At 62.7% G+C, this 452,576-nt stretch carries 414 protein-coding genes, 7 tRNA genes, 1 other RNA gene, 5 pseudogenes and 1 riboswitch (2 of these 428 only partly in view); of the genes and pseudogenes, 246 read left to right on the plus strand and 181 right to left on the minus strand.

Annotated elements, in window-relative coordinates; translation table 11 throughout:
• Together ACTJK4_RS04090 and ACTJK4_RS04095 are read right to left on the minus strand one after the other, a co-directional pair.
• Positions 1–1,308, minus strand: partial view of a GGDEF domain-containing protein gene (locus ACTJK4_RS04090; RefSeq protein ID WP_440816836.1) — the 5' portion only. 450 nt of this gene lie to the left of the window's left edge; 1,308 of the gene's 1,758 nt are visible here — the first part of the coding sequence; its start codon is at positions 1,306–1,308; its stop codon lies off the left edge, out of view.
• A gap of 352 nt (positions 1,309–1,660) precedes the next feature.
• Positions 1,661–1,942, minus strand: a complete 282-nt coding sequence (locus tag ACTJK4_RS04095; RefSeq protein WP_004629803.1) for an antibiotic biosynthesis monooxygenase family protein — start codon at positions 1,940–1,942, stop codon at positions 1,661–1,663.
• Positions 1,943–2,194: 252 nt separating this feature from the next.
• Between ACTJK4_RS04095 and ACTJK4_RS04100 the strand changes: the two genes are divergently transcribed.
• Positions 2,195–3,244, plus strand: a complete 1,050-nt coding sequence (locus ACTJK4_RS04100; RefSeq protein ID WP_440816188.1) for an AI-2E family transporter — start codon at positions 2,195–2,197, stop codon at positions 3,242–3,244.
• A 30-nt stretch (positions 3,245–3,274) separates the two neighbouring features.
• On the opposite strand, the gene ACTJK4_RS04105 is transcribed toward ACTJK4_RS04100, so the two are convergent.
• Positions 3,275–4,519 carry a saccharopine dehydrogenase family protein gene (locus tag ACTJK4_RS04105; protein WP_440816190.1) on the minus strand — a complete coding sequence of 415 codons (1,245 nt, stop codon included), beginning with the start codon at positions 4,517–4,519 and terminating at the stop codon, positions 3,275–3,277.
• Positions 4,520–4,961: 442 nt separating this feature from the next.
• On the opposite strand from ACTJK4_RS04105, the gene ACTJK4_RS04110 reads away from it, so the two are divergent.
• From ACTJK4_RS04110 to ACTJK4_RS04120, 3 genes are all read left to right on the plus strand, one after another.
• A complete protein-coding gene (locus ACTJK4_RS04110) occupies positions 4,962–6,548 on the plus strand; it encodes an isocitrate lyase (protein WP_322017665.1) in 1,587 nt (528 codons plus the stop codon).
• A gap of 298 nt (positions 6,549–6,846) precedes the next feature.
• A complete protein-coding gene (locus ACTJK4_RS04115; RefSeq protein WP_260802954.1) occupies positions 6,847–8,142 on the plus strand; it encodes an MFS transporter in 1,296 nt (431 codons plus the stop codon).
• A 55-nt stretch (positions 8,143–8,197) separates the two neighbouring features.
• Positions 8,198–8,980, plus strand: a complete 783-nt coding sequence (locus ACTJK4_RS04120) for a substrate-binding domain-containing protein (RefSeq protein ID WP_316868424.1) — start codon at positions 8,198–8,200, stop codon at positions 8,978–8,980.
• A 36-nt stretch (positions 8,981–9,016) separates the two neighbouring features.
• Here ACTJK4_RS04120 and ACTJK4_RS04125 read toward each other — a convergent pair whose 3' ends face one another.
• Positions 9,017–9,934: a LysR family transcriptional regulator gene (locus ACTJK4_RS04125; protein ID WP_232042110.1), complete on the minus strand. Its 918-nt coding sequence runs from the start codon at positions 9,932–9,934 to the stop codon at positions 9,017–9,019.
• 552 nt (positions 9,935–10,486) lie between these two features.
• Here ACTJK4_RS04125 and ACTJK4_RS04130 point away from each other — a divergent pair.
• Positions 10,487–11,758 (plus strand): hypothetical protein, encoded by a 1,272-nt coding sequence (locus tag ACTJK4_RS04130; protein WP_440816196.1) that lies wholly within the window; start codon positions 10,487–10,489, stop codon positions 11,756–11,758.
• Positions 11,759–11,783: 25 nt separating this feature from the next.
• Here ACTJK4_RS04130 and ACTJK4_RS04135 read toward each other — a convergent pair whose 3' ends face one another.
• Positions 11,784–13,286 carry a diguanylate cyclase gene (locus tag ACTJK4_RS04135; protein WP_440816199.1) on the minus strand — a complete coding sequence of 501 codons (1,503 nt, stop codon included), beginning with the start codon at positions 13,284–13,286 and terminating at the stop codon, positions 11,784–11,786.
• Between the two features lie 841 nt (positions 13,287–14,127).
• Here ACTJK4_RS04135 and ACTJK4_RS04140 point away from each other — a divergent pair.
• Positions 14,128–14,490 (plus strand): hypothetical protein, encoded by a 363-nt coding sequence (locus ACTJK4_RS04140; RefSeq protein ID WP_414560249.1) that lies wholly within the window; start codon positions 14,128–14,130, stop codon positions 14,488–14,490.
• Positions 14,491–14,554: 64 nt separating this feature from the next.
• Here ACTJK4_RS04140 and pdxR read toward each other — a convergent pair whose 3' ends face one another.
• Entirely contained in the window at positions 14,555–16,087 is a 1,533-nt protein-coding gene (gene pdxR, locus ACTJK4_RS04145) for a MocR-like pyridoxine biosynthesis transcription factor PdxR (protein WP_440816202.1), read from the minus strand.
• 188 nt (positions 16,088–16,275) lie between these two features.
• On the opposite strand from pdxR, the gene ACTJK4_RS04150 reads away from it, so the two are divergent.
• The 4 genes from ACTJK4_RS04150 to ACTJK4_RS04165 all read left to right on the plus strand — a co-directional run bounded on the left by ACTJK4_RS04150 (position 16,276) and on the right by ACTJK4_RS04165 (position 18,627).
• Complete coding sequence (locus ACTJK4_RS04150; protein WP_440816204.1) at positions 16,276–17,031, plus strand: SDR family oxidoreductase; 756 nt, start codon at positions 16,276–16,278, stop codon at positions 17,029–17,031.
• Between the two features lie 93 nt (positions 17,032–17,124).
• Positions 17,125–17,604, plus strand: coding sequence for a carboxymuconolactone decarboxylase family protein (locus ACTJK4_RS04155; protein WP_316868431.1), 480 nt, complete (start codon positions 17,125–17,127; stop codon positions 17,602–17,604).
• Between the two features lie 4 nt (positions 17,605–17,608).
• The gene (locus tag ACTJK4_RS04160; RefSeq protein ID WP_440816207.1) at positions 17,609–18,013 is read left to right on the plus strand and encodes a cupin domain-containing protein; all 405 of its coding nucleotides are present in this window, start codon (positions 17,609–17,611) and stop codon (positions 18,011–18,013) included.
• Between the two features lie 149 nt (positions 18,014–18,162).
• Entirely contained in the window at positions 18,163–18,627 is a 465-nt protein-coding gene (locus ACTJK4_RS04165) for a hypothetical protein (RefSeq protein ID WP_440816210.1), read from the plus strand.
• A gap of 75 nt (positions 18,628–18,702) precedes the next feature.
• Here ACTJK4_RS04165 and ACTJK4_RS04170 read toward each other — a convergent pair whose 3' ends face one another.
• On the minus strand, positions 18,703–19,482 hold the full coding sequence (locus tag ACTJK4_RS04170; protein ID WP_440816213.1) for a TetR/AcrR family transcriptional regulator: 780 nt from the start codon (positions 19,480–19,482) through the stop codon (positions 18,703–18,705).
• A 207-nt stretch (positions 19,483–19,689) separates the two neighbouring features.
• Between ACTJK4_RS04170 and ACTJK4_RS04175 the strand changes: the two genes are divergently transcribed.
• The 8 genes from ACTJK4_RS04175 (at position 19,690) to ACTJK4_RS04210 (ending at position 29,215) form a co-directional block, all read left to right on the plus strand.
• Positions 19,690–21,288: a bifunctional 3-(3-hydroxy-phenyl)propionate/3-hydroxycinnamic acid hydroxylase gene (locus ACTJK4_RS04175; RefSeq protein WP_440816839.1), complete on the plus strand. Its 1,599-nt coding sequence runs from the start codon at positions 19,690–19,692 to the stop codon at positions 21,286–21,288.
• A 9-nt stretch (positions 21,289–21,297) separates the two neighbouring features.
• Positions 21,298–22,368, plus strand: a complete 1,071-nt coding sequence (locus ACTJK4_RS04180; RefSeq protein ID WP_440816215.1) for a VOC family protein — start codon at positions 21,298–21,300, stop codon at positions 22,366–22,368.
• 32 nt (positions 22,369–22,400) lie between these two features.
• A complete protein-coding gene (locus tag ACTJK4_RS04185; protein ID WP_440816218.1) occupies positions 22,401–23,357 on the plus strand; it encodes a fumarylacetoacetate hydrolase family protein in 957 nt (318 codons plus the stop codon).
• Entirely contained in the window at positions 23,354–25,318 is a 1,965-nt protein-coding gene (locus tag ACTJK4_RS04190; protein ID WP_440816221.1) for an acyl-CoA synthetase, read from the plus strand. The genes ACTJK4_RS04185 and ACTJK4_RS04190 overlap by 4 nt, the downstream gene beginning before the upstream one ends.
• 58 nt (positions 25,319–25,376) lie before the next feature.
• Positions 25,377–26,264, plus strand: coding sequence for an OmpW/AlkL family protein (locus ACTJK4_RS04195; protein WP_260802939.1), 888 nt, complete (start codon positions 25,377–25,379; stop codon positions 26,262–26,264).
• A 413-nt stretch (positions 26,265–26,677) separates the two neighbouring features.
• Positions 26,678–26,980 carry a hypothetical protein gene (locus tag ACTJK4_RS04200; RefSeq protein ID WP_294868013.1) on the plus strand — a complete coding sequence of 101 codons (303 nt, stop codon included), beginning with the start codon at positions 26,678–26,680 and terminating at the stop codon, positions 26,978–26,980.
• A gap of 11 nt (positions 26,981–26,991) precedes the next feature.
• Positions 26,992–28,731, plus strand: a complete 1,740-nt coding sequence (locus ACTJK4_RS04205; protein ID WP_440816224.1) for a DUF2334 domain-containing protein — start codon at positions 26,992–26,994, stop codon at positions 28,729–28,731.
• A 352-nt stretch (positions 28,732–29,083) separates the two neighbouring features.
• Positions 29,084–29,215 carry a hypothetical protein gene (locus tag ACTJK4_RS04210; RefSeq protein ID WP_260802935.1) on the plus strand — a complete coding sequence of 44 codons (132 nt, stop codon included), beginning with the start codon at positions 29,084–29,086 and terminating at the stop codon, positions 29,213–29,215.
• Positions 29,216–29,226: 11 nt separating this feature from the next.
• Here ACTJK4_RS04210 and ACTJK4_RS04215 read toward each other — a convergent pair whose 3' ends face one another.
• The 3 genes from ACTJK4_RS04215 to msuE all read right to left on the minus strand — a co-directional run bounded on the left by ACTJK4_RS04215 (position 29,227) and on the right by msuE (position 32,058).
• The gene (locus ACTJK4_RS04215) at positions 29,227–30,252 is read right to left on the minus strand and encodes a methionine synthase (protein ID WP_414560255.1); all 1,026 of its coding nucleotides are present in this window, start codon (positions 30,250–30,252) and stop codon (positions 29,227–29,229) included.
• Positions 30,253–30,447: 195 nt separating this feature from the next.
• On the minus strand, positions 30,448–31,431 hold the full coding sequence (locus tag ACTJK4_RS04220; protein WP_294868016.1) for a DUF1852 domain-containing protein: 984 nt from the start codon (positions 31,429–31,431) through the stop codon (positions 30,448–30,450).
• 45 nt (positions 31,432–31,476) lie between these two features.
• Positions 31,477–32,058, minus strand: coding sequence for an FMN reductase (gene msuE / locus ACTJK4_RS04225; RefSeq protein WP_440816842.1), 582 nt, complete (start codon positions 32,056–32,058; stop codon positions 31,477–31,479).
• Positions 32,059–32,166: 108 nt separating this feature from the next.
• Here msuE and ACTJK4_RS04230 point away from each other — a divergent pair, with 108 nt between their 5' ends.
• The 4 genes from ACTJK4_RS04230 to ACTJK4_RS04245 all read left to right on the plus strand — a co-directional run bounded on the left by ACTJK4_RS04230 (position 32,167) and on the right by ACTJK4_RS04245 (position 35,634).
• Entirely contained in the window at positions 32,167–33,090 is a 924-nt protein-coding gene (locus tag ACTJK4_RS04230; RefSeq protein WP_414560257.1) for a LysR family transcriptional regulator, read from the plus strand.
• A gap of 362 nt (positions 33,091–33,452) precedes the next feature.
• Positions 33,453–34,031: a hypothetical protein gene (locus ACTJK4_RS04235; protein ID WP_440816228.1), complete on the plus strand. Its 579-nt coding sequence runs from the start codon at positions 33,453–33,455 to the stop codon at positions 34,029–34,031.
• Positions 34,028–35,146 carry an ImmA/IrrE family metallo-endopeptidase gene (locus ACTJK4_RS04240; protein ID WP_440816230.1) on the plus strand — a complete coding sequence of 373 codons (1,119 nt, stop codon included), beginning with the start codon at positions 34,028–34,030 and terminating at the stop codon, positions 35,144–35,146. Before ACTJK4_RS04235 ends, ACTJK4_RS04240 begins: the two co-directional genes overlap by 4 nt.
• Positions 35,143–35,634: a hypothetical protein gene (locus ACTJK4_RS04245; protein WP_440816233.1), complete on the plus strand. Its 492-nt coding sequence runs from the start codon at positions 35,143–35,145 to the stop codon at positions 35,632–35,634. Before ACTJK4_RS04240 ends, ACTJK4_RS04245 begins: the two co-directional genes overlap by 4 nt.
• On the opposite strand, the gene ACTJK4_RS04250 is transcribed toward ACTJK4_RS04245, so the two are convergent.
• From ACTJK4_RS04250 to ACTJK4_RS04270, 5 genes are all read right to left on the minus strand, one after another.
• Positions 35,631–36,728: a hypothetical protein gene (locus ACTJK4_RS04250; RefSeq protein ID WP_440816236.1), complete on the minus strand. Its 1,098-nt coding sequence runs from the start codon at positions 36,726–36,728 to the stop codon at positions 35,631–35,633. The two genes, ACTJK4_RS04245 and ACTJK4_RS04250, sit on opposite strands and share 4 nt — an antisense overlap.
• A gap of 219 nt (positions 36,729–36,947) precedes the next feature.
• Entirely contained in the window at positions 36,948–37,169 is a 222-nt protein-coding gene (locus ACTJK4_RS04255; protein ID WP_440816238.1) for a hypothetical protein, read from the minus strand.
• 312 nt (positions 37,170–37,481) lie between these two features.
• The gene (locus ACTJK4_RS04260; protein ID WP_440816241.1) at positions 37,482–38,894 is read right to left on the minus strand and encodes a HEPN domain-containing protein; all 1,413 of its coding nucleotides are present in this window, start codon (positions 38,892–38,894) and stop codon (positions 37,482–37,484) included.
• A gap of 34 nt (positions 38,895–38,928) precedes the next feature.
• Complete coding sequence (locus ACTJK4_RS04265) at positions 38,929–39,531, minus strand: hypothetical protein (RefSeq protein ID WP_440816243.1); 603 nt, start codon at positions 39,529–39,531, stop codon at positions 38,929–38,931.
• A 55-nt stretch (positions 39,532–39,586) separates the two neighbouring features.
• Entirely contained in the window at positions 39,587–40,207 is a 621-nt protein-coding gene (locus ACTJK4_RS04270; RefSeq protein WP_440816246.1) for a hypothetical protein, read from the minus strand.
• Between the two features lie 186 nt (positions 40,208–40,393).
• On the opposite strand from ACTJK4_RS04270, the gene ACTJK4_RS04275 reads away from it, so the two are divergent.
• The 14 genes from ACTJK4_RS04275 (at position 40,394) to ACTJK4_RS04340 (ending at position 57,071) form a co-directional block, all read left to right on the plus strand.
• Complete coding sequence (locus tag ACTJK4_RS04275; RefSeq protein WP_440816248.1) at positions 40,394–42,289, plus strand: hypothetical protein; 1,896 nt, start codon at positions 40,394–40,396, stop codon at positions 42,287–42,289.
• The gene (locus ACTJK4_RS04280) at positions 42,289–43,464 is read left to right on the plus strand and encodes a hypothetical protein (protein ID WP_440816250.1); all 1,176 of its coding nucleotides are present in this window, start codon (positions 42,289–42,291) and stop codon (positions 43,462–43,464) included. The genes ACTJK4_RS04275 and ACTJK4_RS04280 overlap by 1 nt, the downstream gene beginning before the upstream one ends.
• A 2,007-nt stretch (positions 43,465–45,471) precedes the next feature.
• Positions 45,472–46,851, plus strand: a complete 1,380-nt coding sequence (locus tag ACTJK4_RS04285) for an AAA family ATPase (RefSeq protein WP_440816253.1) — start codon at positions 45,472–45,474, stop codon at positions 46,849–46,851.
• Between the two features lie 575 nt (positions 46,852–47,426).
• A complete protein-coding gene (locus ACTJK4_RS04290) occupies positions 47,427–47,774 on the plus strand; it encodes a hypothetical protein (protein WP_440816256.1) in 348 nt (115 codons plus the stop codon).
• A 61-nt stretch (positions 47,775–47,835) separates the two neighbouring features.
• Positions 47,836–48,276, plus strand: a complete 441-nt coding sequence (locus tag ACTJK4_RS04295; RefSeq protein ID WP_440816259.1) for a hypothetical protein — start codon at positions 47,836–47,838, stop codon at positions 48,274–48,276.
• A gap of 905 nt (positions 48,277–49,181) precedes the next feature.
• On the plus strand, positions 49,182–49,472 hold the full coding sequence (groES, locus tag ACTJK4_RS04300) for a co-chaperone GroES (protein ID WP_009238929.1): 291 nt from the start codon (positions 49,182–49,184) through the stop codon (positions 49,470–49,472).
• A 101-nt stretch (positions 49,473–49,573) separates the two neighbouring features.
• Entirely contained in the window at positions 49,574–51,217 is a 1,644-nt protein-coding gene (gene groL, locus ACTJK4_RS04305; RefSeq protein ID WP_232042130.1) for a chaperonin GroEL, read from the plus strand.
• Positions 51,218–51,449: 232 nt separating this feature from the next.
• A complete protein-coding gene (locus tag ACTJK4_RS04310) occupies positions 51,450–52,523 on the plus strand; it encodes a YjgN family protein (RefSeq protein ID WP_440816263.1) in 1,074 nt (357 codons plus the stop codon).
• A 27-nt stretch (positions 52,524–52,550) separates the two neighbouring features.
• Positions 52,551–53,636: a M48 family metallopeptidase gene (locus ACTJK4_RS04315; RefSeq protein ID WP_440816265.1), complete on the plus strand. Its 1,086-nt coding sequence runs from the start codon at positions 52,551–52,553 to the stop codon at positions 53,634–53,636.
• Between the two features lie 118 nt (positions 53,637–53,754).
• Positions 53,755–54,201: a GtrA family protein gene (locus tag ACTJK4_RS04320; RefSeq protein ID WP_232042133.1), complete on the plus strand. Its 447-nt coding sequence runs from the start codon at positions 53,755–53,757 to the stop codon at positions 54,199–54,201.
• A gap of 11 nt (positions 54,202–54,212) precedes the next feature.
• A complete protein-coding gene (locus tag ACTJK4_RS04325) occupies positions 54,213–55,667 on the plus strand; it encodes a pilus assembly protein TadG-related protein (RefSeq protein ID WP_440816268.1) in 1,455 nt (484 codons plus the stop codon).
• A 9-nt stretch (positions 55,668–55,676) separates the two neighbouring features.
• Complete coding sequence (locus ACTJK4_RS04330; RefSeq protein WP_232042135.1) at positions 55,677–56,174, plus strand: TadE/TadG family type IV pilus assembly protein; 498 nt, start codon at positions 55,677–55,679, stop codon at positions 56,172–56,174.
• Positions 56,167–56,613 (plus strand): TadE/TadG family type IV pilus assembly protein, encoded by a 447-nt coding sequence (locus ACTJK4_RS04335; protein ID WP_045203584.1) that lies wholly within the window; start codon positions 56,167–56,169, stop codon positions 56,611–56,613. Before ACTJK4_RS04330 ends, ACTJK4_RS04335 begins: the two co-directional genes overlap by 8 nt.
• Before the next feature lie 266 nt (positions 56,614–56,879).
• The gene (locus ACTJK4_RS04340) at positions 56,880–57,071 is read left to right on the plus strand and encodes a hypothetical protein (protein WP_440076723.1); all 192 of its coding nucleotides are present in this window, start codon (positions 56,880–56,882) and stop codon (positions 57,069–57,071) included.
• 389 nt (positions 57,072–57,460) lie between these two features.
• Here ACTJK4_RS04340 and ACTJK4_RS04345 read toward each other — a convergent pair whose 3' ends face one another.
• The 12 genes from ACTJK4_RS04345 to ACTJK4_RS04400 all read right to left on the minus strand — a co-directional run bounded on the left by ACTJK4_RS04345 (position 57,461) and on the right by ACTJK4_RS04400 (position 68,470).
• The gene (locus ACTJK4_RS04345; RefSeq protein ID WP_316888344.1) at positions 57,461–58,423 is read right to left on the minus strand and encodes a type II secretion system F family protein; all 963 of its coding nucleotides are present in this window, start codon (positions 58,421–58,423) and stop codon (positions 57,461–57,463) included.
• A gap of 70 nt (positions 58,424–58,493) precedes the next feature.
• Entirely contained in the window at positions 58,494–59,471 is a 978-nt protein-coding gene (locus tag ACTJK4_RS04350) for a type II secretion system F family protein (protein WP_414560262.1), read from the minus strand.
• Positions 59,472–59,535: 64 nt separating this feature from the next.
• Positions 59,536–60,900 carry a CpaF family protein gene (locus ACTJK4_RS04355; RefSeq protein WP_373407659.1) on the minus strand — a complete coding sequence of 455 codons (1,365 nt, stop codon included), beginning with the start codon at positions 60,898–60,900 and terminating at the stop codon, positions 59,536–59,538.
• A gap of 39 nt (positions 60,901–60,939) precedes the next feature.
• Positions 60,940–62,148 (minus strand): AAA family ATPase, encoded by a 1,209-nt coding sequence (locus tag ACTJK4_RS04360; RefSeq protein ID WP_232042139.1) that lies wholly within the window; start codon positions 62,146–62,148, stop codon positions 60,940–60,942.
• A 116-nt stretch (positions 62,149–62,264) separates the two neighbouring features.
• Complete coding sequence (locus ACTJK4_RS04365; RefSeq protein WP_232042140.1) at positions 62,265–62,603, minus strand: hypothetical protein; 339 nt, start codon at positions 62,601–62,603, stop codon at positions 62,265–62,267.
• 25 nt (positions 62,604–62,628) lie between these two features.
• Positions 62,629–64,620 carry a type II and III secretion system protein family protein gene (locus ACTJK4_RS04370; RefSeq protein WP_232042141.1) on the minus strand — a complete coding sequence of 664 codons (1,992 nt, stop codon included), beginning with the start codon at positions 64,618–64,620 and terminating at the stop codon, positions 62,629–62,631.
• A gap of 109 nt (positions 64,621–64,729) precedes the next feature.
• Complete coding sequence (gene cpaB, locus ACTJK4_RS04375; RefSeq protein ID WP_232042142.1) at positions 64,730–65,581, minus strand: Flp pilus assembly protein CpaB; 852 nt, start codon at positions 65,579–65,581, stop codon at positions 64,730–64,732.
• A 49-nt stretch (positions 65,582–65,630) separates the two neighbouring features.
• Positions 65,631–67,070 (minus strand): ATP-binding protein, encoded by a 1,440-nt coding sequence (locus tag ACTJK4_RS04380; RefSeq protein ID WP_316878230.1) that lies wholly within the window; start codon positions 67,068–67,070, stop codon positions 65,631–65,633.
• A 61-nt stretch (positions 67,071–67,131) separates the two neighbouring features.
• On the minus strand, positions 67,132–67,677 hold the full coding sequence (locus ACTJK4_RS04385; RefSeq protein ID WP_316878229.1) for an A24 family peptidase: 546 nt from the start codon (positions 67,675–67,677) through the stop codon (positions 67,132–67,134).
• An 89-nt stretch (positions 67,678–67,766) separates the two neighbouring features.
• Complete coding sequence (locus tag ACTJK4_RS04390) at positions 67,767–67,937, minus strand: Flp family type IVb pilin (RefSeq protein WP_024976443.1); 171 nt, start codon at positions 67,935–67,937, stop codon at positions 67,767–67,769.
• A gap of 46 nt (positions 67,938–67,983) precedes the next feature.
• Positions 67,984–68,154, minus strand: a complete 171-nt coding sequence (locus ACTJK4_RS04395) for a Flp family type IVb pilin (RefSeq protein WP_440816278.1) — start codon at positions 68,152–68,154, stop codon at positions 67,984–67,986.
• 148 nt (positions 68,155–68,302) lie between these two features.
• On the minus strand, positions 68,303–68,470 hold the full coding sequence (locus tag ACTJK4_RS04400) for a Flp family type IVb pilin (RefSeq protein ID WP_039600933.1): 168 nt from the start codon (positions 68,468–68,470) through the stop codon (positions 68,303–68,305).
• A 964-nt stretch (positions 68,471–69,434) separates the two neighbouring features.
• Here ACTJK4_RS04400 and ACTJK4_RS04405 point away from each other — a divergent pair.
• The 4 genes from ACTJK4_RS04405 to ACTJK4_RS04420 all read left to right on the plus strand — a co-directional run bounded on the left by ACTJK4_RS04405 (position 69,435) and on the right by ACTJK4_RS04420 (position 74,311).
• On the plus strand, positions 69,435–70,706 hold the full coding sequence (locus ACTJK4_RS04405) for a glycosyltransferase family 87 protein (RefSeq protein WP_440816281.1): 1,272 nt from the start codon (positions 69,435–69,437) through the stop codon (positions 70,704–70,706).
• Between the two features lie 124 nt (positions 70,707–70,830).
• Entirely contained in the window at positions 70,831–72,030 is a 1,200-nt protein-coding gene (locus ACTJK4_RS04410; protein ID WP_440816284.1) for a glycosyltransferase family 87 protein, read from the plus strand.
• Positions 72,030–73,043 (plus strand): glycosyltransferase family 2 protein, encoded by a 1,014-nt coding sequence (locus tag ACTJK4_RS04415; RefSeq protein ID WP_440816845.1) that lies wholly within the window; start codon positions 72,030–72,032, stop codon positions 73,041–73,043. Before ACTJK4_RS04410 ends, ACTJK4_RS04415 begins: the two co-directional genes overlap by 1 nt.
• 2 nt (positions 73,044–73,045) lie before the next feature.
• Positions 73,046–74,311 carry a glycosyltransferase family 87 protein gene (locus ACTJK4_RS04420; RefSeq protein ID WP_440816287.1) on the plus strand — a complete coding sequence of 422 codons (1,266 nt, stop codon included), beginning with the start codon at positions 73,046–73,048 and terminating at the stop codon, positions 74,309–74,311.
• A gap of 34 nt (positions 74,312–74,345) precedes the next feature.
• On the opposite strand, the gene ACTJK4_RS04425 is transcribed toward ACTJK4_RS04420, so the two are convergent.
• The 7 genes from ACTJK4_RS04425 to ACTJK4_RS04455 form a co-directional block, all read right to left on the minus strand.
• Entirely contained in the window at positions 74,346–75,386 is a 1,041-nt protein-coding gene (locus ACTJK4_RS04425; RefSeq protein ID WP_414560270.1) for an acyltransferase family protein, read from the minus strand.
• Complete coding sequence (locus ACTJK4_RS04430; RefSeq protein ID WP_440816290.1) at positions 75,383–76,579, minus strand: glycosyltransferase family 87 protein; 1,197 nt, start codon at positions 76,577–76,579, stop codon at positions 75,383–75,385. Before ACTJK4_RS04430 ends, ACTJK4_RS04425 begins: the two co-directional genes overlap by 4 nt.
• A 187-nt stretch (positions 76,580–76,766) precedes the next feature.
• Complete coding sequence (locus ACTJK4_RS04435; protein ID WP_232042978.1) at positions 76,767–78,146, minus strand: sigma-54 dependent transcriptional regulator; 1,380 nt, start codon at positions 78,144–78,146, stop codon at positions 76,767–76,769.
• 1,124 nt (positions 78,147–79,270) lie between these two features.
• The gene (locus ACTJK4_RS04440) at positions 79,271–79,795 is read right to left on the minus strand and encodes a TPM domain-containing protein (protein WP_440816293.1); all 525 of its coding nucleotides are present in this window, start codon (positions 79,793–79,795) and stop codon (positions 79,271–79,273) included.
• Between the two features lie 15 nt (positions 79,796–79,810).
• Positions 79,811–80,674 (minus strand): TPM domain-containing protein, encoded by an 864-nt coding sequence (locus tag ACTJK4_RS04445; protein ID WP_260802918.1) that lies wholly within the window; start codon positions 80,672–80,674, stop codon positions 79,811–79,813.
• 13 nt (positions 80,675–80,687) lie between these two features.
• A complete protein-coding gene (locus ACTJK4_RS04450; protein ID WP_260802917.1) occupies positions 80,688–81,314 on the minus strand; it encodes a LemA family protein in 627 nt (208 codons plus the stop codon).
• Positions 81,315–81,419: 105 nt separating this feature from the next.
• Positions 81,420–81,623 (minus strand): hypothetical protein, encoded by a 204-nt coding sequence (locus ACTJK4_RS04455; protein ID WP_232042154.1) that lies wholly within the window; start codon positions 81,621–81,623, stop codon positions 81,420–81,422.
• Between the two features lie 91 nt (positions 81,624–81,714).
• On the opposite strand from ACTJK4_RS04455, the gene dapA reads away from it, so the two are divergent.
• Positions 81,715–82,620 carry a 4-hydroxy-tetrahydrodipicolinate synthase gene (gene dapA / locus ACTJK4_RS04460; protein ID WP_440816296.1) on the plus strand — a complete coding sequence of 302 codons (906 nt, stop codon included), beginning with the start codon at positions 81,715–81,717 and terminating at the stop codon, positions 82,618–82,620.
• 93 nt (positions 82,621–82,713) lie between these two features.
• Here the strand turns inward: dapA and hemL are convergent, their stop codons facing one another.
• On the minus strand, positions 82,714–84,015 hold the full coding sequence (gene hemL / locus ACTJK4_RS04465) for a glutamate-1-semialdehyde 2,1-aminomutase (RefSeq protein ID WP_440816298.1): 1,302 nt from the start codon (positions 84,013–84,015) through the stop codon (positions 82,714–82,716).
• A 214-nt stretch (positions 84,016–84,229) separates the two neighbouring features.
• On the opposite strand from hemL, the gene ACTJK4_RS04470 reads away from it, so the two are divergent.
• From ACTJK4_RS04470 to ACTJK4_RS04495, 6 genes are all read left to right on the plus strand, one after another.
• Positions 84,230–84,412: a rubredoxin gene (locus ACTJK4_RS04470; protein WP_003261842.1), complete on the plus strand. Its 183-nt coding sequence runs from the start codon at positions 84,230–84,232 to the stop codon at positions 84,410–84,412.
• A gap of 293 nt (positions 84,413–84,705) precedes the next feature.
• Positions 84,706–85,203 (plus strand): response regulator, encoded by a 498-nt coding sequence (locus ACTJK4_RS04475; RefSeq protein WP_045204650.1) that lies wholly within the window; start codon positions 84,706–84,708, stop codon positions 85,201–85,203.
• A 30-nt stretch (positions 85,204–85,233) separates the two neighbouring features.
• Positions 85,234–85,602 (plus strand): response regulator, encoded by a 369-nt coding sequence (locus tag ACTJK4_RS04480; RefSeq protein ID WP_004629647.1) that lies wholly within the window; start codon positions 85,234–85,236, stop codon positions 85,600–85,602.
• A 76-nt stretch (positions 85,603–85,678) separates the two neighbouring features.
• Positions 85,679–86,224, plus strand: a complete 546-nt coding sequence (locus tag ACTJK4_RS04485) for a chemotaxis protein CheW (protein ID WP_147216855.1) — start codon at positions 85,679–85,681, stop codon at positions 86,222–86,224.
• A gap of 259 nt (positions 86,225–86,483) precedes the next feature.
• Positions 86,484–88,721, plus strand: coding sequence for a methyl-accepting chemotaxis protein (locus tag ACTJK4_RS04490; RefSeq protein ID WP_440816305.1), 2,238 nt, complete (start codon positions 86,484–86,486; stop codon positions 88,719–88,721).
• 96 nt (positions 88,722–88,817) lie between these two features.
• Positions 88,818–94,859 (plus strand): Hpt domain-containing protein, encoded by a 6,042-nt coding sequence (locus ACTJK4_RS04495; RefSeq protein ID WP_440816308.1) that lies wholly within the window; start codon positions 88,818–88,820, stop codon positions 94,857–94,859.
• Positions 94,860–94,926: 67 nt separating this feature from the next.
• Here ACTJK4_RS04495 and ACTJK4_RS04500 read toward each other — a convergent pair whose 3' ends face one another.
• Entirely contained in the window at positions 94,927–96,483 is a 1,557-nt protein-coding gene (locus ACTJK4_RS04500) for a cryptochrome/photolyase family protein (protein WP_440816311.1), read from the minus strand.
• 79 nt (positions 96,484–96,562) lie between these two features.
• Between ACTJK4_RS04500 and ACTJK4_RS04505 the strand changes: the two genes are divergently transcribed.
• From ACTJK4_RS04505 to ACTJK4_RS04535, 7 genes are all read left to right on the plus strand, one after another.
• A complete protein-coding gene (locus ACTJK4_RS04505) occupies positions 96,563–97,309 on the plus strand; it encodes a pseudouridine synthase (RefSeq protein WP_316878212.1) in 747 nt (248 codons plus the stop codon).
• 96 nt (positions 97,310–97,405) lie between these two features.
• Entirely contained in the window at positions 97,406–97,978 is a 573-nt protein-coding gene (locus ACTJK4_RS04510; protein ID WP_232042161.1) for a YqgE/AlgH family protein, read from the plus strand.
• Entirely contained in the window at positions 97,971–98,402 is a 432-nt protein-coding gene (ruvX, locus tag ACTJK4_RS04515) for a Holliday junction resolvase RuvX (RefSeq protein ID WP_260802910.1), read from the plus strand. Before ACTJK4_RS04510 ends, ruvX begins: the two co-directional genes overlap by 8 nt.
• Complete coding sequence (pyrR, locus tag ACTJK4_RS04520; RefSeq protein WP_232042163.1) at positions 98,399–98,917, plus strand: bifunctional pyr operon transcriptional regulator/uracil phosphoribosyltransferase PyrR; 519 nt, start codon at positions 98,399–98,401, stop codon at positions 98,915–98,917. The genes ruvX and pyrR overlap by 4 nt, the downstream gene beginning before the upstream one ends.
• Before the next feature lie 65 nt (positions 98,918–98,982).
• On the plus strand, positions 98,983–99,954 hold the full coding sequence (locus ACTJK4_RS04525; protein ID WP_440816317.1) for an aspartate carbamoyltransferase catalytic subunit: 972 nt from the start codon (positions 98,983–98,985) through the stop codon (positions 99,952–99,954).
• A 126-nt stretch (positions 99,955–100,080) separates the two neighbouring features.
• On the plus strand, positions 100,081–101,358 hold the full coding sequence (locus tag ACTJK4_RS04530; RefSeq protein WP_232042164.1) for a dihydroorotase: 1,278 nt from the start codon (positions 100,081–100,083) through the stop codon (positions 101,356–101,358).
• Complete coding sequence (locus tag ACTJK4_RS04535; protein ID WP_440816320.1) at positions 101,345–102,142, plus strand: lysophospholipid acyltransferase family protein; 798 nt, start codon at positions 101,345–101,347, stop codon at positions 102,140–102,142. Before ACTJK4_RS04530 ends, ACTJK4_RS04535 begins: the two co-directional genes overlap by 14 nt.
• 9 nt (positions 102,143–102,151) lie before the next feature.
• Here ACTJK4_RS04535 and ACTJK4_RS04540 read toward each other — a convergent pair whose 3' ends face one another.
• On the minus strand, positions 102,152–102,994 hold the full coding sequence (locus ACTJK4_RS04540) for a symmetrical bis(5'-nucleosyl)-tetraphosphatase (RefSeq protein ID WP_440816848.1): 843 nt from the start codon (positions 102,992–102,994) through the stop codon (positions 102,152–102,154).
• A 252-nt stretch (positions 102,995–103,246) separates the two neighbouring features.
• On the opposite strand from ACTJK4_RS04540, the gene rfbB reads away from it, so the two are divergent.
• The 4 genes from rfbB to ACTJK4_RS04560 all read left to right on the plus strand — a co-directional run bounded on the left by rfbB (position 103,247) and on the right by ACTJK4_RS04560 (position 108,360).
• Positions 103,247–104,305: a dTDP-glucose 4,6-dehydratase gene (gene rfbB, locus ACTJK4_RS04545; protein WP_440816322.1), complete on the plus strand. Its 1,059-nt coding sequence runs from the start codon at positions 103,247–103,249 to the stop codon at positions 104,303–104,305.
• The gene (gene rfbD, locus ACTJK4_RS04550) at positions 104,295–105,209 is read left to right on the plus strand and encodes a dTDP-4-dehydrorhamnose reductase (RefSeq protein WP_440816325.1); all 915 of its coding nucleotides are present in this window, start codon (positions 104,295–104,297) and stop codon (positions 105,207–105,209) included. The genes rfbB and rfbD overlap by 11 nt, the downstream gene beginning before the upstream one ends.
• Before the next feature lie 296 nt (positions 105,210–105,505).
• Positions 105,506–106,060 (plus strand): dTDP-4-dehydrorhamnose 3,5-epimerase, encoded by a 555-nt coding sequence (rfbC, locus tag ACTJK4_RS04555; protein WP_440816328.1) that lies wholly within the window; start codon positions 105,506–105,508, stop codon positions 106,058–106,060.
• A gap of 344 nt (positions 106,061–106,404) precedes the next feature.
• The gene (locus tag ACTJK4_RS04560; protein ID WP_440816851.1) at positions 106,405–108,360 is read left to right on the plus strand and encodes a polysaccharide biosynthesis protein; all 1,956 of its coding nucleotides are present in this window, start codon (positions 106,405–106,407) and stop codon (positions 108,358–108,360) included.
• 742 nt (positions 108,361–109,102) lie between these two features.
• On the opposite strand, the gene ACTJK4_RS04565 is transcribed toward ACTJK4_RS04560, so the two are convergent.
• The 11 genes from ACTJK4_RS04565 to ACTJK4_RS04615 all read right to left on the minus strand — a co-directional run bounded on the left by ACTJK4_RS04565 (position 109,103) and on the right by ACTJK4_RS04615 (position 120,945).
• Entirely contained in the window at positions 109,103–109,657 is a 555-nt protein-coding gene (locus ACTJK4_RS04565; protein ID WP_440816331.1) for a sugar transferase, read from the minus strand.
• Positions 109,657–110,679 carry an NAD-dependent epimerase/dehydratase family protein gene (locus tag ACTJK4_RS04570; protein ID WP_440816334.1) on the minus strand — a complete coding sequence of 341 codons (1,023 nt, stop codon included), beginning with the start codon at positions 110,677–110,679 and terminating at the stop codon, positions 109,657–109,659. The genes ACTJK4_RS04565 and ACTJK4_RS04570 overlap by 1 nt, the downstream gene beginning before the upstream one ends.
• A gap of 134 nt (positions 110,680–110,813) precedes the next feature.
• Positions 110,814–111,605 carry a glycosyltransferase family 2 protein gene (locus ACTJK4_RS04575; RefSeq protein WP_440816337.1) on the minus strand — a complete coding sequence of 264 codons (792 nt, stop codon included), beginning with the start codon at positions 111,603–111,605 and terminating at the stop codon, positions 110,814–110,816.
• A 601-nt stretch (positions 111,606–112,206) separates the two neighbouring features.
• The gene (locus tag ACTJK4_RS04580; RefSeq protein WP_440816340.1) at positions 112,207–112,779 is read right to left on the minus strand and encodes a D-sedoheptulose-7-phosphate isomerase; all 573 of its coding nucleotides are present in this window, start codon (positions 112,777–112,779) and stop codon (positions 112,207–112,209) included.
• Positions 112,776–113,909, minus strand: a complete 1,134-nt coding sequence (locus ACTJK4_RS04585) for a glycosyltransferase family 9 protein (RefSeq protein ID WP_440816343.1) — start codon at positions 113,907–113,909, stop codon at positions 112,776–112,778. The genes ACTJK4_RS04580 and ACTJK4_RS04585 overlap by 4 nt, the downstream gene beginning before the upstream one ends.
• Positions 113,910–113,950: 41 nt before the next feature.
• Entirely contained in the window at positions 113,951–115,240 is a 1,290-nt protein-coding gene (locus tag ACTJK4_RS04590) for a hypothetical protein (protein ID WP_440816346.1), read from the minus strand.
• Positions 115,215–116,522, minus strand: a complete 1,308-nt coding sequence (locus ACTJK4_RS04595) for a lipid II flippase MurJ (protein WP_440816349.1) — start codon at positions 116,520–116,522, stop codon at positions 115,215–115,217. Before ACTJK4_RS04595 ends, ACTJK4_RS04590 begins: the two co-directional genes overlap by 26 nt.
• A gap of 3 nt (positions 116,523–116,525) precedes the next feature.
• Positions 116,526–117,326 (minus strand): hypothetical protein, encoded by an 801-nt coding sequence (locus ACTJK4_RS04600; RefSeq protein WP_440816352.1) that lies wholly within the window; start codon positions 117,324–117,326, stop codon positions 116,526–116,528.
• Positions 117,327–117,328: 2 nt separating this feature from the next.
• Complete coding sequence (gmd, locus tag ACTJK4_RS04605; protein ID WP_440816355.1) at positions 117,329–118,462, minus strand: GDP-mannose 4,6-dehydratase; 1,134 nt, start codon at positions 118,460–118,462, stop codon at positions 117,329–117,331.
• A 50-nt stretch (positions 118,463–118,512) separates the two neighbouring features.
• On the minus strand, positions 118,513–119,493 hold the full coding sequence (gene fcl, locus ACTJK4_RS04610; protein WP_440816358.1) for a GDP-L-fucose synthase: 981 nt from the start codon (positions 119,491–119,493) through the stop codon (positions 118,513–118,515).
• On the minus strand, positions 119,494–120,945 hold the full coding sequence (locus tag ACTJK4_RS04615; protein WP_440816361.1) for a mannose-1-phosphate guanylyltransferase/mannose-6-phosphate isomerase: 1,452 nt from the start codon (positions 120,943–120,945) through the stop codon (positions 119,494–119,496).
• A gap of 508 nt (positions 120,946–121,453) precedes the next feature.
• Here ACTJK4_RS04615 and rfaE1 (ACTJK4_RS04620) point away from each other — a divergent pair.
• From rfaE1 (ACTJK4_RS04620) to ACTJK4_RS04630, 3 genes and pseudogenes are all read left to right on the plus strand, one after another.
• Entirely contained in the window at positions 121,454–122,422 is a 969-nt protein-coding gene (gene rfaE1, locus ACTJK4_RS04620; RefSeq protein ID WP_440816364.1) for a D-glycero-beta-D-manno-heptose-7-phosphate kinase, read from the plus strand.
• Positions 122,423–122,551: 129 nt separating this feature from the next.
• Positions 122,552–123,669 (plus strand): annotated as a pseudogene (locus ACTJK4_RS04625) (IS3 family transposase).
• Between the two features lie 48 nt (positions 123,670–123,717).
• A pseudogene (locus tag ACTJK4_RS04630) lies at positions 123,718–124,009 on the plus strand (hypothetical protein); the annotation flags it as partial.
• A 201-nt stretch (positions 124,010–124,210) separates the two neighbouring features.
• Here the strand turns inward: ACTJK4_RS04630 and ACTJK4_RS04635 are convergent.
• The 6 genes from ACTJK4_RS04635 to ACTJK4_RS04660 all read right to left on the minus strand — a co-directional run bounded on the left by ACTJK4_RS04635 (position 124,211) and on the right by ACTJK4_RS04660 (position 131,102).
• Positions 124,211–125,071 (minus strand): hypothetical protein, encoded by an 861-nt coding sequence (locus tag ACTJK4_RS04635; RefSeq protein WP_440816367.1) that lies wholly within the window; start codon positions 125,069–125,071, stop codon positions 124,211–124,213.
• Positions 125,072–125,152: 81 nt separating this feature from the next.
• Positions 125,153–126,235 (minus strand): glycosyltransferase family 4 protein, encoded by a 1,083-nt coding sequence (locus tag ACTJK4_RS04640; RefSeq protein WP_440816370.1) that lies wholly within the window; start codon positions 126,233–126,235, stop codon positions 125,153–125,155.
• Complete coding sequence (locus tag ACTJK4_RS04645) at positions 126,232–127,494, minus strand: lipopolysaccharide biosynthesis protein (RefSeq protein ID WP_440816373.1); 1,263 nt, start codon at positions 127,492–127,494, stop codon at positions 126,232–126,234. Before ACTJK4_RS04645 ends, ACTJK4_RS04640 begins: the two co-directional genes overlap by 4 nt.
• Positions 127,491–128,615 carry a glycosyltransferase gene (locus tag ACTJK4_RS04650; protein WP_433866548.1) on the minus strand — a complete coding sequence of 375 codons (1,125 nt, stop codon included), beginning with the start codon at positions 128,613–128,615 and terminating at the stop codon, positions 127,491–127,493. Before ACTJK4_RS04650 ends, ACTJK4_RS04645 begins: the two co-directional genes overlap by 4 nt.
• Before the next feature lie 32 nt (positions 128,616–128,647).
• The gene (locus tag ACTJK4_RS04655; RefSeq protein ID WP_440816377.1) at positions 128,648–129,883 is read right to left on the minus strand and encodes a sugar transferase; all 1,236 of its coding nucleotides are present in this window, start codon (positions 129,881–129,883) and stop codon (positions 128,648–128,650) included.
• A 73-nt stretch (positions 129,884–129,956) separates the two neighbouring features.
• Positions 129,957–131,102, minus strand: a complete 1,146-nt coding sequence (locus tag ACTJK4_RS04660; protein ID WP_440816380.1) for a glycosyltransferase family 4 protein — start codon at positions 131,100–131,102, stop codon at positions 129,957–129,959.
• A 204-nt stretch (positions 131,103–131,306) separates the two neighbouring features.
• Here ACTJK4_RS04660 and ACTJK4_RS04665 point away from each other — a divergent pair, with 204 nt between their 5' ends.
• The 4 genes from ACTJK4_RS04665 to ACTJK4_RS04680 all read left to right on the plus strand — a co-directional run bounded on the left by ACTJK4_RS04665 (position 131,307) and on the right by ACTJK4_RS04680 (position 135,835).
• On the plus strand, positions 131,307–132,695 hold the full coding sequence (locus ACTJK4_RS04665) for a phosphomannomutase/phosphoglucomutase (RefSeq protein WP_440816383.1): 1,389 nt from the start codon (positions 131,307–131,309) through the stop codon (positions 132,693–132,695).
• 43 nt (positions 132,696–132,738) lie between these two features.
• Entirely contained in the window at positions 132,739–133,737 is a 999-nt protein-coding gene (gene waaC / locus ACTJK4_RS04670; protein WP_343618304.1) for a lipopolysaccharide heptosyltransferase I, read from the plus strand.
• Positions 133,737–135,053, plus strand: coding sequence for a lipid IV(A) 3-deoxy-D-manno-octulosonic acid transferase (gene waaA / locus ACTJK4_RS04675; protein ID WP_440076761.1), 1,317 nt, complete (start codon positions 133,737–133,739; stop codon positions 135,051–135,053). Before waaC ends, waaA begins: the two co-directional genes overlap by 1 nt.
• A gap of 101 nt (positions 135,054–135,154) precedes the next feature.
• Positions 135,155–135,835, plus strand: a complete 681-nt coding sequence (locus ACTJK4_RS04680; protein ID WP_440816387.1) for an META domain-containing protein — start codon at positions 135,155–135,157, stop codon at positions 135,833–135,835.
• Here ACTJK4_RS04680 and ACTJK4_RS04685 read toward each other — a convergent pair whose 3' ends face one another.
• The 4 genes from ACTJK4_RS04685 to ACTJK4_RS04700 form a co-directional block, all read right to left on the minus strand.
• A complete protein-coding gene (locus ACTJK4_RS04685; RefSeq protein WP_440816390.1) occupies positions 135,836–137,272 on the minus strand; it encodes a TolC family outer membrane protein in 1,437 nt (478 codons plus the stop codon).
• Between the two features lie 145 nt (positions 137,273–137,417).
• A complete protein-coding gene (locus ACTJK4_RS04690; RefSeq protein WP_232042186.1) occupies positions 137,418–137,750 on the minus strand; it encodes a rhodanese-like domain-containing protein in 333 nt (110 codons plus the stop codon).
• Positions 137,751–137,773: 23 nt separating this feature from the next.
• Positions 137,774–138,424: a protein-L-isoaspartate O-methyltransferase family protein gene (locus tag ACTJK4_RS04695; protein WP_232042187.1), complete on the minus strand. Its 651-nt coding sequence runs from the start codon at positions 138,422–138,424 to the stop codon at positions 137,774–137,776.
• 95 nt (positions 138,425–138,519) lie between these two features.
• Positions 138,520–139,263: a TetR/AcrR family transcriptional regulator gene (locus ACTJK4_RS04700; RefSeq protein ID WP_260802897.1), complete on the minus strand. Its 744-nt coding sequence runs from the start codon at positions 139,261–139,263 to the stop codon at positions 138,520–138,522.
• 179 nt (positions 139,264–139,442) lie between these two features.
• Here ACTJK4_RS04700 and ACTJK4_RS04705 point away from each other — a divergent pair, with 179 nt between their 5' ends.
• From ACTJK4_RS04705 to ACTJK4_RS04720, 4 genes are all read left to right on the plus strand, one after another.
• Positions 139,443–139,700: a YkgJ family cysteine cluster protein gene (locus ACTJK4_RS04705; protein WP_440816395.1), complete on the plus strand. Its 258-nt coding sequence runs from the start codon at positions 139,443–139,445 to the stop codon at positions 139,698–139,700.
• A gap of 6 nt (positions 139,701–139,706) precedes the next feature.
• A complete protein-coding gene (locus ACTJK4_RS04710) occupies positions 139,707–140,300 on the plus strand; it encodes a DUF1439 domain-containing protein (protein ID WP_440816398.1) in 594 nt (197 codons plus the stop codon).
• 52 nt (positions 140,301–140,352) lie between these two features.
• The gene (locus ACTJK4_RS04715; RefSeq protein ID WP_027677989.1) at positions 140,353–141,234 is read left to right on the plus strand and encodes an undecaprenyl-diphosphate phosphatase; all 882 of its coding nucleotides are present in this window, start codon (positions 140,353–140,355) and stop codon (positions 141,232–141,234) included.
• A 119-nt stretch (positions 141,235–141,353) separates the two neighbouring features.
• Positions 141,354–142,466 (plus strand): NADH:flavin oxidoreductase/NADH oxidase, encoded by a 1,113-nt coding sequence (locus tag ACTJK4_RS04720; RefSeq protein ID WP_440816402.1) that lies wholly within the window; start codon positions 141,354–141,356, stop codon positions 142,464–142,466.
• Positions 142,467–142,491: 25 nt separating this feature from the next.
• Here ACTJK4_RS04720 and trmB read toward each other — a convergent pair whose 3' ends face one another.
• The 4 genes from trmB to ACTJK4_RS04740 form a co-directional block, all read right to left on the minus strand.
• The gene (trmB, locus tag ACTJK4_RS04725; protein ID WP_440816854.1) at positions 142,492–143,265 is read right to left on the minus strand and encodes a tRNA (guanosine(46)-N7)-methyltransferase TrmB; all 774 of its coding nucleotides are present in this window, start codon (positions 143,263–143,265) and stop codon (positions 142,492–142,494) included.
• Between the two features lie 86 nt (positions 143,266–143,351).
• Positions 143,352–143,425: transfer RNA gene (locus ACTJK4_RS04730), tRNA-Gly, on the minus strand.
• Positions 143,426–143,530: 105 nt separating this feature from the next.
• A complete protein-coding gene (locus ACTJK4_RS04735; RefSeq protein ID WP_260802893.1) occupies positions 143,531–144,301 on the minus strand; it encodes a hypothetical protein in 771 nt (256 codons plus the stop codon).
• A gap of 156 nt (positions 144,302–144,457) precedes the next feature.
• Positions 144,458–144,964, minus strand: a complete 507-nt coding sequence (locus tag ACTJK4_RS04740) for an Lrp/AsnC family transcriptional regulator (RefSeq protein WP_260802892.1) — start codon at positions 144,962–144,964, stop codon at positions 144,458–144,460.
• A 118-nt stretch (positions 144,965–145,082) separates the two neighbouring features.
• Here ACTJK4_RS04740 and ACTJK4_RS04745 point away from each other — a divergent pair, with 118 nt between their 5' ends.
• Complete coding sequence (locus tag ACTJK4_RS04745) at positions 145,083–146,009, plus strand: DMT family transporter (RefSeq protein WP_440816407.1); 927 nt, start codon at positions 145,083–145,085, stop codon at positions 146,007–146,009.
• A 31-nt stretch (positions 146,010–146,040) separates the two neighbouring features.
• The gene (locus tag ACTJK4_RS04750) at positions 146,041–147,246 is read left to right on the plus strand and encodes an amino acid aminotransferase (RefSeq protein WP_440816410.1); all 1,206 of its coding nucleotides are present in this window, start codon (positions 146,041–146,043) and stop codon (positions 147,244–147,246) included.
• A gap of 82 nt (positions 147,247–147,328) precedes the next feature.
• On the opposite strand, the gene ACTJK4_RS04755 is transcribed toward ACTJK4_RS04750, so the two are convergent.
• The 4 genes from ACTJK4_RS04755 to ubiD form a co-directional block, all read right to left on the minus strand.
• Positions 147,329–148,042: a hypothetical protein gene (locus tag ACTJK4_RS04755; RefSeq protein ID WP_440816412.1), complete on the minus strand. Its 714-nt coding sequence runs from the start codon at positions 148,040–148,042 to the stop codon at positions 147,329–147,331.
• A 129-nt stretch (positions 148,043–148,171) separates the two neighbouring features.
• Positions 148,172–150,226, minus strand: a complete 2,055-nt coding sequence (locus tag ACTJK4_RS04760) for an acetoacetate--CoA ligase (protein WP_440816415.1) — start codon at positions 150,224–150,226, stop codon at positions 148,172–148,174.
• Positions 150,227–150,306: 80 nt separating this feature from the next.
• A complete protein-coding gene (locus tag ACTJK4_RS04765) occupies positions 150,307–151,818 on the minus strand; it encodes an NAD-dependent succinate-semialdehyde dehydrogenase (protein WP_232042198.1) in 1,512 nt (503 codons plus the stop codon).
• Positions 151,819–151,941: 123 nt separating this feature from the next.
• Positions 151,942–153,453 carry a 4-hydroxy-3-polyprenylbenzoate decarboxylase gene (gene ubiD / locus ACTJK4_RS04770; protein ID WP_260802886.1) on the minus strand — a complete coding sequence of 504 codons (1,512 nt, stop codon included), beginning with the start codon at positions 153,451–153,453 and terminating at the stop codon, positions 151,942–151,944.
• Positions 153,454–153,991: 538 nt separating this feature from the next.
• Here ubiD and ACTJK4_RS04775 point away from each other — a divergent pair.
• The gene (locus ACTJK4_RS04775; protein WP_232042200.1) at positions 153,992–155,179 is read left to right on the plus strand and encodes a lytic transglycosylase domain-containing protein; all 1,188 of its coding nucleotides are present in this window, start codon (positions 153,992–153,994) and stop codon (positions 155,177–155,179) included.
• Between the two features lie 79 nt (positions 155,180–155,258).
• Here ACTJK4_RS04775 and ACTJK4_RS04780 read toward each other — a convergent pair whose 3' ends face one another.
• The 11 genes from ACTJK4_RS04780 to ACTJK4_RS04830 all read right to left on the minus strand — a co-directional run bounded on the left by ACTJK4_RS04780 (position 155,259) and on the right by ACTJK4_RS04830 (position 163,514).
• Positions 155,259–156,443 (minus strand): pyridoxal phosphate-dependent aminotransferase, encoded by a 1,185-nt coding sequence (locus ACTJK4_RS04780; RefSeq protein ID WP_440816420.1) that lies wholly within the window; start codon positions 156,441–156,443, stop codon positions 155,259–155,261.
• 43 nt (positions 156,444–156,486) lie between these two features.
• On the minus strand, positions 156,487–156,954 hold the full coding sequence (gene nusB / locus ACTJK4_RS04785) for a transcription antitermination factor NusB (RefSeq protein WP_012761449.1): 468 nt from the start codon (positions 156,952–156,954) through the stop codon (positions 156,487–156,489).
• Between the two features lie 27 nt (positions 156,955–156,981).
• The gene (gene ribH, locus ACTJK4_RS04790; protein ID WP_004629552.1) at positions 156,982–157,482 is read right to left on the minus strand and encodes a 6,7-dimethyl-8-ribityllumazine synthase; all 501 of its coding nucleotides are present in this window, start codon (positions 157,480–157,482) and stop codon (positions 156,982–156,984) included.
• A gap of 81 nt (positions 157,483–157,563) precedes the next feature.
• Positions 157,564–158,703, minus strand: a complete 1,140-nt coding sequence (gene ribBA, locus ACTJK4_RS04795) for a bifunctional 3,4-dihydroxy-2-butanone-4-phosphate synthase/GTP cyclohydrolase II (RefSeq protein WP_316878149.1) — start codon at positions 158,701–158,703, stop codon at positions 157,564–157,566.
• Between the two features lie 127 nt (positions 158,704–158,830).
• A complete protein-coding gene (locus tag ACTJK4_RS04800) occupies positions 158,831–159,484 on the minus strand; it encodes a riboflavin synthase (RefSeq protein ID WP_232042203.1) in 654 nt (217 codons plus the stop codon).
• Between the two features lie 6 nt (positions 159,485–159,490).
• Complete coding sequence (ribD, locus tag ACTJK4_RS04805; RefSeq protein WP_260802882.1) at positions 159,491–160,603, minus strand: bifunctional diaminohydroxyphosphoribosylaminopyrimidine deaminase/5-amino-6-(5-phosphoribosylamino)uracil reductase RibD; 1,113 nt, start codon at positions 160,601–160,603, stop codon at positions 159,491–159,493.
• Positions 160,604–160,624: 21 nt separating this feature from the next.
• Positions 160,625–161,206, minus strand: coding sequence for a GspH/FimT family pseudopilin (locus tag ACTJK4_RS04810; protein WP_322016283.1), 582 nt, complete (start codon positions 161,204–161,206; stop codon positions 160,625–160,627).
• Positions 161,194–161,598 carry a type IV pilin protein gene (locus ACTJK4_RS04815; RefSeq protein ID WP_440816426.1) on the minus strand — a complete coding sequence of 135 codons (405 nt, stop codon included), beginning with the start codon at positions 161,596–161,598 and terminating at the stop codon, positions 161,194–161,196. The genes ACTJK4_RS04810 and ACTJK4_RS04815 overlap by 13 nt, the downstream gene beginning before the upstream one ends.
• On the minus strand, positions 161,595–162,350 hold the full coding sequence (locus tag ACTJK4_RS04820) for a pilus assembly protein (protein WP_440816428.1): 756 nt from the start codon (positions 162,348–162,350) through the stop codon (positions 161,595–161,597). Before ACTJK4_RS04820 ends, ACTJK4_RS04815 begins: the two co-directional genes overlap by 4 nt.
• Before the next feature lie 29 nt (positions 162,351–162,379).
• The gene (locus ACTJK4_RS04825) at positions 162,380–163,312 is read right to left on the minus strand and encodes a PilW family protein (protein WP_440816430.1); all 933 of its coding nucleotides are present in this window, start codon (positions 163,310–163,312) and stop codon (positions 162,380–162,382) included.
• Position 163,313: 1 nt separating this feature from the next.
• Positions 163,314–163,514 carry a type IV pilus modification PilV family protein gene (locus ACTJK4_RS04830; protein ID WP_232042209.1) on the minus strand — a complete coding sequence of 67 codons (201 nt, stop codon included), beginning with the start codon at positions 163,512–163,514 and terminating at the stop codon, positions 163,314–163,316.
• A gap of 539 nt (positions 163,515–164,053) precedes the next feature.
• Here ACTJK4_RS04830 and ACTJK4_RS04835 point away from each other — a divergent pair.
• From ACTJK4_RS04835 to ACTJK4_RS04865, 7 genes are all read left to right on the plus strand, one after another.
• Positions 164,054–164,575 carry a type IV pilin protein gene (locus ACTJK4_RS04835; RefSeq protein WP_440816433.1) on the plus strand — a complete coding sequence of 174 codons (522 nt, stop codon included), beginning with the start codon at positions 164,054–164,056 and terminating at the stop codon, positions 164,573–164,575.
• Complete coding sequence (locus tag ACTJK4_RS04840; RefSeq protein WP_440816856.1) at positions 164,575–165,180, plus strand: GspH/FimT family pseudopilin; 606 nt, start codon at positions 164,575–164,577, stop codon at positions 165,178–165,180. Before ACTJK4_RS04835 ends, ACTJK4_RS04840 begins: the two co-directional genes overlap by 1 nt.
• Entirely contained in the window at positions 165,167–165,652 is a 486-nt protein-coding gene (locus ACTJK4_RS04845; protein WP_343618270.1) for a type IV pilus modification PilV family protein, read from the plus strand. The genes ACTJK4_RS04840 and ACTJK4_RS04845 overlap by 14 nt, the downstream gene beginning before the upstream one ends.
• On the plus strand, positions 165,568–166,896 hold the full coding sequence (locus ACTJK4_RS04850) for a PilW family protein (RefSeq protein ID WP_440816436.1): 1,329 nt from the start codon (positions 165,568–165,570) through the stop codon (positions 166,894–166,896). Before ACTJK4_RS04845 ends, ACTJK4_RS04850 begins: the two co-directional genes overlap by 85 nt.
• 2 nt (positions 166,897–166,898) lie before the next feature.
• Positions 166,899–167,501 carry a pilus assembly PilX family protein gene (locus ACTJK4_RS04855; protein WP_232042212.1) on the plus strand — a complete coding sequence of 201 codons (603 nt, stop codon included), beginning with the start codon at positions 166,899–166,901 and terminating at the stop codon, positions 167,499–167,501.
• A 71-nt stretch (positions 167,502–167,572) separates the two neighbouring features.
• Positions 167,573–171,295 carry a pilus assembly protein gene (locus tag ACTJK4_RS04860; protein WP_440816440.1) on the plus strand — a complete coding sequence of 1,241 codons (3,723 nt, stop codon included), beginning with the start codon at positions 167,573–167,575 and terminating at the stop codon, positions 171,293–171,295.
• 66 nt (positions 171,296–171,361) lie between these two features.
• Complete coding sequence (locus ACTJK4_RS04865; RefSeq protein WP_440816442.1) at positions 171,362–171,982, plus strand: hypothetical protein; 621 nt, start codon at positions 171,362–171,364, stop codon at positions 171,980–171,982.
• Positions 171,983–172,056: 74 nt separating this feature from the next.
• Here ACTJK4_RS04865 and nrdR read toward each other — a convergent pair whose 3' ends face one another.
• Together nrdR and glyA are read right to left on the minus strand one after the other, a co-directional pair.
• Entirely contained in the window at positions 172,057–172,521 is a 465-nt protein-coding gene (gene nrdR / locus ACTJK4_RS04870) for a transcriptional regulator NrdR (RefSeq protein WP_004629525.1), read from the minus strand.
• 125 nt (positions 172,522–172,646) lie between these two features.
• Complete coding sequence (gene glyA / locus ACTJK4_RS04875) at positions 172,647–173,894, minus strand: serine hydroxymethyltransferase (protein WP_232042215.1); 1,248 nt, start codon at positions 173,892–173,894, stop codon at positions 172,647–172,649.
• A gap of 134 nt (positions 173,895–174,028) precedes the next feature.
• Positions 174,029–174,158: riboswitch (ZMP/ZTP riboswitch) on the minus strand.
• Between the two features lie 139 nt (positions 174,159–174,297).
• Between glyA and ydfG the strand changes: the two genes are divergently transcribed.
• The 17 genes from ydfG (at position 174,298) to ACTJK4_RS04960 (ending at position 188,598) form a co-directional block, all read left to right on the plus strand.
• A complete protein-coding gene (gene ydfG, locus ACTJK4_RS04880) occupies positions 174,298–175,050 on the plus strand; it encodes a bifunctional NADP-dependent 3-hydroxy acid dehydrogenase/3-hydroxypropionate dehydrogenase YdfG (RefSeq protein ID WP_440816447.1) in 753 nt (250 codons plus the stop codon).
• A gap of 69 nt (positions 175,051–175,119) precedes the next feature.
• Positions 175,120–175,524: a tol-pal system-associated acyl-CoA thioesterase gene (gene ybgC / locus ACTJK4_RS04885; protein WP_440816449.1), complete on the plus strand. Its 405-nt coding sequence runs from the start codon at positions 175,120–175,122 to the stop codon at positions 175,522–175,524.
• Entirely contained in the window at positions 175,521–176,213 is a 693-nt protein-coding gene (gene tolQ, locus ACTJK4_RS04890) for a protein TolQ (RefSeq protein WP_004629517.1), read from the plus strand. The genes ybgC and tolQ overlap by 4 nt, the downstream gene beginning before the upstream one ends.
• Before the next feature lie 12 nt (positions 176,214–176,225).
• On the plus strand, positions 176,226–176,660 hold the full coding sequence (tolR, locus tag ACTJK4_RS04895) for a protein TolR (RefSeq protein WP_092971767.1): 435 nt from the start codon (positions 176,226–176,228) through the stop codon (positions 176,658–176,660).
• Positions 176,661–176,712: 52 nt separating this feature from the next.
• Positions 176,713–177,741, plus strand: a complete 1,029-nt coding sequence (gene tolA, locus ACTJK4_RS04900; RefSeq protein ID WP_260802873.1) for a cell envelope integrity protein TolA — start codon at positions 176,713–176,715, stop codon at positions 177,739–177,741.
• 67 nt (positions 177,742–177,808) lie between these two features.
• A complete protein-coding gene (tolB, locus tag ACTJK4_RS04905) occupies positions 177,809–179,113 on the plus strand; it encodes a Tol-Pal system beta propeller repeat protein TolB (protein ID WP_232042218.1) in 1,305 nt (434 codons plus the stop codon).
• Positions 179,114–179,142: 29 nt separating this feature from the next.
• On the plus strand, positions 179,143–179,664 hold the full coding sequence (gene pal, locus ACTJK4_RS04910; RefSeq protein ID WP_232042219.1) for a peptidoglycan-associated lipoprotein Pal: 522 nt from the start codon (positions 179,143–179,145) through the stop codon (positions 179,662–179,664).
• Positions 179,665–179,732: 68 nt separating this feature from the next.
• Positions 179,733–180,518: a tol-pal system protein YbgF gene (gene ybgF, locus ACTJK4_RS04915; protein ID WP_316868565.1), complete on the plus strand. Its 786-nt coding sequence runs from the start codon at positions 179,733–179,735 to the stop codon at positions 180,516–180,518.
• A 162-nt stretch (positions 180,519–180,680) separates the two neighbouring features.
• The gene (queC, locus tag ACTJK4_RS04920) at positions 180,681–181,355 is read left to right on the plus strand and encodes a 7-cyano-7-deazaguanine synthase QueC (protein WP_440816456.1); all 675 of its coding nucleotides are present in this window, start codon (positions 180,681–180,683) and stop codon (positions 181,353–181,355) included.
• Between the two features lie 6 nt (positions 181,356–181,361).
• Positions 181,362–182,477 carry a YeeE/YedE family protein gene (locus ACTJK4_RS04925; RefSeq protein WP_440816458.1) on the plus strand — a complete coding sequence of 372 codons (1,116 nt, stop codon included), beginning with the start codon at positions 181,362–181,364 and terminating at the stop codon, positions 182,475–182,477.
• Between the two features lie 52 nt (positions 182,478–182,529).
• Positions 182,530–182,605 (plus strand) — tRNA-Lys (locus ACTJK4_RS04930).
• Positions 182,606–182,863: 258 nt separating this feature from the next.
• Entirely contained in the window at positions 182,864–183,634 is a 771-nt protein-coding gene (locus ACTJK4_RS04935) for a sugar phosphate isomerase/epimerase family protein (protein WP_440816460.1), read from the plus strand.
• A gap of 29 nt (positions 183,635–183,663) precedes the next feature.
• Positions 183,664–184,653 (plus strand): sugar kinase, encoded by a 990-nt coding sequence (locus ACTJK4_RS04940; protein ID WP_440816463.1) that lies wholly within the window; start codon positions 183,664–183,666, stop codon positions 184,651–184,653.
• Between the two features lie 59 nt (positions 184,654–184,712).
• A complete protein-coding gene (locus ACTJK4_RS04945; RefSeq protein ID WP_440816466.1) occupies positions 184,713–185,993 on the plus strand; it encodes an MFS transporter in 1,281 nt (426 codons plus the stop codon).
• A 4-nt stretch (positions 185,994–185,997) separates the two neighbouring features.
• Positions 185,998–186,972, plus strand: a complete 975-nt coding sequence (locus tag ACTJK4_RS04950; RefSeq protein WP_260802867.1) for an NAD(P)-dependent oxidoreductase — start codon at positions 185,998–186,000, stop codon at positions 186,970–186,972.
• Positions 186,973–187,051: 79 nt separating this feature from the next.
• A complete protein-coding gene (locus ACTJK4_RS04955) occupies positions 187,052–188,116 on the plus strand; it encodes a LacI family DNA-binding transcriptional regulator (RefSeq protein WP_440816470.1) in 1,065 nt (354 codons plus the stop codon).
• Positions 188,113–188,598, plus strand: a complete 486-nt coding sequence (locus ACTJK4_RS04960; protein WP_440816473.1) for a nucleoside 2-deoxyribosyltransferase — start codon at positions 188,113–188,115, stop codon at positions 188,596–188,598. Before ACTJK4_RS04955 ends, ACTJK4_RS04960 begins: the two co-directional genes overlap by 4 nt.
• Positions 188,599–188,742: 144 nt before the next feature.
• Here ACTJK4_RS04960 and ACTJK4_RS04965 read toward each other — a convergent pair whose 3' ends face one another.
• Together ACTJK4_RS04965 and ACTJK4_RS04970 are read right to left on the minus strand one after the other, a co-directional pair.
• On the minus strand, positions 188,743–189,204 hold the full coding sequence (locus tag ACTJK4_RS04965; RefSeq protein ID WP_232042228.1) for an NUDIX domain-containing protein: 462 nt from the start codon (positions 189,202–189,204) through the stop codon (positions 188,743–188,745).
• Between the two features lies 1 nt (position 189,205).
• Positions 189,206–189,391, minus strand: a pseudogene (locus tag ACTJK4_RS04970) (ABC transporter permease); the annotation flags it as partial.
• 421 nt (positions 189,392–189,812) lie between these two features.
• Here ACTJK4_RS04970 and ACTJK4_RS04975 point away from each other — a divergent pair.
• Positions 189,813–190,178, plus strand: a complete 366-nt coding sequence (locus ACTJK4_RS04975) for a hypothetical protein (RefSeq protein ID WP_260802864.1) — start codon at positions 189,813–189,815, stop codon at positions 190,176–190,178.
• A gap of 65 nt (positions 190,179–190,243) precedes the next feature.
• On the opposite strand, the gene ACTJK4_RS04980 is transcribed toward ACTJK4_RS04975, so the two are convergent.
• From ACTJK4_RS04980 to ACTJK4_RS04990, 3 genes are all read right to left on the minus strand, one after another.
• On the minus strand, positions 190,244–190,771 hold the full coding sequence (locus tag ACTJK4_RS04980) for a DUF3318 domain-containing protein (RefSeq protein ID WP_232042231.1): 528 nt from the start codon (positions 190,769–190,771) through the stop codon (positions 190,244–190,246).
• Positions 190,768–191,145, minus strand: a complete 378-nt coding sequence (locus ACTJK4_RS04985; RefSeq protein WP_024976342.1) for a phage holin family protein — start codon at positions 191,143–191,145, stop codon at positions 190,768–190,770. Before ACTJK4_RS04985 ends, ACTJK4_RS04980 begins: the two co-directional genes overlap by 4 nt.
• Positions 191,146–191,285: 140 nt before the next feature.
• Positions 191,286–191,612 (minus strand): DUF883 family protein, encoded by a 327-nt coding sequence (locus ACTJK4_RS04990; protein WP_009238780.1) that lies wholly within the window; start codon positions 191,610–191,612, stop codon positions 191,286–191,288.
• A gap of 282 nt (positions 191,613–191,894) precedes the next feature.
• Between ACTJK4_RS04990 and ACTJK4_RS04995 the strand changes: the two genes are divergently transcribed.
• Positions 191,895–192,533 (plus strand): peroxiredoxin, encoded by a 639-nt coding sequence (locus tag ACTJK4_RS04995; RefSeq protein WP_024976341.1) that lies wholly within the window; start codon positions 191,895–191,897, stop codon positions 192,531–192,533.
• Between the two features lie 252 nt (positions 192,534–192,785).
• Here ACTJK4_RS04995 and ACTJK4_RS05000 read toward each other — a convergent pair whose 3' ends face one another.
• Together ACTJK4_RS05000 and ACTJK4_RS05005 are read right to left on the minus strand one after the other, a co-directional pair.
• Entirely contained in the window at positions 192,786–194,168 is a 1,383-nt protein-coding gene (locus tag ACTJK4_RS05000; RefSeq protein ID WP_232042232.1) for an NCS2 family permease, read from the minus strand.
• A 410-nt stretch (positions 194,169–194,578) separates the two neighbouring features.
• Positions 194,579–195,772 carry an acyl-CoA dehydrogenase gene (locus tag ACTJK4_RS05005; RefSeq protein WP_045204570.1) on the minus strand — a complete coding sequence of 398 codons (1,194 nt, stop codon included), beginning with the start codon at positions 195,770–195,772 and terminating at the stop codon, positions 194,579–194,581.
• A gap of 103 nt (positions 195,773–195,875) precedes the next feature.
• Here ACTJK4_RS05005 and ACTJK4_RS05010 point away from each other — a divergent pair, with 103 nt between their 5' ends.
• Complete coding sequence (locus tag ACTJK4_RS05010; protein WP_260802861.1) at positions 195,876–196,700, plus strand: IclR family transcriptional regulator; 825 nt, start codon at positions 195,876–195,878, stop codon at positions 196,698–196,700.
• Between the two features lie 10 nt (positions 196,701–196,710).
• On the opposite strand, the gene kynA is transcribed toward ACTJK4_RS05010, so the two are convergent.
• Genes kynA through kynB form a run of 3 tightly spaced genes read right to left on the minus strand, consistent with a single transcriptional unit; the run spans position 196,711 to position 199,519 of the window.
• On the minus strand, positions 196,711–197,547 hold the full coding sequence (kynA, locus tag ACTJK4_RS05015; protein WP_374220492.1) for a tryptophan 2,3-dioxygenase: 837 nt from the start codon (positions 197,545–197,547) through the stop codon (positions 196,711–196,713).
• A 40-nt stretch (positions 197,548–197,587) separates the two neighbouring features.
• Positions 197,588–198,841 (minus strand): kynureninase, encoded by a 1,254-nt coding sequence (gene kynU, locus ACTJK4_RS05020; RefSeq protein ID WP_316868578.1) that lies wholly within the window; start codon positions 198,839–198,841, stop codon positions 197,588–197,590.
• A gap of 48 nt (positions 198,842–198,889) precedes the next feature.
• On the minus strand, positions 198,890–199,519 hold the full coding sequence (kynB, locus tag ACTJK4_RS05025) for an arylformamidase (RefSeq protein WP_232042236.1): 630 nt from the start codon (positions 199,517–199,519) through the stop codon (positions 198,890–198,892).
• Between the two features lie 148 nt (positions 199,520–199,667).
• Between kynB and ACTJK4_RS05030 the strand changes: the two genes are divergently transcribed.
• Both ACTJK4_RS05030 and ACTJK4_RS05035 read left to right on the plus strand, forming a co-directional pair.
• On the plus strand, positions 199,668–200,195 hold the full coding sequence (locus tag ACTJK4_RS05030) for an Lrp/AsnC family transcriptional regulator (protein WP_112185510.1): 528 nt from the start codon (positions 199,668–199,670) through the stop codon (positions 200,193–200,195).
• 88 nt (positions 200,196–200,283) lie between these two features.
• Positions 200,284–200,490, plus strand: a complete 207-nt coding sequence (locus ACTJK4_RS05035) for a DUF3079 domain-containing protein (protein ID WP_024976333.1) — start codon at positions 200,284–200,286, stop codon at positions 200,488–200,490.
• A gap of 13 nt (positions 200,491–200,503) precedes the next feature.
• Here the strand turns inward: ACTJK4_RS05035 and ACTJK4_RS05040 are convergent, their stop codons facing one another.
• A complete protein-coding gene (locus ACTJK4_RS05040) occupies positions 200,504–201,082 on the minus strand; it encodes a flavin reductase family protein (RefSeq protein WP_232042981.1) in 579 nt (192 codons plus the stop codon).
• A 181-nt stretch (positions 201,083–201,263) separates the two neighbouring features.
• Between ACTJK4_RS05040 and msrA the strand changes: the two genes are divergently transcribed.
• A complete protein-coding gene (gene msrA / locus ACTJK4_RS05045) occupies positions 201,264–201,824 on the plus strand; it encodes a peptide-methionine (S)-S-oxide reductase MsrA (protein ID WP_440816484.1) in 561 nt (186 codons plus the stop codon).
• Between the two features lie 15 nt (positions 201,825–201,839).
• Here msrA and ACTJK4_RS05050 read toward each other — a convergent pair whose 3' ends face one another.
• The 3 genes from ACTJK4_RS05050 to pdxH all read right to left on the minus strand — a co-directional run bounded on the left by ACTJK4_RS05050 (position 201,840) and on the right by pdxH (position 204,985).
• Entirely contained in the window at positions 201,840–202,925 is a 1,086-nt protein-coding gene (locus tag ACTJK4_RS05050; RefSeq protein ID WP_440816487.1) for a DUF72 domain-containing protein, read from the minus strand.
• Positions 202,926–202,929: 4 nt separating this feature from the next.
• On the minus strand, positions 202,930–204,150 hold the full coding sequence (locus tag ACTJK4_RS05055; protein WP_440816490.1) for a class I SAM-dependent methyltransferase: 1,221 nt from the start codon (positions 204,148–204,150) through the stop codon (positions 202,930–202,932).
• Positions 204,151–204,346: 196 nt separating this feature from the next.
• Positions 204,347–204,985, minus strand: a complete 639-nt coding sequence (gene pdxH, locus ACTJK4_RS05060) for a pyridoxamine 5'-phosphate oxidase (protein ID WP_232042241.1) — start codon at positions 204,983–204,985, stop codon at positions 204,347–204,349.
• A gap of 204 nt (positions 204,986–205,189) precedes the next feature.
• Here pdxH and ACTJK4_RS05065 point away from each other — a divergent pair, with 204 nt between their 5' ends.
• The 3 genes from ACTJK4_RS05065 to ACTJK4_RS05075 are packed head-to-tail and all read left to right on the plus strand — an operon-like array spanning position 205,190 to position 208,570.
• Positions 205,190–205,675, plus strand: a complete 486-nt coding sequence (locus tag ACTJK4_RS05065) for a sugar dehydrogenase complex small subunit (protein ID WP_440816493.1) — start codon at positions 205,190–205,192, stop codon at positions 205,673–205,675.
• Positions 205,675–207,285: a GMC family oxidoreductase gene (locus tag ACTJK4_RS05070; protein WP_440816496.1), complete on the plus strand. Its 1,611-nt coding sequence runs from the start codon at positions 205,675–205,677 to the stop codon at positions 207,283–207,285. Before ACTJK4_RS05065 ends, ACTJK4_RS05070 begins: the two co-directional genes overlap by 1 nt.
• A gap of 1 nt (position 207,286) precedes the next feature.
• Positions 207,287–208,570, plus strand: coding sequence for a cytochrome c (locus ACTJK4_RS05075; RefSeq protein WP_440076785.1), 1,284 nt, complete (start codon positions 207,287–207,289; stop codon positions 208,568–208,570).
• A 22-nt stretch (positions 208,571–208,592) separates the two neighbouring features.
• Here the strand turns inward: ACTJK4_RS05075 and ACTJK4_RS05080 are convergent, their stop codons facing one another.
• Positions 208,593–210,878, minus strand: coding sequence for an AsmA family protein (locus ACTJK4_RS05080; protein WP_440816499.1), 2,286 nt, complete (start codon positions 210,876–210,878; stop codon positions 208,593–208,595).
• Positions 210,879–210,959: 81 nt separating this feature from the next.
• Here ACTJK4_RS05080 and tcdA point away from each other — a divergent pair, with 81 nt between their 5' ends.
• Entirely contained in the window at positions 210,960–211,865 is a 906-nt protein-coding gene (gene tcdA, locus ACTJK4_RS05085) for a tRNA cyclic N6-threonylcarbamoyladenosine(37) synthase TcdA (RefSeq protein WP_232042246.1), read from the plus strand.
• 12 nt (positions 211,866–211,877) lie between these two features.
• On the opposite strand, the gene ACTJK4_RS05090 is transcribed toward tcdA, so the two are convergent.
• The 4 genes from ACTJK4_RS05090 to trxA all read right to left on the minus strand — a co-directional run bounded on the left by ACTJK4_RS05090 (position 211,878) and on the right by trxA (position 214,317).
• Positions 211,878–212,201: a thioredoxin family protein gene (locus ACTJK4_RS05090; protein WP_232042247.1), complete on the minus strand. Its 324-nt coding sequence runs from the start codon at positions 212,199–212,201 to the stop codon at positions 211,878–211,880.
• Between the two features lie 97 nt (positions 212,202–212,298).
• A complete protein-coding gene (locus ACTJK4_RS05095) occupies positions 212,299–212,715 on the minus strand; it encodes a bacteriohemerythrin (protein WP_440816504.1) in 417 nt (138 codons plus the stop codon).
• Between the two features lie 81 nt (positions 212,716–212,796).
• Positions 212,797–213,462 carry a DsbA family protein gene (locus ACTJK4_RS05100; protein WP_440816506.1) on the minus strand — a complete coding sequence of 222 codons (666 nt, stop codon included), beginning with the start codon at positions 213,460–213,462 and terminating at the stop codon, positions 212,797–212,799.
• A gap of 9 nt (positions 213,463–213,471) precedes the next feature.
• Entirely contained in the window at positions 213,472–214,317 is an 846-nt protein-coding gene (gene trxA, locus ACTJK4_RS05105) for a thioredoxin (protein ID WP_260802846.1), read from the minus strand.
• 210 nt (positions 214,318–214,527) lie between these two features.
• Here trxA and ACTJK4_RS05110 point away from each other — a divergent pair, with 210 nt between their 5' ends.
• Complete coding sequence (locus ACTJK4_RS05110) at positions 214,528–216,234, plus strand: long-chain fatty acid--CoA ligase (protein WP_232042251.1); 1,707 nt, start codon at positions 214,528–214,530, stop codon at positions 216,232–216,234.
• A gap of 28 nt (positions 216,235–216,262) precedes the next feature.
• Here ACTJK4_RS05110 and ACTJK4_RS05115 read toward each other — a convergent pair whose 3' ends face one another.
• The 5 genes from ACTJK4_RS05115 to ACTJK4_RS05135 all read right to left on the minus strand — a co-directional run bounded on the left by ACTJK4_RS05115 (position 216,263) and on the right by ACTJK4_RS05135 (position 219,050).
• Complete coding sequence (locus ACTJK4_RS05115; protein ID WP_232042252.1) at positions 216,263–217,057, minus strand: ankyrin repeat domain-containing protein; 795 nt, start codon at positions 217,055–217,057, stop codon at positions 216,263–216,265.
• An 11-nt stretch (positions 217,058–217,068) separates the two neighbouring features.
• Positions 217,069–217,827 carry a gamma-glutamylcyclotransferase gene (locus ACTJK4_RS05120; protein ID WP_440816510.1) on the minus strand — a complete coding sequence of 253 codons (759 nt, stop codon included), beginning with the start codon at positions 217,825–217,827 and terminating at the stop codon, positions 217,069–217,071.
• Between the two features lie 136 nt (positions 217,828–217,963).
• A tRNA-Cys gene (locus ACTJK4_RS05125) sits at positions 217,964–218,039 on the minus strand.
• A 63-nt stretch (positions 218,040–218,102) separates the two neighbouring features.
• Entirely contained in the window at positions 218,103–218,456 is a 354-nt protein-coding gene (locus ACTJK4_RS05130; protein ID WP_012761517.1) for an FKBP-type peptidyl-prolyl cis-trans isomerase, read from the minus strand.
• Positions 218,457–218,498: 42 nt separating this feature from the next.
• The gene (locus tag ACTJK4_RS05135) at positions 218,499–219,050 is read right to left on the minus strand and encodes a YaeQ family protein (protein WP_045204548.1); all 552 of its coding nucleotides are present in this window, start codon (positions 219,048–219,050) and stop codon (positions 218,499–218,501) included.
• Positions 219,051–219,222: 172 nt separating this feature from the next.
• Here ACTJK4_RS05135 and ACTJK4_RS05140 point away from each other — a divergent pair, with 172 nt between their 5' ends.
• Both ACTJK4_RS05140 and ACTJK4_RS05145 read left to right on the plus strand, forming a co-directional pair.
• Positions 219,223–222,084: a DUF2339 domain-containing protein gene (locus tag ACTJK4_RS05140; protein WP_440816514.1), complete on the plus strand. Its 2,862-nt coding sequence runs from the start codon at positions 219,223–219,225 to the stop codon at positions 222,082–222,084.
• Positions 222,081–223,403: a DUF3999 domain-containing protein gene (locus tag ACTJK4_RS05145; protein ID WP_260802843.1), complete on the plus strand. Its 1,323-nt coding sequence runs from the start codon at positions 222,081–222,083 to the stop codon at positions 223,401–223,403. The genes ACTJK4_RS05140 and ACTJK4_RS05145 overlap by 4 nt, the downstream gene beginning before the upstream one ends.
• 61 nt (positions 223,404–223,464) lie before the next feature.
• Here the strand turns inward: ACTJK4_RS05145 and ACTJK4_RS05150 are convergent, their stop codons facing one another.
• From ACTJK4_RS05150 to ACTJK4_RS05195, 10 genes are all read right to left on the minus strand, one after another.
• Complete coding sequence (locus ACTJK4_RS05150; protein ID WP_232042256.1) at positions 223,465–223,848, minus strand: MAPEG family protein; 384 nt, start codon at positions 223,846–223,848, stop codon at positions 223,465–223,467.
• A 76-nt stretch (positions 223,849–223,924) separates the two neighbouring features.
• Positions 223,925–224,146 (minus strand): RNA-binding S4 domain-containing protein, encoded by a 222-nt coding sequence (locus tag ACTJK4_RS05155; protein ID WP_260802842.1) that lies wholly within the window; start codon positions 224,144–224,146, stop codon positions 223,925–223,927.
• A gap of 28 nt (positions 224,147–224,174) precedes the next feature.
• On the minus strand, positions 224,175–224,738 hold the full coding sequence (locus ACTJK4_RS05160) for a YceI family protein (protein WP_260802841.1): 564 nt from the start codon (positions 224,736–224,738) through the stop codon (positions 224,175–224,177).
• A gap of 44 nt (positions 224,739–224,782) precedes the next feature.
• Positions 224,783–226,534, minus strand: a complete 1,752-nt coding sequence (locus tag ACTJK4_RS05165) for a glutamine--tRNA ligase/YqeY domain fusion protein (protein WP_260802840.1) — start codon at positions 226,532–226,534, stop codon at positions 224,783–224,785.
• Positions 226,535–226,596: 62 nt separating this feature from the next.
• Positions 226,597–227,619 (minus strand): lipase secretion chaperone, encoded by a 1,023-nt coding sequence (locus ACTJK4_RS05170; RefSeq protein ID WP_414560338.1) that lies wholly within the window; start codon positions 227,617–227,619, stop codon positions 226,597–226,599.
• A gap of 53 nt (positions 227,620–227,672) precedes the next feature.
• Positions 227,673–228,671: a lipase family alpha/beta hydrolase gene (locus ACTJK4_RS05175; protein ID WP_440816520.1), complete on the minus strand. Its 999-nt coding sequence runs from the start codon at positions 228,669–228,671 to the stop codon at positions 227,673–227,675.
• Between the two features lie 191 nt (positions 228,672–228,862).
• Positions 228,863–230,365: a tripartite tricarboxylate transporter permease gene (locus ACTJK4_RS05180; protein WP_232042261.1), complete on the minus strand. Its 1,503-nt coding sequence runs from the start codon at positions 230,363–230,365 to the stop codon at positions 228,863–228,865.
• 19 nt (positions 230,366–230,384) lie between these two features.
• A complete protein-coding gene (locus tag ACTJK4_RS05185; protein WP_232042982.1) occupies positions 230,385–230,807 on the minus strand; it encodes a tripartite tricarboxylate transporter TctB family protein in 423 nt (140 codons plus the stop codon).
• A gap of 294 nt (positions 230,808–231,101) precedes the next feature.
• Positions 231,102–231,554 (minus strand): DUF2214 family protein, encoded by a 453-nt coding sequence (locus ACTJK4_RS05190; RefSeq protein ID WP_045204537.1) that lies wholly within the window; start codon positions 231,552–231,554, stop codon positions 231,102–231,104.
• Between the two features lie 32 nt (positions 231,555–231,586).
• Positions 231,587–232,807 carry a CaiB/BaiF CoA transferase family protein gene (locus ACTJK4_RS05195; protein WP_440816525.1) on the minus strand — a complete coding sequence of 407 codons (1,221 nt, stop codon included), beginning with the start codon at positions 232,805–232,807 and terminating at the stop codon, positions 231,587–231,589.
• A gap of 207 nt (positions 232,808–233,014) precedes the next feature.
• On the opposite strand from ACTJK4_RS05195, the gene alaS reads away from it, so the two are divergent.
• The 4 genes from alaS (at position 233,015) to ACTJK4_RS05215 (ending at position 240,463) form a co-directional block, all read left to right on the plus strand.
• Positions 233,015–235,657, plus strand: a complete 2,643-nt coding sequence (gene alaS, locus ACTJK4_RS05200) for an alanine--tRNA ligase (protein ID WP_440816527.1) — start codon at positions 233,015–233,017, stop codon at positions 235,655–235,657.
• 304 nt (positions 235,658–235,961) lie between these two features.
• Positions 235,962–237,077, plus strand: coding sequence for a purine-nucleoside phosphorylase (locus tag ACTJK4_RS05205; protein WP_440816530.1), 1,116 nt, complete (start codon positions 235,962–235,964; stop codon positions 237,075–237,077).
• On the plus strand, positions 237,074–238,114 hold the full coding sequence (locus tag ACTJK4_RS05210) for a purine-nucleoside phosphorylase (RefSeq protein ID WP_440816533.1): 1,041 nt from the start codon (positions 237,074–237,076) through the stop codon (positions 238,112–238,114). The genes ACTJK4_RS05205 and ACTJK4_RS05210 overlap by 4 nt, the downstream gene beginning before the upstream one ends.
• A gap of 240 nt (positions 238,115–238,354) precedes the next feature.
• Complete coding sequence (locus ACTJK4_RS05215; RefSeq protein WP_440816536.1) at positions 238,355–240,463, plus strand: TonB-dependent siderophore receptor; 2,109 nt, start codon at positions 238,355–238,357, stop codon at positions 240,461–240,463.
• Between the two features lie 6 nt (positions 240,464–240,469).
• Here ACTJK4_RS05215 and ACTJK4_RS05220 read toward each other — a convergent pair whose 3' ends face one another.
• The 3 genes from ACTJK4_RS05220 to ACTJK4_RS05230 all read right to left on the minus strand — a co-directional run bounded on the left by ACTJK4_RS05220 (position 240,470) and on the right by ACTJK4_RS05230 (position 243,616).
• Entirely contained in the window at positions 240,470–241,228 is a 759-nt protein-coding gene (locus ACTJK4_RS05220; RefSeq protein ID WP_232042267.1) for a slipin family protein, read from the minus strand.
• 11 nt (positions 241,229–241,239) lie between these two features.
• Positions 241,240–242,634, minus strand: coding sequence for an NfeD family protein (locus ACTJK4_RS05225; protein ID WP_440816539.1), 1,395 nt, complete (start codon positions 242,632–242,634; stop codon positions 241,240–241,242).
• A 73-nt stretch (positions 242,635–242,707) separates the two neighbouring features.
• On the minus strand, positions 242,708–243,616 hold the full coding sequence (locus tag ACTJK4_RS05230) for a LysR family transcriptional regulator (protein ID WP_232042269.1): 909 nt from the start codon (positions 243,614–243,616) through the stop codon (positions 242,708–242,710).
• A gap of 102 nt (positions 243,617–243,718) precedes the next feature.
• On the opposite strand from ACTJK4_RS05230, the gene ACTJK4_RS05235 reads away from it, so the two are divergent.
• The 6 genes from ACTJK4_RS05235 (at position 243,719) to ACTJK4_RS05260 (ending at position 247,986) form a co-directional block, all read left to right on the plus strand.
• Entirely contained in the window at positions 243,719–244,933 is a 1,215-nt protein-coding gene (locus tag ACTJK4_RS05235; RefSeq protein ID WP_440816543.1) for a YbfB/YjiJ family MFS transporter, read from the plus strand.
• 75 nt (positions 244,934–245,008) lie between these two features.
• Complete coding sequence (locus ACTJK4_RS05240; RefSeq protein WP_440816545.1) at positions 245,009–245,794, plus strand: class II aldolase/adducin family protein; 786 nt, start codon at positions 245,009–245,011, stop codon at positions 245,792–245,794.
• A 55-nt stretch (positions 245,795–245,849) separates the two neighbouring features.
• Positions 245,850–246,038, plus strand: coding sequence for a 4-oxalocrotonate tautomerase (locus tag ACTJK4_RS05245; RefSeq protein WP_004629375.1), 189 nt, complete (start codon positions 245,850–245,852; stop codon positions 246,036–246,038).
• A 30-nt stretch (positions 246,039–246,068) separates the two neighbouring features.
• Positions 246,069–247,115, plus strand: coding sequence for a threonine aldolase family protein (locus ACTJK4_RS05250; RefSeq protein WP_440816550.1), 1,047 nt, complete (start codon positions 246,069–246,071; stop codon positions 247,113–247,115).
• A gap of 14 nt (positions 247,116–247,129) precedes the next feature.
• A complete protein-coding gene (locus tag ACTJK4_RS05255) occupies positions 247,130–247,711 on the plus strand; it encodes an NUDIX domain-containing protein (protein WP_440816553.1) in 582 nt (193 codons plus the stop codon).
• 47 nt (positions 247,712–247,758) lie between these two features.
• On the plus strand, positions 247,759–247,986 hold the full coding sequence (locus tag ACTJK4_RS05260) for a sulfurtransferase TusA family protein (RefSeq protein ID WP_024976289.1): 228 nt from the start codon (positions 247,759–247,761) through the stop codon (positions 247,984–247,986).
• Positions 247,987–248,080: 94 nt separating this feature from the next.
• On the opposite strand, the gene ACTJK4_RS05265 is transcribed toward ACTJK4_RS05260, so the two are convergent.
• Entirely contained in the window at positions 248,081–248,713 is a 633-nt protein-coding gene (locus ACTJK4_RS05265; RefSeq protein ID WP_024973328.1) for a LysE family translocator, read from the minus strand.
• 288 nt (positions 248,714–249,001) lie between these two features.
• Between ACTJK4_RS05265 and ACTJK4_RS05270 the strand changes: the two genes are divergently transcribed.
• The 5 genes from ACTJK4_RS05270 (at position 249,002) to ACTJK4_RS05290 (ending at position 258,565) form a co-directional block, all read left to right on the plus strand.
• Positions 249,002–251,458 carry an ExeM/NucH family extracellular endonuclease gene (locus tag ACTJK4_RS05270; protein ID WP_440816558.1) on the plus strand — a complete coding sequence of 819 codons (2,457 nt, stop codon included), beginning with the start codon at positions 249,002–249,004 and terminating at the stop codon, positions 251,456–251,458.
• Positions 251,459–251,647: 189 nt separating this feature from the next.
• Complete coding sequence (locus ACTJK4_RS05275) at positions 251,648–254,101, plus strand: ATP-binding protein (RefSeq protein WP_440816561.1); 2,454 nt, start codon at positions 251,648–251,650, stop codon at positions 254,099–254,101.
• 333 nt (positions 254,102–254,434) lie between these two features.
• The gene (locus tag ACTJK4_RS05280; protein ID WP_260802823.1) at positions 254,435–255,022 is read left to right on the plus strand and encodes a fimbrial protein; all 588 of its coding nucleotides are present in this window, start codon (positions 254,435–254,437) and stop codon (positions 255,020–255,022) included.
• 88 nt (positions 255,023–255,110) lie between these two features.
• Positions 255,111–255,854 carry a fimbrial biogenesis chaperone gene (locus ACTJK4_RS05285; RefSeq protein WP_232042277.1) on the plus strand — a complete coding sequence of 248 codons (744 nt, stop codon included), beginning with the start codon at positions 255,111–255,113 and terminating at the stop codon, positions 255,852–255,854.
• Positions 255,855–255,979: 125 nt separating this feature from the next.
• Positions 255,980–258,565 carry a fimbria/pilus outer membrane usher protein gene (locus ACTJK4_RS05290; RefSeq protein ID WP_440816564.1) on the plus strand — a complete coding sequence of 862 codons (2,586 nt, stop codon included), beginning with the start codon at positions 255,980–255,982 and terminating at the stop codon, positions 258,563–258,565.
• A 292-nt stretch (positions 258,566–258,857) separates the two neighbouring features.
• On the opposite strand, the gene ssrA is transcribed toward ACTJK4_RS05290, so the two are convergent.
• From ssrA to ubiG, 4 genes are all read right to left on the minus strand, one after another.
• Positions 258,858–259,214: a transfer-messenger RNA gene (ssrA, locus tag ACTJK4_RS05295) on the minus strand.
• Between the two features lie 30 nt (positions 259,215–259,244).
• Positions 259,245–263,015 carry a DUF748 domain-containing protein gene (locus tag ACTJK4_RS05300; RefSeq protein WP_440816567.1) on the minus strand — a complete coding sequence of 1,257 codons (3,771 nt, stop codon included), beginning with the start codon at positions 263,013–263,015 and terminating at the stop codon, positions 259,245–259,247.
• Between the two features lie 119 nt (positions 263,016–263,134).
• On the minus strand, positions 263,135–263,824 hold the full coding sequence (locus tag ACTJK4_RS05305; RefSeq protein ID WP_440816570.1) for an HAD-IA family hydrolase: 690 nt from the start codon (positions 263,822–263,824) through the stop codon (positions 263,135–263,137).
• Positions 263,821–264,537 carry a bifunctional 2-polyprenyl-6-hydroxyphenol methylase/3-demethylubiquinol 3-O-methyltransferase UbiG gene (ubiG, locus tag ACTJK4_RS05310; RefSeq protein WP_440816573.1) on the minus strand — a complete coding sequence of 239 codons (717 nt, stop codon included), beginning with the start codon at positions 264,535–264,537 and terminating at the stop codon, positions 263,821–263,823. The genes ACTJK4_RS05305 and ubiG overlap by 4 nt, the downstream gene beginning before the upstream one ends.
• 160 nt (positions 264,538–264,697) lie before the next feature.
• Between ubiG and ACTJK4_RS05315 the strand changes: the two genes are divergently transcribed.
• Entirely contained in the window at positions 264,698–265,204 is a 507-nt protein-coding gene (locus tag ACTJK4_RS05315; protein ID WP_316868984.1) for a glycine zipper 2TM domain-containing protein, read from the plus strand.
• A 176-nt stretch (positions 265,205–265,380) separates the two neighbouring features.
• Here ACTJK4_RS05315 and ompA read toward each other — a convergent pair whose 3' ends face one another.
• Positions 265,381–266,037: an outer membrane protein OmpA gene (gene ompA / locus ACTJK4_RS05320; RefSeq protein WP_232042283.1), complete on the minus strand. Its 657-nt coding sequence runs from the start codon at positions 266,035–266,037 to the stop codon at positions 265,381–265,383.
• Positions 266,038–266,469: 432 nt separating this feature from the next.
• Between ompA and gyrA the strand changes: the two genes are divergently transcribed.
• The 17 genes from gyrA (at position 266,470) to cysM (ending at position 285,493) form a co-directional block, all read left to right on the plus strand.
• On the plus strand, positions 266,470–269,139 hold the full coding sequence (gene gyrA / locus ACTJK4_RS05325; protein ID WP_316878082.1) for a DNA gyrase subunit A: 2,670 nt from the start codon (positions 266,470–266,472) through the stop codon (positions 269,137–269,139).
• A 128-nt stretch (positions 269,140–269,267) separates the two neighbouring features.
• Complete coding sequence (locus ACTJK4_RS05330; protein WP_012761551.1) at positions 269,268–269,828, plus strand: DUF2059 domain-containing protein; 561 nt, start codon at positions 269,268–269,270, stop codon at positions 269,826–269,828.
• A 113-nt stretch (positions 269,829–269,941) separates the two neighbouring features.
• A complete protein-coding gene (serC, locus tag ACTJK4_RS05335; RefSeq protein WP_232042286.1) occupies positions 269,942–271,078 on the plus strand; it encodes a 3-phosphoserine/phosphohydroxythreonine transaminase in 1,137 nt (378 codons plus the stop codon).
• Positions 271,079–271,165: 87 nt separating this feature from the next.
• Positions 271,166–272,281: a prephenate dehydratase gene (gene pheA / locus ACTJK4_RS05340; RefSeq protein WP_232042287.1), complete on the plus strand. Its 1,116-nt coding sequence runs from the start codon at positions 271,166–271,168 to the stop codon at positions 272,279–272,281.
• 52 nt (positions 272,282–272,333) lie between these two features.
• Entirely contained in the window at positions 272,334–273,458 is a 1,125-nt protein-coding gene (gene hisC, locus ACTJK4_RS05345; protein ID WP_260802815.1) for a histidinol-phosphate transaminase, read from the plus strand.
• Between the two features lie 97 nt (positions 273,459–273,555).
• A complete protein-coding gene (locus ACTJK4_RS05350; RefSeq protein ID WP_316868615.1) occupies positions 273,556–274,464 on the plus strand; it encodes a prephenate dehydrogenase in 909 nt (302 codons plus the stop codon).
• Between the two features lie 25 nt (positions 274,465–274,489).
• Positions 274,490–275,794: a 3-phosphoshikimate 1-carboxyvinyltransferase gene (gene aroA / locus ACTJK4_RS05355; RefSeq protein WP_440816579.1), complete on the plus strand. Its 1,305-nt coding sequence runs from the start codon at positions 274,490–274,492 to the stop codon at positions 275,792–275,794.
• A 26-nt stretch (positions 275,795–275,820) separates the two neighbouring features.
• Positions 275,821–276,516, plus strand: coding sequence for a (d)CMP kinase (gene cmk, locus ACTJK4_RS05360; protein WP_260802812.1), 696 nt, complete (start codon positions 275,821–275,823; stop codon positions 276,514–276,516).
• A gap of 134 nt (positions 276,517–276,650) precedes the next feature.
• Complete coding sequence (rpsA, locus tag ACTJK4_RS05365; protein ID WP_004629196.1) at positions 276,651–278,339, plus strand: 30S ribosomal protein S1; 1,689 nt, start codon at positions 276,651–276,653, stop codon at positions 278,337–278,339.
• A 45-nt stretch (positions 278,340–278,384) separates the two neighbouring features.
• Positions 278,385–278,813 carry an integration host factor subunit beta gene (locus ACTJK4_RS05370; protein WP_045204506.1) on the plus strand — a complete coding sequence of 143 codons (429 nt, stop codon included), beginning with the start codon at positions 278,385–278,387 and terminating at the stop codon, positions 278,811–278,813.
• A gap of 182 nt (positions 278,814–278,995) precedes the next feature.
• Positions 278,996–279,319, plus strand: coding sequence for a LapA family protein (locus ACTJK4_RS05375; RefSeq protein WP_440816583.1), 324 nt, complete (start codon positions 278,996–278,998; stop codon positions 279,317–279,319).
• Positions 279,320–279,322: 3 nt separating this feature from the next.
• Positions 279,323–280,597, plus strand: a complete 1,275-nt coding sequence (gene lapB, locus ACTJK4_RS05380) for a lipopolysaccharide assembly protein LapB (protein WP_316878074.1) — start codon at positions 279,323–279,325, stop codon at positions 280,595–280,597.
• A 64-nt stretch (positions 280,598–280,661) separates the two neighbouring features.
• Entirely contained in the window at positions 280,662–282,026 is a 1,365-nt protein-coding gene (locus ACTJK4_RS05385; protein WP_414560359.1) for a UDP-glucose dehydrogenase family protein, read from the plus strand.
• Between the two features lie 38 nt (positions 282,027–282,064).
• Positions 282,065–282,997: a D-glycero-beta-D-manno-heptose-7-phosphate kinase gene (rfaE1, locus tag ACTJK4_RS05390; protein WP_260802809.1), complete on the plus strand. Its 933-nt coding sequence runs from the start codon at positions 282,065–282,067 to the stop codon at positions 282,995–282,997.
• An 18-nt stretch (positions 282,998–283,015) separates the two neighbouring features.
• Entirely contained in the window at positions 283,016–284,011 is a 996-nt protein-coding gene (gene rfaD, locus ACTJK4_RS05395) for an ADP-glyceromanno-heptose 6-epimerase (RefSeq protein ID WP_316853301.1), read from the plus strand.
• 137 nt (positions 284,012–284,148) lie between these two features.
• Entirely contained in the window at positions 284,149–284,478 is a 330-nt protein-coding gene (locus tag ACTJK4_RS05400) for a ComEA family DNA-binding protein (protein WP_440816589.1), read from the plus strand.
• Between the two features lie 112 nt (positions 284,479–284,590).
• Positions 284,591–285,493 carry a cysteine synthase CysM gene (gene cysM, locus ACTJK4_RS05405; RefSeq protein ID WP_260802807.1) on the plus strand — a complete coding sequence of 301 codons (903 nt, stop codon included), beginning with the start codon at positions 284,591–284,593 and terminating at the stop codon, positions 285,491–285,493.
• 67 nt (positions 285,494–285,560) lie between these two features.
• Here the strand turns inward: cysM and mltB are convergent, their stop codons facing one another.
• On the minus strand, positions 285,561–286,685 hold the full coding sequence (mltB, locus tag ACTJK4_RS05410) for a lytic murein transglycosylase B (RefSeq protein WP_440816591.1): 1,125 nt from the start codon (positions 286,683–286,685) through the stop codon (positions 285,561–285,563).
• Positions 286,686–286,817: 132 nt separating this feature from the next.
• On the opposite strand from mltB, the gene ACTJK4_RS05415 reads away from it, so the two are divergent.
• The 7 genes from ACTJK4_RS05415 to ACTJK4_RS05445 all read left to right on the plus strand — a co-directional run bounded on the left by ACTJK4_RS05415 (position 286,818) and on the right by ACTJK4_RS05445 (position 294,301).
• On the plus strand, positions 286,818–287,741 hold the full coding sequence (locus ACTJK4_RS05415; protein WP_322016365.1) for a histone deacetylase family protein: 924 nt from the start codon (positions 286,818–286,820) through the stop codon (positions 287,739–287,741).
• Positions 287,742–287,907: 166 nt separating this feature from the next.
• The gene (locus ACTJK4_RS05420; RefSeq protein WP_343621262.1) at positions 287,908–288,957 is read left to right on the plus strand and encodes a methionine ABC transporter ATP-binding protein; all 1,050 of its coding nucleotides are present in this window, start codon (positions 287,908–287,910) and stop codon (positions 288,955–288,957) included.
• Entirely contained in the window at positions 288,947–289,600 is a 654-nt protein-coding gene (locus ACTJK4_RS05425; RefSeq protein WP_012761567.1) for a methionine ABC transporter permease, read from the plus strand. The genes ACTJK4_RS05420 and ACTJK4_RS05425 overlap by 11 nt, the downstream gene beginning before the upstream one ends.
• Positions 289,601–289,632: 32 nt before the next feature.
• Complete coding sequence (locus ACTJK4_RS05430) at positions 289,633–290,433, plus strand: MetQ/NlpA family ABC transporter substrate-binding protein (RefSeq protein ID WP_414560364.1); 801 nt, start codon at positions 289,633–289,635, stop codon at positions 290,431–290,433.
• Positions 290,434–290,612: 179 nt separating this feature from the next.
• On the plus strand, positions 290,613–291,362 hold the full coding sequence (locus ACTJK4_RS05435; RefSeq protein ID WP_260802802.1) for an electron transfer flavoprotein subunit beta/FixA family protein: 750 nt from the start codon (positions 290,613–290,615) through the stop codon (positions 291,360–291,362).
• 52 nt (positions 291,363–291,414) lie between these two features.
• A complete protein-coding gene (locus tag ACTJK4_RS05440; RefSeq protein ID WP_232042304.1) occupies positions 291,415–292,350 on the plus strand; it encodes an electron transfer flavoprotein subunit alpha/FixB family protein in 936 nt (311 codons plus the stop codon).
• A gap of 166 nt (positions 292,351–292,516) precedes the next feature.
• Entirely contained in the window at positions 292,517–294,301 is a 1,785-nt protein-coding gene (locus ACTJK4_RS05445; protein WP_260802800.1) for an acyl-CoA dehydrogenase, read from the plus strand.
• A gap of 68 nt (positions 294,302–294,369) precedes the next feature.
• On the opposite strand, the gene ACTJK4_RS05450 is transcribed toward ACTJK4_RS05445, so the two are convergent.
• The gene (locus ACTJK4_RS05450) at positions 294,370–295,659 is read right to left on the minus strand and encodes a D-amino acid dehydrogenase (protein WP_232042306.1); all 1,290 of its coding nucleotides are present in this window, start codon (positions 295,657–295,659) and stop codon (positions 294,370–294,372) included.
• Positions 295,660–295,781: 122 nt separating this feature from the next.
• On the opposite strand from ACTJK4_RS05450, the gene ACTJK4_RS05455 reads away from it, so the two are divergent.
• From ACTJK4_RS05455 to ACTJK4_RS05465, 3 genes are all read left to right on the plus strand, one after another.
• Positions 295,782–296,279 (plus strand): Lrp/AsnC ligand binding domain-containing protein, encoded by a 498-nt coding sequence (locus ACTJK4_RS05455; RefSeq protein ID WP_232042307.1) that lies wholly within the window; start codon positions 295,782–295,784, stop codon positions 296,277–296,279.
• A gap of 63 nt (positions 296,280–296,342) precedes the next feature.
• Positions 296,343–297,962, plus strand: a complete 1,620-nt coding sequence (locus ACTJK4_RS05460; protein ID WP_440816597.1) for an alkaline phosphatase D family protein — start codon at positions 296,343–296,345, stop codon at positions 297,960–297,962.
• An 82-nt stretch (positions 297,963–298,044) separates the two neighbouring features.
• Positions 298,045–299,169 (plus strand): PA0069 family radical SAM protein, encoded by a 1,125-nt coding sequence (locus tag ACTJK4_RS05465; protein WP_440816599.1) that lies wholly within the window; start codon positions 298,045–298,047, stop codon positions 299,167–299,169.
• On the opposite strand, the gene ACTJK4_RS05470 is transcribed toward ACTJK4_RS05465, so the two are convergent.
• The 4 genes from ACTJK4_RS05470 to ACTJK4_RS05485 form a co-directional block, all read right to left on the minus strand.
• Positions 299,170–299,625: a TM2 domain-containing protein gene (locus ACTJK4_RS05470; RefSeq protein ID WP_260802795.1), complete on the minus strand. Its 456-nt coding sequence runs from the start codon at positions 299,623–299,625 to the stop codon at positions 299,170–299,172.
• A gap of 188 nt (positions 299,626–299,813) precedes the next feature.
• Positions 299,814–299,996 carry a hypothetical protein gene (locus ACTJK4_RS05475; RefSeq protein ID WP_440816601.1) on the minus strand — a complete coding sequence of 61 codons (183 nt, stop codon included), beginning with the start codon at positions 299,994–299,996 and terminating at the stop codon, positions 299,814–299,816.
• 123 nt (positions 299,997–300,119) lie between these two features.
• Positions 300,120–300,512 (minus strand): hypothetical protein, encoded by a 393-nt coding sequence (locus ACTJK4_RS05480; protein WP_316868629.1) that lies wholly within the window; start codon positions 300,510–300,512, stop codon positions 300,120–300,122.
• A 193-nt stretch (positions 300,513–300,705) separates the two neighbouring features.
• Positions 300,706–301,782, minus strand: coding sequence for a PQQ-dependent sugar dehydrogenase (locus ACTJK4_RS05485; protein WP_440816859.1), 1,077 nt, complete (start codon positions 301,780–301,782; stop codon positions 300,706–300,708).
• 145 nt (positions 301,783–301,927) lie between these two features.
• Between ACTJK4_RS05485 and rpsP the strand changes: the two genes are divergently transcribed.
• The 6 genes from rpsP (at position 301,928) to ACTJK4_RS05515 (ending at position 306,002) form a co-directional block, all read left to right on the plus strand.
• Complete coding sequence (rpsP, locus tag ACTJK4_RS05490; RefSeq protein WP_024976244.1) at positions 301,928–302,182, plus strand: 30S ribosomal protein S16; 255 nt, start codon at positions 301,928–301,930, stop codon at positions 302,180–302,182.
• A gap of 133 nt (positions 302,183–302,315) precedes the next feature.
• Positions 302,316–302,870, plus strand: coding sequence for a ribosome maturation factor RimM (gene rimM, locus ACTJK4_RS05495; protein ID WP_440816862.1), 555 nt, complete (start codon positions 302,316–302,318; stop codon positions 302,868–302,870).
• Between the two features lie 23 nt (positions 302,871–302,893).
• Positions 302,894–303,682 (plus strand): tRNA (guanosine(37)-N1)-methyltransferase TrmD, encoded by a 789-nt coding sequence (trmD, locus tag ACTJK4_RS05500; protein ID WP_232042313.1) that lies wholly within the window; start codon positions 302,894–302,896, stop codon positions 303,680–303,682.
• A gap of 73 nt (positions 303,683–303,755) precedes the next feature.
• Entirely contained in the window at positions 303,756–304,142 is a 387-nt protein-coding gene (rplS, locus tag ACTJK4_RS05505) for a 50S ribosomal protein L19 (RefSeq protein ID WP_004629138.1), read from the plus strand.
• 105 nt (positions 304,143–304,247) lie between these two features.
• Positions 304,248–304,952 (plus strand): CoA pyrophosphatase, encoded by a 705-nt coding sequence (locus tag ACTJK4_RS05510; RefSeq protein WP_316878041.1) that lies wholly within the window; start codon positions 304,248–304,250, stop codon positions 304,950–304,952.
• Between the two features lie 108 nt (positions 304,953–305,060).
• Positions 305,061–306,002 (plus strand): CobD/CbiB family protein, encoded by a 942-nt coding sequence (locus ACTJK4_RS05515; protein WP_316868632.1) that lies wholly within the window; start codon positions 305,061–305,063, stop codon positions 306,000–306,002.
• A 35-nt stretch (positions 306,003–306,037) separates the two neighbouring features.
• Here ACTJK4_RS05515 and ACTJK4_RS05520 read toward each other — a convergent pair whose 3' ends face one another.
• Genes ACTJK4_RS05520 through ACTJK4_RS05530 form a run of 3 tightly spaced genes read right to left on the minus strand, consistent with a single transcriptional unit; the run spans position 306,038 to position 308,586 of the window.
• Positions 306,038–306,352 carry a DUF2007 domain-containing protein gene (locus ACTJK4_RS05520; RefSeq protein WP_232042316.1) on the minus strand — a complete coding sequence of 105 codons (315 nt, stop codon included), beginning with the start codon at positions 306,350–306,352 and terminating at the stop codon, positions 306,038–306,040.
• Between the two features lie 30 nt (positions 306,353–306,382).
• Positions 306,383–307,330: a ribosome small subunit-dependent GTPase A gene (gene rsgA, locus ACTJK4_RS05525; RefSeq protein ID WP_440816607.1), complete on the minus strand. Its 948-nt coding sequence runs from the start codon at positions 307,328–307,330 to the stop codon at positions 306,383–306,385.
• Positions 307,327–308,586, minus strand: a complete 1,260-nt coding sequence (locus tag ACTJK4_RS05530; RefSeq protein ID WP_440816610.1) for a M48 family metallopeptidase — start codon at positions 308,584–308,586, stop codon at positions 307,327–307,329. Before ACTJK4_RS05530 ends, rsgA begins: the two co-directional genes overlap by 4 nt.
• Before the next feature lie 76 nt (positions 308,587–308,662).
• Here ACTJK4_RS05530 and orn point away from each other — a divergent pair, with 76 nt between their 5' ends.
• Positions 308,663–309,310 (plus strand): oligoribonuclease, encoded by a 648-nt coding sequence (gene orn / locus ACTJK4_RS05535; RefSeq protein WP_373407656.1) that lies wholly within the window; start codon positions 308,663–308,665, stop codon positions 309,308–309,310.
• 3 nt (positions 309,311–309,313) lie between these two features.
• On the opposite strand, the gene mog is transcribed toward orn, so the two are convergent.
• Positions 309,314–309,961, minus strand: coding sequence for a molybdopterin adenylyltransferase (gene mog / locus ACTJK4_RS05540; protein WP_440816613.1), 648 nt, complete (start codon positions 309,959–309,961; stop codon positions 309,314–309,316).
• On the minus strand, positions 309,958–310,575 hold the full coding sequence (yjgA, locus tag ACTJK4_RS05545) for a ribosome biogenesis factor YjgA (RefSeq protein ID WP_316868637.1): 618 nt from the start codon (positions 310,573–310,575) through the stop codon (positions 309,958–309,960). The genes mog and yjgA overlap by 4 nt, the downstream gene beginning before the upstream one ends.
• Positions 310,576–310,668: 93 nt before the next feature.
• Here yjgA and pmbA point away from each other — a divergent pair, with 93 nt between their 5' ends.
• Complete coding sequence (gene pmbA / locus ACTJK4_RS05550) at positions 310,669–312,042, plus strand: metalloprotease PmbA (protein WP_440816615.1); 1,374 nt, start codon at positions 310,669–310,671, stop codon at positions 312,040–312,042.
• Between the two features lie 63 nt (positions 312,043–312,105).
• On the opposite strand, the gene ACTJK4_RS05555 is transcribed toward pmbA, so the two are convergent.
• Both ACTJK4_RS05555 and ACTJK4_RS05560 read right to left on the minus strand, forming a co-directional pair.
• Positions 312,106–312,609 (minus strand): dihydrofolate reductase, encoded by a 504-nt coding sequence (locus tag ACTJK4_RS05555; protein ID WP_440816618.1) that lies wholly within the window; start codon positions 312,607–312,609, stop codon positions 312,106–312,108.
• Positions 312,610–312,613: 4 nt separating this feature from the next.
• On the minus strand, positions 312,614–313,408 hold the full coding sequence (locus ACTJK4_RS05560) for a thymidylate synthase (RefSeq protein ID WP_232042324.1): 795 nt from the start codon (positions 313,406–313,408) through the stop codon (positions 312,614–312,616).
• Positions 313,409–313,624: 216 nt separating this feature from the next.
• On the opposite strand from ACTJK4_RS05560, the gene ACTJK4_RS05565 reads away from it, so the two are divergent.
• On the plus strand, positions 313,625–314,626 hold the full coding sequence (locus ACTJK4_RS05565; RefSeq protein ID WP_440816620.1) for a threonine dehydratase: 1,002 nt from the start codon (positions 313,625–313,627) through the stop codon (positions 314,624–314,626).
• Here ACTJK4_RS05565 and ACTJK4_RS05570 read toward each other — a convergent pair.
• Positions 314,623–315,315: a TerC family protein gene (locus tag ACTJK4_RS05570; RefSeq protein ID WP_316868643.1), complete on the minus strand. Its 693-nt coding sequence runs from the start codon at positions 315,313–315,315 to the stop codon at positions 314,623–314,625. The two genes, ACTJK4_RS05565 and ACTJK4_RS05570, sit on opposite strands and share 4 nt — an antisense overlap.
• Before the next feature lie 516 nt (positions 315,316–315,831).
• Here ACTJK4_RS05570 and egtD point away from each other — a divergent pair.
• Together egtD and ACTJK4_RS05580 are read left to right on the plus strand one after the other, a co-directional pair.
• The gene (gene egtD, locus ACTJK4_RS05575; protein WP_322016892.1) at positions 315,832–316,878 is read left to right on the plus strand and encodes an L-histidine N(alpha)-methyltransferase; all 1,047 of its coding nucleotides are present in this window, start codon (positions 315,832–315,834) and stop codon (positions 316,876–316,878) included.
• A 67-nt stretch (positions 316,879–316,945) separates the two neighbouring features.
• Positions 316,946–318,244: an SUMF1/EgtB/PvdO family nonheme iron enzyme gene (locus tag ACTJK4_RS05580; RefSeq protein ID WP_440816624.1), complete on the plus strand. Its 1,299-nt coding sequence runs from the start codon at positions 316,946–316,948 to the stop codon at positions 318,242–318,244.
• A 143-nt stretch (positions 318,245–318,387) separates the two neighbouring features.
• Here ACTJK4_RS05580 and ACTJK4_RS05585 read toward each other — a convergent pair whose 3' ends face one another.
• Positions 318,388–320,280 (minus strand): DEAD/DEAH box helicase, encoded by a 1,893-nt coding sequence (locus ACTJK4_RS05585; protein ID WP_414560376.1) that lies wholly within the window; start codon positions 320,278–320,280, stop codon positions 318,388–318,390.
• 499 nt (positions 320,281–320,779) lie between these two features.
• On the opposite strand from ACTJK4_RS05585, the gene ACTJK4_RS05590 reads away from it, so the two are divergent.
• Positions 320,780–320,968, plus strand: a complete 189-nt coding sequence (locus ACTJK4_RS05590) for a hypothetical protein (RefSeq protein ID WP_012435166.1) — start codon at positions 320,780–320,782, stop codon at positions 320,966–320,968.
• Positions 320,969–321,078: 110 nt separating this feature from the next.
• Here the strand turns inward: ACTJK4_RS05590 and ACTJK4_RS05595 are convergent.
• Positions 321,079–321,153: transfer RNA gene (locus ACTJK4_RS05595), tRNA-Arg, on the minus strand.
• Positions 321,154–321,464: 311 nt separating this feature from the next.
• Between ACTJK4_RS05595 and ACTJK4_RS05600 the strand changes: the two genes are divergently transcribed.
• Both ACTJK4_RS05600 and ACTJK4_RS05605 read left to right on the plus strand, forming a co-directional pair.
• Positions 321,465–321,680, plus strand: coding sequence for a hypothetical protein (locus ACTJK4_RS05600; protein ID WP_024976225.1), 216 nt, complete (start codon positions 321,465–321,467; stop codon positions 321,678–321,680).
• A gap of 131 nt (positions 321,681–321,811) precedes the next feature.
• Positions 321,812–322,786: a Kdo hydroxylase family protein gene (locus ACTJK4_RS05605; protein WP_440816627.1), complete on the plus strand. Its 975-nt coding sequence runs from the start codon at positions 321,812–321,814 to the stop codon at positions 322,784–322,786.
• A gap of 57 nt (positions 322,787–322,843) precedes the next feature.
• Here the strand turns inward: ACTJK4_RS05605 and ACTJK4_RS05610 are convergent, their stop codons facing one another.
• The gene (locus ACTJK4_RS05610; RefSeq protein WP_232042331.1) at positions 322,844–323,755 is read right to left on the minus strand and encodes an amino acid ABC transporter substrate-binding protein; all 912 of its coding nucleotides are present in this window, start codon (positions 323,753–323,755) and stop codon (positions 322,844–322,846) included.
• A gap of 470 nt (positions 323,756–324,225) precedes the next feature.
• Entirely contained in the window at positions 324,226–324,432 is a 207-nt protein-coding gene (locus ACTJK4_RS05615; RefSeq protein WP_147214153.1) for a hypothetical protein, read from the minus strand.
• A 173-nt stretch (positions 324,433–324,605) separates the two neighbouring features.
• Between ACTJK4_RS05615 and ACTJK4_RS05620 the strand changes: the two are divergent.
• The 10 genes and pseudogenes from ACTJK4_RS05620 to ACTJK4_RS05665 all read left to right on the plus strand — a co-directional run.
• Positions 324,606–325,439 (plus strand): annotated as a pseudogene (locus tag ACTJK4_RS05620) (ABC-F family ATP-binding cassette domain-containing protein); the annotation flags it as partial.
• Positions 325,440–325,640: 201 nt separating this feature from the next.
• Positions 325,641–325,952 (plus strand): annotated as a pseudogene (locus ACTJK4_RS05625) (ATP-binding cassette domain-containing protein); the annotation flags it as partial.
• 258 nt (positions 325,953–326,210) lie between these two features.
• Entirely contained in the window at positions 326,211–326,516 is a 306-nt protein-coding gene (locus tag ACTJK4_RS05630; protein ID WP_425343198.1) for a hypothetical protein, read from the plus strand.
• A 172-nt stretch (positions 326,517–326,688) separates the two neighbouring features.
• Positions 326,689–328,674 carry a DNA topoisomerase IV subunit B gene (locus tag ACTJK4_RS05635; RefSeq protein WP_232042333.1) on the plus strand — a complete coding sequence of 662 codons (1,986 nt, stop codon included), beginning with the start codon at positions 326,689–326,691 and terminating at the stop codon, positions 328,672–328,674.
• A gap of 16 nt (positions 328,675–328,690) precedes the next feature.
• A complete protein-coding gene (locus ACTJK4_RS05640; protein WP_252693082.1) occupies positions 328,691–329,581 on the plus strand; it encodes a lytic transglycosylase domain-containing protein in 891 nt (296 codons plus the stop codon).
• Between the two features lie 49 nt (positions 329,582–329,630).
• Positions 329,631–331,973: a DNA topoisomerase IV subunit A gene (gene parC, locus ACTJK4_RS05645; protein WP_260802755.1), complete on the plus strand. Its 2,343-nt coding sequence runs from the start codon at positions 329,631–329,633 to the stop codon at positions 331,971–331,973.
• 4 nt (positions 331,974–331,977) lie between these two features.
• The gene (locus tag ACTJK4_RS05650) at positions 331,978–332,556 is read left to right on the plus strand and encodes a chromate transporter (protein ID WP_232042336.1); all 579 of its coding nucleotides are present in this window, start codon (positions 331,978–331,980) and stop codon (positions 332,554–332,556) included.
• Positions 332,538–333,083, plus strand: coding sequence for a chromate transporter (locus ACTJK4_RS05655; RefSeq protein ID WP_260802754.1), 546 nt, complete (start codon positions 332,538–332,540; stop codon positions 333,081–333,083). The genes ACTJK4_RS05650 and ACTJK4_RS05655 overlap by 19 nt, the downstream gene beginning before the upstream one ends.
• Positions 333,084–333,324: 241 nt before the next feature.
• On the plus strand, positions 333,325–334,707 hold the full coding sequence (locus ACTJK4_RS05660) for an amino acid permease (RefSeq protein WP_440816632.1): 1,383 nt from the start codon (positions 333,325–333,327) through the stop codon (positions 334,705–334,707).
• Between the two features lie 47 nt (positions 334,708–334,754).
• Entirely contained in the window at positions 334,755–336,074 is a 1,320-nt protein-coding gene (locus tag ACTJK4_RS05665) for an MFS transporter (RefSeq protein ID WP_414560378.1), read from the plus strand.
• Between the two features lie 3 nt (positions 336,075–336,077).
• Here ACTJK4_RS05665 and ACTJK4_RS05670 read toward each other — a convergent pair whose 3' ends face one another.
• Together ACTJK4_RS05670 and ACTJK4_RS05675 are read right to left on the minus strand one after the other, a co-directional pair.
• Positions 336,078–337,910 (minus strand): ABC transporter ATP-binding protein, encoded by a 1,833-nt coding sequence (locus tag ACTJK4_RS05670; RefSeq protein ID WP_232042340.1) that lies wholly within the window; start codon positions 337,908–337,910, stop codon positions 336,078–336,080.
• Between the two features lie 396 nt (positions 337,911–338,306).
• On the minus strand, positions 338,307–339,986 hold the full coding sequence (locus tag ACTJK4_RS05675; protein WP_232042341.1) for an L-lactate permease: 1,680 nt from the start codon (positions 339,984–339,986) through the stop codon (positions 338,307–338,309).
• Positions 339,987–340,246: 260 nt separating this feature from the next.
• On the opposite strand from ACTJK4_RS05675, the gene ACTJK4_RS05680 reads away from it, so the two are divergent.
• From ACTJK4_RS05680 to ACTJK4_RS05690, 3 genes are all read left to right on the plus strand, one after another.
• Positions 340,247–342,610: a patatin-like phospholipase family protein gene (locus ACTJK4_RS05680; protein WP_433866712.1), complete on the plus strand. Its 2,364-nt coding sequence runs from the start codon at positions 340,247–340,249 to the stop codon at positions 342,608–342,610.
• 166 nt (positions 342,611–342,776) lie between these two features.
• Positions 342,777–343,958, plus strand: a complete 1,182-nt coding sequence (locus ACTJK4_RS05685) for an efflux RND transporter periplasmic adaptor subunit (RefSeq protein ID WP_440816638.1) — start codon at positions 342,777–342,779, stop codon at positions 343,956–343,958.
• Positions 343,959–343,960: 2 nt separating this feature from the next.
• A complete protein-coding gene (locus ACTJK4_RS05690) occupies positions 343,961–347,116 on the plus strand; it encodes a multidrug efflux RND transporter permease subunit (RefSeq protein WP_440816641.1) in 3,156 nt (1,051 codons plus the stop codon).
• A gap of 12 nt (positions 347,117–347,128) precedes the next feature.
• Here ACTJK4_RS05690 and ACTJK4_RS05695 read toward each other — a convergent pair whose 3' ends face one another.
• The 7 genes from ACTJK4_RS05695 to ACTJK4_RS05725 all read right to left on the minus strand — a co-directional run bounded on the left by ACTJK4_RS05695 (position 347,129) and on the right by ACTJK4_RS05725 (position 353,531).
• On the minus strand, positions 347,129–347,953 hold the full coding sequence (locus ACTJK4_RS05695) for an alpha/beta hydrolase (RefSeq protein WP_440816644.1): 825 nt from the start codon (positions 347,951–347,953) through the stop codon (positions 347,129–347,131).
• A complete protein-coding gene (locus tag ACTJK4_RS05700; protein WP_440816646.1) occupies positions 347,950–349,236 on the minus strand; it encodes an MASE1 domain-containing protein in 1,287 nt (428 codons plus the stop codon). The genes ACTJK4_RS05695 and ACTJK4_RS05700 overlap by 4 nt, the downstream gene beginning before the upstream one ends.
• An 89-nt stretch (positions 349,237–349,325) precedes the next feature.
• Complete coding sequence (locus ACTJK4_RS05705; RefSeq protein WP_440816648.1) at positions 349,326–349,967, minus strand: glutathione S-transferase family protein; 642 nt, start codon at positions 349,965–349,967, stop codon at positions 349,326–349,328.
• 51 nt (positions 349,968–350,018) lie between these two features.
• Positions 350,019–351,209 (minus strand): aminotransferase-like domain-containing protein, encoded by a 1,191-nt coding sequence (locus ACTJK4_RS05710; protein WP_343621492.1) that lies wholly within the window; start codon positions 351,207–351,209, stop codon positions 350,019–350,021.
• Between the two features lie 140 nt (positions 351,210–351,349).
• The gene (locus ACTJK4_RS05715; RefSeq protein WP_440816651.1) at positions 351,350–351,820 is read right to left on the minus strand and encodes a RidA family protein; all 471 of its coding nucleotides are present in this window, start codon (positions 351,818–351,820) and stop codon (positions 351,350–351,352) included.
• Between the two features lie 45 nt (positions 351,821–351,865).
• Entirely contained in the window at positions 351,866–352,804 is a 939-nt protein-coding gene (locus ACTJK4_RS05720; protein ID WP_440816654.1) for a DMT family transporter, read from the minus strand.
• A gap of 7 nt (positions 352,805–352,811) precedes the next feature.
• The gene (locus ACTJK4_RS05725) at positions 352,812–353,531 is read right to left on the minus strand and encodes an alanyl-tRNA editing protein (RefSeq protein WP_440816657.1); all 720 of its coding nucleotides are present in this window, start codon (positions 353,529–353,531) and stop codon (positions 352,812–352,814) included.
• 129 nt (positions 353,532–353,660) lie between these two features.
• On the opposite strand from ACTJK4_RS05725, the gene ACTJK4_RS05730 reads away from it, so the two are divergent.
• The 3 genes from ACTJK4_RS05730 to ACTJK4_RS05740 all read left to right on the plus strand — a co-directional run bounded on the left by ACTJK4_RS05730 (position 353,661) and on the right by ACTJK4_RS05740 (position 357,670).
• A complete protein-coding gene (locus ACTJK4_RS05730; RefSeq protein WP_232042350.1) occupies positions 353,661–355,139 on the plus strand; it encodes an aminotransferase-like domain-containing protein in 1,479 nt (492 codons plus the stop codon).
• A 102-nt stretch (positions 355,140–355,241) separates the two neighbouring features.
• Positions 355,242–357,164: a molecular chaperone HtpG gene (gene htpG, locus ACTJK4_RS05735; RefSeq protein ID WP_440816660.1), complete on the plus strand. Its 1,923-nt coding sequence runs from the start codon at positions 355,242–355,244 to the stop codon at positions 357,162–357,164.
• Between the two features lie 8 nt (positions 357,165–357,172).
• On the plus strand, positions 357,173–357,670 hold the full coding sequence (locus tag ACTJK4_RS05740; protein ID WP_440816662.1) for a DNA-deoxyinosine glycosylase: 498 nt from the start codon (positions 357,173–357,175) through the stop codon (positions 357,668–357,670).
• 7 nt (positions 357,671–357,677) lie between these two features.
• Here ACTJK4_RS05740 and ACTJK4_RS05745 read toward each other — a convergent pair whose 3' ends face one another.
• Both ACTJK4_RS05745 and ACTJK4_RS05750 read right to left on the minus strand, forming a co-directional pair.
• Positions 357,678–358,472 carry a type IV pili methyl-accepting chemotaxis transducer N-terminal domain-containing protein gene (locus ACTJK4_RS05745; RefSeq protein WP_316868671.1) on the minus strand — a complete coding sequence of 265 codons (795 nt, stop codon included), beginning with the start codon at positions 358,470–358,472 and terminating at the stop codon, positions 357,678–357,680.
• Between the two features lie 19 nt (positions 358,473–358,491).
• Complete coding sequence (locus ACTJK4_RS05750) at positions 358,492–359,223, minus strand: type IV pili methyl-accepting chemotaxis transducer N-terminal domain-containing protein (protein ID WP_232042354.1); 732 nt, start codon at positions 359,221–359,223, stop codon at positions 358,492–358,494.
• A 431-nt stretch (positions 359,224–359,654) separates the two neighbouring features.
• Between ACTJK4_RS05750 and ACTJK4_RS05755 the strand changes: the two genes are divergently transcribed.
• The 3 genes from ACTJK4_RS05755 to ACTJK4_RS05765 all read left to right on the plus strand — a co-directional run bounded on the left by ACTJK4_RS05755 (position 359,655) and on the right by ACTJK4_RS05765 (position 362,012).
• Entirely contained in the window at positions 359,655–360,164 is a 510-nt protein-coding gene (locus ACTJK4_RS05755; RefSeq protein ID WP_433866732.1) for a DUF1993 domain-containing protein, read from the plus strand.
• A 202-nt stretch (positions 360,165–360,366) separates the two neighbouring features.
• The gene (locus ACTJK4_RS05760; protein ID WP_440816665.1) at positions 360,367–361,125 is read left to right on the plus strand and encodes a tetratricopeptide repeat protein; all 759 of its coding nucleotides are present in this window, start codon (positions 360,367–360,369) and stop codon (positions 361,123–361,125) included.
• Between the two features lie 8 nt (positions 361,126–361,133).
• Positions 361,134–362,012 carry a spermidine synthase gene (locus ACTJK4_RS05765; RefSeq protein ID WP_440816667.1) on the plus strand — a complete coding sequence of 293 codons (879 nt, stop codon included), beginning with the start codon at positions 361,134–361,136 and terminating at the stop codon, positions 362,010–362,012.
• Between the two features lie 67 nt (positions 362,013–362,079).
• Here the strand turns inward: ACTJK4_RS05765 and ACTJK4_RS05770 are convergent, their stop codons facing one another.
• The 4 genes from ACTJK4_RS05770 to ACTJK4_RS05785 form a co-directional block, all read right to left on the minus strand.
• Positions 362,080–362,478 (minus strand): nuclear transport factor 2 family protein, encoded by a 399-nt coding sequence (locus ACTJK4_RS05770; protein WP_440816670.1) that lies wholly within the window; start codon positions 362,476–362,478, stop codon positions 362,080–362,082.
• 163 nt (positions 362,479–362,641) lie between these two features.
• The gene (locus ACTJK4_RS05775) at positions 362,642–363,817 is read right to left on the minus strand and encodes a vWA domain-containing protein (protein ID WP_232042359.1); all 1,176 of its coding nucleotides are present in this window, start codon (positions 363,815–363,817) and stop codon (positions 362,642–362,644) included.
• 16 nt (positions 363,818–363,833) lie between these two features.
• Positions 363,834–364,442, minus strand: coding sequence for a GNAT family N-acetyltransferase (locus tag ACTJK4_RS05780; protein WP_232042360.1), 609 nt, complete (start codon positions 364,440–364,442; stop codon positions 363,834–363,836).
• Positions 364,443–364,454: 12 nt separating this feature from the next.
• Positions 364,455–365,351: an AAA family ATPase gene (locus ACTJK4_RS05785; protein ID WP_440816673.1), complete on the minus strand. Its 897-nt coding sequence runs from the start codon at positions 365,349–365,351 to the stop codon at positions 364,455–364,457.
• 300 nt (positions 365,352–365,651) lie between these two features.
• Between ACTJK4_RS05785 and ACTJK4_RS05790 the strand changes: the two genes are divergently transcribed.
• Positions 365,652–366,020, plus strand: a complete 369-nt coding sequence (locus tag ACTJK4_RS05790) for a c-type cytochrome (RefSeq protein WP_316877973.1) — start codon at positions 365,652–365,654, stop codon at positions 366,018–366,020.
• 11 nt (positions 366,021–366,031) lie between these two features.
• Positions 366,032–366,430, plus strand: coding sequence for a c-type cytochrome (locus ACTJK4_RS05795; protein WP_009238577.1), 399 nt, complete (start codon positions 366,032–366,034; stop codon positions 366,428–366,430).
• A gap of 59 nt (positions 366,431–366,489) precedes the next feature.
• Here ACTJK4_RS05795 and ACTJK4_RS05800 read toward each other — a convergent pair whose 3' ends face one another.
• The gene (locus ACTJK4_RS05800; RefSeq protein WP_440816676.1) at positions 366,490–366,924 is read right to left on the minus strand and encodes a DUF1841 family protein; all 435 of its coding nucleotides are present in this window, start codon (positions 366,922–366,924) and stop codon (positions 366,490–366,492) included.
• 117 nt (positions 366,925–367,041) lie between these two features.
• Here ACTJK4_RS05800 and ACTJK4_RS05805 point away from each other — a divergent pair, with 117 nt between their 5' ends.
• Entirely contained in the window at positions 367,042–367,977 is a 936-nt protein-coding gene (locus tag ACTJK4_RS05805) for a DMT family transporter (RefSeq protein WP_440816679.1), read from the plus strand.
• A 71-nt stretch (positions 367,978–368,048) separates the two neighbouring features.
• Here ACTJK4_RS05805 and ACTJK4_RS05810 read toward each other — a convergent pair whose 3' ends face one another.
• Together ACTJK4_RS05810 and ACTJK4_RS05815 are read right to left on the minus strand one after the other, a co-directional pair.
• Complete coding sequence (locus tag ACTJK4_RS05810; protein ID WP_440816865.1) at positions 368,049–369,854, minus strand: S10 family peptidase; 1,806 nt, start codon at positions 369,852–369,854, stop codon at positions 368,049–368,051.
• Positions 369,855–369,995: 141 nt separating this feature from the next.
• On the minus strand, positions 369,996–370,382 hold the full coding sequence (locus ACTJK4_RS05815) for a hypothetical protein (RefSeq protein ID WP_440816681.1): 387 nt from the start codon (positions 370,380–370,382) through the stop codon (positions 369,996–369,998).
• Positions 370,383–370,461: 79 nt separating this feature from the next.
• Here ACTJK4_RS05815 and ACTJK4_RS05820 point away from each other — a divergent pair, with 79 nt between their 5' ends.
• Positions 370,462–371,049, plus strand: a complete 588-nt coding sequence (locus ACTJK4_RS05820; protein WP_232042364.1) for a malonic semialdehyde reductase — start codon at positions 370,462–370,464, stop codon at positions 371,047–371,049.
• Positions 371,050–371,109: 60 nt separating this feature from the next.
• On the opposite strand, the gene nth is transcribed toward ACTJK4_RS05820, so the two are convergent.
• Both nth and rsxB read right to left on the minus strand, forming a co-directional pair.
• Positions 371,110–371,754 (minus strand): endonuclease III, encoded by a 645-nt coding sequence (nth, locus tag ACTJK4_RS05825; protein WP_440816684.1) that lies wholly within the window; start codon positions 371,752–371,754, stop codon positions 371,110–371,112.
• A 14-nt stretch (positions 371,755–371,768) separates the two neighbouring features.
• Complete coding sequence (gene rsxB / locus ACTJK4_RS05830) at positions 371,769–372,599, minus strand: electron transport complex subunit RsxB (protein ID WP_322016426.1); 831 nt, start codon at positions 372,597–372,599, stop codon at positions 371,769–371,771.
• A gap of 140 nt (positions 372,600–372,739) precedes the next feature.
• On the opposite strand from rsxB, the gene ACTJK4_RS05835 reads away from it, so the two are divergent.
• Positions 372,740–373,435 (plus strand): TetR/AcrR family transcriptional regulator, encoded by a 696-nt coding sequence (locus tag ACTJK4_RS05835; RefSeq protein WP_232042367.1) that lies wholly within the window; start codon positions 372,740–372,742, stop codon positions 373,433–373,435.
• A 71-nt stretch (positions 373,436–373,506) separates the two neighbouring features.
• Here the strand turns inward: ACTJK4_RS05835 and ACTJK4_RS05840 are convergent, their stop codons facing one another.
• Both ACTJK4_RS05840 and ACTJK4_RS05845 read right to left on the minus strand, forming a co-directional pair.
• A complete protein-coding gene (locus tag ACTJK4_RS05840) occupies positions 373,507–374,778 on the minus strand; it encodes a polyhydroxyalkanoate depolymerase (protein ID WP_232042368.1) in 1,272 nt (423 codons plus the stop codon).
• A 205-nt stretch (positions 374,779–374,983) separates the two neighbouring features.
• Entirely contained in the window at positions 374,984–376,180 is a 1,197-nt protein-coding gene (locus ACTJK4_RS05845) for an amino acid aminotransferase (protein WP_440816688.1), read from the minus strand.
• A 336-nt stretch (positions 376,181–376,516) separates the two neighbouring features.
• Here ACTJK4_RS05845 and uvrB point away from each other — a divergent pair, with 336 nt between their 5' ends.
• Together uvrB and ACTJK4_RS05855 are read left to right on the plus strand one after the other, a co-directional pair.
• Positions 376,517–378,607, plus strand: coding sequence for an excinuclease ABC subunit UvrB (gene uvrB / locus ACTJK4_RS05850; protein ID WP_440816691.1), 2,091 nt, complete (start codon positions 376,517–376,519; stop codon positions 378,605–378,607).
• A gap of 168 nt (positions 378,608–378,775) precedes the next feature.
• The gene (locus ACTJK4_RS05855; RefSeq protein WP_440816694.1) at positions 378,776–380,860 is read left to right on the plus strand and encodes a site-specific recombinase; all 2,085 of its coding nucleotides are present in this window, start codon (positions 378,776–378,778) and stop codon (positions 380,858–380,860) included.
• A gap of 10 nt (positions 380,861–380,870) precedes the next feature.
• On the opposite strand, the gene rbsK is transcribed toward ACTJK4_RS05855, so the two are convergent.
• Genes rbsK through ACTJK4_RS05880 form a run of 5 tightly spaced genes read right to left on the minus strand, consistent with a single transcriptional unit; the run spans position 380,871 to position 386,499 of the window.
• On the minus strand, positions 380,871–381,836 hold the full coding sequence (gene rbsK, locus ACTJK4_RS05860; RefSeq protein WP_440816697.1) for a ribokinase: 966 nt from the start codon (positions 381,834–381,836) through the stop codon (positions 380,871–380,873).
• A gap of 37 nt (positions 381,837–381,873) precedes the next feature.
• Complete coding sequence (locus ACTJK4_RS05865; protein ID WP_232042373.1) at positions 381,874–382,914, minus strand: LacI family DNA-binding transcriptional regulator; 1,041 nt, start codon at positions 382,912–382,914, stop codon at positions 381,874–381,876.
• An 18-nt stretch (positions 382,915–382,932) separates the two neighbouring features.
• Positions 382,933–383,940, minus strand: coding sequence for an ABC transporter permease (locus tag ACTJK4_RS05870; protein WP_232042374.1), 1,008 nt, complete (start codon positions 383,938–383,940; stop codon positions 382,933–382,935).
• Complete coding sequence (locus tag ACTJK4_RS05875) at positions 383,930–385,510, minus strand: sugar ABC transporter ATP-binding protein (protein ID WP_440816700.1); 1,581 nt, start codon at positions 385,508–385,510, stop codon at positions 383,930–383,932. The genes ACTJK4_RS05870 and ACTJK4_RS05875 overlap by 11 nt, the downstream gene beginning before the upstream one ends.
• A gap of 29 nt (positions 385,511–385,539) precedes the next feature.
• Positions 385,540–386,499 carry a sugar ABC transporter substrate-binding protein gene (locus ACTJK4_RS05880; RefSeq protein WP_232042376.1) on the minus strand — a complete coding sequence of 320 codons (960 nt, stop codon included), beginning with the start codon at positions 386,497–386,499 and terminating at the stop codon, positions 385,540–385,542.
• Between the two features lie 423 nt (positions 386,500–386,922).
• On the opposite strand from ACTJK4_RS05880, the gene iscR reads away from it, so the two are divergent.
• From iscR to iscX, 9 genes are all read left to right on the plus strand, one after another.
• The gene (gene iscR / locus ACTJK4_RS05885) at positions 386,923–387,516 is read left to right on the plus strand and encodes a Fe-S cluster assembly transcriptional regulator IscR (protein WP_232042377.1); all 594 of its coding nucleotides are present in this window, start codon (positions 386,923–386,925) and stop codon (positions 387,514–387,516) included.
• Positions 387,517–387,589: 73 nt separating this feature from the next.
• Positions 387,590–388,807, plus strand: a complete 1,218-nt coding sequence (locus ACTJK4_RS05890) for an IscS subfamily cysteine desulfurase (protein WP_232042378.1) — start codon at positions 387,590–387,592, stop codon at positions 388,805–388,807.
• Between the two features lie 61 nt (positions 388,808–388,868).
• Positions 388,869–389,270 (plus strand): Fe-S cluster assembly scaffold IscU, encoded by a 402-nt coding sequence (iscU, locus tag ACTJK4_RS05895; protein WP_004635709.1) that lies wholly within the window; start codon positions 388,869–388,871, stop codon positions 389,268–389,270.
• Positions 389,271–389,296: 26 nt separating this feature from the next.
• Complete coding sequence (gene iscA / locus ACTJK4_RS05900) at positions 389,297–389,617, plus strand: iron-sulfur cluster assembly protein IscA (protein ID WP_045204421.1); 321 nt, start codon at positions 389,297–389,299, stop codon at positions 389,615–389,617.
• 10 nt (positions 389,618–389,627) lie between these two features.
• A complete protein-coding gene (locus tag ACTJK4_RS05905; RefSeq protein WP_147214200.1) occupies positions 389,628–389,828 on the plus strand; it encodes a DUF3565 domain-containing protein in 201 nt (66 codons plus the stop codon).
• Positions 389,829–389,862: 34 nt separating this feature from the next.
• Positions 389,863–390,402, plus strand: a complete 540-nt coding sequence (gene hscB, locus ACTJK4_RS05910) for a Fe-S protein assembly co-chaperone HscB (RefSeq protein WP_260804263.1) — start codon at positions 389,863–389,865, stop codon at positions 390,400–390,402.
• Between the two features lie 69 nt (positions 390,403–390,471).
• Complete coding sequence (gene hscA, locus ACTJK4_RS05915) at positions 390,472–392,337, plus strand: Fe-S protein assembly chaperone HscA (protein WP_440816706.1); 1,866 nt, start codon at positions 390,472–390,474, stop codon at positions 392,335–392,337.
• 46 nt (positions 392,338–392,383) lie between these two features.
• The gene (gene fdx, locus ACTJK4_RS05920; protein ID WP_024976131.1) at positions 392,384–392,722 is read left to right on the plus strand and encodes an ISC system 2Fe-2S type ferredoxin; all 339 of its coding nucleotides are present in this window, start codon (positions 392,384–392,386) and stop codon (positions 392,720–392,722) included.
• 31 nt (positions 392,723–392,753) lie between these two features.
• Positions 392,754–392,948 carry a Fe-S cluster assembly protein IscX gene (iscX, locus tag ACTJK4_RS05925; RefSeq protein ID WP_009238557.1) on the plus strand — a complete coding sequence of 65 codons (195 nt, stop codon included), beginning with the start codon at positions 392,754–392,756 and terminating at the stop codon, positions 392,946–392,948.
• Between the two features lie 79 nt (positions 392,949–393,027).
• Here the strand turns inward: iscX and ACTJK4_RS05930 are convergent, their stop codons facing one another.
• The 4 genes from ACTJK4_RS05930 to prfB all read right to left on the minus strand — a co-directional run bounded on the left by ACTJK4_RS05930 (position 393,028) and on the right by prfB (position 397,478).
• Positions 393,028–393,771, minus strand: coding sequence for a glycine zipper 2TM domain-containing protein (locus ACTJK4_RS05930; protein WP_440816709.1), 744 nt, complete (start codon positions 393,769–393,771; stop codon positions 393,028–393,030).
• Between the two features lie 267 nt (positions 393,772–394,038).
• Positions 394,039–395,583, minus strand: coding sequence for a lysine--tRNA ligase (gene lysS, locus ACTJK4_RS05935; RefSeq protein ID WP_260804260.1), 1,545 nt, complete (start codon positions 395,581–395,583; stop codon positions 394,039–394,041).
• A 24-nt stretch (positions 395,584–395,607) separates the two neighbouring features.
• A complete protein-coding gene (locus ACTJK4_RS05940; RefSeq protein WP_440816711.1) occupies positions 395,608–396,348 on the minus strand; it encodes an SDR family oxidoreductase in 741 nt (246 codons plus the stop codon).
• Positions 396,349–396,373: 25 nt separating this feature from the next.
• Positions 396,374–397,478 (minus strand): peptide chain release factor 2 gene (gene prfB / locus ACTJK4_RS05945; protein WP_139219361.1). Its coding sequence is split into 2 segments (ribosomal slippage): positions 396,374–397,396 and positions 397,398–397,478, totalling 1,104 coding nucleotides; the frame shifts between segments, so codons are not numbered across the junction.
• 180 nt (positions 397,479–397,658) lie between these two features.
• Here prfB and pncB point away from each other — a divergent pair.
• The 5 genes from pncB (at position 397,659) to rmuC (ending at position 403,706) form a co-directional block, all read left to right on the plus strand.
• A complete protein-coding gene (pncB, locus tag ACTJK4_RS05950; RefSeq protein WP_440816714.1) occupies positions 397,659–398,828 on the plus strand; it encodes a nicotinate phosphoribosyltransferase in 1,170 nt (389 codons plus the stop codon).
• A gap of 89 nt (positions 398,829–398,917) precedes the next feature.
• Positions 398,918–399,637: a LutC/YkgG family protein gene (locus ACTJK4_RS05955; RefSeq protein ID WP_440816717.1), complete on the plus strand. Its 720-nt coding sequence runs from the start codon at positions 398,918–398,920 to the stop codon at positions 399,635–399,637.
• Positions 399,638–399,778: 141 nt separating this feature from the next.
• Positions 399,779–401,188, plus strand: a complete 1,410-nt coding sequence (locus tag ACTJK4_RS05960) for a sodium:proton antiporter (protein ID WP_440816719.1) — start codon at positions 399,779–399,781, stop codon at positions 401,186–401,188.
• Between the two features lie 19 nt (positions 401,189–401,207).
• The gene (locus ACTJK4_RS05965; protein ID WP_260804256.1) at positions 401,208–402,209 is read left to right on the plus strand and encodes a 2-hydroxyacid dehydrogenase; all 1,002 of its coding nucleotides are present in this window, start codon (positions 401,208–401,210) and stop codon (positions 402,207–402,209) included.
• Between the two features lie 12 nt (positions 402,210–402,221).
• Positions 402,222–403,706: a DNA recombination protein RmuC gene (gene rmuC / locus ACTJK4_RS05970; protein ID WP_440816722.1), complete on the plus strand. Its 1,485-nt coding sequence runs from the start codon at positions 402,222–402,224 to the stop codon at positions 403,704–403,706.
• An 84-nt stretch (positions 403,707–403,790) separates the two neighbouring features.
• Here rmuC and ACTJK4_RS05975 read toward each other — a convergent pair whose 3' ends face one another.
• From ACTJK4_RS05975 to ACTJK4_RS05995, 5 genes are all read right to left on the minus strand, one after another.
• Positions 403,791–404,069: a hypothetical protein gene (locus tag ACTJK4_RS05975; RefSeq protein WP_004635681.1), complete on the minus strand. Its 279-nt coding sequence runs from the start codon at positions 404,067–404,069 to the stop codon at positions 403,791–403,793.
• 151 nt (positions 404,070–404,220) lie between these two features.
• Positions 404,221–405,501: a molybdopterin molybdotransferase MoeA gene (moeA, locus tag ACTJK4_RS05980; protein WP_440816725.1), complete on the minus strand. Its 1,281-nt coding sequence runs from the start codon at positions 405,499–405,501 to the stop codon at positions 404,221–404,223.
• A gap of 33 nt (positions 405,502–405,534) precedes the next feature.
• A complete protein-coding gene (mobA, locus tag ACTJK4_RS05985) occupies positions 405,535–406,149 on the minus strand; it encodes a molybdenum cofactor guanylyltransferase MobA (protein ID WP_440816728.1) in 615 nt (204 codons plus the stop codon).
• Between the two features lie 20 nt (positions 406,150–406,169).
• Positions 406,170–407,291, minus strand: coding sequence for a GTP 3',8-cyclase MoaA (moaA, locus tag ACTJK4_RS05990; RefSeq protein WP_433866772.1), 1,122 nt, complete (start codon positions 407,289–407,291; stop codon positions 406,170–406,172).
• A gap of 184 nt (positions 407,292–407,475) precedes the next feature.
• Entirely contained in the window at positions 407,476–410,499 is a 3,024-nt protein-coding gene (locus ACTJK4_RS05995) for an Rne/Rng family ribonuclease (protein WP_260804252.1), read from the minus strand.
• A gap of 727 nt (positions 410,500–411,226) precedes the next feature.
• Here ACTJK4_RS05995 and ACTJK4_RS06000 point away from each other — a divergent pair.
• Genes ACTJK4_RS06000 through ACTJK4_RS06015 form a run of 4 tightly spaced genes read left to right on the plus strand, consistent with a single transcriptional unit; the run spans position 411,227 to position 414,447 of the window.
• The gene (locus ACTJK4_RS06000; RefSeq protein WP_440816868.1) at positions 411,227–412,261 is read left to right on the plus strand and encodes an RluA family pseudouridine synthase; all 1,035 of its coding nucleotides are present in this window, start codon (positions 411,227–411,229) and stop codon (positions 412,259–412,261) included.
• Entirely contained in the window at positions 412,242–412,901 is a 660-nt protein-coding gene (locus tag ACTJK4_RS06005; RefSeq protein ID WP_232042394.1) for an HAD-IA family hydrolase, read from the plus strand. The genes ACTJK4_RS06000 and ACTJK4_RS06005 overlap by 20 nt, the downstream gene beginning before the upstream one ends.
• Complete coding sequence (locus tag ACTJK4_RS06010) at positions 412,894–413,295, plus strand: Rieske (2Fe-2S) protein (RefSeq protein ID WP_260804251.1); 402 nt, start codon at positions 412,894–412,896, stop codon at positions 413,293–413,295. Before ACTJK4_RS06005 ends, ACTJK4_RS06010 begins: the two co-directional genes overlap by 8 nt.
• Before the next feature lie 39 nt (positions 413,296–413,334).
• Complete coding sequence (locus tag ACTJK4_RS06015; protein WP_440816870.1) at positions 413,335–414,447, plus strand: S49 family peptidase; 1,113 nt, start codon at positions 413,335–413,337, stop codon at positions 414,445–414,447.
• A 5-nt stretch (positions 414,448–414,452) separates the two neighbouring features.
• On the opposite strand, the gene ACTJK4_RS06020 is transcribed toward ACTJK4_RS06015, so the two are convergent.
• Both ACTJK4_RS06020 and ACTJK4_RS06025 read right to left on the minus strand, forming a co-directional pair.
• The gene (locus tag ACTJK4_RS06020; protein ID WP_440816732.1) at positions 414,453–415,184 is read right to left on the minus strand and encodes an SAM-dependent methyltransferase; all 732 of its coding nucleotides are present in this window, start codon (positions 415,182–415,184) and stop codon (positions 414,453–414,455) included.
• Positions 415,185–415,187: 3 nt separating this feature from the next.
• A complete protein-coding gene (locus ACTJK4_RS06025; RefSeq protein ID WP_260804249.1) occupies positions 415,188–415,784 on the minus strand; it encodes a Maf-like protein in 597 nt (198 codons plus the stop codon).
• Between the two features lie 192 nt (positions 415,785–415,976).
• Here ACTJK4_RS06025 and ACTJK4_RS06030 point away from each other — a divergent pair, with 192 nt between their 5' ends.
• The 22 genes from ACTJK4_RS06030 (at position 415,977) to nagZ (ending at position 435,706) form a co-directional block, all read left to right on the plus strand.
• Complete coding sequence (locus ACTJK4_RS06030) at positions 415,977–416,513, plus strand: YceD family protein (protein ID WP_440816735.1); 537 nt, start codon at positions 415,977–415,979, stop codon at positions 416,511–416,513.
• Positions 416,514–416,629: 116 nt separating this feature from the next.
• The gene (gene rpmF, locus ACTJK4_RS06035) at positions 416,630–416,809 is read left to right on the plus strand and encodes a 50S ribosomal protein L32 (protein ID WP_003268823.1); all 180 of its coding nucleotides are present in this window, start codon (positions 416,630–416,632) and stop codon (positions 416,807–416,809) included.
• A 190-nt stretch (positions 416,810–416,999) separates the two neighbouring features.
• Positions 417,000–418,061 (plus strand): phosphate acyltransferase PlsX, encoded by a 1,062-nt coding sequence (gene plsX, locus ACTJK4_RS06040; RefSeq protein ID WP_232042399.1) that lies wholly within the window; start codon positions 417,000–417,002, stop codon positions 418,059–418,061.
• Positions 418,062–418,097: 36 nt separating this feature from the next.
• Positions 418,098–419,078, plus strand: coding sequence for a beta-ketoacyl-ACP synthase III (locus ACTJK4_RS06045; protein WP_440816739.1), 981 nt, complete (start codon positions 418,098–418,100; stop codon positions 419,076–419,078).
• A 32-nt stretch (positions 419,079–419,110) separates the two neighbouring features.
• A complete protein-coding gene (fabD, locus tag ACTJK4_RS06050) occupies positions 419,111–420,040 on the plus strand; it encodes an ACP S-malonyltransferase (RefSeq protein ID WP_232042401.1) in 930 nt (309 codons plus the stop codon).
• Between the two features lie 14 nt (positions 420,041–420,054).
• On the plus strand, positions 420,055–420,804 hold the full coding sequence (fabG, locus tag ACTJK4_RS06055; RefSeq protein WP_045204394.1) for a 3-oxoacyl-ACP reductase FabG: 750 nt from the start codon (positions 420,055–420,057) through the stop codon (positions 420,802–420,804).
• A 185-nt stretch (positions 420,805–420,989) separates the two neighbouring features.
• The gene (gene acpP, locus ACTJK4_RS06060; RefSeq protein WP_004635650.1) at positions 420,990–421,229 is read left to right on the plus strand and encodes an acyl carrier protein; all 240 of its coding nucleotides are present in this window, start codon (positions 420,990–420,992) and stop codon (positions 421,227–421,229) included.
• A 113-nt stretch (positions 421,230–421,342) separates the two neighbouring features.
• Positions 421,343–422,575, plus strand: coding sequence for a beta-ketoacyl-ACP synthase II (fabF, locus tag ACTJK4_RS06065; RefSeq protein ID WP_232042402.1), 1,233 nt, complete (start codon positions 421,343–421,345; stop codon positions 422,573–422,575).
• A 600-nt stretch (positions 422,576–423,175) separates the two neighbouring features.
• On the plus strand, positions 423,176–423,775 hold the full coding sequence (gene rpoE, locus ACTJK4_RS06070) for an RNA polymerase sigma factor RpoE (RefSeq protein WP_004635646.1): 600 nt from the start codon (positions 423,176–423,178) through the stop codon (positions 423,773–423,775).
• A 107-nt stretch (positions 423,776–423,882) separates the two neighbouring features.
• The gene (locus ACTJK4_RS06075; protein WP_440816744.1) at positions 423,883–424,515 is read left to right on the plus strand and encodes a sigma-E factor negative regulatory protein; all 633 of its coding nucleotides are present in this window, start codon (positions 423,883–423,885) and stop codon (positions 424,513–424,515) included.
• An 11-nt stretch (positions 424,516–424,526) separates the two neighbouring features.
• Complete coding sequence (locus tag ACTJK4_RS06080) at positions 424,527–425,624, plus strand: MucB/RseB C-terminal domain-containing protein (RefSeq protein ID WP_260804244.1); 1,098 nt, start codon at positions 424,527–424,529, stop codon at positions 425,622–425,624.
• Between the two features lie 83 nt (positions 425,625–425,707).
• Complete coding sequence (locus ACTJK4_RS06085) at positions 425,708–427,219, plus strand: DegQ family serine endoprotease (protein ID WP_316868713.1); 1,512 nt, start codon at positions 425,708–425,710, stop codon at positions 427,217–427,219.
• Positions 427,216–427,491 (plus strand): glutaredoxin family protein, encoded by a 276-nt coding sequence (locus tag ACTJK4_RS06090; RefSeq protein WP_440816747.1) that lies wholly within the window; start codon positions 427,216–427,218, stop codon positions 427,489–427,491. Before ACTJK4_RS06085 ends, ACTJK4_RS06090 begins: the two co-directional genes overlap by 4 nt.
• A gap of 217 nt (positions 427,492–427,708) precedes the next feature.
• Positions 427,709–429,508: a translation elongation factor 4 gene (gene lepA, locus ACTJK4_RS06095; RefSeq protein ID WP_232042407.1), complete on the plus strand. Its 1,800-nt coding sequence runs from the start codon at positions 427,709–427,711 to the stop codon at positions 429,506–429,508.
• 30 nt (positions 429,509–429,538) lie between these two features.
• On the plus strand, positions 429,539–430,432 hold the full coding sequence (lepB, locus tag ACTJK4_RS06100; RefSeq protein WP_027677750.1) for a signal peptidase I: 894 nt from the start codon (positions 429,539–429,541) through the stop codon (positions 430,430–430,432).
• Between the two features lie 62 nt (positions 430,433–430,494).
• Entirely contained in the window at positions 430,495–430,863 is a 369-nt protein-coding gene (locus ACTJK4_RS06105; RefSeq protein WP_092971570.1) for a DUF4845 domain-containing protein, read from the plus strand.
• Position 430,864: 1 nt separating this feature from the next.
• Positions 430,865–431,635, plus strand: coding sequence for a ribonuclease III (gene rnc, locus ACTJK4_RS06110; RefSeq protein WP_004635630.1), 771 nt, complete (start codon positions 430,865–430,867; stop codon positions 431,633–431,635).
• 8 nt (positions 431,636–431,643) lie between these two features.
• Positions 431,644–432,582, plus strand: a complete 939-nt coding sequence (gene era, locus ACTJK4_RS06115; protein ID WP_440816753.1) for a GTPase Era — start codon at positions 431,644–431,646, stop codon at positions 432,580–432,582.
• A 31-nt stretch (positions 432,583–432,613) separates the two neighbouring features.
• Complete coding sequence (recO, locus tag ACTJK4_RS06120; protein ID WP_316868718.1) at positions 432,614–433,435, plus strand: DNA repair protein RecO; 822 nt, start codon at positions 432,614–432,616, stop codon at positions 433,433–433,435.
• Positions 433,432–434,223: a pyridoxine 5'-phosphate synthase gene (gene pdxJ / locus ACTJK4_RS06125; RefSeq protein WP_232042410.1), complete on the plus strand. Its 792-nt coding sequence runs from the start codon at positions 433,432–433,434 to the stop codon at positions 434,221–434,223. Before recO ends, pdxJ begins: the two co-directional genes overlap by 4 nt.
• Positions 434,220–434,660, plus strand: coding sequence for a holo-ACP synthase (gene acpS / locus ACTJK4_RS06130; protein ID WP_316868719.1), 441 nt, complete (start codon positions 434,220–434,222; stop codon positions 434,658–434,660). The genes pdxJ and acpS overlap by 4 nt, the downstream gene beginning before the upstream one ends.
• Positions 434,657–435,706 (plus strand): beta-N-acetylhexosaminidase, encoded by a 1,050-nt coding sequence (nagZ, locus tag ACTJK4_RS06135; RefSeq protein ID WP_440816757.1) that lies wholly within the window; start codon positions 434,657–434,659, stop codon positions 435,704–435,706. The genes acpS and nagZ overlap by 4 nt, the downstream gene beginning before the upstream one ends.
• Positions 435,707–435,781: 75 nt before the next feature.
• On the opposite strand, the gene efp is transcribed toward nagZ, so the two are convergent.
• Both efp and earP read right to left on the minus strand, forming a co-directional pair.
• Entirely contained in the window at positions 435,782–436,351 is a 570-nt protein-coding gene (efp, locus tag ACTJK4_RS06140) for an elongation factor P (protein ID WP_024542043.1), read from the minus strand.
• 122 nt (positions 436,352–436,473) lie between these two features.
• Positions 436,474–437,667, minus strand: a complete 1,194-nt coding sequence (gene earP, locus ACTJK4_RS06145) for an elongation factor P maturation arginine rhamnosyltransferase EarP (RefSeq protein ID WP_414560413.1) — start codon at positions 437,665–437,667, stop codon at positions 436,474–436,476.
• Positions 437,668–437,758: 91 nt separating this feature from the next.
• Between earP and uvrC the strand changes: the two genes are divergently transcribed.
• The 12 genes from uvrC (at position 437,759) to ACTJK4_RS06205 (ending at position 448,848) form a co-directional block, all read left to right on the plus strand.
• Positions 437,759–439,732, plus strand: coding sequence for an excinuclease ABC subunit UvrC (gene uvrC / locus ACTJK4_RS06150; RefSeq protein WP_440816760.1), 1,974 nt, complete (start codon positions 437,759–437,761; stop codon positions 439,730–439,732).
• Positions 439,733–439,799: 67 nt separating this feature from the next.
• Complete coding sequence (pgsA, locus tag ACTJK4_RS06155) at positions 439,800–440,375, plus strand: CDP-diacylglycerol--glycerol-3-phosphate 3-phosphatidyltransferase (RefSeq protein ID WP_232042414.1); 576 nt, start codon at positions 439,800–439,802, stop codon at positions 440,373–440,375.
• A gap of 135 nt (positions 440,376–440,510) precedes the next feature.
• Positions 440,511–440,586 (plus strand) — tRNA-Gly (locus ACTJK4_RS06160).
• A gap of 53 nt (positions 440,587–440,639) precedes the next feature.
• Positions 440,640–440,715: transfer RNA gene (locus ACTJK4_RS06165), tRNA-Gly, on the plus strand.
• Positions 440,716–440,807: 92 nt separating this feature from the next.
• Positions 440,808–440,881: transfer RNA gene (locus tag ACTJK4_RS06170), tRNA-Cys, on the plus strand.
• Between the two features lie 239 nt (positions 440,882–441,120).
• Positions 441,121–442,353: an MFS transporter gene (locus ACTJK4_RS06175; protein ID WP_392397790.1), complete on the plus strand. Its 1,233-nt coding sequence runs from the start codon at positions 441,121–441,123 to the stop codon at positions 442,351–442,353.
• A 395-nt stretch (positions 442,354–442,748) separates the two neighbouring features.
• Positions 442,749–443,462, plus strand: coding sequence for a response regulator transcription factor (locus tag ACTJK4_RS06180; protein WP_045204378.1), 714 nt, complete (start codon positions 442,749–442,751; stop codon positions 443,460–443,462).
• Positions 443,446–445,125 carry a FecR domain-containing protein gene (locus ACTJK4_RS06185; RefSeq protein WP_440816765.1) on the plus strand — a complete coding sequence of 560 codons (1,680 nt, stop codon included), beginning with the start codon at positions 443,446–443,448 and terminating at the stop codon, positions 445,123–445,125. Before ACTJK4_RS06180 ends, ACTJK4_RS06185 begins: the two co-directional genes overlap by 17 nt.
• A complete protein-coding gene (locus ACTJK4_RS06190) occupies positions 445,118–447,451 on the plus strand; it encodes a CHASE2 domain-containing protein (protein WP_440816768.1) in 2,334 nt (777 codons plus the stop codon). Before ACTJK4_RS06185 ends, ACTJK4_RS06190 begins: the two co-directional genes overlap by 8 nt.
• A gap of 176 nt (positions 447,452–447,627) precedes the next feature.
• Positions 447,628–447,828: a hypothetical protein gene (locus ACTJK4_RS06195; protein ID WP_260804236.1), complete on the plus strand. Its 201-nt coding sequence runs from the start codon at positions 447,628–447,630 to the stop codon at positions 447,826–447,828.
• Positions 447,829–447,862: 34 nt separating this feature from the next.
• Complete coding sequence (locus ACTJK4_RS06200; RefSeq protein WP_232042420.1) at positions 447,863–448,570, plus strand: response regulator transcription factor; 708 nt, start codon at positions 447,863–447,865, stop codon at positions 448,568–448,570.
• 26 nt (positions 448,571–448,596) lie between these two features.
• The gene (locus ACTJK4_RS06205) at positions 448,597–448,848 is read left to right on the plus strand and encodes a GlsB/YeaQ/YmgE family stress response membrane protein (RefSeq protein WP_440816772.1); all 252 of its coding nucleotides are present in this window, start codon (positions 448,597–448,599) and stop codon (positions 448,846–448,848) included.
• A gap of 309 nt (positions 448,849–449,157) precedes the next feature.
• Here the strand turns inward: ACTJK4_RS06205 and ACTJK4_RS06210 are convergent, their stop codons facing one another.
• Positions 449,158–449,913 carry a FadR/GntR family transcriptional regulator gene (locus ACTJK4_RS06210; protein ID WP_440816775.1) on the minus strand — a complete coding sequence of 252 codons (756 nt, stop codon included), beginning with the start codon at positions 449,911–449,913 and terminating at the stop codon, positions 449,158–449,160.
• A gap of 86 nt (positions 449,914–449,999) precedes the next feature.
• Here ACTJK4_RS06210 and gudD point away from each other — a divergent pair, with 86 nt between their 5' ends.
• Complete coding sequence (gene gudD / locus ACTJK4_RS06215; protein ID WP_440816778.1) at positions 450,000–451,370, plus strand: glucarate dehydratase; 1,371 nt, start codon at positions 450,000–450,002, stop codon at positions 451,368–451,370.
• A gap of 88 nt (positions 451,371–451,458) precedes the next feature.
• Positions 451,459–452,576, plus strand: partial view of an MFS transporter gene (locus ACTJK4_RS06220; protein ID WP_440816781.1) — the 5' portion only. 175 nt of this gene lie beyond the right edge of the window; only the first 1,118 of its 1,293 coding nucleotides appear in the window; its start codon is at positions 451,459–451,461; the stop codon falls past the right edge of the window.

A 452,576-nucleotide genomic window follows, 5' to 3' on the forward strand; every position in this document is an offset into this window, starting at 1 on the left:
CGGCTGCGGCGATTTGCACATCGCGCTGGCGCGGTCTTCAAAGGCGCGGCGGTTGAGCAGATGCGTGAGCGGGTCGGTCTCGGCCATGCGCGCAAGTTCCCGCATCAGGTGCGCGCGCTCCAGTTCCAGCCGGCGGCGCTCGATGCTGTTGATGCGCAGCACGCGGATCGCCTCGAACATCGCGCGGATCTCGCGTCGCGCGAAACCGGTCGGGATGTGCACGCTCAAGTTGCCGCGCGCAATCCCGTCGATCAGCCGCGTGGCATTGACAAACGGCCCCACCACATTGCGGCGGAACGAGATCGTCATCCATGCCAGGGCGCCCAGCACCGACACCACGGCGGCCGCCGAGCCGATAAGCACCAGCAGCATCGCGCGCCGATGTTCGCGGATGTCGTCAACCGCCAGGCCCAGCACGATGTCGCGGAAATCCGTGATGGCGCGCATGGTGGGCACGTAGCGCTCGGCAAATGCGGCAGGGGTGATATCGACGCCGCCGGGCTGGCTGGCCTTCTCACGCACGGTGGCCACGTAGCGCAGCCCGTCGCCGAAGTATTGCGCGCCGAGCGTGGTGACGGCGTGCTGGTTCAATGCCGCCTGCGCGCCCACGCGGGTCTCGATCATGCTGCGCAGCTGGTCAATGCGGCCTTGTGTGCGTTCGATGGCAAGCTGCTCTTCAAATGTGAGCATGCGGTGCATGGCCAGCGCACCGGTAAAGCGCGAACCGAGCTGGCCCGCGTATTCACGCAAATCGGCCGACAGCCGCGCCAGCGTCAGGCAATTGAGCACGTCAGGATCGCCGCGCGTGATGTTGGCCGTGCGCGCGTTGACGATGGGCAGGAATTCCGGGATCACCGCGATCATGCGGTTCACGCCGTCGGCCAGGTCGCTGCTGCTGCGCGAGCGCAAGGGCAGGGCGGTCAGCCGGTCGATGTTGGCGCGGGCCGCGGCCAAGTGCGTTTGGGCGCGGCCTGCTGCCTTGATGTCGGCTTCGCAGCCTGGGCAATGTTCCGGACCCAACGCGTCGAGTAACTCGGCGATGTGTTTGTCGCTGGCGGCGCGCATGTGTTGCAGGGCCGCGATGCGCTCGGCCAGTACCGGCAAGTCTTCGCCCAGCACGCCGTTGGTCGGGCCGCGTTCGGCTGAAACCTTCTCCATGGCCAGCAGTGTCATGCGCAGCGCCTGGACGCTGCGGGCTGCATTGTCGGCGCGGCCGTACGCCAGCCACGCGTAGCCCAGCAGCCAGCACGATAACGACAACACCGGAACGAGGACGATGGCGACGCTGGCGCCAAAGCGCCTGTCCATCGACGTTTCAGAAGACATGAACGGAGTGGTTGAGCGTCTTGGCGGGCGGTTGGGCAGAGCCGGGAGGCTGTTGCGAACGGGTGGCACAGGTGCCCGCGCTCATTGCCGCGCGCAGTGCACATCTCTGGCTAACGGCAGCATCGGGGGCTTCTTTACGCTGCCATTCAACCCGCGCCGCGGGAGCGGACTGCAAACAAATGCAAAAGGATTCTTACGGGATGTTCAGGCCAGAGCGCGGAAAAAGGAGCCGGACGGTCAGGTCGTAACGCTGGCAAGGCACGAGATGAGTGCAAGCCGAGAACGCCGCGTATCTCGTGCCTTGGGGGAGGATCGAATGATTCGGGCGGGCCGATTACTTGACTGCCACCTCCGAGTGCACGACTTCCGGCGCCTTGGCGAAGAACGGCCCTACCAGCTTGCGCCATTCCTGGAAGTCGTCGGACTCGCGAAAATCGACCATATGGTCTTCCACGGTGTTCCAGCGCACGAGCAGCACGTAGCTGGTGTCGCGCTCGACGATGTGGTGCAACTCGGCGCCGTGGCAGCCCTTGGCGCGGGCAAATAGCGGCAGGGCTTGCTGGACGGCGGCTTCAAACTCGCGCTGCTTGCCGGCGAGGATCTCGATGTGGGCCATTTCGAATACCACGTTGTGCTCCGTTCGGTTGGATGGGTGAGGAGACTATAGCTGGCAATGCCCGTTGCCATAGCCCGGCCGGCTTCGGGGTTGTTCGACCGTGGGCGCCAGCCTTCGACGGGCTTCGTAAGCCTGTCTGCCCCGCCGGCCGCCTCTATGACAACCGCGGTTGCGCGGGCATACTCGGATTTCATTGCCTGGCCTGGATCCTGCTCGGGCCTTTTAGACGTCACCTTCAAGCGAAAGCACCCCATGGATAGCGGAAACGACCACCAGAAATTTTTCTACCTCTTGCTGTTCGTCGTCACGCTCGGGCTCTGCTGGATCCTCTCGCCGTTCTTTGGCGCGGTGTTCTGGGGCGTCATCCTGGCGATCCTGTTCCAGCCCGTGCAGCGCGCGCTGGTCGCCCGCATGGGCAAGCGGCGCAATCTCGCTGCGCTCACCACGCTCGCCCTCATCATCCTGATCGTGATCCTGCCCGTCATCTTTGTGACGGCGACCATCGTGCAGGAAATCGGTGTTGCCTATCAGGAGATTCAGAGCGCGCAGCCGAATTACTCCCGGTACCTTTCGGAGGCGGTGCATGCGCTGCCAACCTGGGTGCAGCAACTGCTTGCCAAAGCCGGCCTGACCAACATTCCAGGCATCCAGAAAAAGCTGGCCGACGGCGCCGCGCAGATCAGTCAGTTTGCCGCCACGCAGGCGCTGAGCATCGGGCAGAACACGTTCCAGTTCGTGGTCGGCTTTGGCGTGATGCTGTACATGGTGTTCTTCCTGCTGCGCGATGGCGCCGACATCGGCCGCCGCGTGCGCCGCGCGCTGCCGATGGATGAAGAGCACAAGCGCCTGCTGCTGAGCAAATTCACCACCGTCGTGCGCGCCACCGTGAAGGGCAACATTGCCGTTGCGCTGGTGCAGGGCGCACTTGGCGGGCTGATCTTCTGGTTCCTCGGCATTGACGGCGTGGTGCTGTGGGGCGCGTTGATGGCATTCCTGTCGCTGCTGCCCGCGATTGGCGCGAGCCTCGTGTGGATTCCGGTCGCGCTCTACTTCCTGATGGTGGGCGCGATCTGGAAATGCGTGATCCTCGTTGCGTTCTGCGGCGGCGTGATCGGCCTGGTCGACAACTTGCTGCGCCCGCTGCTGGTCGGCAAGGACACCAAGATGCCCGACTGGGTCGTGCTGATCTCCACCCTGGGCGGAATGGAGCTGTTCGGCATCACCGGCTTCGTGATCGGGCCGCTGGTCGCCGCACTCTTCATGGCCAGCTGGGACATCTTTGCGCGCGGGCAGAACGATTGATGCCTCGGCCGAGCGGGCGCTTCATCACGCTTATATCCGCTCGAAGCGCAGACCGGCATGGCGGGTCAGGCGCTCGATGAAACGCTCATCAAACATCGTGGCCGGCGTCCAGAAGCCGCCCGGGCGCCCGGTCTTTGTGCCGTCTTTTACGTGGTCCAGCGCGAGGCTGGCGGCGGCCTGACCCAGCATCTTGCCGGTCGAGCCATAGCCGGGGTCGCGATCCCCGTTCACCTTCACGCGCAACGTGTTTCCTTGATCGGTGCGGCCAAAGAGGCGCAGGTCGTAGCGGCCTGCCAGTTGCGCTGCAGGCGTGGGGCCTTCGCCGGGTTTGGGCAACAGAAAGCGCTCCATCACGATGCGCACGGGCTTGACGACAATGCCCAGCATGAAGGCGCCCAGGCCCGCCACCACCGCCACGGCCCTCAAACGGCCGCTCAGGCCGGACCCCGTCATCACCGCTTCGCCGTAGATGAATGGGTTGCCATAGGCGTTGCCGGACAGGGCGTTGGAGCGGTGCACCACGCGCTCGTTGATGGCCGCCATGACGAAGGGCGCAATCCACACATCGAAATCGGCATCGAATGCTGCGCCCCGGACCGAGCGCTGGCGTGCCGTGTAGCCGTGGCCCTTAGGGCATAGGGAGTAAGGGTCGGCCAGTTCCCTGCGCAAAGCGGGGTCGGCAGCGGCTTCTTGCACGACGTTGATCAGGCTGGCCACCGTGCCGCCAGATGCGCCGCCCTTGAGTGTCTTGACCCGCAACTTCACCTGCGTGGCCGGCGTACCCCATTCCCGCATGGCTTGTTGCTGCAGGAAGTAGACGCCCATGTCCGATGGCACCGAGTCGAAGCCGCAGCAATGCACGATGCGTGCTCCCGATTGCTGTGCCGTCGCTTCATATTTGTCGATCATGCGCCTGATCCATTGGGTCTCGCCGGTGAGGTCGCAGTAGTCCGTACCGCTTTCGGCGCAGACCTTGATCAACGGCTCGCCGTATAGCGCGTAAGGGCCCACCGTGGACACCACTACCCGCGTTTGCGCGCACAGGACGCGCAATTGGGCTTCGTTGGCAGCATCCGCCACGATGATCGGAACCGACTCTCCTGCTGCACCCAGTGAACGTTTGACCTCCAGGAGCTTTGCTTCGGATCGTCCGGCAATGGCCCAGCGCAGCGTTTCCGCATCGCCCGAGAAATGTTCAGCCAGATATCGGGTCAGGATCTGGCCGACAAAGCTGGTGGCGCCAAAGACGACCACGTCGTAGTCCGGAGCGAGCATGGAGTCTTCCTTTTGCTGTGGGCGGATGAGGGCGCTGGCCTGCGCCACTTCGATCGTTGGGCGGCAAGCACATAGTGAAGGCGCCGAGCCCGCCCGGCAACTGGCTGCGCGGGTATCACCGCTCCAGGTTGACGCGCGTCCCTCGGTGCTGCACCGGTGAATTTGCCGGACTTCAGCCACTGAAAGGCCTTTTCACATTGCGGAATTTGCCCCGAAATTCTTCGTTGCCGCCGTCCCGTTTGCTGAAAACACGTTCCGCATCGCAAAATTTGTTTGCTATCTCTTTGAAAAATAAAGAGAAACTAAGTCTTATGTCTTATATAAGACCTTGCTGCGACGCGTCAAAGCCGACCTACAATAAATCCACGCTGCTCGCTTCGAAGTCCGTAGCTGCACACGCAACCGATTCTTCTCAAACGCGCTTTATTTCCAGGAAATTGACATGGCCCAGTATCAAGACGACATCAAGGCAGTTGCCGATGTGAAAGAAACCTACGGCAGCGCATGGAACGCGATCAACCCCGAGTACGCTGCGCGCATGCGTGCCCAGAACAAGTTCAAGACGGGTCTGGACATCGCCAAGTACACCGCCAAGATCATGCGCGCCGACATGGCCGCCTACGACGCCGATCCGGCCAAGTACACGCAGTCGCTCGGTTGCTGGCACGGCTTCATCGGCCAGCAGAAGATGATTTCCATCAAGAAGCACTTCAAGAGCACCGAACGCCGCTACCTGTACCTTTCGGGCTGGATGGTCGCCGCACTGCGCTCGGAGTTCGGCCCGCTGCCGGACCAATCGATGCACGAGAAGACTTCTGTCAGCGCGCTGATCCGCGAGCTGTACACGTTCCTGCGCCAGGCCGACGCCCGTGAACTGGGTGGCCTGTTCCGCGAACTGGACGCCGCCAAGGACGCAGCCGCCAAGGCCGCCATCCAGGAAAAGATCGACAACCACGTCACGCACGTGGTGCCCATCATTGCCGACATCGACGCCGGTTTCGGTAACGCAGAAGCCACGTACCTGCTGGCCAAGCAGTTCATCGAAGCGGGTGCCTGCTGCATCCAGATCGAAAACCAGGTGTCGGACGAGAAGCAGTGCGGCCACCAGGACGGCAAGGTCACGGTGCCGCATGAAGACTTCCTGGCCAAGATCCGCGCGATCCGCTACGCGTTCCTGGAGCTGGGTGTGGACGACGGCATCATCGTGGCCCGCACCGACTCGCTGGGCGCCGGCCTGACCAAGCAGATCGCCGTGACGAACACGCCGGGCGACCTGGGCGACCAGTACAACGCGTTCCTCGACTGCGAAGAACTGTCGGCCGACCAACTGGGCAACGGTGACGTCGTCATCAAGCGCGACGGCAAGCTGCTGCGTCCGAAGCGCCTGCCGAGCAACCTGTTCCAGTTCCGCGCCGGCACGGGTGAAGCACGTTGCGTGCTGGATTGCATCACCTCGCTGCAAAACGGTGCCGACCTGCTGTGGATCGAAACCGAAAAACCGCACATCGGCCAGATCGGCGGCATGGTCAAGGAAATCCGCAAGGTCATCCCGAACGCCAAGCTGGTGTACAACAACAGCCCGTCGTTCAACTGGACGCTGAACTTCCGTCAGCAGGTGTATGACGCCATGAAGGAAGCGGGCAAGGACGTCTCGGCCTACGAGCGCGGCCAACTGATGAGCGCCGAGTACGACGACAGCGAACTGGCGAAGCTCGCCGACGAGAAGATCCGCACGTTCCAGGCTGATGCATCGCGCGAAGCCGGCATCTTCCACCACCTGATCACGCTGCCGACGTACCACACCGCCGCGCTGTCGACCGACAACCTGGCCAAGGAATACTTCGGCGACCAGGGCATGCTCGGGTATGTGGCTGGCGTGCAGCGCAAGGAAATCCGCCAAGGCATCGCCTGCGTCAAGCACCAGAACATGTCGGGCTCGGACATCGGCGACGACCACAAGGAATACTTCAGCGGCGAAGCAGCACTGAAGGCTGCGGGTAAGGACAACACGATGAACCAGTTCCACTGATTCATTGATCGACTGATCCGGTCATACCCCAAGCAAAACGCCAACCCATTCCGGGTTGGCGTTTTTTTATTTTGCAGTTCCGACGCAGTGAATTGCTTGAGCCCGTCTTGCAGCAGTGCGGCCCCCGAGTTGCGCGGCGAAAACGTGGCGATGCAGGCCAGAAAAGATTGATAACCAAAGCACATCAATCCTTCCAAAAATTGCACTTCTCGTTTGTCGGTCTCCCGGTGAATATTGCCAAAACGACAAAGCGCCGTTCGACGGTGCATTCTTTTTTTGGCTTCCAGGAGACACCTCGATGCAACCCCAGTCCAGCCTTTCGACCGGGCAATCAAAGGCCGCCGCGGTCTTCCGCGTCACTGCCGGGAATTTCCTGGAGCAGTTCGACTTCTTCCTGTTTGGCTTCTACGCCACGCAGATCGCCAACGTCTTCTTCCCCGCCCAGAGTGAGTTCGCCTCGCTGATGATGACCTTCGCCGTTTTTGGCGCCGGCTTCCTCATGCGGCCGCTGGGCGCCGTCGTGCTCGGTGCGTACATTGACGATGTCGGTCGCCGAAAGGGCTTGATCGTCACGCTGTCCATCATGGCAAGCGGGACCGTGCTGATCGCGTTCGTTCCCGGCTACGCCACGATCGGCCTCCTGGCGCCTGCGCTCGTGTTGCTCGGGCGCCTCCTGCAGGGCTTCTCGGCGGGTGCCGAGTTGGGCGGCGTATCGGTGTATCTGGCCGAGATGGCCACGCCCGGCCGCAAGGGTTTCTTCACGAGCTGGCAGTCGGCCAGCCAGCAAGTCGCAATCGTCGTGGCGGCGGGCCTGGGGTTTGTGCTCAACCAATGGCTGAGCGCACCGGCCATCGCCGCATGGGGATGGCGCGTGCCGTTCTTCGTCGGTTGCATGATCGTGCCGTTCATCTTTGTGCTGCGCCGTAATCTTGAAGAAACGCAGGAGTTCAAGGCACGCAAGCATCGCCCGAGCATGAAAGACGTATTCAGCACGCTGGCGCAAAACTGGGGTGTCGTCATCGCCGGCATGATGCTGGTTGCCATGACCACCACGAGCTTCTACCTCATTACCGTCTATGCGCCGACGTTCGGCAAAACGGTCTTGCACCTGAGCACGGCCGACAGCCTGCTCGTCACGCTGTGTGTGGGGGTGTCGAATTTCGTGTGGCTGCCGATTGGGGGTGTGCTCTCTGACAGGATCGGCCGCCGCCCGCTGCTCATCAGCATGACGGTGCTGACCATCGCCACCGCCTATCCGGCGCTCTCGTTCCTCGCGCATGCGCCGAGCTTCATGAACATGCTGCTCGTGCTGCTGTGGCTGTCGTTCATGTACGGCATCTACAACGGTGCGATGGTCGTTGCGCTCACGGAAGTGATGCCCGTGGAGGTGCGCGTTGCGGGTTTCTCCCTGGCCTATAGCCTCGCAACAGCAGTGTTTGGCGGTTTTACCCCCGCCATCTCGACAGCCATCATCCACATGACGGGCGACAAGGCCGCCCCCGGCTACTGGATGAGTTTTGCCGCCGTGTGCGCGCTCCTGGCGACGTTGACGCTGTATCGCCGTCGCGCGGTAGCGCTGGCTCCGGCCCACTGACGTAGAGCGCGTTCCGCATATTCACAAACACGTACGACCTGGCATGACCATCACCATGAAGACTCTGTTTCTGAAACTGTGCGCAGCCGCGCTCGTCGCAACCTCCGCAGTTGCGGCCCACGTGCAGGCGGCCGAACTGCACGTCATGAGCTCCGGTGGCTTTACCGCCGCCTACAAGGTGCTCGGGCCGAAATTTGCATCGCAGACGGGCAACACGCTCAACACCGCGCTTGGGCCCTCGATGGGCAAGTCGCCCGAAGCCATTCCGAACCGGCTTGCGCGCGGTGAGCCTGCCGACGCCGTCATCATGGTCGGCTACGCGCTCGACGATCTGATCAAGCAGGGCAAGGTCATCCCGGACTCACGCGTGGAACTGGCCGACTCGCGCATCGGCATGGTCGTGCGCGAAGGCGCGGCCAAGCCCGACATCAGCTCCCCCGAGGGGCTCAAGCAAGTGCTGCTGCATGCCAAGTCGATTGCCTACTCGGACAGCGCAAGCGGCGTCTATATCGAGCGCGAGCTGTTCAAGAAGCTCGGCATTGAAGATCAGGTCAAGGCGAAGGCGAAGATGATCCCGCGCATTCCGGTGGCGTCAGTGGTGGCCACCGGCGACTATGAAATCGGCTTTCAGCAAGTGAGCGAGTTGCTGCCGGTGCAGGGTGCTGCCTTCGTCGGCAAGATTCCGGAGTCGCTGCAGTCGGTCACGCGCTTTGCCGCGGGCATCCCCGTTGGTGCGCAGCATCCGAAGGAAGCCAAGGCGCTTCTCGACTATCTTGCTTCGCCCGGTGTGCAGGCAGATGTGAAATCGACTGGTCTCGATTCGGTACTTGCCCATTGAGGCACCGCGCCCGCGTGGCACGTCAAGCGGCGCTGGCTATGCATTGCTTGCTGTCACGCCGCCACGCTTCGCTTCAATGATCATCCGGTGAAACGCTTCGGCGGCCGGTGTGAGCGCCCGGCCGCGCCGCTTCACAATCCCCACGCGCCGGTTCACCACCGGCTCAACCAGCGGCACGCTCGTGAGAATCGGGTGGTCGCGCCCCGGCATGGCCATCGATGGCACCGCGGCAACGCCAAGGCCCGCTTCAACCAACCCCAGCATGGTGGTGACGTGCCGCGTCTCGCACACGCTGGGCGCTCGCGGCGCCACCGCTGACAGCGCCTGGTCCAGCAACAGGCGGTTGCCTGACGTCTTGTCCACCGAGACGTATTCGTGCGTGTAAAGCTCGTTCCACGTCACGCGCTTCTTTCGGGCGAGCGGATGATCGCGTCGGCACGCTGCAACAAACCGCTCCTGCAGCAGCATCTTGAATTCGATCTCGGGCTCCTGGCTGCCCATGAAGCTCACGCCAAAATCTGCCTCGCCGCTGATGACGGCGCCGAGCACTTCGTTCGCGCTTGCATCCAGCAGCTTGACCCTGATGCGCGGAAAGCGGCGGTGGTAGGTCGCAATCAAGTTCGGCAGAAAGTAATAGGCCACCGACGGCACGCATGCGATGGTCACGTGCCCGAGGCGGCTCGATGAAACGTCGCGGATGCCGAGCAGGGCGACGTCCAGATCGTCGAGCAATTGTTCGGCACTGCGGGCAAACACGCGCCCGACGGTGGTGAGCGTGACGCTGCGCGTGGTGCGTTCGAACAAGGGCACACCCAGCGCGCTCTCGAGCTTGTCGATCCGACGGCTCAACGCGGGCTGGGAAATGCTGATCGCCTCGGCGGCCTTTCGGAAGTTGCCCAACTCCACCACCGCCCGAAAGGCCTGCAAGTCCGTCAAATCGAAATTGATGCCCACCGGCTTGCCTCCCCATCGCAGATGCGCAGCATTTTGCGCGATTTATCACCGGGTGACACGGGGCGGACAAGGACGGAAGCGATGCGGCGGTCACGGTGATGCGCCCATTTGCGCAAGGGACCGTGCCCGAATGTTGGCCGGCATGCGACCCGGCGCTTGATCAAAAAAGCTCATCAAATCTGCCAATGCATTGAAATGTGCTGACGCTTGGTGTCACATGTCGCACCAAACCGCATCACCCCTCTTTCGTAGGGGGTGTGGCACGGTTCGTGCAATCTTGCGCGCGGTTTGACGACAACAAGAAGGTCGGGAGGGTGTGTGAGCAACAAGCAGGTACCCCGGGGGTACCGCTGTTGGAAGAGGCTTGCCCCACGGGCAGCATGGTGAAAATTTCGCGCTGACACTTCGACGTTCGACGGCCTTGTCGATGATCTCCGCATCTATCGCGGCGCGCTCGGCGCTGCCCAGATTGCGTCACTCATGGCGAGTTGATTGCCATGGGCCCGATGGGGCCCAGCAATCAGATGCACCTTTTCTTTCAAGGATTTTTTGATGACCGTGTTTTCTCAACGATGGATTGCCGTCGCAGCGATTGCGTTTGCGCTAGCGGGCTGTGGTGGCGGATCCGATAGCACGCAGGCCAGCAGCACGACCGGCACGGGCAGTGGCACAGGGGCGCAAGGCGGTACCAGCGGTGGCACCAGTGGTGGGACCACGGGCGGCCAGACCGGCGGAAATGGCGGTGGAACCACCGGCGGTAGTACATCGACCCAGTCGGCCAGCGCGGCCCTCGTCCAGAAATTGGGTAAGCCTTCGCGCGTGCTCGTCGGCCTCGGTTCGGGCCAGTCGATTTCGGATATGCAAAGCCAGGGCATTCGGCCGGACATCATCGATGTCTACCTCGTGGGTGCGGGGCCTGGCTCGTGGCCCTACTGGAACAGCCCCGACGGCGCCTACATCACGTACAGCGCGCAGGCCGCGCAGGCCTATGGCGCAACGCCGATGTTCACCTTCTATCAGATGGCGCAGAACGGTGACGGCAACCTCAGCGGCATCACCGATGCGACGTTCATGAACACCTACTGGAGCCAGGCGCGATTGATGTATCAACGTATCGCCGCCCTGAACGCGCCCGTGCTGGTCAACCTTGAGCCCGATTTCTGGGGCTACGTGTGGGCGCAAGCACCGAGCCATGACCCCACGCAGATGCCCGCGGTGGTGAACAGCCAGCCCGAATGCAGCAGCCTGCCCAACACGGCCGCCGGCATCGGGCAGTGCCTGGTGCAGATGGCGCGCCAGATCGCACCCAAGGCGCTGATCGGATTCCCGCCCGCGTTCTGGTCGGGATCGCCAACCGCGGTGGCGGGGGAAATGCGTGCTGCGGCCGCGCACCAGGCCGACTTCATCGTTGCGCAGACCAGCGACCGTGACGCCGGATGCCTGGAAGTTGCCGCGGTGGCTGAATGCACGGGCCGCAGCGGCACGTTCTACTGGGACGAGGCCAACATCAGCACGCCGAATTTCCACCAGTCGCAAAGCAGCTACCTGGACTATCGGACCGCATTGGGCAATGGGCTGCCGATTCTCTGGTGGCAGACGCCGCTGGGTGTGGCGTCCAGCACGCCGGGTGGCACCAACCAGCACTATCGCGATAACCGCGTCGACTACATGCTGCGCAACACGCAGGAATACGGCGACGGCCATACCTTCGCCATCGTCTTCGGCTCGGGCGGTACGTACCAGACGACGATCAACACCGACGGTGGCCAGTTCGCGCGCCTGCTCGGTCTGTATCTGGGCGGGGGCGGGGCCACGCTGCAATAACCGGGCGCGCGGCGCTCATGCGAGGCTAGGCAACCGTCGCACAGTCAACACGGTTGCGGCCTTTGCGCTTGGCCTCGTAGAGCGCATCGTCCGCAGCCTTGGTCAATGCGTCCGGCGACGCGAAGCTCGCGCGCCGCGCCGTAGCGCAACCGATGCTCACCGTGAAGGGGGCCAAGCCTGGGTTGCCGGGGCCGGCGCGGGTTCCTTCCACTTCGGCACGGATCGCTTCGGCGATTTGCCTGGCGCCGGCTTCGTCCGTATCGGGCAACAACACCACGAACTCTTCACCGCCGTATCGGGCCGCGAGGTCGCCGCGCCGTCGCGCATGCTTGGAAATGCAGTGGGCGAGGACCTGGAGCGCGGAGTCGCCCTGGGCATGCCCGTGCTCGTCGTTGTAGCGTTTGAAGTGATCGGCATCGACAAACAGCACGGATAGGCGACTGTCATTGCGCTGCAGGCGGTCCCATTCGTTCTCCAGTGCGACATCCAGTGCGCGCCTGTTCTTCAGCCCGGTCAGCGGGTCGGTTTGCGTCAGCTCGCGCAGGTGGCTTTCGGCCATCACGCGCCCACGCAGTGCAAAAGCCAGCAGCCATACGCCCGCGCAGAAGGCGAGGCTGACCGACAGCGACGACAACCCGACGATCCACGACAACCGTTGCCAGGGTGCAAGTGCATCGCTCATTGCCGGGGCCACCACGGCGATGAAGGGTGTGCCCGGCACACGTTGGAATGTATAGAGGCGCAGCACGCCGTCGCTGGCCGACCGTGCTACGTAGAAGCCGGACTCCTGATTCACCATGCGCGGGAACGTCAGCGATTTGCTGAAATTGAGCGTGCGGGCTGCGCCTGGAGGCGGATTTCTCGCCACCAGCGTTCCGTCGGTGCGGACAATGGCCGTGATGCCACGCGGCCCGACATCGAGCTTCCCAAGAAGCTGCTTGAAGTAATCGAGGTCGATTGCCACCAGCGCGGTGCCCGCGAACGTCCCATCGGCTCGGTTCATCCTTCGGCTCAGGGCAATGGCCTCCACGCCTGCGCGTGAGCGCGCCTTATAGACGGCGGAGATATACAGGCCAACGTTTGCGTGGTCGCGCTGGACGATGAAGTAATCCCGATCGCTGAAATCCCAGTGGTGCGTCGAGGAGCAGCAACCGTCAACGAGCCGGCCCTTGTCGTCGGTCACGCCCATGCCGGTGACATATCGGGCGGAAGCCGTCTGGCTGAAAAGCAGGTCGTGCTGTACCTCTGGATCGAGTTGCCGGATGCCGGGCTTGTCGAGCGCGGCAATCAGCATCAGCAGAGACTGATCTGCCGATTCAACGGTGCGCGAGATGTGGCTTGCCAGAACGGCGGCGACATTCCGCGAGGTTTCGTTAGCGTGCTCGATGGCCGTTTCGCGGTTGGCCCACAGTGTCAGCGCACTGATTGCCAGGACAATCAACGTCAGCAGCGTGCCCAGCGCACCAACGATAAAGGGATGGTGGCCTGCCGATGTGGCCAGCCGTCGGGCAAGGGGGCGAAGGGGCATGTTGTGGTCTTGGGCGCAACGACGGACCGCATGTCTGCCTCTTCGACAAGGCAGACCGCGGTCGGTCTGGGGCGCGCGCGCGGCACGCCGTCACCGCTGGTAATCGGCACAAGACAGAAGAACTGCAGTCCGGCGAGCCGCTTTTATTGCGGGCCTCTCCCATTCGGCCGAGATGCCGCCACGCCTGTATGCGGCTCAGCCGGCGATCGCGGCGGCGAAGTCACGATACGAGCTCGACATCGCCGGCCTGCGGGACCATGCCACCGCTTACGTCGCTCTCAGCATCCAAGCGTGGAGCGCGAGGCCCAGACCGTGGAGTTCGAGTGTTGGAGAGTGAAGCTCGACTCTCGAACCGTGGAGGGCGATCTTCAGACAGTGACGCTCCACTGTGTGAGCTTCAGGCGCCAGTCTCAAACCGTCGAAGGGCGACGCTTTGACACTGACGCTCGACCCTCGAACGGTGGAACGCCAGTGTTTGACCCTGACGTTCGACTGTTTGAGGGTGACACTCCACTGTCTGAGAGTGGAGCGTGACCTTCCGACTGTCGCTGCGCGCGAATCAATAATCCAACTTTCGGCGCTGCCCCCATCGCTATAATTGGCCCGCTGCCGCACCAACGGCAGCCGGGTCTGGCGACCTGCATAGCAGTTCTTAGAGAGGCTATCGCGCAAGCGATGGTCCGCTCCTGCTCGCATGCGTTTTTTATGGCGGGCCGGGCGGGGAGACCTTCGGGTCTGCCGGTCGTTCTCTAAGGGCCGGTTCGCCAGCCCCGCCGTCAGGCCCGCCACCCCTCGTCTGGCGACGAATGGCGTGCCTCCACTGCAACTTAGAGAGGCCGACATGCCACCTGTCGAAAGCGGGCACCGCCCCGCGTCTTACCCTTCTCCACCCGCACCACCCACGCCCACGTCATCCGACACAGGCAGGCTCACCAAAAACCGCACCTACCTGAACGGCGCCATCGCAGCGCAGGCGTATCTCAAGCGCACGCGCACCGCCATGTGCACACACGGCCAATGCCGGCCGGGCATGCTGCGTGAGCAGCTTCAGCACCTCTCCACACACGCGTTCCCACCGGCTTTTATCAAAGGCTTTATGGATGCGATTGATGCGTACGTATCAATGTCGCTCGGGGGCCGCGAAGTCGATCCGCAGACGTGGGACGTGCTAGCCGCCATAGAGCGGCGTGGCTACAGCCAATAACAACGGATTGACGCATTCCCGGGATGGGCGGGAATGCCCAGGCCAGCCGGGCGGAACCATCGTGTCAGTCAGGCAAGCACGTACGCAACGTTTGAGCGAGTCGGGCCGCTTCACCTGCATCGGCAATGTTGGCGAAGCCGATCACAAGACCGCGCGGCACATGGGGTGTCCGACCATTCGCGTACCAAATTGAAAGTGGCAGCACGGCGAGCCCGGCCTCACGCGCACGCGCGGCAACGGCAACATCGTCGACCGGCCCGTCTGCCCCGTCGGTGAAGTGCACCGCGAACTGGACGCCGCCGGGCGGCAATTCGACGCGCAATCGCGGGCCGAACGCATGCTCCATCGCGTGCGCGATCAGCATGCGGCGCTGCGCGTACAACGCACGCATGCGCTTTACATGGCGCGCGAAATGTCCTTCGTCCATGAAATCTGCAACGGCCGCCTGCAACAGCGTTGGCGAGCCGGCGTTCATGCTGCACGCCACCCGCCCGACGCGCTCGATGGCGCGCTCCGGCACGACCGCATACGCGAGCCGCAAACCGGGAAACATCATCTTGCTGAACGTGCCGCAATAAATAACGTGATCATGGCGGTCAAGGCTCTTCAATGCCGGCAATGGCCGGCCTTGATAACGGAACTCGCTGTCGTAATCGTCTTCAACAATCCAGCGAGACCCTTTCTCGGCCCAATCCAGCAGCGCCATGCGTCTGGCGAGCGAAAGCGTGTGCCCCAGCGGGCTCTGATGAGACGGCGTCACCAACGCGAAGCGCGCTTGCGCGTCCAGTGCGATACCGCGTTCGACGTTGAGGCCTTCTTCATCCACCGGCACCGGCACAAGTTGGATGCCCGTTTCGGCAAGAAAGCTGCGCGCGAGCAGGTAGCCAGGGTCTTCAAACCATACGCGATCGTTCGGTTGCGCGAGACTGCGCAGCACGAGTTCCAGCGTTGCGCGATAGCCGCCGGTGACGAACACCTGCTCGGGCAAGCAGGTGACGCCGCGTGCCAGCCCGAGATAGGTGGCGATGTGTTCGCGCAGCGGCCGGTAGCCAGCCGGATCGGGGTACGCAAGCACGGCACGTTCGCCGCTGCGCGCGCGGCGCGATACGAGCCGATTCCATACCTTGCGCGGAAAGGCGTCCAGCGCGGGCAGGCCGGGTTGCAACGGCCGCGGCTCGCCGCTCATTGCGACGGCGATTGTCAATGGGCGCGCGGGGGTTTGCGGCATCCGATCTGACGCGTCGGACGTCTTTTGTGCGCGCGTATTTCCCACGCCCCGCTTGCCGCTTGCATCTTCCGGCGCGGCTCGACGTGATGAGCGCACCACCGTGGCCGGCAGCGACGGCGACACAAACGTGCCGGCCGCCCCGCGCATCTGCAGGTAGCCTTCATCAACAAGGATCGTATAGGCCAACTCGACGGTGCCGCGCGCCGTGTTCAGTTGTGCCGCCAGGCCCCGCAATGCGGGCACGCGATCGCCGGGGCGCAGATGCCCAGCCGCGATCGCCGTCCTGAAGCGCTCGCAAATCTGCTGATAGACGGGCAATGCCTCTTGCCGATCGATTTCGATGGTCAGCGCGGGTGTGGGAGCGGTCATGGCGGCCTCGTCTGCAAGAGAGGTGGAAACGACTTGGACTAGTCATTTCGACAATTCTTGGCCCTTATTTATAGGGCGTGATTGTTCCACACTGGCCTCAAGCGATGCGACGACAGCGACATGTTCGGACGGCGCCGCGCCCCCTCAGCGCCTCGGGCGTTCACTGACTCTCATACGGAGAAGTTGCCATGAAGATTGTCGTCATCGGTGGTTCGGGCCTCATCGGCTCACGTGTTGTCACGCTGCTCAGCGAAGCAGGGCATGCGGTGCTTGCCGCCTCGCCGCGCAACGGCGTGAATTCGGTCACAGGCGAGGGCCTGAGCGACGCACTCACCGACGCGGATGTCGTTGTTGATGTGACGAATGCACCGTCGTGGGAGCCGCAAGCGGTGCTCGACTTCTTCCGCAGCTCGGCGCGCAATCTTGGCAAGGCAGAAGTTGCCGCGGGCGTGCGCCATCACGTCGCGCTGTCCATCGTCGGCACGGATCGGATGGCGGACAACGCCTATTTCACCGCCAAAGTCGCGCAGGAAGAGGCGATCGAAGCGGCCGGCGTGCCGTACACGATCGTGCGTGCAACGCAGTTCATGGAGTTCATCGGCGGCATTGCCGACTTCAGCACGGTCGCAGGCACGGTACGCGTGGGCGACGGCCTGTTCCAGCCGATCGCGGCCGACGATATTGCGGCAATCCTCGCGCAGGTGGCACTCGCGGCACCGCTGAACGGCACGGTCGACATTGCCGGACCGGACCGCGCGCCCTTCGCCCAGATCATCGCGCGCTATCTGGAATCCATCGGCGACGCACGCCAAGTGGTGACCGATCCCGACGCGCGGTACTACGGCGGCCTGGTCGAGGAACTTTCGCTCGTGCCGCTCGGCGAGGCTTGGATCGGACGCACCGGTCTCGATCAATGGCTTGGCACGCAGGCAAAAAACCGTTGATCAGCGGCTGACATATTCCACACAACAGGCCCAGGGCGGCGCATCTCGCCGTTGCCGGGCACGACCACTCGGTCTTCTCCACCGGAGCGCTTCATGACGCAACGCCTCAACTACTTTCAGCAATCCCCGGAACTGAGCAAGAAGCTCGTGGAACTCAACACGCTGCTGCAGAAAACCACGATCGAGACGCACATCCGCGAGCTTGTCGAACTGCGCGTGTCGCAAATCAACGGCTGCGCATTCTGCGTCGACATGCACGTCAAGATGGCGAAGATCCACGGCGAGCGTGAACTGCGCCTGTACCACGTGGCGATCTGGCGGGAGTCGACGCTGTTCTCGCCGCGCGAGCGTGCTGCGCTGGCGTGGGCTGAAGTGCTGACCCAGATTCCCGCCTCGGGCGTGCCGGACGACATTTACGACAGCGTGCGCGCCCAGTACTCCGAAAAGGAGCTGGCCGATCTCACGTTCCTGGTGGGCGCGATCAACAGCTGGAACCGGCTGAACGTGGCGTTCCGCATGGTGCCCGGTTCGTCCGACAAGGCATTCGGCCTGGACAAGGCCCACCTGGAGTAATGCCATGAAAAATCCAGTGTGCTTCGCTGCAGCCGTGGTGTGTTCGTGCCTGCTGATGGCGCAGTTGGTCAAGGCGGCGCCAGAAGCAAGCGTGACGCCGTTGCGCTCGGAAGCGTTGCCCGAGTTCCCGGGCAAGGAGGCCGAGATGATCGTGGTGGACTATCCGCCGGGCGCGGTCGACCCCGTGCATCGTCATGACGCGCACGCCTTTGTCTATGTGCTCGAAGGCAGCATCGTCATGAGTTTGAACGGCGGCAAGGAGGTCACCCTCAAGGCGGGCGATACGTTCCACGAAGGCCCCAACGACATCCATACCGTCGGGCGCAACGCCAGCGCCACGCAGCCGGCCAAGTTTGTGGTGTTCCTGATCAAGCAGAAGGGCGCGCCGATTCTGACGCCGGTGAAGTAGCGCTGTCTTCCAAGCGGGGATTGGCCATCCAGGTGTCGGTTGTGGTGTTGCCCCGATGGCAAATCGAATGGCGCGCGAATCTTGAGCTATCTCAACGGATGAGCAGAACAGCCGCCTAGCATGAAAGGGACGGCGTGCGTGACAAACGCATGGCGCTCATCCACTGCTTGCGTCGCGCTGGGAAGCAAGATGCAAGCGGGTTGCTCGCGGAGATTGTCATGCGAGGCTGGCTTATCCCCATCATGCTTGCGGCGACGCTGAGCGGCTGCGCGTCGACCGAGTCCGTCAAGGCGTCGCAGCAAGACAGTGTGCATCGGGTCTACGCGGCACCCTACAACGCGGTCTACGCTGCCACGCTTGCTGCCGCGAAAGCGCAGAAACTCGAACTCGTGGAAAGTGACCCGGCGGCAGGGCGCATTGTTGTCTCCCACGGCATCTCCTTGTGGAGCTGGGGCGAACGCATTGCGATATGGCTGCATCGGCTGAACGAGTCGAACACGGACGTGGCGATCGTGAGCAAGCCGATCCTCGCGCCGCTCAACTTTCCGCCGGACTGGACATCGAAGCTGTTCGAGCAGATCGCGACTGAGCTAAAGGCTCCTCCGGCAACCTAGTAAGGTTGCGCGCCACCATCGTCCCGGCACCGGTAGGAAGCGGGACCGTTCTGCCGTATAAGTTCGCAGGGCCTTCTACGGTTGCGCTTGTAAAACCTCGGCGTTTGCGCCCATCTTTGGCAATGGGCGATGCGCAATCTCTTCGGCTTCTGTGTGGCTCAATCCGAGCATGCGCAGCAGCGCGGATGCCGCCCGTTCCGGAAGATCGCTTTCATTGGGGGCGAGGTCTTTCAGCAGCGTGGCTGCCGGCTCCGATTGCGCATCGATCTGCACGCCTACAGCCACGGCGGCGAGGACGGTGCCGCCAACGGAAATCAGGCTCATCAATGGATCGGGCGCGTCAAACCGACCTGCCGCCACGCCCCGCCCGATGTCGCGAAGCAGCCGCTGGCCAAGCCCACGGCTGAGGATGCGCGGCGAGAATCCTTCGCGAATCAGGAATTGCCCCCACACCGGCTCACGTCGCGCGCGTAGCAGCGTGTGCCGCACGGATACGGCAATCACTTCGGCAGGGTCGGCAAGGCCGTCGGCAATCCGGTCCAGCGTGTCTGCGAACTCCTCGAACACCCAGTCCGTCAGCGCCAGGTAGATCGCCTCTTTCGATTCGAAGTGGTTGTAGAACGAGCCAAAGCCGACATCCGCGGCCTCGGTGATCTCGTTGATCGCAACGCCCTCCATTCCCTTCTCGGCCATCAACTTGAGCGCTGCCTCTAACAGGCGCGACCGTGTCTCGCGTTTGCGACGCGCTCCACGTGGCTCCTTTTCTTCAACGACGGTGGCGGCTCGTGCGGCCGCGGTAGCCGCTGTGGCGGATTTGGAGGCCTTGGCGGGGCGGGGCGGGGAAGTCCGGGGCATGGAGTCGAGTCGATGAAGCGGGGGTTAGAGTTTAACCTGATCAAAGTTGACAAAGTTATCAGTTATGATTTGAATATCGAAGACGCCCAAACCATGGGCGATACAAGAACAGGAGTTCGCGTGGAGACAGCTGCACACGAGGCGCAGGAAGCGCTTCCGTTCGCGCCCCGATCAACTCAGGCGGTCGATTTGCCTTCCGCAGTCGACGTGCTGATCGTGGGTTTCGGCCCAGTAGGCGCCATGGCGGCAAATCTGCTCGCCAGATACGGCGTACGGGTACTGGTCGTGGAGAAATCCACCGAGATCTTCATGGCGCCCCGCGCCATCGCACTCGACAACGAAGCGCTGCGCATCCTGCAGATGGCGGCTATCGGCGAGCACGAACTCGACACCATCGCGATCCCGTTTGTGCGTATGCGCTCGCCGGTGTTTGGCGAATTCGCACGCGTCAATACGCTCGGCGGCGCCGATGGCCATCCAAAGCTCGTCACGTTCTACCAACCCGATCTCGAGCGCAGCCTGCGGCGCCAGCTCCAGCAGTACGACGGCGTGCACACCGCGCTGGGCGCCGAGTGCAACGGGCTTGAGGCCGCCGACGACCACGTCGTCGCCTCAGTCGCGTTGGCTTGCGGACAGACGCATCGCGTGCGTGCGCGCTACGTCATCGGCGCAGACGGCGCCAGCTCCGTCGTTCGCGGGTTGATCGGCCAGGCCTTCAAGGGCAAGACGTTTGCCGAAGACTGGCTCATCGTCGATGCGCGCAACGTGCCGAGCCCGATCGACCACGTTGAGTTCCTCTGCAACCATCGCCGCCCGACGCCTCACATGACAGCCCCGGGCGGCCGCGAACGCTGGGAGTTCATGCTCAGTCCCGGTGAGACGCGCGCCGAAATGGAATCGGACGAACGCATCCGCACCTTGCTCAAGCCTTGGTGCAACGTCGACGACATCGTCATCGAGCGCAAGGCCGTCTATCGCTTCCACGCGCGCGTGGTCGATACGTTCAGCAGGGGGCGTGTCTTTCTTGCCGGAGACGCAGCGCACATTACGCCGCCCTTCGTTGGACAGGGGCTTGTTGCTGGTCTGCGGGATGTGGCCAATCTCTGCTGGAAGCTGGCATGGGTCGTCCAGGGCCGCGCGGCGCCGGGCATTCTTGATTCGTACGATCGCGAACGCCGCCCGCATGCGAAGGCGATGATCAATCTCGCGAAGTTCATGGGCAAGCTCGTGATGCCGCGCAACGCCGGCGTTGCGTTGCTCACGCACGGGCTCATGCGCTTTGTGCGCATGGTTCCCCCGTTGCGTACCCAGCTCGAAGAACTCGGCATCAAGCCGAAGAACGCGTTCGCACGGGGCCTGTTCGTCAATGGAAAAGGTGGTTCCCGGTTGCGCCGTGGCGCCGTGCTTGCCCAAGGCTGGGTCCGCGGCAGCGATGGCACGGCTCAACTGAGCGATGACGTATTCGGCGGCGCGCTCGCGTTGATCGGCTTTGGCCAAGACGTCAGCACACAACTGGATGCCGACACGGCCAACACGTTTGCCGCCGCCGGCGGCAAGGTGTTCCGCATCACGCATCGCGGCCAGCGCCTGCACGTGGCGCAAGGCGAGTCGTGGGAAGACCTGGAAGGGGTTTTCCTGCCGCGTTCGGTGCCCTTTGGCTGGGCCGCTGTCGTCCGCCCCGATCGCACCATCGTCCATGACGGCCCGGCACAGGACGCCGCGCGCCTTGTACGAGAAAGCCTCGCATTGCTCGGCGCATCGGCCGGGCAGGCGTCTTCCCTGGCACCCGCCGCACGCGCCGCTTGAGGTCTCACCATGAAACTCACGACTGCCCAACCTGCCCGCCACCCGAACCCGACCACCAAGGCGATCGAACTCGCTTACCTGATTTTCGAGCGGCCAGACCTGACCAAGGCAGAGCAGTTCCTGACCGACTTCGGTCTGCACACCGTGGCGCGCGATGACGAACGGCTGTTCATGCGAGGCACCAGTGCCGCCCCGTTCTGCTACGTCGTCCACAAGGCAGATACAGACCGCTTTGTCGGATTCGGCTTGCGTGTTGCCGACAGCAAAGACCTGGAATCGCTGGCCCGCGTGCCGGGTGCGTCAGGCGTGGAGCCCATCACCGCACCGGGCGGCGGACTGTGCGTGCGCCTGCGTGATCCGTCCGGCTTTCGCGTTGATGCCATCTGGGGCCAGGCGCCCAGCGGCACGCTGCCGCATCGCGCGGCACTGGCGCTCAATACGGCCGACAGCATCGTCCGCGTGAATGACACGCAGCGCGTTCAGGCGAAGCCGCAGGAGGTCATCCGCCTGGGCCACGTCGTGCTGGAAGTGGCCGACTACCAGGCCACGAGCGCCTGGTACACACAGCACTTCGGCTTCATTCCCAGCGATGTGCAGGTGCTGCCCGATGGCTCACCGGCGGTGGCGTTCATGCGGCTCGACCTGGGCGCAACGCCTGCCGATCACCACACGCTCGCGCTCGCCCAGGGCTTCGCGCCCATCTACAGCCACAGCGCATTTGAAGTGATCGACGCCGATGCCATCGGCATGGGGCAGCGCATCCTGCGCGAACGCGGCTGGAAGCATGCGTGGGGCATCGGCCGGCACATCCTGGGCAGCCAGATCTTCGACTACTGGCAAGACCCCTGGGGCGACAAGCACGAACACTACTGCGACGGCGACATGTTCACCGCCGACCAGCCCACCGGGATCCATGCCGTGAGCCGTGAAGCGATGTCGCAATGGGGCCCCGTCATGCCGCGCAGCTTTACGAAGCCCAAGCTCTCTCTGTCCAAGCTCGTCGCGCTGCTGCGCAACCTGCGCAACAGCCCCGACCTTACAGTCGGCAAGTTGCGTACGCTGGCCAAGCTGTTCGCTTAACCCGTTTCCTGACCGACCGCCCCGATACGCCCATGGCACTGAATGTTCTGCATTACCGATACCAGGGTCGCGCCCAGTGGGGCCTGATCCGCGCCGGCATGATCACGCCCATTCCGGGCGATTTCCCGACCACCGCTGCGTTTCTCCAGTCCAACACGGTGGAAGCGCTCTCGGGATTGGCCGGCGCCGCCATCAAGGTGTCTGAGGTCGAAATCCTTTCGCCGGTCACGCGCAATCAGCAGTTCGTTTGTCTGGGTGCGAACTATCGGCAGCACATGATCGAGTCGGGCATGAACCCGGACGCCAAGCACTTCAACATGGTGTTCACCAAGGCGCCGGGCTGCATCGTGCCTGCCACGTCCGACGTGGTGCGGCCACGCCACGTGCGGTTTCTCGACTACGAGATCGAGCTGGGCCTCGTCATGAAACGCGAGGTGACGACGCGCGAGTCGGTCACGGATGCCAATCTGCATGACTACGTGGCGGGCATTGTCATCGTCAATGACTACTCGGCGCGCGACATCCAGATTCCGCAGATGCAGTTCTACAAGGGCAAGAGCTATCGCACGTTCGGCCCGGTGGGCCCGTACCTGTGCCTGTTGCAGCAACGCGACTTCGGCCGGCTGCGCGATCTGCAACTCAGGCTGACCGTCAACGGCGTGATCCGGCAAAGCGATTCCACCGCCAACCTGGTCCACGGGCCCGCAGAAACCTTGACCGAGCTGTCGGGCGTTCACGATCTGCACACCGGTGACCTGATCGCCACGGGTACGCCCGCTGGCTGCGCGCTGAGCGTTCCGTCCCCCGCGAAGCAGCGCATCGCTGCGCTGTTGCCGGAAGTCACCAAGTGGCGGATGTTCATGAAGGTGCAGGCTGCGCGCCCGCAATACCTGAAGCCCGGCGACGTTGTCGAAGCGCGCATCTTCAGCGCAGACAGCGAGATCGACCTCGGCACGCAGCGCAACCGCGTGGTGGAAGACGCAGCATGAACGGCATTGCAAACCAGAGCGACATCCTCGCCATTGAAGTGCGGGGAATGCCCGCAGACCTACCGACCAGTACGTACGAGATGATCCGGCGCGGCGCCGCCATCAATCCGTCTGCTCCGGCGCTCTCGTTCTTCCTGCGCGCGGCAGATCATCGCAAGGCGCAGACGTGGACGTATCACGAGCTGGTGCGAGACATCACGCGCACGGCCAACCTGTTGACGCGGCTCGGTATTCGCCGCGATGAAGTGGTGGCCTACGTGCTGCCGAATCTGCCCGAAACGCATTTCGTGATCTGGGGTGGTGAGGCAGCAGGCACGGTCTGCGCCATCAACCCGCTGCTTGAAGGGCCCGCCATTGCCGATCTGCTCAAGGCTGCCGGCGCGCGCGTGCTGGTCACGCTTGCGCCGTTTCCGGGCACCGATCTGTGGCCGAAGGTGCAGCGCATTCTGGGCGAGGTGCCATCGCTGGAGCATCTGGTGCTCGTCAACCTGGCCGACCGCGTGCGTGGGCCCAAGGGCTGGATGGCGCGGCTCGTGCAGCGCCGGGAATGCAAGCGGCTGTATGGCCGGGAAGGTGTGCGCGCCGCCGTGCCGCGACATATCCACTTGCACGACTTCGGCACGGCGATGGCGCGTGAATCCGGCGCAACGCTGGCGTTTCCGCGGGTCTTCAAGGCGGGGGATACCTCCTCATATTTCTGCACAGGCGGCACCACCGGCCTGCCCAAGATTGCCATGCGCAGCCATGGCAACGAGGTAGCCAATGCGTGGGCCGCAGGCCAGTTCCTGGGCAACAGCGTCGGCCCTGGCAAAACGATCTTCTGCGGGCTGCCGCTGTTTCATGTGAACGCGGTGCTGGCGACCGGGCTTCTGCCGTTCTTCAAGGGGGCGCACGTGGTGCTCGGCACCCCCCAGGGGTACCGCGGCGATGGCGTTGTCCCCCGCTTCTGGGAGATCGTCGAGCGCCACCGCATCAACTTCTTCAGCGCCGTGCCAACGCTCTATGCAGCATTGCTCGATGTGCCCCTGGGCCAACACGACATCAGCTCGCTGCAGTACGGCCTGTGCGGCGCGGCACCCATGCCCGTCGAAGTCTTCCGCACGTTCCAGCAGCGCACCGGCGTCAAGATTCTGGAGGGCTACGGCCTGACCGAAGGTACGTGCGTGAGCAGCGTCAACCCACCGCTGGGCGACCGGCGACTCGGCTCTATTGGCCTGCGCGTACCGGGCCAGCGCATGAAGGCCGTAGTGCTCGGTGAAGACGGCCGGTATGTGCGTGATTGCGGTACGGATGAACCTGGTGTCCTCGTCATCTCGGGCCCGAACGTATTTAGCGGCTACGTGCAACCTGAGCACAACAAGGGCCTGTGGATCGACCTGGGCGATGGCCGGGCGTGGCTCAACACGGGTGATCTCGGCCGCATGGACCATGACGGCTACTTCTGGCTGACCGGCAGAAAGAAGGAGCTCATCATCCGCGGCGGCCACAATATTGATCCGGCCACCATTGAAGAGCCGCTGCACCGGCACCCGGCTGTCCAGATCGCGGCGGCCATCGGGCGACCCGATGCACATGCCGGCGAGCTGCCCGTGGCGTACGTCCAGCTCAAGCCCGGCGCCACGGCCAGCCGCGAAGAACTTGCCGACTTCGTCCGCGAGACAATCCTTGAGCGCGCCGCGCAGCCAAAGCAGATCCACATCGTTGATGCCATGCCGCTCACGGCGGTGGGCAAGATCTTCAAGCCCGCGCTCAAGCGCATGGAGACCGCCGATGCCTTGCACTGCGCGCTGCGCGAGGCAGGCATCGAGGGCGTGCGCCTCGTGCTGGACGAAGACAAGACCACCGGCATCTCGGTACGTGCCGGCCTGCGTGACCCAGCATCGCACGACGGCGTGGCAGCGGTCCTTGGCCGATTCCCGTTTTCGTTTTCTATCTCGCCAGACGGAGGCGCGCCTCCCTAGTCCGTCACGCCCCAGCCTGCCTTAGCCAATACAACGATTCCAAAACAGGAGACACACCATGGCGCACTTCACTCTGCGCTTCGCCCCCGCTCGTTCTTTTTTTGCCGTGGCAGCCGCCATCGCAATGGCAGCGCCCGTGGCGCATGCCCAATCCAACGAGGCGCAGACCGCCAGCGATGGCAGCTTCTTTGACCGCTACATCCGCGGGCGCAACGTGCTTTCGGTTGGGGTGCTTCATATTCAACCCACGGATTCGTCAACGCCGCTGTCCACCTCGACCAGCGCGCTCGGCCTGGGCACCTATGAATCGCCTGGCACCAGTGCCAAGACGGGCAGCTCAACCACGCTGTCGCTCACGCAGACGTATTTCGTCAACGACAACTGGGCCGTCACGGCGGTCGGCGGCATCCCGCCCACCACGAACATCTACGGCCGCGGCAAGGTCGTGGCGCCCGTGCCGGGGCTTGGAAATCTCACGCTCATTGATCTGGGGCTGCCCAAGAACAACCCCGTTGCATCTGCCCGTGCGTGGAACCCGGCGCTCATTGGGCAGTACTACTTCGGCACCGCGCAGAGCAGGCTGCGCCCGTTCATTGGTGCGGGCGTCAGCTACAACTTCTTCACCCAACTGCGCCTGAACTCGAATTTCGTCAGCGCCATGCAGAACCTCGGCCAAGTCCTGCAGTTGGGCATGGGCCAGATCCCGACCGGCCCCGCCAAAGTGTCAGCAGCGACCTCCAGTTCCTGGGCGCCCGTAGCCAACATCGGCATGTCGTACGAGTTCGCCCAGAACTGGACGCTTGTCGGCACCGTCGCCTATCTGCCCTTGAAGACTACATCCACCATCACGCTGCGCAGCCAGGAAGGCCAAGTGCTGGCCGTCAACAAGACGCAGATCAACGTGAAGCCGGTCGTCTTCAGCCTGAATGTTGGATACCGGTTCTAGTGGATCGAGAATGGAAGGCCAATAGCTAGCGTCGAAACTCTGCGGGCGGCATGCGGCCTTCAAACAGTCGCATTCCACTGTCTGAACTCCGAATTTTCGACCTCCGGGGCGACTCAGGCCAGCCTGTTTCACGGTTGAATCCGTTTCGGCGTTTTTTTTTGAAGAAGCGCCATCGCCAAAGCGCTCAGGTGTAGTGCGTTCGAGCCTTTAGCCGACTTGGTGTGATTTTTGCACGGCTCATACGACCTCAGCGCCATCAGCCCTTTACATAGCGCGGTCAGAACGTTCGACAAGTGGCATCGAGAGGGAATGGCACGAGGGCCGTCAAATCTCGTTGTTGCGGCAGTGTTTGGAAAACCGGGACGAGCGCTTCCCTGAGGTGAGGGAGGCACGTTTGGTCAAGGGGACAAATCATGACTTCCAAACATTGCGCGCCAGCGTGGGCATGCACGGGCCTGCTGGTAGCTGTGATCGGGCTTGTGGGGACAGCAGAGGCGGCGGGGCCGACAAGCGTACCCAACAATGCCGGCTTGAACCCGCCGCATATGCAGAACGGCAAGGTGGTTCCGCCGCCGCGCCCGAGTGTGCCGACGGTGATCGTGCCGGGCATGCCGCGTTCGCTCATGCGTGAGGCAGAGCACGGCCATAGCACGGGCGGCACGATCGCCTCTCCGGCGTCGGTACATCGCCAGGACGGCAAGGTCTGGGTCGACTAAGGGGCACGATCATGAAAAAAGTCATCCTGGCGTGCCTACTCGCGCTCAGTCTTCTTATCGTGTATCGGCCGATCACGATGCCATCGGCGCAGGCCGCAACGACCTTGAAGGTGCTGGTGCTGTATGACGCACCGCCAAACGACCCCTACAGCAATCTGGGGTTTGCCTACGCAATCATGCTGCGTAACCTGCTCGGGCACTGGAATACGACGGTCAGTCTGGTGCCGATCCAGAACTACACCGCTGGCTCGGTGCAAGCCAACCAGGCCACGTTCTATCTGGGCGATTACTACAACAACACCATCCCCCCCGCGTTCCTCAAGGACGTAATGTCGACCACCTCCACGGTGGTGTGGTTCAAGTACAACCTGTGGGAACTGGCTTGGGACACGGTCGATTACACCAATCCGACCTTCACCCAGAAATTCGGCATAGCCTTCGACCAGGTTTTCGGCTTCAACGGCAACGTCTATCCGTCGTCGAGCAATCCGAATCCGGGATTCTTCGATACCGTGACGTACAAGGGCATGTCGATGGTGAAGTACTACAGCTTCAATGCCACGACAGGTGCCGTCAGCGCTGACCCGGACATCGGCATCACGCAGGTGACGGACGCCACCAAAGCACAGGTGCTAGTGAACATCACTGACAGCCAGAGCGGGGCGGTTGCGCCCTATGTGGTTCGCTCGGGCAACTTCTGGTATTTCGCCGATCAACCGTTTTCATATATCGGCCCGCGTGACCGCTACCTGGCGTTTTGTGATCTGTTGCACGACATTCTGGGGGACAGCGCGTCAACGGCGTACACCCACCGGGCCATGGTGCGCTTTGAAGACATGAACGCTTATACGAGTACCAGTTCGATGAAGAAGCTCACGGACTATCTGTACAGCAAGCACATTCCGTTTTCGATGGCGACCATCCCCGTCTATACAGACCCGAACGGGTACTACAACAACGGCGTGCCGGAGACGATTACGCTCGCTAACGCGACCGGGTTGAAATCTGCAATCAACTACGCGCTCAAGCGCGGGGGTAAGGTGATGATGCACGGCTACACGCATCAGTACGAGAACATTCCCAATATCGACAACGCAGTGAGTGGCAATGATTTCGAGTTCTGGTATGCGACCGCCAATACCCCGACCGACGACGACTCACTTCAGTGGGCTGGAGGGCGGCTGGATGCGGGTCTCCAGCAGTTCACCAATAACGGTTACAAGCCGTTTGCGTGGGAAGCCCCACACTACGAATCGTCGCCGCTGTCGATCGCTGCAGTGCCGCCACGCTTCAACTCAACGTACCAGCGCGTGGTGTATTTCGCCTGCACCAATAACACCACGAGTAGCGTCACCAATACCAATACCATTTGTAGCAATGGCGATCTGTACACGCTCAATTCAACGGCCAACAACCATGCGTTTGCGGTCGGGCAGTTCTTTCCGTACGTGATCTATTCCGATTACTACGGCCAACGCATCATTCCTGAAAACCTGGGCAACATCGAATACAACATCTGCAATATCGATCCGTTCTCGTGCCTGACCTACACTTGGCAAGATATTTACCTGAATGCTCAATATGCTCGGGTGGTACGCGACGGTTTTGCCTCGTTCTTCTTTCACCCGTTCTGGCTGGACTCCGATATGTCAGGCACGGCTGCTTCCAACGCGTTCCAGGATTTCCAGAGCCTAGTGAGCGGCATTACTGGCCTGGGGTACCAATGGGCGGATGCAAGCACGCTTAAATAGGGTGCCTGGATGTGAACCGGCAAGGCGGCGGAGACCACACCGCCGCCTTGCAGGGGGGCGCGAAAAGCCGTTGCTATAGCCAGTCCGCGAGTTTCACCGAGGCCGGTTTGCCGTCAATCATCGTTGCCGGTCGGTCGGGGCAATTGTCGGGGGTTAGTCGGGCATGGTTGTCGCTAGATGGTTGTCGGCGGCGCCCGGTCTGTTTGTCGCTGGCGGAGTGCTTCCAAGTATCTCGCGCCAGGAGTTCGAGACCTCCTGCATGCAAGACGTCATGCCGGGCCGCCTCGTTATCTGCAAAGACGAGGTGAACGAATCGGTGGACCCGGAAGCCTTCTAGCTGCGGCTGTGCAATATGTTCACCCAGCCGCTCCACAGCCTGCTTGAACTGCCGCAGATCGACCGCATCCGCTGGCACCTCTTTTCCGATGTGCGCATCGTTAGCCGGCAAGGCAGCCCGTTTGAGGCGGATGACCGGTCGCGATGACCGGGCGGACGTTACGCCTTAGCAAGCCGCTCCTTGGCCAGTCTCGTGCCTTCTGCCAGCGCTTCCAGCTTGCGCCACGCCACGTCCCGCGCCATCGGCGCCAGGCCGCAGTTCGTGCACGGGAACAGTCGCTCCTTCGGCACGAACGCCAGCGCCCGGCCGATGGTGTCAGCCACTTCCTCAGGTGTCTCTACCACGTCGCTGGCCACATCGATCACGCCGACCAGCACGTCCTTGCCGACCAGCAACTTCATCAGGTCGGGCGGCACATGGGAGTGGATGCATTCCAGGCTCACCTGGTCGATGCGGCTGCGGGCAAGCGCGGGGAATACCGCCTCGTACTGACGCCATTCGTCGCCCAGGGTGCGCTTCCAGTCGGTATTGGCCTTGATGCCGTAGCCGTAGCAGATGTGCACCGCGGTCGTACAGGTCAAGCCCTGCGCCGCGCGCTCGAGCGCCTGCACGCCCCAGTCAGCGGCGTCCTTCATGTAGACATTGAACGCGGGTTCGTCGAACTGGATGATGTCCACGCCATCGGCTTGCAGTGCGAGCGCTTCCTGGTTGAGCAATTCCGCAAACGCGAAGGCCATCTTGACCTTGTCGCCGTAGAAGCGGTCTGCCACGGTGTCGACAATGGTCATGGGGCCGGGCAGCGTGAACTTCAGCTTCTTCTTCGTGTGGGCGCGCGCCAACTGGGCTTCGAAAGCGTGCACGCGGCCCTTCAGGCGCAGGGCAGCAACCACCTGCGGCACCATCGCGTCGTAGCGGTTGTCGCGGATGCCCATCTTCACCTTGTGCTCGAAGTCGATGCCCTCGACCTGCTCCAGGAAGCCGTGCACGAAGTGCTGGCGCGATTGCTCGCCGTCGCACACGATGTCCAGACCCGCGTCTTCCTGGGCTTTGATCCACAGCAGCGTCGCGTCGGCCTTGGCCTGGAGCAGCGCATCGCCTTCAGCCCTCCACTGAGGCCAGAGTTTGTTGGTTTCAGCCAGCCAGGCAGGCTTCGGCAGGCTGCCGGCGATGGAGGTTTCAAACATCGGACGATTCCTTTCAAGAAAGATGGGTGTGGCAAACGTGCTTCGGGACCGTTTTGCCAGAGCAGCCGCGGGATGGTGTGTTATGTGGGGCAGGACTGCCGGCAGCGCCGATGCGAGTGCCGCTAGACAGCGATATTCGCTTCGGCAAGCCTGGTCAACGAGATGTGGGAAGAATGGCCCATGTATTTTGGCCAGTCAGAGCGCGAAATCGGTCGCCCATTGTTCAAGGACGCGCTTATAGGGCTTGATGAAATGCTCCTCTGCAAACTTCCCTTGCTTGACAGCCAGCTGGCTGCGTTCTTCCCGGTCATAGACAATCTGCGTCAACGAGTAATCCTGATGCTTCAGGCTCGGTTGATAGAGTTTTCCTGCTGCAGCATTGGCGTTGTAAATTTCCGGACGATAAATCTTTTGAAAGGTCTCCATGGTGCTGATGGTGCCGATCAATTCGAGATTCGTGTAATCACCCAGCAGGTCGCCTTGAAAGTAGAAAGCCAAGGGTGCAACGCCATTCGGCGGCATGAAAAACCGAACCTGCATCCCCATCTTTGCGAAATACTGGTCAGTTGAGGACAGTGCATTCTGTTGGTACTCCACACCCAGTACGGGATGCTGGTTCCCGGTCCGCCGATAGGTCTTGCTGGTCGAGGCGCTGATGCAGATGACAGGCGGCTTGCTGAAGCGCTCCTTGTAAGCGCGCGAGTTGACAAATTGCTGGAACAGCTTGCCATGCAAGTCGCCAAAATCGTCTGGAGTGCTGAATTCCGCTCGATGGGCGTTGTACTCCGGAAGCAGGACGCTGAAGTCGTAATCGCGCACATAGGAAGAAAAATTGTTTCCCGCGATGCCGTCGATGCGCTTGTTTGTTGTCCTGTCGAGAATGCTGGTTTTCAGTATCTCGATCAGCGGAAATACATCGTTGCTGCTTTGGGCGTCAAGGTTCATCTCGACAGAGATGATCTCGAGTTCGACAGCGTAGCGATCTCCCGTGGGATTGTCCCAATGCGCCAAATCATTGAAGCGATTGTCAATCATCCGCAGTGTGTTGCGCAGGTTCTGCTGCCGATTCTTTCCGCGGGCCAGGTTGGCAAAGTTTGTGGTGATGCGAGTGCTGTCCGATGGCTGATAGTTTTCATCGAAACAAATGCTTTTGAGGCTAAAGGTGAGTTCTTGGTTCATTGTGATCCAGTGACCTAATTTCGGAGAGAAAAGCCAATTCGTGTTTCAGGCCACAACCACCGCATCGGCCAGAGACGACCTGGCGTGGTGCGTCAATTCGACCAACGGCAATGCCCGTTGGACGGCCAGTCTTGCCCGCTCAGTCAGGGCCTCGTCCTGCAGGCGGTAATCCACGAAATCCTTGTCGGTCGCGTAGACGCCCAGCGGCAACGTGCGTGCCTGGAAAAAGCTGAACAGCGGCCGTAACTGGTGGTCGATCACCAGGGCATGGCGCTCACTGCCGCCGGTGGCTGCCAATAGAACCGGTTTGTCGATCAAGGCATCCTGGTGAATGAAGTCGAAGAAATGCTTGAACAGCCCGGTGTAAGAGCCGCGGTAGACCGGCGTTGCCACCACCAGGACGTCAGCTTGCTCGACCGCCGCGAGCTCCCGCTCCACCGTATCGGGCAGTTGGGATCGCCAGATCGCGCCGGCAAGCTGTGGTGCGAGTTGGCCCAGTTCGATCAGGCGTTGTTGGCACGGAACTTCGTCGGCGATCAGATCCAGCAGGTGCTCTGCCAGGGCTGCAGCCTTGGAGGGGCGCTGCAGTCCGCCGGAAACCGCTACTACTCGAAGTGGACGTGTCATTTTTGCTTTCAGATGGCTGCGATCGAACAATCGGAACGCATGGTATTGATGTGGATCAATGAAGTAAAATGGTTTTATTTCACAAATTCATGAATAGGAATCATGTGAATGCTTGAGCGCATCCACCTCAGCATCGTTCAGCAGGTCGAGAAGCAAGGGTCGTTGACGGCCGCCGCAGGCGTACTGAACCTGACCCAGTCGGCCCTGAGCCACAGCATGAAGAAACTAGAGCTTCAGCTGGGCACCGACATTTGGCTGCGCGAAGGACGAAGCCTGCGCCTGACGCAGGCCGGCCAATATCTGTTGGCCGTGGCGAACCGGGTGCTGCCGCAACTGGACTTGGCCGAAGAGCGCCTCGGCCAATTCGCGCAGGGCGAGCGCGGGGCGCTGCGTATCGGCATGGAATGCCATCCCTGCTACCAGTGGCTACTCAAAGTGGTGTCTCCCTATCTGGCCGCATGGCCCGACGTGGATGTGGACGTCAAGCAGAAGTTTCAGTTCGGCGGGATCGGTGCGTTGTTCGGCTACGAGATCGACCTGCTGGTCACGCCGGACCCGTTGTTCAAGCCGGGGCTGAAGTTCGAACCCGTATTCGACTACGAGCAGGTGCTGGTCGTGGCCCGGGGCCATGCCCTGGCTTCGGCGGCCTATGTGAAACCCCAGCAGTTGACCGGGGAAGTGCTCATCAGCTACCCCGTGGACATCGAGCGCCTGGACATATACAGCCAGTTCCTGTTGCCGGCCGGTGTAACGCCCAGGCGCCACAAAGCCATCGAAACCACCGACATCATGCTGCAGATGGTGGCCAGCGGCCGCGGCGTGGCCGCCCTGCCGCGCTGGCTGGTCGAGGAATACGCGGCCAAGATCGACGTGGTGCCCGTGCGGCTGGGCGCGCGCGGCATCGCCAAGCAAATCTTCCTGGGCGCACGCGAAGCGGACACCGCCATTGACTACGTGCGGGCCTTCATTGAACTGGCCCGCCAGCCTGCAATCGCTACCAACACTGCCATTGCCCAAGGAGCCAAAGGATGAACACCGATCGGCAAGCTGGGTGGTCACCGGGCGCGCTTGCCGTTGTCGACTGTCGAGATTCACTCAACTCTGAACCGGCGGGCCACGATTTGTAGGCGTCGCCGGCGGAGTTGCTCAGCCAACTCTGAACTCTTGGTTCACCTAACTTTGAACTATCCGTGGTTTGGTTCACGCAACTCTGAACTTCCCATAGCGCATGAAAGCGATCCATTAGTATCTTTTTGTCTCGCAGTCGATGTGCGGACATCATTCCTTTTTCGAGCGCGCGCCCAGGAACAACGTGCTAACGTTTCTAAAGTGCTTGCGGAACCTAGGGCACTGTATAAAAATACAGTATGCATCCGACTGCGGGGGGCGCGTTCATGTCCAGCTACATCTTTGTATCTCCCGGCTCAGACCCTGGGGCTGGTCATCCTCTCGTAGATCCGATACTGACTTCGTCGCGACCCACTATGGGCACTTGCCGGCCGGACTTGCGTCGGCTGGTGAGGCCTGGTGATCATATTTTTGTTGTCAGTGGTAGTCGTGGTCGGACCTATCCTCAATACGTCATCGGCGGCATGGAAATCGATGACAAGCTTGAGGATCAACTTGAAGCGTTGCGTCAACGGCCGGAAAACGCGCTTCGGTTCGACGAAAACGGACAGAAGTACGGCAACATCATCGTGACTGCGAACGGCGTTCAACACCCGCTTGATAAGCATTCGAAGTTTGAGAGCCGTATTAAGAACTACATCATTGGCAAGAATCCCGTTGTGCTCGAGAGCGAGAGAGAAGTGCAACTAGGGCGCGAGCACTCGCTTGAGATTCTTTCAGAGCTCTTTGATCGTAGAGGCTCTCGTATGCAGCAAGTCATAGGTCGCAATCGTCGGCTTTCGGACGATCAGGCTGAACGACTACGGCACGCATTGGAAGACATCAAACGAGAGGCAAGGTCGTGACAAATATCGCCGCCTATTTGGCGAGCCGAAAGCTCACGATTGAGAAAGCAGCCGCCAAAGCCGGCTTGTCTCGCGACCGATTTGAACAGGTCGCGGGTGGGGCCGGCGCGACTCTGGGCGAGATCAGAAAAATCGCTAAGGCGCTCGGGGTACCTCTTTCGAGCCTGATAGATAAGGCCCCCGCGGAACCGATCCGCTTGCTGTTTCGACAGACATTGGGACAGCGCGAAATCGAGATTGCTCCGCAAGTCGATGTGGTCGCGGCACAAGTGCGGGATGCGCTTGCAATTGCCAGTGGACTGCCATCTGATCTGACTTGGCTAGATTTGTTTCGCGGGCTTGAGCCCCGGGTAGAGAGCGCCGAGGACTTTGCCCAAAAATTCCGTAGCTCGATCGCCAAGCTTGACGACCTTGAGCCGTTCCCCGAGCTTCCAGAAGTTGTCAGCGAGCTCGGTATCTTTATCCTCTTTTCGCGTGATCCAAGCATAGAGGGCGTTTCAGCAATTGTCGAAGGACATGCGCTGATGATCGTGGGGGCCCGTAGTTTCAAACCGCGAATGCTCTTCACGATTGCGCATGAGCTAGGGCACTTGGTGGCGCACCACGATTCGCGTGCGAGTGGCTATGCTCACCTAGATAGAGAAGTCAGTGGGCTGCACGAACCTCAGCGTAACGAGGAAAAATTCGCAGACGCTTTCGCAGCAGCTCTTCTGCTTCCTCGTCCTGGAATCCTCACCGCGCTGAAGGTGATTAGGGAACTATTAGGCATTGAAAAGGGCCCTCTAGGGGCCATCGAGATCGCCTGGATCGCCCACCTCTTCCACGTTAGCTTCGAGGTGGCCGCTAGGCGCTTTGAGGTCCTCGGTCTGCTCCCAAGTAACAGCGCACGAGCCTTCTATCAAAAGCTTGAAGATGACTATGGGAATCCGGAGCGGTTCGCTGCGGCTATCGACATTCCTTCGCGCCCCGATCTGTTGATCTTAACGTCTCAAGCCCTAGTTGATGCCGCAGTTGAGAAGGTCCGCTCGGGAAGCATGTCAATCGGCAAAGCAGCCGAACTGCTGAATATCCCGGTCTCGACCTTGGTGGTCGCCAACGCGGATATCAGCGTGTGATCATTATTCTCGACGCATCCACTCTCATCAATCTTGCAAATGGCGAAGTCTTCGCCAAGGTGATCTCCTTACCAGGTCGCAGTTTCAAGGTAAGCGAAGAGGTGCGTCGGGAATCGAAGACAGTTTCTCGGGCGATTCGGGTAGCCATCAAGCGTGGCGACCTGGAATGGGTTGATGCAGACCTGATAAGTGCAGCTGCATACCAGGACGCGCTCGACATGTGGGGCCTGGGTGCCGGAGAGACAGAGTGTATCTTGGCTGCACAAGCGCTGAATTGCCAGGTGGCATGCGATGACGGTGCCGCCCGCAAGGTCATCGAACAAAGCGTCCCAGGCATCCAGCTCACTGGCTCTATTGGGTTGTTGAAACAGACGGTAGCAGCAGGCCTACTTACTGCAGCGCAGGCATACGAAGCATTTCAGCTCATGAAGTCCCGTGGAGGATACTTGCCCGATCTTGGGCCGGCTGATTTTGTCTTGGCCGCTTAGATCGTTTCAGGACGTAGTCCGAGCTTTTCGTTGCGTAAGGGATTCGGGGCCGTCGCCGCGAGGTCCCGACGCATTGCCACAAACGGATTACCTATGGTCTTCTTGAACCGCGTAGGCGCCTGAAACCAGCTTCCGCATGAATTGCACTCGTGATCGACGTGCGCTGTGTACGCTAACTCTCCATGGTCGAAGTGGGGCTCGTTGCACGAAGGGCAAACAAGATCAACGACTCGGCCCTCAAGATGCGGCATTGCAGACTGTGCCATATAGGTCCGCACTTGGGTGGCGTTGAGTTTCCTGCCATCAATCGTCACCTTTGCAAAAGTATCGTCGATGCACGGCATCTCCTGGCTGTGCGCCGAAAACGCGTGCACGTGGATTCCAATTTCCTCCGCCTCATTTGACGTCCATATAAGAGCCGGGTTCGATCCCCAGATCTGAACCCCGCCGGGGTAATCGCTTTGACGAAGTGAGAGCGTTCTCGGAGCCTTGACGCTCTTAGTTGTGCTGGCGCCAAAGAGCAAGCGCATCGCGGCTAACGGATTGCCTATGCCTGTGCCTGTATCCGAGAACTGCTGCCCGCATCCATGGCACTGGTGCCTCCGGTGAGGATGGACGGCAAACCAATCTCGGTCAAGATGCGGAAAGCCGCAGTAGTTGCAATTTACCGAGATGGTCTCGAAGCCAAATACGCTGGACACCATGTAGTTGATTGCGTCGATTTCGTCGACTTCGGCCCAGCCGTCTGAGAGTAGATCTCGTGAGAATGGAATGCGAAGCTTGCGGTAGGTCTTATCAATATCCTTGCTGCCTTTCTTTGCTAGGCGCGCGTGGACATGGATTCCGCGGTCCACCGGTTGAGTGGTGGTGTCGTATACAGCAGGAACTGAGCCCCATAAAGCGACGCCGCCACGATAGCCGGCGAAATCAAGGTCGAGCGTTTCCTCGGGTCCGATGGGCAAATCGTTCGCAGCGACACATTTTTGCGCGGGAACGCCATATTTGGCTGTGGCATTCGCATGGTGCGCGAGGCACCAATAACGAGTCCCTCCATCCCTGCGCCGACCTACCGGCACGATTTTGCATTTCATCATGAGGCCCTCAGAGAAATCATTGCTGCTTCCTGATCAAGGCCCCCATTGGGCCCGTTCATAAAACATTCAAAAACTTCTACAGCGCGCCTCAAATGCATGAGGACAATGACAACTGGAACAGTGAAAAATCGCCTATAAGGGTCAGGTGGCGCAATCGGTCAACTGAACCCTGCATGGATGGCGGAGTGACAGAATTCATATATGGCTGCCGAAGTCTGCCTATTGTTGCTTGCGCACCAGGTAGAGGACAGCAAGACCAAGCAAACCGACTGCCAAGAGCAGGCAGGAAAACGCAACAAAGTTGGGGAGCGCATTCTTGGCAAGAGGGGCGGCCAGATAAAGACCGTAACCAAGAATAGACAAGACAGCCAGCGCCACAGCGAAGTAAGGCTGCTTGCTTGCGAACTTGGTGAACGCGTTCGCGATAGGGGAAAAGTCCATGTCGTCTCCTTAGCGAAGACGAGCACTGTAGCTCCAGGTTGGTGCTTTTCAGTCAGTGATCGTCATATTCGCCTCATGGACGTTCTCCTTCGAAAGTATCGGAACTAATCTAGCAGACAAATCACAAAAGGCAAGTGGGCGAGCAGGCCCTACTGAAGGAGGGGCATAGACGAAGACCGCTAGAGGGATGGCGGTAGCTTGGCATGGTCGGCCGCGCGAAAGCACCACTCATGCATAGAGTACGTTCGTATCACTCGCACACATACTGACTCAGCGACAACTATGGTGTCAGTTTCGGTTTCTGCGGCCCTTTCATTCTTGTGGCGACGGAGCAGTAAAGGTGAGTCCTGCGGCTCTCAGAATCCTTTCGCGCTCGCGCGCGTACGGTGACCTGTGAAAATACCCCTGGATACGGCTGCGATCTAAACCAATCCGATTCAAAAGAACCGCGTGATAGAGCGGCCGAACTGCCTCGTTGAGCGTGTACATCCTCTGCACAAACAGGTCATAGTCACCGTCGCGTTGGCCCCCGAAGTGGGCAATCTGATTGCGAACGTCTGCACATTCCTTGGCGAACGCGCGAAGTCCTTTCGGCTCAAGGCCAATCTCAAGCTCTGAGAATGTGAGAAATAGACGCTCCTCAAGACTCGGCTCGCCCGCATTCCTGAGTCGGCCGCTCAGCCAGTCACGGTCCTTTTGAAGCTTCACATCGCTAATAATGCGAGCGATCTTCGCCTCAAGCTTGGCTTGTGCTGCTGAGGTTCCGACCCTTCGATGCAGTGACTCGAGGCCGAAGATCGCCGTAGAAAACTTGTTTTCAAGGTAAAGGGCCGGACTCCGTCGAATGCCAAGGTACAGATATAGACCTGGTCCAAGGATGTCCTGCTGTGCTTCAAGGTTGGATAGCAGGGTTCCCAAGCTGGTCGTCGGCCATTTCAAAGCGGCCCAACTTTTCAAGATGTCCACTTTCTGTGGATCTGAACGGCGTCGTTCGAAATAGTAGAGCGCGGCTTGGCCACCGTACCTCACTGTGGGCCAAGGTAAAACCACATCGACGTCAGCAAGCAGCAGAAGAAGGTCCTCAAGTAGGCGGAACTCTTCGCGAATCGAGTCAAGGCTATGCGACTGTCTTGGCTCAACCTCCAAGAACGTCTCTTGCTTGAGAGTCGCGGACTGAAGGTAGAAGTCCGTTGGTGCCGTGTATCTGATGTTTGTCTTCAGACGTAGGGTCTTGCCTGGCAACTTAAAAGTCCGCGTCTTGGGCTTCTGGGCACGAACCGTGGCGCCACGCTGCGTTTTTTTTACCACTACTGTTGGTTCGCTTGCCCAGTCGTCCAGAGCCGCGAGGCCAATCTGCAGATTCGTAACGGCATTCAGGTTGGGCCAATCGTCCAGATGGTGAAAAACCAAGGCATCGCGTGCCATGTATTTTTGGTGCGACAGCGAGTTGCCAAGAGTCATACCGCCGATCTCAATCCGTCGCAAGAACACGTAGCGGTTGTCCTTCAATACACCGAAGATGCATCGTTCTGCGTCAATCCGCTTGAGCACGAAGGGAGTTTCCGCAGGAGAGTCGTCTAACAGCAGCCCAACTAACGAAAGAGTGGAAATGCCGTTTACAGCGATCTCAAGCGTGCCCGCCACGCCTCTGCTGTTGTCGCTAGCTGCCGTGCTAGGTGCATACCACCTAAACACGCCGTCAGCTCTAAGAATTGGCTCGCTCATTTCTCCGCCTTGGTCCTTATACAGTCGGCCGGTTTCAGCATGCCAAGCTTTGCGAGTCGGAATCACTTGGCGATTCTGCTGCCCGCAGAACCGGTTCTGGTTCGGACTGGCCCGTGCCGGCGCTTTGCTCGATTGCTCTGCGTGCACGGTGACGATTTCGCGTCTCCGCAAATTCGAGAAACGTAATTAGTAGTGACAGGACCGTCAGCCCTCCCAGGACAGCTGCTCCATTGAGGTTACCGAACAGCACCGCTATGACAGCCATGACCAAGCCAGACACAGTCATGACCATTGGCACGACCGCCTGACGCACAGATCGGGGCGCTGGCGGTACAAACGTCTTATCTGCGCGAAAGCCAGTCGACTCACTGAAATCCAAGTATTGCCGTCCGGCTGCTGCATTTCTGGCCAATCGCAAGGCTTCCGGGTGCCGCGCGATGTAGCGCACTTCCGCGATCGTGAAATCCGCACCATAGGCTGCGAACATACGACCGGCATCTGCCAAGGTTGGAGCTTCGGCATTCATCTGCTCCCAGGCCTTGGCTACTGCTTCTGGGTTACGAGTGCAGTGCTCGCGCACTATCCACGACAAGAAGCCGCCTACAAGCGAGGCTATGCCGCTGGACTGATTAGTCATTCGGGATGCCTATCATCAAATTGCTTCCATGGTGGTGCGTCGCTACGCTGCCTCGTTAGGCGTTTGATGTTCCATTTTTGACTTGTTTGAGACTAACGGTCGAGCGTCGCAGAGACGGTTTTGGCGGATCCCGATCGAGTGGATTATCACGCGATTGCCTTCTCGCCTCCTTGGTTCCAACAGCGCCGGCAGCATATCTCGTGGCTGCTGTTTCCACCGCATGCGCGAGCGAAGGCAGAAGAGTGCATGAAAACCCACCGAGAATACCGAATGCGGTCAGGAGAGCTGGTGATGGCGAGTGCAAGAATGCTGTTGCCAAGGTCGACATGACAAATCCGGACGGCACTGCCAGCATCAATCGGGAGCGTAGGTACGCGGCGTGTTCCTTCTTTGCGGGGCCTCTGCCAACGTCATTCAGCATGAGAGTTTCATGATCCACTATCTTGGATACCACAAAAACAAAGCCACCGATCACGCCACCAAGAATGCCAGCTGAAGCACCGATCCATCCTCGCTGAGTCATTACGGGATCGAAGAATAGGTCATACAACGCGCAGAAAACAAGCATTGCGGTGAATATGCCGATTGTTGCCACAGACCATACATAATGTTTTCCGGTGAGAAAATCATCTGCCTTGTCGCGGGGCTCATTCTGACTATTGGCTTTCGAGGTCATCCTGTTTTTCCTTGGGAAATGAATGTAATAGCGACCGGAAGGCGGAAGACTTGACCCCACCAAGGTCGGTGGTTGTTTTCCCTCAAGCCGCTCGCTGGCTGTTTCGGTAGCAACCGCTCAGCGCGATGCTTGGAGCGATCATGTATTTCGTAGTCGTCCTGAATCGGATCAATTTCGTGCTCGAATATGGCAAAAATTTCTCGTAAGAAGCCAAAACGGCCGCATCGTAAGACTGCACCGTCGCTTGCAGATTGGCGCAAGATGATTGCCGAGCGAAACGCCCAAGCCGAACCTGCATTCCTGGCATCGTGCGAGCGTTTGCGGCTACTTTTCGCCCGGTACGCGGTTGAGGATGTGCTCTTCGCCCTAAATGTGTCCGACCTCTGGTTGCCCAATATCTCGGCCCAAGTCAAACACCAACTTGCCTTCGGAATCTGCGTATCAATCCCGCTTGGCAACTTCACATCTGAGCGTCTAAACACATACGAACTGTTCGCGGATTTTTCTCGGGCCTTGATTGATGCGCTGCCTAGCTTCCCCAGCCTGGAGGATTACTGGCCGGAAGCTGACTGGGGCGACACCATGTTCATCGATGGTGTCGATGCGAGGCCGGGCTTCTATGGAGGGAGTGTTCAGCGGATTCCCGATTTCATCGCGGCTTTTCGTATTCTCCATGGCGAAACCAGCTCCGCAATGGCTGACATGCGTGGCGCACTACGCTTGCAGAGCGATTTCTTGGAGGGAGTTCGACGGCCTGATGAAGCTGTACCCGACGACGCAGGCGCGGGGCACATTGAGGTTCCTTCTGAGTGGTTCTGGGGCGCGCTGAGGAATGTACTACCGATGGCACTTAGTACACCCATAACTCCGGAGTTGCTGGCCACATTAGGCACCCAAGCGAATTGGCGTACTGCAGCGGAGTTCGGGAATGCCGTCATGAGAGGGGAAGCGCTGCCATGGCTGGGAGTTCAGGTTGGCGAGAAACTCTTGCCGCTTTCGCTCCGAAATGGCCCAGCTGTTGTGTTGGATCACTGGACCGAAAAGACCAAGGCGCCCGAACTGGACTCTGCCCTCCGCTTCGTCGAGTTTCTGGCTCAACGGCTTGAGCGCCACTCGTTGCTGGCGGGTCCCCTGCAAGTCGTAAACCGACACTCTCAAGCTAGTCACCCCATCACAGCTGTTATCTCGGCCGAAGACCGGCACTACGTAGTCGTGTTTGCTGGTATCGAAGAACTTGCCGATATCGACAAAAGCGTTGCCGAGATGAAGCGTGTGATGAATGAAAGTACGGATTGGGCTTTTCTTCGGACGGGAACGTCGAACGGGTTTCAGCTGCGTACCGAAGACGGGGCAACCCCCCCGGCCGAAAGCTTGGAATTCATCATCGTTGCGGGTTTTGTTACTGCCAAGCCTGTACGACTGCGTGTTCCCAAGAAAGCCCTCCGCATCGTAAGCCTGGTTGACGCCATCACGTTGTTCGACTCAGTCGAGGGCATCGGCGAGTTGAATCGGTTCTGGAAGTACGAAGCAGATCTGCGCAGGATGGGGGCTGCTGGTATGTCCGACCTTGTAGATTTATTCGGCTCATTTCGGGATAGTCATGGCCAGATTATCGGAGGCGCCGTGGTGCCTACCATGATCATGCTTGACCCACACTGGGGGTCCAACTGGCGCTATTCTCAGCTGCAGGAATACTGGGCCAGGGCTCCGAAGAACTTTCCTGATGACCGGAGCGCTTGGGATACAGCGGAGTCGGACGCGTCTACCTCCCTGCGACGCATCACAGCTCGCAACTTGCCGCGCCTTGACTGGTCATGTCGCATTGGCACATGCACGGTGCACTTTGTTCTTGACGTCCAGTTGGTAAACCTGGACGTCGAAGATGGTCGAGTGCTTGAGACTTTTGTTCACTGTGCTGCCGACTGCTTGGCGGAGCGTGAGGCCCTGGCTGTCTCGATGGTGTCGTCGCCCTACAGGCGGATTGTCATCGAATGCTTAGCGCGACCTGAATCCTTGCTACTCTCGAGGACGAGGAGGTTAGGCTTGCTGCCGAGGGAGAGCTTTTGGAGGGTTGGCGGGTGATGGCGGACCGCCCGTCGCTGGAGTTGCGTTGTCAACTATTTGTGAACCTCGCTCGCGTTCGGGCTAGGTTGGGGCAAGTAGAGGATGCCAGCTTCGAGGTTGAATGCGCGACAGCTCTGCTCGATACGCTTGCGCGCCAAGTGCGTGGGCAGCCGCTCAATGCCGACGAGCGCAGTCTTTTAGCGCGAACCACAAATGCACGGCCTCGCTTTGTTATGCGACAAGTCCGACGCACGGTCGATGTGCCCGACCACGGTGCGTCCGATGAGCCGACTCCTGAAAACTACAAGGTGGCACGCCGTAGCTTGGCTGAATTGCTGAAATCACAGGGGGTGGAAGCGGGGCGTTACGAACTTGATGAAGCCAAGACACTGATCAACGCGGCTCGCGCCGCCTATCGGGACGCTGTTCACGAGCGTTTGCGAACATTCGACCGCGATAGCCTCATAACGTATTGCGTACGGCAAGCCGATGCGGCATGCGCAGAGAATGATAGGCAGTTGACGCGGGTGCGTCAGAGCTTGGACCATGAGGTTGACTATGACCGAGAGCAACTGCTCGCCGAGGCTCACGGGCAATTTACGCGTAACTCGCGCAACTTACGGTATGCCATCGAGGCGGCGTTGTTCTTGACGGGCCCCAAGTCAACGCAGGCCAATGGTCCCCGTGTACTTGAAGTGGTTGCGATGATTGACTGGCTCTTTGTGTTGTACGAGGCCAGTGATGTTCTTCACAACGGTATCGATGTTGGCGGCCTTTCCGTTGACAACCAATATATCCCCGAAGTCTTCTATTCAGATAAGCGCGACGTACAGCAAGAAGAGTTCGGCCGCGAAATGGCGGCGCTACGCTTGGGAACGGGCGTAGTACAGGGGGACCAGCTTGAGACGCCTCTGACGGACGATAGCTTCCTTGCGACATTGAATGCCGCGTTTCTGAAAGATCTCGGCTTCACATACAGCAACCTCCTACAGATTCTCTCGACTCTGGTTAGCTGGGTAGAGCTTGGCGGAAACAAGGAGTTCGCCTTCGGCTACGAAGCAACGGCGCAACATACGGAAGATGGTGGCCGACTGTGTGTTTCGCATCCGCGCCATCATTGTCGGGATGGAGTAGGTGAAGCGCTAGAGCGAGCGGATAGACTTGCCCGGTCGCGTGGTCAGTGTCCCCGGTGATATTTATCCATGTTGGTGGGCCTGCAGGCGCAATACGAGACTCCGGTCGTTCGAACACGGTTCGATAAGCATCGGCTCCGATGGCCGCGTTGATCGGGTTGATGATGGTTCCCGGTCCCAGCGGTTGAGGGCGACCTTGCTCCAACTCCGACATGAACGCTCTGGAAAGGATTCGTCCGCCCAACGAATGTCCGATGACGATCATCCGACTGTCGTCATGCCGATTGCGCATGCCGTTGGCAATCTTCTGCAGTGAATCCCGAAGACGCCCCTCGGTAGCACCATCTGATGCTTGAGGTTTCCCGATAGCGTCTGCAACGGCGGCTCGCTCCCCGATGGAAAGAAGAGAGGCGACGGGGACTCGCGTCTGTTCTCCTTGCCATCCAACATAGATGCCGAGAACGTGATAGTTCTCATGGCCGGTTCGCTTCAATGAATCAACAGCGCGAGCAAGTAAGTAGTCGAACTTGACTACATTTGCCGTCTCATCTGTCTGACTTGTATCTGCGTTGTGATGCCAGCCATGGACGTACACCAAGACCAGGAGAGGTGTAGTCGGCGGTGCGCCGGTTGCGGGTTTCAGATAGCGTTGAATGGCCTCAAGTTGGTGTGGGTCGAATGGTCGGCCCTGTTGATCGAACTCGAGATAAGCCTTGACGAACTCGGTGCGCACCCAGTTCGGGGGTTGTACTTCCGCCGATGGCACGCGCCGAGTGTGCCAGCCGCTGCTGTCGATGTATATGGAGTCTTTTGGGGGCCGGATGGCGCGGTCAAGCGCGTGGTCATCGCAGGACTGCCCAGGCTCGCATACATGTACCCATTGTTTATCCGGGATAGTGTGGCAACCGAACAATCCTATTGTGCTGCATAGCAGCAGAAGATTCTTAATGAGTGGTTTCATTCTCTGCCCCCCCGAGGTTGCCGGGTCATTATGTGTGGGGGCAAGCAGACTGTTATCCCCCAATTTGGGGGGCATCCAGAATAAACGCAGGAGCAATCGGTTCGGGTCTACGGAGGTTGTTCTAGGGTTGCCAAATCAGTGCCCACTCCCGGCCATGAAAGGACCTTCGTCCGGTGTGTCGCTAGGACTTTCAGATGGCCGTTTCCATCATCAAACGGTCATTCGATCGCAGATATTTGTGCTGAACGACACGTTGGTAAAATGCAGCGCTCAACGAAGGGGCTGGTGCAATGAGAAAAGTGATAAGAAGGCAGTCAGCGATTCCCGATAGCTTGCACGGAGAAGAAGTGCGCGCGGCGAAGAGCGCACTAGCGGCGCATTTTCGTCTTCCCTCCGTCGAGCGAGTGCGCAGAAGAGCGCCGCTTAACCCGAAAATTTGGAGTTCGGCTCCCGTTCGGGATGCATTATTGGGGGCCTTCCTATCAAAGTGCGCGTACTGTGAGTCACCTGTCGGTGAGAGCCAATATGGGGATGTTTCGCATCACCGGCCGACCGCAAACGCCGCGAGCGGTCGAGACAGGTTCCCCGAATCACAGGACTCCGACAACTATAGTTGGCTTGCGTACGAGTGGGAGAACCTGTTTCTATCATGTGCAGAATGCAACCGTTCCAAGCGGAACCTCTTTCCCTTAGACGGTCCTCGCGCCCCTTTCCGTTGTACTTGGGGCGAGGCAGAGGCGAGTGAACGTGCCCTCCTCATAAATCCCTGTCGCATTGAGCCTAGGAAACATCTTCGATTCTCGTTTGATGGGCGGGTGACGGGCCTCGACCAAGTTGGTAAGACAACGGTGGCGGTCCTATCGCTTGATCGACCAGGTTTAATACAGGCGAGAGAGGAAAAATTTCAGCGCTGCCTGCACGCTCTAGAACGGGCACGCAACGACTCTCAGAACCTCGAGCTTTTTAGGCGAGAGTTGCGCGATGACGCCCCTTTCTGTGGCGCCGCTCGCATTGCGTTCTTCGATCTATTGACAGTTTTCGCCTTGGCATCTGGCGCTACGAGACCGTTGTTCCGGTCGGTCGTGGAGGACGCGATACGAATCGCGATGACTGCTGACGAAGTTCAATGGAAGAAACTGGTTGAATTATCAGTTTCAGGACTATCGCTGTATTACGAAGTGGCTGTACCCGATGACGTCTCTTGGGGAGAGCTTCGTTATGCTCACAAACCACGAACTTCCCAGATTCGTCGCGTCAGTATTCGAAACTTCAAGGGAGTGCCCCTACTCGATCTCGATATTCCCCCGGCCCAACCTAGCGATACCGGAGCACCTTGCATGATGCTGCTCGGCGAGAATTCGACGGGGAAGAGTACTACGCTACAGGCAATTGCGTTAGCCCTGATGGGCGAGAAAATGCGGGCTCGCATGGGCACGGCAGCAGAGGATTTCTTGCCGCGCGAGGACTCGGGTTGGCAGCTCGACGACACGGTAGCGCCGGAAGTCACCATCGAGTTCGACACCGGTGAGCCTGTCCGGTTTTCAATTGACCCGCTTGCGAAGCGCTTCATTGGTGAAGATCAGCCCGCTACAATCTTGTTCTCGTTTGGATCTAGGCGTTTCTTTGGGAAGGAGCTTGTCCGGCGGCAACAAGCTTCCTCCCTGAAATCACTATTTGACCCATTCGCCAAACTGCAGCACCCGGGTCGTTGGATTCAAAGTCTCGGCAGTGACGACTTCAACGCACTAGCACGTGCGATGCGTGAAGTTCTCGTTCTTCAAGAAGAAGACAGAATAGAAAGAGATGAAGAGGGGCGCCTGTTTGTACGCGCGCATGGCCGTGATTCACCGCTCGAAAAACTTAGCGACGGTTACCGTTCCCTCATGGCAATGGTGCTTGATGTCATGCGCGGGATGCTAGAGGAATGGGGCGACCTTGAGAACGCGCGTGGAATCGTCCTAATCGATGAGGTCGAGACTCATCTTCACCCACGGTGGAAGTTGCGCGTCATGTCAGCACTTCGACGGGCAATGCCGAACGTTCAGTTCATCGCCACGACACACGATCCGCTTTGCTTGAGGGGCATGCGTGATGGGGAGGTGCAGGTCTTGATTAGAGATAGTGAGCAGCAAATTCAAGTCTTGACTGGATTGCCAGACGTTCGCGGTCTTCGTGCGGAGCAATTGTTGACGTCAGACTACTTTGGCCTATCGAGTACGGCTGATCCAGATATCGAGAGTGCTCTTGTGCGGCTAGCTCTACCCACTGACGCGCGCGCCGCAACCACCAATATCGATCAGGAAGCACTTCGGTCATTCCGATTGATTGGCGATACTCCCATTGATCAAATCGCAAACGAAGCGCTTAGAAGATTCATTGAAGAAGCAGCATTTTCACCTCCGATCGACCGAAGCCAAGTAAGAGAAGCTGCAGTCAATAGTGTCCTTGATCGCCTTCGCACGATCCGAGAAGGCCGCCGGTCATGAGACGAGTCGATCGTGCTGCGGTACCAGTGCCCCTCTCGCTGGAAGGCCCAACATGTCTTGCTGCGCATGAGCACGCCCGAGCTACTAAGCACTTTAGTGACAATCCTGGGGAAAAGTTCACTTTTCGGGCGTACAGGCAGCAGGATGTCGCAGATGCATTAAACAAGCTGTTTCATGGAAAGTGTGCGTACTGCGAGTCGAGCATCAAAGCGGTGCAACCCACGGATATTGAGCATTTCAGGCCCAAAGGGCGAGTTGCGGAGTGCCCTGAACATCCCGGTTACTGGTGGCTCGCTGCTCGTTGGGACAACCTTCTCGCATCTTGCATCGACTGCAATCGTCGCAGGTACCAAGAAGCACAACAGTTAGCCTATGACCCATTGACTGACGAGGCGAACGGTCGCTTCAACCTCGGTAAGGGAGATGCGTTTCCAATCTTGGGTATGAGGTACGCGGTTGACGAGTCAGATGATCACGACGCGGAGGACGCTGCTCTCATTGATCCCACACGAAGGAATCCGAGCGAACACTTGATGTGGCTGCAGGAGCGGAACCTAAGCTTGGTAGGGCCACGCATGAACGGCGACTCTCTTGATCCTTATGGTTGGCACACCTACCGCATATTCGGACTTAACCGCCAGGGCCTAGTGGAATTGCGCACGTCACGGTTGTTGGAGATACGGGCGCGCGTCGTATTCATCGAAAAGATGCTCGACAAGGCGGTACTCATGCCTGAGCCGTTCGCCACAGAACAGCAGGACGAGGCGTTTCAAGAGTTCTTGTCTCTATACCAGTATGCGGAGCCTGACCAGCCTTATTCCGCGATGGTGGAGGATTTGTTGGATGGGGAATCCAACCGTTTGATGGGCAAATACGAGAATTTAGTGCCTAAGGATGCCCGTTTCGGGGGAGGCTCCCCTTGAGTAGCGTCGCGGAAGTCTGTTGCTAGCGCAGATTGACTGTTCAGATGCCGGAAGCAAAGGTGTGATCATTGAAGCCCACGAAGCCTCCATGAGGATGGCCATGTTTTCTGATTTCGACGATTACCTGTCCCACGACTTTCCGATGGACTATTGGTCTGACGAAGGTATCGGTATCGCCGGGGAGATGTTGTTCAAGTTCGACAAGGAAGCCTGGGTCGAACTGACGAGGAGCTGTGCGCAGAGGCCAGTTGCATGGCAACTTCGGTGCGCCGAAGTGTTGGATCTGGCGACGCATCCGGCAGCGACCGGGCTTCTCGTCGAACTTCTGGCATCCGACAACGATAGTGTCGTCGTGGCCGCCGCGGATAGCCTTCGGTCGATGGGGGGTGTTCAAATTTCTGTGCACTCAATTGAAAAGCTACAGCGCTTGTTGGAAGAAGGATCACCTGTGACCAAGTTGGTTCTGACTGACTTCTTCAAGCGTGTTCCCGCAAGGTACTAGTGGAGATTGCCGACGCAGTTCGCTTCCGGCTAGTACGTATTTGCGTCTGCAAGGTCGGCTACCGTTCTGGCATTCCGCGGCGGATGCATTCTTCGTATTCGACAAGGGCATTTGTCTCGATTGCCCAGACAATCAGTAGCACGTTAGCCGCAGCTACTAAGACGGCCGTCCAGAGCCACCAGCGCTCAAGCTGAGTGTGAGTGCCAAGAGCACGGGCGCTACGGAGAAGATGTCCAGAAAATGCGGCGTCAGCCCAACGTGGTTCAGGGCACGAGGGTGCCGCGACGCAGCACGTGCACGACGGATAGGAGCGTCGGCGGGGCGGCAACTATGGCCAAGAGCTTGTTTTTCATTTCACAGGTGTAAGGGTCTGGCCTAGCACCGCCTCCCCGCTTTTGCCCACCTCGCAGGGGGCAAGTAGTGCCCGCTGAGGATAGTCATGTCAACGCTTCCTTATGTTCCCAAGGGCTGGTGACAGTCTTTTTTTTCGACACCCGCGGTCTAGGATGATCATTTTTGTGATCCGTACAGCATGTTAATGAGCGTCAAAGACTGCTTCACTTCGCATGCGTCGCCGTCTCAGAGCACTTGTGCATCTGCCCCGTTGCTCAGCCGATCGCGCATAAGTCATTGAAGAAAAAGGAATTTTTTGAGGCGGTGTCAGACGCAAGCCAGAGGGAGTTCAGAGTTGAGTGAACAAAGTTCAGAGTTGAGTGAATCTCGACATCGACATCTCGACATGAATTTCAGCGCCCGTTCTTGAAATCGTAATACCCCGTCCCTATAATTAGCACTCGCCGGGCAGGAGTGCTAACAACGCCTCCGGTCCCCGATGCTTTCCCGATGCGCCGCGTTCTGCGGCGCGTTTTGTGAATAAACACTCACTTTGCATTGAGGAGTTGTGTATGAACCTGCGTCCTTTGCACGACCGCGTGATCGTGAAGCGCCTGGACAACGAAACCAAGACCGCTTCGGGCATCGTCATTCCTGACGCCGCCGCTGAAAAGCCGGATCAAGGCGAAGTGCTGGCCGTCGGCCCGGGCAAGAAAGACGACAAGGGCAATGCGATCGCGCTGGACGTGAAGGTCGGCGACCGCGTGCTGTTCGGCAAGTACGCCGGCCAGGGCGTCAAGGTGGATGGTCAGGAAGTCCTGGTCATGCGCGAAGAAGACATCATGGCCGTGGTGCAAAAGTAAGCACGCGCTCTGTCGCATCGCTTACCTGTAACCCAATCCTCATTGCCGGCGCCGCTGACTGAGCGCGCGGGCAACATCCAAAGATTTCGGAGATTCTCAAGATGGCAGCTAAAGACGTAGTGTTCGGCGACGCCGCACGTGCCAAGATGGTCGAAGGCGTGAACATTCTCGCCAACGCAGTCAAGGTGACCCTGGGCCCGAAGGGCCGTAACGTGGTGCTGGAGCGCAGCTTCGGTGGCCCGACCGTGACCAAGGACGGTGTGTCGGTCGCCAAGGAAATCGAGCTGAAGGACAAGCTGCAGAACATGGGCGCGCAAATGGTCAAGGAAGTCGCTTCCAAGACCAGCGACAACGCCGGTGACGGCACCACCACCGCAACGGTGCTGGCCCAGTCGATCGTGCGCGAAGGCATGAAGTACGTTGCCGCCGGCATGAACCCGATGGACCTGAAGCGCGGCATCGACAAGGCTGTGACGGCCGCCGTCGAAGAGCTGAAGAAGATCAGCAAGCCGACCACCACCAGCAAGGAAATCGCTCAAGTTGGCGCCATCTCGGCCAACAGCGATGAATCCATCGGCCAGCGCATCGCTGAAGCCATGGACAAGGTCGGCAAGGAAGGCGTGATCACCGTGGAAGACGGCAAGTCGCTGGCCGACGAGCTGGACGTCGTGGAAGGCATGCAGTTCGACCGCGGCTACCTGTCGCCGTACTTCATCAACAACCCGGAAAAGCAAGTTGTCCAGCTGGACAACCCGTTCGTGCTGCTGTTCGACAAGAAGATCAGCAACATCCGCGACCTGCTGCCGGTGCTGGAGCAAGTGGCCAAGGCTGGCCGTCCGCTGCTGATCATCGCTGAAGACGTCGAAGGCGAAGCCCTGGCAACGCTGGTGGTGAACAACATCCGTGGCATCCTGAAGACCGCCGCCGTCAAGGCTCCGGGCTTCGGCGACCGCCGCAAGGCCATGCTGGAAGACATCGCCATCCTGACGGGCGGCCAAGTCATCGCTGAAGAAGTCGGCCTGACGCTGGAAAAGGCGACCCTGAACGACCTGGGCCAAGCCAAGCGCGTTGAAATCGGCAAGGAAAACACCACGATCATCGATGGCGCAGGCGACGCCCGCAACATCGAAGCCCGCGTGAAGCAAGTGCGTGCCCAGATCGAAGAAGCGACTTCGGACTACGACCGTGAGAAGCTGCAAGAGCGCGTGGCCAAGCTGGCCGGCGGTGTTGCCGTGATCAAGGTTGGCGCTGCCACTGAAGTCGAAATGAAGGAAAAGAAGGCCCGCGTGGAAGATGCGCTGCACGCAACGCGCGCTGCCGTGGAAGAAGGCATCGTGGCTGGCGGCGGTGTTGCACTGCTGCGCGCCCGTGCACTGATCTCCGGTCTGAAGGGTTCCAACCCTGATCAAGACGCCGGCATCAAGATCGTGCTGCGCGCCATGGAAGAGCCGCTGCGCCAGATCGTCACCAACGCTGGCGACGAGGCTTCGGTTGTGGTGTCGAAGGTGATCGAAGGCAAGGGCAACTACGGCTACAACGCCGCCACCGGCGAGTACGGTGACCTGGTGGAAATGGGCGTGCTGGACCCGACCAAGGTGACCCGCACCGCGCTGCAGAACGCCGCTTCGGTTGCTTCGCTGATGCTGACCACGGATTGCGCCGTGGCAGAACTGCCGAAGGACGATGCAGCTCCGGCAATGCCGGGCGGCATGGGTGGCATGGGCGGCATGGACGGCATGATGTAATTTGCCGCACCGGCCCTGGCCCGGCCATCCTCCGGGATGGCTGTTCCAAACAAAAAAACCCCGTGGGTGCGAGCCCGCGGGGTTTTTTGTTGCCTGCTTTGTTAAGACGACGTTAACGCTGCAACGCAGTGGGCTTGGCTACAATCGGCCCACCCGCGAGCCTCAGCGTCGTTGAATATCGATACGCGTCCTGAAGCGGGGCACGACAACAAATCAGGGAAGGGAAAAACAGATGAACGACATCGCACGCGAGTCCATCCTGGGCAGCGCCCCCGCTCCAGCAGCGCCGCAACCCTTGCGACTGCGCTTTATCGGCAGCGGCTCGGAATACTTCCGTATCTGGATCGTCAACCTGCTGCTGACCATCGTCACGCTGGGCGTCTACTCGGCATGGGCAAAGGTGCGCACGCTGCAGTATTTCTATCGCAACACCCAACTGGCTGGATCGAGCTTCGATTATCACGGCAGCCCGATTGCCATTCTCAAGGGCCGCGCGATCATTTTCGTGTTGGCGCTTGCGTTCAACTTGCTCGGCCATTCGTCAGCTGCGGTGGGGCTGGTACTGCTTGCGTTGATGGCCGCTGCGTTCCCGTGGCTGCTCGTACGGTCGCTGCGCTTTCGCATGGCCAACTCCAGCTACCGTGGGCTGCGCTTCGCCTTTACGGGCAAGGATGCCGAGGGCTACATGGTGTTCCTGGTGTGGCCGATCCTGAGCGTGTTCTCGCTCTACCTGTTGGCGCCGCTGGCGCATCAGCGCTTCAAGCGCTATCAGCACAAGAACACGCGTTTCGGTACCGCGCCGTTTAATTTCTCGGCCACGCCGGGCAACTTCTACGGTGTGTATCTGCGCACATTCGGCTTGGCAGTGCTGGCCGTTGTGGTGGCTGGTGTGCTGTCGCTGTTGCTGGGGGTGTCGTTCCATCGTGCGCCGGGCATCGGCCAGATCTTCGGCTTCATCGTCATCGGCTTGTTCATGTACGCGGCGATGCTGTTCCTGACGCCGTACGTCCTGTCGCGCCTGCAGAACCTGGTGTGGAGCAACACGACGCTGGGCGCGCACCGCTTTCAGAGCCAAGTCGGTGCTGGCAAGCTGTTCTGGATCTTCGTGTCGAACGCGGTGATGATCGTGATCACCGTCGGCCTGTTCACGCCGTTTGCACGGGTGCGTACTGCACGCTACAAGCTCGAATCCGTGACGATGCTTGCATCGGGATCACTCGACACCTTCGTGGCTGGCGAGACCACCAAGGTGAGCGCCCTGGGCGACGCCACCGTGGACTGGTACGACATCGATATCGCGCTGTAACCGCGCTGCAAGGCAAAGGCACCCGCTGTGATTCTCGCGACCTACTTCGACGGCCGTACCTCGCGCGCGCAACCGGTGCGCCTTGCTGTCGAGGCGGGCGAGGCGGTGTTGTTCGACCCCGAGGGCATGCCACTGCGCCGTGCACCGCTGTCTACGCTGCGGGTGTCGGAACGCGTCAAGCATGCACCGCGCCTGATTACGTTCGAAGACGGCGCGTTTTGCGAGATCACCGATCCCGCGGAGCAGACGTCGTTGAACGCGCTGCTGCATCGCACCGGCTATCGGGAGGGGTGGGTCGTGCTGGCGCAGAACAGCTGGAAGCTGGCGCTGGGCGCGCTGCTGGCCATGGTGGTGGTGCTGGCACTGGGGTATCGCTACGGCTTGCCATGGGGTGCCAAGGTGGTGGCCAACATGGTGCCGCAGCGCGCCGAAGCACAGCTCGGGCGCAGCACGCTCAAAGCCATGGATGAACGCTGGCTCCGGCCAAGCAAGCTGCCCGTCGCGCAGCAGGACCGCATCCGCGCACGCTTTGCGGCGCTGCAGAGGCCGCCGCAGGCCACGCACACGTATCACATCGTTTTTCGGGATGCCGACATCGGCGCCAATGCCTTTGCGCTACCCGGCGGGGACATTGTCGTGACCGATGCGCTGGTGAAGCTGGTGGGTGAGGGCGATGGTCTGACGGGTGTGCTGGCGCACGAGGCGGGCCACGTGGAATATCGCCATGGACTGCGACAGGTGATTCAGTCGTCGGCCATTGGCGCAACGGCGGCGCTGTTGTTCGGCGATGTCTCGACGATTCTGTCGGGTGTGCCGGCGGCGCTGCTGACGCTGCGCTATTCGCGTGACTACGAGCGCGACGCCGACCGCTATGCCGCGCTGCTGCTGCAGGAGAACGGCTTGTCCGTCGGTGCGTTTGCTGATGTGCTGCAGGCGCTGGAAGACACGCATGGCGGAACGCGCAAAGCCGATGCCACCAAGAAACCCGAAGCCGCCAGCGACGACGATGCTTCGGCGTTCTTCTCATCGCACCCGCTCACGCGCGAGCGCATCGACACGCTGCGCCGCTTTGACCGCACGCACGGCGGCAGTGACAGCGGCGACGCGGACTGAGGCGTCACGCACTCCGCTCATCAAGCTCGTCCAATTCCTGACGGCTTCGTCATCCGTTTGATCGATTTCCCCCCTGCCTCGTGCCACCAAGAATGGTGACAGAGGGACGGGGGACATCATGCGACACGCTGAAACGGGCGTCATGAACGCATTGGCAGGTCTGCTGCCGCCAACGCTTGCGCAGCGGCTGCCGGACCGCATGATGGTGATCCGAGTGCTGCGCTTCGGGGTCTCGGGTGTTGCGGCCACCGGCATGCACGTTGCCATCGCCACCACGCTCATCAACGGCTTTTCTGCCTCCCAGGTGACGGCCAACGGCGTAGCGTTCGTCTGCGCCAACGTCTGCTCGTACCTGCTCAACGCGCTGTGGAGCTTCTCGGCCAAGCCGGGGCGCGCCAATTTCCTGCGCTTCTACGCCGTCTCACTGCTCGGCTTGGCGCTGACGCTTGCGATCTCGTGGCTGGCGCAGACGTTGGGCCTGAGCTACTGGGCCGGGCTTGCGGCCATTCTGTCGGTGGTGCCGCCGCTCACCTTTTTATTGCATCGGTTCTGGACGTTCCGCTAGCGGAGGGCAACATGGGCTGCCTGCACAAACCGCCCGCTATGCAAGCCACCAAGCGGCTTCGCGTTTCATCGCTGAATCATACCTACGGCCAGTTTCGGACTGCGTCCGTGGCGGCTACAACTGACGATAAGGGACGGGGAGATCTGCAAGCGACCGGCGAGCCGCGGCAGGTAGTCGATACAACGCCCGATAGCCATTCACACCGGCGGAGGCGAAGGCATATGCGCACGCATACCAAACAGAGAGAACGCGGGGCGGTGCTCCCGATGGTTGGCCTGATCCTTGCCGTGTTGCTGGGAATGGCAGGCCTGGTCATCGACCTGAGCGGCCTGTTCGTGGCCAAGACGGAGCTTCAGTCAGCGGTGGATAGCTGCGCCTTGTCGGCAGCGCAGGAACTGGACGGTGCATCAGATGCGCTGACCCGGGCAACGAATGCGGGGCTGACAGCGGGCAACGCCAACCGCGTCGTCTATCAAGCATCGTCGGCGTCGTTGGCGAATGCGGATGTCACATTCAGCACGGCACTGAACGGGACCTACAGCGCAGCCGGCGTGGCGTCGAGTTCGTCGAGCTACGTCAAATGCACGCATACCAAGAGCGGGATCACCGCGCGTCTGATCAAGTTCGTTGGCGGCGCCACCAGCAATGCTGTTGCCGCACTGGCGGTGGCCACGCGTGTACATGCGCAGAGCACGTGCCCCATTCCCGTGGCCCTGGTCCCGAAAGCCGTTGGGACCGCCCCCAACTATGGCTTCCAGATCGGTGAGTGGGTCAGCATGCTGTATGCCGGTGGCTCCCCCACGCCTGGGGAGATGGGTTGGTACAACCTCGACGGCTCCACCAATGCCAACGAGACGAAAACCGAAATGGATCAGGGCTACTGCAATTCCAAGATCGGTGACCAGCTTGGTACACCGGGTGCGAAGGTGTCAGTTGACGACAACTGGAATGCACGCTTTGGCATCTACAAGAACAAGTCGAATGCATCGCAACTGCAGCCGGATTTCACGGGCTACTCCTATACATCGACCAACTGGACGAACGCAGTGCCGCAGAACGCCTACAGCGGCACACCAGCATCGGGCTCGGACACGAGCGCTGCAAATTTCAAGAACAAACGGCTTGCCTATGCCAACTACGACGATACCGGGACGAGTGTCACCGGCGGCGACAAGATCACCGGGCTCAACGTCAAGGGCGGCTACAAAAGTCTTGCGACAAGCGGAAGCAGCGGAGATCTTGCCACCTATGGGGCGAACCGGCGTGTCGTCCTGGTGCCCGTCATCTCATCCGCGTCAAAGATCATCGACTACGCCTGCATGCTGATGTTGCAGCCCATTGACGGTGTCCACAATACGCCGCAGTTCGAGTTCCTCGGCAACGCAGGGTCCGCCAGCAGCCCGTGTTCACCCAGTGGTCTGGCTGGCGGCAGCAAGGGCCCCTTGGTTCCAGCATTGGTGCAGTAGGAGCGAACCATGAAGACACGACAACGACAACATGGTGTGGCGCTGGTCGAACTGGCCATCATGCTCAGCCTGCTGCTGGCCATCACCTTTGGGATAACGGAGTTCGGCCGGGCGATCTACACCTACAACACCCTGGCAAAGGCCACGCGAGACGCCACCCGTTACCTGAGCACGCAGGCCGCCGGCAACGCGACCTCCTATACGACGGCAACCAATCTGGCGGTCTACGGCACGCCGACTGTCGGCAGCACGCAAGCGCCCCTCGCACCAGGGCTGACGTCCAGCATGGTTTCCATTTGCGATGCGTCCAACACGAGCTGCACGTCCAACATCGCACAAGGGACCAACCCTGCCATCAATACCGTCACCGTCACGATCTCGGGCTACACGTTCAACCCGGTAATCGACATGATGGCGTTCCTGCGCTTCTATGCGGGCGGCAGCGGGTCGATCACCTCGTTCCCGTTTGGGAACATCTCAGTGACCATGAGGCAGTCCTATGAATAAGCATCAGAAAGGTACGACGGCGGTTGAGTTCGCCATTGTGGTGGCGCTCTTTCTGACGGTGCTGCTTGGCATCCTCGACTTTGGGCGCATTCTATTTACCTGGAACGCCGTGGGAGAAGCGACGCGCTGGGGCGCGCGACAGGCGGTGGTTTGCGGTCAGGGCTCGACATCTGTGTTGAGCAAGATGCAGACCATTCTGCCGACGCTCACGTCCGCGAATGTGTCGGTGCAGTGGTACGACACCAGTGGGGCGGTGAGCACCAGCTGTGATGCTACGAGCTGCGGTGGTGTTGCCGTCAGCGTGACCGGTATGACAGTGGCGCCTTATTCGCCTGCTACCTGGATTGGCTTTTCTCAACTCGCTGTGCCGGGGTTTTCGACTTACTTGCCGCGAGAGGTCATGGGGCAGGATCCAAATAGCAGTAGCGTTTGCTCTTGAGGGTACTTTTCTCGCTGCTGGTTGGATTCATTTTTTTTCTTGAGGGATGGGCTTTGGGGTCTGTCCCTTTTTCGTTTTCTGCAGGGGTGTTTTTTTGTTCTTGGTGCATCCCTAGTTTCATCCCCTGCCGGGGCTCAATCGCTTTCTTTGTCTTGCCAAAGAAGTAAGCAAAGAAAGGCACGCCCGAGATGGCGACTCCCTCCTAGGATTTTTGCCGCGGGGAGGGGAATGAGCCAAACTCGCTTCGCTCAGACAAGGCCCCTTCCTTGATCCTCCTCGCAACGAAAATCGAAGGCGCCATCAAGGGCAGGAACATCAACGGCCACACCAACGGTGTGCTGGCCCAGGTGGCGCCTATTTTTGCTGTTGTTGCTCGCCTTGCTTCGCGTTGTGTTGTTGGTTCCTGCTGCGCCGGTGATCGATGGTTTGGCCTTTCCCTGCCCTATGCGGCGCCTTGAATTTCTGTGAGCGGGCGGAAAAAGGAAGGAGCCTTGTCTGAGCGCAGCGAGTTTGCCTCCTTCCCCGCGCGGTCACATAAATTCAAGGGGAAGTCGCTGCATCGGGCGTGCCTTTCTTTGCTTACGTCTTTGGCAAGACAAAGAAAGCGAGTCAGCCCCGGCAGGGAATGAAACAGGGGGGGAGGGAACACAAAGGTCTGCACCGGCAGAGGATGCAAGGGAGGCAAACCACCGGGCTCAATCCCCAAGCAGAAGCACCACTAACCCCAACCGCTCGAGATACAAAGGAAAAAACCCGGCGCGCGTCCGGGAACTGGACCACCGCGCTAGCACATACGCCAGGTGATAGTCCGGGGGCCTTTACTACCAGCTATGTTTGCGCGCGCATGTCAGCCTCCCGAGCCTGTCATGGTCGGCAGCAGCACACGGTAGATCTGGATGAATGCTGGGCCGAGCAACACCAGCAGCAGCGTCGGGAAGATGAAGAAGATCAGCGGGAAGAGCAACTTCAGCGCGATCTTGGCGGCTTGTTCTTCCGCACGCATCCGGCGCTTGGTGCGCAGCATGTCGGACAACACGCGCAGCGAGTCGGCAAGGCTGGTACCGAAACGGTCTGCCTGGATCAGCATCGATGCAAACCGGTCGACGTCTTCCACACCGGTGCGCAGCGCCAGGTTGGTGAGTGCTTTTTCCTTGGGAAACCCCGAACGCAGTTCCAGCAGCGTGAGTTCCATTTCTTCAGCCATGACGGGACAGCGCAGTGCGAGTTCGTCCGACACGCGCATCATGGCGGCGTCCAAGCCAAGCCCGGCTTCTACACACACAGTGAGCAGGTCGAGCATATCGGGAAACTCCTCGAACACATCGCGCTGACGATGCTCGACCTTGCGTGCCAGTGCCGCATTGGGCAGGTAATAGCCGATGGCGCTCAGTAGCCCCAGAACAGCGAGGACCACTTCTTGGTCGTGATGTTCCGGCCGGCTGCTCAGCACCAGCAGTGCCGTCAGCGGGAAGAGGATTGCCAGGACCGTCTTCACACCAAAGTACAGCGACGGCGCCCATGGTTGCCGCCAGCCGGCATTCATGAAGCGGGTGCGCAATTGCGAGTTCTCCCAGCCGTCTTTGGGCAACGACAGTTGCGAGACCGGCTTGGCCCAGGTGGCCAGTTTCTCTACCCAGGCATGGTCGGGTCCACCGGCCAGGTCCGCGCCGACGGTCTGGCCGCCGATCTGTTGCATCCGGCCGCGTGCGCGGTTCGGAGAGAACAGGTGCAGTAGCCCAAGTGCACCGCCAAAGGCGGCCACGAAGATCAGGACCAGGATGAAATATTGATTGGAATAGAGCGCTTGCATGATCGTCTCCCCCCAAGAAAACGAAGTCACGTTGTCAGGTCAGGTCACCGTGCTGGATATCGCACGTCCGTCAGACCCGGATGCGGATGATCTTGCGCATCCAGATCAGCCCCATCACCATGTTGAACAGCGCCAGGCCGATCATCTTCAGGCCCATCGGGTCTGTCCATAGCACCTTCATGAAGTCCGGATTGACGAAGAGGATCATGCCGGCCGTGCCGAAGGGCAGCAGCCCGAGAATCCATGCCGACAAACGCCCTTCGGCTGAAAGCACGCGGATCTTGTCGTACAGCTTCAGGCGCTCGCGCACAAGGTTGCCGATGGTGTCGAGAATTTCCGCCAGGTTGCCGCCGCTCTCGCGCTGGATGAGCACGGCAATCACGAAGTAGCGCAGGTCATTGACGGGCACACGCTTGGCGAGGTTGGTCAAGGCTTCATCGAGCGACACGCCATAGTTGATCTCTTCGAATGTGGTTCGGAACTCGGGGCCCATCGGCTCCTTGATCTCCTGCCCGACCATGCCCAGCGCGCTGGCGAAGGAGTGGCCGGCGCGCAGTGCACGGGCGATCATGTCTACCGCGTCGGGAAGCTGTGCCTCCAGCTTCTTCAGGCGCTTGCGCCGCTGCGATGCGATGTGCAAGACCGGCAGCGCAGACAAGAGCAGCGCGCAGGCCGTCACGATGCCAAACGGGAACGGCAGCAACGCACCTACTGCCAGCACTCCGACGCCAATCAGGATGGTGTATCCCAGGAGCTGTGCGACAGACCAGGCGCTGCCGGATTGCTCCAGCCAACGGTCGATCGTGCTCACGCGAGGCAGATTCATCAACCAGCGCTGGAACTGCGGTGACTCGCTCAGCAGGCGTTTCTTGAGAATCGAGAGCTGTTCGGTGCCGATGTGTCCGCCCGCGGACAGTGCACGGATGCGGGCATCAACACGCTTGGCCTCGGGGCCGTGGTAGTTGTTCCACCACTGGTAGACCCCCTCGATGCAGAGCACGACGGCCGCGAACAGCAGGATTGCGAACGCGTAGAAGATTTCGTTCATTTAGGGTGCCCCCGTTTCTAGATCGCGCCTGGGCCACACTGGCGGTGGCTTTGGCTTCAAGCCTTTAGACCTCAAAGTGCCTTTGCGGGTCAAAGGTCTCGTCTGGCAAGCCCACCCCGAACACGCGCAGCCGCTCGGCAAATTTCGGATAGACCCCCGTGGCGCGGAAGTGCCCCTTGACCGAGCCGTCTTGCGCGATGCCCGTGCGCTGGAAGGTGAAGATTTCCTGCATGTTGATGACATCACCTTCCATGCCGGTGATCTCCTGAATGCTGATGACTTTGCGGCGCCCATCCGTCAAACGCGCCACTTGGATGATCACGGTGATGGCCGAGGCGATCTGCTGCCGGATCGTCTTGGGTGGCAGGTTCAGGCCTGCCATGTTCACCATGTTTTCCATGCGCGTCAGCGCATCGCGCGGGGTGTTGGCGTGCACGGTGGTGAGTGACCCTTCATGACCGGTATTCATGGCGTTGAGCATGTCCAGGGCCTCGCCGCCCCGCACTTCGCCCAGGAGGATGCGGTCTGGCCGCATGCGCAGGGCGTTGCGCACCAGTGCACGCTGCGTGATCTCGCCTTTACCCTCGATGTTGGGCGGGCGCGTTTCCAGGCGCAGCACGTGCGGTTGGCGCAGTTGCAGTTCTGCGGCATCTTCAATGGTGACCATCCGCTCGTCGGCCGGGATGAAGCCTGAGAGGATGTTCAGGAGTGTGGTTTTGCCGCTGCCCGTGCCGCCAGACACCAGCACGTTCACCTTGGCCTGTGCCAAGGCTTGCATCAGCTTGGCCATGGGGGGCGTGAGTGTCTTGAGATCAATCAGGTCCGACACCTGCAGCGGGTTGGTCGCAAACCGGCGGATCGAGAGCAGCGGGCCATCGATGGCCGAGGGCGGAATGATGGCATTCACCCGCGAGCCGTCGGGCAGGCGCGCGTCCACCATCGGGCTGGTTTCATCAATGCGACGACCCACGCGCGAGACGATCTTCTCGATCACCTTCATCAGGTGTGCATCGTCGTAGAAGGTGACGTCGGTGAGTTCCAGCTTGCCACGGCGTTCGACGTAGACCTGCTTTGCCGTGTTGACCAGGATGTCAGACACCGTCGGGTCCTGCAGTAGCGGCTCGAGCGGGCCGAAGCCGAACATCTCGTCATACACATCGGTGGTCATCTGCCGGCGCTCGGTGTCGTTGAGCAGCAGCTTTTCCTCGTCGATGATGTTGTTGACCAGGGTGCCGATCTCGTGGCGCACCTGCTCGGTCGGGAAGCGGGCCAGCCGTTCCAGATCCACGCGGTCCAGGACCACTTCGTGCACGGTTTTCTTGAAGTCTCGATAGGCCGGATGGCCCGCCACCTTGTGGTGGTATGGCGCGTGCCCGTTCATGGACATCGGCGCGTGGTCCGGGCGGGAGAGTTGGTCGCGGATCGACATGATGGGCTCCGTCTGACTGGCGAAATGGACAGGAGAAACTCAGGCAATGTTCGGAGACGACGTCTTGGCCCGCGAGAAGAACTTGCTCAAGGAGAAGCCTTTCTCTTGCGATGCGTGACGATCGTTCTCGCGCGCTGTGGCGAAGACGTTGGCTAATGCCGTGAGTGCCTTGGCCATGGCGCTGCTGCGGTGATGCTGGGCAATGGGCATGCCCTGGCAGATGGAGTCATCCACCGAGGCCGCATCTTCGGGAAGCACATGGAAGAGCTTCTGTCCGAAGACTTGCTCCAGCGTGCTGCGTGGCAGCTCGTCGCGCTTGCCATGCCGGTTGACCAGGATGCGCAGCTTTTCGGCGGGGTAATGCAGGCCGTGCAGGATATCCAGCAGGCGCCGCCCCGTGCGGGCAAAGGCAATGGTCGGCTGGACCACGACGCAGATCTGGTCGCAGTGGTCGAGCACCGCAATCGACAGCGGGTTGATCGCCTGCCCGACGTCCACCAGGATGAAGTCGTAGATCGGTGACACCAGCGAGAGTACGTACTCGATCTTGTCCTTCTTGATCTCGCCCGCCTTGATGGGGTCGCTGGCGCCGGCCAGGACGTCAAAGTCCTTGGCCACGCGTGTCAGACACGCTTCCAGGAAGGCATCGTCCAGGCGGTCGACCTGTGCGCACACTTCGGACAGCGTGGCGGGTGGTGTCTTGTTGCTCACCAGAAAGTGCGTGTCGCTGAACTGCGTGTTCAGGTCGATCAACAGCACGCGCTTGTGTTCGTGTGCGGCCAGCGTGTAGCCGACGTTGCTGGCGATGAAGCTGGAACCGGCGCCGCCCTTGCTGGAGATGAAGGCAATCACGCGCGCTTCCTCGCGTGTTCTCGGGATGTGGTTGGTTTCCAGCCGCGTGAGCGCTGTCGTCAGTTGGGCGCGTTCCAGCGGCCAAGTCAGTATGTCGCTGACGCCGGCGCGCAGTGCGCGAATCAGGTCGTCGCGCTCCTGGGTTTGCGTGACGAGGATGCAGGGCAGGTCAGTGAACTGCTGCCGCAGCAGTTCGATGCTCAGCATCTGGCTCGGGCCACCGCTTGGCTGGTCGATGATGAGCGCATCCGCGCCGCGCAGTTGGCAGGCATGCGTGGACAGGCTGCCCGGTGCAGCATGCAGGTGCATGACCTGGTAGCTGCCGGCGGCGGCTACCAGGCGTGCAAGGTCCGCCAGGCGTTCACCGTCTTCGGAGGCAATCAAGATCTTGAGCATGGCAAAGCTCCCCGTTCGATCGTGTGTTCTGTATGTCGTTGCATCGCGCCGTGACAGGGCTGGCCTGGTATCAGGCTGGCGATGGCGGATGCTGTTTGGGCACCCGCCAAGTGCTGTCAGCGCGAGAAGCTGCCGGACATCCCGCTACCGCCGTACCCACTGCTGCCGAATCCGCCGTACCCACCGCTGCCGGTGCCAGTACCCCCAGCGGGGAAGCGGGTCATCGAACGGTCATAGTTGCTCATGGCGGCCACTGCGGCTTTGCCGTCATAGCCATTCAGCGCCGGCAACCCGGCAGGTGCGTCGGGATTGATCACCTGTGCTTGCTTGACGCTGGTGACGGCCTCACCGAAGTGCTTGTCCCAGTTGGGTGTCGTGGTCATGCAGGCAGTCAGGGCCTGGCAAGCCAGGATCGCGAGTGCGGCGCGTTGCAGGTATTTGAGATTGGTGTTCATGGCATTTCTCCACATGGTTCCCGGGTTAGCGTGTCTGCGGGGTTGTGGTCGTGTCGGCCACTGCCGTCTGCCGGCCCTGCGTCTTGGTTCTGGCCTGGGCCAGCCGTGCTGCGGTGGCTTCGATTCGGGCGACACGCGCGGCGTTGTCGTCCGTGGGCGCCGTGGCCGAGGTTGTGGCGGACGCGGGCTCCACAACCGGTTGCGTGGCCGCTGGTTTCTCGGGCATGGCGTTTGCCGGTTGCGTGGGCGGGGCGATGCTCACCTCAGTGCGTGGTGCAGGGGTGGCCGGGGCCACCGGGGCGGGCGCAACCGGAGCCGGCATCGGCGCCTGCGAGCTGGGCGCAGCGGGTGCGCTCGGTACCTGCGCAGGTGCTTGCGGTGCCGTTGCAGGTGCAGCAGCCGTTGCTGGTTTGGCCGTACGGTTCTTGGCGCCGGAGCCTTCCATGTTGCCCGTCAGGTAGACGGCAAGGTCGCTGGGCGTCGAAAAGCTGTCAGTCGGCAGCGGATACGACGCTGTCTGCATTGGCTGCACCAGGCGCGGCGTGATGACGATGACCAGCTCCGTCAGATCATGCTGGAACTGCGTGCTGCGGAAGAGCGTGCCCAGGACGGGGATTTCACCCGCGCCAGGCAGTGCCTTCAGCGAGCCGCGTGCGTTGTCTTGCAGCAGACCACCGATGGCGAAGCTCTCGCCGTCACGCATCTGCACGGTGGTGGAGGCGCGCCGCGTGGTAATGAGCGGCAGGATGGTCTGGCCATTCGTGTTGGCACCGGTAACAGTTGCGCCCGTGGGTGAGAGTTCCGACACCTCCGGTGCCACCTTGAGGTTGATGCGGCCATTGGCCATCACGGTCGGCGTGAACTTCAGGCCAACGCCGTATTCCTCCTCTTGCAGCGTGATGGTGGGTGCACCACCTGAGCTGCTGCTCTGCGCAACCGGGATGTAGATCTTGCCGCCTGCCAGGAAGCTGGCTTCCTGGCCACTGAGCGTGACGAGATTCGGCTCGGCAAGAATCTTCACCAGGCTATCGTTCTTTTGCGCATCCAACTCAACCTGGAAGGGCCGGTTGTTCGCCTTGTTGGCAAAGAGCGCGGTAGACGATCCGGTTAGCAGGGAGGTCAAGAGGCCGCCGCCCCAAGAGCCGAATCCGCCTTGGATATTGAGTGCCGAGCCCAGCTGGTTCAGCAGGGTCTTCGACACTTCCGCCACCTTCACTTCCAGCATGACCTGCTGCGGTGTATCTACGATCATCATGTTGATGACGCTGGCACCGCCGGCGGCACCACCACCGCCGAGTGCACCTGCCGCGCCGCCGCCCTTGTCCGCACCGCTTTGTGCAGAGGCTGCATAGGCGTGGGCGATTTCCATGGCTTGCTGTGCCGCCTGTGCGCTCGACACGTTGCCGGCCAGTACCAGGCTGTCTGCCGCGGTCGTCACGCGAATCTTGCTTTCACTCGGCATCAGCTGCGCGAGCGAAGTCTGCAGGCCACCGGCATCGGCGTTGACCACCACATTGACGATGCTGCAGGCGCCGCTGCGACCTTGCACGATCATGTTGGTGGTGCCGACACTGCGGCCCAGCAGATACATGGATTGCGGCGACACCATGGTGGCTTGCACCACGGCTGGGTTGCCGAGGGTGCGATTGCGCACCGGCTCCGGCAGCGAGATGAGCGAAGACTTCCCAACAGGCACCACCACGCTGCTTTCGCCGCGCACGGCGCCTGTGCAGTTTGGGCCCCGTACGTCAGCGACCGGCGCGGTCGCCAGCGCCGGGTTCATGCTGATCGTCATCTGCACCGGTGCGGTTGCCCCGGCACGAGACTGCACCACGACCGGTGCTGTGGTGGACTTGGCTACGGCGCCTGCTTCCATGGCCGTTTGTGCTGTCGCGTGCGTTGGCATGCAGAGCATGGCACCGGCGGCACTTGCCAGGACGAGCATGCGCGTGCTGCCGAGGATCTGTCCGCTACGTAGCGCGACAGTGGCGACATTGGTTTTTTGGTTCGTATTCATATCTCCCCCCCCGAGGGTCTGCTGCACAGGATGAAAATGCGGTTGATACGCTGTGGCTGGTTAACCTCTACGTTGCAATGCGTGTTGAAGGACTGTCAGGTGTAGCGGCTCAGAAGCACTCCATGCTGCCTTGCACGCCAGCCAGTACACCGATGCAGTCGCGTTGCCGGCTCGGACCCGAGGCAACGTGGCGCACCTTGGCGGTTGCACGGGTCGTGCTGACCATCACCACCTTGGGTGTGGGCTCGGCTGCGGGCGTGCCCAGCAACGTGCCCTTGGTGGCGCCGCCGGTTGCCGTGGCGGCCACGTCGACCTGATTGCGCAGCACCAGCGAGAGCGTTCCGACGCTGCGTGCCACATCGAGCTTCTCTGCCTGCTCGGGTGTGACTTCCAGCGTGACTGCGTTGACGACCTTGGGTTGCGTGTCATCCCGGCTGACTTGCTGTGCGACTGCCAGCACCAGGATCTTTTCCAGCACGATCTTGGAGATGCTGTTGTTATTGTTGTTCGCGCTCTTCGCGTCTTCATTGGTGTTGACGATCACGTCGACCAGGTTGCCTGGCAATGCGAAGCCCGCTACGCCCACCACGTCATTCACACGCACGGTGATGGCGCGCTTGCCTTCCGCGATGACGGCGGAAAGGCCGCCCTTGGTACCGATGGGTGCGAGCTTGCTCTCCAGGATCGGTTCGCCTTTCTGCAGGCTCGCGCGCACCACACGCCCTTGCAGCGCCTTGGGATCGTCAAACGTGCCCGGCGGCAAGCTGCCGGCTGGCCAACTGACCATGCGCAATTGCTCATTGCCCAGCGGTTGGCCAAGATCCATGTCGCTGGCGGCCACTGCGACTTGTTTGACGGAGCTGGATGACTGCTGAGACAGCCAGCGTGATGCAGAGACAACGGCGGCGATCCCTGCCACCAATGCGACGACCAGCATCACGATTGCACGCGCGTTTTTCATGATGAGTTCCCCCTTCTGAGATCAATAGAGCGGATCGGATCGGCAAGGCTCAGGTGAGCACCTGCTTGTCCTGCCGCCAGCCCATGCCCGCACTCATGGAGTCGGTTGTCTTGAAATCTGTGTGCGAACAGAAGTAGATGTCCCACGCCCGGCGCAGTGCCTCTGGGGTTACCGCGGACGGCCCGCCGTGGTACTGGACGGCCGAGGCCACCAAGCGCAGCAGATCGCGTGGAATGCAGGCCAGCAATGGTTTGCCGCTGACTTCGTGCAGCGCTTCGCGCAGATAATCGAAGGCGGCATCTGCGTTCTCCAGGCCGAGATCCTGCGCAGCGCGCAGATAAACCTCCCGGTAGTCGGCCACCGAGAGCGGCCCTACGTAAAGCTTGCTGCCGAGCCGGCGTAGGAAGGCGTCGTCGCCCAACTGAGCCGGCTCAAGGTTGGTCGAGAAGATCGGCCAAACATCGAACGGCACGGAGAACCGCACGCCATTGCGCAGCGAGAACATGTCGACGCGGCGGTCCAGTGGCACGATCCATCGGTTGAGCAGCTCGCTCACGCCCACTTGCTGGCGGCCAAGGTCATCGACGATGTAGATGCCGCAGTTGGCCTTCATGTGAGGGGGCGCTTGATAGAAGCCGGTCGTGCCGTCATAGCGCAGCTCGAGCATCTCCAGCGTCAGCTCGCCGCCGGAGAGCACCGCGGGCCGATGGCACATCTGCCAGCGGCGGTCCAGTGGACGTCGGGCCACGGGGCTCTCTTCATCTTCCTGCGCTACGTGCACGAGGGGGTCGAAGATCTGGATGATCTCGCCCGCGATCGTGATGGCGTGCGGCACTGGCACGGCGCCGGGCAGCAGCATCCCGAGGTGCTGGGCGAGATAGGTCTTGCCGCCGCCGGCAGGACCGTAGAGCATCAGCGCGCGGCTCGTGTTCAATGCGACGCCGACATCGTCGAGCAGGTCCGGCGGCATCACGAACGTGCTGAAGGCCGCGGTGACATCAGACTTGGACAACGAGGCAAACTGGATGGAGTGCCGTTGAACGGATTCAACATAGGCTTCCAGCGTGACGGGTGCGGCGCCGACATAGCTGCAGCGCGCAGTGAACTCAGCCGCGCGTACATAGCCGGCGTCGGTCAGGTGAAAGCGCACGTCCAGGTCGTTGGCGCCACGGTGGGCGACTTCCAGCATGCGCTCGCGCACGGCGTAGGCCGCCACTTCATTGATGACCATGGCGGGCAGCTTGATGGTGTCCATCAGCATGACCAGCGTGGCGCTGCGATGCAGGTAGGCCACTTTCATGAGCAGGCCGAGCAGCAACGAGATGTCCAGGCCCGTTTCGGCCACGGTGCGCGGCAGGATGTGCCAAGGGGCAGCGGGCTCGCGACGGGAGGCGTCCAGCCCGGTGGGCGATGGCACCGCCTCCAGCGAGCGTGGCGCATGTTGGACGCCTCCGAATTCTGTGTGCTCGATTTTTTGGTCCCCGATCATCTTCATCACCGTTTGGCTGTGTGAATACGAAGTGCGTGCCCAGATGTGCAAATTGCGCGCATCAAGCCGATGCAAACAGGACTGCAATCGTGCCGGCGGCAATCGCAACGCCGTACGGCAACGTGCCCACCGACCAAGAGGCATCGGCTTGCGGCGTTGGTGCTCCGCCTTCCCGGCTGATCTGCCCCGACGTCAACAGGACGTCGCGCAGGTTGCGGCGCAGCTGCGCCATGCGCTTATGTCGGAGGGTAAATACCAGTGCCCAGATGCCGCCGATCACGAACGTGGCCATTGCAATCTCAAAAGCCATGAACGCACCAAGCCATGCGCCTACTGCCGCCATGAGCTTCACGTCGCCCGCAGCCATGCCGCGCAGCAGATAGAAAGGCAGGAAGATCGCCAGGCCCGTAAGCCAGCCGCACGTCCACTCCAGGGCGCCGTTGCCGAAGCCATGGATTGCTACCTGCAACGGCAGCGCCGCAAGCCATGCACCGAAGGTCAGCCAGTTCGGGATGCGGCGATGCTGCGCGTCGATGGCCGCCGCTATCAGCGCTACGCCCATGGCAACGGGGCCAATCATTGACGAGAGCAGGGTGGCGTCGTTCATGGTGTCCTCGGGTTCTTTGGTGCGATTGCGTGTTCAGTTCAATGAGGTCGGGACTCGCAAGCGTTGTTGTTATTCGGTGCGGAGCAACATCACGGGATGGCCGCAGCGATCATTTCGTAGAGAGACTTCACACTGCTACCCAGCGCCACGACGGAGCCGAGAATGACGATCGCGATAAGTGAACCCAGCAGTGCGTATTCGATCGAGGTAACGCCTTGATCATCGCGCAGCCACTTCCTGGGGTTGATTGGCTTATGCATGCTGGTCTCCTGCGTAGCGCTGGTAGCTGACCGTGTTGGCAGTCCGCTAGAGCGCGGCTGCAATGTTGGAAAACACCGTACTCAGGTTCGTGCCGACGAGCTGAACTGAGGCGATGATCACCACGGCGATCAATGCCGCGATCAGGCCATATTCGATTGCAGTGACGGCTTGTTCGTCGTACAGGAACTGCTGTAGAAGCGTGCTGTAGCGGTACATGACAATCTCCCTTTTGCCTAAGGCAGAAGTTCTGCCGGTTGTTGCTGGAGCGTGGGTTGCCACGTTCATGGCGACCCACGCCTGCACCTGCTTGGCATGCATTGCTGGGCAGCAATGCAGTGAGCCTTGCGTTTGCAACATCAGCGCGTTAGAGCGCGTTTGCGATGTTGTTGAACACGGTGCTCAGGTTGGTGCCGACCAGCTTGACCGAGGCGATGATCACGACAGCGATCAGGGCGGCGATCAGGCCGTATTCGATGGCGGTCACACCATCTTCGTCACGGGCGAATTGCTTGAGTGCGTTGAGGTAGTTCATGACAATCTCCTTCAGTGGAAAAAATGCGCGTTCGAAAAGCCAGAATGAGAGAGGTCATGTCGGCGGCGCACAGATGGCACAAGCATGAAACGGCCAGCAGCCTTGGCTGCCGTCACCTGCCCGCAGGAACTCACGTGACACGCACCGGGCGGTGTCGCACAGCGTGCTGTCCCATATGGGCGATGTGAGCGTGTTGTTGGTCGGCATTTCTCTCGATCCCTTTTTTCAATTCGATGCTTTGAATTGGAGATTCCGTTTCGCTTCGCCGTCTGCTGTGAACTTGCTGCGCCCCGTTCAAGGCGGCGGTGACGATGTCCTGCGATCTGGCATAGGCAAAAGCCGGGCCACCCCCGTGCACTTCCATGTGCGACAAGGCTTTGCGGGCGATTGGCTGAATTCGAGGGCGCGTGCCTGACACTTGGTTCCGGCGTTCTCGGGGGCGGAGTTGCCAGGGGGAAACGCGTAGCGAGGCCCGTCGATTTGGATGAGGCTACGTAGGGATGACGCAGCGCAGGGGTGTCCTCATTCAAACGGACAGGTGGGGGGGTAGCGTAGTGGATGGTGGAAATCGCCGCTGGGTAGGCTGGGGGTCTGCGTGAGGCTCTTCGCCGCGCCCCAGTTGGCGGTGTGCCAATGGCCGGGCGACGTTTCCGGATGGAAACGTTGATGGATCCTCCTTGCGTAGCGCTTGGATGGTTGCGCGTAGCAAGGCCGCAGCAACAACGCATCGCGGGAAATGTCCCCGTGCTTCAGTGCTGAAACGTCGATGCAATTTCGACGCTTGGGCGGCGCTCAACACAGACCGCAGGCGCGTGCCGTCCCTTGCCTTATCCGAGTGAGCGAACAAGACTGGGCTCTAAGACCCGCACGCGGCGTGAAGCCGTCGCGCGCGTGACGAAGCCCCACTCAGCGCAGCGCAGACATCGTGTGCCGCGCATCACCCGGAACCGACGCGAGGAGCAGCATGAGCCAGAGATCTGTGCGTCTGCCAGCCACGCGCAGTGCCGCTGCAGCAATTCGTGCAACCGGTGAGGATGCTGCCGGCCACTGGATCGATCTGGCCCGAGTGCGGGCGTACAGCGGTGCGCTGCTGGTTCTGTTCTGCGTGCTGCTGCTTGGCTGGGCCTGGACGAGCAATGGCTTTACCGATGTGACGATGGCGCGTCCTGGAACGGATTTCTCGGCGTTCTGGGGGGCCTCCCATCTCGCGCTGACGCAGGGGCCCCTGCATGCATATGACGTGCGCGAACTGACTGCGGTGATTGCCGAGCATGGAACGTTGGGAAAGGGGGCTGAGCTGATCCTTCCCTGGCTCTATCCGCCGACCTTTCTGCTGATGGTCTTGCCGCTGTCGTTGTTGCCGCTGACTTTGAGCTACCTGCTGTTCCTGGCCGGCACGGGGCTCGTCTATTTCAAATCGATCGGCATGTTGACGCGGGCACAGCACCCCTGGCGCCAAGGGTTGTGGTTGCCTGTGCTGGCCGCTCCGGCAACGCTTATCACCATTCTTGCTGGCCAAAACGCGCTGTTGACAGCCGGTGTGGCAGGTGCAGCGGTGTATCACCTGAACAAGCGCCCCGTGCTTGCCGGTGTGCTGATCGGTTTGCTTGCCATCAAGCCGCAGCTGGCGGTGTTGTTCCCGCTGGCCCTGGTGATGGCGCGTGCATGGACGGCGCTGGCCAGCGCGCTGCTGACAACCGCAGCGTTTGCGAGTGTCAGTGTGCTGGTCTGCGGCTGGCGTACGGTGCCGGCGTTCCTTGCCAACGCGCAATGGGTGCGGGCGAGCTTCATCGAGGGCGGCGCCAACCTATGGTGGGGCATGCCAACACCTATTGCAGCCGCCCGGCTGGCGGGGGCGAGCGTGAACGGTGCGTACGCCGTACAGGTGCTGACAGCGCTGGCGATGGCCGCCGCGATGGCCTATGTCTGGCGGCGGACGACGACGTTTGAGTTACGTGCTGCGGCGCTGGCGATTGCCACGCTGATGGTGTCGCCATATCTGCGTGACTACGAGCTGACATGGTTGGGGCTGGCCATTGCCGGTCTGGTTGGCGACCGTGTGCATGATGACAGCGGCCACGGCCTGGCGAGCGGCGAGCGGGCGCTGCTCGTTGTGGCCTGGCTGCTGCCGATCTATGAGCACGCCAATCCTTATCTGAAACTGCCGCAGATCGGGCCCCTGGTTCTGATCGCCATGATGGCGCTTGTTGTGCGGCGTGTGGCAAAGTGGGTGTGAGGGTGCCATGTCCATCGCCTTGAACCTTCTAAAGCACAGGGCGCCTGAGGTATCGGCGGCGTCTCCAGTGGCCGCCGCGGGTGCTCGCCACTGGTTGGGCGCGGACCGCCTGCGCGTGTACTCGATGGCTGCGCTGGCCTGCTACGTCGCGTACTTTGTAATCTGGGCCGTTCGCGCCAGTGTGTTGAGGGTCGCGGGTGTCTTTCCGCTTGGCGGCGATTTTCTGGTGTTCTGGAGCGCCGCGCAGTTGGTGCTGCAAGGGCACCCACTCGCTGCCTACGATGTGGCTGCGCTGCATAACGTGGAGCTGGCAACCGTCCCGCTGGTGGCGACAACCCAGGGGTTGTTGCCCTGGTTCTATCCGCCAACCTTTCTGCCCTTCGTCGCCCCCTTCGGGCTGCTGCCGTACTGGCTTGCCGTGCTCGTCTTCCTGAGTATGAGCGTCGGGTGCTTCCTGTGGGTTGTCGGCCGGATCGTGCCATTGCGGCAGGCATGGCTGCCGTGCGCGGCGTTTCCGGGGATTGCGGTCGTGCTTGCAACCGGGCAGAACGCGTTGCTCTTGGCGGCGTGTGCTGGTTTGGCGCTCACGTTGCTGCATTCCCCTCGCCCCAAGCGGCCCGCAAGCCCGATCGCCGCGGGCATGTTGCTGGCTCTGCTGACAGTGAAACCGCAATTGGCGGTGATGTTTCCGGTGGCGCTGATGTGCGCCAGAGCCTGGAAAGCGTTGATTGCAATGGCGCTGACCTCGCTCGCATTGGTAGTGCTGGCGCTGCTGGCGTTCGGGCCGCAGTCGTTCATTGCCTTTCTTCACAACGCGGCGTTTGCACGGTCGGCGGTGGAATCCGGCGCAGTCCATCTGGAGCGCATGCCCACCCTCTTTGCCATGGTCAAGATGCTGCACGGCAGCGTGATGCTGGCCTACGTGCTGCATCTGATGGGGGCCTTCACGGCCTGTGCCGCAGTCGCCTATGCCTGGAGTCGGCCTTGCAGCTTTGCACTGCGCGCTGCAGCCGTGCTGACGGCAAGCATGCTCGCCAGCCCCTACCTGTACGACTACGACTTGGCCTTCCTTGGTCTGGCCATTGCCTGGCTGGCCTCCTACGCGTTGCGGGACGGGTGGCTGCCCGGTGAACGTGAAGGGCTCATCCTGCTGTGGCTTCTGCCGCTGGGCGGAATGCTCTTGATTGACCGACTCGGCTTTCAGCTGATGCCGCTTGTATTGCTGCTTGCACTCGCGCATATCGCGCGCCGTATTCATCTTGAGCGCACACGCAACGCGTCACGCAGCCGCGTGCCAAGGCGCCTTGGACGGGGAGAACAATGATGTTGGATTACAAGAGAAACCAACTCCTTTCGCTGGTTGTACCGTTCTACAACGAAGGCGAGGCGCTAGAGTCCTTCTTTGCACGGGTCGTGCCGATCCTGGAGTCGATCGAGTTCACGCAGTTCGAGATCGTGTGCGTGAACGACGGTAGCAAGGACGACACCCTGCAGAAGTTGATCGCCGTGTCACGCACGGACGAGCGTGTACGGGTGATCGATCTGACACGCAACTTCGGCAAGGAAGCCGCGTTGACGGCCGGCATTGACGAGGCACTTGGTGATGCCGTCATCCCAATCGATGCTGATCTGCAAGATCCGCCGGAACTGATTCCCACCCTGGTAGCGCACTGGCAGAAGGGGGCGGAAGTGGTCCTTGCACAGCGCGCCAGCCGTGCCTGCGACACCTTTCTCAAGCGGGTGACTGCCGCCGCGTATTACCGCGTCCACAACATGTTGTCCGACCTGAAGCTGCCGGAGAATGTTGGCGATTTCCGCTTAATGGACCGCGCGGTCGTCAATGCGCTCAAGCAGTTGCCCGAGCGGCACCGGTTTATGAAGGGCCTGTTTGCGTGGGTGGGTTTCAACACCGTGATCGTTCCGTACGAGCGCGAGGCACGCAGCGCAGGTCAGTCGAAGTTCTCCGGCTGGCGCCTGTGGAACTTCGCGCTGGAAGGCATCACCAGTTTCAGTACCTGGCCGCTGCGGAGCTGGACGTATATCGGTTTGGCCATTGCAAGCCTGGCATTCGTGTACGGCAGCTACATCATCGCTCGCACCATGGTCCTGGGTGTGGATGTGCCGGGCTATGCCTCGCTGCTGTCGCTGCTGCTGTTTTTTGGTGGCTTGCAATTGATCGGGCTGGGCGTGGTGGGCGAATACATTGGCCGCATCTACGACGAGGCCAAGGGGCGCCCGATCTACCTGGTGAAGCGCCGCTATCAGGAGCGCCGACTACGCAACCGGTTCACGGGTGAGCGGCGCGTCATTCAGATGGTGCGAGGTCAGCGCGGTTAGGCGTGTTCCAGCAAGAGAGGCGCGTCATGTCGGCAATGGATTCTGGGCGCCTGGCCCGTCGCCTGACCATCTACGCGATGGCAGCATTGGCGCTCCAGATCCTGGCGTTGATGATCTGGGGGATCCGGTTTTACCTGCTGCACGACTGGACAGCGCCAATGCTCGGCTACGATTTTTCGGTATTCTGGTCTGCCGCCCGGGTGACGATCGAGCACAACGCAGCAGCCGTGTTTTCTGCGCAATGGATGCAGCCGCTGGAAGAGTCGCTGCGGCACCAGATCGGCTACTCCCCATGGCCTTATCCGCCCACCTTCTTGCTGGCAGTCATTCTCTTCGGACTGCTGCCATTCGGGGCTGCCCTCATCCTTTACTTTGTGCTCGGCTTGTCCGCTTATGGCGCGATGCTTGTGCGTATCAATCGCAACGTCGACCGTGCATGGTTGCCTTGGTTCGCCGCGTTCCCGGGGGTGCCTGTCGCGCTGGGGTTGGGCCAGAACTCGCTTCTGACAGTGTCTGCAGCGGGTGCCGCGCTTGTCTTGCTTGAGGCAAACGCGGGCGTTGCCGGACTGTGTATCGCGATACTGGTGATCAAGCCGCAATTTGGCGTGCTGTTTCCGCTGGCGCTTGCGTGCGGTCGGCAATGGAAGGCGCTTGTTGTGGCGGGTCTGTGCACCTTGGCCTTCGTTGGAGGCAGCGTTGCCGTCTTCGGAGTTGACGCATGGCGCGCGTTTGCAGCGTATCTTCCCGAGTTCAGCCGGATCGCGGTGGAGCAGGGCGGCCGTGAAATGTGGCTCGGCATGCCAACCGTATTCGCCGTGAGCCGCAGCGTGGATCTACCCGTGAGCGTGGCTTATGTTGTGCATGGCTTGGTCGCTGCGCCTGCCGTGATCGTCATGACCTTCCTGTGGGCCAAGCGCGCGAGGTTCGAGCTTCGCGCAACGGCCTTCGTCGTGGCCACGCTATTGATGCAGCCCTACATCATGTTCTACGACCTGGTCTGGTTGATCCTGCCGATCGTCTTTCTGATGCGCGATGCCAAGGTCCAAGCGTTGAATCGTCTGGAGTGGATTCTGCTGATTGCGGCGTGGCTGGCACCTGTGCAGGGCGTTGTTGCGGCCTATGTCGGCCGCTATCTTCAGGTGCTTCCTGCGGTGCTGGTTGCGTTACTGGTGATGGTAATGCGGCGTCATTTTGCATCCATTGCAGGAAGCACGCATTCTGCTGACTGTCTTGCCGACCATGTGGCAGGCGTATCCCGCGTCGTTTAAGTGTTTGTTGCCGAGTAAGTTGCGCCCCCATGCGTTAGCGTTGCGGCACCTGCGATGACGTTGCACGCGAGAGCATTTGAGACCACGCATTGAACCGGTTACGAAACGGCAGCTCGACGTAGTTGTGCAGCACATGGGCGGCGGCAAACGCCCAGAAGAGAAACAGCGCGTAAGTGACAAGTTGATCCGCGAGCCCGACGTCCGCCGGCATGCTCACGACAAGCGGCAGCATGACGCCATGTGCCAGATACAGCGGATATGACACCTTGCCAAGATACTGCGCCGCCGGCGTTTGGAGGATGTGCGAGACGGGGCCGCGATCACTGATGAGCGCACCGATCAGCGCGCCGAACGTCAATGGCGCGGTCAGTGCAGACCCGGGAAGGGCATCTGCCGAAATGAGCAGGAACAGCGCTGCTGAAAATGCCGTCACCTGAAAGACGGGGCGGCTCGCCCAGGTAATAAGGCGATCTCGGAACTCATAAAGGAGGGCGCCGATGAAGAAGCCTGCAATACACCGCAGCCAGCCGAATTGGTGAACCAACTTACTGAGGCAGCCGCCCTGGAGAAGGCAGGCTCGGTCGATCTCGATCCAGGCGGCCAGCGCCCACGCGGTCAAGCCTAACGCTGCGAATACCACCCTGCGGGTGCGGCCGCGCATCAGGATGCAACCCGCACCGAACACAAAGTAGACGTACATTTCGTCGCTGGCGCTCCAGCTCACGGCGTTGCCGATGCCAGCCTGGAAGACGTTTAGGCCCTGCGACATGGTGGCGAGTGCCAGCGCCTCGCCAAACGCCGGCAGATGGCGGGCCACAATGAGGGCCAGGACCGTGGTTGCGATGTGCGTTGGCCACAGACGGCCAATGCGGCGGATCATGAACGTGCGCAGCGATGCAAGATTCGACAACTGCGGGCCACACGCGCTGCTGATGACGAAGCCGCTCAAGACAAAGAAGAGGTCCACAGCAAGATAGGCGTTGGCAGAAAGCGGGTGCGGCCATGCGCAGAACATGTGATGCACAACGACAAACAAGGCCGCGATGCCGCGCAGGCCCTCAAAGCTTCTGTTCACGCCGTTGTCCCCTGCGCAGGGTTGGATGCGTGTGCGCCAATCGCGGCTGCGGGTGGTGTTGCAGCGTCAGAGCATTCGCGTCGTGCGATCACGCGTTGTGGCGCCCGCGCCCGCCGCACGATGATGGCGAGCAACGCCACCAGCACGATCGGCGCCCATTGCCCTGTCCGGTGCGAAAGCACGGCGAACAGGCCTTGTGCAGGTACCAGCCAGGCGGCAAGCAGCACCGCATTTTCGAAGCGGTTGCTGCTGTGGCGCACGAAATCGACCGCAAGCCAGGCCATCGGCAAAGCGAGCCAGGCGAGGTCGTAGTAGATGAGATAGGGCTGCACCATCAGCGTTGCAACGGGCAGTGAGGCAGCGCGCAACTCAAAGCGGCAGGCGCTGCGCCATAACCAAACGCAGACGGCAATCACGAGCATCGCCACGCCGGCGTGAGCCGCATATGACACCGTGGTCGAGCACCCGGCAGACCGCAGCGTGCCGAATACCGTCGGCGCGCCATACAGGATCACACCACCATTCTCGACAATAGCGTGGCGGAACATGGCCATGCTTCTTGCGGCGGCTACAAAGGTGGCTGTGCCAAATGCGAGCCAACTCACCGCCAAAGTCAGCACCGAGAAGAACGCTGCCGATGCAAGCGCGCGCCACTGGCGCTCGCAGAGCAGGTATAGCGGGAACAGGATGCCCAGTTGCGGTTTGATGCACAACATGGCGATGCAAGCACCTGCCGCCACCGGAGATCGCCGCAGCAGCACCAGCGCCGCACCCGCAGCCGCTGCGGTGAAGAGCGAATTCTGCCCCGTGACCAGCGTGACCCACACACCTGGGAACGCAACCGCCGGAATGAGCCAGGGCAGCCGCAGCGAGTCTGGCACCGACCGCAGCGTTTTGTTGAGTATCCCCAGAAAAAGCGCAATGCCGCTGCCTGAGAAAACCACCGTGGCTGCACCAAACGACAACGCGCCAATCGGGTAGATCAGCAGCAGAAACGTTGGAGGATAGGAGAACGGCCCAAAGATGTCGGGCGGCAGGATGGCGGCTTCCGCAGCGCGCAACAACCCCCAGTCATAAGCTGCTGCCGCGCCGTGCGTGATGGCCAGGTTGGCGGCACTCCAGAAGACAGCCAGATCCCACCCCGGCGACGGAATGGTGGTGTTCTGCAGGATGTGGTGGCCCCACCACCACATGCCGAGCAGGAAGTACTCAAGGAAGAGCAGGGCCCCGCCATAAACATGCAGCCGGCGGGACCCCTGCCAACTTCCCCCCCTCGCTCCCCTCGACTTCGGCGCTGGTTCAACCCGCGCCGTATCCTGCTGGCTGACTGACATGGTCCGCCCCTGTTATTTTTTCTGTCCCCGCCTTTCCCCCTTGCCTTTACCCCTGTACGCACACCATCCCAAGTTCGCCCTTGCGGATCTGCAGTTTGTGCTCGCGCATCATCCGGAACAGCGTGACGCGTGAGATGCCGAGCTCTTCGGCCACGTCGATGAGCCGTTCATGATTGCGTTGCAGGGCTTCTTTTACGGCACAACGCTCGGCTGCTTCCCGGGCCTCGGCCAGGGTAGGCGGGCGCGACGGCTCGACGGGCGGCTGCAGGTCGAGATCGGCCGGCTTGATGATGCCGTCTTCGCACATGGCTGCGGCGTGCCGGATGCGGTTGATCAGCTCCCGCACGTTGCCCGGCCACGTGTGCGCGCTGAGGGCGCGCAGCGCAGCTGGTGAGAACCCCTTGATGTGTTCGGGCGAATGGCTGCGCACGCTGTTGAGGATGTGTTCGGCCAGCAGCAGGATGTCGGTGTCGCGCTCGCGCAGTGCGGGTTGCTTGACGCGCAGCACGCACAGGCGGTGATAGAGATCGCCGCGAAAGCGCTCCGCCGCAATGGCTGCTTCCAGGTCGACATGCGTGGCTGAGATGACGCGCACGTCGACGGCAACCGACTCTGTGCCGCCCAGTCGTTCGATGCAGCCGGTTTCCAGAAAGCGCAGCAGGCTGGTCTGGCTTTCTAGCGGCATGTCGCCGATTTCATCCAGGAAGAGGGTGCCCCCGTGCGCCATCTCGATGCGGCCGAGTTTGCGCTTGACCGCGCCAGTGAAGGCACCGCGTTCATAGCCGAACAGCTCGGACATCAGCAGCGTGGGCGGAATCGCCGCGCAGTTGACGGCAATGAATGGCTGGCCGGCGCGCCGCGAGGCACAGTGGATTGCGCGTGCTGCGAGTTCTTTGCCTGTTCCCGATTCACCTGAGATCAGGACTGGGGTATCCCATTTCGAGACTTTCTCGATGCCGCGGAACAGGTTCTGCATGGCGGGACAGTTACCGATCATGCCATCGGGGCGCAGCGCATCGCGTGTGAGCGTTGCCGCCGGGCGCAGGCTTGCCATGCCGACTGCGTGCCCCAGTGCGTGTGCCAATTCGGCGCTGTCGCACGGGATGTTGTAGTAGTCGACAAAGTACAGGCCGAGCAGCTTGCGCATCGGGTCAGACAACATGTCGCCGTTGCCGACCACTCCGATCCAGCCAATGTTCTGCCGGGCAAGCCAGGGTTCCAGTTCTTCCAATTCGGCGTCGGAGTAACCGCAATCCAGATCCAGCAGACCGCCCAGGACGGGCTCATCGCACAGGTTCAGCGCTTCAAGGTCGCGGCGGTTGTTGGCGAAGAGCAGTTGCCAACCCTGTTGAGCCAGGTAGCGGCAACGCGTTGCATCGTGACGCAGTGAGACATAGAGCAATGGGCGGTTGATGTACGCGTTCATGTTTTCCCCCAACGTTTTTCTATGGGGCCGCGGATTGCTGTTGCGGCCACCCATGGACTGCCAAGTCAACCGTCGGACAAGGGCGGAAAGCCGTCCGTCCGCAAATGCAGTCTGGGGGAGGAACCTCTATGCACCATGCGGCTGTCGGCGTGCGGTGCATGCCTGGCAACCTGGCGGTCTCGTTTGTTCGAGACTGGCTTTGACGTCGGTTCGTACCGACGTTACCCCCGGACAACTTCTAATTCGACTTTCACTGCTACGAGTGGACTCCCCTCGCATTGCCCGAGGCCGTTATGAATGGCTGTATCAGGCGTGTTCTCGGGGGCTTGGCCATCTGGTGTGGCCGCTGCACCGCCTTTGTTCTGAGCTTCCCCTCGGAGTGCCGTTGGATTTGCACTCCGTCTTGAATCTCTCCTGCGGTCTCGGCGGCGGCGTTTCACGCTGCTCTGGTTTGATTGCCGAGCCACCGGATCACTGATTGGCCTTGCTGGCCCGGACACTAGAGCGACGACCATGCCACGGCGGATAAACCGTTGAGCCACAACGATTCCAGCCCGAATCAAGGTATTTGCAGTGGCAGGCGCTGGTCGGATGTTTCGTATTGGATACGTGCCGGATACCGGCAGTGGGCACTGAAAATCGCCTCAGATGGAGGTGATTTGTGCGCAATAAATCGCGCAAACGGGCGCAAAAAGTGACGTTAAATTCCTGTTGCGGTGCAAAGGTTCGGGGGTAACCAGAGGGGCCCCGAATGGTTGCATTCATGAAACATGGGTCACAAATCTGGCAATGCGGAGTCACCGTAGCAGGTGCCTTCGTATCGCACGACGCACACGTCCGTCGCGGAAAGGTGTAACGGCTTCTCGGCGATGTGGGTGACGGCACCGCAGAACATGAAGCAGACGCCTGAGGTGCGGCGCCAGTCAGGTCATCCTAAAAGATGAGGCGCCTGATTGCCTGGGCGTGTTGCTCATGCGTTCCATCGCGTGTGCGCTTTCGTACCAAAACTGAAACACGTGCGGTGGAGGTGCACGTGCAGTCGGATCTTTGCGAAACAACGCTACGGATGTGGCGGCAGATCCGGCTTGGGACGCTGCCTGGCAGCCTCACTCAACGTAGCGCCGTTACAGCACCACCGGCCGGTCGCTCAGCTCATTGGTGCGCGGCGTGCCATCGGAAGGCACGTGTGTGGCGAGGAGGTCGTTGATCTGCGCCAGCGCATCGAGCACCGGCGTCATGCTCACGCGCTGCGCGAAGCCGCGCGTGATGGTCTCGCAGATGGTGCGCCACGTGTGCGCGTCCACCTTGGCGGCGATCCCGTGGTCGGCCAGGATCTCAACCGCGTGGTCGGCCAGGTTGATGTAGAGCAGCACGCCCACGTGCTCGCGCGTGTTCCACACCTCCAGCAGCCCGAACAGCATCCGTGCCCGGTGACGCGGCGACACACCGGCCCACGCATCGCGCACCGGCAGCGAGCTTTCGATGACGACCCGCACTTCACCGCGATGGCGTTGTTCGCCTTCGCGCACGGCGGCTTCGAGTTTTTGCAGATCCGCCGGCGGAAACGCACGCCTGGCGTGCGACGACGTCGTCAGCAGGTGGGTGATGGCACGGCGAGCGCCGTGGGGGTGTCGGGTCGTGGAAGTCATGGATGCGTTCACCGGTTACCAGTTGCCGGAGGCGCCACCGCCACCGAAATCACCACCGCCGCCACCGCCAAAGCCGCCGCCTCCACCGCCACCGCCACCGAAGTCGCCCCGGTCGCGTCCCCATTCGCCGCCCAGGCCTCCGCCAAGGCCGCCAATCGTGCCCGGGCCCCAGCCGCGGTTGCCCATCATCACGCGCGAGCCCGGCCGCCCGGGCAGGCTGCCCGTCACGCGCCCGCCCGAGCGCATGGCCGCACTCAGCACGAAGAACACGATGATCGCCAGCGGAAACAGCACGGGCAGCCAGTCGCCGATGCCGCCGCCGGATGGCTGATGCTTCGCCCGCTCTGCCGGCGGCAGGCTCTCTTGCGCAATGACAGTCTGGATGGCCGAGATACCTGCCGACAGCCCGCCGTAGAAATCGCCCTGGCGGAAGTGCGGCGCCATCACGTCCTGCAGGACACGCTTGGACTGCGCATCCGTCAGCGCCCCTTCCAGCCCGCGCCCGACCTCGATACGCATCTTGCGCAGCGACGCCGGGTTGTCCTTGGCGATGAGGATGATCGCGCCGTCGTCCACGCCCTTGCGGCCGGCCTTCCACGCATCGGCCACACGAATGCCGTACGCCTCGATAGGCTCCGGCGCGGTGGACGGCACCATCAGCACGAAGATCTGGCTGCCGCGTTGCTGTTCGTAGTCGGCCAGCACCTGTTCGAGCGCGCTCTTCTGTTCGGCGCTGAGCGTGCCGGTCAGGTCGGTCACGCGTGCAGCCAGCGGCGGCACGGCCACCATGTCGCTTTGCGCGCGCGCGGGCAGCGCACTGGCCAGCCACAGGGCCGCAGTCAGCAGGAAGGCCAAGCAGGCACGCGCACGCATCGACATGATCGTCAGCTCGTCAGAACTTCACCGCCGGGGCGGTGGAAATACCTTTCTCATTCTCGACCGTGAAGTTCGGCTTGACCTGATAGCCCATCACCTTGGCCGTCAGGTTGGTCGGGAAGCTACGGGCCAGCACGTTGTACTCCTGCACCGATTTGATGTAACGCTGACGCGCCACCGTAATGCGGTTCTCGGTGCCTTCCAACTGCGATTGCAGATCGCGGAACGACTGGTCAGCCTTGAGCTGCGGATAGTTCTCCGACACCGCCATCAAGCGCGACAGCGCGCTCGAAAGCTCGCCCTGCACCTGCTGGAATTTCTGGAACGCAACCGGATCGTTCAGCACCTCCGGCGTGATCTGGAAACTGGTGGCCGCGGCGCGGGCCTTGGTCACGGCTTCCAGCGTGTCCTTCTCGTGGGAGGCATAGCCCTTGACCGTATTCACCAGGTTCGGAATCAGGTCGGCACGGCGCTGGTATTGGTTGACCACCTCGGCCCAGGCAGCCTTGGTGGCTTCGTCCTTCGCCTGGAAATCGTTATAGCCGCACGCAGACAGGAACGGCGCAGCCAGCACGGCCAGCGACAGTGCCAGCCAGCGCAGCACCGAAAAACGCGTCGAACGGAAGGTCAGGGCAGGGGTCATGAAGTCCTCTAGATCTGAGTCTGAAAAGAATGTGGCATGAGACTGACATCGCCTCATGTCGATTCAGCGCACTTTAGCTTATGCGCTTGACGCTCCAGTCACACATCAGTACGGTATGGGGACTTTTTTGACAATTTCCATGCGCGCGATTTCCCGTTCCTCGTCGATCTGCTCGGCACCGGCATTCAGCCTGTCGGTCGTGTCGACGCTCGCGCGCGCCAAAAAAGCCACCAAACAGCCGCTCGTCTGACCGGAGCGCTGTTCCGTCAGATGGGCGACGGAACAGCGGTTGACCGATACGTTAGACACGGTTGCCTCACACCCGCATCTCGCGGGCCTGCATTCCCGAAGCGCTCCTGACGGTTCTTGACCGGTCGTTGATTTGTCCAGGAGTGTTGTCGTGCTTGAAAATTCATCCACCCATCTGTCCACCCAACGTCCGTCTTATGCGGGTATCTGGGTGCCCATCGTCACGCCGTTTGCCGATGACGCGGCGCGGTCGGTCGACTACGGCGCGTTGTATACATTAGTGGTGCGGTACCGCGCGCTGGGCGTCGCCGGCTTTGTGGCGTGTGGCAGTACTGGCGAAGCCGCGGCGCTGACCGATCAGGAACAGGCCGACGTGCTCGATACGGTACGTGCCGCCGCCGACGGCTTACCCGTGGTGATGGGTGTCTCGGGTAGTGCTCTCGTGTCCGTGCGCGAGCGAATGCTGCGCCTCGCCGAACATCGGCCGGCGGCGTTTCTGATTCCGGCGCCTTCCTACATTCGCCCGTCGCAGCGCGGGATCATCGAATACTTCACCGCATTGGCCGACGCTTCGCCGGTGCCGGTGCTCCTGTACGACATTCCGTATCGCACCGGCGCGAACATCGACACCGAAACCCTGCTTGCGCTGGCGGCGCACCCGAACATCCATGGCATCAAGGATTGCGGTGGCGATGCGGACAAGACGCAGCGCGTGATTGCCGATGGGCGGTTGCAGGTGCTGGCGGGGGAGGATGCGCAGGTGTTCGGCACGCTGTGCGCGGGCGGCGTCGGGGCGATCATTGCTGCCGCGCATGTCCGCACGGAGCTCTTTGTTGAGATGGAAAGGGCGGTGCAAGAGCAGCGGTTGAACGACGCGCGCCGGTTGCATCATGCACTGGCGCCGGTGATCCGGTTGCTGTTTGCCGAGACGAATCCGGGGCCCTTGAAGGCCTGGCTGGCTGCTGAGGGGCTGATTCGGAATGTGTTGCGGGCGCCGATGATGGCGGCTTCTGAGGGGTTGGGGCGGGAGTTGGGGGAAGTGGTTGGACAGGTTTGATTTTGTTGTTGTTGGTCCATCCCTGTTTCAGCCCCGGCAGGGGGTGAAACAGGGGCCGCACCACTAACCCCCATCCCCAAAATACAAAAAAACTCAAACAGCCTTAAACGCCTTCCGAGCTGCCTCAAACGTCGCATCCAAAATCGCATCATCGTGCGTGGAAGACACAAATCCGGCCTCGAACGCTGACGGGGCCAGATACACACCCTGATCCAGCATTGCGTGGAAGAACGCATTGAAGCGTCCAACATCGCTCTTGGTCACTTCAGCAAAGCTCGTCGGCACGCCTTCGCGGAAGTAGATGCCAAACATGCCGCCCACGCTGTCAGCGGCAAAGGGCACACCAGCCTCCCGGGCGATGTCCGCCAGGCCATCGACCAGCTTGCGTGTCTGCGCCGCCAGTCGGTCATGGAAACCCTCCGCAGCGATCAGCCGCAGCGTGGTGAGCCCGGCCGCCACGGCCAGCGGATTTCCCGATAGGGTGCCCGCCTGGTACACGTTGCCCAGCGGTGCCAGGAACCCCATGATGTCGCGGCGGCCGCCAAACGCAGCGGCCGGCATCCCGCCGCCAATCACCTTGCCCAGGCACGTCAGATCCGGCTTGATGCCGTACAGCGCCTGCGCGCAACCGAGCGCCACGCGAAAGCCCGTCATCACCTCGTCGAAGATCAGTACGGCGCCATGCTCGGTGCACAGCGAACGCATGGCCTGATGGAATTCGGTGCTGCCACGCACGAGGTTCATGTTGCCCGCCACCGGCTCGACGATCACGGCGGCGATTTCCTTGCCGTGGCGGGCGAAGGCCTCGCGCAGCGCGGTGACGTCGTTATACGGCAGCACCATCGTGTGCTTGACCACGTCTTCCGGCACGCCGGCGGAAGAGGGCGCGTTCTGCGTCGTATCGGCAAACGTCAGCAGGCCCGAGCCGGCCTTGACCAGCAGGCTGTCGGCATGACCGTGGTAGCAGCCTTCGAACTTGACGATCAGGTCGCGCCCGGTAAAGCCGCGCGCCAGACGCAGGGCGCTCATGGTGGCTTCGGTGCCCGACGACACGAGCCGCACCTGCTCGATCGACGGCACGAGCTTGCAGATTTCCTCGGCCATGACGACTTCGGCCTCGGTGGGCGCGCCGAACGAGAAGCTGTCGGCCGCCACTTCCTGCACGGCGCGGACGACATCCGGATGCGCGTGGCCAACGATCATCGGGCCCCAGGAGCCCACGTAGTCGATGTAGCGGGTGCCGTCGGCGTCCCACAGGTACGGGCCGGCTGCCTTGGCAATGAAGCGCGGCGTGCCACCCACCGAGCGGAAGGCGCGTACCGGGGAGTTCACCCCACCGGGGATGGTCTTCTGGGCACGTTCAAACAGGGCAGCGCTGCGGGAGGGTGTGGACATGGATGCGGTTGAGAGCAATAGGCGCCGCGCAGAACGCCGCTACGGCAAGGTTGAAAGGCACTTTTGAGGCGATTATGTGGTGGTTTGCCGCAGATACGGGTTGGATGCAATCAAACACCGTGTCTGCCCGGCGCGTGTTCTGGCGCACCCGGGCGTGATTCGGTACCATCTGGCCTGCCATTTTAATAGACGGAACCCACCGAAGCTTTGCCCTATGGAACAACAGATTGAATACAAGACGTGGATGTGCCTGATTTGCGGCTGGATCTACGACGAAGAACAAGGCGCCCCGGACGACGGCATTGCGCCCGGCACGAAGTGGGAAGACGTGCCCATCAACTGGACGTGCCCCGAGTGCGGCGCGCGCAAGGAAGACTTCGAAATGGTGCAGATCTGATCCGGATCTGACCTGTCTCCCGTCAGCAAGTGAGCGTTTGCCCTCTTGCTGACAGCCAAGTATCAGGAAGTGACGGTTCGATGAAATGGGCTCGTCGCTTCCATGCCACAAGCGCTCGGCGGACAGCCGGCGCCATTGACGGCGAATAGGTGACTTGTCACACTTCGTCAAATTCTGAGCTTCACACTTCATAAGCGGGCCGGGGGGCGTAGTTTTGAAGTCGTCGCCAGCGTGGGCCTTTTCCGTTTGGAGGGCACGCTGCGTGGCGATTTGCCGCGATCCATCCGGTCAGAATGTCGTGGCGACCCGTGGTCGCGCACTGCGAGAACATGATGCAATCCGCGCGGGTGGAACAACTGGCTGACTCCCAACCGCTGGCGAACTCTCCGCTGGCGCATTCCCTGACAGGCTGCAAGGTGCTGGTGATCGACGATTCCAGCACCATTCGCCGTACCGCGCAGATTTTCCTCACCCAGGCCGGGTGCCAGGTCATGCTGGCCGAAGACGGCTTCGACGCACTGGCCAAGGTGGGTGACCTGAAGCCCGATCTCGTGTTCTGCGACATCCTGATGCCGAATCTCGACGGCTACCAGACCTGCTCGCTGATCAAGAAAAGCCCAAAGTTTCATGCCACGCCTGTGATCATGCTGTCTTCGCGCGACGGAATTTTCGACCGTGCGCGGGGCAAGTCGGTCGGGGCGGTGGACCACCTTGCCAAGCCGTTCTCGAAGGAAGCGCTGCTGGAGGCGGTCCAGACGCATTTGCCGGTGGCGCCAGCTGCCGCGCAGTGATGGCATCTCTCTTAACGAAGGACTGTTTGTATGGCAATCAAGAAAGTGTTGGTGGTCGATGATTCTCCGACCGAAGCGCTGCATCTGTCGGAGATCCTCGGCAAGAACGGTTTCAAGGTGACGGTCGCTGCCGATAGCGAGCAGGCCATGACCAAGCTCGAAGCCGAAACGTTCGACCTGATCCTGATGGACGTGGTGATGCCGGGCCAGAACGGCTACCAGGCGACCCGCGCCATCAAGAAGGACGAGCGCTTCCAGGGCATCCCCGTGATCATGTGCACGACCAAGGGCCTGGAGACCGACCGCGTGTGGGGCATGCGTCAGGGCGCATCGGACTACATCGTCAAGCCGGTCAAGGCCGAAGAGCTGCTCGAGAAGATCGCCAAGCTGGCGCAGTGATCCTGCGGCAGTTCGTTTAGAAGCGCGACGTCGAGACCGCGCGCAGCAAAGAACCAGCACCGGACATGAGCCAGACGTGAACGAACAGCGCACCAACCTGACCTCCCGCCAGCGCCTGCACGAATACCAGGCGATGCTGGCCCGCCGCCTGCAAGAGGCGCGCGCCAAGTCGTCGACGGAAGGCTTTCTGGGCGTGCAGATCGGCGAGCACCACTGGCTGCTGTCCCTGACGGAAACCGGCGAGGTGCTGGACTACCAGCCGCCCGCACGCGTGCCGCTCACGCAGCCGTGGTACCTCGGTCTCGTGAATGCGCGCGGCAACCTGCTGGGCGTGATCGATTTCGGCCTGTTCTGCGGTGAAGCACCGACGGGCAGTGGCAGCGGCGCCAAGATCGTGGTGCTGTCCAAAGACCCGCAGCGGGCGTGCGCAATCGTTGTGCCGCGCGTGGCGGGGCTGCGCAGCCTGAGCGACTTGCAGCCTGCGGAAGCCACCGTGGAAGAGGGGCGTCCTTGGCTGGGCCGTGCCTGGCGCGACGTGCACGGCACGCAGTGGCGTGAACTGGACGTGCGGCAGTTGCTGGCCGATCCGGCGTTCCTGCAGGTCGGCCGCAGCCGCGCATAAAGCGATTGGGGAATCAGGCCGTAGAGCCGTAGAGCAAACAAGAAAAGATTGGGCACGCCGCAACGGGAGCGGGGTGCGCAGGGGCAAGAGGCGGTGCATGGCGCGCGCAACAGGGCGCGCCAGGTGGCCAAGTGTATTCACAGGCACCGCCGAAGGTGCGTACCACGCCGGTTAGAACAAGGCGCGGACGCGGACGGGAAATCCATGCGGCTGATCTCGATAGAACGAGACGGCAGCATCGACAAGACAAGAGGGTCCTATGGGGTTCAAGTGGTTCAACGCAGGTCGCCGTGCCGCAGAGGCAGGGGCGCCGGAGGTTGCAGTGGAGGGCGCGTCGGCGGCTTCCGTGCAGTTGGCGCAGTTGGACAATGCGCCCCATACGGATGACGACAATCCCGCTGGGCCGCCCACGCAACTGGGCCGCTCGCCCATGGATGCCGTGGTTGGCTGGATGGAGCGCGTGCCGTTTGCCGCGCAGCAGCGTGTCTTCACGATCGGCCTGGTGGTTGGTCTGCTGGCGCTGCTGATCTCGGTGTACCTGGATAACCGCCAGGCCAACAACGGTTCGGTGCAGATTGAAATTGCCGGTGACACGCTGATGCACTCGCAGCGTCTGGCCAAGGCAGTGCCGGTGGCGCTGCTGGGTAACGCCAACGCATTCACCCAGCTCAAGGAGAGCCGTGCGCGCTTGCAGGAGAACCTCGAGGCGTTGAAGAACGGCAGCTCCGAGCGCGGCGTGCGCGCCTCGGGTGGCGAGGCCGAAGCGCTGCTCGACAAGTCGATCGAAGAGTGGAAGCGCAGCGACAAGAGTGCCCAGGCCATCCTGGCGCAGGAAAAGACGCTGGTGGCGGTGGGTAAGACGCTGAACGTGTTCAACGCGTCGAACCCCGAACTGCTGGAAGAAGCCGAACAGATCTCGTCGATGAAGCTGCAGACCAACGCGCCGGCTCGTGAAGTGGCCGCCTCGTCGCAGCTGGTGATGTTGACGCAGCGCCTGGGTAAGAACATGAACGAGTTCCTGGCCGGCGAAGGCGTGAACCCGGAAACGGCGTTCCTGCTCGGTAAGGACACCAACACCTTCCGCGAAACCCTGAACGGCCTGCTCAACGGCTCAGAAGCGCTGCGCCTGTCGGCCGCCACCGATGCCGAGACGAAGGGCTATCTGCAAGAGCTGTCGACCCGCTTCGACAACGTGCAGAAGACCACGCAGATCATTCTTGAAAACCTGCCGGGCCTGATTGCCGCCAAGCGCGCCCAGCAGCAGATCTTCAACGACAACGAAAAGCTGCGTGCCGACCTGTCGGATCTGCAGTCGGCCTATGCCGGCAGCGTGCGCAGCCGTCCGGTGACGCTCGGTGCGGTGGTGCTGTCGGCCATCCTGACCGTGGTCTGCCTGGCCGGCCTGGCCGCCCTGTACCTGCGCGATTCGCGCGTGCGTACGATGGAAGCAGAAGCCCGTCAGCGTGAAGCTGAAGAACGCCGGATGGTGGAAAAGCGCAACAACGATTCCACCCAGGCCGCAATTCTGCGTCTGATGAACGAACTGCAGGACATTGCAGACGGTGACTTGACCAAGCAGGCCACCGTGTCGGAAGACATTACCGGCGCCATTGCCGACTCGGTGAACTACACCGTGGAAGAACTGCGCGAGCTGGTCGGCCGGGTGCAACAGACGGCCGAGCAGGTGACGCAGGCATCGTCGGCAGTGCAGACCACGTCGGAAAGCCTGGTGGCCGCATCCGAAGAACAGTCCCGCCAGATTCGCCAGACCGGTCAGTCGGTGGTGGAGATGGCCGACCGCATTACGCAGGTCTCGCGCGGCGCTGCTGAATCGGCCAACGTTGCACGCGCCTCGCTGGCCGCTGCAGAGCAAGGCCAGCAGGCCGTGCAGAACGCCATCACGGGCATGAACGACATCCGTGACCAGATTCAGGAAACCTCGAAGCGGATCAAGCGCCTGGGCGAATCGTCGCAGGAGATCGGTGAAATCGTGGAGCTGATCTCGGACATTACCGAGCAGACCAACGTGCTGGCACTGAACGCTGCCATCCAGGCAGCATCGGCTGGTGAAGCCGGCCGCGGCTTCTCGGTGGTGGCAGAGGAAGTGCAGCGCCTGGCAGAACGTTCGGCCGAGGCAGCCAAGCAGATTGGCGCGCTGATCCGCACGATTCAGACCGACACGCAAGACGCGGTGCACGCCATGGAGCGCAGCACGGCGGGCGTGGTGGAAGGGGCGAAGCTGTCCGATAACGCCGGTACCGCACTGGTGGAGATCGGCCGCGTGTCGCGCCAGCTTGCCGAACTGATTGAGAGCATTTCGCAGACGACGTCGCACGAAGCGACGCTGGCTTCGGACGTTGCGCAGAACATCGAACAGATCCTGCACATCACGGAACAGACGTCGACGGGTACACGTCAGACCGCGCAGTCGGTGCGCCAGCTCACGCAGCTTGCTGAAGAACTGCGTGACTCGGTGGCGCGGTTCCGCATCGCCTGATTTGCGTAACGACGCCGTCACTGGATTTCGGGCGGGAGCGCCGAAGGGGTCACCCAGGCAACTGCGGCAACCGCCACCTGCTTTTTGGAAGCACACATGCGTCATCAATCTGCCGCCGAGCCCGCCCAGTCCCATCCTGCCTCGCTCGAGGTGGCTGGCGCCCCCGCGGTGCGCTCGAAGTCTGCCGTGCCGGCGCGTGACCTTTCCGCGCTGGCGTGGGTCGCGCCCAACATGCGCGCTGCGCTGGACGACGCCGTGCGCGAGTTCGGCGAATACGCAGCCGATGTCATCGCCAATCCGGAAGTCATCGGGGCGCGCGATACGACGTCGCTGCGCTTGGCCGGCCAGTATCTGCACCAGGCTGCCGGTGCACTGCTGATCGTCGGCCTGCGTGGTGTCGACGTGTATTGCCAGGCCGCCAAGCGCCTGCTCGAAGCCGTCGATGCCGGCACCGTAGCCGCCGACGCGCAGACGCTGGACGTGTTCTCGCGCGCCGTGCAGGCGCTGCAGGAATACGTGGCCGACCTGATGGCCGGTATGGCAGAAGAGCCGCTGCGCCTGTTCCAACCGTATCAAGCCGTGCTCGCCCGCCTGGGCGAAGAGCGCGTCCACCCGGCTGACCTGTGGGCCGATGACCTGCGCCATCTGCCGGCCCTGCTGCTGCCCTCGCGCGATCTGCCGGGGCTGGCACGCCTGCGCCGCAAGTTCGAACTCGCGTTGCTGACGGCGCTGCGGGCACCGGCATCCAACGCCGATGGTGCGCAGGTGGATCCGTCCGCAGCAGCTGCAGCCTACGCCCCGCTGGAAGACCTGCTGCATGGCATTCGCGCGCTAGAGCGCGAACCGCGCCGCGCCGGGGACGATCTGCAGCGCGATCTGTGGCTCGTGCTGGCCCTGACGTTTGGCGCCTTGCGTGCCGGTCTGGTGCCGGCCGACATGACCGCCAAGCGCTTGGCGGCACGCGTCAACCTGCTGCTGCGCCAGTACTCGCACAACAACGTCCACCTGCCGCAAGGCCTGCTGACCGACGCGCTGTATCTGCTGGCCGGCATGGCCTACAGCAACGCGCCCGCGGCGCCGGTGGGCGACGACACGCTCGGCCCGGACATCATGGCCTGTGTGCAGGCCTTCGCGATTCCGCCCACGCACGCGCCCGCTGGCGCACTGCACACGCGCCAGTATTACGCGCTGCTGCCGGCGGACGCCAGCGACACGCTGCAACGCGTTGGCCGCTCGCTCGAAACGCTCAGCCAACAATCAGAGCCTGCAGCGGACGAATTTGATGCTGCACTGCAGACGCTCGCGCTGCATGCCGACGCGCTGGGTCAGCCGGCTCTGACTGACTTGTCGAACCGCCTGACCGAAGCCGCTGGACAGGACGTTGCCCCCACGCTGCAGTTCCTCTCGCGCATGCTGGCCCGCCCGTGGGCGCTGCATGGCGAATCTGGCGACTTGCGCAGCGCGTGGTTTGCCGCCCGCTGCAGTGAGCTGGCCGAACACGCCCGCGCCACGCAAGACGGCCACGCCGTACCGGCACCCGCATGGCTCACGCTGCTGGCCGAAGAAGCGGTGCAACGCCGCGCGCGCACCGAGCAGGTTCGCGCACTGCAAACGCTGCTGGCTTCTGCCGAAACGCACCTCGATGCTTTCGAGCGCGAGGGTGAAGAAAGCGGTGGGCTGCAAGAAGCTGCCCGCCTGTTCGGCGAGATGCAGACTGCCTTTGCCGCACTCGACGCCTATGAGGCCGTCCATGCTACCGAAGCCGCGCAATCGACCATCAACGCGCTGCAAGCTGCGGGCGAGGGTGCCACTGCTGATCGCGAACGCTACCTGGCGGCGCTGGCCGCCAACGTCAGCGGCCTGCAGGCCTTGCTCGACGCGCTGTCGGCCGGCACGGAACTGACCGGCGGCCAGGTCGACGAGATCGTCATTGAAGGCCAGCTGACGCCGACCGAGCGCGAAACCGCATGGCGCGAGTTCGCCTTCGATACCGAATCCGGGATGCTGGCCCGGCGCGAGCCGCAATCCGAAACGCTTGCCGGCGCGGACGTGGCCAATGCCGATGCCGCATCGCCGCTGCAATCGCTGCTCGATCGTCTGCTGGCCAAGCAACCGGTCGACCCGACCGACCCGCTGGCTGCCGAGTTGCGCACCGCGCTGCAGGAGGCGCGCGACGCCGCCGCCATCGACGACGATCCGGCTCGCCGCCGTCGCCTGGAAGAGGCGCTGGCCCAGTTCGATGCCTGGCAGGTCGGCAGTGCCGGCGCGCTGGAGCGCATGCAGGCTGCATTGGCGGCACCGGCTGCCGTGCCTGCCGCCGCAGCCGCCGCCGCGCCTGCAGCCGTGCGGGATACCCAATCCATCGATGCCGAGCTGCTCGACATCTTCCTGTCTGAGGCCGAAGAAGTGCTGGCCGGCGTGCGTGCCGACCTGCATGGCCTGCAGGCCGCTGCCGACATGGGCACGGGCGGTTTGGCTGCCGGCCCCGACCTGGACTTGCTTACGCAACTGCGCCGCGCGTTCCACACGCTCAAGGGCTCAGGCCGCATGGTTGGCCTCACGCGCTATGGCGAAGCCGCCTGGGCCATCGAGCAGGTGATGAACGTCTGGCTGGCCGAGAGCCGCGTGCCGACGCATGACCTGGCCGCGCTGCTCACGCGCGCTGAGTCGGAGCTGTCGACGTGGGCCGCCGCGATTGCGCAATCGCCGCAAGCCGATCACGCCATCGAACCGCTGGTCGCGGCCGCAGAGCGTGTGCGCCATGGCGGCCCGTTCGTGTGGCTGGAAGCCGTGCCTGAAGCGCAGGCCGCTCCCGAGCACGTTGAGCCGCAAACACCTGAAGCACCGGCTGCGGAACCCGCATTGCAGGACACCCACGCGGTGCAGCCGATGGAGTTGGCTGCACCGGATGCGCCCGTTGCAGAAGCCGAAGAATCCGTCGCGCTCACGTGGGATGACGAACCCGCACTGCCCGAAGTCGACGCGCCAATGCCCGAGGCCATCGCAACGGCGGTCGAGCATGAGGCAGTCGAGCCGGTCGCAGGGCACGTCGAAGAGTCCCATCAGGAAGCTGCCGCTGAACCGGTTGCCGCCGATGCCGACGCCAAGGTGATCCCGTTCCCGTTTGCGCAGACCGGCGAACCGGAGGAAGCCCCGCACGACGATGGCGTGAAGGAGATTGGTCCGGTCCGCATCAGCGTGGCGCTGTACAACGTCTACCTGCAGGAAGCCGACGATCTGATCCGCCGCCTGGGCGTGGATTTCTCGGAGTGGCGCCATGAAGGCCGCACGCCGCCGAGCGAGCTGGCACTGCGCGCCGCGCACACGCTGCAAGGCAGCTCCGCCGTGGTCGAACTGGAGCCCGTGCGCCAGTTGGCTGGTGCGCTGGAGCAGGTGCTGCTGAACCTGAACAGCCGCCCGGTGGCGATGCATCCGGGCGACTTCCGCCTGCTCGATCAATCCATCGAGCGCATGCGCGGCATGCTGCATCAATTCGCCGCCAGCCTCTGGCCGGAAGCTGACGAGGCGATGCGCCGCAGCCTCGACGAACTGTGCGAGCGCCTGCTCGTGCGTCCGCGCCTGCCGCTGGAGCCGGCGCCCGCCGCCTTTGCCGAAGCCGAACAGGCCGAGAACGAAACCGCTGGACTGGCCGGCGAGCCCGGGTTTGAGCCAGCGGAAGTCACACCGACGTTCGTGCCGTCTCTGGTGCCGGTGCACGAGTCGCCGGTTGCCGAGCCGGCCGTGGGCGAGCTGGTTCGCCAGGCACCGGCCGACGCGCTCGATCCGGCGCTGCTGGAAATCTTCCTGGAGGAAGCGCACGTTGCGCTGCCCGAGTTGGGCCAGCATCTGCGTGCGTGGGAAGCCGCGCCGCAGGACCGCAATGCCGCTGGCTTGCTGCTGCGCAATCTGCACACCGTCAAGGGCAGTGCGCGCATGGCCGGCGCCATGACGCTGGGCCAGGCCGCGCACGAAATGGAAAGCGCCATTGAAGGCGGCCTGCGCCAGAACCGCGTGGACGACGCGCTGTTCCGCAAGCTCTACGTCTGGTTTGACCGCATTCAGGCGCACGTCGATGCACTGGGCGCGGGCAACCTGCTACCGCTCGATGCCGGCCTTGCCGACGCAGCCGATGCGCAGCAGACGGCCGCCGACGCGCAGGCATCGTCCTCCGCATCGATGCTGCCGGCGGTTGCGGTCTCGACGAGCGTGGATCTGACCGGCACGCGCAGCCCAGAAGCCGAAGCGCTGGAAGTGGCCGAACGCCAGCGCGCGATGGTGCGCGTGCAGGCGCGTGCGCTTGATTCGCTCATCAACGATGCGGGTGAAGTCGGTGCGGCGCGTGCGCGTCTGGAGTCGGAAGTCGATGCGCTCAAGACCTATCTGTCGGAACTGAACGACAACGTGGCGCGTTTGCGCTCGCAGGTGCGTGAGATCGAGATCCAGGCCGAAACGCAGATGGAGTCGCGCATTGCCGATGCGGCTGCCCACGACGAATCGTTCGATCCGCTGGAGTTCGACCGATTCACGCGCTTGCAGGAACTCACGCGGATGATGGCCGAGTCCGTCAATGACGTGGCAACGGTGCAGCAGAACTTGTTCCGTGGTTTCGATCAGGCATCGCTCGATCTGGAAACGCAGGCGCGCCTCACGCGCGGCCTGCAGCGCAGCCTCATGCGTGCACGCATGGTGCAGTTCGATACCGTGGCCGACCGTCTGTATCGCGTGGCCCGTCAGGCCGCGTCGGAAACCGGCAAGGAAGTCCGCCTGTTCATCAAGGGCGGTACGGTGGAACTGGACCGCAGCGTGCTGGATCGCATGGGCGGCCCGCTGGAACACATGATCCGCAACGCCGTCGCACACGGCATTGAATCCGCCGACGAGCGCCGCGCCAAGGGCAAGAATCCCGCTGGCGAACTGACGCTTGAAGTGCAGCAGGAAGGCAACGAAGTCGTGCTGCATTTCGTCGACGACGGTGCTGGGCTGAACCTCGACCGCATTCGCGCCCGCGCACTGGAGCGCCAGCTTCTGGCGCCCGACGAGGAGGCCAGCGACGCGCGCCTCACCGAGATGATCTTCACGCCGGGCTTCTCCACGGCGGATCGGGTGTCCGAGCTGGCCGGCCGTGGCGTCGGCATGGACGTGGTGCGTGCCGAAACCGTCGCCCTGGGCGGCCGGATTTCGTTGCAGACCACGCCGGAAGTCGGCACGCGTTTCACCATCCACCTGCCGCTGACCACTGCCATTACGCAGGTGCTGCTGGTGCGTGTGAGCGAGCGCGTGTATGCGATTCCGTCGGGCATGATCGACCACGTGCAGCAACTGCGTCCGCAGGCGCTGGCCGAGGCGTACAACGCAGCTGCATTGCAATTGCCGACCGGCCCCGTGCCGTTCCACTACTTTGGCGCGCTGCTCGAAGAAGCGAAGTCCGTCACGGGCGGGCGCAAGTACTCGCCGGCCGTGGTGGTGCGAAACGGTGCCGAGCGCGCCGCCGTGCACGTCGATGAAGTGATCGGCAACCGCGAAGTGGTGGTCAAGCACATCGGCCCGCACCTTGCGCGTCTGGAGGGTATTGCCGGTGCGACCACGCTGGGCGACGGCGAGATCGTGCTGATCTACAACCCCGTGGTGCTCACGCAGCGCTTCGAGCGCGAAGCCGCTGTGCGTGGCCTGTCCGATCAGGAAGCGACGGGCGCCGTAGCCGAGCTGCACCGCGACGGCAGCACCGACGCCGTGCCGGGCTTGGCCACACAGCCAATCGTCATGGTGGTCGACGATTCGCTCACGGTGCGCAAGGTCACGCAGCGTCTGCTCACGCGCTCCGGCTACCAGGCCGTGCTCGCGCGCGACGGTGTGGACGCGCTGCGCCAGTTGCAGGAGGTCACGCCCGACGCGATGCTCGTCGACATCGAAATGCCGCACATGGACGGCTTCGACCTTACGCGCAACGTGCGTGCGGACGAACGTATCGGCGCCACGCCGATCATCATGATCACCTCGCGTACTGCGGACAAACATCGCCGCTACGCCGCGGAGATCGGTGTGAACGTCTACCTCGGCAAGCCGTACAACGAAGAGGAATTGCTCCGGCATCTGCGCAACCTCATCGGCGAGCGTGCGCCGGCGGCCAACGCAGGCTGACGCGCATCGCAGAAACAATAACGGGCCGGTAGAACACCGGCCCGTTGTCGTTGGTGCGTGGCGATCTTCAATCGCCTTCGCCGTCTTTGCTCAGCGCCGCCGCCTCGGCACCGGATGTGCGATGCGCCTTGGTGACGGCATAGCGGTCGAGCGTCGCTGCGCGCGCGGCGGCATGATCGACGATCGGCAAGGGATACGTCTCGCCCAACGCAACGCCCGCGTCCTTCAGCACATTGGCGGGTGCCGTCCATGGCGCGTGGATGTACTTGTCAGGCAGCTTTGCCAGCTGCGGCAGGTACTTGCGGATGAAGCGGCCCTGCGGGTCGAACTTCTCCGATTGCGTGACGGGGTTGAAGATGCGGAACCACGGTTGTGCGTCACACCCGCTGGAGGCCGCCCATTGCCAGCCGCCGTTGTTGGCGGAGAAGTCGAAATCGTTGAGCACGTCGGCAAAATACTGCTCGCCGCGTCGCCAATCGATGCCAAGATCCTTGATGAGAAAGCTCGCCGCCACCATGCGCAGGCGGTTGTGCATGTAGCCGCTCTGGAAGATTTGCAGCATGGCGGCGTCCACCAGCGGGTAACCGGTGCGCGCGGCCTTCCAGGCTTCGAAGCGCGCGTCGCCGGTGTCGCCGTCTACCCAGCGGATGCGATCGAATTCCGGGTGGAATGCGGCGCCGTCGGCCAAGTCCGGCCGGTGGTGCAGGATCATGAAATAGAAGTCGCGCCAGACCAGCTCCGACAGCCACGTCGCCGCCCCTCGGCTGCCGCGCAGCATGGCGGCGTGGGCACGCGCTGCCAGCGTGCGGATCGATACGGTGCCAAAGCGCAGATGCGTTGACAGATAGCTTGGGCCGCGCACGGCCGGAAAGTCGCGGCGCGCATGGTAGTCGTCCATGCGCTCCTCAAACTCGTCGAGCAAAGCCTGGCCGCCCGACATGCCGGTGGGCAGGGCAATCTCTGACAAATTGGTGGGCGCAAAGCCCATCGCTTCCAGCGCGGGCGTGGCGTGCGCAAGCGCCTGTGGCGGCTTGGCCAGCGCACCGAAGTACGGCTCTGTCGGATACGCGCGCAAGTCGAACGGCGTCAGCGCGGCCAACCACGCGTTCTTGTAAGGCGTGAAAACGCCGTACGGTTTGCCTTGTCCGTTCAGGATTTCGTCGCGCTCGAAGATCACCTGATCCTTGAAGTCGAACCAGGCGCACGGCTGCTGGGCCAGCACTTTGCGCACGGCTTCATCGCGGGCCTGCGCGGAAGGCTCTTCATCGTGGTTAGCGAAGACGGCTTCGATGTTGAGCTCGCGCGCGATCTCGGGAATCGCCTGGCGGGGGTGGTCATGCACGACGATGAGGTCGCCGCCGGCCTCGCGCAAGGCGCTGCGCAACTCCTCGATGGACGCGCGGATGAACTCGATACGGCGGTCGGCCTTGAGCCCCCGCGCAAGCTGCGCGTCGAGGATGTCGCGGTCGAATACAAACACGCAATAGACTTCGCGGCAGTGGCGCAAGGCATAATGCAGCGCCGCGTGGTCGAAGTGCCGCAGATCGCGCCGGAACCACACCAGACCGCGCTGGAAGTGTGCTCCGATGTTGTACGGCTGGCGGCTTGGGGCGGTGGAGGGCATCGGCTGGAATCGGTTGCTCTTTTGACCGGCCGAGCGTATCGCAAAAATCGCCCCTTTTTGTCTTGTTCACGTTGTTGTCATGGCTGATTCTTCTCGTCTTCCGCTGTATCGCATCCTGCAATCCCAGGGCTTCGGCACGCGCCGCTATTGCAAGGACCTCGTGCTCGCGGGGTTGGTATTCATCAACGGCGTCGAGATGGAAAGCCCTGATGCGCTCGTGGATACCGCTGGCTTGGTGCTGGATGTCGACGGCGAGCGCTGGGCATACCATGCCCGCGCCTATTTGATGCTCAACAAGCCGGCCGGCGTGGAGTGCTCGCAAAAGCCGAAACACCATCCGAGCGTGTACACGCTGCTGCCGGTGCCGCTGCGCGAGCGCGCTGTGCAATGCGTCGGGCGGCTTGACCAGGACACCACGGGCCTGCTGCTGCTCACCGACGACGGCCAGTTCGTTCACACCATCACGAGCCCGCGCCACCAGGTGCCCAAGGTGTACGAGATCACCACCGCCGAGCCCGTAGCCGATGCACAGATCGCCCAGTTGTGCGCCGGCGTGCTGCTGGCTGACGAGAATGAAAACGTTGCCGCCGCCTGGGCGGAGCGTGTCGATACGCACCACCTGCGCATGGCGCTCACGCAAGGCAAATACCACCAAGTGAAACGCATGGTGGCGGCCGCCGGTAACCACGTGGCCGGATTGCACCGCAGCGCCATCGGCGGGTTGTCGCTGGGCGATCTGGCACCAGGTGAATGGCGCTGGCTGGAAGCCGCAGATCTGGAGGCGCTGAACACCACGCCGCCGCACGCAGGCGCGGCGAGTGCCTAAAGCGCCACAATGCGCACACGCAAAAAACCTTGCGCCGAGGGTCGATTCCTCCAAATGAGAGGGGCGGCGGCCGGGGGCTTTTGGTAAACTCCTCCCATGGCCTCGCCTGACGCACTTATCAATCTCACGAATCAGTTCCTGATCGCTATGCCCGGCATGGCGGATTCCACGTTTTCGGGCGCGGTCGTGTACATGTGCGAGCACAACGAGCGCGGTGCGCTCGGGCTCGTGATCAACCGCCCCATCGACATCGACCTGGCGACGCTGTTCGACAAGATCGATCTCAAGCTCGAAATCCATCCCCTCGCAGAGCAATCCGTGTATTACGGCGGCCCGGTGCAGACCGAGCGCGGCTTCGTGCTGCACGACGCCACGGGCGCGTATTCGTCGTCGCTGGCGGTGCCGGGCGGGCTGGAAATGACCACCTCCAAGGATGTCCTCGAAGCCGTCGCCCAAGGTGCGGGCCCGCACCGGTTCATCCTCACCCTCGGGTATGCCGGCTGGAGCGCCGGCCAACTGGAAGACGAAATCAGCCGCAACGGCTGGCTGACCGTCCAGGCGGATCCCGAGATTATCTTCAACGTGCCTGCCGAAGAGCGGTTTGCCGCGGCGCTGAACCTGCTCGGTATCAACCCCGCCATGCTGTCGGGCGAGGCCGGGCATGCCTGAGCCGGCGCGTCCGGCCACCCCTTCCGTGCCCGCAGAGGGCACCTTGCTGGCATTCGATTACGGCGAAAAGCGCATCGGCGTGGCGCTGGGTAACTCCATCACGCGCTCTGCACGGGCGCTGGAAACCATTCCGAACCGCTCGATCGATTTCCGGTTCGCACAGATCAGCCGGCTGGTGGGCGAATGGCAGCCGGTTGGCTTCGTGGTCGGCATGCCTGTTCACCCCGACGGTGAAGAGCAGCCGATGATCAAGCTTGCCAAGCGCTTCGGCAATCAATTGCACGGCCGCTATGGCCTGCCGGTTACCTGGGTGGACGAGCGTTATTCGTCGATCGCCGCGCAGGACGCCGGTGCCTCCGACGATGTGCTCGACGCAGAAGCCGCGCGCATCATCCTCCAACAGTTTTTCGACGAACACGCATGACATCGCAACAGATCGATGCCGAGGCGCTGTACCAGAGCCTCGTTGCACAACTGCGCACGCGGCTGGCGGACGGCCATACCTGGTCGGTGGCCGGCATTGTCAGCGGCGGCGCCTGGATCGCCAAGCGGCTGGCGCATGACCTTGGCCTGCCGGAATACGGCGTCGTCAACGTTGCCATGCATCGCGACGACTACGCCAAGAAGGGCCTGCACGCCAAGGCGCAGCCGACCACGCTGCCGTTCGACGTGAACGAGCGCCGCATCCTGCTGGTGGACGACGTGCTGGCCAGCGGCCGCACCATCCGCGCGGCCATCAACGAGCTGTTCGACTACGGCCGTCCGGCGGCGGTCGAGCTGGCCGTGCTGGTCGATCGCGGTGAGCGCCAACTGCCCGTTGCCCCCGATTACATCGGTGAACGCATCACGCTGCCGCCCAACGAATCGCTCGTGCTGAGCGAAACCGGCGAGGGCGCTTCCGCCCGCTTCACCTTCACGCGCGAGCCCAAGGGCGCTTGAGTTCGCGCCCCGCCCCGCAACCGCTTTGACCGGACCTGTACTGACCTCGTCGCCCTTCGTTTCTCATGCCCAAGACTTTTGCCAACCCGCAGCTCACGAAAAACGGCGAGCTCAAGCATTTGCTGTCGATCGAGGGGCTGTCGCGCGACATCCTCACGCACGTGCTGGACACCGCGCAGCAGTTCGTCTCCGTATCGGATTCGGACCGCGAAGTGAAGAAGGTGCCGCTGCTGCGCGGCAAGAGTGTGTTCAACCTGTTTTTCGAGAACTCCACGCGCACGCGCACCACGTTCGAGATCGCGGCCAAGCGGCTGTCGGCAGACGTGATCAACCTGAACATCAATGCGTCGTCCACCAGCAAGGGTGAATCGCTGCTCGACACGATCAACAATCTGTCGGCGATGCAGGCGGACATGTTTGTCGTCCGGCATGCCAGTTCGGGTGCGCCGTACCTGATCGCCGAGCACGTCGCACCGCACGTGCACGTCATCAATGCTGGCGATGGCCGTCATGCGCACCCCACGCAGGGGCTGCTCGACATGTACACCATCCGCCACTACAAGAAGGATTTCGCCAATCTGACGGTGGCCATCGTCGGCGACATCCTGCATTCGCGCGTCGCACGCTCCGACATCCATGCGTTGACGACGCTGGGCTGCGCGGAAGTGCGCGCCATCGGCCCGCGCACGCTGCTGCCGGGCGGGCTGGAGCACATGGGTGTGCGCGTCTTCCACAACATGGAAGAAGGCCTGAAGGGCGTGGACGTGGTCATCATGTTGCGCCTGCAGAACGAGCGCATGAGCGGTGCGCTGTTGCCCTCCGCGCAGGAATACTTCAAGGCTTACGGTCTCACGCAGGACCGCCTGGCGCTGGCCAAGCCGGACGCCATCGTCATGCACCCTGGCCCGATGAACCGTGGCGTGGAGATCGACTCCGCCGTGGCAGACGGCGTGCAATCGGTGATCCTGAATCAGGTGACGTTCGGCATTGCGGTTCGTATGGCGGTCATGGGCATCGTGGCGGGCAACAACGACTGAGATCGATGAAAAACGATTCTGGCGGCCCGGCGCCGACTTGCCGTACTTTTTGTACTGTCTGCGTCGGCGCCGAACCGCCAGAACCGCTTCGCTTCGTTTTGCATCATTCTCAAAAATATTGAAACGATGAAACTGCATATCAAAGGCGGCCGCCTGATCGACCCGGCCAACGGTATCGACGCACAACAGGATCTGTACATCGCGGCGAGCAAGGTGGTCGGTGTCGGCCACGCGCCGGCAGATTTCCATGCCAACAAGACCATCGACGCGACGGGCCTGGTTGTTTGCCCAGGCCTGATTGACCTGTCCGCACGCCTGCGTGAGCCGGGCTTCGAATACAAAGCCACCCTCGAATCGGAGATGGCGGCGGCGATGGCCGGCGGCGTAACCTCGCTGGTGTGCCCGCCAGATACCGATCCGGTGCTGGACGAACCCGGCTTGGTGGAGATGCTCAAGTTCCGCGCGCGCAACCTGAACCAGGCGCACGTGTATCCGCTCGGCGCGCTGACCGTCGGCCTGAAGGGTGCGGTGCTGACCGAGATGGCCGAATTGACCGAATCGGGCTGCGTGGGCTTCTCGCAAGCCGACTCGCCGATCATCGATACGCAGGTGCTGATGCGTGCCATGCAGTACGCGCAGACCTTCGGCTTTACTGTCTGGCTGCGCCCGGAAGATCCGTATCTGGGCAAGGGCGGTGTGGCCGCAAGCGGCCCGCTGGCTTCGCGCCTGGGCCTGTCGGGTGTGCCGGTGATGGCCGAGACCGTACGCCTGCACACCATTTTTGAGCTGATGCGCAGCACGGGCGCGCGTGTGCATCTTTGCCGCCTGTCGTCGGCGGCCGGCATTGATCTCGTGCGCCGCGCCAAGGCCGAAGGTTTGCCGGTCACGTGTGACGTGAACGTCCACCATATCTCCCTGACCGACGTCGACATCGGCTACTTCAATTCGCAGATGCGCTTTGTGCCGCCGCTGCGCTCGGGCCGCGATCGTGATGGCATCGTGCGTGCGCTCGCCGACGGCACCATCGACGCGATCTGCTCCGATCACACGCCCGTGGACGACGACGAAAAGCTGCTGCCGTTTGCCGAGGCCACGCCCGGCGCCACCGGCCTCGAAACCCTCCTGCCGCTCACGCTGCGCTGGGCTGCCGAGCACAAGGTGGATCTGCCGAAGGCGCTGGCGCGCATCACTAGCGAGCCCGCCCGCGTATTGGGCCTGCAGGCAGGCTCGCTGGAAGTGGGTGCGATGGCGGATGTGTGCGTGTTCGATCCGGATGCGACCTGGAAACTCGAGCCGCGCACCCTGCGCAGCCAAGGCAAGAACTCGCCGTACCTGGGCTTTGAGCTGGCCGGTCGCGTACGTGCCACGATGGTTGCTGGCCATCTCGCCTATGACGGGCATTGATCAGGACATGGCAGGCGTGCCCGCAGAGGGAAACGCGCCGCAGCGCAAGCATGTGCTGCGCAAGCTGCGATTGCTCGTGCATCTGGCAGAAGGTCTGATCACGTGCGCGCTGCTGTTCTGGTGGGTCAAGCTTGAGACCAAGCAGAGGCTGATCCAGCGCTGGTCGCGCAAGCTGCTTGCGTTGTTCCGTGTCTCGCTCGTTGTGCATGGCGAGCCGGTCGCGGGCAAGGAACTGGCTGGCTCCATGCTGGTGTCCAACCATGTCTCATGGATCGACATCTATGCGATCAACAGCTGGTATCCGCCGCGCTTCGTCGCCAAATCGGAGATTCGCAACTGGCCGGTGATTGGCTGGCTGTGTGCGCAGACCGGCGTGCTGTTCGTCGAGCGCGCCCGTAAGCGCGACGCGCATCGCATCATGCACGTCATTGCCGATGCGATGCGTTCGGGCGATGTCATTTGCGTGTTTCCCGAGGGCACGACGTCTGACGGGCTGCAACTGCTGCCGTTCCACGCCAACCTGTTTCAGGCGCCCGTCAGTGCTGGCGCACCAATCCGCCCACTGGCGCTGCGGTATCGCATTGCCGAGACGGGCGCGTTGACGACCATTCCCGCGTACATCGGCGATCTGTCGATGATGGACACGATCAACGCCATGCTGAACGGGCCGCCGTTGGTGGTCGAGGTATTCGTAGGCCCCGCCGTGGCTCCGGAGATGGACCGCCGTGCGCTGGCCGCACATAGCCACGACGCCGTTGCGACCCTGATCGCTCGCGCGGGCTAGCTCAAACGGCTACTTCTTTTTGTGCGCGAGCGGGTCCTGCGCCTGCTCGCAATCCACTTGGACCACGTCACGACCGGCCGGCGCCAACGACAGTTTCGCCGCTGTCAGCTTGCCCCCCCACACGCATCCGGTGTCCAAGCCCATCACGTCGTCGCGCATCACGAGCCCGCGTGTGGACCAATGCCCGAACACGATGGGCGTGCCTCGCGTGCGACGCCCAGGCACGTCGAACCACGGCATGTGGCCATCCGGAGCGCCATCGGCATCCGTCGTTTCGAACTCCATCGTGCCATCTGGCTTGCAGAAGCGTAGGCGCGTGAGAGCATTGATGGTCAGACGCAGCCGATCCATGCCGACGAGATCGTTGCTCCACTTGGCCGGATGGTTGCCGAAGGCATCGGCCAGGAAGGTTTTCCAATGTGGGCTACGCAGCTCGCGCTCCACCGCGCTGGCTAGCTCCAGCACATCGCCTGTTGTCCACTGAGGCAGGACGCCGGCGTGCACCATCAGGAAGCTGTTTTCGAAGATGGCCAGCGGCTGGTGACGTAGCCATGTGATGAGTTGTTCGCTATCGGGGGCGGAGAGGATGTCGGCGATCGTGTCTCGCTTGCCGGGTCTCCGTACGCCTGCCGCCACCGCAAGCAGATGGATGTCGTGGTTGCCGAGGACGGTGCGTGCGCGTCCTGATTCGCAAAGCGCGATGACCTGACGTAGCGTGGCCAGCGAGTCGGGGCCGCGGTTGATGAGGTCGCCGACGAAGCGGAGCGGGGCGTTGGCGGGGAGGTCGGCCAGCAAAGCTGTTAGGGGGGCGCAGCAGCCTTGGAGGTCGCCGATGGCGTGGGGGGGCGTGATCTCGGACCCGTGGGAATGCACGATGGCTACGTAAACAGATGTTGTTGTCCACCACAGAGATGTAGACGTCTCAGTTCTTACAACGTGCTACAAAATTCTCGGAGCCCGCGGTGGGGAAGATGGAGGCGCCGGATAGAATACGTATTTTATTGTGATGCGCGGCAGTTCGTTTCTTGCTGCCCTTGTTGTGGGGACAACCTGGGTATCAGCACGCTATGGCCCATGGGCTGATGATAGACAGGAGTGCAGAGTTTGTCCCATATCCTCGTAACTGGTGGTGCCGGGTTCATTGGCGGCAATTTCGTACTGGACTGGTTGTCTGACCCGGCCGCTGATGGCGTGATCAATGTCGACAAGTTGACCTATGCCGGTCACAGACAGACGTTGGCATCGGTTGACGGCGATTCCCGCCACGTATTTGTGCAGGCCGACATCTGCGACCGCGCGGCGTTGGATCAAGTGTTTACCAAGTTCCAGCCGCGGGCGGTAGTGCATTTTGCCGCCGAAAGCCACGTTGACCGGTCGATTCACGGACCCGCAGCCTTCATTCAGACCAACTTGGTCGGAACGTTCACGCTGCTGGAGGCGACGCGTGCGTACTGGTCGGGCTTGCGTCCCGATTCACGTGCAGCGTTCCGTCTGCTTCATGTATCGACTGACGAAGTATTCGGCTCGCTCGACCTGCGGGATCCGCCCTTCACGGAAACCACGCCGTACCGACCCAATAGCCCGTACTCAGCCTCCAAAGCGGGGTCAGACCACCTTGTGCATGCCTACCACCACACCTATGGCTTGCCGGTCCTGACAACCAATTGTTCGAACGGCTATGGCCCCTACCATTTTCCCGAAAAGCTGATTCCCAAGGCAATCACCAACGCCTTGGAGAGCAAGCCGCTGACCCTCTACGGCGACGGTCTCAACGTTCGGGATTGGCTGTACGTCGGTGATTTGTGCTCTGCCTTGCGAGCTGTGTTGGCGAGGGGACGCATCGGAGAGACCTACAACATTGGTGGTGGCAATGAGCGCACAAATCTGCAGATCATGCATGCTCTGTGCGATTTGCTTGACGAACTGAGACCCCGGCCGGAAGGTTCGTATCGGGAGCAGATTTGCTTTGTTGAAGACCGTCCTGGGCACGATCGCCGCTATGCGGTGGCGGCAGGCAAGATTCGGAGTGAACTCGGTTGGCAGCCGGAAGAGCGGTTCGAGTCGGGGCTGCGCAAGACCGTTCAGTGGTTTCTGGAAAATCCGGCTTGGGTGCAGGGTGTACTCGGCAAATCTTCCGGGATTGCGTCGCAACATGGCGCATAGCACTGGAGCTATCCCGACGCTGCTTGTTACCGGGTGTACCGGTCAGGTGGGTTTCGAGTTGCAGGGGGAGCTGGCCACTGTGGGCCGCGTCGTAGCCCTGGACCATGCGGGCTGCGATCTGACGCGCCCAGATCAAGTGCGCGCGGTTTTGCGCGCGCTGCGTCCAGATGTGATCGTGAATGCAGCCGGCTACACTAATGTCGACAGAGCCGAGGTCGAAGCCGAATTGGCTTTTGCTGTGAATGGCGCAGCAGTCGGAGTACTGGCCGAAGAGAGCCTGGCGCTGGGCAGTTTGTTGGTGCACTACTCGACCGACTATGTCTTCGATGGCCGTAAGCCACAGCCCTACCTCGAGACTGACCCAACTTCGCCACTGTCTGTCTACGGTAAGAGTAAGCTGGCGGGCGAGTCAGCGATCGCCACAGTTGGCGCGCGGGCGCTGGTTTTGCGTACCGGATGGGTGGCTGGGGTGCATGGCGCCAATTTTGCCAAGGCCATACTGGCGTTGGGTCGCACGCGGGATGGCCTGGATGTCGTCGCTGACCGATTCGGCACGCCTACCACTGCTGAGCTGGTGGCCACCGTGACCGCCGAGCTGGTTGAGCGGTACTGGCAATTGGAGGATCGCCACGCGTTTCCTTATGGTCTTTACCACCTTGCCGCAGCTGGTGATGCTAGCTGGCACGGGTACGCTGTTGAAGTGCTGACCTATGCGCAGGCACACGGCGTTGCTCTGCGCACGTTGCCAGAGCAGGTCCGGGCCATTCCGGCCGCCGAGTATCCGCAGGCGGCCTCTCGTCCGACCAACTCCCGTTTAGATACCGGCAAGTTGCAGCGAGTATTTGGTGTCGACTTGCCAGATTGGAGGTTGGGCATACGCCGGCTGCTTGATCAAATTTTCTGAACCGTTCCCATGAACGGGTATCATTCTCGCCGATGGTTTTTTGCATAGATTCGTTTCAATGGTAAGCAGGAACTTGAAGGAATTTTGGAGTGTTTCGTTGGATGTCATCGCAACCGAACGATTCGGAGTAGATTTTTGCCGATCGGGATTTCGATGCGACGCTGATGCACCACGCGGCAAGACTGCGGATGCGACGCAGCAATGCAGAGGAGATAGGGCGTGCCGGTGGTGGATCCAAATGGGGTTGCACTGTGTGAGGCGTTGGCATGGCAGGTTGAAATGCGCGGAAATTGCTGATGAGTCTAAAGATTGTGCGCACGCGTATCCCTGACGTTCTGGTCATCGAACCTACGGTATTTCGGGATGCAAGGGGTTTTTTCTTCGAAAGCTTTAATCGGCAAGTTTTCTCGGCAGCCTTGGGATCTGGTGTCGATTTCGTCCAAGACAATCACAGTCGGGGCCATCGCGGAGTGCTGCGCGGCCTGCACTATCAGATTGAGCAGCCGCAAGGGAAGTTGGTGAGGGTGGTCAGCGGTGCAGTCTTTGATGTTGCGGTCGATCTTCGCAGGGAGAGCCCCACATTCAGCAACTGGGTCGGCGTCGAGCTGACGGCTGAGAGCCACAGGCAACTATGGATTCCTCCGGGATTCGCGCATGGATTTTTGGTGTTGAGCGACGTAGCGGACCTACTGTACAAGGCAACTGATTATTATGCGCCGCAACATGAGCGCTGTATTGCATGGGACGATCCAGATATCGGTATTTTTTGGCCGAACGTTGAGTCTTCTTTGTTGCTTTCGGATAAAGACCGGCGTGGCGTTTCTTTTAGAATGGCAGAAACCTACGGTTGAAAAAATCAAGATTTGATAGATGGTCGCCAATTTAAGATGTTGATTTAAATTATTATAAAAACTTTCTTTGCGATTTGTGTCGATATTGGTACCCGGGAAACGCCATGAAGTGACTGCTGCAGTCATGGTGATGACGGATTGCAAGGAGCAGGTTCAGGCGATCATTTTTTCTGGAGAGATCGTAGCTATCGCTTTTGATTAACCATTTAGAAGCGCAGAGGCTGCACTGTCTGTCGAGATGAAGTGTAATGGCGTAGGCTACCAGCTCTGAACAGGCGAAAAAATGGTGTGATTGTTGTCGATAGGCGTTGAGCGATGTGCGCGATATGAGAAGAATTCCCAAGATGTTATTTTATAGATCCGCAGCTCCACTGTTGGCACTGCCCCGTTCTGTCAAGCGTCTTTTTGTCGTGGCGTTGGATTTGATCCTGGCGGTAATTTCTGTCTGGTTTGCCTACTACTTACGGATCGATCAAACGGGGTTGCCACAACTGCAGCAGAAGTACGTCTATGTGTTGGCCCCCTTGCTTGCTTTTCCGATATTCATGCGTTTCGGGTTGTATCGGGCCATTTTCCGATACACTGGAATGTCGGCTTTGGCAAACACGGCTAAAGCGGTCGGCCTATATGGCTTTCTATTCTTCGTCGCAATTCTGACGTTCAAGTGGGCTGGGGTGCCACGCAGTATTGGGCTGATTCAACCTATCTTGTTTCTGCTTCTGGTCAGCACCAGCCGGGCAATGGCGCGTTTTTGGCTCGCTGGTCAGTCAGCCAAGGGGGGCCACGGCGTTGGTCGTTTGCTAATCTATGGCGCAGGCGAGGCTGGTGTTCAGACTGCGCTGGCACTTACGGTGGTGCGTGAGTTCGTACTGCTCGGTTTTATCGACGACGATAGCGCCAAGGTCGGTCGCACCATCAACGGGTTGGACATTCTCGGGCCCGATGAGGTACCTGAGGCGGTAGAGCGCATGGGTATCACGGATATCTTGCTTGCCGTTCCGTCGTTGGGGCGGGCGCGTCGCAACGCGATCATCGCCAAGCTGCGCGAACTGCCCGTTCACGTCCGCACGCTGCCCGGGATGGTGGATCTCGCCTCCGGACGTGTGACGGTGCGCGATTTCCAAGAGCTTGATATCGAGGATCTGTTGGGGCGTGCGCCGGTTTCTCCCGATAAAGCTCTGCTGGCGCGCAATCTCTTCAATAAGACCGTGCTGGTTACCGGTGCGGGGGGCAGCATCGGTAGCGAGTTGTGCCGTCAGATCGTGCTTGAGCGGCCGCAGAAGCTGGTTCTGGTCGAGCATAGCGAGTTCGCGCTTTATACCATTCATCGCGAGTTAGAAGGTTTGCGAGCGGAGCATCACCTTTCGCTGGAAATCGTTCCACTGTTGGCTAACGTGGCGAATCTTGAGCGCCTGCGAGAAATCTGCCACGCCCATCGACCCGCCACGGTATATCACGCCGCAGCCTATAAACATGTACCGCTGGTCGAGTGCAACCCTTCCGAAGGTGTTTTGAACAACGTTTTTGGTACGCTCAATATGGCTCGTGCAGCCATGGAGAGTGCAGTCGAATACTTTGTTCTCGTTTCGACAGACAAAGCTGTTCGCCCGACAAACGTCATGGGGGCGTCGAAGCGAATGGCAGAACTAGTATTGCAGGCACTTGCGGCAAGTAGCGCAGTCGACTTCAGCGTGCAATGTGGCAGTGCGCCGGGCGCAGTCGAGAACCGCACCGTGTTTGCGATGGTTCGCTTTGGCAATGTGTTGGGCAGCAGTGGCAGCGTGGTTCCGCTTTTCCGCCGCCAGTTGCAGGAAGGCGGGCCGCTCACGGTTACGCATCCAGAGGTGACTCGTTATTTCATGACGATTCCCGAGGCGGCACAGTTGGTTCTGCAGGCAGGCGCTATGGCGAACGGGGGGGAAGTGTTTGTGCTTGACATGGGGCAGCCAGTCAAGATCATCGATTTGGCGCGACGTATGGCCAAGCTCTCCGGCCTGACGATTCGGGAAGGCGATCATTTCCTCGGGGACATTGACATCAAGATTACCGGGCTCCGACCGGGCGAGAAGCTATATGAGGAATTGCTGATTGGTGACAATCCGGAGGCAACTGCTCACGAACGGATCATGAAGGCGCGCGAGCACCATATATCCTGGGCTGAACTCGCACCCCTCCTTGTTCGGATGCGGGTTGCCGCTGAGGTCAGTGATGAAAGAACGGTCAAGGAGATTTTGAAAGAGCTCGTCCATGGCTATGGGACTCAGCCTATTGTCACTGCAGAAGACGAAACCACAGTGTGATGGTGTTCAGCCCATTAGAGAAGGGCTACTTCCAATCGGCGGATGCTCTTCGGAATATGCCAATAGAGTGATGGATCAGCCGGTTAGTGCCGAAATTCTGATCAAAGCAACCCGCTCCCTTCTTGCTGAGTCTTGCGCTAGCCTAGTTGGTTGGTTCCAACGCGCCAGCAACTAAACTACGCCAATACGAAGGCGCATACGCGGTTGTGCGCGGTCCGCAGCACTGCATGGAGGTCACGCCAATTCGCGTATGCCTGAGCATTGACTCGATGCGATGCTCTGCTGCAGGAGCATCGTATGCAAGGTGCGGTGATATCTCGCCCATCCAGGCGCGAGCCCGTGATTGTGGCAGCGCAGTAGCGTTAGGTTGTCTACCCTGCCGATCAAGTCATTGAATGTACCGACGCCGCGTGCTCGGGCGCCTTGGCCCGCGTCGGTCACCGGTGCTCTTGAGTTCCTCCAAACCTTGCCGGAGTTTGCGGGAAGGGCGATGGTGCGAGGATGGTCATACTGACAATTTCAACTGGCCCATTTCAGGGCCGTCTCTAATTCTCATGCCACCAGGGTTGGCAAGGTCAGTGCTGCTATATATATAACGGAATTTATAATATATATGTACATTCTGGTTCAATGTCGGACCAATGCGCTACCAATGACGATTGAGTGAAGCAACGCCAAGTTAGGGTGTGGGAAAAACTCACCGAGCTTAGCGGGAATGCATGTTCTCTACGCGTCGCATTCGCTATTTCCGCCTCACTCGATCGCCTGCCCCTTTGCCGCCTACTGTCATAAATATATATTTAAAATATGACGTAAGCGTCAATTCTTGCAGCATAAGCGCATCGGTCTCTGCCAGTAATTTCGGCATTGACATATCAATGTTATTGACTTGAGCCAATCCCGTAATTCCAGGTCTCGCATTGAACACGGCTCGGGAAGCACGTTCGCTTCTCAATTCTGTTTGATTGAATAAGCATGGTCGCGGGCCGACCAAGCTCATCTCTCCTTTTAGTACATTCCAAAGTTGCGGCAGTTCATCAAGTTTGCTGCGTCGTAAAAATGTCCCCAGAGTGGTAATGGCAGAAGCGTCCGCCAAGTGTGAGGCAACTGATGCCGTGTCTGGCCGCATGGTGCGAAACTTAACCAGAATAAAGGGCTTTTGGTTGCGTCCAACTCGCTCCTGACGAAAGATCGGTGAGCCCGTATCGAATAATCCGGCCACGTAAATCACCAATAATATTGGAGCTCCAACGAGCAATCCGATCAAAGATAGAACGATATCCACAAGACGTAACATTACGACCTCTGCTCTGACATTTTGCGAAACCCTTCATCCACTGATATCGGAGGTGTCCAACCTAATGTGTGCCGAGTGTGCTCGATGTCGACTTGGAGACTCCCCAATAGTTGTTCGGCTATGTGACGCTTCCCGAGCAGGCAGGCAGCTGCTCGCAGTATGCTCACCGGTATATGCACAAGCTTGGCAGGGTAGCCTATAGCGGCTCCAAGCCGTCTTAGCAGTTCTGCAGTTGACAGGTCCTCGCCATCACTCACCAAAAACGTTTGGTTCGCGGCGCCTGGGTGATCAACGCAGATGAGCAGCAAATCGACAAGATTATCCAGCATAACCAGACTGCGCCGATTTCCGGTCACGCAGCCCAACGGAAGAGGGATGTTTCTGTTTAGTGCCCATACCAGGCGGTGTATATTTCCAGGTGCTCCTGGGCCGTACACCAAAGGTGGTCGAATGATAGTTACTTCCATCCCCGTTTTTTTGGCTAGTTTCTTTAACCCAATCTCAGCCTCTGCCTTGGATTTCGCATAGGGAGAGTGTGGAGAAATTTGGTCATCAAATCTAAAAGGAGTACTTGATGTTGTGTTTCCGTGTACTCCAATCGAGCTCACAAAAATAAAGCGCCGAACGCCAACCTCTGCTGCCTGTTGAGCCAGTCTAAGCGTACCGTCGACATTGGTCTGACGAAAATCGATCAGCGCTCCCGTTACATGCGCGCGCGCCGCACAGTGAATGACGACATTGACTCCTGAAAGTGCCGAACGCCAGTCTGTATCGGATTCAAGCGTTGGAACCAAGGTTGCTCGGTCTCCGCTCGTAGGGAGATTACGAACAGTATCATGTGGCAGTGAGCTTGAGGTGCTCGAGTCGATGGCTTTAAAATCAACGGAATAGCCAAAATCACTGGCTGACTCCGCGGTTCGAAAAACAGGCCGCACAGAGATACCTCGTGCATGAGCTGCTGCGAGGACTGCTTTGCCTACAAAGCCGCTTGCGCCGGTGATCAAAACCAAATCTGATTTCATTGCCAGATCCAATGTCGCTTGTGAGCAGGTGCGGACTGAGTGACTGTTGAAGTCGACTTCACAAGCGTACATGCTTAAAAGGTGTGTCGATGTATTTTTGATGAGGTTATCATAAAAATGCAAGGTGATGCGATTTATTCTGTTTTAGCCGGTTTTTCAAGTAAGCGATCTGATATCGCGTAAATCTGGGATAGGATTTGACAGAGGCAAGCGGGAATGAGTCTAATATTTAATCCGGAGCGCAATACTTTCCAGCGCCAGGAGAAGACTTTGAACTTGTTTCCGGAGAGGGATGTGTTCGATACGCGGTAAACGGCTAAGGGCTCAGTTCCAGAGGAATAGGATATTCCAGACAATTTAACCAGCTTACACCACATCAAATAATCTTCGTGCCCGTAATTTTCTTGAAGAAGAACACCTAGGCGCTCAGAGTCGTACATACCTGTCAAATTACCAATATGGTTCTTCCTGAGCATGTTCGAATAGGTTACCTTGGTCCGTGCAGGACGATAAAACGCCTTGCCATCCGGATGTAGTCGCAGGTAAGCACCGTGAACTACGGCGGCGCCAGATTCATCGAGTTTTCTTAATCGGTTTGAAAGTGATTTTGGCAGCAAATAATCGTCACAGTCTAAAAATGCAATGTATCGTCCATTGACGTTTTTTAATCCAATATTGCGAGCATACCAAACGCCTTTGCTTGGGCCTTTGTTCGTCAGTAGCTTGACGCGGTTATCTTTTTTCGCATGTTCTTCTATTATTTCGCGCGAATCATCGGTTGATCCATCATCTATGATGAGGAGTTCGAAATTTTCGAAATCTTGTTCGAGAACTGACTCTATGGATTTTGATAATGTCAATGCCCCGTTTTTGCAGGGCATAATTAGAGAAATCAAGCGTCGGCTATTTTCTGATTTCTGAGGCATGTTATTGTTTATATTCGAGTGCATGGAGGGGCTCACTTATTGCTATACTGAGGCGATCAAATCGGCTGGGCCGGCGGGCGCTTCGAGTTGGTTAGTCCGTGCAACTGGCATTGAAATAAAGTTCACTCAATTGTTGGCGTCTTGGCTTCATCCAGCCATCGTTTTAATTACCCGGTGGTCGCGTCCATATGTTGCATGCCTACGGTCCCAGTACCTCTGCTGTTTCAAGTGAAGCTCCCAATCCTGCCGCTATGGAGTCTTGCCCCAGGTCGACTGTTTGCCCCTGTCATCGCCAGCATCGCTTCTCTATGGTTCGGAAAAAAAGAGACGTAGTTGCCGCACGAGGTTACCGGGGCAAGATGGATGCATGGTTCAACTGGCAAGTTGCATATTTGAATCTGCCAAAGCGAAGCGCTCGCGAATGGCGCCCGAAAATCCCTTGTGTGATTTGTGCCCTACACGACGTATCGCTGTGATCGGCATTTCGTGGCGATGTGTGCACTCTGTGCCTTAGACAATTCCCATATGAATTGCCTTTTCATGCGTTATGGTGCAACAGAGTTTATGTCAGTCTGTAGAACGGCTTCAGGCGCCAATGCGCTCATGCTAGACCAAGCCGAGCTTCAATATCCGCGCAGATGACATGGCCGATCAGGATGTGGGCCTCCTGAATGCGAGCCGTGTCTGTGCTGGCGGACACGCACACGACATGAGTGCACAGTTGAGCCAACTTGCCGCCGTTGCCTCCCAAGAGTCCAATCGTCGTGATTCCTAGTGCGTTGGCTTGTTCGACGGCGCGAACTACGTTGGCCGAGTTGCCGCTTGTGGACAGCGCCAGCAATACATCACCGGCTTTGCCAATGCCTTCCACCTGGCGTGCGAAGACCTCTTCGTACCCAAAGTCGTTGGCGATACAAGTCATGACTGCCGAGTCGGCACCTAGAGCATGGGCCGGGAGCGGGCGTCGGTTGCCTTTGAGCCGCCCCACGAGTTCGCCGGCAAGGTGTTGGCAGTCGGAAGCAGATCCGCCGTTGCCGCACAAGAGGATGCGGTATCCAGCAGCGAGTGCATCGGCACACAGATGGCTGGCCTGTTCGACGGTGGGCGTGAGTGCGACAAGCGATTGAATTACAGCAAGGTGGGCGTCGATGGCCTTCGGAAGGGCGGTACTCATGGAAGCAAGGGTTGAGATGGATGAGCATGCGCCAGAGCGCGTAGACAGTTTTCCAAGACTTGGTCGACGGGAATGTCGAGCATGCAGCGATTGTGCCCTTGCGGGCAATAGGTGAAGTTATAGCAGGGCGCGCAAGGCACGGCGTGTCGGATTGCTAGCGCTTTGCTGTGCCAGGGTTCGATGGAGTCCGGATACTCAATACCTGGCACGATCGATACTGTTGGGCATCCCATGGCATCGCTCAGATGAGCGGAACCACCGTCGTTACCCACTAGCAATTGGCAGAGGGCGAGCAGTGCAGCCGACTGCGCAATCGATGTTTCGCCCATCAGATTGTGCACGCGTAGCGGATCAATCGCATGCAAGGACGTGCCGTATTCAGCATCAACTCGCGTGCCGATGATAAGAAGATGTGCATTCGGTCTAGCTGCCAGCAACGCTTTGCACAGCGCTATATATTTTTCCATTGGCCAGCGCTTGTGGGGCTGGACCGATCCTGGCGAGATCACAAGGCGCTCGGCGCCTTCAGGTAAGTGCGTAGCCAGCCACGACTGGGCCCAGGTTTCAGCATCTACGCCGGGGCGTAGATCGAACTGCAGCGTTTCATCACGATACGATCGCGGCTGCGGCAGTTCGGCTAGGAATTGCAACGGCCCATGCACATGGTGGCGTAGTAAGCCAGCTTGCTTGAGCTTAGCTCGATCCCCGTTGAGCGAGCCCTTGCCCCGCCAGCCATACTGCGGCACAGGTCCGAGCAGGGCAAACAGCATGAGCATCTTCTTGATGCGACCAAGCCACGGTGCACATGGATCGAGCATCAAAATGGCGCGCTCGAAGCGATAGTTGCGCAGCGAGTGCCTCACAGCGGCAATGCTGTGCAGATCAACGTCGCTAAGCACTCGTACATCATCGACCAGGTGTGGTTGCACGAGCGCTACCCACGGAATCGCTGCTGAGTTGCCGGCATACTTAGCAACCTTGCCGCGTTGCTCGCGGTTGGCTGACTGGATGGTTAGCAGCACGATCTTCGCATTCGGGAACGCCGTCCGTACCTGCCGTAAAGCTGGGGCAGCGAGAATGAAGTCACCCAGCGCTGCTGAGCGGAATACGAGAATTGCGGGGTCTTTCATTTGGAGACGAGTCACAAGGCTTGCGGCAAGCTGCACCGTGCTCAGGTGCCAGCGCTGGGGGAGCGGCCGAAGCGAAGACGCACCCGAGCACCGACAAGACTGAGGTACAGCAGGGCGTTAGGAAGTACAAATGTATATAGGTACTTAACAAAGTAGGACGACTGGCCTCGCACGAGGTTGACGAGCATGCACCCGAACAGGCCTAGCAGCAACAGGTTGAATTCTCGTGAGTCACTGGAAGCGAGTCGACGCCAGAGTGCCAACGCTGCGGTTAGGACCAGCCCGTTGTAGATGAACCCCCAGTAGCCCATGAACAGGAAACCTTCAGTGAGAATATAAAACGCGTAGCCTACGCTGCGCGTTGCCAAGCCTGGGCGAAACAGATTGGTTATGGTCTCCTGTAGATAGGGATAACCAAACATGACGGCCGCATTGGCTGAGTTCGACGCAATGACTTCGTACGGATCGATTTCGCCATAGGCAGCAGCTGCAAACAGCATGTGCGCAGGTGGGTAGTAGTCCTTGACCAGCAGTCGTTGGGACAGTGGCACTTCGCTCTGTACTTCTGCGTCGTTGTATCGCGTGGACTCAATGACCAGCATCAACGCTGCCACTGAGGTTGCGGCAATCGTTGCTCGCAGCAGGAAGCGTGGCGAAAGCTTGGTCTGACTCAACGTCATGAGCACGATGCCAAGAAAGCACGCGAGTATGTCAGTGCGATTGCCCAGCATGAACGTCACTACCAGGAAAAGCGTGCCGCGCAGCGCGAAAAATACCCACGGGTTGACCCACGAGAGGATGCGAGTCTTCTCGCGGGCCATCTGATATAAAACAATGAGCGTGCCGACTTCAAGCTTGACCAGAAAGATCAGCAGCGCCAATGCCGGCGCACTGGATACGAGATCATCCTGTTGCGCGGCATACCAACTTAGCTCATTGGCGTTGAAAGCGAGGTAGCCGAGGAGGTAGCCAGAGCTTGCGAGCAACGACAGTAGACCAGCGGTCTTCCACAGCATGCGTTGAGCCGCTTGGCTGACCTCCAGCCTGATTGGTATCAGCGCATACGTTATCGGGCGTACCACAATGAAGCTAAGCACGAACATGGCAAGCGAGGCCATGATGAAGAGCGTGCAGGGTAGCCAGATCTCTTCACCGAAGTAGGCGAGAATCGAGTCTGACGCTTCAGGATAGAAGCGGTAACCGATTTGCGCGAAGATGGCGTAAATAAACAGGAATACAAAATAGAGGCCGAACAGCTTGTCACGTGGGTAGATATAGAGCAACCCAACAACGAAAAGCGTGGTCTCAGCAACCAGCAGGAGCTCGTCCATGAGCATCGCCTCCTGCTTTTTTGAATAGCACCGTGATGATACAGACGCCGATTGTCACCCACGTCATCGAGTATGCCGACGCCAAGCCGGGAGCCCCGCGGCCGACCATTAAGGCTGAAGTTGCGAAGTATAGAAACCCCCAGGCACCACCAAGCACGGCCGCGGCCCTTTCGGCACCTGGTATGCAGAACATGGCCCGTAGAGAAATCACGGACACCAGCATGCAAACCATGCCTGGTGCCATATGGGCGAGTGTAGCGGCGATGGTGCCGACATTGGTTTCGCTGAAGTTGCCCCGAGCAAACAGTAGGCGAACCAGCAACTCGGGCGCCAGCGCCAGCGGTAGTGCGAAGATGGCCGCTCCAACGCCTACGGTAACCAGCGTCTTGCGCAGGAACTGGCGCAGCGTGCCTGGAGCCGCTTGCCGTACTAGCTCCGTGATGCGGGGCACTAGGATTGCGGATGGACCCGCAACGGCAAGATTGCCAATCGCGATGACCAGTCGTTGGGCGTAGCCCAACGATGCAAGTGTCCCTTCGCCCGCGCGTGGTGCCCAGAAAGCATCCACCACGGCATAGATCGAGAAGCACGACAATGCGACCACGGCATAGGGGGCTGCTGCGAAGAGCGCTCGCGTTTCCGCCCACGGCCAGCGACGTGGTTCGTCGCTGAAGAAGCGACCGCGCAGAAACCATGCGGAGGTGGCGGTTGATGCGATCGTGCCCGCCAGCATGCCAGCCGCAACGCTGCTGACGCCAATCTTCTCGGCAAACAGCACGGTGGTCACAATCATGCCGACGTAAGGCAGCAACCCAAGTCCTGCTGATGTGACATGGTGGCGCTTCGCATGTAGGGCTGAGAGAAGGTAGGCTTGGCCAATCTGTGCGGCGCAGATAAACCACCCGATGGAGACAAGCCTCGCCCGCTGGGCGTGGGCGCGGATCGGTGAATCGGCCGGCAGGCTCGCCGTCTGCAGTTCGCCGAGGCCGAGGCCAATCAAGATGACTACCACTGCGAAGGCGGAGATGGCGATTGTACTGGTCGTGAAATAGTCACGTTGGCCAGCCGGATCGCTCTCCCGAGCCACCAGTTGAGGGATGGCTACGTAGCTCAGGAACGCGCTAACCATGCCCGCAAAAAATGTCGGCCATGACAATGCAAACAGATAGACGTCAACGTCTGTGCCGGCCCCGAAGTGGTGAGCCAGAATCAACTGGACAACAAAGCCCATCGCGCTGCCGAGCAGCGTGATGGCAGTAACAACAATCGACGAGCGCAGCATGGCTCAGATGAGTTGCTTGAGCATATACCCAGGGCGCTCCAGAAGTTTGCGTGCCAGTTCTAACTTGTGCAGCAGATAGGGCTTCGGCTCGTAAAAACCGCGCTTCGAATAGTCGACTTCGATGCCGTTCGCTTCGAATACCGGCTTGATGCCCCGCAGCCACTTGCCTTTGATGATGCCGGTATGCAGGTAGTCGAGGGCGGGGCCGTTATTTGCCTGATCGATTTTTAAGCACAGGAACGTCTCATCGCGTCGATGTGCGCGCCAGGTTCCGTATATCTCGAACATCCAACCACTTTCTTCCGAACGTAAGTATGAGCGCAGCGTTTCCACGCGCCAGATCCCGGCCTGAGTCGAAATCCGATACCGTGCGTTTTTGCGAATCCTTTGCAGCCAGGGTACTGGCGCATACGGTTCATAAGGGCCCAAGCTGCCATGCCGAGTTAGGCCTATATGTTTGACTTCAGGGTGCTCTAGCATGTAAGCGATGGCTTTGCGAATGCGCTCATCGTCAGCGGGTTTGTCCAAGAAATAGTCTTCTTGGAAATACATCACCAGCGGCGTTTGCACTTGATCAAGCGCGCGCAGCAGGCATTCGCTCCAAGTGAGCCGCTCTTCGTTTTCGCCCTGCACCTTCGTGCAATGTACCGACAGATCTGGAAACTGTGCAGACTTGCGTTCGGTGTTTAGCAGAATGGGGGCATCACATGCGGGCCAATACCGCTTGAATAGCGTGAAGAATGGCCCCCAGCAGTCATCGAAACCATCAGACGTGTTGACCAGGATCGTATACGGTTGCGTCACCGTCAGTTCTCCTGGCTCACTGCAACCGTGAACCCGTGCGAACGCAGCACGGCATGCTGCCGGGCTTTCGAGAGGTCGGCGGCCACCATCTCGCGGCACATTTCCTGAACCGTGATTTCCGGTACCCAGCCCAGCTTCTCCTTGGCCTTGGTCGGGTCGCCCAGCAGGGTCTCAACCTCGGTGGGGCGGAAGTAGCGCGGGTCGATACGCACAACCACGTCACCGATCTTTATGCCGGGTGCGGAGTCGCCGGTGATGGCGGTTACCACTGCAGTTTCGTCGACGCCCTCGCCGAAGAATTCCAAGGTCACGCCGAGTTCATTTGCCGACCACGTGATGAATTCACGTACGCTGTACTGTACGCCGGTGGCGATCACGAAATCTTCGGGTTGCTCCTGCTGCAACATCATCCACTGCATGCGGACGTAGTCCTTTGCGTGGCCCCAGTCACGCAATGCGCTGAGGTTGCCCATGTACAGGCAGTCCTCCAGACCTTGCGCGATATTTGCGAGGCCTCGCGTAATTTTGCGCGTGACGAAGGTCTCGCCCCGACGCGGGCTTTCGTGGTTGAATAGGATGCCGTTGCAGGCGTAGATGCCGTAGGCCTCACGGTAGTTGACCGTGATCCAGTAGGCGTACATCTTTGCCACGGCGTAAGGGCTGCGCGGATAGAACGGCGTTGTTTCACGCTGGGGAGTTTCTTGCACCAGGCCATAGAGTTCACTGGTGCTGGCCTGGTAGAAGCGAGTTTTCTTCTCTAGCTTGAGAATGCGGATAGCCTCCAGAACGCGCAGTGTGCCGACGGCATCGACATCTGCGGTGTACTCTGGGCTTTCGAAACTCACGGCAACGTGGCTCTGTGCCCCCAAGTTGTAGATCTCGTCAGGCTGGGTTTCCTGAATGATCCGGATCAGATTGCTGGTGTCCGATAGATCGCCATAGTGCAGGACAAAATTACGATGATCGATGTGCGGATCTTGGTATAGATGATCGATGCGATCGGTATTGAAAAGCGAGGCGCGGCGTTTGATGCCGTGCACGACGTAGCCTTTCTCGAGCAGGAACTCGGCAAGGTACGAACCGTCCTGGCCCGTGATGCCCGTAATAAGCGCGACTTTGCGTAGGGTTGCTTGCATGATTGAGGGATTGATCGCTATCTGTCTGAGTTCGTTGCGGGATGCCAGATTCAGTTGCTGGCTGTTGGCGTATTCCGCACGAAATCCGCATATGCGTGACGTAGCCCATCTTCAAGTGGGACCTGAGCGCGCCAGCCGAGCGACGCGAGCCGGGTGCTATCCAATAGCTTGCGAGGCGTGCCGTCCGGTTTGCTCGTATCGAAAACGATATCGCCCTGGTAACCCACCACGCGTCGGATAAGTTCTGCGAGCGCTGCAATCGTCAGATCTTCGCCATAGCCGACGTTGAGGTGGCTTTGCATCGGTGACGTGTGACTGTCGTATGTCGACTTTTCCAGGTTCATTACGTGTATTGAGGCTGCTGCCATATCGTCCACATAGAGAAACTCGCGCCGCGGTGTTCCGGTGCCCCATATCGCTACCGATGGTGCCCCCTCCAGTTTGGCCACATGGAATCGTCGCAACATCGCGGGTATAACATGGCTGTTTTCGGGGTGATAGTTGTCTCCCGGGCCATAAAGGTTAGTCGGCATCACGCTGCGGTAGTCAATGCCGTGGGACGCGCCATACTGGCGGTTATAGCTCTCGCAAAGCTTGATGCCCGCAATCTTGGCTATAGCGTAGGGCTCGTTGGTTGGTTCAAGCATTCCCGTGAGAAGAGCGGATTCCGTCATCGGCTGCGGGGCGAGCTTAGGGTAGATGCAGCTGGAACCCAGTAGCAGGAGCTGCTTGACTCCGGCGGTGAAGGCCTCGTGAATAACGTTGGCCTCCATCATCAGATTCGCGTAGATGAATTCGGCGGGGTAGGTGTTATTGGCATGGATGCCCCCCACCTTCGCTGCCGCGAGGTAAACCTGGTTGGGCCGCTCAGTTTGCATAAACGCCCGCACGGCTGCTTGGTCGGTGAGATCCAGTTCGGCGTGCGTGCGTGTGACGATATTGTCCTGACCTAGTGCGCGCAGGGTACGCACGATGGCTGAACCGACCATCCCGCGATGGCCCGCTACGAAAATCTTCGGTTGTTCGATCATTCAGTTCTTCTCCGAGGTGCGGCCATAAGAGTCTTCCAAGCGGACGATATCGTCCTCACCCAGATAGGAGCCTGACTGCACCTCGATCATCTCGAGCGTGGTTTTACCTGGGTTATGCAAGCGATGAATCTCGCCGATAGGGATGTACGTCGATTGGTTCTCGGTTAACAGGAAGGTTTCCTCGCCGCGGGTCACCTCTGCCGTACCCTTGACAACAATCCAGTGCTCAGCCCGATGATGATGCTTCTGCAGGCTGAGGCTAGCTCCCGGCTTGACGCAGATTCGTTTGACTTGGAAGCGGTCTCCTGCATCGATCGAGTCATACCAACCCCACGGGCGTGCGACCTTGCGATGCAAGGCAACGTGCGGTCGACCCTGGCGATCGAGTTCTGCCACTACATGCTTCACCTGTTCGACATGCTCGCGCGTGGTGACGAGCACTGCATCGGGGGTGTCGATGATAATTAGGTTCTGGGTGCCCAGGGCCACGACCGGTCGGCAGGGGGCGTGAATGTAGGTGTTGCTTGTATTGACGAAATGGCCGTCACCCTCGACCCGATTGCCGTCAGCGTCGGCAGTGGTGAGATCGGCGACTGCATTCCAGCTGCCGACGTCGCTCCAAATACCGTTGAACGGTACGACGCGCATGTTCGAGTGGTGCTCCATGACCGCGTAGTCAATGCTCTCGGAACGGCAGGCGGAAAAGGCGTCCTCATCTGGGCGTACGAAGCACTTGTCCACCGCCGCATCCTGCATCGAGTTGCGACATTGTTCGAGAATGTCGGGAGCGTGCTGCTGCATTGCGTTCAGCAAGGCGTTGGCCCGACACAGAAAAATCCCTGCGTTCCAGAGTACGTTGCCCTGAGCGATGAGTTGATGGGCGCGCGATACGTCGGGCTTCTCGATGAAGCGAGCAACAAAGCAAGCGGTGGACGTTTCTACTGAGAGCCCCATTTCGATATAGCCGTACGCGGTGCTTGGGGCGGTCGGCACCACACCGAATGTAATGATAACGCTGTCGTCGAGTTCGACTCTGGCATCGCGCACCATAGTGGCGAAAGCTGCTGTATCCGGGATGTAATGATCAGCAGGGCAGAACAAAAGTGCGGTGTCCGGTTTCGCGTGCAGTGCAGCAAGCGTCATAGCTGCGGCAGTATTGCGCGCTACGGGCTCGAGAAGCACCGTACCCTCCACGCCGCTTTGGTCAAGCGCTTCGGCAACCAAAAAGCGGTGCGTCTCCGATGCCACGCAAATGACGCTGCCCTGGCCCGAGATGTTGAGCTTGGCGACTCGTTCAAGAGTAAGTTGAAGCAGGCTCTTGTCACCTATAATCGGCGCGAACTGCTTTGGGAAATGCTGACGCGACAGCGGCCAAAGCCGTGTGCCAGCACCGCCGCAGAGCACGACGGGGGTGATGTCTTGTGTGTCTAGATTGTTTGCGTCGAACGTCACGATGCGGACTTCAGAGGGCAGGAGAGAATGGCGCGGGCGCTGAGTATCCGAGAGATTCGTTCTCGTGACAACTCTTCGGATGTTGCTCCGTGAGCGAGGTGGACGCCGCGAACGGACCAGTTCATTTGTGTCGGGAGCGACTCAAACCCACACTATAATATAGGATGGTTAATGACCGGCCCCGACATTTGGGCTCCCGGTGCAAATGGAGGGTGGCAAGCTGATCCATGCCAGCCGAGAAAGCCCGTAGCGTGCGGCTTTCCTGTTCGCCATCGAATGTTGGCCTTGATGGTTCGAACACATATCGCCCAGGTTTTCGTTGCTCAGCACAAGCGGTGACTTGATAAGAGCATTCTTGCTCTTTTCGCTCGCTTGCGGCATGAGTGCGAGCGGTGGATTGGCCGAAGGTATCTAACTGACGCTGTTTTTGGAACTGCAACCCAATGTGTCCAAATAGTAGTGGGCTGGTCCTGCGACTTTCACGGGGGTTGTGCGAAGGAGAAGCTGGATGAGTGTGACCAACCCGGTGCATCAGCCGATACGCGTGCCAAGTGGATTCAGCCGTGAGGCACTCGCGATCTCGCGGGTGCTGGTCGTGGGTGATGTGATGCTTGATCGCTATTGGTTTGGGGACGTCAATCGCATTTCGCCAGAGGCGCCAGTGCCGGTAGTTCACGTCAAGCGAAACGAGGAGCGCCTGGGTGGGGCAGCCAATGTGGCATTGAACTCCACCTCTCTCGGGGCGCAGACGGGACTGCTATGCGTGCTGGGCCAAGACGAGCCGGGCAATCGCGTTGCTGAACTGCTCGAGTCGAATGGTGTGAGGGCATTCGTTACGCGAGATGGTGCACTATCGACAACGATCAAATTGCGTATCTTGTCCAGGCAACAGCAACTGCTGCGCGTCGATTTCGAGAACCTGCCCGCGCATGAGGTTCTGCTGACCGTGTTGGACCAATACAAACAGCTAATCGAGCAATACGATGTGGTGGTGTTGTCGGACTACGCAAAGGGAGGGCTGACCCATGTGCAGCCCATGATTAGTGCCGCACGCAAGGCGGGCAAGCGTGTGCTGGTCGACCCCAAGGGCAGCGATTACATGCGATATCGCGGCGCCAGTATTCTCACTCCTAATAGAGCCGAGCTACAGCAGGTTGTGGGCCAATGGCATTCGGAGAGTGATCTGGCGGGGCGTGCCGAGAAGCTTCGGGCGGATCTCCAGCTTGAGGCCCTATTGCTCACCCGTTCGGAGGAGGGGATGAGCCTGTTTACGGATACCGGTGCGCTACATGTGCCTGCGCAGGCGCGTGAAGTGTTTGACGTATCAGGCGCTGGTGACACCGTTATTGCGACGCTGGCCGCGTCCTTGGGAGCGGGGCTCTCGTTGCCCGACGCCGTCGTGCTGGCGAATCGGGCTGGCGGCATTGTGGTAGGTAAGCTGGGGACTGCCACCGTAAGCCATAGCGAACTGACATGACCGTCATCGTTACCGCGGTGCGGAGGGCTTCGTCGGTGCCAATATCGTCAAGGCATTGAACTGACCTGCCCCCAACAAACCGGTCCAGCGGGAAGCTCGTAGAGTCCGTTTTCGGAGAGAAAGACGGACATGAAGAAGCGATTTACAGAAGAGCAAATCATCGGGTTCCTGAAGGAGGCCGAGGCCGGCGTGGCGGTCAAGGAGCTGTGCAGGAAGCGCGGTTTCAGTGACGCATCGTTCTACACCTGTCGGGGCAAGTTCGGCGGGATGGGGGTATCAGAGGCCCGCCGGCTCAAGGAGTTGGAAGCCGAGAACGCCAAGTTGAAGAAGCTGCTGGCCGAGGCGATGTTGCACATGGAAGCGCTGGAGGTAGTGGTCAAGGGGAAGCCCTGAGCCTACAAGCCAAGCGCGAGGCGGTCGTGGCGATTCGGCAGAAGGTCAACATCTCCGAGCGCCGTGCCTGCCGGCTTGTCGGGCTGTCCCGCGCCGTGCTGCATTACGAAGAGCAAATTGCGCCAGGAAACGAGATGCTCAAAGCGAGGCTGGTGGAGCTGGCGCATGAGCGTCGGTGTTTTGGCTACCGGCGAATGCATGTTTTGCTGGAGCGCGAGGGGCTGCATGCGAATCACAAACGCGTACACTGGCTGTACCGCGAGGCAGGCTTGGATGTGCGGCGTCGGCGGCGACGCCGCGGCGTGATGGTCGAGCGGGAGTCGCTAGCTCTGCCGGCCGCGTCGAACGAGGTATGGTCGATTGATTTTGTGATGGACGCGCTGTCCAACGGACGGCGTCTGAAGTGCCTGACCGTTGTCGACGACTTCACAAAGGAGTCGGTCGACATCGTCGTGGACCACGGCATCTCGGGCTTGTATGTGGCGCGAGCACTGGACCGCGCGGCGCGCTTCAGGGGCTACCCCAAAGCGCTGCGCACGGACCAGGGGCCGAAGTTCACGAGCCGAGAGCCAGACCAATAGGCCTACGCCAACGGCGTAACCTTGAAATTGATTTAGGCCGGCAAGCCGACGCAGAATGACTACATCGAATCGTTCAACGGTAAGTTCCGTGACGAGTGCCTGAACGAGCACTGGTTCACGAACCTTGCACATGCGCGCGCTGTCATCGCAGCCTGGTGCCAGGATTGCAACGAGGCGCGGCCACACAGCGCATTGAATTCTCAGCCGCATGCAGAGTTTGCAGCGCAATATCGAGCAACAGCGGTGGCTCCTGCCGTCCAGGAGCAAACTTGAACCGGCTTTGCTAGAAGCCCTCTGGCCCTGATACTGGGGGCTGGCCACAGCGGCATCTTTAACCTGGGTACCGGCATGCGCAGCCGTTCAATGACTTCGCCGCGGCGGTGTCAATACCCTGCGAGAAAAGGCGGGTGACGTGCCTCTGTGCTTTGAGGAGATGGTAAGTGAGGGCTTGATCGAATACGTTCCATTCCCCAAGGTGCCAAGAGGCAAGTATCAAAGTTTTACGCGAATAAACATTGATCGTTTGCGTAATGCTGGGCACTATAAGGCCTTTCTTTCGGTGGGCAAGGAGGCGGTATGTGCGCGGGCTGCTTGCGCAAATGTGATCGAGTGACGTCATCAAGTGGGTCGATGGTTGTGCGCCGTAATTGAAGAGCGCTCCTCTTTCTGATATTGCTTTGCACTGGAATTGATGGCCTTGCTCCCATAGCTGAGTTTTACGTGGCCAACAGTTCCAGTGTGCTACTGGGTCGCCAAAGGCTCTGACTGTATTTCGAAGGGGTGCTGCTGACTTGCCTAACCAGCAGTCTTGATTTCATTGAGCGCGGATTGAGGCCTTGAATAGTACAAGGCCTGCCCCCAACATCAAGCCCAACACGAATCCTGCGGCAATGAATGCCGCAGCGCTTGGCGTGTTTGAGTGCATGGGAACATAGGTCGGACCAATCGCTTTCGTTGGATAGCTACGCAGCGGTCCCAACGCCTCATGATTGGAGGCAACCTGCTGCTGCAATTCGAGGACCTGCGCATTGATCAGCGAGGCCGTATTGGATGCTAGAACGTCGCGCGCGGTCGCGCTTGCTACGGCTCCCGAGGTGACCGATGACTTCAGCGTCTCGCCGATGCGGGCGTAGTCGCGTTGCGCAGTGGCGAGCTTGTCTTGGGCGACTGCTTCATTCCTTCGCATGTCGCTCATAGCTCGGTCAAACAGCTGTTGATGCTGCACCGAAAAGGTCTTCAGGGCTGCTTCCAGCGTAGCCGTCGCTGCTTCTCGGGAATAGCCAGAAACTTCGACATTGATCAAATTTGGGCTTCTACCGGCCATTGCTTTCAATGATTTGAAGAGCAAATCGGAATCCCTGTTGCCAGTGTCGGGGTTCGGCAGACCAAGGTCGTGGAGTACTTGGAGCCGGAAGCTTGGCAGATTGTACCGCTCGATGGCCGTCAATTGGTTTTCAAGCGGCTGCGATACCAACGAACCCTTGGCATCTGGGGTGGACACCTGGCCAAGCTGAATCGCCATTTTGGCAACCCAGCGAGGATGGATAACCTGGGAGGCAAGCAATCCTAGCATTGCGCCAATGAAACCCACCAAAAATATGACTTTGAATGACTTCGTCAGAAGGCGTGTCGGGTCGAGGGGGGCGGTCTGCACATCTGTGCGTGTGATGGACATATGTCGTGTTAGCGTGGAAACCAACAAATTGTAGCGTTTCTCAATCCCTACCCGGGGGCTGTCAAGTACTCTCGATTTATGTCAGCGCAACAGTGCGTTCCACGCTTGGACAATTTGCTCTGTGGAAAATTGCTTGGCCTTTTTGCTGGCTGCAAGTGCCAACGTGTCTGCCTCAATGCGATTTGAAATCAGGCGGAGCAGAGCATTGGCAAGTGCCGGACAGTCATCAACGGGCACCATGATGGCATCGCATGCATCCCGCAGCAGTTCACGTGGGCCGGTCTCGCAAGCCGTGCAGACAATCGGCAAGCCAAAAGCCATTGCTTCGATCAGTACCAACCCGAACCCTTCATAGCGCGAGGGCAGGCAGAAAATCGATGCTTGCGCGTAGGCTTTTGTGATGTCCAAGAACGCACCGGGCAGGCTGACACTGTTGTTTAGACCGAGCTGCTCACGCTGTGCCTCCAATGCGTGGCGCTCCTCGCCTTCACCTACGATCATTAAATTCCACTCGGGCGTACGCTGTGCGACCTCAGCCCAGGCATTCAACAGGACATCGAATCCTTTGGTATGCACTAACCGGCCGACCGCCAGCACGGTCTTGCTTGTTCTCGGGGCGAGCTGCGCGGGCACGGCGAAGGGCAATGGATTTGGAATACAGACAACAACCTGATTGCGGGGGGGCAAAGCCTCCTGCCATCGCTTACGGTCGCTCTCGGTCAGGACGACGACATGCGTGCAGTAGCGCGCGGCAAGACGGCGAGCCCACTGACGCGCACGCCGGCCCAGATCTTCGTCAAAGTGGCAATGTTCCCAAGCAATGTGCCGCACACCGAGGCCTAGCGCTGCTGGTAGCGCAAAGAGCGAGAGCATCGTGTCGACTTGCACCAGTACGTCAATCCGATGCGCTTTGAGATGCCGCCGGATGCCCGCGACGGTTGCCATGTAGGCGCGCTTGAACGAAGGGCGCTCCGCAAAGAGTGTCTCGTGCCGGATGGTGGGGTGCAGCGCAAAGCAGCTGGCTGGGTCCCACAAACTGAGGATGGTGATCGCATAGCCTTGCTCCGCCAGCGCGTTAGCGATCGTGGCGGTCATCCGTTCGGCACCCGCCAGTGCATTGAGTGTGCCGGTGAGGAAGCACAGCGTGGGCTTCGCTTGCGTCATGCGCCGACTCTCAGGGCTGCTGGTTCATCGTTGCGATAGCGCATCCAGACAGCCAGCCCGAACAGGACGGAAAGCAGGTTGGCCGTCGCGTAGCCCAGAATGGCCCCGTTGGTGCCCATGCGCGGAATGGCCACGGCATCAACGATCAGGGTAGCAACGAGCGCCAGCCCCCATTTAATGGCTACCAGACGCGGTTGCCGCAGATGGATAGGCAGCAGTGTGAGCGCGACATCGACAAACACAAGCGCTGATGCGAGGGCAGCAAGTTGCAGCAGGTTGACGGCACGCACGAACGCCGCGCCGTAGAGAAGGTGGACAACCCAGCGCGCACTGAGTGCGATCAGCACGCCGCCGACGACACCGATCCCCGCCATGCCACCTGCGATCCGAAGTACGTTCTGGCGGGCCTGCTTCATAGTGGGCTGGGCGTAGACATAGACCGGCGCCAGCCCGGCCGAAAGGATGGTGGCCAGCATCACGAAGTTGTCGAGAATCTGCATAGAAGCAGCATAGGCGCCAAGGTCGGTCAAGGGTACATACGGCTTGAGCAGCAACTGGTCGATGCGGCGCGAGGCCATCATGCACATGAAGCTGACCCAGAAGAGCGCACCGCTCCAAAGCAGATCGCGTGTGAGTTGTGGGTCGTGCGCGGTACGCTCGCGTGGTGCGCGGGCCAGATAGAAGGCAGCAAGCAGTGCAGCCAGCGTGACCGCCTCCACCGCGAACACTACCGCGTACGCAGGCACATTACGTATGCCAAGCGCAAACAGGATAGAAACCCCGCCTACCTTGACTGTCAGAGACGCCACGTTGAACAGCGTGTTCGGCCGGGTCCTGGTGTGTGACTGCATCCAGGCCGTGACAATGCCAAACGGTTCGCGCAGCAGGATCGCAATGCCTAGGATGAGCGCAGGCGGCCAAAAGTCGATCGACTGTTGGGTAACAACCAGGAACACGCACATCAGCAGATAACCAAACACGCCAGCAGCGAACCGCAGCCCGAATGCATGGATCAGCAGTCGATGTTGCGCGAGGGGCTCAGGGTTCGCCACCAACCGGGGGATGACGACCTCGGCGCCGCAGAGCAACGCAACAGACGCCGCCACATAGACAACCGCTTGCGCATACTGGAAATGTGCGAACCCTTCTGGCCCGAGGCCGCGCGCCAGCATGGCGACGATGCCGATACCGGCACCGATCTGCAGACCGCGTTCAGCAAGCATCCACGCCAGATTGCCGGCGATCTTGAACTGCTTCATCTCCCGGCCTCTGTGGAGCCCGCGTGTTCCGCTGTGATGAGGCGGGCGTAGCAGTCCAGCCATTGGAGGGCGACGGCCTCCAAACTGAAGTTGGAGACAATGCGCGCGCGTCGTGCAGCTTGTTTGTTTGCGTTGCCATGGCCGGCGTCAAGTGCACGGCGCATGGCAGCTGCAAGCGCTGCGGAATCGCCTCGTGGCACGATTTCACCGCACTCGCCCATTAGCTCAGCCACTCCGGCGGCATCGGTGGCGACCACTGGCAATTCGCAGGCGAGCGCCTCGCCAAGTGCGAGCGGCATGCCCTCAATGTCAGAAGACAACACGAATAGGTCGGCTGCGTTCAGCAGGGCTGGAATATCTTGACGAGACCCAATCAGATGAACTCGCTTCGTCAGTTGATGGTCTCGGATGCGTTGGTCGAGCGAGCCTCGCAGCGGGCCCTCGCCGACGATAAGCAGGCGTGCGTCCAGATCGGGCGTCAACCGAGCAAATGCGTCAATTAGAGTGCCTTGCGCTTTTTCCTTGACTAAGCGCCCGACATTGATCAAGAGGCGCGTGCTCTCTTGCAAGCCGAGCGCTGCCCTAGTGCGCAGCCTCTGATCAGCATCCGGACGAAACTGCGCGGTGTCGATGCCATTAGGCATGACCCTTATCCGTGATGCCGGGACTGCCCCCGCCGCGATCATGGCTTGCCGGCCTTGAGGGCTAACGTGTGTCGTGAGCTGGCTCCAGCGGTCGGTGAGTCGATAGGCGAGCATGCGCAGACGGCCGCCTTCGCGCGCACTGTGTGCGGTGCAGATGACCGGTGGCGCTGCGCTGCTGATTGCGCCAAGCATGCGGCCAAACAGGTTGGCGTGAATCATGTGGGCGTGAATGATGTCCGGTTGCCACTGATGGATGAAGGCTCGTAGCCGCCAAAGAGCCCGTGCCATCGACTGGGGTGTCTTGCGCATCTCCAGCGGCAAGACAGTGACCGATTCGTGGAGCGCCACATCCTGTCCTTGTGCAAGGCTGGCGACTGCCACTGCGTGTCCTAGCGCCGAAAATTGCCGCGCCAGCGCGGCGACTTGCTGTTCAGCGCCACCCAGCTTGAGGCCCGTCGTCAGCAGCAGAATGCGCATGGGTGCGGAGGATGCAGGATCACTCGGCATGCTTACCGTGCCCCGTATCCCGTCAGTAGGGTCCGCAACGTTTTGACCGCGATCAGCAGGTCGAGGGCAAGGGAGCAGTGTTTGACGTAGTAGAGGTCATAGCTGAGCTTGGTGACGGTTTCCTCGTGTGTGCCCACATAGCCTTGCTGGACCTGAGCCCAACCCGATAGGCCGGGCCGCAGCAGATGACGGTACGGGTAGTAGGGGATGGTTTGCTCAAATTCCTCCACCATTGGCGCTTGCTCCGGGCGTGGGCCAATCAGGCTCATATGGCCCATCAACACGTTCCACAACTGCGGAATCTCGTCGAGTCGGTATTTGCGGATAACACGGCCCACACGGGTTACACGCGGATCCTGCCGCGCGGCGAACTGGGCGGGCGCACTGGTGTCGAACCCCATACTCCGGAACTTCAGCATGGTGAACGGCTTGCCGTACAGGCCGATGCGCTCCTGGCGGAACAATGCGGGTCCCGGCGTTTCAATCCGGATAGTCAAGGCCACGACGAGGCCCAACGGTAAAGCCACGGGGGCCAAGCACAGCACCGCCGCAATGTCGATCAGGCGTTTCGAGAATCGATAGAAGTAGTGGGCAGCGTGATCGTCGAAGAAGTTCTCGTCAATATGGGCCAGCGCAACGCGACCGGTCAGCATTTCACCAACGCGTTCCACCGAGTACATGCGTACGTGGCTGAGCTTGAACTGGGCTAAAGCACGCGTGCGGTCCGGGTCGGCGGTGGCGTTGCGGTCCAGCATCAGGCCGTCGCAATGTACGGCGTCGGCCAGCGAGCTAATGGCGCGCAGGCGCGTTGGTCCGGCCGGCGCTGCGCCGGGCATGGTAAGCATCCGTTCCAACTGCTCCAATGCTGTCGCATCTGTGTACCCGAATACCGGGGTGTAATTTCGAACGAAATGTTGATAGCCGCACCAGATCCATATGAGCGTGGTGATATACGCGAGCAGCAACGCGCCCCGCGAATATTCGAGGTGAAAGACGGCAATCGCGAAGAGTAGCGCGATGAAAGGCAGGGTCGTTGCCACGCCGACGAGACTGTTGCCCTCAAGGGCGGGCAGATGAAGCGAACGATGCAGCAGCACGAACGCGGCGAGGTACGGAAGAACTGCCCATATCAGCGTGCCGGTGAAAACGTGCGTGACCAGGCCGGCCTGGCGTGCAAGCTCCGCGAGCACGATATTGAGCCCAAAGAACACGAGCCCAAACAAAGCCCAAGCCAGCATCCGGGTGGCTCGACGAATGGTTTCGGAGCCTTGCGCGCGGAATGGCCGGGTAGAATGTCCGGCACCGGTGCTCCTATTCATTGCTCGCCTGTTTTGAGGGATGTTGCCGAGGATGTGCTTGCTTCTTGTTCGCCAAGACCCGCTGATAAACCTGCCATGTGGCGTTGGCCATCGGTGCAACACCAAAGTGGCGTTCCCAGTGCTCCCGGGCGCTGTTCCCCAGGGTTTCCCGCTGTTCGCGGTTGCCTGCTAGCCCAGCCAACACAGAGGCCCAAAGTTGCTCGTCGCTGCCTGGTATGAGACATCCGCAGCCGCCATCTGCGAGTTGCTCGCGAATGCCAGGGAGGTCACTGGCGATAACGGGTAGACGTGCGCGCATGGCTTCTAGCACGGATATCGGGAAACCTTCATGGTCTGACGCCAGCGCAAAAATCTGCGCGGACGCAAGCAGGGCGGGGATATCGGTCACTCCGCCATAGAGCCGGACTCGTCCTGGCGCCAGCGTGTCAGCAAGCGCTTGCAGCGAGGCTAATTGTGGTCCATCTCCTGCTAGGATCAGCTCGCAATCTGGTAGTGCCGCTCGTGCAAAGGCTCGGATGAGCGTATCGGCGCGTTTGGGCGCTCGCAAGCGTGCCACCATGACGACTCGGCGTACCGGGGCGCCGGGCGTGGCAAGATGGGTGCTGTCTGCAATGCCGTTATGAATCACCTGAACACGGGCAGGCGAAATGGGCAGAGTATCCGCCATTGCGCGCTCGGCCTGTGCTACACAAATCATGCGTGCAGTCAACGGCGCCAGCAACCACTCAATCAGGCGTGCAACGACCCGCTGGCGAGCTGGTGCTGCCGCCTTGAAGGCAAACCCGTGAACTGTGTAGACGACTGGAATGCCAAGTAGCCAGCCCGCCACTCGACCTAGTGCACTAGCCTTGGCGCTATGCGCGTGAATCAGGTCGGGGCGGGTGGCGCGTAGAGCGCCAATAAGTTGCTTGAATGCTGCCAGCGCTCGCCATGGCGATAGCGTGTTATCGAGGAGCGATAGTTGTACGGTTCTTGCACCGCTTGCTTGCGCGCTCGTGAATAGCGGGCCCTCGCCTCCGGCGAGCACTACTGCATCGATGCGATCACGCAATCCATTCAGCAGGTCGGCAACATGTGTTTGTGCCCCTCCGATTTCTGCATTAGTGATCAGATAGGCTATGCGAGGAGGAGGCGACAAAGGGGGGGGCACAGGGCAAATGGGGCTTTCCAGACCTGCATATAAAGACAAGGGGTTTCTGGCTTAGTCAGCAAGGGTAACTCGTAATTATATGACTCTGGGCGCGTATAGGGCCGACTGACCTTGGTCATTGTGCAGACCACCTCGGTGTGGCGTACCGACCGTTTACAATCACGCCTATTCGATTTCCTCATGGATCACGCCATGCCTAGCATCAACCCCACCATCTTCAAAGCCTACGACATCCGCGGCATCGTCGGCAAAACGCTGCACGCCGACACAGCACGCCTCATCGGCCGAGCCTTCGGCTCTGCAGCGCGCGCCAAGGGCGAATCCGCCGTCGTCATCGGCCGCGACGGTCGCCTGTCGGGCCCTGATCTCCTGGCAGCACTGGCTGACGGACTGCGCGCAAGCGGCGTCGATGTGATCGATCTGGGCCTCGTAGCCACGCCCATGGTCTACTTCGGTACGAACATCGAGCTGGCTGGCCGTCGCGCCACGTCGGGCGTGATGGTTACGGGCAGCCACAATCCGCCCGACTACAACGGCTTCAAGATGGTGCTGGCGGGCCAAGCCATCTACGGCGACCAAATCCAGGCTTTGCGCACGCGCATCGAGCAGGGCGATTTCACTGAAGGCGCCGGCGCCTACGTCCAAGTGGATATCCGCCAGCAGTACATCGACCGAATCGTCTCGGACGTCAAGCTGAGCCGCCCGATGAAGATTGCCGTGGACTGCGGCAACGGCGTGGCCGGTGCATTTGCGCCGGAGCTGTTCCGCGCGATGGGCTGCGAGGTGACGGAGCTGTTTTGCGAGGTGGATGGCCATTTCCCGAACCACCATCCGGATCCGGCCCACGTCGAGAACCTGCAGGACCTCGTGCGCACGCTGCAAACGACCGACTGCGAACTGGGCCTCGCCTTCGACGGCGACGGCGACCGCCTGGGCGTGGTGACCAAGGACGGCCAGGTCATCTTCCCCGACCGCCAGTTGATGTTGTTCGCGCAAGAAGTCCTGTCGCGCAACCCGGGCGGCGAAATCATCTTCGACGTGAAGTGCACGGGCAAGTTGGCGCCATTCATTCGCGAGCACGGCGGCAAGGCCACGATGTGGAAGACGGGCCATTCGCTCGTCAAGGCCAAGCTCAAGGAAACGGGCGCTCCGCTGGCCGGTGAGATGAGCGGCCATATCTTCTTCAAGGACCGCTGGTACGGTTTCGATGACGGTCTGTACACGGGCGCGCGCCTGCTGGAGATCGTCTCCCGCTTGGCCGATCCGAGCGCCACGCTCAACGCGCTGCCGAACTCGCACTGCACGCCTGAGTTGCAACTGAAGTGTGCCGAGGGGGAATCCTTCGAACTGCTCGACAAGATCAAGGCCAACGCCACGTTTGCCGGTGCGAAGGAAGTTAACCGCATCGATGGCGTGCGCGTGGAATACGAAGATGGCTTCGGCTTGGCACGTCCGTCCAACACCACGCCGGTGGTGGTCATGCGTTTCGAGGCCGACAACGATGCCGCGATGGCGCGCATCCAGGGCGAATTCCGCCGCGTGATCCTGGCCGAGAAGCCGGACGCGCAACTGCCGTTCTGATCGCACGGTCCGCACTCATGAAGTTGGGGGAAAGGGTGACGGCATGCGTGTGCTGATCGTCAAGGTATCGTCGCTTGGCGATGTGGTGCATTGCACGCCGGTCGTTGCCGATATTCTGCGTGCCCATCCGGATGCCGAGATCGACTGGGTGGTTGAAGAGGGCTTCGCGGGCATCGTCCGCATCGTGCGCGGCGTACGGGGTGTGATTCCGTTTGCATTGCGACGTTGGCGCAAGTCGCTTGGTTCCGGCAGAACCTGGGGCGAGATGGCAGCGTTCCGCCGTGCGTTGCGCGCCAATACGTACGATGCTGTGCTGGACACGCAGGGGCTCATCAAGACTGCACTCATTGCCGCGCAGGCGAAGCTGACGCCGAACGGTTTTGTGGCGGGCCTCGGCAATCGTTCGGAAGGCGCCGGCTATGAGCCCGCCGCTAAGCTGTTCTATCAGCGCAAGATCGAGATGGAGCCGCGTGTGCACGTAGTCGAGCGCTCACGCCGCATGGTGGCGGAGGCGCTTGGTTACGCGCTGCCCGATACCATCGATTTCGGTTTGCAGCCGCCTGCCGAGTTGCCGTTCAAGCTGCCGCGTCCATACGTGGCGCTGGTGCATGCGACTTCGCGCGCCGACAAAGGTTGGCCGCAGGCTGCGTGGGTTGAGGTCGCACGCGAGCTGCTTGCGCGCGACTACGCCGTTGCTCTGCCGTGGGGCAGCGAGACCGAGCGGCGCACGAGTGAATCGATCCGCGAAGCCATCGTCGCTGCGGTGCCCGGCACAGTGGGGCGCGTGGTGATTCCGCCGCGCATGTCGCTGCCCGATGTGACGGCGTTTCTCGATCAGGCGACTGCGGTGGTAGGTGTGGACACCGGCCTTGTGCACATTGCCGCCGCGCTGTGCAAGCCGACCGTGGCGCTTTACAACTTCACGACGTCATGGCGCACGGGCGGTTATTGGACGCCCAACGTGCACGACCTTGGCAGTGCAGAGGCCCATCCCACCAGCGCGCAGGCGCTTGATGCGCTGCGTGCGCTGGGTGTGCTCTGATGCTGCGCGTTCTGTATCGCTGGTTGTGGCGCATTGCGTTGCCCTTTGCATTGCTGCGTCTGTGGTGGCGCGGCCGTAAGGAGCCCGGTTATCGCCAGCACGTTGGTGAGCGGCTTGGCTTTTATCCGCCCCGCCCGAATCCGGATCGCCCTTTGCTGTGGGTGCATGCCGTGTCCGTTGGCGAGACGCGCGCCGCGCAGCCGCTCATCGATGCGCTGCTTGCGCGCTTTCCTCACCACGCCGTGCTGCTCACGCACATGACGCCGACGGGCCGCCGCACCGGTGCTGAATTTGCGGCGCAACGCAACGGCCGCGTCATCCAGGCGTATCTGCCGTACGACTTGCCGAGTGCGGTCGACCGGTTCCTGCGCCACTTCCAGCCACGCCTTGGCTTGCTGATGGAGACCGAGATCTGGCCGGTACTGATCGAACGTGCCTATGCCGCTGGTGTGCCGATGGTGCTCGTCAATGGACGCCTGTCTGCGCGCAGCCACCGGCGTACTGCACGCCTCGGTGACGCAGCGCGCCAGACGTACGCACAACTCGCCGCCGTGCTGGCCCAGACGCCCGACGATGCCGATCGCTACCGCTCGCTCGGCGTGCCGCGCGTGCGCGTGACCGGCAACCTGAAGTTCGACATCACGCCGCATGTGGACCAGATCATGGCCGGCCGCGTGCTGCACGATGCGCTACGTGGCCGATCGGCATGGGTGGCGGCCAGCACGCGTGAGGGCGAAGAGGCCTTGCTGCTCGACGCTTGGCAGGCGCATCGCGCGCAGCATGTCGGGCGCCGGCATGCCTTGCTGATTCTCGTGCCGCGTCATCCGCAGCGTTTTGATGAAGTGGCCCAGGCGGCCGAACGCGCGGGTTTGCGCGTCGTGCGTCGCAGCGCATTGTCGGTGTCTGCGGCAGGCTTGGCGGACGCCGATGCGCTTGCCGATGCCGACGTCCTGCTCGGGGACTCGATGGGCGAGATGGCGTTGTACTACGCGGCCGGGGAGGCGGCGTTCATCGGCGGCAGTTTGCTTCCGCTTGGTGGGCAGAATTTGATCGAAGCCTGCGCGGTCGGCACGCCCGTGGTCATCGGTCCGCACACGTTCAACTTTGCGCAGGCGACACGCGATGCAGTGGCTGCGGGTGCCTGCGAGCAGGTGGAAGACGCTGCTGCAGTGATACGTGTGATCGACGCTTGGCTGTCGGATGCCGATGCGCGCGAAACCGCATCACGCGCCGCGCTGGCCTTTGCTGCCACGCACGGCGGTGCAACGGCCCGGACGGTGGAGGCGGTGGCGTCTTTGGTATTGCCAACGCTGTAACGCAGTGCACGTTCGGCACGAAAAGTGCGAACTCATGGCGAGCCGGGCAGACTAACGGCTCTTCATGTGATTTGCCTTCCGTCATCAATTACGAACCGCCCATGTCCCAACCGAATCGTCCCAAGCCGAGCCTGCTGCAAACGCCGCGCCGCGTGGTGCTGACCGCCGTGGCACTGGCCTCAGTCACTGCCGCCACCATCATCGGTGCCGGCTGCATGACGCCAACGCCTTCATCCGCGCCAGCGGCGGCCGCCCCCGCGGTGGCCTCAGCGCCGGCCGCTGAAACCAAACAGACACCCGCCAACGCGGCGCCCAACCCGGGCCAGGCGACGCTCGCCCAAGCGCAGGGAGAGGGCCGCTCGCGCTTCGTGCTCGTGCGTTGGCAAGAGCCGGGCGCCGCGCCCAAGGAATTGCCTTCCGCCGAGGGCGACGACGCCGACCCGGCTACGCAGCCGATCTCACTCGAATTCAGTGCTGGCCTGGAGGCGGCCAACGGCGTGGCGTCCGGCTACTCGGGCTGCAATCGCTTCTCGGGGCCGTATGAGAAGCTCGCCTCGGGCATGCGTTTTGGCAACCTGGTGTCGACGCGCATGGCGTGCGACCCGACGCGCATGGAGCTGGAGACGGCGTTCCTGGAGGCGCTCAAATCGCCACTGGCGACCGTCGGTATGCAGCCTTCGGCCAACGGCAAGCAGGGCCGCCAGGTCATCTGGAAAACCAGCGGCGGCGCGTTGCTGCAGTTTGCCGAGCGGCCGCTGCCGCCGCGCGGTCAGACCCACTAGTCAGTGTTTGGCCGATTTGCCGGCACGTTTCGCCAGTTCGGGTTTGGCGCTTGCCGGCGGCAACGCGGTGATATCGCTTGAGCCATTGGCCGTGAGCAGCGTGTTCACCTGGATCACGTCAGCCTCGCTTAACGAGCCGGCGGCGGACTTCAGCCGTAGCCCGTTGACGATGGTGTCGTAACGCGCGCGTGCCAGATCGCGCCGCGCTTGAAAGAGCTGCGCCTGCGAATTCAGCACGTCGGTGCCGATGCGCACGCCCACACCGTAGGCGAGCTGGTTGGAGTCGTACGCTGTGCGCGCCGACAGCTCGGCCGCTTCCAACGCTTTGACCTGCGCCAGCCCTGCGATTACGCCGATGTACGCTTGCCGTGCGCCCTGCTCGGCAGAGCGGCGGGCGAATTCGAGGTCGTTTGCGGCCTTGGTTTCCAGCGCGATGTTTTCACGCACGCGCGACTGGATCGCACCGCCTGCAAAGATCGGAATCGACACCTGCACGCCAATCTGGGAGCTGTCAAAGCGCGCGCCGCCCGGCAGCGATGGCAGATATTGGTTACCGCTGGCATTGGTGTGACCGGTCTGCGCCACCAGATCGACCGAAGGCAGATGGCCTGCGGTCGCCTTCTTCACATCGCGCTCTGCGCTTTGCAGGTTGTATTGCGCCAGCGCCACTTGCAGGTTGCTGCTGCGCGCTTGGTCCACCCAAGGCTCTGCTGAAGCCGGTTCAGGTTGGGGGATCGTGACGCCTGGGCGCACGCCGGCCAGCGTGCCAACGGGCTCTCCGATGATCTGCTTGAGCGCCGATTGCTTGATCTCGAAGTCGCTGCGTGCGGCGATGACGCTGGCGTCGATGGCATCGCGGCGGGCCTGTGCGTCGTTTGCGTCGGTGATGTTGGCATTGCCAACGTCGAAGTTGCGGCGCGCCTGCTCGTATTGTTGCTGGATCGCATCGCGCTGTGCGGTGGCGAGCTGCAGCGTGTCCTGCGCGTTAAGCACGTCAAAGTACGCCTGCGCCGTACGCGCGATGAGATCGAGCTGCGCTTGCGCGAGCGAAGCCTCGGCGGCCTGAGCGGCAATTTCGCCTTGCTTGTAGGTTTCCCAGCGGTCCCAGCGGAAGAGCGGCTGCGACAGCGACAGCGTCCAGCCCGTCGATGAGAACGTCTTGTTGAATTCGGCCGGGGCGGTTTGATCGAAGATGACGCGCGTGGAACTCCAGGCGCCGCCAATCTGCGGCAGTAAGCCGGCGCGGCCTTGCGTGAGCTTTTCGCGTTGCGCGAGCGACTGCGCGCGGGCCGATGCGAATTGCGGATCGTTGACCAGCGCGGCGCGATAGGCAGAGAGGAGGTCGGTCGCAGCCGGCGTGTTCGATTGGGACTGCGCCCACGCGAACATCGGCATCATCGAACAGCACAGCACAACAAGCGAACCGCGCGCGGCCATCCGCGTACGGCTACTGCGAGCAACAGGCATAAAGCCCCCGAGCGAGGAGGAAACGTTCGCGTTCGGAAGGCAGCGCGGGCGCGTCAGACCCTGTTCAGTGTCTGTGGAGCATGAACAAGGTTTTGCCCGGCGGCGGCTTCCCCAATCAGTACGTCGCCATCTGCGGATCCACCTGGTGAGCCCAGGCATGGACGCCGCCTTGCAGGTTGTAGACACGCGCGGCATCAAAGCCACCTTGCGTGATCAGATACTGCGCAACCTGCGCGCTGCGTCCGCCGTGATGGCAGATGCAGACGATGTCTTGGTCAGCATTCAGCTCGCCGGCACGCGCCGGAATCTGGTCCATCGGAATGTGCGTAATGCCGGGAATGGCACAGATCTCCAACTCCTCCGTCCAGCGCACGTCGAGCAGGACGGGCTTCGCGCGCGATGCGTCGGCGAGCCATTGGGCGAGGGCGGTGGGAGCGAGCTGTTGCATGATGATTGGGGAGCCGAGATGGATCAGAAGCGGAAAAGCGACGGTGCGGGAACGCCCACCAGCGGCGCCACGTACGTCTCGAACAGGTTGCGCGTCTGATATTCGGTGTTCGAGATGCGCGTGATCAGTTGTGCTTCCATGACCGGTGCGCCACCCACGAAGATCGACAGGCGACCCCCAACTTTGAGCTGCTTGAGCAGCGCTTCAGGCACGGCGGGCACCGAGCCCGAGACGCAGATGACGTCATAGAGGCCATCGCCCCAGCCTTGTGCGCCGCTGGCTTCGACCACGTCGACGTTGGTGACGCCGTTGCGCGAAAGGTTGTCGCGAGCGAAGGCGACAAGCTCCGGCACGATGTCGAGCGTGGTGACCTGGCGGCCGCGATGGGCGAGCAGGGCAGCCATATAGCCGGAGCCCGCGCCGACTTCCAGCACGTCTTCGTGCTTGCGCACGGCCAGCTCTTGCAGCACGCGGGCTTCCACGCGCGGGGCCAGCATGTTCTGGCCGCCGGCCAGCGGGATTTCCATGTCGACGAAGGCCAGCGCGCGGTAGGCCTCGGGCACGTAGTGTTCGCGCTTGACGACGCTGAGCAGGTCGAGAACGTCGGTATCGAGCACGTCCCAAGGACGGATTTGCTGCTCGATCATGTTGAACCGGGATTTTTCGATGTCCATGGGCATGCCTTCCACGCGGAGCGAGTGATGCAAATGAGGGTTTGACGACAAACCCAGCATTTTAGCAAGTCCGGAGGACATTCCGGCAGACGTTGTCATGACGAGGCCCCTTTATCGGGGTTGCCGCCAGCTTCGGGTAGCGTGCGCCACGGTTGCGCAGTGAGCGCGGGGGGCGGCGGAATCACGGCGCCCGTCACCGGATTGCGCAGCACACCGTGCAGCAACAGCGACACGACGTGAGCGATGAACGCTTTGGGTTCCAGAGCCCGGTGCGAGCACGGGCCGAACGAGTGCTTCCACATCATCAGGAAGATCATCGGCGCGACCATGGTCAGCGTGGTGAGGTCGATGTCGACGTCGCGGAATTCGCCGCGGGCCATGCCGCGTTCGAGGATGCGCGCGAACAGGCGGTCGCAGCGCTCAATAACTTCCTTGTGGTAGTACTGCGCCAAGTCAGGAAAGTTGCCCGATTCGGCCATCAGCAGTTTGGTGAGGCCCGAAGCTGGCGATTCGCCGATCAGTTCCCACCAGCCCATCAGGATCTCGTGCAGCAGCGCTTCGCTGGTGCCGTCAAAGCTATCAATCAGGGCTTCGCCCTCGGCCAGCGCAGGCACCAGGTTTTCCTGCACGACGGCCTTGAACAGCTCTTCCTTGTTGGCGAAATACAGGTAGACCGTGCCCTTGGACACGCCGGCGGCCGATGCCACGTCTTCCAGGCGCGTGGCCGCATAGCCACGCGCCACGAACAGGTTCAGCGCGGCGGCGACCAGTTCCTGGGGGCGGGCCTCTTTGCGGCGGGTCCAGCGTTTGGAGGAAGACTCGGAATCTTGATCGGTCACGGCGGTAGGGCGCGGTCAGTGCGCACGGTCACTGACTCACAGATAACTTACTTTCCGGTCATTAATGTACGCATGCCGCAAGGGTGGGTCAAGCGGCATCGGCAATGTCAATCAGACTGGGCCTCGAATGTGCTGGTGCACAATAGCGGTTTCCGCCCGATTTCGTTGCCTAGGACAGCGTGGACTGTCGACCTCACTGCGGCGCGTGCTGCATCGCGCCTTCCATCTCCAGCCCCATTCCTGGCATGCCGAACGGCAAGCCGGCCGGCGTGCGCTGCGCGCAACTGGATGAGGCCAACGGTTGTCGTATCTTCGGCCAGCCGGAACGTCCGGCGGTGTGCAGCAGCCTTCAGCCCGAGCCCGACATGTGCGGGGGCACGGCTGTGCACGCCATGCAGTTTTTGACCCGACTTGAAATCGCTACCGCAGCGCATTGATTCGTTATGACCGACTCCACGAAACCTGCTGCCCGCTCCAACCCCATCCGCTGGTGGTCGGGGGCTGCCGCCGTTGCCGTGGCCATTGCCGTCGCGCTCGTGGCTTGCATGCCGACCGGCTGGACCGGTGACGGCTACACCTTTTCCCGCGGCCAGATGCAAGACGCGCTTGCGCGCAAGTTTCCGTTCCAACGGCGCTTTCTCGGCTTCTTTGACGTGACGCTGTCCAATCCGCAGGTGTCGCTTGACCCCGCGCGTAACCGCATCGCCATCCAGGCAGACGCTGTGGTGCAGAGCGGCCTGTTCCGCCAGCCGCTGACGGGGCCGCTGGCCGTCTCCAGTGGCTTGCATTACGACTCGCCCACGCATTCGATTCGCCTGGATCAGCCCAGCGTCGATCGCTTCGATTTGCAGAACGTGCCCGGCGGCATTGGCCCGCAGATCAGCTCGATCGGTTCGTTGATTGCCGGCCAACTGCTCAGCGACTACGCCGTCTACACGTTCAAGCCCGAACAGCTGAAAGTGGCTGGCATTGCTGTGGAGCCCGGTACAATCACGGTTTTGCCCGAGGGCGTGCACGTTCAGGCCAAGCGGCCCTGAATTTCTGCTGCGCGCCCAGCGCTTCGTTTTCTTCTTCCTCTTTGCTTATTGCATGGATATCGCACTCGCCATCAAAGCGCTGATTCTCGGCATCGTCGAAGGCCTGACCGAGTTCCTCCCCATTTCCAGCACCGGCCATCTGATCCTCGCTGGCCAGCTGCTCGACTTCAATGACGAAAAGGGCAAGATCTTCGAGATCGTGATCCAGTTCGGCGCCATCCTGGCGGTGTGCTGGGAGTTCCGTCACAAGATCATCGACGTCATCAAGGGTCTGCCGAATGACCCGCGCCAGCAGCGTTTTGCGATCAACGTGATCGTGGCGACGATTCCCGCGATCACGCTTGCGCTGATCTTCGGCAAGGCCATCAAGGCGCATCTGTTCAACCCGATCGTGGTGGCATCGGCGTTCATCCTCGGGGGCTTCGTGATTTTGTGGGCCGAATGGCGCGAACGTCATCGCGGCGAGACGCACGACCCGCGCGCCAATGCGCTGCTCGAAGCCGCCAAGGCTGGCGCGCCGCGCATTGAAACCCTGGATGACCTGCGCATTTCCGATGCCATCAAGGTGGGCTTCGCGCAGTGCTTCGCGCTGATTCCGGGCACGTCGCGTTCGGGCTCGACCATCATCGGCGGCCTGCTGTTCGGGCTGTCGCGCAAGGTGGCGACGGAGTTCTCGTTCTTCCTGGCGATTCCCGTGATTTTTGGCGCGACGGTGTACGAGCTGTACAAGTCGCGCGCGCTGCTGTCGGCTGACGATCTGTCGATCTTCGCGGTCGGTTTTGTAGCCGCATTCATCTCGGCGTTCTTCTGCGTGCGCTGGCTGCTGAAGTTCATTGCCACGCATGATTTCCGCGGCTTTGCGTGGTACCGGATCATCTTCGGCATCATCGTCCTGGTGACGGCCTATACGCACCTCATCGCCTGGCAAGCCTAAGCCACCGGCGAGCATTTCCCTTTCTCGGTGCGAGGCTTTCGCACCGTCTGCACGATCGGGCGGATTCGGACACACTGGCGGTTTCTTCCGTCAGCCGCTGACTGCCGAATCTCCCGATCATGAGTGCTCTCTTCCAGCCTTTCTCCCTGCGCGGTCTCACGCTTGAGAACCGCATCGTCATCTCGCCGATGTGCCAGTACTCGGCCGACAACGGCCAAGCCACGGCGTGGCATCACACGCATCTGGGCAGCCTGTCGCTTTCGGGCGCGGGGCTGTTGATGATCGAGGCGACGGCCGTGTCGCCGGAAGGCCGCATCACCAACGGCTGCCTGGGTTTGTGGGACGACACGACCGAAGCCGCGCTTGAGCGCACGCTGGCTGCCATTCGCCAGAACGCGCTGGTGCCGATCGGCATGCAGATCGCGCACGCGGGCCGCAAGGCTTCGAGCGCACGGCCTTGGGAAGGCGGCGCATTGTTGGCGCTCGATGCCGGCGGCTGGGAAACGATGGGTCCGTCCGCGTTGCCGCAGCGCCCTGAAGAGCGCGCTCCGCGTGAGATGTCCGATGCGGACCTCGCCCGCGTGCGCGACCAGTTTGTCGACACCGCACGCCGCGCTGTGCGGCTTGGCCTATCGGCCATCGAGCTGCACGCCGCCCATGGCTATCTGCTGCACGAATTCCTGTCGCCGATCGCCAATCAGCGTACCGATGCCTATGGCGGTTCGCGTGAGAACCGCATGCGCTATCCGCTGGAGATCTTTGACGCGGTGCGCGCCGTGGTGCCGGACAACATTCCGGTTGGCGTACGCGTGTCTGCCACCGATTGGGTGGAGGGCGGTTGGACGCCGGAGGATTCGGTGGCTTTTGCGCAGGCACTGCGTGCCCGCGGCTGCGATTGGATCGATGCGTCGTCAGGCGGGGTGTCGCCGCTGCAGCAAATTCCGCTGTCGACCGGCTATCAGGTGCCGTTTGCCGAGAAGATCCGCCATGAAGCGGATATCCCCACCATCGCCGTCGGCCTCATCAACGAGGCGCATGAGGCGGAAGCCATCGTTGCGCAAGGGCGTGCGGACTTGGTCGCTGTCGGCCGGGCGTTCCTCTACAACCCGCACTGGGCTTGGGCGGCGGCCGCTGAATTGGGCGCGACGGTCAAGGCGCCGCCGCAATACTGGCGCGCTTTCCCGCGCCACGCCAAGAACCTCTTCGGCGATACGCATTTCGGCGCACGCTGACGCGCGCCAGCGTGCGCGGACGTGGTCAGGCCCGCTTGCGGAAGACCACGTCCCACACGCCGTGCCCGAGGCGCAGGCCGCGTTTCTCGAACTTGGTGACGGGGCGATAGTCGGGGCGCGGCGCGAAGCCCTCGGCGGTGTTCTCCAGCGTCGGTTCTGCGGAAAGCACTTCCAGCATCTGGTGGGCGTATTCCTCCCAGTCCGTCGCGCAATGCAGATAGCCGCCGGGCTTCAGGTGGGCCGCCAGACGCGCCACGAAGGGGCTTTGGATCAGGCGTCGCTTGTTGTGGCGCTTCTTGTGCCATGGGTCTGGAAAGAACACGTGAATCCCATCGAGCGTGCCTTCCGGAATCATGTGCGCCAGCACTTCCACCGCATCGTGCGAAACGATGCGGATGTTGCCGATCTCGCGTTCGCCGATCATCTTGAGCAGCGCACCGACGCCCGGCTCATGCACTTCCACGCCTAGAAAATCGTCGTCCGGACGCAATTGCGCGATGTGCGCGGTGGTTTCGCCCATGCCGAAGCCGATCTCGAAGATGCGCTTGGCGCCGGTGCGGCCGAAGGCGGCGTCCCAGTCGAGCGGCTCGGTGGTGTAGGGCAACTGGAAGCGTGGGCCAAGCTCATCGATGGCGCGTTGCTGACCGGTCGACGTGCGGCCGGCGCGGCGCACGAAGGAGCGGATGCGGCGCGGGTGGCCGGTTTGCTCGCCAGTTTCAGCGTCTTCCGCGGTATTGGTGTCTTGCGATTCCGGCGTAATGTCGTCGGGGCCGGTGCCCGGCTGTTCGATGGGCTGCATGAAGATCCCGTGCCGGTTGCCCGTCGATGGAATGGCGGGCGAGCAGGCAACAAAAAAGCCGCCGAGGGCGGCTTCAGACTGTTCGGTGGAGCGGGCGATGGGAATCGAACCCACGGCTCTAGCTTGGGAAGCTAGGGTATTACCATTATACGACGCCCGCGTAGCCGAACATTCTATGCGCGGTTGTGGGGATTGGGCAAGCAAGGGCGGCAAGGGCTGGTGTGAAAAGTGCAATTACCGCCGCTTTGCTTGCCCCATTCCGCTGCTACTGTGCTGACCTCGCTTGGTGGGTTGCTGCGACGAATGCCTTGGTTGCTCCCAGTAGCTCCTCCGTCGTGATCTTGTCCAGGGCACCAATGGCTTTCGGCAGGTCTTCCTTCAAGCTGGCGTAGGTGAGGTAGCTGGATTCGTCAAAGGTCTTCCAGTATCGGATGCCTTTTCGGAAGATCGGTTTTAGCGAGGCGCTGTCGAAGACGGTGATCGAACCGATGACTTCTCTTCGGTACGAGTTCAGAGGGCCAGGCGCTTTATAGCCGGGCTGGAGCGAGATCACCATGATTGCGTCGGCGCCCCGGTAAGAATCGCCCGTCATGGTCGGCAGGTAGCCATCAATCTTCAGCTTTGGCGCCCCATCCTGCGCAAGGTCCACTTCAGAGACTGAAAAGCTGCTCTTGCTCAATTCGGCCTTCACGGTATCCAACGCATCTTGTGATGGCGGTTTTCCTCCGCGGCTTTCGACGGCAAGCTTGTTGAATTCGTCAGTACTACTTTTGGCGCCGGCGTTCAGCGTGCCTGAAACGGCGCCGCTAGCAATATTCGCGATCACACCAGCGCCAGGGAATAAGACCGTCGGCGCCGCACCGGTCGTCGTGTAGTACGAGACGTTAAGCGGTGTGGCAATGGCAATGGTTTTCACTGCACGCAGTTTGTCGGCGTTTGCCGGGCCCACGACGGAGGAGGTGGGCGCTGCACATCCTGAAAAAAGCGCTGCGGTTCCGATGGCGGTCAGGAGTGTTCTTAGCATAGTGAGTGACATGTCTTCTTGTGAATATCTAAAGATGCTTTCGGCGTGGCCATGTCAATCTTGAGTGTTTCCCCACCGGAGTGGGGCGGTCACTATGGTCCATGCGGGAGCAGATTGTCTTTATGACGCTCGGTGTTACCGCCCGTATCGCTGCATACCTTTCTCAAGCTATTGGCTCCGCGACTTTTCCTGACGGCGGCTGTTGCTGCTCCGATTCTCATCCCACGCAGGAAACACCGTCGATCGCTTGACCACGCCATACGCGAAGCTCGTGTCGATGGCGGCGATGCCCGGGATGGCATGCAATTGCCCGCGCACGAACTGCTCGTAGTCCTGCAGGCTTTCCACCAGCACGCGCAGCAGGTAATCCGCCTCGCCGGTCAGCACATAGCAATCGAGGATCGCGTCGATGGCGCGGATGCGGTTCTCGAACGTCGAGACCACCTCCCGCGAGTGCTGCTGCAGACGAATATGCACGAATGCCGTGACCGGTAGCCCATACGCCTCTTCATCGACGATGGCGGTGTAACCGCGAATGATGCCCGCGTCCTCCAGCAACCGCAGCCGGCGCAGGCAGGGTGAGGGCGACAGGTTCACCCGCTCCGACAACTCCTGGTTGGTCAGTCGGCCTTCTTTTTGAAGGGCGGCGATGATCTGCCTGTCTTTCTTATCCATGTGATTTTTCCGGAGTGGCAGGTTCTGCCAAAGCAACGCTCAGCATTAGTGGAAATAGCAAGATACTACTTTTCATGCTGGGGCATTCTGTCTCCATTCTGAAATCGAGGGTGGCGGCATGCGTGGTTCGACATTGACGGTGGGCGTGGGAGCGCAGGCGGGGCGAAACGCCTTCCAGGCCAACCCGCTGATCGGGTATGCGGCGATGGTGCTGACGGTGCTCATCTGGGCCGGGTTCGCGCTGTCGATCCGGGCGATTGGCGCTTCGCCGCTGGCGCCTGCCGACGTGGCGCTCATCCGATTCGGCCTGCCGACCGTGTTGCTGTTGCCGTTCCTGCCCTCCCGCTGGCCGATGCTGCGGCGGGTGAAACCGCTCAGCGCGCTGATGGTGTTGGCGGGCGGTGGCGTGCCGTTCTTCTTCATGGCTTCGGCCGGCGGCAAGGTGACATCGGCCGCCCACGTGGCTGCGTTGATTGCGGGTACGACGCCGCTGTCGGTGGCGCTGATCGCGTATGTGGTGGACCGCCAGCGCATCGCGGCGGCACGCGGGCGCGCCATCGCGATCATCCTCGCTGGCGTGCTGCTCCTGCTGGTATCGCAATCGCATGTGTCGCATGGCGCGTTTGTCGGCGGCGCCGCATTGCTGTTGCTGGCGAGTCTGCTCTGGGGCAGCTACACGCTGGGGCTGCGCCGGGCGGGGCTCGATGCCATCGGTTGCGCATTGCTGTTGAGCGTGCCGTCCTTCTTGCTGACGGCGCTGCTGGTGGGCCTGGGCGTGGTCGACAGCCATGCCGGGCACTTCACCGTGGGCAGCGCCATGCCTTTCCTGCTGGCCCAGGGCCTGGGGGTTGGCGTGATTTCAAGTCTGTCTTATGCGCTGGCGATTCGTCATCTGGATACGCCGCGCTGTTCCGCCATCGGCTCGCTGGCGCCAGCGCTGGCTTGCCTCGGGGCGGTTCCTTTGCTCGGTGAATCGCTGACCCTGACCGTTGCCTGCGGCATTGCTGTGATCACCGCTGGCGTGATCCTCGCAAACCGCGCGTAGACCATCGCATCGTCCTTCCGGAGACCACGTCATGCTCGCAACCCTCGCCACCGTTGCCCCGGACCCGCTGTGGGGGCTGACTGCGGCTTTCCGTGCCGACCCTCGGCCCGACAAGGTGGATCTTGTGGTGGGTGTCTACCGCGATGACAGCGGGCAGACGCCGGTCATGGCCGCAGTGAAGGCCGGCGAGGAGCGCCTCGCCGCCGCGGGTGCCTCCAAGGCTTACCGCGGGTTGGCCGGCAACGCCGATTTCAATGCCGCGTTGGCGACGCTGCTGCTCGGCAACGACGTAGGTCGCCTGGCGCGCCAGCACACGATGCAGACCGTGGGCGGGACCGGCGCGCTCAGGTTGCTCGCCGACTTCATCGCCGTCGCTTCGCCCGGTGCTCGCGTCTGGGTGTCTGACCCTGGCTACGTCAACCACGTGCCCATCATGCGAGCGGCGGGGCTTGCAGTGGACCGCTACCGCTGGCACGCCGAAGGCGGGGTGCTGGACGCGGATGCCATGTTCGCGGACCTGTGGGCCGCGCGTGCAGGCGATGTCGTGCTGCTGCATGGTTGCTGCCACAACCCGACGGGCATCGACATGAGCATGGAGGTCTGGCAAACCGTGGCGGAGCGCTGCGCGAAGCAGGGCCTGATCCCGCTGGTCGACATGGCGTATCTGGGTCTCGCCGATGGTCTGGAGCAGGACGCCGCGGGACTGCGGTTGCTCGTCGATGCGCTCGATACGGTGCTGGTGGCGGCAAGCTGCTCGAAGAGCATGGGCCTGTACTGCGAACGCACCGGCGCGGCGATGGTAATCGGCAAGAGCAGGGCAGCCCTGCAGCCCGTTGGCGGCGTGCTGGGGCGCATTACACGTAGCAACTATTCGATGCCGCCGGACCACGGTGCGGCCATCGTGGCTGCCATCCTGGGCGATGCCGCATTGACGGTGTCCTGGCGTAACGAGTTGGAACACATGCGTCAGCGGATCGTTGGCAACCGGTGCCGCCTTGATGGCGCATTGGCCAGTCTGGGCGCTCCCGTTGCGCTACAGAATCTGTCGCGGCACAAGGGCATGTTTTCCATGCTGCCGTTGGATGCCGATGCCATGGAGCGTTTGCGCGCAGATCACGCCATCTATGGCACTCAGGGCGGCCGGATCAATATTGCAGGACTCGCACCGGAGCAGATTGACCGGGTTGCGGGCGCGCTCGTGGCCGTGGCCTTGGATATGGCGTGTGCGTTGGCCTGATCGACGCGGATGACTTCGCTTGAACGCAGGCAGTGTGCTCTGCACTGTCTCGGCGTAGTCCATGCTCACATTAGGCCGTGGCCTAACGCCGCCGCGCCATCGCCTGCATTGCCGCATCCACAAACTTCGCCGCGGCGTGCTCGCCGGCCGTCGGGGCTGCGGCCTTGGCGCACGCGGCCACCACGTCGCAGAGCGATTGCGGATCTTCCTTGCAGGCGCGTAGCAGCGGCATGGCAGCACCTGCGGCTGAACCGAAGTGCTGCACAGCCAGACGCATCAACTCGACCTTGACCACGTTGGGCAGCACGTCGGCCAACTCCGGCGGCACGGCAGCCTGTGGCGCAGAAGAAGCCGAGACTGGCGCCGCACGCGGCTTGCCGGTGTCATTGGCGGCGGGCTCGTCGATGGGTGCTGCCACCGCTTGCAGGCCCAGCGTCATGCCGGTCAACGGTGGCAGTTCGTCGTAGATGAGCGACAGGGCGGCAGGTGCGCCCTCGGCTTGATCGTCAAGCAGCGGCCGGTTGAAGTGGGCGATGGGATCGAACGGTTCAGCGGCCGATGCGCTTTCACGCGGGATACCGGGCAGCACGTCGACCATGCCGGCCTGTTGCAGCCCCACGAGCAGTTCGTCCAGATCGGGCCAGTCGCTCAGCAGCTGATGCAGTTGCCCGACGGTACGGGCACCGTCGATGAGGATGAGCAGATGGCGCTGGCGCATCTGCATATCGTGGCGGCGCTCGGCCAAGGCTTCACGGCCGTCCTCCGTTTTGACCAGGACGTTCGACGTTGCAAGCATGGTGACTCCCCGTTAAGCAGCTCGCCCGGCATCTTGATGTGCCGGTGCAAGCTGTACGTTAGTCATCACATCCTGGCCTTGCCATCGTTCGATTGGCGGAGATTGTGAAACGAGGGGCCAACGATTGGTCTAGCTCCGCCACGACTCCAGTGCCGGCGCGGCTTCGCCCTGCGCGCTACTTTGCCGAACCAGCGACCCGGCGTAGCTCGCATACCACGCCAGCACGTCCGGATTGGCCATCGCGTCCGGGTTGGCGATGCGCTCGACCAGTGCGCCAAGCAGCAGCTTTTTGATCGGCACCTCCATTTTCTTGCCCGAGAGCGTGCGCGGCACACCGGGCGCCTGCACAACCACGTTGGGCACATGCCGGGCCGATAGCCCTGCCTTGATGCGCGCGTTGATCGCGCTGCGCAGCGCGTCGTCGAGCGTCACACCCTCGCGCAGCACGACAAACAGCGGCATGAACGATTCCCGGCCGAGAAATTCAAGATCGACGACGAGGCTGTCGAGCACTTCGGGCAGGTCTTCCACCACGCGGTACAGCTCCGCCGTGCCCATGCGGATGCCATGGCGGTTGATCGTGGCGTCCGACCGGCCGTAGATGATGGCGCCGCCGCGCGGGGTGATCTTGATCCAGTCGCCATGACGCCACTGGCCCGGGTACATGTCGAAGTAGCTGTCGCGGTAGCGGCTGCCATCGGTGTCGCCCCAGAAGTAGAGCGGCATCGATGGGATGGGTGCCGTGCAGACCAGTTCGCCCACTGCGTCGATGAGGGGCTGGCCGGCCTCGTCGAGCGCTTCCACGCGCGAACCGAGGTTGCGGCATTGCATCTCGCCCGCATAGACGGGCAGCGTGGCGACGCCGCCCACGAAGCAGCCGGCAAAGTCGGTGCCGCCGGAAATCGGGTTGAGCCAGACGTCGGCCTTCACGTGGCGGTAGATCCAGTCATACGCCTCGGCTGAGAGCGGCGAACCGGTCGAGCCGACCGCGCGCAGTTTCGACAGGTCGAAATCGCGACCGGGCTCGATGCCGGCCTTCAGGCAATTGGCGAAGAACGCCGCCCCGGCGCCAAAGAACGTCACGCCCGCATCCTGCGCAAAGCGCCACAGCGTATTGAGATCGGGCGTGCCGGGATTGCCGTCGTAGATGGCGAGCGTGACGCCGCCAAGCAGGCCGCTGGCCTGCGAATTCCACATGACCCAGCCGGTGCTGCTGTACCAGTGGTAAACGTCGTCGGGACCCAGGTCGAGATGCAGCGCGCCCATCATCGTCTGCACCAGCAGCAGGCCGCCGTGGCCGTGCACGATGGGCTTGGGCATGCCGGTGGTGCCGGACGAATAGAGAATCCACAGCGGGTGGTCTGCAGCAACTGGCGTGACGACGAGCGGCACATCGTTGGCCGTGAGGTCGCGCCAGTCACGGGCCTCCGGGAAGCGTGTGCGGTTGATCTCGCCCAGCAGCTGCGGCACGAGGACAAGGTGTTCGACCGAGGGCAGCGCGGCAACCATCTCGGCGACCACGTCGGCGCGGTCGAAAGCGCGCCCGCCGTAGTGATAGCCGTCCACCGCGATCAGCACCTTGGGCTCGATCTGTCGGAAGCGGTCGGTGACGGCCACCTGGCCCATGTCGGGTGCGCAGACGGACCAGATGGCACCGACGCTGGCCGTGGCGAGAAACGCGACGATGGCATCCGGCGTGTTCGACAGATAGGCGGCAACGCGGTCGCCCGGCACCACACCCATCTTGCGCAGTGCATCGGCTAGCGATGCGACCCGGCGGCGCAGTTCGCGCCACGATAGGTCGGCCAGCGGCTTGGTCTCGCTGGCGTAGCGGATGGCGGTGCGGTCGGGGCTGCCGCCTTCCTCCACATGACGCATGACCTGATCGACGTAGTTCAGCCTTGCGCCGACGAGCCATTGCGCGCCCGGCATGGTGCGGTCGCCCAGCATTTGCGTGAAGGGCGTCGAGGCGCGCAGGTCGAGATAATCCCAGACGGACGTCCAGAACGCGTCCAGCTCGGTGGTGGACCACTCCCACAGTTGCGCGTAGCCCTCGGGCGTGGTGGCCGAGAAGCGCAGGCCGCGTTCGCGCGCGAGCCAGTCGAGGTAATGGGTCAGGCGCGAGCGCGCGATGAAGTCCGCCGATGGCGTCCACAGCAGGGCGCCTTCCTGGATGGTGCTCATGTGTCTCCTCCGCCGGTCAGGCAAGGGGGAAGGCCGCCCGCTCTATCGATGTGGCAGGTCGGCCAGTAGGGGATGACGGTTCAGATGCCGCCCATGCACAGATACTTGAGTTCGAGGTACTCGTCGATGCCGTAGACCGAACCTTCGCGGCCCAGCCCCGATTGCTTGATGCCGCCAAACGGCGCCACCTCGTTCGAAATGAGCCCCGTGTTGATGCCGACCATGCCGTACTCGAGCTGCTCGGCCACGCGCCAGATGCGGCCGATGTCGCGGCTGAAGAAGTACGAGGCCAGGCCAAATTCGGTGTCGTTGGCCAGGCGCACGACTTCCGCCTCGTCCTGGAACTTGAAGATGGCGGAGACGGGGCCGAAGGTTTCTTCGCGCGCGATCAGCATGTCGGGCGTGGCATCGGCCAGCACCGTGGGCTCGACGAAACGCTGCGAGCCGAAGCCCTGCATCAGCTTACCGCCGGCCGTCAGGCGCGCGCCTTTCTGCGTCGCGTCGTCAATGTGGCGCTGCACTTTCTCCACGGCCTGGTCGTCGATCAGCGGGCCTTGCACCACGCCAGATTCGAAACCGTTTCCAACCTTGATGCCGCGCACCTTGGCCGAGAGCTTCTCGACAAACGCGTCGTACACCGAGGCATGCACGTAGAAGCGGTTCGTACACACGCAGGTCTGGCCCGCGTTGCGGTATTTCGACTGCACTGCGCCTTCCACGGCGGCATCGATGTCGGCGTCGTCGAACACGATAAACGGCGCATGGCCGCCCAGCTCAAGCGCCACCTTCTTCACCGTCGGCGAGCACTGCTGCATCAGGATGCGGCCCACCGGCGTCGAGCCCGTGAACGACAGATGCCGCACGATCGGCGATTCGCACAGGGCCTTGCCGATGGCGATCGAGCGATCCGCGTCACCCGTCACGACGTTGACCACGCCCTTCGGAATGCCCGCGCGGTGCGCCAGTTCAGCCATTGCCAGAGCGGACAGCGGTGTCTGTTCGGCCGGCTTGATGACGATGGTGCAGCCTGCCGCCATGGCCGGCGCCACCTTGCGGGTGATCATCGCCAACGGGAAGTTCCACGGCGTGATGGACGCGCACACGCCCACCGGCTGCTTGAGCACGACCATGCGCTTGTCGCGCCAAGTGCTGGCCATCACGTCGCCGGAGACGCGCTTGGCCTCTTCGGCAAACCATTCGATGAACGACGCGCCATAGACGATTTCGCCCTTGGCTTCGGCCAGCGGCTTGCCTTGTTCGGCGGTCATCAGCGCGGCGAGGTCGTCGGCATTGGCGATCAGCAGATCGAACCAGCGGCGCATCAGGCCGGCGCGCTCCTTGCCTGTCAGCTCGCGCCACGCGGGCCACGCCGCATTGGCTGCGTCGATGGCGCGCAGTGTTTCTGCGTGGCCGAGATTGGCGACGTCGGTCAGGTGTGCGTTGGTGGCAGGGTCGTAGACGGGGAAAGTCGTGCCGTCTGCTGCGTCGGTCCATGCGCCGTCCACGTAGGACTGCGTTTTGACGAGCGTGCGGTCTTTGATGCGCTCCAGCGCGTTGGCGGCGGTGCGGGAAGAGTCGAGTGCTTCGGCCATGGCGGTCTCCGAAAAGGAAGCAGGCAGACCGGAAGGCCTGCCTTTTAGATGCAGCAGTCGCTTAACTCGCTAAGAATAACCGAACGATCGTTCGCTCGCAGACTGGGCCGCCAGGCCTTGTGGTTATTGGAAGAGCGTGTCCCACATGGTGTCGACACGGGCCTTGACGGCGGCATCCATGACGATGGGTTGGCCCCATTCGCGGGTGGTTTCGCCCGGCCATTTGTTGGTGGCATCGATCCCCATCTTGGAGCCCAGGCCAGACACGGGCGACGCAAAGTCCAGATAGTCGATCGGCGTGTTTTCCACCATGACCGTGTCGCGCGCCGGGTCCACGCGGGTCGTGATCGCCCAGATCACTTCCTTCCAGTCGCGCAGATTCACATCGTCGTCCACCACCACGATGAACTTCGTATACATGAACTGCCGCAGGAAGCTCCACACGCCGAACATCACGCGTTTGGCGTGGCCGGCGTATTGCTTCTTCATGCTGACCAGCGCCATGCGGTAGCTGCAGCCCTCGGGCGGCAGATAGAAATCGGCGATCTCCGGAAACTGCTTCTGCAGCAGCGGCACGAACACTTCGTTGAGCGCCACGCCGAGCACGGCGGGTTCATCGGGCGGCTTGCCTGTATACGTAGAGTGATAGATCGGGTCGCGGCGCATCGTGATGCGCTCGACCGTGAACACCGGGAACCAGTCCTGCTCGTTGTAATAGCCGGTGTGATCGCCGAAGGGGCCTTCGAGCGCATGCTGATAGCCGCTCGGGTGCGTCGGATCCGGCTGGATGTGGCCTTCAAGGATGATTTCTGCGCTGGCCGGCACTTGCAACTGTGCCTGCGCGAGCGAAGGCGTCAGGCATGTCCCAAGCTCAGTCCGGCTGCCGCGCAGCAGCCCCGCAAACTGATACTCAGATAACGTATCCGGCACCGGCGTCACTGCGCCGAGAATCGTGGCCGGGTCGGCACCCAGCGCCACCGCAATCGGAAACGGCTGGCCCGGATTCGCGATGGCGTGCTCGCGGAAATCCAGCGCGCCGCCCCGGTGCGCCAGCCAACGCATGATGAGCTGGTTGCGACTGATGACCTGCTGTCGGTAGATGCCGAGGTTCTGCCGCTTCTTGTGCGGCCCGCGCGTGATGACCAGCCCCCATGTGACAAGCGGCGCAGCATCGCCGGGCCAGCACGTCTGTACGGGAATGCGCGAGAGGTCGACGTCATTCCCTTCCCACACGACCTCTTGGCACGCTGGCGACGACACCTTGCGCGGCGCCATGTCCCACACGGCCTTGGCCATTGTCCACAGCTTGCCGGCTTCACGCAGACCGCGCGGCGGTTCGGGCTCTTTCAACGCAGAGAGGAGCCGGCCCACGTCACGCAGTTCATCAAGCGACTCCGCGCCCATGCCCAGCGCCACGCGGCGCGTGGTGCCAAACAAGTTAGCCAGCACCGGTATGTCGTACTTCTGTGCGCCGTCCACCGGTTGCTCAAAGACTACCGCCGGGCCTTCGGAGCGCAGCAGGCGGTCACAGACTTCGGTCATTTCCAGGCGCGGTGACACCGGCTGGCGCACGCGGCGCAGTTCGCCCGTGCGCTCGAGCTGGGCGAGAAAGTCACGTAAGTCCCTGTATTGCATGGAGATTTTGTAACCAAAGGTAAGGTGGATCGCCTATCACGCGGAGGGGCTGGCCCCCCAAATGGTCGTCGGGGCGACATTTTTTTTGGTGTAGGCGGGGTGGCCGCGATTGTACGGCCAAAACCGCGCGACCCCCTGATGACAGAACGCATCGCAGGTCAGCTAGTCCCAACAATGCGGGCCAAGTCATAACTTTTGGATATAAAAACTTACTTCTTTATGATTGACTTGGAATAACGCGCTTCCTACAATCCAATCCGATCTGGTAATTGTTGCAACGCAACATGTTTTCGGCTAATGCCATCGCCCAACTCTCCAACGTATGAGGGGCGACACCAGAACACATCAGCATCGCTGCGGGACGTGACCTCCCCAAGGACACGGCCCGCATTTCTCTGGGCACTAGGGGAGTGCCCCCAACAGATGCCGGCTGACTGCAACAGCGCGGCATCCTTACTAAAAACCGTTGCGATCGAAACGCACGGCGCCATGCAAAAGAAAGGCGTCTACCGGATCTGCGCAGCGGACGGAGGTAAGTATGAACGGTTGGAAAACCCTTCATTCTTCCGGGATCGGATCGGCGCTGCAACGCCGGCTCGTCGCCCCGGTTGGCCGCCGCCTCGCGCGTGCAGGTCAAGTTGCGCTGCCTCGTAAGCTGCGCATGGAGTTGAACGCAGGGGGCGCTGCCGCGTCCCGCAATGAGTTGCATCCTGGCGTGCTGCTGGTGTTCCGCAGCGGGCATGTCGTGCTCAATAGCATCGGCTTGCTGGCTGTGGTTGCTGCAGTCGCACTCTCGCTCAATAGCGAGTGGCGTGCCGCGGTCGCTCAACGCGTGCTGCATTTCACACCGGGTGTCGACACAAGTGTTGCCTCGGCCAATCCGTCACCCGCGGTTGCGGCTGGCGTGCAGCCGGTCGCCTTTGCGCCCACTGCACCGTCCGCCGGTACCGGGGCTGTTCAGGCTGTGGCTCCTGCTACGGCCCAGGGCGGCACGGTCGCGGCTGCCGGTTGGGACGCGCTCTCGAAGGTGCCGTCCGTGGCCGAGTTGGCTGCGCAGATCCCGAACACGCAAGTCGTCCGCGACGCGCGTGAGTCGGCAACCGCCGGTACCCCGCGAGAGCAGGCTGCGGTGGCGGAATACATTGCCCGCAAGTACCGCGTGGCAGCCACGGCCACTGGCCAGTTGGTGAAGGCGGCCTATCAGACCGGCAAGGAAGTCGGCCTGGATCCGCTGCTCATCCTGGGCGTGATGGCGATCGAGTCCAGCTTTAACCCGTTCGCCGAAAGCGGTATGGGTGCGCAGGGCCTGATGCAGGTCATGACCAAGGTCCACCAGGACAAGTACGAGGTGATGGGCGGCGTCGGTGCCGCGCTCAATCCGTACGCCAACATCAAGGTCGGTGCGCTGGTGCTGAAGGATTGCATCGCGCGTGCAGGATCGATTGAAGGCGGCCTGAAGCTGTATGTCGGTGCGGTCACGCAAGGCGACGGCGGCTACGGCGGCAAGGTGTTGCAAGAGCGTTCGCGCCTGCGCATGGTGGCTACCGGCCACCGTTCGCCGATGACGGCGGCGTCGGAGCGGGAACCGGTGAAACCGGTCGCGACGGCAACGCCCGTGACGCAAGCCGATGCGAAGACGCAAGCCGCCAAGGCGGCCGACAAGCAACCGGCTACAGGTCAGCAGGAAGAGGCGCGTCTGGACGACAAGTCCCAAGGCCAGGCCTGATCACTTGCTTGGCTGCCCTATATAAGAAAGGCCGTCCTTCGGGACGGCCTTTTTGCTTGGACGAGGCGCGAAGATCGTTTTACCGGCCGAACAGCTTGGCCAACCTTTCGACCGCTTCTTCCAGATGCCCCATCGACGTAGCGTAAGACAGTCGGATATAGTGCTGCGCCGTGTGCGGGCCAAAATCCAACCCTGGCACCAGCACCACGCCTGCGTCATGCAGCATCGACTGGGTGAGGGCATCGGCATCGCCTGCATGCGGATGATTCACGCCGCGGCAATCGGCGTAAACATAAAACGCCCCGTCCGGCTTGACCGGTACCTTGAAGCCAATTGATTCCAGCGCCGGCACGATGAAATCGCGGCGGCGACGGAATTCGGCCTTGCGCGCTTCGTAGATGGCCAACGCTTCCGGCTCAAAGCATGCGAGCGCCGCGTACTGCGCCACCGCCGACGCGCAAATGAACAGGTTCTGCGCGACCTTCTCGAACTCGGGCACCAGTTCGGCGGGCGCCACCAGCCAGCCAAGTCGCCAGCCGGTCATGTTGAAATACTTGGAAAAGCTGTTGATCGTGACGACATCGTCGCCGAACGACAGTGCTGAGACCGGTGCCTGGTCGTACGAGAGGCCTTGGTAGATCTCGTCGACGATGGAAAATCCGCCTCGCGCGCGTACCGTCTGCACGATGCGCTGCAGCTCGTCCGGCAGGATCGACGTGCCGGTCGGGTTGGATGGAGAGGCCAGCAACACGCCCTGCGTGCGTTCCCCCCAATGTGTTTCGACCTGTGCGGCCGTCAACTGGAAACGCTCTTCCGGCCCCGACGGTACTAGCTTCGCCTCGCCATTGAAGGCAGCCACAAAGTGACGGTTGCACGGATAACTCGGATCGGGCATCAGGACTTCGCCGCCAACCTCCACCAGCACCGCACACGCCAGCAGCAACGCCGCCGACGCGCCCGCCGTGACGATGATGCGCTCGGGGGCGATGTCGAGGCCGTAAACGGTGTGGTAGTAGCGGGCGATTGCCTGGCGCAGCGGGCGAATACCCAAGGCCCCGGTGTACTGCGTGACGCCGCGTCGCATGGCGTCGGTCGCGGCTTGCACGACGGGCTCGGCGGCGGTGAAGTCCGGCTCGCCGATGCCCATGTGGATGATGCTGCGTCCCGCCAGTTCCAGTTCGCGGGCCTGCTTGGCCAGCTCCATCACGTGAAAGGCGCGGATATTGGCCAGCCGGGCGGCTGTCTGCAGGCGGTGGGCGTCCATCTTGAAGCGAAGCGAAAAGGTAAAGCGAAGAGCAGACGCCGGATTACCGGCGGGCAGCGACCTCGACCGCGCGCACCTGGGCGGCCAGCTTGTCCAGCACGCCGTTGACGTACTTGTAGCCTTCCACACCGCCGAAGGTCTTGGTCAGTTCAACCGCCTCGTTGATCACGACCTTGTACGGGATGTCAACGCAGTGCACCAGCTCGTACGCTCCGACCAGCAGGGCGGCACGTTCGACCGGTGACAGCTCGGCAACCGGGCGATCCAGGTACGGCGTGAATGCCTCGGTCAGCGTGGTCTCTTCGCGGATGGCACCGTGCAGCAGCGCATCGAAGTGCGCGCGGTCGGCCTTGTTGAAGCCTTGCGCGTCCTGCAGATGCGCCTCGACCACGCCGGGGTCGTTGCGATTGAGCAGCCATTGATACAGACCTTGCAGCGCCAGTTCGCGCGCACGGCGGCGCGCGCTCTTGGCGGGCGCCTTGGTCTTGGCTTGGGAATTGTCTTGCGTCATGGGAAAAGCCTTTGCGCGAGGAAGCGCTTATTCGTTCTCGCCGTCGTCGTCCTGGCCGTGATCCTGCAGACCGTCGAGGTCGTTGGTCAGGTTGGCCATTTCGACGGCGGTACGGGCGCAGTCGCGACCCTTTTCGCGGGTGCGGGCGTGGGCCTGTGCATCGGTGTCGGTGGTCAGGATGCCGTTGGCGATGGCGATGTTGAAGTCCAGACCGACGCGCGTGATGCCGGCACCCGATTCATTGGACACCAGTTCGAAGTGGTAAGTCTCGCCGCGGATGACGGCGCCCAGGGCGATCAGCGCGTCGAACTGGCCCGATTCGGCCATCTTCTGCAGGGCCAGCGGGACTTCCAGCGCGCCCGGCACGGTCACCAGCAGCACGTCTTCGCCGGCCACGCCGAGTTGCTCGAGTTCAGCGACGCAAGCTTCGCGCAGCGCTTCGCACACGGGCTCGTTGAAACGCGCCTGGACGATGCCGATGCGCAGGCCTTCGCCGTTGAGATTGGTCGGGTAGAAGCCGTGGTCCATGGTGTATTCCGGTTGGGGTTGCCAGTCGGGCAACGTCAGAAAAAGAAAGCCGATGCGGCAGACTCCGCTGCCGCGGGAGATTCAATGCGTGGCAGTGGATGACGCGGAAGTGATGTCAGGGGCATCTGCCATTGACTGATATGCCGTCACTTCCAAGTCGTAGCCGACCATGCTCGGCAGCTTCAGCGGCGAGGCCAGCACGCGCATCTTGCCGACGCCCACTTCCTTCAGGATTTGCGCGCCGATACCGTAAATGCGCGGATCGGGTTTGGTACGCGGGCGCTCTTGCGGCGCATCCAGCGCGGAGAACTGGGTGAACAACCGGTCTGCCGAATCGCCGCAATTGAGCAGTACGACCACGCCGGTCGGGGCAGCCTGCACGGCGCGCAGGGCGGCGGGCACGCTCCACGAGTGCGTCGTGCGCTGGCACTCCAGCAGGTCGAGTACAGACAGAGGCTCATGCACGCGCACCAGCGTTTCGGTGTCCGGCGTCGGCGTGCCCTTCACCAGCGCCAGATGGGCGCGGCCGGCCGCGCGATCGCGGAAAGCGACGGCGTGGAACGTGCCGAACTGCGTCTCCATCGTGCGTTCGCCGACCCGCTCGACGATGCTCTCGGTGCGGCTGCGGTATTGGATCATGTCGGCAATCGTGCCGATCTTCAGGCCGTGCTTCTTGGCGAATTCCACAAGGTCCGGCAAGCGCGCCATGGTGCCGTCGTCTTTCAGGATCTCGCAGATCACGGCGGCTGGGGTCAGGCCAGCCATTGCGGTCAGGTCGCAGCCAGCTTCGGTGTGTCCGGCGCGCATCAGCACGCCGCCCTTCTGGGCACGCAGCGGGAAGATGTGGCCCGGGTTCACCAGGTCCGACGGTTTCGCGTTCTTGGCAGCGGCCACCTGAATGGTGCGTGCGCGGTCGGCGGCGGAAATGCCGGTGGTCACGCCTTCAGCCGCTTCGATCGACACGGTGAAATTGGTGCCGAACTGCGTCCCGTTGCGGCTCGCCATCATGGGCAAGTCGAGCTGGTCGCAGTGTTCTTCGGTGAGCGTCAGGCACACCAGGCCGCGCGCGTGCGTGACCATGAAATTGATGGCTTCCGGCGTGACGAAATCGCTCGCCAGGATCAGGTCGCCTTCGTTCTCACGGTCTTCCTCGTCGACCAGGATGACCATCCGGCCGGCGCGGATTTCGGCAATGATTTCTTCGACTGTGGCGATCGACATGGCGTAGCAGGGGTGCGCGCCGCTGGCCAACGCCCGAAAATCGCTAATTTCGGGGGCCGTGCGACTGCGTAAATGGGAAGCCCGCTATTGTACGCCAAGGTGGCCCCAAGCCAGTGGGGCCAGCGGTTCAAACGGCTGCCAGAGGCTTGGCGCCCACGGGCAGGCCGATGGCGGCATGGGTGAGCATGCGTTCTACGTAGCGGGCGATCAGGTCGATCTCCAGGTTGACCTGGCTGCCGGCCTTCAGATGCTTGAGCGTGGTGACTGCCACCGTGTGTGGGATCAGATTGATCGAGAACTCGCAGCCGTCTGCGTCGTCGCGGACGGTATTGACCGTCAGCGACACGCCGTTGACCACCACGGAGCCCTTGTAGGCGAGATACTTGCCCAGCTCTGCCGGGGCCCGCACACGCAGTTCGTGCGATTCGTTGACCGGGGCGAAATGCGTGACCGTGCCGAGACCGTCCACGTGGCCCGACACGAGGTGCCCGCCGATGTGGTCGGCCAGGCGCAGCGCCTTCTCCAGGTTCACCTCGCCCGGGCGTTCCAGCCCGACTGTCTTGGAGAGCGATTCGCGCGACACATCCACGTCGAAGCGGCTGTCAGTTTTGGCGACAACCGTCATGCACGCCCCCTGAATAGCGATCGAATCGCCCAACGCCACGTCCGCGAGCGGCAGACCGCCCGAGTCGATGGACAGGCGCACGCCTGCATCGGCGCTGTCACCAAGCGGCGAGACGGTTTCAATACGGCCAACTGCGGCGACGATTCCGGTAAACATAAGCAATCAATCCGTCGGGTTGCGGCGCGCCAGGATGCGGAGGTCGCCCCCGATGCGCGAAATGTCGTGAAAGAAGAATTCGGCCGCGCCTTCCAGCGTTTGCAGCGGCCCCATATTGAACATGCCTTGGCCCGAGCCGAGCACCTTGGGCGCCAGATAGACAAGGATCTCGTCAACCAGCCCTTCGCGCAGCAGCGAGCCGTTGAGCTTGAAGCCGGCCTCAACATGCAGCTCGTTGATCTCGCGGCGGCCCAGTTCGCGCAGGACTGCGGCCAGGTCGACCTTTCCATCAGCGTTTGGCAGGAGGATGACCTCCGCGCCGCGCTCGCTCAACGCACGCATGCGGCCGGCTTCGGGTTGGGCGGCGAAAATCAGCGTCGGCTCGTGGTGCCCATCTGCGGTGAGGATATGGGCGTCGAGCGGTACGTCCAGCGCCGAGTCGATCAGCACGCGGCGCGGCTGGCGTGGCGTATTAACGGCGCGCACGGTCAGCCGCGGATTGTCTTCGCGCACCGTGCCGATGCCGGTGAGGATGGCACAGGCGCGTGCGCGCCAGCGGTGGCCGTCGTTGCGCGCTTCAGTTTCGGTAATCCACTGGCTGATGCCATTGTCCAGCGCGGTGCGGCCGTCCAACGATGCGCCGACCTTCACGCGGACCCACGGTGTACCGCGCGTCATGCGTGAAACGAAACCGATGTTCAGCTCACGCGCCTCCCGCTCCAACAGTCCGCAACGTACGTCCACGCCGGCATCGCGCAGCCTCTGCAAGCCCCGTCCGGAGACGGCGGGGTTGGGGTCCTCCATGGCTGCGACCACGCGCGCAATACCGGCTTCGACCAGTCGATCTGCGCAGGGTGGGGTGCGGCCAAAGTGGCTGCAGGGCTCCAGCGTCACATATGCGGTGGCGCCGCGCACGTCCTGGCCGCGCGACTGGGCATCCTTGATGGCTTGGATTTCGGCGTGGTCCTGGCCGGCAGGTTGCGTATGGCCTTCGCCGATGACGGTGTCGTCACGCACGATCACGCATCCGACGCGCGGGTTGGGTGTAGTGGTGAACAAGCCTTTCTCGGCCAGCGCCAGGGCGCGCTGCATCATGGCGTGGTCGAAGTCGGAGAACATGGGAAAAAGCGGGAATTTGGGTTAATCGTCGTTAGCTGAGGCGCCGGTGCCGCACGTTTTAGCGTCCTTGGCCGGATCGCAGATGCGGGCACGGCCCGCGGAGTTGATGCGGACGCTCCGCACATGGGCTCCAGACCGGATGGTCAGCGTGCCGTAGAGCTGGCTGCCGTTGCGCTGTCGCGAGTATCCCACAGGTGCATAAGACAGGGTGTCGACATCCCGCTGCGACGGTGTGAACGTAAATTGGACCGGCGGCATCACTGGAGGCGAAACATGCACCAAAATAGCCTCGGTGCCCGGTTCCAGCGGCGTCGCCTGGGTTCGCGGCGAGGGCGTCATGTACAACGCCCATCCCGATGACCAGCCCTGCTGTGCGTTGAGTGGGCCGAGGTGAATCCATGCACGCTGACTGCGCGACATGGTCTGCGCCAGTGCGATCGCGCTGACAAAGCGGTCGGCCAGAACGACGACGGTCTCGCGTTGCCACCAATTCAAGCCGGCGGGCGCCGCGAACACCGCGAGGATCGCCATGACACTCAGGACGACAACGAGCTCAACCAGTGTGAACCCGGTCCGCAGGCGAGACACCTTCATGGCCAGCATGCAGACGATGCCGGCAGCCGGTCGTTGCCGATCTGCGTGAATCGTTCGCCGGTGTTGCGCAGGATAAGCGCGCCGCAGTCGGTATCCGGGTGCACTGGTCGGGCGCTGACTTCAATGCAATGCGCCGGAGCGCGGCCGTTGCACGGGCTAGCGAGCAGGTTATAGCCGGGGACGTGTTGCGGAACGCCTGCAGGTATGGAGCCATTGCCTGTTTGCGCGTATTCGCCTTCCAATGCCACCATGGTTGACATTAGCGCCGCATGCACCGCAGCCCGCCGCGCGCGCGCATGATGTTCTGACCAGGTTTGTACCGCGGCGCCTGCTAACAAAGCGACGATAGCCAATGCAATCGTGAGTTCGATAAGCGTGAATGCAGCAAGGCGATGCTTCATTGCAGGCCTTCCTCAATCAGTTCACGCCAGCTCAGGCGGCCTAGCAAGAAGGTTTGCGCGTGGGTGTCGATCGTGTCCTCCCGGTTGCTGATGGTGTAGACGAGTTGGGTCACCGTGCCATTGGAGTGAATGACTGGCGGTGCAGATTCGGTGGTGGACTGAGGCGTGGATGTGCTGCGCGGCATTCGTGGGCGGAAGACCGTCTGCAGCACGACGCTGACGGCACGGTCGGCGCCAAAGCCTGCGGCCGTGATCCGATACAACGAAGGCGGTGAGGTGCCATCGGTTTGCGTAGCCTCGCCGGGCCAACGGTCCGGAATCGGCTCAATGACGTACCGGGCAGCGCGGCCAGCAATGCGCTCGCTGCCCGGCAGGTGAGCATCGATCTCTATCGCCAAGGTGGGGGTTTCCAGCAGTTGCGCCAACGACCAGAGCGATTCGCCGGGTTGCGGCTGGCATAGCCCGAGCGTGGCGCCGCTGCCGCATGCCCCGGGCGAGAAGCCGCGTCGCGAAACCGGATCGAGAGCGGCGATACGTTCCTGCGGCAAGGCAGCAACACATTCGAGATTCGTGGGCGTCTCGGTGGCGACGGACAGTTCGCACTCGGCCGCATTCAGCGCTACTTCAGCGGCGTACTTGGCCAAAGCGCGATCGGCGGTGAGAGACGTGTGGTGCCGCTGATCGATCACCAGATGGAAGGTCGCCATGGTCAGCAGGCCGAGCAACGCTGCCGCAGCCATCACGATGATCATCGAAAAACCACGCACCCTAGCGCTATCGCTCAACATACGTCCACGTCACAGGCGAGCGGATTGCGTAAGCGTACCGTCGCGGTGAAGACCGCACGGCGGCGTTGGGGTTGGGTGGGCGTGAATCGCAGGTCCTGTGCGTTGATGCCTTCGACTTGCTGGACCTTGGGAAATAGCGCAAGTGTGGGCATGGTCTGGTTGGCTGACCTGGGCGCGTTGTAGTCGCCGCGGACGACGAGTGCAATGTGCACCGCTTGAACTTGCCGCCATTGCTCGGTGGTTAGCGAGCGCGCAGACATCGCGGTGGTCGAGGTGCCGCCAGCGGTGCGGACCACATACAGAAGCTGCATTGTTTCGACGCCGCGGACCATGCCATTAGATGTCCAGCCGCCTGCAACGGTCTGACCGTCTTGGTGCCTTCGCGAGCGGCACATCAACTGAGGTTCTCGATCCGTCGCTCGGGTGAGGTAGAGCAGCATGTATCCAGCGCTCCGGTCGTCGCTGCCGTTTTGGACGCGCTCAGCGACCCCGTAGCCGGAGCAGTCGATGATGCTGTCGTCAGCTCGCTGCGGGTTGGCCTGCATGCTGCGACCAGCAAAGCGCACCAGTACGGCGTCGCTTCCGTGCACGTCACCGCTGTTGCAGTCGAGGGCTTCCGCTTCGCGAGGGGTGCAACTGTCCGAACCTTGAATCGACGGAGTTGCGTTCGCGTCTGGCCATCGGCGTTCTGGCGATGCTGCTGGCGAATCGGTGACCCATCCCGCTTGCTGCAGTGCCGTTGTCAGCAATTCCAGCGCTTGCGTGCCGCGACTTTCGATCAGGGCTTCGTCCGCAATGCGCTGATAGCTTGCACGTGCAAGGAGTGTCATTTGCAGCGTGATGCCGAGCACGATCAACCCGACCAGCATGCCAATCAGCAACTCCACCAACGTCGCGCCCCGCTGAGCATGAGAGAGGCGGCACATGTCAGCGCACGTTCGCGGATTCGACGCGGGTGTTTTGCGTTCGGACGTCGGCCGATAGCTGGCGCAGGCTTCGGCTGGTTGTCTCCATCCGCTCAAGTGCGGTTAGGGTGCCCGCTGCACACAAGGACAGTACTGCCAGTGCGACGAGGGATTCGAGCAGGATGGCGCCGTGTTGGCGCTGGACGTGATGGCGGACAGGCATGAGTTGACGGACACTTGGGAAGTCGCTCAAGTTAGTTTGAATTTGGCCGTATAACTGTCATATCTGGTCAATACGCTCTCGATCATGGGCGCGGGCCTTTTGCGTCGTAGGGTGTTGGCCTCGCTCCTGGCCGTTTAAGCCGACTTAATTGATGCTGGTTCCTGAAGGCATCTGGTTGGTGCCGCTGATTTCTCAGTGGTCATTGATCCCGGCCGGGGAGAATCTTTCGCAACCGTACTTGGTAAGCGATAAAACCCACGAAATCCGTCCCCGGTTGCATTGCCCCAACAGGCGACGCCTACCCATCCGGCGCGGGCTATTGACACTGATTGACCACATCCTCCATGATTGCGAGCGTTAAGATTGACGCCGTACCTGCCGAATTCCATAGGCAGCAGAATTTCAAAAGAACGTAATCGGGTAATCGGGAAGGGCGCGTCTTTCACCAAGTTGCGCCTGTTGTTTCAAGCAGCCGGGGGGCTATATGTACAGGGTCAAAGTCACTCTTTCGCCGTCGTTCATTTTGCGGCGGCACTGACATGTCCGCGCCGCTCTGCGCCAACGCAAGCGTGTCGCGTTATTCCGATGTAGTGGGTTCCTCTTCAGGCAGAAGGGGGCGACTGCGTCCGGCGATTGCACGCGCATATGGGTTCACGCTCGTCGAACTCATGATCACACTGGCAATCGTGGCTATCCTGGCTACGATTGCGTATCCCAGTTATACGGACTACATCACGCGTGGCAAGCTGGCCAACGTGACCAACATGCTCGCGGGTATTCGCGCGCAGATGGAACAGTATTACCAAGACAATCGCACCTACGCGGCGGTCGGGACGTTCACCCCGCCCTGTCAGGCGATTTCAGCTGTGGCCGAGTTTTCGTTGGCTTGCACGATCGGGAACACCGGCAATACCTACACGATGACCGCGACGGGCTCCGGAACCACAGCGGGCTTCACGTACAAGGTAAATGAAGCAAACGTTCAGCAGACGACGGCGGCACCCGCCGGCTGGAACACTTCCACGACATGTTGGGTGACCAAACGAGGTCAGTCGTGCTGATGGGCCCGGGCGCCCGGCGCCGCGGATTCACGCTGATTGAACTGCTCGTCACGATTTCGGTGTTTGCCTTTTTGATGCTCCTGGCTGCACCGAGTTTTACGAGCTGGATTCAGGATGCGCAGGTGCGCACTGCGGCCGAATCGCTGCAGAATGGTCTGCGAGTTGCACAAGCCGAAGCTGCGCGCCGCCATCGTCAGGTTGCGATGGTGCTGACCAACGGCGTGCCGAACCAGGGCGTGACGGCACAGGCGAACGGTAAGAACTGGTTCGTGACCGTGATCCCGAACACGACAGCAGGCGAGTCGTACACCCAGACGTCGCCATCATTGATGGTGCAAAGCGGCACGCTTGGCGCGGTCGCGCCGAACGCTCAACTGACCGGGCAGGCGGCGGTCTGCTTCAATTCGTTGGGCCGGCTGACCACGCTCAACGATGGCACATACAACTGCACCATCCCCTCCTCGGGTACGGTGACTTACAACGTGACGAACAGCCGGTCTACCACCGCGCGGGCACTGAACGTGACCGTGAGCCTCGGCGGTTCGGTCCGTGTGTGCGATCCAAGCAAGTCTTTGTCGCAGAATAGTCCAGATGCGTGCAGCTAACCTCGCCCAACATCGCGCTGAGCGTAGCCGTCATTCTCAGAGCGGAATGACGCTCGTCGAGGTGCTCGTTGCCATGCTGCTGCTGACCGTGGCATTGACGGCCATGGTGATGGCACAGATTCGTGCTTCGCAGGTATCGGTTGACGCCGAGGACCGCAATCGGGCCGCTTTGCTGGCCAATGAGCTGGCAAGCACGATGTGGCAGAACCACACGGTCAATCTGCCGGCGTCGTCTGTCGCTGCTTGGCAAGCGATGGTTGGCACCAACGTGAGCTACAGGACGGCCAGCGCATCGAGCCCCGTCGGTAGTGGACTCGGCGGCCTGCCCAACGGTACGGGTTCGGTGTCTGTTGATAACACGACCAATATCGCGACGATCACCATCACTTGGCAAGCGCCGTCCCATGGTGTGAACGCGACCGCCGGTATGAGCAGCACGAGCCAGTACGTGACGCAGGTGGTGCTCCCATGAACGCCCGAACCTTAACCAAGCGGCCACTGCGCGCCGCCCGCCAGACAGGCCTCAGCCTGATTGAGCTGATGGTGGCGTTGGTCGTCAGCATGGTCATCGTGGGCGCGGTGTTTGGTCTGATGAGTGTGTCGGAAGGGCGCAAGCGCACCACGATGTCGGTCAGCGACATCAACCAAAGCGGTGTGTTTGCCTTGTACCAGTTGGACAAGGCGATCCGCAGCGCCGGGTCGGGCTATTCGCAGAACTGGCCGCTGACCTATGGCTGCCACCTCAATGTCAATTTGAAGGGTGATCAGATTCTCCCGTCACCGACCAAGGTTCCACCGCCGTTTGACAAGCTGTCGGGCCAGTTGGGCGGGTTCCGATTGGCGCCGCTGCTGATCGTGCAAAACGGATCACCGCTGACAACCGGCAGTTCTGATGTGCTGATCACGATGGCAGGCAATGCCGGCTATGGAGAGATTCCAACCGAGTTCTCCAATACCGCACCGACGATTTCCGGAAGCGTGGTGAACCTTAGTCTGATCAACACCATGACCTTCAATGCTGGCAACCTTGTGCTCATGGCAGACCGCAACAATGCCCAGGGCAACGTGCAGCCTTGCTATGTCGGACAGGTGCAGACCGGCTTTACCGGCAACGTCGCCGTGCAGCTGCCGCTGGCCGGAGCCTATGACGCGTCGGTTGGCAAGGATGGCAATGCGGCCAGCGTTTCGGCAACGGGTGTTGCCATGAACCTCGGCAATGTCGGCGGTGGCAACTTGCCGGCCTTTGGGGTGTATGGCGTAGGCGCCAACAACACGTTGATGTTCTACGACCTGTTGCAGTCGGGGGGCAACGGTTATACCGCAATCCCACTTACCGATGGCGTAGTGGAAATGCATGCCCTGTACGGCATCGATCCGAACAACACCGGTAACGTCAGCTGGCAAGCGCCGACGGGCGCATTCGATGCGGCAACGTTGTCCAACGGCACGCAGACCGCCGCGGCCAATCTCTATGCGATCAAGGCGGTACGTATTGGTTTGATCCTGCGGACGTCGTTGCCCGAACGCGCGCAGCAATACGTGACGAGTGCCAGCGCAACCACCGCAACGGGCGTCGTCAGCCCGGGGCCGCTGGTCTTGTTTGCCGATGTACCTGGGCTGGCCTACACACGGAAGCTCGCAGGCGCGGAGCAAAACTATCGTTACCGCGTGTTGGAAGCCACGATTCCTTTGCGCAACACGTTGTTGCAGCGCTGACGATGCCAACCACGCTCAAGTTTCGTTCGAATCGCGCCTTGCGGCGGCGTCAGTCCGGCATTGTTCTGCTGATTGCGCTGATTGCCGTGGTCATCCTGGCCATCGGCACCGTTGCGCTGTTCCGGTCGTCCGATGCCGCCCTGTTCAACGCGGGCAACCTCGCGTTCAAGCGGGATATGACCAACCGTGGTGAGTTGGGCATCGTCGCCGCAAAGGCGGCCCTGACCAGCGGCGCACTCAACCAGGAATTGACGCGCCAGAGCAACCAGGCTGCAAGCGGCTATTACGCCACCATGCAGCCGACGGACAAGCATGGCCTGCCAAACAGTCTGGTCGCCTTGGATACCCCGGTCGCCAACACCAAGATCAATGGCGGCGACGGCATCACTATTTACTACATGATCGATCGCCTCTGTAACGCCACAGGCTCGACCGACCCCTCCAATGCTTGCGTGGTCAGTTCGATCGGTTCCGCCAAGGGGGGGACTGTTCTGCCGTATCGGGGTCAGGCCCAGCCGCCTTCGGTGCCTGTCTACCGTATCAGCGTGCGGGTCGATGGGCCGCGCAATAGCCAGACCTTCCTCCAGACCACTGTTTCTCTCTGAGTTGCTGAACTGCCATGCACCCTACTCGTGACCGAGGTTGGAAGGCCAGCGCTTCGCGGAGCCCTTCCGTTATGACGTTCCTGCGCGGCTTGGTTGCAAGCGCCTTGTTGCTGCCTGCGCTTCTGGTGTCAGCGGCACAAACCGACCTGGCCGACCAGCCGCTCTTCAGCTCAGTGTCGGTGCCGGGCAATCTGCTGCTCTCGCTGTCGGTTGAGTATCCGACCGCCAATAGCATTGCGTACGTCAGCAGCTATTCGGCGGGGGTCAAGTACCTGGGCTACTTCGATCCGCTCAAGTGCTATACGTATCAGTACGACGCCAACGTTGACGCCAACAACTATTTCGTTCCGGCAACGGCTGCAAACAGCAGCTATCAGTGTGCCAGTGGCAACAACTACTGGAGCGGCGCATTCCTGAACTGGGCGGCGATGCAGACCATCGATCCATTTCGATGGGCGCTGACGGGCGGCTACCGCGTCACCGATACGGCATCTTTGACCGTGCTTGAGAAGGCCTGGGCCTCTGGGCAGGGCGGCTCGGGTGAAACCCCAAACCGCACCATCAGCGGCAGCACAACCGTGGCTGCAATTACGCCGTTCAGTTGGAACAGTATCGGCGTGCGCATCTACGGTGCCGGGAACAAACTGTATTTCACCAATAAGGGTAACTTGGATTCGGATACCGTCAATACCTACAGTTCTGACCCGTCGCCCAATGCATCCAAGGTGTGGTCGGTCTATGTGCGTGTGAAGGTGTGCGACCCATCGCGGCCCGAGGCGAACTGCACGAAGTACGGCAGCAACTACAAGCCGGAAGGCCTGATGCAGCAGTACTCGCAGCGCATCCGCTTTGGCGCGTTCGGTTACCTCAACGATTCGAGCATCAAGCGCGATGGCGGGGTGCTGCGTGCCAGGATGAAGTTCATTGGCCCCACGCAGCCGGTTCCAGGCAAGAACCCCACGACCAATACGCTGGCGGAATGGAGCGCTACGGACGGCACGATGGTTAGCAACCCCGACACTTCCGACGCCACGGCAACCGGGGTGACGAACAGCGGGGTCATGAACTACCTCAACAAGTTCGGCTCGACCTCGCAAAACTATAAGACGTATGACCCCGTTGGCGAGCTGTACTACGCGGGCATCCGCTACTACAAGAACCTCGGCAACGTGGCCAGCTATTCGTCCAACGCCACGACTGCCCAGATAGACGGATTCCCGGTCATCCAGACATGGGATGACCCCATCCAGTATTCCTGCCAGAAGAACTACATCCTGGGCATCGGTGACATCAATACCCATGCGGATGCCAATTTGCCAGGCAGTACGATCAGAAGTAGCAACGAACCGGCGCTGCCCTCCGAGGTTTCGAGCGATACCACGGTCAATGTGGATTCCGCGACCAACCTCGTGGGGCAAATGGAAGGCATCGGCAATCTCAACAAGATTTCGCCGCCGTGCTGTAACGGCAATACCTACCTGATGGCCGGGCTTGCCTACGATTCGCACGTGCGGGACATTCGCCCGAACGACTTTAAGGACAGCCTGGGTAACAAGTCCAAGATCCAGACCATCTCTACCTATTGGCTGGATGTGCAGGAGTACCAAACATACCGCTACCAGAACCAATTCTGGCTGGCGGCAAAGTACGGCGGCTTCAGTGTCCCGAGCAACTACAACACGAGCAACACTAGGGCGCTGGCGCAGTCGCTATGGAACGCGAGTGGCAACACGGACCCCAACGGCAAGCCAATGCCGGACAACTACTATCTGGCGGGTCAGGCAGACCTGATGGTGAATGGCCTGAATTCTGCCTTCCAGAACATCTCCAACGACATTCAAGCGGCCACGACGGCGCTGGCAGTCTCTTCCGCCAATGTGAGTCTGACCGGCAACATTGGGTATTCAGCTTCCTACAATTCTTCAACCTGGACCGGGGACGTCGTCGGCAGTTCGCTTAGTTTTGATGCCAAGACTGGGCTGCCCACGCAGACGAAGGCATGGTCTGCACAAGCCCAACTCGCTGGCCAATCAAGCTCATCACGCCTGATCGCCACGAGCAATACAACCGGGGCTGCGCAAGGTGTGCCATTCCAATTCGCGAAGCTGACCACGACCAACCAGAGCGCACTCAGCAATGCGGCCGTGAAGAATTGGAACAACCAGGACTTCCTGAATTACCTGCGCGGAGACCAGAGCAACGAAGGCACGAACGGCAAGGCGGTCTATCGCCAGCGTGCCTTTTTGTTGGGGGATATCGTGGGCTCGAAAGTCGACGCGGTGGGTCCTCCCGTCGCTGTCTTGTCGAGTGCAACCAACCCGGGCTATGCATCATTCAAGAGCTCCTATGCCAGTCGCAATCCGGTGGTCTACGTCGGCGCAAACGACGGCATGATGCACGCATTCGACGGCACCGTCGGCCGTACAACCAGTGGCAACGAACTGTTTGCCTACGTGCCGAGCTTCCTCTACCAAGGACCGTGCTCTTCAGGCACATGCACGCCCACTGTCAATGGCCTGGCATCGCTGGGTTTGGCCGGTACGAATTTCGTCCACCATGCGATGGTGGATGCCACGCCGCAGGCGTTTGATATCGACCTCGCGCGCGCGGGTGGTGCCAAGCCGTCTTCGTCGAGTACCTCAGACTGGCACACGATGCTGATCGGCGGTCTGGGCAAGGGTGGCAAGGGCTACTACGCGCTCGACATTACAGACCCCACGACGATCACCACCGAGACCGCACTCGCCGGCAAAGTGATGTGGGAGTTCGGTGGTCCCTCTAACGCGCGGCAGGGTACCTTGGGCTTCACCTATGGCGACCCGATCGTCGTGAAGACCAAGAAGTACGGCTGGATCGTTGCCGTGCCGTCGGGCTACAACAACGCTGATGGCATGGGCTGGCTATTTATCCTCAACCCGACGACGGGCGCCTTGCTGGAGTCGATTTCGACGGGTGTCGGCTCTGCAAGCAGTCCCGCGGGCCTTGCATATGCTTCCGCGTATGTTGCCGACTACACCGACAACACGGCAGACTCCATCTATGCGGGCGATCTGCTGGGCAACGTCTGGCGTTTCGACCTCACGGCAACAAGCGGCGCCTATCCGGCACCCACCCAGATTGCGAAGCTCACCGACCCGAGCGGCAATGCACAGCCTGTCACGACGCCGCCGCTGATCGAGATTCAGCCGAACTCGCTTAAGCGCTACGTCATGGTGGGTACCGGCCGGCTACTCGGCAGTACCGATATCGCCAGCAGCCAGACGCAGAGCTTCTACGTGATCTATGACGGCGTGGTCCAGCGTTTCAACAGCAGCACCGATCTTCCGAGCGGCGTCACGTTTCCGATTCAACGCAAGGATCTCAATGCGGACCCCAACCTGTTGAAGGGGATTGGTAGCGCTCCGACATCGGTCATGGGCTATTACGTCGACCTCGGCCAGTCGTCCAATGGCGTGGCGGAACGCGTTAACGTGGCGCCGGTCTCCAACTTCGGCACGGTGTCGTTTGCCGCCAATTTGCCAAACGGCGACGCGTGTAATCCATCCGGTACCAATCGCGTGTTCTCTCTGGACATCGGCACTGGCATCAGCCGCGTGGTTAATAGTTTTGGCGTGCTGCAGCCGTACTACACCGGTGGTGGGCTGGTGGTCGATCTGTCCTACCTCAACGTCAATGGTTCGGTCCGGCTGGAGGCCGGTACAGACAATAGCGCGATCAATTCTGTGCCGTTGGTTCCTACGGTGGTGCAGGCTATTCGTCAGATCAACTGGCGTGAAGTGCCTACGGCCGACTAACGGTGAACCGACGATGACGATGCGGTACCGCGACCGAGCGCTCAGCGCCAAGACGAGATAGGTGATATGAGGCGCAGCTGGATCGCCTGCGCTGTTGCAGTGACGGGCCATTTGGCTTTCCTGCATGCTGCCAGCGTATGGCAACCTCGGGCAGCAGAAGACAAGGGCGAAGCAGGTCTCCGGGTGCTATTCGTCGGTCCGCCGGCGGAGGCTTCGGGTGATGAAGCCAGTGCGAACAGCCGGAGGGGCGTAGGTAAGCAATCAGCCCCCTTTTCGCGGCAGCGGGGTGGTACGCCGCTTAAGGCTGCAGGCGACCGGTCGGAAGAATCTCCGTCGACGACGGCGTCGTCAGAGGAGGCCGACGAGATGCGATTTTATGCGTCGACGGAAGTGGATCGCCAAGCCTTGCCGGCTAGCACACTTGAACTTCTGGACGTGATGGCGTTAGTCGCAAACTCATCGCCGATAACATTGCGCGTCTATATCGCCGTTGATGGTGCGGTTGTGCGCGCTGAAATCGTCCGCGCGAGCGATGACAATCGTGCCGCCGCAGCCAGGTTGGCTTTGATTCTCATGGAGACGCGCTTTGTTCCTGCTAAGCGCTTGGGAGCGGATGTGGCCGCGGTAAGGGAACTGGAGTTCCAGATTGAACCATCCAACGAAAGCGGCCTACCGGCGTCCTCCTAATGCTCTGGGTCGAGAGTTTGATGGAATAGCAGCTTCGATGACGGTGACCCGAGAGAGGACGTCTTGCGAGAAACTCATTTCCGCACGTTCGTCGCCGCAACCTCGTCCAGCACGTCTCGAAACTCAGCCAGATCCTCAAAACTCCGGTACACCGATGCAAACCGGATGTAACCGATCTTGTCCAGCCGCTTGAGTTCGCGCATCACAAGCTCGCCCACGCGGTCGCTGCCGATTTCCTTCTCGCCGTGGCTGAGCAGTTTTTCTTCGATGCGGGCGATGGCCTCGTCGATGGCCTCGGCGGAAACGGGGCGCTTGCGCAGCGCAAGGCGCATGGAGTCCTTGACCTTGTTGCGGTCGTAATCGACGCGGCTGCCGTTCTTTTTGACGACGGCGGGAAAGAACAGCTCGATGCGTTCGTAGGTCGTAAAGCGGCGGTCGCAGGATTCGCAGCGGCGGCGGCGGCGCACGGTGTCGCCTTCTTCCGACATGCGGGTATCAATCACCTGGGTGGCCGCGTGGCCGCAAAAGGGGCATTTCATGCCGGTGGTCTCCTCGGCAACCTCAAAGAACGCACTGCGCTAAAAGAACAACGCCGCGATGGCCTGGGCAGGCACATCGCGGCAGGGTACTACGTGGCCGGGAGATCCGGCCATCAGCGGATGCCTTAGGCGTAGACCGGGAACCGCTTGGTCAGCTCGGCCACCTTGGCGCGCACGGCGGCGATGTTCGCTTCGTCGTGCGGGTTGTCCAGCACATCGGCAATCAGGTGGGCGACCGTCACGGCCTCGGCTTCCTTGAAGCCGCGCGTTGTCATGGCCGGTGAACCCAGGCGCACGCCCGACGTCACGAACGGCTTTTCCGGGTCATTCGGAATCGCATTCTTGTTGACGGTGATGTGTGCGTCACCCAGCACCTTCTCGGCTTCCTTGCCGGTGATCTTCTTGGCGCGCAGGTCGACCAGCATCACGTGGCTTTCCGTGCGGCCCGACACGATGCGCAGGCCACGGGCCATCAGCGTTTCGGCCATGGCTGCCGCGTTCTTCACGACTTGTTGCTGGTAAGCCTTGAACTCTGGCGACAGGGCTTCCTTGAAGGCCACTGCCTTGCCGGCGATCACGTGCATCAGCGGGCCGCCCTGGATACCCGGGAAGATCGCCGAGTTGATGGCCTTCTCGTGCTCAGCCTTCATCAGGATCACGCCGCCGCGCGGGCCGCGCAGGCTCTTGTGCGTAGTTGTCGTCACAAAGTCAGCGTGCGGCACCGGGTTCGGGTACACACCTGCGGCGATCAAGCCAGCGTAGTGCGCCATGTCCACCATGAAGTACGCGCCGATCGACTTGGCGATTTTGCCGATGCGCTCGAAATCGATGCGCAGCGCAAATGCCGATGCGCCGGCAATGATCAGCTTCGGCTTCTTCTCTTGCGCCAGGGCTTCGAGCGCGTCGTAGTCGATATCTTCCTGCGCGTTCAGGCCGTAGCTCACAACGTTGAACCACTTGCCGCTCATGTTGAGCGCCATGCCATGCGTCAGGTGGCCGCCTTCGGCCAGGCTCATGCCCATGATCGTGTCGCCCGGCTTGAGCACGGCGAAGAACACGCCCTGGTTGGCCTGCGAGCCCGAGTTCGGCTGCACGTTGGCGGCTTCCGCGCCAAAGAGCTGCTTCACGCGGTCGATGGCGAGCTGTTCCACCACGTCTACATATTCGCAACCGCCGTAGTAACGCTTGCCGGGGTAGCCCTCGGCGTACTTGTTGGTCAGTTGCGAGCCCTGCGCGGCCATCACGGCCGGCGAAGTGTAGTTCTCGGAGGCAATCAGCTCGATGTGGTCTTCCTGACGCTGATTTTCCTTCTGGATGGCGGCAAAGATTTCGGGATCGATCTGGTCGATCGTATAGCGGCTGCGTTCGAACATGGCGAGTGTCTGGTCTGAAACGAAACGGAAAAGGCGGAGATCGGGCGAGGCGTGGGGAAACATGCGCGCGGCTTGAACGACTGCGCTCGGTGTTGGCCGACTGCAGCGGGTGTCCAAGTCACCCTGTGCTTCCCATTCGCTGCCCAGGCGAGCGGCAGGCGCCGTTGTGCATGACGCCAGAAACCTTGCGCTTCCTCGTGGTCGCTGCCCACATGTCGAAGCCGCTCAAAGCAGCTTCAGGATTCGCCAGTCGCGCAAGGTGGAATGGTTGCCCGCGAGTGTACGACAGCCCCATGGTCGCCGCAAGAAGCGAGCGTGCAGACACGCACATTGCTGTGCAATGCGGTTCAAGGCTTCAGGTAAACTCTGATCTTTCGCTTTCTTAAGGTCCGGAGACACTTCCATGATCGTATTCGTGACCGGCGCAACCGCCGGGTTCGGCGCGGCCATCGCGCGGCGTTTCGTGCGAGAAGGCCATCGTGTGATCGCGGCAGGCCGCCGCCAGGACCGTCTCGACGCGCTCAAGGCTGAATTGGGCGACGCCGTGCTGCCGTTGGTGCTGGACGTGCTGGATGCCGATGTCGTTGCCGCGTTGCCCGGTACGCTGCCCGAGGGCTGGCGCGAAGTCGACGTGCTGGTCAACAACGCCGGTCTGGCCTTGGGCCTCGAACCCGCCCAGCGCGCTGATCTGTCCGACTGGGACCGCATGATCGGTACCAACTGCTCCGGACTGGTTCATATGACGCGTGCGTTGCTTCCGGCCATGGTTGAGCGCAACCGCGGTCACATTATCAATATCGGCTCCATCGCCGGGACGTACCCGTATCCGGGCGGCAACGTGTATGGCGCGACCAAGGCGTTCGTGCGCCAGTTCTCGTTGAACTTGCGCGCAGACCTGACCGGCACGCGCGTGCGCGTCTCGAACGTCGAGCCAGGTCTTTGCTCCGGCACCGAGTTTTCCAACGTGCGTTTCAAGGGCGACGATGCCCGCGTGGAGAAGGTCTACGAAGGCACGGAAGCCCTGACCGCCGACGACATCGCCGAGGCCGTCTACTGGATGGCGGCGCTTCCCGCGCACTTCAATGTCAACGCGATGGAGCTGATGCCCGTTTGCCAGTCATTCTCGGCCACCAGCGTGACGCGAGGCATGGCCTGAATCCCAGCGCAAGCCCTCGGCCGGTCGGTGGATGGCTGGCCGTCACTTGCGTCTTGGTAAAATTACCCGATGGCTTCTTTTGACTGGAACCTGCGCGTGTATTGGGAAGATACCGACGCGGGTGGCGTGGTGTTTTACGCCAACTATTTGAAATTTTTTGAGCGCGCCCGCACCGAGTGGCTGCGCGCGCTTGGGGTCGACCAGCGGGCGCTGGCCGATACGACCGGGGCCATTTTTGTGGTGCGCAGCACCGCTGTGGATTACCGCGCGCCGGCGCGCCTGGACGACCTGCTGCAGATCCGTTCGCGTATGGAACGGGTCGGCCCCGCGTCGGTCCAATTCGCCCAGGAAGGCTGGCGCGGCGACATTTTGCTCGCATCAGGCACGATTCGTGTTGGATGTGTCGACCGGCTCACTTTCCGGCCGACCCCGATTCCCGCTCCCGTACTCGCAACCATCAAAGCCGCCGCATGAATCCCGTCGAGGTCACACAAGATCTGTCGATCGTCTCGCTGGTGCTGCACGCCAGCCTCCTGGTCCAATTCGTCATGGGCCTGCTGCTGGTGATGTCGCTGTTCTCCTGGACGTACATCTTCCGCAAAGCGTTTGCGCTGCGCGCCGCGCGCAGCCAGACCGAATCGTTCGAGCGCGATTTCTGGGCCGGCGGCGACCTGCAGGCGCTGTATCAGAGCGCTGCCAACAACCGCCACACGACGGGGGCGCTCGAGCGCATCTTTGAAGCCGGCATGCGCGAATACCTCAAGGCGCGCGAGCTGCAGCGCGGTGGCGGCGATCCGAGCGCCATTCTGGATGCTTCCCGCCGTGCCATGCGTGCGGCCTACCAGCGCGAGATGGATTCACTGGAATCGCATCTGCCGTTCCTGGCGTCCGTCGGCTCGGTTAGCCCGTACATCGGCCTGTTCGGGACCGTGTGGGGGATCATGAACGCCTTCCGCGGCCTGTCCAACGTGCAGCAGGCGACGTTGTCGGCCGTGGCGCCCGGTATTGCCGAAGCGCTGGTAGCTACGGCCATCGGCCTGTTTGCGGCCATTCCGGCGGTGATTGCCTACAACCGCTACGCCACCGAGATGGACCGCCTGGCCAACCGCTTCGAGAGCTTCATGGAAGAGTTCTCGAACATCCTCCAGCGCCAGACGCGCTAAGGAGCCGCGCTCATGGCTACCATCCAGCGAACGCGCCGCGCCCGACGGGCCAAGGCCGACATTAACGTCGTTCCGTACATCGACGTGATGCTGGTGCTGCTTGTCATCTTCATGGTGGCGGCGCCCGTGGTGAACCCAGGGGTGGTCAATCTGCCCTCGGTGGCCAACGCCACGCCGCAACAGACCCAGCCGCCCATCGTCGTGACCATCAAGGGTGACGGCACGATCCTTGCTCGCGTCAAAACAGGTTCGGGAGCAATCGAGCAGAAGCTCGCCAACAACAACGAGCTGCGCGCATTTGTGAAGCAGCGCACTGACGAAAATCCCGATCAGCCCGTCGTGATTGCCGCCGACAAGTCGGTCCAATACGACCGCGTGCTGACCGTGATGAGCGTGCTCAAGGGCGATGGCGTCAAGCGCGTCGGCCTGATGGTGAAATCGTCATGAGCACGTTGATGAACCGAGCGTTGACGAACCAAGGCGGGGCAACCTGAACGTCATGACTACGACGTCGTTGCATCGTTATGAGCCTGTGCGCGAGCGTGGCACGCTGCGCGCGTTCGGGCTGGCGGTCCTGACACACGTTCTGCTGATCATCTTTCTGTACTTTGGCGTGCAGTGGCAGAGCAGCACCCCGCGCGGCGAAGAGGCCGAGTTGTGGGACGAGGCGGCGGTTCAGCAGGCCGTGCAGCAGGCCGCGCCGGTGCCTGAGGTCAAGCCGGAACCGGTGATCAAGGCGCCGCCGGCCAAGGTGGAAGAGGAAGCCGATATCGCGCTGGAGCAGCAGAAGCGCAAGCGTGAGCAGGAGGCTGCCGCCGCCCGTGAGGCCGAGCTTGCCCGCCGAGCCGCGGAAGACCGCGCCGAAGCACAGCGTCAGGCCCGTCTGAAGGAAGAGCAACAGGCCCGCCAGGCGGAACTCCAACGTAAGGCCCTGGCCGAACAGCAGGCCAAGGAAAAGGCAGCTGAAAAGGCCGCGGCGGACGCGGCGCAGGCTCGCAAGAATGCGCAACTGCAAGCCCAGGCCGAAGCCAAAGCCAAGGCGGAAGCCGAAGCGAAGCAGAAGGAGTTGAAAGCGAAGGCCGCTGCAGAAGCCAAGGCCAAGGCCGATGCCGAGCGCAAGGCGAATGAATCGCGCGCCAATGCGCAACGCCAGGCGCAGCTGGATCGGCTGCGCGCAATGGCGGGTGCGGGTGCGACTGGCACGGTGGCGGGCTCTGGCGGTGGTGTCGGCAATGCTCAGGGCACGGGTGGTACAGCATCGGCAGGGTATGCCGAGCGTGTGCGAGCCAAGGTCAAGCCGAACATCCTGTTCGATCCTTCGGCCGTCAATGGCAACCCATCGGCGGTCGTGTCGGTGCAGATGGCGCCTGACGGTTCGATCCTGTCCAAGCGGCTGACGAAATCGAGCGGCAACGGTGCCTATGACGAGGCTGTCATGCGCGCGGTCGAGCGCTCTGATCCGTTGCCTCGCGACACCAATGGCAAAGCGCCGTCGAGCGTCATCCTGACGTTCCGGCCGAAGGAATAACGGGTCGGTGCTCGCCTATGCGGCGTCGGCCAACGGTACTCAGATTCCGGATTTGATAGTAGGGAAGATGAACATGATGCGAACGATGTGGATCCCGATGTTCCGACGCGCAGCGCAGGCACTGCTGCTGACTGCGGCAAGCGCCGGCGTGGCCCATGCCCAGCTCAACGTGGAGATCTCGGGCGTCGGCGCCAGCCAGTACCCGATCGCGATCGCCAACTTCCAGGGTGAGGCGCAGGCTCCGCAAAACCTTTCGGCGATTGTCCGGGCAGACTTGGTGCGCAGCGGCCGCTTCTCAAACGTCGATGTGGCCGGCGCCGTGGTGCCGGAAAGCCCGGCACCTGACCTGGGTGCATGGAAAGCCAAGGGCGCCGCAGCCTTCGTGGGCGGCACCGTGACCCGCAACGGCGATCGCTACGAAATCCGCTTCCGCCTGTACGACACGGCCAAGGGCGAAAGCCTGGGCGGTCTGTCGCTTACGCGCGGCCCTGGTCAACTGCGCTTGGCCGCGCACGAAATTGCCGATTACATCTATCAGAAGCTGATTGGCGAGCGCGGTATTTTTGCGACGCGCCTGTCGTATGTGTCCAAGGTCGGCCGCCGCTTCCAGCTGCAGATTTCCGACTCGGACGGCGCCAACCCGCAGATTGCATTGACGAGCAATGAGCCGATCATCTCGCCGTCGTGGTCGCCGGACGGCACCAAGGTCGCGTATGTCTCGTTCGAGAGCAAAAAGCCGGTGGTGTACGTGCATGACCTGGTGGCAGGCCGCCGCACGGTCATCTCGAACCAGAAGGGCAACAACTCGGCGCCGGCCTGGTCGCCGGACGGCCGCCACGTGGCGGTGTCGCTCTCGCGCGATGGCAATACGCAGGTCTACCTGGTCAACGCCGATGGCTCTGGCCTGCGCCGCTTGAGCCGCAGCAGCGCCATCGATACGGAGCCGTCGTTCTCGCCGGATGGCCGTTACATCTACTTCACGAGCGATCGTGGCGGCGCCCCGCAGATCTATCGCATGTCGGTTGACGGCGAAGAGGCGGGCGGTGCGCAGCGCGTGACGTTCAAGGGCAACTACAACACGAGCCCGCGTGTGTCGCCGGACGGCAAGCTGCTGGCGTACATCTCGCGTGTGGGCGGCGCGTTCCGCCTGTACACGCAGGACTTGTCCAACGGCGACGTGAACGCGCTGACGGATACATCGCACGATGAATCGCCGAGCTTCGCTGCCAACGGCAAGTTCATCCTGTATTCCACGCGCGTTGGCGGCAAATCGGTGTTGGCCGCCGTGTCGACAGATGGCCGTACGCGTCAGGTTCTTTCCCTCCAGGCCGGCGAAGTTCGTGAGCCGGCGTGGGGTCCTTTCATGCAATAACGAAGCTGTTCCACTAGGAGAAATCGGACATGTCGAAGTCCCAAACCATGATCAAACTCGCAGCCATTGCCGCGCTGCTGGCCCTGGGCGCTTGCAGCTCGGGCGTGAAGCTCGATGACACCGCCAAGAACGGTACGGGCGGCGCCGCCGGCACGGGCGCTGATGCCCGCACGGTGACCCCGGTGGACGTGGGCCGTGACGAGCTGACCGACCCGAACAGCCCGCTGGCCAAGCGCAGCATCTACTTCGATTTCGACAGCTACTCGGTCAAGCCGGAGTACCAGGGCCTGCTGGGTCAGCACTCGCGTTACCTGCAATCGCATAACCAGCGCAAGATCCTGATCCAGGGCAACACCGACGAGCGCGGCACGAGCGAATACAACCTCGCACTGGGCCAGAAGCGTGCCGAGGCTGTGCGTCGCGCCCTGTCGTCTATGGGGGTGCCTGATAGCCAGATGGAAGCCGTGAGCCTGGGTAAGGAAAAGCCGCAAGCGACCGGCCACGACGAAGACTCGTGGGCACAGAACCGCCGCGCCGACATCGTCTATTGATCGGTACGGTTTGAAGTGGAACGCGCCGGCTGCGAGGTTGCGGCCGGCGTTCTTACGTTGGCAATCACATGAATACGATGATGAAACAGCGCGCTTATGGGGCCACGCGTCGGGCCATCCTGATGGCGACGCTCGTCGCGGGTGGCGCCCTCACCATGGCCGGCCCGGCGGCAGCGGGGGTGTTTGACGACGATGAGGCGCGCCGCGCCATCATCGACATGCGCGACAAGTTCAACAACTTCCAGTCGACGGCGGCCCAGCGCATCGATCAGAACAGTAAGAACCTGATCGATGCGCAAAACCAGATTGAAACGCTCAAATCCGAAGTGGCTCGCCTGCGGGGGCAGAACGAAGTCCTGCAGAACAGCGTCGATACGCTGACCAAGCAGCAGAAGGATTACTACGCCGACCTCGATGCGCGCCTGAAGAAGTTCGAGCCGCAGCAAGCGACGGTGGACGGCCGCGAAGGCATGGTCCAGCCGAACGAGAAGCCGGAATACGACGCCGCGCTCAAGGCGTTCCAGAGTGGCGACTTCAAAGGCGCGGGCAACCAGTTCTCGGCGTTCGTGAAGAAGTATCCGCAAAGCCCGTATCTGCCGCTGGCGCAGTTCTGGCTGGGCAATGCGCTCTATGCGCAGCGCGACTACAAGGGCTCGAGCTACGTGCTGGAGAACATGGCACGCAGCAACCCGCAGCATCCGAAGGCGCCCGATGCGTTGCTGCAGGTGGCGACCAACCAGGGTGAGTCGGGCCAGAAGGCGGCCGCACGCAAGACGCTGGAATCGGTGGTCTCGCAGTATCCCGGTACCGAGCAGGCCAAGACCGCGCAAAGCCGTCTGAAGACGATGCGCTGAACGGCAAGCTGCACGGCATATGAACAAACGCCCGCCCGTGGCTGCACCGGCGGGCGTTTTTCATGGGGCGCCGAATGGCGGGCATATGCCGCATCCGGCGCGGGCAGGGCGGCGGCACGCTAAAATGCGGACCTTCCCGATTTGCTTCGCAAGGCTTCGCCCATGAAAAAACGCGCCATCGTCCTGCTCTCCGGCGGGCTGGACTCTGCCACCGTGCTCGCCATGGCCAATGCCGATGGCTTTGAGACTTACGCGCTGTCGATGCGCTATGGCCAACGCCACTCCTCCGAGTTGGAAGCGGCCAAGAAAGTGGCGGCGACGCTGGGCGCAGTGCGCCATGAAATTGTCGATCTGGACCTGCGCAAGTTCGGGGGCTCCGCGTTGACGGACGATGCGCTCGATGTGCCGACCGACGGTGCGCAGTCGGGCATCCCGATCACGTATGTGCCGGCGCGCAACACGATCATGCTGTCGCTGGCGCTTGGCTGGGCCGAGGCGGTTGGCGCGCGTGACCTGTTCTTTGGCGCGAATGCCGTGGACTACTCCGGCTATCCGGATTGCCGCCCCGAATACGTTGCCGCTTACGAAACGCTCGCCAACCTGGCGACGAAGGCTGGCGTGGAAGGCGAGCGCATCCGCGTGAACGCACCCATCATCAACATGACCAAGGCGGAGATCATCCAGGCCGGCGTGCGGCTGGGCGTGGACTACGGCCTGACCGTGTCGTGCTACAAGGCCGACGACGACGGCCGCGCGTGCGGCGTGTGCGATTCGTGCCGTATCCGCAAGGCGGGGTTTGAAGCCGCCGGCGTGCCCGACCCCACCCGCTACGTCTAACGCACCATGCCCGATATCGACCTCAACGCGTTGTCCCACACGGTGCTGTGGGCCACGTTCGCGCTTACGTTCGTGTTTGGCGCGATCCTGCAGCGCACGCACTTCTGCACGATGGGCGCGGTGTCCGACGTCGTCAACATCGGCGACTGGAACCGGTTGCGCATGTGGGCGCTGGCCATCGGCGTGGCCATGATCGGCACGGGGTGCCTGAGCTGGCTTGGCCTGATCGATACAAGCAAGACGATCTACACGGCAAGCAAGCTGCTGGGGCTGTCGTCGCTCGTGGGCGGGCTGCTGTTCGGCTTCGGCATGGTGCTGGGCTCGGGCTGCGGCAGCAAGACGCTGGTGCGCATCGGCGGCGGCAATCTCAAGTCGGTCGTGGTGTTCGTGTTCCTGGGGCTGGCGGCATACATGACGCTCAAGGGCGTATTTGGCGTGGTGCGTGTGGCCACGGTGGATAGCGTTGCCATTGCGCTGCCGACGTCGCAGGATCTGCCCAGCGTGCTGAGCCACGCGTTCTCCACCGATGTGCGCATGCTGCGCCTGGTGCTGGCGCTGATGATCGGCGGGGCGCTGTCGCTGTGGGCGCTGCTCGCGCGTGATTTCCGCACGGGCGACAACCTGCTCGGCGGCATCGGCGTCGGGCTCGTCATCGTCGGCATGTGGTATGTGTCGGGGCATCTCGGCTACGTGCCGGAAGACCCGAACACGCTGCAGGAAGCGTTTGTGGCGACCAATAGCGGCCGCATGGAAGCGCTGAGCTTCGTTGCGCCGGTGTCGTACACGCTGGAGTGGCTGATGTTCTTCAGCGATACGTCGAAGGTGCTGACGGTCGGCATCGTGAGCGTGCTGGGGGTGATTGCTGGCTCGGCGGTGGTGGCACTGGCCACGCGCACGTTCCGCTGGGAAGGCTTTGCCAGTGCCGAGGACACGGGCAATCACATCATTGGCGGCATCCTGATGGGCATTGGGGGCGTCACGGCGCTGGGATGCACGATCGGGCAGGGCCTGTCGGGCGTGTCGACGTTGGCGATCGGCTCGTTCATCGCGCTGGCCGGTATCGTAATCGGTGCGGTGCTGGCGTTCCGCTACCAGATGTGGCGGATGGAGCGGCTTGTCTGACCGGAGGGGCGTTGACAGAGGCGCGGATATCTTCCTATAATCGCGGTCTTTGGGGTCTTTAGCTCAGTCGGTAGAGCAGTAGACTTTTAATCTATTGGTCGCGGGTTCGAATCCCGCAGGACCCACCAAAAATTCGAAGGGCTGACAGGCGACTGTCGGCCCTTTTTGTTTGGCTGTCCTTCCGCCCAACTTCGTCTCCTCGGGCGCTCTCTGCGTGGTCGAGCATCCACATCGATAGCACGGTGTGCCTTCCCGATAGCGTCATCACCTGACCGCCGCGTCGCTTTCCGCCTGCGCCGCTAGGGATTTCCTCTATAGCGCTCCTCACCTGCAGCAACGACCATATCTTCCATTGGAACCGGTTCCATACGGAGAAAAGCGCACAAATGGCAGATATCGTGATCGTGGCGAGCGCGTTTGGCGCCGCCCACGTGCTCGAGCAGGGGCATCACGCCTATGTTCCCGTGGCCGCATCGGTCGGCGCGGCCGGCTTCGAGGTGCGGCGCGAACTCTTGCCCGCTGGGCTCGATGGCACGGTTTCGGCGCAGCTCCTCGCTGCCTTGGGCCGGCTGATTGCCGCGCATGGCCTCTGGGCGGTCTATTCGACGCCGGCCACGCTGTACACGGACGACGGCGCTCTGGATGCTGCCGCTATTCGCGGCGCGCTGGCGGAAGCGCAAACCTTGGGCGCGCGCATCGTGAAGTTCCAGCTTGGCGGGTTTGCCGGCGATGCGTCGGCAGAAGTGCTGGCCCAACTGCTGCAAGGCTGGCGCCCCCGGGTGCTGGTTGAGAACGGTCAGCAGACGGTGGGCGGCTCCCTCGCGCAGTTCCGAGGTTTGTTCGACGCATTGGGAAGCGCGGGTCTGGCCGACATGCTGGGCATGACATTCGATGTTGGCAACTGGGAGTGGTCGGGTGAAGCGCCGCTGGCGTGTGCGCGAGCCCTGGCCCCCTATGTGGAATACATCCATTGCAAGAGCGTCGCAGGTGAGGGGGCACGCCGCTTTGCGGTGGCGCCAGCGGGCAACGATGCGGGGTTCGCCGCTGTGTTGGCAGCATTGCCGGGCGATGTTCCGCGCGGCATCGAATTTCCGTTCGACGCGGTCGATCTCGCCGCCGATGCCCATCAGCATGTCAGGTGGCTCAAGGCCGCCTGACTGTGACTCGACATCAAAGGAGCTTACGCATGTCACAGATGTTGGATGTCATCACCTACGGCGAAGCCATGGCGATGTTCGTAGCGACTGCGCCCGGGCCGCTGGCCCAGGCCACGCAATTCACCAAGCGCATCGCGGGTGCCGATCTGAACGTGGCCATCGGCTTGAGCCGCCTCGACTTTCGCGTCGGCTATGTGAGCCGAGTGGGGCAGGATTCCTTCGGCGAATATGTGCTGGAAACGCTGGCGCGCGAACGGATCGATGCCTCGTGCGTGGTGGTGGACCCGCAATATCCGACCGGCTTCCAGTTGAAGTCGCGTGCTGACGATGGCAGCGACCCGGGTGTGGAGTACTTCCGCAAGGGATCGGCCGCCAGCCGCCTCTCCTGCGCCGACTATGTGGCCGACTATGTGCTCGGTGCTCGCCATCTGCATCTCACGGGTGTGGCCCCCGCGATTTCCGCATCGTCGTGCGAACTTGCGTTTCACCTTGCACAAGAGATGCGCGCGGCCGGTAGATCAATCTCGTTCGATCCGAATCTGCGCCCAACGCTGTGGCCTTCCGCTGCGGAGATGGTGAGCACGCTGAACGCGCTGGCGGCCCTTTCCGATTGGGTGCTGCCTGGCTTGGCCGAGGGACAGCAGCTGACCGGCTATGACAACCCGGCCGATATCGCGCGCTTTTATCTCGATCAAGGTGCACGTGGCGTTGCCATCAAGCTGGGTGCTGCAGGCGCGTACTACCGGACCGCCGACGGAGCAGAAGGCATCGCCGAGGGTGTGCGTGTGGAGCGCGTTGTCGACACGGTGGGCGCGGGTGACGGCTTTGCCGTGGGCGTTGTCAGCGCTCTGCTCGAAGGGCAGTCACCCGAGTTGGCCGTTGCGCGCGGCAACCGTATCGGCGCGCTGGCGATCCAAGTGATCGGGGATTCCGAAGGCCTGCCGACTCGCGCTGAGCTTGATGTGCTTGAGCAAGCGGCGCGCATTGTATGCGAGCCGGAACCCATTCCCAGCGTGTAACGCAGCGCTTCGACTGCCGCCCTTCGCGGGCAACGCAAACCATCAAAGGAGACACGAACATGGCAACGCAACTCGCGGCGCGGCGCTGGTGGATGATCATGCCGATCGTCTTTATCACGTACAGCCTGGCCTACCTCGATCGCGCGAACTACGGCTTCGCGGCAGCGGCCGGCATCAATCACGATCTGGGGATCAGCCAGGGGCTGTCGTCGTTGATCGGCGCGCTGTTCTTCCTCGGCTATTTCTTCTTCCAGATTCCGGGCGCAATTTACGCAGAACGCCGGAGCGTGAAGAAACTCGTGTTCATCAGCCTGGTGTTATGGGGCTTGTGCGCGGCGCTGACGGGCGTCGTGAGTGACATTCCCTCGCTGCTGGCGATCCGGTTTGTGCTGGGTGTGGTCGAGGCGGCCGTCATGCCTGCGATGCTCATCTACATCAGCAACTGGTTTACCAAGCACGAGCGTTCGCGCGCGAATACGTTTCTGATTCTCGGTAATCCCGTGACGGTACTCTGGATGTCGGTGGTGTCCGGCTACCTCGTGCGCGAGTTCGGCTGGCGCCATATGTTTATCGCAGAGGGCGTGCCCGCCATCATCTGGGCCGTGTGCTGGTGGTGCCTGGTGCAGGACAAGCCGGCGCAGGCATCGTGGCTGAGCACACAGGAAAAGCGCGACCTGGAACAGGCATTGGCGGCGGAGCAGGCGGCCATCAAACCGATGCGTAACTACGGCGAGGCTTTCCGCTCGCCAGTCGTCGTCAAGCTGTGCGCGCAGTACTTCTGCTGGAGCATCGGCGTCTATGGCTTCGTGCTGTGGCTGCCGTCCATCGTTAAGAATGGCTCGTCGCTCGGCATGGTCGAGACGGGCTGGCTGTCGGCGTTGCCGTATCTTGCCGCCACCATCGCGATGCTTGCGGCGTCGTGGGCGTCGGACAAGATCGGTTCGCGGCGCGGTTTCGTTTGGCCGTTCCTGCTGGTGGGCGCTGCGGCGTTTGCTGCATCGTTTGCACTCGGGTCAACGCACTTCTGGTTGTCGTACGCGCTGCTCGTCATTGCCGGCGCGGCGATGTATGCGCCGTATGGCCCGTTCTTCGCCATCGTGCCGGAGCTGCTGCCGAAGAACGTCGCGGGAGGTGCGATGGCGCTGATCAACAGCATGGGCGCCCTCGGTTCGTTTGTCGGCTCGTACTTCGTCGGCTACCTGAACGGTGCCACCGGCTCGCCGCTGGCGTCGTACGCATTCATGAGCGCCGCGCTTTTTGCGGCCGTGATCCTCACGCTCTGCGTCAAGCCGCAACCGCGTGATGCTTACGCGCTCGCGCACCCCCTACCTGGAAAATGAATTGATGAAACCTCTCGTCGTTGCCTATAAGCCATTGCCCGACGATGTCGTCGCCCAATTGCACGAGCATGTCGAACTCGTGCAGGTCGACGGCGCTGCGGCGTTGACCGAAGCGCTTGCCAACGCCGAGGGCGCGATCGGTGCGAGCCTGAAGATCACGCCGCAGATGCTCGACCGCGCGCCCCGGCTCAAGGCATGGTCCACGATCTCCGTCGGCTATGACAATTTCGACGTGCCCGATCTCACGCACCGTGGCATTGCGCTGGCGCACACACCGGATGTGTTGACCGAGTCGACCGCCGATACCGTGTTTTCGCTGATTCTCGCGTCGGCGCGTCGCGTCGTTGAGCTGGCCGAGTGGGTCCGGGCAGGCAACTGGCAGCGCAGCATCGGGCCCGAGCTTTACGGCACGGATGTTCAGGGCAAGACGATCGGCATCGTCGGGCTGGGTCGCATCGGTGCGGCAGTGGCTCGCCGTGCTGCGCTAGGTTTCCGTATGCGAGTGCTGTACACGAACCGGCACTCGCATCCCGAGGCCGAAGCGCAGTACGGCGCGCGCCGCGTGACGCTCGACACGTTGCTGGCCGAAGCCGATTTTGTTTGCCTGCAGGTGCCGCTGACGCCTGAAACGCAGCACCTGATCGGCTCGGCAGAACTGGCGAAGATGAAGCGCAGCGCGGTCCTGATCAATGCGTCGCGTGGGCCCGTCGTTGACGAGGCAGCGCTCATCCATGCATTGCACAACGGCACGATCCGCGGCGCGGGGTTGGACGTGTTCGAGCACGAGCCGCTGGCCGCCGATTCGCCACTGCTGGCCATGAAGAACGTAGTTGCATTGCCCCATATCGGCTCTGCAACGCACGAGACGCGACACGCAATGGCCCGCTGCGCCGCCGACAACCTGGTCAAGGCGCTGGCTGGCACGTTGCGTGAGAACTTGGTCAATCCGCAGGTACTGGAACCCTCTCACGCTTCATGAGTCGAGTACCGGGATTGCGCTATGATCCTCGCACCCTGGCTCCGGCCCCTCGCGCCGACGGACCGTTCTGAAGCGCATCGTGACTGATTCCCCATCCTCTTCCTCGCGCCCTGCGACCATTACCGATGTGGCCCGCGAAGCGGGAACCGGCAAGACCAGCGTGTCCCGCTATCTGAATGGAGAGACACAAGTCCTTTCCGAAGATCTGCGACAGCGCATCGAAGCCGCCATCCAGCGGTTGAACTACCGGCCCAACCAGATGGCGCGCGGTCTCAAGCGCGGCCGCAACCGTCTGCTCGGCATGCTGGTGGCTGACCTGACCAATCCTTATACGATCGAAGTGCTGCAAGGCGTGGAGGCAGCCTGCCACGCGCTGGGCTACATGCCGCTCATCTGCCACGCCGCAAATGAGATCGAGATGGAGCGCCGGTTCGTGCAGTTGCTGACGACGTACCGAGTCGAGGGATTGATCGTCAACGCGCTCGGTGCGGAAGAAGCCGTGCTGCGTCCGCTGCGGGGCGGCGGCATTCCTGCCGTGCTGGTGGATCGCACGGTCGAAGGGTTTGACGCCGACCTGGTGGGCCTCGATAACCACGACGCCATCAGGTTGGGTGTGCAGCATTTGCTGGATCACGGTTTCGATTTCATCCAGTTCATCGTGCAGCCGTTTGAGCAGGTCAGTTCGCGGCGTGAGCGCGAACTCGCCTTCCGAGAAACGATGGCAGCGACAGGGCGTCCAGCGGAGCCGACCGTGGTGCTGGACCCAACCGATCCGGCCTCAGTCGAGCGTGCGCTGGCAGAGATCGATGCACGCATCGATGCAACGCACCAGCAGGGGGGAAAGCGACTGGCGCTGTTTATCGCCAACGCGCCGGTTGCGCTTGTCGTTGTGCGGCATCTGCGCACGCAATTTGGCCCAGCTTGGCAGGAGCGGACGGCGCTGCTGTCGATCGATGATCCGGAATGGGCGGAGTTGATCGGCATCACCACGATCCGGCAACCGACGTACGACATCGGCTACAAGGCCGTCGAATTCGTGCATGAGCGCATCGAAGGTGTGAGCGGCGACGCCCGTGTCGTGTTGCTACCGGGCACGCTCGTCGAACGTGCTTCCACGTTGCGTTCGCTGCAGGCCGCGTCATGACGTTGCGTCTCTACCTCGCCGGGCCGGACGTTTTCCGCCCCGAACCCATCGTGCATGGCGAAGCGCTTAAGGCGCTGTGCGCGGAGTTCGGCTTCATCGGCCTGTATCCGCTCGACAACGCGATCGCCCCGCAGGCTGATGGCTTTGCGACCGCCGCGGAGATCTACCGCCAGAACATCACACTAATCGACTCGGCCGACGCGGTGCTCGCCAACGTGGCGGATTTTCGCGGCCACGAGCCCGACTCCGGTACGTGTTTTGAAATCGGCTACGCCATCGCCCGCGGCAAAGACGTGTGGTGCTACAACGTGCCTGACGTGCCGCTGGTCGGTCAGGTGCCGAACACCAATGGCAACGATGCAGACGGCTGGGCCGTGGAGGATTTCGGCCTGCCGCGCAACCTCATGATCGCTTGCAGCTGCCGCCTCGTCGTGGGCGATGTGCGCGTGTGCCTGGAGCGCATGCGTGCGCACTACGCCTAGTTGCGAGCTGGATATGCGGTTGCGGATTGCTTCCTTCCGGGCAGGCGAGGCCATCCACTTCGCGCCAGGCTGCCCCGACAAAGATCGGCGCACGTTGCATCGCGCGAACTTTGAAGGTGACGTGCCGGTTTAGGGCCCGTTCGTCTACAGCCCGGCCTCGGCCAGGCGGGCATCAATACTCGCCAGCGTCAACGTCTGTGCAAACAGCCGCGTGAGCGATTGGCTTGCATACTGCGGCACCTCGTCCGCTGTGGTCCAACGGTACGCATCCATCTCGGGGATGAGTCTGCCGGTGTGATAACTGTTGAACATCGATGTGCACGTGAGCGTGTCGAGTGCAACTTCTGCGCGGCGCAGGCGCGTGGCGAACAGGTGCAGTTCCTTGTCGCGGCGATAGGGGAAACGGCCGAGCTCGATCAGTGCGTGGCTGTCGAGCACGAGGCCGGTTTCCTCGCGCGTCTCGCGCAGGGCGGCGTCGCGATCGTTTTCGCCCGGGTCGGGGGCGCCTTTGGGGATGTCCCAGTGGCGCGTCTCGGTGGCGTGGGCGAGGAGCACATCGCCATCTTCGTTGAGCAGGACGAGGCCGCAGGACAGGGCGATCGGCATGTTATTTCGCTCCGGAGCGTTGCGTGATGCGTGCGGTCAGCGATTGGTGCTCGCGGCTGAATAACCGGCGATAGGCCAGCAGCACAACCGCGACCGTGCCCAGCCCCGAAGACGCCGCCAGCAGGAACATGATGATGAGCTGGTAGCGCACAGCCTCCTGCAGCAGCTCGCTTTTGCCCGCGCCTGAGGGCCCGGCCAGCGCAATGCGATCGCCGGCCTGCACGGCAAGCGTGGCAGGTTGCAGCAGCGTGACGCCGGTGCGTGCATCGCGGCGTTGGAGATGGGAGGCGGCCAGCATGGTGGGGCGAGTGTGTTGCGTACAGTACGGCATCAATGCGCGGCTCTTATGCATTATGCATATGAGCGGAGGCTGGGCTCCTCCGCCGTAATCCTGAACTCGCGTGCGCAGGCGCTGTGCCGTCGCCGCGTCGTGACGCCATCCCCGTGCCATGCGGAATGCCCCCTAGCCCAAACGGAGCAGCCTGAATGAGCTGGCCGGTGGCCGATGTCGGACGAATCCGACATGCCATTCAGCCGCGGGCGGGTCGCCATTTGCGCATACCGGGCATACGATCGAAACATCACTATAAGAAGAGATGGAGGGCGCCATGGAGACCGACAAAGTGCAGGTTGCCCACCCGTGGTGGCAGCCGGGAGTTTTTGCATCTGCGCCAGCCATTTTTCTCTGGATCTGCGCGGAGTTGCCTCCCGATATGCTCGGCGCCATCTTCCACGCGGGTACGTCGCCCGACTCGCTTCGGCACGTGGGTGACACGCTGTTCGTGATCGGCTGGACCGCCAGCGGCGCGCTCATGTGGCATGGCCGGCGGCGCATCGGGCATGACGCGGACGTGACAGAGCAACCGGCTTCCGCGGCGGTGGAGGCGACGGAGCAGCCGCACGGGCTCGCTGGTTTGCGCCAGAACATGGCCCGGCGCTGGGAGCGCATGCGCCATCCGATTCCGCTGCACTGATATTGCGCTGCCGCAAACAAGAAAGGCCGGATTGCTCCGGCCTTTTTGACGCGCGGGAAGCCCTTTCAGGAGGTGCTGCCCGGAATGATCTCGTTCGCATCGGCATTAGACGCAGACGTTGCCGTACTGACCGGCTCGCCTTGTGCATCTTGCCATTTCTTGTAGCCCCACCAAGCCGCTCCGGCCAAGATTCCGACCTTGCCGAGCTTGCGCGTGATCCGGCCGATGACGGTGCGGCGCAATCCTGCATACGCGAGCGACAGCGCGGTGCCCACCAGCGGATATTCACGCGCAATGCCGAGCGCTCGCATCAGGCCATTGGGGCGCGCGAGCGGGCGAATGACGCTGGGCAGCAACGCGCCGAGGCCGCCCAGGCTGAAGGTACGGCTGGCGGCGCGATGTACATCGTTGCGGGCTTGAGCGTAGTCGTAGCGCTCCAGCGCGGCGCGTGTCAGAAGCAGTTCCTTGCGGACGCTCAGTGGCAGGCGCGTTTCGGCGCCGCGGCGTGATGGCCGCACATGATGTCGCGCACTCGATGCGGGTTCGTTCATAGACGGGCCGGGCGACGGCGTTTGTTCGGTGGGATCGGTCATCGGCGCAGGATCTCCCGGTCTTTGTCGAGCTCGGCCAGCGTGGCCTCGAACAGCGGCGGGGCGTTACGCAGCAGCGAGCGTACCTTCCACAGGCACGCCGCCGCGCCCAGCGCATACAGCGCTGCCATTACGGCAAGGGACTGCCAGCGATACGTATCCCAGCAAAGGATGACCACCAGCGCCGTCAGTGTCATGATGGACAGGCCGATGAGGCTCACGGCCAACATGCCCAGGAAGGCGGTCCCGAGTAGCCGTTCTTTTTCTTCAGCCAGTTCGACGCTGGCCAGCTCGAGCCGCGTCTGCAGCATCGAGACGACCGTGCCGGCCAGTTTCTTCAAGGAAGCGAACAGCTTTGGGCTGGTGTCGTCGGTCATGAGGTGTGGAAAAGGTGCGAGGCCAATGGCGCCACTGCGGACCCAGCACGCGCCATGCCCGGAATGGAGCCCCCAAAATGCAACTGGCCGATGGCGCGATCCACAGGGCGCGCGCCATCGGCCAGAAAGGGTGCTGCGGGTTACTTGCGGTTGAGCAGCAGGCCGATCAGCAGGCCCACGCCGGCCGCCACGCCCACGGCTTGCCACGGATGATCGTGGACGTAGTCATCGGTGGCGCGTGCGGCAGCCTTGCTCTTGTGGACGACCGCGTCTTGCAGATCCTGCGCCTTCTCCTTGGCTTGGCGGAGCATGCCCATGCCACGCTCGCGCAGTTCGGCGGCCTTTTCGCCGCTGCTGGAGGCAGCTTGTTTGAGCAGGGTTTCAGCGTCGGACAGTACAGTCTTCACGTCGGTCATCAGTTTCTCCTTATTGACGGAATCGGCCAGGTTGGGGGAAGTGTTCGTCATGGTCGGGTCCTCGGTGTCGGGGGGTAGTTCAATCGTCAATCTGTCGATGCGCTTATTCGCTAGCATATGTGTGAGCACTGCGAAACTTCAAGCGCTCGCGTCGCGCGCACTGCGATGGATCAAGGCTTCGGTCATTGTCCGGCAATGTGCGCACGCCTTCCACCCTGTTGTCAGCAAATGCCGCGCCTAATGACGAAAAGTGATGTTGTTGTGAATTTATAGTCGTTTTGGTTGGATGGCAATCTGGCTATAGTGGTTCCCAATCTGTGTATGGAGGACACGATGTCTCTACGTTTGGGCGATATCGCCCCTGATTTCGAGCAGGATTCCAGTGAAGGCCGCATCAAGTTCCATGAGTGGCTGGGCAATAGTTGGGGCGTGCTTTTCTCGCACCCGGCCGATTACACGCCGGTCTGCACCACCGAACTGGGCCTGACCGCCAAGCTGAAGGACGAATTTGCCAAGCGCAATGTCAAGGCGATTGCGTTGTCGGTCGATTCGGTCGAGTCGCATAAGGGCTGGATCAACGACATCAACGAGACGCAGAACACCAGCGTCAACTTCCCGATCATTGCCGACCCCGATCGGAAGGTTTCACAGCTGTACGACATGATTCATCCGAATGCGAGCGAGACATTTACCGTGCGTTCGCTGTTCGTGATCGATCCGAACAAGAAGATTCGCCTGACGATTACGTATCCGGCTTCGACGGGGCGCAATTTCAATGAAGTGCTGCGCGTGATCGACTCGCTGCAGTTGACCGACAGCCATAGCGTGGCCACGCCGGGTAACTGGCAAGACGGCGACGACGTGGTCATCGTGCCGTCGTTGAAGGACGAGGAAGTCCTCAAGCAGAAATTCCCGAAGGGCTACAAGGCGGTGCGGCCGTATCTGCGCCTGACGCCGCAGCCCAACAAGTGACCGTCTCCTTGGTAGTGTGATTGCCGCCCGGCCTCGTGCCGGGCGTTTTTTGCGTGGGAACCGGCTCGGGATCCTACTGGGCGGGCCGATCTTGGCCCTGTGATGCTCGCCGTACCCATGTAGGGCTGCGCTTCTCGGACCAACCTCGGCCCGCTCGCTACGGATCCTGATCCGGTTCTCAGGCAAAACAAAACCGGCCAGCCCTTTCGGGTCTGGCCGGTTTGTCTTTTGTGAAGACGGGTCAGTGTGCGATCAGATCGCCCAGCCGCCTGCGTAGAAGGCCACCAGCGCACCGGCAATCGCCACGGTGCCGATGTTCAGCTTGCGCCATTCGCCGGCCACCAGGCGGCCTATCACCAGCGTGCTGAAGCCGAGCATGATGCCGGTGACGATGTTGCAGGTCAGCACGATGAACACGGCACAGACCAGGCCAGACAGCGCGTCAACCATGTCGTCCATGTGCAGCTTGCTCACGCTGGAGAGCATCAGCAGGCCGACATACATCAGCGCCGGAGCCGTTGCGTACGACGGCACCAGGCCGGCCAGCGGCGAGAAGAACATCACCGCCAGGAACATCACGCCGACCACGACAGCCGTCAGGCCCGTCTTGCCGCCTGCTGCCACACCAACCGTCGACTCGATGTAAGCCGCGGCCGGCGCACCGCCGAAGAACGCCGAGAAGATCGAGCTGATCGAATCGGCCGTGAGGGCGCGGCCGCCGTTGATGATGTGGCCCTTGTCGTTGAGCAGACCGGCTTGGCCGGCCACGGCGCGGATCGTGCCGGTGGCATCGAACACAGCGGTCATCACGAGCGCCAGCACGCTTGGCAGCACGGCGGCCGTGAGTGCACCGCGGATATCCATTGCACCGATCAGCGACGCATGACCTGCGGCGGCGAGCGAAGGCACGGCAAACACGCCAGTGAACTTCACGGCCGGGTCAAAGATCAGGCCCAGGATCGAGATGGCGATGATCACGATCAGGATGCCACCCGGCACGCGGCGGCGCTCCATGCCGAAGATGGCGGCCAGACCCAGCACCGACATCATGACCGGGAAGGCGGTGACGTGGCCCAGTGCAACGGGCAGGCCCTCGCCGGCGTTCTTCACTACCAGGCCGACGTCGTTGGACGCGATCAGCAGCAGGAACAGCCCGATGCCGATGCCCGTGCCATGCGCCACGCCCGACGGCAGATTGCGCAGGATCCAGGAGCGCACGCCCGTGGCCGAGATGGCCGTGAAGGCCACACCCATCAGAAACACCGCGCCCAGCGCGATTTCCGGCGTCAGCTTTTGCCCAAGCACCAGGCCGAAGGCCATGAACGCGGTCAGCGAAATTGCACAGCCGATGGCGATCGGCAGCTTGGCCCACAGGCCCATCAGCAGCGAACCAAAGGCGGTGGTCAGGCACACCGCGACAAAGACTGCGCTGGTATCAAAGCCGGCCTTGCCCAGCATGCCGGGCACGACAAACACGGCGTAGACCATTGCCATGAATGTGGTGATGCCGGCCACGACCTCGCGCTTTTGCGTGCTGCCGCGTGCAGAAATCTGGAAGTAGCGATCAATGGCACGCGCGTCGGCGATGCCAGCGGCGCCAAGTTCCGTCGACGACGGAATGGTCTGTTCAGCCATGGTGGGTTTGTCTCCTGGCAGGACTCCGCGCCGGCCGATCTTGGTCGTCCGCGTAGGGTGCCCTGTTCTGGTTTTGATATCGGTACGGGTGCCTGCGTACGCGCGCCGGCATTCTCCAGACCGTTGTCTCGCGATTGGTTTTGTCGCGTGGCGCTGCAATCTGCGTGTGGACCGCGCGCTCGTTCTATCGGTGTGAGGGGCGTGCGGCCCAACAATCCGCCGACACTTGAACCGAAGCATAGACGCGCGCTACCGCCGATTCATGCGGCGTGGCGTATCCCGGTCATTTGCAAATTGGTATATCGCGAGGGGAGGAGAACAACGGTGCCCAGGACGGGCGAGAGGTGCGGCAGCGGGTGTGGCGAGTGGTGCACGAGTGTGCCCCAACTCGCCGGAAAAACAAAGCGCAATCAGAAGAAAGCCTGAATGCCGGTTTGTGCGCGGCCCAGGATCAGCGCGTGGATGTCGTGCGTGCCTTCGTACGTGTTCACCACTTCCAGATTCACCACGTGGCGGATCACGCCAAACTCGTCGGAGATGCCGTTGCCGCCCAGCATGTCGCGCGCCACGCGGGCGATATCGAGCGACTTCCCGCACGAGTTGCGCTTCATGATCGACGTGATTTCCACCGCAGCCGTGCCTTCGTCCTTCATGCGGCCCAGACGCAGGCAGCCTTGCAGGCCGAGCGTGATTTCGGTCTGCATGTCGGCCAGCTTCTTCTGCACGAGCTGGTTGGCGGCCAGCGGGCGGCCGAACTGCTTGCGATCGAGTACGTACTGGCGCGCGATGTGCCAGCAAGCTTCTGCAGCGCCCAGCGCGCCCCACGCAATGCCATAGCGCGCCGAGTTCAGGCACGTGAACGGGCCTTTGAGGCCGCGCACGCCCGGCATCAGGTTCTCTTCCGGTACGAACACTTCGTCCAGCACGATTTCACCGGTGATCGACGTACGCAGGCCGACCTTGCCGTGGATGGCAGGTGCCGTCAGACCCTTCCAGCCTTTCTCCAGGATGAAGCCGCGGATTTCGTCCTCGCCGTTGTCGTTCGGCAGCTTGCCCCAGACGACAAACACATCGGCGATGGGCGAATTGGTGATCCACATCTTGGCGCCCGACAGCGAGTAGCCGCCGTCGACCTTCTTGGCGCGCGTGATCATCGAAGCCGGGTCGGAGCCGTGGTTCGGCTCGGTCAGGCCAAAGCAGCCAATCCACTCGCCGGTTGCCAGCTTGGGCAGGTACTTCTGTTTTTGCGCTTCGCTACCGAACTCATAGATCGGCACCATCACCAGCGACGACTGCACGCTCATCATCGAGCGATAGCCCGAATCCACCCGTTCGACTTCACGTGCGATCAAGCCGTAGCTGACGTAGTTCAAGCCCGGCCCGCCGTACTGCTCGGGAATCGTCGGGCCCAGCAGGCCCAGCTCGCCCATCTCACGAAAGATCGATGCGTCGGTCTTCTCATGCCGGAACGACTCCAGTACGCGCGGCATCAGCTTGTCCTGGCAGTACGACGCGGCGGCGTCGCGCACCATGCGCTCGTCGTCGGTCAGTTGTTGGTCGAGCAGCAGGGGGTCGGCCCAGTTGAAGGCATTGCGAGCAGTCACAGCGGTAGTCTCCGAGTCTTTGTTGTTCCGACATACGGAACACAGTTTCGAAATTTAGAGCTATCATAGCGCAACCACCGACGATTTCCAGGGCTTTTTTGCCATGAGCACAACCCGTCTCCCCGATCCCGAATTCGACACCGCGCCCGCCGAGTCGAGCGATCCGAATTTCGTCACGGCGCTCGCGCGCGGACTGGAACTGCTGCGCGCATTCCGCCCTGGCGACACGCTGCTCGGCAACCAGGAATTCGTCCGGCGCACGGGCTTTCCCAAAGCCACCGTCAGCCGGTTGGCCGGCACGCTGGTGTCGCTCGGCTACCTGCGTTACGACGATGCGCTCGGCAAGTACGGGCTGGACGCCGGTGTCCTGGCGCTCGGATTTGCGTATCTGGCATCGAGCGACGTGATCCAGCTCGCGCGCCCGCACATGAGCGCGTTTGCACAGCGCTTTGGTGTATCGATTTCGCTGGGCAAGCGAGATCGGCTGGACATGGTGTACCTGGAGACGATCCGTCACGACAGCCCCTCGATGAGCGGGTCGTCGGGGCTGGGCGTGGGGTCGCGGCTGTCGCTTCTGTCGAGTTCGATGGGACGAGCCTATCTGGCTTCGTTGCCCGCAGCGCGGCGTGAGCGCCTGTACGAAGCATTGCGCACACAACAGCCAGCGCAGTGGGCGGCCGAAGGTGCCGCTGCAGATGACGCAGTGAAAGCCGCCATACGCAATGGTTACGCCGTATCCCTGCGCGACTGGCATCCAGCCATCCACGCGTGTGCGGTGGCGTTTTTCGCGCCGAGCCAGCGCGAGCCTTACGTGGTGAGTTGCAGCGCGCCGTACACGGCCGCCGACGCAGAGCGCATTCGCGACGAGCTGGCCCCTGCGCTGAGAGAGTTTGCGGCAAGGCTCGGCCAAGTGGTCGAGCCAGCCTGAGCTGCGCAGGTCAAAGGTCCGTGCGCAGCTTCCAAAGCTCCGGAAACAACACCACATCCAGCATCTTCCGCAGGTAACCGACGCCCTCGGTGCCACCCGTGCCACGCTTGAAGCCAATCACGCGCTCAACCGTGGTCACGTGCCGGAAGCGCCATTGCCGGAACGCGTCTTCCAGATCGACGAACTTCTCGGCCAGTTCGTACAGCTCCCAGTGGTGCGTCGGGTCTCGGTAGACCTCCAGCCACGCTGCTTCCACCGAAGCGTTGTAGGTGACCGGGCGCGACCAGTCACGCTCGATGCAATCCGCATCGAACGCAAAGCCGTGACGCGCCATGTAACGCACCGCCTCGTCGTACAGCGACGGCGTTTCCAACGCAGTCTTGACCTGCTCGTAATGCTCGGTGCGATGCGCGTGCGGCTTGAGCATCGCCGCGTTCTTGTTGCCGAGAATGAACTCGATCTCGCGGTACTGATACGACTGGAAGCCCGATGATTGCCCCAGGTGCGGACGCATGGCGGAGTACTCCGGCGGCGTCATCGTGGCGAGCACGTTCCACGCCTGCACCAGCTGATCCATGATGCGCGACACGCGCGCCAGCATCTTGAATGCGGGCGGCAGGTTGTCATTGCGCACGCAATCCCGCGCGGCACGCAGCTCGTGCAGCATCAGCTTCATCCACAGCTCGGTCGTCTGATGCTGGACGATGAACAGCATCTCGTTGTGATCGGGCGAGCGCGGGTGCTGCGCGTTCAGGATCTGATCGAGCGCGAGGTAGTCGCCGTAGCTCATCGATTTCGAGAAATCGAGCTGGGCGTCGTGCCAGCCTTCGCCCTGGGCGGCATGCATGGGGCAGCCCGATGCTGCGGGTTGGTTCGGGTTCGACATCTCAGGTCACCAGCGTACGTTCGTTGAATTGGGTCGATTGCCATGCGCTGGTTTCCAGCACATCGCGCAGAATTTCCACCGCATCCCACACATCGGCAAAGCTTGTGTACAGCGGCGTGAAACCGAAGCGCATGATGCGCGGCTCGCGGTAGTCACCGATCACGCCGCGCGCGATCAGTGCCTGCACCACGGCATAGCCGTTGGGGTGTTCGTAGCTGACGTGGCTGCCGCGGATGGCGTGGTCGCGCGGCGTGACGAGCGTGAGCGGAAAGCCTGCACAGCGCGTTTCCACCAGCGTGATGAAGAGGTCGGTCAGCGCAAGCGATTTGGCGCGCAGAGCGGCCATCGACGTCTGCGCGAAGATGTCGAGCCCGCATTCCACCATCGCCATCGACGTGATGGGCTGCGTGCCGCACAGGAAGCGGCCGATGCCGGCGTCGGCGTCGTAGCGCGATTCCATCGCGAACGGCCGCGCATGGCCCCACCAGCCCGACAGCGGCTGCCAGAAGCGCTCGCGCAGTGCCGGTGCCACCCACACGAAGGCGGGCGAACCGGGGCCGCCGTTCAGGTATTTGTAGGTGCAGCCGATGGCGTAATCCGCGCCGCCTGCGTGCAGGTCGACGGGCACGGCACCAGCCGAATGCGCCAGATCCCAGATGGCCAGCGCGCCGTGCTGGTGCGCCAGTGCCGAGACGGCGGCCATGTCGTACATGTGCCCGCTCTTGTAGTTCACGTGTGTGAGCATGGTGACCGCGACGTCGTCGCCGAGCGCCCCTTCCAGTTCTTCCGGCGAGTCGATCAGGCGCAGCTTGTAGCCGTCGCGCAGCAGGTCGGCCAGTCCTTCAGCGATGTACAGGTCGGTCGGGAAATTGTGCGTTTCAGACACGATGATCTTGCGGTCGGGCGCGTCTTCGCGCTGCACGCGAATCGCCGCAGCCAGCACCTTGAACAGGTTGATCGACGTGGTGTCTGTGACGACGACTTCGTCTTCGCGCGCACCGATCAGCGGGGCCAGTTTGTTGCCCAGGCGGCGCGGCAGTTCAAACCAGCCGGCCTGGTTCCAGCTGCGGATGAGGCCATCGCCCCATTCGCTGGCGACGACTTCCTGCGCACGGGCAAGTGCAGCTTTCGGGCGTGCACCGAGCGAGTTGCCGTCCAGATAGATCACGCCGTCGGGCAGCGCAAAGGCGTCGCGCAGCGAGCCGATCGGATCGGCCGCGTCGCGTTCGAGGCAGGAGTTGCGGGTGATGGTCATGTGAGTGCGGGGCGAAAAAAGGCGGTTGGTGTTCTGTCGATGTATCGATCAGGGCAGGCTGCGCAGCACGGCGCGCACCGGGCTTGCATCGAGGGTGGCGAACTTGAGGGGCAGGGCGATCAGCTCGTAATCGCCGGCAGGGACGTCGTCGAGCACCAGTCCTTCCAGGATGGCGAGGCCGTGCTTGCCGACGGCGTGGTGCGCGTCCATGGTCTTGGAGGTTTGCGGGTCGAGCGAGGCGGTGTCGACGCCGATGAGCTTGACGCCGTGGGCAGCCAGCAGCGCGATGGTTTCGGGCGCGACGGCGGCAAAGTGGTCGTCCCACGCGGTCTGCGGCATGTGTGCGTACGTGCGCAACAGCACGCGCGGCGGAGTATCGGTCAGCGCTTCACGCACGTGTTCCGGCTCGACGCGCGCTACGCCAACGCAGTGGATGACGCGGCATGTGCCGAGGTAAGCGTCCAGCGACACGTGCCCGATGGCAGCGCCGTCGGCGCGGTAGTGCAGCGGCGCATCGGCATGCGCCCCCGTGTGCGGCGAGAGCGTGATGCGTCCGACGTTGACCGGGCAGTCGCCTTCCAACTTCCACGCAATTTCCTGCGAAAACGGCGTGTCGCCGGGCCAGGTGGGCGTGGCGGGCGAAAGCGCGGGGCTGATGTCCCACAAAGTGCGTTCCAAGGCGGCTCCAGGGCAAGAAGATCGGTGAATCCGTGCCGGAATGATAGGGAAATCCACGCGCAATGGGTTTGCATAATCGTGCGTGTGGTTCCGCTGTATTCGCATAAAATGCAACTTATTAAAGAAAGCACGCAAATAACGACGACAGATGCAACTCGATACCACCGATCTGCGCATTCTGCAGGTATTGCAGGAAGACGGCCGCATCAGTAACCAGGACCTGGCCGAGCGCGTGGCGCTGTCGCCGTCGGCCTGCCTGCGACGCGTGCGGATGCTGGAAGAGGGCGGCGCCATCACCGGCTATCGGGCGCAACTGGGGCGCGCGGCACTCGGGCTGGAACTGGAAGCCATCGTGCAGGTGTCGATGCGCCAGGACGTGACGGGCTGGCACGAGACCTTCATGGCTGCCGTGCAGAGCTGGCCCGAGATCGTGGCCGCCTACATCATCACCGGGGATTGCAACTACATCCTGCGCGTGCAGGCGCCAAACCTGCAGCACTACTCGGAGTTCATCATCGAGCGGCTGTACAAGACGCCCGGCGTGATGGACATCCGCTCGAATATCGTCCTGCGTACCATCAAGGACCGCGATGGCGGCTTGGCGCTGCTAATGGAAGCGCGTGGCGTGCGCCCGCTGGAGGGCGGGGCGGCGGGCAAGCGCGGGAAGGCAAAGTAGACGCTAGCGCCGGAGTTTCTGACGAGAATCAATCCCCTACTGCAAGCATGCGCGGATAGTGGCCCTGTGTTGCCGACCGGAGCGGGCCATGGCCAAGAAGTTTCCGCTGCATCCTGTGCACCCCGAGCGCATCTGCTGGGGCTGCGACAAGTATTGCTCCACCGACGCCCTTGGCTGCGGCAACGGCTCGGGCCGTACGCAGCACCCCGCTGAACTGCTGGGCGACGACTGGTACGAATTCGGGGATTGGGGCATCGAAGCGGAGGCGCCGCAGAAGGCAGCGACTTCCACGTGATGCGGGCGGGGCGTCAGTCGCCGATGTGCGTGAGCGACGAAAACGCGCCGCGATGGAACACCAGCGGCGCGCCATCCGCGTCGATCACGCCGCAGCGCTCGACTTCACCCACGAAGATGACGTGGTCGCCTTCGTCATATCGGCTGCGGTTATGGCACTCGAACCACGCCAGCGATTGCGCGAGAATCGGCAGACCGGTCGGGCTCAGGCGGTAGTCGATATTGGCAAAGCGGTCGCCCTTGAGCGTGGCAAAGCGCTTGCACAGGTCCAACTGCTCGGCCGCCAGGATATTGATGACGTAGTGCGAGCCGGCGTGGAACAGCGGAAATGAGTTGGCCTGCGTGCCCAGGCTCCACAGCACCAGCGGTGGGTCCAGCGACACCGAATTGAACGAGCTGGCCGTCACGCCGACGAACGCCGGCGTACCTGGCCGACCTTCCGAGCGCGTGGTGACCACCGTCACCCCAGTAGCAAACTGGGAGAGCGCACGCCGGAAGTGCGCGGCGTCAAAATCGGGCGGGGTGGCGCGGCCATGTGGGCGTCGATGTGACGACGCCTCGCGCGCCGAAGATTCCGGGGCGCGCGCATCCATGGGAATGGCTCCGTGTTGGTCCATGAAAACTACCGAAAGTAATAGTCAATTGTAACGGACGTCCGATAGGCCGCGTCGGGGTAGGGCTTTGCGTGGTTCTGCGATCACATGATGGTGCCTGTGTCAGGATGAGAGTCTTCGGCCGACCAATGGCAGCTCAATCAATTGCAGGAGAACTCGAATGACTGAACAACGCGCCCTTGAAACCGCCGTCCTGGGCGGAGGCTGCTTCTGGTGTCTGGAGGCTGTGTTCCAGCAGGTGCAAGGCGTGCACAGCGTGGTGTCCGGCTACGCCGGCGGCCATGTCGATCACCCAAGTTACCGTGCCGTATGCAACGGCAACACTGGTCACGCTGAAGTCGTAGCGGTGAAATTCGACCCGGCCGTGATCCCATATCGCGAGATTCTGGACATCTTCTTCGCCATTCACGACCCGACCACCGTGGACCGCCAGGGCAACGATGTCGGCCCGCAATACCGTTCAGCCATCTTTGCCCAGACGGCCGGACAACTGGCGACGGCGCGTGCGGCCGTTGCCGAACTCGGCGCCAGCGACATCTTTGAAGCGCCCATCGTGACGGAACTGGTGGATGCCGCTGACGGCAAGGTGACCTTCTGGCGCGCGGAAGATGAGCACCAGAATTACTTCCGCGATCACCCGGCGCAAGGCTACTGCGCGTTCGTGATCTCGCCCAAGGTGGCGAAGTTCCGCAAGCAGTTCGCGCACCGCCTGCAGGGCTAGGAGAGGGCGCCGAGGCTACGTTGCGTTCGCGGGCAGGCGCGCGGCAATGGCCTCGGCCAGCTTGATGCACGACAACGGGGACGATCCTTCCGCCTTGTTGCTGACCAGGATCGTCACCTTGCGCCCGGCCGCCAGCGCGGCGACTGTCATGTCGGCCAGCGTCTCGCGCGAGAACGGGTCTTCATCGACGAGCTTGTTGAACGGTTTGTACGCCGCTTCGGCTTGTGCATAGCGGTAGCGGCTGTTCAGGTTCCAGCGCACCACCAGCGGGCCGCCCGCGCCCTCATCCAGCAATGCAACGGCGGCGGCTTGCCGGTCCGCCGCCGGCATCCGCTCATGCAGGCCGACGCAATAACGCACGCCTGCTGCGCGCAGCATCTTGATCAAGCGTGGCGTGAGCAGCGTGGCGTCGCGCAATTCCACCGCGTAGACGGCATCGGGATTGAGTTGTGGATCGAGCGGCGGCAGGGCGGTCAGGAACGCCTCAAGCCGTTCCACAAAGCCGGCGGCATCTTCGGCCAGCGCGCCCAGCGGCGAGAGCTGAAACACCAGCGGCCCGCACCGCATGCCAAGCCCGCGGGTGGCAGGCTCGACAAAATCGCGGATGGCAAATTCAGCATTCAGGAAGGCGGGATTGGCCATGCGGCCGCGCCCGTCCGATTCCCGAATCCACGCATCGCATACGGCGGAAGTTGCCTTGACTGCAAAGCGGAAATCTTCCGGCACGCTGGCCGCATAGGCGACGTAGTCCGCGAGCGGAATCGGTGAATAGAAACCGCGATCGATGCTGACCGTGCGCAGCAGCGGGTGGCGGGCATAAGCAGCCAGGCCTTTGCGCGCGAGCATGGATTCGGAATATTCGCCCCCATACACCAGCCCGTCCCACCCCGGATACGACCACGACGAAGTGCCGATGCGCAGGGCGCGCGGCAAGCACTGCGCGAGTGCCGCCACGTCGGGCGCAATCACGGCCGGCTGCACGCCCTGTCGCGCGGGCGAGCGTTTGAGTTTCGGAGCGGACTTGCCTGGTCCGGCGGCTTCGCCATCGGTGGTTGCGGGTGGCGCGCCGAACAAATCGTCGATGGGGGAGCTGGCGGTCAAATGGTTACGCGTAGATATAGCGGCGCGACCACGGGATCGTCGTCGCCGACTTGCCGGCCTTCTGCAGCACGGTTTGGAAGATCGAGATTTCGTCGGCGTCGAAGGCGTGTGCGCAGCCGGCCAGGTAGACGCGCCAGATGCGGTATTTCTTTTCGCCCACCATCGCGCGGATGGTCTCGCCGTTGGTCTCGAACCCCTCGGCCCAGTGCTCGAGCGTGCGCGCATAGTGGCGGCGCAGGCTTTCAACGTCAAGCGCTTCCAGGCCGCCATCCTGCGCGGCGCTCAGTGCCAGCGAGATGTGCGGCAGCTCGCCTTGCGGAAAGACGTAGCGATCGATGAAATCGCCGCCGCCCATGGAGCTTTCTCCGCCGGCCGTGTCAGAAGACGTGATGCCGTGGTTCATGGCGATGCCGTCGTCGGCCAGCAGATCGTGTATGCGGCGGAAATACACAGGCAGGTTCTTGCGACCGACGTGCTCGAACATGCCGACGCTCGTGATGCGATCGAACTGGCCAGTGAGATCGCGGTAGTCCTGGATGCGGATCTCGATCTGGTCCTGCAGGCCGGCCGCGCGCACGCGTTCGGTGGCGAGCTCGTATTGGTTTTGCGACAGCGTCACGCCCAGGCAGCGCGCGCCGTACTTCTGCGCGGCGCGCAGCACCAGCGCACCCCAACCGCAGCCGATATCGAGCAGCGTTTGCCCCGGCTGTAAGCGGATCTTGGTAAGGATATGGTCGATTTTCTTGAGCTGTGCCTCGTCGAGCGTTTCATCGCCGTTTTCGAAGTAGGCGCAGGAGTAGACCATGTTCTGGTCCAGCCACAGCTTGTAGAAATCGTTGGAAACGTCGTAGTGGTACTGGATCGATTCCTTGTCGCCCTCCTTCGTATGGGCGAAGTGGCGCACCACGCGGGCCAACGCATTGCCGCTGCTGACCGCCGCCGCTGAAGCGAGGCTGTAGCCAACGTTGATGATGTCGGCCAGCTTGCCGTCCAGGTCGATCTTCTCCTGAACGTACGCCTCACCGAGGTTGTTGAGCGTCGGGGACAGCAGCAGCGGCAGAGCGCTCGCTTCGCGCACGGTGAGCGTGACGCGGGGCTGCTCGAAGCGGCCCAGTTCGTATTGGTCGCCGTTCCATAATCGCAGCCGTACGGGAAGGTTGGCAGACTCGCGGATGTCCTGGATCCACTGCTCGAGTTTGCGGTCAATCGCCTGTTGGAAAAACATGTCGACGCCTCCCTGATGTGCAGGTGTTCGAGGCGGCCATCGGATTGCAGCCCGAACGGATCACATTAGCTTACGACAAACTTTCCCATTGTGCTGTGCGGGTCTTAGGGGGCGCGTGCCGAGCCAATCCTCCGCAGCAAGCGCCGTGCCGGCATGACGCGATGCGCAATAACGTGTTGCGTCTCCACTCGCCCCGCTACGGGGCGAGGCGGACGATCTTCCAGCTGCCGTCAGCCTGTTTCCGGTACTCCAGCCGGTCGTGCAAGCGCGATGGGCGGCCTTGCCAGAATTCCAGCCGCTCCGGCACCAGACGGTAGCCGCCCCAGTGCGGCGGGCGCGGCGGAGCATCGCCAAAGCGTGCGCGATATTCGGCTTCGCGAGCCTCCAGCGTGGTGCGGTCGGGCACTTCGCTGCTCTGCTCCGACGCCCACGCCCCCAACCGCGAGCCCAGCGGGCGCGAATGGTAATAGGCGTCGCTCTCGGCGTCGCTCACTTTTTCGACAATGCCCTGGACGCGCACCTGCCGCTCCAACCCAATCCAGTGGAACAGCAGCGCAGCGCGCGGGTTTTCGGCCAGTTCCTCGCCCTTGTGGCTGGCGTAATTGGTGAAGAAGGTGAAGCCGCGTTCGTCCAGGTTCTTGAGCAGCACGATGCGGGCCGAGGGCTGGCCGTGCGGATCTACGGTGGCGAGCGTCATGGCGTTGACTTCAGCCACCTCCGCCTTCAGGGCCTCGTCGAACCAGCGGCGGAACTGGCGCAAGGGGTTGGCGTCGACGTCGGCGATGTCGAGCGAAGCGCGGGCGTAATCGGTGCGGATATCGGCAATGGAGGTCATGAGCGTGGCGGATGCGGCATGCGAACGGCCCGAGTATAGACAAACGCCGCCCAATGTCCTTTGCTTGCGCGCAAGGGCTGGCACGGTTTGCGCTTGGGGCGGGGTGCTGGCGATCTGTCATGCGCCGCCTATATTGGCTAGTCAAGGGCGTCAGGCTGGCGGCGCCTGCCATCTTCCCCACAAAAATTTCAACAGGATGTCGAAATGGCCCCCCGTTCCCATTTTCCTGACACCGCTGCCGGCCTGACGCGACGTCAGTGGCTGCAGGGCACATTGGCGCTGGCTGCAGCCGGGCTGGCGGGCTCGCAGGTATTGCGTGCGGTCGCCCAGGCCCCGACTGAATCGCTCGATGCCTTCATGGCGTTGTCACAGGCGCTGACGGCGCGGCCTGCACTGGACCGCGCCGTTGGCACGCGATTGCTGGCGGCGCTGGGCAAATCCAGTGCCGATTTTGCCGCGCAATTGCGGCCGCTGGCGCAGGCATTGGCGGCGGGCTCGCTTTCCGATGTGCAGCAGAAGACCGCGCTGCAGATTCTGGAAGCGTGGTACCTGGGTGTGGTCGACGGCAATGTCGTCACGTACGAGCAGGCACTGATGTACAGCGTGGTCTCCGACACGCTGGTCATCCGCACATACTGCCCCAACCAGCCCGGCTTCTGGGCCGAACCCCCTGTCGAGAGGCAAGCCTGATGGCCGATACCCAACAAGCCGATATCGTGGTGGTGGGCTCCGGCGTGGCCGGGGCGCTGGTGGCGTACAAGCTGGCGCGTGCGGGCAAGTCGGTGCTGATGCTCGAAGCCGGCCCGCGCCTGCCGCGCTGGGAGATCGTCGAGCGCTTCCGCAACCAGGCCGACAAGATGGATTTCATGGCGCCGTATCCGTCGACGCCATGGGCACCGCATCCGGAATATGGCCCGCCCAACAACTACCTCGTGCTCAAGGGCGAGCACCAGTTCAACTCGCAGTACATCCGCGCGGTAGGCGGCACGACTTGGCACTGGGCCGCATCGACGTGGCGCTTCTTGCCGAACGACTTCAAGCTGCGCAGTGTGTACGGCATCGCGCGCGACTGGCCGATCCAGTATCAGGATCTTGAACGCTATTACGGCCTGGCCGAAGAGGCCCTGGGCGTGTGGGGCCCGAACGACGAAGATCTGGGCTCGCCGCGCAGCCAGCCGTATCCCATGGCGCCGCTGCCGCTCTCGTTCAATGAGCGCACGATCAAGGACGCGCTCAATGCGCACGACGCAAGCTTCCACGTGGTGACCGAGCCGGTGGCGCGCAACAGCCGCCCGTACGACGGCCGCCCGACCTGCTGCGGCAACAACAACTGCATGCCGATCTGCCCGATCGGCGCGATGTACAACGGCATCGTGCACGTGGAGAAAGCCGAGCAGGCCGGCGCCCGGCTGATCGAGAACGCCGTGGTCTTCAAGCTCGAAGTCGGCCCCAACAAGCGCATCGTGGCCGCGCGTTACAAGGACTCGAAAGGCGCCGAGCACCGCGTGGAAGGCAAGTGGTTCGTGCTGGCCGCCAACGGCATCGAAACGCCCAAGCTGATGCTGATGTCCACCAGCCAGGATTTTCCGAAGGGCGTGGGCAACAGCTCCGACATGGTGGGGCGCAACCTGATGGACCACCCTGGCACCGGCGTGAGTTTCTATGCCGACCGCAAGCTATGGCCGGGGCGCGGGCCACAGGAAATGACCTCGCTGATCGGCTTTCGCGATGGGCCGTTCCGTGCCACGCAGGCTGGCAAGAAGCTGCACTTGTCGAATATCTCCCGCATTGAGCAGGAGACGCAGCGCATCTTCAAGGAAGGCAAGCTCATCAAGCCCGCTGAACTGGATGCGCGCATCCGCGACCAGGCCGCGCGCTACGTGCAGTTCGACAGTTTCCACGAGATCCTGCCGCTGCCGGAGAACCGCATCGTGCCCAGCGCGACCGAGGTCGATGCCATCGGTATTCCGCGTCCGGAGATCACGTACCACATTGACGACTACGTCAAACGCAGCGCCGTGCATACGCGCGAGGTTTACGCCACGGCGGCGCAGGTGATGGGCGGCACCAATGTCGAGTTCCACGACGACTTCGCGCCCAACAACCACATCACCGGCGCAACCATCATGGGCGCCGATCCGAAAGACTCCGTGGTCGACAAGGATTGCCGGACGTTCGACCACCCGAACCTGTTCATCAGCAGCAGCTCCACCATGCCGACCGTGGGCACCGTCAACGTGACGCTGACCATCGCGGCACTGGCACTGCGCATTGCTGACCAACTGAAGAAGGAGGCGTGAGATGAAGACGATCGCTTCTTTCTCGCTGCTGTTGCTGACCGGCCTCGTGGCCAATGCCTGGGCCAAGGACACGCCCGCTGACACTGCGCAGATCAAGCGCGGCGAATACCTCGCCATTGCGGCGGACTGCGCGGCCTGCCATACGGCGCCCGGCGGCAAGCCCTTTGCCGGCGGCTTGCCGATGCAGATCCCGATGCTGGGCACCATTTACAGCAGCAACATCACGCCCGATGAAAAGACCGGCATCGGCAAATGGACGTACGAAGAATTCGAGCGTGCCGTACGCAAGGGCGTGGACGACGACGGCAACAACCTGTATCCGGCCATGCCGTATCCGTCGTTCGCGAAGATCAACGATGCGGACATGCGCGATCTCTATGCGTACTTCCGCAACGGCGTGACAGCGGTGCAGAACGATCCGCCACAAAGCACCATTCGCTGGCCGTTGAACATGCGCTGGCCGCTCAAGCTGTGGAACCTCATCTTCCTCAAGAGCGAACCGTACGTTCCGAAGGCCGACAAGTCGCCGACGTGGAATCGCGGTGCGTACCTCACGCAAGGCCTGGCGCACTGCGGGACGTGCCATACACCGCGCGGTTTCGCCATGCAGGAGAAAGCGCTGGACGAGCGCGGCAGCGGCTATCTGGCGGGCTCGACGCTCGCGGGCTGGACGGCGTTCAACATCACGTCGGACCCGACGAGCGGCATCGGTGCGTGGAAGCCTGAACAGCTCGTGCAATACCTGCGCACCGGCAGCGTGCCTGGCGTGGCGCAGGCCGCAGGGCCGATGGGCGAAGCGGTGCAGCACAGTTTTTCGCGGATGACGATGCAGGACGTCGAGTCCATCGCCGAATATCTGCGCACCGTCCCTGCCGTGAGCAACAACCTTGAGCGCGCACGGCAGGATTGGGGCAAGCCTGCCACCGATGTGACCGCGCTGCGCGGGAAGCCCATCGAAACCACGATCGACGCCGCGCGCTTGTACCTGGGCAATTGCGCCACGTGTCACCAGGCCGATGGACGTGGCACGCCCGATGGCTATTACCCGCCGCTGCTGCACAACTCCACGGTCGGCACGCGGGACACGACCAACCTCGTGCAAGTCATGTTGTTCGGCATTGAGCGCAAGGCGGGCGACAGGCATATCGGCATGCCGGCGTTTGGGCGTGACCTGTCCAACGAACAGCTCGCCGCACTGACGAACTACGTCACGCGCCAGTTTGGCGATCCGGCCACACCGGCGGTGACGGCCGAGGCCATCGCAAAGCGGCGCTCAGCAAAGTAGCGGGGATGATGCCGGCGGCAGGTCAGCCGCCGGTCGTGAGCGGGTCGCGCGACGCGGGTGCTGCGGGACGCTTCGGTGTAGCAGTCTTGCCCGAGTCCGGCTGCGTCGATTTCAAGTCGCCCTCCGGCGTGCGGCCAGGGTTCTTGCTGTGATACGTCTTGCCCGGCGGTGGCGCGGTCGGGCGCTGGCGCACATCGGCGAGCAGCTTGCCGCAGGCGCTTTCGGGGGCGGGCTTGAGCTCGAGCACCGGCAGTACCGCCGCCACCGGCGCCGTCAACGCCAGGGCCACTGCACCGCCTGCCCGCAGTGCTACGACGGCCGGGTTGATCGACACATCCGGATGCTTGTATGTGCCCTTCACATACAGCGGTGTGCGCAGCGAAAACACGCGCAACCCCTTCGAATCCGGGTGAATGGTGAAGTCCAGGGCCTCCTGCTTGAAGCTCGTCGCGCCGGTCACGTCGATGACAGCATCCTGCGTGTCCACCACGAACGTGCGCGCCTGCGCCAGGCCATTGCTCACGGCAAAGTCGCCGGCCGCGCAGTTGATGGTGACCTGCTTGTCGCCGAAAAGCTTGGTGAGGATCACGTTGCCGACGTTCAGCCCCATGGCTTCCAGGATGAACTTGCTGATCGTGCCTTGCTCGACCAAGAGCTTCACCTCGCCGTTCGATGAACCGAGCAGAGCCGCCACCGAATTGCCCGTGGCCGAGAGACGCGCATCGCCGTTGATCTCGCCCACGCTGGCGCGCACCGATTCGATCTTCGGGAACAGCTGCTTGATCTTGAAGTGCCGTGCCGCCAGCGCCGCGCGCGCCTGCATGGGCGTAGCGTGTCCGTCGAGCTGGATGTTGGAGGAAAGCGTGCCGCCCGCAATGCCGAAGTTGAGCGGGTCGAGCGTCAGCACCGCGTCCTGCAGCTTGACGTGCGTGACGAGGTGATTGATCGGCAGATCTGCGGTGTGGACGATGCGCTCACCGGTGAACTTCACGTCGGCATCAATGGCGTTCCAGCGATCGGTACGGAAGGGCTCGACCGGCAGTACCTTGTCGGGGGGCTGGCGTACGGTTTTGCTATCACCGGGGTCGGCGCTCGGGTCGGCCCGCTTGGCCTTGCTGGCGTTGGAGTCGGCGCCGATGATTGGCGCGAGGTCGGCAAACAGCAATTGATGTGAGACCAGTTCGCCCGTCAATTGCGGACGCGGTTGGCGCATCGCAAAGGTGAGCGTGCCGCCCAAATCTGAACCACCCACGCGTCCCGTGAATTTTTCGTAGCGCCACGTCGAGCCTTGCCTGCGAAGTTCGCCGATCAGCCGGCCGCGGGTGTCGAACGGCGGCGTATCCGGCAGCACCACGCCGGTCAGCGGATACAACTGCGCCATGCTTGCGCCCGATAGGTGCAGGCGTAAGTCGATGGCCGTCAGGCTCGCGGGGTTGGTCAGCGTGCCTGCCAGGTCAATGCGTGTCTTGCCTACCGTAACGTCGGCCTGCAGCGGGTAGGGCCGTTGTGCATCCTGCAGGCGCAGCACGCCGCCGGCCTTGCCGCTGCCCTTGATGGTGGCGTTGTTGTAGGTGCCCTTGACCGTCCACGCGATGCCGTAAGGCTGCTGCGGATCCGGCACCGTCGGCGTCTGTGCGGCGCTATCGGATGCTGCCGCGCCGGACGCCGTCGGCACCGTGGCGGGCTGGTCCGCATTCTGGATGGCTGTGCCGTTGGCGGCGGTGTATAGCGTCTGGTTGTCGACGGTGTCGATCGTCGCTGTCAGGTGAATGCGCTTGATGTCATCGTCAAGGGCCAGCGAGCCTTTGCTGAAGGCGATCTCGCGCAGGTCCAGTTTCCAGTCCGACGGCTTCTTGTTGTCGCCCTCGCTGCCCGCCAGATCGAAGGTCCAGTTGTTGCGGTTCTGCTTGTCGCGCTCCAGCGCAATGGCGGGCGTGTCCAGCGTCACGCTCGGGATGACGATGCGGTGTGCCAGCAGCGGCAGGGCCTCCAGCACAAACGTGAGCTGATGGATGGTGGCCACGTGCGGCTGCTTCGCCCAGTCCGGATTGCCGACGGTGATGTCGTTGGCAATCAATCGCGGCCAGGGTACGTACGCGCGCCAGCCGGATTCGCCTTGGGGCTTCTTCCACGTGAGCATCAGGTCGCCGTTGATGGCGAAGGGGCGCCCGATGGCTTGCGAGACGCGATCATTCAGATACGGCTTGGCGCGGTTCCAGTCGAACGTCAGCACAAAGATGACCGCCGCTGCCACGATGACGACGGGTGTGATGACCAGTCCGAGGGCGAGTTTGCCGGATGTACGCATCGTCTTCTTGTTGGTATTGGCACCAAAATGCGACCGCGCACGTTGATATATAGTTCGGCGCAACCACGATTCCATTGTGTCATGAGCCAAGTAGCAATCAGCGCGCCAGCGCACCCGCCTATCCTCGATGATGAATACGCGCGCCGGTTTGGCGGTGTTGCCCGGCTGTACGGGCCACAGGCGCTTGAGCGTTTTGCGGCGGCGCACGTGTGCGTGATCGGCATCGGCGGCGTGGGTTCGTGGGTGGCCGAGGCGGTGGCGCGCTGCGGTGTTGGCAAGTTCACCCTGATCGACCTCGATCACATCGCTGTGTCGAACACCAACCGGCAGATTCACGCGCTGGGCGATGCGTATGGCATGGCCAAGGTCGACGCCATGGCCGAGCGCATCCTGCAGATCAATCCGCGCGCCGAGATCAGCCGCATTGATGATTTCGTGACGGTCGAGAACGTCGAGGCATTGCTCGGCCATCCGTTCGATTACGTGATCGACGCCATCGATGCGGTGAAGGTGAAGACGGCCATCATCGCGTTCTGCAAACGTACCGGCAAACGCGTCGTGACGTGCGGCGCCGCGGGTGGGCAACTGGACCCGACACGCATTCGCGTGACGGACCTCTCTCGCACGATTCAAGACCCGCTGCTGGCCAAGGTGCGCGGCAATCTGCGTCGCCAGCACGGCTTTTCGAAGAACCCGAAGTCGCGCTTTGGTATCGACGCAGTCTTCTCGGATGAGCCGCTGCGCTACCCAGAACCTGAACAGCAGGCGTGCGCGGTGGAGTTGCCGGTCGAGTCGAGCCACGCCGGCATCGACGATCTTGCAGCGGCTGGGGATATTGCCGTGGTCAATGCGCCGCCCGCTCCGCAGCCTGCGCAGCAGGGGCCGCAGGGCCTTGCGTGCGCGGGCTTTGGCTCGTCCGTATGCGTGACAGCGGTGTTCGGGATGGTGGCCGCGTCAACGGCGCTGCGCGCGATCGCCGGCGTATGACGGCCTGCTGCCTTATCGCGGGATGACCTGATCGAGCTTCTCGCGGATGATGTCGGCATACACGCCCGACCATCCGTCTCGCGGCTGGCTGTTGGCAAAGACCACAAAACCAGGCATGACCGACACGCCGTATCGATCGGCGGTGTGCTGGTTTTCGTCGAAATCCATGGTGACGAATGTGGCGCGTCCGGCGTAGCTTGATTCCATCTGTTCGAGGCTGGCCACGGCGCACTGGCTCGGGTGGCTCCACTCCGCGGCAAAGCACACCACCACCGGGTTGCGTTGCGAGGCATCGATCACATCGGATTGAAACGAAGCATCGTTGACGATCTTCATGGGCGCTCCCAGGGTGGAGTGGACGCCCGCGCAACGAAGGCCAGCGGGCAGGGCCACTTTGACTCTAGGCAGCAGACCGCCGGTCGACAACCCGCGTTCAGTCGACGTGCTCGATGTTGCGCACGGCGTTGCCCACTTGCGCCAGGTACGTCGTCATCATGCGGTCCATCACGTCGACATGCTGGGCAAACCAGGCGGGCAATTCCGCCACAAGGCGTCGGCCCAAGTCCATCTCGCCCGCAGCGGCGCGCTTGCGCACTTCGCGGCACAGCGCCAACACGTTGTCGTGTTCACCGCGGTGGCAGTGGCGCGGGGGGAAGTCCGCGGCGTCCATCCACGCGTTTTCTTCACCGAAATGGTGCTCGGTATGGTCGATGAAGGCGTCGAGCGCGGGAATGAACTCGGCGTCCGAAGCATCGGCAATGGCATTGAGCAGGGCGCAGAATTCGGCGTGGTTGGCGTCGGTGGCGGCGTCTCCGAGTTGGAGCGCCTCCGACCATTCGATCACGGGCATGGCAGGCTGAAGAATTGGATGGGCGAGGCGGTCAGCTTAAGCGACGGCCACCTCGCCACAGTTTGACGTCGGGCAAACGTGTTAGCCGGCGTCCGGCGCGGGATGCTGCTGCAGCACTTCTACCGCCCGTGTGTACAGCGCCGCCGATGGCGCATAGCCACGCCCGATCTGGTACAGCGTGCCGCCTTGCTCGGCCAGCAGGCTGGGAAACCCGGTGATGCCCCAGCGGCGCGACAGGCGGAAGTCTTCGCGCGTTTCGTCGCGTAGCGCGTCCGTGTCGAATACGGCATCGAAGTGTTCCGCCTCCACGCCATTGGTGAGCGCAACGTCGCGCAGCACATCGGCTTGTGTGGTGTCGCGGCCTTGGGCGTAGAAGGCGTGCTGGATGGCATGGAAGACGGTAAGCACGCGTTCGTCGTCCTCGGCCCAGTGCTCGCGCGCCATGACGACGGCGCGGCAGGCGGGTTCGGTGTCGTAGACGAAGTCGTCGCGGCGCATGGCCACTTCGGGCGACTGGTCGAACGGCATGCCGCTGCGTTCGGCCACGGCATGCCAGTGGTGGAGGATTTCGTCGCGCTTGTCTGCGGCCAACGGCTCCCGCTGGCCGGGGCGCAGGCCGCCGGTGATGAGCGTAACTGGAACCGGCGCGCCAAGGGTGTCGGCCAGCCGCTTGCGCAGGTCAGCCAACTGCGGGCCGAAGCCGTAGCACCAAGAACACATTGGATCGGCTACGTAGATCAGTCGCATGGCGGCTCCTCAGTTCAGTTTGGACGCAAGCTGCCGGCGCCAGTGCGAAACCGCCTGCGGCGCGTCGCGCATCATGTCAAATACCGAGACCATCGTCTTGCGAGCGACGTCGTCACGGAATGTGCGATCCCGCTCGACGATGGAGAGCAATTGCTCCAGGGCCGCCTCGTAATCCTGGCCGGCGATGTACTGCTGCGCCAGATCAAGCCGCGCCTGCAGATTGCCGGGCTCCGCATCCACGACCGTGCGCAAGGCGCCGGCATCGGGCAGTGTATCGGCCCGTTCAGTGGCCTTCAGCCGTGTTTCCAGCGGGGCATAGCGCTCGTCCTGCGGCGCCTTGGGGGAGAGCAATGCGAATTCGCCCTGCGCGGCATGCGCGTCGCCGCTATCCAGTAAGAGGTTCACCAGTTCAAAGCGGGCAGCATCGAAGCCCGGGTCGAATGCCAGCGCATTCTGGAACGCTTCGCGCGCATGCGCGGTTTCGCCGGCTTGGCTTGCGGCCAGCCCTTCGCGATACGCGATTTCTGCAGGCTGCGGAATCACCCGGTCCAGGAAGGCGCGCAATTGCGTTTCAGGCAAGACGCCAACGAACTGGTCGACTGGCTTGCCATTCACGAACGCCACCACGTACGGGATGCTGCGCACGTGGAACTGGGCGGAAAGCTCCGGGTTTTCGTCCGAGTTGATCTTGGCGAGCTTCCATTTGCCGGCGTACTCGGCTTCCAGCTTTTCCAGCATCGGACCCAATGTGCGGCACGGACCGCACCATGGCGCCCAGAAATCAACCAGCACCGGGACCTGGCGAGAGGTTTCGATCACTTCTTGCGCGAAATTCTGCGAGGTGATGTCGCTCATCGTCGGGATTCTCCTGAGGGGCGGTGGCGCCGGCACACGCGCCGGCGAGAGGTATCGTGCATTTTACTTGGGGGTGGAGCGGACCGTTTCCAGGAAGTCTGCCCGCCGTTTGTTCGCCGCAATAACGTATGTCAGGACAACGGTTGAAAATAGAACGATCGTTCGGATACCATCCGGTAAAAACAACACACAGATTTACGGAGACATGGCATGACACGACCGCACTTCCAGTTCTGGCCCCGACGTTTGCCGCACAACATCAGCTCGCCGCAAACGAGCCTTTGGTACAACCTGGAAGTGTCTGCCCGACGCTATCCGGACAAAGACGCGATCATCTTCTACGGTCGCCACACCACCTTCCGTGAGCTGCATGACGATGCAGTCGCCGTGGCGGGGTGGTTGCAGCAGGTGGCGGGGGTGCAGAAGGGCGACCGCGTGTTGCTGTACATGCAGAACTGTCCGCAATTCATGGCCGCGTATTACGGCATCCTGCGCGCCGACGCGGTGGTCGTGCCGGTCAACCCGATGAACCGGCCGGAAGAATTCAAGCATTACATCACCGATGCGGGCGCCGCCACGGTCATCTGCAGTGCAGATCTGGCCGTCAACGTGACCACCGCCAACGCCGATCTGCCGGAAGCGCAACGCACCAGGCACCTGCTGGTCACGTCGTACGCCGATGCACTGCCGGCCCAATACGAGTTTCCCGAGGACGCGCCGCCTGCGTGGATCACCGCGCAGCATCCGGCGCAGCCTGGCGCCGTTGCATGGAACGACGCACTCGCGCAGCGCCTCGTGCCGGGCCCGCACACCGCCGGGCCGGACGACCTGGCGGTGATGCCGTACACGTCGGGCACCACGGGTTTCCCGAAGGGTTGCATGCACCCGCACCGCACGGTGATGCACAACATCGTCGGTGGCTCGATGTGGTCGAACGGGACGAAGGAGGGCGTGAGCCTGTCGATCATCCCGTTGTTCCATGTGACCGGCATGCAGTACGGCATGAACGCGCCGATCTACATGGGCTCCACGGTCGTGATGCTGCCGCGCTGGGACCGCGAGGTGGCGGGGCGGCTGATCTCGCGCTACAAGATCACGCATTGGACGAACATCCCGACCATGGTGATCGACTTCCTGGCGAGCCCGCAGCTGGCGGAGTTCGACCTGTCGAGCCTGGCCTACATCGGCGGCGGCGGCGCGGCGATGCCGCAAGCCGTGGCCGAGCGCCTGCTGAAGGATTTCAACCTCGCGTACCAGGAAGGCTACGGCCTGTCGGAAACGATCGCGCCCACGCACAGCAACCCGGCCGATCGCGCCAAGCAGCAATGCCTGGGCATTCCCGTGTTCAACACCGACGCTCGCATCGTCGATCCGCAGACGCTGCAAGAACTACCGATCGGCGAGGTGGGTGAAATCATCGTCAGCGGCCCGCAGGTCTTCCTGGGTTACTGGGGCAAGCCGCAGGCCAGTGCCGAAGTCTTCATCGAGTTCGAAGGCAAGCGCTTCTTCCGCACGGGCGACCTGGGCAGGATGGACGAAGACGGCTACTTCTTCCTGACCGACCGTCTGAAACGCATGATCAACGCGTCGGGCTTCAAGGTCTGGCCGGCCGAGGTGGAGAGCCTGCTGTACAAGCACCCCGACGTGCAGGAGGCCTGCATCATCGGCACGCGCGACGCGTATCGCGGCGAGTCGGTCAAGGCGGTGGTGGTGCTCAAGGCCCACGCCAAGGGCAAGACCACTGAAGACGACATCATCAACTGGGCGCGCGACAACATGGCCGCCTACAAGTACCCGCGCGTGGTGGAGTTTGTGGATGCGCTGCCCAAGTCCGGCACGGGCAAGGTGATGTGGCGCACGCTGCAGGAGCAGGAAAACGCAAGGAATGAGGCGGCCGAGAAACCGGCGGCGGCATAAACAGAAAGGGGCCTCAGAGGCCCCTTTTTCAATGTCCGCGCGCCTTGAACAGGAGCGCGCCGATGCCGTGGAAGCCCCGCTGACGCGCATGCCGCATCGGCGTAACGCCCCCGCGGTCGGCCAGGTTCGGGTCGGCGCCCCCGTCGAGCAGGAGTTGCACGGTCTTCTCGTATTTGTCGCTGCCATCGCCCAGGGCCACGGCTTCGATCAGCGCGGTCAGGCCCAGGTTGTTGGTGGCATCGGGCGGTACGCCCGCCTTCACGAGTTCGCTGACCACTTCCACGTAGCCACGGCGTGCAGCCGGGATGAGCGCAGTGTCGCCGTCAGCGTTGGTGGCGCGCAGGTTGGCACCGTGCGACAGGGCCAGGCGCACCGTTTCCGCATCGCCCTGGATTGCAGCGAGCAGGAAGGCGCTGTTCTGCGTGTTGTCTTGCAGATTGACGTCGGCGCCGGCCTGGATGAGCAAGCGTGCCGCCGCACCCATGTGCGCCATGACGGCGGCGATGAGCGCGGTGCGACCGTCGGCATCACGCGCCTTGAGGCTGGCGCCCTCGGCCAGCAACGACTGGATGGCCATCGTGTTTCCGGCCTGCGCGGCCAGGATCAGGTCGCGGTCACGCGTGGCCGGGTCGCTGCGGCGGACGGGCCGGGCGTCGGGCGCATGTGCCGCGCCGGGTGCCACTTTGGCGCTGGCGTTGGCTGCAACATGCACGATCGGCAGATGCTGCTCCTGCCACGCGTTCGCCATGTCGCCCACGGCCAGTGCCATCCCCAGCATGACGCCGATGAGCTGGTTGATCGCGGGGTGCGGAGCGATGAGCATGGCGGACGGGTTCAGGCGCTGAGGTAGGGATCGGGCAGCGGCGCGGTGTCGGTTACGTCCATTGCGTCGGTTGCGTCGGTTGTTGCGGAGGGGGCGTTTGCTGCGTCGGTCTCCTGCAGGCGCGACCACAGGCGGTCCAGATACGGATCGTGCAGCCCATTGCTGGCCAGGCCGATCAGCGTGCGCTGCAGGTATTCGCGTGCCGGGCCGTACAGCCCGACCGCCTCGCGCAGGCAGCCGACCACGCGCTCGTCGGGCAGGCGGCCGGCATAGGCCTCGTGCGCGCGGTTCATGACAAACGCCAGCGCCAGGACGCGTTGGCCATTGATTTCGGTGGGCAGCCAGCGGGGGAGGTACGCGCCGGTCAGCATTTCGCGGCGCCAGAGCACCCGGAATTCATGCTCGGCATGCTCGCGCGGAACGCGGAAGGCCACGCCACGGCAGCTGCCGCCACGGTCCAGGCCGAGTACGAGCCCGGGGTTGTCCCAGGTACCGCGGTTGATGCGGGAATAAAGATAGAAGCCGCGGTGATAGCCGTGCACCGTGGCGCGGGCGGCCTCGGTGTGGAAGATCATCGGGTTCCAGATGAGCGAGCCGTAGCCGAACACCCAAGCGTCCTGGCATTCGCCGTGCGCAGCCGACAACCGCGCGAGCGTCGATGCAAGCGACGCTTCCAGCGCAGCCTCGGTCAGCAACGACGACGCGACGGGCGAATCACCCAGGGCGGCGCGCAACCGGTTCTGTTCGAGATCCTCTCGGGTGACGGCCATGTCGCAAGCATAGAGCAATCGTTACGAGTGGTCACGCAGGTGGACGGACGACGGCCCGGAAACAGGGCGTTGCGAGGCTCGGGGGACGTTTGACTATGGCGCGGCCGCAACGGTGAGGCATGCGCAGCCGGAAAACTGGAGGCGGGGGATCGGAATTGAACCGTCTTATACGGCTTTGCAAGCCGCAGCATTGACCACTCTGCCACCCCGCCGGGGGAGGCGGCTGCGATGCACCGTGTGGCGCATCGCAAGCCGGGGCGGATTCTAGCGCAGGATCAGACTTCCAGCAGATCGACCTCGAAAAGCAACGTTGCGTTCGGGGGGATCACGCCGCCTGCGCCGCGTGCGCCGTAGCCCAGGGCCGCCGGGATGATCAGCTTGCGCGTGCCGCCAACCTTCATGCCTTGCACGCCTTCGTCCCAGCCCTTGATGACCATGCCGCCGCCCAGATGGAAGGCGAAGGGGTCGTTACGGTCTTTGCTGGAGTCGAACTTCTTGCCGGCCTGGCCGTTTTCGTAGAGCCAGCCGGTGTAGTGCACGGTGACGTATTTGCCGGCCGTGGCTTCAGCGCCGTCGCCGACGACGACATCTTCGTATTGCAGGCCGCTTGCGGTGGTTTCGATGGTCATGATGAGCCTCGTGGAGTGGCGTGGGTGATAAGCGGAAAAAGCTCAGGCAGCGTCTGCGGCCTTGAGCGTTTCAAGCTGGACGTGGACGTTGTCCGCGTCGTTGGCGATCCAGATGTCGCCGTCCTGGATGGTGACTTGCAGACGCATGGTGCGTTCCACCATGGCGGCCAGCGCGGCCACGGTGTCCGCAGCAACTTCGTACACCGACACGTTGGCAAAGCGCGTGATCTTGGTCTCGATTTGTTGCCACCACACGCGGCTCGCGTTGCCGCTATATGTATAGACGGCGACTTGTTCGGCGCGGTTGCTGGCCTTGCGAATGCGAGTGTCGTCGGGGTTGCCGAGGTCGATCCACAGCTCGATGGCGTCGGTCAGGTCACGCTGCCAGAGTTCGGGTTCGTCAGGCTCGGACAGGCCACGCGTGAAGGCAAGCGTTTCGCTGGCGTGGCGGGCGAAGGCGAGCACGCGCACCATCATGCGCTCGTCGTTCTCGCTGGGGTGGCGAGCAACGGTCAGCGCGTGATTGGCGTAGTAGTGGCGATCCATGTCGGCGATCTGCAGATCGACCTTGTAGATCGTGGATTTCAGGGCCATGCGGGTGGTCGGCGGATGGGCCGTTTTGGGCAAAGCGCGCATTGTCGCACGGGCCGGTGAAGCTGACGGCATTGGCCTGGCGCATTCCCAACGGCGGCTGTTTGCGGTATATGAGCGGTGCGTGCGCTAGTCGGCGCATGTTTTTCCTATCCAAACCAGGACAATCAGAACGATGCGTTGGATATTCGGAATCGTGGGTCTGTTGCTCGGAGGCCTGTCGGGGGGCGTCGTCGGGGCGTTCTTTGGAGCGTTGATCGGTCTGGGACTGGCATCGCTGATTTTGTACATGGACAAGCGGGCCAGCGCGCAGTGGGCAAATCCGCCCGACGCGCCGGACGCAACCAGCGCTGCGCAGGGCCATGCGCCCGCGCCGGCTGCCATGTCGCCACAGCCAGCCACGCTGCAGGAGCGGGTGGCGCAGCTTGAGCACGAGGTAACGCTGCTGCGCCGGCAAATGGCTGAAATCAAAGGTGGAACGTTTGCAGTGCCTACCGCGGCTGAGCCTCCTGCCGTTGTGCTGCCGCCGACCGTGGCCGAAGCGTTGCCGTCAGCGGAGGCGCCTGCCGCGCCTGCGCCTGCGCCGCAGGTGGCGGTTCCACAGCCAGTCCCTGAGCCTGTTCCCCAGGCCGTGCCGGTCCTGGCGCCGCACGAGCCCGATTGGGTTGAGCGCGCCGTCGGCGCTGCCCGCGACTGGCTGCTGGGCGGCAACAGCGTGGTGCGGGTCGGCATCCTGATCCTGTTCTTCGGGGTGGCATTCCTGCTCAAGTACGCGGCGGACAACAGCCTGCTGCCGGTTGAGTTCCGACTGGCGGGTGTGGCGGTCGGGGCGATTGTGCTGCTGGGCATCGGCTGGCGCCTGCGTGAGAAGCGTCCGGGCTATGCGCTGGTGCTTCAGGGCGGCGGGGTCGGGGTGCTGTACCTCACGGTCTTTGCCGCGACGCGTGTGGTGCCGCTGCTCAGCCCGGGGATGGCGTTTCCGCTGCTGGTGCTGATCTGCGCGTTGGCCGCCGGACTGGCCGTCAAGCAGAACGCGCCGGCGCTGGCCTTTACAGGCAGCGCAGGCGGCTTCCTGGCGCCGATTCTGATCTCGACGGGCCAAGGCAGCCACGTGGCGCTGTTCAGCTATTACGCGCTGCTCAATGCGGGCATCTTCGCCATTGCGTGGTTCCGGGCGTGGCGGGCGCTGAATCTGCTGGGCTTCGTCTTTACGTTTGGCATTGCCACGGCGTGGGGCGTGCTGCGCTATCAGCCGTCGTTGCTGGCGAGCACCGAGCCGTTCCTGATCCTCTTCTTCCTGATGTATGTGGGCATTGCGCTGCTGACCGCGCTGCGTCGCCATATCAGTCTCACCAACTACGTTGACGGCACGCTGGTGTTCGGCACGCCGCTGGTGGCAATGGGGCTGCAGGCGGGGCTGGTGCACCACATTCCGTTTGCGATGGCGTGGAGCGCCACCGCGCTGGCCGCGTTCTATCTGGCGATTGCGGGCTGGCTGGCGCCCCGGCGTGCCAGCCTTGGTCTGCTGTACGAGGCGATGTTCGCGCTGGGCGTGATCTTCATCACGCTGGCGATTCCGCTTGCGTTCGATGGGCGCACCACCAGTGCGGTGTGGGCACTGGAAGGCGCCGCCGTGGTGTGGCTGGGCGTGCGCCAGCAGCGTCGGTTGGCGCTGGCGGCCGGCTTGCTCCTGCAGTTGGCAGCGGGCGCCGCATTCGCCGTGGATGCTGTGTTCGATTGGGCGCCGCAGCACGGCTGGGCCGTGCTCAATAGCCGCTATATCGGCGGCGTATTGATTGCGCTGGCGGGCGTGTTCAGCGGCTGGCGCCTGCATGGCAAGGCGGAGGCGCGGTCGTGGCTGAAGGCAGCGCCGGTGCTCGGCATTGTTGCGTCGGTGTGGGGCTTGCTGTGGTGGCTTGGCAGCGGCAGCAACGAGATCGACCGCTGGGCTTGGCGCATCGCCAGCAAGACCGTCGGCCGCCCGGATATTCCGCTGTACGCCGCCTTCGCCCTGCTGACGGCGTGGGCTGCGCACGGCCTGCGCCGCAAGCTCGATTGGGCACTGGCCGAATGGCCTGCGCTGGCGTTGTCGCCGGTGCTTGCGTTGACTTCTCTGGCTGCGATCGAGCACTGGGCACCGTCACCGCTGGCCGGCTGGGGCGGGCTGGTGTGGATTGCGGCCGTGGTGCTGACCTTCGTGCTGCTGCGCCGCCAGGAACGCGACGTGAAGGACACCATCCTCGCGCCGCTGCATACCGTGCTGTTCTGGATGATCTGCGGCGTACTGGCGACGGAAGGCTACTGGCGCCTGGATGCCTACGTGCCCGAGGGCACCTGGAGCTTCGCCGCCTGGGCCTATGCCTACGGCGCGTTGCTTGCCCTGCTGGCTGGCGCAGGCTGGCGCATCCGCTGGCCCGTCGCCCGCTTTGAGCGCGCCTATCTGCTGTGGGGGGCTGCACCGCTGGCTGCCCTGCTGTGGTTGTGGAGCCTGGCGAGCGCCGCCAGCGACGGCAATGCCGCGCCGCTGTTCTACCTGCCGATTCTCAATCCGCTGGACGTGGCGCAACTGCTGGTATTCCTCGCTATCGCGCTGTGGATGCGCCGTGTGGCGCTGCAGAAGCTGGTGCCCGAGCCGATGGTGATCGGCTACGCCATCGGTGCGACGCTGTTCATCTGGGCCAACGCGGTGCTGCTGCGCACGCTGCATCATTGGGCCGATGTGCCGTACACGCTGGACGATCTGGGTCACTCGATGCTGGTGCAGGCGTCGCTGTCGATGTTCTGGACGGTGCTGGCGTTGGCGGTGATGGTGTTTGCCACGCGGCGCGCCAGCCGCGCGCTGTGGTTCACCGGCGGGGCGCTGCTGGGCGTGACGGTGGTCAAGCTGTTCCTGTTCGACCTGTCACGTGTCACGGGTGTGGAGCGCATCGTGTCATTCATCGGTATTGGCGTGCTGCTGTTGCTGATCGGCTATTGGTCACCGTTGCCGCCGAAGCCCAAAACCAGTGCCGATGCTGAAACCGGGGAGGTTCTGTGAAGAAGGTTGTTCTTGCGATGGCTGCGGCATCGCTGTTGTCTGCGCCGGCGTGGGCCGAACGCTTTGCGCTGACCGGCACGCCCGGCGCGCCTTACTACGCCGTCACGCTCACCGAAGACGTCTACGCCCATGCGCACGAGGCCAGCCTGGCCGATCTGCGCATCCTCAATGGCGACGGCGAGCCCGTGCCGTTCACCATCGACATCCCGCGCGATCCGCCGCCGCAGGCACGCACGCTGCACGACGTGCACTGGTTCGCCACGCCCATCGACGATGCGCAGAAGCCGGGCGCCGCGGGTGTCGTGCTCGGTACCGATGGCGTGCTGCGTGCAACGGGCGTGCAGCTATCGCAGGCGTCTGTCCGCGCGTGGGTGGTCGACCTCAGCCAGCTTCGTGACACGGTGACGGCGCTGATTGTTGCGCTACCGGCCGCCGAATTCCAGAGCGGTGTGAGCGTGCAGGCAAGCGATGACTTGCAGCATTGGAGCCCAGTCGCCCAGGCCACGCTGTTCCGCCTGTCCAACCAGGGCAGCACGCTGGTGCAGGATCGCATCGAGTTCACGGGGCTGCGGGCGAAATATTTGCGCCTGACGTGGCAGGGCAAACCGCCTGTGCCGGATGCCGTGCGTGCAGAGTTGGCCGCCGGGGCTCCGGTAGCGCTTGCGGATAACGCCACCCAGTGGCGCTCGGGTCTGGCGCCGGTGCAAACGCCCGCCGCCGGCGATTACTACTTCGATACCGGCGGCGTGTTCCCGGTCGAACGCGTGAAGATTCATCTGCCGCAGGCCAACACCGTCGCGCAGGCGACGCTGTATGCGCGTGCCGACGCGCAGGCGCCGTGGCGACCGGTGACGTCCGCGCGCCTGTTCCGGCTGGCTGGGGCTGAGGGGAAAGGCGAGCAGGAAAACGCGGCCATCACCGTGCCCGCCACGGGCGAGCGGTACTGGCGTCTGCAGGTCGACACGCGCAGCGGTGGCCTGGGTGCCGGCGCGCCGCAGTTGGCGATCGGTTGGCGTCCGGCCACGGTCACGTATGCGGCGCGCGGCAATGTGCCGTTCATGCTGGCGGTGGCGGAAGTGGCGCGCGGCAATCCGGTCGCACGCGCGGATTTGCTCGCGGGTGCATCGCCCGCCATTGCGCAGGCACAACTTGGCACGATGAGCGATTCGCCTGCCGATGCGCTCACAGCAGAGCCGCCTGGCGGCCGCAAGCGCCAGTGGATTCTGTGGGGCGCGCTGTTGGCAGCGGTGGCCGTGCTGGGCGGCATGGCCTGGCGGTTGTTCCGCGCGCCGTCCGTGCCGCCGGATGCATCGACGTAATCCTTATTGCCCAACAAAAACGGCGCCACCTGGGCGCCGTTTTTGTTGGCAGAGCGGAAGCTCAGTGCGCGAAGGCCGGTTGGACGAACAGCGCAACGCACAGGGCAAAGCCTGCAAACCACGTCAGCGAACGCAGTGGTGCCCAGTCGGCGAGATAGCACACCGTGTACAGCACGCGCGCCACGATGAATGCGATGGCCAGCAGGTTGATGCGGTCGATCACGCCGCCGCCCAGGATGGCCACCAGCACAGCCACCGCAAAGAACGGAAACGCTTCAAAGTGATTCTGCTGTGCGGCCGCGGCACGGGCCGCTACGCCGGTCTGCTGTGCGAGCCACCCGCGTGGGTTGCGGTTGTCGTACCGCGGGCCTTTGGCCTTGGCGATGCCGACAGACACGATCGGCAGCACCGCTGCCACCAGAACGCACCAGAGGGCGATCGGCATGGTCAGTCTCCTGGATGTGGATGGGTGTGAAGGTGACGCACCCTAGCACAAGGTGCGTTTTCAAACACCTGAGGCGCTAGTCGCCACCCTGCACGGCAATGCGCACATCCCCGAGCATGACCACCTGGCCTGCGCGAATCTTGGCAGTCTTGCGCAGTTCCGGCTGGCCGTCGACCGTGACCGCTCCGTCGGCGACAACCGCCTTGCCGGCACCGCCGCTGTCCACCACGCCAGTCAGTTTGAGCAGCTTGTGCAGCTCGATGTATTCGGTGGTCAGGGCGAAATCGATATTGGGCATGAATGGATTACAGCGGTTGTTGCGAGGTTTATTGAGGCGTGGCTTCCACGCTGATGTCGAGGTCCACGCGGTCACCGACATCGGGCAGGAAACGTGTCATGCCGAACGCGCTGCGGGTGATGGCAAGATGGAAATCGCCGCCGCAAACGTGGCGCGTGCTGCCGGGCATCTTCTCGTCGCCACAACTGAAGCGGCGCACTTCCAGCCGCACAGGCTGCGTCACGCCGTGCAGTGTCAGCTTGGCCTCGATGGCGACCAGCTTGCCGCCTTCCACGACAAAGCGGTCGCTGCGCAGGCGGATGATCGGAAATTGCGCGGCGTCGAGAAACTGCTCCGATTTCAGCACACCGTCCAGTACCCGCAGGCGCGTGTTGACGGATGCAGCGTCGACGGTGAAATCGATGCCGCCCTGGTTGGTGGCTTCATCGAAATTGATGGCGCCGTCGATCTTGTCGAAGCGGCCGCGCATCGTGCTCCGATCGAAATGCGATGCGCCGAAGTAGACCGATGTGTGCGCCAGATCCGGCGCAAATGATGTGGCAAAGGCGGGAGTGGTGAACAACCCCGCCAGCAATAGGATCCATGCACGCATGATGCCTCCGTTATCAGAGGCCCATGGCGTGCATGGGCCTGTGCTTACTTGCCCCAGCTGTCTTTCAGGCCGACCACGCGGTTGAACACGGGCTTGCCCGGTTGCGAATCGACGCGGTCTGCCACGAAGTAGCCGTGGCGCTCGAACTGGAAGCGGTCTTCCGCCTTCGCCGTTGCCAGCGTGGGCTCCAGATAGGCCGTGACAGTCTTCTTGGAGTCGGGGTTGAGCGCATCCAGGAAGTTCTTGTCGCCCGAATCCGGCTGCGGGTCGCTGAACAGGCGGTCGTACAGGCGCACTTCAGCTTCCAGCGCATGTGCGGCGCTCACCCAGTGGATGTTGCCCTTCACCTTGACGCTGTCAGCACCCGGCGTGCCACTCTTCGTATCCGGAATGATGTTGGCGTGCACGGCGGTGATGTTGCCGTCGGCATCCTTGTCGCAGCCGGTGCATTCGATCACATAGCCGTAGCGCAGGCGCACCTTGTTGCCCGGGAACAGGCGGAAGTAGCCCTTGGGCGGCGTCTCGGTAAAGTCCTCACGCTCGATCCACAGTTCACGTGTGAGGGGAAATTCGCGGCGGCCGAGTTCAGGCTGCTTGGGGTGCACGGGTGCGGAGCACGGCTCGTTGAAATCGGCCGGCACGTTGTCGAGCACCAGCTTGACTGGGTCCAGCACGGCCACCGAGCGCGGCGCACGCGCATCGAGGTCGTCGCGCACGGCGCCTTCCAGGATGCTCATGTCGATCCAGCTATCGGCTTTCGACACGCCCACGCGTTCGCAGAAGAGCTGGATCGATTCGGGCGTATAGCCGCGGCGGCGGATGCCAACGAGCGTCGGCATGCGCGGATCGTCCCAGCCATCGACGCGCTTTTCCGTCACCAGTTGCAGCAGCTTGCGCTTGCTGGTGATGGCGTACGTCAGGTGCAGTCGCGCGAATTCGTATTGATGCGGCAACGGTGCGGGCAGCACGCCGGCGTCGCGCAGGTGGTCGAGCACCCAGTCGTACAGCGGGCGGTTGTTTTCGAATTCCAGCGTGCACAGCGAATGCGTGATGTTCTCCAGCGCATCGGAAATGCAATGCGTGAAGTCGTACATCGGGTAGATGCACCATGCGTCGCCGGTGCGGTGGTGATGCGCATGGCGGATACGGTACAGCACCGGGTCGCGCATCACGATGTTCGGTGCGGCCATGTCGATCTTGGCGCGCAGGACGTGTTCGCCGTCCTTGTACTTGCCGGCGCGCATGTCGCGGAACAGCGTGAGGTTCTCGTCGACCGAGCGGTCACGGAACGGCGACGGCGTGCCCGGCTTGGTGAAATCGCCCCGGCTGGCGGCAATCTGCTCGGCGCTTTGGCTGTCGACGTAGGCTGCGCCGCGCTGGATCAGCACTTCAGCAAAACCGTAAAGCTGCTCGAAGTAGTCGCTGGCGTAGTAGAGGTGCTCGCCGCCGGCGTCGTTCCACGAATAGCCGAGCCAGTGCACGGCGTCGATGATGGAATCGACGTATTCGGTGTCTTCCTTGACGGGGTTGGTGTCGTCAAAACGCAGGTGGCAGCGGCCGTTGTAATCGCGGGCCATGCCGAAGTTCACCCAGATGCTCTTGGCGTGACCAATGTGCAGGTAGCCATTGGGCTCCGGCGGGAAGCGGGTGACCACCGGCGGGATCGGCTGGCCGGTGGCGTCCTTGCGATCGGCATAGGTGCCTTGCGCGAGATCGCCATCAATGATCTGGCGCAGGAAATTGGACGTGGGGGCGGCGGCGGTCGACCCGTTGGCGTTGGCGTTGTCTTGGCTCATGGGAGTGCGTGATTCGGCAATCCCGCGATTTTACAGTGCCGGGCGGTTTACGCCCCCGGACGCTATTTGCGCTGGGCCAGACCGTCGAGCGCCTGTGCGCGCAACAGCTCATTCGAGGCGGTGAAGGTCTGCTGCCGGAGTTGCGCGATTTGCGCTGCGCGGTCGGCTTCCGACAGGCCGGTAAAGGCGTTGATGCGGTCGCGTTCGCGGGCGTAGGCGTCGTAGCGGCTGCGCCAGTCAGCTTCTTGCCGGTTGCCCTGGATCAGGCGGTCGGCCACGAGGCTGTCCACGCCGCGGGCTGACAGGCGCTGGCGCATCTCGGCTTCGCTCATGCCCTGCTTTGTCCATGTTTCCATGTCGCTGGCCAGCTTGAGCGGGGCGGAGGCGTCCCGCCGCGCCTGCTGTACCGATGGCGGGAGATTGGCATCGATGGCGGCGATCCTGGCAGCGCGCTGCTCCGGCGTGAGCGACGGGTCGGCCATCACGGCGAGGCGGTCGAGCGCGGCGGTGTCCATCGCGTCGTCATCGCCGTACCACGCCTGCGCGACGTCCGCGCCCAGGTATTGGCGGCGCAGCGCGGTGCGCTCGCTCAACTGCTGGCGGAGTGTGGCGATCAACTCCGGGCGTTGCTGCACTTGTTCGAGGCGCGGCTTGTTGCGGCCGGCTGTTCCGTTCGCAGCCGCTGCCTTGCGATAGGCCAGGTAGTGCTGCAGCAGAGATTGCGCTTCCGCCAGCGCCGGCGTGCTCAGCTTGGCGCGCAGATGCGCCTCGGCCATCGACACACGCCGCGCTTCGGGCAGCGAGGCGGGCACGTCGAGGAAGTAGTCAAAAACCGCGCGGTTGGCGGCTTCGACGATGAGGTGGCCGCGCGTATCCACACGCAGTCCGTCCGGCGCCTGCGTATCGGCCAACTCGGGCGCGGGCGCAACGGTTGTCGACGGTTCGGCGCTGACACTGCCGATGAATGCGCCCTTGGGCGCCTGCGGCGGCGATGCCGCAGGCGTGTCAGTTACGTCCGACGTGTGCCACCAGTAGACCCCGCCCGCGACCGACACCGCCACCAGCACGGCCACAACAAACGTCATGGGTTGTATCGATGGCGATTGGGGTTTCATCGTGGCGTTCAGCGATTGGATGGTTAGAGACCGGCCGTCTTCAGTCGATTGGCTTGCGTGCGGATCACTGCAACCGGGTCAGCGGCGCCCCAGCCGATCAGGCCGAGCAACTGGTTGACCTCATCCAGGTGGTTCCACGCGTAATCCGTCGACAAGACCTGCCCGAACTTCGCGCTGCACACGGAGACGAGCCCGTCGTTGGTTCCCGAGCCCCGTGCCTGCATGACGCCGCCGCTGAACACCAGCACCGGATCAAACACGTCGAGAAGGTTGGTGGCGGTGGAGCGGCCCGTCCACGAATACAGTTTCTGCACGTTGCCGTTGCGCACGTCGGTGGCGCTGCCGGTGTTGCATCCGCTCGCCAGCCCGGCGCTGGGGAACGCCTTGTTGAAATCAGCCGCGCCCGACGTCGACAGAATGTGCAGCGCCGCAAATCCATTCTGCGGATTGCTGTTGCCGTTGAACCAGCCGAGCACCGAGCCGAATACATCGGCGCCGAGGTTCACGAGCGCCTGGAACGGGGCCGGTGTCGACTCCACGAAGTCCGCAAACTCCGATCCCTTGTGGGGCGTGCCGATGGTGGTGACGGAGGCCACGAGGTCCGGCACGACGGCTGCCGCATAGCGCGAGGTCAGCCCGCCCTGGCTGTGTCCAATGAGGTTGACCTTGGCCGCGCCCGTGGTGGCGAGCACGCTGCGGATCTGGCTGACGAGCTGTTCGCCGCGCACGGTTTCATCGTTGAAGGCGGATACGTCGGCCACGTAGACATTGGCGCCATTGGCGCGCAGGTCTTCAGGGATCTGGTACCAGTAGTCGACCACGCCGAGGAACTTGCTGGTGCCCGACAGGCCATGCACCAGCACGATCGGGTACTTGGTTGCGGCATAGGTGCTGGCGGCCTGGGCCGGCACAGCGGCACCCAGGGTGAGGGCGGATGTGGCCAAGACGGCGGCTGCAGCGTGCGTGCGCAGGAAGCTGCGCGCTGATCCATACAGAGCATGGAGCAGGGAAGTCTGTGACATTCGGTTGTCTCCTGGACATTGGATAGGTGGTCGACCTCTTTGGGCCGATCGCCCTCCGTTATCCGAAGCGCCGTGTCCGACGTCAACTGAAGTGGAGGTTTGGCTCTAATGCTGCGCTGCCGCGTGCGCAAATAAAAACCGGAGGGCGAGCCTCCGGTTTGGTAGGGTGCGATGCAACAACATCGCTGGGCTTATTCCTCTTGAAACGCCTCCTCGCGTTTTCTGTTGATGGCCGGCAGCGCCACCAGCAAGACCAGGATGCCCGCCGCAATCAGCAGCCCAAGCGACAGCGGCCGCGTGACGAACGTGGAGAAATCCCCACGCGAGAGCAGCAGCGCGCGGCGGAAGTTTTCTTCCATCATCGGCCCCAGCACAAAACCGAGCAGCATGGGTGCCGGTTCACAGCGCAGCTTGACGAACATGTAGCCGATCAAGCCGAAGAGCGCCGTCTGGAAGATATCGAATGTCGTGTTCGACACCGAATACACGCCAATGCAGCAGAACACCAGAATGGCCGGATACAGGAAGCGATACGGCACCTTCAACAGGCGCACCCACACGCCGATCATCGGCAGGTTCAGCACGATCAGCATCAGGTTGCCGATCCACATCGAGGCGATCAGGCCCCAGAACAGCGCGGGGTTGCTGGTCATCACCTGCGGGCCGGGCTGGATGTTGTGGATGGTCATCGCGCCCACCATCAGTGCCATCACCGCATTGGGCGGAATGCCCAGCGTGAGCAGCGGGATGAACGATGTCTGCGCGGCCGCGTTGTTGGCCGATTCCGGGCCGGCCACGCCCTCGATGGCGCCCTTGCCGAACTCGTGTGAATACTTCGACGTCTTCTTTTCCAGCGAATACGATGCGAACGAGGCCAGCGTCGCGCCGCCGCCTGGCAGGATGCCCAGCACCGACCCGAGCGCCGTGCCGCGCAGCACGGCCGGGATCATGCGCTTGAAGTCTTCGCGGCTGGGCCAGAGGTTGCGCACGTGCTCGACAAAGGTTTCGCGGTGCTCCTTCTGTTCGAGGTTGGCGATGATCTCGGCAAAGCCAAACACGCCCATCGCCACCGAAACGAAGTTCAGACCGTCGGCCAGCTCCGGCACGTCGAACGAATACCGCGCGGTGCCCGAGTTCACATCGGTGCCGACCAGGCCGAGCAGCAAGCCCAACACGATCATCGCTATTGCCTTGACGAGCGAGCCGGAAGCCAGCACCACCGCGCCGATCAGGCCCAGCACCATCAGCGCGAAATACTCGGCCGGACCGAAGTTGAACGCGAATTCGGACAGCGGCGTGGCAAACGCCGCCAGCACCAGTGTGGCCACGCAGCCAGCGAAGAACGAGCCGAGGCCGGCGGTCGCCAGCGCCACGCCGGCCCGCCCCCGCCGGGCCATCTGATAGCCGTCAATGGTTGTGACGACAGACGAGGATTCGCCCGGCAGATTGACGAGGATGGCCGTGGTGGAGCCGCCGTACTGCGCGCCGTAGTAAATGCCGGCCAACATGATCAGCGCGGCCACGGGCGGCAGCGCGTATGTGGCGGGCAGCAGCATCGCAATCGTGGCGATGGGGCCAAGGCCCGGCAACACGCCGATCAGCGTACCGAGCACGCAGCCGATGAACGCGTAGATCAGGTTCTGTATGGAAAGCGCGGTGGAGAAACCGAGCGCGAGATTGGCAAAGAGATCCATGGTGTCGTCCGCGTCCCGCTCAATTGCCGATGAAGGCAGGCCACACCGGAAACTGCAGCTTGAGCCCGTAGACGAAGGCCCCGAGGCTCATCACCACCATCACGATGGCGGTGCCGGCGGCGCCCTTGAGCGTGAACTCGTGGCTCGCCATGCTGGAGACCAGCACGAGCACCACAATGGATAGGACCAGCCCAAGCGGTTGCAGCAGCAGCCCGAACAGCACCACGGAGCCGAGCACCCACAGCAGCGTCTTGACGTCCCAGCGCGGAATGCGATCGGCCACACCCTTGCGCGACAACGATTGCACGACCACGACCACGCCCAGCAGCACGAGCACCACGCCCAGCCAGAACGGGAAGTAGCCCGGGCCCATGCTGCCTGCCGTACCCATGCGGTAGCTGCGCGCCAGAATGGCAAACGCCGCACCAGCGACGATGAACATGATGCCGGATGCAAAGTCCTGGTGACTGCGGATCACCGGACCACCTCGTTGATCGTTCTGCAAGTCGGGTCTCCTCGGAGTAGCGTGCTGCGCCGGGTGTGGCTGGCCGCCTTGTACCTTGTAAGGCGGCCAAGTTTGCACGCTAAGCAGACCGGCTTTCAAGCACCTTGCGGAGGGGAAGGCGGGCCTTCTCATGGCCCGGCGCGGCGCCTGGACAGACGATTCAGGGTTTGTCCCTAGCGTTGCCCTGGGGAAACTTGGGGCCGCACAACGCGGTTGCGCGGCCCTGTGCATTTACATGCCGATGCCGCGTGCCATCAACACAGCCGCCAGCGGAATGAAGATGATCAGGTGCGACTCGATCATGACCCAACGCCGCGTCTTGGCAATTTCCGCGGGCGTGGGTACGAAGTTGGGCAGCGTCTTGCCCTGCTTCTTCCATCGCAGGATCGTGACAGTCGGAATGATCGACATCAGCCCGATCAGGATGAACAGGCCAACCTTGACGTGGAATACCGGGTTGTGGACGTAGAACGCGTAGCCTTTGGCGCCGTAGAACACGCGCAGCAACCCCGTGATCAACACCGCGAGGGCGGCAAAGCCGAATACGGCGTCATAACGCGCCAGGCGCTTGCACGTCTCGGGCGTCATGTCCGGGCGCAGCACCACGGCCTCGGCGGTGAGAAAGACGATCAGCGTGAAGATCGATATGTAATGCAGGTAGGCCAGCAACGCATCAAGCCACATGAGGACCTCGTCTTGGGTGGAAGAAGTTGCGATTAGATGACGCCTTGCGCGCGCAGGGCTTCGATCTGCTCGGGCGAGAAGTCGAGCACGTCGCGCAGCACGGCGTCGGTGTGCTCGCCCAGCAGCGGCGGGTGGCTTGCGGCCTTGGGCGGCGTCGCGCTCATCTTGACCGGGCTGCCGACCAGCTTGACGGTACCGGCGCTCGGGTGAGGCAGGTCGACGCGCAGGCCGCGCGCCTGTACCTGCTCGTTTTCGAACACCTCGTCGAGCGAGTTGATCGGGCCGCACGGCACGCCGGCGGCTTCGAGCTTGTCGATCCATTCGCCTTTGCTGAAGCGCTTGACCATCTCGGCCAGAATCGGCACCAGCACGTCGCGGTTGGCCACGCGCTGCGGGTTGATGGCAAAGCGCGGGTCGTCAGCCAGCTCGGGCATGCCGCCGGCATCCACAAAGCGGCGGAACTGCCCGTCATTGCCGACCGCCACGATGATCCAGCCATTGGCGGCCTGGAACGTCTGATACGGCACGATATTCGGATGCGCATTGCCCCAGCGCTTGGGCGCTTGGCCGCTGGCGAGGTAGTTGGTGTTCATGTTGGCCAGCATGGCGACCTGCACGTCGAGCAGCGCCATGTCGATGTACTGGCCCTCGCCGGTGCGGTCCCGATGGGCAAGAGCGGCCAGCACGGCCACGGTGGCGTACATGCCGGTCATCAAATCCGAAATGGCCACGCCGGCCTTCTGCGGGCCGCCGCCGGGCAGGTCGTCGCGCTCGCCGGTCAGGCTCATGAAGCCGCCCATGCCTTGCACGATGAAGTCATAGCCGGCGCGCGCGGCGTAGGGGCCGGTCTGGCCGAAGCCCGTGATGGAGCAGTAGATGAGGTCGGGCTTCACCGCCTTGAGCGATGCGTAGTCGAGCCCGTATTTCTTGAGCTGGCCGACCTTGTAGTTCTCGAGCACCACATCCGCATGCGCGGCGAGTTGGCGCACGATGTCCTGACCCTCGGGCGTGCTGATGTCGACGGTGATGGAGCGTTTGTTTCGATTGGCGGCGAGGTAATAGGCGGCTTCGGCGGTGTTGTTGCCCGACTCGTCCTGGAGCCACGGCGGCCCCCATGTGCGCGTGTCGTCGCCGGCGCCGGGGCGTTCTACCTTGATGACGTCGGCGCCGAAATCGGCAAGATTCTGCGCGCACCAGGGGCCGGCAAGCACGCGGGTCAGGTCGAGAACACGAAGATGGCTCAGAGCGCCCATGGATTGACGAATCGACACAATTGGAACGGGTGCACTCTACACCACGCCCCGGAAGGGGCGCAGCCCCATGCGACCAACCGGGGAAAATGCGGTGCAGAATGGACGCGACCCGGGCGCGAACCCCGTATAATCAACGGTTTGCACTAATCCAAGGCGCTCAGGAGCGGGATGCTCCGAGGCGCAATGCTGACTCCGGCACCCCGCGACATGAAAGCCTCCGATATTCGCCAAAAATTCCTGACCTTCTTTGAGGGCAAGGGCCACACCGTGGTGCGCTCCTCGCCGCTGGTGCCGGGCAACGACCCGACGCTGCTGTTCACCAACTCCGGCATGGTGCAGTTCAAGGATGTCTTCCTTGGTACCGACAAGCGCCCGTACGTGCGTGCGGCTTCCGTGCAGCGCTGCCTGCGCGCCGGCGGCAAGCACAACGACCTGGAAAACGTCGGCTACACCGCGCGCCACCACACGTTCTTCGAGATGCTCGGCAACTGGTCGTTCGGCGACTACTTCAAGCGCGACGCACTCGTGTGGGCATGGGAGCTGCTGACGCAGGAATACAAGCTGCCGGCCGACAAGCTGTGGGCCACCGTCTACCAGACCGACGATGAGGCCTACGACATCTGGACCAAGGTCATCGGCCTGCCGCCCGAGCGCGTCGTGCGCATCGGCGACAACAAGGGCGCGCCGTACGCCTCCGACAACTTCTGGCAGATGGCCGAAACCGGCCCGTGCGGCCCGTGCTCGGAAATCTTCTACGACCACGGCCCGGACGTATGGGGCGGCCCCCCGGGAAGCCCGGAAGCCGACGGCGACCGCTACATCGAAATCTGGAACAACGTGTTCATGCAGTTCGATCGCCAGCTCGATCCGGCGACCGGCGAATACACGCTGACCCCGTTGCCCGCGCCGTGCGTCGACACCGGTATGGGCATGGAGCGTCTGGCTGCGATCCTGCAGCACGTGCACAGCAACTACGAGATCGACCTGTTCCAGGCGCTCATCGCTGCGGCTGCGCGCGAGACCCACACCAAGGATCTGGCCAACAACTCGCTGCGCGTGATTGCCGACCACATCCGCGCGTGCTCGTTCCTGATTGTCGACGGCGTGATTCCGGGCAATGAAGGCCGCGGGTATGTGCTGCGCCGGATCATCCGCCGCGCCATCCGCCACGGTTACAAGCTCGGCTGCCGCGCAGCGTTCTTCCACAAGCTCGTGGACGACCTCGTCGCGCAGATGGGCGAAGCCTATCCGGAATTGCGCGAGGCGCGCGACCGCGTGGTCGAGGTGCTACGCACCGAAGAAGCCCGCTTCTTCGAGACCATCGAGCACGGCATGTCGATCCTCGACGGCGCGCTGGGCGAGCTCAAGGCGAACGGCGGCAAGATGCTCGACGGCGAACTCGCCTTCAAGCTGCACGACACCTTCGGTTTCCCGCTGGACCTGACGCAAGACGTCTGCCGCGAGAACGACGTGATCGTCGACGAAGCCGCCTTTGACGCCGCCATGAACCGCCAGCGCGAGCAGGCACGCGCGGCAGGCAAGTTCAAGATGGCTGCCGGCACGCTCGACTACACCGGCGACAAGACCACCTTCCACGGCTACGACCAACTCGTGCGCGATACCGCGCGTGTGACGGCGCTGTTTGTGGATGGCGCATCAGTGCAGGAAATGCACCCGGGCCAGACCGGCGTCGTGGTGCTGGACCACACCCCGTTCTATGCGGAATCGGGCGGCCAGGTTGGCGACCAGGGCACGCTCAAGGCCGCGACCGTCTGGTTTGACGTGGCCGACACGCTCAAGGTGCAGCCGGAAGTGTTCGGCCATCACGGCGAGCTGCGCACCGGCGTGCTCAAGGTTGGCGACGCCGTGGCGGCGGAAGTGGACGCGGTGCGCCGCGCGCGCACCATGCGCAACCACTCGGCCACCCACCTGATGCACAAGGCGCTGCGTGAAGTGCTGGGCAGCCACGTGCAGCAGAAGGGCTCGCTGGTCGATGCGGAAAAGACCCGCTTCGACTTCTCGCACAACGCACCGATGACGCCGCTGCAGATTCGCGAAGTGGAAGCGCGCGTCAACGCAGAAATTTTTGCCAACGCGGCCACGAGCGCGCAGCTCATGGGCTTTGACGACGCGGTCAAGAATGGCGCGATGGCGCTCTTCGGCGAGAAGTACGGCGACGAAGTACGCGTGCTGTCGATCGGTTCGTCGAAGGAACTGTGTGGTGGCACGCACGTGGCGCGCACGGGCGACATCGGCCTGTTCAAGATCGTGAGCGAATCGGGCGTGGCAGCGGGCATCCGCCGCGTGGAAGCCATCACCGGCGACAACGTGCTGCACTACCTGCAGACGCTCGACACGCGCATCAACGAAGCGGCCGCCGCACTGCGTGCCCAGCCGTCGGAACTGACGCAGCGTATCGGCCAGGTGCAGGATCAGGTCAAGTCGCTCGAGAAGGAGCTGGAGCGCCTGAAGTCGAAGCTGGCCGCAAGCCAGGGAGACGAACTGGTGAGCCAGGCCGTGGACGTGGCCGGCATCAAGGTGCTGGCTGCCAAGTTGGACGGCGCCGATGCCAAGACGCTGCGCGAGACCATGGACAAGCTCAAGGATAAGCTGCAGACCGCAGCCATCGTGCTGGGCAGCGTGAGCGACGGCAAGGTCGCGCTGATTGCCGGCGTGACGGCTGATGCCACGGCCAAGGTCAAGGCGGGCGAGCTGGTCAACTTTGTCGCCCAGCAGGTCGGCGGCAAGGGCGGCGGCCGCCCGGACATGGCCCAGGCTGGCGGCACCGAGCCGGACAACCTGCCGCAGGCGCTGGCCGGTGTGGCAGCGTGGGTGCAGCAGAAGGTGTGATGTAACCCCTTCGTATCGGATGCGCTGAACGGCGCGCGTTCCCGGCAACGGGGCGCGCGCCGTTCGTTTTTTGGGCCCCATTCCGTGCGCCGCGCACGCTTCGCAGACTTGTATAGGCCTGTTTGACAAGTCGGCTGGCAAACGCCTGCCGCTGGAGACAGGCCCCGCCATGGCCTATACCGGGAAAACGTTGCCGATTGTGTAGGGATTGTGTGCCGCTTGGCAGGCAACTTGCATCGGTTGCGCGCGCTGTTCCCCACAGCGCGGGTTGATCCCATTCCCATCCCCAAATCCGAGGAGAACCATGAGCGTCCTATCTGACAAGGTCGACGCCCCGCCACCGCAGCCGCCGCATCGGCTGCTCGGGCGCAAAGGCAAACGATTGGCGCGCGCCGTCGCGGTTGGCGCCTTGCTGGCGGCCGCCGTCGGTGCATCGACACAACCGGTTGCGCAACTTGCGCCCGAGTCGCACGCGCGCAAGGTCAAGGTGCTGATCATCAGCATGTTCGCGCCCGAGGCGCAGCCGTGGATCGACAAGCTCGGCCTCACGCAAGACGTGCCGGTGCCGGGCCTCTCCATCGATTATCCGAACGTGCATTGCAACGCCAGCGACGTATGCCAGCTCACCACGGGCATGGGCAAGGCGAATGCCGCATCGTCTGTGTCGGCGCTGATCTACAGCGGCAAGTTCGATCTGCAGCGCACATATTTCCTCGTGGCGGGCATTGCGGGGATTGATCCGTCGCAGGGCACGCTCGGCAGCGCTGCGTGGGCGCGCTTCCTGGTGGATAGCGACATCGCGTGGGAGATTGATGCGCGCGAGGTGCCTGCCAGCTGGCCCAACGGCTTCATCGGCATCAACACACAGGGCCCGGGGCAGAAGCCGCCGCTGGATTACAAGACCGAAGTGTTTCGCGTGAACGAGGCGCTGCTGCAGAAGGCGCTGGCGCTTTCTAAGGGCGCGGTGCTGGACGACAACGCCACCGCGCGGGCCTACCGCGCCAACTACCCGAGCGCACCCGCTAACCAGCCGCCCGCCGTCGTGCAATGCGACACCGCTGCCGGCAACACGTACTGGCACGGCGCCAAGCTGGGCGAGCGTGAAGCCGCGTGGGTCAAGCTGCTGACGGACGGGCGGGGCACCTACTGCACCACGCAGCAGGAAGACAACGCCACCTTCGAGGCGCTCACGCGCGGTGCGAAGGCGGGCATGCTCGATCTGCAACGCGTGGCCGTGCTGCGTACCGCGTCCAACTTCGATCGGCCGTATCCGGGGCAGACGCCGTATGACTCGCTGGTCAACAGCAACTCGGGCGGGTTCGTGCCGTCGCTCAACAACCTCTATCTGGCGGGCGGTCCGCTGGTCAACGAGATCGTCACGCGCTGGAGCGTGTGGAAACACGGAGTGCCCTCGCCATGATCGATTCCCGACTCAAGACACCCATGCGATCCGTCGCCAAGCTGTGCGCCGTGGGCTTGGCAGCGTTGACCTTGAACAGTTGCGCGTATGACGGGGTGAAAGTCATCGTCATCAACATGTTCCAGGGCGAGGCCCAACCCTTTATCGACCGCTACGACCTGAAGGAGAAGGTCTACATCTCCGGCCTGTCGCCCGACGCGCCCAACATGCTGTGCAATTACGACGGCATCTGCCAGGTCACCACGGGCATGGGCTATGCGAATGCCGCATCGACAATTTCCGCGCTGCTCTATCGCAGCAAGCTGGACCTTTCGCACACCTACTTTGTGATTGCCGGCATTGCGGGCATCGATCCGGGGCAGGGGACGGTGGGCTCGGCGGCGTGGGCGCGGTATGCGGTCGATTACGGCCTCTCGCATGAGATCGATGCGCGCGAGATGCCGGCTGGCTGGCCGTACGGCTACTTCGGCATCGGCACCAAGGGCCCCGGCGAGAAGCCACCGATGGACTACCGCACCGAGGTGTTCCAGCTCAACGAGACGCTGCTGCAGAAGGCGTACACGCTGTCGAAATCGGCGACGCTCGAAGACAGCCCCGAGGCCATCGCCTTCCGCAAGAACTATGCGTATGCGCCGGCTAACCAGCCACCCGCCGTCATCCAGTGCGACGTGGCTTCCGCAGACACATGGTGGGCCGGCCGCAACCTGGGCCAGCGGGCGCGCGACTGGGTGAAAACGATGACGGACAACAAGGGCACGTATTGCACGACCGCGCAGGAAGACAACGCCACGCTGGAAGTGCTCACGCGCGGCGCCCGTGCCGGCAAGGTCGACTTCAGTCGCGTGGCACTGCTGCGCGCCGGGTCCGACTTCGACCGTCCGTACGACGGCCAAAGCGCCTCCGATGGGCTCATCAACTACGCGCAGCAGGGCGGTTTCGTGCCGGCCACGCACAACCTCGTCAACGCGGCCAAGCCGTTGCTGGACGAGATCGTGCAGCACTGGCCCCAGTGGAAACAGGGGGTGCCGGCGAATTAACAGTTGCTGACATCACATTTCAATCTATATAATGCGAATCATTCTCATTTGATGGGTGGCGACGGGCAACTTGCCTGACCGCTGGCCATCGCTTCTGCCGGGCGAGCCAGCGGGTTTCCACCTGCCAGCCAACGGATCGACGCGCCGCGTGAAGTTTTGCGGCGCGTTTTTTCATCCCCAACGCATGACTGCGTTGTCGCGCGTCTGGTTTTGCCACTTCTGATCGTCCCATTGTCTGCGATGAACCGTCTTCTCGCGGCCCGCGCATTCTCCTGCGCGCTCGCCGCCATTCCTCTTGCTGTTTCCACGTTGGCCCATGCCGAAGAAAGCCAGCCCCGCGCAGATGCCGCCACGGTCGATCTGAATGAGACCACCGTCACGGCAGGCAGCCAGCGGGGTTTTGCAGCCAGCACGGCGGAGGTCGGAGCATTCCGCGGCATGGCGTTGCGCGATATTCCCGCGACCGTGAACGTGGTCACGCGCGAGGCGCTGGACGCGCAGCAAGACACGTCGCTGTACGACGCGCTGCGCAATACAGCCGGCGTGACGCGCCAGCAGCTCTCAGGCGAAACGTTCGACAACCTTGCCATCCGCGGCGTGACGCTGGAGAACCGCACCAATTTCCGCTTCAACGGCTCGATGCCGATTCCCGCGCTCACGGCAATGCCGCTTGAAGATAAGGAGCGCGTGGAGGTGCTCAAGGGCGTGTCGGCGCTGTATTACGGCTACACGACGCCGGGCGGCGTGGTGAACCTTGTTACGAAGCGCGCGGGCAACACGCCCGTCACCACGCTGGGCATGCAGTTCGACAGCAACGGCACCGCCGTCGGCACGCTCGACGTCGGGCGCCGCTTTGGTGAAGACAATCAGTACGGCATTCGCTTCAACGCGGCGGGTGGCGCTTTGCAGTCGCCGACAAGCGGCATTGACGGTACGCGCCAGCTTGCCGCCGTGGCCTTCGACTGGAAGGTCAACAGCCGGCTGAGCTTGAAAGCCGACGTGGAATATTCGCGCAAGGTCATCACCGAACAGTCGGTGGTGACGCTGCCCGCCGCCAAAAACGGCGTCATCACGTTGCCGGCCATGCCCGACCCGAGCAAACGCATTGCGCCGGGCTGGGCCGACTTTGATGGCAACAACACCAACGCGCTGCTGCGTGCGGACTATGCGCTCGCCGATGCGTGGCTGCTGACGGTGGAAGGCGGCATGTCGGAGACGGCGCGCACGCGGGCGTTTTCGGAATTCAAGCTGACCAATGCGCTGACAGGCGCTGGCACGCTGTCCGGCCAGCGACAGAGCGGCCGCTGGAACACCAGTCACGTGCGGGCAGACGTTTCCGGAACGGAAAAGACGGGTTGGATCACGCATGACCTGACCTTCGGCATTGCGCGGTCCGACATGCGCCAAGCGGCCGTGTATTCGGACCGCTTCTCAGGTGCGCAGAATCTGTACAACCCCGTCGACCTTGGCTGGCTCCCCACCACGGGCACTGGTTTTACGGCCGAGCAGCGCGCGGTGGATACGGGCGTCTACGCGCTGGATCGCATGACGCTGTCGCAGCACTGGCAGGTGATCGCCGGCCTGCGCTACACGCGCTACACCAGCGAGCAGGCGCCCAACCGCTACGAGGCCAGCAAGACCACGCCGCTGGGGGCGGTCATCTATAAGTTCACGCCGGCGCTGTCGGCGTATGCGTCGTACGCGCAAGGGCTGGAAGCCGGCGCGCGGGCACCGAACACGGCCGCCAACGCCAATGTGGCCATGCCGCCGGCGCTGTCCGAACAGAAGGAAGTGGGCGTGCGCTACGAAACGCCGGCCGGCACGCAGCTCGCTGCCGCCGCGTACGACATCGACCGCGCAGCGAGCTACACCAACGACGCAAACGTCTTCGTGCAAGACGGCCGCGAGCGGATTCGCGGTATCGAGCTGACCGCGCAGGGCCGCGTCACCAAGGACCTGTCGCTGCTGGCTTCCGCCGGCTGGACGGACGCGAAGTTCCGTGGTGTCGGTAATGGCCTCGACGGGAAAACCCCGGAGAACACGCCGCGCAGCACCGGCAGCCTCTTTGCCGAATACACGTTGCCGATGCTGCGTTCTGTCTCATTCAACGCGGGCGCGTACTACCTCGGCCCGCGCCCGGTGAACGATGCCAATCAAGCCGAACTGGGTGGCACCACGCTCTTCAGTGCAGGCGTGCGCTATGTGACACGCATCTCGGGCAAACGGGCAACGCTGCAATTCAATGTCGACAACCTGACCGACAAGCGCTACTGGGCGGGCGCCGGCAACAACCGTCTGTCGATGGGCGTACCGCGCCTCTTCAAGCTCGGCATGAAGATTGATCTGTGATGCGTGTCAGCCGCCCGCCGCTTTCTTCGCTGCGCCCAGCACTTCCATCGGCAGCGGAAAGACAATCGTCGAGCTTTTGTCGCCGGCGATCTGCGTGAGCGTCTGCAGGTAGCGCAACTGGATTGCCTCGGGCTGCTGGGCCAGCATGCGTGCGGCTTCGAGCAGCTTTTCCGATGCCTGCAGCTCGCCTTCCGCGTGGATGACCTTGGCGCGGCGTTCGCGTTCGGCCTCGGCCTGGCGGGCGATGGCGCGGATCATCGATTCGTTCAGGTCGACGTGCTTGATCTCCACGTTCGCGATCTTGATGCCCCACGGGTCGGTCTGGATGTCGAGGACCTTCTGGATATCGAGATTGAGCTTTTCCCGCTCGGCCAGCATCTCGTCCAGCTCGTGCTTGCCCAGGATGGCGCGCAGTGTCGTCTGCGCGAGCTGGCTTGTCGCTTCCAGATAGTTGGCCACCTGGATGATGGCGCGCTCGGGGTCGACCACACGGAAATACACCACCGCGTTGACCTTGACCGACACGTTGTCGTGCGAGATCACATCTTGCGGCGGCACGTCCATCACCACCGTGCGCAAGTCCACGCGCACCATCTGCTGGATCGCCGGCACGATGAGCACCAGCCCCGGCCCCTTCACGCGCCAGAAGCGGCCGAGCAGGAACACCACGCCGCGCTCGTATTCGCGCAGCACCCGGAACGACGAGATGACCAGCAGCACGGCCAGGAAGATCAGGCCGCCCGCGCTGAAGAAGCCATAAAGCATTTTTCTTCTCCTTATGAAGACGCGGCGACGGGGGCGACGGGTTCGACCATCAGTGTCAGCCCATGCCGGGCGATTACACGCACCTGATCGCCACGCGCGATGCCGCCGTCACAGCGCACGCGCCAGCGCTCGCCATGGATGCGCGCCCAGCCATCGCTATCGGCATCGGCGTCCGGTGTATCGACGTCCACCACTTCGCCTGTCATGCCGATGAGCGTATCGCCGCCGGTCACGATCGGCCGCCGTCGCGCACGCACCGCCAGGCTGGAGAGCGCTAGAACAACAGTCAGGCTCACGAAGGCCAGTCCGATGATGAGCGGAAGCGGCACGCCAAAGCCAGGCGTTTGCGTATCGATCAGCATCACCGCGCCCAGCACGAACGCAACGATGCCGCCCACGCCGAGCGCGCCGAACGTCGGCAGGAATGCTTCAGCCACCATACAAGCCAGGCCAAGTGCGATGAGGGCAAGCCCCGCGTAGTTGATCGGCAGCATCTGCAGCCCGTAAAGCGCCACCACGATGCACACCGCGCCGAGGATGCCTGGCACGACCATGCCCGGCGTCGAGAACTCGAAGATCAGTGCATACACGCCCACCGTCAGCAGCAACAGCGCCAGGCTTGGGTCGGTAATGACGCCGAGGAAGTGGTTGCGCCAGTCGGGCTCCAGCGTGACGGTCGTGGCCTCGGCTGTACGCAGCGTGACCACGCCGGCGGACGTGCGCACCGCACGGCCGTCGACTTGCTTGAGCAGATCCGGAAGGCTTGCCGCAACAAGGTCAATCACGTGCTGGCTGGCGGCCTCGGGTGCGTCGAGGCTGACCGCTTCGCGAACGGCGCGCTCGGCCCACTCGGCATTGCGACCGCGCAGCTGGGCCAGGCCGCGAATGTACGCCGCGGCGTCGTGCATCTGCTTGCGGGCCAGGGTGTCTTCATTACTGGACGTGGCGGCTGGCGCGCTGGCCGGCTTGGCGCCTTCGCCGGGGCTGGGGGCGTGGCCGCCCATGCCGATCGCCACGGGAGAAGCCGCACCCAGATTCGTGGCCGGCGCCATCGCGGCAACGTGGCAGGCGTAGAGGATGTAGGTGCCCGCGCTCGCTGCCCGCGCGCCGCCGGGGGCCACGTAGCCTGCAACCGGCACGGGCGACGCAAGGATGGCTTGAATGATCTGGCGCATCGACGCATCGAGGCCGCCGGGCGTATCCATTTGCAGCACAACGAGCTGCGCTCCTTGATCACGCGCCCGCTGCAGGCCGCGGATCACGTAGGCTGCGCTTGCCGGCCCGATGGCACCCGTTACAGGCAACACCACGACCGGCGCGGCTGCCGCGGCAAGGCTGGTCCACACCGCGGCGATGACCGCCGGCAACCATCCCATCCAATGCCGCATCCGCAACGACGGTCGCATCTGCGCCTCCCTCCGTGATTGCTGCGCTCTGCCCGATCAGGCCGGCGGCGCAATCCCGATATCCGCTTTCAGTTTAGGCGGCAATGGCTTCGCGTGCGGTTGCACTTGCCGTTGGTTGCGGCTCGCTCAGCACCTGCAAGAGCGCCTGCAGGGCGGGGCCAGCCATGTCGCGATGCCAGGCTAGCAGTGTGTCGACACGGCCTGGCTTGTCCAGCGTGTGGATGCTGATTTCCGGCGCATTCGTGTACAGCTCGAGCACCGAGCGCGGCACCAGCGCCACGCCAATCCCGGCCGCCGCGCACGCGATGATGGCGTGGTACGAGCCAAGCTCCAGTACCCGCGACGGCACTACGCCATCTGCTGCAAACCAGTCTTCGATCAATTGCCGATAGGCGCAGCCGGGTTCGAACGCGAGCATGCCGGTGGTCTGCACGTCGGCGGCGCGGCGGATTGGCGGATGGGCGCGGTGAGCAATCAGCACCAGCTCTTCCGCAAACGCCGGCAGCGTGGTCATGGCGGCACGCGTGTTGTTCAGGCATGCCGTTTCGGCAACGAACGCGCAGTCGACTTCAAAGTTCGACAGCGCCTGGAGGGACTGGCGCGTGGTCATTGTCACGAGTTCAAGCTGCACGCGCGGCCAGCGTTGATGCAGCGTTGCCAGCAGGGCAGGAAGGCGGCTGGCCGCCGTGCTTTCCATGGACGCGATGCGCAGGCGCCCGTGCGGCTCCCGCGGCTGCACGGCCTGGCGCGCTTCGGCGGCCAGGCGGAGGATGTCGTCGGCGTAGGTCAGCAGGGTCTGCCCGGCGGGCGTCAGCACCATGCGCTTGCTTTCGCGCACAAATAGCTGCACGCCGAGCGAAGCCTCCAGCTGGCGGATGCGTGTCGTCACATTCGACTGCACGCGATTGAGCTGCTGGGCCGCTCGGGTGACACCACCTTCCCGCACCACCGTCCGGAAGATCTCGAGCGAGGACAGATCCATGATGTATCTCAAATGCTAATGGGTTTGTTCAATATAATTCATTTTTCAGGATGAACGGCCTTGCGTACGATGAAGTGCCGATTTCCTCATCCAGGCCTTCTCATGGAGCACATCCTGTCGTCTCCCTCAGCCTTGTCCGCCGCGCGTTCTCAGCGGGCCACCGCATGGCGCGTGGCGATTGCGGGCATGGTGGCGCTGTCCGTGGCGATGGGCATCGGCCGCTTCGCCTTCACGCCGATCCTGCCGATGATGCTTCACGACGGCAGCCTGACGCTGGCGCAGGGCAGCTGGCTGGCAACCGGCAACTACCTGGGCTATTTCGTTGGCGCGCTGGCCTGCATGGCCGTGCGCGGCGACGCGGCGCGGCTCATCCGCACCGGTCTGGTTGCGACGGTGCTGCTGACCGCCGGAATGGGCGTCCTGCAAGGGCAGCCTGCGTGGCTTCTGCTGCGCTTTGCGGCCGGCATGGCCAGCGCGCTGGTGTTTGTCTTTACGGCGGGCTGGTGCCTTCATCGGCTGACCGAGCTGGGCCATGCGGCGCTCGGCGGCATCATTTTCTGCGGGCCGGGCCTTGGCATCGCCATTCCGGGCTTGGCGGCCAGCGGCATGGTGGCGCTGGGTTGGCACGCAACGTCGGCATGGATGGCGTTTGGCGTGCTGTCGGCGCTGCTCTCGGCGGCGGTGTGGTCGACCATCCGGCCTGAGGCGCATGCGCATGCCGCTCCGGCGCCGGCTCCATCCGGCACGGCACCCGGGCTGGATGCGCCTACCAGCGCGCTGACGATTGCCTACGGCCTGGCGGGCTTCGGCTACATCATCACCGCCACGTTCCTGCCCGTGATCGCGCGCAAGGTGCTGCCGGCGGGTTCGGTCTGGCCCGATCTGTTCTGGCCGATGTTCGGTGCGGGGGTGGCGCTCGGGGCGTTCCTTTCCACACGGATCAGCCTGGCGCGCGATAACCGCTCGCTGCTGGCCACGGCCTACGCCATGCAGGCGGTTGCCGTGACTATCAGCATTATGTGGCCCACGGTGACGGGGCTGGCGCTTTCCAGCACGCTGCTCGGCCTGCCGTTCACGGCGATCACGCTGTTTGCCATGCGCGAGGCGCGCCGGCTCTGGCCGCATGCCGTGCCGCGTCTGATGGGGCTCATGACGGCCGCGTACGGCATCGGCCAGATCGCGGGGCCGCCGCTGGCGAACCGCCTGTTTGCGGCCACGGGCGGCTTCAATGCATCGCTGGCGGTGGCAGCGGTGTCGCTGGTGGCGGGTGTGGCGACCTTTCTCGCGGTCAAGCGGGCGGCCCCGGTGCGTGCGTGATGCGCGGCATGTGAAGGCGCGTACAACGCGGTCCGCGCACCCGTTCTAGAATGCCTCCTCCATTGGAGGAGCCCCATGTCTTTTGCCTTGCGCCCCGATGCCGTCGTGCCCGGCGGCGAGATCAGCCAGGCCGAGCGGGCGGTGCGCGTCGATCTTGCCGCCGCGTATCGTCTGGCCGCGCTCAACGGTTGGGACGACCTCGTCTACACCCATCTGTCGGCCACCGTGCCTGGCGAGCCGGATCACTTCCTGATCAACGCGTTCGGCCTGGCGTTCGACGAGATCACCGCGTCCAACCTCGTCAAGATCAATGGCCGCGGCCAGCTTGTCGGCGATTGGCCCGATGGAGTGACGCGTCCGTCCGTCAACGTAACGGGCTTTGCGTTGCACGCAGCCGTGCACGCCGCCCGGTCCGACGCGCAGTGCGTGATCCATCTGCATAACACGGCGGGCATTGCTGTGTCGGCGCAGAGGCGGGGGCTGCTGCCGCTGTCTCAGCATGCGCTACGGTTTCACCGGCGCATCGCGTATCACGATTACGAAGGCCTTGCGTTCACGCCGGAAGAGGGCGCGCGCCTGACCGCATCGCTGGGCAACCATTTCGCCATGCTGCTGCGCAACCACGGCACGCTGACCATCGGCCGGACCGTGGCCGAGGCGCACGTGCTGATGGCCACGCTCATCAAGGCATGCGAGATTCAGATCCAGGCGCTGGCCGGCGGCGAGGTCGTCTCGCCCGCACCGGAAGTGGCAGATCGCGCGGCCGAACAGCTCGAAGATGGCGGCGCCATCGAAGGCGTGATCGAGTGGCCGGCGCTCTTGCGCAAACTGGATAAAATCGATGCCTCATATCGTGACTGACGCGACTGACCCAACCGACGCGACCGTCAAAGCGACTCACTTAACAGGAGACACCATGCCGACTTTCCACATCGAGATGTTCGAGGGCCGCAGCGTTGAGCAGAAGAGGAAGCTCGTCGAAGAAGTGACGCGTGTCACGTGCGAATCGCTGGGCTGCGCGCCGGGCGCCGTCGACATCATCATCACCGACATCAAGCGCGAAAACTGGGCCACCGGCGGCGTGCTGTGGTCCGAACAGAAGTAACTTTCTTCCACTTCCATTTGCCGGCCCGCCATGCAGCCCAAGCAGCATTTCGCCTCAGACAACTACGCGGGCTTCTGCCCGGAGTCTCTGAAGTATTTCCTGGAGGCCAACGGCAGCGGCCACGAGCCGGCCTATGGCGATGATTCGTGGACGCAGCGCGTGTGCGATCGCATCCGCGATCTGTTCGAGACCGATTGCGAAGTCTTCTTCGTCTTCAACGGCACGGCCGCCAATTCGCTGGCGCTGTCGTCGCTGTGCCAGTCGTATCACTCGGTGATCTGCCACGAGCTAGCACACATCGAGACGGATGAATGCGGCGGTCCGGAGTTCTTCTCCAACGGATCCAAGCTGCTGACCGCCCAGGGCGAGAACGGCAAGCTCACGCCGGACGCGGTCGAGGCGCTCGTCACGCGGCGCTCCGATATTCACTATCCAAAGCCGAAGGTCGTTTCGCTGACGCAGTCGACGGAAGTCGGCACCGTCTACACCGTGGACGAGGTGCGCGCCATTGCCGCGATTGCCAAGCGTCGCCAATTGCGCGTGCACATGGACGGCGCGCGTTTTGCGAATGCGGTGGCGTCGCTCGGCGTGCATCCGTCCGAGATCACGTGGCGCGCCGGCGTGGATGTGCTCTGCTTTGGCGGCACGAAGAACGGTCTGCCGGTCGGCGAGGCGGTTGTCTTCTTCGATCGCCGCCTGGCGGAAGACTTCGCCTATCGCGTCAAGCAGGCGGGGCAGCTGGCGTCGAAGATGCGCTTCATCTCGGCGCCGTGGCTGGGTCTGCTTGAAAACGATGTCTGGCTGCGCAACGCGCGTCACGGCAATGCGATGGCGAAGCTTCTGCATGCGCGCATTGCCGATGTGCCGGGCGTGCGCATCATGTTCCCGACCGAATCGAACGCGGTGTTTGCCGAGTTGCCGGTGCCTGCCATCGAGGCGCTGCGCGCACGCGGCTGGCGCTTCTATACGTTCATTGGCGCCGGCGGCTGCCGCCTGATGTGCTCGTGGGATGTGCAACCCGAGACGGTGGAAGCCTTCGCCGCCGATATTCGCGCAGCCTGCGCGCAGGCCACTTAATCGATCTGACTGCCATGAGCTTCGACTACCGCTTTTGTCCGCAATGCGCCACGCCGCTTGTCGAGCAGCACAATGCCGGCCGCCTGCGCATTGCGTGCCCAGCGCAGGACTGCGGCTTCGTGCACTGGAACAATCCGCTGCCTGTCTTGGCGGCGGTTGTCGAATATCGCGGGCAGATGTTCCTGGCGCGCAACGCGTTGTGGCCGGAAGGCATGTTCGCGCTCGTGACTGGCTTTCTCGAACGCGACGAGACGCCGGAAGAGGGCATTGCCCGCGAGCTGAAGGAAGAGACGAACCTCAATGCACAATCGATCTCGCTGATCGGCGTGTATGAGTTCATCCGCAAGAACGAACTGATCATCGCGTACCACGTGTTGGCCGATGGTGAGATCGCGCTGTCGGAAGAGTTGGTCGAATACCGCCTGAAGCCGTTTGAGAAAGTCCGCCCCTGGACGGCCGGCACCGGCTATGCCGTTGCAGATTTTCTGATGGCACGCGGCCTGCCTGTCAGCTATATCGACATCCGCACCGGCGAGCCCGCCGAGCCGCCGCCGCGCCAGTGGCAGCCGACGCGGCTCGTTACAATCACGGAATAACTGATGCGAGCGGCACCGCGCCGCTTGCCCGTACCACTGAGGAAGACATGGAGTTTCAGAAGGAAATCGACGCGCGCGGCCTGAATTGCCCGCTGCCCATCCTGCGCACGAAGAAGGCGCTTGCCGACATGCAAAGCGGCGATGTGCTCAAGATTCTTGCTACCGACCCCGGCGCCACGCGGGACTTCCAGGCATTCGCCAAGCAGACCGGCAACGAGCTGCTGGAGCACAGCGAGCAGGACAAGGTGTTCACGTTCTACATGCGCCGCCGCTGATCTGGCCGCGCGTTCAATGACAACGGGGCGATCCGGTTTTGCCGGATCGCCCCGTTGTCATTTGGCGGCGAATCGCTTCGCGAATTCGTGTGGCTTACTTGCGTGCTTCCATCGCCATGCGCAGCGCCAGGCTGGTCAGCACGGTACCCATCAGGTAGCGCTGGACCGACAACCAGCTCGGCTTGCGCGAGAGGAACGCAGCGATGCTGCCCGCTGTGGCGGCGATCATCGAATTGACGGTCACGCTCACGCAGATTTGCGTGACCCCCAGGCAGACCGACTGCACCAGCACGCTGCCGTGCGCCGGCTCGATGAACTGCGGCAGCAATGACAGATACAGCACTGCCACCTTCGGATTGAGCAGGCTGGTCAGCAAGCCCATCGTGTAGAGCTTGCGCGGGCTGTCCACCGGCAGTTCGCGCACCTGGAAGGGCGCACGGCCGCCCGGTCGCACCGCCTGCCAGGCGAGATACAGCAGATAGATCGCGCCACCAAAGCGCAGTGCATCGTAGGCAAACGGCACGGCCATCAGCAACGCTGTGATGCCGAATGCCGCACACAGCATGTAGAAGACGAAGCCCGTGGCGATACCCGCCAGCGACACGAGCCCCGCGTTGCGCCCTTGGCAGATCGAGCGCGAGATCAGGTAGATCATGTTCGGGCCCGGCGTCAGCACCATGCCGAGCGCAACCAGGGCAAAGGTGAGCAGGTTGGTGAGGGTAGGCATGGCGGGCTCGATGTCAGCGGCAAGGATGAAGAGCTTGCAGGCTAGCACCCGTCGTCAATCGCCCGACAGGTACAGAAAAACACAATTTTCGGCAATTCTGTATCGGTCCCGGGTTGTAACGCACAGATGACGGCGACGCGTGTTTCATTTTTTGATGAGGGCAGCCGACAGGGCAGGGACGGCTTAGAGAATGCTGAACGATCGGTGGCCACATGCCATGCGTGCGTCATCGGCGTTGTTGAAGGTATGCCGCCCCCCATTTTTTTTGATCCCTCCATCCCCGTCCCCATGCACCTGCATTCCATCCTTTCCGCCATGTTTTTCATGGCGTTGCCGGCCCATGCCGAGTTGCTCATCAGCGAGTACGTCGAAGGCAGCTCGAACAACAAGGCCATCGAAATCTACAACCCGGACGGCGCGGAGGCCGATCTGTCGGTCTACAAGATCGAGCAGTACAACAATGGCGGCAGTACGCCCACCGCATCGTTTGCGCTCTCCGGCAAGCTGGCGCCGGGCGCCGTGCATGTGATGGCGCACAGCACGCTCGCCAGCGTGCTCGGCTCCCGCGTCAACCAGACGGCGGCGTTCTCCTTCAACGGCGACGACGCGCTGACGCTCACGCGTTCCGGCGTCGTTGTGGACCGCATCGGCCAGGTCGGCTATCAACCGTCGTCAGGCTTCTGGGGTACGGCCAGCGCCGGCACGAAGGACCACACGCTGCGCCGCAAAGGCGCGGTGAAACAGGGTGATACGGCAGCGACGGCTGCTTTCGATCCGTCCGCGCAATGGGATGCGTTCAACGTCGATGACTTCTCCGACCTTGGTCTGTACAACGGGCAGGGCGCTGTCACGCTACCGCCTGCCGTTGCAATGTGCGGCGCACCGGTAACGCACCTTGCGGATGTGCAGGGCGCCGGGGCCACTTCGCCGCTGGCCGGCGGGAACGTCGAGATCGAAGCCGTCGTGACCGCCGACTACAGTGGCGCCACAGGCTTTAACGGCTTCTTCGTGCAGCAACCCGATGCACAGCGCCGCAGACTGCCGGGCGTGTCGGAAGGGTTGTTTGTCTACGCGCCGGGCGTCACCGCCCGCGCCGGTGATCTCGTTCATCTCGTCGGCAAGGTCGAGGAAAAGTACGGCCAGACGCAGTTGACGCTGGCCACCAATGGCATCGCCGGTTGTGCCAGCGGCAACAGCGTGACGCCAGTCGACGTGACACTGCCCGTGGGTGATGCCAGAGCGCTCTCGGCATATGAAGGGATGCTCGTGCGCCTGCCGCAGACGCTGACAGTGAGCGAAACCTACGAACTCGGACGCTACGGCAGTCTGCTGCTCAGCAACGGACGCCTACCGTTGCCTACCAACGTGGCACCGCCCGGAAACGCCGCCGCGGCGCAGGCTGCAAGCAACGCGCTGAACCGCATCGTGCTTGACGATGGTTCCAACCAGCAGAATCCCGCCAACGTGCGCTACCCGGCGCCGGACCTGTCTGCGGCGAACCCCGTGCGCGCCGGCTATACAGTGAGCGGTGTGCAGGGCGTGCTGGAAATGCGCTACAACGCCTGGCGCCTGCAGCCCGTGCCGGGTGCGGCTGCACCGGCTTTCAACGCGGCCACGAACCCGCGCGCCGGAGCACCTGCACGCCACGCGCAGACGGATGTGCGCGTGGCCTCGTTCAACGTACTGAACTACTTCAACGGTAACGGCAAAGGCGCTGGTTTTGATGATCCAACCAACCGCGGCGCCGAGACACAGGCCGAGTTCGAGCGCCAGGAAGCCAAGATCGTCGCCGCCATCCGCGCCATCAATGCCGATGTGGTCGGCCTGATGGAAATCGAGAACGACGGCTACGGTGACCTCAGCGCCATCCGCCGCTTGACTACCCAGCTGGGCGCCGACTGGCGCTACGTCGATCCGGGTGTGCCGAAGCTCGGCAGTGACGCAATTACGGTGGCCATCCTTTACAACAGCCGCACCGTGGAGCCTGTGGGGGTGCCGGCCACGTTGGCCATCGACAACAAGAACCGCCAGCCGCTGGCGCGCAGCTTTCGAACCATCGGCGGCGCGCAGAACTTCACCGTGGTCGTCAATCACCTGAAGTCGAAGGGCTGCTCCGGCGCAACTGGTAAGGACGCCGACCAGGGCGATGGTCAGAGTTGCTGGAACCCCACCCGCGTGCGCGCTGCCGGCCTGATCGCCGACTGGCTGACGACCTCGCCGACCGGCGTGGCCGATGTCGGCAAGCTCCTCATCGGTGATCTCAACAGCTATGCCAAGGAAGATCCCGTTGCGCTCCTTGCCGACAAGGGCTATGCCGACATGGTGGCCAAGTTCATCGGCAAGGACGCTTACAGCTATGTGTATGGCGGCGAATCCGGCTACATCGACCATGCGCTTGTCACTTCAGGCCTTGCCGAGCGCGTGCGCGCCGTGCACGAGTGGCACATCAATGCCGATGAACCAGTCGCGCTGGAATATGCGTTCGCATACAAGAGCGCCGAGCAGCAACTGACGCTCTACGCGCCGGATGCGTACCGGTCTTCCGACCATGACCCGGTGCTGGTCGACTTCGCGCTGGATACACAGACCACAGGTGGCGGCACAAGTCCGGAAGGCGATGCGGCGGCGGGTGGGGCCACGGGCAGTCCAGGGGTGGGGGGTGCCGGTGCGGTGGATCCCATCCTTGGGCTCGCACTGGCGGCCGCTGCCGTAGCCCTGGCGCGGCGCCGCCCGTGTCTGGCTTGAGCGTCCGCGTTCTTCCTCGGGCGACGTGCTGCAGCTCCATCACCATTCGAATCGCATCCGTGTGTTTGCTGACCGTTCGACACGGCCTTAAGGCAGTTTCCGACCATCCGGTTCGGGACTGAATTAAGCTTGTGGACTGGCAGGTCGGCAATATCACGAACGCGACGTGCCGATGCAATCGATTCCGATATGGCGACTGGGGATGCTGTGAAGAATGTAGCGGCGATAGTGCGCACGCTGATCCTGGGTGCATGGCTGGCGCTGATGTCCGGGGGCGCCCACGCGGCCGCAACGTCGCTGTTCACGCCGGAAGAGCATGCCTGGATCGCCGCGCATCCGGTGGTGCGTACCTGCGTGAATGCACATTGGCGGCCATTCGAGTTTGTCGAAGGCGGCAAGGTGGTCGGCATCGTTCCGTCGTTCCTCGATGCGGTTTCGGAGCTGAGCGGGCTGCGCTTTGAATATGTCGATGGAGCGTGCTGGAAAGGCTCCATCGCAGCGTTGAAGTCCGGCAGCATCGACATGTTGCCCGACTGGAGCAAGAACTATGACACGGTGCCATACCGAGATGGCTTCATTGCGAGTACGCCGTACTACGTCGGCACAATCACAATCGTCACGGCCGAGCGTGAAAACCTGTTTGCCGGCTTCCCGCAGTTGGCCGGCAAGCGCATCGCAATCAAAGGCGGCGGCGGGCTCGAACTTGCAATTCGCCACAGCGATGTACCCGTAACGTTGCTGACGTTTCAGGACGAGTCCGATGCGCTGGATGCCGTCGCAAATGACGAGGCGGACGCTGCCCTCGGGACTGACGCGTCAATCCTTCCGCAGTTGAATCGCCAGTTCAAGGGTCGACTTTTTCTCTCGGGAAGCATCTGGGACCGTCCATATGCGCTGACGATGGTCACGCGCGAAAACAACGCCGTGCTGGCGTCGATTCTCGATAAGTCGCTGACCGCAATTCCGGCATCCGATGCCGATGCCATCCGGCACCGCTGGCAAGAAACAACGGATTACGGCGCGCCGTCGCTAGCATCGATCCTGCATTACCGCTGGCGGCAGGTCGCCCTTGTCGGCGGTGTTGTGCTGGCGTTCGCGGTGCTGGCGTACGTGCTGTGGCGCGCGCGCGTCGCCGCCGTACGCAGTGAGCGCGACAAGGCCATGTTCCTCGCGTTCATCAGCCACGAAATCCGCACACCCATGCACACCATTCTTGCGTCGCTGGAGTTGTTGCAGCGATCACGGCTGACTGGCGAGCAGGCAAACCGTGCGAATGCAGCGGTCTCGGCATCGGAAACCCTCCTGGCGTTGCTCGACGATGTTCTCGAATACTCGCGCCTCGAATCGCGCAGTGTGACACTCGCGCCTCGGTCAACCGAGATCGGGCCGTGGGCCGAGCAGACGCTCGACATGGTGCGTTGGCGTTCGGAAGAGAAAAAACTGGCGTTGTCCCTCGATCTTGCATGCGCCCGCGATTTCAGCGTAGAGATCGACCCCATGCGCGTGCGGCAGATCGTCCTGAACCTGTTGGTAAATGCGATCAAGTTCACCGCGGTCGGCAAGGTGGTTCTGCGCGTCGATTACCTGCCGCGCAAGCGTCGTGGCAATGGCACGCTCGTACTCGAGGTCAGAGATACGGGCATGGGCATTCCCGCGGAGCGCCAGCGGAACATCTTCGAGCCTTACGCACGTGTGGAAAGCCCGGGTAATCGCGGCGCGAGCGGCAGTGGGCTCGGCTTGTCGATCTGCCGCGAACTGGTCGATCTGATGAGCGGCGTGATCACCGTCAGCAGCAGCCCCGAGGTCGGCACGGTATTCACTGTCATGTTGCCGGTGCGCGAGTCGCACCCGGAGTCCGCATCGCAGGGTGCACCGGCAGACTCGTCGGCCGGCGCGCAAGCGACATCTCTGCGTCGGCCCCACAAGCCGTTGATGCCGGAATCGAAGGATGGACCGCTAATCCTGGTCGTCGACGATCACGAGGCGGTGCAGCACGCGATCCAGCATCAGCTTGATGCGCTGGCTTGTCGCTCGGCCATTGCTGGTACGGGCGAAGCGGCGCTCGAACAGTTTGTGTCGACAGCGTTTGACATGGTGCTGCTCGACTGCAATCTGCCAGGCATCGACGGCTATACCGTTGCGCAGCGCATGCGCGAGATCGAACACCAGCGCGGCGCCGAGCGGACCCCGATCGTGGCCATTTCTGCCGCAGCTGACGATGCGCATCGCATGCGCTGTTTCGACAGCGGCATGGACGGTGTCCTCGGCAAGCCGCTGCGTCTGGCCGCATTGCGTGAGCTGATCGAACTTTGGTGTGGCCATGGCGATTCCGACTCCCACACGGTGCCGGCAGAGCACGAGGTGGCGCCGACGGCGGACATACTGGCAATCTATCGACAGACCATGAGAACCGACCTTGAGATGCTTGCCCAAGGCGTCGCCCTTCGGAACATCTACCAGGCACGTCGGGCGGCGCATCGAATATCCGGCGCCGCCGCCGTTGTGGACGACCTGCAAACGCGTCAGGCGGCAAGCGAGTTGGAGCGGCATCTTTCACAGGCGTCCAGTGACATCACCGCAGACGCGCAGGCGCTTCTGGCGCTGCTCCAATCGCTACACCCGACGGACGGCGCCGACACCTGAGCCTGCACCCCAGAGCGAACCTCGCTCCGATCCTACATCCCCAAAAATGCGTTGTACGCCTCGCCTGAGGCGACATGGAGCCTCTTGCGGCTCCGATTCTTGGTTCTACAGCGCACCTAGCGAGCCGCCGCGTTCGCAACGAGAAAGCCTTCACGCCCGATTGGCGTAAGGCGACGTGCCCGCAAGAGCACGAATCCCGACCGCTTTTTCAGAACAGTCTGATATGGCGCAGCCGCCACGCTTGGAATACTTGCGCCTGCCTTCTTCGATAGGCATTTGTTCTCGACCAAATCCAGCACGTTCGTGCCGCGGATTCAATCTAAGGGTAAGTCAATGAAAGCAAAACTGTTCCTGGCTGGCGTCGCCATGTCTACGCTGTCGGCCGCCGCAATGGCCCAAACGACGCCTACGTCGGTGGATGGCGTCATCAATTTCCAAGGCACGATCCTGAGCGACACCTGCAAGGTGTCCTCGCTCGCCGGCGACGCGGGCACCATCAACGTCGACATGGGCACCATTGCTGCCGATGACATCGGTACGCTGACTGCACCGAAGAACCTCGCCAACGGCGCTGGCTCGGCCAACATTGACGTGGTCTGCAAGACGGGCGCCAAGGTCAGCATGAAGTTCGCCGGCAAGACGGCTGAGCTGAGCGCAGACAAGAAGACGCTGCGCGTGAACAACGGCAACACCGCCGCAGGCTTCGCACAAGGCGTGAGCATTGCCGTGTACGAAGGTACGGGCGCTGGCGCAAACGCGTTCGACCTCAGCGCCGGCAACCTGCTGGCACAAACCACGGTGCCGTCGACCGGTGGCGCAGTCAACGTGCGCTTCGCCGCAGCCTATGTGGCTGCAGACCCGACGAAGATCAAACCGGGTATCGCCAACGCCAGCCTGCCGTTCACGCTCACCTACGAGTAAGCGTAAGACAAGCGCCAGCCAACACGGCTGGCTTCAATCGGCAGCGGTCATTACGCCGCTGCCGTCTATTTCACAGGCTATTCCGGATATGAAAGCAAAACGATGCGCCGTTGGCGCGGCGTTGGCGTGCGCGTTGGCTGCGTCCGCGAGTCACGCCAGCATTTCCCTCAGCACCACGCGGCTGATCTTTGACGGCAAGAACAAGGAAACCTCCGTGGTCGTCAACAACGACGGTGGCGATGCATTGATCCAGGCGTGGCTTGATCCGCTTGATGAAGGCGCACACGGTCAACTGCCGTTTGCCATCACCCCGCCGCTGGCCAAGTTGGCTGCAAAGCAGCAGCAAATGCTGCGGGTGCTGTACGAAGGGGTGGGTATGCCGGCAGATCGTGAGTCGGCCTTCTGGTTGAATGTACAAGAGGTTCCGCAGACAGCCCACAACGACAACGTATTGCAACTGGCTGTCCGCCAGCGCATCAAGGTGTTCTATCGGCCGGCTGGTTTGAACGCGGACCCCCAGAAGGCTCCGGCCAGCCTGCAATGGCAGCTCAACCAGGATGGCAGCAAGGCGATGCTGCGTTTGAGCAACCCGAGTCTCTACAACGTGACCGTGGTGGATGCAAAGGTACACAGCGGCAGCGCAGAAGAACCCGTCATCGACGCGAAGATGGTTGCCCCCGGCGCCACGGTGGCGTTGCCCGTGAAGTTGCCGGCCAGTACCGCCGTGCCGGAGCTGCGCTACGACGTCATCAATGACTATGGCGGCCGCCAAAGCTACCGCGTCACCTTGCACGGCAGTCAGCCGAGCACGCCGGTTTCCACCGGCAACTGATCGAGCCGGCTGCCAGCCGGTTCGATTGCGCCAGCCCGCCCGGGCTGGATAAGCCCGCGCTAACCGTAGCGGAGCTTGCCTATGTGACAGCCCCCCGATTCACCAAGCCAGAAGCGAGCATTGCGATGTCTACCCGCCAGACGACCAAAGCGGTCTCCAGAAGGACCAATGGAAATACGGCTGCTGCACGCCCCAGCGCAACGCCGCTCTACCTGGCCGTGTGTCTTGCGATGATGAACAGCGCGCGGGCCGCCGAAGGGGAGGCGCTCGTTGCGCAGGCTGATCCAATGCTGCTCGCGTACAACACGAGCTTTTTGCATGGCCAAGGGCGCCCGGCGGACCTGAGCGCCGTGCTCAGTTCCGGCAGCAGCGTGCCGCCTGGCACCTATCGGGTCGAGGTGGAAGTCAACGGCAATCTGGTGGGCCGCCGTGATATCGACTTTTATCAGGACAGTGACAAAACCCAGCTCCGCCCATGCCTGACAGCCAAGATGCTGCACGACTTCGGCGTCAATCTGAGCAGCGTGACCCCGCCGCTGGACATCAATAGCCAGGCGTGCCTTGATCTGCCACACGTGATGGATCAGGCCTCAGTCGATTTCGACGCCGGCCGACTGCAGCTGAATCTGAGCATTCCGCAGGCATTTCTCTCGCGTGCAGCACGTGGCTACGTGGACCCGGCTCTGTGGGACGAAGGCGTAACAGCTGGCTACGTCAATTACCAGTTCAGCGGCAACTACGGCCACACTCGCATTGGTAGCGACAGCAGCAGCTATTTCATTGGCCTGCAGAACGGCGTGAATATTGGCCGTTGGCGACTGAGAAACGAGTCCACGGTCAGTGGAAGCAACAGCGGCCAGACCCGCTTCAAGAGCAACCGCACGCTGGTGCAGCGCGACGTCGATGCTATCAAGGGCCAATTGAGTCTCGGCGAGCAGTACTCCGATTCAACGTTGTTCGACAGCGTGCGGTTTCGCGGGGTGCAAGTCGGCTCCGACGATGCCATGCTGCCCGACAGCGAGCGTGGTTACGCGCCGGTGGTGCGCGGACAAGCCGCTACCAATGCGGTGGTCGAGGTACGTCAGAGTGGCTATGTCCTCTATCGGGCCAATGTCCCGCCTGGCCCATTCCAACTCACCGATATTTTCCCGTCCGGCTCCAACGGCGATCTTGAGATCACCGTGATCGAAGCCGACGGCAGCAGGCGCGTCACGCACCAGGCGTTTTCAAGCCTGCCGTTGATGCTGCGCAAAGGGCGGCTCAAGTACAACTTTGCCGCCGGTAAATACGATGGCGAGCAGGGCCCGTCGCCCAATCTTGTCAGCGGCTCGCTCGTCTATGGACTGACTGATAACAGCACGGTAGCTGGGGGCCTGCAGGTATCAAAGGACTTCCAGGCAGTGAACGTGGGTGTCGGCACCAACACACCCATTGGCGCGCTTTCCGTCGATGTGACCCAATCCACCAGCCGGGTGCGCGGTAAGCGGGACACCGGGCAGAGTGTGCGGGTTCTGTACGCCAAGACATTTACCAGCACTAACACTAACTTCACGCTTGCTGCCTATCGATATTCGACGTCCGGTTACCGCACCTTCAACGATCACGTCAACGATCTCAGTAGCACCGCAAGCAATGGTTGGGTCAACGGCCTCGGCTTTCAGTCCGGGCGCAGTCGCTCACGTATTGACCTGACGACCAGCCAGGACCTGGGTGGCGTGGACCGCCGATACGGCAGCGTTTACTTGAACGTCAGCCAGCAGACCTACTGGAACCAGCCCGGGTCGAGCCGCAGTCTTAGTGTGGGTTATGGCAACAACTGGAAACAGTTGAGCTACAACCTCAGCCTGAGCCAGACGAAGGACACCCGGTTTAGCGGAAACGGCAACAGCACGCAAATCATGCTGACGATGTCGATTCCGCTGGGTGGCAAGCTGCGGTCGGGGCGTGCGTATACCAATATCAGTAATAGCAATAACGGCGGCACCAATGTCCAGAGCGGTCTGAGCGGCTTTGTCAACGAGAAAACCTCGTATGCCATGCAGGCCGGTTACACCGGCAGTGGACGCGGCGCCACCGGCGGGGCAAGCATCACCCGAGACACCGACATGGGGCAGCTCAACGCCAACGTGAACGTTGCACGCGACTACCAATCGACTAGCGTTGGCGCCACAGGCTCTGTGGTGGTCCATCGCGGCGGCGTCAACTTGAGCCGCACCGTGGGAGATACCTTCGCGCTGATGAAGGTGGAAGGGCTCAAGGGCGTGGACGTGAAGACCGATGCTGGCACCTCGGTCGGCCGCAACGGGTACGCAGTGATCACCTATGCGCAGCCGTATCGCCTGAACGCACTGAGCCCCGAGACGCATAACCTGGGTGCGGATGTGGAACTGGAGGACACCGTCAAGCAGGTGGTGCCGCGCCGCGGCGCGATCGTGCAGGCGACCTTCAAGGGTTACAGTGGCCAGCGCGCCCAGTTCGCACTCCAGCAGGCGAATGGGACGCCGGTGCCTTTTGGCGCGAGCGTGGAAGACGCACAAACCGGCAGGCACCTCGGCATCGCAGATCCGAACGGGAATGCATTTGTGTTGCTCAATCAGGAACAGGGTACCTTGTCGGTGAAGTGGAAAGACAACCAGTGTCAGGCGCCATATGCGTTGCGCCAGGCTGAACCCGGACGGAACTACCAGAGGCAGACGCTGCGCTGCCGATGAGGTCGGGCAGGCGTAACGTCATCGGTCTTGACGATCTTCAGGTGCCACCGCTGCCGGCCTCGACACTAAGTGCCGCAATTAAGGCAAGGCAAGGATGGGCACCGCGAATACGTCTGTCGTTTTTGCGATGAGCTATGACTGGCGCGGCGTGAGGCGGCTCGACTGGCTCGTCTGCCATGCATGTCTTGCAGTGAGCCGAAGCGGCTAGGTCGATCCTTCCGCGGGGCAGGTCCCGCAGGCGCGTGTGCCGAAAAGAAAAAACCCCAACCGAGAACGGTTGGGGTTTTGCATTTGGTGGAGCCGGCGGGAATCGAACCCGCGTCCGCAAGCCCTCCACAGAGAGTTCTACATACTTAGTTCTGTCATTTGATTTAACCGCCGCATCGCGGACGAACACGCTCTACGACGGCGATTCACTAAGTTTTCGTCTCTAGGCCCGTGACTCACCTAGAGCTTATCTGACGTAAATGACCTCGCTAGTCTTTCGACCCTAGCCCGTCAGCGAGCCAGTGCGAGGACGGCGGCCCTTAGGCTGCCAGTGCGTAACGTTCGTCGTTAGCAGTTATTGCATTCCCATTGATTAACGAGGTGACGGGTCCTCGGTATGCCCTCACTGCTTCGCAACCCACGTCGAAACCAGGTCGGCCCCAGAGAAGAAGAGAATTATCCCACAGATGGGTTACTTCAGCGCGAAATCAACCCGTGTCGTCTTACCTTTGTCCTTGATGCCATCGGCACTGAGCTTGGGCGCTACCACGAAGAGACGTCCAGGCTCCACACGTTCTGCCAGCGCCACATGGACGGCGTTGGCACGGCGCTGGGCGAGTTCCCGCAGGTCAGCATCCGTCACTTGCACGTTGGTTTCCATCAGCTTGCGCATCTCGTCGGGCGGCAACGATTTCGCAAGCCCGATCACGTTGCGCGGTTTGGGGAACTTGGCGGCCTTGTAGGCGCGTTCAAGATACTTGTTTTCCTCTTCCGGCTTGACCGTTGTGTCTGCCTCAGCAGCGTCGCCGGCGTCCTTGAGCTTCTGCTCGCGAATCTGACGATTCACCGCCTCCCGGCGCAGGCCGTCGCGGTCGAACTCCGGATCGACGCGGCCGATGATGTCGACCTTCAGTGCCGGGCGGTCCTTCAGCGCAGTGGCGAGCTTGTCGAGCTTGGCCGCCGATGCCTGGCTGATGTCCGACGTGCCCGGATCGAATTCGATGTAGCCGAGTTCTTCGCCGCCGCTGCCGCCGAACGCACTCGCCAGCAACGAGAACGGCGCCGTCACGGCACGTGCGATGAGGTTCACGAACGCGCGCAGGATGACGCCGCCGATGCTGAACTGCGGATCATCGAGCGAGCCTGACACCGGCACGCGCACGTCGATCTCGCCGCGCGAATTCTTCAGCAGGGCCACCGCCAGTCGCACGGGCAAATTGGTGGCGTCCTTGCTTTCTACACGGTCGCCGAAGGTCAGCTGGTCGATGAAGATATGGTTGTCGGCGGTCAGCTTGCCCTGGTCGAGCAAGTAGTGCAGATCCATCGTCAGCTTGCCCTTGGTGATCGGGTAGCCGGCGTATTTGGCGGAGTAGGGCGTGAGGTTGGTCAGCTCGACGCCGTCGGCCTTGGCTGTGAGATCCACAAAGGCCGTGGGGGCGAGCGGGTTGACCTTGCCGTGGATATCTACCGGTGCCGTGCCGTCGACACTGCCGCGCAGCGTCACTTCCGCGGGTGTCTGGTTGGCGGCGGTGCTGATCGTGCCAATGGAGCCGCCGATGGCCGTAAGGTTGGCGGTGTAGTTCGGTTTGACGAAGTTGTCAGTGAAGCGGATGTTCCCGTCCTGCAGCGTGATGGCGTCAACGCGCAGGTCTGCGCCGCCGGCCTTGGGTGCGGGCGCGGTGGCTGTTACGGTGACAGCCGATGCAGGCGCCGAAGCCACCACGGGTGCGGCTGCCGGGGCGGAAGCTGCAGCGCCCGATGCCGATGCAGGTTCGCTCTGGGTCAGCGAGCGTCGCTCCTCGGTCGGCTGCACGCGGATATCTTGCAGGTTCAGGCGCCCATTCGGGTTGATGATGATCCGCGCGTAAAACGTCGATAGTGCCACCGCGCCCACACGCACATGCGGCGTGGCGCCGTCATAGTTGGCCTGGATGCGGTTGAGCGCGAGCGAGCGCCAGCGCAGGAAGTCGTCGGAACTCACGCGATCTTGCAGGCGCACGTTGCCCAGCGTCGCGTTGCCCTGGTAGTTCACGGTCAGCGCTTTGCCCTGGTTGAGGACGAGGCGCCCGTCCATCGATAGCAACGCGCTGGTAATCGCCGCGTTCAACGACTTGTCCAGATACGGGTCAAAACCCGCGAGTGACAGGTTCTGCGAGTTAACGCGCAGGTCGGCCTTCAGCGGCTGCGGTACCACCTCGCCGCGTACATCGAGCTTGCCCTTGGTACCCAGCCCCGCACCGATCTGCACGTTGACGGGTTTGCCCAGGTCGGAGGACGCGTTCTGCACGACCACGTTCAGCGGCTCGACACGTACCTTGACCGGGCGCGAATTGGATTGGTCTTCAAAGCCGACGGCACTGTTGTCCAGCTTCAGCGTTTGCACCGTCACAGCCCAGGGTTTTTCGGCCGGGGCGTTCGATTTTGCGCTGGACTTGGCCGGCGCCGCCGATTTGCCCGCTGCCGTTTGAGGACCGTCGAGCAGCGTCAACGTGGTCGTACCGTCCTTCTTGCGCAGTGCGTCGATCTGCAGCCCGTCGGCGCGTACTTCGTTCAGTGCGATGGTGCGGGCGCTCAGGTCAAAGCTCTTTACATCCGCGCGCAGCAGCTTGGCGCGCAGCGCAGTGTCTTTGCCCGTGGATGGCGCCAGCGACAGATCGGCCAGGCTGGCGGTCAGCGGTTCCGCACGCACGTTGAATTTGTCAGGCCCGAAGTCGAGCGCCACCTTGCCGTCGGCCGACAGCGCGCCGTTCTGCAATTGCGGTGCGCCCGCCTGGCGCAGATACGGGCCGATGCCGGCCAGCTTCACGCCATCCAGTTTCAGCTCCAGCTCGCCGGTGCTTTTCTCCAGCAATATGCTGCCCTTAACATTGAGCGCGCCGCCTTGCGCCAGCTTGGCGCCCACATCAAGCGTGGTCGGGCCGCCCAACGTGCGCACGCCAAAGTCACCGTGGAGGTCTTCCAGTGTCAGGTCGGCAGCCGGCTGCGTGGTCGAATCTCGCCAATGGACCGTGCTGTTCGCCAGTTGCAGCTTGCTGACCACCACATCCAAGGGCTTCGGCTTGGCGGCCGGCGCAGGCTCTGCCTTGGCAGCATTCGCTTCGGCAGGTACGGGTTTGCCGCCGAGTTGCGCGAAATTGATCGCTCCATCTGTACCACGCGTGGCATCGACGCGTACGCCATCCAGCGTCAGCGTATCGAGGTGGAATACGTTGTCGAGCGGGCGCACGTCGGCAAGTGTTGCGCGCACCTGTTTGGCAGCCACCAGTGGCGCTTTCTTGGCATCCACCACCTCCAGGTTGTCGAGGCCGGCTGTGCCGTGCACGCGCAGTACCGGAGCACCGGTCTTCGGCTTCTGGAACTCGATCGTCAGGTCGGTCGTCAGCTTGCCTTGCGGCACCGCCACCGGCAGTGGGCCGGGCACGTAGCCGAGGTAGCGGGGCAGATCGAGACCATCGATCTTGACGTTGAGGTTGGATTCGAGCGAATCGGCAAATGGCTTTGTCTTGCCCGCAAAATGCAGCGGTGCGCCATCGATGCGCGCTGCCAGCAGCGGTTGCACGAAGATGTCCACATCGGCTGGCAGGCTCGCCAGGAAAGGCACGCCGATTTGCAGGCCATCCACCTTGTGTTCCGTACCGAGCGGCTGGTCGACAAAATCGATCGCGCCGTTGGCCAACTGCAGATTGGCAAAGACGAAGCGCGCCGGCTCGTTCGACTTGGGCTTGGGTGGGTTCGCCGGCTGGCTTAGCCTGTCGACGATGTCGGAGAAGTTGAAGCGCTGTTCGGCGGTGCGCACGATACGCACCTGCGGCGCCTCGATGCTGAGCTCTTCAATGACGGGCGCGCGGCGGAAGATCGAACTCCACGACGCGTTCACATGCAGATGGCCGACGTCGACGAACGGCGTCTTGCCGTCGCGCTCGGCAATGTGGAGCTGGTCAACATCAAGCCGCAGCGTGTATGGGTTGATACTGATCTTGCCGACCGAAACCGGCCGTTCCAGCAGCGTACTGAGTTGCGTTTGCGCCAGGTGTCGCAGCAGCGGCGGGCCACCGAATGCGCCCAGCAGCCCGAATGCCACCAAGAAGATCAGCACGCCGATCGCGGTGCGCTTGGTGCGTCGCGATGTACCAACCTGAGCCGCGCGTTGCCAGCCTGCCGTACCGCGCACGCGATCAAGCCGCGCGCGCCAGCCATTGGTATTCGATTGCAGATCAGGGCGCGAATCGGGGGAGGTGCTCATGCTGGTGTCGGTCCGGCCATGGCGTGGCCTACTTCGTCAGTCGGTCGACCGCCACGTCCCCGATGGGAGGCGGCGGTCCTGAAAGGTGCGACGCCCAGGCATTCACCTGGGCATCGTGGTCAAGCGCGTTGCGATTCGAGCAACAGCGGAATCAGCTCGGCCGCGCTGGCAATCAGCGCATCGGCGCGCCATTCCACGGGCGATGGTCCATTACCACAATAGCCGTAACTGGCCGCAATGGTAGGCATGCCGGCAGCACGGCCGGCTTCGATATCGCGAAGGTCATCGCCCACGTAGACGATCTGCCGTGCATTGACGCCGATGGATTCGGCCGCATGGAGCAGCGGGGCGGGGTGGGGCTTGGCATGCGGCGTGGTGTCGCCCGCGACGACACAGGCTGGCGGCACCGGCAACGGCAACTGCGCAACCAGCGGAACCGTCAAGCGCTCCGACTTGTTGGTGACGATGCCCCAGGGAATGCCTGCGCGGCCCAGTTCCAGCAGCACGTCGGCCATGCCTGGAAACAACCGCGTGCGCACGCAGATCTCCGCCTCGTAGTTGGCGAGAAACGCCAGCCGTAGGGATTCGAATTCCGCATCCTCGGGCCCAACGCCGAACGCCACGCCAATCAGCCCGCGGGCACCATGCGAGGCAACCGGGCGGAGCGCTTCGTAGTCCACCGGTTCGAGGCCGCGGTCGGTGCGCACCTTGTTGGCCGCCGCGGCCAGATCAGGGGCCGTGTCAGCAAGCGTGCCGTCCAGGTCGAACAGCACCGCGCCCAGCGGATCGGGGAACTGGCGCACCGTCATGCCTCGGCCGGACGGCGCGTCGCCATCAGGTAGTTGACGCTGGTGTCCTGCGTAAGGGCGTAGCGGCCGGTGAGCGGGTTGTATTCCAGCCCGCGCATCTCTTGAGCCTGCAGGCCGGCCCCGCGTACGAACGCGCTCAGCTCTGAGGGGCGAATGAACTTGGCGTAATCATGCGTGCCGCGCGGCAGCATGTTGAGGACATACTCCGCGCCAATGACCGCCAGCAGATACGCCTTGGCGTTCCGGTGGATGGTCGAAAAAAATACGTAACCGCCCGGCTTCACCAATGTCGCGCACGCGCGAACAACGGATGCCGGATCCGGCACATGTTCGAGCATCTCCATGCAAGTAACGACATCGAAGCTACCCGGCTCGCGTGCGGCCAGCGCTTCCGCGGCGATCTCCTCGTAATCGACGGTAACGCCCGCCTCGAGGCTGTGCAGGTCTGCAACACGCAATGCTTTGCGGGACAGATCGATGCCTTTGACGTTAGCGCCGGCACGCGCCATGCTCTCTGAGAGGATGCCGCCGCCGCAACCGACGTCTACGACGCGCTTGCCAACCAGCGGCGCAATCGACTGAATCCAGTCAAGGCGCAGCGGATTGATTTCGTGGAGGGGTTTGAACTCGCTGTTCGGATCCCACCAGCGGTGGGCGAGTTCGCTGAATTTTTCGAGTTCGCCGGGATCGGCGTTCGCGTGATTGGTCGTCATGTTGCGCTGCGCCAGGGCATATCGGCTAGGTGAGGAAATGTACCAAAAAGCATCGCCCCGACCAAATTATGGGGTTCGCAAAAAGGTTTCACATTGAAACAGAGGTGAACAAATGCGCATGCACTTCCTCCAACTGTCACCTTCGCTCAAGGAGAGATCAATGAAATCCAAACATATTCTGATGGGACTGGGTGTTGCGGGCCTGACAGTGCTGGCGGGCTGCGCCGCGCCCGGTTACGGCGGTGGCTATAACGGTGGGTATGCTCAGCAGCCCGCCTATGGCCAACAACCGGCTTATAGCGGGCAGCCGCAGCAAACGGGCGCCCTTTACGGCCGGGTCGAATCGATCCAGCCGATGCAGGCCCCGGCAAATAGCCCGGGCATTTTGGGCACGATCATCGGCGGTGTGGCCGGCGGCATTCTGGGTCATCAGGTTGGCGGCGGTACGGGCAACACAGTCGCGACTATTGGTGGCGCAGCACTCGGTGCCTATGCGGGCAACCAGGTCGAACAGCGCGCCGGAGCGGGTGGGCAAACGGTGTACCGGATCACCGTGCGCCTGGACGATGGTCGCGTCGCCACCGTGACCCAGCGAAACCCGAACAATCTGCGCGTTGGCGATCGCGCCATGGTTGCTAACGACCAGGCGACACCTTCCTATCAATAAGAAGGGCGGCCATGAGAAGAGGGGCATCGGGTGCCCCAAACAAAAAAGCGATGGCGCATCTGGCGTCATCGCTTTTTTAGTGCCCTTTCCGCAGCAGCCCAGAGGAGGGCGTTTGCCGGTGTACAGGCGAAAAAAAAGCCCAGCTTTCGCTGGGCTTTTTCCCGGTGTGAACCGAATTACTGAGCCTTGCGGGTGCCGACCACTTCGACGTCCACGCGGCGGTTCGGTTGCTGGCAGGCGATTTGTGCCTTGCGCGAACCCTTGCACGACTTCGGATCAACCTTCAGCTGGCGCTTGCCCTTGCCTTCCGTGTAGACACGGTTGGCTTCGATGCCCTTGCTGACCAGATAGCCCTTGACGGCTTCAGCACGACGGACCGACAGGCGGTCGTTGTACTTGTCCGAGCCGAACGAGTCGGTGTGGCCAACGGCGATCACGACTTCCAGGTTGATGCCCTTCAGCTTCGAGACCAGGTCGTCCAGCTTGGCCTTGCCTTCCGGCTTCAGCACAGCCTTGTCGAAATCGAACAGGGTGTCAGCAGCGAACGTAACCTTTTCGCTCGACACAACCGGGGCAGCCGGAGCAGCCGGAGCAGCCGTCGGAGCAGCAGCCGGAGCCAGAGCGCCGTCGCACTGAGCGTTGGCGGTTGCCGGCGTCCAGAAGCCATTGCGCCAGCACAGTTCGTTCGTGCCGTTCTTCCAGACCCACTCGCTCGTGCCGTTACCCCAGTTGTCGTTGACGGCCTTCTTTTCGTAGGGCACCGACTGAGCGTAAGCGGACGCAGCCATGGCTACCGCAGCTGCAGCGAACGCGAGCTTGGCAAATTTTTTCATATTTCTCCTCTCAGGATGAGATCACCGCAGAAGACTGCGAGCAGATGGGACGAAAACAAGTCATACATTCTTCGGAGTATAACATTCTCGGTGTGGTGAAGGCTCCACTTCGAACAATGTCTGCCTCTTCGCTGGGGGATTGTGCCACAAGCACGCACTCCTAAAAAGCAAATATAAGCGATTCGAACGGGGCACCACGGCCTTGTGGTGTGTACGCAACAAGGCAGGAAATGGCTCGCAAACCCTTATGGGGACTGGCTCGCCGGTTTTGTCCGCGCTCGCAGGGAACGTGCCTGGGGTTGACGATGCGTCGCTCGCGCGTATGAGGGGAGGGGGCTTGCGGCATGGTAAAATGTTCTGTTATTCGCGCAACCGCAGCGTCCCGCTGTGGGCACCACTGTGCTCACTAGGGGACCTCCCACCGTTCGCCCAATGGATCAATTCGCCAAAGAGACACTCCCGGTATCGCTCGAAGAAGAAATGCGCAGCTCGTACCTCGCTTACGCCATGAGCGTGATCGTAGGTCGCGCCCTTCCAGATGTGCGGGATGGTCTCAAGCCGGTGCATCGTCGTGCGTTGTACTCGATGCACGAGCTGAACAACGACTGGAATCGCCCCTATAAGAAGTCCGCCCGTATCGTCGGGGATGTGATCGGTAAGTATCACCCCCACGGCGACACTGCTGTATACGACACCATCGTGCGGATGGCGCAGAACTTCTCTCTGCGCTACATGCTGGTCGACGGCCAAGGCAACTTCGGCTCGGTCGACGGCGACAACGCCGCGGCGATGCGTTACACCGAAATCCGCCTGTCGAAGATCGCCCACGAACTGCTGGCCGACCTCGACAAGGAAACGGTCAATTTCGAGCCGAACTACGACGGCTCCGAAACTGAACCATCGGTTCTGCCGGCTCGCATTCCCAACCTGCTGATCAACGGGTCGTCCGGGATCGCGGTGGGTATGGCGACGAACATTCCGCCGCACAATCTGAATGAAGTCGTCGATGGTTGCCTGCACTTGTTGCGCAACCCGGAAGCGACCGTCGACGAGCTGATCGAGCTGATTCCGGCGCCGGATTTCCCGACGGCGGGCATCATCTACGGCATTTCGGGCGTCCGTGAGGGCTATCGCACCGGCCGCGGCCGCGTCGTGATGCGCGCCAAGACGCACTTCGAGGATATCGATCGCGGCCAGCGTCAAGCGATCATCGTCGACGAGCTGCCGTATCAAGTTAACAAGCGCACGCTGCTCGAGCGTATTGCCGAGCTGGTCACCGAAAAGCGCATCGAAGGCATTTCCGACATTCGCGACGAGTCTGACAAGTCCGGCATGCGCGTGGTGATCGAACTCAAGCGCGGCGAAGTGCCGGAGGTTGTGCTCAACAACCTCTATAAGAATACGCAGCTGCAGGATACGTTCGGCATGAACATGGTGGCGCTGGTCGACGGCCAGCCGCGTCTGCTGAACCTGCGTCAGATGCTGGAGTGCTTCCTGCTGCACCGCCGCGAGGTGGTGACGCGCCGCACCGTATTTGATCTGCGCAAGGCGCGCGAGCGTGGTCACATCCTGGAAGGTCTGGCGGTTGCGCTGGCCAACATCGATGAGTTCATCGCAATCATCAAGGCTGCCCCGACCCCGCCGGTCGCCAAGGCTGAGTTGATGAACCGTAGCTGGGATTCGGGTCTTGTGCGCGACATGCTCGTTCGCGCGGAGAGCGAAACCTCCGGCGGCGGTGCTGCGTATCGCCCGGAAGGACTGTTGCCCGTCTTTGGTATGCAGGCCGATGGCCTGTACAAGCTGTCGGACACGCAAGCGCAGGAAATCCTGCAGATGCGCCTGCAACGCCTCACCGGGCTGGAACAGGACAAGATCGTCCAGGAATACCGCGAAGTGATGGCACAGATCGCCGATCTGCTGGACATCCTGGCGCGGCCAGAGCGCATTACCGCCATCATCGTCGAGGAACTCACCGCGATCCGCGCCGAGTTTGGCGATGAGCGTCGCTCGCAGATCGAGCACAATGCGACCGAGTTGGACACAGAAGACCTCATTACGCCGCAAGATCTCGTGGTGACGTTGTCACACAGCGGCTATATGAAGAGCCAGCCGATTTCCGAATACCGTGCGCAGAAGCGTGGCGGTCGTGGCAAGCAAGCTGCCGCGACGAAGGAAGACGACTGGATCGACACGCTATTTGTCGCCAACACGCACGACTACATCCTTTGCTTCTCGAATCGCGGCCGTCTGTATTGGCTGAAGGTCTGGGAGGTGCCGCAAGGCAGCCGTAACTCGCGCGGTCGTCCGATCGTCAATATGTTCCCGCTGTCGCCGGGCGAGAAGATCAACGTGATCCTTCCGGTGAAGCAGTTCGATGAGCAGCATTTCGTGTTCATGGCGACTTCCAAGGGGACAGTCAAGAAGACGGCGCTGACGGATTTCTCGAACCCGCGCAAGGCCGGCATCATCGCGGTGGATCTTGACGAGGGCGATTTCCTGATCGGCGCGGACATTACCGATGGTCAGCACGACGTGATGCTGTTCTCAGACGCCGGCAAGGCGGTGCGCTTCGATGAAAACGATGTGCGCCCGATGGGTCGCCAAGCGCGCGGCGTTCGCGGTATGAACCTGGAAGAGGGCCAGCAGGTGATTGCCATGCTGGTCGCGCCGGCAGAAACCGAGGGCGAAGGTGCCCAGTCGGTGGTCGGTAGTGTGCTGACCGCCACCGAAAACGGCTACGGCAAGCGCACGCCGATCTCGGAATACACCCGACATGGTCGTGGCACGAAGGGCATGATCGCCATCCAGACCTCCGAGCGTAACGGCAAGGTGGTGGCGGCTGCCCTGGTGGCACCGGAAGACGAAATCATGCTGATCACGACGGGCGGTGTGCTGATCCGCACGCGCGTGGACGAGATCCGGGAAATGGGTCGCGCCACGCAGGGCGTCACGCTCATCTCAGTGGGTGAGGGCAACAAGCTGTCCGGGCTGCAACGTGTGATGGAATCCGATGCTGAAGGCGCCGATGGTGTCGAAGGCGCCGATGTGGCGGATGCCGCCCCGGGTGCCGATGCACAGGCGGATGACAGCACCGAGACATAATTGGAAACATCTTTTGCTTGCCGTTAGGCACAGTTCTGTCATGATGCCGGACCTGTGCGCGGCAGGGGCTTGGAACTTTTGCGTCACACGCCCGGCCTAAACGCAACGCTTATCTCAAGGGAGCAACAATGCACAAGAGTCTCAAACTCAAACATCTGATCGTGGTGGCTGGTTTCGCTCCGCTGTTTGCGTTCGCGCAGGCTGGCGACGCCGACAAGACGGCGGCCATCAAGGACTTGCTGACGACGATGAACGTCGATGCAGCCATCAAGGGTCAGGGTGAAGTGCTGGCCAACGGTGCCAAGCAGGAAGCCCCGCTGGTGCTGGAGCAGGCACTGGTCGAGAACAAGACTCTGAACGACAAGCAGAAGCAAGCCGCTGTCGACAAGCTGAAGAAGAATGGCGCCGTGCAGCGCATGACGGACGGTGCTGGCAAGGACTTCGACACGGAAGCCTTCCGCAAGGATGCTCTGCAAGCTCACTATGATTCGCTGGGCAAGTACTACTCGACCCAGGAAATCAAGGACTTGACCACGTTCCTGAAGACGCCGAGCGGCCAGAAGTTCATGGCCAACCAGGGCAAGGCCATGCAGGAAGTGTGGGGCAACGTGATGCAGAAGTACGGTCCGCAAGTCGGCAAGAAGATGCGCGACATGGCTGACAAGGAAGTTGCCGCTGCTGCGAAGTAATTGAGCCGCATAGGCAGACGATGGGGGCGCAATCCCCCTCGGGCTGTCAGTTGGTAGATAATGGCTGTTTGGGTTTGCGCCCAGACAGCCATTTTTCTTTTGCCCTTCGCCCTATGAACCAAGCGGATCGAGCCCTTCAAGCCAGCCAGGCGCGTGTGTACAACTTTTCGGCAGGTCCGGCGGTGTTGCCGCTCGAGGTGCTGGAACAGGCGAAAGAGGAGATGGTCTCCTGGCACGGCAGCGGCATGAGCGTGATGGAAATGAGCCATCGTGGCCGCGAGTTTGAAAGCATCCTGGCAGCGGCGTTCGGCGATTTGCGGCAGTTGCTGGCGGTGCCGGACAACTACGAAATCCTCTTCCTGCAAGGCGGCGCCATCGCCGAGAACGCCATTGTGCCGCTGAACCTGATGCGTCGGCTGTCGGCGGATGCACCGAAGGCTGACTACGTCGTCACCGGCACGTGGTCGGTCAAGTCGCAGCAGGAAGCGCGCAAGTACGGCGAGGTGAACATCGCTGCAACCAGCGAGGCTGAGCGCTTCCACAAGATCCCGGACGTATCGAGCTGGAAGCTGTCGTCAGACGCGGCCTACGTGCACCTGTGCACGAACGAAACCATTGTTGGTGTCGAGTATCAGGAGACGCCGGACGTCGGCCAAGCGCACGGGCGTGTGGTGGTGTCTGACGTGTCGAGCCACATCCTCTCGCGGCCGATCGACTGGAACGGCTATCAGGTCCTGTACGGTGGCGCGCAGAAAAACATCGGCCCCGCTGGCTTGACGATTGCCATCGTTCGCAAAGACCTTCTCGGTCACGCGCACCCGCTGTGCCCGTCGGCATTCAACTGGCGTCTCGTGGCCGAGAACGGCTCGATGTACAACACGCCGCCCACCTACGCCATCTACATCGCGGGGCTCGTGTTTCAGTGGATCAAGCGCCAGGGCGGGGTCGAGGCGCTGGAGACGCGCAACATCATCAAGTCGAAGATGCTGTACGACTTTATTGACGCCAGCAGCTTCTACCGCAACGAGATCCATCCGACGTGCCGGTCGCGCATGAACGTGCCGTTCTTCCTTAACGACGAATCCCGCAACGAGGCCTTCCTCACGCAGGCGCGCGAGCGCGGGTTGGTGCAGCTCAAGGGCCACAAGTCCGTGGGCGGCATGCGGGCGAGCATCTACAACGCGATGCCGCTGGAAGGCGTAGAGGCGCTGGTCGACTTCATGCGTGAGTTTGAGAGAGTGTCCGCGTAAGGCTGATCCTCGATCACGGCAGAACATTGCGCGAAGCGCCCGCTTCGCGCGGCAATTTGCAATCCGTTGCCGAACCCGATTCCTACAATGACCAGTCAGTCAGACGATACGAAGCAAAACAAGGACGCCGCATTGGCGGCGGAGCTTGCGCCGTTGCGCACGCAGATCGACGCCATCGACAATCAGCTGCTTACGCTGCTCTCGGACCGCGCCAGGGTGGCGCAGGAAGTGGGCGAGGTGAAGAAGCGCTATTCGTCGCCGGCGTTCCGGCCGGACCGCGAATTGCAGGTCATCCGCAAGATGCAGTCGGGCAATCAAGGGCCTCTGCACGACGAGAGCATCGCTGCCATCTGGCGCGAGGTGATGTCCGCTTGCCGTGGTCTGGAACAGGCCCTGCGCATCGGCTACCTCGGCCCGGCGGGCACGTTCTCGGAGCAGGCGGTAATCGCGCATTTCGGCCACGAGATCCAGCCGATGCCGTGCCCGAGCATCGACGAAGTGTTTCGTGCGGCAGAGTCCGGCACGGTCGATTGCGGTGTGGTGCCGGTCGAAAATTCGACGGAAGGCGTGGTGTCGCGCACGCTCGATCTGTTCTTGCAGACGTCGTTGAAGATCAGCGGCGAGATTGCGCTGCGAGTGCACCATAACTTGTTGCACAAGACGGGCGACATGTCGCAGGTGAAGGTGGTGCGCGCGCACGCGCAGGCGCTGGCGCAGTGCCAACGGTGGTTGAACACCAACTATCCGAATCTGCCGCGTGAGGCCGTGTCGAGCAACGCCGAGGCAGCGCGCATGGCGGGGGAGGACGAAACCGTCGCCGCGCTGGCAAGCGTGCAGGCGGCAAACCGCTACGGCTTGCACGTGGTGCGTGCCAATGTGGAAGACGATCCGCATAACCGCACGCGCTTTGTCGTGATCGGCAACTACGAGACGGAGCCGAGTGGACGCGATCAGACATCGTTGATCCTGTCGGTGCCGAACGAGGCCGGCGCTGTCTACAAGCTGCTGGCGCCGTTGGCGGAGAACGGCGTGTCGATGTGTCGCTTCGAGTCGCGCCCGGCGCGCAGTGGCGCGTGGGAGTACTACTTCTACGTCGATGTGGAAGGCCATCAGCGTGACCCGCAGGTAGCGCGCGCGCTGGAAAAGCTGCGTCACGACGCGGCGTATTTCAAAGTGTTGGGGTCCTATCCCTCGGCACATTGAGGGATTCAAGACGCTCTGCACGGGCAGGGCGTCGATAACAGAGGAGCACCCCATGTCTTTGCAGTTCGGCCCCGAGTATGTCCGTGCCATCGCCCCTTATGTGGCAGGCAAGCCGATTTCGGAAGTGGCACGCGAGTTCGGCCTCGATGCGGCGCGCATCGTCAAGCTGGCGTCCAACGAAAACCCGCTGGGCATGCCGCAGTCGGCCAAGAACGCGATGGCCTCGGCCATTGAGGAACTGGCACGCTATCCGGACGCCAACGGCTTCAGCCTGAAGGCGGCGCTGCATGCCAAGTTTGGCGTGCCGGAAGCATGGATCACGCTCGGCAACGGCAGCAATGACATCCTCGAGCTGGCAGCTCGCGCGCTGGTACCGCCGGGGCAGGCTGTGATGTATGCGCAGCACTCTTTTGCCGTGTATGCGCTTGCGGCGCAGGAGGTGGGTGCGCGCGCCATCGAGGTGCCGGCCCGCGATTACGGCCACGATCTCGACGCGATGGCCGCTGCAATCACGCCGGACACGCGCCTGATCTACATCGCCAACCCGAACAACCCGACTGGCACATTCCTGTCCGCCGATGACATTGCGGCGTTCCTCGCCAAGGTGCCGCCGACGGTCGTTGTCGTGCTGGACGAGGCGTACAACGAGTTCCTCAAGTCGGAGCAGCAGTACGACTCCACTGCATGGGTGCGCCAGTATCCGAACCTGCTCGTGTCGCGGACGTTCTCCAAGGCTTACGGACTGGCAGGCTTGCGTGTCGGCTATGGCATTGCGCAGCCGCAGTTGACTGATCTGCTCAACCGCATCCGCCAGCCGTTCAACGTCAACAGTCTGGCGCAGGCCGCAGCTGTGGCGGCGCTCAATGACGCGCAATTCCTGCAGCAATCGGCTGAACTGAACGCCGCCGGCTACGTGCAGTTGACAGACGCATTCGATCGGTTGGGTCTTCAGTACGTGCCGTCCTCGGGCAATTTTGTGCTGGTGCGCGTGGGCGATGACACGGGCGCCGGTGCGCGCGTGAACGTTGCGTTGCTCAAGCAGGGCGTGATCGTGCGTCCGGTCGGCAACTACGGCTTGCCGCAGTGGCTGCGCATCAGCATCGGCTTGCCGGAAGAGAACGCCACATTCATCGACGCACTGGAGACGGTGCTGGCGCAGGAAAAAGCTGCCGCGTAACTTCCGTAGCAACCGCCGTAGCGCCCTGTTTCCGGCATCGGGCCCTGCGCACATCGGGCTACAATGCCGCTTTGCTTTTTTCTGGCAGGGCGGTGTTGTGGCCTCTTCTTTTTCCAGTTCCCGGTTGGTGATTGTCGGCGTAGGCCTGATTGGCGGTTCGCTGGCGCTGGGGTTGCGTCGTGCGGGTGTGGTTGGGCATGTCATCGGCGTGGGGCGATCGGCCGCGTCGCTTGAGACGGCGGTCCGCCTGGGCGTGATCGACGAAGCCCTGCCGATGGAAGAGGCCGTGCGCGGTGCCGACATGGTTGTGCTGTGTGCACCCGTCGCGCAGACGCTGCCGTTGCTGCTCGCCATGCAACCGCACCTGGGCCCCGACACCATCGTCACGGATGCCGGTAGCACCAAGTCCGACGTCATCATGGCCGCCAAGACTGCGCTGGGCGACCAGGTCAGCCAGTTCGTGCCGGCCCATCCGATTGCCGGCCGTGAGTTGAACGGCGTGGAGGCTGCGCTGGCCGATCTCTATGTCGGCAAAAAGACCGTGCTGTGCCCCCTGCAGGAAAACCGCCGCAGCGATGTTGCCCGTGTGCAGGCGATGTGGGAAGCCGCGGGCGCGCATTGCCACATCATGTCGGCCGTGCAGCACGATGCCGTGTTCGCCGCCGTTAGCCACCTGCCGCACGTGCTGTCGTACGCACTGGTCGCGCAGATTATCAATGCCGAAGACGGTGCACTCAAACTCGATTTTGCCGGCGGTGGTTTCCGCGACTTCACGCGCATCGCTGCATCGTCACCCGAAATGTGGCGTGACATCTGCCTGTCGAATCGCGAAGCGCTGTTGCGTGAACTCACGACCTACGAGGCGGTGATCGGCCGCATGAAAGCAATGATTGCAGAGCGCGACGGCGCAGCGCTTGAGCGCGTGTTCCGCCGGGCCAGCGAAGCGCGCCTCGCGTGGCCGCAACGGGTCGCACCCGGCAATGCTGCGGATGCGCAATCCGAATAACGTTTGTTTTGAACTGAGTGGATTCATGGAACATCTCGACGTCGGCCCCCTTAAGACGGCGCGCGGCACCATCAAGCTGCCGGGCTCGAAGAGCATCTCCAACCGTGTGCTGCTGCTGGCCGCTCTCGCGCAGGGCGAGACGGTGGTGCGCGACCTGCTCGACTCCGACGACACGCGCGTCATGCTTGATGCGCTTGGCAAGCTGGGCGTCTCGGTCGAAGGCCTGGGTGACAACGCGTATCGTGTCGCCGGCACCGGCGGTCGCTTTCCGAACAAGTCGGCGGATCTGTTTATGGGCAATGCCGGCACCGCTATCCGCCCGCTGACAGCCGCGCTGGCACTGCAAGGCGGCGAGTACACGCTGCACGGCGTGCCGCGCATGCACGAGCGGCCGATCGGGGACTTGGTCGACGGCCTGCGCCAAGTGGGCGCACGCATCGACTACACGGGCAATGAGGGCTATCCGCCGCTGGCGATCCACGCAGCGCAGGTCAAGATCGATGCACCGATTCGCGTGCGGGGCGATGTATCGAGTCAGTTCCTGACGGCATTGCTGATGGCGCTGCCGCTGGTCGAGTCTGTCGGCAATGTCGCCATCGAAGTGGTTGGCGAGCTGATTTCCAAGCCTTACATCGAGATCACGCTGAACCTGATGGCGCGCTTCGGCGTGCAGGTCGCGCGCGATGGCTGGGCGTCGTTCACCGTGCCGACCGGCGTGGCCTACAAGGCGCCGGGCGAGATTTTTGTGGAAGGCGATGCTTCGTCTGCGTCGTACTTCCTGGCCGCGGGCGCGCTTGGCGGCGGGCCGGTGCGTGTGGAAGGTGTCGGCATGTCCAGCATCCAGGGCGACGTCCGCTTTGCCGACGCACTGAACCGCATGGGCGCCAACGTCATGGCCGGCGGCAACTGGATCGAAGTGCGCGGCGTCGAGCGCGACGACGGCAAGCTGCACGCCGTCGAGTTGGATTGCAATCACATTCCCGATGCGGCAATGACGCTGGCGGTGGCAGCGCTGTTTGCCGACGGCACAACCACGCTGACCAACATTGCGAGCTGGCGCGTCAAGGAGACCGACCGGCTGAGCGCCATGGCCACCGAACTGCGCAAGTTGGGTGCCGAGGTAGAAGAGGGGGCAGACTACATTCGTGTGACGCCCCCGTCGCAATGGACTCTGCCCGCCGGCGGCATCGACACCTACGATGACCATCGCATGGCGATGGCTTTCTCGCTGGCCGCGTTTGGCCCGGTGCCGGTGCGCATCAACGACCCCCGCTGCGTCGCCAAGACGTTCCCGGAATATTTCACAGCGTTCAGCGGCATTACCGCTTGAACCGCAATTAACTGCCAGTCATCATCATGTCCGACACCGCTGCTTCCACGCCGTACCCGGTCATCACCATCGACGGTCCGACCGCATCCGGCAAGGGCACGGTCGCTCACCAGGTCGCGGATCTGCTCGGCTTTCATCTGCTGGATAGTGGGTCGCTGTACCGGTTGGTGGCGCTTGCCAGCATGCGCGAGAACATCGACGACCATGACGTCGAGAGCCTCGTACGTATCGCCCGCGAACTCGATGTGCGCTTCAAGGCAGATCACATCTGGCTCAAAGGCGAGGATGTGAGCTTGGCACTGCGGCATGAGTCCGTTGGCAACCAGGCTTCGGCCATCGCCGTGCATGGTGCGGTGCGGGAGGCGTTGCATGCACGTCAGCGTGCGTTCCTGGAAGCGCCTGGCCTCGTGGCCGACGGCCGTGATATGGGCACAGTGGTTTTCCCCGAAGCGGTGCTTAAGGTGTTCCTGACGGCAAGCGTGCAAGCACGCGCCGAGCGGCGCTATAAACAATTGATTGCAAAGGGTTTTTCTGCTACAGTGGAAAGCCTTTCGCAGGACTTGGAGGCGCGTGATTTGCGGGATCGCACCCGCAGTGTCGCGCCGCTGCGTCCGGCGCAAGATGCGCGGCAACTGGATTCGTCCGACATGACGGTCGATGAAGTGGTCGCGCAGGTACTGGACTGGTACCGCCAGGTGCAGGGCGCCAACAAGGCGAACTGACTCGGCTGAACTGGTTCGATCGGTGCCGGTGGCATGTCGCTGCCGGCGGTTGTTCAACTTATAACCCCGCATGCGTGTCTTCGCCATTCCGTGCGAAAGCAATGCGAGGCATGTTCTGCGGATGTCTATTTTTTATGTCCCAAACTAACGAATCTTTTGCCGCCCTGTTCGAAGAGTCGATCGCCAAGTCCAATATGAAGGCTGGCGAAGTGATCTCTGCGGAAGTTGTGCGTATCGACCACAACTTCGTCGTTGTGAACGCGGGCCTGAAGTCTGAAGCTTTTGTTCCGGTCGAAGAATTCCTGAACGATCAGGGCGAACTCGAAGTGCAAGTCGGCGACTACGTTTCGGTCGCAATCGACGCGCTGGAAAACGGCTATGGCGACACCATCCTGTCGCGCGACAAGGCCAAGCGTCTGGCTTCGTGGCTGAACCTTGAAAAGGCACTGGAATCCGGCGAGATCATCTCCGGTACCGTGACTGGCAAGGTCAAGGGCGGCCTGACCGTCATGGTCAACGGTATTCGTGCATTCCTGCCGGGTTCGCTCGTCGACGTGCGTCCGATCAAGGACACCACGCCGTACGAAGGCAAGACCCTCGAATTCAAGGTCATCAAGCTGGACCGCAAGCGCAACAACGTTGTGCTGTCGCGCCGTGCCGTGGTTGAAGCCACGCTGGGCGAAGAGCGTCAGAAGCTGATGGAAACGCTCAAGGAAGGCGCGATCGTCAACGGTATCGTCAAGAACATCACCGACTACGGCGCGTTCGTGGATCTGGGTGGCATCGACGGTCTGCTGCACATCACCGACCTGGCATGGCGTCGTGTGCGTCACCCGAGCGAAGTGCTGTCGGTTGGCCAAGAAATCACCGCCAAGATCCTCAAGTTCGACCAAGAGAAGAATCGCGTTTCGCTGGGCGTCAAGCAACTGGGTGAAGATCCGTGGGTCGGCATCTCGCGCCGCTACCCGCAAGGCACCCGTCTGTTCGGCAAGGTGACGAACCTGACCGACTACGGCGCATTCGTCGAGATCGAGGCCGGTATCGAAGGCCTGGTCCACGTTTCGGAAATGGACTGGACCAACAAGAACGTGGCCCCGTCGAAGGTTGTCCAGCTGGGCGACGAAGTGGAAGTCATGGTTCTGGATATCGACGAAGACAAGCGTCGTATCAGCCTGGGCATGAAGCAGTGCAAGGCCAATCCGTGGGACGATTTCGCGCGTAACCAGAAGAAGGGCGACAAGCTGGCTGGCCAGATCAAGTCGATCACCGACTTCGGCGTGTTCATCGGTCTGCCGGGCGGCATCGACGGCCTGGTGCACCTGTCGGACCTGTCGTGGCAAGAGACGGGCGAAGAAGCCGTTCGCAAGTACAAGAAGGGCGACGAAGTGGAAGCCGTTGTGCTGGCCATCGACGTCGACAAGGAACGCATCTCGCTGGGTATCAAGCAACTGTCGGGCGACCCGTTCAACAACTTCATCTCGACCAACGACAAGGGTTCGATCGTGCAGGTCACGATCAAGGCCGTTGATCCGAAGGGTGCCGTGGTGCAGCTGGCTGACGACGTGGAAGGCTACCTGCGTGCCTCGGAAATCTCGAGCGACCGCGTGGAAGATGCCCGCAACGTGCTGAAGGAAGGCGAAACGATGACCGCGATGATCGTCAACATCGATCGCAAGTCGCGCAACATCAACGTCTCCATCAAGGCGAAGGACAGCGCCGACCAACAGGAAGCGATGCAGAAGTTCTCGGCGGATACCGGCGCAGCTGGTACCACGAACCTCGGCGCGCTGCTGAAGGCCAAGCTGAACGAAACCAATCAGTAAGCATCAACCGGGTCGACCCTAAAGAACGACGAGGACGCGCGCAAGATGCCCATGACCAAGTCCGAACTCGTGGAAAAGCTGGCCGCTCGCTTTCCGCAGCTGCTGCTGCGGGATGCCGATATCGCGGTCAAGACGATCCTGGATGCGATGTCCGACGCCCTGGCGGACGGCCACCGCATCGAGATCCGCGGATTCGGAAGCTTCGGTCTGAATCGTCGTCCGCCGCGTGTCGGTCGCAATCCCAAGTCTGGCGAGAAGGTGCTGGTACCCGAAAAGCGGGTGCCGCACTTCAAGGCGGGCAAGGAGTTGCGCGAACGGGTTGACCGCAGCCTGGAGCGGCAAGGCGAGCCTTCTTTGGAGGGCGAGCCTGCCGTGTCGCTCGCGACGGTGAAGGCTTCGAGACAGGCTGACAGCACCCGTCAGGCTGCCGGTTTTCCGGTAGACACGGCGGTGCCGCTGGCAATGTCGCGCTAAGCCTAGGTAGCATTTGGTAGCTTCAGGATCGCCCCGCTTGCCGGGGCGTTTTTTATTCCGGCGATGCTTGTCTGCCGCCAAGCCTGGCGTGGCTGGCCGCCATATGAATCCGCTACAATGCGGCACAACCCGGCAATCGCGCCGTTTCCGGCTGTTGCACCGCCGCCCGTTTCCGAATCCGCATGAAATTTCTCGTCTGGGTCATCCGCATTCTGTTGTTCGTGCTGCTCTTCGTGCTGGCACTGCACAACACGGCGGAAGTCTCGCTCGTGCTGCCGTTTGGCGTGGTCTGGCATGCACCGCTGATCCTGATCGCCTTCGCGTTCTTTGTCGCCGGCATCTTGTTGGCCATGCTGGCGATGGCTCCGCGTGTGATGCGGCATCGCTTTACGGCAAGCCGCTTGCGCCGCCAGATCGGTCGCATGAAGAAGGCGGATGAGGTGACCGAGGTGCCCACGCCCGTTGTCGCCGATTCTCCGTATCACGTTCCCGGCCCCAAGGTCTGACGCATGGATTTTGATCTCTGGTGGCTGTTGGCCATCCCCCTGGTGTTTGGCTTGGGCTGGGTGGCTGCGCGGCTCGATGCCCGCCAGTTGCGCACCGAACAATCGTCGCTGCCGCGCTCGTACTTCAAGGGGCTCAATTTCCTGCTCAACGAGCAGCCGGACAAGGCTATCGACGCTTTCATTGAAGTTGCGCGTCTGGACCCGGAGACCACGGAGCTGCACTTTGCGCTCGGTAGCCTGTTCCGCCGCCGCGGTGAAACCGAACGCGCCATCCGCGTTCACCAAAATCTTGTCAACCGCCCGGATCTTCCCCCCAATGAGCGCGATCACGCGCTGTTTGAACTGGGGCAGGATTTCCTGCGCGCCGGCCTGCTGGATCGCGCAGAGGAATCCCTGCGCATGCTGATGGAGGGCACATTCGCTGAGCCAGCCAAGCGCGTGCTGCTCGAGTTGTACGAGGTCGAAAAGGAGTGGCGCAAGGCGATTGAAGCCGCGCGTGAATTGCAGAAGCTGCAAGGCAAGGATTACGCCGTGCAGATCGCGCAGTTCTGCTGCGAAGTCGCCCAGGAAGCGCTGCAGCGCAAGGACGTACCGACCGCCGTCGAATGGCTGGAGCGTGCGCTGCAGGAGAATCCGAAGAACGTGCGCGCCACCATTCAGCTGGGCGACGTGGCGCAAGGGCAGGGCGATGTTGAAGGCGCCATCAAGCGTTGGCGCAGCATCGAACAGCAAAACACGGCCTTCTTGCCGTTGGTGGCTGAACGCCTGATGAAGGCGTACACGCAGCTTGGCCGCGCGGCCGAGGGACTCGCATGGCTGCGCTCCAAGATGGACGCGCGCCTGGGCCCCGAACTGCTCGATACGGTCTACAAGTACGAATTGGATGTGCACGGTATTGACGATGCCGTGGCGCTGATGCGCGATCAGATCCGTCGTCAGCCGTCGTTGATGGCGTTGACGCGGCTCGTGGAAGCCGAAGCAACCCGCGCATCCGAGGCGGTTGGCAATGAAGCACCCGCGACGGCAGGCGTCGCCGAAAGTGCGCTGGCAGACCCCGTTGAAGCGGGCAGCAATGCCGATATCCAGCGCGCGCAGGATCTCGGCGCCATTCGCGATTTGCTGCAAAGCCGTACGCGCAATCTGGCGCGCTATACCTGCCAGGAGTGCGGTTTCCGCGCGCGTCTGTTCTATTGGCAGTGCCCTGGCTGCAACCGTTGGGAAACGTATGCACCGCGCCGTACCGAGACGCTCGGCGGCAGCGGCGGTGCCAGCATGTAATTCAGTCCGGCGCGGCCTGCTTGTAGCGGCCGCGCTGGCGCTTTTTTAATCTTCAAGTGTTCGTATGAAAATCACCATCATCGGTAGCGGTTATGTCGGTCTGGTCACCGGCGCATGTTTGGCGGAGCTGGGCAACGATGTGTTCTGCCTCGACGTCGACCAGAAGAAGATCGACCTGCTCAACGCCGGCGGCGTGCCCATCTACGAACCGGGCCTGAAGGAACTCATCGAGCGTAACCGCGCGGCCGGCCGCATCCAGTTTTCGACCGACGTGGCAGCCAGCGTGGCGCACGGCGACGTGCAATTCATCGCCGTGGGCACGCCGCCCGATGAAGACGGCTCCGCCGACCTGAAGTACGTGCTGGCGGCCGCGCGCAACATCGCCCAGCACATGGCGGGCTTCAAGGTGATCGTCGACAAATCGACGGTGCCGGTGGGAACGGGCGACAAGGTGCGCGCCGCGGTTGGCGAAGTGCTGGCAACGCGCGGCAAGTCGGACATCGGCTTCTCGGTCGTGTCGAACCCCGAATTCCTGAAAGAAGGTGCTGCGGTGGACGACTTCATGCGCCCGGACCGCATCGTGCTCGGCACGTATGGCGATAACGATGGCCTGCGCGCAAAGGCCATCATGCGCACGCTATACGCGCCGTTCAACCGCAACCATGAGCGCACGTTCTACATGGACGTGCGCTCCGCAGAGTTCACCAAGTACGCCGCCAATTCGATGCTCGCCACGCGCATCTCGTTCATGAACGAGATGGCCAATCTGGCTGACAAGGTGGGGGCGGATATCGAACTCGTTCGCCTGGGCATCGGCTCCGACCCGCGTATCGGCTACAGCTTCCTCTACGCTGGCACCGGCTACGGCGGTTCGTGCTTCCCCAAGGACGTGCAGGCGCTGGTGCGCACGGCGCAGGAGTACGGCCAGACGCTGCACGTGCTCGAAGCTGTTGAAGCTGTCAATGACAAGCAGAAGGAAGTGCTGGTCGGCAAGATCGAAGACCGCATGGGCGCCGACCTGACCGGCCGCACGTTCGCCATCTGGGGCCTGGCTTTCAAGCCGAATACTGACGACATGCGCGAAGCACCGAGCCGCATCCTGATTGGCGCGCTGCTGGCGCGCGGTGCGAGCGTGCAAGTGTATGACCCGGTTGCGATGGAAGAAGCCCGCCATGCGCTGGCACTCGATCTTTCTGCCGAGCAACTGGAACGCGTGACGTTCTGCGCTGGTCAGATGGACGCGCTCAAGAATGCCGATGCGCTGGTCATCGTGACCGAGTGGAAGGCATTCCGCAGCCCGGATTTCAACGCCGTAAAGGCCCTGTTGAAGACGCCGATGGTGTTCGACGGCCGCAACCTGTTCGAGCCGCAAGCCATGCGCGATGCGGGCTTTGAATACCAGGCCATCGGGCGCTCCACCCAATCGTAATCACCGAGACCCACCGGCCACTGCCGACGCCCAGACCCATGACCACGCTCGCTTCCGAACAGATCCACGCCGCCCGCATTCTCGTGGTCGGCGACATGATGCTCGACCGCTACTGGTTTGGAGACGTCGATCGGATTTCGCCGGAAGCACCGGTACCGGTCGTGCAGATCAAGCGCCAGGAAGAACGCCTTGGTGGTGCCGCCAACGTGGCGCGCAACGTGGCGGCACTGGGCGCACAGGCCACCATGCTCGGGGTGATTGGCGACGACGAACCGGGCCGCACCATCGAAACGCTGCTTGGCGAGAGCCACGTTACGGGTCACCTGCATCGCGATCCGGCGGTCAACACGACGATCAAGCTGCGCGTGCTGGCACGTCAGCAGCAATTGATACGCGTCGACTTTGAAAATGCGCCCACGCACGAAGTGCTGATGTCGGTGCTCGATCGTTTCGCCATGCTGGTGCCGCAGCACGACGTGGTGGTGCTGTCGGACTACGGTAAGGGCGGTCTCACGCACGTTGGCAAGATGATCGAGATGTCGCGCCACGCCGGCCGCCGCGTGCTGGTCGACCCGAAGGGCGACGATTATTCGCGCTACAAGGGCGCAACCATGATTACGCCCAACCGCGCTGAAATGCGCCAGGTGGTGGGCTCGTGGAAATCCGAGCAGGACCTCACCATCCGTGCACAAAACCTGCGCCGCGAACTGCAGCTAGAGGCACTGCTGCTTACACGCTCGGAAGAAGGCATGACGCTTTATACCGAGCACGAGGTGTTGCACGTGTCAGCGCAGGCACGGGAAGTGTTCGACGTCTCGGGCGCAGGCGATACCGTGATCGCCACGCTGGCCGCGTTGCTTGGCGCGGGCGCCAACATCAAGGAAGCCGTGCAGTATGCGAACCGCGCAGGCGGCATCGTCGTCGGCAAGCTGGGCACGGCTGTCGTCACCCACGCAGAACTCTTTAACTGATCATCCGATCAACAGATCATGACCATCATCGTCACCGGAGCCGCCGGCTTTATCGGCGCCAACATCGTTAAAGGCCTGAATGAGCGCGGCGAGACCGACATCATCGCCGTCGACAACCTCACGCGGGCCGACAAGTTCAAGAACATCGTCGACTGCCAGATCAGCGACTACCTGGACAAGACCGATTTTGTCGAACGCTTTGCGCGCGGCGAGTTCGGCAAGGTCCGCGCGATCTTCCATGAGGGCGCCTGCTCCGACACCATGGAGACCGATGGCCGCTACATGATGGATAACAATTACCGTTACTCGCTGGCGGTGATGCGCGCGTGTCTGGACCAAGGCGTGCAGTTCCTCTATGCCTCGTCGGCTGCCACGTACGGCGCGTCGGAAACGTTCCGCGAAGAGCCCGAGTTCGAGCGGCCGCTCAACGTATATGGGTACTCCAAGTTGCTGTTCGACCAGATCGTGCGCCGTGTCATGCCGACGGCGCTGTCTCAGATCGTCGGCTTCCGCTACTTCAACGTCTACGGCCCGCGCGAGCAGCACAAGGGTCGCATGGCGTCGGTGGCATTCCACAACTTCAACCAGTTCCGCGCAGAAGGTACGGTCAAGCTGTTCGGCGAGTACAACGGCTACCCGCAAGGCGGCCAAATGCGCGATTTCGTGTCGGTGGAAGATGTGGTGAAGGTCAACCTGTTCTTCTTCGACAATCCGGACAAGTCTGGCATCTTCAATCTCGGCACGGGCCGTGCGCAGCCGTTCAACGACATCGCCACGACGGTCGTGAACACATTGCGCGCAGCGGAAGGCAAGCCTGCGCTTTCCACCGAAGAGCTGGCACAGGAAGGCCTGATCGAATACGTAAAATTTCCCGATGCGTTGCGTGGCAAGTACCAGTGCTTCACGCAGGCTGACCAGTCGCGCCTGCGCGCGGCAGGTTACACGGCACCGTTCCTGACGGTCCAGGAAGGCGTGGAGCGTTACTGCCAGTGGCTGTTGAAGCAGCCGGCCTGACCGCTCAGCCGTTTCAAGAATCAGACAGCGTGTGACTTTTTGTCCGCGCGCAGCGGCATCGCCAGGATGCTCTTTAAGATGTGCCGAAACCGCCGCTCACGTGGCGGTTTTTTATTTCCTATACCAAGGAGAAGCACATGTTGAAGAAGCTGTTGGCCACCGCCTTGATGTCGCTGTCGATGCTGTCCGCCTCGTGGGCTGCGGTAGACGTGAATACCGCAGATCACGCTGCGCTGGAAACGTTGTCCGGCATCGGCCCCAAGCGTTCCAAATCGATCATTGAAGAGCGCACCAAGAACGGCCCGTACAAAGACGCCACCGACTTCAAGGCTCGCGTGGCCGGCATTGGCGACAAGACGCTCGCCAAGCTGGAAAACGAAGGGCTGACTTTCGGTGCACCGGCACCGGCACCGGCACCGGTACCGACCGCCGTCAAGAAGGACGGTAAGGACGCGAAGAAGAAGTAAGCGAGGCAGTCATGCTGCCGACAACGCCCCACCTCGAGCGGGGCGTTTTGCCATGTGCGGGGCAGGGATTTTGGCTGCATTACAATGGCTGGATTCCCGTCCCCCACGCATCATGGCCTATCTCACCATCGAAGACACCATCGGCAACACGCCGCTGGTTCAGCTCCAACGCATTCCCGGCGAAGGCAACGCGCGCCGCGGCAATGTCATCCTCGGCAAACTCGAGGGCAATAACCCGGCCGGCTCGGTCAAGGATCGCCCCGCGCTGTCCATGATCAAGCACGCCGAAGCGCGTGGCCGCATCAAGCCGGGTGACACGCTGATCGAGTCCACGTCCGGCAACACGGGCATTGCCCTGGCCATGGCCGCCGCCGTGCGTGGTTACAAGATGGTGCTGATCATGCCGGAAGATCTGTCGGTGGAACGCCGCCAGAGCATGGCTGCTTACGGCGCGGAGATCATTCTCACCCCCGTCAAGGGCGGCATGGAATACGCACGCGACCTGGCCGACGCGATGGAAAAGGAAGGCAAGGGCGTCATCCTCGATCAGTTTGCCAACCCGGACAACCCGCTTGCGCATTACGAGACCACCGGGCCCGAACTGTGGCGCGACACCGAAGGCCGCATCACGCATTTCGTCTCGGCGATGGGGACGACGGGCACGATTACTGGTGTCTCGCGCTTCCTGAAAGAGAAGAACGCCGACATTCAGATCGTGGGCGCACAGCCGGAAGAAGGTTCGCGCATTCCGGGCATCCGCAAGTGGCCCGAGGCGTACATGCCAAAGATTTACGATCCGAAGTACATCGATCGTACCGAGTCGGTGAGCCAGTCCGACGCCGAACACATGGCACGTCGCATGGCTCGCGAAGAAGGCATTTTTTGTGGGATCTCTGCGGCGGGTGCGTTGTGCGTGGCGCTGCGTGTGGCAGAGGAAGTTGAAAACGCCACGATCGTTTTCGTGGTGTGCGACCGGGGAGATCGTTACCTGTCGACGGGCGTCTTCCCTGCCTGACGGTACGCCGCATCGCCAAATAAAAAGCGCAGCCGAAGCTGCGCTTTTTATTTGCACTGACGGCGGATCAACCCTGCATCGCCTGCCGTACGGCCTGGCCCAACTCGTACACCGCAGCCGCGTAGAAGAAGCTGCGGTTGTAGCGTGTGAGCACGTAGAAGTTGCGCAGGCCGACGCGGTACTCGGTCGGCTGACCCGGCGTGGGTAGATCGATCATCAGCACTTCGGTTTCCTGCTCGCGTGCGGCATCGACGCCCGGAGCCAGCGCCAGACCGGCGCGTGTGAGCCTGGACAGCGTCATGCCGGGATACGGTTGGCCGTCTGCCGCCGCCGCCGCGATGCCTTGGCTGTCGGCATCGCCTGCAATGTTCCACATCACGGGGCGGCTCGGTTCCCAGCCGTGCATCTGCAGGAAGCGCGCGACGCTGCCGATGGCGTCTACCGCGCTGTTGCGCAGATCGATGTGGCCGTCGCGGTCGTAATCGATGGCGTATTCGCGGATGCTGGTCGGCATGAATTGCGGAATGCCGACCGCGCCCGCATATGAGCCAAGGATCGAAAACGCATCCGCGCCCGTGTCTCGGCACCAGAGCAGGAAGTCCTTCAGCTGGTTGCGGAACATCGTGCTGCGGTCTTCGCGGTTGGGCGTGTCGGGGTAGTCGAAGGCCAGCGTGGACAGCGCGTCCATCACGCGGAAGTTGCCCATGTCTCGGCCGTAAATGGTCTCGACGCCCAGGATGCCCACGATCACGTCGGCCGGTACGCCGAATTCGTTCTCCGCGCGGCGCAGCGTGTCGCCGTATTGCTGCCAGAACCGTACGCCGGCGCCAATGCGGATCGGCTCGATGAAGCGGCCGCGATAGGCCGTCCAGCTGCGACGCGCGGGCGTGGCCGGCGGCAGGATCAGGCGTGCCACGGTGGCGGAATAGGCCGTGCCCGCAAACAGCGTATCGAGCGATGTCCGGTCAAAGTTGTACTGCGCGACCAGCATGCCGATGAAGGCCTGCGTTTGCGGGTTGTTGCGATAACGATCGGGGTCGATCTCTTCTTCATGCACCGCGACGCGGCGCTTGGGCGACTTGGAGACTTTCTTGGCAGCCAGCGAGAGCGCCGGGAAAGAGAGCGCGGAGAGCGCGGCGCCAGCCACCAGGGCGCGCAATACGGGACGACGGGAAGAAGGCGATTGGCTCATGGGCAGGCTTCATACGGGATCGGGGCATTGTAGCGGATGCGTCTGTTGGATCGCCCCGGGGCGTGCGGCGTTGTCGCACCGCCGTGCTAACGTAGCGGCTGGAGACACTGAAACACACCGGATCACAACAACATGGCGACCGGCCTTTACACGCATCCTGAATTCCTCCGGCACGAGATGGGGCCGCACCATCCCGAATGCCCGGACCGCCTGCGCGCGATCGAAGATCAACTCATCGCCAGCCGCATCGACGACCTGCTCGTTCCTTGCGAGGCGCCGCCCGCCACCGAAGCGCAGCTGTGCCGCGTCCATCGCAGCGAATACGTGCGCGAACTGGTGGCCAGCGTGCCGATTGCCGGCTATATGCCGATCGATCCCGACACCTCGATGAACCCGCACACCTATATGGCCGCGGTGCTCGCTGCAGGTGCCGCGGTGGATGCCACCGATAAGGTCATCGCCGGCGAGCTGGAAAACGCCTTCTGCAGCGTGCGCCCACCCGGCCACCATGCCGAGCCGGGGCGCGCAATGGGCTTCTGCTTCTTCAACAATGTGGCGGTCGCCGCGCGTCATGCGCTGGACCATCACGGCTTGCAGCGCGTGGCGATCGTCGACTTTGACGTGCACCACGGCAACGGCACCGAAGCGGCGTTCATCGATGAGCCGCGCGTGCTGATGTGCAGCATCTTCCAGCACCCGTTCTATCCGTATTCCGGCTCCGAGACGGTGGCGGCCAATATGGTGAACATCCCGCTGCCGGCATACACCAATGGCCTGACCGTGCGTGAGGTGGTGGAAACGATCTGGTTGCCGCGTCTGGAGGCGTTCCAGCCGGAGATGCTGTTCATTTCCGCCGGCTTCGATGCGCACCGCGAAGATGATCTGGGCCAGATGGGCCTGGTCGAGGCGGACTACGCGTGGATTACGAAGCAACTCATGCAAGTGGCGCGCACGCACGCCAAGGGCCGCATTGTCAGTTGCCTGGAGGGTGGCTACAACCTCAGTGCGCTGGGCCGCAGCGTGGTGGCGCACATCAAGGCGCTGGCGGAGCTTTAGGCCAGCGACGATGACGAATCGTTGATGACATTCGAAAAAGTAATAAAGACATCGTTAAAGAATCGTTCCTCGCATGTAGGGTCTGCCTTACACTAGCGCCTCATTCAAACAAAAAAGAGACGGCAACGGCCTAGGCACAGGGCGGTTGCCGTTTTTGTCTGTACGCATGATCAAACTCAAGGGGATATCGCAGCACTTTCGGGGAGCGGGCGGCCATGACGTCCAAGCGCTGCGCGACGTCGACCTGACCATCAATCGGGGCGAGATTTTCGGCATCATCGGCCGCAGCGGCGCGGGTAAGAGCACGCTGGTTCGCGTGATCAATCTGCTGAACCGGCCGACCTCCGGCACCGTCACCGTGGCGGGGCAGGAGCTCACCGCACTCAATGCCGACGGCCTGCGCCAGGCGCGCCGCAAGATCGGCATGATCTTCCAGCACTTCAATTTGCTGTCGTCGCGCACCGTGTACGACAACGTGGCGTTGCCGCTGGAGTTGGCCGGCACATCGCGCGAACGCATCCGCGAGATCGTCTTGCCACTGCTGGAACTGGTGGGCCTGTCCGCGCATAAGGACCGCTACCCCGCGCAGATTTCCGGTGGTCAGAAGCAGCGCGTTGGCATCGCCCGCGCGCTGGCGAGCCAGCCGGATGTTCTGCTTTCCGACGAGGCGACCTCCGCGCTGGACCCGGAGACGACGCGCTCGATTCTTGACCTGCTGCGCAAGATCAACCGCGAATTGGGGTTGACCATCGTGCTGATCACGCACCAGATGGAAGTCATCAAGCAGGTGTGCGACCGCGTGGCGGTACTCGACGCCGGCCGGGTAGTGGAACTGGGCCGCGTGATCGACGTGTTCCTGAAGCCTGAGCATGACGTGACGCGCGCGCTCATCGGCGAGGTGATCTCGCAAGAGTTGCCGCCCTCCGTTCTGGCGCGCGTAGAAAGCCGCCTCACAGCACGCGAGCGAGGTGGCCGTGATCATCTGTTCCGTCTCGCCTTTACGGGCGCAGGCGTAGACCAGCCGGTGCTGGCGCAGGCGATCCGCAACTACGGGCTCGACTTCAACATCCTGCACGGCCATATCGACGAGATCCAGGGCCAGGCCTTCGGCTCGCTGGCGATCCTGGCGTCGGGCGAAACCGCTGACATCAACAACGCAATGAGTTTCCTGCGCGAGCAAGGCGTGGTGGTCGAGGAGATCAATCATGTGGTCTGACCTGACCGACCTGTTTCTGCCGGCCTTCTGGGAAACGCTCGCCATGGTCGGCGTGTCCGGTGGCATTGGTGCGCTGTTTGGCGTGCCGTTGGGCGTACTGCTGTATCTGACGACTTCGGGCGGCGTGCTGTCGGCGCCGGTGTTCAACCGCGTGGCAGGCCTCGTCGTCAATGCCGTGCGCTCGGTGCCGTTCATCATCCTGCTGGTCGCGGTGATTCCGTTCACCCGCCTGCTGGCGGGCTCGTCCATCGGCACCGCTGCGGCCATCGTGCCGCTCACGATTGCTGCGATTCCGTTTGTTGCGCGCTTGGTCGAGACTGCGCTGCGCGAAGTGGACCGTGGCCTGATCGAAGCCGCGCAGTCGATGGGCGCGACGACCGGCCAGCTCGTCTACAAGGTGTTGTTGCCCGAGGCGATGCCGGGCATCCTCGCCGGCCTGACGATCACCTTCGTCAGCCTCGTCGGCTACTCGGCCATGGCCGGCACCATCGGTGGGGGCGGCCTGGGTGATCTGGGTATCCGCTACGGCTATCAGCGCTATGAATCGGACATCATGCTGGCGGTTGTCGTCATCCTGATCGTCTTTGTGCAGGCGGTGCAATCCACGGGCGATTGGCTCGTGCGCCGCCTGAGTCACCGTTAATCATGCAATCGACAGATAAAAGAGGAAACACGATGAATCGCCGTCAACTGCTGCAATGGTCCGCGAGCCTTGGCGCCGCATTGGCACTGGTCGCAGGTAGCGCGCTCGCGCAGAGCAAGCCGATCAAGATCGGCGTGACCGCCGGCCCGCACGCCGAGATCATGGAAGAAGTGAAGAAGGTCGCCGAGAAAGACGGCCTGAAGCTTCAGATCGTCGAGTTCAACGATTACATCCAACCGAACGCGGCCTTGGCAGCCGGTGACCTGGATGCCAACAGCTATCAGCACCAGCCGTATCTGGACGACCAGATTGCCACGCGCGGCTATAAGTTCGTGAGTGTCGGTCAGACCATCACGTTCCCGATGGGTATCTACTCGAAGAAGATCAAGTCGCTGAAGGAACTGAAGGACGGTGCGCGCTTCGGCCTGCCGAACGACCCCACCAACGGCGGCCGCGCGCTGCTGCTGCTGCAATCGCAGGGCGTGATCAAGCTCAAGCCGAACGCGGGTTTCAAGGCCTCGCCGCGCGATGTGGCCGAGAACCCGAAGAAGCTGAAGTTTGTCGAGTTGGATGCGGCGCAACTGCCGCGCTCGCTGGATGATCTGGATGCCGCCGCCGTCAACGGTAACTACGCCGAGAAAGCCAACCTGGACCCGACTAAGGATGGCATCGCCATCGAAAGCCCCAAGGGCCCGTACGCCAATGTGATTGCCGTGCGTGCCGCTGACAAGGATCAGCCGTGGGTAGCCAAGCTGGTCAAGGCCTACCACTCGGATGCGGTGAAGGCGTTTGTGAAAGCCAAGTACAAAGACGCCGTGATCGTGGCTTGGTAAGCACTTTTACACACGGTTAGAGGGTTTCCCCCAACTCGTTGCCGGACGTTTGACTGGCGTCCGGCAAATTTTCGCGGTTAAAATAGCACGACCGTTCGGAAAAATTACGCGAGCGACCGGCCCCCCTTATAATGGCCGGCGTTTTGCAAAATCGTCTTATCAATTAGTGGAGTGAGCGCATGAAAGTCCTGGTCGCAGTCAAGCGCGTGATCGATTACAACGTGAAGGTTCGCGTGAAGACGGACGGCAGCGGTGTCGATCTTGCCAACGTCAAGATGAGCATGAACCCGTTCGACGAGATCGCCGTGGAAGAGGCGGTTCGCCTGAAAGAAGCTGGCGTCGCCACCGAAGTGATCGCCGTGTCGTGCGGCGTGACGCAGTGCCAGGAAACGCTGCGCACCGCCATGGCCATCGGCGCCGATCGCGGCATTCTGGTCGAGACGGCCGAAGAGCTGCAGCCGCTGGCCGTCGCCAAGCTGCTCAAGGCGCTGGTCGACAAAGAGCAGCCGCAGTTGATCATTCTCGGCAAGCAGGCGATTGACGACGACGCAAACCAGACCGGCCAGATGCTGGCTGCGCTGGCCGGCCTGCCGCAAGCGACGTTTGCCTCGAAGGTGCAGATTGCCGACGGCAAGGCTTCGGTCACGCGTGAAGTGGACGGCGGCCTGGAAACCCTGTCGGTCAAGCTGCCGGCCGTGGTCACCACCGACCTGCGCCTGAACGAGCCGCGCTACGTGACGCTGCCGAACATCATGAAGGCGAAGAAGAAGCCGCTCGACACGGTCAAGCCCGAAGACTTGGGCGTGGACGTTGCCCCGCGCCTGAAGACGCTGAAGGTGGTTGAGCCCGCCAAGCGCAGCGCCGGCGTGATGGTGCCCGATGTGGCCACGCTGGTGTCCAAGCTCAAGACGGAAGCCAAGGTGCTGTAAGCGGTCACGCTACTTGCACGCAACTTCAAGCACACCGAATAGGCAGATCAAGATGACCGCACTCGTTATTGCTGAACACGACAATCAATCCATCAAGGCCGCGACGCTGAACACCGTGGCTGCAGCCGTCCAATGCGGCGGCGACGTCCACGTGCTGGTGGCCGGCGCTGGCTGCGGCGCCGCTGCACAGGCCGCAGCGCAGATCGCTGGCGTGACCAAGGTGCTGGTGGCCGACGCGCCCCAGTTTGCCGATGGCCTGGCCGAGAACGTCGCCGAGCAGGCCCTGGCCATCGCCGGCAACTACAGCCATATCCTGGCGCCCGCCACCGCCTACGGCAAAAACATCCTGCCGCGCGTGGCCGCCAAGCTCGACGTGGCCCAACTGTCCGACATCACCAAGGTCGACGGTCCGGATACCTTCGAGCGCCCGATCTACGCCGGTAACGCGATTGCCACCGTGCAATCGGCCGACAAGGTGAAGGTGATCACCGTGCGTGGCACGGCCTTCGACCCGGCTGCCGCCACCGGTGGCTCCGCTGCAACCGAAAGCCTGACCGCCGTGGCAGACGCCGGCATCTCGCAATTCGTCTCGCGCGAAGTGACGAAGAGCGACCGCCCGGAACTGACAGCCGCGAAGATCATCGTGTCGGGCGGCCGCGGCGTGGGTTCGGGCGAGAACTACACCAAGGTGCTGACGCCGCTGGCCGACAAGCTGGGCGCTGCACTCGGTGCCTCGCGCGCTGCCGTGGACGCCGGCTTCGTGCCGAACGACTACCAGGTCGGCCAGACCGGCAAGATCGTGGCGCCGCAGTTGTACATCGCCGTCGGTATCTCGGGCGCGATCCAGCACTTGGCCGGCATGAAGGATTCGAAGGTGATCGTGGCGATCAACAAGGATCCGGAAGCGCCGATCTTCCAGGTGGCTGACTACGGCCTCGTGGGCGATCTGAACGCTGTCGTGCCGGAGCTGGTGACCGCACTGGGCTGATTGCACCGCGCAGCGCTTCACTTGATGCGCGCTGCAACGCCCGACGCAAAGCCGTTTCCGACCTGTTTGGAAACGGCTTTTTTGTACGTGAGCGCCATCAGGAGAGTGCGTCACGCACTCGATGAGGCACTGTCCTGATCGCGCTTAACAAGAGTTGGAGAGAGACATGACCTATCAAGCCCCAGTCAAGGACATGCTGTTCGTGATGAACGAGTTGGCCGGCCTGGACAACGTCGCCAAGCTGCCCGGCTTTGAAGACGCTACCGCCGATACGGCGCAGGCCGTGCTGGAAGAAAGCGCGCGCTTTACCGGTGAAGTGGTTGCGCCGCTGAATGTGGATGGCGACCGTAACCCGAGCAGCTGGAAGGACGGCGTCGTCACGGCCACGGCGGGCTTCAAGGAAGCGTTCGCCCAGTTCGGCCAAGGCGGCTGGCAGGGCGTGCAGCATCCGCTGGAATACGGCGGCCAGGGCCTGCCGAAGCTGATCGCCACGGCGTGTATCGAAATGCTGAACGCGGCCAACCTGTCGTTCGCACTGTGCCCGTTGTTGACGGATGGCGCCATCGAGGCATTGCTGACGGCTGGCACCGAAGAGCAGAAACAGCTTTTTGTCCCCAAGCTCATCTCGGGCGAATGGACGGGCACGATGAACCTGACCGAGCCCCAGGCCGGCTCCGACCTGGCACTCGTGCGCACGCGCGCCGAGCCCGTGGGCGACGGCACCTTCAAGATCTTCGGCACGAAGATCTTCATCACCTGGGGCGAGCACGACATGGCCGAGAACATCGTCCACCTTGTGCTGGCGCGCACGCCGGGCGCACCGGAGGGCGTGAAGGGCATCTCGCTGTTCGTGGTGCCGAAGTTCATGGTCAATGAAGACGGCTCGCTGGGTGCGCGCAACGATGCCCACTGCGTGTCGATCGAACACAAGCTCGGCATCAAGGCGAGCCCGACGGCCGTGCTGCAATTTGGCGACAACGGCGGCGCGATCGGCACGCTGGTCGGCGAAGAAAACCGCGGCCTGGAATACATGTTCATCATGATGAACGCGGCGCGTTATGCGGTGGGCATGCAGGGCATCGGCGTGTCGGAGCGCGCGTATCAGAAGGCTGTCGCCTATGCACGCGACCGCGTGCAGAGCCGCCCGGTAGATGGCTCTGCTGCCAAGGCCGTGCCCATCATTCACCACCCCGACGTCAAGCGCATGCTGCTGACGATGCGTGCCATGACCGAAGGCGCTCGCGCGCTGGCTTACGTGGCCGCCGCGGCGTGCGATGCTGGCCATCATGCTGCCGACGAAGCTGCACGCAAGCAGAACGCAGCGCTGTACGAATTCCTGGTGCCGATCGTGAAGGGCTGGAGCACGGAGATGTCGATTGACGTCACCAGCATGGGCGTGCAGGTGCACGGCGGCATGGGCTTTATCGAAGAGACGGGCGCCGCGCAGTTCTATCGTGATGCGCGCATCCTGCCGATCTACGAAGGCACCACGGCCATCCAGGCCAACGACCTGATCGGCCGTAAGACGGTGCGTGACGGCGGCGCGGTGGCGTTGGGCATCTGCGCGGAAATCGCCAAGGTGGAAGCGGCGCTGGCGGCGAAGGGCGGTGCGCATTGCGACGCGATGCGTGTGCGTTTGGCAGCCGGCCGTGAGGCGCTTGAATCGGTGGTACGCTTTGTGGTCGCGCAGACCAAGGCGCAGCCGAACGCCGTGTTCGCGGGCAGCGTGCCGTATCTGCGCCTGTGCGGCATCGTGCTGTCGGGTTGGCAGATGGCGCGTGCGCTGCTGGTGGCCATCGACCGAGAGAGCGAAGACCCGAACTTCTACGGCGCGAAGATCGCCACGGCGCGCGTGTTCGCTGACGTGTTGCTCACGCAGGCGCCGGGTATTGCGCAGAGTGTGCTGACGGGCGGCGAGACGATCGGTGCGGTGCCGGAAGTGCAGTTCTAAGCGGCGTCAGCGGCACAAATAAAAGGGAGGCTTCGGCCTCCCTTTTTGATTGTCTGCAGCGTAGGCGATCAGGCCAGCGCGGGCTTGGTTGCTGGCATCGGCGTGCCGCCCAGGTAGCGATACACCGACAGGTCATCCGAGCGGATTGCAGGCGAGCGGCCGGACACCAGATCCGACAGCAGCTTGCCCGAGCCGCATGCCATGGTCCAACCCAGCGTGCCGTGGCCCGTGTTGAGCCACAGGCCGCGCACGGGCGTCTGACCGACGATGGGCGTGCCGTCCGGCGTCATCGGGCGCAGGCCGGTCCAGAACGACGCGCGCGACACATCACCTGCACCCGGGAACAGATCGTTGACCACGAACTCCAGCGTCTTGCGCTTGCCCGGGTCGAGGCGCTTGTCGTAGCCGACAATCTGCGCCATGCCACCCACACGGATGCGGTCGTCAAAGCGCGTCACGGCTACTTTGTAGGTCTCGTCCAGGATGGTGGACACGGGGCTCTTCTCCGCATCCGTCATCGGTACGGTGATTGAGAAACCCTTGAGCGGGTAGACCGGCACGTTCACTAGGTTCTTCAGGAACGGCGTGCTGTAGCTGCCCAGCGCCACGACGACCAAGTCGGCGTCGATCGGCTGGCCGTCAACCAGCGCGCCACGTACGGCGTCGTTCTTGAAGATGAGGCTGTTGATCGTGCTGTTGAAACGGAAGCGCACGCCGAGCTTTTCCGCCATTGCGGCCAGGCGCGTGGTGAAAAGTTGGCAATCGCCCGTTTCGTCATTGGGTAGGCGCAAGCCACCGGCCAGCTTGTGGCGGGTCGAGGCCAGGCCTGGTTCACTGCGCACGAGGTCGTCGCGCGAAAGCAGTTCGTAGGGCACCCCGGCGCGCTCGAGCACGGCGATGTCGTTCGCGGCGCCGTCGAGCTGTTGCTGGGTGCGGAAGATTTGCAGCGTGCCTTGCTGGCGGCCTTCGTAGGCGATGCCGGTGTCGGCGCGCAGGTCGCGGATGCAGTCGCGGCTGTACTCAGCCAGGCGAACCATGCGCTCCTTGTTTTGCGCATAGCTGGCGGCGTCGCAGTTGCGCAGCATCTGCCACATCCACTTGAGCTGGAAGAGGGTGCCGTCGGGGCGGATGGAGAGCGGCGCGTGCTGCTGAAACATCCACTTGATGGCCTTGAGCGGTACGCCCGGGGCGGCCCACGGCGACGCGTAGCCCGGCGAGATCTGGCCAGCATTGGCGAAACTCGTCTCCAGCGCCGGACCGGCTTCGCGGTCGACGACGGTGACTTCATGGCCCGCGCGGGCCAGGTAATAGGCGCTGCTGACGCCAATCACGCCGCTGCCAAGAACGAGCACGCGCATGGTGATACTCCCCGGAGATGCATTTGCGATAGATGTCGCTATCGTATTCGCACAACACTAGTAATTGTTTCTGTATATTTCAGGGAAACAGAAACAACTTCGATTTTGAGGCGTTTTCAACCATGCGAACCCAGCGCAAGCCTGTCCGGGCCCTCGATAAGCTCGATCGGCGCATCCTCGATCTGCTGCAAAAAGACGGAAGGCTGTCGATGAAGGAGCTGTCCGAGGCGGTCGGCCTGACCATCACGCCGTGCATCGAGCGCGTCAAACGGCTGGAGCGCGAGCATTTCATCCTGGGTTACTACGCGCGGCTCAATCCAGCCATGCTGGGTGCATCGCTGCTGGTGTTTGTGGAGATCAGCCTGGGCAGCAAATCCGGCAATATGTTCGAGCAGTTCCGGCGCGAGGTGCTGCGCATTCCCGAAGTGCTGGAGTGCCACCTCGTCTCCGGCGATTTCGACTACCTCATCAAGGCGCGCATTCGCGAGATGAGCGAATACCGCCGCTTGCTGGGCGACATCCTGCTGCAGTTGCCGGGCGCCGTGCAGTCCAAGAGTTACATCGTGATGGAGGAGATCAAGGAGACGCTCGCCATCGATGTGACAGAAGCGAGCGGGTGACGTAGCGTTGTCACGCAAACGCCTTAGGCTGGCCGGTATCTCATTAAAGACACCGGAGCCCGCATGTCCGACCAGCCGATCGTCAAGCCGACCCGCCGCACGCTGATCAAGGGTCTCGTTTCCGCCAGCGGTACCGCGTTGCTGGGCTCGCGTATTAGCGATGTGCTGGCGCAGGGCGTCGCGCCAGCTGCAGTGACGTCCGAGCGCCTGCGCCCCCAACTGCCTGGCGGTGTGATGAGCGGCGATATCACGGCTGACAGCGCCATCGTCTGGAGCCGCACCGACCGCCCTGCGCGCATGATCGTCGAATATTCGACAGACGCCGCCTTCAAGAATCTCGCGCGCCGCGTTGGCCCAGTAGCGCTCGAAAGCGGCGGCCTCACAGCCCGCGTTGACCTGACGGGCCTGCCTGCCGGCGCTGACCTGTTCTACCGCGCCCGCTTCCAGGATCTCGTGCACGACAAGGCGTTTAGCGAGCCAGTCACCGGCCGTTTTCGCACGGCGCCCGTGTCGGCCAATCGCCCGGTCTGCTTTGTCTTCTCTGGCGACGAGGCCGGCCAGGGCTGGGGCATCAACGAGCGTTTCGGCGGCTATCGTCTGTACGAAGCGATGCGTCGCGAATCGCCCGACTTCTTCATTCACTCCGGCGACCAGATCTATGCCGACGGCCCGATCCAGGCCGAGGTGAAACTGCCCGACGGCTCGCTGTGGACGAACCTCGTCACCGAGGCGAAGTCGCACGTTGCACAGACGCTCGACGACTACCGCGGCGCATTCGCCTACAACCAGCTCGACAAGAACAAGCGCGCGTTCTCGGCTGAAGTGCCGTTCCTCGTGCAGTGGGACGATCACGAAGTGCGCAATAACTGGTACCCGGGCCAGCAGATCGGCCCGGAAGAGAAGCGCTACCAGGAGCGCAGTGCGTCGCTATTGGCCGCGCGTGCGAAGCAGGCGATGTTCGAGTACAACCCGTTCCGCTTCAACCCGATCGACCCCGAGCAAATCTATCGCGCGTTCCAATACGGGCCGCTGCTCGACGTGTTCATGCTGGATGAGCGCAGCTACCGCGGGCGCAACTCGCCGAACCGCCAGACCCGGCTGGATGCCGATTCGGCCTTCCTTGGTCCGGCGCAGACGGCGTGGCTGAAGCAATCGCTCAAGCAGTCGAAGGCGACGTGGAAGGTGATTGCCAGCGACATGCCGATCTCGCTGGTGGTGCCCGATCTGAACCCCGATGTGCCCAAAGGCACCTACGAAGCGTGGGCGAATGCGGATGACGGTGCGCCGTCGGGCCGCGAACTTGAGTTGGCCGAGATCCTGCGCTTCATCAAGCAGGAGAACATCCAGAACGTGGTGTGGGTAACGGCTGACGTGCACTACGCACAGGCCACGTACTACCACCCGTCGCGCGCAAAGTTCACGGAGTTCAAACCGTTCTGGGAATTCGTCGGCGGGCCGATCAATGCAGGCACGTTCGGGCCGAACGTAGTGGACCCAACCTTTGGGCCGGACCTGCGTTACATCAGCATTCCCAAGGACAATCCGCAGAACCAGTCGCCTGCAGCCCTGCAGCAGTATTACGGCCGCGCCAAGATCGACCCGGCCACGCGCACGATGCACGTGTCGCTCCACGATCTCGACGGCAAATCGCTCTGGGAAGTGAAGCTCGATCCCGAGGCGTAGCCACCGTCACCCGCAGCGCAGCGGGATCGGATGCGATACGATCAGTAGGCCCCCGCATCCATTCTGTTCCGCTGTGTCCGATATGTCCGATCGCCACGTCCCCCGCAAGGGACGCGGCGCCACTTCCAATCTGCAAGGCCGCTTCGAACGCGACGAACGCACGCGCGTCGACGATGGCTGGCAACCGCTCGTCGGGCATCTCGATCCGGACGACGCGCCGGCGCGCATCCAGACCTCTGTCTCCATCGAACGCGCCCGCTCGATCCTGAGCCATAACCAGTCGCCGGATATTCCGTTTGGGGTGTCGCTCAACCCGTATCGTGGCTGTGAACACGGTTGCGTGTATTGCTTTGCGCGGCCGACGCACGCGTACCTGGAGTTGTCGCCGGGTCTCGATTTCGAGACCAAACTGTTCGCCAAGACCAATGCCGCCGAGGTGCTGCGCGAAACGCTGGCCAAGCCCAGCTACCGCTGCGAGGCAATTGCGCTGGGCGTGAACACCGATGCGTATCAACCGATCGAGCGCGAGCTGCGCATCACGCGCGACGTGCTGCAGGTGCTGCACGATTGTGATCACCCGGTCGGGCTCATCACCAAGTCGACATTGATTGAGCGTGACATCGATCTGCTCGCCCCGATGGCCGCAAAGAACCTCGTCGTAGCCGCCGTGACCATCACCACGCTCGACGCCGATCTGGCGCGCAAGCTGGAGCCTCGCGCCGCCACGCCATCGCGCCGCCTGCGCACCATTCGCACGCTGGCCGAGGCGGGTATTCCGGTGGGTGTCAGCGTCGCGCCGATGATCCCCTTCATCACCGACGATCGCATGGAGCAGATTCTGGAAGCCGCGCGCGAAGCGGGCGCCTCATACGCGAGCTACATCGTGTTGCGCTTGCCGAACGAGCTGAACGCGGTATTTCAGGATTGGCTGATGGCGCATTTTTCCGACCGGGCGCAACGCGTGATGAACCGTATCCGCGACCTGCACGGCGGGCACGATTACAAGGCGGATTTCGCCACGCGCATGCGCGGCACCGGCATCTGGGCGGACTTATTGCGGCAGCGTTTCTACAAGACCGCCGACAGGCTCGGCTTCAGTTACCACCGGTACAACGAACTGGTGCTCGACACGTCGCAGTTCAAACCGCCCGCGCGCACCGTCAAGTCAAGCAAGCCCGTTGACGAACGCCAAGGCAGTCTGTTTTGACTACTGCGACAGCTCTTTCGCCGCCTGCACCTGCGTTTCGAAATACGTCTGGAAGGTGATGGCGAGGCCGGCCATCAGCAGGCCCGTGCCGATCATCAGCGTGAAGATGCTGAGCAGCACGACAGGCCAGCCCGAATGTGTGGGCGCGCCGTCGGCATTGAATTGCGCATCCCATTTTTCGTCGGGGCGCAGGCCGTAGACCAGCGCAGACAGATAGCCCGCGAGCACTGAAGATCCACCGATTATTGCGCAGACCCAACCCGGGACGCTCGCACGCTGTGTCGACCACAGCAGCGCCACGCCAATCGCACCGAGCACCATGGCAAGCACTTGCGACCACGCCCAGAAATCGCGTTTGCCCTTGAGATAGAAGCGGTGCGCGCCCACGCTTCCGAACAGGAAGGCGAGCAGTACGGTCAGCAGCTTGGATTTTTTCTGAAGAGCGGTCGTAGGCATAGCGGGCGGTGAACACACGGCAAGAGCTGCGCCGCGCATTCTACGCCCAACATCAGCCGCGGCGCAGCCAAAAATGGCGGCGCCGGGAGCGCGTCCTAAAGACGCATCAGCAACTGGAAGAAGAGGCCGTCAGTTCGGCCGGACGCGCGCAGCGCTGCGGGGCGCTTGCGGCAGGAAGGGCAGAATCACTAAATCGGAACCGGACGCAGCGACAGCACGCTCATCGACACCGTCGAGTCCTGCTGCAGTTGGGGTGTCTGATGGCGCGAGCCGACTTCACCGTAGAGCAGGTGAGCGAGCACCAGCATAAAGGCCGTGGTCCAGACCAGGCCGAGGATAAGCCGCGCATGGCGGTGGAGGGGAAATGACATTGGAGCACCTGTTGTCGTTGTGTTTGGTGTGATGTCACGGGCACGCCAAACGTGTGCACGTGGCCTCCAATCCGACTCAGGTGCTCCCGCCAAGTTCCGGGATGCGAAATACGGCGGTGTGTGTCAGCCCCGGCGCGAGCCGCGCCAGTTACCTTGGTCGCCGTTGCCGCGTTCCTGGCGCATGCGTTCTTGCTGTTGCTGCCAGTCGCCGCGGCCGCCGCCGTCCCGAGGTTGAACCCGACCATTGAGGCGATCATCGGCGCGGGCGCGCGCTTCCATGCGCTCCATTTGCGCGCGGATGCGGGCGGCCTGCTCGCTACGCGTGTCGGCAAAGAATTGCGCCACCAACGGACGTTCCTGCGGCATCGTCTGTGCCGTTTGCGTCCAGACGGGCATGGCGGATTCTGCAAAGGCGACGGCGGCTTGACGCGCCGATGCGTTGCCAGCCACAGCGCCCGCAGAGGCGACGATCAGAACGCCTGCCGCCAAGGGGCGAAGCAATGCGCGAATCGGCATGGCTATCTCCTGTCGGGCAAGGATTCGAGAGGGCCACGCGCCGCGTGTTTCTGGTGTGTGCAACAGAGATCGACTGCGCGTGTTCATGCTTGTCAATGTAAGGCTTCACTCAGTAGGCATCCACTGTCCGAACGTTACCCGTGTAACGAGATGTTTCGTGCACGCTTTGCCATGGCGAGGGGCGACGCCTAGGTCATTTCCCTGTGTAGCGGATGCGATACACAGCGCCGGCTAGGTCGTCCGACACGAGCAAGCTGCCGTCAGGTGCCACCAGCACATCGGCTGGACGTCCCCATGCGTGTTCGCCCTGCAGCCAGCCGTGAGCGAATGGTTCCTGCTTCGTCACAGTGCCGGCGGCGGCGTCCAACACGACGCGCATGACGCGGTAGCCCACCTTTGACGATCGGTTCCACGAGCCGTGCTCGGCAATGAAGATATTGTTTCGGTACTCCGCCGGAAAGCTGCCCCCTGCATAGAACCGCATGCCCAACGCCGCCACGTGCGCCCCGAGCTTGGCGACAGGCGGGACGTAGTTGCTGCACGGGTGCCCGGCGCCGAATTCCGGGTCTGGAATGTTGCCCGCGTGGCAGAACGGGTAGCCGAAGTGAGGATTGGGTTGAGTGATGCGGTTCAACTCGTCGTCGGGCACGTCGTCACCCATCAGATCACGGCCGTTGTCGGTGAACCACAATTCGTGCGTAGTCGGATGCCAGTCGAAGCCGACCGTGTTGCGAATGCCGCGCGCCACCAGTTCCAGTCCGCTGCCGTCGGCGTTCATGCGCATGATGTTGGCGTACCGGTTTTCATCGGGGCGGCAGATATTGCAGGGTGCGCCAACAGGCACATACAGTTTTCCGTCCGGCCCAAATGCGATGAATTTCCAACCGTGATGCGTTTCCGTGGGCAACTTGTCGTTGATGGCCATCGGCTCGGGTGGATTGCTGAGTCGCTTGTCGATGCCATCGAGCCGCAACACACGCGAAACCGCAGAAACATAAAGGTTGCCGTCACGCCATGCCACGCCAACAGGGAGTTGCAGCCCTGACGCCACCACATGGATGGGCGCATTCGGCGTCTGCAACGACATCGCATAGACTTTGCCGGCGCGGCTCCCGACATAGAGAATGCCGGCTGGAGAAAGCGCCATTTCGCGTGCGGCCGGCATCGCGTCCGTCAGCACCTCGACACGGAAGCCGGGCGGTACGTGGAGTGTCTCGATGGGGAGCTTGGCGAGCGCCGCAGTCACTGCACCAAGCCAAGCTGCGACCACAATGGCGGGCTTTACGTACCGTCCTTGCCGCGCGTGCCGCCCGGCATCTTTATTCGCTACGCCTAAGTGTTTGTTTGGTCGGAGAAATTGCGCTATACTTGCGTGTTTCTCTGTACGCATACCCAGTTTTTCAAGGAATAGATCCATGGTCGTGATCCGTCTGGCCCGCGGTGGCTCCAAGAAGCGCCCGTTCTTCAATATCGTTGCGACCGACTCGCGTAACCGCCGTGATGGCCGTTTCATCGAGCGCGTCGGTTTCTACAACCCGCTCGCCGGTGAAGGCGAAGAAGGTCTGCGCATCGTGCAAGACCGCCTGACCTACTGGGAAGGCGTGGGCGCACAACTGTCGCCGACGGTTGCCCGTCTGGTGAAGCAAAACGGCAAGAAAGCTGCTGCCTAAGTTTTAGCATGCGTCGATCGACGGTGCCGTCCGAGCACTTCCTGCTGTGACGCGCGCCGCATCGACACGGCCCGGTCCTGTGGCTGCTGCAACGCAGGCAACCTCGCAAAAGGTTGCTGAACGGCTGCAAGCCATGCGCCCGGGCGCGGGCACCAACCCGACGCTCCCCGACGATCTAGTCGAGGTGGGTTATGTCGGTGGGGCCTACGGTATTCGCGGTTGGATCAAGGTCCAGTTGCACGGCGATGCTGACGCGTTGCTGAATGCTCGCACCTGGTGGCTCAAGCCGGCTGCTGGCGCACTGGCAACGTCGGCAGACTGGCGGGTGTTTCCCGTCGGTACATCGCGTGAGCATAGCGGCACGGTGGTGGCGGGTTCGCCTGCCGCGCCCGATCGAAACGTCGCCGAGGCACTGCGCGGCTATGCTGTGTGGGTCAGCCGGGCCGATTTTCCCGAGCCGGACGATGACGAGTTCTACTGGGTCGATTTGATCGGCGCGACGGTCGTCAACGAGCAACAGGAAACGCTTGGCACGGTGGGCGGCCTGATCGACAACGGTGCGCATCAAATCCTGCGTATCGTCGGTGAAGGCGGCGTCGAGCGGCTCGTACCATTTGTCGAGGTTTACGTGAAGTCGGTGGATGTCGCAGGCAAGCGCATCATCGTCGACTGGGGTCTGGATTACTGAACATGCGGCCGGAGAATTCGGCGATGCAGTTCGACGTCGTCTCGCTGTTTCCGGACATGTTCCGGGCGCTGACGGACTGGGGGATCACCAGCCGTGCAGCCAAGCAGCAGGTGTACACGTTGCGCACCTGGAACCCGCGCGATTTCACGACGGACAACTACCGCACCGTGGACGATCGCCCTTACGGCGGTGGTCCAGGCATGGTGATGTTGGCCAAACCGCTGGAAGCCGCGCTGGATGCGATTCATGAGGCGCAAGCGCCTTCGCCTTCGCATGTGGTGTTGCTGTCGCCGCAAGGCAAGCCGCTTACACACAAGCGGGTGATGGAGCTGGCGCAACTGCCTGCCCTCACGTTGCTGTGTGGCCGATACGAAGCGATCGATCAACGTCTGGTCGACCGTCGCGTAGATGAAGAAATCAGCCTTGGCGATTTCGTCCTTTCCGGCGGAGAGCTTGCAGCGATGGCGATCATCGACGCCGTGGTCCGGCAGTTGCCCGGCGTGCTGGGCGATGCGCAGTCGGCGGTGCAAGATAGTTTCGTCAACGGTTTGCTGGATTGCCCGCACTACACGCGGCCGGAAGAGTACGAAGGTGTGCGTGTGCCCGATGTGCTGCTGGGTGGCCACCATGCCGAGATCGAGAAGTGGCGCCGCCAGCAGGCGCTGTTGAATACGATGCGCAAGCGGCCCGATCTGATCGAGGCGGCGCGCAAGCAGGGTTTGTTGTCCCGCAGCGATGAGGTTTTCCTCGCTGCCGCGGCGATAACGGCAAAGGGGTCAGAGGCTTCCATACCGGAAGGCTCGGCCAAGTGAAGTTCCCATCCTCTACCGGGGCCGCGGTCTACCGACTGGGCAAAACGCCGGCACGATGGTCAAGGAGAAAAAGATGAATCTCATCGAGCAAATCGAGCAGGAAGAAATCAAGCGCCTGACGGCCAACAAGACGATCCCCCCGTTCGCCCCTGGCGACACCGTGATCGTCAACGTGAACGTCGTTGAAGGCACCCGCAAGCGTGTGCAGGCGTATGAAGGCGTGGTGATTGCCAAGCGCAATCGTGGCCTGAATTCGTCGTTCATCGTTCGCAAGATCTCTTCTGGCGAAGGTGTGGAGCGTACGTTCCAGCTGTACTCGCCGCTGCTTGCCAGCATCGAAGTGAAGCGTCGCGGTGATGTGCGCCGTGCGAAGCTGTACTACCTGCGCCAACGCTCGGGCAAGTCGGCACGCATCAAGGAGAAGCTGACCTTCAAGCGCAAGGAAGCCGCAGCGGAGTAATCTGCACGCGTTGCGAAAAGGCACCTTCGGGTGCCTTTTTTCTCTTTTGCGGTGGAAGATTGACCGCATATATGTCGTCAGCCCATCACCATTCAGTCCCATCCGATGCGCCGTCCCGTGTTCGATCCTGAGCAGTTGCCGGTGGTGCCGACCGAGGCATCGTTGCCGGCGCTCGGGGTCGCGCGATTGACCGCCGAGTTCGTACGCGCGCGGCTGCAGATGCCGCCCGACTGGCAACCGGAGCAGACGGATGAATCCCGCCTGATCGATGCTTCGCTCAAATTGCGCGAGGCGGCGGTGTTGGTGCCGCTGGTGCAGCGCGAGGCAGGTCTGACGGTGCTGCTGACGCAACGCAATGCGTCGCTTAGCCAACATGCCGGCCAGGTCAGCTTTCCGGGCGGCGGGCGGGAAGACTTTGACCTCGACATGGTCGACACGGCGCTGCGCGAGACGATGGAAGAGGTCGGCATCAGTGCGAATCACATTGAGGTGATCGGTCGCCTGCCTGACTACATCACCGGGACGGGTTTCCACGTGAGCCCGATTGTCGGATTGCTGGCGCCCGATTTCACGCTTCAACCCGACCCCAGCGAAGTGGCCGAGGTGTTTGAAGTGCCGCTGGCCTTCTTGATGGACCCGGCCAACCACGAAGTGCGCGAGCTGCGTTGGGAAGACCGTGTGCGTCGTTTCTATGCGATGCCTTATCGACGATCTGGGCGATCTGACCAAGCGCCAGACGCTGGTTATCACTTCATCTGGGGTGCGACGGCCGGCATGCTGCGCAACCTGTATCACCTGTTAGCAGCGTAGCGTCGGCGCGAATATGGGCCCCAAGGTGCGCTGTTGCGCGCACGCTGTGTGCTATCGTCTTGCACATCGCATTCACGGCGTGATCCACGCCCTCGCAACGCCCTTCCAATGACTTTTTTCTCCGTACTCTGCGCGCTGATTCTTGAACAGTTCCGTGCGCTCAGCCGGGACAACCCGATCTACGACGTCGTGCGCGCACTGGCCGCGCGGGCAGAAGAATGGTTCGACACGGGCCATCGTCGCGATGCCGTGCTCGCCTGGTGCGTGGTTACGCTGCCGGCCGTGGTGGTCGTGGCGCTGGTGCACTACCTCCTGTCGTCGATCAGCCTTGGGCTGGCGTTCCTGTGGAATGTCCTGATGGTGTACCTGACGCTTGGCTTCCGCCAGTTCAGCCACTACTTCACCGATATCCACGAGGCGCTGCGCAGCGATGACGTTGTCACTGCGCGCCTGCTGCTCAACGAATGGTCGGGGCAGGACACGACCGACATGCCGGTCAACGAGATCGTCCGCCATACGCTCGAATGCGCGATCGTGGCAGCGCATCGCCACGTGTTTGGCGTGTTCTTCTGGTTCCTGGTGCCGATCGGTCCCGCCGGCGTTGTGTTGTACCGCGGCGCTGAATACCTCGCTCGCCACTGGAGCGATACGTCGATGGAGCGTAGCCCAGCGCTCGGTCTCTTTGCCCGTCAGGCATTCTTTGTTATCGATTACATCCCTGCGCGCCTGACTGCGATTGGCTTCTCCATCGTCGGCAACTTTGAAGATGCCGTGTACGCATGGCGCAACCGCGCTGCCAAGTGGAACGACGAAGTGAATGGCATCCTGCTGGCGGCCGGGGGCGGCGCACTCGGCGTGCGTCTTGGCACGCCCATTCCGCAACGTGATTCGGTCGACAGCATTGCCGACGAAGACGGCGCCTATCCGATGGAAGTGGGGCAGGAGCCGAATGTCCGCACGCTGCAGTCAGCTGTGGGACTGGTGTGGCGCGCGGTGGTGCTGTGGATGCTGCTGCTGGCGATGCTGTCGATTGCCGTCTGGCTGGGCTGATGCGGCACCACGATGCCTAGCCGCTGAACGATCAATCAGGCCGCATCCTCGCGGTCTTTGCCGCAGCGCCAGCACTGGGCAAACTGCGGCTCGTGACTTTCTGCGCAATGCGCGCAGCGCCAGGCCGGGCCGGTGGGCGGATGCCGTGCCTGATCGAGCAGCGCTTGCGCCTGCGCTTCCTGCGCCGGGTCCACCAGCCAGACTTGCGCCGCGCAATCCTGCGGCGGAATATCACCCGCCACGCTGCTCAGGTAGATGTTGCGCAGCTCGGTGCGGATGCCGGCGGCAGACAGCACGTTCTGCCAGTGTGCCGCCATGCCGAGCGATGAACTGCTGATCAGCAACTTCATCTCAGCCTCCCCGAACGTGTTACGAAGCCGTTACCAAGGCTTCTGTTGCTCCGATTCGTGCAACAGTTGCGCGTAAAGCTGGTGCCGCCGTGGATCGATCTTGCCTTCGGCCATCGCACCCAGGATGCCACAGCCAGGTTCCTGCAGGTGCCGGCAGTTATAAAAGCGGCACTCGGTCAGGCGCGGGCGGAATTCGGGGAAGGCGCGTTCCAGCATGCCCTCGCTCAGGTGATGCAGGCCGAATTCCTGGAAGCCCGGCGAGTCAATCAGCACGCCGCCCTTGCCCCATTCCGCGGGTAAGTGATAGAGCCGTGTGAACGTGGTTGTGTGCTTGCCGGAATCGAGCTTTTCGGAGATCTCGCGCGTTTGCGCATCCACGCCCGGAATCAGCAGATTCAGCAGTGACGACTTGCCCATGCCCGACTGCCCGATCAGGATCGAGGCGCGCCCAGCCACGTGAGGTTCAAGCGCTGCGTGCGCGGCGTCCGGCGCACCATGCACGGTCAGTTCGACGATGGCGTAACCCAGCTCCCGGTAGAGCGCCAGGCGTGAGCGAGCCGTCTCCAACCGGGCGGTCAAGTCGATCTTGTTGAGCAGGATCAGCGGGGTGATGCCGAGGGATTCTGCCGCGACAAGCGCGCGGCCAAGCAGGTCTTCCGAAAAGCTCGGCTCGGTGCCGAGCATGATGATGACCTGATCCAGGTTCGCGGCCAGCACCTTCGATTTGAACTGATCGGAGCGGTGGAGCAGGTTTCGGCGCTCGTCAACGCGTACGACGACGCCTTGGTCGACGGCAGTGGCTTCATAGACCACGCGATCGCCGACAGCGCATTCGCTGCGCTTGCCGCGCGGGAAACATTGCAGGAAGCCGCCGCCCTCGCGTTCTACCAGGTAATGTCGCCCGTGCGCGGCGATGACAAGCCCGTGTTCGCAGGTGGCTGCCTGCCTATGGGCGCGGCTCGGTTTGCCGCGCGTCATGCCGTGCGAGCCTGCACAAGGCGCTCCACGCGCTGCGATGCAGTCGGGTGCGAATAATAGAACGTTGAGTAGACCGGGTCCGGGGTGAGCGTCGATGCGTTGTCCTGGAACAGCTTGACCAGCGCCGAGACGAGTTGATTTGCGTCGGCGTGCTCGGCGGCAAAAGCATCCGCTTCGTACTCGTCCTTGCGCGACGACAGACTTGCCAGCGGCGAGACGAAGAACGTGAACACCGGCAACACCAGGAAAAACAGCATCAGCGCCAGCGCGTGGTTGTCGGAGAACAGGTTGGGCGCGACGCCAAGGCCCAGGTAGAACCATGTGCGCGTCATAAGCCAGCCGAGCAGCGCCAGTGCACCCAGGCTCAGCACGAACGTCACGGCAATGCGCTTGGTGATGTGATGGCGCTTGAAATGCCCAAGTTCATGGGCGAGCACGGCTTCCATCTCGGACGGATTAAGCCGGGCGAGCAGCGTGTCGAAGAAGACGATGCGCTTGGTTGCGCCAAAGCCGCTGAAGTAGGCGTTGCCGTGGGCGCTGCGTCGGCTACCGTCCATCACGAACAGGCCCTTGCTGGCAAAGCCGCAGCGCTTGAGCAAGCTTTCGATGCGCGAGCGCATTTCCTCGTCCTGCAGCGGGGTGAACTTGTTGTAGAGCGGTGCGATGACGTTCGGGTAGATCGCCTGAACAAACAGCATGAACGCCATCCAGACGATCCAGGTGTAGAGCCACCAGTACGTGCCCATCTTGTCCATCAGCCAAAGCACCGCCAGTAGGAGCGGCAGACCCAGCACGGTGCCGATGGCCAAGCCCTTGAGGTTGTCAGCCAACCATAGCTTGAACGTCATGCGGTTGAAGCCGAATCGCTCTTCCACGACAAACTGCCCATACAGCGAGAACGGCAACTCGATCACGCTGCTGATCGCGATGACCGACGCGATCAGCGCCACGCCATACGCGTAACCGGGGCCGAACACGCCCAGCCATGCCTGGTTGATCCAGTTCAGTCCGCCCAGCAGCGTCAACGCAATCAGAAGGGTGGCCTGAACCGGTACTTCGAGCATCGCCAGACGGGTTCGGGCGATGGTGTAGTCGGCGGCCTTGCGGTGCATGTCCAGCGTGATGGACTCGGCAAACTGCGCCGGCACGGCATCGCGGTGACGCGCCACGTGACGGACTTGCCGCGCGGCCAGCCACAGGCGCGTGGCGGACATCAATGCAAGGGCGACCAGGAAGACAGCAGTAAAGGCGGGCATGTGGGGAAACACCTATCAGATATGCGAAAATTATAGCCTTCAGTCATTTTCTCAAGGCCCTTGAGTGAGCACCCCAGTGAGTCCCCCCGTTTCCCCGTCCGCCACATCCACCTCGACCTCCAACCGCGTTGCCGCTAAGAGCGATAACAACCTCGTTTGGCTAGACATGGAGATGACCGGCCTGAGCCCCGAAAACGACCGCATCATCGAAGTGGCCGTGGTGGTGACGGATTCGGAGTTGAACATCCTCGCTGAAGGCCCTGTGCTGGTGATTCATCAGTCCGACGAGCTGCTCGACGGCATGGACGCCTGGAACAAGGGCACGCACGGCCGGTCGGGTCTGATCGACAAGGTCAAGGCCTCAACCACGACCGAAGCGGAAGCGGAAGCTGAACTGCTGGCCTTCCTCAAGAAGTGGGTGCCGAAGAGCAAGTCGCCGATGTGCGGCAACTCCATCTGCCAGGACCGCCGTTTCATGGCGCGCTACATGCCCAAGCTCGAGGAGTACTTCCATTACCGCAACCTGGACGTCTCGACACTCAAGGAGCTTTGCAAGCGCTGGCAGCCGGCCATTGCCAAGGGCTTTACGAAGCACCAGCGGCACACGGCATTCGCAGACATCATCGAGTCGATCGAAGAGCTGCGCTATTACCGCGAGCACTTCATCCGCGATGTACCGCAAACGCCGGATGCTGAAGCGCTGGCGTCTTCGGTCGCCCCGTAAGCGTTAAGCCTGCAGCGGTTTTGCGCGCACAGCGTGCTTGGGTCGCCAGGCCTTGACCACGCTGTCGTGCGTCTCGATATACGGGCCGCCGATCAAATCGATGCAGTAGGGCACGGCCGCAAAGATGCCCGGGACCGTGGCGCGGCCCTCCACATCCTTCAAGCCCTCCAGCGTTTCCCTGATGGCACGCGGTTGACCGGGCAGGTTGATGATCAGCGTCGCGCGCGACGGCGTCTCGCGGATCACCGCCACCTGACGCGACAGAATGGCCGTCGGCACGAAATGCAGGCTGATCTGGCGCATCTGCTCGCCGAAACCTAGCATTTCCTTGGTGGCGACGGCCAGCGTGGCCTCGGGTGTGACATCGCGGCGCGTGGGGCCGGTGCCGCCCGTGGTGAGCACCAAATCGCACCCGGCATGGTCGACGAGGTCGATCAGCGTGTCGGCAATCGTCGCTTGATCGTCCGGAATCAGCCGCTCCACCCCTTGCCACGGCGATGAGAGCGCGGTGCCAAACCAGTCCCGCAGCGCGGGAATCCCTTCATCCTGATACGTGCCGGCCGATGCGCGATCCGAAATCGACACAAAACCGACGACCAGTTCGTCGGCGTGGCGACGGGTGATCGGTGCGGAGGGGGCGGGGGCTGTCATGCTTCGTCGTCTTCGGCTTCGGGTTGATCGGCGTCGTCTTCGTCACGGTCGTTGCCCGACAGGGCCTGCTTGACCATCTGGAACAGCTCGCGTGACGACTTGGGCGGCTTGGCCAACTGCGCCTCCTTGCGTGCATTGCGTACCAGCGTACGCAGCGCCTGCACGTCGGAATCCGGGTGCGCTGCAATGAACTCGGTGATGGCGTCGTCGCTGGCGATCAGGCGGTCGCGCCAGCGCTCGATGGCATGCAGGCGGGCAGTTTCCGCCTTGGAGGCGCCTACGAAGGTGGCCAGGACGCGGCGGATGGCCTCCACTTCCTCGTCGGTCAGGGCGCGCATCAGCTTGCCGATGTACTGCATCTGGCGGCGCTTGCCTTCGTGGGCGGTGGTGCGTTTGGCCTCGCGCAGGGCATCGACCAGCTTTTCGGGCAGCGGCACCTTGGCAAGTTTGTCCTTGGGCAGCGCTTCCAGGGCGGTGCCCAGGTCTTGCAAGGCGTTCACCTCGCGTTTGCGCTGCGATTTGCTCTTGGGCGTATCCGGATCGTCCTCGTCACCGATGTCGGTGCGCACGACGGGTTGGAGATACGTGGGGTTGTGTCGGGATGCTCGGCTCATGGCGCGCATTGTATCTTGCTATGATGGGCACTTTCGCCAGTTCTTGCCCGCTTTTGGCAAAATCGCGGCACCCGTTTCTCCCCTCCATTGCCTATGTCTCAAACGCTCGATTCCAAGACCGCCCCTGTGTTTGCCTACCGCCGCGAACAGCTCGAGGAGATGGCCACCGATGTGCTGCGCATTGCACGCGAACTCGGTGCTTCCGATGCCGCAACGGAAATCTCCGAAGGCCAGGGCCTGTCGGTCACGGTGCGCAAGGGCGAGATCGAGACCATCGAGCAGAACCGCGACAAGATTGTTGGCGTGACAGTCATGCTCGGCAAGAAGCGCGGCAACGCCAGCACGTCGGACTTTTCGCCGGCGGCACTGCGGTCCACCGTCGAGGCCGCCTACAACATTGCGCGCTTCACGGCCGACGATGATTGCGCCGGCTTGGCAGAAGAAGAACTGCTGGAAAAGCACCCGCAAGACCTGCAGCTCTATCACCCCTGGATGATCGACGCCGAAGCGGCCGTGGAGATCGCGCGCGCCGCGGAAGCCGCTGCCTTTGCCGTAAGCCCGAAGATCCGCAACAGCGATGGCTCCAGCATCTCGGCACAGCATTCGCACTTCGTCCTGGCCACCTCGCGCGGTTTCATGGCGGGCTACCCGTATTCGCGTCATTTCATTTCTGCCGCGCCCATCGCTGGTTCGGGTGCGCACATGCAGCGTGACGATTGGTATTCGTCCAAGCGCTCGCCGGATGATCTGGCTGCGCCCGAAGCGATCGGCAAATACGCGGCGGAACGTGCGTTGGCGCGTCTAGGCGCGCGCCGCCTGACGACGCGCAAGTGCCCGGTGTTGTTCGAAGCGCCGCTCGCTGCGGGTTTGCTGGGTGCGTTTGTGCAGGCGGTATCGGGCGGCGCGTTGTATCGCAAGTCGACGTTCCTGCTCGATACGCTGGGCAAGGAAGTCTTCGCGCCGCACGTGCAGATCACGGAAGACCCGCACGTACTCAACGGCATGGGCAGCGCGCCGTTCGACGAGGAAGGCGTGCGCACGCAGCGCCGCGATGTCGTAAAGAACGGCGTGGTGGAGGGCTACTTCCTGTCGACGTATTCCGCGCGCAAGCTCGGCATGCAAACCACAGGCAATGCCGGCGGCTCGCACAACCTGACGCTGTTCTCAGACAAGACCACGCCGGAAGACGACTTTGCCGGCATGCTGCGCCGCATGGGTACGGGCCTGCTGGTGACCGAACTGATGGGCCAGGGCGTGAACTACGTAACCGGGGACTACTCGCGCGGCGCATCGGGCTACTGGGTCGAGAACGGCGTGATCCAGTATCCGGTGGAAGAGATCACGATCGCCGGTAATCTGGGCGAGATGTTCCGCCAGATCGTCGCCATCGGTGCCGACGCGCTGGTGCGCGGTACGAAAGAAACCGGCTCCATTCTGATCGAACAGATGACGATTGCCGGCGAATAAATTGCCGTAGTCAAAATGAAAAACGCGCTCGAAACTGAGCGCGTTTTTTTTTGCCTGCTGTGGTTACTGCTCGTTCGATGGCGGACGTTCGTATGTAACGAACGCGTAGTCGAAATCGTTGGGCACGGCCGCGTGGTGCGTCTCGCGTGCAACCTCGTGCCAGAGCTTTGGGTCCGGCGCGGGAAAGTGTGCATCGCCTTCGAAATCGGCGTCGATCTCCGTGACGATCAAGCGGTCTGCGCTCGGGAGGGCATCCGCATACAGTTGCGCGCCGCCGATCAGGAAGATCTGCTCGGCGCCCACGCACAAGCGCTGGGCGTCTTCCATCGAATAGGCGATCTCACAGCCCGGCAGCTCAAGCTTGGCATTGCGCGTGACGACAATGTTGCGCCGGCCCGGCAGCGGGCGGCCGATCGAATCGTACGTCTTGCGGCCCATCACGATGGGCGCACCCATGGTCGTGCGCTTGAAGTGCGCGAGATCTTCCGGCAGGCGCCAGGGCAGGGTGTTGTTGCGTCCAATCACGCCATTGCGGGCGCGGGCGACGATGAGCGTCAGGATGGTCATACGGTTACACGGCCACCGGTGCTTTGATCGCAGGGTGGCTCTGGTACCCGACAATCTCAAAGTCTTCGTACTGATAATCGAAGATGCTGTCGGGCTTGCGCTTGATGACCAGTTTCGGCAACGGCAGCGGTTCACGCGCGAGTTGCGTCTCCACCTGTTCAAAGTGGTTGTTATAGAGGTGGCAGTCACCGCCGGTCCAGACGAAATCGCCCACATCGAGGCCGGTCTGCTGCGCAACCATGTGCACGAGCAGCGCGTAGCTCGCAATGTTGAACGGCACGCCGAGGAAGATATCGGCGCTGCGCTGGTAGAGCTGGCATGACAGCTTGCCGTCGGCCACATAGAACTGGAAGAACGCGTGGCAGGGGGGCAGCTTCATGCGCGGGATGTCCGCCACGTTCCAGGCCGAGACGATCAGCCGGCGCGAATCGGGGTTGCGCTTGATCTGTGCGATCAGCTCGGCGATCTGGTCAATGTGTTCGCCGTTAGGCGTCGGCCACGAACGCCATTGGGAGCCGTAGACGGGGCCCAGTTCGCCGTCGGCGTCGGCCCATTCGTCCCAGATCGTCACGCCGTTGTCTTGCAGCCACCGCACGTTAGTCGAGCCTTGGAGGAACCACAGCAGCTCATAGACGATGGATTTGATGTGGACCTTCTTGGTGGTCACCAGCGGAAAGCCGTCCTGCAGGTTGAAGCGCATCTGGTGGCCGAACACCGAGCGCGTGCCGGTGCCGGTGCGATCGGCTTTGTCGGTGCCATGTTCGTAGACATGGCGCATCAGGTCGAGATAAGGCTTCATGCGAGCGCGGGCGAAGAGGCGGGGCGTCGGAAAATCGAGTGAGCCGCATTGTAACGTGAGCGGCCCGGCGTCGACTGTACCGGCAGTGTCCGGAAACTGGCCCGTTCAGATGACCAGAACGGCTGGACCGGCAAAACGCAGGATTGTCGATGTTGTAAGGGGCGGCGGGGCTGGCAGGATGGCGCTATCGTTTCAACTGTCTGACGGAGAAAGATCATGTCGACCATTGTTACCTCCGCATCGCTGGACCGTGCCAATGAACTGCGCCATCTGCGCGCAGCGGCCAGCGTTGTCCATGCGGCGATTGCGCCGACCCCGGAATACTGCTGGCCGTTGCTCTCGCAAGCCATGGGTACCGAGGTGTGGGTGAAGCATGAGAACCACACCGAAGTGGGCGCGTTCAAGCTTCGGGGCGGGCTGACTTACATGCATTCCTTGCGCCAGCGCGAGCCCCAAGTGCGCGGTGTGATCGCCGCCACGCGTGGCAATCATGGCCAGTCGATTGCATTGGCAGCGCGCCGCAACGGTATCGCCGTCACCATCGTCGTGCCACATGGCAATAGCGTGGAGAAAAATGCCGCCATGCGTGCACTTGGCGCAGAGCTTATTGAAGCGGGCGATGACTTCCAGGCAAGCCGCGAGTTCGCCGATCAACTGGCCGGTGAACGTAGCTTGCACTTTGTGCCCTCGTATCACGACGATCTGGTCGTCGGGGTGGCGAGCTACTGGCTGGAGTTTCTGGAGGCCACGCCTTTGGATGTGGTCTATGTGCCCATCGGTATGGGTTCCGGGATTTGCGCGGCTGTACGGGCGCGCGATGCGTTGGGACTGTCGACACGCATTGTCGGCGTGGTGTCGGCCCATGCTCGATGCTACGAGCAGTCGTTCGCAAGCGGTGCCGTGATGTCGGCGCCGGTGTCGACGCTGCTGGCCGACGGGCTTGCGTGTCGCACGCCGGATGCCAAGGCACTTGAGGTGATCCGCGCCGGCGTCGACGAGATCATTGCCGTGACGGATGACGATGTGGCAGAGGCCATTCGTCTGTATTTCTCCACGACGCACAACGTGGCCGAGGGCGCTGCCGCTGCGGCCCTGGCGGGGGCGTGGCAGCAGCGCGAGCAGATTGCCGGCCAGCGCGTCGGCCTGCCGCTGACCGGCGGCAACATCGATCGCGCCAAGCTGGCGCGCGTGCTCGCCGGCCAGCCGATCCTGGCTTAGGCGAGTTGCTGGCGGCGACGTTGCACCAGCCAACCGCCGCCCAGCACGACCACGAACACCACCACATACACTGCCCACTTGAGCGGCGGCTGTGCGGCAAAGAACGCCTTGAGAACCGGTTCGGCCACGATCATGTGGGCGGCCGTATAAGCCAGCACCGCGGCGCCGCCGTAGATGATGATCGGGAAGCGTTCGATCAGGCGCAGTACCACGCCGCTGCCCCACACGACGACCGGCACGCTGATCAGCAGGCCCAGCACCACCAGAAGGAAGCTGCCGTGCGATGCGCCGGCAATGGCGAGAACGTTGTCGATGCCCATCACCGCATCGGCGATGATGATGGTTTTCATGGCGCCCATCAGCGTGGTGCTGCCCGCGCCGTGTTCATCGCCGCCCTGGCCGTCGTCAGCCAGAAGCTTCCATGCGATCCACACCAGCGCCAGGCCGCCCACCAGCATCAGGCCCGGAATCTTCAGCAGCCACACCACCGCCAGCGTCATTAGCGCACGTACGACGATGGCGCCCGCGGCGCCCCACATGATCGCTTTCTTCTGTAGCTCGGGCGGCAGGTTGCGCGCAGCCAGCGCGATGAGGATGGCGTTATCGCCCGCAAGCACGAGGTCGATCACGATGATCGATGCCAGCGCGGCAGCAAACTGCATGGTGAAAATGTCAGACAACCATTCCATGGTGGCTCCAAGTCAAACAACAATAAAAATCGGTTGACCGGACTGCATGGAGTGCAGGGGCGAGACGCTTTGCAGACCATGAAATCCGGTTGCAAAGGTCTTGCTCGACACGAACAGGTTGGGAACCTGCTGGTGCCGGCACGACCGGAAGCGTGGGCTTCGTCATGACGATCGTGCCTGGGGCTGAAGAACCCCCGAGCTACTCCCCTTTGAGGAAGTCCGCATTATATCGCAGCAGGCCGATTGTGCGCTGCAAAAACGCAACATTGGCCTTGCAGCAAGGTGTGCGTGATTTTTTCAGCGGCGCAGGTGATTTTTACGATTGGCGCGATGCCGTGTTGTGACGGCCTCCGGCGAAAGAACGGTGGCGCTGTCACAAAGCGGCGTCTACGCTGCAATTTCATCCGCGCGCCATGGGCCTGCGGTGATGGCATGGGCGCGATGGCACATTTCTCGCTGTCGACAGCCCTCATGACCATGCAGCACCGTGCCGTTCCACCCACAACGGGAGACACCATGCAGGCCACCAAGCCGTCCGCCGATGCCTATGCCCGCCGCGCGCTGGCTCGACTGATCCAGCCCCAGCCCACGGTCGACGCCGTTGGCGCAGGCCTGACTTTCTACCAGCTCTTTACGGAAGACGACGCTGCGCTGCGTGCCGAGGCCGAAGCCGGCCTACTCGCACCCGCAGCCAGCATCAGCCCGAAGTTCTTCTACGACGCCCTTGGTTCGCGCCTGTTCGAAGCGATTACCGATCTGCCCGAGTACTACCCGACGCGCACCGAAGCCGCCATCTTCAGCCTGCATGCGGCCGAGATCGCGATGCGCGTGGGGCGCGGCGCCACGTTGATCGACTTGGGGGCCGGCAACTGCGAAAAGGCCGCACGGCTGTTCCGCACGCTCGCGCCGTCGCGTTATGTGGCGATCGATATCTCGGCGGATTTTCTACGCGATACGCTCCGTGGGCTTGCGCGTCAGCATCCCCAATTGCCGATGGTCGGCATCGGCGCCGATCTATGTGCGCCGCTGGTGTTGCCTGATGCCGTGGGCGACGGGCGCCGCGTGTGGTTCTATCCCGGTTCGAGCCTGGGCAACTTCACACCGGAAGAGGCGGGCGCATTTCTCTCGCGCCTGCGCGAAGCTTCCGCCCCCGGCGACAGCGTGCTGATCGGCATCGACCTCATCAAAGAGGCCGAACGCCTCGAGGCCGCTTACGACGATCCGCTCGGCGTGACGGCAGCGTTCAACCTGAACGTACTGCGCAACCTGAATCGCCTCCTGGGCGCAAATTTCGACGTGCGGGACTGGCGCCATGTCGCGCTGTACCGCTCAGAAGCCCATCGCGTTGAGATGCACCTAGAAGCTCGTCGCGACGTGACAGTGCGATGGGGCAAGCACGACCGCGCCTTTGCTGCCGGCGAACGCATGCACACCGAGAACTCCGTCAAATATGACCTGCCGAGCCTGCAAGCGATGTTTGCCGATGCCGGCTTCGAAGACCTGCATGCCTGGACCGACGCCAGCAGCGACTTTGCCGTCTGCCACGCGAGCGTAGGCCGCTAGGACGGGCGGCAGAACACCCGGCAGGCCGGTGCGATAATGGATCGATTCCCGCCCGAGGTGTGCCGCGATGGCTGAATTCTTCATGCTCCCCGATCCGACCTTCATCGGATCGCTTCCCGACTGGACCGACGGCCGTCGCCTGCCGCGCCAGGGCATCGCGCACAGCCTCGTCGATGCACGCAATTGCACGCTCGCGTTGTTGTCGGCGTTTGGCGATACGCAGCGCGGCTGGCAGATTGAACGCGTGGAGCATCACGCGCCGCCCCTCTGGACGCTGGGCCAGTTGGCATGGTTTGCCGAGTTCTGGTGCCTGCGCGAGCCGCGTCGCAACGGCAGCGACACCATCGAAGACGGCGCCGGCACGGAGTGGGACCTGGCGCGCTGGCAAGCCACGCTGCCCGCCGCGCTTGACGGTGCCGACTCGTTCTTCGACATGGACCGCATGCCGCCAGAGGCATGCTGGGACCTGACGCTGCCCGGCATTGCCGCGATCAAGCACTACGCGCATGGCGTGCTCGACCGCGTGCTCCGTAAGCTCGCCACGCTTGGCACCGACGACGATGCGGCGCTGGAGCCGTTTCGCTGGGCGGTATTCCACGAAGACCTGCGCGCCGAACATCTGCACGGCCTGCTGCAGGTAGTGGGCCTGCAACCCGCTGGACAGCCTCCGCTGGCCGCCGTGGCCGTGCCGGCTGCCCAGACATTGGCGTTGTCCGGCGGCCGCTTCCAGATGGGCTGGCCGGACGCCGACGGATTCTTCTTTGACAACGAGTGTCCGCCGTACCGCACCTATGTGCCCGCGTTTGAGATCGATGCGCAGCCGGTCACGAATGGCCAATACCTGGAGTTCATCGAAGACCGCGGCTACGACCATCCGCAGTGGTGGTCGCCGGCCGGCATGGAGTGGCTGATGATGCAGGAGCGTTCGGCGCCGCTGGGTTGGCAGCGCGATCCCGCCACGCGTACCTGGCAGGCACTGCGCTACGGTCAGGCGCGTACGATCAACCGGGATGAAGCCGTGCGTCATGTGAGCCTGTACGAAGCCCAGGCTTGGTGCCGCTGGGCCGGCCGTCGCCTACCGACCGAAGACGAATGGGAGATGGCCGCGGTGCAGGGCCGGGCCGGCTTTCATTGGGGGCAGGTGTGGGAGTGGACGTCGTCGCCGTTCGAGCCGTATCCGGATTTTGTGCCGGGCATGCCGCGAGGCCGTGTGGCGAGCCTCTCGGCGCCGCACTTCGTGACGATGCAGGCGGTGAGGGGCGCCGCTGCACATACGCCGCAACGCACCCGTCACCCGCGTTTCCGGGGCTTCCTGCTGCCGGAGCGCGACGACATCTTTGTCGGCTTCCGAACCTGTGCGCTTTGACGGAAGCCGGTCGGGACAGGACCGGCAAGCCGAGCCGCGATTGACCGGCGTTGCCCAAGAAGCAAAAAACCCCACGCTGTTAGACGTGGGGTTTTTTGTTGGCTGTCTGCTAAGGCCATCCGGAACAGATGGCCCCTCATCGATCAACGATCGAAGTCGCGCGAACGGCCCTTGCTGCCGTAGCTGTCGCGGTTGCCGTCGCGATTGCCATAGCTGCGACGCTGCGCGCCGTTGCCACCGTCGCCAAAGCGGCTACCGCCGTTGTTGTCGCCAAAGCGACGCGGGGCGCTCTCACGGTTGCCATAGCTCTCGCGATTGCCGTCACGATTGCCATAACCGCCACCGTTGCTGTTGCCGGCGCTGTTGCCATAGCCACGGTTGCTGTCTTGCGTGCCTTGCGTACGTGCCGGGCGTTGTTGCCAGTCGCCACGGTTTTGCTGGCCTTGGCCGTACGACTGACGCGGAGCGCGGTCGTCGCGGTTCCATTCGCGTTGGGCGCCTTGGTAGCCGCCGCCGTTGCTATTGCCGTTGCGATCGTCGCGGCGCGGAGCAAAGCCGTCGCGGTCGCCGCCAAAGCTGCGTTGGAAGCGGCCTTCGCTGTTACCGCCATTGCCACCGTTGCTGCCTTGGCGCGCGCCGTAGCCTTCACGCTGGCCGCGATAACCGCCGCCATTGCCACCGTTTCCGCGGTAGCCGCCCCGGTCGCCGCCGGCACGCGGGCCACCAGTGCGGGGCTTGGCCGAGCGCTTCGGCTCAAGGCCCTCGACAACCGATGCGTCGATGCGGCGATCAACGAAGCGCTCGATACGGCGCCATTGGAACGTGTCGTTGTGGTTCACCAGGTTGATGGCGATCCCGCTGCGGCCGGCACGGCCCGTACGGCCGATGCGGTGCACGTAGTCTTCGGCCTGCTTGGGCAGGTCGAAGTTGACCACGTGCGTGATGTCCGGCACGTCAATGCCGCGGGCGGCCACGTCGGTGGCCACCAGCACGCGCAACTGACCGCGGCGCAGTGCCGTCAGCGTACGGTTACGGGCGCCCTGATGCATGTCGCCATGCAAGGCGCCGGCGGAGAAACCGTGCTCGGTCAGACGCTCGGCCAGCGAGTCGGCATCACGCTTGGTCGCCGTGAAGACGATGGCTTGCTTGAGCGACGCGTCGCGCAGCAGGTGATCCAGCAGCTGCTGCTTGTGCGACATGTCGTCGGTGAAGTGCAGGCGCTCTTCGATGTTGCTTTGGTCGATCTTCGCGGCGGCGATTTCGATACGCTGCGGCTCGCGCATCATGCGCTCGGCCAGTTGCTCGATGCGGCGGTCCATGGTGGCCGAGAACATCAGCATCTGGCGCGTCGCCGGCGTGGCACCGACGATGGCTTCGATGTCATCCGAGAAGCCCATATCCAGCATGCGGTCTGCTTCGTCAAAGACGAGCATGTCGAGCGCCGACAGGTCGATGCGGCCCGAATCGATGTGGTCGAGCAGGCGGCCCGGCGTGGCGATGATGATGTCCGGCATGCGTGCCAGCATGTCGAGCTGCTTCGGATAGGGCATGCCGCCCAGGATGCTCGCGCAGACGATGCGGCGCAGATGGCGGCCGTACTGTGCGGTAGCGGTGGTCACTTGCAGGGCCAGTTCACGCGTGGGCGTGAGCACCAGCAGCGACGGCTTGGCCGGTGCCGGGCGGGGGCGGCGCCCCTTCATGCGTTGCGGCGGGCCGTCCATGCGCGGGCGCTGCGGCTCGGGTTGCTCGCTGATGCGCTGGATGGCCGGCAGGATGAACGCGGCGGTCTTGCCCGAACCGGTCTGGCTCGTGACCAGCAGGTCGCGGCCCGACAGGCAAGCCGGAATGGCTTGCGCTTGAACCGGCGTCGGGGTGATGTAGTTCACTTCGCCCAGCGCACGGACGATGCGGTCGTCCAGGCCCAGTGCAGCAAAGGCGCTGGCACGGGTCGCGGCTTCGGCGATCAGGTTTTCGGTATTGGTGTTGCTGGCTTCAGCGTGCGCAATAGCGCCGCTGCCGTCTTGAGGCTGCGTCATGTCGAATAGGTAGTAAGGCTGCCGCGCCGCCGCATCAACGGATGCAGACGACGGAAATGGGATACGGCGACCGGTTAATCACGGGCGTCGGCGCCAATCGGATAAGGCCGGTTCGACAGACGGGCTGCAGAACGGACAGGCGGGGGAGTGGGCCGGCCTCAAGCTGAACAGGTCAGCGAGGTGGGGCGGCGGTCCCTTCGGCGTGATGCGGAATCCACGCGGGAGATCGGAGACGATGCCAAGCACAATGGCAATCGGCTGCGCATGCATGCAACGGGCGGGGATTTAGGCGATGCGCGCCGGTTTGAACCGGCACATCGGCCAACCGCGGACCGAAAAATACGGCAGTAAGCAGCCAAGTCACGGACTATAGCATGAATTTTTGCACTGCGCAAAAATGCCAACGGTGCGGCGCAGATGCCCGTGTCACCGCTTGCTGGATCGAACCTGCGGCCTATACTGGATAAGGCCGGCTACACTCACAGCCGGAAAGGGGCGGATGATGGAATTCCCGATGGCCTTCTCCAACCTGTATCTGTTGCTCGCCGTCTGTGTTGCGGGCGTGATCGGACTGGCCTCTGCGCCACTGGTGATCCGAGGTGCGCGGGTAGGGATCCGTGTGCTGCTGACGATTATCGGGGTGCTGATCGGGCTGCTCGTGCTCGAAGCGCTGCCGGTGCTGACCTAGATGGCCCGGGGCCATCCGCAGCCATAGGCCCGCCCACGTGTGGCGGGCCTCGTTGTTTTGTGCGGGCAAGAAAACAAAAGCCAGGCGTGTTGCCTGGTTTGTTTATCTGGTGGTCCCGCCGACAGGAATCGAACCTGTATCTCACGCTTAGGAGGCGCGTGCACTATCCATTGTGCTACGGCGAGTGACCGACCCCCGGGTGACGCCAACGGCCGCCCGAGCGAGCCGCGATTCTACGCAATTTGCAGAGCCAAGACCAGTCAACCTCGGGGACGCAGGGTGGCGTCGACAGCGGCTACTGATGTCATATGAAACGATGATGACGCCACGGGTTTTGTAGGTTGCGGCCCACAGTCCAAGCGCACTTGTGATGAAGCAAACGCTAAAGCGAACGAACGATCGGTCAAAGAATCAGATTTAAGTATTACGAACTTTGCACGATTGTTCACGGAAGTTATGCTTCATCACCCCTTTCAGAAACCCCTAGGCGACCAACATGCTGACATCCGAAGAACGGGACGATCCGTGGACGGTGGAGCCGTCGCTGGAAAGTCTGCTTCCCAAGCATCGGCCCGGGACGATTGATCGACCGATCTATTTCCGTCACACCGATACCCCCGACGGCCACGTCATCAAGCAATTTCCTGACGGCTCACGCCAACTGGTGCGCTTCGTCGGCTTGGAAGAGCAGGTCGTCAAACACTTCCTCTAAATTCCGCCTCCCCCATCGGCGAACACCTCGGCACATGTCGTAAGACATGATGCGTTGTGTTTCCTGACGATGCACTGAGTTGGTAAGCGCTCTATCATTCGCAAATATTTACGTAAGCGATTGATAAGTTCATGGGAAGTATGCAAGGGTTTGCGCCCGCCACGCTGCCGGCGCGCAACCATCATTCCGGACAGCGAGCCGTCGCTGCGCCGCCCGCCATCGACATGGTCGTGCCGTGGCCGGTGCGCGAATGGGCACCCGCCGTGACGTCTGATGAGGCGGCTGCCATGCGGTCTGCACTGGAGCGCGGCAATGTGCTGCACTTCCCGGCGCTCGACTTCCCACTGGATGCCCGGGAGCAGCGCTTTCTCGATGCACGCTGGTCGGATGGCAAGACGAAGAACATCAACCTGCGCGCGAACGAATCCCGCGTGCGCGGTGCCGTCGGGCACCCTGCCGATCTGCGCGATCTCGCTACCCTGATCCGGCGTTACGCCGATGCTGCCGAGTGCCTCGTGCTGACGCTGTTTCCCGACTACGCCCCGTACTTGAGGCGGGCCGGCACGTCGTTGCGGCCGGCCGAGATTGCCGGGCGGCCGGTCAGTTGGCGCAAGGACGACACGCGCCTGCATGTCGACGCATTTCCGTCGAACCCGCTGCACGGCCAGCGCCTCTTGCGGGTGTTCCACAATGTCGATCCGGATGCCTCGCGCGTCTGGCGTATCGGCGAACCCTTTGCCGATTTCGCGCAGCGGTTTGTACCGAAAACGCGTGGGATGCTCCCAGGCCAATCGTGGCTGATGCACAAGCTGCACGTCACCAAACGCCCACGCTCTGAATACGACCACCGCATGCTGCAGCTGCACGATCTTGCGAAAGCGGATCTGGCCTATCAGCGTGAGGCACCGCAACAGACGTTCGAATTCGCTCCGGGTTCGACGTGGGTGGTCTTCAGCGATCAGGCATTGCATGCCGCAATGCGTGGCCGCGCGATGATGGAGCAGACTTTCTATCTTGACCCGGCGGCCATTGCCGACCGCACCCATTCGCCCGAAGCTGTCCTGTCGCGCCTGCTCAACAAGCCGATGCTGCCGGCCCAGCGCTAATTGCGCAACGCAAAACGCCGCCTGACTGGGCGGCGTTGCGCGATTACCCCGTTGCGCTCAATCGGCGACCTTGTCGCTCGGGTACTTGAACGAGTCGCGCAGCAGGAAGCTCATCGGGATATCCAGCTTTGCGCTGTGCGGCGGAATCGGTTGCTGGAACCACTTTTTGTAGAGCTTGTCGGCGTCGTAGTCGAGGATGATGTTGGTCATCGCGCGATCAACAAGGTGTTTGAACTCGGCGTCGTCCTTGCTGAGCATGATCGCGTAGGGCTCGACCGTCAGCATGTCGCCGACGACCGCGTAGTCGCTTGGCGTCTTGGTGTTGGCACGGAAGCCGTAGAGCAGCACGTCGTCCATCGCAAAGGCGTCAGCCTTGCCGGCTTCGACCATCGCAAACGATTCAGCGTGGTCCTTGGCTTCGAGAAACTTCATGTTCAGCACGCGCACGTCGTTCATCTTGCGCAATTCCGCGACGCTGGTGGTGCCCTTGGTGGTGACGACGGTCTTGCCGCGCAGGTCATCCCACCTGCGGATGCCCGACGACGTTTTGACAATCATGCGGATGCCCGCGATGTAATGCGGGATCGTGAATGCCACCTTCTCGCGGCGCTCGCGATTGTTGGTGGTCGAGCCGCATTCGAGGTCGGCTTTGCCTTCGATGATGGCCGGCATCCGTGTCGAAGGCGTGACCATCACGTATTGCACTTTCAGGTCAGGCCGCTTCAGGTCCGTGCGCAGCTTGTCGACCACGCGCAGGCACAGGTCGACGGCATAGCCGACGGGCTTTTTATCGGCGTCGTAGAACGAGAAGGGCACGGAGCTTTCGCGATAGGCGACACGGACGGTGCCCGTATCACGGATGCGGTCGAGCACCGGTGTGGAAGAGGCCAGGGCAGTGCCCGGTACAAAACTGGAAAGCGAAGCGAAGAGCAGCGCTGCAGCCGGCAGCGCGCGCGAGAAGAACGGCATGGTTGTATCCCCCGGAAAGAATCGGCGGCCCACGTTATCGTTATGCCCGGCTCGTGACCGGAGGGCCTGCCGCATGATACGGCGCGGCGATGCAACCTGCAGGCCTGTGCAATTGGGTGTTGTAAGCAGGCCGCACGACTGGATTCCGGCTTCTAAAAGTCGATGTATGGCGAGTGCCTTGCAGTGGTGCGTCGCGCACATGAGGCGTGCGTAATGCACCGTGCAGAGGGTTTGGCCGGCGCAATAGACTTGCTCCGGGTGCATGCTTGGCGCAGCGTGCGTTGCGGCAGTGCGAAGCCGCACCGGGCCTAGCGTTAGGCGTTTTTCCCTACCGGGTTTGTCCCGACTGCCCGAGACGGACCAGGGGCGCTATGCTCCGGCCATGTCTTGTTCGCAAGGCATCGAGGAGAGACTCTTCCGGCCCGCCGAAAGCGGGCCGTTTTCTTTGGCGCTTGCGCGTTCGAGCTCGCTTAGTTTTGATTCGGCAGCACGTTTCCTGGCTGGGACGACTGCCGCGGCCAGTTCGAGAACGCGAAAACCCACAGCGCCACCAGGTTCACCAGCGGCACCAGCACAAGCAGCGTCCACCACGGTGAAAAGCCAGTCCGCAGCAAAATCTGCCGCACCGGAATGCCTGCCACGATCAAGATGATCAACAGCCCGAAGAGTCCGCGCATCGTCATTTCCCCTTTGTAACGGTATGGATGGCGCGGCCGGAAAAAGCGAGTCCGGCGGCACAAGCGTTATAGCACCCGCATCTGCAAGCGCAATGCCGCCGATGGATGACGCGCGGGGCGACTACAATACGCGCCTTCCGGCCGCACGCGGCCTGCATCCTTTTCACTCCAGCATGGCCCTGTTTTCCATTACCGATGCGCAACTGGCGTTCGGCCACGTGGCGCTGCTCGACCACACCGATTTCTCGCTGGAGGCCGGCGAGCGCGTTGGCCTGATCGGCCGCAATGGCACCGGCAAGTCGTCGCTGCTCAAAATCGTGGCGGGTACGACTTCGCCGGATGACGGCCTGATCGCGCGCCAGAGCGGCGTGACGTCGGCTTATGTGCCGCAAGAGCCCGAATTCGATCCGGAACAGACCGTGGCCGAAGCCGTGGCGATGGGGGTGCCGCAGGCCGCCGGCCTGCTTGCCGAATACGAAGCGCTGATCACGTCGATGGGCGACTCCCACGATGAAGACGCGCTGCACAAGCTGCAAGCGTTGCAATCCCAACTGGAAGCGGCCGATGCGTGGCAACTGCGTACGCGCGTGGAGACGACCATCGCCCAGCTGGGCCTGCAGCCCGGCGCGCGCATCGGTTCGTTGTCTGGCGGCCTGACCAAGCGTGTGGCGCTTGCGCAGGCGCTGGTGGGCGCGCCCGACATCCTGCTGCTCGACGAGCCGACCAACCACCTCGACTACGACTCCATCCGCTGGCTCGAAGACTTGCTGTTGGCGTTCCGCGGCAGCGTGTTGTTCATCACGCACGATCGGGCGTTTCTCGACCGCGTGGCCACGCGCATCATCGAACTCGATCGCGGCAAGCTGCGCTCGTACCCCGGCAATTTCACGGCGTATCAGACGCGCAAGGTGCAGGAGCTGGAAGCTGAAGCGCTGGAAAATGCACGCTTTGACAAGCTGCTCGCGCAGGAAGAGGTGTGGATCCGCAAGGGCGTGGAAGCGCGCCGCACCCGCAGCGTGGGCCGAGTTGCGCGGCTGGAACAAATGCGTGTGGAGCGCCAGGCGCGCCGGGAGGTGCAAGGCAACGTCAAGCTGGAGGTTTCACAGGGCGACCGCTCCGGCAAGATCGTCGCCGAGCTGATCGACGTGACCAAGCGCTACGGCGACAAAACCGTCGTCGACAATTTCACCGCCACCATCATGCGCGGCGACAAGGTCGGGATTCTCGGCGCCAACGGCGTCGGCAAGACCACGCTGCTGAAGTTGATTCTCGGCGAATTAGCGCCCGATTCGGGCACGGTGCGCAACGGCACCAACTTGCAGGTGGCGTATTTCGATCAGATGCGCGCGCAGTTGGACCTGAACCGGTCGCTCGCCGACACCATCAGCCCGGGCAGCGACTGGATCGAAGTGAACGGCCAGCGCAAGCACGTGATGAGCTACCTGGGCGATTTCCTCTTCCCGCCCGAGCGTGCGCGCTCGCCGGTGGCTTCGCTGTCGGGCGGCGAGCGCAACCGCTTGCTGCTGGCTCGCCTGTTTGCCCGTCCGGCCAACGTGCTGGTGCTCGACGAGCCGACCAACGACCTGGACATCGACACGCTTGAACTGCTGGAAGAACTGCTGCAGGAATACAGCGGTACCGTTTTCCTCGTTTCACACGATCGCGCGTTCGTCGACAACGTCGTCACCTCGGTGATTGCGGCAGAGGGCGAGGGCCGTTGGCGCGAATACGTGGGCGGCTTCTCGGACTGGCAGACGCAATCGGCGCGCTCGGCGCAAATGTCGCAAGCCGCCAAGCCCGTCGCCGAAGAGAAGAAACCCGAAGCCGCCAAGCCGCGCGAGCGCGCCACGGTCAAGCTCAGCTACAAGGAGCAGCGCGAACTGGACGCGCTGCCCGCCACCATCGAAGCGCTGGAGGCGGAGCAGAAGCAGGTCGGCGGCGAACTGGAAGACGGCACGATCTACGGCCGCGACCCGGAGCGCGCGCAAAAGCTTGCCGAGCGCCACGAAGCCATCGAACTGGAGCTGCTGGAGGCGCTGGAGCGCTGGGAAGCCCTGGAGGCAAAGCGCGCCGGCACGGTGTGACGCCGCAGTAACCACGCAATATGTCAGCGGGATGTCGGGCGAATGTGAGTTCCGGCTCGCGTCCCGACGCTGACGATCCCTCCGCATTGTTGAGGACAGCTTCCTTTACAATGCGCGCTGCATTCCCGGTGCTTGGGGACAGACCCAGGCCTGGTCAGTTTTTCCGCCTTCCATGAGCAAAACCTCCCAATACAGCGAATCGTCGATCAAGGTCCTCAAGGGCCTGGAACCGGTCAAGCAACGGCCGGGCATGTACACGCGCACCGACAATCCCCTGCACATCGTGCAGGAAGTCATCGACAACTCCGCTGACGAGGCGTTGGGCGGTTACGGCAAGCTGATTGCCGTGACGCTGCACAAGGACGGCAGCGTGAGCGTGGAAGACGATGCGCGCGGCATCCCCGTCGGCATCCACCCCGAAGAGGGCGTGCCGGTGGTCGAGATCGTCTACACGCGCCTGCATGCCGGTGGCAAGTTCGACAAGGGCCGCGGTGGCGCATATGCGTTCTCCGGCGGGCTGCACGGCGTGGGCGTGTCGGTCACGAACGCGCTGTCGACGCGGCTGGAAGTGACGGTCTGGCGTGACGGCAATGTGTCGACGCTTGCGTTCTCCGGCGGCGACGTGATCGAGCCGCTCGCCACCCGCAAGGCCGAGCGCGGCGAGAAAAAGAGCGGCACACGCGTGCGCGCATGGCCCGACGCCAAGTATTTCGACTCCGAGAACATCCCCCAGGCCGAGCTGCAGCGCTTGCTGCGCAGCAAGGCCGTGCTGCTGCCGGGCGTGAAGGTCACGCTCACGCTGGAAAAAACCGGCGAGACGCTCGAATGGCAATACGACCAGGGCCTGCGCGGCTATCTGGTCGAATCGCTTGCGCAAGGCAGCGGCGCCGAGCCGGTGATTCCCTTGTTTGAAGGCGAACACTTTGCCGACCCCGACAAGCTCGGCGAAGAGGGTTTTGCATTCGGCGAGGGCGCTTCGTGGGTGGTGGCCTGGACGGAAGAGGGCTCGCCAGTGCGCGAGTCGTACGTCAACCTGATCCCGACACCCGCGGGCGGCACGCACGAATCCGGTTTGCGCGAAGGCCTGTTCCAGGCTGTGAAGAGCTTTGTCGAGATGCATGCGTTGCTGCCCAAGGGCGTCAAGCTGATGTCCGAAGACGTGTTTGCGCGCGCTTCGTTCGTGCTGTCGGCCAAGGTGCTCGACCCGCAGTTCCAGGGGCAGATCAAGGAGCGCCTGAACAGCCGCGATGCGGTGCGGCTGGTGTCGACCTTCAGCCGCCCGGCGTTGGAACTGTGGCTGAACCAGCACGTCGAGCACGGCAAGAAGCTCGCCGAACTCGTCATCAAGCAGGCGCAGGCGCGCACACGCGCCGCGCAGAAGGTCGAGAAGAAGAAGGGCTCCGGCGTGGCCGTGCTGCCCGGCAAGCTGACCGACTGCGAATCCGACGACGTCACCCGCAACGAACTCTTCCTGGTGGAAGGCGACTCCGCTGGTGGCTCGGCCAAGATGGGCCGCGACAAGGAATTCCAGGCCATCCTGCCGTTGCGCGGCAAGGTGCTGAACACCTGGGAGACCGAGCGCGACCGCCTGTTCGCCAACAACGAAGTGCACGACATTGCGGTCGCCATCGGCGTCGACCCGCACGGTCCGAACGATGCGGTCGACCTGTCGGGCCTGCGCTACGGCAAGATCTGCATCCTGTCCGATGCTGACGTGGACGGCGCGCACATCCAGGTGCTGCTGCTCACGTTGTTCTTCAAGCACTTCCCGCAACTGATCGATCGCGGGAACGTATGCGTGGCCCGGCCGCCGCTGTATCGTGTCGATGCCCCCGCGCGCGGCAAGAAGCCCGCGCAAAAGCTCTACGCGCTGGACGACGGCGAGCTGGAAGCCATTGAAGACAAGCTGCGCAAGGACGGCGTGAAGGAAGGTGCCTGGCAGATTTCCCGCTTCAAGGGCCTGGGCGAAATGAGCGCCGAGCAGCTCTGGGAAACCACCATGAACCCCGACACGCGCCGCCTGCTGCCTGTGGCGCTGGGCGAGTTGGGCCAAGACCAGACCATCAACATGATGAACATGCTGATGGGCAAGGGCGAAGCCGGCGCGCGCCGCACATGGCTGGAAGCGCGCGGCAACGAAGTCGAAGCCGATATTTGATCGCTGACCGACAACGATGAAGCTGTTTGCACGTTTCGCACTCGCATTGACGGCGCTGGCCCTGGTGGCCAGCCAGCCGGCGCGCGCGGACGTCTACGGCTACATCGACGAAAACGGTCTCGCGCACTTTGCGGCGGAACGCCTGGACGATCGCTACGTGCTGTTCATGAAGGGCGCGGCGGTGGCGAGCAAGGGTGACGACAAGGCCAAGGACGACAGCGCCATCGCCCTGCCGGCAACCGAACTGCCCGATGCCGATGCGTACCTCAACGCCAGCAAGCGCGATGCACTCGACAACGCGGCCGGCATGCGCCAGCGCCTGGTGCGCGCGGTGCTGCAGCATCCGAACGTGCCGACGGTGGAGCCGTTGATCCGCCAAGCCGCCAGCAAGCACGGTATCGACCCCGCGCTGGTGAAGGCCGTGATTGCCGCTGAATCGGGTTTCAACCCGCAGGCCGTGTCGCCCAAGGGGGCAATCGGGCTGATGCAGGTGATTCCGGACACCGGCGCGCGCTACGGGGTGACGGGCGACGCCCGCCGCACGGCCGCACAGAAGCTGGCCGACCCGAAGACCAACATCACCACCGGCGTGCGTTACCTGAGCGATCTGCTGCGCATGTTCTCGGGCAACCTTGAACTCGTGTTGGCCGCCTACAACGCGGGCGAGGGCGCGGTGCAGAAGCACGGCAACGACATTCCGCCCTACGCCGAGACACAGAACTACGTGAAGACGGTGCTGCAGTTCTATCGCTACTACAACCCGGTCGCCGCCGTGCCTGGGCTGATGAACGTGAGTGCCAACGGCGTCATCGCCACGCGCAAGCCAGGCCGTACGGGCCGGCCTGCACGCATCGAACTCGTATTGGACCCGGCCACCGGCGTGGCCACGAACCTACCCCAACATTGATCCTGGCGGCGCCGCAACGTTGAAGCGCGCCGCTTTCGCTTGAGCCTCCATGGAACAACAAGACATCCTCTTCGACCCCAGCGAGCCGGCCGAAGCGCTCACGCTTGGCGCCTATGCCGAGCGCGCTTACCTCGACTACGCCATCAGCGTGGTCAAGGGCCGCGCGCTGCCCGAGGTGGCCGATGGCCAGAAGCCGGTGCAGCGCCGCATCCTGTTTGCGATGCACGAGATGGGCCTGCGCTCCGATGCCAAGCCGGTCAAATCGGCGCGCGTGGTGGGCGACGTGCTGGGTAAATACCACCCGCACGGCGATCAATCCGCCTACGACGCGCTGGTGCGCCTGGCGCAGGATTTCTCGCTGCGTTACCCGCTGATCGACGGCCAGGGCAACTTCGGCTCGCGCGATGGCGACGGCGCGGCGGCGATGCGCTACACCGAAGCGCGCCTCACACCCATCTCGCGTCTGCTGCTCGAAGAGCTGGACCAGGGCACGGTTGACTTCATCCCGAACTACGACGGTTCGATGGATGAGCCCAAGCTGCTGCCGGCGCGCCTGCCGTTCGTGCTGCTCAACGGCGCATCGGGCATTGCGGTGGGGATGGCCACGGAGATCCCGTCGCACAACCTGCGCGAAGTGGCGAATGCCACCGTGGCGCTGATCCGCGACGACAAGCTCACCAGCACCGACCTGATGCAGTACATGCCGGGTCCGGACTTTCCGGGCGGCGGCCAGATCATCTCGTCGGCAGCCGACATTGCGCAGGTATATGAGAGCGGTCGCGGCAGCCTGAAGGTGCGTGCGCGCTGGAAGATCGAAGAACTCGCGCGCGGCCAGTGGCAGCTCGTGGTGAACGAACTGCCGCCCAACACCTCGTCGCAAAAGGTGCTGGAAGAGATTGAAGAGCTGACGAACCCGAAGGTGCGCACGGGCAAGAAGTCGCTGTCGCCGGATCAGCTCACCATGAAGCAGACCATGCTGGGGTTGCTCGACGCCGTGCGCGACGAGTCCGGCAAGGATGCCCCGGTGCGCCTCGTGTTCGAGCCCAAGAGCAAGAACATCGACCAGCAGGAATTTGCCAACACGCTGCTGGCGCATACGTCGCTGGAGTCGGGTGCGGCCATCAACCTGGTGATGATCGGCACCGATGGCCGGCCGCGCCAGAAGGGCCTGGCCGAGATCCTGCGCGAGTGGATTACCTACCGCTTTGCCACGGTCACGCGCCGCACGCGCCATCGTCTGGGCAAGGTGGAAGACCGCATCCACATCCTCGAAGGCCGGCAACTGGTGCTGCTGCGCATCGAGGACGTGATCCGCATCATCCGCGAGAGCGAGGAACCCAAGGCGGCGCTGATCCAGGTCTTCAACCTGAGCGACCGCCAGGCCGAAGACATCCTGGAAATCCGCCTGCGCCAGTTGGCCCGTCTCGAAGCCATCAAGATCGAGCAGGAGCTGAAGAACCTGCGCGAAGAGCAGGGCGAGCTGGATGTGCTGCTGAAGTCCGAGACCATGATGCGCCGTCGCATCATCAAGGAGATCGAGACCGACGCGAAGCAATACGGCGACGACCGCCGCACCTTCATCCAGGAAGAGCGCCGCGCCGCTGCCGAAGTGAAGGTCGTGGATGAACCCGTCACGGTGATCGTCTCGCAGAAGGGCTGGGTACGCACGCGCCAGGGCCATGGCCACGACGCCACGCAATTCGGCTTCAAGGCAGGCGACACGCTGTACGACACGTTTGAATGCCGCACCACTGATGCGCTGCTGATCTTCGGCACGCGCGACGACAAGGGCACGGGCCGCGTATATTCCGTGGCCGTGGCCAACCTGCCGGGCGGCCGTGGCGATGGAGTGCCGCTGACGACGCTGATCGAACTCGCGCCGGGCACGCATATCGCTCACACGTTCGCGGGCCATGCCGAACAGAATCTGGTGATCTCCACGCGCGGCGGCAACGGCTTCCTGGCCAAGGTGGGCGACATGGTCGGCCGCCAGAAGGCCGGCAAGGCGTTCCTGACGCTGGACGAAGGCGATCAACCGAACAAACCGGCGCCGGTGCCGGCTGACGCTTATGGCGTGGCGTGCCTGTCCGAAGGCGGCCGCATGCTGCTGTTCCAGATCAGCGAGTTGAAGACGCTCGCCAGCGGTGGCCGCGGCGTGATCCTGATGGAGCTGGAGAAGAACGAAACGCTGCTCCAGGCGCTGGCCTTCGGTGCAGCAGGCTTCGTGCTCTCGGGCAACGGCCCGCGCGGCGGCAAGGCGGTCGAACAGACCCTGACGACACGCGCGCAAGAGCCGTACGCCGGCAAGCGCGCACGCAAGGGCAAGACGCTGGAGCCCAAGCTGCGCGATCCGAAGCTTTCCCTGCCGAAACCGGCACCGGCAGCCGCCTGATCCGATGAGCGATCCGCACGCTCCGCCTGACGCGGTTTCGGCGACAGACGCAAACGTTCCCTCGTGCCGCACGCTCTTTACCGAGTTTGCGCGGATGGGGCTGTCGGGCTTTGGCGGCGTGCTGCCCTTTGCGCGCGCCGGCATTGTGGATCGCAACCGCTGGCTCTCCAACACCGAGTTTGCCGAGCTGCTGAGTCTCGGGCAGGTGTTGCCCGGTCCGAATGTCGTCAACCTGTCGGTGATGCTCGGCTATCGGTATCACGGCGTACGTGGCGCCGCGGCAGCAATGGGCGGCCTTGTGCTCACGCCCGCCGTGCTGCTGCTGTTGATCGTCATGCTGTACGACCAATTCAGCGCGCTGCCTTTGGTGCAGAACCTGCTCAAGGGCATGGCAGCGGTGGCGGCGGGGCTGGTGCTCTCAACGGCGGTCAAGCTGGCGCAAGGCCAGTCGCGCACCTGGCGTGCCGTCGGCATCGGTCTGGCGGTCGTCCTCACCATCGGCGTGCTGCAGTGGCCGCTGCTTCCCGTGATGCTGGTGCTGATACCGCTTGCCCTCCTGCTCGAATGGAGGGCGATGCGATGACCTACCTCACCACCGTCTTCGACCTGTTCTGGCACTTTCTCGTGCTGTCGTTTCTCTCCATTGGCGGGGCCAGCTCGACGCTGCCCGACATGCATCGTTTCCTGGTCGACACGCGGCACTACATGACGAGTGAGCAGTTGAGCGCCATGTATGCCATTTCCCAGGCGGCACCCGGGCCCAACGTGTTGTTCGTGGAATTGTTCGGCTGGCAGGCGGCGGGTCTGGGCGGTGCAATTGCCTCGATGGTTGGCATCTGCGGGCCGTCGTGCGTGATCGCCGCCGTCATCGCGCGCGTCATGGACCGCAAGCCCGACGCGCGCTGGATTGCACTGGTCCGCCGCGGCCTTGCACCGCTGACGATCGGCCTGCTGTTCTCCACCGGCTGGGTGCTCGCGCGCGGCGCAGACAGCAGCTTCAGCACCGTCGCGCTGACTGTGGCGACGGTCGTGGTGTGTTCCTTCACCCGCGTCCACCCGCTGGTGCTGGTGGGGCTGGGGGCATTGGTCGGCGGTATGGGCTGGGTATAGCGCTCGTACCGCACGGCCAGCGAAATTCAAGGCGGACACATGTCCGCCTTTTTCTTTGGGCGCGCTGCCGCACATGGGCGGGACTGTTCTTCGGGAATACCCCAATGCCATCCATAATGTATATACAACAACATATATGGATACGTGATGTTGTCTGTATATGTATTCGCATCCCACCGAGCCATGCGTCCAGCCTGGACCGGCCTCGCAGGCAACCTCGCCGACATAAAGAGGAGACAGTTTGGAACACCTTCAACGCAACCTGCGCGCGCGGCATATCCGCTTTCTCGCGCTCGGTTCGGCCATCGGCACGGGCCTTTTCTATGGCTCCGCTTCGGCCATCCAGCTGGCCGGACCGGCCGTGATCCTCGCGTACGTCATCGGCGGCGCGGCCGTCTATATGGTCATGCGCGCGCTCGGCGAGATGGCGGTGCGCCAGCCGGTTTCCGGCTCGTTCGGGCGCTATGCGCGCGACAACCTCGGCCCGCTCGCCGGCTTTCTCACCGGCTGGACGTACATCCTCGAGATGGTAATCGTCTGCCTGGCCGACGTGACCGCCTTCGGCATCTACATGGGCTTCTGGTTTCCCGAGGTGCCGCAATGGATCTGGGTGCTCGGCATCGTCATGCTCATCTGCGGCCTGAACCTCTGCAACGTCAAGGTGTTCGGCGAGATGGAATTCTGGCTGGCGCTCATCAAGATCGTGGCGATCGGCGCCATGATCGTCGGCGGCACCGTCATCCTGTTTCTCGGTGTGAAGATGAACGGCGAACATGCGTCGGGTTTGAGCAATCTCTGGTCGCACGGCGGTTTCCTGCCGCACGGCGTGGGCGGCCTCGTGGCGTCGTTTGCCGTGGTGATGTTCGCGTATGGCGGCGTCGAGATCATCGGCATCACCGGCGGCGAGGCGCAGAACCCCGACAAGGTCATCCCCAAGGCCATCAACGCTGTGCCCGCACGCATCCTGCTGTTCTACGTGCTGACCATGTGCGTGCTGATGGCGATCTTCCCGTGGACGGGCATCGACGGCCAGGGCAGCCCGTTTGTGCAGATCTTCTCCGGACTGGGCATCCGGTCTGCGGCGGCCATCCTCAACCTCATCGTCATCTCGGCAGCCATCTCGGCCATCAACAGCAACATCTTCGGCGCGGGCCGGATGATGTACGGCATGGCGGAGCAGGGCCAGGCGCCGCGCATCTTTGCGGCCACGTCGCGTCACGGTGTGCCCTGGGTGACGGTGCTGTTCATGGCCGGCGCGTTGCTGAGCGGCGTGGTGCTGAACTACCTCATCCCGGAGAACGTCTTCGTGATCATCGCGTCGATCGCCACGTTCGCCACCGTGTGGGTCTGGCTCATGATCCTGCTCTCGCAGGTGGCGATGCGCCGGCGTCTGTCGGCCGAAGAAGTGCGTGCGCTCAAGTTCAAGGTGCCGCTGTGGCCAGTCGGGCCGGCACTCGCCATCGCGTTCATGCTGTTCGTGATCGGTGTGCTGGGCACCATGGAAGACACGCGCGTGGCGCTGTACGTGGGCGCTGGCTGGGTGTTGCTCATGTCGGCAGCGTGGTATCTGCGCGTAAAACCCAACGCCACAGCCGTTCTGGCGGAAGAGGCCAGCGGGGCGTGAGCCCGGCCCGCCCCCGCAAATAAGAAGACAAGTTCCGGAGACAACCCATGTCGAACCACACCTCTGCGCCGTCGTACGCCGGCCGCGCCGGCGCGCAGGCGACTGTCCACGCGCAACCGCTGTCACGTACGCGCGCCATTGCCGCCATCACCATCGGCAACGGCCTGGAGTTCTATGACTTCGTGGTCTACAGCTTCTTCGCCACGCTGATCGGCCGGCTGTACTTTCCCGTCGGCAATGCGACTGGCCAGTTGCTGATGTCGTTCGCCACGTTTGGCGTGGGTTTCCTGATGCGTCCGCTCGGCGGTCTGCTGATCGGCATGTACGCCGACCGCGCGGGCCGCAAGCCGGCCGTGGCGCTCACGCTGTGGCTGATGGGTTTGTCGTCGCTCGTCTTCGTCGTCACGCCCACCTACGCCCAGATCGGCATCCTCGCGCCCATGCTCGTCGTGCTGGCGCGGCTTGTGCAGGGCTTTGCCATCGGCGGCGAGATGGGCGCTTCGACTGCGCTGCTGCTGGAATACGCCGACGACCGCTCGCGGGGCTTCTATACGAGCTGGCAACCGTTCAGCCAGGGGCTGGCCGCGCTGTTCGGTGCGCTGGTCGGCCTGCTGCTGAGCAACGTGCTGGCGCCTGCGGCGCTGGAGTCGTGGGGCTGGCGCCTGGCGTTCGTGATCGGCATTCTCGTCATCCCGGTCGGCCTGATCATCCGCCGCCGTCTGGAGGAAACCGCCGCACCGCCCAGCACGCGCGAGGCCGACGCCACGCTGCCGTTGCTGCGCGAACACCGTCGTGCGCTGGTCGCCAGCATCCTGCTGATGATCGGCGTGGCGTCGTCCACGTACATCATCGTCTACTACCTCAGCAACTATGCCGTGAGCATGCTGCACATGCCGCTGTCGCTGGGCATCTGGGCGGCGTGCATTGCCGCGCTGGTGCAGGTGGTTCTGTCGCCGTTTGCAGGGCGGCTGGCCGACCGCGTCGGGCGCCGCAAGGTCGTGCTGTGGTCGCGTGTTGCGCTGCTGGCGATGATCTATCCGGCCTTCGCGCTCATCAACGCAGACCCCTCGCTCGCCCGGTTGCTGATCGTGGTCGGCTGCTTGTCGGTGCCGATGTCGATGACCTCGCCGGCCTCGATGGTGCTGGTGAGCGAAGTGTTGCCGCAGCGACTGCGCGCGACGGGGCTGTCGATTGCCTACTGCGTGGCCATTGCCATCTTCGGCGGCTTTGCGCAGTTCTTCTCGACCGAGCTGATCCACCTCACGGGCAACGCCAACGCACCGGCCTTCTACGTGATCGGCTGCGGCCTCGTCTCGCTGATCGGGCTGGCGATGGTGCCCGAGACGCTCGGCCGCCGCCTGTCGTAACGCTCAGTCCACTCCCACGAAACCGCCGGTCTGATGCGCCCACAGCCGAGCATACAGGCCGCCGTGTTCCAGCAGCTCTGCGTGCGTGCCGCTCTCGACAATGCGGCCGCCGTCGAGCACCACCAGCCGGTCCATGCGTGCGATGGTCGAAAGCCGGTGCGCAATGGCGATCACGGTCTTGCCCTGCATCAGCGTTTCCAGGCTTTCCTGGATGGCGGCTTCCACTTCCGAATCCAGCGCGGACGTGGCTTCGTCCAAGATCAGGATCGGCGCGTCCTTGAGCAGCACGCGCGCAATCGCGATGCGCTGCCGCTGGCCGCCCGACAGCTTCACCCCACGTTCACCGACCAGCGCATCAAAGCCGCGTCGCCCCTGCACATCGGATAGCTGCGGGATGAACTCGTCGGCGCGCGCACGGTGCACGGCCTGCATCAGCTCCGCCTCGGTACTGTCGGGTTTGCCGTAACGCAGGTTGTCGCGAATGGACCGGTGCAGCAGCGATGTGTCCTGCGTGACCATGCCGATCTGCTCGCGCAGGCTCTCTTGCGTCACGGCTGCAATGTCCTGACCGTCGACGAGAATCCGGCCGCGCTCCACGTCGTACAGGCGCAGCAGCAGATTCACCAGCGTCGATTTGCCCGCACCCGACGGGCCAACCAGGCCGATCCGCTCACCGGGGCGCACCACCAAGTCCAGCCCTTCGATCACGCCGCTGCCCTTGCCGTAGTGAAAGCCGACGTGCTCGAAGCGCACTTCGCCCCGCGTTACGTGCAGCGGCTTGGCATCGGGCTGGTCGATTACGGCGCGCGGCAGCGCGATGGTCTGCATGCCGTCCTGCACCTGCCCGACGTTTTCAAAGATGCCGTTGACCACCCACATGATCCAGCCCGACATGTTGTTGATGCGGATCACCAGCCCCGTGGTCAGCGCGATGGTGCCGGCGCTCACCCGGCCCTCGCTCCACAGCCACAGCGCGAGCGCCGACGTGCCAACGATCAGCAGGCCGTTCATGGCCGTGATGGTGAAATCCATGCCGCTGATCATGCGGCCGGACAGGCGCGTTTTGTCGGTCTGCTCGGCCATGGCGTCGCGCGCATAGCTTTCTTCATGTTGCGTATGCGCGAACAGCTTGAGCGTGGTGATGTTGGTGTAGCCGTCAACGATGCGGCCCATCAACTTGGAGCGCGACTCCGTGGCGATGACCGATCGCGCCTTCACGCGCGGCACGAAATAGCTCAGGGCCGCGATGTAGCAGCCAATCCACACCAGCAGCGGCACCACGAGCCACCAGTCGGCCCGGGCAAACAGCACCATCGCACTGATCGCGTAGATCACGACATGCCAGAGCGCATCCACGGACTGCACCGCGGAATCGCGCAGTGAGAAACCGGTCTGCATGATGCGCTGGGCAATGCGGCCCGCAAAGTCGTTCTGGAAGAACGTCAGGCTCTGCTTGAGCACGTAGCGGTGGTTCTGCCAGCGGATCAGGTTCGACAGGTTCGGGTTGATGACCTGATGCACGAGCACGTCGTGCAAGCCGAAGATGACCGGCCGCGCGATCAGCGCCACAAAGGCCATCCACAACAACTCGTTGCGGTGGCGGCCGAAGAACGCCGGGCCAGGTGTCGCCTGGATCATGTCGACGATGCGGCCCAGGAAGTCGAACAGCGCGACTTCAATCAGCGCACCCAGCAACCCGACGACGAGCAGGAACGCGAACACGCCGCGCACTTCGCGCAGGAAGTAGGCGTAGAAGCGCCAGACATTGGCCGGAGGCTGGGTGTCAGGCAGCGGGCGGAACGGATCGATGAGCTTTTCCAGGCGGCGCAGCAGCATGTCGGGTCGGGGGGGGGGGGAAGAGGTGACCGACGCCCCAGGGCGGGACGTGCGCGGAAGAGCCGCCCATGATACGCGCGTGAAAGCGCCCTTGTTGGTGGGGTGGCTTACGGAGTCCAGGGCTCGGCGAGTGGAGCTTTTTGCTCGACAGGTCGAGCTCAGAGCTCGGCGCGTGAGGCTTTTTGCTCGGCGGTTGGAGCTCAGAGCTCGGCGCGCGAGGCTTTTTGCTCGACAGGTGGAGTTCAGAGCTCGGCGTGTGAGGGTTTTTGCTCGGCGATTGGGGTTCAGAGCGTCAGCCGTGATCGGCGGGAGGCCCCGGGCTGTCCGCGAGACGCATCGCGCCATGAAAAAAGCCGCTCGGTTGAGCGGCTTTCTTGTTTATCCGGGAGAGGGCGCTCAGTGCACCACAATCCGCGTGAACGGCTCCACGTAAGCCTGCAGGGTGATCATCAGGCCCACCAGGAAGGCCAGCGCCAGCGAGTGGAAGAACACGTAGCGCAGGATGTCGCCCTCGTGGCCGTACCACTTGGTGGCGGTGGAGGCCACGACGATGGACTGCGCATCGATCATCTTGCCCATCACGCCGCCCGAGCTGTTGGCTGCCGCCATGAGGATTGGCGACAAGCCGAGTTGCGTGGCCGTGGTCTTCTGCAGGCCGCCGAACAGCACGTTCGAGGCCGTGTCCGACCCCGTGAGCGCCACGCCCAGCCAGCCCAGCATCGTGCCGAACAGCGGGTACAGCACGCCGGTGTGGGCGAAGGCCAGGCCCAGCGTTGCGTCCAGACCCGAATAGCGGGTGAGATAGCCGATGCCGAACATCGCGCAGATGGTCAGCAGCGAATAGCGCGTGAGCTTGATGGTGTTCCAGTATTCCTTGACCATGCGCGGCACCGAGTAGCCCATCAGCAGGCCGCCCACGATGGCCGAGACCAGGATGCCCGTGCCCGCCATCGACAGCACATTGAAGAGGAACACCGCGCCTTCGGCGGTCTCCTTCGCGACCACCGGCGGGCCCTTGAGCACCATCTTGTCCAGGCCGGGGATCGGGAACTTGAACTGCCACAGACCGTCGGCAAACGCCTTGAACTGCGGAATGCCCCAGATGAACACAAACACGGTCAGGATCACCCACGGCAGCCAGGCCTGCACGCGCGTGATCTTGGTATTGGCCTCAGCGCTGGTAGCGGCACGCGCCTCGGCGGCCGCTTCGGGATCGACGCTGGAGTTGTCCTCGCGGTTGCGCAGGGCGGTCGAGGTCCAGATCGTCTTGGGCTTCCATACCTTCAGGAACAGCGTGAGCGTGCCCATCGACACCAGCGCCGCAATCACGTCCACCAGCCACGGGCCGTGGAAGTTCGATACCAGGAACTGCGGAATGGCAAACGACACGCCCGCCACCAGGATCGCCGGCCAGATTTGCAGCATGCCGCGGAAGCCCGCGAACGCCCAGATCAGCCAGAACGGCACCAGCACCGAGAAGAACGGCAACTGGCGGCCAACCATGGCCGACAGCTTCAGCAAGTCCAGCCCCGTGACCGAGGCCAGCCCGATAAGCGGCGCGCCCAGTGCACCGTAGGCCACCGGGGCGGTGTTGGCGATCAGGGCCAGGCCAGAGGCGGCCAGCGGCGAGAAGCCCAGGCCGATCAGGATGGCACCCGTGACAGCCACCGGCGTGCCGAAGCCCGCTGCGCCCTCAAAGAAGGCACCAAAGCTGAACGCCACCAGCAGCAGTTGCAGGCGGCGGTCTTCGGTAATGCCGGAAATCGAGCTCTGTAAGACCTTGAACGACCCGTTCAAGGTGGTGAGCCGGTGCAGGAAGATGATGTTCAGGACGATCCAGCCAATCGGGAACAGGCCTGAAATGATGCCCAGGCCTGCTGCCTTGCCGGCCATTGCGGTCGGCATGCCGAACACGAACGAGGCGATCCCCACCCCGACAATCAGCGCCAACCCGGCCGCCAGATGGGCCTGCATGTGGAAGAACGCCAGCGAGCACAGCAGCACGGCAACCGGTATCCCGGCCGCTAAGGTTGACCACACGGCGCTGCCGAGCGGGTCATAGACTTGATTCCACATCTTGATCTCCTCCTGTTTGGGCGTTTCGGTTCTTCTCGATACCGAACGTCTTCTGCTGCCCCTTTTTCGCAGGGGCGAACGCGGATTGTAGGAACAAGCGTGTCCGGGTCACCGCAATATTCTGTCACTTTCGCCCTGAAAAGTATTCATCGGCTGCGGGGCGAGGGTTGACGCGGCGCACGCAATCGCACCGGGTAAATCCGGGTTGTGGAATCATTGCGCCTGCAACGCAGACCACCACCCCATTTCGCCCCCTATCCATGGCTTCTCTGACGGCCTTTCCGATTCGCCGACGCGGCTCCCGATGGGCTGCCGCCGTGCTCGCTGCAGGTGTGGCACTGGCGACGCTGTCGCCCGCCGTGCATGGCCAGACCGCGGCAGCGCCCGCGCAGGCGAACACCGAATCGACGCGGCCGCGTATCGGCCTGGTGCTCTCGGGCGGCGGGGCGCGCGGCTATGCGCATATTGGCGTGCTCAAGATGCTGGAGCGCATGCGCATTCCCGTGGATGTGATTGCCGCGACGAGCATGGGCGCCGTGGTGGGCGGGCTGTACGCCAGCGGCATGCGTGCGGATGCGCTGGAGCAGAAGCTCTCGCAGGTCGACCTGAGCGACATCGCCTTCGACCGCAACGATCGCGCCAAGCTGCCGCAATCGCTGCGCGAGGATGATTTCCAGTATCCGATCGGCTTGTCCGCCGGCTATGGCGACGGCAAGCTCAAGCTGCCCGCCGGGCTGGTGCAGGGCAACCGCCTGCTCGCGCTGCTCAAGAACTGGACAGCGGAGTGGCCAGACAACATCGCGTTCTCGCGCCTGCCGATTCCGTTCAAGGCCATGGCGACGGATCTGGCCACGGGCGACGGGGTGATTCTTGACCACGGCTCGCTGCCGCTGGCCATGCGGGCCAGCATGGCGGTGCCGGGTCTGTTCGCACCCATCGAAGTGGGCGGCCGCACGCTGGTGGATGGCGGCCTGGTGAGCAACCTGCCCGTGCAGCTCGCGCGCGACATGGGCGCTGACATCATCATCGCCGTCAACATCGGGTCGGACTTGCAGCGGCCGGAAGACCTCGCCTCGCCAGCGGCGGTGACGCAGCAGATGATCACCATCCTCGTCGGCCAGAACGTGCGGGCGCAAAAGGCGCTGCTGCGCGGCAAGGATGTGTTGATCGAGCCGCAGCTCTCGGAGCTTTCGTTTACTGATTTCGCCAAGGGCCCGCAGGGCGTGCGGCAGGGCGAGCGCGCGGCGCAGGCCGTTGAGACCAAGCTCGCGGCGTTGTCGCTGTCGCCGCAGGCGTATGCCGCGTACCGCGCTGCCCATGAGCCGCAAGGCACGCTGGTGGCAGGCGCACGCATTGACGCTATTGATGTGACCACCAGCGGCCGGGTGCCGCCGGCACGTGTGCGCCAGTTGATCAAGGTGCGCGAAGGCGATGCGTACGACGCCGAGGCGCTCAACCGCGAGCTGTCAGCGCTGGCCACCACGGGCGACTTCGAAACCGTCACGCAGCAGTTGGTGGAGGAGAACGGCGTGCATACGCTGAAAATCGACGCGCATGAAAAGTCGTGGGGCAACCAGTTCTTCCTGTTCGGGCTGGGCATGTCGACCAACTTCGACGGGCGTGGCGCGTTCAACGTCAACCTCGGCCATCGGTATCCGTGGCTCACGCAGAGCGGGCTGGAGTGGCGCAATGACATCGTGCTCGGCAGCAACCGGGCGAGCATCCATACCGAGTTGCGACAGCCGCTGTGGCAGGCGCGCGGGTTCTACGTGGCGCCGTATGCCGAGTACTCGCGCCGCAGATCGGATCTCTACTTTGACGATCAGCCGCCTACCCGGGACGCCAAGCCGTTCAACAACCTGACCATCGAGACGGCGCGCGCCGGCGTTGACCTGGGCATCCCGTTGGGCCGCAAGGGTGAACTGCGACTGGGCGTGAACTACGTCAGGAAGGCAGCGACGTTCAATTACCTGGAGCTGATCGCGGACGAGTCCGGGAATATCGTGGATGCGACGGCCTTAGACACCTTGCGCGCCCAGCAGCCGGCCTTTCGCGCCCAGCTCACGCTGGACCAGCTCGACGATCCGCTGTTTCCGCGCAGCGGCTATTACTTTTACAGCAGCGTGGAGGCGGGCTTCGGTTCGCTCGACAAGAAGTTCAACACCGCCCAGGCCAAGAGCCTATGGGCGACGAGCCACGGCCGCCACACGTTCAATGTGGCGTTGGAAGGGGCGGGCCTGTTTGGCGTCAACAGCCCGACGCGCGAGAACGGCGGCAACACGGGCAACGGCGCCAACGAGGGCTTCTTCCTGGGTGGCTTCCAGCATCTCTCGGCCTATGCGCAGGATCAGTTCAACGGCCAGTACATGCTGTACGGGCGCCTGACCTATCTGTACGACCTTCGTATCGACGATCTGCTCGGCCTGCGCGCGCCGGTGTTCGGCGCCAGCGCGGAAGCCGGCAACGTCTGGCAGTTGCGCAACAACTTCGGGCGGGGTCCTTACCTGAAGAGCGGCAGCGTATTCGTTGGCGGCAACAGCCCGATCGGGCCGCTGTATTTCGGTTTTGCGGTGGCGCCGCAGGGCGTGTGGAACGTGTACCTGCAGCTCGGCCGCGTCTTCTGAAACAGCATCAAAGGGGAACTGCGTGCCTGCACGCGCGGGCAGTGCTTGCTTCGTAAGGTCTTGATCAGATTGAGAAATCAATCGATCAGCTTGCAGCGGATGTGCGTGCTAGCCTTCCGCTTCGCTTTTTCAAGACCTCGGGCGCGGTCGCGCCCAGCCCCCTCCCATGATGTTCTCTGTGTTGTTCCGTCGTTCCCGTTCGTCCCGGTGGTTGCTGTGCGCGTGCGCGTTGGCTGTGTTGCAGGCGTGCGGCAAGCATGCAGATGAGGCTGCCAAGCCTGCCGCCCCACCGGAGGTCGAGTTTGCCGTTGCACAGCGCACCGATGCGCCGCTGGTGACCGAACTGCCGGGCCGCCTGGAGCCGTATCGCACGGCGCAAGTGCGTGCGCGCGTCGACGGCATCGTCCTCAAGCGCGCCTACGAAGAAGGGCAGGTGGTCAAGGCCGGACAGGTGCTGTTCCGCATCGACCCGGCACCGCTCAAGGCGCAGGTGGACGCCGCGCAAGGTGCGCTCGCCCGTGCGCAGGCGCAACTCGCCATCGCCCGCGACAAGGCTGCGCGCTACAAGGGCCTGGCCGCCACGCGCGCCGTGAGCGAGCTGGAATACGCTGAAGCGCAAGCCGCCGAACGTCAGGCCGCAGCGGACGTGGTGTCCGGCCGCGCTGCGCTGGAAACCGCGCAACTGCGCCTGGGTTATGCCACCGTTACCGCCCCGATTGGTGGCCGCTCGCGCCGCGCACAGGTGACCGAAGGCGCGCTGGTCAAGGAAGACGCTGCCACGCCGCTCACCACGGTCGAGCAGATCGACCCGATCTATGTCGACTTTGCTCAGCCCGCTGCCGAAGTGCTGGCCTTGCAGCGCGCGCTGAAGAAGGGCCAAGCCGCTGCATTGAGCGGTCAGGACATCGGCGTTCAAGTCATCCTGAGCGACGGCGTGGCGTACGAGCGCCCGGGCAAGCTGCTGTTCTCGGATCTGGCGGTGGACCGTGCGACCGACAACGTCTCGATGCGCGCCGTGCTGCCCAACCCGGACGGCCTGCTGCTGCCCGGCATGTACGTGCGCGTGAAGCTCTCGCACGCCGTGCAGCAAGGTGCAGTGACGATTCCGAAGGGTGCGTTGCAGCGCGACCGCCATGGAGCGACGGTGTTTGTGGTGCAGGCAGACAACACGCTGGCAGCTCAATCCGTGTCTGCGCAAACGTTGGCTGGCGATCAATGGCTGGTGACGAGCGGCCTGTCCGGAGGGGAGCGCCTCGCCATTCCAGGCATGCAGACGCTGGAAGCCGGCATGGCGGTCAAGCCTGTGCCTGCTGCACCGCGCGCCGACACGAAGCCGAAGAAGGGCTGACCATGGCGCGCTTCTTTATCGACCGCCCGGTCTTTGCCTGGGTGATTGCGCTGGCCATCATCCTGGCCGGCGTGCTCGCGTTGCCCAAGCTGCCGGTGGCGCAGTATCCGAACATCGCGCCGCCCAACGTGAGCATCTCTGCCACCTACCCGGGCGCGTCCGCGCGCACGGTGGAGAGCGCCGTCACCGCGATCATCGAGCGCGAGATGAACGGTGCGCCGGGGCTGCTGTACATGTCGTCGTCGTCCGATGCGGCGGGCAATGTGTCGATCAATCTGTCGTTCACGCAGGGCACGAGTCCCGATCTTGCGGCGGTGGAGGTGCAGAACCGGCTGAAGATCGTCGAAGAACGCCTGCCCGAGGTCGTGCGCCGCAACGGCATCCGCATCGAGAAGGCGGCTGAGAACTACATGATGTATCTGTCGCTGACGGCCGAGCGCGGGCGCTTTGACGGCATCGACCTGGGCGACCTCGCGTCGTCTGATTTGATTCCGCAGTTGCGCCGCGTGCCGGGCGTGGGCACCGCGCAGTTGTTCGACGCGGAATACGCCATGCGCATCTGGCCCGATGCCGACAAGCTGACCGCACTGGTCCTCACCGCCGGCGACCTGAGCGACGCCGTGCGCCGCTACAACGCGCGCATCACCGTGGGTGAGATCGGCAGCGGAGCGGTGCCGGGCAGCGCGCCCATCAACGCGAGCGTGACCGGCGACGATGGGCTGACCACGCCGGATGCATTCGGCCAGATCCCCCTGCGAGCAGACGCACAGGGCCGCATGGTGCTGCTGCGCGATGTGGCCCGCGTGGAGCTGGGCGGCAGCGATTACCTCTACCTCTCGCGCATGAACGGCAAGCCGGCCACGACCATTGGCATCAAGCTTGCCCCCGGCGCCAATGCCGTGGGTGTGGCCAAGCGCGTGCGTGCGGTACTGGACGAGGCGCAGGCGCATTTCCCGGCCGGCGTGCGCTACGAGGTGGCGTACGACAGCTCGCGCTTTGTCGGCATCGCCATCGAGCAGGTGGTCAAGACGCTGCTCGAAGCCGTGGTGCTGGTGTTCCTGGTGATGATGCTGTTCATGCAGAACCTCCGCGCGACGCTGATCCCGACGCTGGTCGTACCGATCGCGCTGCTGGGCACCTTTGCGGTGATGCTGCCGATGGGTTTTTCCATCAACGTGCTGACGCTGTTCGGCCTGGTGCTCGCCATCGGCATCCTGGTCGACGATGCCATCGTGGTGGTGGAAAACGTCGAACGCGTGATGCATGAAGACGGGCTCTCGCCGCGCGAGGCGACGGCCAAGGCGATGCGGCAGATCAGCGGGGCCATCGTCGGCATCTCGCTGGTGCTGACGGCGGTGTTCGTGCCGATGGCGTTCTTTGGCGGCGCGGTCGGCAATATCTACCGGCAGTTTTCGCTGTCGCTGGCGGTGTCGATGGTGTTCTCGGCATTCCTGGCATTGACGCTCACGCCCGCGCTTTGCGCGACGCTGCTCAAGCCGGTGCAGGCCGGCCACGGTGCCGAGCGCAAGGGCTTCTTCGGCGCATTCAACCGGCGTTTTGCGCGGTTGACGTCGCGATATCAGAACGGTGTTGCCAAGCTGCTCAACCGCACGGGCCGCGCGCTGATTGCGTACGGCGCCGTCATCGGCGTGGTGGTGCTGCTGTTCACGCAACTGCCGACGGCCTTCCTGCCCGAAGAAGACACCGGCGAATTCATGACCGTCGTCATGCTGCCGACCGGCGCCACGCAGGCACAGACACTCGACGTCGTGCGGCAGGCGGAGCAGCACTTCATGACGCAGGAGCCGGCGGTGGCGTCCACGCTGGCCATCACGGGCTTCAGCCTGTACGGCAACGGCCAGAACGCGGCCATGCTGTTCCTGACGCTCAAGGACTGGAAGCAACGCAAGGGCGCTGACCAGCACGTCGATGCCGTGGTCGAACGCGCCAACGCGGCGTTCGGCAAGATCAAGGGCGCGATGGTCATGGCGATGAACTCGCCCGCGCTGCCGGAGCTGGGCAGCAAGCCCGGCTTCGACCTGCGTCTGCAGGACCGCGGCGGCGCCGGCTACGAGCGCCTTGCGCAGGCACGCGACCGCATGCTGGCCGAAGCCGCCAAGCATCCGGCGCTGTCAGAAGTCACCTTTGCGGGGCAGGGCGATGCGCCGCAGGTGCTGATCGATGTGGACCGCAAGAAGGCGCTGTCGATGGGCGTGTCGATTGAGGACATCAACCGCACGCTGGCCGTGATGTTCGGCTCCGACTACGCGGGTGATTTCGTCTACCGCAACCAGGTGCGTCGTGTGATCGTGCAGGCCGACGGCAAGCAGCGCGTCTCGGTCGAGCAGCTTGGCCGCATGCATGTGCGCAATGCGGCGGGGGCGATGGTGCCGCTCTCCGCGTTCACCACCACGAAGTGGATCGTCGGGCCGCTCAAGCTCGACCGCTACAACGGCTTTCCGGCCATGACGATCACTGGCTCGCCCGCGCCCGGTCATAGCTCCGGCGATGCGATGGCGGCGATGGCATCGATTGCGCGCGGCCTGCCCGAAGGCTTCGGCTACGAGTGGACAGGGCAGTCGTTCGAAGAACGCCTGTCGGGTGCGCAGGCGCCGGCGCTGTTTGCGTTGTCGATCCTCGTCGTGTTTCTGTGCCTCGCGGCGTTGTACGAAAGCTGGTCGATTCCGCTGGCGGTCATGCTGGTGGTGCCGCTCGGTGTGCTGGGCGCGCTGCTGGGTGCCACGCTGCGGTTCCTGCCCAACGACATCTATTTCAAGGTCGGGCTCATTGCCACCATCGGCCTGTCGGCCAAGAACGCGATCCTGATCATCGAAGTGGCAAAGGATCTGGTGGCGCAAGGCATGGGGCTGATAGAAGCCACGCTGGAGGCCGCGCGTCTGCGCTTCCGGCCGATCGTGATGACGTCGCTGGCGTTTGCGTTTGGCGTCGTGCCGCTGGCAATTGCGACCGGCGCGGCATCGGCCAGCCAGCGTGCCATTGGCACGGGCGTGCTGGGCGGGATCATCACGGCGACGGTGCTGGCGGTGTTCCTGGTGCCGGTGTTCTTTGTGGTGGTGCGGCGCGTGTTCAAGGGCAGCGAGCGGCAGCGCCGGCTGGACGCGGCGCACGAGCACGAGACCGCAGGGCCGGCCGCCTGATCGGCGTCGTGATCAATCTGCGGCGGCTGGGCTCTTGCGCCTGGCCGCTGCAGGGTCGAAACCGAAGAAGCCGAGAACCTCTGCGGCGACCTGATCGCGGTCGTTGTCTACGCAGATCATGTGGTAGCTGTTCTCCAGCACCACGCTGCGCGCATGGGGCAGGGTGGCCTGCAGCGTTTCGGCGGAGCGCAGGCTGGTGAGCTCGTCTTCGCGCGAATGGATCACCAGCGTCTGGCATTGCGTGTCGGGCGCCCCCGCCACTGCCCAGCGTCGCAGCCGGTCCACCTGCCGAATGCATGCGAGCGGCACCCACGGATAGTGGAAGCTGTCGCCGCGCGCGAGCTTGGCTTTAATGATCCGCCGCAACAGCGGGTTCTTGATGCCGAACGGCTCGTCCTCTTCCACGCGCATGCGTGCGGCCATGCCCGGGATGCGATAGACCACGTAGCGCAGATCGCGATACCACGGCGTCGACCAGCCATCGATATGGATCGGCGTGGCGAGCAGCGCCAGCCTGTCCTGCGGGCGCGCAATGCCATGCCGAACCCGGTGCGCCAGCACGAGCGCCAGCAATGCGCCCATGCACATTCCGGCGATATGCACGGTGTCGTGCTCGGCGATGAGCTGCTCATACGTTTGCGTGAGTGTTTCAAGCCACGCCTCGGCGGGCATGTGGGTCAGGTCTTCGGGGCGGGTACCGTGGCCTGGCAAGGTCGGCACGTGCGTGACGGCGCCGGCGCTGCGCAGCGCTTTCTGTAGCACGCCCACGTCGTAGGCCGTACCGCCCAGACCATGGATCAGCAGCACGGCCGTGCTGCCGGACGCCGATGTCGTCACAGTGCGGTCTCGACCGACCAGGTACCGGTGACGAGCGCCATGTTGCCGACGGCGTCCATCAGCGGGCCGCCGGTGTCCACCACGGTGTGCAGCGTGCCGTCGCGTGCGGTGATGCGCAGCGTCTGGCGCCGTGCGGGCGTTGCGGCCTCGTCACCCTGCGCGGCTTCTCCCAGCCAACGTGCACGCAGCGCGTCGCGGTCATCCGGGTGCACCAGTTGCAGTACGGTGGAGATCGACGCCATGCTTGCGGGTTCGTGTCCGAACACGAGCACAATGTCGCCGCCCCAGTCGATGCGGCCGCTCGCCGGGTCGATGGTGTAGACGAGCTGGCCCGACGCCGCCAACGCCAGCTCCACGCGGTTCTGCCACTGCGCGCTTTGCTCGTGCAGTTGTTCGCGCGTGGTTTTGAGCGCGCTCACCAGGAGCACCAGCAGCGCGGCAATGCCCAGGTACAGCTGCGCTTCCAGCAGCGACTGTCCATAGTGGTGGTCGAGCACGGCGAACGGGCCGTCGCCCTCGGCGGTTTGCGTGAGCGCCACCAGCGTGAGCAGCAGCACGGCCATCGAGCCGCCGCGTCCGCCCCACAGCAGGGCCACCACGACGGCAAAGAACAGCGGGACGTACGTCAGTGCAAAGCCGATGCCGTCACCAAACTTGGCATCGCTGTTGCCGTCGAAGATGACGTACGCCGACAGCGCGAGCGCAATCGCGGCCGCCAGACCGAGCAGGAAATCCGTGCGGTCCGTGCCGCCCGAGCGGAACGCGCGAAAGCGCGACCATGCCGCCAGCACCGGCGTGACGATCAGCACGCCCAGGAAATCCGATGCCGCCCAGATGCGGAGGACGTGCCCGAACGCGCCGCCTTGCGACCACGCAAACCATGCCGCCCCGAACAGCGCTCCGAGCAGTGCACTGACCGCGCCGGCCACCAGCATCGCGCGCACGAAATAGAGCCCCTCAAGCGGCACGCGCGCCAGCCGCACCAGCGCCACGGCCAGCGCCGCGCTGCCCGCCTCGTCGAGCACGAAGAGCATCGCGTGGGCCGGGTTGGTGTGTTCAATGGCGGCCAGCGCCAGTTGCGCCACGGCAAACGCTGCCCCCAGCCCCGGCCATTCGCGGTAAGGCCGCAGCATGAAGGCGGCCATGGTCACGCCCGCCGGCAGCCAGATGTAGCCCGTCATGTCGACCGGCCCATTCAGCCGGTGCGACACGATGGCGGCAACCAGGTAAAGCGCGCCCCAGAGGATCGTGGCGACGGTTGTGGAAGGTCGGTTCAATGGCATCCGGGTTTCCCTCGGTGAAAACAAAAAACCGCGCCGGCTTGGGTGCCGTGCGCGGTTGGTGATGCTACCGCAATCGGTTTCGGGCGGGCTTAGACCACGGGCAGCGCCAGGACTTCGCGCGCGGCGCGCCGGTCGCGCAGTTCGGCCATCCAGCGCTCGAGGTTCGGACGCGCAGGGCGGTCCATCGGCAGGCCGAGCCAGCGGTGCGTGGCACAGCCGCAGGCAATGTCGGCCATGGTGAAACGCTGCCCCGCCACGTACGGTTGTTTGGCGAGCACGGCTTCGAGAATGGCGGTGCTGCGCTCCGCGGCCTGGCGCGAGCGTTCAATTCGCGCGGCGTCGCGCTGGTCTTCCGGCGTGCGCACGAGCTGCAGGAACGCATCCACCATCGACGGGCTGTATGACGTGGTCTGCCAATCCATCCAGCGGTCGGCATCGGCGCGCTCGTGAAGTTCGAGCGGGTAGAGATTGCCCGGGCCGTAGCGCGCCGAGAGATAACGCACGATGGCGTTGGACTCCCACAGCACGAAGCGCGTGTCACCGGCATCGTTCAGGCCGTCTTCGATGACGGGAATCATGCCGTTCGGGTTCATCGCCTTGAATTCCGGCGTGTCGACGCCGCCGAAGGCGCCACCGACGTCGATGCGCTCATGGTCGAGCGATAGCTCATGCGCGCACCAGACGACCTTCTGAACGTTGACCGAAGAGAGTCTTCCCCAGATCCGCAGCATCGACGACGGCTCCTTTCTTGAATGAATGGATGGAATGGATCGTTAGGTAATTTAGGCGGCCTTGGGCGTGAGCGCAGCGATTTCTGCGCGGATCAACTCGCCCAGCACGGCAATGCCTTGCTCGATGCGCTCCGGCGCCACCGTCACGAACGCCAGCCGCAAGGTATTGCGACGCGGCGCATTGGCATAGAACGGCGCGCCCGGCACGAACGCCACATTGCGCGCGACGGCCTTTTCCAGCAGCGCCATCGTGTCGATGCCTTCCGGCACTTCCACCCAGATGAACATGCCGCCTTCCGGGCGGTTCCAGTGCACGCCGGCCGGCATGTGACGCGTGAGCGAATCGAGCATCGCTTCGCATTGCTTGCCGTAAAGGGTTCGGATGCTCGGGATGTGCGTGTCGAGCAGCCCGGTCTTCAGCACCTCGTACGCCACGCGCTGCGTGAAGCTGGGCGTGTGCAGATCCGATGCCTGCTTGGCTTGCACGAGTTTGAAGTGGATGTGTTCGGGCGCGATGATGTAGCCCAGGCGCATGCCCGGTGCCAGGATCTTCGAGAACGAGCCCATGTAGATCACGCCGTCCGGATTGAGCGAGCGCAGCGACGGCAAGGCGTCGCCGGTGTAGCTGAGTTCGCCGTACGGATCGTCTTCGACGAGCAGCACGCCGAGTTCCTTCGCGCGGGCCACCAGGGCCTGGCGGCGGTCCAGCGGCAGGCGGCGGCCGGTCGGGTTCTGGAAGTTCGGGATCGTGTAGAAGAAGCGCGCGCCGGCTGCCAGTTCCGGCGTCAACGCGTCGGGCAGCAGGCCCTTGTCGTCGGTGGCGATAGACGTATAGCTCGGCTCGAACAGCGAGAACGCCTGCAGCGCGCCGAGGTACGTCGGCGTTTCGACCAGCACCTTGCTTTGCGGGTCGATGAAGATCTTGCCGAGCAGGTCCAGCCCCTGCTGTGAGCCCGTGGTGATCAGCACGCGCGAGGCGGTGGTGCCATGACGCTGGGCAATCCATTCGCGCAGCACCGACAGGCCTTCGGTGGGCGTGTACTGCAGCGAGGCCTGCGGGTTGTCGGCAAACATGCGGGCGCACGCCGCCTGAATCGCTTCGACCGGGAAGGTGACCGGGGCGGGCAGGCCGCCGGCGAATGAAATGACCTCAGGACGTTCGGTGATCTTGAGGATTTCCCGGATCGCCGAGCTGGTCAGTTTCTGAGCGCGGCTGGAGAAGGTGCAGGCGGTGTGGTCCATGGTGTGGTCCTAGTGTTGCGGCGCCCACCTCGTGAGCGGGCGCCGTGGGTGGGCAAAGCGAAAAGAATAGCAGGCAACCAGCCCATCCAACATTGGGCCGTCACCTTAGAGACTGCGGGAAAAAGCGCCGCTCAGATCGCTCAGGCGACTTCGGCAATCAGCTCGATCTCGACGCATGCGCCGAACGGAATCTGCGCGACACCGAAGGCGCTGCGGGCGTGCTTGCCGGCGTCGCCAAACACGTCGGCGAACAGTTCCGATGCACCGTTGGTGACCAGGTGCTGCTCGGTGAACTCCTGCGTGGAGTTGACCAGGCTCATGACCTTGACGATGCGCTTGACGCGGCTGAGGTCACCGCCCAGGTGCGTGTTCAGCGTGGCCATCAGGTCAATGGCGATGGCGCGTGCGGCGGCCTTGCCTTGCTCGGTGGCCATGTCGGCGCCCAGCTTGCCGACCCACGGCTTGCCGTCTTTCTTGGCGATGTGGCCGGACAGGAAGACCTGGTTGCCGGTTTGCGCGGCCATGACGTAGGCGGCAGCGGGGGCGCCGGCGGCGGGCAGTTCGATGCCGAGTTGCTTGAGCTTGGCCTGGGCGTCGTGCGAGGCGGTCATGAAGACTCCTTGGTAAGTGTGTTCAACAAAAGAGGGAAGACGTTGCTATCGGCGGACCGACGTGCGCCGGCCGATGCCGACCACGGCAATGACGGCCAGCGCAAACAGCACGGTCGGCGCATCGAGCGATTCGCCCAGCAGCAGCCAGCCGCCGATCAACGTCATGAAAGGTTGCAGCAATTGTATCTGGCCGACCCGCGCAACACCGCCCGCTGCCAGGCCGGAATACCAGAACAGGAAGCCGATGAACATGGAAAAGGCCGATACATAAGCCAGCCCCATCCAGGCCCGGGACGACGCATGCGCCAGCGCCTCGGCCTGATGTGTGGACGGCAGCCATGCCAGCGCCCCGACCAGCGGCAGCAGCACGGGCAGGGAGACGACCAGCGCCCAGGCAATCGTCTGCGTGCCGCCCAGATCGCGTGCGAGCCTGCCGCCGGTCGCATAGCCGAGGGCGCCCGTCACCATGGCGGCGAAGAGAAGCCAATCGGCGCGGTGCAGGGCGCCCGCACCTTGCAGCAGCGCAAATGAAACGACGAGCACGCTACCAATGACCGCGCACAGCCAGAACCCCCTGGACGGCCGCTCGCGCCCGAACCACGCGGCAAAGATGGCCGTCGCAAGCGGCAGCAAGCCGGTGATGATGGCGCCATGGGCGGCCGGCACATCGCGCATCGCCAGCGACGAGAACAGCGGAAAGCCCACCACTACACCCATCGCCGTCACTGCCAGTTGCCACCATTGATTGCCGCGCGGGCGCTTGCCGGCCGAGAACGCGCCCGTGGCGGCGAGGAGCACCAACGCCAGCACGCTCGCCAGCACCGCCCGCGCCAGCGCCACGAAGGTGGCATCCAGCTCGGCCACGGCCATGCGCGTGAACGGCAGCGTCTGGCTGAAGATGGCCACGCCGATGAAACCGAGCAGCAGGCCGCGGTGTTCGGCGTGGTCAAGGGGTGCCACGGGCAGGGCGACGGACTTGTTCATGGGGGGCTCAATCTGCGAACGCCACGGCGACGCGTCGGTTCTGGCGGCTTTTCTTTTCGATCTTGGTGACGACCACGCGGCCGATTTCACCGGTGGCCCGTACATGGGTGCCGCCGCACGGTTGGCGGTCGATGCCATCGATGTGGATGATGCGGATGGCCGAGGCGCCTGCCGGCGGCGCCGCGCCGATGGTGCGCACGAGTTCGGGCTGGGCGGCCAGTTCTTCTGGCGTGATCAGGTCGATGCGCACCGGCGTGTTGCGGCCGATGAGTTCATTCAGCTGCGTGGTGAGCGTGTCGCGGTCGAGCGTCGATTCCGGCAGGTCGAAATCGATGCGGCCGGCGTCTGGCGAGATGCCGCAGCCCGTGACGGGCACGGGAATCAGCGAGCCCAGCAGGTGCAGGCACGTATGCAGCCGCATTAGGCGATGGCGGCGGTCCCAATCGATGGTGGCCGTGACCGGTGTGCCGGGCGTGAGCAGCGAGAGGTCTGCGTTGTCGGCAGGCACGTGCAGAACGGTTTGGCGATCGGCGCTGTAGACGGTGTCGGCAATCGCAATGGTTTGCCCATCGGCCAGGACCAACGTGCCGGTGTCGCCGGCCTGGCCGCCGCTGCGGGCATAAAACACCGTGGCGTCCAGTTCAATCCCTTCCGGATGCACGGCGACGACGGTGGCGTCGCAAGCAGTACGGTAGGCGTCTTCGTCAAAGCGTTTCAACGTTGGCATGGCGGCAGTCTCCGATTCGCTGGGGGCGGAATTCTGACCTTGATCCTACCGAACTGCCTCTGTACAGTACCTGTACACTTTGTCGTGGCGCTTTCTGTACAGTTTTCGGCGCGCTGAGCCTACCCCGTCATGAATCCCACCTCCCACATCATCAGCCTGGATGCCCGCCGCGCGGCCGCCCGCCCGGCGGCGGAGCAATTGCCCGACCCGATTCCTTCGGCGCAGATGACGCTGGTGGATCAGCTCACCGAATGGGCGCGGATGCGCATTGATGAGCGCGTGTTTCGGGCGGGCATGCGCATGCCGTCGATCCGGCAGCTGGCCCAGGAGAAGAGCATTTCGCGGTTCACCGTGGTGGAGGCGTACGAGCGGCTGGTGGCGCAGGGGTATCTGGAGTCGCGCCGCGGTTCGGGCTTCTACGTGAAGGAGCGTCAAGCGCTGCTGCCCGAGGAGCCGGTCGCGCCGCCGCCGACCGCCGCACGCAAGATCGACGTGACCTGGCTGCTGCGGAACATGTTCCATTCGGCCGAGCCACGCAAGGCGCCGGGTGTGGGCTTCTTGCCCAACGGGTGGCTGGACGGCGAGCTGATCGCCAACGCGCTGCGCTCGCTGGGGCGACTGAACGGCAACCAATTTCTGTCGCTGGGCACGCCGCAGGGCTTCTTGCCGCTGCGCCAGCAATTGCAAACACGGCTGGCCGAGCTGGAAATTGGTGCGCGACCCGAGCAGATCGTGGTGACCTCGGGGATCACAGCCTCACTCGACCTGATTGCGCGTCAGTATGTGCAGCCGGGCGACACGGTCCTCGTGGGCGATCCGGCGTGGTTTCTGATGTTCGGCCGCTTTGCCGCCCAGGGTGCGCAGGTGATTGGTGTGCCCTATACCACCGAGGGGCCGGACCTGGTCGCGCTGGAAGGGTTGGTGCAGGCGCGTCGCCCCAAGCTGCTGGTCATCAACTCGATCCTGCACAACCCGACCGGTACGTCGCTCTCGGCTGCCAAGGCATTCCAGTTGTTGCGGTTGGCTGAGCAGTACGGTTTTCTGATCGTTGAAGACGACATTTACGGCGATCTTGCGCCGCCCGGCTATCAGGCGACGCGGCTGGCAAGCCTGGATCAGTTGCGCCGGGTGATTTACCTGAACAGCTTTTCGAAAACGCTGGCGGTGAACTTGCGCGTGGGTTTCATTGCCTGCCATCCGGAACTGGCCAAGAACCTGACCGATGCCAAGCTGCTGACAGGGTTTGCTACGCCCGAGATCAACGAACGCGTGCTCTACAAGATCCTCACCGAAGGCCAATATCGCAAGCACGTTGAACGCGTGCGCGGCCGCCTGGACCGTGCGCGCGATGCCGTTCAGCGCAACCTAGAGCGCATGGGCCTGAAGCTGTTTGCTCAGCAGGGCGCGGGCATGTTCCTCTGGGCCGATACCGGGCAGGACACCAACGCCATTGCCCGGGCGGGGCACGAGCAGGGCTATGTGTTTGCGCCGGGGAGCTTGTTCTCGCCGTCGCAGATGCCGTCGACGTGGATGCGCTTCAATATCGCGACCAGCGCGGATCCGGACATGCTGCGGTTCCTGGCGGAGCAGCTCGATCGCGGGTCTTGAAAACTACGCGCCACGCCCTATCTAGCCTCACAAATTCATGCGGGCGCACGCGCTAGGTGTAGCCCGCTTCTCTTTCCACTTTCCAGACTTTTTATGCACACCATGAGCGCACCGCACGAGAAGATGGCTTTCCAGGCAGAAGTGAAGCAGCTTCTGCATCTGATGATCCACTCGCTGTACAGCAACAAGGAAATCTTCCTGCGGGAGCTGGTTTCCAATGCGTCGGATGCGGTGGACAAGCTGCGCTTTGAGGGCATCGCCAATCCGTCGCTGCTGGAGGGCGGCGGCGAGCTTGGCATCCGCATCGGCTTCGATGCCGCCGCGCGCACCATCACCATTGCCGACAACGGTATCGGCATGAGCCGCGATGAAGCCATCCGCAACCTGGGCACCATCGCCCGCTCGGGCACGCGCGAGTTCTTCAGCCAACTGTCAGGCGACCAGCAGAAGGATGCCGCGCTGATCGGCCAGTTTGGCGTGGGCTTCTACTCGGCGTTTATCGTGGCCGACCGCGTGACGGTGGAATCGCGCCGCGCCGGCGTGGGCGCCGATGAAGGCGTGCGCTGGGAAAGCACGGGCGACGGCGAATTCACCGTCGACACCATCGAACGCGGCGAGCGCGGCACCACCATCACGCTGCACCTGCGCGAGGGTGAGGACGATTTCCTCTCTGCCTGGCGCGTCAAGTCGGTCGTGCAGAAGTACTCGGACCATATCTCCCTGCCGATCCAGATGCGCAAGGAAGCGTGGGACGAAGAGAAGAAAGCGATGGTCGCCCAGGACGAGTGGGAAACCATCAATCAGGGCAGCGCGCTGTGGGCCCGCCCGCGCGCAGACGTGACGGACGATCAGTACATCGCGTTCTACCAGCACATCGCCCACGAAAATGGCAAGCCGCTCGCCTGGACGCACAACCGCGTGGAGGGCCGAAGCGAATACACGCAGCTGCTGTACATTCCGACCAACGCGCCGTTCGACCTGTGGGACCGCGAGCGCCGCAGCGGCCTGAAGCTTTACGTCAAGCGCGTCTTCATCATGGACGACGCCGAGCAACTGCTGCCCGGCTACCAGCGCTTCGTGAAGGGCGTGATCGATTCGGCTGACTTGCCGCTGAACGTCTCGCGCGAAATCCTGCAGGAAAGCCGCGACGTAAAAGCAATTCGCGAGGGCTCGACCAAGCGCGTGCTGGGCATGCTCGAATCGATGGCCGAGTCGGATGATGCGGCCGAGAAGGAAAAGTACGCCACGTTCTGGCAGAACTTCGGCCAGGTGCTCAAGGAAGGCATCGGCGAAGACCACGCCAACAAGGATCGCATTGCCAAGCTGCTGCGCTTTGCTTCCACACACAACGAAGACAGCGCCCAGACCGTCTCGCTGGCGGATTACATCGGCCGCATGAAGGAAGGCCAGGACAAGATCTACTACGTGACCGCGGAAAACTGGACGGCCGCCAAGTCGAGCCCGCATCTGGAAATCTTCCGCAAGAAGGGCGTGGAAGTGCTGCTGCTGACCGACCGCGTGGACGAGTGGATGCTGTCGTTCCTGCACGAGTTCGAAGAGAAGGAACTGGTGTCGGTGGCGCGCGGCGATCTCGACCTGGGCGCGTTGGAAGACGAGGCCGAGAAGGCCGAGCACGCCAAGGTGGAAGGCGAATTCAAGGCGCTGGTCGAGCGCGCCAAGGCGGTGCTGGGCGACAAGGCCAAGGACGTGCGGATCACGCATCGCCTGACCGATTCGCCGTCGTGCCTGGTAGCCGATGAAGGCGACATCAGCGGTACGCTGGCGCGTCTGCTCAAGCAGGCCGGCCAACAGGCGCCCGACAGCAAGCCCGTGCTGGAGCTGAACCCGACGCACCCGCTCGTGCGCAAGCTCGCGCTGCTGGAAACCGTGACCGGCAACGAAGCCGACCGCGCGGCGTTCGAGGATCGCATTCACGTGTTGTTCGATCAGGCACTGCTGGCTGAAGGTGGCGCGCTGACCGACCCGGCGGCTTACGTGCAACGCGTGAACCGTCTGCTGGCCTGACGACGAGCGTGACGCTCAAGCGGTGCTTCCCACCCGTGGTCGACGCGCACACGCGCGTGCTGATCCTCGGCAGCCTCCCCGGCGAAGCATCGCTTGCGCAATCACAGTACTACGCTTACAAGCACAACCAGTTCTGGCGCCTCGCCGGTGAGGTGATCGGCGAGGACTTGCCAGGCATGGAATACACCGCGCGCCTGCAAGCGCTGCTCGCGCATCGCATCGGCCTCTGGGATGTGGTGGCCGAAGCCAAGCGTGAGGGCAGCCTCGACAGCAAGATCCGCGACCATGCCGGCAACGACCTTGCCGGTCTGATTGCATCATTACCCGAGCTGAAAGTGATCGCCTTCAACGGCGGTACCGCCGCGCGCATCGGCATGAAGGCGTTGGGCGAGATCGGCGACCGGCACACCATCCTCAAGCTCCCTTCCAGCAGCCCGGCTTATGCGGCTGTGCCGTACGCCCAAAAGTTGGCCGCTTGGCATGCGCTGCGTGAGTGGCTGTCGTAGCGCTCTGCTATCTGGGCAGCCCCTCGTACAGGCCCGTTACGTCATCCATCACCTCAAGAATGCGCTCGCTGGTTGTAGCAACGTTGCGCAACTGCTCTGCGCGCGTGCCTTCTGTCTGCTTGAGCGCCTCGGCAAAGAACAGCCATTGCGTGCTGGCCAGCTGCAACTCACTGCTGATCGCTGCGGAGTTCTGCGGCGCAGACGTCAGGAATGCTTGAGCCGCCGTAAATTCCTTCATTGCTGAATCGAGATCCTGTGTCATCTGCGCAGAGGTAATGTCCCACGCGCGGAACATGCTCAGCTTGGCAATGCGCTGCGAGAGCATCCGCTGACGGCCGGCCACGTTGATCAGCTTGCCCGTTGGCGTGCCCGATTGTTTCTCCAGCAGCGCTGTGCCCTGTTGCGCGAGCTTCAGCACGTCGTCGCTGGCTTGGGCGATCTTCTTCGCATTATTGATGTTGGGCTCGCTGCCTGTCAGCAACTGCCTGTAGACGAGCCACGTCTGTTCAAGTTTGGCGTAGGTGTCCTTGATCTCGGGCGTGGGTGCGAATGCCTTCAACTCCGTAAGCTGCCGATCAAAGAGCGCGACGGACTGCTCGAGAATCTTCTTCGATCGTTCGACCTCCACGCCCAGGCCGATCTGGCAATACGCCTTGGCCATGCGCTGCGACAGCATGCGCTGGCGGCCCGCCTTGTTGATGGCTGCGTTGATCGTCAGCGGTTGCGCGCACGCGTTCCCGACCAGGCCTGACAGCAGGGCGGAGCACACAAGCAAGCGGATGAATTGCAGGTAGGGTTTCAAGCGGTTCTCCGTCTCATGATCAACGCAGCGACATGTGCCCGAACGTGCGCGATGCCGGGGTCGATGGCCGGCGTGCGCCCGCACCGGGCTGCGAGGCATCGTCGGTTCCGACGACATTGCGGATCAACTGGTCCATCTCCTGGATGATGTCTGCGAGCACCGTCGTAATGACGGAGAATTCACGCCCGTACGGCCCCGCACGCGCCGCCGAGACGCGCGCGTTCATGGCGACGATGTTGGCCTGCATCGAGATGCGTCCGAGGTGCGCGGCGATTTCTGCCTGGCGTTTGCGCAGTGCGACTTCGCACAGGTGCATCTCTTCTTGATAGGCCTGCGTGATAGTCTGCAGCAGTTCCAGCATGGGCGTGGCTTGCGCCACAAGCGCATCAAGAGACGGGTTGCGTTGGGCTGTGCTGGTCGACAAGGTGTCGATAGCGCTTTTGACCAGAACGATGAACTCGCGGACGCGCGCGTCACCACGCAGCTTGCCGAAGTACAGCTGACGCAGCGCTTCCGAGAATGCCCCGGGCAGGCGCGCATTGCCCTCGACAAGATCGGTGTGTGCCGACGCGAATGTCGCCAGGCATGAGCGCGCGATGTCGAGCGCAGCGGCGTGCCCCTGCGCGGCCAACACCATTTGCAGCACGATCCGCTGCGACAGCATGCGTTGCCTTCCGGACAGGTTGATCAGCTCGCCAATGGTCTCGACGGACACATCGGCCGCGGGGGCCGGGGTGGTGGAAGCGTTCATGTCGTGCCTTGCTCGTGGTGTTGAGGTTGACCCAGCCGCGAAGGCAAAAAAAAGCGCTCCGAAGCGAGCTGGCGACGCACCGGTTGCCCGGGTCGTGCCGTGTCGCCTCGGAGCGCCGTTGCCCCGAACGCTCCCTGCGGAGCGTGCCATCGCGATGTGCCAAGTTGGTTCGAGGCCGCCGTTGGCCCTGTCCTTGCCAATGCAATAGCCATGCCACGCGAGAGACGCAGGCGGCACCGTCGATCAGCACACGTCAGGAAGATCCGCCGCACTAATCTCGTGCCAAATGCCTCATGACGAAGCGTGCGGGTGCGTTATGCAGCGGCCGAATCGCTGGCCTACACTGTGCCCTGCGCAAGAAAGCGCGGCGCCGACGGATCGTGCAAAAGATCGTCGGGGGCACAACGATGGATACCGAGGAAATCACTTCCATGACCACACCTTCGATGTACGAGTTTCTGGTCCCGACCGTGAACCGCATGCTGGGTAACCTGTCGGCCCTGCTCGACAAGGCGGCTGCCCACGCAGAAGCGAAGAAGTTCGACCCGGCCAACCTGATGAGCGCGCGTCTGGCGCCGGACATGCATCCGTTCACGCGGCAGGTGCAGATTGCCTGTGACCAGGCCAAGGGCGGTGCGGCCCGACTGTCGGGCAATGAGGTGCCGTCGTACCCGGATGTGGAGACGACCATTCCAGAGCTGAAGGCGCGCATTGCCAAGACGCTGGAATTCGTCAACAGCATCGACCCTGCGGCATTTGCCGGCAGCGAAGATCGCCAGATCACGCTCAAGAGCCCGACGCGCGAGCTGCAGTTCACGGGCATCGATTACCTGCGCGGCTTCGTGCTGCCGAACCTGTATTTCCACATCACCACCGCTTATGCGCTGCTACGCCATAACGGCGTGGAGATCGGCAAGCTGGATTTCCTCGGTCGCCCCTAAGAAGCGCCTTGTTTGAAAGACAACGCCGGCTGCCTGACGACAGGCGCCGGCGTTTGTTGATGGGTCGGCTCCATGCGCGTTCGGGGGGGGGGCAATGCGCAAACGTTAAGTGTGCGTCACACCGGTGCCGCAGCGCATCTGTCACAATCGCGCCCGTGGCCGACGCGGGGGGTGTCGGTGCATTTCACTATCGGGCCTTCACATGCCGTTTTTCGGAATCGGGTTTCACGTCATCGTTGCGCTGTTTTTTGCAGTGCACGTGGTGCGCAACAACCAGAACATGTACTGGTTGTTCATCCTCTTTGCGTTTCCATTGCTGGGCAGCGTGGTGTACTTCTTCGCCATCTATCTGCCCGAGATGCGCCACTCACGCGGTGCGCGCGTCGCCGGCCGCGCGGTGACGCAACTGATCGACCCGAACCGCGCCGTGCGCGAGGCGCGCAATGATTTCGATCGCGCCCCGACCGTGCAACACCGCCTGCGCTTAGGCGAAGCCCTGCTGGAAGCTGGCAATGCCAAAGAGGCGCGCGAGCATTTCGAGCAGGCGGCTAAGGGGCCGTTTGCCGGCGACCCGGCCGTGCTGCTGGGCTTGGCCCGTGCGCAGTTCGCCACGGGCGATGCGGCACTTGCCAAGGGCACGCTCGACACACTGTTCGAAGCGCATCGGGTGATGCGCCAGCAGCCTGATCCGACATTGCTGTACGCACGCGCATTGGCCGCGACGAACGCACCGAGCACGCGCCAGGCATTCGAGCAAGCCCTGACCTGTGCGAACGACGCAGCGGCCCGTTGCCTCTTCGGCGAATGGCTGCTCGCGCAGAACAACGATGCCGACAAGCAGCGCGCCCAGGCCCTGTTTGAAGAGATCCTGCGCGACGCCAAGCATTGGACGCGCTATGCCAAAGACCACAATCGCGAGTGGCTGCAGCGCGCTGCTGCCGCTCTGTCTTCTTCCCGTTGATCCGCTTTATGACGCTGTTGAAACGTAAATCCATCGAGGCCGTCGCCTCGCGCCGCCCGGCACGCGCCAAGCGCGAAGACCGCCTGGACCACGATGACGAACCGAAGCGCATGGCCCCGCGCTTCGCGCCCGTCACGTTCTCTGAACTGGCGGGGGTCCGCTATCTGCACTTCGGTACCGAATGGGTGCAGGGCGCCATGCGCTTGTCCAAGCCCGACGCCATCGAACTGGAATACGCGCAGCAGATGATGGCGTGGCTGCTGTTTCTCGATCCGGCTGCGCGAGGCGCGGACTTCCACGTCGTGCAGCTCGGTCTCGGCGCGGCCGCGCTGACCAAGTTCTGCCATCGTCAACTCGCGCCCGCGAAGGTGACCGCAGTGGAGTTGAATCCGTCGGTAATCGTCGCGGCGCGCAGCATGTTCGGCCTGCCGTTCGACGACGCACGTCTGAGCGTGCTCGAACAGGACGCCTACGACTGGGTGATGGACGCCAGCCACCACGGCACCGTCGATGCATTGCAGATCGATCTGTACGACGCCACCGCGCGCGGCCCCGTGCTCGATACGCCGGCGTTCTACAAGGCTTGCCGCCAGGTGCTGCGCGCGCCGGGTGTGATGACGATCAACCTGTTTGGCGACCACACCAGCTTCCCGCGCAACATCGAGCGCATCTGCGACGCGTTCGACAATCGCGTGCTGGTCTTTCCCGAAGTGCACGACGGCAATGTGATCGCGCTGGCGTTCAACGGCCCGCCGCTGCACGTGAGTTGGGAAGCCGTACAGGCGCGTGCCGCCGCGCTGCAGGCCTCGCTCAAGCTGCCAACCAAAGGCTGGTCAGAAGGACTGCGCAGTGCCAATGCCGGCCAGGAAGACGCGCTGTCCATCTGAACTTTGCATGCCTCAATGCAAAACGCCCCGGCATTTCGGGGCGTTTGCTTTTTGTGCAGTGGCGCGCTCAGGCGGCGTCGCCCATGCCGGGCATCTGGTCGATGAAGCCGATCACCGCGTGCATGCGGGCATCTTCAATGCGCACAAAGTCGGTGCCCTTGACCAGCGCCTGGCCCTCGGGGCCGAGCGTCCAGCGGAAGCGGATCGTGTCCTGCACAACATCCACGCCGCCGTCGCGGGCAAAGCGGAAACCGGGGAACTTGGCCTGCACGCCGGCAATGAGGGCATCGATGCCCTCATGTCCGGTGCCTTGCATGAGAGGATCGACATACGTGGCGCCTTCTGTCCAGGTCTGCGCGACGAGCGCGCGGCGTTGAGCAGTTTCCGTCGCGTTCCACGCGGCAATATAACGGTCGACCAGCGTATCGGCGAGCGTGTCGTTGGCGGCGAGTTGGGTGGCAGTCATGGCGTTTCTCCGTTCGAAGAGGGGTGGCGAAATCGGGAAGCTCTGCGGCACGGTGATGCGCTTCCGTGCTGCATGGCTTCATCTTCGATGTCGGCGTGGATGGTGTCGATTACGCGGCAGGTAATCACCACATCCATGCCCGGAGAAACGCTAGGCGGGATCGTTACTTGGACAACAACCGCATCGCCGATTCCAACCCGGCAATCGTCACCGGATACATCCGCGTCTTCACGATCTGATTGATGACCGAGATGGACTGCCGGTATTCCCACAAGCCCTCCGGCTCGGGGTTCAGCCAGACGAACTTTGGAAACTGGTCGATCAGCCGCTTGAGCCACGTGGCGCCGGCTTCGGCGTTGTTGTATTCCACCGAGCCGCCTGCCTGCAGGATCTCGTACGGGCTCATGGTCGCGTCACCCACGAAGATCAGCTTGTAGTCGGGCGGGTATTTGCGGATGACATCCCAGGTGGAGAAGCGCTCCGCGTGGCGGCGCCGGTTGTTCTTCCACAGCCATTCGTACACGCAGTTGTGGAAGTAGTAATACTCGAGGTGCTTGAACTCGGTCTTGGCGGCGGAGAAGAGTTCTTCCACGCGTTTGATGTGGTCGTCCATCGAGCCGCCCACGTCCATCAGCATCAGCACCTTGACGTTGTTGTGCCGCTCGGGGCGCATCTTGATGTCGAGCAGTCCGGCGTTGGCGGCGGTGGAGTGGATCGTGTCGTCCAGGTCCAGCTCGATATCGGCTCCGTCACGCGCGAACTTGCGCAGGCGGCGCAGCGCCACCTTGATGTTGCGCGTGCCGAGTTCGACGGTGTCGTCGTAGTCCTTGTAGGCACGTGCTTCCCACACCTTGACTGCTGTGCGGTTGCCCTTCGATGGCCCGCCGATGCGAATGCCCTCCGGGTTGTAGCCGCCGTGCCCGAAAGGCGATGTACCGCCTGTGCCGATCCACTTGCTGCCACCCTCATGCCGCTCGTGCTGCTCGTTCAGCAATTCCTTCAGGCGCTCCATGAGCTTGTCGAGACCGCCCATGGCTTCGATCTTGGCCTTTTCCTCCGGCGACAGCTCGCGCTCCAGCTTCTTGGTGAGCCAATCCAGCGGAATGTCCGCGCGCCAATCCACCGCGCCTTCCACGCCCTTGAAGTAGGCGCCGAACGCCTGGTCAAACTTGTCGAAGTGTTTCTCGTCCTTCACCAGCGTCATGCGCGCCAGGAAGTAGAACTCGTCGAGCGACGGCGCGATGACCTGCTGCTTGAGCCCTTCGAGCAGCGTCAGGTATTCCTTGACCGAGACCGGCAGCTTGGCGTGCCGCAGCGTAAAGAAGAAATCGATGAGCATGGTGGTCCTCCGGCGCTCAGGCGCGCGGTTGCTCGAGCTTGTATTGCAGATGGCGTTTCACGGTCAGCCATTCCGATTCGATGATCGAAAACACGACCGTGTCGCGGAAGCTGCCATCCGGCATGCGTTGGTGATTGCGCAACACGCCGTCCTGCTTGGCGCCGAGCCGAGCGATGGCCGCGCGGCTCTGATGGTTCATCCAGTGCGTGCGGAATTCGACCGCAATGCAGCGCAGTGTTTCGAACGCGTGCGTGAGCAGCAACAGCTTGCTTTCCGTGTTGACGGCCGTGCGCTGGACGGATTTTGCGTACCACGTATGGCCAATTTCCAGCCGGCGGTTGGCCTCGTCCACGTTGAAAAAGCGCGTTGCTCCAACCACATTGCCGGGCTGCCCATCGTGCATCTCGCGAACGACGAAGGGCATGGCGCCCAGCCGCTCCCGCATGTCCAGTGCGACGGCCAACCAGTCACCAGTCTTGTCGGGCGAGGGCACGGACGTGTACCAGAGCTTCCACAGCTCGCCATCGGCGGCCGCGGCGCGCACGTCATCTACATGTTCTGGCCCGAGCGGTTCCAGCCAGGCGTGCTGGCCGGACAGCGTGACGGGCTCGATCAGGCGCGGCATGGTCGGATTCGCTCAGCGGTTGGCGCGGTTCATGAACACCAGGCGCTCGAACAGGTGCACGTCCTGTTCGTTCTTGAGCAACGCGCCGTGCAGCGGCGGAATCGCGGCGTTCTTGTCCTGACTGCGCAGCGATTCCGGCGGAATGTCTTCGGCCAGCAGCAGCTTGAGCCAGTCGATCAGCTCAGATGTCGACGGCTTTTTTTTCAGCCCCGGCAGGTTGCGCATCTCGTAGAACGCATCCAGTGCGGCCTTCACGAGCGCTGGCTTGATGCCCGGGTAGTGCACGTCGACGATGGCCTGCATCGTCTCGGCATCTGGAAACTTGATGTAGTGGAAGAAGCAGCGGCGAAGAAAGGCGTCGGGCAATTCCTTCTCGTTGTTCGAGGTGATGATCACCAGCGGGCGGTGCTTGGCGCGGATGGTTTCGCGCGTTTCGTACACGTAGAACTCCATGCGATCCAGCTCGCGCAGCAGGTCGTTCGGGAATTCGATGTCGGCCTTGTCGATCTCGTCGATCAGCAGCACGACAGGCTTATCCGCCTCGAAGGCCTGCCACAGCACGCCCTTGACGATGTAGTTGCGGATGTCGTGGACCCGGTTGCTACTTTCCTTGTCGCCCAGCTGCGAGTCGCGCAGGCGGGAGACGGCGTCGTATTCGTACAGGCCCTGCTGCGCCTTGGTGGTCGATTTCACGTGCCACTGCAGCAGCGGCATGCCCAGCGCAGCGGCCACTTCCTCGGCCAGCATCGTCTTGCCGGTGCCCGGCTCGCCCTTGATGAGCAGCGGGCGCTGGAGCGTCATGGACGCATTGACGGCGAGCTTGAGATCGTCGGTGGCGACGTACTGGTCGGAACCTTCAAAGCGCGAGCGCTGGTCGGATGGGGCAGGCGAGGTGGTGGTGGTGTTCATCGTGCAAGCCTACTGAGCGGTAAAAGATTTGGAAACGGCCAGTATAAGAGCATTTGCGTGTTTGACGCCGGGCGACAGCGGGGCGGGCGCGCCGTGCCATTCCTTGCTGTCAAGTCACGGGAGCCCTAACTGGACTGGCAAAAAAGCGGTGCGGTACAATGCGCCGGTTTGACGCACCTCAAATGACCGTCTTCTGGCTTGTTGCCAACGGCGGGTGAATGCGCCCAGCGAGACAGCCGGCTGAGACGAGCCAAGCCGGCGGGGCGAGCAGGATTCTGAAACTCCACGCTTAAGAACGAGATGAAAAAGATCCTCACCATGGTGGCCGCCTTGGGCACATTAGGCGCACTGTCCGCCGCAGCCAACAGCGCTGCCGCAGCCGACGTTCAGGGCAACGCTGCCGCCGCCGAAAACAAGGTCGCCATGTGTATCGGCTGCCATGCCATCCCCGACTACAAGACGTCGTTCCCCGAGGTGTATCGCGTGCCCTATCTTGGCGGCCAGAACGCCAAGTACATCGAAAGCGCGCTGCATGCGTACCAGAAGGGTGACCGCAAGCACCCGACCATGCGCGCCATCGCTGGCTCCCTGACCGACCAGGACATCGCCAACCTCGCCGCGTATTACTCGCAGCAGACGGCCGCCACCCAGAACAACCCCCAGAAGTGACGAGGAAGAACATGAAGAAGATCTCGCTCGCAATCTCGTTCAATCTGGGCGCGCTGATGCTGGCTGCGGCCGTGTCGGCACAGGCCGCCGATATTGAAAAGGGCAAGCAGCTGGTGGAGAAGGGCGCCTGCGTGGCCTGCCACGGTGCCGGCCTGAACGCACCGATCTCACCGGACTATCCGAAGCTCGCTGGCCAGCACGGCGACTACATCTACCACGCGCTGCTGGCCTATCAGACCAGCAACAACCCGCTGGTGGGCCGCAGCAACGCCATCATGGCGGGTCAGGTCAACAGCAACCCCGCCACGATCGGTGCCGACGGCAAGCCGCGTCCGTTCACGCAGGCGGAGCTGAAGGATATTGCCGCGTACATCGAATCGCTGCCGGGCTCGCTGGTACTCAAGAAGTAACGCGGCATCGCCGGTCAAGAAAAACCGCTCTTCGGAGCGGTTTTTTGTTGGCGTCAGATTCAGCGGGCGGTGGCGCGCTTGCGCACGCACTCGATATAGGCCTCGCCGTCGGGAGGCAGGCCAGTGCGCTGCGCCGTCCACAGCATCTGGCCCAGGCATTCCATCACCTGATGCTGCGCCTCGTGCGGCGAGTCGAGCCGCTGGGCCAGGGCTTCATACGCAGCCCGAATGCCGCGCGGCTGGTCCACTGACACCTGCTCGCTGATCGACAGGTGCATCGACAGGTGGAGGAACGGGTTGCTCTGGCCGCTTTCCGGCGTGTAGTCGCGAGCGAGGGCTTCTTCGCCGGCTTCCAGGGTGTCCTGGTATTCGGGATGCTGCAGCATCCAGTCGAGCGCCATGGCTTCGAGCGGCGTGAGGATTTCTGCCTGGCGGTGCTTGCGCCACGCGCCGCAGAAGAATTGACGGACTTCGTCGCGGGAGGGATTGAACATGATCCCGGTATTGTACCGGCGCGCCTCGATACCTGCCGGGTCGCTTCAGGAGACCGCAACGCTACAATGGCGCCCCGCACCTGCAGACGGCGAACCCAAACAAAAACGCCGCACCTCATGAGACAAGCCACCGATTCCTCCCTCGCAGCACGCGCCGCCGACAAGCTCCTCGGCGTGATGCTGATCGCCGTGTCTGCCGCATCCTTCGGCGCGATGGCGATCTTCACGCACTACGCCTATGCGAGCGGCGCCAATGTGGTCGGGCTGCTGATCGTGCGCTTCGTGATCGCGGCGGCGGCGCTGATGGTCGTGATGCGCGTTCGCCGCATCGGCATACCGCCTTGGTCGCGCGTGGCGGGGTTGGCGGCCATGGGCGGCATCGGCTATGCCGGGCAGTCGTTCGCGTTTTTTACGGCGTTGAACTACGCGCCGGCCAGCCTGGTGGCGCTGCTGCTGTATCTGTATCCGATGTTCGTGACGGTGCTGGCGGCGATTTTCCTGCGCGAGCAGTTGACCACCACGGCGATCATCGCGCTGGTGCTGTGCTCGGTCGGGGCGGGGCTGACGGTGGGTGGAGCAGGCCTGTCGGGTGGCAGCCTCCTCGGCATTGGGCTGGGTGTGGCCTCCGCGGTCATTTACTCGATCTACATCACGGTCGGTGCACGGGTCACGCGCGGGCTGGATCCACTGGCGTGCACGACCGTCATCTGTACCGCGGCGGCCGTCGTGTATACGGGGATGGCGTTGCTCGGCGCGCCGGCGCATCTGCCCGGCACGTTTGGTGGCTGGGTAGCGGCACTGGCAATCGCCGGCTTGTCGACGGTGGTGGCAATCCTGACGTTCTTCGCCGGCTTGCAGAAGTTGGGGGCCGCGCAGGCGTCGATGCTGTCGACGCTGGAGCCGGTGGTGACGGTGCTCCTGGCGGCATTGCTGCTCGGCGAGTCGATCGCGCCCATGCAGATGACAGGCGGCGCGCTGATCCTGGCGGGCGTGCTGTGGCTCACGCGTGCGGACGCGAAGCCTGGGGGTCACGGCGTGGATGACATGGCCTGAAGCCGAATCCTCGCTCCAACAAAAAACCGCCCAGCGTGAACTGGGCGGTTTTGCTTTCTGCCTTGAGGCGATTACTTCTTCTGCCCCGCCGGCAGGCGTTGCAGGCTCTGCACCCGCATCAGGGCCGGACGATCAGCCATCACGCCATCGTAGAACGAAGCCAGGTCACCTTTGAGCGCGGTGCGCGACGCATCGTTCAGATAGATCATGTGGCCCGACGGGTAATTCTTGATCGTCAGGTTCTTCGCCTTGAGCGTCGGGTCGAGCGGCATTTGCGCCAGCGTCAGCTCGGTCTGGTGGAACGGCGTGACCGCGTCGAAGTAACCGCTGGCCTGCAGCACTTTCAGGTCGGGGTTCAGGCTCATCGTCGAGGCAAGGTCGCCGGCGGTGTACAGCGTGTTGCCGCCGCCCTTGTTGGCGCCCGTCGGGTCGATGTGGCTGAAGTCCCAGTTGTTGAACACGGCGTCGTTCAGGTCCACGAACGACGAGGTCGACGTGTACTTGAGCTGGGTGTTCAGGTAGCTGTTCCACAGCACCGTATACGCGCCGCCGATGTTCGAGATCGACGGATCGTTGCTGCCCGAGTTCGGCAGGATGAACGGCGCGATGCCCTGGCCCGTGTAGTTGGCGCGGCCGTCATACTGGCCGATCTGGATGCCCGGATTCAGCGTCAGGAAGAACGTGTACGGCGGATTGTTGTTCTGCGACGGCACGTTGCCCAGGGCCGCCGGATTGCCGAACGTCTGGATCAGCGAGACCGGGTCGGTGCCGATGTACGAGCCCATCGTCTGTGCCGTCGCCAGATTCAGGTTCAGGCGCACGTTGACGAAGCCGCCGTCCGCGGCGCTTGGCGCTTGTGCCAGCGGTGCCAGCGTGTTGTCGGCGTAGTTGCGGGCCTGGACCATGTAGCTGTCGAGGTCGGTCGGTGCCGGATTGAGCGTCGTCTTCTTCCAGTAAAACGCATCGGCGGCCAGCGTCGGGAAAGTGCCCACGGCCGAGAGCGCGTTCGCGTAGTCGAGGATCGACGATTGCAGCGTGATCCCGTTCAGCTCGATGCCGTCTTCATGCAGCACCCACGACAGCACCGCACTGCGCGCCGTGCCATACGACTCGCCGTACAGGAACTTGGGCGAGTTCCAGCGCGAGTTCTTGGTCAGATAACGCTGAATGAAACGATCGATGGAGTGCGCGTCCTGATCGGTGCCCCAGAAGTCCTTGTTCTTGGCCGGTGCAATGGCGGCAGAGTATCCGGTGCCCACGGGGTTGATGAACACGAGATCGGACCGGTCGAGCAGGCTGTCCGGGTTATCGGGCAGCTTGTACGGCGCCGGCGGCGTGAAGTTCGGGAACGATGACTGAAGCCGCTTCGGCCCGAACGAGCCCAGCAGCAGGAACACCGACGACGAGCCCGGCCCGCCGTTATAGAAGAACGTCACCGGACGCGGCTTTGTCGGATCGGGATTGTCCTGCGTGTACGCCACGTAGAACATCGTCGCGTTCGATTGCGACGTGACCGGGTCGATGGTCGTCAGGTGCCCGGCGGTGGCCGTGTAGGCGATGCTCTTGCCGCCGATCGTCACCGTGTGGTGCGTGATGGCTGCACTTTCGCCGGGGTCGGCGGCCAGAGCGTCGTTCGGCCCGGTGCCGTAGACGTTCGGATCGACGTAAGGTTGGTCGGGCGGCACGGCGGCCGTCACCGGTTGCGTGGTTGCGTTGCCGGCGTTGGTGGCAACGCCGCTGGGGTTGGCCGCGGCGGACGAGTCGCCGCCGCCGCAACCCGCCAGCAGCACGGCTGACAGCGCTGCGGCCGCAAACGATACACCAAGGGTCCGGGACAATCCTGCAAAATCTCTGGTCGATAACCTGGATTTATTCATGGCGATAATGGCCTTCTTCAGGGTGACGAACGCCATCACTTAAAACGAATGGTTTTAAGTGGGCTCCATATTCGATTTGCGTTTTGTAATTTCTGTGCGACGCGAACCAAATATTATGATTTCCCGCCTTGTCGGCGGAAGCTAATTCAACTGGTTTTTTTTGGTAAAAGAAACCCCTGAAATCCGATTGGATTTCAAAAAAGAAACGATGTTGGGTTCAGGTCCGTAGGGTGTTTGCGCAAAGTCTGGCAAGGGCTGTGCGAAAACGTGGGGATGATTGCAGCCGCGCGCCTGGTTTAAAACAAGGCGCGAATCCGATACGTCCAACCCTGCGGGCAATACAATGACGAACAAAAAAGTAGTTCGTAAGCAAACCGTTGTAAAGGGCTCTTTTTTCATTGCGCGCGATGCGGTGTAAAAATGACCATGCCAATACCATGGCGCATCGCAATAGGTGCGATTAAATACAAACAAGGCATGCCGATTTTTATAAAGTCTGTGTGCGGCTGACGGGTGCCGGATGTCCATTCGGTGTGTGCAGGTGTCCCGCGCGCACGGAACCGGCGCATTACAATGCGCTCCTCAACTCTTTCCGGAGCACCCCGCAATGCCGATGCTTGAACCGTCCGCGCTGGACCAACTGTTCCACGCAGCCCGTACCCACAACGTGTGGCTGGACAAGCCGGTCGACGACGAACTGCTGCACACGCTGTACGACACCGTGAAGTACGGCCCGACCGCCGCGAACAGCACGCCGGCCCGCTTCGTGTTCGTCAAGAGCGCGGCCGCCAAGGAGCGCCTGATTCCGTGCATGTCGCCGGGCAATCAGGAAAAGACCCGCCAGGCGCCCGTGGCCGTGATCGTCGCCTATGACACGCAATTCCATGAACAACTGCCCAAGCTGTTCCCGCACACCGATGCGCGTTCGTGGTACGCGGGTGACCAGGCGAAGATCAACGCAGCCGCGCTCATGAACGGCTCGCTGCAGGGCGGCTACCTGGTGCTCGCCGCGCGTGCCCTGGGCCTGGACTGTGGCCCGATGGCCGGCTTCGATGCCGACAAGGTGAACGAGACGTTCTTCCCCGACGGCCAGTGGAAGGTCAACTTCATCATGAACATCGGCTACGGCGACGCGGAAAAGCTGCATCCGCGAAACCCGCGCCTGTCGTTCGAAGAGGCGTGCAAGATCGTTTGATCGACAACTGGTCGCGCAAAGAAAACGGGGACTCGCATCAGAAGCTGCGGTCCCCGTTTTTTATTCCTTCGGTGCCGGTGTCTTCGGCCTGAATTCGCACAGTGGCTCGATGGTGCAATGCCAGCACTCGGGCTTGCGCGCCTTGCACACGTAGCGCCCATGCAGGATCAGCCAGTGGTGCGCATCCTGCCGAAACTCTTCCGGCACCACCTTCAGCAGCTTCAACTCGACTTCCAGCACGTTCTTACCCGGTGCCAGCCCAGTCCGATTGGCCACGCGAAATATGTGCGTGTCGACCGCAATCGTCGGCTCACCAAAAGCCGTGTTCATCACCACGTTGGCCGTCTTGCGGCCCACCCCTGGTAGTGCTTCCAGCGCAGCGCGGTCACGAGGCACTTCTCCGCCGTACTGGTCGAGCAGGATGCGACACGTCTGCAGAATGTGCTTGCACTTGGTGCGATACAGCCCGATGGTCTTGATGTATTCCGTGATGCCTTCTTCGCCCAGCGCCAGCAGCTTGGCGGGCGTATTGGCCACTGGAAACAGCTTGCGCGTCGCCTTGTTCACGCCCACGTCGGTCGCCTGCGCCGAGAGCAGCACCGCAATCAGCAACTCGAACGGTGTGGTGTATTCCAGTTCGGTGGTCGGCGTTGGGTTGTTCTCGCGCAGGGTCTCGAAGATGGCGTGGCGCTTGGCGGAATTCATCGTCGGGGCAGGATTCAGTGGGTGTCTGCGTCGGGTTTGGTGCTGTGTTCGATCTGGCTGGCGATGCGCTTGCGGCGGGCTTCGGCTTCGTCAATCTGGGCTTGCACATCCGCCGACACGTTGGTCACATTGCGCGGACCTTGCCCTCGCGCGGCCATCTCGGCCTGCTTCTGACGCGCCCGTTCAATCGCAGCCTGGATGATCGCCTTCTTGCGCGCCTGCGCGGCGAGTTCGGCATCGTCGGCTGGTTGTTCGGCGCTGACTGCAGCGAGCTTGGCCGCGGCCTTGGCGGCGAGCCGCGCCTCGTTCTCGGCTTGTTCACGCTTGAGGCGTGCGTTGCGGAAGACGTAGCGGTCCCGCGCGACATCGGCTTGCTGCTGGCTCCAGGCATCCCAGCCCGTGCGTTCGCCGGTGACGGGGACCATGTCGATGCAATCGACAGGGCAGGGCGGCACGCAGAGGTCGCAACCGGTGCACCAGTCTTCAAGCACCGTGTGCATCGCCTTGGGTGCACCGACGATGGCATCGACGGGGCACGCCTGAATGCACAGCGTGCAGCCGATGCAGCGTTCCGGGTCGATGACGGCGATGGCGCGAGGCTGTTCGATGCCGTTGGACGGCTCAAGCGGCAGCAGCTCACCCGTGCGGCCGAGTGCGTCGGATAGCCGGCGAATACCTTCCGCGCCGCCGGGCGGGCAGCGATTGGGCAGGGCCTCGCCGTTGGCCATGGCTTCAGCGTAAGGGCGGCAGCCGTTGTAGCCGCACTTGGTGCATTGCGTTTGCGGCAGGAGGTTTTCGAGCCGGTCGGCCAAGGATGCGGCCACTGCGGAGACCAAGGAAACCACGATGGGACTTGTTGTTTGAATAGCTTGCCATTATCGCCGATTTGGCCCCCGCGCAAGGCGTGCATGCCCTGACGTGGCATACGGCGGGCATGTATCAACCCTATGACATAATTCCTGCGTTCTAAACGGACCGAGGTGCCATGCCGTCTCACCAAGCCGCACCAATCGCCGACATCGAAGCTGATGCTCATGGCGAATCCGCCGCACCCCGCACGCGTCGCGACCCCGCCGGCACGCGCCGACGCATCCTTGCTGCTGCCATCGAGGAGTTCTCGCGGGGCGGTTTTGCCGGTGCCCGCGTCGACGCCATCGCCCGTCGTGCCGAGACCAACGAGCGCATGCTGTATTACTACTACGGCAGCAAGGAAAAGCTCTTCCTGACCGTGCTCGAACATATGTATTTCCGCTTCAAGGAGGCGGAAGAGCAAGTGCAGATCGAGTCGTCGGACCCGCGCGAGGCGGTCGTCCAGCTTGCCCGTTTCGTCTGGGACTTCTATTACGAGAACCCCGAGTTCATTCGTCTGCTCAATAGCGAAAACCTGCACGAGGCGCGGCATCTGAAGACGTCGCCGCATCTGGTTGAGCTGGTCAATCCGGTCATCGAGGTGCTGCGCGGCGTGGTGGAGCGTGGCCAGCGCAGCGGCATCTTTCGTGACGACGTTGATGTCTCGCGCCTGTATCTGACGATCTCGGCGCTAGGTTATTACGTCCTGTCCAATCGCTACACGATCAGCGCAGTGGTGGGCCGCGACATTGCCTCGGCTGATGAACATGAGGCGTTCGCACAACTGCATATCAAGATGCTGCTGGCGTATCTGGATCGGCCCAAGGACTGATCGGCTGAAACGTCGTCGCGCAACAAAAAAGCCTCGCGGTTGCGAGGCTTTTTTTTCTTGGTGCGTCGGGCTTAGGCGACAGCCTTGATGCGCGGAGTGTTCTCGTCGTAGCGGCGAATGAAATCACGCAACTGCGGATACACCTGCTCGCGCCAGCGGCGGCCCGAGAAGATGCCGTAGTGGCCGCATTTGGGCGCCGTCAGGTGCTGCCTGCGCGCGTTCGGGATGCCGGTGCACAGGCCATGCGCGGCTTCGGTCTGACCGCTGCCTGAGATATCGTCCAGTTCGCCTTCGATGGTGAAAAGCGCAGTGCTCTTGATGTCCTGCGGACGCACCGGCTTGCCTTCCACCACCCACGTGCCGTTGGCCAGATGGAATTCCTGGAACACGTCGCGGATGGTTTCCAGGTAATACTCGGCGGCCATATCCAGCACGGCGTTGTACTCGTCGTAGAAGCGCACGTGGGCTTCAGCGTCTTCCGTGTCGCCCTCGATCAGGTTCAGGTAATAGTCGTAGTGGGATGACAGGTGACGGTCCGGGTTCATCGCCACGAAGCCGGCGTGCTGCAGGAAGCCTGGATACACTCTGCGACCGTGGCCCGGATAGTTCGCAGGCACCGTGTAGATCACGTTGTTCTCGAACCAACTGTGCGACTTGTTGGTGGCCAGCGAATTGACGGCGGTCGGGCTCTTACGGGCGTCGATCGGGCCGCCCATCATGGTCATGGTGCGCGGTGTCTTCTCGCCGTCCGAAGCCATCAGCGAGATGGCGGCCAGCACGGGCACGGTCGGCTGACACACTGAGATCACGTGCAGCTTGTCGGCACCGATGTGATTGATGAACTCGCGAATGTAGTTGATGTAGTCCGACAGGTGGAAGGCACCTTCTTCGGTCGGCACCATGCGGGCGTCGATCCAGTCGGTCACATACACCTTGTGGTCCTGCAGCAGCGTGCGCACGGTGTCACGCAGCAGCGTGGAGTGGTGGCCCGACAGCGGCGCACACACCAGCACGATCGGCTCATCCTTGAGCAGCTTGATGGTCTCGGCGTCGTCGGCGTAGCGCTTGAAGCGGATCAGACGGCAGAACGGCTTCTCGATGATCGTCTGTTCGACGATGGGAATGTCGCGGCCGTTGGACTTGACGGAGCGGATGCCGAATTCCGGCTTCTCATACTCCTTGCCCAGGCGGTACAGCAGCTCGTAGCCTGCAGCGTAGCGTTGCGCGCCGGGCATCAGGGAGAGCGGACTCAGTGGGTTGGTAAAGGTCTTGGCGGTCGCTTGGGCCCAAGCCGTCATGGGGCTGAGCAGGGCGCGCTGGAATTCGTGAAGCTGGTAAAGCATGGCTGGACCGGTCCGTGGTGGCGAGGGCGACGCAAATGATTATGCACCTAGGTGCAGATTACTGCGATGCAGCATAAACCCTGATAACAGAGTGTTGCACGGCTTCTATGATGCGCCCGTGTCAGTCTAGCCCCATGCAGCAAAAAAGCGGCCGAAGCCGCTTTTCTTTTTGCAATTGCACCTAAGGCGTGACGCCTACGGCACCTTACAGAACGTCGGCGATGGCATTCACCACGGCGTCGATGTTGTGCGTGTTCAGCGCGGCCACGCAGATGCGGCCGGTCGACACGGCGTAGATGCCGTGCTCGTTGCGCAGGCGATCCACTTGAGCGGAGGTCAGACCCGAATACGAGAACATGCCGCGCTGGGCTTTCACGAACGAGAAGTCGGTTTTCACGCCCTTGGCGGCCAGCTTGTCGACGAGTGCGTTGCGCATCGACTTGATGCGGTCGCGCATTTCGCCCAGTTCCTGTTCCCACATCGCGCGCAGCTCGGGGCTCGTCAGCACGCTGGCGACGATCGTGCCGCCGTGCGTCGGCGGGTTCGAGTAGTTCGTGCGGATCACGCGCTTGACTTGCGACAGCACGCGGGTGGCTTCGTCCTTGCTGGTCGTCACGATCGACAGCGCCCCGACGCGCTCGCCGTACAGCGAGAACGACTTCGAGAACGAGCTGGAGACGAAGAACGGCAGGCCGGATTCGGCAAACAGGCGCACGGCCAGGCCATCTTGCTGGATGCCGTCGGCAAAGCCTTGGTAGGCCATGTCCAGGAACGGAATCAGGTTCTTGGCCTTGATGACTTCCACGACCTGCTTCCACTGCTCGGTGGTCATGTCCACGCCGGTCGGGTTGTGGCAGCAGGCGTGCAGCACGACGATCGTGTTCGGCGCGTAGCTGTTGAGCGAATCCATCATGCCGGCGAAGTTCAGGCCGTGCGACGGGGCATCGTAGTACGCGTAGTTGACGACTTCGAAGCCGGCCGACTCGAACAGGGCGCGGTGGTTTTCCCAGCTCGGGTCGGAAATGGCGACCTTGGCGTCCGGGTACAGGCGCTTGAGGAAGTCGGCACCGATCTTCAGTGCGCCGGTGCCGCCCAGGGCTTGTGCGGTGACCACGCGGCCTTCGGTGATCAGGGGCGATTCAGCGCCAAACAGCAGCTTCTGCACGGCCTGGTCGTAGGCAGCGATGCCTTCGATCGGCAGGTAGCCACGCGGGGCAGCGGCGGCCAGGCGGGCCTTCTCGGCTTCCTGCACGGCGCGCAGCACCGGAATTTTCCCTTCGTCGGTGAAGTACACGCCCACGCCCAGATTCACTTTGGTGCTGCGGGTATCGGCGTTGAAAGCTTCATTCAGGCCCAGGATGGGATCGCGCGGAGCCAGTTCGACGGCAGAGAAAAGCGACATGAGATGTCTCGATCGGTTGGTTCGGAATTCGGTGGGATCTTGCAGGCGGTGCGGCGCGGACTCCGGGGCGGGTCGCCCGGCGCCAGATGTACAACGAGGCGCGCACGAGGATAGATTGTACCGAATACAGGCTCTAATCGCCTGAAAAATCCTTGCAGAACAGGCGCCTAAAGCGTTTGAACGGCCAGTACAGATGTGCGGGCCCCGCCGTCCAAACGATTGCTCGGGCTGCGCGCTACACTAGACGATTGGTTGCAATTGCCGCTGCCGCCCTCACTTTCCGATGGCGTGCGAGTCACTTTGTCGACTTCCCGCGCTGCCATCCTACCCGCCGCCATGACCGATCTGAGCCAAGTCCCCAGCCCGCACGATGAGTCGAAGTTCGTGACTTTCGAGGGCTCGCCATTCCAGTTGTACCAGCCGTATCCGCCGGCCGGCGACCAGCCGGAGGCGATTCGCCAGCTCGTGGAGAACATTGGCGACGGCCTGTCGTACCAGACGCTGCTGGGTGTTACGGGCTCGGGCAAGACGTTCACCATGGCCAATGTGATCGCGCAGGTGGGGCGACCGGCCATTGTGTTTGCGCCCAACAAGACGCTGGCAGCGCAGCTGTATTCGGAATTCCGCGAGTTCTTCCCGCGCAATGCGGTCGAATACTTCGTCTCGTACTACGACTATTACCAGCCTGAGGCCTATGTGCCGCAGCGCGACCTGTTCATCGAGAAGGATTCGTCGATCAACGAGCACATCGAGCAGATGCGGCTGTCGGCCACCAAGAGCCTGCTGGAGCGCCGCGATGTGGTGATCGTGGCCACCGTTTCGGCCATCTACGGTATCGGCAACCCGAGCGAATACCACCAGATGATCCTGACGCTGCGCGCGGGCGACAAGGTCAGCCAGCGTGACGTGATCGCGCGCCTGATCGCCATGCAGTACACGCGCAACGAGACGGATTTCCAGCGCGGCACCTTCCGCGTGCGCGGCGACACGGTCGACATCTTCCCCGCCGAGCACGCAGAAATGGCCGTGCGCCTGGAGTTGTTCGACGACGAGGTTGAGTCGCTGCAGTTGTTCGATCCGCTGACCGGCCGCGTGCGGCAGAAGATCCCGCGCTTCACCGTCTACCCGTCGAGCCACTATGTAACGCCGCGCGAGACCGTGTTGAAGGCCATCGAGACCATCAAGGTGGAACTGCGTGAGCGGCTCGATTTCTTCTACAAGGAAAACAAGCTGGTGGAAGCGCAGCGGCTGGAACAGCGCACGCGCTTTGATCTGGAGATGTTGCAGGAGCTCGGCTTCTGCAAGGGCATCGAGAACTACTCGCGGCATCTGTCGGGCGCGGCACCGGGCGAGGCGCCGCCGACGCTGGTCGACTACCTGCCGCCCGATGCGCTCATGTTCCTCGATGAATCGCACGTGCTGATCGGCCAGCTCAACGGCATGTACAACGGAGACCGTGCACGCAAGGAAACGCTGGCCGAATACGGCTTCCGCCTGCCTTCGGCGCTCGACAACCGGCCGCTCAAATTTGCCGAGTTCGAGACCAAGATGCGGCAGGTGACGTTCGTGTCGGCCACGCCGGGGGATTACGAAAAGAAGACCGCCGGCACGGAAGTCGTCGAGCAGGTTGTGCGCCCGACCGGCCTCGTCGACCCGATCATCGAGGTGCGGCCGGCCACGACGCAGGTCGACGATCTGCTGTCCGAGATCCATGTGCGCGTCGAGGCTGGCGAGCGCGTGCTGGTGACGACGCTCACCAAGCGCATGGCCGAGCAGTTGACCGAGTTCCTGTCGGAGAACGGCGTCAAGGTCCGCTACCTGCATTCCGACATCGACACCGTGGAGCGCGTGGAGATCATCCGCGACTTGCGGCTCGGCACGTTCGACGTGCTGGTCGGTATCAACCTGCTGCGCGAAGGGCTGGATATTCCCGAGGTGTCGCTCGTGGCGATCCTGGATGCCGATAAGGAAGGCTTCCTGCGTGCCGAGCGCTCGCTCATCCAGACCATCGGCCGCGCCGCGCGGAACGTGAACGGTACCGCCATCCTGTATGCGGATCGCATGACCGACTCGATGAAGAAGGCGATTGGCGAAACTGAACGCCGCCGCGCCAAGCAGATCGCCCACAACGAGGCGCATGGCATTACGCCGCGCGGCGTCGTCAAACGCATCAAGGACATCATCGACGGTGTGTACAACGTCGACGACGCGCGCGCCGAACTGAAGGCCGCGCAAGAGGCTGCCAAGTACGAGGACATGAGCGAGAAGCAGGCGTCCAAGGAAATCAAGCGCCTGGAAAAACAGATGCTCGACCACGCCAAGAACCTCGAATTCGAAAAGGCGGCAGCGGTGCGCGATCAGCTTGCCAAGCTCAAGTCGCAGCTCTTTGGGGCAAGCGGCGAAGACCATATCGTTCCGGCTGCCTGAACTGCGCGGCCACGTGCATTGTGAGAGGCCCGCTGTCTTGCACAGGGCAGGCGGCGGGTGATTGGCGACACCATTTCAAATCAAGCTCAGGCGCTGCGCGTCGCCTGACTGGGGAACCGGCACGTGCTGCAGCGCTCGACTGCGCGCGTTCGCCATCAAGGGAGTTCGATGTTCGATTTTTTGCTCAACCCGTGGCGCAAGTGGCGCGCTTCCCGGCACGCCAGCCATCAGCTCGACGCCATCCTGGCCCAGTTCGAGCCGACGCGCAGCCTGGCTGAACGCAATGAATGGCTGATCGAGCTGGGCTACTGGCTGCGCCGCGCGGAGCGGCCTGCCGGTGCCGCGTCGGAGTCCTGGCGCTATGCGCGCCTGCGCTATCTGCTGCAGGTGCTGGAGAACAATCCGGCCCTGGCCGAACGCGTCGGGCAGACATTGCGCAGCATCGTGCAGGACAACGACCCGGTGTCACTGCTGTGCGATACGGGGTTGTCTTCACGGTCGGGTTTCTGGAGCGAGTTGATCGACCGCTGGCAGGCGCGCTGGCTACCGCCCGCACCGAATCAGGCGCAACTGGCAACATTGTTTGCACTGCTGTTTGTGGGGCCGACCGATGCGCAATGGGTCGACGGCCTGGACGACGAACTGGTCACGCGCCTTTACGCGCTGTTCCGCGCGGGGATGACGGATGCCGATCACGCAGCCGGCCAGACAAGACTTGAGCGCAGCCTTGGCATCGGCATCCAGATCCTGATCAGCCAAGTCCGTGCGGCGGGTTTGTCGCGCGGCATCCGCAGCCGCATGGACCACGCGGAACTCACCGATTCTCCGTTCTATCTGCTGGCCGACGCTGCCAACGCGATCTTCCTGGAACGCCCCAATACGGAGCTGGCGAGCCCCGAGCGGTTCCTGCAGGAGCTGAACTATTTCCGCGCCGTGCTTGACCGCTGCCGAACGGCGACGGCCAGCGTGTATCAGCATCTGGATGAGAACGGCGTCTCGGTGGAGGTCGTCTTCCAGGTCGAGCGCATGAAGGCGTGGCTGGGCCGCATCGATTTGCTGCTGACGGCGTGGGCGGACACGCAGGGCTCGCGTCGCTTCGTGCATATGACGGCCGAGCTGGTATCGGCCAGCCAGCATCGCCGCAGCGTGGGGTATCTCGTCCGTTCCACGTTTGCCGATCTGGCGCGCAAGGTGGTCGAGCGCTCCGCGGAAAGCGGCGAGCACTACATCACCCGCGACGGCAAGGAATACGGGGCGATGGTCAAGGCCGCAGCCGGCGGCGGCGTCATTACGGCGGCCACGGTGTACATCAAGTTCTTCATCACCGGGGCGCATTTGTCGCGCTTTACCGAAGGGTTGTTCGCGTCGATCAACTATGCGGTCAGCTTTCTCGGCATCCATTTCGCACATTTCACGCTGGCCACCAAGCAACCCGCCATGACGGCGCCCGCACTGGCGCACCGGCTCGATCAGGTGGGTCGCCAGGAAGGGCTGGACCGCTTTGTCGACGACACAGTTGCCATGATCCGCTCCAACGCGGCGGCGATCGCCGGCAACCTGGTGGCCGTGGCGCCGGTGGCTTTCCTCGTGCAATGGCTGGCCGGGCGGTTCTTCCATGCGGATCTGATTTCGGCCGCGAAGGCGATGGCGACCATCGATTCGTTTTCGATTCTCGGGCCGACGCCGCTGTACGCGATCTTCACGGGTGTGCTGCTGTGGGCCTCAAGCCTGGCGGCGGGGTGGGCCGACAACTGGTTTGCGCTGCACCGAGTGCATGACGTGATTGCCTACCACCGGCGCCTGCGGTTCATGGTGGGCACGCAGGGGGCGCAGCGCATTGCCAGCTTCTGGAAACGCAATCTTTCGGGCATTGTCGCCAACGTATCGCTGGGCTTCATGCTCGGGCTGGGGCCCGAGATCCTGTCGTTTTTCGGCCCGCATATGGAAGTGCGCCACGTCACGCTGTCGACCGGTGCGGTGGCAACTGCCGTGGGCGTGCTTGGCCCCGACGTGATGCATACGGCGCCGTTCTGGCTGGCCGTGGCAGGTATTGCGCTGATGGGGGTGCTGAACGTGCTGGTGTCGTTCGCACTGGCCTTCAATATGGCGATGCGCTCGCGCAACCTGCGCGGGGTCGATCGCAAACGCGTGACGGGTGCCGTGTGGCGGCGCATCTTACGAGACCCGCTGTGCCTGCTGGTGCCGCGCGCCCCGACTGCGAGCACGCCGCCCAGCACTAGTACGCCAGCCTAGGTCTAGTGGTCTAGTGGGTTGCGGGCGCGGCAGGCGCGCCCAACTCGCTGCGGAACGGGATGGACGGCTGCGCGCCGAGCCGCGTGACTGACACTGCCGCAGCGGCCTGCCCAAATTCGATGGCTGCATCGGGCATCGCACCCTCTGCCAGCGCCGCGGCCAGCGCGCCGACAAACGTATCGCCGGCAGCGGTGGTGTCGATGGCGTGCGCGGTGGGGGCCGCCATCAGCACGCGCGAATGGGCATCCACGTAGGCAACGCCGCGCGCGCCCAGCGTGACAATCACTTGCCGCGCACCTTGCGCATGGAGATCAGCAGCCGCATCCAGCGCAGCTTCGGGCGAATCGACAGTCCGCGCTGTCAGCAGCGCGGCTTCGGTCTCGTTCGGGATCAGGTAATCGCACGCGGCGATCCATGGCGTGGGCAGTGGGCCGAGGGCGGGTGCCGGGTTCAGGATGACCGTCTTGCCAAGCCGCTGGCCCAGTTTGAGCGCGCATTCCACCGCCTCGGGCGGAGATTCCAACTGACAGACGATCACGCGCGCGCGTTCGAACGCGGCACGCTGCGCTTCGATCATCGTTGGCGTCAGCAATTCGTTGGCGCCGGCCACGATGACGATGGTGTTCTGGCCGCTGTTGGCCACGGTCACGCAGGCGATGCCGGTGGCCGCCCCGGCGTGCACTGACACCATCGACGTGTCCACGCCTTCGCGGCGCAGGCCGTCGCGTAACGCCGTCCCGTAAGCGTCGTCGCCCACGCAGCCGAGCATGGCGACACGGGCGCCCAGACGCGCGGCTGCTACGGCCTGGTTGGCGCCCTTGCCGCCCGGGATGGTTTCCAGCGCAGGGGCAGCAACCGTTTGCCCGGGACGCGGCAAGCGTGGCGTGCGGATCACGAGATCCATATTCAAGCTGCCGACGATCAGCACGTCGGCAGCGGGGTGCGCAGAAGAGGCGGAAGGGCGCTTGGCCACCATGGCGGGACTACGTTGAAAGCGTGAAAGGAATGCGGGCTCAGGCGGCGCGGGCCGGGCGCTCGGGTTCGGCGGTCGATTCGCGCAAAGACAGGCGCGGCGGCAGCACGATGCGGCGCGCACGCGGCTCTTCCACGGGGTGGCGCAAGGCGTTGTCGCCGAGGTGTTCAAGCAGCGTCTGCGCGGTGGTCTCGCCCAACTGGCGGATCGATTGGCCAACGGTGGACAGGGCCGGATAGACGTAGCGGCTCAGTTCGATGTCGTCAAAGCCCATCACAGACAGCGCCTTCGGGACGGGAATGCCCAGCTCGGCCGCAGCGCGCAGCGCGCCGATGCCCATCAGGTCATTGCCGGCGAAGATGGCCGTGGGCATCTCTCCTTCGGTCAGCAACTGGCGCGCGGCGCGATAGCCGCCGGGGCTGGTGAAATCGCCTTCGGCAATGCGGGCGGACGCTTCCGGCACGCCGGCTTCGCGCAGAGCGCGGTGGAAACCGGCCAGGCGCTCTGCCGTCACGCTCAGTGACGACGGCCCACTGATGCAGGCGATGCGGCGGTGGCCGAGGTCCAGCAGATGCTTGGTCGCCATGTACGCGCCTTCTTCGTGATCGACCTGCACCTGATCGGCCTGGATGCCTTCGGTCGGGCGGTCGACCATCACGATGGGCAGGGCGGATTCACCAAGCGCTTCCACCAATGCCGTGTCCGGCCCTGCGCTGCTGACGATGATGCCGTCGACGCGTTTTTCCATCAGCACGCGCAGGTAGTCGCGCTGCTTGCGGGGGTCGTCGTCGGAGTTGCAGAGGATGACGCTGTAGCCGGCGGCAGCGCACACGTCTTCAATGCCGCGTGCCAACTCCGCAAAGTACGGGTTGGTGGCGGTGGGTACGAGTACACCGATGGTGCGTGTAGTGCGATGTTTGAGCGAGCGCGCCACGGCGCTGGGCACATAGCGCGTGGCGCGAATGGCTTCTTCCACGCGCTTGCGTGTCTCGGCGTTGACCGGTCTTGTGTTGTTGATGACGTGCGAGACGGTGGTGAACGAAACTCCGGCCAGTGCGGCCACGTCCTTGATGGTTGCCATGACGATCTCCTCTGTCTCTTAATGTTGCTTGCTGCGGTTGCGCTTGCTGCGATAGGTATCCATGACCACGGCCGCGACGATGACCGCGCCCGTGATGATTCGTTTGGTGGGCTCCGATGCGCCGATCTGCGCAAGGCCCGATTCGAGCACCGAGATGATCAGCACGCCAAACAGCGTGCGCACGACCGAACCGCGCCCGCCCATCAGGCTCGTGCCGCCGATCACCACGGCCGCGATCACTTGCAGTTCCATGCCCACCCCGGCGTTCGGATCAGCCGCTTCCAGGCGCGACACCTGGAACAGCGCGGCCAGGCCCGAGAGCAGCCCCATCAACGCGAACACCGCAATCTTGTAGGGGCGCGGATTCACGCCCGCCAGCCGTACGGCTTCTTCATTCGTGCCGATAGCCACCAGGTAGCGGCCGAACACCGTGCGCACCAGCACGATCTGGCCAACGATCGTGATGACAATCGCAATCAGGAAAGATGGCGCAATGCCCAGTGCGATGGGATTGGCCAGCCAGTCGACCGCGCTGCCGATGTACACCGTGCGCGAATCTGTGAGGCTGTAGGCGAGGCCGCGCGCCATCTCCAACACGCCCAGTGACACGATGAACGACGGGATACCCCAATGCACGGTGACCGCCCCGGTCAACATGCCGGCCGCCGTGGCCAGCACTACGCCCGCCAACGCGGCCGGCAACAAGCCCCAGCCGAACTGGGTCATGGCAACAGACAGTACCGAAGCCGCCAGCGCCAGCACCGAGCCCACCGACAGATCGATCCCTCCGATCATCAGGATGAACGTCATGCCCACCGCCATCACCAGCAGGTCGGGGATCTCGTTGGCAATGGTTGTGAACGTGGGCAGCGAGAAGAACGTCGGTGACAGCGTGCCGAACAACACCAGCATGGCGATCAGCGCAGCGAGCAACCCGCCGATGGTCCCAAGCGACATGCCCAGCGCTGCGCGCGTGCCGGCAGCCGCTGCGGGCGGCGTGGGGGGCAGGGTGGAATCAGAGCGCATCTGCGGTCTCCGAGGGCGATTGAGGTGCACGTGAGTCGGAGTCTCCCGATTCACCGAAAGCGGCGGCGAGCAGGGCATCCTGGCTCCAGCCGTCGCGTTGGAAGATGTGTGTCAGCCGCCCGGCGCGCATGACGCCAATGCGGTCGCACAGTTGCATGAGTTCGCGCAGGTCGCTCGACACCACGACCAGCGCCTTGCCTCGCGCGGCCAGCGCGTCGAGCAGCGTATAGATGTCGAACTTGGCGCCGACATCCACGCCTCGCGTGGGCTCATCGAATAGCAGCACGGGGGTGTCGCGCTCCAGCCAGCGCGCAATCGCCACCTTCTGCTGATTGCCGCCCGAAAGTTCACCCACCGGTTGCTCAGGCCCAGCGCAACGGACGCGCAATGCGCCGATGTGCCGCTGCGCCAGCGCACGCTCGCGCGCCGGTTGCAGCCAGCCGCGGCTCGTGACGCTTGGCATGTTGCCCAGCGCGATGTTGGTCGCGATGGGCAGGCTCAGCATCAGGCCTTCGTCCTTGCGGTCTTCAGTGAGCAGGCTGATGCCGTGACGCACCGCGTCGCCAGGCGAGCGGATGCGCGCAGGCGCCAGCGGCGTACCGACTTCGACGGTGCCTGCATCCGCGCGGTCCGCCCCGAAGATCAGCCGCAGCAATTCCGTGCGGCCCGCACCGACCAGGCCGGCGATGCCGAAGATCTCTCCTGGCGCCACGTCGAAGCTCACATCGCGCACGGCCGGCGCACGCGTCAGGCCGGTCACCCGCAGCGCAGGTGAGCCGTCGCCGACCCACGGCTCGCGGGCGGCCCGTTGCGATTCGGATGAGGCGGCCACGTCGCGGCCGACCATCGCCTGGATCAGTGCATCCTGCGTGACCGTGGCAGCCGGCGCGTCGGTGACCAGCTTGCCGTCACGCAGCACGACGATGCGATCTGCAATGCGCGCGAGTTCGTCCAGGCGGTGGGAGATGTAGATGATTGCCACGCCTTCGCGGCGCAACGCATCGATGCGCTCGAACAGCGTGGCGCTCTCGTGCGCGCTCAGCATTGCCGTCGGCTCGTCGAGGATCAGCACCCGGCATGCGCTGGCCAGCGCGCGGGCAATTTCGATCATCTGCCGGTGGCCGATGCCGAGCGTGTGTACGGGCGTCCAGGGATCGAGGTCCAGCCCCACGCGCGCAAGCGCCTGTTCGGCCCGACGGCGCAGCGCAGAACGATCCACAAAACCCAGCCGCCGGGGCAGTTCGCCGAGGAACAGGTTCTCGGCCACCGTCAGCGTCGGCACCATGCTCAGCTCCTGCAGCACCATGCGCACGCCCAGCGCTTCGGCAGCGCTGCGCGAATCGGGTGCGTACAGTGTGCCGCCCAGCGTCATGGAACCCGAGGTCGCCGTCTCCAGCCCGCAGAGGATCTTGGAGAGCGTGCTCTTGCCGGCGCCGTTCTCCCCCGTGAGTGCAAGCACCTCGCCCGCGTGCACGTCGAGATCGATATCTCTGAGCACGGGGGCGGCGTAGTGCTTGCTGACGGCGGAGACGCGCAGCAGCGGCGGGCGCGGTTCGTAAGCGGCAGACATGGCTGGCGGCGGCTTGCCGGTCTGTGGCGTTACGTGCGCGTGACGAGGTTGACTGGTGTCTCGACGACACCCGACAGCTTCGCCTGCGGCGTCTTGGCGGCCAGCGCCTTCAGGGCCGTCTCGATGCCGTAGACGGCTTGCTGATCGGCGTGCTGATCCGCAGTGGCAGCGACGCGTCCGTCAGCCAGCATGGCCTTGATGGCTTCGATGTTGTCATAGCCGCCAATCATCACCTTGCCCAGCTTGCCCGCTGCGCGCACCGCCGATACGGCGCCGATGGCCATGTTGTCGTTGCCGCACAGTAGCGCCTTCAGGTCAGGCTCGGAGCGCAGCATGGCGGCCGCCACCTTGTTGCCCTTGTCGATTTCCCATTCGCCCGATTGCACCCCCGCGATCTTTAGCTTGGCGGCTTCCGCCGCGTCCTTGAAGCCGGCGGTGCGCTGCTGCGCGTTCGTGGTGGTCGGAATGCCTTCGATGATGCCCACGGCATCGCCGGGCTTGAGCGACTTGGCAACGAAGTCGCCCACGAGTCGCGCACCTTTGCGGTTGTCCGGCCCCACGAAAGGTACGTTCAGCCCTTTCTCCTTGAGCGCCGCCGGGTCCAGCCGGTTGTCGATGTTGATGACGAGAATGCCCGCGTCCACGGCCTTCTTGACCACCGGCACCAATGCCTTGGAGTCGGCCGGCGCCAGCACCAGCGCATCCACACGCGCGACGATCATCTGCTCGACCAGGCGGATCTGCCCGGCCGTGTCGGTTTCGTCGCGAATGCCGTTGGTCAGCAGCGAGTACTCCGACGCATGGTCCTTCTGATGCTTACGGGCGCCGTTCTCCATGGTCAGGAAGAACTCATTGGCGAGCGACTTCATCACCAGTGCCACTTTGGGCGGCTGGTTGGCGGCGTACGCCAGCGAAAACGGGAACGGCAGAGCAGCAGCTACGGCAGAGCCCACGCCAATTTTCAGGGCGCGGCGACGGCGGATATCCATGGTGTCTCCTCCAGGAAGAGGCCTGTCTGGGGCGGGTGGATGCGGGCGTCGTTGCCGCTTCATGCCGTAAGGCATTACTAAGGGCAATCGCGCCTCGCTCTTCGCAAACGTTTGCGTATCTGACAGTCTCGGCTACCGCGTAACAGAAGTCAATGAAATTGCGCTTTACACCGCATAAGGAAAAACCCGTAGTGACGCCGCCTGCGCGCTCTGCGCGCCAGTTGCGTTGCGGGAGTGGCGTGATAGCCCTATCGAACGTGGTTGATTGTTTTAGTCCACAATACGGCCTGCCGCGTGGTCACCCCGTTTTTTGGGCGCCGCAAATCCCCTTGCTGCGACGCGGAATCCCCCGACGCCTTAGTTGACCGATTTTGTCGGGTTCCTTTATACTTGAGCAAAACGATCAGGTATTTCCCCGACGCCATGAGATTGACCACCAAAGGCCGCTTCGCGGTCACCGCCATGATTGACTTGGCGCTGCGCCAAGAGCAGGGTCCGGTCACGCTGGCTGGCATCAGCCAGCGTCAGAAGATTTCGCTGTCGTATCTGGAGCAGCTGTTCGGCAAACTGCGCCGCCACGAAATCGTGGAAAGTGTGCGCGGGCCGGGCGGCGGCTACAGCCTCGCGCGCCGTGCCGGCGACGTGACCGTTGCCGACATCATCATCGCCGTGGACGAGCCGCTGGACGCCACCCAGTGTGGCGGAAAGGGCAACTGCGGCGGCGAAGAGCATGTCGGCGGTCACACGGGCCGCTGCATGACACACGACCTGTGGGCCACGCTCAATCAGAAGATGGTCGAGTATCTCGATTCGGTGTCGCTGCAGAACCTGGTCGATCAGCAACGTGAACGTCAGCCGGAAGTGATCCAGGACATGCGTGAAGCGCGTCCGGCGCGCCGCGAACGTGCGCCGACACGCGCACGCGCGGTCGACACGCCCGCCGCCACGTCGGTGGCCGCAGAGCCGGTCAAGCGAGCGCCGCTGGTCAACTCCGTTTTCAGCCTGGCGCAGTCGTGATTGCGTCGGCGTGAGGCTGGCCACGACGCCAGCCCACACAAGAACATCGCCCCCCACACAAGGCAGACAAGATATGAGCACCCCGCAACTTCCCATCTACATGGACTATTCCGCGACGACGCCGGTGGATCCGCGCGTGGTCGACAAGATGATCCCGTACCTGCGCGAGAGCTTCGGCAATCCTGCTTCGCGCAGCCACCCGTTTGGGTGGGAAGCAGAGAAGGCCGTCGAGACCGCGCGCGAGCAGGTTGCAGCGCTGGTGAACGCCGACCCGCGCGAAATCGTCTGGACGTCTGGTGCTACCGAGTCTGACAACCTTGCCATCAAGGGCGCTGCCAACTTCTACAGCAGCAAGGGCAAGCACATCATCACCGTGAAGACCGAGCACAAGGCTGTGCTGGACACGACGCGTGAGCTGGAGCGCCAGGGTTTCGAAGTGACGTATCTGGACGTGAAGGACAACGGCCTCATCGATATCGAAGTCTTCAAGCAAGCCATACGCCCCGACACCATTCTTGCGTCGGTGATGATGGTGAACAACGAAATCGGCGTCATTCAGGACATCGAGCAGCTTGGCGAGATCTGCCGCGAGAAAGGCGTGATCTTCCACGTCGATGCCGCGCAGGCGACGGGCAAGGTGGGCATCGACCTGCAGAAACTGAAGGTCGACCTGATGTCGTTCTCGGCGCACAAGACGTATGGGCCGAAGGGCATCGGTGCCCTGTACGTGCGCCGCAAGCCGCGTATCCGCATCGAAGCGCAGATGCACGGTGGTGGCCACGAGCGCGGCATGCGTTCGGGCACGCTGGCCACGCACCAGATCGTCGGCATGGGCGAGGCCTTCCGCATCGCCAAGGAAGAGATGGCGACCGAGAACGAGCGCATCCGCATGCTGCGCGATCGCCTGTATCGCGGCCTGAACACGATGGAAGAGGTGTACGTGAACGGCGACATGGAAGCCCGTGTACCGCACAACCTCAATATCAGCTTCAATTTCGTGGAAGGCGAGTCGCTGATCATGGCCATCAAGGACGTCGCCGTGTCGTCGGGCTCGGCCTGTACGTCGGCATCGCTGGAGCCGTCGTATGTGCTGCGCGCCCTGGGCCGCAACGACGAACTGGCGCACAGCTCGATCCGTTTCACGGTTGGCCGCTTCACCACGGAAGAAGAAGTGGACTACGTGGTCGAACTGCTCAAGAACAAGATCGGCAAGCTGCGCGACCTGTCTCCGCTGTGGGAGATGTACAAGGACGGCGTGGATCTGAACAGCATTCAATGGGCGGCGCACTGAGCGCGGCGTTTGACGAAAAATGGGCGCCCCCGCGCCAGCCAACGATTGAAAGAGGTGTGAAATGTCTTACAGCAACCAAGTTCTGGACCATTACGAAAACCCCCGCAACGTCGGTTCGTTCGAGAAGGGCGACGACACGGTCGGCACCGGCATGGTCGGTGCACCGGCTTGCGGCGACGTGATGAAGCTGCAGATCAAGGTCAACGAGCAGGGCGTGATTGAAGACGCAAAGTTCAAGACCTATGGCTGTGGTTCGGCCATCGCTTCGTCGTCGCTGGTGACAGAGTGGGTGAAGGGCAAGACGCTGGACCAAGCGCTGGAGATCCGCAACACGGCCATCGCTGAAGAGCTGGCCTTGCCGCCGGTGAAGATCCACTGCTCGATCCTGGCTGAAGACGCCATCAAGGCGGCTGTGGCCGACTACAAGGAAAAGCACGGTTCGGCCGAGCAGAAGGCTGCTTGAGCCGGTTTGGATAGAAAGGACGCAGCATGATCACCCTGACCGACAAGGCCGCGCAGCACGTTTCCCGCTACCTTACCCGCCGCGGCAAGGGCGTGGGCCTGCGCGTGGGCGTGAAGACCACGGGCTGTTCGGGCTTGGCATACAAGCTCGAATATGCGGATGACATCGCCGCCGAAGACCAGGTCTTCGAATCCAACGGCGTCAAGGTGATCGTCGATCCGAAGAGCCTTCCGTACATCGACGGCACCGAGCTGGACTATGCACGCGAGGGCCTGAACGAAGGGTTCCGCTTCAACAACCCAAACGTGAAGGACGAGTGCGGCTGCGGCGAGTCGTTCCGCGTTTGAGCGGGGCACATTGAAGCAGGCGATTGTCGGTTTCGAGCGGGACGAGGAGGGCCACTGGGTCGCCCGTCTCGCTTGCGGACACGGGCAGCACATGCGCCACGATCCGCCTTGGCAGTTGCGGCCCTGGACAGAAACCGAAGCCGGGCGCGCCAGCAAGATCGGCGTGGTTGTGGAGTGCCTGAAGTGCGATCGGGGTGAACCGGTCGAATGAGGATCACGAGGCGGCGCTGCCGCTTTTTTTATTCATGAATTCCGGCTTGTCAGCGAACACGACGCATTTTTCCCTCTTCGGTCTGCCCGAGCACTTCGAGGTCGACGACGATGCGCTGAACGCCGCGTATCGCACCGTGCAGTCGCAGGCGCATCCCGATCGCTATGCCCACGCGGGTGACGCCGAACGCCGCGTCGCCATGCAATGGGCCACGCGCGCCAATGAGGCATATCAGACGCTGCGTGACCCGCTCAAACGGGCGACGTATCTGCTGCACCTGCGTGGTGTCGATGTGCAGGCCGAAAACAACACGGCTATGCCGCCCGCGTTCCTGATGCAGCAAATGGAATGGCGCGAAGCGCTGGGCGACGCCAAGGCGGAGCGCAACGTCGATGCGCTGGACGATCTGCTTGGCATGCTGCGCAAGGAAAAACGCGCGCGTTATCAGGCGCTGTCCGGCCTGCTCAATGGCGAGGGCAACACCGCAGCCGCGGCGGATGCCGTGCGCCAATTGATGTTCATCGAAAAGATCGAACGCGATACCGCCGAGGCCATCGACCGGCTGGAAGACTAGAACCCAGAATTTGCGACAATGTTGGGTTTGCCTCGGCAGGCAGCCCATTCGCGCAATCGAGACATCCCCATGGCTTTACTGCAGATTTCCGAACCTGGCGAATCGCCCGCACCTCACCAGCGCCGTCTGGCGGTGGGCATCGACCTGGGCACGACCAACTCGCTGGTGGCTTCGGTGCGCAGCAGCGTGCCGGAAGTGCTGCCCGATGATCAGGGCCGCCCGCTGCTGCCCTCCGTGGTGCGCTATCTGGCCACGGGCGGTGCGCATATTGGCTATAAGGCTCAGGCCGAAGCCGTGCGTGACCCGAAGAACACCATCATCTCGGTCAAGCGTTTCATGGGGCGAGGCCTGAAGGATGTCGCCCACATCGAGAATACGCCGTACGACTTTGTCGACGCGCCCGGCATGGTGCAGTTGAAGACCGTGGCCGGCGTGAAGAGCCCGGTGGAAGTGTCGGCGGAGATTCTCGCCACGCTGCGCCAGCGCGCCGAAGACACGCTCGGCGACGAGCTCGTCGGCGCCGTCATCACCGTACCCGCGTACTTTGACGATGCGCAGCGCCAAGCTACCAAGGACGCCGCCAAGCTGGCCGGCCTGAACGTGCTGCGCCTGCTGAACGAGCCCACCGCCGCGGCCATCGCCTATGGCCTGGACAATGGCTCCGAAGGCATCTACGCGGTCTACGATCTGGGTGGCGGCACGTTCGACATCTCCGTGCTCAAGCTCACCAAGGGCGTGTTCGAGGTGATGTCGACGGGTGGCGACTCCGCGCTCGGCGGGGACGATTTCGACCAGCGCATCGTCTGCTGGATCGTCGAGCAAGCCGGTCTGCAACCGCTGTCTGCCGAAGACACGCGCCTGCTGCTGAACAAGGCACGCGCTGCCAAGGAGTGGCTCTCCACCGCCGACAGCACCGAGATTGACGCGATGCTCTCCACCGGCGAGACCGTGCACCTCGTGCTGACTGCAGAGGCCTTTGCCGACCTGACCGCCAACCTCGTGCAGAAGACGCTGTCGCCGGTGCGCCGTGCGCTGCGCGATGCGGGCGTGACGGTCGAAGAGGTCAGGGGCGTGGTGCTGGTCGGGGGTGCGACACGCATGCCGATCATCCGCCGTGCCGTCGGCCAATTGTTTGGCCAGACGCCGCTCACGAACCTCGATCCCGACCAGGTGGTCGCCATTGGTGCGGCCATGCAGGCCAACCTGCTGGCCGGTAACCGTGCGCCGGGCGAAGACTGGCTGCTGCTCGACGTGATTCCGCTGTCTCTGGGCGTTGAGACGATGGGCGGCCTTGTCGAGAAGATCATCCCGCGCAACAGCACGATTCCCGTCGCGCGCGCACAGGAATTCACCACGTTCAAGGACGGTCAGACGGCCATGGCCATCCATGTGCTGCAAGGCGAGCGCGAACTGGCGAGCGATTGCCGTTCGCTGGCGCGTTTCGAGTTGCGCGGCATCCCGGCAATGGTGGCCGGTGCCGCGCGTATTCGCGTGACGTATCAGGTGGATGCTGACGGTTTGCTGTCGGTGTCGGCACGCGAGACGGTGTCGGGCGTGGAAGCGTCGATAGCGGTGAAGCCGTCGTACGGTCTGGCCGATGACGACGTCGCCCGCATGCTGCAGGAAGGTTTCCAATCTGCCGAAGACGACATGCGCCGTCGTGCGCTGGCGGAAGAGCGCGTTGAGGGCGAGCGCTTGCTCGAGGCGCTGTCGCAGGCGCTGGCGGCCGATGGCGATCTGCTGTCGCCCGAAGAGCGCGCCGCCATCGACACCGAAATTGCCACGCTGCGCACCACCATGCAGGGCGAAGACCACCGCGCCATCAAGGACGCCGTGGATGCCCTGTCGCATGGCACTGACGAATTCGCTGCGCGCCGCATGGACCGCGGCATTCGCAAGGCGCTCGCCGGCAAACGTATCGAGGAGCTCGGCTGATCGCCGATCGCATCCCCTAAAACACCCTTATCGATCGAGTTTTTTCATGCCACACATCGTCGTTCTTCCTCACGTCGAATACTGCCCGGAAGGGGCCGTGATCGAAGCCAAGCCCGGCACGACCATCTGCGACGCGCTGTTGGGCGCCGACATCGAGATCGAGCACGCATGCGAGAAGTCGTGCGCCTGCACGACCTGTCACGTGATCGTGCGAGAGGGTTTCAATTCGCTGGAAGAGGCGACCGAGAAGGAAGAGGATCTGCTAGACAAGGCCTGGGGCCTGGAGCCGAACTCGCGCCTGTCCTGCCAAGCCAAGGTGGCGGATACGGACCTGACCGTCGAGATCCCGAAGTACACGATCAACCACGCCAAGGAAAACCACTGAGCCAAGCGGCCAGCGGAGGAGGGAGCCCATCATGAAATGGAACGACATCCAGCAGATCGCGGAAGCGCTGTACGACAAGTACCCCGACGTCGATCCGACGCGGCTGAACTTTGTTGACCTGCATAACAAGGTTGTCACGCTGGAAGGCTTTGACGACGACCACAAGCGTGGCGGCGAGAAGTTTCTCGAAGCCATCCAGCAGGCGTGGATCGACGAAGCGGAATAAACGCGTAGCCTCCAACGCGTACGCATGAAAAAACCGGCCCGAGGGCCGGTTTTTCTTTTGGGTCGAAGGCGACGGCGGATTAGCCAGGCACCAGCGTACCGTTCTCGATATGGACGCGTTCGCCTGCCTGGAAGCCCGGTGCAGCCTTGTACGTGAAGCTGCGGTTCGTACCGTTGTCCATGCGCACGTTCACACGGTATTGGGTGTCGCGGCTGTAGTAGTTCTCCGCCACATGGCCACCGTAACCGCCTGCCACCGCGCCGCCGACCGTCGCAAGCGTACGGCCATTGCCGCGGCCAATCTGGTTACCCAGCAGCCCGCCCACCACCGCGCCACCAATCATGCCGAGGCCTGTTTCCTTGCCTTGCGTTGTGATCGGCGTGACCGACGTCACATGGCCGGCATAGGGGCTGGCCGACTGGCGCGGCTGTGTTTGCGCGTAGCTGGGGCTGGTGGACGGCGCGCGTTCAGCGTACGACGGTTCACGGGCTCGCGCCGGAGCAGGCGCAACGTTCTGTGCCGGATACGGAGCGGCCTGATTCGGCTGCGTCGTCTGGCCCGGTGCGGCCAACGCCATCGGGGCCGAAGCGCCCGGCATGGCGGCTGCAGATTGCGCAGCCACATTCGGGTCGGTGCTGCCCTGCGTAGCCTTCGATGTGGGCAGCACGCCGGTGATGGCGGCCACAGCGGTCAGGCTTGCGATGATCACGGCCACGGCCGCCGTGGTCATCAGCGGATGCATCCGTCGTGACGACGACGGCACCTGACCCGGCGAGGTGCCACCGTATTGTTGACCTTGGTTCGGTTGGATCTTGTTCGTCATCTTCGTTCTCCTGCGGCCCGTGATTGGTTCGTTGTTCGGCCCTTCGATGATCACAGTGTGGTCCATCGCCCAAACGGATGCCGTTTTAATTTGTAAGCATCTGTACTCAGGCTTTTCCCTTAAAAATCAGGTGCTTGGCGGAATTTGATACACAGTGTTGAAGCGCAACGATGTTACAAATAGCGGGGTGGGCGCGCGTTTTGCGCAGGCGCGGGCAATAAAAAACGCCCTGAAAGGGCGTTTTTCCAAGGCGATCGTCCGAGCCGATCAGTCTTCGCGGCGCAGGTGCGGGAAAAGGATCACGTCGCGGATGTTCGGGCTGTCGGTGAGCAGCATCACCAGGCGGTCGATGCCGATGCCGCAGCCGCCGGTCGGAGGCATGCCGTATTCCAATGCGCGGATGTAGTCGGCGTCATAGAACATGGCTTCCTCGTCGCCGGCGTCCTTCTGTTCGACCTGCTTGCGGAAGCGCTCGGCTTGGTCTTCCGGGTCATTCAGTTCGGAGAAGCCGTTGGCGATTTCGCGGCCGGTGATGAACAGCTCGAAGCGCTCGGTGATGCCGGGCAGCGTGTCGGAGCCCCGTGCCAGCGGCGACACTTCGACCGGGTAGTCGATGATGAACGTCGGCTCCCACAGTTGCGATTCGGCGGTTTCTTCAAACAGCACGAGCTGCAGCGTGCCAACGCCGGCGTTCAGGAATTGCGGCGCGTTCGTGTCGATCTTGAACTTCTTCAGCTCGGCGCGCAGGAAGTCGACATCGGCAAGTTGCGCGTCGGTGTATTGCGGCGCGTACTTCTGGATCGCTTGGCAGATGGTCAGGCGATGGAACGGCTTGGCAAGATCCAGCTCGCGGCCTTGATAGGTGAGCGTGGCGGTGCCCGAGGCGTCGATGGCGGCCTGGCGGATCAGTTGCTCGGTGAAGTCCATCAGCCAGCGGTAGTCCGTGTAGGCCGCGTAGAACTCCATCATCGTGAACTCGGGGTTGTGTCGCGGAGACACGCCCTCGTTACGGAAGTTGCGGTTGATCTCGTACACACGCTCGAAACCGCCCACGATCAGGCGCTTGAGGTACAGCTCCGGTGCGATGCGCAGGAACATCTGCATGTCCAGCGCATTGTGGTGCGTGATGAATGGCTTGGCTGCCGCGCCGCCCGGGATCGGATGCAGCATCGGCGTCTCGACTTCCATGAAACCGTTGCCGGCCATGAAGTTGCGCAGCGAGGCCATGGCCTTGGTGCGGGCGCGGAACGTGTCGCGCGTTTCCTTCGAGACGATCAGATCGACGTAGCGCTGGCGATACTTCTGTTCCTGATCGGCCAGGCCGTAGTAGTCGCCCGGCAGCGGACGCAGGCTCTTCGAGAGCAGGCGCAGTTCCGTCACAGCTACCGACAGTTCGCCGGTTTTCGTCTTCATCAGCGTGCCGCGCGCAGCCACGATGTCGCCCAGGTCCCACTTCTTGAAGCTGGCGTAGACGTCTTCGCCCACGGCGTCGCGGCTGATGTAGAACTGGATGCGGTCGGTGGCGTCCTGCACAGTGGCAAAGCTGGCCTTGCCCATCACGCGCTTGAGCATCATGCGGCCAGCGATGGCCACCTGCACCGGTTCGGCTTCGAACGCAGCCTGTTCCAACTCGCGGTATTTCGCTTGCAGATCACCGGCGTGGTGCGTCGGGCGGAAATCATTGGGAAACGCGACGCCTTGCTGGCGGATCTCGGCAAGCTTCTCGCGGCGCTCGGCGATGATCTTGTTGTCGTCCTGCGCCGGCACGGCGGCCGCGGTATTCGATTCGGCCGGGTTGTTCTGTTCGGTCATGATGGTGATGAGAGGAATGTCGGTTCAGGCGATGTTGCGCAGGTCGTCCAGCTCGGTCGCGCCAAAGTCGGGGCGGACGAGGTAGGCGGCGATGCGCGCAGCGGCGTCTTGCGGCGAGACCAGCTCGCCATGCGCGTGCAGATCGCGGAAGCGCTGCACGCCGGCAAAGTCGGCGCCACGGATGGTGCGTTGCATGTCGGTGTCGATCACGCCCGGGGCAAGCGCCACTGCGCGCACACTGGCGTCGCCATCGGCGTTGATGGCGCGCACGAACATGTCCAGCCCCGCCTTGCCGGTGCAATACGCGGCCCAACCGGCGATCGGCCGGCGTGCTGCGCCCGACGAGATCGCCAGCACGCGGCGCTGGGCGTTCCAGTCGGCGGTGCCGCGCAGCAGGGCAGCGGTCAGCGCCATCGGGCCGGCCAGGTTCAGCTGCAGGTGCGGCAGCAGCGTATCGGCACGCAGCGTGTCGATGGTGCCGATCGGCTCGACCGCGCCGGCGTTGAGCACCAGCGTCACGTTGGCAAAGGCGGGCAGGGCGGCAAGCGTCTTGGTCATCCACGCCTCGGCGGCATGCGCGTCGGACAGGTCGACCTGGTGCCAGTCGAGTGTCACGCCGGCGGCGGCTGCCTGTGCACGCAATTCGGCGTTATCGCCGCGTGCCACGCAGATCAGGCGGCGACCGGGCTGCATCAGCGCCTGGGCCAGCGCGGCGCCCAGGCCGCGCGAGGCACCGGTCAGGATGAACAGGGACGTGTCGGACATGGCAGTCGCTCGGGTGTGGCTCGGATCAGACGCCTTGCTTCAGGCTGGCCTGAATAAACGGGTCGAGGTCGCCGTCCAGCACCTTCTGCGTGTTGGAGATTTCCACGTTCGTGCGCAGATCCTTGATGCGGCTTTGGTCCAGCACGTAAGAGCGGATTTGATGGCCCCAGCCCACGTCCGTCTTGGCGGCTTCCTGTGCGTCGGCGGCGGCCTGACGCTTGCGCAGTTCGTGCTCGTACAGGCGCGACTTCAGCATCGTCATCGCTTCGGCACGGTTGCGGTGCTGCGAGCGGTCGTTCTGGCACTGCACGACGATGCCGGTCGGGATGTGCGTAATCCGCACGGCCGAGTCGGTCTTGTTGATGTGCTGACCGCCCGCGCCCGAAGCGCGATACGTGTCGACACGCAGATCGGCCGGGTTGACCTCGATCTCGATCGAATCATCGACTTCCGGATAGACGAAGATCGACGAGAACGACGTGTGGCGCCCGCCCGCCGAGTCGAACGGCGACTTGCGCACCAGGCGGTGCACGCCGGTCTCGGTGCGCAGGAAGCCAAACGCGTATTCGCCCTCGACCTTGATCGATGCGCTCTTGATGCCGGCCACGTCGCCTTCGGACTCTTCCAGCACTTCGGTCTTGAAGCCCTTGCGCTCGCAGTACTTCAGGTACTGGCGCAGCAGCATCGACGCCCAGTCGCACGCTTCGGTGCCGCCGGCGCCGGCCTGGATGTCGATGAAGCAGTTGGCAGCGTCCATCGGGCCGGAGAACATGCGGCGGAATTCCATGTCTTCGACAATGGCGCGCATGCCCGCGGTGTCAGCCTCGATGGCTTCGATGGTGTCGTCGTCACCCTCCTCGCGGGCCAGCTCGAACAGCTCGGCGCCGCCGGTGAGGTCTTCGTCGAGCTTGGTCAGGGCCAGAACGACGGTTTCAAGCGACTTCTTTTCGCGACCCAGCTCCTGGGCGCGTTTGGGATCGTTCCAGACCTCGGGGTTCTCGAGTTCCTTGTCGACTTCAACTAGACGTTCAGATTTGACGTCGTAGTCAAAGATACCTCCGAAGGTCGTCGGCGCGCGACTTCAGGTCGGCCAACGTGTTCTGGACGGCATTGAGGCGTTCTGCTTCCATGGTGCAAAAATCCGGTCGGAAACCGGAAATTATAGCGGAATCAAGGGGTTTTCCGTCCGGTTGGAACCTCAAAACGGCCATTTTCCGGGCCGTGGACCGGGATTTGTGTGAGTGCCGCAGGCGTACCGCGTGGCTTCGGTTAGCATGACGGCCAGTTCATATGGCTTTTGGCGCCGTCCGATGATCATCCGCTCGCTGCTCGATACCGATCTGTACAAATTCACGATGATGCAGGTGGTGCTGCATCACTTTCCCGGTGCGCACGTTGAATACCGCTTCAAGTGCCGTAACGCGGGCGTCGATCTGGTGCCGTTCATTGACGAGATTCGCACGGAAATCCGCCACCTGTGCACCCTGCGCTTTACCGATGCCGAGCTCGATTACCTGCGCGGCATGCGCTTCATCAAGAGCGATTTCGTCGATTTTCTCGGCCTGTTCCATCTCAACGAGAAGTACATCGCCGTGCGCCCGGCTGCCAGCAACGACGGGCAAATCGAGATCGTCATCGCGGGGCCGTGGCTGCACACGATCATGTTTGAAGTGCCGGTCCTGGCCATCGTCAACGAGGTGTTCTTCAGCCGCACGCAGACGCACCCGCAGTGGGAGGAGGGCAAACGCCGCCTGACCGACAAGCTGGCGTCGCTCAAGCGCCCCGGCCTGGAAGACTGCCGCATTGCCGACTACGGCACGCGCCGCCGCTTTTCGCACACCTGGCACGAGCATGTGCTGCTGGAGACGCGTGCGCAGCTCGGCGCCCAATACGCGGGCACCAGCAACGTCTACTTCGCCATGAAGCACGGCATGACGCCGCTTGGCACCATGGCGCATGAGTATCTGCAGGCCTGTCAGGCACTCGGCCCGCGCCTGCGCGATTCCCAGACCTTTGCGCTGGAAACCTGGGCCAAGGAATATCGCGGCGACCTCGGTATCGCGCTGTCGGATACCTACGGCTTTGACGCCTTTCTGCGCGATTTCGACATGTTCTTCTGCAAGCTCTTCGACGGCGTTCGGCACGATTCCGGCGATCCGTTCGAGTGGGGCGAGCGCATGCTCAAACATTACGAGGACATGCGCGCCGAGCCGAAGTCCAAGGCGCTGATCTTCTCCGACAGTCTCGACATGCCCAAGGTCATCGGCCTGTATGAGCGCTTCCACGGCCGCTGCAAGCTGGCGTTTGGCGTGGGGACCAATCTGACAAACGACCTGGGCTACACGCCGCTGCAGATCGTCATCAAGATGGTCCGCTGCAACGGCCAGCCGGTGGCCAAACTGTCGGATGCGCCTGAGAAGACCATGTGCGACGATCCGGCCTACCTCACGTATCTGAAGCAAGTGTTTGGTGTGCAATAAGGCTCACGCCCGCGCCGAATAAGTTTCAACGGCGTAGGCGGATCGTGCTGAAAGTGGCTCGTATAATCGATCGATCTTTCGGAGCCGCCATGGAATCACAACCGGACACCCCCGTCGATCCGCTCGACACCAGCCGCGCACGCGATGCCATCTTTGCGCGCATCCGCAATGCGCAGCATCGTCCAGCGAAACCGACACAGGGTGAGCGCGACGCCGTGGCGGACTACCTCGCGCGCCATCCTGCCGGCCCGCGCCCGCCAATGCCTGAGGATCTCGCCGCGCATTTCGCCGAGCAGGCACTGAAGATGGCCTCGACGCTGGATACGGTGGACGCGCTATCCGACGTGCCGGGCGCTGTGGCTTGCTATCTGGCCGGCCTTAGCCTCAAGCCTCAGGCGGTGGCCTGGACCACCTTGCAATCGCTGGACTGGGCGGCTGCGGGCATCGACATCGAATTCCGACCGCCCGTGCGTGAGGCCCAAGCCGATCTGGAACACGGCGATCTCGTTGGCATTACGGGTTGCTTCTGCGCGATTGCCGAGACGGGCTCGCTAATGCTGCTGTCGGGGCCGGAGAACGTCGCCTCCACGGCGCTGCTGCCCGAGACGCATATCGCCGTAGTGCCGCAGTCGCGCATCGTCGCCAATCTGGAAGACGCCTATACGCTGATGCGTGCGGAGCGGGGTGAGCTGCCGCGCGCCACCAACGTCATCAGCGGCCCATCGCGCACGGGCGATATTGAGCAGACCATCGTGCTCGGCGCACATGGCCCGTATCGCGTGCACGTGATCGTGGTGACGGCTGCCTGAGACAGCGTTCGGGGCTCCTTGCTGCATCAAACCTCTGTGGATGTTTGGGGGCCGACAGACCTCTGGCGTTTACACTGGCGTCTTTGTTTGTGTGGCGCGGCCGCATTTGCGGTGTGCGCCCGCGATTAGGAGAACGCCTACGTGAAACGCCTCTGGCCCCTTGTCTTCCTGTTTGTCTGTGGCCTGGCGCGCGCCGCTGATGTGAGCGGTGCTGAGTTGCATCTGTTATGGGGTGTGCCGTTTGCGGGCATCCTGCTCTCGATTGCCATTGCACCGCTCGTCGTGCCCAAGCTATGGCATGACCATTACGGCAAGATCGCGGCGGCGTGGGCCTTGGCGCTTCTGGTGCCGTTCGGTATCGTGTTCGGCTCTGACGCGGCCATCGCTTCCGTCAATCATGCCGCCCTGGCTGAATACATTCCCTTCATCGCGCTGATCGCCGCTTTGTACGTTGTTGCAGGCGGTATCTGCATTCGCGGCAACCTGCACGCTACGCCAAAGCTCAATACGGGCTTGATCGCGCTTGGCACGGCCCTGGCCAGCATCATGGGGACCACCGGTGCAGCCATGCTTTTGATCCGGCCTTTGCTGCGCGCCAACGAGGCACGCCGGCATCGCGCACACGTCGTCGTGTTCTTCATCTTTCTGGTGGCCAATGCCGGTGGGGCGCTTACGCCGCTGGGCGATCCGCCTCTGTTCCTGGGCTTCTTGCAGGGCGTCGATTTTTTCTGGACCGCGCAACATCTGTGGCGCCAGACGTTGACGATGTGGGTGCTTCTGCTGGCGATCTTCTTCGTCATCGACAGCTACTTCTATCACACGGGCGAGGAAGAACTGCCCAACATCACTGATGCCACGCCGGATGATGCGGGCCCGTTGCGCTTCGAGGGCAACGTCAACTTTGTGCTGCTGGCGGGCATTCTTGGACTCGTGCTGATGAGCGGGCTGTGGAAGCCCGGCATCGTCTTCTACGTGATGGGCACCGAGGTGCTGTTGCAGAACGTGGTGCGTGACATCGGGTTGGTGGCCATCGCGCTGCTTTCGTTGTGGCTAACCCCGACAAGCGCACGCGCCGGCAATGAGTTCAACTGGGAGCCCATCTTGGAAGTCGCCAAGCTGTTCGCCGGCATCTTCATCACGATCGGGCCGGTGATCGCCATGCTCAAGGCCGGCGTGGACGGCCCGTTCGCGGGCATCGTCCATCTCGTCAACGACAGCGCGGGCCAGCCGAACAACGCGATGTATTTCTGGGCGACGGGGTTGCTGTCTTCGTTCCTCGACAATGCGCCGACGTATCTTGTGTTCTTCAATACCGCCGGCGGCGACGCGCGCATGCTGATGAGCGAGGGCGCCTCCACGCTGGCCGCCATTTCCGCCGCGGCCGTGTTCATGGGCGCCAACACTTACATCGGCAACGCGCCCAACCTGATGGTCAAGGCCATCGCCGAAAGTCGCGGCCTGCGGATGCCGAGCTTCTTTGGGTACATGCTGTGGTCCATTTGCATTCTCGTGCCGATTTTCGTTCTGATGACCTTCGTCTTCTTCCGCTAACCGAACGTGTGTTGAACGTATGAAACCCGGAATCCTTGTCACCCGCGCGATGTTTCCCGAAGTGCTTGAGCGCTTGCGCGAGACCTTCGACGTGATCGACAACCAGGCGGACGTCGCGTATCCGCCCGAAGCGCTGGCCGAGCGTCTGCAAGGCCGCGTTGGCCTGCTGTCCAATGCCGCCGACACGATCAACGCTGATCTGATCAGCCGCGTGCCGACGCTGCGTGCGGTCTGCAACATGGCCGTCGGCTACAACAATTTTGACCTCGCGGCGATGACGCGTGCAGGCATCCTGGCGACCAACACGCCCGACATCCTGACCGAGACCACCGCCGATTTCGGCTGGGCCTTGCTGATGGCCGCCGCACGCCGCGTGTCCGAATCCGAACGCTGGCTACGTGAGGGGCATTGGAAGCGCTGGACTTACGATGCCTTCCTCGGGGCCGAGGTGTATGGCAGCACGCTGGGCATTCTTGGCATGGGCCGCATTGGCCAGGCGCTGGCGCGGCGGGCAAGCGGCTTCTCGATGCGCGTGATCTATCACAACCGCAGCCGCCTTTCGCCCGAAGTCGAACAGGAGACGCGCGCCACGTACGTCAGCAAGGACGCGCTGCTGAAACAGGCGGATCACCTCGTGCTGGTGCTGCCGTATTCCAAGGAAAGCCACCATGCTATCGGCGCCGCTGAGCTGGCACAGATGAAGCCGACCGCTACGCTGGTCAACCTCGCGCGCGGCGGCATCGTGGATGACGCCGCGTTGGCGCAGGCGCTGGCGGACAAGCGCATCTTCGCGGCCGGCCTAGATGTGTACGAGGGCGAGCCGAAGGTGCATCCGGCGTTGCTGGACGCCGAGCACGTTGCGCTCACGCCGCACATTGCCAGTGCCACCTTGGGCACGCGCCTGGGCATGGCCAATCTGGCGGCCGACAACCTGATCGCTGCGCTCGGCTTCGGCCCGCACGCAGGGCAACCGCCCAACTTGTTGAACCCGGATGCGCTGGCGCAGCGCGCGTCCTCCTGACCGAACGCAGATATGGACTGGCTGGCTTTACTGACGTTGCTGGGCGTGGCCGTGGTGGCTGTGCTGTGTGTGTTGATCTGGCGCGGCGTGTCTCGGCCGGCGGAAAACGATATGTCGCCGATGCTCGCGGCACTGCAAGATGGGTTCATGCGGGAACTCACGCGCGGTAATGAACGCATCGAGCGCGAACTGCGCGGCGAAATTGCCGAGACGGCCCGCATCGGCCGCAGCGACGTCACCCAACAACTGGGGCAATTCCAGCAGGTGCTGGCCACGCAGCTCACCAGTGTCGCCACGCTGCAGAACAACCAGATCGACACGTTCGCGCAGCAGCTCACCAAGCTGACCGAGACGAACACGCAGCAACTGGAGGCCGTGCGCCAGAACCTGCAGCAGCAAGCCCAGCAGGCACGCGACGAGCAGGGCAACGCGCTGCGCCGCTTTGGCGAGACGATGCAGCAGCAGCTCGCACAATTGGGTGAGGGCAACGAGCGCCGTCTGGCCGAGGTGCGCGCCACGCTGGAACAGAAGCTCAAGGACATCGAGGCGAACAACGCGACCAAGCTCGACGAGATGCGCCGCACGGTCGACGAAAAGCTGCACGCCACGCTGGAGCAGCGGCTGGGCGAATCGTTCAAGCTGGTGTCGGATCGGCTGGAACAGGTGCATCGCGGTCTGGGCGAAATGCAGGCGCTGGCCCAGGGTGTGGGCGACCTGAAGAAGGTGCTGACCAATGTGAAGACGCGCGGCACCTGGGGCGAAGTTCAGCTTGAGATGCTGCTGGAGCAGATGCTCACGCCCGAGCAGTACGACAAGAACGTCGAAACCGTGCACGGCACCGGCGCGCGCGTGGAGTTTGCCATACGCCTTCCCGGCAAAACCGATGCCGATCACGATGCAACGGTCTGGCTGCCGATCGATGCCAAGTTCCCGAAGGAGCAGTACGAACGCCTGCTCGACGCACAGGAACGCGCCGATGCCGAAGCTGCTGCCAGCGCCAGCCGCGAACTGGAGGTGGCGGTGCGCAAAGAAGCGCAGACCATCCACGAGAAGTACATCGCGCCGCCGGCCACGACCGACTTCGCCATCCTTTTCCTGCCGACCGAGGGCCTCTACGCTGAAGTGCTGCGCCGTCCGGGCCTGACGGACGAATTGCAGCGCAAGTTCCGCGTAACGGTGGCCGGTCCGACCACGCTTACGGCCATCCTCAACAGCCTGCAGATGGGCTTCCGAACGCTGGCGCTGGAAAAGCGCTCCAGCGAAGTCTGGCAAGTGCTCGGTGCAGTGAAGAGCGAGTTCGGAAAATTTGGCGACGTGCTGGCCGCGACGAAGAAAACGCTGGAGCGGGCCGTCAGCAACATCGAGCAGGCCGAGGTGCGGACGCGCCAGATGAACCGCAAGCTCAAGGCGGTGGAGGCGCTGCCGAGCGATTCCGCGCAGAGCGTGCTGGGGTTGGAAACCACCGTGCCCCAGGACGACGAAACCGAGGCCGAATAAGGCAGCGCCCGGCAGAACGTTGGCATCAGCAAAAGAAAAGGGGCGGATATTTCCGCCCCTTCTTCTTGAACCGCGCAGAAGCAATCAGGCTTCTTCCGGCACGTCGCGCAACAGGATCTCGATACCGCCAAAGCGCTCGGCGACCCAGTTGTAGGCATGGCAGGCCAGCCACAGCGCACCAAAACCAACCAAGGCATTGAGGATCAGGCCGCTGAGCACAACAATCGTCGGCAGTTCACCGTAGCGGACGAAGCCGACGAAGAAGAACAGCCCTACGACCGGCAGCGAGAAACAGAGATACACCAGCACCAGCGCGCGTGCGGTGTGGGCCGGGTGAAGATACGCAATCTCCTTGGTCATCATGGCAGTGCTCAAGCTCAAATCCGAAACAATCAAACTGGCGCAGAGTGTAGCGAATCGACCGATGCGCCGATACCCGCAGCCCGCAGGTGACGCAAAAAACCGACAGCATGGCGTGTTGCAGCCAGCGCAAGAGCCGCTGCCGCCACGCCGCTCAGACGAGGCCGTCGAACAGCAGGACCTGCACGGCGTCGCCGGCGTTGACCTGGCCTTGTTCGTGGGCGAGCACGACGAAGCAGTTTGCTTCGCTCATGGAACGCAGCACGCCCGAGCCTTGCTGGCCGGTGAGGCGGACTTCGAGCTGGCCCCTGTCATTCAGGGCGGCGATCGCGCGCTGATATTCCGTGCGGCCCGGGCGCTTGCGGATCGGGGCGGCGCTCACGGCCGGCACCAACGGCGCGCCCGCGTCGGTGGCGCCCATCATGCGCAGCAGCGCGCCGCGCACGAAGTGATAGAACGTCACCATCACTGCCACCGGGTTTCCGGGTAATCCAAAGAGGAACGCGCTGCGGCCATTTGACGCGATGCGCCCGAACGCCATCGGCCGGCCCGGGCGCATGGCGATCTTCCAGAACGTCACGTCACCGAGCTTGGCCATCATCTGTTTGGTGAAGTCTGCTTCGCCGACGGAGACGCCGCCCGACGTGATGATCGCATCGGCATTTTCGGCGGCGGTGCGGAAGGCGGCTTCGAGCGCCGCCGGGTCATCGCGCACGACGCCCATGTCGAGCAGTTCCACCCCCAGGCGCGAGAGCATGCCGTGCAGCGTGTAGCGGTTGGAGTCGTACACGCAGCCGGCGTCGAGCGGTTCACCAATGGAGCGCAGCTCGTCGCCGGTCGAGAAGAACGCCACGCGCAGCTTGCGGCGCACAGAGACTTCGGCGATGCCGAGCGAGGCGAGCAGGCCGATATCGGCAGGGCGCAGCGTACGGCCGGCGGACAGCGCGGCGCTGCCACGCGCGAGATCTTCACCACGCAGACGACGGTTGTCGCCGGCGCGCACGGCATCGCGGGCAAAGCGGACGGTATTGGCATCGCCTTGCGTGAATTCCTGCGGGATGACCGTATCGCAGCCCGTCGGCATGACGGCGCCTGTCATCACGCGCACGGCCTCGCCTGCGCTGGGCACGCCGTCAAAGGCGACGCCCGCGTACGCCGTGCCGATCACGCGCAATGAGACTTCGCCTGCGTCGCCGGCCAGTTCCGCGCTGGCAAAGGCGAAACCGTCCATCGCCGAGTTGTCGTGCGCCGGCACGTCGATGGACGACAGCACGTCTTCGGCCAGCACGCGATCCAGCGCGCTGCGAATGGGCACGCGGGCAACGCCCGTCACCGGCTGGACGAAGTCGCGCATGATGGCTTGCGCTTGCGCGACGGGCAGGGCGTTCGGATCGTAATCGGACAGGCACGAAACGACAGAGGCGAGGGTGGTCATGACGTCGATGAGGGATCGGATGGCGTTGGCGCTCTAGCGGCGCTCGGCCAAATGGTGCAGCTCTTCCAGCGTGTTGATGTTGGCGAAGGCGGTGCTGTCGTCAAACAACACGTCCACCGTCGCGTGGCGCGCGGTCCAGGTTTCGATCTTGCGGCCGCCGCCTTGCAGATAGACGATCAGGTCGTCGGCCAGCAACGTATCGATCAGACAGAATACCGGCTGCACTTGCCGGCGCGGTTGACCTTGCGCATCCGGCTCCATCGTCACCGGCATGGCGATGCGCGCGTTGGCCTCGTCCATTGCCTGCGAGAGCTTGGCGGCGAGGTCGGTCGGCACGAACGGCGAATCGCAAGGCGCAGTCAGCAGGTAGCGCGTCTGGCATTGTTCCAGCCCGGCCAGGATGCCTGCCAAGGGGCCGGCAAAGTCGGGCACCGAATCCGCCACCACCGGCACGCCAAACGATTCGTACGCGGCGAGGTTGCGATTGGCGTTGACCAGCATGTGACCTACCTGCGGCGACAGGCGCATCAACGTGTGCATCGCCATCGGTGCGCCGCGAAACGTCTGCAGGCCCTTGTCGACGCCGCCCATGCGGCTGCCCCGGCCGCCGGCCAGGATCAGGCCGGTGATGTCGGATGTTGGAATCATGTCGTTGAACGCTGGCGGATTCAGCCGCCGATGTAGGACATTTCGATGCGCCGGCCGACCGGCTGGGCCTTGCCGCTGGCACGCAGTTCGGAGTAGCGGTCGGTGCGGCCCTGCCAGACCGTGCGGATCGCATTGGAGAGTTCAAGATCGGTCGCGCCGCCGCGCAATAGCGCGCGCAGGTCGAAGCCTTCTGTGGCGAACAGGCACAGATACAGCTTGCCTTCGGTCGATAACCGGGCACGCGTGCAATCGTGGCAGAACGCCTGTGTCACGCTGGAAATCACGCCGATCTCGCCTGTGCCATCAACGTAGCGCCAGCGCTCGGCCGTCTCGCCGCTGTAGTTGGCCGACACGGGCTCAATCGCAAACTCCGAAGACAAACGCTTCACGACCTCCGCCGAGGGCACGACAGAGCGCATTTCCCAGTGGTTGGTCGTACCCACGTCCATGTATTCGATAAAGCGGACGATGATCCCGCTGCCACGGAAGTGGCGCGCCATCGGCACGATCTGGTCATCGTTGTCGCCTTTCTTGACGACCATGTTGACCTTGATCGGTGCCAGGCCGACCTTGTGCGCTACTTCAATGCCATGCAGCACCTCGCCCACCGCAAAATCGACGTCGTTCATGCGGCGGAAAGTCGCATCGTCGATGCCGTCAAGGCTGACCGTCACGCGGCTGAGACCAGCATCCTTGAGCGACTGCGCCTTGCGTGCGAGCAGGGCGCCATTGGTCGTGAGCGTCAGGTCCAGCGGCTTGCCTTCGGCTGTGGTCAGGCGCGCGAGCATTTCGACCAGGCGTTCGATGTCCTTGCGCAGCAGGGGCTCGCCGCCGGTTAGCCGGATCTTCTCCACGCCGTGCTCGATGAACAGCCGCGCCATGCGTTCGATCTCCTCGAACGAGAGCAGCTCGGAATGCCTCAGGAAGCGGTAGTCCTTGTCGAACACGTCTTTCGGCATGCAATAGACGCAGCGGAAGTTGCAGCGGTCCGTCACCGAGATGCGCAGATCGTGCAGCCGGCGGCCGCGCGTGTCCGTCAGTCTGCCCTCTGCCGGGATGAGCACATTGGGCACGCTGGGTACCGTGGCGCGATGGTGCTGACCATCACGCAGATCGTAGAGGGGGATGACGGTTTCGGTCATGGCGTGGTGCGGTGCGTCAATCCACGAAGCGGGGACGGTTCCATCCGATACAGCTTCGAGTGTAGCGCAGCCCCTGTTCCGCGCGGGCGGTGGGGTTTCATACTCGACATATCGCACACAGGAAAAAGGGCGGCCGAAGCCGCCCTCAAGTATTTGCCCCGGCGGTTACCCGCCGGTGTGCTGCTTACTGCTGGTCTGCACCACCCGCCGGGCGATTGGTCTCGACCAGCACCATCGGGCCGTGCTGAACTGGCGGCAGCGGTTTGCGCTCGCGCGGCACACGCGGTGCCGTAACGGTGCGCGCAGCTTCTTCCTGCGAAGCACGCAGCTTCTGACCGTCAGTGTGGACCCATGTCATGCCGGCGTTGTCCAGCACGCTCTGCAGGGTCTCGATCGGCAACGGCGAAGCCTGGGCAATCGTGCTGACCGGAGCCGGCACTTCGGCAAACGCCGTCACGATGGCTTCTTGAGGTGCTGCCACCGTGGCTTCCGGGGCGGGTGCTGCGGTAGCCGTTGCCAGCGCGGGCTCCGTCGGCTGCACTTGCGGCAGGGCCGACACAGGCGCCACGGCTTCCGCAGCATGCACCGGCTCTTGCACCACCGGAGCCGGGTTCTCAACCGGAGCGAACGACGTCGTCTGCACCGGTTCCGTCACGGTCGCGGGCAGTACCGGCTCGGCATGCATTTCGGCGACGGCTTCGTCTGCGCTTTCAGCGCCTTCGTTTTCGCCTTCACCTTCCGCACGGACGCCTTCCGCGCCCTCGCGGTCGCGGCGATAGCGGTTGCGGCCACGGCGGCCACGGCGGCGGCGCTCTTCACCTTCACCGTTGCCTTCCACGCCCGGAGTCACGCCTTCGCCCACGAAGCCTTCTGCCGGAGCCGCGGTGTCCAGCAGCGGTTGCGGCACTTGCGATGCGGAAGTCTGGTCGACCAGAGCTTCGGTGGCCACGGCTGCGGCTTCCTTGGCTTGTTGGTCGCGCTCGCCACGGCTTTCGCGCGGCTCGCGGTTTTCACGTGCCTCGCGCGGTTCACGACCTTCGCGGGCTTCCCGGCCCTCACGCGGCTGGCGCTCGCGACGTTCCTGATTGCGTTCGCGGCGGCCTTGGCCCTGATTCTGGCCCTCGCCACGCACTTCCTGGCCTTGCTGCGGCTGACGGGCTTCTGCCGTCTCGCGAACACCGCCCTCGACCTGGGCCGGTTGACGGTTGCGATCGCGGTTGCCGCGCTGACCGTCACGTTGGCCTTCGCGCTGGACTTGTTGCTGACCTTCGCGGGCTTCGTTGCGCTCACGGCCCTGGCGGTTGCCATCACGGCCGTTCTGGCCCTGACCTTGGCGTTCACCACGTTCGCCGCGCTGGCCACGGCCGCCGCGGTCCTGACGATTGCCACGGCCTTGGCGGTTGCCTTCTTCCGCACGTTGCTTCGGCGTTTCGACGGGCGCGGCCACCACCGGCTCGGCCGGTTTGGCGCCAAACAGCGATTTCAGCCACGAAACAAAACCACCCTGGGCAGGTACCGGAGCCGGAGCCTGCGGTGCCGGAGCAGCTTCAGTACGAGCCGGACGCTCAGCACGCGGCACCGACACCGGCGCCGGTTGGTCCGGCGTGATGCCCTTGACGGCGGCTTCCTGGCGCGGCTTGGCAGCTTCCTTGCGGGTGCTGTACGCGGTGTCGGCTTCCAGTTCCTTGGCGGCCTCTTCGGCCATCTTGTAGCTGGCCTTGTCGTCGTCCAGGCGCGGATCGTCGTGGCGCAGGCGCTCCAGCTTGTAGTGCGGCGTCTCCAGATGCTTGTTCGGGATCAGCAGCACGTTGACCTTGAAGCGCGTCTCGATCAGGTTGATGTCCGGGCGCTTCTCGTTGAGCAGGAACGCAGCCACTTCCACCGGCACTTGGCAGTGGATCGCGGCGGTGTTTTCCTTCATCGCCTCTTCCTGGATGATGCGCAGCACCTGCAGGGCAGACGATTCGGTATCGCGAATGTGGCCCGTGCCGTTACAGCGCGGGCAAGTGACGTGCGAGCCTTCCGACAGCGACGGACGCAGGCGCTGGCGCGACAGCTCCATCAGGCCGAAGCGGCTGATCTTGCCCATCTGCACGCGGGCGCGGTCGTGGCGCAGCGCGTCTTTCAGGCGGGTTTCGACGTCCTTCTGGGCCTTGCTCGACTCCATGTCGATGAAGTCGATCACGATCAGGCCGCCCAGGTCGCGCAGGCGGAGCTGGCGGGCGATTTCGTCGGCGGCTTCGAGGTTGGTGCGGGCAGCGGTTTCCTCGATATCTGCGCCCTTGGTGGCGCGCGCCGAGTTCACGTCAATGGCGACGAGCGCCTCGGTGTGGTCGATCACGATGGCGCCGCCCGACGGCAACATCACCATGCGCGAATACGCCGATTCAATCTGGTGTTCGATCTGGAAGCGCGAGAACAGGGGAACGTCGTCGCGGTACTTCTTCACCCGATTCATGTTGTCGGGCATCACCACGCTCATGAAAGCGCGGGCCTGATCGTAGATGTCGTCCGTATCGATCAGGATTTCACCGATATCCGGCTGGAAGTAATCGCGAATCGCGCGGATCACCAGGCTGGATTCGAGATAGATCAGCAGCGGGGCCTTGTTGTCGACGGCAGCGCCATCAACGGCCTTCCACAGCTGCATCAGGTAGTTCAAGTCCCACTGCAGCTCTTCAGCCGAGCGGCCGATGCCGGCGGTGCGGGCGATGATGCTCATGCCGTCCGGCACTTGCAGTTGCGCCATCGTCTCGCGCAGTTCCTGGCGGTCTTCGCCCTCGATGCGGCGCGACACACCGCCGCCGCGCGGGTTGTTCGGCATCAGCACCAGGTAGCGGCCGGCCAGCGAGATGAACGTGGTCAGGGCTGCGCCCTTGTTGCCGCGTTCTTCCTTTTCAACCTGGACGATCAGTTCCTGGCCTTCGGACAGGGCGTCCTGGATGCGCGCACCGCGCACGTCCACCCCATCCTTGAAATAGGCGCGGGCGACTTCCTTGAAGGGGAGGAAACCGTGCCGCTCTTCGCCGTAATTGACGAAGCACGCTTCCAGCGACGGCTCGATGCGGGTGATGACACCCTTGTAGATATTGCCCTTGCGCTGCTCGCGGCCGGCGGTCTCGATGTCGATGTCGATCAGTTTCTGACCATCGACAATGGCGACGCGCAGTTCTTCTTGCTGCGTCGCATTGAACAACATGCGTTTCATTGCAACCTCACTCCAATGCCGTGCAAGCACGGCGCTTCATGGAGCACGCAAAGGCGGAGCGGGTGGTCAACGAATTGCCGAGGTGTCGGCCAACAAAAAAGGCGCGACGGGGCACGGGCGAAAGAAATGAGGGCATTCCACGCGTCATCATGGATGGCAGGGCGGAGTCCGCGGACGCGGTTGGCGTCCAGTTGCGCGTCCTGTCACTCGTGCCGCGGGCCCGATGCATGNCCCGCGGCGGCGAGTCGCGTGAAGCGACCACAAAGAGCGAATTGACGGACGGCCTGTCCGGACGAAACCCGCGGCGGGGCAAATCGGGCGGCGTGCTGCTTTTTGGAGTTTTGCCGCCGGACCGCCATGGCAACGCGGTAACCGGATGTTCAGCCGGCCGGCACCAATCTGGTGCGGCAAGGGCTTCTTTCACCAAGCGGGCGCCGTATGGATGACCATGTGGCGCCCGCCTTTGAATTCTGTTCTACCAGCTGCTCGTTCTACGCTGGCCGACGTTGCCGACGTGATCTTTGGTTCACGTCCTGCGCGGTGGGACAGCGGTGCGTGCTGCTTTCGTGCCGATTAGTCGGCCACGTAATTAGCTTTGTAACACAAGTGGGCGAGAGATCGGCGCGTTCCGGATCGAAACGGTGGCTGTGTACAATACCTGTTGTTTCGTTCCGACCGGCTGTTGCTGGCGCCTTAACGACTGTCCAGCGAGAAAATTATATTGAAAATGAATGAGTTACGCCATCCATTTGATGGCCGCATTCAACAGGCCGGACGTGGCTCACTCGGCGATGCACTCGACGGCAAGTCGGTCGCCTATGTTGAAATCGGCGAGGACGCAGAAGGGCAGCGCATCGATAATTTCTTGATGCGCGTGGCCAAGGGCGTGCCCAAAAGCCATATTTACCGCATCCTGCGTTCCGGCGAGGTGCGCGTTAACAAAGGCCGTATTGACGCGGAATACCGTCTGAAGCTTGGTGATCTGGTCCGCATTCCGCCACTTCGGATCGCCCAGCAGGCCGAAGCCCCGCGCGTGGTCCCGGCGGCCGAATTCAAGATTCTTCACGAAGATACACACCTGTTGGTGATCGATAAGCCCGCCGGGGTGGCCGTTCACGGCGGCTCCGGGGTGGCGTTCGGGGTGATCGAGCAATTGCGCCAATCGCGCCCGGAGGCGAAGTTTCTGGAGTTGGTGCACCGCCTCGACCGCGAAACGTCGGGGGTTTTGCTGCTCGCCAAAAAGCGCTCTGCGCTGGTGGCGCTGCATGAGCAGATCCGTGAAGGCCAGTTGGATAAACGGTACTTTGCGGCCGTGAAAGGCGTCTGGCCCCACAAGCGTCAACATATCAAGTCGCCGCTGCACAAATACACCACGCCGGAAGGCGAGCGCCGCGTGCGCGTGCAGGCCGATGGGCAGGCGTCGCACACGATCTTCAACAAGGTCGGCGTGTTTGGCCCATACACCTTGCTGGAGGCTGAACTGAAGACGGGGCGCACGCACCAGATTCGTGTGCATCTTGCGCATGCCGGTTTTCCGATTTTAGGCGACGACAAGTACGGCGATTTCGCCTTGAACAAGGCGCTGTCACGTGCGAATGCTTCGCCGCGACTGGCGCGGATGTTCTTGCATGCGCATCGCCTGCAGCTGACGCATCCGCAAAGCGGTGAAACCGTCACGTTCAATGCGCCGTTGCCCCCCGAGTGCGCCGATTTCCTCAACGCTTTCCAGAGCCCCGATTCCGATGCCGCAGCAGCGCTTTGATCTGATCGTGTTCGATTGGGATGGCACGTTGATGGACTCGACATCGGCCATCACCCGATCGATCCAGCTCGCATGCCGGGATCTTGATCTGCCGGTGCCCGACGATACACGGGCGAGCCACGTGATTGGCCTGGGCCTGCGGGATGCCCTCGAATATGCCGTCCCGACGCTCGATCCTGCCGATTACGGCAAGCTGGCGGACCGGTATCGCTTCCATTACCTCAGCCGCGACGCCCACCTTGTGCTGTTTCCCGGCGTGCGTGAAATGCTGGAGGGACTGCGCAGCCAGAACTATCTGCTGGCTGTGGCGACGGGCAAATCCCGCGTTGGCCTGCAACGTGCGATGGAAGCGACGAATCTGACGGGCGTGTTCGACAACACGCGGTGCGCCGATGAGACGTTCTCCAAGCCGCACCCCGCGATGCTGCTCGAACTGACGCGCGACCTCGGCATGGAGGTCGAGCGCACCGTGATGATTGGCGACACGACGCACGACCTGCAGATGGCCGCCAATGCAGGCGCCGCTGGCGTCGCCGTCACATACGGCGCGCATCCTGCTGATGTGCTGGATTCGCTTACACCGCTGTATAGCGCCAAGTCGGTCCCCGATTTACACAACTGGCTGACGCAACATGCCTGAGATGGCTGAACAGATTCGCGTGTGCGAAAGCGCTGCGCTGGAAGATGGAGGCCTGGGTGTCCGATTTCAGGTGGAGGTGCGCGGACGGCTCATCAGCGCGTTTGTTGTCCGTTATGCGGGCGGCGTTCACGGTTATCTGAACCAATGCGCGCACGTGCCGATGGAAATGGACTGGCAGGAAGGCCAGTTTTTTGAAAGCTCGGGCCTGTATCTAATGTGCGCGACGCATGGCGCCATTTACGAGCCGGATACTGGTCGGTGTGTCGGCGGACCTTGCCGGGGCTCGCATTTGTCCAAGCTTGAGGTGGCCGAGCGCGACGGCGCAGTCTGGTGGCAGCCGGATGCGCTATTCCGCGCGCCCGTGTCCGCGCCGGAACCAACACCTTCTGCCTAGTAGCGCAGTTCTCCTTCTCGACCGTTTTTCTCCTTGTCTATGACCGACTCGATTCCGCCGAAAGGGCCCGACGACGCCCCCAACGAGGGTGCAGGCAAACCAGAAGCGCTGGAAGTCACGCAGCACGCTGATCATCCGCTCGAAGCCGAATTGCGCAACTCGCCTGCAGGCAAGTCCGCATCGGCATCTGGGCCAGCTGCATCTGCACAGGCCGGTGGCTGGGAGCGCGAGGTGCTCGAAAAGGTATTGATGGCAACTGTCCGTGAGCAGCGCGCCGCGCGCCGCTGGCGCATCTTTTTCCGCTTCGTGACGCTGGGTCTGATCGCGGTGCTTATTTATGCATTCGCCAGTCTCGAAGGCGAAACCGTCAGCACGGGCCGCCACACGGCGGTTGTCACGCTCGACGGCGAAATTGCAGCCAACACAAACGCCAGCGCTGAAAACATCAATGCATCGTTGCAGGCTGCGTTTGCAGACGACAACACCGTCGGTGTGATCCTGAAGATCAATTCGCCGGGCGGCTCGCCAGTGCAGGCGGGCATGATCAACGATGAAATTCGCCGTCTTCGCGCCAAGTACAAGAAGATTCCGCTGTACGTCGTTGTCGAAGAGATGTGCGCGTCAGGCGGTTATTACGTGGCCGCCGCTGCTGACAGAATCTATGTCGATAAGGCCAGCATTGTCGGCTCGATCGGTGTGCTGATGGACGGCTTCGGCTTTACCGGTCTGATGGACAAGGTGGGCGTGGAGCGTCGCTTGCTCACGGCCGGTTCGAACAAGGGCATGCTTGATCCGTTCTCGCCCGTGTCGCCTCAGCAGAAACAGTATGCGCAGGAGATGCTGGACCAGGTGCACCAGCAGTTCATCGATGTGGTGAAGCAGGGGCGTGGCAACCGTTTGAAGGACGATCCGACGTTGTTCACCGGCCTGTTCTGGACGGGCGCCAAGGCTGTGGATCTCGGCCTGGCTGATGCGATCGGCAGCTCGGATTTCGTTGCTCGCAACGTCATCAAAGCGCCGGACGTGGTCGACTATACCGTCAAGGAAAACTTCGCCTCGCGCGTGGCACGCAAGCTTGGCACAGCGATGGGCGCGGGCGCTGTGAAGGCGCTGGCCGCTACGGGCCAGCTCAAGCTCTTGATGAAGGAATAAGCGCGCTATCGCGCGAGCAGCGAGAAGATTGCCGGCCGCTTGTGCAGGTTCATGCGGTCGGCGCGCCAGTCGCTCACCGGCAGTGTGACGACTTGCTCCTCGGGCAGCGTCAAGTCCACCGCAATCGAGAGCAGCGTGCTTGGCGCGCAGCCGGCCTGAATGGCCTCGAGCAACGCGCCATTCCGGTAAGGCGTTTCGATAAACACCTGTGTTTGGCCTGCGGAGCGTGAAAGCTGCTCCAGCGCGCGCAGCCTGGTCTTTCGCTCCGCGGCATCGACGGGCAAATAGCCGTTGAACGCAAAGCTCTGGCCGTTCAAGCCGGACGCCATCACCGCCAGCAGAATCGAACTCGGCCCCACCAGCGGCTTTACGCGCACGCCGCGTCGGTGCGCAAGTCGCACAAGATTCGCGCCGGGATCGGCCACCGCCGGCACACCGGCCTCCGACATCAGCCCCGCGTCCTGGCCGGCAACCACCGGCGCCAGCAGTGCTTCCAGTTCCGACTCGGGCGTTTTGACGTTCAGTTCGCGGATTGTGATTTCCTGCAGTGGGCGCGTCAGCGGCGTGGTCTCGCTCAGCTTCTTCAGCAGCGCGCGTGCGGTCTTGGCATGCTCGGCGACGAAGTAATCGAGTCGCGCGGTGATTTGCTGAACGCCGGCCGGAATTACGTCAGGCAGCGGGTCAGTTGCATCGCGCGAGCCCAGCGTATTTGGAATGAGGTAAAGCGTACCGGCCATGGTTCAGGCGAAGAGCGGGTAGTGAACGTTGCGCAGCATGCCGGTCAGGGCGATCAGCGGCAGACCAACCAGCGCGGTCGGGTCCGACGACTCTACGCGTTCGAGCAGGGCGATGCCCAAGCCCTCTGATTTGGCGCTTCCCGCAACGTCGTATGGGTGTTCCAGATGCAAGTAGGCGTCCAATTCCTCATCGGAAAGATCGCGGAAGGTCGCCAGCGTGCGGATGTCCTCGCTCTGGTGTTGCCCGGTTCGCCCGTCGTACAGGCACAACGCTGAATGAAATGTGACGGTGCGTCCACGCATCCAGTGCAATTGCGCCAGTGCGCGGGCGTGATCACCGGGTTTGCCGACTTGCTTGCCGTCCAGCGTGGCGACCTGATCGGAGCCAATGACCAGCGCACCGGGATGGTCTGCTGCGACCTTCTCCGCCTTTTGCCGAGCCAGGCGCAGGGCGGTCTGATCGGGCGATTCGTCCGGGGCGGGGGTCTCGTCAATGTTCGGCACCACAATCTCAAACGGCAGGCGCAAGCGTTCAAGCAATTCCCGCCGATATGGCGAGCTGGAGGCGAGAATCAGCGGCGGACGCGATGCAGAAGTCATAAGTGCTTGAAGATGCAGTGGATTTTGAGCAAAACCTTTTGACGTTAGAGGTTTCTGCCCGCTATAATCCCGCGTTTCGCGGTTTGGCCGCGCAGTGTCGCAAACCGAGCGCCCAGGCGCAAGGTGTCGGGCGCTGCAGGGCGGTCAATCCGATTCGCGCACCAACAGCAACGCGTATAGCAGGTTCGATTCGTGGATTTTCGTGCATTCGATCTTTTCGCGTTCATTCGCGCGGGTGAGTCAGCAAGCGGCACGGTCCATCTGACCGATATGCCCCGCCTGCTGGCCGAGCAAGCCGCCGATGCCCCGGCTGACGCCAACACGCAGTTCCGTTGGCACCTGCAGGGTCTGGTGCGCGAGGAGGCTACCGCCGGCCAGTTGCCCCGCCAGCGTCTCTTCGTGGATCTGGAAGTGGATGGGGTGGTCTGGCTGCAATGCCAGCGCTGCCTCAAAGCGTACGAGCAACCTCTGCCGGTGCGCACGCGCCTTGAGGTCATGCGCTCGGAAGCCGAGGCCGACGCTGCTCCGCTGGATGACGATGAGGCCGATGTCATCGTCGGCTCGCGCAGCTTTGATCTGATCACACAGATTGAAGATGAGTTGTTGCTGACGTTGCCGGTGTCGCCGCGCCATACAGTCTGCCCGGATGAGGTGCTGCCGGAAGAGGCTGAAGCTGAAAAGAAGCCATCGCCGTTCGCGGTGCTGGCCAACCTGAAGACCAAACATTAGGCGTGCGCGAACATTCGCGCGCGCTGATGGCAGTACGTTTCACACGCCTACCGGAATGGCTACGCTCCGGCTCCGTGTGATGTGATAAAATTGATCAAATTGCTTAGGAGTCAGTCATGGCTGTTCAACAAAACAAGAAGTCGCCGTCCAAGCGCGGCATGCATCGTTCGCACGATTTCCTGACGACGGCCCCGATCGCTGTCGAGCCGACCACCGGCGAAGTGCACCTGCGTCACCACGTGAGCCCGAACGGCTACTATCGCGGCCGCAAGGTTGTGAAGACCAAGAACGACTGATGCGATTTGCCAGTTTTCTGGCAAGCGTGTTGGGCTGGTCTGAACGCACAGGTTCATGATGCAAGCGAAAAAGCGGCAAGCCAATTTGCCGCTTTTTTGTTGAGCGAAATTCGGCAATGCGTGTACGGGTTTGTGTACCATACGCGCGCCAACGGCCGGAGCCGCACGTGAAACCGCAACTCAGACTCGCATGACCATCAAGCTTGCCATCGACTGCATGGGTGGTGATCACGGCGTTGGCGTGACAATCCCTGCAGCGATCCATTTTCTCGCTGCGCACGAAGACGTCGAAATGCTGCTCGTCGGGCAGTCCGATGCCATCGCGGCGCAGCTCAAGCGACTCCACGCTACCGCGAACCCGCGCGTTCACATCGTTCCCGCCTCCGAGGTGGTGTCGATGGACGATCCGGTCGAGGTGGCGCTGCGCAAGAAGAAAGATTCTTCAATGCGCGTGGCCATCAATCAACTCAAGGAAGGCGCAGCTCAGGCGTGCGTTTCCGCTGGTAATACCGGCGCATTGATGGCGGTGTCGCGTTATGTTCTCAAGACGCTGGACGGCATTGACCGCCCGGCCATCGCTACCGCCATCCCGAACGAGAAAGGTGCCGGTACCACCGTGCTGGACCTTGGCGCCAATGCCGACTGCGAGCCCGAGCACCTCCTGCAGTTCGCGCAGATGGCCTCGGCGATGGTGTCGGTGGTTGAGCAGAAGCCTCGCCCGACGGTCGGGCTGTTGAACATCGGCGAAGAAGTCATCAAGGGCAACGAGGTCGTGAAGCAGGCAGGCGAGCTACTGCGTGCTTCCGACCTGAACTTCTTCGGCAACGTTGAAGGCAACGACATCTTCAAGGGCACGACCGACATTGTCGTGTGTGATGGCTTTGTCGGAAACGTGGCGCTCAAGAGCACCGAAGGCCTGGCCAAAATGATCGGTGAGATGCTGCGCCAGGAGTTCAGCCGCTCGTGGTTCACGAAGCTGCTCGCCGTCGTGGCGCTGCCGGTATTGACGCGTTTCAAACGACGCGTGGACCATCGGCGCTACAATGGCGCCGCGCTGCTCGGCCTGCGTGGTTTGGTCATCAAGAGCCACGGCTCGGCCGATGCCTACGCGTTCGAGTGGGCCATCAAGCGTGCCTACGACGCTGCGGCTAACGGCGTGATCGCCCGCATTGCGCAGGCGTTCGAATCGCACCATGACGCAGCGGGCGCTGCGCCGGTCTCCACTTCCACTCCGGCTGCTGACGCTGCTTGAACGCGTCGCTCCCGAGAGAGATTTACCCCACCGCACATGACACGTTTCGCAAGGATCATCGGTACGGGCAGCTACCTGCCGCCCAAGCGGGTCACCAATGACGAACTGGCTGCCCAATTGGCCGAGAAGGGTATTGAGACGAGCGACGAATGGATCGTCTCGCGCAGCGGCATCAGGGCGCGTCATTTCGCCGAACCTGATGTTACGTGCAGTGACCTCGCAGTAAAGGCAGCTGAGCGTGCGATCGAAGCCGCCGGTATCGATCGTTCCGAGCTCGACTTGATCCTGGTGGCGACATCCACACCGGATTTCGTGTTCCCGAGCACAGCTTGCCTGGTGCAGCAAAAGCTCGGCATCACCAACGGCTGCCCTGCGTTCGACGTGCAGGCCGTGTGTTCCGGCTTCGTTTACGCGCTGGCGATCGCCGACAAATTTATCCGCTCGGGTGCGTACCGCAACGTCCTCGTGATTGGCTCGGAAGTCTTCTCGCGCATCATCGACTTCAGCGACCGCACCACTTGCGTGCTGTTTGGCGATGGCGCTGGCGCCGTGGTGCTGCAGGCTTCTGAGGAGCCGGGCATCCTGTCGACTGCGCTGCATGCTGACGGTAGCCACGCCAACATCCTGTGCGTGCCGGGCAACGTTGCGGCAGGCGCAATTCAAGGCAGCGCCTTCCTGTACATGGATGGTCAAGCTGTCTTCAAGCTGGCCGTCACGGTGCTCGACAAGGTTGCCCGTGAAGCACTTTCGGCGGCGGAGCTCGATGCCTCGCAAGTCGATTGGTTGATCCCGCACCAGGCGAACATCCGCATCATGCAGGGCACGACCAAGAAGCTGGGCCTCTCGAACGAGCGCCTGATCGTGACCGTCGACGAGCACGGCAACACATCGGCTGCCTCGATTCCCCTGGCGCTCGACGTTGCTGTGCGCGACGGCCGTATCCAGCGCGGTCAGCACGTGATGCTCGAAGGCGTGGGCGGCGGCTTTACCTGGGGCGCCGCGCTGCTGCGCTTCTGATCGACGAATTTCCAGAACGAACAATACGAGCCATGACATTCGCTTTCGTCTTCCCCGGCCAGGGTTCGCAATCGGTCGGCATGCTCAATGCGTTTGCCGATCATCCCGCCGTGGCGGCCACGCTGGCCGAGGCGTCCGACGCGCTGGGCCAGGACATCGGCAAACTGATCGCCGAAGGCCCCGCTGAGGAACTGAACCTGACGACCAACACGCAGCCCGTCATGCTGACGGCAGCGGTTGCCGTCTATCGTGCATGGCAGGCTGCCGGCGGCCCAACGCCGACCGTCGTGGCCGGCCATAGCCTTGGCGAGTATTCGGCGCTGGTCGCCGCTGGCGCCATCGCGTTCAAAGACGCTGTACCGCTGGTGCGTTTTCGCGCCAAGGCGATGCAGGAAGCCGTGCCAGTGGGCGAGGGCGGCATGGCTGCGATTCTCGGTCTGTCGGACGATGACGTGCGCGCAGCATGCGCCGAAGCTTCCGTCGCGGGTGTGGTCGAAGCCGTGAACTTCAACGCGCCTGCCCAGGTGGTGATCGCCGGTGCCAAGGCGGCCGTCGAGAAGGCTTGTGAAATCGCCAAGGCCAAGGGCGCCAAGCGGGCGCTGCCGCTGCCGGTGTCGGCGCCGTTCCACTCGTCGCTGCTCAAGCCGGCGTCGGATCGTCTGCGCGAGTATCTCGCCAGCGTGACGGTCAGTGCCCCGGTGATCCCCGTCATCAATAACGTGGATGTGGCTGTGGTGAGCGACCCGGCCGCCATCAAAGATGCGCTGGTGCGCCAGGCAGCATCGCCGGTACGCTGGGTTGAGACGGTCCAGAAGATGAAGGCCGACGGCATTTCCCGCGTGGTCGAGTGCGGGCCTGGCAAAGTGCTGGCCGGTCTGGTCAAACGTATCGATGGCGAGATTGTCGGCGACGCAATCTTCGATCAGGCGTCGCTGGAAGCCGTGCTGGGCCAACTCAAATAATCAACGGGATTCGTATGACCCAAGCATTGAACAATCAGGTTGCTCTCGTCACCGGTGCTTCGCGCGGCATCGGCCGCGCCATTGCGCTGGAACTGGCGCGCCAAGGTGCGACGGTGGTCGGTACGGCCACGTCGGAAGCCGGCGCGCAAGCCATCACCGCGTACTTTGCCGAAGCTGGAGTGAAGGGTTCGGGTGTGGTGCTCAACGTGAATGATGCGGCGCGCTGCGAGGCGGTCATCGACGAAACCATCAAAACGCATGGTGGCCTGAACATCCTCGTCAACAATGCCGGCATCACGCAGGACAACCTTGCGATGCGTATGAAGGACGAAGAGTGGGTGTCGGTCATCGACACGAACCTCTCGGCTGTGTTCCGACTGTCGCGCGCCGTGTTGCGCCCGATGATGAAGGCGCGCGGTGGCCGCATCATCAACATCACTTCGGTCGTCGGCTCCGCCGGCAACCCGGGGCAGGCGAACTACGCAGCGGCCAAGGCTGGCGTGGAAGGTATGGCTCGAGCGCTGGCGCGTGAGATCGGTAGCCGGAACATCACGGTAAACTGCATCGCTCCGGGCTTTATCGATACCGACATGACGAAGGTCCTGTCGGAAGAGCAACATACCGCACTGAAGGCGCAGATTCCGCTGGGCCGCCTCGGCGCGCCCGAGGACATCGCCAGCGCGGTTGCCTTCCTGGCGTCACCGGCGGCGGGCTACATTACGGGCTCGACGCTGCACGTCAATGGCGGCATGTACATGGGATAAGGAAGCCGTCCCGGCGGCGGGTGTGCGGGCTTTGCGTATGTACAAAATCCCGCGCGATCGCTGATTTAACTGGCTTTTAGCATCATGTTGGGCGCATTTTTTGCATGGATTCCGGCGCGGTTTTTCGCCGCGCAAACCTGCTAGAATGCGCGCACTTTTTGTCGAATACTTCCCTGGAGGGTTAAATGGACAACATCGACGCACGCGTTAAGAAGATCGTTGCAGAGCAACTCGGCGTGGCCGAAGCAGACATCAAGAACGAATCGTCGTTCGTGAACGATCTGGGCGCGGATTCGCTCGATACGGTTGAGCTGGTGATGGCTCTGGAAGACGAGTTCGGTATGGAAATCCCGGACGAAGAAGCCGAGAAGATCACCACGGTGCAGCAAGCCATCGATTACGCGACCGCCCACGTCAAGGCGTAAGCGTCAATCGATCTCTTGACATCGCGGGCCACAGAAAGGGCGGTTGTCCGGTTTGACCGGGTGGCGCGTTTTCTGTGGCCTTTGTCGCTGATACAGAGTTGCAGGAAAGCATAGTGAGCCGTCGTCGCGTAGTGGTAACCGGCCTGGGGCTGGTCTCTCCGGTAGGGAACTCGGTCGCCGAGGGGTGGGCCAATCTGGTCGCCGGCAAGTCCGGGATCGCCACCGTCACCAAATTCGATCCGTCGAACCTGGCCGTGCATTTCGCGGGTGAGGTGAAGGGCTTCAACGCTGAGGATTACATCCCGGCCAAGGAAGCCCGCAACATGGATACCTTCATCCATTACGGCATCGCTGCCGGCGTGCAAGCGCTGAAGGACAGCGGGCTGGAAGTGACTGAAGCCAATGCGGAGCGCATCGGTGTGCTGGTGGGTTCGGGTATCGGCGGTTTGCCGATGATCGAAGAAACGCACCAGACCTACGTTGATCGTGGCCCGCGCCGGATTTCGCCGTTCTTTGTGCCGGGTTCGATCATCAACATGATCTCTGGCCATCTGAGCATCATGTTCGGCTTGAAGGGCCCGAACCTGGCAGCCGTCACCGCTTGCACGACGGGTCTGCACAGCATTGGCCTGGCCGCGCGCCTGATCCAGGCCGGCGATGCTGACGCGATGGTCGCCGGCGGTGCCGAATCGACCGTGTCGCCGCTCGGCATCGGCGGCTTTGCCGCAGCCCGTGCGCTGTCCACGCGCAATGAGGATCCGGCTACTGCGTCGCGCCCCTGGGACAAGGACCGTGATGGCTTCGTCCTGGGCGAGGGTGCGGGTGTGATGGTGCTGGAAGAGTACGAATCGGCCAAGGCACGTGGCGCCACGATCTACGCGGAAGTCGCAGGCTTCGGCATGAGCGGGGACGCGTTCCACATGACGGCGCCGAACATGGACGGCCCACGTCGTTGCATGCTTAATGCACTGCGCGATGCAGGCATGAATGCGGATCAGGTCCATTATCTGAATGCGCACGGCACGTCCACGCCACTGGGCGATAAGAACGAGTCCGAAGCAATCAAGGCGGCATTCGGTGATCATGCAAGCAAGGTTGTCGTGAATTCCACCAAATCCATGACCGGCCACTTGCTGGGTGGGGCGGGTGGTCTGGAGTCGGTGTTCACGGTTCTGGCGCTGCACAATCAGGTGTCGCCGCCGACCATCAACATCTTCAACCAGGATCCCGAGTGCGATCTCGATTACTGCGCCAACACCGCGCGTGACATGAAGATCGACGTGGCCGTGAAGAACAACTTCGGCTTCGGCGGGACGAACGGTACGCTGGTGTTCAAGCGCCCATAAGGCAGAGCGGCACGTAGCCTTACGGCGCGTGCCGCTTCGTTTTTGCCTTGGTTGTCCAGCACATTGTCTTTCCAGCGTCGTATCGGCGATTGTGCGCGATCACTCGATTTGGCATGGCAGCCGTTGTCTGCTCGGTTGTTTGCTGGGCGATCAAAACGTGGGGCGCGGCATTGCCTTGGATTACATGGGGCGTCATCAGCGGGTTGGCGATGGCAGCTTGCCTTCCTTTGATGGTGAACCGTTCGCCGCTTGCGATGGAACTGATGTGGCGCGCTCGTCTCAAACAAGACGGAGAGCCCGGCCAAGCTGTATGGCAAGTCCGATTGAAAGCGGCAGTAGCGATCCAAAATGCGCCTCTGTTATGGTCGTGGCCGCTCGGAGAGCGCATCTTGGTCCTTGGTGTCGCGCGTCGGGGGTGGTGTCCGCAGATTTTTGTGCTGATGCCGCCGTGGTTTTCCGCCAGGACGCTACGTCGTATGCGAAGTCTGTTGCGCCTGGGGCCTCCGCGGGTGGCCTCCCAGGTGTCCGGTGTGTCGTAGGTAAAATACAACGTTTCCAAGTCACAAAAACTCAAGGCGATACACTGCAGGTGAAGAATCCGTGAGCGAACGCGAAGCCGACCAGATCCTCGTCGAGCGCGTCCAGCAAGGCGACAAGCGAGCGTTTGAGCTGCTGGTGGTCAAGTACCACCGGAAGATCATTCGGCTCGTCTCGCGCCTGATCCGTGACCCGGCCGAAGTCGAGGATGTGGCACAGGATGCCTTTATCAAGGCATACCGTGCGTTGCCCCAATTTCGGGGGGAATCCGCGTTCTATACGTGGCTGTATCGCATCGCCGTCAATACGGCCAAGAACTACCTGGCGACTCAGGGACGGCGCCCGGAATCGTCCAGCGACATCGACACCGAAGAGGCTGAAACTTTTGCCGACGGTGAGCTACTAAGGGATATCAATACGCCAGACTCCATGCTGCACACCAAGCAGGTGGCCGAAACGGTCAACCGTGCAATGGAAGCGCTGCCCGAGGAATTGCGGACCGCAATAACACTCCGGGAGATCGAGGGTCTGAGCTATGAGGAAATCGCTGAAGCGATGGAGTGCCCGATCGGCACGGTCCGGTCCCGCATCTTCCGGGCGCGCGAGGCGATTGCCGAGAAATTGCGCCCCCTGCTGGGAACAGTGGAGGGCAAACGGTGGTAGCCAGCCGATATGACAAGCCGGCGGCCGCATGCGGCTGCGAACGGTGAAACCTCGGGAAGTCTTCTCTCGGATCGTTGATTGGACGTTGGAGTTTTTGGGGTCGGGAAATGGGTCAGGCTCAATTGCAAACGGCAGAAGCGGAGTTCGCACAACGCATCTCTGCCTTGATGGACGGTGAAGTCGCAGCGCACGAGGCGTCGGCTGCCGTGGAACTTGCCAAGGATGGCGAGGGCGCGGGGCATTGGCGCGAATATCAACTGATCGGCGATGTGCTCCGGTCGGAAGATCTGCTGAACACGCGTTCCTCTGAAGATTTCCTCAGCCGGTTCCGTGCCAAGCTCGACGCGGAACCGCATCTGCTGGTGCCGGCGGTGGCGCAGCGCGCCAAAACTCAAGAGAGGCAACGCTTCCTGGTCAGCCCTGCTTGGGTCCGCCGGATCATGCCTACGACCGCCGTGGCAGCGGCGGTGGCGGCCGTTAGCTGGGTCGTCGTGCCGCAATTGCGCGGTCCTGCTGATGGCGCAGACGGCTCTCCCGCTTTGGTCGCCAAAGCGACGCAAGCTGCTGGTGCACAGGCACTGACCGTTGCGGCAACTGACAATACGCCGATGATTCGCGACGCCCGTCTGGATGAGTACCTGAGCGCCCACCGGCAATCAGCGACCAACGGTATGGTGGTTCCGTATCTGCGTGCAGTGGCCAATGGGGTGGCGAACACCCAGGACTCCAATCAGGAATAATGCGGGCATCCATGTCGAAGGTGTGGCACCCCGTTGCCGGGGCAGGCGCCCGCAAGCTTCAGGCCGTTCGTCGGTCGATTTTTCTTCTTCTGTGTGTTTCGGCGCTGGCGACAGCTGCGCAGCCGCAGCCCGATCCCATGCCGCGCAAGGAGGCCGCCTCCTGGCTAGCAAAAATCCATCGCGCAGCGCTCAAGCAGAACTATGTCGGCACGCTGACGTATCAGCGCGGCAACGGCATGCATTCCACCCGCATCCAGCATTACGCTGATCTTTTCAACAACGAGTACGAGCGCGTCGAAGCGCTGGACGGTAAGCAGCGAGAAATGCTGCGCCACAATGACGTCGTCCGGAATCTGATTTACGACGTCAAACTCGTTGTGACCGAGAAGCAGGAACACAAGGACAGCTTTCCCGCGTTGCTCGCCACCACCAATGGCGATGTGCTTGATCAATACGACATGCGCCACCTGCCGGCAGAGCGTGTCGCAGGCATGGATTGCGAAGTCTTCCAGCTCGATCCGAAGGACGGCTACCGTTATGCCTACCGAATCTGGGCGGAGCGCAACAGTGGTTTATTGATGCGCGCTCAGACCATTGGTGAAGACGGCAAGGTGCTTGAACAGGTTGCCTTCTCGCAAGTTGAGTTGGGTGTGCCGTCGGAAAAGCAGAAGATCGTCAATGCGCTCAAGAACCTGAGCGGCTGGAATCAATATGAGATCGTGACCCAGCCGACCAACCTGGCCGAGCAAGGTTGGACGATTGGCAACCCCGTCAAGGGTTTTCAGAAGATCCGTGAGGTGCGTCGTCCGCTGGGCGATATTGCACCGGCTGGCAAGCACGGCTCCGGTTTCGAAGTCCAGCAGGTCGTGTTTAGTGACGGGTTGGCAGGCCTGTCGCTCTTTATCGAGCCGGTCTCTGAAAAGCGTACGCGCCGCGAAGGCTTTATCTCGCAGGGCGCTACCCATGTGATGGTGCGACGTGTTGCCGATTTCTGGCTGACGGTCGTGGGCGAAGTCCCATTTGCTACCATCAAGCAGTTTGGCGCAGCAGTCGACTACAAGCCGGTGTCTGCCAACGCGACCAACAAGCCGGCAAGCTCGCCGCAGTAGCCACAGAGCCGGCGTCTGTCTTGGATGCGCGACGTGATCGCGCAATGCCATTTCTCTATCTGTTCTTGTTCCGGGGAGCTTTCATGCGTACCGCTCGATCCGTTCACGCCTTGCGTCTTTTGTGCGTTGCCGCTGCTGTGGCGGTTGGGAGCGCACTGGCGCCGGCCCACGCACAGAACGCCACGGGTAGCGTGGCTACGGGCACGTATGGCCTCCCCGATTTTGCCGATCTGGTCGAGAAGGTGAGCCCCGCTGTCGTCAACATTCGGACAACCGAGAAGGTCCGTATGCAGCAGGGTGGTCCGAACGATGACGACATGGCCGAATTTTTCCGCCGCTTCTTCGGGGTACCGATGCCGGGCATGCCTGGGCAGGGCCAGAAGCGCCGCAACGCGCCGCCGCAACAGGAAGAAGAGCAAAGCCGTGGTGTTGGGTCTGGCTTCATCATCTCGGGCGATGGCTACATCCTGACCAACGCGCATGTAGTGGAAGGTGCGGAAACCATCTATGTCACGCTGATCGACAAGCGCGAGTACAAGGCCAGGCTGATCGGCCTGGACAAGCGTACCGACGTGGCGCTCGTCAAGGTTGAAGCGGGCGGTCTGCCGAGCCTGAAGCTCGGTGATTCCGACAAGGTTCGCGTGGGCGAGTGGGTGCTCGCGATCGGTTCGCCGTTCGGTCTGGACAATACGGTGACAGCTGGCATTGTGTCCGCCAAGGGGCGCGATACGGGCGATTACCTGCCGTTCATCCAATCTGACGTAGCCGTCAACCCAGGTAATTCGGGCGGCCCGCTGATCAACCTGCGAGGCGAGGTGATCGGCATCAACAACCAGATTTATAGCCAAAGCGGCGGCTACATGGGCATCTCGTTCTCGATTCCGATCGACGAAGCGATGCGTGTGGCTGAGCAGTTGAAGGCGACAGGGCGCGTGACACGTGGCCGCATCGGTGTGGCAATCGACAACGTGCCGAAGGATGCGGCTGAGTCGCTGGGTCTGGGCCGTGCGCGCGGCGCCTATGTCGGCAATGTCGAATCGGGCGGTCCGGCGGACAAGGCCGGTATCGAGGCCGGTGACATCGTCTTGAAGTACAACGGCCGCGATGTCGAGAAGGCCGGAGACTTGCAGCGCCAAGTCGGCGAGACCAAGCCGGGCACGCGCGCTACGGTGCAGGTCTGGCGCAAGGGCGCGACGCGTGATCTGACTGTGACGGTCGCCGAGTTGCAGGCCGATACCAAGGTGGCGCAGCGCACCAAGGGCGCGCAGCCTGATAACAGCCAGCAGGGCCCGGGGAAGCCGAATGCGCTGGGACTGGTGGTGGCCGACTTGTCTGACGGCGCGCGTCGCGAGTTCAAGACGAAGAGCGGCGTTGAAGTGCAGGTCTCTGAAGGGCCGGCGGCGCGTGTCGGCATTCGACCGGGTGACCTGATTCTGCGCGTCGGTGATACCGATGTGTCTAGCGCCAAGCAGTTCAACGAGGTGGTCGCCAAGCTCGACAAAAACCGCATGATTGCGGTGTTTGTACGCCGTGGCGATGCGACCCAGGTGGTGACGCTGCGCCCGAGTGCGGCCCGTTCAGGTAGCGGCCAGTGATTGAGTTGACGCTCTACGGGCGCACGTATTGCCATTTGTGCGACGACATGAAGAACGCGCTGGAGCTGCTCCGGCGCGGTTTTTCTTTTGTGCTGCACGAGGTGGACGTCGACAGCGATCCAGCGCTGGAAGCGCGGTTTGACGAGTTGGTCCCCGTGCTGATGACGGGTGCCCCAGAGACACCGCCCGAAGACGCGCGTGAGCTGTGTCACTACTTTCTCGACGTGCCTGCCGTGCAGGCGTGGCTTGCAGCACAGACGGCGCCCAACTGACGCCACGCCGCTGCCGCAAAAAGAGGCGCGGGAAGCCCTCTGAAATCCGGTAAAATCGCCTGTTAGCGCCGATTTTTGCATTGCACGATTTTTTGTGCCGCAACCTCGGCTTGGAACCCAATATCTCCCGCCGGCGCAGCCAACGCGCGTCGGCCATGCCGGAACCGCTCGCGCTCCCGGCAGACGCGCCCGGGACGGGCGCTTTTCGACGCATTCGATGGACAATATCCGCAATTTCTCGATCATCGCCCACATCGACCACGGCAAATCGACGCTGGCCGATCGCATCATCCAGTTGTGTGGCGGGCTCTCCGACCGCGAGATGGAAGCCCAGGTGCTGGACTCGATGGACATCGAGAAGGAGCGCGGCATCACCATCAAGGCCCAGACCGCAGCGCTGTCCTACAAGGCACGCGACGGCAAGGTCTATAACCTCAACCTGATCGACACCCCGGGGCATGTTGACTTCAGCTACGAAGTCAGCCGCTCGCTGTCCGCATGCGAAGGTGCTTTGCTGGTGGTCGATGCTTCCCAAGGTGTGGAAGCGCAAACCGTCGCCAACTGTTACACCGCCATCGAGCTGGGCGTGGAAGTTGTGCCAGTGCTCAACAAAATCGACCTGCCTGCGGCCGATCCGGACAACGCGATCCAGGAAATTGAAGACGTCATCGGCATCGACGCGACCGACGCTACGCGCTGCTCCGCCAAGACCGGCGTAGGCGTGGCCGACGTGCTGGAAGCGCTGATTGCCAAGGTGCCGGCGCCCAAGGGTGACCCGGCCGCGCCGCTGCAAGCGCTGATCATCGACTCGTGGTTCGACAACTATGTCGGCGTGGTGATGCTGGTGCGTGTGGTGAACGGCACGCTGCGCGCCAAAGACAAAGTCCTGCTGATGGCAACCGGTGCGCAGCACTTGGTGGAGCAGGTGGGCGTGTTCTCGCCGAAGTCGGTGCCGCGCGAATCCTTGTCTGCCGGGCAGGTAGGCTTTGTCATCGCGGGCATCAAGGAACTGAAGGCTGCCAAGGTGGGTGACACCATTACCCACGTTGCACCGCGCAAGGCCGAGGCGCCGCTGCCGGGCTTCAAGGAAGTCAAGCCGCAGGTGTTTGCCGGCCTGTATCCAGTGGAAGCCAACCAGTACGAAGCGCTGCGCGAATCGCTGGAAAAGCTCAAGCTCAACGACGCGTCGCTGCAGTACGAGCCGGAAGTGTCGCAGGCACTGGGTTTCGGCTTCCGCTGCGGCTTCCTTGGCCTGTTGCACATGGAGATCGTGCAGGAGCGCCTGGAGCGCGAGTTCGACATGGATCTGATCACCACCGCGCCCACGGTGGTCTATCAGGTGCAACTGCGCGACGGCACGATGGTGCAGGTGGAAAACCCCGCCAAGATGCCCGCGGACCCGAGCAAGATCGAGGCGATTCTCGAGCCGATCGTCACGGTCAATCTGTACATGCCGCAGGATTACGTGGGTGCCGTGATTACGCTGTGCGAGCAGAAGCGCGGCTCGCAGATCAACATGAGCTACCACGGTCGCCAAGTCCAGCTCACGTATGAGATCCCGATGGGCGAGATCGTGCTGGACTTCTTCGATCGGCTGAAATCCGTTTCGCGCGGTTATGCGTCGATGGATTACGAGTTCAAGGAATACCGCGTGTCGGACGTGGTCAAGGTCGACATCCTGATCAACGGCGACAAGGTCGATGCGCTGTCCATCATCGTCCACCGTTCGAACGCCACATATCGTGGCCGTGAAGTGGCCGCCAAGATGCGCGAGATCATTCCGCGCCAGATGTACGACGTGGCCATCCAGGCAGCCATTGGCGCCAACGTGATCGCCCGCGAAAACGTCAAGGCACTGCGCAAGAATGTGCTGGCCAAGTGCTACGGCGGTGATATCTCGCGCAAGAAGAAGCTCCTCGAAAAGCAGAAAGAGGGCAAGAAGCGCATGAAGCAGGTTGGTACCGTTGAAATTCCGCAAGAGGCCTTCCTGGCCATCCTGCGCGTCGAAGAAAAATAATCCAGACATCGCTCGGACGATCTCTCATCCATGAACTTCGCCCTGATTCTGTTTGTTCTCGTCGTCCTCACCGGTATTGCGTGGGTGGCTGACAAGCTTGTGTTTCAGCGCCAGCGTCAGGCGGCTGCGGCCGCGGCACTGGCTGAATTTGATGCGCGTGCGCAGGTGCAAGCGCAGTACGGCGGCGGTGGCGACATCGGTGCCGCGCGTTTGCAACTGGCTGAAGACAAGTTGCGCCAGCCCTGGTGGCTGGAGTACACCGCCAGTTTCTTCCCGGTGATTGCCGCAGTGTTCCTGCTGCGCTCGTTCGTGATCGAGCCATTCAAGATTCCGTCGGGTTCGATGATTCCCACGCTGCAGATCGGTGATTTCATCCTCGTCAACAAGTACACGTATGGCATTCGTTTGCCCATCGTGAACAAGAAGATCGTCGAGTTGAATCAACCGCAACGCGGCGACGTGATGGTCTTTCGTTATCCGAAAGACGAGTCGATGGACTACATCAAGCGCGTGATCGGCGTGCCCGGCGACGTGGTCAAGTACGACAATAAGCGCCTGACCGTGAACGGCCAGCCGGCCACCTACGCACCGCAATCCGATTACCTCGACGGCGAGCGCTTGACGTACTCCAAGCAGTATCAGGAGACGCTGGGCAACGTGACCCACAACATCCTGAATGACGCCGACCGCCCAGCTTATGTTTCCGGGCCGGACGATTTTCCCTTCCGCGAAAACTGCACTTACAATCAGACCGGTTTCACCTGCAAGGTACCTGCAGGTCACTATTTCATGATGGGCGATAATCGCGACAACAGCGCGGACTCCCGCTATTGGGGTTTCGTGCCGGACAAGAACATCGTCGGGAAAGCGTTCTTCATCTGGATGAACCTGGGTGACCTGAAGCGGATCGGTGCTTTTCATTGATCCCATAAGTGACGCAAAAATCTCTTATGAAAACTCGGCGATTGCAAAACGGGGGAAATGCAATGCGAATTCGTCAGGCCGGTCTGAAACGCCCGTCGCGCGGGATTACGATGTTCGGCATCCTGATCGGCATCATTGTGCTGATCACGTTTGTGTTGCCGGCCATTCGATCCGTCCCAAGCCTGATGGAATACCAGGCCATCACGCGCGCTGTGAAGCAGGCGCGTGAGCGTGCAAGCACGCGCGAGGAAGTGGCCAATGCCTTTGACAAGCAAGCCGCGATTGACGACATCACGTCGATCAAGGGTGAAGATCTGGAAGTGCTGGACGGGGGCGGCTCCATCCAGGCGGTGCGTTTCTCGTACAAGCGCGAGATCCCGTTATATGGCCCCATCGGTCTGGTGATCACCTATTCGGGGACCCAGCGTTGACATGAGTCTGGATGCACTACAGCAACGTCTTGGCTACCGCTTCAGCAAACCAGAGTTGCTGCAGCAGGCGCTCACCCATCGCAGCCACAGTGCGATGCATAACGAGCGCCTGGAATTTCTTGGCGATTCAATCCTGAATTGCGCCGTCGCCGACATGCTCTACGGCATGTTCGGCAAGCTGGACGAGGGCGATCTCTCGCGCGTGCGGGCCAATCTGGTCAAGCAACAGGCGCTGTATGAGATTGCACAGATGTTGCAGTTGCCCGATGCCCTGCGTTTGGGCGAAGGTGAATTGAAAAGCGGTGGTTTCCGCCGGCCTTCCATCCTGGCTGATGCGCTCGAAGCGATTTTCGGGGCGGTGTTCCTCGACGGCGGCTTCGATGCTGCCCGCACGCTGATCCGCAAGCTCTACATCCCGATCCTTGAACAAGTTGACCCGCGCACGCTGGGCAAGGATGCCAAGACGCTGTTGCAGGAGTACCTCCAAGGTCACAAGATTGCGTTGCCCTTGTACACGGTGGTTGCCACCCACGGCGCGGCGCATAATCAGCAATTCGAGGTCGAGTGCTCGATCCCGAAGCTGGAGATTCGCGTCTCCGGCAGCGGGGCATCGCGGCGCGCGGCCGAACAATCGGCGGCCAAGCTGGCCCTGGATGAAGCGCATCGCCTGGTGCCGCAGCTCGTCAAGCGCAGTCGCGCCGAGCGCACCGGCAAGACGCGCAAGCAGGCTACGCCGCCCGATCCGCAGTTGTCTCTCAGGTTGAAGGAATAATCAGGTAAATGAGCGACACCCCCTTGCAGCCTCCGCAGCCAGAATCTGGTGTGCCGGAGGGGTTCCGCTGCGGCATGGTCGCCATTGTTGGGCGGCCGAACGTGGGCAAATCCACGCTGATGAATGCCCTGGTGGGCCAGAAAGTCAGCATCACGTCGCGCAAGGCGCAGACGACGCGCCACCGCATCACCGGCATTCAGACGACGGATGACGCGCAGTTCGTCTTCGTCGATACGCCGGGCTTCCAGACGCGTCACGCCACGGCGCTGAACCGTTCGCTGAACCGCGCGGTCACCTCCACGCTCACGTCGGTGGATGCCGTGTTGTTCGTGGTTGAAGCGGGGCGCTATGGCCCGGACGACGAGAAGGTGCTCTCGCTGCTGCCGCGCGAGACGCCCGTGATCCTGATCGTCAACAAGGTCGACCGGCTCGACGCTTACACGCGCGCCGAGATGGTCGCCGTGTTCCTGCAGGACATGGCACAGGTGTTTCCGTTTGCCGAAATCGTGCCGATGTCGGCCAAGAACCGTGACGACATCGACCGCTTGCTCGGCATCGTGCGCTCGTACCTGCCGGAAGGCGAACCCATGTACGACCCGGAGGCGCTGACCGATCGGAGCGAGCGCTTCCTGGCCGCAGAAATCGTTCGCGAGAAGGTGTTCCGCTGGACTGGCGACGAACTGCCGTATTCCAGCACGGTTATCGTCGACAAATTCGAGACCGAAGGCCGCCTGCGCCGCGTATTCGTGACCATCCTCGTCGATCGCGACGCGCACAAGGCGATGATCATTGGCGCGAAGGGCGCCAAGCTCAAGCAGATCTCCACCGAAGCCCGCATGGACATGGAAAAACTGTTCGACGGCAAGGTGTATCTCGAGGTCTGGATCAAGGTCAAGAGCGGTTGGGCCGACAACGAAGCCGGCCTGCGCGCCTACGGCTACGAGTAACCGCCTAACCGGGCCACTCTACACACGCTCGATGGCGGGACGATCCGATCCGATTCCGGACGAAGCCGCGGAATGGCTCGCCGAGGAAAGCGTAGCCGGCGCCGCGCCGCGCAAAAGCTTTCCTGCCGGGCGTTCCGAAACACGCGTTGCTGCGCAGCCGGCCTTCGTGCTGCACAGTTACCCGTATCGGGAAACCAGCCTCATCATCGATGTCTTCACGCCGGACTATGGGCGCATGGCCCTGGTCGCCAAGGGGGCCAAGCGACCGCATTCGGCCCTGCGTGCGGTGTTGCAGACGTTTCAGCCGCTGTCGCTTTCCTGGAGCGGGCGCGGTGATGTGCGCACGCTGACCCGTGCCGAGTGGGTGGGCGGCATGCTGCCGCTGGGCGGGGAGGGGCTGCTATCCGGTTTCTATCTGAACGAGCTGCTCGTCAAGTTCGTCGCCCGCGAAGACGGGCACCCGGTACTGTTCGCACATTACGTCGAAACGCTCAATAAGCTGGCCCATGGTGAACCTGCTGCCTTCACGCTGCGCGCGTTCGAACGTGTGCTATTGAGGGAGACCGGTTTTGCCGCGCAGCTCGATCGCTGCATCGACGGTGAGCCCGTGCAGGCAGACGCCGAATATGTCTATCACCCGGAGCGCGGCATTCGGCGGACACTGCCGAGCGATCCATCGTCCTGGCCTGTTTTGCGGGGCCAGACGCTGATCGACATGGAGCGCGACGATTACGCCTCACGTCCAGCGACCGCGCAGCAAAGCCGCAGCCTGATGCGTTTCCTGCTGCATTATCATTTGCATGGCACGCCGCTTTCGACGCGCCAGATCCTGATCGACTTGCAGAAACTATGATCTTTCATGCCTCGCCGGGAATCATCGACCTGGGCATCAACATCGACCACGTCGCCACGCTGCGCAACGCGCGCGGCACCACTTACCCGGACCCGATCGCCGCGGCGCTGCTGGCTGAAGAAGCCGGCGCTGATCTCATCACGCTGCACCTGCGCGAAGATCGCCGCCACATCAAGGATGCCGATGTGCGCGCGCTGCGGCCGCAGCTGCGCACGCGCATGAACCTGGAGTGCGCCGTCACGCAGGAGATGCTCGACATCGCGTGCGACATCGGCCCACAGGATGTCTGCCTCGTGCCCGAGCGCCGTCAGGAAGTCACCACCGAGGGCGGTCTGGATGTGGTGGGCGGTTTTGCCAAGGTGCAGGCTGCCTGCAAGCAACTGGCCGATGCAGGCATCCGCGTGTCGCTGTTCATCGATCCGGATGCCGCACAGATCGAGGCTGCAGCCGCTGCCGGTGCGCCCGTCATCGAACTGCACACGGGCCGCTATGCCGAAGCGACGGACGATGCCGAGTTGCGGGCGGAACTCGTCCGCATCGAAACGGCGGTGGAAGAGGGCATCCGCTGGGGCGTGCGCGTGAACGCCGGCCACGGCCTCCACTACACGAACGTGCAGCCGATTGCGGCCCTTGCTGGCATTCACGAACTCAACATCGGCCACGCCGTCGTTGCGCATGCGGTGTTTGCCGGCTGGCAGAACGCAGTGCGTGAGATGAAGGCGATCATGGTTGCGGCCCGGCTGTCGTCCACGACGCCGGCGGCCGCTCACCCCGGCGTGCCCGTATGAACGAACGCGCCGCCGCCGCGGCGTCCGGTGCGATTTACGGCATCGGCACCGACATCATCCAGATCGAACGCGTCGAAGGCGTGATGCAGCGGACCCACGGCCGCTTCGCCGAAAAGGTGCTGGGGCCCGATGAGCTGCGCGTCTACCATGCCCGCAAGGCGCGCTCGGAGCGCCGCGGGCTCGCGTTTCTTGCCACACGCTTCGCCGCCAAGGAAGCCGTGTCAAAGGCCATCGGCCTGGGCATGCGCTGGCCCATGACGTGGCGTGCGGTGCAGACGCTCAATTTGCCATCCGGCCAACCGGTGGTGCGCTACAGCGGTGAACTGGCCGACTGGATTGCGCAGCACGGCCTTCATATCCAGATCAGTGTGACGGACGAACGCGACTACGCGGTCGCCTTCGCCGTCGCCGAGTTGCAAACCAAATCCTCCGCATGACTCAAACCAAGAAGCAGAAGCACCCCGGCCCGATCGTTCTGGATGTTGCCGGCCTTGAACTTGGCCCCGACGATGTTCGCCGCATTGCCCATCCGTTGACGGGTGGCGTGATCCTGTTCGCGCGCAACTTCGAATCGCGCGCGCAATTGACCGCGCTGACGCAGGCCATTCGCGCGATTCGGAGCGACGTGCTCATTTGCATCGACCACGAAGGCGGACGCGTGCAGCGCGCCAAGACCGACGGCTTTACGCACCTGCCCGCCATGGGCGCGCTGGGCAAGCTCTGGGACACCGACGTGCTGGCCGCCACGCGCGCTGCCACGGCTTGCGGCTACGTGCTGGCCGCCGAACTGCGCGCGTGCGATATCGACCTGAGCTTCACGCCCGTGCTCGATCTCGACTATGGCAGCAGCAGTGTGATCGGCGATCGCGCGTTCCATCGCGACCCGCGCGTGGTAACCATGCTGGCCAACCACTTGACGCTGGGCCTGCGCTTGGCCGGCATGTCGAACTGCGGCAAGCATTTCCCCGGCCACGGCTACGTCCAGGCGGATTCGCACATCGCTGTACCGGTGGACGAGCGTCCGCTGGAGGCCATCGTCGCTGACGACGCGCAGCCGTACGGGTGGATGGGAATCGGTCTGCAGTCGGTGATGCCGGCGCACGTGATTTACTCGGCCGTTGATCCGAATCCGGCGGGCTTCTCTCGCTTTTGGCTGCAGGACATGCTGCGCGCGCATTTCAACTTCGACGGCGTGATCTTCAGCGATGACCTGAGCATGGAAGGCGCGAGCGTAGCCGGCACGGTCGTCGACGGCGCGCGAGCGGCGCTCACGGCCGGCTGCGACATGGTGCTGATCTGCAATGCCTCGGAAAAGGCCGATCAACTGCTCGGCGAGTTGGATGTGCCGATGGGCAAGGCGTCGCAGCGGCGCGTGCGTCGGCTGTTTGGCGGTCGTGCCGTGAAGGACTGGACGAAGCTACAACAGCAATCGGCTTACAGGCAGGCGCTGCGTACGTTGCGCGAGGCGAAACTCATCAAGTAGCGTCGAAACGCCAAGAAGATTGATCGCAAAAGAAAAGGCTCCCGAGGGAGCCTTTCTTCTTGCTGCGACGCCAGCTTACTTGGCGCGGCTACGGTACTCGTCGGTACGCGTGTCGATTTCGATCTTCTCGCCGATGTTGCAGAACAGCGGGACCATGATCGTGAATTCTTCGTTGTCGTTGATGCGAGCCGCCTTCAGAACCTTGCCCGACGACGTGTCGCCCTTGACGGCGGGTTCGGTGTAGACGATTTCGCGGACAACCGTGGTCGGCAGTTCCACCGAGATGGCGTTCTCGTTGTAGAACGTCACTTCGACCTTCATGCCGTCTTGCAGGTAGTTCAGTGCGCTGCCCATGGCGGCGGGCTCAACGTTGTACTGTTCGTACGTGACCGGGTCCATGAACACGTACATCGTGCCGTCGAAGTAGGAGTACTCGGCTTCCTTCTTCTCCAGGATGACTTGGTCCATCTTGTCGTCGGCGTTGAACACCGACTCGCCGCCTGCGCCCGTCAGCAGGTTCTTGTACTTCATCTTGACGACGGCGCCCGAACGGCCCGAACGGCTGTACTCGGTCTTGAGCACGACCATCGCGTCGTTGCCGATCATGAACACGTTGCCAGCGCGGAGTTCTTGCGCGATTTTCAAAGCCATTTCAAATTTCCTGAGAGTAAGAGGGTTCGATGCGCGCCAAGCAACGAAGCACCGCGCGATACCCTCCGGGCCGCGCGAACCAGGTCAGAGCCGGGGGTCGCATACAGATCAGCCCGCTATTTTACCTGTTTTTCGCAAAATGCCACCAAATTCGCGGCGAGATCGCCTAGTTGCATCAAGCTTTGCTCCCACGTGACGGCTCGTGCGCGCAGGTGCTCCGCGGTGGCAGCAAAGTCCGCCCAGTTGAGTGACGCCGGCGCACCATTCCAGGCGTGCCAGAAGGCGATCAGCGCTTTGGCATCGGCCTCTGTCAGGGCGGGGGTATAGCGGGCCAGAAATGCGTCCAGCTTCGTGAGGTGCACGTCGTCGCTTTGCGGGTAGATGTGCCAGACAAAGGGCTTCAGCGCCCATTGAGCCCGTACGAACGAGTCTTCCCCGCGCACGAAGTTGATGTCGCAAGCCCAGAGCAGCGGGTCGTAATGCTCCTGCGGCACGAATGGCACGACGGCTACGCTCAGGTTGCCGCGCGTCCATCGGGCGCCTGTCTTGGCGCCACCGGCGTCACCCAGTAGCTCGGCGATCTGCTGGGCGGCCAAGCCCTCCGGGACCAAGCAGATCACCGGTTGGGGCGATGCTTCCCATTGAGCGACCAGCGTTGGCAGCGCCGGGTTGGCATAGGCGAACAGGCTCACTCGCAGGGCGTCAGGGTTGTCGCGCATCACGTCGTCGACGCCGAGGCGGTGCCACAACGCCTGGTGGGCGGCGGGGCTTGCCTCGAACGTCTTGCGTTGGGCGCCAAGATGCGATTCTCGCAGTACGCCGCCGGTGTTGCGCGCAAAACCGGGGAAGAAGAAGTGTTTGACGAGCGGCAGTCGCAGATGTGGCGACTGCATCGCGTGATGCTCGGCCACCCAGTTCTCGGCGCTCAGGTATTCCAGGTTGATCCAAACCGGTGCCATGCCTTGGGATGCCCGCTCGGCCATGAACGTCAGCACTGGCTCCGGGACAGCGCATGCGAACGCGCCAATCACCACGTCGTGCAACGCGGGGTGCGCATCGGCGGCGAGGAGATTGGCGACCTGCGCATCGTCCATCCATTGGCGAATATCCACGCCTGAAACGCGCTGTGCCTCGGTTTTTGCGTCGACAGCAGGGCAGATCTTTTCGAACGAACGGAGATCGTCCACCCACAGGCGGACCGTATGGCCGTGCTCCTGTACAAGCTGGCGGGCCAGGCGCCAGCAGACGCCAATGTCGCCGTAGTTGTCGACGACGCGGCAGAAGAGATCCCAGGATGTGATGGTGCGCATGCAGGAAGGCCAGCCGGGCAACGAAGAAGATGGGCCGACATTGTAGTCGGCGGCTTGTTCTACACTGACGGCCTCTGATCCCGCGAACGCCATGTCGTCCGACCCCACGCAACCCCAGCCCCCTGAGACGCCCGAGAGCGTTGAGCCCAGCGCGCCCGCAACTGTGCCCGAATTCGACGCGAAAGCGCACATCGCGCGCCTGCCGAGCCTGCCGGGCGTGTATCGCTACTTTGATGCGCAGGGCAACGTGCTCTATGTGGGCAAGGCACGCGACCTCAAGAAGCGGGTGTCGAGCTACTTCAACAAAACGCTGCTTTCACCGCGCATCGCGATGATGGTGGCGAAGATCGCGCGCATCGACACCACCGTGGTGCGCAGCGAGGCTGAAGCGCTGCTGCTCGAGAACAACCTCATCAAGGCGCTGGCGCCGCGCTACAACATCCTGTTTCGCGACGACAAGTCGTATCCGTATCTGAAGCTCACGCATCACGCATATCCGCGCATGGCGTATTACCGCGGCGCGACCGATCGCAGGCACCAGTACTTCGGGCCATTCCCGAGTGCGCATGCCGTGCGCGAGAGCATGCAGATCCTGCAGAAGGTGTTCCAGCTCCGCACGTGCGAAGACACGGTCTTCAACAACCGCACGCGGCCGTGCCTGCTGCATCAGATCCATCGCTGCAGCGGCCCGTGCGTGCAGGCGATCAGCGCAGAGGATTACGCGCGTGACGTCGCCAATGCGGCCGGCTTCCTGCAAGGCCGTCAGGACGAGGTCATGCAGACGCTGCAGGACAAGATGCAGCGCTACGCCGAGTCGCTGGCGTTCGAGCAGGCCGCCATCGTGCGCGACCAGATCGGCGCGTTGTCGACGGTGCTCAAGCAGCAGTCTGTGGAAGAAGTCGGCCACGCCAGCGACATCGACATCCTGGCCGTTGCCATCAAGGGCGGCCACGCCTGCGTGAACCTCGCGATGGTGCGCGGCGGGCGCCACCTGGGTGACAAGGCTTACTTTCCAACGCACGTGGAAGAGGGTGCCGCGATTGTCGGCGTGGATGTGGAAGCCGACGGCGAGCCGGCGGCAGAAGCGCCGCGCGATGCCGAACGCATGGCCAGCGACATCCTCGAAGCCTTCGTTGCGCAGCACTATCTCGATCAGTTTGTGCCGCCGGTTCTGGTGGTCAGTCATCAGATTCACGCAACCGAGCTGATCGACGCGTTGGCCGAGCAGGCCGGGCGCCGCGTTTCGGTTGTGCGCCAGCCGCAGGGCGGGCGCCGCGCATGGCTCGAGATGGCGGAGAAGGGCGCTGAGCTGTCGCTGATGCGCCGGCTTTCCGAGCAAGGCAGCCAGCAGGCCCGCACGCTCGCGCTGGCCGAGACCATCGGCATTGATCTCGAAGACCTTGCTGCGCTGCGGGTCGAGTGCTTCGACATCAGCCACACCGCTGGCGAAGCCACGCAGGCCTCGTGCGTGGTCTTTCACAGCCACGCCATGCAAAACAGCGAATACCGCCGCTACAACATCCAGGACATCACCCCCGGTGACGACTACGCGGCCATGCGGCAAGTTCTCACGCGCCGCTACCAGAAGATCGTCGAGCAAGCTGGCGAGGACGCCCCCAACATGCCGAGCATCGTGCTGATCGACGGCGGCAAGGGGCAGGTGGAAGTCGCGCGACAGGTCTTTGAAGAGCTGGGGCTGGATATTGGATTGCTCGTCGGCGTGGCCAAGGGCGAGGGACGCAAGGTCGGCCTGGAAACGCTCATCTTTGCCGATGGCCGTCCGTCACTGGAGCTGGGGCAGGGCAGTGCCGCGCTGATGCTCGTCGCGCAGATTCGCGATGAAGCGCACCGCTTTGCCATCACCGGCATGCGCGCCAAGCGGGCCAAGGCGCGCAACACGTCACGGCTGGAAGAGATCGAAGGCATTGGCGCAAAGCGTCGGCAGCGTTTGCTGGCGCGCTTTGGTGGCCTGCGTGGCGTGATGGCGGCGAGCGTCGATGAACTTGCCACGGTGGAAGGCATCTCGCGGACCCTGGCCGAAGAAATCTACCGTCAGCTGCATTGATCGGCGACAATGCCCCATCTTGTCGCGTGGGTCCGAGCTTGCGCGGCGGTTGTCCTCTCGATTTGCCATGCCTTTCAACTTCCCGATCCTCCTGACCTGGTTGCGTGTGGCCATGATCCCGCTGGTGGTGGGCGTGTTCTACGTGCCGGACACCTGGATGGCACTGCCTGCCAAGAACCTGACGGCTGCGGTGTTTTTCATCGTCGCAAGCCTCACCGATTGGTTCGACGGCTTTCTTGCTCGCCGCTGGAACCAGACCTCCGCCTTCGGGGCCTTCCTCGATCCCGTGGCCGACAAGCTGATGGTGGCCGCGGCCCTGCTGGTGCTGCTGTCATTGGGCCGCGTGTCAGACGTCATCGCGCTCGTCATCATCGGCCGCGAGATCACCATCTCTGCCCTACGTGAGTGGATGGCCCAAATTGGCGCGTCGAAGAGCGTGGCCGTGAACTTCCTCGGCAAGCTGAAGACGACCTTCCAGATGATTGCGATTCCGTTGCTGCTGTTCGAGGGCCGCCTGTTCGACATGATCGACGCGCAGGTGTGGGGCACGTGGCTGATTTACGTGGCGGCGGTGCTTACGCTGTGGTCGATGGCGTACTACATGAAGCTCGCCTGGCCGCAGATTCGCGAGCGCGCAAAATGAGGCTGTAAAAACTCTTGCGCAAAACTGTTGACGAGGATGATTCTTCTTTGCCATAATCTCGTTCTCGCGTTGCAGTGATGTGACGCAAACGGTCTGGCAGCACAAAGGTTGTACGGCAGTGCTGGTAGCCAAAATGCGGGAATAGCTCAGTTGGTAGAGCGCAACCTTGCCAAGGTTGAGGTCGCGAGTTCGAGCCTCGTTTCCCGCTCCAGTTTGAAATATGTGGCCGTGTTGATGTGATGGCGCGGCGGCATAACCGGTTACGCGGGAATAGCTCAGTTGGTAGAGCGCAACCTTGCCAAGGTTGAGGTCGCGAGTTCGAGCCTCGTTTCCCGCTCCAATCCCGAAGGGAAGCCTTGCTTCCCTTTTTCTTTATCGGCACGGCAAGCACGCGGTTCTCCACGAATTGCTACAATGCGGTGCTGAGCCCCTGGCGGGGTAGCAAAGTGGTTATGCAGCGGCCTGCAAAGCCGTGTACGCCGGTTCGATTCCGGCCTCCGCCTCCAGAACGCAAAAGAAAAGCCCCGACTGGTTCGGGGCTTTTTGTTTTTGCATCGTGCGCGATGCGCGTGCTTCGGGCTGAGCGTTCCTCGCCGTGCATTCTTCTGTTTGGACAGCGCACACCTCAGCGTTGATGCAGCCGCCATCGGCGTCGCCAGCCAATCCCTTCAGCCAAGTGGTTGCATAAGAAAACCAGGTTGCCTAGACTCAAGTGGTTTTAAATTAAAACCAAATGAGGTAGCAGATGCCCCCTGATTGTGTTGCCGAGCATTCGTCTACCGGGCGTGCCAGTCCCTCCCGGGTGTTGCCGCACGCGTGGGTTGCCATGCTGGCGCTTTGCGCAGCGGCTAGCGTATCGAACGTCTACTTTGCCCAGCCGCTGCTCGAACCACTGGCCCGTGACTTTGCGCTCAGCGATGCCTGGGCCGGCGGCATCATCGGTGCAACGCAGGCTGGCTGCGCACTTGCCCTGGCGCTAGTCGTGCCGTTAGGGGATCGCTGGCCGCGCAAGCCGCTGCTTCTGGTGCAGCTCGTCTTGCTCACGCTGGCGTTGCTCGCGGTAGCACTTGCACCGGTGCGCTGGTGGTTGCTGCTTGGCATGTTTTCGGTTGGTTTGCTGGGCACAGCGATGACGCAAGGACTGATCGCCTGCGCCGCCGCGTTGGCGCAATCGGCGGAGCGCGGGCGTGTGGTGGGTGCGGTGCAGGGTGGGGTCGTGATCGGTCTCTTGCTGGCGCGCGCCGGGGCGGGCTTGATTGCGGATGCCGCAGGCTGGCGTGCCGTCTATATGGTGTCAGCCGGTCTCTCGGCAGCGATGCTGTTTATGCTCTGGCGCTCACTACCGGCACCGCCGACTGCGCTTTCGCCCATGAGATATACGGCGCTCCTGCGCTCGATGTGGCAACTTCTGATGACCGAACGTGTGTTGCAGGCGCGCGGCCTGATCGGTTTGTTGATGTTCGCGGCGTTCAATGTCTTCTGGAGCGCGATGGCGCTGGCTCTGAGTGCGCCGCCCTATGCGTTCTCGCCGGCAGGCATTGGAGCATTCGGTTTGGTCGGTGCGATTGGTGCGGTGGCTGCCGCGCGAGCCGGGCATCTGGCGGACCGTGGTTGGGCGCAGATGGCGACGGGCGTCGCCTTGGGTTTGTTGCTGCTCGCGTGGTGGCCGCTCGGTCTCGGATTGCAGCATCTGGCGTGGTTGATCGCCGGCGTGATTCTGTTGGACCTGGGTGGGCAAGCGGTGCACGTGCTCAACCAGAGTCTGATTTTTCGCTTGCAGCCAGAGGCGCACAGCCGGCTGGTGGGCGCCTACATGCTGTTCTATGCGGCGGGCAGTGGGTTCGGAGCGGTGACTTCGACGCTGGTGTATGCGTCGGCCGGCTGGTCAGGGGTGTGTGTTCTGGGGGCCGCTCTCAGCTTGGCGGCGCTGGTGTTCTGGGCGGCGACCGCGGCTTGGACGCGCAAGCGAGACAGCTAGCGGCAGGTTCTGCAACGAGGACCTGGAGGCAGCGTATACCCGGTAGGGCCTCCAGCCCGTTGGTCGGCTCCTATACTTCCTGAGGCCTCGCACCTTGTAATGGCGCGATAAAAAATGATAGAACGCCAAGGAAACCCGGCTCTGCGCTTAGCTTTTCACAATTGTTTGCAATATGACAAAGGCGGCCTTTTAGCATGAGCTGGGCTCAAGCCGGCGTGCCACACATGCTGGCGGGGCGTGGGTAAGGTCTTGCGCGGCGGACACGTGCCGCGCCAATGGTGGCAGGTGGATCGAACAACGATGCGCCGGTCCGGGACCCCGATCACAACGACGAACGGAGTGAGCCGGCATTTCGCATAGCGATGCCGGACCCGAAACGGGGAAAGGCAATCCAGATGGCGATACGAATTGCCTCGGTAGAAGACAACCAGGCGCAGTCCGATTTGATCCGAGAGATCCTGGTTTCGTCCGGATACGAATGCGAGTGTTTCAGTAACGGAGATGCCTTCGTCAAGGCGCTGCGGGATCGTACCTTCGACCTGCTGCTGCTCGACTGGCAGTTGCCCGATATCAGCGGCATCCAGCTTGTGAGCTGGGTGCGGCAGACGGTCGGCCCAGCCCTGCCGGTGCTGTTTCTGACCAACCGGTCGCTCGAAGACGACGTGGTACGCGGGCTGGCCGCCGGCGCCGATGATTACGTCGTCAAGCCGGTGCGCCGCGCCGAGCTGGTAGCGCGTGTCGGTGCGCTGCTGCGTCGCGCCGCGCCGCGCACGAGCGAATCGCTCGAACGCATTCGCGTCGGCCCGTACGCGGTGGACCCGGTCGGGCGCGTGCTGACGTTGAATGGCTCGCAGGTCGAGCTGTCGCCGCGCGAGTTTGATCTTGGGCTGTACCTGTTCCGCAATGTCGGCAAGCTGGTGCCGCGAGAACTGATCGAGCAGGCAGTCTGGGGGCGCAGCATTGGCCCGGATTCGCGCACGCTCGCCACGCATATTTCAAAGCTTCGGCTCAAACTCGATCTCAATCAGAAGAATGGCGTGCGACTGGTCTCGGTGTATTCGCATGGCTATCGGCTCGAAACCACGCAGGAAGATGGTGAAGCAAGCTGACGCAATTTGGAGTGGTTTGATTGGGCGCGCCGCGTTTGTCGGCGCGTTCGTTCTTTTTGGCGGCGTGTGGCAAGCGGCCATGGCCCAGCCTTCCGGCGCCGACGGCAGCGATTTCCTCTATCGCGTGCGGCAAGGCGATACGTTGATCAATCTCGCGGAACGTTACATGGACAGCGCCGAGGGCTGGCGCCTGCTGCAGCAGCGCAACCATGTCGCCGATCCGTATCGGCTGAAACCCGGCTCGCTGCTGCGCATTCCGTTCGATCGCATTCCGGTGGTGCCCGCCACGGCGCAGGTCGTGTTTGCGCGCGATGCAACGACCGGCGGCAAGCCGCTGCAAACGGGCATGAGGCTCGCAGAAGCGTCGCAGATTGATACCGGCGACAAGGGCGCCGTGACGCTGGCATTTGATGACGGCACGCGCGTGACGGTCCCGCCGGGCAGCCACGTGGCGCTGTCGCGTGTGCGCGCGTTTGCGCGTGCCGGGCTGATCGATGTGCGTGTGCACGTGAAGCAGGGCGAGGCCGAATCCAACGTCTCGCCCAGAAAAACCGGCGTGGGCCGGTACGAGATTTCCACGCCGGCGCTGGTGACAGGTGTGCGCGGTACGCGTTTCCGCGTGCAGGCAAGCGACGCCGTGTCGACGAGTTCCGTGCTCGAAGGTGAGGTGGCCACGCGCGCCGGTCGTCAGAAGCAGGCGGTCAAGGCCGGCTTTGGCGTGCAGGCATCGGCTGGGCACCTCAAGCGCGCAGCGCTGCCTGCTGCGCCCAAGCTCGACGCCATCCCCCAGCTTGTGCAGACGCCGTGCCTGCGCGCAACGTGGCAGCCCGTCAAGGGCGCGGTCGGCTATCGAGCTGCAGTGGCGCGCGATGCCGCCCTGACCGAACTCAGCGCTTACCAATTGAGCAAGACGCCCGTAGTAACGCTCTGCGGCGATGAGGACGGCGACTACACGCTCGTCGTGCAAAGCATCGATGCGCTCGGGCTGACAAGCGAGTCGGCCACGTGGCCGTTCACCGTGCGCCTGCACCCGGAAGCGCCCTATACGATCCAGCCCGCCAACGGCCGGACTTACCGCAGCGGCGACGTGGCATTCGCATGGGCTGCCGTGTCCGATGCTGGCAGTTACGACATGGAAGTCGCAGACGCAGAGACCTTTGCCTCGCCGGCTGTCCAGCAGCATGCCAAAGATGTGCGTCTGACCAAGCCATTGACGGCCGGCACATGGTGGTGGCGTGTGCGCTCCGTGGCCGCAGACGGCAAAACAGGCCCGTGGAGCGATGCGCTGCGTTTTCGCGTGCTCGACATTCCGCCGGATGCCGTGCCGACAGCCGCAGTGGAAGCCGGCGACGATGGCAAGCTGCACGCTCACTGGTCTGCGCTGTCGCCGGAGCTGGCGGCATCTGGCGCGCGCACGCGTGTGCAACTGGCGGGCGACACAAGCTTCGCCAAGCCCATCGCTGACATTGTGAGCGAAGGCAATGAGGCCACCATTCCGCGGCCGCCGTCCGGCGTGTATTACATCCGCACCGGCGTAGATCTGGGCGATGCGGCATCAGTGGTCTACGCCAAGCCGCAGCGCATTGACGTCGGCACCTTCGTCGGTGACTCCGCGCGCAGCCCGGTGCAGAGCGGCGGCAGCAATCTCCTTCTCAATGACTGAACCCGTACCCGCCAAGTCGGATGTGCGCAGCCTGGGGCGGCGCGCGCTGGTGGAGTGGGGCGTGCTGGTGGTGTTGGCTGCGCTGCTGACGTTGGGTGCGGTGCGCTGGAGCGTGGTCGCGCGGCTTGACGCGGCGCTGTACGACACCGTCATCACGCTGCATGGGCATGCGCCGCGCGACGATATCGTCATCGTGGCCATTGATGACCAAAGCCTTGACGCGGTGGGGCGCTGGCCCTGGCCGCGCGCCCGGCTGGCCGATCTGATTGCGCGCGTCGGGCAGGCGCAGCCGCGCGCCATCGGCGTCGATATTCTGCTGATCGAACCCGATCTTGCGCAGCCCGAAGGCGATCGGGCATTGACCGCCGCCATCGAGCAGGCCGGACACGTTATCCTGCCCGCGCTGCCTGAGCGCACGGAGCACGGGCGCGTGTATCACTATCCGTTTCTCGGTATCAACGCGTCTATCGCGCATATCGATGCCGCCCCCGACGCGGACAGCGTCGTGCGTGGCATGTATCTGGCCGAGGGCCCGCGTGCGCATGTGCTGGACCATCTTGCCGTGCAGCTCGCGCGACAGGCGCTCCAACCGCCTGCCTCCATACCGACGCTGCCTGATGTGGAGACCGATGCCGCGGGTTGGACGCGACGGGCGCATATCCGCTTAAATTTCGCGGGGCCGGCCGGTACATACCGGCATGTGCCGGCGCTGGACGTGCTCAACGGTCACGTGCCGCCCGAGGCGCTTGCCGGCAAGCTGGTGCTGATCGGGGCGACGGCATCGGGCGTGTCCGATATCTTTGCGACGCCGCCTTCGCGCACGATGAGCGGCGTTGAAGTGCTGGCCAACGCCACGCAAACCGTACTCGACAGCAGCGCCATCCTGCCTGTGCCACCGGGCGTGTTCTGGGCGATGACGCTGCTTCCCTTGCTGATGACCGCGTTTGCCGTGCGTTGGCTTACGCCGCGCATGGCGCTTGCCGTGGCGCTGGCGGGTGCCGCCGTGTTGTTGTTGAGCGCGATTGGCGCGCTGGTGTTCGGCAATCGCTGGTTGCCGCCGTTTGCCGCGTTGGTTGGCCCGCTGGTGCTGTATCCGCTGTGGAGCTGGCGCCAGCAGGAAGCCGCGTTGCGCTTCCTACGTGACGAGATGCAGCGCCTGGCGCGCGAGCCCGGCTTGTTGGGCGATACCGCGCCACTCGCCCGCACTGGCCGTACCTTGGGCGCGCACATGGATGCCGTCGCCTCGCTCACCGATAAGCTGCGCGGGCTGCGTCGCTTCCTGGCCGATGCGCTCGAGAGCCTGCCCGATGCCACGGTCATCTGCACGCATGACGGCACGATCCGCCTGGCGAATGGCCGCAGTGCAGATCTGGCCGGCCAGCTGCAGACGCCCGGTCAGAATCGCGCGGCCGCGCTGCGTGACCTGCCGACGCTGTTGGCGCGTGCGTTTCCCGACCCCGCCGCCGGCGAGCACTACTGGGCACGCTGGCTGGCCAATCCCATCGGGCTCGAACCCGTCGAGCTGCAAACGCACGACGGCCGCTCGATGTTGATGCACGCCGCCGCGTTGCGGGACGAAGCGGGCCGCCCCGTCGACATCATCGTCAGTTTTGCCGACATCACCCCCGTGCGTCAGGCCGAGCGTCATCGCGAAGAAGCGCTGCGGTTCATCTCGCACGACATGCGTTCGCCGCAGAGCGCCATCCTCGCGCTGATCGAACTGCAGCGCGACGCATCGCGCGCGTTGGATCGCGAAGCGCTGCTCGCGCGCATCGGGCAGTTGTCGTCGCGCACGCTGGAACTGGCCGATGCCTTTATCGACCTGGCGCGCGCCGAATCGCAAACACTCAAGCTGGTGGAGGTGGATCTGATCGGCCTCGTGCTCGATGCCGCTGACGAGGTCTGGCCGCTCGCGAATCGTCACCAGGTGGAAGTGCGCGTGGTGGCGGACATCGAAGCGGCCGTGCGGGGCGAGCCACGCTTGCTGGTGCGCGCGCTGGTGAATCTGCTAAACAACGCCATCAAGTTCAGCGCGGCGGGTTCAGTCGTCACCGTGTCGGTCAAACAGGACGAGGCGATGTTCTCGGTGGCCGTGGCCGACCAGGGCGCGGGCATTGCCCTGGACGATCAGCCGCGGTTGTTCCAGCCGTTCCACCGCTTGCATGAGAGCGCGGCCAATGCGCCGTCCGGCAGTGGACTGGGTCTTGTATTCGTGAAGACAGTGGTCGACCGGCACGGCGGCCGGATTGCCGTGCAGAGCGCGCCGGGGCTCGGTTCCACCTTCACGCTGTGGCTGCCGCGCGCGGCGCATCGCCACGACGCCTGAGGCCATCGCGGTCTCGTGTGGCCTTTGCCACATTTTCTTTTCAATCATTTGCATTTCTGCACTGCGGCGGCCCTACAGTTCATTGGCCGACCCGCACAGCATGCGCCGGTGACACACCGGTCGAGAGACGACGGCACCTTGGAAAACCGAGCACAGACACGCCCGAGGCGCCACGAATGTTGAGCCAGACTGCAACCGATGTTTTGAGCGAATGCGATTACGAACGCGTTCGCGCCCAACTGCATCAAGCCCTGCGCGGCGACGGGAACCCGCCGCAGGTCGAACGCTTCTGGCTGGCTGGTCGGCATGTATCCATGTGGCGCGGCGGCGGTCGCGACGGCAGCAATGCACAAGACCATCGCCGCACCGCCGCCTGACCGCGCCGCACGCAGTCAACCTCGAAACCGAGCCATGAAAATCGGTCTGATCGACACGCACCTCGCCCGCCAGCAGGCGATCCACTCCGCGCTGCAGCCCACCCGCTTCGAATGTGTGCCGCTGTTTCTCTCCCGCCAAGTTTTTGAAGCCATTGATGTGCACGGCATCAACCTGTTGATGGTCGGCGCGCATGCGCACGACATGCCGGGCCTCTCGCTGGTGCGCACCGTGCGCGAGCGTGTGGGCCCCGGTATGGCAATCGTCTACCTTGCCGACGGCCAGGCCGATACCGAAACCGCAGACGCGCTCAATCACGGCGCAGACCTGTGCTTCCAAGGTGATATCCGTCCGCCTGAGTTGCTCGCGCGGCTTGATGCCTTGATCCGCCGCTTTGCCGTGAGCCGGGCGGTGAGAGCGTCGGAGATTCAGTTGGGCCCGTACACGCTGGACCGGCAAAATCGTTCCATCCGGTTGCGCGATGTTTCGGTGTCGGTGCATGCGCGTGAATTTGAGCTGGCGTTGCTGTTGTTCGCGAATGCGGGGCGCGTTCTCTCGCGCGCCGACATCGAACTGGCGCTCTGGGGCCGTGAACTGAGCCCGTATTCACGCACGCTCGATACGCATGTCTCGCGCTTGCGCAAGAAGTTGCTGCTCGGCACGGAGAATGGCTTGCGCCTGCGCGCAATCTACGGGCAGGGCTTCTGCCTGGAGCGCGTGATGGATGCGGCGGCAACGCACTGACAGGCGCAACCCACGGAGCCACTGCCATGCAACTGCTCTGTCTCACCATCCTCATCGGCTTTCTGGCCGGTCTTGTGTCCAGGTGGATCACGCCAGGACGAGGCGTCAGCGGTTTCCTGCTCACGATCATGGTCGGCATTGCCGGTGCGCTGGCAGCCGCCTTGCTCGGCCAGTTGATGCGCTGGTATGAGCCGGGCCAATTGGCGGGATTTGTCGGTTCGGTGGCCGGCGCCGTCATCCTGCTCGCCGGCTATCACCTGATGGCGCGCGATCGCTGAGTGCGGCGCTTGAAAACAAAAATGCCCGCGAGTCGGGGCTTTTTTATTGGGCCGGGGGAAGGGCGGATTGAGTGGCGGGCCCAAAAAGAAACGCCCTGACACTCGGGACAGCAGCATCAGGGCCAAGAAGGCCGCGGCTCTCTCTTCCGCGACCGGAGCGCACCCACGAGGGGTCGGTGCAAGCTCAGGTTACGTGGCTGAGAGCGAGGGAATGCAAATCTTTATCAACAGCGCCAACGCCATGGGGGCGCGATGATAGCCGGCGTCGAGTAATAGGACGTCGTACAACTTGACGGCCCTGGTGTCAACTCAGCCTGCCGTTGCCGGTGTTTGCGCGCCGGCCGCTTCATGTGCGCGGCGCAGGCGTTCCCGGCTGTTTGAGAGGTGCATGCGCATGGCAGCGCGCGCGGCTTCGGGGTCTTTGCGGGCGATGGCCTCGAAGACGCTGTGGTGCTCGCGGTTGACCGTGGCACGCAGTTCCGGCGCATTCAGATAACCCACTTGGGCCAGCCCCATCCGCGTGCGAGGGATGAGTGTTTTGCCGAGCTGGGCGAGGGCGCCAACAAAGTGTTCATTGCCCGTGGCGCGCGCGATGCTCAGGTGAAATTGCAGGTCGGAGGTGGCGCTGTCGTTGCCGTCCGCCTGGTCCTGCTCGATGGCTTCGAGCGCCAGGCGCAGGGTGTCGATTTCGGCAGGAGAGATGCGCTGCGCGGCCAAGCCTGCGCACTCCGTTTCAATGGCCACGCGCAGCTCCAGCATGCTCAAGATGTCGTGCAGTGTGGACGCATCGCCCAGCGGGATGCTGTTATCTGCGCGCGGCGGCAGGACAAAACTGCCGATGCCGTGACGCGTTTCGATCAGCCCTTTGGCCTGCAGGCGCGAAATGGCTTCGCGTATTACCGTGCGGCTCACGCCGAGCGCTTCCATCAACGCGGATTCTGTCGGCAGCTTGTCGCCAACGCGCAGGGATTCATTGGCGATGCGCCCTTTGATATGGTCCACCACCACGTCCGCCAGGCTTTGGGTGCGGCGCACAAGCGTTGCGGGCGGGTGGGTGGTGGGCATGCAATCTCCGGAGGGGGCGGGTTTACCAGGGGTGGTTCAGCAGGAATGTGTCAATTATAGTCCCGTTCCATGTTGTACGACGACTGATGACATACGTGATGACCATGAATCACCAAGCTTCCGAAACCCCACTGCACACGCCGCGCGTCACGCGCCTCCAGGTCATTCCCGTGGCCGGCCGAGACAGCATGTTGCTGAACCTGAGCGGCGCCCACGGCCCGTTCTTCACCCGCAACATCGTCATTCTGGAAGACTCCGAGGGTCATACCGGCGTGGGCGAGGTGCCGGGCGGCGAGTCCATCCGCAAGACCATCGAGGACGCGACGCCGCTGGTTGTCGGACAACCCATCGGTGCGTACAACAACGTGCTCAACAGCGTGCGCCGCCAATTTGCCGATCGCGACGCCGGCGGCCGCGGGTTGCAGACCTTTGACCTGCGCACCACCGTGCATGCGGTGACGGCGCTGGAAAGCGCGCTGCTCGACTTGCTCGGCCAGCATCTCGGCGTGCCCGTGGCGGCGCTGTTGGGGCAGGGGCAACAGCGCGCCAAGGTGCCGGTGCTCGGCTACCTGTTCTTTGTGGGCGACCGAAAGCGCACCGACCTGGACTACGCCGACGGCAGCGACGCCACTGACGACTGGACCTGCGTGCGCCACGAAGAAGCGCTCACGCCGGAAGCGGTGGTGCGCCTGGCCAAGGCGGCCCACGCACGCTACGGCTTCAAGGATTTCAAGCTCAAGGGTGGCGTGCTGAGCGGCGATGACGAAATGGTCGTCACGACCGCGCTGGCTGAAGCCTTTCCGGAAGCGCGCGTCACGCTGGACCCGAACGGCGCGTGGTCGCTGGCGGAGGCCATTCGCCTGTGCCGCGACAAGCACGACGTGCTGGCCTACGCCGAAGACCCGTGCGGTGCAGAAGGCGGTTACTCCGGCCGCGAGGTGATGGCCGAATTCCGCCGCGCCACGGGTCTGCCGACGGCCACCAACATGATCGCCACCGACTGGCGCCAGATGGGGCACGCCATTCAGCTGCACTCGGTCGACATTCCGCTGGCCGATCCGCATTTCTGGACCATGCAGGGCTCGGTGCGGGTGGCGCAGATGTGCGACGACTGGGGCCTGACGTGGGGCTCGCACTCCAACAACCACTTCGACATTTCGCTGGCGATGTTTACGCATGTTGCTGCTGCCGCGCCGGGCAACATCACCGCCATCGATACGCACTGGATCTGGCAAGACGGCCAGCGGCTGACGCGCGAACCGTTCCAGATCGTCGGCGGCGAGATTGATGTGCCGGCCGCACCGGGCCTGGGTGTCACGATCGACATGGAACAACTGGAAAAGGCCCACGCGCTGTACAAGCAGCACGGCCTGGGCGCACGCGACGACGCAATCGCCATGCGCCAACTGATTCCCAACTGGCAGTTCGATAACAAGCGCCCCTGCATGGTGCGCTGACCGCTACGGCGGCACCCCGGGACGGCGACAGTCGTATCGCGCCGTCCCGTAAGTCAATCACGAATAAGAAGACATCGGAGACAACACCGTGAAGACCATCAAGGGCTTGCGCTGGTGGATCATCGTGCTGGTGTGCCTGGGCACGATCGTCAACTATCTGGCGCGCAACTCGCTGGGCGTGCTGGCGCCCACGCTCAAGGATGAGCTGGGGATGAGCACCCAGCAGTATTCCTACGTGGTGGCTGCGTTCCAGGTCGGCTACACGGTCATGCAGCCCGTCTGCGGCTTTATCGTCGACCTTGTCGGCTTGCGTATCGGCTTTGCGTTGTTTGGTGTGTTGTGGTCGTTTGCTGGCGTGCTGCATGCGGGCGCAAGTGGTTGGCTGTCGTTGGCGGGCTTTCGTGCACTGATGGGGCTGACCGAAGCCGCTGCCATTCCGTCGGGCATGAAGGCGGTGGCGGAATGGTTTCCGGACAAGGAAAAATCCGTTGCCGTCGGCTGGTTCAACTCGGGTACGTCGCTCGGCGCGATGTTGGCGCCGCCGCTGGTGGTCTTCCTGCACCTGCGTTACGGCTGGCAATCGGCGTTTGTCGTGACTGGCGCCCTCGGTTTCTTGTGGGCCGCGTTGTGGTTCGCGTTCTATCGTTCGCCGAAAGACCATGCCTCGTTGTCCGATGCCGAGCGCGAAAAGATCATCGGCGGGCAGCTTCGCCCTGTGAGCGCCGAGCGCGGCAAGCGCCCGGTCAAGGATGTTGTGACGTCGCGCCGCTTCTGGGCGATTGCGCTGGCGCGCTTCTTTGCCGAGCCGGCCTGGCAAACGTTCAGCTTCTGGATTCCGCTTTACTTCGTGAACGAGCGCCACCTCGATCTGAAGGAGATCGCCATGTTTGCGTGGCTGCCGTTCCTGGCGGCGGACCTGGGCGGGCTGGCGGGCGGCTACCTGTCGCCGTTCCTGATCAAGCGTTTCCGCATTCCGCTGGTGTGGTCGCGTGTGTGCGGTGTTGTGCTGGGTGCATTCATGATGATTGGTCCGGCGTGCGTCGGGCTCGTGGCGTCTCCCTATACGGCCATTGCGTTGTTCTGCGTGGGCGGCTTTGCGCACCAGATGATTTCTGGCCTGGTCAACACGCTGTCTGCGGACGTGTTCGACCCGGAAGAAGTGGGTACCGCCAGCGGCTTTGCCGGCATGGCTGCGTGGATCGGCGG

The organism is Ralstonia sp. 22111 (assembly GCF_052045895.1).
Lineage (GTDB): Bacteria > Pseudomonadota > Gammaproteobacteria > Burkholderiales > Burkholderiaceae > Ralstonia > Ralstonia wenshanensis.

Bases quoted from the DNA above. Each gene is read 5' to 3' on its own strand.
- ACTJK4_RS04095 (WP_004629803.1), bottom strand. From the start codon at position 1,942: ATGGCCCACATCGAGATCCTCGCCGGCAAGCAGCGCGAGTTTGAAGCC.
- ACTJK4_RS04100 (WP_440816188.1), top strand. From the start codon at position 2,195: ATGGATAGCGGAAACGACCACCAGAAATTTTTCTACCTCTTGCTGTTC.
- ACTJK4_RS04105 (WP_440816190.1), bottom strand. From the start codon at position 4,519: ATGCTCGCTCCGGACTACGACGTGGTCGTCTTTGGCGCCACCAGCTTT.
- ACTJK4_RS04110 (WP_322017665.1), top strand. From the start codon at position 4,962: ATGGCCCAGTATCAAGACGACATCAAGGCAGTTGCCGATGTGAAAGAA.
- ACTJK4_RS04115 (WP_260802954.1), top strand. From the start codon at position 6,847: ATGCAACCCCAGTCCAGCCTTTCGACCGGGCAATCAAAGGCCGCCGCG.
- ACTJK4_RS04120 (WP_316868424.1), top strand. From the start codon at position 8,198: ATGAAGACTCTGTTTCTGAAACTGTGCGCAGCCGCGCTCGTCGCAACC.
- ACTJK4_RS04130 (WP_440816196.1), top strand. From the start codon at position 10,487: ATGACCGTGTTTTCTCAACGATGGATTGCCGTCGCAGCGATTGCGTTT.
- ACTJK4_RS04135 (WP_440816199.1), bottom strand. From the start codon at position 13,286: ATGCCCCTTCGCCCCCTTGCCCGACGGCTGGCCACATCGGCAGGCCAC.
- ACTJK4_RS04140 (WP_414560249.1), top strand. From the start codon at position 14,128: ATGCCACCTGTCGAAAGCGGGCACCGCCCCGCGTCTTACCCTTCTCCA.
- pdxR (WP_440816202.1), bottom strand. From the start codon at position 16,087: ATGACCGCTCCCACACCCGCGCTGACCATCGAAATCGATCGGCAAGAG.
- ACTJK4_RS04150 (WP_440816204.1), top strand. From the start codon at position 16,276: ATGAAGATTGTCGTCATCGGTGGTTCGGGCCTCATCGGCTCACGTGTT.
- ACTJK4_RS04155 (WP_316868431.1), top strand. From the start codon at position 17,125: ATGACGCAACGCCTCAACTACTTTCAGCAATCCCCGGAACTGAGCAAG.
- ACTJK4_RS04160 (WP_440816207.1), top strand. From the start codon at position 17,609: ATGAAAAATCCAGTGTGCTTCGCTGCAGCCGTGGTGTGTTCGTGCCTG.
- ACTJK4_RS04165 (WP_440816210.1), top strand. From the start codon at position 18,163: ATGGCGCTCATCCACTGCTTGCGTCGCGCTGGGAAGCAAGATGCAAGC.
- ACTJK4_RS04170 (WP_440816213.1), bottom strand. From the start codon at position 19,482: ATGCCCCGGACTTCCCCGCCCCGCCCCGCCAAGGCCTCCAAATCCGCC.
- ACTJK4_RS04180 (WP_440816215.1), top strand. From the start codon at position 21,298: ATGAAACTCACGACTGCCCAACCTGCCCGCCACCCGAACCCGACCACC.
- ACTJK4_RS04185 (WP_440816218.1), top strand. From the start codon at position 22,401: ATGGCACTGAATGTTCTGCATTACCGATACCAGGGTCGCGCCCAGTGG.
- ACTJK4_RS04190 (WP_440816221.1), top strand. From the start codon at position 23,354: ATGAACGGCATTGCAAACCAGAGCGACATCCTCGCCATTGAAGTGCGG.
- ACTJK4_RS04195 (WP_260802939.1), top strand. From the start codon at position 25,377: ATGGCGCACTTCACTCTGCGCTTCGCCCCCGCTCGTTCTTTTTTTGCC.
- ACTJK4_RS04200 (WP_294868013.1), top strand. From the start codon at position 26,678: ATGACTTCCAAACATTGCGCGCCAGCGTGGGCATGCACGGGCCTGCTG.
- ACTJK4_RS04205 (WP_440816224.1), top strand. From the start codon at position 26,992: ATGAAAAAAGTCATCCTGGCGTGCCTACTCGCGCTCAGTCTTCTTATC.
- ACTJK4_RS04210 (WP_260802935.1), top strand. From the start codon at position 29,084: ATGTTCACCCAGCCGCTCCACAGCCTGCTTGAACTGCCGCAGATCGAC.
- ACTJK4_RS04215 (WP_414560255.1), bottom strand. From the start codon at position 30,252: ATGTTTGAAACCTCCATCGCCGGCAGCCTGCCGAAGCCTGCCTGGCTG.
- ACTJK4_RS04220 (WP_294868016.1), bottom strand. From the start codon at position 31,431: ATGAACCAAGAACTCACCTTTAGCCTCAAAAGCATTTGTTTCGATGAA.
- msuE (WP_440816842.1), bottom strand. From the start codon at position 32,058: ATGACACGTCCACTTCGAGTAGTAGCGGTTTCCGGCGGACTGCAGCGC.
- ACTJK4_RS04230 (WP_414560257.1), top strand. From the start codon at position 32,167: ATGCTTGAGCGCATCCACCTCAGCATCGTTCAGCAGGTCGAGAAGCAA.
- ACTJK4_RS04235 (WP_440816228.1), top strand. From the start codon at position 33,453: ATGTCCAGCTACATCTTTGTATCTCCCGGCTCAGACCCTGGGGCTGGT.
- ACTJK4_RS04250 (WP_440816236.1), bottom strand. From the start codon at position 36,728: ATGATGAAATGCAAAATCGTGCCGGTAGGTCGGCGCAGGGATGGAGGG.
- ACTJK4_RS04255 (WP_440816238.1), bottom strand. From the start codon at position 37,169: ATGGACTTTTCCCCTATCGCGAACGCGTTCACCAAGTTCGCAAGCAAG.
- ACTJK4_RS04260 (WP_440816241.1), bottom strand. From the start codon at position 38,894: ATGAGCGAGCCAATTCTTAGAGCTGACGGCGTGTTTAGGTGGTATGCA.
- ACTJK4_RS04265 (WP_440816243.1), bottom strand. From the start codon at position 39,531: ATGACTAATCAGTCCAGCGGCATAGCCTCGCTTGTAGGCGGCTTCTTG.
- ACTJK4_RS04270 (WP_440816246.1), bottom strand. From the start codon at position 40,207: ATGACCTCGAAAGCCAATAGTCAGAATGAGCCCCGCGACAAGGCAGAT.
- ACTJK4_RS04275 (WP_440816248.1), top strand. From the start codon at position 40,394: ATGGCAAAAATTTCTCGTAAGAAGCCAAAACGGCCGCATCGTAAGACT.
- ACTJK4_RS04280 (WP_440816250.1), top strand. From the start codon at position 42,289: ATGGCGGACCGCCCGTCGCTGGAGTTGCGTTGTCAACTATTTGTGAAC.
- ACTJK4_RS04285 (WP_440816253.1), top strand. From the start codon at position 45,472: ATGACTGCTGACGAAGTTCAATGGAAGAAACTGGTTGAATTATCAGTT.
- ACTJK4_RS04290 (WP_440816256.1), top strand. From the start codon at position 47,427: ATGAACGGCGACTCTCTTGATCCTTATGGTTGGCACACCTACCGCATA.
- groES (WP_009238929.1), top strand. From the start codon at position 49,182: ATGAACCTGCGTCCTTTGCACGACCGCGTGATCGTGAAGCGCCTGGAC.
- groL (WP_232042130.1), top strand. From the start codon at position 49,574: ATGGCAGCTAAAGACGTAGTGTTCGGCGACGCCGCACGTGCCAAGATG.
- ACTJK4_RS04310 (WP_440816263.1), top strand. From the start codon at position 51,450: ATGAACGACATCGCACGCGAGTCCATCCTGGGCAGCGCCCCCGCTCCA.
- ACTJK4_RS04320 (WP_232042133.1), top strand. From the start codon at position 53,755: ATGCGACACGCTGAAACGGGCGTCATGAACGCATTGGCAGGTCTGCTG.
- ACTJK4_RS04325 (WP_440816268.1), top strand. From the start codon at position 54,213: ATGGGCTGCCTGCACAAACCGCCCGCTATGCAAGCCACCAAGCGGCTT.
- ACTJK4_RS04330 (WP_232042135.1), top strand. From the start codon at position 55,677: ATGAAGACACGACAACGACAACATGGTGTGGCGCTGGTCGAACTGGCC.
- ACTJK4_RS04335 (WP_045203584.1), top strand. From the start codon at position 56,167: ATGAATAAGCATCAGAAAGGTACGACGGCGGTTGAGTTCGCCATTGTG.
- ACTJK4_RS04345 (WP_316888344.1), bottom strand. From the start codon at position 58,423: ATGCAAGCGCTCTATTCCAATCAATATTTCATCCTGGTCCTGATCTTC.
- ACTJK4_RS04350 (WP_414560262.1), bottom strand. From the start codon at position 59,471: ATGAACGAAATCTTCTACGCGTTCGCAATCCTGCTGTTCGCGGCCGTC.
- ACTJK4_RS04355 (WP_373407659.1), bottom strand. From the start codon at position 60,900: ATGTCGATCCGCGACCAACTCTCCCGCCCGGACCACGCGCCGATGTCC.
- ACTJK4_RS04360 (WP_232042139.1), bottom strand. From the start codon at position 62,148: ATGCTCAAGATCTTGATTGCCTCCGAAGACGGTGAACGCCTGGCGGAC.
- ACTJK4_RS04365 (WP_232042140.1), bottom strand. From the start codon at position 62,603: ATGAACACCAATCTCAAATACCTGCAACGCGCCGCACTCGCGATCCTG.
- ACTJK4_RS04370 (WP_232042141.1), bottom strand. From the start codon at position 64,620: ATGAATACGAACCAAAAAACCAATGTCGCCACTGTCGCGCTACGTAGC.
- cpaB (WP_232042142.1), bottom strand. From the start codon at position 65,581: ATGAAAAACGCGCGTGCAATCGTGATGCTGGTCGTCGCATTGGTGGCA.
- ACTJK4_RS04380 (WP_316878230.1), bottom strand. From the start codon at position 67,070: ATGATCGGGGACCAAAAAATCGAGCACACAGAATTCGGAGGCGTCCAA.
- ACTJK4_RS04385 (WP_316878229.1), bottom strand. From the start codon at position 67,677: ATGAACGACGCCACCCTGCTCTCGTCAATGATTGGCCCCGTTGCCATG.
- ACTJK4_RS04390 (WP_024976443.1), bottom strand. From the start codon at position 67,937: ATGCATAAGCCAATCAACCCCAGGAAGTGGCTGCGCGATGATCAAGGC.
- ACTJK4_RS04395 (WP_440816278.1), bottom strand. From the start codon at position 68,154: ATGTACCGCTACAGCACGCTTCTACAGCAGTTCCTGTACGACGAACAA.
- ACTJK4_RS04400 (WP_039600933.1), bottom strand. From the start codon at position 68,470: ATGAACTACCTCAACGCACTCAAGCAATTCGCCCGTGACGAAGATGGT.
- ACTJK4_RS04405 (WP_440816281.1), top strand. From the start codon at position 69,435: ATGAGCCAGAGATCTGTGCGTCTGCCAGCCACGCGCAGTGCCGCTGCA.
- ACTJK4_RS04410 (WP_440816284.1), top strand. From the start codon at position 70,831: ATGGCTGCGCTGGCCTGCTACGTCGCGTACTTTGTAATCTGGGCCGTT.
- ACTJK4_RS04415 (WP_440816845.1), top strand. From the start codon at position 72,030: ATGTTGGATTACAAGAGAAACCAACTCCTTTCGCTGGTTGTACCGTTC.
- ACTJK4_RS04430 (WP_440816290.1), bottom strand. From the start codon at position 76,579: ATGTGGTGGTGGGGCCACCACATCCTGCAGAACACCACCATTCCGTCG.
- ACTJK4_RS04435 (WP_232042978.1), bottom strand. From the start codon at position 78,146: ATGAACGCGTACATCAACCGCCCATTGCTCTATGTCTCACTGCGTCAC.
- ACTJK4_RS04440 (WP_440816293.1), bottom strand. From the start codon at position 79,795: ATGACTTCCACGACCCGACACCCCCACGGCGCTCGCCGTGCCATCACC.
- ACTJK4_RS04445 (WP_260802918.1), bottom strand. From the start codon at position 80,674: ATGTCGATGCGTGCGCGTGCCTGCTTGGCCTTCCTGCTGACTGCGGCC.
- ACTJK4_RS04450 (WP_260802917.1), bottom strand. From the start codon at position 81,314: ATGACCCCTGCCCTGACCTTCCGTTCGACGCGTTTTTCGGTGCTGCGC.
- hemL (WP_440816298.1), bottom strand. From the start codon at position 84,015: ATGTCCACACCCTCCCGCAGCGCTGCCCTGTTTGAACGTGCCCAGAAG.
- ACTJK4_RS04470 (WP_003261842.1), top strand. From the start codon at position 84,230: ATGGAACAACAGATTGAATACAAGACGTGGATGTGCCTGATTTGCGGC.
- ACTJK4_RS04475 (WP_045204650.1), top strand. From the start codon at position 84,706: ATGTCGTGGCGACCCGTGGTCGCGCACTGCGAGAACATGATGCAATCC.
- ACTJK4_RS04480 (WP_004629647.1), top strand. From the start codon at position 85,234: ATGGCAATCAAGAAAGTGTTGGTGGTCGATGATTCTCCGACCGAAGCG.
- ACTJK4_RS04490 (WP_440816305.1), top strand. From the start codon at position 86,484: ATGGGGTTCAAGTGGTTCAACGCAGGTCGCCGTGCCGCAGAGGCAGGG.
- ACTJK4_RS04495 (WP_440816308.1), top strand. From the start codon at position 88,818: ATGCGTCATCAATCTGCCGCCGAGCCCGCCCAGTCCCATCCTGCCTCG.
- ACTJK4_RS04500 (WP_440816311.1), bottom strand. From the start codon at position 96,483: ATGCCCTCCACCGCCCCAAGCCGCCAGCCGTACAACATCGGAGCACAC.
- ACTJK4_RS04505 (WP_316878212.1), top strand. From the start codon at position 96,563: ATGGCTGATTCTTCTCGTCTTCCGCTGTATCGCATCCTGCAATCCCAG.
- ACTJK4_RS04510 (WP_232042161.1), top strand. From the start codon at position 97,406: ATGGCCTCGCCTGACGCACTTATCAATCTCACGAATCAGTTCCTGATC.
- ruvX (WP_260802910.1), top strand. From the start codon at position 97,971: ATGCCTGAGCCGGCGCGTCCGGCCACCCCTTCCGTGCCCGCAGAGGGC.
- pyrR (WP_232042163.1), top strand. From the start codon at position 98,399: ATGACATCGCAACAGATCGATGCCGAGGCGCTGTACCAGAGCCTCGTT.
- ACTJK4_RS04525 (WP_440816317.1), top strand. From the start codon at position 98,983: ATGCCCAAGACTTTTGCCAACCCGCAGCTCACGAAAAACGGCGAGCTC.
- ACTJK4_RS04530 (WP_232042164.1), top strand. From the start codon at position 100,081: ATGAAACTGCATATCAAAGGCGGCCGCCTGATCGACCCGGCCAACGGT.
- ACTJK4_RS04535 (WP_440816320.1), top strand. From the start codon at position 101,345: ATGACGGGCATTGATCAGGACATGGCAGGCGTGCCCGCAGAGGGAAAC.
- rfbD (WP_440816325.1), top strand. From the start codon at position 104,295: ATGGCGCATAGCACTGGAGCTATCCCGACGCTGCTTGTTACCGGGTGT.
- rfbC (WP_440816328.1), top strand. From the start codon at position 105,506: ATGAGTCTAAAGATTGTGCGCACGCGTATCCCTGACGTTCTGGTCATC.
- ACTJK4_RS04560 (WP_440816851.1), top strand. From the start codon at position 106,405: ATGTTATTTTATAGATCCGCAGCTCCACTGTTGGCACTGCCCCGTTCT.
- ACTJK4_RS04565 (WP_440816331.1), bottom strand. From the start codon at position 109,657: ATGTTACGTCTTGTGGATATCGTTCTATCTTTGATCGGATTGCTCGTT.
- ACTJK4_RS04570 (WP_440816334.1), bottom strand. From the start codon at position 110,679: ATGAAATCAGATTTGGTTTTGATCACCGGCGCAAGCGGCTTTGTAGGC.
- ACTJK4_RS04575 (WP_440816337.1), bottom strand. From the start codon at position 111,605: ATGCCTCAGAAATCAGAAAATAGCCGACGCTTGATTTCTCTAATTATG.
- ACTJK4_RS04580 (WP_440816340.1), bottom strand. From the start codon at position 112,779: ATGAGTACCGCCCTTCCGAAGGCCATCGACGCCCACCTTGCTGTAATT.
- ACTJK4_RS04585 (WP_440816343.1), bottom strand. From the start codon at position 113,909: ATGAAAGACCCCGCAATTCTCGTATTCCGCTCAGCAGCGCTGGGTGAC.
- ACTJK4_RS04590 (WP_440816346.1), bottom strand. From the start codon at position 115,240: ATGGACGAGCTCCTGCTGGTTGCTGAGACCACGCTTTTCGTTGTTGGG.
- ACTJK4_RS04595 (WP_440816349.1), bottom strand. From the start codon at position 116,522: ATGCTGCGCTCGTCGATTGTTGTTACTGCCATCACGCTGCTCGGCAGC.
- gmd (WP_440816355.1), bottom strand. From the start codon at position 118,462: ATGCAAGCAACCCTACGCAAAGTCGCGCTTATTACGGGCATCACGGGC.
- fcl (WP_440816358.1), bottom strand. From the start codon at position 119,493: ATGATCGAACAACCGAAGATTTTCGTAGCGGGCCATCGCGGGATGGTC.
- rfaE1 (WP_440816364.1), top strand. From the start codon at position 121,454: ATGAGTGTGACCAACCCGGTGCATCAGCCGATACGCGTGCCAAGTGGA.
- ACTJK4_RS04635 (WP_440816367.1), bottom strand. From the start codon at position 125,071: ATGTCCATCACACGCACAGATGTGCAGACCGCCCCCCTCGACCCGACA.
- ACTJK4_RS04640 (WP_440816370.1), bottom strand. From the start codon at position 126,235: ATGACGCAAGCGAAGCCCACGCTGTGCTTCCTCACCGGCACACTCAAT.
- ACTJK4_RS04645 (WP_440816373.1), bottom strand. From the start codon at position 127,494: ATGAAGCAGTTCAAGATCGCCGGCAATCTGGCGTGGATGCTTGCTGAA.
- ACTJK4_RS04650 (WP_433866548.1), bottom strand. From the start codon at position 128,615: ATGCGCATTCTGCTGCTGACGACGGGCCTCAAGCTGGGTGGCGCTGAA.
- ACTJK4_RS04655 (WP_440816377.1), bottom strand. From the start codon at position 129,883: ATGCTGGCTTGGGCTTTGTTTGGGCTCGTGTTCTTTGGGCTCAATATC.
- ACTJK4_RS04665 (WP_440816383.1), top strand. From the start codon at position 131,307: ATGCCTAGCATCAACCCCACCATCTTCAAAGCCTACGACATCCGCGGC.
- waaC (WP_343618304.1), top strand. From the start codon at position 132,739: ATGCGTGTGCTGATCGTCAAGGTATCGTCGCTTGGCGATGTGGTGCAT.
- waaA (WP_440076761.1), top strand. From the start codon at position 133,737: ATGCTGCGCGTTCTGTATCGCTGGTTGTGGCGCATTGCGTTGCCCTTT.
- ACTJK4_RS04680 (WP_440816387.1), top strand. From the start codon at position 135,155: ATGTCCCAACCGAATCGTCCCAAGCCGAGCCTGCTGCAAACGCCGCGC.
- ACTJK4_RS04685 (WP_440816390.1), bottom strand. From the start codon at position 137,272: ATGGCCGCGCGCGGTTCGCTTGTTGTGCTGTGCTGTTCGATGATGCCG.
- ACTJK4_RS04690 (WP_232042186.1), bottom strand. From the start codon at position 137,750: ATGCAACAGCTCGCTCCCACCGCCCTCGCCCAATGGCTCGCCGACGCA.
- ACTJK4_RS04695 (WP_232042187.1), bottom strand. From the start codon at position 138,424: ATGGACATCGAAAAATCCCGGTTCAACATGATCGAGCAGCAAATCCGT.
- ACTJK4_RS04710 (WP_440816398.1), top strand. From the start codon at position 139,707: ATGACCGACTCCACGAAACCTGCTGCCCGCTCCAACCCCATCCGCTGG.
- ACTJK4_RS04715 (WP_027677989.1), top strand. From the start codon at position 140,353: ATGGATATCGCACTCGCCATCAAAGCGCTGATTCTCGGCATCGTCGAA.
- ACTJK4_RS04720 (WP_440816402.1), top strand. From the start codon at position 141,354: ATGAGTGCTCTCTTCCAGCCTTTCTCCCTGCGCGGTCTCACGCTTGAG.
- trmB (WP_440816854.1), bottom strand. From the start codon at position 143,265: ATGCAGCCCATCGAACAGCCGGGCACCGGCCCCGACGACATTACGCCG.
- ACTJK4_RS04735 (WP_260802893.1), bottom strand. From the start codon at position 144,301: ATGTCACTCACTATGCTAAGAACACTCCTGACCGCCATCGGAACCGCA.
- ACTJK4_RS04740 (WP_260802892.1), bottom strand. From the start codon at position 144,964: ATGGATAAGAAAGACAGGCAGATCATCGCCGCCCTTCAAAAAGAAGGC.
- ACTJK4_RS04745 (WP_440816407.1), top strand. From the start codon at position 145,083: ATGCGTGGTTCGACATTGACGGTGGGCGTGGGAGCGCAGGCGGGGCGA.
- ACTJK4_RS04750 (WP_440816410.1), top strand. From the start codon at position 146,041: ATGCTCGCAACCCTCGCCACCGTTGCCCCGGACCCGCTGTGGGGGCTG.
- ACTJK4_RS04755 (WP_440816412.1), bottom strand. From the start codon at position 148,042: ATGCTTGCAACGTCGAACGTCCTGGTCAAAACGGAGGACGGCCGTGAA.
- ACTJK4_RS04760 (WP_440816415.1), bottom strand. From the start codon at position 150,226: ATGAGCACCATCCAGGAAGGCGCCCTGCTGTGGACGCCATCGGCGGAC.
- ACTJK4_RS04765 (WP_232042198.1), bottom strand. From the start codon at position 151,818: ATGGCCGAAGCACTCGACTCTTCCCGCACCGCCGCCAACGCGCTGGAG.
- ubiD (WP_260802886.1), bottom strand. From the start codon at position 153,453: ATGCAATACAGGGACTTACGTGACTTTCTCGCCCAGCTCGAGCGCACG.
- ACTJK4_RS04775 (WP_232042200.1), top strand. From the start codon at position 153,992: ATGAACGGTTGGAAAACCCTTCATTCTTCCGGGATCGGATCGGCGCTG.
- ACTJK4_RS04780 (WP_440816420.1), bottom strand. From the start codon at position 156,443: ATGGACGCCCACCGCCTGCAGACAGCCGCCCGGCTGGCCAATATCCGC.
- nusB (WP_012761449.1), bottom strand. From the start codon at position 156,954: ATGACGCAAGACAATTCCCAAGCCAAGACCAAGGCGCCCGCCAAGAGC.
- ribH (WP_004629552.1), bottom strand. From the start codon at position 157,482: ATGGACCACGGCTTCTACCCGACCAATCTCAACGGCGAAGGCCTGCGC.
- ribBA (WP_316878149.1), bottom strand. From the start codon at position 158,703: ATGTCGATCGCCACAGTCGAAGAAATCATTGCCGAAATCCGCGCCGGC.
- ACTJK4_RS04800 (WP_232042203.1), bottom strand. From the start codon at position 159,484: ATGTTTACCGGAATCGTCGCCGCAGTTGGCCGTATTGAAACCGTCTCG.
- ribD (WP_260802882.1), bottom strand. From the start codon at position 160,603: ATGTTCTCCGACTTCGACCACGCCATGATGCAGCGCGCCCTGGCGCTG.
- ACTJK4_RS04810 (WP_322016283.1), bottom strand. From the start codon at position 161,206: ATGCTGGCCATGAAGGTGTCTCGCCTGCGGACCGGGTTCACACTGGTT.
- ACTJK4_RS04815 (WP_440816426.1), bottom strand. From the start codon at position 161,598: ATGAAGCATCGCCTTGCTGCATTCACGCTTATCGAACTCACGATTGCA.
- ACTJK4_RS04820 (WP_440816428.1), bottom strand. From the start codon at position 162,350: ATGATCATCGTGATGGCTGCGGCAGCGTTGCTCGGCCTGCTGACCATG.
- ACTJK4_RS04825 (WP_440816430.1), bottom strand. From the start codon at position 163,312: ATGTGCCGCCTCTCTCATGCTCAGCGGGGCGCGACGTTGGTGGAGTTG.
- ACTJK4_RS04830 (WP_232042209.1), bottom strand. From the start codon at position 163,514: ATGCCTGTCCGCCATCACGTCCAGCGCCAACACGGCGCCATCCTGCTC.
- ACTJK4_RS04835 (WP_440816433.1), top strand. From the start codon at position 164,054: ATGTCCGCGCCGCTCTGCGCCAACGCAAGCGTGTCGCGTTATTCCGAT.
- ACTJK4_RS04840 (WP_440816856.1), top strand. From the start codon at position 164,575: ATGGGCCCGGGCGCCCGGCGCCGCGGATTCACGCTGATTGAACTGCTC.
- ACTJK4_RS04845 (WP_343618270.1), top strand. From the start codon at position 165,167: ATGCGTGCAGCTAACCTCGCCCAACATCGCGCTGAGCGTAGCCGTCAT.
- ACTJK4_RS04855 (WP_232042212.1), top strand. From the start codon at position 166,899: ATGCCAACCACGCTCAAGTTTCGTTCGAATCGCGCCTTGCGGCGGCGT.
- ACTJK4_RS04860 (WP_440816440.1), top strand. From the start codon at position 167,573: ATGACGTTCCTGCGCGGCTTGGTTGCAAGCGCCTTGTTGCTGCCTGCG.
- ACTJK4_RS04865 (WP_440816442.1), top strand. From the start codon at position 171,362: ATGAGGCGCAGCTGGATCGCCTGCGCTGTTGCAGTGACGGGCCATTTG.
- nrdR (WP_004629525.1), bottom strand. From the start codon at position 172,521: ATGAAATGCCCCTTTTGCGGCCACGCGGCCACCCAGGTGATTGATACC.
- glyA (WP_232042215.1), bottom strand. From the start codon at position 173,894: ATGTTCGAACGCAGCCGCTATACGATCGACCAGATCGATCCCGAAATC.
- ydfG (WP_440816447.1), top strand. From the start codon at position 174,298: ATGATCGTATTCGTGACCGGCGCAACCGCCGGGTTCGGCGCGGCCATC.
- ybgC (WP_440816449.1), top strand. From the start codon at position 175,120: ATGGCTTCTTTTGACTGGAACCTGCGCGTGTATTGGGAAGATACCGAC.
- tolQ (WP_004629517.1), top strand. From the start codon at position 175,521: ATGAATCCCGTCGAGGTCACACAAGATCTGTCGATCGTCTCGCTGGTG.
- tolR (WP_092971767.1), top strand. From the start codon at position 176,226: ATGGCTACCATCCAGCGAACGCGCCGCGCCCGACGGGCCAAGGCCGAC.
- tolA (WP_260802873.1), top strand. From the start codon at position 176,713: ATGACTACGACGTCGTTGCATCGTTATGAGCCTGTGCGCGAGCGTGGC.
- tolB (WP_232042218.1), top strand. From the start codon at position 177,809: ATGAACATGATGCGAACGATGTGGATCCCGATGTTCCGACGCGCAGCG.
- pal (WP_232042219.1), top strand. From the start codon at position 179,143: ATGTCGAAGTCCCAAACCATGATCAAACTCGCAGCCATTGCCGCGCTG.
- ybgF (WP_316868565.1), top strand. From the start codon at position 179,733: ATGAATACGATGATGAAACAGCGCGCTTATGGGGCCACGCGTCGGGCC.
- queC (WP_440816456.1), top strand. From the start codon at position 180,681: ATGAAAAAACGCGCCATCGTCCTGCTCTCCGGCGGGCTGGACTCTGCC.
- ACTJK4_RS04925 (WP_440816458.1), top strand. From the start codon at position 181,362: ATGCCCGATATCGACCTCAACGCGTTGTCCCACACGGTGCTGTGGGCC.
- ACTJK4_RS04935 (WP_440816460.1), top strand. From the start codon at position 182,864: ATGGCAGATATCGTGATCGTGGCGAGCGCGTTTGGCGCCGCCCACGTG.
- ACTJK4_RS04940 (WP_440816463.1), top strand. From the start codon at position 183,664: ATGTCACAGATGTTGGATGTCATCACCTACGGCGAAGCCATGGCGATG.
- ACTJK4_RS04945 (WP_440816466.1), top strand. From the start codon at position 184,713: ATGGCAACGCAACTCGCGGCGCGGCGCTGGTGGATGATCATGCCGATC.
- ACTJK4_RS04950 (WP_260802867.1), top strand. From the start codon at position 185,998: ATGAAACCTCTCGTCGTTGCCTATAAGCCATTGCCCGACGATGTCGTC.
- ACTJK4_RS04960 (WP_440816473.1), top strand. From the start codon at position 188,113: ATGACGTTGCGTCTCTACCTCGCCGGGCCGGACGTTTTCCGCCCCGAA.
- ACTJK4_RS04965 (WP_232042228.1), bottom strand. From the start codon at position 189,204: ATGCCGATCGCCCTGTCCTGCGGCCTCGTCCTGCTCAACGAAGATGGC.
- ACTJK4_RS04975 (WP_260802864.1), top strand. From the start codon at position 189,813: ATGGAGACCGACAAAGTGCAGGTTGCCCACCCGTGGTGGCAGCCGGGA.
- ACTJK4_RS04980 (WP_232042231.1), bottom strand. From the start codon at position 190,771: ATGACCGATCCCACCGAACAAACGCCGTCGCCCGGCCCGTCTATGAAC.
- ACTJK4_RS04985 (WP_024976342.1), bottom strand. From the start codon at position 191,145: ATGACCGACGACACCAGCCCAAAGCTGTTCGCTTCCTTGAAGAAACTG.
- ACTJK4_RS04990 (WP_009238780.1), bottom strand. From the start codon at position 191,612: ATGACGAACACTTCCCCCAACCTGGCCGATTCCGTCAATAAGGAGAAA.
- ACTJK4_RS04995 (WP_024976341.1), top strand. From the start codon at position 191,895: ATGTCTCTACGTTTGGGCGATATCGCCCCTGATTTCGAGCAGGATTCC.
- ACTJK4_RS05000 (WP_232042232.1), bottom strand. From the start codon at position 194,168: ATGGCTGAACAGACCATTCCGTCGTCGACGGAACTTGGCGCCGCTGGC.
- ACTJK4_RS05010 (WP_260802861.1), top strand. From the start codon at position 195,876: ATGAGCACAACCCGTCTCCCCGATCCCGAATTCGACACCGCGCCCGCC.
- kynA (WP_374220492.1), bottom strand. From the start codon at position 197,547: ATGCATGCCGCCCAGGGCGAAGGCTGGCACGACGCCCAGCTCGATTTC.
- kynU (WP_316868578.1), bottom strand. From the start codon at position 198,841: ATGACCATCACCCGCAACTCCTGCCTCGAACGCGACGCGGCCGATCCG.
- ACTJK4_RS05030 (WP_112185510.1), top strand. From the start codon at position 199,668: ATGCAACTCGATACCACCGATCTGCGCATTCTGCAGGTATTGCAGGAA.
- ACTJK4_RS05035 (WP_024976333.1), top strand. From the start codon at position 200,284: ATGGCCAAGAAGTTTCCGCTGCATCCTGTGCACCCCGAGCGCATCTGC.
- ACTJK4_RS05040 (WP_232042981.1), bottom strand. From the start codon at position 201,082: ATGGATGCGCGCGCCCCGGAATCTTCGGCGCGCGAGGCGTCGTCACAT.
- msrA (WP_440816484.1), top strand. From the start codon at position 201,264: ATGACTGAACAACGCGCCCTTGAAACCGCCGTCCTGGGCGGAGGCTGC.
- ACTJK4_RS05055 (WP_440816490.1), bottom strand. From the start codon at position 204,150: ATGTTTTTCCAACAGGCGATTGACCGCAAACTCGAGCAGTGGATCCAG.
- pdxH (WP_232042241.1), bottom strand. From the start codon at position 204,985: ATGACCTCCATTGCCGATATCCGCACCGATTACGCCCGCGCTTCGCTC.
- ACTJK4_RS05065 (WP_440816493.1), top strand. From the start codon at position 205,190: ATGGCCCCCCGTTCCCATTTTCCTGACACCGCTGCCGGCCTGACGCGA.
- ACTJK4_RS05070 (WP_440816496.1), top strand. From the start codon at position 205,675: ATGGCCGATACCCAACAAGCCGATATCGTGGTGGTGGGCTCCGGCGTG.
- ACTJK4_RS05075 (WP_440076785.1), top strand. From the start codon at position 207,287: ATGAAGACGATCGCTTCTTTCTCGCTGCTGTTGCTGACCGGCCTCGTG.
- ACTJK4_RS05080 (WP_440816499.1), bottom strand. From the start codon at position 210,878: ATGCGTACATCCGGCAAACTCGCCCTCGGACTGGTCATCACACCCGTC.
- tcdA (WP_232042246.1), top strand. From the start codon at position 210,960: ATGAGCCAAGTAGCAATCAGCGCGCCAGCGCACCCGCCTATCCTCGAT.
- ACTJK4_RS05090 (WP_232042247.1), bottom strand. From the start codon at position 212,201: ATGAAGATCGTCAACGATGCTTCGTTTCAATCCGATGTGATCGATGCC.
- ACTJK4_RS05095 (WP_440816504.1), bottom strand. From the start codon at position 212,715: ATGCCCGTGATCGAATGGTCGGAGGCGCTCCAACTCGGAGACGCCGCC.
- ACTJK4_RS05100 (WP_440816506.1), bottom strand. From the start codon at position 213,462: ATGCGACTGATCTACGTAGCCGATCCAATGTGTTCTTGGTGCTACGGC.
- trxA (WP_260802846.1), bottom strand. From the start codon at position 214,317: ATGAGCGACATCACCTCGCAGAATTTCGCGCAAGAAGTGATCGAAACC.
- ACTJK4_RS05110 (WP_232042251.1), top strand. From the start codon at position 214,528: ATGACACGACCGCACTTCCAGTTCTGGCCCCGACGTTTGCCGCACAAC.
- ACTJK4_RS05115 (WP_232042252.1), bottom strand. From the start codon at position 217,057: ATGCTCATCGCTCCGCACCCCGCGATCAACCAGCTCATCGGCGTCATG.
- ACTJK4_RS05120 (WP_440816510.1), bottom strand. From the start codon at position 217,827: ATGGCCGTCACCCGAGAGGATCTCGAACAGAACCGGTTGCGCGCCGCC.
- ACTJK4_RS05130 (WP_012761517.1), bottom strand. From the start codon at position 218,456: ATGACCATCGAAACCACCGCAAGCGGCCTGCAATACGAAGATGTCGTC.
- ACTJK4_RS05135 (WP_045204548.1), bottom strand. From the start codon at position 219,050: ATGGCCCTGAAATCCACGATCTACAAGGTCGATCTGCAGATCGCCGAC.
- ACTJK4_RS05140 (WP_440816514.1), top strand. From the start codon at position 219,223: ATGCGTTGGATATTCGGAATCGTGGGTCTGTTGCTCGGAGGCCTGTCG.
- ACTJK4_RS05150 (WP_232042256.1), bottom strand. From the start codon at position 223,848: ATGCCGATCGCCCTCTGGTGCGTTCTGGTGGCAGCGGTGCTGCCGATC.
- ACTJK4_RS05155 (WP_260802842.1), bottom strand. From the start codon at position 224,146: ATGCCCAATATCGATTTCGCCCTGACCACCGAATACATCGAGCTGCAC.
- ACTJK4_RS05160 (WP_260802841.1), bottom strand. From the start codon at position 224,738: ATGCGTGCATGGATCCTATTGCTGGCGGGGTTGTTCACCACTCCCGCC.
- ACTJK4_RS05165 (WP_260802840.1), bottom strand. From the start codon at position 226,534: ATGAGCCAAGACAACGCCAACGCCAACGGGTCGACCGCCGCCGCCCCC.
- ACTJK4_RS05170 (WP_414560338.1), bottom strand. From the start codon at position 227,619: ATGACGTTTGTTGTGGCCGTGCTGGTGGCGGTGTCGGTCGCGGGCGGG.
- ACTJK4_RS05175 (WP_440816520.1), bottom strand. From the start codon at position 228,671: ATGTCACAGACTTCCCTGCTCCATGCTCTGTATGGATCAGCGCGCAGC.
- ACTJK4_RS05180 (WP_232042261.1), bottom strand. From the start codon at position 230,365: ATGGATCTCTTTGCCAATCTCGCGCTCGGTTTCTCCACCGCGCTTTCC.
- ACTJK4_RS05185 (WP_232042982.1), bottom strand. From the start codon at position 230,807: ATGTTCATCGTCGCTGGTGCGGCGTTTGCCATTCTGGCGCGCAGCTAC.
- ACTJK4_RS05190 (WP_045204537.1), bottom strand. From the start codon at position 231,554: ATGTGGCTTGATGCGTTGCTGGCCTACCTGCATTACATATCGATCTTC.
- ACTJK4_RS05195 (WP_440816525.1), bottom strand. From the start codon at position 232,807: ATGGGCGCTCTGAGCCATCTTCGTGTTCTCGACCTGACCCGCGTGCTT.
- alaS (WP_440816527.1), top strand. From the start codon at position 233,015: ATGAAAGCCTCCGATATTCGCCAAAAATTCCTGACCTTCTTTGAGGGC.
- ACTJK4_RS05205 (WP_440816530.1), top strand. From the start codon at position 235,962: ATGAGCGTCCTATCTGACAAGGTCGACGCCCCGCCACCGCAGCCGCCG.
- ACTJK4_RS05210 (WP_440816533.1), top strand. From the start codon at position 237,074: ATGATCGATTCCCGACTCAAGACACCCATGCGATCCGTCGCCAAGCTG.
- ACTJK4_RS05215 (WP_440816536.1), top strand. From the start codon at position 238,355: ATGAACCGTCTTCTCGCGGCCCGCGCATTCTCCTGCGCGCTCGCCGCC.
- ACTJK4_RS05220 (WP_232042267.1), bottom strand. From the start codon at position 241,228: ATGCTTTATGGCTTCTTCAGCGCGGGCGGCCTGATCTTCCTGGCCGTG.
- ACTJK4_RS05225 (WP_440816539.1), bottom strand. From the start codon at position 242,634: ATGCGACCGTCGTTGCGGATGCGGCATTGGATGGGATGGTTGCCGGCG.
- ACTJK4_RS05230 (WP_232042269.1), bottom strand. From the start codon at position 243,616: ATGGATCTGTCCTCGCTCGAGATCTTCCGGACGGTGGTGCGGGAAGGT.
- ACTJK4_RS05235 (WP_440816543.1), top strand. From the start codon at position 243,719: ATGGAGCACATCCTGTCGTCTCCCTCAGCCTTGTCCGCCGCGCGTTCT.
- ACTJK4_RS05240 (WP_440816545.1), top strand. From the start codon at position 245,009: ATGTCTTTTGCCTTGCGCCCCGATGCCGTCGTGCCCGGCGGCGAGATC.
- ACTJK4_RS05245 (WP_004629375.1), top strand. From the start codon at position 245,850: ATGCCGACTTTCCACATCGAGATGTTCGAGGGCCGCAGCGTTGAGCAG.
- ACTJK4_RS05250 (WP_440816550.1), top strand. From the start codon at position 246,069: ATGCAGCCCAAGCAGCATTTCGCCTCAGACAACTACGCGGGCTTCTGC.
- ACTJK4_RS05255 (WP_440816553.1), top strand. From the start codon at position 247,130: ATGAGCTTCGACTACCGCTTTTGTCCGCAATGCGCCACGCCGCTTGTC.
- ACTJK4_RS05260 (WP_024976289.1), top strand. From the start codon at position 247,759: ATGGAGTTTCAGAAGGAAATCGACGCGCGCGGCCTGAATTGCCCGCTG.
- ACTJK4_RS05265 (WP_024973328.1), bottom strand. From the start codon at position 248,713: ATGCCTACCCTCACCAACCTGCTCACCTTTGCCCTGGTTGCGCTCGGC.
- ACTJK4_RS05270 (WP_440816558.1), top strand. From the start codon at position 249,002: ATGCACCTGCATTCCATCCTTTCCGCCATGTTTTTCATGGCGTTGCCG.
- ACTJK4_RS05275 (WP_440816561.1), top strand. From the start codon at position 251,648: ATGGCGACTGGGGATGCTGTGAAGAATGTAGCGGCGATAGTGCGCACG.
- ACTJK4_RS05280 (WP_260802823.1), top strand. From the start codon at position 254,435: ATGAAAGCAAAACTGTTCCTGGCTGGCGTCGCCATGTCTACGCTGTCG.
- ACTJK4_RS05285 (WP_232042277.1), top strand. From the start codon at position 255,111: ATGAAAGCAAAACGATGCGCCGTTGGCGCGGCGTTGGCGTGCGCGTTG.
- ACTJK4_RS05290 (WP_440816564.1), top strand. From the start codon at position 255,980: ATGTCTACCCGCCAGACGACCAAAGCGGTCTCCAGAAGGACCAATGGA.
- ACTJK4_RS05300 (WP_440816567.1), bottom strand. From the start codon at position 263,015: ATGAGCACCTCCCCCGATTCGCGCCCTGATCTGCAATCGAATACCAAT.
- ACTJK4_RS05305 (WP_440816570.1), bottom strand. From the start codon at position 263,824: ATGACGGTGCGCCAGTTCCCCGATCCGCTGGGCGCGGTGCTGTTCGAC.
- ubiG (WP_440816573.1), bottom strand. From the start codon at position 264,537: ATGACGACCAATCACGCGAACGCCGATCCCGGCGAACTCGAAAAATTC.
- ACTJK4_RS05315 (WP_316868984.1), top strand. From the start codon at position 264,698: ATGAAATCCAAACATATTCTGATGGGACTGGGTGTTGCGGGCCTGACA.
- ompA (WP_232042283.1), bottom strand. From the start codon at position 266,037: ATGAAAAAATTTGCCAAGCTCGCGTTCGCTGCAGCTGCGGTAGCCATG.
- gyrA (WP_316878082.1), top strand. From the start codon at position 266,470: ATGGATCAATTCGCCAAAGAGACACTCCCGGTATCGCTCGAAGAAGAA.
- ACTJK4_RS05330 (WP_012761551.1), top strand. From the start codon at position 269,268: ATGCACAAGAGTCTCAAACTCAAACATCTGATCGTGGTGGCTGGTTTC.
- serC (WP_232042286.1), top strand. From the start codon at position 269,942: ATGAACCAAGCGGATCGAGCCCTTCAAGCCAGCCAGGCGCGTGTGTAC.
- pheA (WP_232042287.1), top strand. From the start codon at position 271,166: ATGACCAGTCAGTCAGACGATACGAAGCAAAACAAGGACGCCGCATTG.
- hisC (WP_260802815.1), top strand. From the start codon at position 272,334: ATGTCTTTGCAGTTCGGCCCCGAGTATGTCCGTGCCATCGCCCCTTAT.
- aroA (WP_440816579.1), top strand. From the start codon at position 274,490: ATGGAACATCTCGACGTCGGCCCCCTTAAGACGGCGCGCGGCACCATC.
- cmk (WP_260802812.1), top strand. From the start codon at position 275,821: ATGTCCGACACCGCTGCTTCCACGCCGTACCCGGTCATCACCATCGAC.
- rpsA (WP_004629196.1), top strand. From the start codon at position 276,651: ATGTCCCAAACTAACGAATCTTTTGCCGCCCTGTTCGAAGAGTCGATC.
- ACTJK4_RS05370 (WP_045204506.1), top strand. From the start codon at position 278,385: ATGCCCATGACCAAGTCCGAACTCGTGGAAAAGCTGGCCGCTCGCTTT.
- ACTJK4_RS05375 (WP_440816583.1), top strand. From the start codon at position 278,996: ATGAAATTTCTCGTCTGGGTCATCCGCATTCTGTTGTTCGTGCTGCTC.
- lapB (WP_316878074.1), top strand. From the start codon at position 279,323: ATGGATTTTGATCTCTGGTGGCTGTTGGCCATCCCCCTGGTGTTTGGC.
- ACTJK4_RS05385 (WP_414560359.1), top strand. From the start codon at position 280,662: ATGAAAATCACCATCATCGGTAGCGGTTATGTCGGTCTGGTCACCGGC.
- rfaE1 (WP_260802809.1), top strand. From the start codon at position 282,065: ATGACCACGCTCGCTTCCGAACAGATCCACGCCGCCCGCATTCTCGTG.
- rfaD (WP_316853301.1), top strand. From the start codon at position 283,016: ATGACCATCATCGTCACCGGAGCCGCCGGCTTTATCGGCGCCAACATC.
- ACTJK4_RS05400 (WP_440816589.1), top strand. From the start codon at position 284,149: ATGTTGAAGAAGCTGTTGGCCACCGCCTTGATGTCGCTGTCGATGCTG.
- cysM (WP_260802807.1), top strand. From the start codon at position 284,591: ATGGCCTATCTCACCATCGAAGACACCATCGGCAACACGCCGCTGGTT.
- mltB (WP_440816591.1), bottom strand. From the start codon at position 286,685: ATGAGCCAATCGCCTTCTTCCCGTCGTCCCGTATTGCGCGCCCTGGTG.
- ACTJK4_RS05415 (WP_322016365.1), top strand. From the start codon at position 286,818: ATGGCGACCGGCCTTTACACGCATCCTGAATTCCTCCGGCACGAGATG.
- ACTJK4_RS05420 (WP_343621262.1), top strand. From the start codon at position 287,908: ATGATCAAACTCAAGGGGATATCGCAGCACTTTCGGGGAGCGGGCGGC.
- ACTJK4_RS05425 (WP_012761567.1), top strand. From the start codon at position 288,947: ATGTGGTCTGACCTGACCGACCTGTTTCTGCCGGCCTTCTGGGAAACG.
- ACTJK4_RS05430 (WP_414560364.1), top strand. From the start codon at position 289,633: ATGAATCGCCGTCAACTGCTGCAATGGTCCGCGAGCCTTGGCGCCGCA.
- ACTJK4_RS05435 (WP_260802802.1), top strand. From the start codon at position 290,613: ATGAAAGTCCTGGTCGCAGTCAAGCGCGTGATCGATTACAACGTGAAG.
- ACTJK4_RS05440 (WP_232042304.1), top strand. From the start codon at position 291,415: ATGACCGCACTCGTTATTGCTGAACACGACAATCAATCCATCAAGGCC.
- ACTJK4_RS05445 (WP_260802800.1), top strand. From the start codon at position 292,517: ATGACCTATCAAGCCCCAGTCAAGGACATGCTGTTCGTGATGAACGAG.
- ACTJK4_RS05450 (WP_232042306.1), bottom strand. From the start codon at position 295,659: ATGCGCGTGCTCGTTCTTGGCAGCGGCGTGATTGGCGTCAGCAGCGCC.
- ACTJK4_RS05455 (WP_232042307.1), top strand. From the start codon at position 295,782: ATGCGAACCCAGCGCAAGCCTGTCCGGGCCCTCGATAAGCTCGATCGG.
- ACTJK4_RS05460 (WP_440816597.1), top strand. From the start codon at position 296,343: ATGTCCGACCAGCCGATCGTCAAGCCGACCCGCCGCACGCTGATCAAG.
- ACTJK4_RS05465 (WP_440816599.1), top strand. From the start codon at position 298,045: ATGTCCGATCGCCACGTCCCCCGCAAGGGACGCGGCGCCACTTCCAAT.
- ACTJK4_RS05470 (WP_260802795.1), bottom strand. From the start codon at position 299,625: ATGCCTACGACCGCTCTTCAGAAAAAATCCAAGCTGCTGACCGTACTG.
- ACTJK4_RS05475 (WP_440816601.1), bottom strand. From the start codon at position 299,996: ATGTCATTTCCCCTCCACCGCCATGCGCGGCTTATCCTCGGCCTGGTC.
- ACTJK4_RS05480 (WP_316868629.1), bottom strand. From the start codon at position 300,512: ATGCCGATTCGCGCATTGCTTCGCCCCTTGGCGGCAGGCGTTCTGATC.
- rpsP (WP_024976244.1), top strand. From the start codon at position 301,928: ATGGTCGTGATCCGTCTGGCCCGCGGTGGCTCCAAGAAGCGCCCGTTC.
- rimM (WP_440816862.1), top strand. From the start codon at position 302,316: ATGCGCCCGGGCGCGGGCACCAACCCGACGCTCCCCGACGATCTAGTC.
- trmD (WP_232042313.1), top strand. From the start codon at position 302,894: ATGCAGTTCGACGTCGTCTCGCTGTTTCCGGACATGTTCCGGGCGCTG.
- rplS (WP_004629138.1), top strand. From the start codon at position 303,756: ATGAATCTCATCGAGCAAATCGAGCAGGAAGAAATCAAGCGCCTGACG.
- ACTJK4_RS05510 (WP_316878041.1), top strand. From the start codon at position 304,248: ATGCGCCGTCCCGTGTTCGATCCTGAGCAGTTGCCGGTGGTGCCGACC.
- ACTJK4_RS05515 (WP_316868632.1), top strand. From the start codon at position 305,061: ATGACTTTTTTCTCCGTACTCTGCGCGCTGATTCTTGAACAGTTCCGT.
- ACTJK4_RS05520 (WP_232042316.1), bottom strand. From the start codon at position 306,352: ATGAAGTTGCTGATCAGCAGTTCATCGCTCGGCATGGCGGCACACTGG.
- rsgA (WP_440816607.1), bottom strand. From the start codon at position 307,330: ATGACGCGCGGCAAACCGAGCCGCGCCCATAGGCAGGCAGCCACCTGC.
- ACTJK4_RS05530 (WP_440816610.1), bottom strand. From the start codon at position 308,586: ATGCCCGCCTTTACTGCTGTCTTCCTGGTCGCCCTTGCATTGATGTCC.
- mog (WP_440816613.1), bottom strand. From the start codon at position 309,961: ATGACAGCCCCCGCCCCCTCCGCACCGATCACCCGTCGCCACGCCGAC.
- yjgA (WP_316868637.1), bottom strand. From the start codon at position 310,575: ATGAGCCGAGCATCCCGACACAACCCCACGTATCTCCAACCCGTCGTG.
- pmbA (WP_440816615.1), top strand. From the start codon at position 310,669: ATGTCTCAAACGCTCGATTCCAAGACCGCCCCTGTGTTTGCCTACCGC.
- ACTJK4_RS05555 (WP_440816618.1), bottom strand. From the start codon at position 312,609: ATGACCATCCTGACGCTCATCGTCGCCCGCGCCCGCAATGGCGTGATT.
- ACTJK4_RS05560 (WP_232042324.1), bottom strand. From the start codon at position 313,408: ATGAAGCCTTATCTCGACCTGATGCGCCATGTCTACGAACATGGCACC.
- ACTJK4_RS05565 (WP_440816620.1), top strand. From the start codon at position 313,625: ATGTCGACCATTGTTACCTCCGCATCGCTGGACCGTGCCAATGAACTG.
- ACTJK4_RS05570 (WP_316868643.1), bottom strand. From the start codon at position 315,315: ATGGAATGGTTGTCTGACATTTTCACCATGCAGTTTGCTGCCGCGCTG.
- egtD (WP_322016892.1), top strand. From the start codon at position 315,832: ATGCAGGCCACCAAGCCGTCCGCCGATGCCTATGCCCGCCGCGCGCTG.
- ACTJK4_RS05580 (WP_440816624.1), top strand. From the start codon at position 316,946: ATGGCTGAATTCTTCATGCTCCCCGATCCGACCTTCATCGGATCGCTT.
- ACTJK4_RS05585 (WP_414560376.1), bottom strand. From the start codon at position 320,280: ATGACGCAGCCTCAAGACGGCAGCGGCGCTATTGCGCACGCTGAAGCC.
- ACTJK4_RS05590 (WP_012435166.1), top strand. From the start codon at position 320,780: ATGATGGAATTCCCGATGGCCTTCTCCAACCTGTATCTGTTGCTCGCC.
- ACTJK4_RS05600 (WP_024976225.1), top strand. From the start codon at position 321,465: ATGCTGACATCCGAAGAACGGGACGATCCGTGGACGGTGGAGCCGTCG.
- ACTJK4_RS05605 (WP_440816627.1), top strand. From the start codon at position 321,812: ATGGGAAGTATGCAAGGGTTTGCGCCCGCCACGCTGCCGGCGCGCAAC.
- ACTJK4_RS05610 (WP_232042331.1), bottom strand. From the start codon at position 323,755: ATGCCGTTCTTCTCGCGCGCGCTGCCGGCTGCAGCGCTGCTCTTCGCT.
- ACTJK4_RS05615 (WP_147214153.1), bottom strand. From the start codon at position 324,432: ATGCGCGGACTCTTCGGGCTGTTGATCATCTTGATCGTGGCAGGCATT.
- ACTJK4_RS05630 (WP_425343198.1), top strand. From the start codon at position 326,211: ATGTCGCAAGCCGCCAAGCCCGTCGCCGAAGAGAAGAAACCCGAAGCC.
- ACTJK4_RS05635 (WP_232042333.1), top strand. From the start codon at position 326,689: ATGAGCAAAACCTCCCAATACAGCGAATCGTCGATCAAGGTCCTCAAG.
- ACTJK4_RS05640 (WP_252693082.1), top strand. From the start codon at position 328,691: ATGAAGCTGTTTGCACGTTTCGCACTCGCATTGACGGCGCTGGCCCTG.
- parC (WP_260802755.1), top strand. From the start codon at position 329,631: ATGGAACAACAAGACATCCTCTTCGACCCCAGCGAGCCGGCCGAAGCG.
- ACTJK4_RS05650 (WP_232042336.1), top strand. From the start codon at position 331,978: ATGAGCGATCCGCACGCTCCGCCTGACGCGGTTTCGGCGACAGACGCA.
- ACTJK4_RS05655 (WP_260802754.1), top strand. From the start codon at position 332,538: ATGGAGGGCGATGCGATGACCTACCTCACCACCGTCTTCGACCTGTTC.
- ACTJK4_RS05665 (WP_414560378.1), top strand. From the start codon at position 334,755: ATGTCGAACCACACCTCTGCGCCGTCGTACGCCGGCCGCGCCGGCGCG.
- ACTJK4_RS05670 (WP_232042340.1), bottom strand. From the start codon at position 337,910: ATGCTGCTGCGCCGCCTGGAAAAGCTCATCGATCCGTTCCGCCCGCTG.
- ACTJK4_RS05675 (WP_232042341.1), bottom strand. From the start codon at position 339,986: ATGTGGAATCAAGTCTATGACCCGCTCGGCAGCGCCGTGTGGTCAACC.
- ACTJK4_RS05680 (WP_433866712.1), top strand. From the start codon at position 340,247: ATGGCTTCTCTGACGGCCTTTCCGATTCGCCGACGCGGCTCCCGATGG.
- ACTJK4_RS05685 (WP_440816638.1), top strand. From the start codon at position 342,777: ATGATGTTCTCTGTGTTGTTCCGTCGTTCCCGTTCGTCCCGGTGGTTG.
- ACTJK4_RS05690 (WP_440816641.1), top strand. From the start codon at position 343,961: ATGGCGCGCTTCTTTATCGACCGCCCGGTCTTTGCCTGGGTGATTGCG.
- ACTJK4_RS05700 (WP_440816646.1), bottom strand. From the start codon at position 349,236: ATGCCATTGAACCGACCTTCCACAACCGTCGCCACGATCCTCTGGGGC.
- ACTJK4_RS05705 (WP_440816648.1), bottom strand. From the start codon at position 349,967: ATGCTGCGGATCTGGGGAAGACTCTCTTCGGTCAACGTTCAGAAGGTC.
- ACTJK4_RS05710 (WP_343621492.1), bottom strand. From the start codon at position 351,209: ATGGACCACACCGCCTGCACCTTCTCCAGCCGCGCTCAGAAACTGACC.
- ACTJK4_RS05715 (WP_440816651.1), bottom strand. From the start codon at position 351,820: ATGACCGCCTCGCACGACGCCCAGGCCAAGCTCAAGCAACTCGGCATC.
- ACTJK4_RS05720 (WP_440816654.1), bottom strand. From the start codon at position 352,804: ATGAACAAGTCCGTCGCCCTGCCCGTGGCACCCCTTGACCACGCCGAA.
- ACTJK4_RS05725 (WP_440816657.1), bottom strand. From the start codon at position 353,531: ATGCCAACGTTGAAACGCTTTGACGAAGACGCCTACCGTACTGCTTGC.
- ACTJK4_RS05730 (WP_232042350.1), top strand. From the start codon at position 353,661: ATGAATCCCACCTCCCACATCATCAGCCTGGATGCCCGCCGCGCGGCC.
- htpG (WP_440816660.1), top strand. From the start codon at position 355,242: ATGAGCGCACCGCACGAGAAGATGGCTTTCCAGGCAGAAGTGAAGCAG.
- ACTJK4_RS05750 (WP_232042354.1), bottom strand. From the start codon at position 359,223: ATGAACGCTTCCACCACCCCGGCCCCCGCGGCCGATGTGTCCGTCGAG.
- ACTJK4_RS05755 (WP_433866732.1), top strand. From the start codon at position 359,655: ATGACCACACCTTCGATGTACGAGTTTCTGGTCCCGACCGTGAACCGC.
- ACTJK4_RS05760 (WP_440816665.1), top strand. From the start codon at position 360,367: ATGCCGTTTTTCGGAATCGGGTTTCACGTCATCGTTGCGCTGTTTTTT.
- ACTJK4_RS05765 (WP_440816667.1), top strand. From the start codon at position 361,134: ATGACGCTGTTGAAACGTAAATCCATCGAGGCCGTCGCCTCGCGCCGC.
- ACTJK4_RS05770 (WP_440816670.1), bottom strand. From the start codon at position 362,478: ATGACTGCCACCCAACTCGCCGCCAACGACACGCTCGCCGATACGCTG.
- ACTJK4_RS05775 (WP_232042359.1), bottom strand. From the start codon at position 363,817: ATGCTCATCGATTTCTTCTTTACGCTGCGGCACGCCAAGCTGCCGGTC.
- ACTJK4_RS05780 (WP_232042360.1), bottom strand. From the start codon at position 364,442: ATGCCGCGCCTGATCGAGCCCGTCACGCTGTCCGGCCAGCACGCCTGG.
- ACTJK4_RS05785 (WP_440816673.1), bottom strand. From the start codon at position 365,351: ATGAACACCACCACCACCTCGCCTGCCCCATCCGACCAGCGCTCGCGC.
- ACTJK4_RS05790 (WP_316877973.1), top strand. From the start codon at position 365,652: ATGAAAAAGATCCTCACCATGGTGGCCGCCTTGGGCACATTAGGCGCA.
- ACTJK4_RS05795 (WP_009238577.1), top strand. From the start codon at position 366,032: ATGAAGAAGATCTCGCTCGCAATCTCGTTCAATCTGGGCGCGCTGATG.
- ACTJK4_RS05800 (WP_440816676.1), bottom strand. From the start codon at position 366,924: ATGTTCAATCCCTCCCGCGACGAAGTCCGTCAATTCTTCTGCGGCGCG.
- ACTJK4_RS05805 (WP_440816679.1), top strand. From the start codon at position 367,042: ATGAGACAAGCCACCGATTCCTCCCTCGCAGCACGCGCCGCCGACAAG.
- ACTJK4_RS05810 (WP_440816865.1), bottom strand. From the start codon at position 369,854: ATGAATAAATCCAGGTTATCGACCAGAGATTTTGCAGGATTGTCCCGG.
- ACTJK4_RS05815 (WP_440816681.1), bottom strand. From the start codon at position 370,382: ATGGACATCCGGCACCCGTCAGCCGCACACAGACTTTATAAAAATCGG.
- ACTJK4_RS05820 (WP_232042364.1), top strand. From the start codon at position 370,462: ATGCCGATGCTTGAACCGTCCGCGCTGGACCAACTGTTCCACGCAGCC.
- nth (WP_440816684.1), bottom strand. From the start codon at position 371,754: ATGAATTCCGCCAAGCGCCACGCCATCTTCGAGACCCTGCGCGAGAAC.
- ACTJK4_RS05835 (WP_232042367.1), top strand. From the start codon at position 372,740: ATGCCGTCTCACCAAGCCGCACCAATCGCCGACATCGAAGCTGATGCT.
- ACTJK4_RS05840 (WP_232042368.1), bottom strand. From the start codon at position 374,778: ATGCTTTACCAGCTTCACGAATTCCAGCGCGCCCTGCTCAGCCCCATG.
- ACTJK4_RS05845 (WP_440816688.1), bottom strand. From the start codon at position 376,180: ATGTCGCTTTTCTCTGCCGTCGAACTGGCTCCGCGCGATCCCATCCTG.
- uvrB (WP_440816691.1), top strand. From the start codon at position 376,517: ATGACCGATCTGAGCCAAGTCCCCAGCCCGCACGATGAGTCGAAGTTC.
- ACTJK4_RS05855 (WP_440816694.1), top strand. From the start codon at position 378,776: ATGTTCGATTTTTTGCTCAACCCGTGGCGCAAGTGGCGCGCTTCCCGG.
- rbsK (WP_440816697.1), bottom strand. From the start codon at position 381,836: ATGGTGGCCAAGCGCCCTTCCGCCTCTTCTGCGCACCCCGCTGCCGAC.
- ACTJK4_RS05865 (WP_232042373.1), bottom strand. From the start codon at position 382,914: ATGGCAACCATCAAGGACGTGGCCGCACTGGCCGGAGTTTCGTTCACC.
- ACTJK4_RS05870 (WP_232042374.1), bottom strand. From the start codon at position 383,940: ATGCGCTCTGATTCCACCCTGCCCCCCACGCCGCCCGCAGCGGCTGCC.
- ACTJK4_RS05875 (WP_440816700.1), bottom strand. From the start codon at position 385,510: ATGTCTGCCGCTTACGAACCGCGCCCGCCGCTGCTGCGCGTCTCCGCC.
- ACTJK4_RS05880 (WP_232042376.1), bottom strand. From the start codon at position 386,499: ATGGATATCCGCCGTCGCCGCGCCCTGAAAATTGGCGTGGGCTCTGCC.
- iscR (WP_232042377.1), top strand. From the start codon at position 386,923: ATGAGATTGACCACCAAAGGCCGCTTCGCGGTCACCGCCATGATTGAC.
- ACTJK4_RS05890 (WP_232042378.1), top strand. From the start codon at position 387,590: ATGAGCACCCCGCAACTTCCCATCTACATGGACTATTCCGCGACGACG.
- iscU (WP_004635709.1), top strand. From the start codon at position 388,869: ATGTCTTACAGCAACCAAGTTCTGGACCATTACGAAAACCCCCGCAAC.
- iscA (WP_045204421.1), top strand. From the start codon at position 389,297: ATGATCACCCTGACCGACAAGGCCGCGCAGCACGTTTCCCGCTACCTT.
- hscB (WP_260804263.1), top strand. From the start codon at position 389,863: ATGAATTCCGGCTTGTCAGCGAACACGACGCATTTTTCCCTCTTCGGT.
- hscA (WP_440816706.1), top strand. From the start codon at position 390,472: ATGGCTTTACTGCAGATTTCCGAACCTGGCGAATCGCCCGCACCTCAC.
- fdx (WP_024976131.1), top strand. From the start codon at position 392,384: ATGCCACACATCGTCGTTCTTCCTCACGTCGAATACTGCCCGGAAGGG.
- iscX (WP_009238557.1), top strand. From the start codon at position 392,754: ATGAAATGGAACGACATCCAGCAGATCGCGGAAGCGCTGTACGACAAG.
- ACTJK4_RS05930 (WP_440816709.1), bottom strand. From the start codon at position 393,771: ATGACGAACAAGATCCAACCGAACCAAGGTCAACAATACGGTGGCACC.
- lysS (WP_260804260.1), bottom strand. From the start codon at position 395,583: ATGACCGAACAGAACAACCCGGCCGAATCGAATACCGCGGCCGCCGTG.
- ACTJK4_RS05940 (WP_440816711.1), bottom strand. From the start codon at position 396,348: ATGTCCGACACGTCCCTGTTCATCCTGACCGGTGCCTCGCGCGGCCTG.
- pncB (WP_440816714.1), top strand. From the start codon at position 397,659: ATGATCATCCGCTCGCTGCTCGATACCGATCTGTACAAATTCACGATG.
- ACTJK4_RS05955 (WP_440816717.1), top strand. From the start codon at position 398,918: ATGGAATCACAACCGGACACCCCCGTCGATCCGCTCGACACCAGCCGC.
- ACTJK4_RS05965 (WP_260804256.1), top strand. From the start codon at position 401,208: ATGAAACCCGGAATCCTTGTCACCCGCGCGATGTTTCCCGAAGTGCTT.
- rmuC (WP_440816722.1), top strand. From the start codon at position 402,222: ATGGACTGGCTGGCTTTACTGACGTTGCTGGGCGTGGCCGTGGTGGCT.
- ACTJK4_RS05975 (WP_004635681.1), bottom strand. From the start codon at position 404,069: ATGATGACCAAGGAGATTGCGTATCTTCACCCGGCCCACACCGCACGC.
- moeA (WP_440816725.1), bottom strand. From the start codon at position 405,501: ATGACCACCCTCGCCTCTGTCGTTTCGTGCCTGTCCGATTACGATCCG.
- mobA (WP_440816728.1), bottom strand. From the start codon at position 406,149: ATGATTCCAACATCCGACATCACCGGCCTGATCCTGGCCGGCGGCCGG.
- moaA (WP_433866772.1), bottom strand. From the start codon at position 407,291: ATGACCGAAACCGTCATCCCCCTCTACGATCTGCGTGATGGTCAGCAC.
- ACTJK4_RS05995 (WP_260804252.1), bottom strand. From the start codon at position 410,499: ATGAAACGCATGTTGTTCAATGCGACGCAGCAAGAAGAACTGCGCGTC.
- ACTJK4_RS06000 (WP_440816868.1), top strand. From the start codon at position 411,227: ATGAATGAGTTACGCCATCCATTTGATGGCCGCATTCAACAGGCCGGA.
- ACTJK4_RS06005 (WP_232042394.1), top strand. From the start codon at position 412,242: ATGCCGCAGCAGCGCTTTGATCTGATCGTGTTCGATTGGGATGGCACG.
- ACTJK4_RS06010 (WP_260804251.1), top strand. From the start codon at position 412,894: ATGCCTGAGATGGCTGAACAGATTCGCGTGTGCGAAAGCGCTGCGCTG.
- ACTJK4_RS06015 (WP_440816870.1), top strand. From the start codon at position 413,335: ATGACCGACTCGATTCCGCCGAAAGGGCCCGACGACGCCCCCAACGAG.
- ACTJK4_RS06020 (WP_440816732.1), bottom strand. From the start codon at position 415,184: ATGGCCGGTACGCTTTACCTCATTCCAAATACGCTGGGCTCGCGCGAT.
- ACTJK4_RS06025 (WP_260804249.1), bottom strand. From the start codon at position 415,784: ATGACTTCTGCATCGCGTCCGCCGCTGATTCTCGCCTCCAGCTCGCCA.
- rpmF (WP_003268823.1), top strand. From the start codon at position 416,630: ATGGCTGTTCAACAAAACAAGAAGTCGCCGTCCAAGCGCGGCATGCAT.
- plsX (WP_232042399.1), top strand. From the start codon at position 417,000: ATGACCATCAAGCTTGCCATCGACTGCATGGGTGGTGATCACGGCGTT.
- ACTJK4_RS06045 (WP_440816739.1), top strand. From the start codon at position 418,098: ATGACACGTTTCGCAAGGATCATCGGTACGGGCAGCTACCTGCCGCCC.
- fabD (WP_232042401.1), top strand. From the start codon at position 419,111: ATGACATTCGCTTTCGTCTTCCCCGGCCAGGGTTCGCAATCGGTCGGC.
- fabG (WP_045204394.1), top strand. From the start codon at position 420,055: ATGACCCAAGCATTGAACAATCAGGTTGCTCTCGTCACCGGTGCTTCG.
- acpP (WP_004635650.1), top strand. From the start codon at position 420,990: ATGGACAACATCGACGCACGCGTTAAGAAGATCGTTGCAGAGCAACTC.
- ACTJK4_RS06075 (WP_440816744.1), top strand. From the start codon at position 423,883: ATGGGTCAGGCTCAATTGCAAACGGCAGAAGCGGAGTTCGCACAACGC.
- ACTJK4_RS06080 (WP_260804244.1), top strand. From the start codon at position 424,527: ATGTCGAAGGTGTGGCACCCCGTTGCCGGGGCAGGCGCCCGCAAGCTT.
- ACTJK4_RS06085 (WP_316868713.1), top strand. From the start codon at position 425,708: ATGCGTACCGCTCGATCCGTTCACGCCTTGCGTCTTTTGTGCGTTGCC.
- lepA (WP_232042407.1), top strand. From the start codon at position 427,709: ATGGACAATATCCGCAATTTCTCGATCATCGCCCACATCGACCACGGC.
- lepB (WP_027677750.1), top strand. From the start codon at position 429,539: ATGAACTTCGCCCTGATTCTGTTTGTTCTCGTCGTCCTCACCGGTATT.
- ACTJK4_RS06105 (WP_092971570.1), top strand. From the start codon at position 430,495: ATGCGAATTCGTCAGGCCGGTCTGAAACGCCCGTCGCGCGGGATTACG.
- rnc (WP_004635630.1), top strand. From the start codon at position 430,865: ATGAGTCTGGATGCACTACAGCAACGTCTTGGCTACCGCTTCAGCAAA.
- era (WP_440816753.1), top strand. From the start codon at position 431,644: ATGAGCGACACCCCCTTGCAGCCTCCGCAGCCAGAATCTGGTGTGCCG.
- recO (WP_316868718.1), top strand. From the start codon at position 432,614: ATGGCGGGACGATCCGATCCGATTCCGGACGAAGCCGCGGAATGGCTC.
- pdxJ (WP_232042410.1), top strand. From the start codon at position 433,432: ATGATCTTTCATGCCTCGCCGGGAATCATCGACCTGGGCATCAACATC.
- acpS (WP_316868719.1), top strand. From the start codon at position 434,220: ATGAACGAACGCGCCGCCGCCGCGGCGTCCGGTGCGATTTACGGCATC.
- nagZ (WP_440816757.1), top strand. From the start codon at position 434,657: ATGACTCAAACCAAGAAGCAGAAGCACCCCGGCCCGATCGTTCTGGAT.
- earP (WP_414560413.1), bottom strand. From the start codon at position 437,667: ATGCGCACCATCACATCCTGGGATCTCTTCTGCCGCGTCGTCGACAAC.
- uvrC (WP_440816760.1), top strand. From the start codon at position 437,759: ATGTCGTCCGACCCCACGCAACCCCAGCCCCCTGAGACGCCCGAGAGC.
- pgsA (WP_232042414.1), top strand. From the start codon at position 439,800: ATGCCTTTCAACTTCCCGATCCTCCTGACCTGGTTGCGTGTGGCCATG.
- ACTJK4_RS06175 (WP_392397790.1), top strand. From the start codon at position 441,121: ATGCCCCCTGATTGTGTTGCCGAGCATTCGTCTACCGGGCGTGCCAGT.
- ACTJK4_RS06180 (WP_045204378.1), top strand. From the start codon at position 442,749: ATGGCGATACGAATTGCCTCGGTAGAAGACAACCAGGCGCAGTCCGAT.
- ACTJK4_RS06185 (WP_440816765.1), top strand. From the start codon at position 443,446: ATGGTGAAGCAAGCTGACGCAATTTGGAGTGGTTTGATTGGGCGCGCC.
- ACTJK4_RS06190 (WP_440816768.1), top strand. From the start codon at position 445,118: ATGACTGAACCCGTACCCGCCAAGTCGGATGTGCGCAGCCTGGGGCGG.
- ACTJK4_RS06195 (WP_260804236.1), top strand. From the start codon at position 447,628: ATGTTGAGCCAGACTGCAACCGATGTTTTGAGCGAATGCGATTACGAA.
- ACTJK4_RS06200 (WP_232042420.1), top strand. From the start codon at position 447,863: ATGAAAATCGGTCTGATCGACACGCACCTCGCCCGCCAGCAGGCGATC.
- ACTJK4_RS06205 (WP_440816772.1), top strand. From the start codon at position 448,597: ATGCAACTGCTCTGTCTCACCATCCTCATCGGCTTTCTGGCCGGTCTT.
- ACTJK4_RS06210 (WP_440816775.1), bottom strand. From the start codon at position 449,913: ATGCCCACCACCCACCCGCCCGCAACGCTTGTGCGCCGCACCCAAAGC.
- gudD (WP_440816778.1), top strand. From the start codon at position 450,000: ATGACATACGTGATGACCATGAATCACCAAGCTTCCGAAACCCCACTG.